Origin of the sequence: Paenibacillus vietnamensis (genome assembly GCF_020169515.1) — a bacterium.
Taxonomy (GTDB): Bacteria; Bacillota; Bacilli; order Paenibacillales; family Paenibacillaceae; genus Pristimantibacillus; species Pristimantibacillus vietnamensis.
The window spans coordinates 57,503-510,334 of the sequence record NZ_JAHMHW010000002.1 but is presented as its reverse complement, the minus strand read 5'-3'; the positions used below and the strand labels follow the sequence as shown (position 1 = coordinate 510,334).

Sequence of the window (452,832 nt, the reverse complement as noted above, 5' to 3'; positions counted from 1 at the left end):
CATAAACAAGTTTGTAAGCGAACTAAAAACAATTTACCAATATAAAAGTTCGGATATAAAAAGAAACCAAGAAGCTGCTACATTAGAACTTCAAACATATACTTGGACTTTTGATATTGTGCCTAGCTTCATGACTAACCCTGAATCTGACGGTAGATCTTTTTATCTTATTCCTGATGGCAACGGTCATTGGAAAAAAACCGATCCAAGAATTGATCGTGAAAACATCTCTGCTATAAATCAAAAACATAATGGCAAGATTTTGAATGTGATTCGTTTAATTAAATACTGGAACAAGAGGGCGACTATGCCTACCATTGGTTCGTATCTTCTTGAGTGTATACTAATTAACTATTATAATTCTAAATCGGAAGTATCAGATTACATCGATCTTGAAGCACGTGGCTTTTTTGAGTACATATCATCAGCGATTTATAATAACGTTAATGATCCCAAGAATATTCAAGGGAATATTAATAAGCTTACTTTTGAGGAAAAACAAAAAATATCGATAAGATCCCTTACCGACTTCAATAATGCAAAAGAGGCGTTAACCTTTGAAAATGCAGGCGATTACAAATCTGCAATTAATAAGTGGAGGGGCATATTCGGAAGTAATTTCCCCGAATATACTAAATAATATATGGAGACTATATCAAATAATATATCAGTTAGACAAAATAATGAAGGTAATATTGATCTCTTGGCAGCACAACGTCAAGTGTACTCTGAAGCAAAGACGTTTTCAAATTATCAGTTTGTTTTTTGCGTAATCTTCCCGATACTAATTCCTTTTTTGAAAGCCGTAACTCCAACAAATACAATGTTTTTAGGATTGATAACTCTTCTTTCACTATTAATTATTATAATTAATCAATATTACTTTGAAAAAAATATAAAGGATAAGAAAGAACAGGCTGCAAAATTCCAAGAGTTATTTGATACAAATGTACTGAAAATTTCATGGAATAAGGAGTTATGTGGCTCCAAAGAAAATGCATCCAGATATTTAAGTTATAAAGCTCAAAAATATAAGAAAAATAATGTATCACTTGAGAATTTAAAAAATTGGTACCCAAAAGAGTACGCAACTGTTGATCTATCTGTCGGAAGGGTAATGTGTCAAAAAGTTAATGCATCTTGGGATACTCAAATTAGGACCTCTTTCCAGAAATTCTTATTGCTATTGTTTTTGGGTTGTATACTATTAATATTAATTATCTCAATTTTTCTAAACAAAACAGTTATCGAAACACTAATTTCTATAATTGCTCCAGCATTTCCAATTGCTTTTTATATCTTTAAGAGATATTCAGAAAATAAAGAAACAATAGTTCGGTTAGATAAGTTGTCAGATAAAGCTGAACGACTTTGGGAGCTCGTTCTGAGTGGTACTAGGGAACAAAGCGATTTAGAAAATAAGTCTAGACAACTTCAAAATGAGATTTACAAGCACAGAAGCAGCGCTTTATTAATATGGGATTGGTTTTATTTGAAATATAGACCGAAACATGAAAGTAATATGAACGATACAGCAAAACAAATTGTAGAAGAATTCAAAAACCTAGGTGTCTGAGACCAAAAAATAATATGACAAAGAGACTCCAGTACATATGACTGGAGTCTTTTTATTAATTACCTACTTCCAAGCGAAAACAGACATCACGTTCATCTGCAGTACTTCTTCAATATCACAAATTTGGATGACCAGCTGCTGAATATCATCCATAAGAAAGCGCGGAGCACACTTCTCACCACGAAGCTTATTTATTCTTTGCTTCACAGTAGGCAAATGAATGCCAAAATGAGAAGGGCGTTCTGGACTTACAACAAGTTCCGTTTGTGCGATTGACAAACTAATTATCTGATCGTCAAAGTCCTCAGCCATATAACGGTGAAAGGGCAGGTGAACTGGTATATAGAGACACTCCTGAGTCCAGTCAATTCCGCCAGGCTTAAATTTGATAATCAACCAGACAGGTACAAGTTGCGCCTCGATATAGTCAAAGTAAACCGATAATCTAGCTTTCACACATCAAACTCAACTTTCTTGACTTGCCCTTGAATTCGGACATCATAAATTGGCAGGATCCGAGGAGGTATGTCTCGATTGGAAGCCTGTAGCACAATTGTATCTCCTTCGTAAAAAACCCTTTTCAACGTGCCTTCATCGCCATTCACAATGACGACCCCGATTTTCCCATGCTCACAATGTCTTTGGCTTTTGACAAGTACACGCATGCCTTCAAGAATTCCTTCTTCTTTCATGGAATCCCCTTTTACGATCAAATAAAAGTAATCACCGTCTTTAACTGTGTCTTTCGAAACAGCCTCATAACCGATGATCCTTTGTTCGGCCAATGAATTGTAGCCCGCACGAATCTCACCGTAAATCGGTATCTCTACAAGTTCAACAGTTTTTCTTTTCATAATAATTTGATCTGGCATTTGAGGATCGTTTGTCTGACCAAGAAGATAGTCAGTCGAAGTGTTTAAGATACTTGCAATTTTAGCAAGTACCTCAGCCGGTGGAACAATGACGCCTTTTTCATACCTTGAGATATTGTTCCTCTGCATTGCCAATTTTTCAGCCAGGTCACTTTGAAAAAGCCCTAATTTATCACGAAGTTCACGGATACGTGTACCGGTTATATTAATTTGTTCAGTCAATTAGAACACCACCATAAAATATTTTCCAAAATGCGTTGACGTACTTATTAAGTACGTTATATACTATGCGTGTACTTAATAAGTACGCCAAGGATATGCAAATAGATACGAAAGGAGGTTCTTAAAAAAATGGCTAGAAGAAAAGCCGCCCCTCGTACTATTCAGAAACGTGATCGATTTAAAGAATTGCGTTTGCAGCTCGGTAAAACTCAACGAGCTCTTTCTATGGATCTCGATATAACCGAAAGTTTTCTCCGAGAACTAGAAAGCGGAAGAGCGAATCCGGAAATCACTTTCGCATTCAAGATTGCAAGGTATTTTGGAACGACAGTCGATGATGTCTTCCAAGACCTCGCTAATTAATTAGTGACAAATTAATTCCCATCTCACAAATAGGATTATATACCGCCAATAATATTAGCGCAACAGAACGTATGTTTCATTTCATAAATTTTGGAAACTTAATATTTGCTCCTTGAAAACTGAATATCACTAACAAGCGAAAGGATGATGATATGAGCAATGCCGAGAAAGCCCGTCAACTGGTGGATAGAGCCAAGCGTTTTACGAGGACCTATCGCGAAGTCATGCAGACAATCCGCGTCGAATGTGTAGTAATGCCGGCCGGCTCCGATGCGAATGATGTTTACGACCATGCAATGAGCATTTTGTTCTCGGAAATGTACGATGCGCCGCATGGTGGCGTTAAATCCAAGTAAATCGAAAGGGGCATGCAGTATGGAGATCACTCGAAAGGAAGTTATCAAAGCTTTCGTTCTGGCACTGATCGCTACGCCGCTTTTACTCGGACTGTTTTATCTGGCTTGTTACATCTTCGTCCAGCTGTGGGAGATCACTCAATAATCCAAAAAAACTCGGGAGGGATTGCGATGATTAATCATAATCAGGTTATGGCTCAGATGTTTTCCGAGCCGGCGATTGAAATTGCTGCTGCTCAACGGAAACAACGCGAGCTGCTGGAAGCCATCGACGCCACTTTGGATGCTGGGGATCGGGAACAGTTTTATACCTTAAGCGCGGAATTGAAGGAATTGAATGAAAGGAGCAGCCTGTATGCAGTTATCTAAAATGCTTGCCGAGCGGGGAATGACCTCCGGCATGGTTTATGCAACCGGGATTCTCAAGGGTCACGAAGCGGCCCGCATGGTTGCTGATTTCAAGGCTCAAGAAACTATCCACGCTGATCATGTTCGCGTTATCACCGAAGCAGAGAATTGGCAGCCTCGGCCGTGGCCGGGCGAATAGCTGGAACAAAATCCTGAGAGGAGGTGAACCACATGTCAAAAGCACTTATTATCCAATCGGTTACAGTCATTTCGGCTGCGCCAATGACCTTCAGCGTAGGAGATTTACATAAAGGGCGCGAGATCATCGAAATCAAACAGCTTGGCTACGATTCGATATCAGAATTTCATGTTCTGGACGAGGAAGGCGATCTGATTGTCAGCATCGAGAATTGTCCGGCAGTCATTGAATGGAAACCGATCGTTACGGACGGCCCGCCGCCATGTGGCTTGTAAAAGAAAAGACCCAAACCGCGGGGTAGGAGCCGCGTTCGGGTCAGCACGAATCATTTCACCGCCAGTTTAACATGATGCTGGCAAGAAGGGAAGGGAAATCAATGCCAAAAGTAGTTCGCTTTATTGAGGCATCAGGCGAAAATGTCGCCGGTCTCCGCAAGATTGAGGTCCGTTACGGAAATGTGACTGAGCTATCGGGCCGTAATGGCGAAGGGAAGACGACGATCGGAACCTTACCGGTATTCGTGTTCTGGGGAAAGGATCTCCTCGGTGCCGATTATACAAAGGACAAGTATAGTCCTCGTCCCAGCAATTATAAATACGATCGTGTTTACGCTTCGATTCATTTTTCTGTAGATGGAATTGAATATAAATTTGCCAGGGAGATTGTCGGGAAGACGAACAGCTATTACGTCAACGATGTTCCGATGCCCGCCAAGGAATACGAGGCCGCCGTCGCTGCGCTATTCAGCCAGGACGAATTCATGGCCCTTTACTTCCCGGCTTACTTCTTCTCGCTTCACTGGACAAAGCAGCGCGAGTTGCTGATGACGGGCCTTCCGGCACCGCTGAGCAAGTCGGTTTTCGTGGAGATGTCCCGGACGGCGCCGGATCAGGCGGCGAAGGATATCGTTCTCAATCCGCAGGCAACGAAGTTGGCGGAGCTGGTCAAGAAGCACTCGCTGGATGATCTGCAGGTGATGCACAAGAAGCAGAAGCCAGAGCTCGAGAAGAAGCACATCGCTGCAGAGAGCCGCACAAAGACGCTGCGGGAGCAATTAGATCGGCTGCCGGCAGTTACGGAGAGTGTTGAAGTGCTAGAGGCGCAGCTGGCCGCAGCCAAGGCTGAATTCGAGAAAGAGGACGCAGTCATTGCGGAAGCCGCCTCAATCAACTCGCGTTATACATCATTGAAGGCTCACTATGAATCGCTCGAATCCCAGACCAAGGAATCATTCAATGCATACCCGATCTTGAGAGATGAACCGATTAAAGACACATGCCGCGCTTGCGAGCAACCGTTAAAACCAGAGGATATCGAAAAGGTACAGGCTGACAAAGACCGTCGTATCGATGCTTATAAAGCGAAGCACAAGGACCTTCAAAATAGACGGGACGAAGCAAAGGCGGCGCTTGCCGAGGCGAAATGGATTGATGTGGCGGAGCAGAAGGCAGTGTCGCAAGCGTTAGAAGCTGTATATGAGGCAGCCCTTGATCGGCTCCGTTCCGCCAAAGAGAGAGCACGCCTCTCCGCTGAAGTCGAAGCTGCAGCCGCCGCCGAGACTGCAACACTGGCCAGTCTCCGGGAATCTACCATTATTCTCGATGCGATTAAAGCGTACCGAGCGAAGGAAGCGGAGCTGCAGGCTGCTGAAATCCAATCGAAGTTCACAAAGCTTTCGATACGACTCTTTAAATACGTGGCCTCCCGCGGTGAATATGATCCGGATTTCTCAGTACAGATGGATGGCAAGGATTATGCCTTCCTCTCCACTGGCGAGAAGGTCGGCGCCGGGCTGGAACTGACAGAGGTATTGTTCAAGCAATCCAGACTGATCACGCCAGTGTTTATCGATGGAATCGGGGAGTATACGGGGCCGATCGCAGCCTATGACCAGGTAATCACCGGCCGGGCGGTACCGGACCAAGATTTGAAAATTGTAGTGGATGGGGTGGAGATATGACCGAAAAAGAGCAGTGGGTTTTGTGGAGTTGCAAATGCGGATCGACCATGAAAATCAACCGCATCGCATCTGAGGAAGAATTCAACCGCTTTAAGGATTGCATTTGCGATGGCGGGCAGCTTGAATATCAAAAAGACTTGGATGGTGAAGATCAATGAAACCAAATCAGTACAAAGTAATCCAAACAAATCCGGGCGCAATGCTCTTCGAAGGCCAAACCATCACGCCGTATTACGAAGATGATAACGAGATCATCATCAACGTCGCCGGTGCAGCATTCGACCATCATATCCGCAAGAGCGGCGAACTGTTCAAGAATCACTTACAACCGATCGGAGGCAAATAATCAATGACAAAGCAAATCGCAACGGTAAATACACAAGCGGTCGTCGGGCATTTCACTCAAACAGAATTGGATACGCTGAAAGGCACAATCGCAAAGGGCACAAGCAACGAGCAATTCGCTCTCTTCGTTCAAACATGCGTCAGCTCCGGCCTTAACCCTTTCCTCAATCAAGTCTACTGCATCGTGTACAACGGCAAGGATGGCCCAGTTATGAGCATTCAGATCGCGGTTGAGGGAATCGTCGCTCTCGCAAAGAGAAATCCGCATTACAAAGGCTTCATCGCTTCCGAAGTTAAGGAGCACGATGAATTTGAGATCGATGTCGTAACCGGCGAGCCTGTTCACAAAATCAAAACGCTGCAGCGCGGGAAGACGATCGGCGCATACTGCGTGGCTTATCGGGATGGTACTCCGAATGTGGCCGTAATCATCACTACCGATCAAGTTGAGCACCTGGTCAAAGGCCGAAACGGCCAAATGTGGAAGGACTTTTTCGATGACATGATCGTGAAGCATGCAATCAAACGAGCCTTCAAGCGTCAGTTCGGCATCGAGGTCGCAGAAGACGAGTACATCGGTGCTGATAGCAGCTCCGGCGCTCCTGAATCTTACGTGCGGAGAGACATTACAGCCGAAGCGAATGAAGTTGCTGAGAATCGAAATGAAATTCAACCTCCGGCTGCCTCCCAAGTAAACGAGATGGCACAGGTTAGACAACAGATTTCCACAGCATTCCGAGAGCTGGGGGTTGTGGGCAAGGAAGCGCAGGCGGAATACATGAAGGCGAACTGTAAAGTTGCTGGTGACAAGCCTACGCTGGACGAGCTGAAGGGACTCCTGAATTACATGCGGATGGAGATCGCTGAACAAGCGGCCGGCGACGACGATCTCGAATAATGGCTACCACGGTAAAAGTCCTATCGACCGGCTCCGAAAAGGGCAGCTGCGTCTACATCTCAACGGAGGAGGTCAGCGTGCTGGTGGACGTTGGCCCCGCCAAATCAAAGATAGAGAAGTTGATGCTCGCTGAAAACTACGATCCAACCAAGATCGACGGCATCTTTATCAGTCACGAACACGGCGACCATACGGACGGCATCGGCTTCGCAGATAAGTTCAAGATCAAGGTGCATGCCAGCGAAGGAACGCTCAAGGCGATCGGCCGGCTGGAGTTCGGTAAAGTAGTCCGGACGAACGGCTTTACCGGATTTCGCCCCTTCTCAGATCACTTCATGAATGTGAAGCCTTTCGCCATCTCTCATGATGCAATGGAGCCCTTCGGCTACGCCATCCATACAATGGACAAGAAGGTCACTGTTCTGATGGATACCGGCTGCGTGACGGACGATATGCTCGAGGCGATGGCCGACAGCGACGTTTACATCTTCGAGGCTAATCATGACATCGGCATGCTTGAGGCGAACGGCAAATACCATGATGGACTGAAATATCGGATCCGCTCCGACATCGGCCATCTATCGAATGACCAGGCTGCCGAAGCACTCGCGAAGCTCATCAGGGGCCGAGGTGAGCAGATATTCCTGACCCACATGAGCAGCAGTAACAATACGGCGCAGCTGTCCGAAAAGGCTGTGAAGTTGGCACTGTTCGAGAAGGGCCTTGTGAAGGGCAAACATTACAAATTGGAGGTCATTTAATGCTTAACGATATTTGCGTGTTTGATTTCGAAACATCCGGACTCGACCCGGCGAAGGAGCGCGTCATCGAAATGGCGGCCATCCGGGTCGTCAACGGCCAGACGGTCGCCGGCTTCAGTACCTTCGTCCAATTTGAGGGCGATCTGGCGCCAAAGATCACTGAGTTGACTGGGATCACGCCGGACATGCTCGTTGGTGGATTACCTGAAAAAACAGCGTTCCTTTGCCTTCGCCATATCATGGGACCGAGCAGCCTGCTGGTCGCCCACAACGCCGCTTTCGATCTTCAGTTCCTTCACCATGCGATGTTCCGGCTGGCTGGCAAGACGTTTTCGAATCCCTTCATTGATACGTTGACAATCGCCCGGGACCGGACCACCTATCCGCACAGACTGGATAATATGTGCGAGAAGTATGGGATTAAGCTCGAGGGCGCGCACCGGGCGCTGAATGATGTAGAGGGAACGCTGGCCGTTTTGCAGGCGATGCATGCGGAGCTACCAGTTGATGATTGGGTGAATAAGCTCGGTTATATGAAAAAGTATGGACCGCCAGCTTGGGCGCCGGCGCATGCCGATCTGATTCCGATGACACTTAAGTACGAGGAAAGGAAGGCGATCTGATGAAGAAGCTTTTGAAAATCCAATTGGAATCGATCAAGAATTATCAGAACCGCGCTGGATATGTAAACGGCGGAATAATTGAATCTTTGTTAAATCATATAGACGCTCTAGATTTCGAATTGAAAGAAACCAAAAAGGACGAGCAAGAAATTGTAGCCGAGTATGGACAGGCAATGGGGGTTATTGACCGACTCCAGGACAATATCGTTCAGCTGCAGCGTGAGTTGACGGAAGCCCGCGAAGCCAAGAAGGTGAAGTTACCGAGAGAGGTGGCTGACGCTATCGAATATTTTAGAGGTTGTAAATTTGGAAATGATAGCTTTGCCCGCCTTATGTTCCGGGGTCATGAGAAGGACGACAACGATCACACAATCACGTTGAAGCGATATTCCCATGGCAATGGTGAAGACCTCCTTTCAGCCCTAATCAACGGCTACACCGTCGAGAATCCACCCACGGCCGAGGAGCGAATGGTAAATACGATCACGCAGTTACTTACGGATCAAGGGATCGAATGTCCGATGCCGATTACCGAATTCGCCGAGCTCCTAACACTGGCCGCCAGGGAAGCAGTGGCAGAAGATCAGCAAGCTGAACTTAAATGAACGGGTGAGGTGGAATGTCAGGAGGGTCGTTTCAAACTAGCAGGGAGTTATTCTTAAATCCTATTTGGCAGAACATCGTTGAATTCAGATTATTCTTCTTGATCTATGGAAAAGCAGTGTGGGCAGAGGAGGGAGTCAAGGTCGCGGATGACCTTACCCTCCAGCGCGGCCAGTGGCTCCGATCGACTCGAAAGCTGCAGGAAGACCTGAAATATGTGGAAAATCGGCAGGTCAAAATCTACTCTACAGCAACAATAAATCGCACTATTCAGCGGTTAGTAAGGTTGCAGAGAGTATGCACGAAACAGCATGAACTTGGAACAGTGTTTACAGTGCTAAATTATGAGCAATATCAAGGGTTTGGAGGTAATCGGAACATGGAACTTGGAACAGAACTTGGAACAGTGACGAAACAGTCACGAAACAATAATAAGAAAGATAATAAAGAGAAGAACTTAATATCTATTGTTTTTGAACATTGGATGAGCAAAGGACTTGTAAAACATAAATCTTTAAACCCTCAAATCCGCGCGCAAATAACATACAAACTCGGCCAATATTCCGGAGATGAAATCATGCAAGCTATCGACGCTTATGATTCCATTTTAAACAATACGGACTACAAGCTTGATACAAGATGGGGACTTGTCGACTTCCTTGGTAAGGATCATTTCGAAAAATTCTTACCCGATCGAGATCCTTATACCTTTTACCCAAAGATTATGAAGGATCTTGCTCCAGCAAAACAATCAAAGCTTAGTAAAAATAAAGAGCTTTTGCGGCGGGGGAGGGCGAGCGCGAATGTCACCGGAGCAAGCGGAATTTCTACTGTTCAAAGCGGCGGCAGCTTACCCAAACCAAATTGAGCTTGAGGAAGAAACAGTCGCATTGTGGATCGAGCGCCTGGCTAATGTGCCGTTCGAGTGGGGACTCAGCAATCTTAATTACCACTTGGACCGTGATAAATACTTCCCGGGCATTTCAGATATAATTCGCGCCGATCTGATCCCGGTTCAGAATCAAAATGCCTTGCGTCTGGAGGCTGCCAACCACAAGACGAACCTGGAGCGCTGGGCAGCGGCAGACGCGCCGCCGCCGGAGGGTTTCTGGGAAGAGATCAAAGCGAAACTGCGGGGAGGCAGCGGTGAATGAACGGAATGATCGACGAAGAATTGATATCTGAACCTTACAAACTTGAAGCGGAGCAGGCCGTGATCGGTGCGATTTTACTTGATGGATCATCTTACGAAAAAGTTAAGGACCGGATCGGTACCGGGAAGTTTTATGACAGTCATCTCCGGAAAATTTATCGGGCGATATCTGAAGTTTATAAATCAGGATCCCCGATTGACCTCGTCACCGTTACGGCTGAGTTGCAGGACAAGGAGCAACTAGAAACAATTGGCGGCCCGTCTTATCTCGGCAGGCTGGCCAGCGCGGTACCGACGGCATCTAACATCAAACATTACGGAGATATCGTTCTGGATATGGCGCTGCGTCGGGAAGCAATTCAGATCTCTCGCAAATTGGTCCAGCATGCTCTTAATGAGCAGAACGTGGCTGGATTCGTATCTCTGGCCGAGAAGCAGATCAGCAAGCTGACGGCAGAGAACAAGCCTGGAAAAACCTTCGTAGCGATCAAGGATGCACTCTTTCAGGTATTTGAGGAGACCGAAACGAAATACGCGAACCGGCACGTGAACCGGGGAACGACCGGGCTCTCGAGCGGATTGACTGATCTTGACCGGATGACAGCCGGCTTCCAGAAAAGCGACCTTATCATCGTTGCGGCGCGCCCTTCGGTAGGTAAGACGGCATTCGCGTTAAACATCGCCCAGCATATCGGTGTCCGCGGTCGGGAGACAGTGGCTATTTTCTCACTAGAGATGTCGGCCACTCAGCTTGTACAGCGCATGATTTCCGCCGAAGGCGGCATTGATGGCGAAAAGATGAAAACCGGTTATTTTGAAGCGGATGACTGGGACAAGATGACTTATGCAATAGGGCTTCTATCAGAGGCTGAGATCCATATTGACGACACTCCTGGTATATCGGTTTCGGAAATCAGAAGCAAATGCATCGAGCTGAAGAAGACGAAGGGCCTTGGCATGATCCTCATCGATTACCTGCAGCTAATCCGGGGTAACGGCAGATCAGGAGAGAACCGGCAGCAGGAAGTTTCTGAAATCTCACGTACGCTAAAGGAAATTGCCAAGGAGCTCGAGGTACCAGTAATCGCGCTGTCACAGCTGAGCCGGGGTGTCGAGCAACGGCAGGACAAACGGCCAATGATGTCGGACCTCCGGGAGTCCGGATCCATCGAGCAAGATGCGGATATCGTTGCGTTCCTTTACCGGGATGATTACTACGATAAGCAGTCTGTGAAAAAGAACATCATCGAGATAATCATTGCCAAGCAGCGTAATGGCCCGACAGGAACCGTCGAAGTAGTTTTCATGAAAAATTACGGAAGAATGCTCAACCTCGATCGGCAAACTACTGTGGATGATAATTACGAGATGGAGTGAGTGAAGAAAGGAGAATAGTAAATGGGATTTATAGCTGGAATTATCGGCTGGGGCAATAAGTTGGTAAACTCCATGATTCGTGCTGCCATTGAAAAAGAGGCTGAATCAGTGCGTGAGTCTGTGCGAGGTGAGATTTACCCGTCATATCACTTCCCGGTTGCTCGGCAGATGGAGAAGATCAAAAATAGTTGGGCCCTTATTGATGGATATGAACAACGTATTCTAGCCGTAGAAAAGAAGCGGCAGCGCATCAAGCTCCTGAGCTATCGCAAGAACAAGTCGCAATCCCGCCGGTGGCGCCGATGAAGCCCGATCCAAAGCTCGAACAGATAGATCCTTACTTTCAAGACGGCGAGGTTGAACTCATATTTGATAAAAGAGGCAGACTGATCGGCGAGATTTATACTTTGCCGTCAAAGTATTTGAACGCCGGCATTATCCGGCAAGGGGGAAGCAGAATTGAAAGACCTAATAATGACCGACGAGCAGATCATCGCTCAGGTAAAGGAGTGCCAGGCAAGCGGTAAGGCGATGAACCTGTCGCTCATGCAGCGCGGGCTTGAGGTTCTGATGCGTTATTACGAAGATCGGCCGCAGTTGGCAACCGGCCTGAAATCACTTGCAGGGACGGCAGCGAAAGTGTTGGACTTTATCGTCACTCACGACCGAGAAAAGGGGTTTCCGCCAACCGTGCGTGAGATTGGCGAAGCTGTAGGTTTGACTTCTTCTTCAAGCGTACACGGTCACCTCGCACGGTTGGAGAAATACGGATACATTAAGCGCAATGGCGGTGGTCCAGGATCACCTCGAGCGATCCAAGTTATCGGCAAGAGGGAGGGCGGAACCGATGCGGTTCATCGGAATTGATCCAGCCACTAAAACGGGATTTGTTGCTTTAGATGTGAATGGAGAGGTGCTTGTAGCAGCCGAGCTGAAAGGAGCTGGCAAGTCTGAGAAGGGCGGCATAAGCATTCCGACGCTGGTTGATTTGGAAAATCAACTTTACAAACTACTGCAACCATTTGATGAGATTATGATTGAGCAGGCGGCAGCCGGTACCCAGAAGGGAATCACGACCGGGATGATCCACGGTGGCCTGCGCAGCATGATCTGCCGCAGGGGCCTCAACTACAACGAAATCAATCCGTTGCACACGAAGAAGTACGTCGGCGTCACCGGCTGGAAAGGTGAGGTTGGAAGTAAGGTCCGGCAGAAGGACAAAGAAAAGAAAGCTGCTGTTAAGGCGGCGGCGCTGGAACTTTTCGATTACACGCATAAGAGTGACAACGTGATCGACGCATACATTATCGCCCGGGCTGCATTAAATCTGTACCTGCTCCGCGAATATAAGCCGCTACTCGATCATTTGCCGCAACAGCAAGAGGTACTGCAGGCCATACTCGCAAAAACGGAATAACCGTGCAATCGCTCGGTTAAGGGGATCTTGCTGCCTAAAAACCGAACATATGTTTGAATTTGGAGGGGTTACATGGATATGAGAAAGGCATCACTGGCCGAGCTGGTTGTTATCCGCTACCACGACGATGCGGCCAGACTCGATGATAAGATCGGAGCCGAAGCCGAGATTATCCGCCGGCAGCGCAAGGAACGAAGCGGCAAGATAGACAAGCATCCGGGGTCGAAACGATGAGCCGCCGCTTACGACCGGTACCGCGCCGAAAGCTGGACATTGATCGGGCGGCCAATACGGAAGTCAAGGTTCGGCAAATGTCCGACGAAGAGCGAAAGCGCCAGGCGGAAAATAAACCGCGGGAACGTGAGTTTATGACATGGGCGGCACGGCCGCGGAAAGAGGTGGGGGATTGAAACGAGCGTATCATCTTCGAAAATATAGCGCAGATGAAATTTTTGTAGACAACTTCGCAGGCGGCGGGGGCGCGAGCACTGGCATTGAGGTCGCGATTGGACGCAGTGTTGACGAGGCAATCAATCACGATCCGGCAGCGATTGCCATGCATGCTGCGAACCACCCGGATACACGGTACTGGTGCGAGTCGGTTTGGGATGTAGACCCGCGCGTGGTCGCCGCCGGCCGCCCGGTTGCCCTCGCTTGGTTCAGCCCGGACTGCAAACATTTCAGCAAAGCTAAGGGCAGCAAGCCAGTCGAAAAGAGCATCCGCGGACTTGCATGGGTAGCGATCCGCTGGGCGGATACGGTCCGGCCTCGAGTCATCATGCTGGAGAATGTCGAGGAATTCAAAACCTGGGGACCAATCATACCGAAACGTGATCCTGAGACAGGGCGGCTATTCAAGAAAGTATTCCAAGTGGATGGTGAGTCATGGGATGCTGTTCTTTCTGAAGAAAGTGAGGTGGTGCCGATCGATCTACAAATCATGTACCCGGATCCGAAACGGAAAGGCCGGACGTTCAGCTCTTTCGTCAATGCGCTTCGCCGCCTTGGTTACTTGGTCGAATGGCGGGAGCTGCGGGCATGCGACTATGGAGCTCCGACGATCCGCAAACGGCTGTTCTTGATCGCAAGGTGTGACGGCAAAGCTATCGTTTGGCCGGAGCCGACACATGGCGCGCCGGACAGTCCGGAAGTGTTGGCGGGGGAGCGGCAGCCGTGGAAAACAGCGGCAAGCGACGTCATCGACTGGACTATTCCGTGCCCGAGCATCTTCGACCGGAAGAAGCCGCTCGCTGAGAACACCTTGCGCCGGATCGCCCGGGGAATTGAACGGTTTGTCATCAATAATCCGAATCCCTTCATCATTAAGGTGAATCATCAGGGCGAGCAGTTTCGAGGACAGTCGGTAGACGAGCCATTGCAGACGGTGACAGCTAAGAACGGCTGGGGCGTCGTTACACCGTTCGTTGCTCGCATCGGTCAGACCAGATTCGGCGGCGATCGGTTGCAGTACGAAGCGGACCAGCCGCTGACGACCATTACAACAAAGGCCGAGCATCTGCTTGTCAGCCCGACGCTTATCCAAATGGGATATGGCGATCCCGAAGGGCGCAGGGTTCTCGACCTTGATAAGCCGGTCGGGACGGTAACGGCCGGAGGAAATAAATTCGGATTGGCAACAGCCGAGTTGGTTGCGGTGCCGCATATTACGAAATTCCGCGGGGGCGCTACGGGGCATGACATCGAGGAGCCACTCCATACGGTTACTTCCGGCGCCGGATCGGTCCGGCCAGCTGGTGCAGCACATGCAATGGGGATGGTGACGGCCTTCGTTGCAAGGCATTTCGGACAGTCGGTAGGCAGTTCCGCCGATGATCCGCTCGGAACGGTGACGGCCGGAGGCGGCGGGAAGAGTAGTCTTGTCACCAGCCATCTCGTTAAGCTGCGCGGGACCTGCAAAGACGGCCAAGAAGTAACGGAGCCAGTACCGACGATCACGGCCGGCGGTATGCACATCGGCGAGGTTCGCGCCTTCCTAATTGCCTACTACGGCAGCTCTGTCGGGCAGGAGGTAACGGAGCCGCTGCAGACGGTCGTTACCAAAGACAGGTTCGGCCTGGTCACCATCGAAGGCATTGATTACCAAATCGTTGACATCGGAATGAGGATGCTGGAGCCGCACGAGCTATATGCCGCCCAAGGCTTCCCGCGGAATTATATAATCAGCGGATACAACGTTAACGGTCGCCCCGTTACAAAGTCCGACCAGGTTGCACGCTGCGGTAACTCGGTTTCACCACCACTTTCGACGGCGCTGGTGCGGGCCAACCTACCGGAGCACTGCGCCGGATCCGGGAATGCATTGAAGTTTGAACGGTACTCTGAGGCAGAAGGGCAGCTGCAATTATCGATATGATAGACATTAATTATTACGGGGAGGGTTAGCATGTTGAAATATAACGGACCAACGACATCGCACTTCACGGAAGGGCAGAAATATACAGTTCTTCGGACGGTCGATCATCCGTTGCTCGGTACAGCGTTCGAAGTCAAGAATGACCGCGGTGAGAGATCGCTTATCACGTCTGTAAATAAGTCTTTCCATTCAGAGCAATGAACCGGTTCTCCATTATCAATGAAATCGGCGACCTGACGGAACAACATTGCCGGCCGTGCGATAAATCACCCCAGACAGTTAAGCGCAAATACCAGGCAGGCGAATATTCAGCCAGAACGCAGCACTGCAAGAATGAGTGCCCGATCGGCATCAAGTTGCAAGAGCTTGGCTCTCAGCTCCTGCAGATCAGTGCAGATCGGCGTAAAAATCCAAAAACTGAGGTGAAGGAAGAGATGTCTAAGCAGAAGACGGGTCCTGAATGCGGCCTGACGAAGAAAGTATTTCTCGAGCAGCTGGCGAACGGAGAAACGATATCCAGCATCGAACGAGCATGGGAGATGAAGGCTCAGACGTTGCCGTATTGGGTCGGAAAGTGGGGCCTTAAGGGCATCACATCGGAGAAAGCCCGCATGATTTTGGAGTCATGGAGTGAAGACGACGGCACTCCGCTCCTTCGTTCCACCTCAAAGGCCGCGGAGGCAGTCGAACATAAGCCTACAGGGCTGATCGCCATTAACGAATCGAAGGAATCCGAGCAGCTGAAGGAGCTGGCCGCGAAGCTTCGGGACAAGAATGTTGCCCATGAACGACTTCTTCTTTTGAACAAAGAGCTGAATGAAAAGCTTGAGGAAATGAAGAAGCAGCTCGCCGAGGTAACGGAAGAACGAAACAACTGGCAAAGCGAGTACGCCACTCTGGAGGAAGTTTATTCGGAGCTCAAGCAAGATCGGGACCACTGGAAAGGCAAAGCAAGCCAGATCGAAACGGAATCGCAACTGGCCATCGCTGAAATTAAGGACGAAGCGCCGGTTGTTGACAATGTGAACCACCCATCTCATTACACGGCTGGCGGTATTGAGACGATCGACTTCATCCGTGCGAAGCTGACCCAAGAGGAGTTCGCTGGATACTGCAAAGGTAATGTGCTTAAATACGTCGCTCGTGCTAATCATAAAGGCGGCATGGAAGATCTGAGCAAGGCAGCCAAATACCTAGAATTTGCAACTCAAAAATAAGGGGGACTTATCCATGAAAACAATTACTGAACTGGTTCATCAAGCTCACAACAATGCCGTTTCGAAAGGATGGTGGGAAGAAGATCGGAGCTTCGGCGAAGTGATCGCGCTCATCCATTCCGAAGCTTCCGAGGCGCTGGAAGATCACCGGAACGGCATGCAGCCGACGGAGGTCTGGTATGAGGCGGCAGACGGCAATCACACGGTTCAAATGGAATAACTCCAGAAAGCCCTGCGGCATCCCCTCCGAGCTGGCAGACATCGTTATCCGAGTGTTCGACGCATGTGGCCGGTATGGCATCGATCTAGAGGCGGCAATCACCGAGAAGATGGCTTACAACGCGACGCGACCGCAGCGGCATGGTGGTAAGGTGCTTTAATGTCGCCGTAGACTTATAAAGTAAAGGGAGTCGTTGATAGGGATATGAAGGTAGCAGAAATTCAACTCAAGAAAACTTACCACAACGGCAAAGAAGGGGAAGATTGTCGCCTGCGTTACACAATCAATTGGGACAACGCAAACGGCGTTACCTATCGCGATAATCGTACCGGACGAATCGGGAATTGCTCGGTTGATAATTTTGCGAAATGGGCCAAAGGAGAATTAAAGGGCTAATGATTATGTTTTGCGGACCGAAGATTAAGGTGCAAATTGAAAGGATTGATAGCATGAAAGAGAGCTGCCGCAAGGTGTACATTCAGGGCGTGAAGCGGTCGCTTTCAACATCTGAGGAAGAGCCGACTTGGTTCGAGATAAAGCCCGATTGGTATGACTCCGGCATCAAGGATAAAGATGGTGTGCCGCATTACCGGCTGCGTTATTGGTGCCAAAATGATAAGTGCAGGAATCAAGGGAACCAATACGTGAAGCTCGAGGATATAGAGGTCGAGTGCCACAATTGCGGTGCCATGCACAAGATCCGGACGGCTCTCGGTAAATTGGATGAAAGCGGTATGCCAGTTGCGGATCGCTACGGAAACTTTTTTAGGGCGGACGAGCTCGTTTAAGCAAGACGCTATATTTTTTTGTCTCAAAACCGAACATACGCTCGCAATCGTTAGGGAAGGAGGGCGGCTATGATTTACATTAGTACAGCGCAAGCATACCTTTTAGAGCTCATTAAAGAAAAACCAGACATGAGATACAAACCTATTTCAGAAATAACTGGATGGCCATTACGTACCATTACAGAAAGGTTTCAGGTGCTGGTTGATAAAGGCATAATTCGACGCGAGGGTAACAAGCGCTTTTTTAATCAATACATCACTGATGTTCCTTACACCGTTACACAGGACGGGTATCCGCCTGGCGCCGATCCGCAAGCAGATGGTACAGACGTCTTGCTGAAGGATCTCGCAACTTTTACACCTACTGATGAGCAGCGCCTTTTTATTCATGGGCATAAGCATCTGCCTCGTAAAGAACTGGCCCGGCGGCTCGGGATCGGGAAGCTAGAGGTTAACCTTGCGTTGCTGCAGATGGGGCTTGGCAAGAAGTAACGAAATTATTCCAAAAATTATTCCGAGGAGAGATTGATATGCAAGTAACTATCAAAGCAAATTTCAACAAGCAGACAAAGGATTCTAAAAAGCAGCTCGTTCAGTTTTATGTGAAGGGCGACGACGAGCATTTGCCAGAATTGAACATGATGTGCCGGGAAGTAGTGGAGTTGAGAATCGGTTCCATTGACTCCTTAACCGCTGAATTCGTTAAAAAAAGCCAGGACTCGAAAAAGACAGTTCTTGATTTCGTAGTTAACGGCGGTGCTTCAAATAACCATGCATTCGAATTTTACAAGTTGGCCGGAACTGATGTGGAGTTGACGATTACCGAATCGCAAATGGATATCGATGAATTCCGCGAGCAACAGGAGGCTTACCGTGAGGGAGTCCGCGGGAAGATCGACAAGGATGGAACGGTGACAGTTGATGAAGATCAAATGACGCTCGAAGAGGCTACCGCAGCCGCCGATCAGAGTGGTGATCCGATGGCTGGCGTGGGCGATGGCCTACCATTCACTTCCCTAGAAGAAGAAGGGGACGATCTCGAATGAGGAGCCGTTGGAATTGGGACTTCATCGGAGTTTGGGGTCTTGGGATACTATTCTGCGTCGCAATCTGGTTAGGTGCTTTTTGGCTCATGAGTGCAGCAATTGATTAATCATTACGCCCCGGCCGCAGCCAGGCTGGGGCACTCCCATAGCAAGGGGTGATAGAGTGCAGATGGAAATGGGGTTTGAGCTGCCGGAGCTCGACCGCAAAAGAACGCAGGCCGCGGTAGAAGCTGCTCTCGAAAAGTACAGGATTTTTAAGACGATCACTTTCGAGGAGCGAGAGGCGAGCACGACGGCCGGATATAACGAGCGTTTCCACGGTCCGACGAATACGACGAGCGACCAGACGGCCAGCATCGCCATACATAATGTCGATGTGCCTGCAGCGAGACGTGTGTATTGCACAAAGATCGAGCGTGCTGTTGCTCGTCTCCACCCGAAAGAACGGCTGCTGATTGAAGAGCGGTACATGAAAGATGACTACGTCTATGATTGGACGGTCTATCAACAGATTTTTAATCCGCCGATTAGCGCAGGAACATATACGAAGATCCGGTGGAAGGCGTTCTATAAGCTGGCGCTCGCACTGGATATCGCTATTGAGAAGACGTCGGCCGTGGAATAAGGACAAAACTCAAATGAATAGATTGAATCGAGGTGAGTGAACATGGATGAAACTAAGGGGTTCGAAAAGGAAACTTTAGAGGTGACGGACATCAAACAAATCCTCGGATGTGGAATTAACCAAGCATATAAGTTGGTTAATTCGGGGGAATTCCACGTAATCAGGATCGGCAAGAAAATCAAAGTACCTAAAGATTCATTTTATAAATGGTTCAACGGACAGGGGCAGTAATGCTCCTGTCTTTTTTGATGCAATCACTTTTTTAATTGATGCAAATTTGATGCAAATAGACGAGGTTATCACAAGTGAATAAGGGTGATGGTGAACCGCGGCGAATTGCATTCATTAGGACAAACATCAGTAAAATCAAGTTATATTCGGCTTCTTATGGTGAGAGCGAGTGAAAAGAGGTTAGGCGACATCCTCACCATTGAAGGGTAGCGACCATAAGAGCAAGTTTTTATTGACTCATCGTGAACGCGAGGTATTCGAGCTATTGGTACAGGATAAGACAACTAGAGATATAGCACAGCAACTATTCATCAGCGAGAAGACTGTCCGCAACCATATTTCGAATGTCATGCAGAAGTTGAATGTAAAAGGTCGTTCGCAAGCGGTAGTTGAGCTAATTAAGCTTGGTGAATTACAAATCTAACATAGCACTGGAGTCGGACAGCATAGCGATATGCTGTCTTGTTTTGTTTGACCGTCCATCAATTCCCCCTTACATATGAATACAGGAATAATTAGCTAGAGATAGTCATAAATTAATAGGTTTATGGTATGATAGATCCAGATTTGTACCAGAAATTTATGATCCTGATGGCAATACATGCCTGCAAACGCTCAAATATTGGGAGGATGAGATGTTAAAATTTAGTTTGTTCCTTTTATTGGCATGGTTATTCGGCAACCCGTTTATTGCCATCCTCGTGCTCCTGGTCCTGCTTTACGCACTTGACCGCAGGTATGTCGGATTAACGCCCAGTTTTTTGAAGCCGTTAAAGCGGAGGTCGAGAATCAGGAAGCTGAAGCAGCATATCGAGCAGTCGCCGAACGATGTGTCTGCCAAGCATGAGCTTGCCAGGCTGTTTATAGAGAAGAAGAGCTATAAAGAGGCTCTAAAGCTGCTGGAACCGCTGCAGCATACGCTGGAGGATTCCGCGGAGTTTTGGGACGATCTCGGCATCGCCTATCTGCAAACGGGCGATGAGAAGAACGGCGAGTCCTGCATCAAGCGGGGGCTGGAGCTGAACCCGAGAGTGAAATACGGCGCTCCGTATTTGCGGCTGGCAGCCCTGTACTCAGTCGGCCGGACCGAGCAGGCTCTGGCCTGTCTGGAAGCCTTCGCGGGCATTCAATCCTCCTCCTGCGAGGCTTATGTCCGCCTGGCGGCCATTAATAAGCAGCTGGGCCGGTCGGAGGAAGCGAAGCGCGCGATTGAAGAAGGCCTGCGGGTATACCGGATGCTTCCGCGTTACAAAAAACGTCAGGAGCGGGGCTGGGCGGTACGGCTGATCACAAAGAAGCTCACGGGCCAAGCGTCTTGAAATGGGGCGGCCGCTTTTTTTGTAACATTTGTTAGTGCCCGCCATATTGTTCATTTACGAAGATTGCTACATAATGAAGGCTATAATAGATAGAAGGGCAAGATGCGAAGAATGCAGCGCAACATTTGGTTGATGGCGATCAGCGTGATCGTCGTCATTATTCTGATCAATAATACGGCCTATTATTTTCTTACGAAGAGAACGCTGGAGAGCTCTTTCAACGAGGAGCTGCTGAACCACGCGAAGAGGCTGGAGGTTTCACTCGAGCAATCCCGTCAAGGGGCGGCCTTGTTCCAGGACCAGATCGGCAGGGAGCTGAGGACTGCGGCGATAGCGGCGCAGTATGCGTTGGATCCGGATGTGGAGAAGGTGACGAACGAGCAGCTGGCCGAGCTAAGCGAGAAGCTGGGGATCAGCCATATTACATTATTGAAGAAGCTGCCGGACGATATCGTTCTTTATAAATCGTCGGATGAATCCCAGCTGGGCAAAAGCACAAAAACATGGAAGCCTTGGTACCAGGTTTTCAATCAGTTGTTTGAGGAGCAGCCGGTATCGGTCGACTGGCTCGGCCAGACGCTTCCGAATTTCTGGAGCGGGCCTTTCGAAGTGTCTTCAACCAGTCTGGATCAGGTGAACAAATGGGGCTACTATTACGACGGCTCGACCAACTATATTACGGATCCGTACGTAGGATACGACCGGCAGGAAGAGTATGAACGAGCAACAGGCGTGCACCGGATGATCGAGAATTCGCTCCAAAGCAGCGATTCGCTGCTGGAAATCGCGTTTATCAATCCGGAAACGTTCCCCGACGGCATCAATACGATTCACCCGAACGGAGACGTGCAGGGCCATAAGGTGCAGGAGCCGATCTTTTACGGCTCGTATACGATCAAGTCCGAAAAGGACACCGAAATGGTCCAAAAGGCTTATTTGACGAAAAAAACCGTCACGCTGCGCGAAAATATAAACGGCAAGGAAATATTTAAAATGTTCATTCCCGTTTTCGTGAACGATAAGGGAATCAACATTACGAACCGGGACGGTAAGCCGATGGACAACTACGTGCTGTCGCTCACATCGGATTACCATATTATTCAGGAGAAGCTGGATTCGCAATTTTTGAATTTGAGTGTCATCATTCTCATTATTACCGCATTCAGCTTGTTGATCGCTCTGGTGGCCATGAGATCGTACAAGCAATCGCGCGATAAGGTCGTCAAAGTGACACAGGAGACGTACGTGGAAGAAATCAATCAGCTGTTTCAAGCGATTCGGGCCCAGCGTCATGATTTTGTGAATCACGTGCAGACGATCCATTCGCTGGCGGAGCTCGACAAATCCAAAGAGCTTGTTGCTTACACGAAGGAGCTGACGGGCGACATCAGGCTGATGAACGATATTATTAACATCGGCAACCCGGCGATTGCCGCGCTGGTCAGATCAAAGATTTCCCAGGCGGAAAATTATCGCATCCAGTTCAGCTGTTCGTTCACGGGGCTGAACCTGAAGGATATGGGCGTGAAGACGCTGGATGTGAACCGGATGCTCGGCAATTTGATCGACAATGCGTTCGACGAGGTGCTGGGTTATACGGAGGATCGGCGCCATGTGACGCTGGCGGGCAAGCAGACGGCCGACCATCTCGAATTTACGATTACCAATACATGCGACAAAGCGGAAGACGCGGTATCTATGCCGCTGTTCGAAGCTGGCTATACCACGAAAGAGCAGGAGCATCAGGGCCTCGGACTGTCCATCGTGAAATCGATCGTCGAGAAATACAAGGGCGATATCCAGGTGACCGCCGAGACGCCGGGCAAATTGACGTTTATGCTGAAAATCCCGCTGTAAAAAAAGAATGCGCCATACAAAACGGATTCCATTCGTGTGTATGGCGTTTTTTTTGTTATAATAGAAGGAATGCAGGTGAACGGAAGAAAGCGGGTGAACGTCAAATATGCAACTCAGTGAAAAGCTGGAAGCAGCCATGGAGCAGCAGCTTCAAGACCAGAATGCCGTCACGATTATTAAGCGGGGCTGGCAGTATTATGCCGAAGGGCTCGTCAACAGCGCAAATGCCGGCGGGCACGACAATATATACGGGGTCGTGCAGGGCTCGGACCTGTATGCGGTCATTCTCGACGCGGGCCATTTCCGCTACAGCTCATGCACCTGCCCGTATCCGGGCTTTTGCAAGCATATGGCCGCCGTCTATTTTTTGTATATCCAGCAGGAAAGCGGCCACGAGCAAGCTGAGCGCGCATATTTCCGGCTGCTGGGGTTGAGGGCGGCAAGCTCTGCGGTCAAACCTCTCCCGGAGCGTCCCGCACAAGAGCACAAGCCGGCGCCGGACGATACGGCTGACGCCGCGGAGTGGCTGGCCTGGATGGAAGAGGCCCACGGGGAAACCTGGCGCAAATGCCGCCATTCCCTGCATGCTCTGCAGCCGGTTTTATCGTCGTTGAAAGGTTTAGCCAGAGATTGGCCGAAGCCGCTGCAGCGGCTGCATTGGTCGACTGTTATCGTGTTTGTGCTGGAGCAGGCGGAGAAGGGGATTACGACGGTTGACTCCTTCAGCAGGTATTATCATGAAATGTCCTTTATCCGCATGGCAGAGCCGTGGGTGGAGCATTTAAATACGCTGATCTCGGAGCTGGAGCCGGAGAGGATGACGCCGGAGGAGGAAGCCTGGACCGATACGGTAGTCGCTCACGTGAAGTCGAGGGCGTCAAGCGGCGAGCAGCAGCTGTTCGACTGGGGTTACATGTATTTGGCTTTATGCGAGAAGCTCTCGGAAAATCGCGTCTGGTATGAACGGGAGCTCGGGTCGCTGCTGAAGCTGGCCGAAGACGAAGAGGGCCTGACGGATACAGGCTTTTTGCATACGGCTGTCGGCATGCTGTATTTCTTTGACAAACGGGATGAGCTGGCGTTGGAGCATTTTGCAAGGTCGGGCTTTGAAAGGTCGCAGCGGGTCATGTATCCTTGCGCCGCGCAGCGGATGGAAGAGGAAAATTGGGAGCTTGTGGAGCTGTGGATGGCCTTTCTCTTCGAGCGGGTGTACAAGGTGAAAAACGCCAGAACGGTCGGCCCCTTCGTCACCTTGTGCCGGAGAGCGGACCTGGACCGGCCGGAGCTGCCTGTCTGGACCGAATATATGACCCGGCTGCTGCCGCATTCCTATTCGGAGCTTTCCGACCATTGGCTGGAGCAGAAGCGCTATGACGAGTGGGCGGACTTGCAGCTGTTAATCGGTACGAAACCTGAGGATGTCGGGGCGTCGGCGCTCCGCGAAATCGGCAAGCAGGCGCCGAGGGCGCTGATGCCTCTGTACCATCATTCCGTGGAAGCGGCGATCCAGACGCGCAACCGGCAGGGTTACCGGACGGCGGTCAAGCAGCTGAAGAAGCTCGAGAAGCTGTATAAGACCGATAAAGATTCGGCCCGTTGGGACCGGTATATAGCGGGGCTCGTTCATAAGCATCAGCGGCTCAGAGCGTTTCAGGAAGAGCTGTGGAAAGGGAAAATCGTTACATGAGGACTTATATTGGCGCTCGAAAAATAGTGATAGACGGCTTTTGGCACGAGGACGAGAGCGGGGCATCCGTCATGCTTGGCGCCGTCGACCGGAAGGACGCGGCCGAAGGAAGGCTGCGCCCGCTTCTCTTCGCTTGGCACAAAGCTTCCTGGTACGGCGCCGAAGTCGAAGAGCTGACCGTGGGGGATCGGAGGCTGCTTAAGGTGCCGCCGCTGCTGGCGGTCGATTATTTGTCCTCGCCGCGGCATGTTAGGCTGCTTCAGCTGGAGTGGACGGACCGTATGCAGACGCTTATGGCGATTGCCGGACAAATCCGGGAAGCGCTTCTGGCAGGCTGGTTCATACCCGACTGGGCGAACTGGACCGAACAGAAGCGCAGCTGGAAGCCGGAAATTCCGGAGCGGGAGGAGCGCTTTCGGCTGCAGTGGGAGTCGGCTGTACGTACGGCCGCTCAAAACGGCGATCAAGGGGTCGAGAAATGGCTCGGAGGCGCGGTTGAGCAAATGATTGCCGAGCATGAAGCGGCCGCACGGGCTTGGAACGATCTCGCCGCGGCTTCCGGTGAGGCCGTGCTTAGACGGAAATCCGCCGACGAGGAGGATTGGATGATCGCCATCGGCCTGCGCAAGGATACGCTGCCGTTCCGCGCAGCGCTGCAGCTGGTCGAGCCGGGCGGCGACGGAGGCTGGCGGCTGCGTCCTGCACTGCAGGCGCGGGACGGCGGTGACTGGCTGCCGCTGCAGCGCAGTCTCGGCGAACAAGGCTGGGAGCCTGCCGCCGGCGAAGAGCGGAGCCTGCCGCCCGAATGGCTGCCTTTACTGGACGATAAGCTGCGCAAAGAGCAGCGGAAGTGGCTCGATGCGCTGCCGGAGCTGGAGGAAGAAGAGCGTCTCCGCGACAGGCTGACGGATAACGAAGCGTGGCGGTTTTTGGAGCAGGGCAGCGTCAGGTTGCTGGAGGCCGGCTGTCCCGTCCTGCTGCCCGCCTGGTGGGAGGCTGTCCGATCAAGGAAGCTGCGGCTGAAGGCGAAGATGAAGTCGTCGGTAGGTTCGGCTGCCGAGCCTATGTTTGGCCTTGACCAGATCGTCCAATTCGACTGGAAGCTTGCGCTTGGCAATGTCGACCTGTCCGAGGCGGAGTTTATGAAGCTGGCGGAAGAGAACAGGCGCCTGTTCCGGATCGGAGACGAATGGGTGCATCTGGATCCGCAGGACGTCACGCAGATCAAGCAGTGGCTGAAGCGGATGGGCAAGCGGAAAGGGCTGTCGTTCCGCGATGTGCTTGAAATGCATTTGCGCGGAGGATTGCCGCTCGAGGAAGACGAAGGGATCGATTCGGACCTGAGGGCCGAGGTCGAGCTGAACGGGCATCTGGCCGCGTGGCTGGAGCAGCTTCAGCATGCATCGCAAATTCCGCTTGCCGACATTCCGGACCGGTTCCTTGGAGAATTGCGGCCGTATCAGCATCAGGGTGTGTCATGGCTGCTTTTTTTGAGGAAATTTGGCCTTGGCGGCGTCCTGGCCGACGATATGGGCCTCGGCAAAACGATTCAATTTATGGCCTATTTGGTTTATATCAAAGAGCGCAGGCTGCAGGTGAACGGCCCTTCGCTGCTTATATGCCCTACCTCCGTCATTGGCAACTGGGAGAAGGAGTTGGAAAGGTTCGCACCGTCTCTTAATGTCGTATTGCATTACGGCGCGAGACGGGACAAAGGCGAGGCGTTCCGCTCCAGCGTCAAGGAAGCGGATTTGGTCATCACCTCCTATTCGCTGGCGCAGCTGGACGAGGAGGATTTGGCGCTTGTCGATTGGGACGCCCTTTGCCTCGATGAAGCCCAGAATATTAAAAACGTATATACGAAGCAATCTTCAGCGATCAGACGTTTGCCGTCCCACCATCGGGTGGCGCTGACGGGCACGCCGATGGAGAACCGGCTGACCGAGCTGTGGTCGATTTACGATTTTATCAACCCCGGTTATTTGGGCGCACTCGGGGAATTCCGCCAAGCGGTCGTAGCCCCGATCGAGAAAACGCGCGACGAGAAGATGATCGCGGGCCTTCAGCGGTGGGTGAAGCCGTTCATGCTCCGAAGAGTCAAGAAGGATCCGGCCATTCAGCTTTCGCTGCCGGACAAAAACGAGTCCAAAACCTATATGGCGCTGACGGCGGAGCAAGGGGCGCAGTACGAGAATATCGTTTCCGATCTGCTGGAAAATCTCGATAAGCTCGGACCGATGCAGCGCAGGGGGCTTATTCTCGCCGCGCTTACGAAGCTGAAGCAGCTTTGCGATCATCCCGCTCTGCTGGCTGGCGAGGACGGAACGGTGCTTTGGGACGTCGGGCGCTCGAACAAGGTGGAGCGGCTGCTCGAGATGTGCGAGGAAATCGCGGCGGAGGGCGAGCGCTGCCTTATTTTTACGCAGTATATCGAAATGGGACATCAGCTGAAGGAGCAGCTCGAGCACAAGCTCGGCATGCCTGTGTCGTATTTGCACGGCGGCGTTCCGAAGGCGAAGCGCGATGAAATGATCAGCCGCTTCCAGAGCCCGGAGGAGAACTGCTGCGCGTTCGTGCTTTCCTTGAAAGCTGGCGGAACCGGGCTTAATTTGACGGCTGCCAACCATGTTTTTCACTTTGACCGCTGGTGGAATCCGGCTGTCGAGAACCAGGCGACCGACCGGGCGTTCCGGATCGGCCAGACGAAGCAGGTGCAGGTCCATAAGTTCATTACGCTCGGGACGCTCGAAGAAAAAATCGATGAGATGATCGACCGTAAGCAATCGCTTAACGAGCAGGTCGTCGGCCAATCCGACCAATGGATTACCGAGCTGTCAACGGAAGATTTGAGAGAGCTGTTTTCGCTGCGCAAAACCTGGCTAAAGGGATGAGGTAATAAATGACTGGCGAGAATCTTCAGACGAAACAAGACGACCGGAATGCTGCGGAGTCCGGGACGCCGTCCGTACCGGCCGCAATAACAGAAACGCCGGAGAGTAAGGCTGCGGAAGCGGATGTCGAACGAACGAGCCGGGAATGGCGGCGGTTTTACGAGACGGTAAGGGAGATTACGCAAGGGCTGCGCGACTAACGCGTGCCCGCAGAGGAAGCCCGGAGGGTGGATGCCCCCGGGTTTGTTTTGCTATAAAAATGAAATGCGGCCAAACCTCTTCCAGCTTCATCCGGCGGATCCGATCGTCAACGAACCGTTCAAGCTTGCTGGCCGATCAGGCTTGAGTACGTCAAATCATGCAAAATGTAGGCGAGGAAAAAGATGACGCAAGGCTGCTCGTAGCGGTGCTGAATTTTGATGAGCTGATTGTAATAGGTGTCGGCGTAATGGGGGTTGTTGCGCATTTCGAGGCTGGCTTTGATCAAAGCGTCCAGCTTGTCGGCAACGTCTACCATTTCGCCCTCGTAATCGTCCGCTTTGCTGTTCACGATAAAATCGGTCATCGCCTCGCGGAAAAATGCGGGCAGCTTGCCGATCATGAGCTGTGCCGTTTCCTGCTCGTACAGCTCGAAGGCGCGTTTAATGTCCGGGTTGTTGTGCTTGAATTTGGAGACGACATCGCCGGACAGCGCTTCGGGCAAATCGTGCAGCACGGCCCTGGCCAGAAGCTTGTACAGGTCGATGCCGCCGTTGCCGAACCGCTCCTTCTCCAGCATGCCGTTGAACAGAGCCAGCGAAGCGGTCCGGAAGGAGTGCGTCGCATCGTTATCCGGCACGAGATTGTAGCTGCCGTTCCACCGCTTCACCGTATCCAGATTGACGATATAATGAATGAATTCATAGAAGCCCTCCTGCTTCTCGTATTCCTTCAGCATCCAGTCGATGGAAGGAAGGCCGGTCTTTGAAAGGCTCAGCCTAAGCTCCTGGTACTTGGCATGAAAAAATGGATTTGTTCCGTAAAGCGTCTCCCTGTGGCAGTAGAGGAAGGCATCGAACAAATCGATGGCATCGACGAGCTTCCCGGCCGGCGAATCGTCCTGAGCATTCACAATGTAATCAGCGGCGACAGGCTGCAGCGATTTCGATAAGTACGAAACGATTTCCTTGCTGAGCACCGCCTCGAAGCCGCGGATATGCTCCATGACGAGCGATTCGTTTTTGGTGACGTATTTGATCGAGCCGGTGCCCGTATTTTTCAGATCGGCCCATAGGCATCTGGCGGTTAGCTGTAATTTATTGATCGGCCGGTTAAACAGCTTCTCCTCGATGATGCCTGCCAAAATGGACAAAGCGGCGCATCTGAAGCTGTGGCTTGCGGCATTGTCTTCGAAGCGCGGAGCGTGCTCGCTCCACCGGGGCACATACTGCATCCTGATAATCGTGCCGATAAACTTGCCGTTTTTCATCGTATCACTCCTTCGGCGCCCGCGCAGGTCCGCCGTTCTTCAGAAAGTCTGCTTATGTTATTATAATGCTTATGTATGAAAACGAATAGAAATATAAATGAGGGAAACGATATGCGCAATTTCGGTTTGGCTTTTAACCGCCTTTTTGAAAAATGGATGTTTATCATCATACCGGGCTCCTTAATTCTCGGCTTTCTGTTCGCCGCCCGCCTGCAGCCGCTCATTGAGGCTGTTCCCTACTTGTTCGCTTACGTCACGCTGACGATGGCGATCGGATGCGGCATCGATCAGCTGCGCGAGGTCATGAAGCGGCCCGGCATTATGGGCTTGACGTTCCTGATCGCGCATGTCCTGTCGCCTTTGGCGGCGTACGGCCTTGGCGTGCTTGTTTTCGGAGCCGACTCGCCGTATGTCATCGGACTTGTTTTGTTTACGATTATCCCGCTCGGCGTCTCCACCGTGCTCTGGGTAGGCATGTCGGGGGGCAGCGTACCGCTGGTGCTGGCCATGGTCGTGCTCGACTCGGCGATCAGTCCGCTCGTCGTGCCCGCAGGCATTCATCTGTTCTTCAAATCGGCGGTCGAGGTGGAAGCAGCGCCGTTAATACGGGATTTGCTCGTTATTGTGGTGCTGCCTACGATTATCGGCGTTGCGCTGAACCGGATCAGCAAAGGCCGGATTCAGGGAGCCGTTCAACCGGTTGCCGCTCCGTTGTCCAAGCTTTGCTTCGTCGCCGTCGTTGCGCTTAACGCTTCGGCGATCGCGCCGCATCTGGATCAGCTGAAGCGGGATATGTTCGTGCTTGTCCCGCTGGTTGTCGTGCTTGTCGGCGTTTGTTATGCATTCGGCTATTGGGGCACCGCGCAGCTGAACAACCGCGAGCAGCAGGTGACGGTATCCTATGCGACCGGAATGCGCAACATCTCGCTCGGCATCGTGCTGGCGCTCGGCTATTTCAGTCCGCTTGCCGCCGTTCCCGTCGTGCTTTCGATTCTGATCCAGCAGCCTCTCGCAACGGTTCATCACTATGTTTTACAAAAACTTAATAAAAACAAGTCTGGCGAAACCGTTGTGCCGCATGTACGATAAACGGTGAATGCTATAACGCTTTTGCAGGCCGCGTACGGCATACAAACTGGTAAGGAGTGACCCGCATGAACAGCTTTCGTACGAGGCTGACCTTCATCATGATCGCGATGATCGCTTTGTCGGTCGGAGCTTCCGGCGTATTCATGGTAAAAACGTTCAAAGAAAACCATATTAATGCTCTCGAGGACAATATGGTCCGGGAGATGAATATTATCGCGGCCAAGATGGAATGGAAATCGGGCGATTTATCATCGCTGTATTCCCATTATTCGGAGGAAGCGATCGAGCTGAAGCGGTTTACGGGCGCGCGCGTTACCTTTATCCGCAATGACGGCGCCGTGCTTGGCGATTCGGACTGGGCGGCCTCCGAAATGGATAACCATCTCGACAGGATTGAGGTCAAGGAGGCTCTGGAACAAGGATCTGGAAGAGCGATAAGGGCAAGCGATACGGCGGATCAAAATATGATGTACGTGGCGATTCCCGTAGAAGTTGTGCCGGGCGAAGCCCCTTATATTATCAGGCTCTCGATGAGCCTGCATGAGGTGGAGCAAAGCATACGCGATCTGACGATGGTGCTGGCGCTCGGCCTGATCATTCTGTTTCTGATCGCGGCGTTGATCAGCTACCGCATCGCATCCAGCTTGACGAGGCCGCTTGAGCAGATTACGAAGGTGGCCAAACGGATCAAAAGTATGGACTATCAGGCAAGAGTCAAGGTAACGAAGCAGGATGAAATTGGAGAGCTGGGAAACGCTATTAATGCGATGGCTGACAGCCTGCAGGTGCAAATGACGCGCATTCAGCAAAACGAAAATCAGCTGGAAAGCGTGCTTGAAAATATGATTAACGGTATCGTGATGATCGACCAGAACGGCATCATTCTGCTGATGAACAGGCGAGCGGAGGAAGTGCTCGGTTTTTCGGCCCGCGAGCTTGTCGGCCGGCATTATGCGGAAGCGAAGCAGCAGTACGAATTATCGCAGATGATTCAGGAAGGGCTAAAGAAAAACACGCATCTGCGCGAGGAAATTACGTTTTATTTTCCGGAGGAGCGGCTGCTTGAGCTGAATATCGTACCGATTCATTCGAATACGAACGGGTTTTCCGGCGTCTTGCTTGTGCTGCAGGACGTTTCGGCCATTCGAAGGCTGGAGAGGATGCGCAGCGAGTTCGTCGCGAACGTCTCCCACGAGCTGAAGACGCCGATCACTGCCGTTAAAGGCTTTGCGGAAACGCTGCTTGGCGGGGCTGTGAACGACGAGGAGACGGCCCGTTCCTTTCTGCAAATCATCTTTGACGAGAGCGACCGCCTGAACCGGTTAATCGGAGACATTCTGGAGCTGTCGAAGATCGAATCGCGCCGCGTGCCGCTTGTGTTCTCGCCCGTCGAGGTAGACAGCTTCGTGACAAAATCGATCCAGCTGGTGGAAGCGGAAGCCGCGCGCAAACACATCGAGCTGACGGTCAGCGTAGAGCCCGGCTTGTATGTCGAGGCCGACGAAGATCGTCTGCGGCAAATCATTATGAACCTGCTGTCGAACGGCATCAGCTATACGCCGGAAGGCGGAAGAGTGTCGCTGAAGGTCGAGGGTATTGGTGATGACCATATCCGCTTCCAGATCAGCGATACGGGCATCGGCATACCGAAAAAAGATTTGCCGCGCATTTTCGAAAGATTTTACCGCGTGGACAAAGCGCGCTCGCGCAGCTCCGGCGGTACAGGACTCGGCCTCTCCATTGTTAAGCATCTCGTGGAGCTGCATAAGGGAACGATATCGGTCAATAGCTCCGTCGGCGAAGGCTCCACATTCAAAATCGAGCTTCCGGTGCTGCAGTAGAAAAAAGATTTACCTATTCTTCACGAAACCGTGATAAACTAAAGGTACAAGGTTTAAATATGCTGGCAGCGGTCCGAAGCGGACGATGCCGGCAATGTTGGAGGTCAATATGTCGCATAAAGTTCTTGTCATCGAAGACGAACCAACGTTAGCGCGTCTGTTGTCATACAATTTGACACAGGAAGGCTATGAAACGACGGTGATCGATCATGGAGGCGAAGGACTGCAAACCGCACTGCAGCGCAGCTTTGATCTGGTTATTCTCGATATTATGCTGCCCGGCATGAACGGCTTTGAAATTTTGACCCGTCTTCGCCAGAACGGCGTAAGAACGCCGGTCATTATTTTAACGGCGCGCAATGCGGAGGAAGAGGTCGTTCAGGGGTTGAAGCACGGGGCGGACGATTATATTACGAAGCCGTTTGGCGTCGCCGAGCTGCTGGCCCGCGTATCTGCGGTGCTGCGCCGCACCCAGCTGGACGAGAGCAAGCCTGCCGAATCGACGGAGAAGATCATTACGGCCGGCGATTTATCGATTTATCCCGAGAAGTACGAAGTGATTCTGAACGGTGAAGCGATCCCGCTGAGACCGAAGGAATTTGAAGTTCTATTGTATTTGGTGCAGCGTCCGGGCATGGTCATTACGCGCGACGATCTGATGAATGTCGTGTGGGGCTTCGACTATATCGGCGGGCAGCGGACGGTAGACGTCCATGTCAGCTCGCTCAGGAAGAAGCTGGAGCTTGGCCAGCAATCCGTCCAGATCGAATCGATCCGCGGCGTCGGATACAAGCTCGTTATGCCAAAAAAGCTCGTTTCCCCGAAAGCATAGGGAAAGCGAGCTTTTTTTGATTCAGATATAGAAAAGTAGTTCCTGCTACTGCCGGTTCCAGACGAGCATTTTCCGCTGGAACTGCTTCGGCGAGCAATCGTTATATTTTTTGAACATTTTATAAAAATGAGCCATATTCGGCATGCCGATCCGCTCTCCGACCTCCGAGATGCTTAAATCCTTTGTCAGCAATATTCTTTCGGCCCATTTCACCTTGCGGTAATTGACATATTCGGTGAACGAGAGACCGATCGTCCGTTTGAAATATTTGACAAAATAGTAATAGCTCATATTGGCGATTTTGCAAACCGCTTCGACCTGGATCCGGTCCGTCAGATGGTTCTCAACATAATCGAGCACGGGCTTTAGTCGCAGCCGCTCGAAATTGTCCTGCTCCATAAGCACCTTGCGGCTGTCGTTGCGCAGCAGCAGAAGCAGCAATTGCTTAATGAGCACGCTAACCGCAAGCTCGTATCCGGTTTCCTTGCGGGAGGCTTCGCTCAGCATTTGCTGAATGCAGGTGGCCGCCTGCCGTTTTACTTCTTCGTTCTCTTTAAAAATATAGTTCGCTTTGCTCAGCGGAAGCTGAGTCTCCAGGAAATATCTCATATAGGGGATAGTGCTCTGGTTGAAAAACGGCTCAAGGTCGAATTGAACCACGATATAATCCAGCGTGTTTGCGCTGCGGTCCCGGTGCAGCTCGGATGCGCCGATCAGCATGACATCGCCTGCATCGAGATGAAAGGCTTCGTCCGCAACGTATACGTCCAGGCTGCCCTCCAGAACGAGAAGCAGCTCAAGCTGTTTATGGTAATGCCAATTCGTATAGTCGTCTTCAACCCGCCTGGACCGAAAAATTCTTAGCGACAGCAGCGGATTCTCGTATGCGACCTTTTCGTTGTAAACTTCCAATTACTGCGTCCTCCCAGCGACATGATAGGCATCAGCTATCACGTTAGGCATTAGCTATATTGTAGTGCGGGCGGCGAGCAAAGGCAATACAGGCCGCGCAAATGGCCGGATACCGTTATAATTATAGAAGTACGGCGACAACCGCCGGCGCTTGGAAGGGAAGTGTGGATCAGCGATGGAACGAAGCGGCACAGACGAATGGGAGCTCGGTTCAATGCTTGTACTGGATCGCATGAACGATATTTCCGGCAAGGAAGCGCTGTACGCATTCGCGCTTGACGAGCTTCTGTGCAGAAGGACGGGCCGGGGAGGGGCGCCGGTATGTCATATTTGGCGTCACCCGCAAGCCTTCATCCTCGGTCTCGCGGACAGCCGGCTGTCCGCTGCGGGGGAGGCGCGGAGACAGCTGGAGAAGGAGGGCTGGTCGACCGCCGTCAGAAACTCGGGAGGGGCGGCGGTGCCTTTGGACTTGGGCGTTGTCAACGTTTCGCTCATTTTACCGAAGGACCCGGGCAAAAGCTACCATTTTCACGACGATTTCGAGCTGATGTACAGGCTGCTTCAAAAGGCGCTGGAGCCTGTGGGACGAAAGGTCGAGAAAGGCGAAATCGCGGGGGCCTATTGTCCGGGGGAATACGATCTCAGCATCGGCGGCTATAAGTTTTGCGGTATAGCGCAGCGGAGACAGACACATGCGGTCATTATCCAGGCTTTTATCGTAGCCGAAGGCTCGGGCAGGGAGAGGGCGTCACGCGTCCGCGATTTCTACGAGCAAGCCTCCGCAGGGAGCCTGACAGGCAAGCATCCGGTTGTAACCGGAGAAAGCACCGCGAGCCTGGAAGAGCTGGCGCCGGCATTGTTCGGTGACAGGGGGGCGGAGACGTTTGCGGCAGCTGTAAAGAATGCCGTTCTTTCGCGCGGATCGGCAGCAGGGGAGGATAACGGGAGCATCGGTCTCGATTTGCCGGATGAAGACGAAATCGCGGACATGACCCGCTCGCTTCGGGCAAGATATTAACCCCGGGGAACTAAGCTTTATACGGACTCCAGGCAATCCTTGAAGCTTTGGACGGTTTCGGCCAGCTGGCTCTTAAGCCGGTCCAGCGGCCAAATGCCGTTGTTCCGTTCGATATCTCCGGCAATCAGCTTCAGCATCCATAAGGAATATAAGGATGAAAATAAATAATAGCGCCGCTTGAAGTCGGGCTCCAGCGGAGGGCCGCCGCTCCGGGAGGCAGCCTCGATATAGCCGTCGAGCAGCCGCTCGCGCTCCGCTGTTCCAAGCGATTTCGGAAACAGCGGGTGAGAAAGATCGAGCACGTGATACAAATCCCAGTACCGGCTGTTCAGATGGACATGCTCCCAGTCCAGTATGGCGAGCCGGCCGTTCGCAAGCGCATAATTGCCCAGGTGCAGGTCGCCGTGCGAAAGCACTTGCGAAGCTTGTACACAATCAAGATCAATTTCCCGCAGCGCCGTGAAGAGCCTGCCGTACATCCCGGGAGAAAGACCTGGGACACTTTGCTGGAAAGCAGCCCAATCCCGCTCATGCTCCAGCATTCCGCTCCGGATCGTTCCGGCCGAAGGTTTAGGCCCGCTAAGCGGAGCGTCCGCCCAGCGGCCGGCCGGGAGCGCATGCCAGCTTGCGGCGCAAACGAGAAGGCGTTCGGCCGTACCGGGGTCAAAGCGGTGCTGCAGCCTCCCCAAATCCTCGAATAGAGCCCACCCGCACTCCGGGCCGGCTTGCTCCGGCGAATGGGCGAGCAGCTTAGGGTAAACCGGAGGAAAAGAAGGGAGTATGTGCCGGTAAATATAAATTTCCTTGCCGGCTTGCTCTGTGTTGGTCAAAGGTTTGAAAATCACCGATTCGGACGGCGACAAATAGACGCGCTCCACGTATTTGCCGTTCATCCCTTTGTACAGCTTTTCTCTGCGCCAGACGGCCTTCCCGTTCAGCCGGCCGTCCGGCAGGACGATAGAATGCAAACGAATTTCCCTCCCATGAATGAAACAAAGCTTGATTGCAGAAACGAGAAACGAGCGTTTACGGTTTGTTCCCGAAGCTGCGGATCATCCGATTCAGCACCTCGGAGAAGAAGAGGCCGATCGCGATCGCGCCCGACAGCATGAACGCTTTCACGGCGAGCTCGACCGCCAGCTCGTAATTGTCCTGGACGGCGTTGCGCATCGCATCGTAGGCAACGCCGCCGGGGACGAGCGGGATGATGCCGGAGACGCTGAACACGATAATCGGCGTACGGTACAACTTGGAGAATAGCTGGCTCAGTGCGGTGACGGCTATGGCGGCGAGCAGCGTAGCGGGGATCGCATCAAGCGTCAGACGCATCGCGTACACATAAACGAGCCATCCGGCCATGCCGGTTATGCCGCATTGGAGAAGCCTGTCCCTCGGCGAGTTAAAGAGGATGCCGAAAGCGGCGGAGGCGGTAAAGCTCATGGCGAGCTGCTCGAGAAGCATCATGCGTTAATCCCCCTTGCAGTAGTTAATAGAAAGAAAGGACGGCTGCGATGCCCGCCCCGATCGCGAACGCCGTAAGGAAAGCCTCCGCCCCCTTCGACAGGCCTGAAACGAGATGGCCGGCCATCAAATCCCGGACCGCAGTTGTGATTGCCAGTCCCGGCACCAGCGGCATGACGGAGCCGATAACGATTTTATCCAGATCGCTGCCAATGCCCTGACGCACGAGCAGTGCGGCTAATGTGCCGATCAGCAGGGCCGAAATAAATTCGGCGAAAAATTTGACCGTTACGAACCGTCCCAGCACCAGATAAAGCCAGAAGCCCAAGCCTCCTGTAACAAGCACCGGAAAAAAATCCCCCCAAGAACCGTCATACATAATAAGGAAGCCGCCGCTTGCCGCCGCTGCCGCCGCTGTTTTCACTATTGCAGAGTATTCCCGGCGCGTTTCATCGAGCTCTTGAAGCAGGGTGAGCGCTTCGTCCGCCGGCAGCGACCCGCTGCCGATCCTTCTGGAAATATCGTTCACCAGCGACACCTTCTCCAGATTCGTCGACCGCTCGGAGATGCGGATCAGTCTGGTCAGCTGGCTGGAGCCGTCGATTGCGAAAATAATGCCGGTCGGCGTCACGAAGCTGTGCGAGTTTTCAATGCCGTACGCCGCGGCAATCCGATCCATCGTATCCTCAACCCGGTAGGTTTCCCCGCCGTTCTGCAAGATGATTTTACCGGCCAATAAGCAAATCTGCGTAATTTCGCGGTTGTCCGCCATCCCCCTTCCCACCTCCTCTAGGTTCCCTGAAGCGCCTGCGCGGCTTTACTTGACGACCGGCATTGTGCGCCGCTCGAATTCTTCGCGGACACGGGCGAGCAGCCCGGCATCTGCGTACACGTCAAATGCGGTGGCTGCCAGCATTTTGGCGCCGAACAGCATGCCTTCGAGCGCATAGTCCTCCATCGCCGCGTCGCGGAAGGCTTCGGTATGAAGCGTCAGCCGGTCCTGAACGACCTTGACGTACGGATGAATGGCCGGACAGCGGACCGATACGTTGCCGAGATCCAGCGAGCCGTGATCCTTGCCCGTTTCGATTTGTCCGGGCGCTATCCCGGCTTCGATCAAATTCGCGTCGAACCGGGCGGATAACGTTTCGTTCGTCAGCAGTTCGTCATACGAAAATTCATAGTTGCTCACCTTCAGCGAGCAGCCAGTTTGCAGGGCGGCCCCTTCGGCGCACCGCAGCACCTTCGCCGTCAGTTCATCCGTGTAAGAGCGGGAAGCGGAACGCACATAAAATTTCGCCGATGCATAATCAGGGATAATATTCGGCGCTTTGCCGCCGTTGTCGATAATCCCGTGTATGCGCGCATCGCTTCTCGTTTGCTGGCGCAGCGCATTAATGCTGCTGAACAGCAGCAGCACGGCGTCAAGCGCATTCACGCCTTCATGCGGGCTCGCCGCCGCATGAGCGGCAGCACCTGTGAATTCAAACTGCAGCGCATCGAGCGCAAGCGACTCGCCAGACCGTTCAAAGGTATGGTAAGGATGGGCCATCAGCGCGAAATCGCAATCGTCGAACAAACCGGCTGCCGCCATCGGCACCTTGGCGCCGCGGGTTTCTTCGGCAGGCGTTCCGAATACGCGTATTTTGCCGCCGACCAGGCCGGCTTGCATCGCGGCCTTCAGACCGCTTGCTGCGGCGGCGCTCATCGAGCAGATCAGATGATGGCCGCAGGCATGCCCGATTTCCGGGAGTGCGTCGTATTCGCACAAAAAGGCGGCTACCGGTCCCGGCCTGCCTGAATCGAACTCCGCAACGAACGAGGTGGCAATGCCGAGAACGCCGCGCTCCACTGCGAAGCCCTGCCTGACCAGCTCGGCGCTTAGCAGCTCCGAAGCGAAAAACTCCTCGTGGCCAAGCTCGGGGCGGCTTCCGATCGAGCGGGAAATCGTGCGGAACGTGTCCGCCTGACGGTCGATTTCTTCAAAAACAACTGTTTTGCCGGTCATTGGTTTAAACCTCCTGTCAGGTAAGGCGCGAATCTTGCAGGAGCCGCCGGCTTCCGCGGCTCCCGTTCGTTACCGGATCCCGTGAATTCTTTTGAATTGCTCCGGGCTTAGCCGCTCCAGCCGCTTGAAGACGGAGCTGAAGTAGCTGGGGGAATCGAAGCCGACGCGCATGGCGATTTCATGCATTTTAATGCCGCTTTCCTTGAACATGAGCTCCTTGCTTCGGTTGATTCTCTCCCGGTTTACGTATTCCATCGGCCGCATTTTCATCGCTTTTTTGAACAGCAGGCACAAGTACTGCGGCGTCACGTCGATGCAGGCAGCCAGATCCTTGATCGTAATGAGCCGGTCGTAATTCGCTTCAATGTATTGAAAAACCGGATGGAGTTTTACGTAATTCTGCTCGACGGAGTGGGAGCTGACTTGGATGACCTTCATCAGGTCAAGCAGGAACATGTAAACGAGCTTTGAGCATTCGAGCCCCATAAACGCGCGGCCGGACTGGGTCATCGCATAGATGTTTTTCATATGTGAAACAATCATATCATGGTCGGCCGTCGAATAAACGCCGGATTTCGTAATGCCTGCCTGACGGAACAGCGTCTCGGACAGCTCGCCGCGGAAGCTCAGCCAATGAATCTCCCACGGCTCCTGAATCGCGTGGTACCGATGCGGCACATCCGGAAACAGGCAGAAGCCTTGACCCGCTCTGACAGTCATGACCTGATCGCCGACGTAAAGCTCTCCCGCACCCGACATCACCTGAAGCCATTGAAAATGGGGGTAGCCGTCCGGGCGGTCGATCGTCTCCTGGTTGCTCCAATGCCCGTTGCTGGTCAGGTATAGCGGAAGCATCGTGTCCGTCTCCGTCAGAATCGGGAAAACCATCGTGTCGATAGCGTTAGCCTCCAGTTTCATATTTTGAAAGTGATGCGAAAATACTATTATTTTGTTTGGGCGTATTAGCAGATATAATATGAATATCATTATAGTATACCCGATAATGCCGATTATCAAGACGAAGCTGGAGGTTAACACGATGACTTTAAAATACCCGCCGATCAGCACGAAAATACCGCAAATGCTGCATGGGGCCGATTATAATCCGGATCAGTGGCAGAAATATCCCGAGGTGCTGGAGGAAGATATCCGGCTTATGAAGCTTGCGGGCTGCAATGTTATGTCCGTAGGCATCTTCGCGTGGGCGGCTATCGAGCCGGAAGAGGGCGTATTCACGTTCGAATGGCTCGACTCGCTGCTTGACAAATTCGCGGCTAACGGCATTTACGCCTTGCTTGCAACGCCAAGCGGCGCCCGTCCAGCCTGGATGTCCCAGAAATATCCGGAGGTGCTCCGCGTGGCGCCAACCGGCATCCGCAACCTGCATGGCGCGCGCCACAATCACTGCTTCACCTCGCCGGTATACCGCGAGAAGGTCAACATCATGAATACGAAGCTTGCCGAGCGTTATGCACAGCATCCCGCTGTCATCGGCTGGCACATTTCCAACGAGTACGGCGGCGAATGCCACTGTTCGTACTGCGAGGAGGCGTTCCGCGGCTGGCTGAAAAACAAATACGGCACGCTTGAGTCTCTTAACGACGCCTGGTGGACCACGTTCTGGAGCCATACTTACACAGATTGGAGCCAGGTTGAGTCTCCTACTCCGCGCGGCGAGAACGCGGTTCACGGCCAGAACGTCGATTGGAGAAGGTTTGTAACCGATCAAACCGTCGATTTCTGCCGCAAAGAGATCGAGCCTTTGCGCGCCGCAAACAGCGAGCTTCCGATCACGACCAACTTCATGCTGGATTTCGAGCCGTTGAATTACTGGAAGTTTACGGAGCTGCTCGATGTCATTTCGTGGGATGCGTATCCGACTTGGCACGACAACAACGGCGATGAGGCCGAGCTTGCCGCATGGATCGCCTTAAACCATGATGTATTCCGTTCCCTGAAGGGCGGCAAGCCGTTCATGCTGATGGAGAGCACGCCGAGCATGACGAACTGGCAGCCGATCAGCAAGCTGAAGCGTCCGGGCATGCATATGCTCTCCTCCCTGCAGGCGGTTGCGCACGGCTCGGACACGGTACAATATTTCCAATGGCGCAAGAGCAGAGGCTCGAGCGAGAAGCTGCACGGCGCGGTGGTTGACCATGTCGGCCACGAGCATACGCGCGTGTTCCGCGATGTGGCGGAGCTGGGCGAGAGGCTGTCCAAGCTGACGGAGGTTGTCGGCACGACGGTGAAGCCGGAGGTCGCCCTCATCTATGACTGGGAGAACCGCTGGGCAGTGAAGGATTCTCAAGGTCCGCGCAACAGCGGCCTGAAATACGAGGAAACGGCGAAGCGCCATTACCGTCCATTATGGGATCTTGGCGTGCCCGTTGACGTCATCGATTCGGAGTGCAGCTTCGATTCGTACAAGCTGGTCATCGCGCCTATGCTGTATATGGTGCGCCCTGGCGTCGGCGAGAAAATCGAACGGTTCGTGGAAAACGGCGGTACATTCGTGGCGACTTACTGGAGCGGCATCGTGGACGAGAACGATCTTTGCTTCCTGACCGGCTTCCCGGGCCCGCTTCGCAAGACGCTGGGCATCTGGTCGGAGGAAATCGACTCGCTGCACGATCACGATTCGAACCGGGTCGTCATGAACGACGGCAACTCGCTCGGACTTGGCGGCGAGTATGAAGCTCGCGAGCTTTGCGACCTGATTCATCTGGAGGGGGCGGAGGCGCTGGCCGTGTACGGCGACGATTTCTACGCCGGAAGACCTGCTCTTACGGTGAATAAGCTTGGCAAGGGCAAAGCGTATTATATCGCCTCCCGCAACGAAGCGGCGTTTACAAAGCTGCTGCTTGCCGCCCTCGTGTCGGAAGCGGGCATCAAGCGCGTGCTCGAATCCGAGCTTCCGTACGGCGTAACCGCCCAGCTTCGGACGGACGGAACGAACGACTACGTCTTCGTATCCAACTTTAGCAACAAAGACGTTACCGTGCCGCTCGACGGAAGAAACTATGCCGATCTGCTGACAGGCGATCCGGAAGGTGCCGCACTGGAGCTAAGCGCGTATAGCTGCCGGATTTTGAAGCGTTCTTCGAATGCATAAGGAACAATAATGTTAATCATTAAAAAAAGCTGCGTGAAACGTATGGAGTTCGTACGTTTCACGCGGCTTTTTTATTTTTATGCGCAGCTTTCCGTCTTATCCCGATTCCTGTTTAATTTAACATTGCGATAACAATTCCCAATAACTTCGTTGATGCTAAAGACCTATAGTGGTGCTAAAGGAATGAAGGAAGGGTGAGACCAGTGACGATAACGGCAGAAAAAAAGAATCATAATCATAAGGTTATGAACCAAAAGAACCAGGTGTTGGATACAGCTCCAAAATCCAGATCGGCTGCAGATGCTGTGCCAAGCACGGCTTCCTCCCGCAAGCCGGAAACGTTTCTGCATACGTTTCTCCGTGATGCGCCCGCAATATCCGGGAAGCTGACATGCAGGGAGACGATCGCCGTCTTCAAGCGTCATCCGGACAGCGAATGCGCCGTTGTAACGGATGAGAACCATGCGCCTGTCGGACTAATGATGAGAAACCGCTTCTTTCTGAAGCTGGGGCATCGCTTCAGCGCGGATTTGTTCTACGACAAGCCGGTGACGAAACTGATGGATGCGGAGGCGCTGACGGTCGATTGCGGCTGCGAGCCTCAGCACCTGATCGACAGGGCGCTTGGACGCCATGACAGCGTGCTCTACGACTGTGTCATCGTTACGCGCGGCGGGCGTCTCGCGGGAGTGCTGACCGTCTCGGACCTGCTCAAGCTTTCCCGCCGGCTTCAGCAGGAGGCGGTGGAAGCGCAGGTAACAACGATCCTTTCCGCCGAGCAGCGCGTGAATGAAATTGCCCAGGCGGTTAACGGAGTGAGGGAATCTACCGCCCAGGGGGACGCGCTATCGGTAGAAATGGTAGATTTGACGCTATCGGGCAAAAACGAGCTCGACAAAGTGACCAAAGTTTTCAAAGACATCGCGGCGGGCTCGCTTCTGCAGGAGAAGCGAATGAACGAGCTGCATGCCGAAGCCGGCTCGATCAGCAGAGTATCGCTGTTAATCAAAGAGCTGGCGGAGCAAAGCAATTTACTCGCGTTGAACGCTTCTATTGAAGCTGCACGCGCAGGCGAGCACGGCCGCGGATTTGCGGTCGTGGCAGGCGAGGTAATGAAGCTGGCCGGGCAAACGAAGGCGTTTGCTAACGAGATTACGACGCTGACGCGAACGATCGTGGAGGCGATCGGGCAAACGGCGGAGCTGGCGCACGACGGCCGCGCCGCAACGGTAGGAAGCGAGGCGCATGTGCTTGAGGCTGCCGAAGCGTTTAACCGACTGTTCAAGGCGGCGGCGAACAATCGCAGCAGCGCGGAGAAGATCGATTCTCTCGCGGAGGAAGCTTATAGGCAGTCGATGGCAGTCGCCGATGAAATGAAGCTGCTTCGAAAATCTTATTTTTTAACAGAGAGTTAACAAAATCAGAATACCCGATTTACAAACGGCTAGTAGTATAAAAGGCACAGGGGCTGTCCCCGGTAGACATTTTACAAGGAGTGGTAGAGTTGTTAAACAGAAAAAGCTTTAAGGGGATCTTGATGTCGGCGATGGTGGCGGCAATGGTATTCACGGCAGCATGCGGCAACAACGCAAACAGCGGTAACGAAGAAGGCGCAGCGACCAACGCTCCAACAAATGCGGCGTCGAACGCTCCTTCCGGCGACGTTAAATTGTCCGGCGAAATTAAAGTTGACGGCTCGAGCACGGTGTTCCCGCTTACGGAAGCAGCTGCAGAAGAGTTTAACAAAGAACACCCGGACGTTCGCGTACCGGTAGGCGTATCCGGCACAGGCGGCGGCTTCAAGCAGTTCTGCGCAGGCGAAATTGCGATTGCAGACGCATCCCGTCCGATCAAGGACGAAGAAGCGACAGTGTGCAAAGACGCAGGCATCGAGTACACGGAACTGACAGTTGCGTTTGACGGTTTGTCCGTTGTTGTAAGCAAAGACAACGACTTTATCGATCACCTGACGGTTGAAGAACTGAACAAAATTTTCGTAACGGGCAGCACGGTAAAAACTTGGAAAGACGTTCGCGACACATGGCCTGCAGAACCGATTGTATTCTTCTCGCCAGGCGCGGATTCCGGCACTTATGACTACTTTAACGAAGCGATTCTTGATAAAGCGGGCATCCGCAACGATGAAGCTATTACATTCAGTGAAGACGACAACGCGCTTGTACAAGGCGTATCCGGCAGCAAGTACGGCATCGGCTACTTCGGCTTCGCTTACTTCGAAGAAAATGCTGACAAGCTGAAGGTTGTTCCGATCGACGGCGGTTCCGGCCCGATTGCTCCGACTTATGACACGATCAAAGACGGCTCGTACGCACCGTTGTCCCGTCCGCTCTTCATCTACCTGAACAACAAAGAGCTTGAGCGTCCAGAAGTGAAGGAATTCGCTAATTACTACATCAATAATATCGGTCCATTGGCTGGCGAAGTCGGTTACGTAGCTCTTCCGGATGAGCAATACGCAACGGAAGCAGCGAAGCTTCAATAAGAACTGAAACATTAAGCAAGCTTGATGAGAAATGTGGTGTCTCGCGGGACATCACATTTTTCACGACACATATGTAAACGAATTGTAAAGGCAAGAGGGAGGACGTTGGTATGCCAAGGCAAGCTCTGAACGCGATAGATCAGACGAATACCGCACACAAGGAATTATATGAGTTCAAAAATAAAAAAGTTAGCATCATGAACATGGTGATGCCCGTTCTTTTGTTCCTATGCGCTTCCGTATCCATACTGACGACGATCGGTATCGTCGTCACTCTGATTACGGAAACTTACAGCTTCTTTCAAAAAATACCGATTTTTGATTTCTTGTTCGGTACGAAATGGTCACCGCTGATCCCGCCGAAAAGCTACGGCGTCCTTCCGCTGCTGTCAGGCACGCTTATGATTACGTTGATCGCCTGTCTGGTCGCGATTCCGCTCGGCCTCGCAAGCGCCATTTATTTGTCCGAATATGCGCCAAAGGGCGTTCGCAAGGTCGTAAAGCCGGTTCTCGAGGTGCTGGCAGGCATTCCGACGATCGTATATGGGTATTTCGCACTCAGCCTTATTACGCCGATCATCCAAAGCGTATTTAGCAGCGCAGGCGTATTCAACGCGCTCAGCGCGGGCATCGTAGTCGGCATTATGATTATTCCGATGGTCTGCTCTCTGAGCGAGGATGCGATGTCGGCCGTGCCTAGAAGCCTTCGTGACGGGGCATACGCGCTTGGAGCGACACGTTTTGAGGTCGCTTTGAAAATCGTCGTTCCCGCAGCGTTTTCCGGGATCGTCGCTTCGGCTGTCTTAGCATTCTCCCGCGCGATCGGCGAGACGATGATCGTAACGCTGGCGGCAGGCTCGACGCCGAATCTGACGGCCAATCCACTGGACAGCATCCAGACGATGACCGCTTATATCGTGCAGGTTAGTCTCGGGGACACGCCACACGGTTCCGTGGAATACGGTTCGATTTTTGCAGTCGGCATGACGTTGTTCGTCATTACGTTCCTGCTCAATATATTTGCCCAGTATATCGCGAGAAAATTCAGGGAGGAGTACTAGCATGAACATTTTCCAAGACGCCAACCGCAGACAGATAGCCGGCAGGCGAAGAACCGATTGGCTTCTGCACATTTTGTTCGTAGTCGCTACCTCTGTCGGAGTTATCGCGTTATGCGCCTTGATTATTGACATTCTGATCGATGGGATCGCACGCCTGCAGCCTGATTTGTTCACGAACTTTCCTTCGCGTAAAGCGGAAGGCTCCGGCATGAAATCCGCTTTGGTCGGCACGATCTATATGCTGCTCATCATGGCGCCCGTTTCCTTTATTTTCGGCGTCGGGGCGGCGATTTATTTGGAAGAATACGCGAAAAAAGGTTGGTTCACGCGTATGATCCAGCTGAACATCAGTACTCTGGCCGGTGTGCCGTCGATCGTATACGGCATTTTGGGCCTGGCCCTTTTCGTAAGACTGCTCGCGCTTGACCGCAGCCTGATCGCAGGCGCTTTGACGATGACGCTGCTCGTGCTGCCGATCATCATCGTCTCCGCACAGGAAGCGATCCGCGCCGTTCCGAAATCCAGACGCGACGCATCGTTTGCCCTTGGCGCGACTAAATGGCAAACCGTCTCACGCTCGGTTATGCCGTCCGCTCTGCCCGGTGTATTGACAGGCGTCATCCTCGCAATGTCGAGAGCGATCGGGGAAACGGCTCCGCTCGTCATGATCGGCGCTTTGACTTATGTCGCCTTTTTGCCTGAAGGCCTCAGAGATTCGTTCACCGTTATTCCGATTCAAGTGTACAACTGGCTGTCCAAGCCTCAGGCTGAATTCAAGGAGCTTGCGGCCAGCGGTATTATCGTTTTGCTTGTGCTGCTCTTGCTAATGAATTTCTCGGCGATCCTGCTTCGCAACAAGTATCAGAAAAACGTTTAAAAGACACGGCACGGCAACCGCCATTTATTTTTGAGGAGGACAACGATATATGGAAGCATTAATTAATATAAATCAACTAAACTTGTATTACGGAGCCTTCCACGCTTTGAAGAATGTAACGCTGACGATTCCCGAGAAGGCGATTACGGCTTTTATCGGACCGTCGGGCTGCGGCAAATCGACGCTGCTCAGGACATTGAACCGTATGAACGACATGATTCCGGGAACCCGCATCGAGGGCGGCCTGTCGATCGGCGGTACGGAAATTTATTCGAACGAGGTTGACGTAGAGACACTGCGCAAAAAAGTCGGCATGGTGTTCCAGCAGCCGAATCCTTTTCCGAAATCGATCTATGACAATGTTGCTTACGGCCCGAGGCTTCATGGCATTACCGGCAAAAAACAGCTGGACGAAATCGTGGAAACGAGCCTGAAGTCGGCCGCCTTGTGGGACGAAGTCAAGGACCATCTGAAGCGCTCCGCATTTGGGCTCTCCGGCGGACAGCAGCAGCGTCTCTGCATTGCCCGCGCGCTTGCGGTTAACCCGAGCATTCTGCTCATGGACGAGGCGACATCGGCGCTTGATCCGATCTCTACGCTGAAGATCGAAGAGCTCGCCCAGGAGCTTAAGGATAAATACACGATCGTCATGGTTACCCACAACATGCATCAGGCCGCTCGCGTATCGAATCAGACGGTATTCTTCTTGAACGGCGAAGTTGTTGAATATTCGGAAACGGAGAAGCTGTTCTCCAATCCGTCGGATCAGCGAACGGAAGATTATATCAGCGGAAGATTCGGCTAAGCCGGATCTCACATACTAAGGAGGACTGTCTGGATGATGACAAAGCGTAAGGAATTCGACCAAGGGCTGGAGCAGCTTCACAATTTAATTATCGAGATGGGGAACTTCGTCGAGCAGGCGCTTGCGGATGCGATCGCGGCTTTGAAAAAAGGGGATTTGGAGCAAGCGAAGGAAGTAATCGCGAATGATCCGAAGCTCAATCAGATGGAGGAAAAAATTACCGAGACCGGATCCAGGCTGATCGCAACCCAGCAGCCGGTGGCCAAGGATTTGCGCCGCATATTGTCCGCCTTCAAAATCGCAAGCGACCTGGAGAGAATGGGCGATCTTGCGGTCGACGTTGCAAAGGTCGTACAGCGTCTGGACGGCCAGCCGCTCATCAAGCCGCTGATCGATCTGCCGCGCATGGCGGAAATCGTACAGACGATGACGTATGAATCGATCCAATCGTTCATTCAGGAAAACGTAGACCTCGCTTACAAAATGGCGAAGGACGACGATCAGGTCGATGCCTTGTACGGACAGATCACCCGCGAGCTGTATTCGCTGATGATGGAAAATCCGCGGAACATTACGCAAGCGTCGCTGCTCAGCTTTGTCGGACGTTATTTGGAGCGCTTCGGCGATCATGCGACGAACATCGGGGAAAGCGTCGTTTACCTTGTAACAGGAAGCAGACCGGACCTCAACGTGTAAGGCGAAAGCTTAAACGATGACCGTTAAGGCATAAAATTGCTGAAACGGTCTTTTTTAATGTTGTTTTTTTGTCGAATTAACAAAGAGGATGTCGTTTTTTACCTGTAGTTTACGCTTCCGTGCAGCTGCGTTCACATTCGCTTGATATAGTAACAGGTAAAACAGCATAGGCACGCGTTTGCCGGCTGCAAAACGGCAGGAATGCACGGTGGAGAGGAACGAAACGGATTTGAGACGATTACAGGCGGCAGTGCCGCAAAATAGCATTGGTAAAATAGGATCCGGGCATCTGGGCATGATTTATTTGTCCTGGAATTTCGCGGATTGGCCCCGTTCGGAACGGACCGGCAGACTGCAGGAGACTTGGCGCTCCTTTGCAGAGCGGGAAGCGAAATCGTTCTGGGGCACCTCATTGCTCTACGAGGGTATCCAATGGATGAAGGATGATTTATATGTGCGGATGAGCCTGCCTTCCGGCAGCCGGGACTGTCTCGAGGGCTGGCTGCTGGAGCTCGCCTACAGACAAAAGGAGGAGCTGGAGCAGCGGTTTGTCGGTATGCTGCGGCCGGAGGATCGTGCCGTACTCCACGGCAGGCTGCATGCGGGAGTCGCCGTCGTCGCTGCGGAACCGCCGGGAAGCGCCGGAGTGAAGTGGTACGCGGCGATGAAAAAAGCGCTGCTGAACGGCGGCTCGGCTTGCGCGATGGAGCGCGGCTTGAAGCGGCGCGCGATCGACCGGCTGCTGGAGAGGCGTCTTATCGCCCCGGTATACCAGCCGATCGTTTCGCTGTGCGGTGAAGGCGAAGTGTTTGGTTATGAGGCGCTTGCACGGATTCAGGAGAAAGAATGGTTCCCGGGTCCGATGGAACTGTTCATGTTCGCCCGTGAGGAGGGCCTCACTTATTCGCTGGACCGGCTTGCAAGGGAGAAGGCGATCGAAGGCTGTGCGAAGCTTCGGCCGAATCAGAAGCTGTTCATCAATGTTATGGCACAAATTATGGAGGATCCGGGCTTCTCGCCGGGACAGACGCTCAGCCTCCTTGAGCAGTACCATTTGTCGCCGCATCATATCGTATTCGAAATAACGGAACGCAGCTCTATCGAAGATTTTGACATTGTGAAAAAAGCGCTCGAGCATTACCGCAGCCAGGGCTATCAAATCGCGATCGACGACGTGGGGGCCGGCTACTCTTCGCTTCAATCGGTCGCTCTCCTTCGTCCCGACTATATTAAAGTAGACCGCTCCATCATCCAAAACATCCACAGTGACGAACTGAAGGAGCATATCTTGCTGACGCTGCTGCAGCTGGCCGACAAGATGGGCATTTCGGTTATCGCCGAAGGGATCGAGCAGGAGGAGGAACTTGAAAAGGTCCGCGAATTGGGCGTCCATTATGCACAGGGGTATCTGCTCGGCAAACCTGCTCCCTTTCTGTCGTAGAGCAGGTGAATACCGGTGATACGGCTTAATCCGGCTGGCCGCAGGTTGGGGAATGTCCATTTTGTGGTATAATGAACGGTATGTATGCCACGAAAAAGAAGGTGCTGATGCCAAATGGAAAAATGGATGCTGATAGACGGTAACAGTATTGCTTACCGCGCGTTTTTTGCGATGCCGCCGCTTACGAATTCGGCCGGCTTGCATACGAACGCGATTTTCGGATTTACGACGATGCTGTTAAAGCTGCTAGAGCAGGAAAAGCCGACGCATGTGCTTGTCGCGTTTGATGCGGGCAAGGTGACGTTCCGCCATGAAGGCTATACCGAATATAAAGGGGGCAGGCAGAAGACGCCGCCCGAGCTGTCGGAGCAGTTTCCCGTCCTGAAGGACCTGCTGAATGCGTTCAGCATCGCTCAGTACGAAATTTCCGGCTACGAGGCCGACGACATCATCGGCACGCTGACGAAAGCCGCTGATGAGAAGGGAGTGCCCGCCGTCGTCGTGACCGGTGATAAAGATATGCTGCAGCTGGCTTCGGACAACGTCACGGTGGCGGTAACGCGCAAAGGCGTCAGCGACGTCGATCTGTATTCGCCTGCAGCTATTGAGGAGAAATACGGGCTGAAGCCGATGCAAATTATCGATTTGAAGGGCTTGATGGGCGACGTGTCCGACAACATCCCGGGCGTGCCCGGCATCGGCGAGAAGACGGCGCTGAAGCTGCTGCATGAGTTCGGCTCGGTCGAAGGCGTGCTGGACGGCTTGGACAAGCTGAAGGGCAAGCAGAAGGAAAATATCGAGACGCACAAGGAAGATGCGGTCATGAGCAAGAGGCTTGCGACGATTTTCCGCGAGGTGCCGATCGATAAAAGTACGGACGAGCTCCAGTATTCCGGCTATGATGGAGCAAAGCTGGGCGAGGCGTTCCGCAAGCTGGAATTCAAGTCGCTCATCGATCGTCTCGAGCTGGGCGAGGATGCGGAAGCGGCGGCGCAAGCCGCGCAGCAATCCGCCGCGGAGCTGAATATCCGCGTGATTGAGTCCGACAACGATGCGGCAGTGCTGGAGCAGCTGCTCCAAACGCTTGAGACAGAGGGAAGCACCGGCTTGTACATAGAAGCGATCGGCGAAAATCCGCATCACGCCGAGCTTGTCGGCCTTGCGGTATCGACGGAGGATGCCGTATATGCGCTGCCTTACGATGCGTTAAGACAGCCCTTCGCCGTCAAGCTTCGTGAGTGGCTGGAGCAGGCGGATAAGCCGAAATACGGCTTTGATCTTCATAAAGCGGAGCTGGCGCTGCTGTGGAGCGGCATCGCGTTTGACGGCATTGCGTTCGACGTGCAGCTTGCCGCTTATTTGCTCGATCCGACGGAATCTGGACAGTCGCTCAGCCTGATTAACGATAAACGCGGCTTGCCGGCTCTCCCGTCCGATGAAGCCATCTATGGGAAAGGCGCCAAATTCAAGCTTCCCGAGAAGGATGCCTTGTTCCGCCATCTAGCCTTGAAGGCTGAAGCGGTGCGCAAATTGGTGCCGATTTTGACCGAGGAGCTTGACCGTACCAGCATGAGCGGGCTGTATTTTGACCTGGAGCAGCCGTTGTCCCGGATTTTGGCCGGTATGGAGCATATGGGGATCAAGGTGGAGAAGGAAGAGCTGGAGGCGCTCGGAAGTGACCTGGAGCGTCAGCTGTCGACCATCGTTACGGACATTTACCGGCTTGCGGGGACCGAATTCAACATCGGATCGCCTAAGCAGCTGGGTGAAATTTTGTTTGAGAAGCTGGGCTTGCCCGCCTACAAGAAAACCAAAACGGGTTATTCGACGGACGCTGAAGTGTTGGAGGAGCTGGCCAAGTATCACGATATCGTCCCTCTTATTTTACATTACCGCCAGCTCGCCAAGCTGCAATCGACCTATGTGGAAGGCTTGCTGAAGGAGATCCGGGGCGGCACGGGAAAAATCCATACGTATTACCGCCAGACGATTGCGGCAACGGGGCGGCTGAGCAGCCAGTTTCCGAACCTGCAGAACATTCCGATCCGGCTGGAGGAAGGCCGCAAAATCCGTAAAGCGTTCGTGCCGTCCGAGCCATGCTGGTACATTTTGGCCGCGGATTATTCGCAAATCGAGCTTCGGGTGCTCGCTCATATTTCCGGCGACGAGAACTTGAAGGAAGCGTTTATACAGGATATGGATATCCATACGAAAACCGCGATGGACGTGTTCGGCGTGCCGGCGGAGCAGGTGGATTCGAATATGCGCCGCCAAGCGAAGGCCGTCAACTTCGGCATCGTTTACGGGATCAGCGATTTCGGGCTTTCGCAAAACCTGGGCATCACAAGGAAGGAAGCCGGCCAATTTATCGAGCAATATTTTGAAGTATTCAAAGGCGTCCGCCAGTTCATGGACGATATCAAAAAAGACGCAAGGCGCGACGGCTACGTGACGACCTTGCTTGACCGCAGGCGGTACTTGAACGACATTAACGCTTCTAACTTCAACCTTCGTTCCTTCGCGGAACGGACCGCTATGAATACGCCGATTCAAGGAACGGCCGCCGATATTATCAAGCTGGCCATGGTGCATATGGATGCCGAGCTCCGCCAGCGCAAGCTCAAAAGCCGCATGCTGCTTCAAGTGCATGACGAATTGGTATTCGAGGTGCCGGAAGAGGAGCTTGAAGAGATGAAAACTCTGGTGCCGGCGACGATGGCCGGAGCGCTGAAGCTGGACGTTCCGCTGAGGGCGGATGTGAGCTACGGCTTGAACTGGTATGAAGCCAAATAGTGTATATTTGCGGTTCACAGGCAAACATTAAAAAAATTTTACAATGCCGAACATTCGCTTCTCTTCAGTGACTTCACTGCCGATTTTTCTTATAATGGTGGATGAGGTGAGGAGAAATGCCTGAATTGCCGGAAGTAGAAACGGTAAGACGAACGTTAATGGAGCTTGTCTCCGGGAAAAAGATCAAAGCGGTAACCGTCAGGCTGCCGCGTATTATACAGCGGCCTGCCGAGCCTGAGCAGTTCGCGGACGCCCTGGCCGGCCGTACGATCGAGACGGTCGAGCGCCGGGGCAAGTTTTTGCGCATTATGCTGGACGGCCTTGTGCTCGTGTCCCATTTGAGGATGGAGGGACGCTACGGGGTATTCCCGTCGGAGGAGCCCGTCGAGCTTCATACGCATGTCATTTTTCATTTTGACGACGGAACGGATCTTCGTTACAAGGACGTACGCCAGTTCGGGACGATGCATCTGTTCGAGCCGGGCGAGGAGCTGCGGCTGCCTCCGCTTAACAAGCTGGGAATCGAGCCGCTGGAGCCGGGTTTTACGCTTGACGCTCTGCAGAGCAGGCTCGCAAAACGTACGTCCAAGATTAAGCCGCTGCTCCTCAATCAGGAGCATATCGTCGGTCTTGGCAACATATATGTGGACGAGGCGCTTTTTCAAGCGCGCATTCATCCGGAGCGGTCGCCGGATACGCTTAAGCCGGCTGAATGGAAGAGGCTGCACGAAGCGATCCGCGCCACGCTTTCCAGGGCGGTTGACGCGGGAGGATCATCGATCAAGTCCTACGTCAACGGCCAAGGCGAGATGGGCATGTTCCAGCATCAGCTGCTCGTATACGGCAGGAAGGACGAGCCTTGTCCTTCCTGCAGCAAACCGATCCTGAAGTTCACGGTCGGCGGCAGAGGTACGCATATTTGCGGAAAATGCCAGCCGATTCCCAAGACGAAGCAAGCGGCGCCGCAATAGGATTTCCCTGCCGCATGCACAGACAAATTCTCTCTGCATATGATGGTTCTGTTACGACCAATAGGCGGATGACCACTCAAGCGAAGGTCTTGAGGCTCGCATCCGCCGTGCAGGGAGGGACTTTACGATTGTTCGCGCATGTTGCGTCGTTGTTGGTGCTTGCATTCGCCGTTAGTCTGGACGGATTTGGAGTAGGAGTTACGTACGGCCTGCGCCGGATCCGGATCCCTTTGCTATCGGTATTCATCATTGCATGCTGCTCGGGCTTAATTATTTATTTGTCGATGCAGGTCGGCAGCTGGCTGACAGGGTATTTATCGGAGTTCGCCGCACGCTTGATAGGAGCTTCCGTGCTGATCGTCATTGGAGGCTGGGCGCTGCTCCAGCTGAAGCGGGGCAAGCAGAACAGGGAGGCGGCCGATTCGGAAAGCTTCGCAGACCTGGACGATCCTTCGACAGCAGTCCGCGTAAAACCGGGAATCGGCGAGCTGTCCGGAACCGCACTGGTCGTCATGGTCGAGCTGAAGCGTCTCGGATTAGTCATTCAAATTTTGCGGACGCCGCAAGCGGCCGACGTTGACAAGTCGGGCATTATATCGGCATCGGAAGCCATTATGCTTGGCGTCGCTTTGTCGCTCGATGCTTTCGGAGCGGGCCTTGGTGCTGCGATGATCGGCATACCTGCTTTGCCGACGGCTTTGACGATTGCGCTGGCGAGCGCTGTGTTTCTTGTCGGCGGGATGCGGTTCGGCTTTCGTTTTTCCGCATGGAAGGGCATGCAGGCTTTATCTTTTTTGCCGGGATTATTATTGATAATGATGGGAATCATGAAGCTGTTATAGATTGAGGTGAGTGGGATGATAATCGGATTAACCGGCGGTATTGCCAGCGGCAAAAGCACAGTGGCTAAGATGCTCGTTGATCGCGGCGCACTGCTGGTCGATGCCGATCAAGTCGCGAGGGAGGTCGTGCTTCCCGGAGAGCCGGCGCTGGAGGCAATCGCCTCTGCGTTTGGACAAGCCGTGCTTGAGCGTGACGGTTCGCTGAACCGCAAAGCGCTGGGCGAAATCGTCTTTCGAGACAAAGAGAAGCTGACACAGCTTGAGGCGATCCTGCATCCGGCCATCCGCAGAACGATGCAGCAGCGCATACATACGTACGCGGAGCAGTTTCCAAGGCGATTGGTCGTGGCGGATATTCCGCTCTTGTACGAAACAAAGCAGCAAGATTTGTACGAGGGAATTATGGTTGTATACGTTCCGGAACGCGTGCAGAAAAGCCGCTTGATGGAGCGCAACTCGGTATCGGAGGAAGAAGCGCAGCGCCGCATTTCCCTTCAGCTGGATATCGAACAAAAAAAGGAGCTCGCCGATTGGGTGATCGACAACAGCGGCACCTTGGAGGAGACGAAGCGGCAGCTTGATCTTTTTTGGAAAAGTCAGGGTTTGCCATGAGATATCTGCTGAAGAAAAGAGTTCTGCTGTTTCTGCTGCTCGGACTTCTGACGATCCTTTTTTTGAAATCGCATTGGCTTGCGACCTGGATGTACCCGGTTTATTATAAGGAGGATATCCGCGCGAGCGCCTCCAATTACGGCGTGGAGCCTCATTTGGTTGCCGCGGTCATTCGAAGCGAGACCAATTTTCGGACAGGCAAGGATTCGAGGAAGGGAGCTTTAGGTTTAATGCAAATTATGCCGGACACGGCAACCTGGGTTGTACAGAAGGCCGGCTTCAAGGAAGTGACGGAGGATATGCTGCGCCATCGGGCGGATGTCAGCATCGAAGTTGGATCGTGGTATTTGAATTCATTGATGGATCAGTTTGACGATAACAAAATCGCGGCGGTAGCCGCCTATAACGCGGGTCCTGGAAATGTGAAAAAATGGCTGGATACCGGTGTATGGGACGGGGAGCTGGACAATGTGAAGAAAATTCCGTTCGGCGAAACCCGGCACTATGTACAACGGGTCATTTATTATTATAATAAATACAAAGACCTATATCCGAGCTTCTGAGTGAAATATAACGTGCGTAAATAAAATGAAGCCTTGGAGGCTCGTCCCTTAAAAGACGAGCCCGGCCAAAGCTTCCGTTCATTCATACATCATGTAATGAATCATTATTTGAATTGTCCAGCAAGGGATTGCTCGGCAATTTGCACCAGACGACGAGTGATGAAACCACCGATCGAGCCAGCGTCTTTTGTAGCCATGTTGCCGTAGTATCCGTCTTGCGGAATAGCGATGCCAAGCTCTTGAGCAACTTCGAATTTCATTTGGTCAAGGGCAGCTGTCGCTTGCGGTACAACCAATTGGTTACTGCTGCGGGATGCGCTCATGTATGTTCACCTCCTATGTGGTTGGTAAATGTATTATGTGCAAAAATCTAAAGTTCATTACAGGAATTCGCTGGAAATTTATTTTGTTTGAGAAATCGTTTTATCGTCCGTGAAAGGAGGCTATACGCAACATGAAATGCCCATATTGCGACAATGCCGGAACAAAAGTGTTAGATTCCAGGCCGGCTAACGAGAACAAATCCATTCGCCGCCGCCGTGAATGCGAGAAGTGCAGCCGCCGCTTCACGACCTTCGAAATGATTGAGGAGACGCCGCTGATCGTCATCAAGAAGGACGGAAGCCGCGAAGAATTCAGCCGCGATAAAATCCTTCGCGGGCTCATCCGCGCATGCGAGAAGCGTCCGGTCCCGGTCGAACGTCTCGAGGTCATCGTATCCGAGGTCGAGAAGGAGCTGCGCACCACCGCTTTGGCCGAGGTTGAGAGCAGCGACATCGGCGGACTGGTCATGAACGAGCTGTATCCGGTTGACGAGGTTGCCTATGTCCGTTTCGCATCCGTTTATCGCCAATTCAAAGACATCGACATGTTCATGAAGGAGCTCAACAATCTCCTCTCTAAACATCCTCTCAACGGTATATTGGAAAAAAAAGATTGACACCTCGGACGACCGTATGGTAAGATCATTCTTGTCGTCACACGGGGCCTTAGCTCAGCTGGGAGAGCGCATCGCTGGCAGCGATGAGGTCAGGGGTTCGATCCCCCTAGGCTCCATACCTTCAAAACCCTTACCCCGTAAGGGTTTTTTTATTCCTTATTTTCCTGTTTTCCATCGAAATGACGGGACGTTCACACAAGTTCACATTTAATCCTCGTCCTCTTTTGTTTTCTTATGTTTTTCCAACTCATTTTCAAGGTTTTGAACAGCTTCTTGATCCGCGTATCTTTTTTCTCCTCCAATTGATTCTAATATAACGATCACCTATAAGAAGATAGAAGAGATTGTCCGGAAGCGTATTCCTGAACTCATTATTGCGGACCCGTCGAAATTCGATACTCTTTATGATCAGTTCCTTCAAGAATTAAACGATGCAGGTGCAGAAAAAATGGAGCAGGAATATTCGGAGCTTGTTCGGGACCGGGTTAAGTTATGGAGTAATAAATTAAGACAGATTAGAGGGGCATGCATAACGCTGCCCCTCTAATCTGTCTTTTTAAGTTCTTGTAGTTTTGAATCAGGAATCATTCATACTTGCATTTAAAATTGGAAAACTCAGCCAAAGAGTTTTCCCCATAGACATATAAACCAATGACGACTCCTGTGAAGCCTCCGGCAACTTCCGAAGATAGGTATTTCGTTTGCGCCGTGCCCAGGAGGATCTCCTTGCCGTCCGCATGGACGAAGAAGCTGTAACGTTCATGACTTGCCTTTATAATCAGAGCGGCATGATTGTCAGCTCCGAGCTCCACTTCGTTCTCGATTGATTTGATATCACCGATATTAAGACGCTCAATAACCTTATACCCGCTCTCATCTTTGCGAACAGCCAAATCATAATGATGATGTTCATCCATATAAAGCGAGATGCCGGCTTCACCGTTCGTAAGACTTACATCGCAAGAGATTGCTGCGCGGAAATCCATTTGGCGTATGCCGATAAACGTCGGAGAAGCGGGTACATCAAGCGTCAATTCGGTTCCCAGCAGCGTTGCTTTATCTTGCTCTAACCGATAATTTTCCGTTGCGGGATGGCGAAGATAACACCAGTCCAAATTCCAATCCGTGTTCTCAAACGTATAAACCTTCTTCTCCTGTTGAATGACCGTGTCCGGGATACGATCGGTCTCAAAGCTTGTAAGCGTCGTGCCGTTATGCCCGGCGGTAAACCAGCCGTCCTCGCCGAAGGTAACCGGCGTAAGGAATACTTCACGGCCAAGGTGATGAAAGGTAAGCCACCGGCCAATCTGACGGAAGCCCAAATGAAAGAGCCACCAGTTTCCTTCGTCATCTTGAATCAGGTCGCTATGACCGACTCCCTGCAGCTCGTAGCCGCCCAAATTCCGATTCGTCAGAACGGGATTTTGCGGATAGGCTTTGAAGGGGCCGGAAGGGGAGTCTCCCCGGGCATAAGTGACCATATGGCCATATTCGGTTCCGCCTTCGGCTGCCAGCAGGTAATAACGTCCATTAATTTTGTAAAGATGAGGGCTTTCCAAATAACGTCCGCCCGTTCCTTGCCATACCGACCGGCTCGGCGTCAATTTACGGCCCGTTTCAATGTCGATTTCACATTGCACGATTCCCCCGACACCGTAATCGTCTGTCCCGTTGCTCATAAAAAAAGCTTTACCGTCTTCGAAATACAAATCCGGATCGATCCCCCCTTGATCGACAAAAACCGGCTCGGACCATTCCCCGTAAATATCGTCAGTCCATACGTAGAAATTTTGACGCGTGGTGTCGTTGGTCGTGGTCATATAAAACCGCCCATTGTTGTAACGGATAGTAGGAGCGAACACGCCGCCGGAGCTATTGACGGTGTCCAGCTGAATCTGGCTTTTTCGGGTTAGGCAATGGCCGATTTGCGTCCAGTTAATTAAATCTTTACTTTCAAAAATCGGGACGCCAGGGAAATACTGAAAGGAACTGCACACCAGATAATAGGCGCCGTCCGCTTTGCAGATGCTTGGGTCCGGGTAAAAGCCTTTAATGACCGGGTTATTGTATTTCATTGTTCCACCTCTTCTTCTTTAATTCGCAAATACAAGAATCCAACAGGACTCGTACAGATAATGAAATTAAACACTATCGCACAAATACTTGCAATGGATCCGGGTTGATAGTTGAGGGGAAATTCATTAAATTAATATATATGTGATTTTAACAAATGCGGTCAGGAGATTGTGATGATGATCAAAGCGAACGGAGGGCTGCGCTTCATGCCGTTATACGAAGCGCTGGCAAGCGAGGTCAGGTGGAAAATGATGGACTTGCTCGCTGACAACGAAATGAACGTCAAGGACATTGCGGCTGTGTTAGAACTCAGTCCTTCTATCGTCACCATGCATATTCGAAAGCTCGAGCAAGCCGGATTGATCGGGAGCCGGAGAATACGTCTTAATGGCGGGACGCACAAGCTGTGTTTCCTTAAAGAAAAAAACATCGAGATCGAGCTGCCAACCGCTGGAAGGAATGCAAGAATCAGAGAACAGACGATTTCGGTAGGGCATTACACCTCTTTTGAAGTCCATCCTACCTGCGGACTCGGGACGCGCGAAAAAGAAATCGGAATTTGGGACGACCCTCGCTACTTTCTCGATCCCGAGCGGGTTCATGCGGCCATCCTTTGGTTTGGGAAAGGCTATGTGGAGTACAAAACACCTAACGATTTGCTTCCTGATCAAACCGCCGCTGCCATTGAAATTTCTATGGAAATAGCTTCAGAAGCGCCAGGCTTGAGGGATCATTGGCCATCGGATATCACGTTCACATTTAACGGCATTACCCTTGGGACCTGGACAAGCCCGGCTGATTTCGGAAGAGCTGCGCGCGGAAGATATACACCGGAGTGGTGGCATCGAAATGTGAATCAATACGGACTATTAAAGACGATCCGCATTGACGCCTTGGGAACGTTTATAGATGGAGAGCGGATGTCAGACGTGACCGTAGCGGAGATCAAGCTGCGTGAACCGTTCTGGACGTTGCGTTTCGCCGTTGACGAGGAAGCCGTTCATATTGGGGGATTGACGATTTATGGTGCAGGCTTCGGAAATCATGATCAGGATATAGTCATTCGCGTGTTTCTTAGTGACAAGTAGTGGCGCGGAGGTAACTCTCAGGCAGAATAATCGGGTCTAAAAAGTCTTGACATTGGAGTCAACTCCAATGATATGTTGAGTACATGGAAAAACTTTATTCGATCCAAGAGGTTTCGCGGTTACTTGGCATCCCGAAGGATACACTTCGGTACTATGACCGGATCGGGATCGTATCGCCGTCCCGGGAAAAAAATCGGTACCGCAGGTATTCGAAGGACGATCTTATCGACTTGATGAATATTCAGATCATGCAGGATGCGGACTTTTCTCTTGACGAACTAAGGGGGAAGTTTGGTTTCCACAGAATGAAAAATATCGACCCCGCATACTGCGAAGAGGTAGCCGCTTTTCTCGATGCCAAGAAGGAAGAAACGCGCAAGAAGATTGCCCATCTGGAAAAGGTGAGCCTGCTGCTCGACGCTGCAGCCAAAACGTTAAGAAACTTGAATGAGGAAAGTGATCGGCGATTGGCAGAGTTCGTCCGCGAGATTTACAAAGATATTGGAAGGAAGGGACTGGAAATTACCACGGAGGGATGTGGCGAACATCAGGATTAGCAATTTTTATTATCTGATTGCAGGCATTCTGGCGATGCTGTTTGCCGTCACGCATGCATGGAACGGGCAATCCGCCGTACTGCCCGCACTCGGCGTAGGGGAGATATCCGCGGATACCCACACGGTATTCACGTATGTCTGGCATATCATCACAGCGGAAAATCTGGTCTTCGGCATCGTATTTATTATCATGTCCTTGAAAAACGACCGATCAAAAATCCGTTTTGCCGCATGGATGATCGTAACGATTCTGATCGTCCGGCTTGCGGTCATTGTTGGTGTAACGGCATTTCATGACGTCTCGGCCCTATCGGATACATTAATCGATTCGATTGCTATCGTCATATATGTAGCTCTCGTCCTAATTGGCACTAGAATGAAGTGATTATTTATAGAGGTAGTCTGTAAATCACTCACTCTAAGCGGCGTTTACGTCCGCTACAGACAAACGGTTCTCTACGAAGAGGCGGAACATATACTTATGCAAATAGCAAAAAAGGAGGGAATCCATGAAAGCGATAATTTGTACAAGGTATGGACCGCCGGATGTGCTGGAGGTTAAGGAGGTACATAAACCTGCTCCTAAGGACCACGAAGTACTGGTTAAAGTTTATGCCACTACCGTAACATCAGGGGACTGCAGAGTTCGAAGCTTTAACAGTCCTCTATTGTACTGGATCCCGATGCGGTTATTCCTCGGCCTCAGCAAACCGAGAAAACCTATACTTGGCGTGGAATTAGCGGGCGTAGTCGTTGAAACGGGGAGCAAGGTGACACGGTTCAAGAAAGGCGATCAAATTTTTGCAATGACCGGGATGAGATTCGGCGCATATGCCGAGTATACCTGTTTGTCAGAGAACGGATTGGTGGCCGTCAAGCCGGACAATGCGACATACGAGGAAGCGGCGGCCGTTCTTTTCGGCGGAACGACGGCTTTGCATTTTTTTCGAAGGGGACAGATTCGGAGCGGACACAAAGTGCTTATTTACGGAGCTTCAGGAGCGGTAGGTACCTCTGCGGTACAGCTTGCCAAACATTTTGGGGCGGAAGTAACAGGGGTATGCGGCAGCGCCAATTTGGAATTGGTGAAATCGCTTGGAGCCGATCGGGTCGTGGATTACACGAAAGAGGATTTTACGAAAAAGGGGGAGAGATACGATCTAATTTTTGATGCCGTTGGGAAAATCACGAAAGCCGGCTGCAGGGCGGTATTAACTCCGGGCGGAGCATACGTGACGGTCGATGGGCAGGGTGTTGCAAAAGAACGAGTGGAAGATGCGCTTTTCCTCAGAGAACTGATGGAAGCAGGCAAACTGAAGGCGGTTATCGACAGGCGGTATCCGCTCGAGCAAATGCAGGAAGCGCATCGCTATGTAGACAAAGGGCACAAAAAGGGGAATGTAGTCATTACAGTTCAATCCTAAAAACCCGTTTACTGGATTATTATTCTAAACTAATCGATGAAGGGGCACCGTCCGATTGCCGTTGGCAGGACGGTGCCCCTTCTTACAGGGTGAAAAGAACGATTACTTCCCTTGAGAGAGTCCGTCAACGATTTGACGCAAGCCTTGGTCGACCGGAACAGCCGGACGGCGGAGCAGCTTTTCGAAGTCGTTGCTTTCGATTTCCAGTGTGCCTTCCCGAACGCCTTGCTGGATGCCTACGAGAATTGGAATGACGAAATCGGGGACACCGGCGCCTTTCATGATCTCGCCATAAACGGCGTCATCGACATGCTGAACAGGCACATCCTTGCCTAGTACCGTGCCTAGCGCAGCCGCGAGTTCTTCTTGTGTTAACAGCTTGCCCGACAGCTCATAAATCGTATTCTCGTGTCCTTCTCCCGCTAATACGGCTGCCGCCGCCTCCGCATAATCCTGCTGCAATGCCCAGCCTACTTTGCCTGAACCGGCAGAAGTCACCCAAGGTGCCCCGGCCAATACGCCTTGAATGCTTCCGATTTCATTTTCCAAATACCAGTTGTTGCGCAAGAAAGAATAAGGGATGCCCGTTTCGATAATGGCTTTTTCCGTGAATCGGTGCACCGGAGCGAGAAAAATCGCGCTTTCGCCAGCATCCGCCAAGCTCGTATAGGCGATAAATTTAACGCCGGCGCGATCTGCGGCAGCTACGGCATTCGTGTGCTGGCGAATTCTTGTATCGTTGTCTCCGTCTGCAGAAATGATCAATAAGCGATCAATTCCTGCAAAAGCTAAATCCAGCGTTTCCGGACGGTCGAAATCTCCGTGGCGAACGTCTACACCGCGGGCGCGCAAGCTTTCAGCTTTCTCCGGATTGCGCACACTTACGGCAAGATTTTCAGCCGGCACAGCTTTCAGCAGTGTATCTACAATTTTTGTTCCTAATTTTCCTGTTGCGCCTGTAACTAATAAGTTCATCTTCAATTCCTCCCAAAAAATGTTGTTGTAATGCTTCTCGTTATAACTCATGTGGTTACAACGTATCTATAAAATAAAAGCTCGCTTAAAAGGAGCCCTCATTTATTTGAACCTCGTTGTCAGCTGACTCAAAGTCGTTTGCGCCAGCCTTTGTTCCATAGCGGCTTGTGCTTCATACAGCTCGGCTTGAAGAACCTCTTCAATATTCCGTCCGACGGGGCATTGCACATTCGGAGCCTCGTGAATGCGGAAGAGCTGGTTTTCTTCAATGACGTTAACTGCCCGGTAAATATCAAGAAGCGTAATTTCCTCGGGTGCTTTGAGGAGAGAGGCGCCGCCCACACCGGGACGCACTTCCACTAATCCTGCTTTTTTTAGCATTCCCATAATTCTTCTAATGACCACCGGGTTCGTATTGACGCTGCCCGCTATGAAATCCCCGGTGCATTCGTCCGAACAAAATGCGATCAGGGAAAGCGTATGAACAGCGATAGAGAAACGCGTGCTTATTTGCTTCAATTGCATCACCACCGTTGTAACCATTATAGTTACTACTATCCGCGAAGTCAAGAACGAACGGACACCGGGCGGATGTCCGCCGAGAACGCGCAGCAAAGCGTGGCGGCTTTTAGCTCGACCAAGGCTTCACCAGCGCGTTTATCGGGTTATCATTTATCGGCTTACGATATAATCGGCGGTACGAATGGCGAGGGCGACGGTGGAAAGAGTCGGGTTGACGGCCCCGATAGAAGGCAATACGCTGTTATCGGCTACATAGAGACCTGAAATGCCATGAACTTGCCCATATCGATTGACGGTCGAAGTCATAGGATCGTCTCCCATTCGACAAGTTCCGGATTCGTGGTTATCGGCGCCGGGGAGGGCAAGGCAAATGTCCGGCTGGTTGTTTTCCGTTCTCAACCGGATACCGGAGGCCGAAGCGGCCTGCTGCATGGCGGATACGGTGCTGCGAATAATGGCCTGATCACGCTCGCTGTAGGAGAAATGAATTTGTATTTCTGGGATTCCATATTCATCCCGTTTGAGAGGATCGAGGCTCAGCCTGTTCTCAAACCGCGGCTCAACCTCGCCGAATCCTAATAATCCGAGACTCCATTGTTCCCGTATCGGTTTTGCTTCATAATGATACCTGTAATAATCTCCCGGACCGTGCAGCTGGAGCTGGAAGGGACGGTCGTCGGTTTGCGGAATGATAATGCCAAGATTGCCTACAACCTCGGGAAAATCCCGTGTCTCGATGGTTCCTACCGTGGCCAGCATCGAATGATTGGTCAAATAGCGGCCGATCGCATGTCCACGGATTCCCGAATTGAGCAGGATTCGCGGCGATTCAAAGGCGCTGGCCGACAAAATCACATTTTTCGCTTTTAACCAATGCGATTGTTTGTCAGGGGTCATCACCCTCACACCGGTAGCCGTATGATTTGCAGTCGTAACCTGAACGGCTCGTGCCTTAACCGCAAGATCGAAAGGCATCAGATTAAGGGCTCTTCCTAGAAAAATGAGCGAGCTGAAAAACACGTTGGAATGAATCTCTCCGTATTTGGTTTGCTGAAGATCCGCAGATAGCGGGATATAGTCGGACTCTGGGAACCCCCCAGTCCAGAGCCTTTGCAGTACGATTTCAGTTATGGAAGATTCTTTGGTGTAGTCACCGTTAACGTACATTTCTTTTTCGGCTATATTGTAATATAGCTCCATTTCCTGGGGCGTCACCGGCCATTGAGAAGTAACGGAATAAGGCATCCTCGGCGTTACGAAACCCCATTGCAGCGTTCTTCCCCCGAGGGCTAGCAAGAGCTTCGCGCCTGCATATTCCGGTAAGGATTTCCCGATGAATTGTGTTATTTTCGGATTTGAAAAATATTTCCATTGACGTTCGCCATTAAAAGTGGGAATGTTCCCGGCATGAGTCGGCAGGAGCACCTCTCCCGCCTCCACGACACCGATCCGTTTGCCCTCCGTACTCCACTGCTGACAAAGCCTCCACAGCGCCGCTCCGCCTCCGGCTCCCGTTCCAACGATCAGCGCATCGTATTCCTGCTCGGCCATTTGTTCCACAGAGGTAAGCGGAATCCATTGCTCCAGATAGTCCGCTGCTGGTTGCTCGGGGGGACAGGAAGGAGGAATATCGTCAGTTTCTCCGGTTGCTTCTGAAGATATGGATCCCGGAGCTCTGTGAATATTTGATATGGCAGGGGGAAGCATAACGTGTCTGCCGGCAATATTTAAATTCGGACTGCCAATTTGGGGATTGAGCGCAACCAATTGATCCAGTTTTGCCTGAAACTTGGTTGCGATCGTTATAAGGGTATCGCCTTCTCCCGCGAGACAGATTCTCATACGGTCACTCCTTTTCGTTGGACAAAAAGCCATGAAGCCGTCGGCCGCTCGGAATATAGCCGTATAGTATATGCACATCTGCTTATCCCTTAAAACAGTCAAGGCTGACTTGTTCGGTTTTACAGCCCTGATGCCATTTCGAAGGGATTTAGCATCTGTCTTTGATCTGTTTTCCTAGCTAGCTTGGAGAATCGCAGTAGTGGTGCGCTTTTATTCTCTTTTACTCACTATCCCATCAGATCAGGAAACGGAGATGGAGCACAATTTTTTGGATAAGGGTACTCTAATATTTGAACTAGCAATCCTTATAATCTTCCTAAAGGCTCAAACTAAGCATTAACCCCAAACAACCACCCGAACAACCACCCAAACAATCATCTGAACAGTCATTCGATTAAATCATCCCAAGCTAGATAACCCCTGAAATCGTTGCTTGCTTTTTCGGATTGTATCTGCTAATATTTAATGAGAACATATGTTCCTATTAGAGAGGGGGATTTGGATGCCAATTCCTTATCAGACTTTTCAAGAGGAATATTCAAATGAAAAAAGCCTCTATTACATAAATTAAAGTGGCCTGCCGGGTACGTCTGTCCAAAATGCAGTTATAATTCATGCTATACTGTGAGCTCTAGAAGATTACCGCTTTATGAATGCCGCCGTTGCCGGTTCCAGACTTCGTTGACTACAGGCACAATTATGGAGAAGAGCAGAACACCTCTTCATAAATGGCTGCTAACCATGTTTATCGTTGCGACCTGCAAGGAAGGTATCAATGCAGTGCGACTTTCAACCCTTATTAAGGTTACGTACAAAACCGCCTGGTCCATACTGAACAAAATCCGTCTGTCCATATCCGAACATGACCGCACACAGCTGCTCTGCGGTGTAATTGATGCGAAATTAGAAGTTTTCATGTCACAGCCACATCCTTATCCCGAAGCTCTAATGAAAGAACGCTCTTCCATCATAGCCCGTGCAAGAAACATCAATGACGAAAGCGTTTATGTAAAGCTTAAACTTATCCAATGCGAACAAAATCCCCGTAAATTGTTAAACGAGCAAGCTGAATTCGAGTTTATGGAAAATCACGTCAGTTCACTTTCGAATACCATCACTATAAACAGAAATTACCGGCGCCCGAGAGGAGCCTTCGATCAGCTGCATTCTTTGGCTAGGACCGTCTTTCAATGGATAAATGACACATTTCATGGCATAAGATACGAACGGGCACAATCTTATTTAGACGAATACTGCTTCAGACTTAATCATCAGAGCAGGGGAGTAGAGTATGCCTTTAACAGTCTGCTAAAGCTAGGTGTTTCCGGCTTCTTATCTATCAACACAAGGCCTCTTTGCAATAATTAACAACTCCTGTTTCTATAATAATTTGGTTTTTTATGGTTTATATTCAATTTATAGGGGGATAAACAGAGGTTTTTCGTTTAAACGGCTTCTCGCGTTCGAAGGGAGTCTAACTCGAATGCTGTTTGTCTAATTCGAAAGGAGTCTGTCTAATTCGAGGGGCGTCTTATATGCAGCTTGGTTCATTCTGAGCTAATGGGATAATGACAAAAAGGGAAAAAAAGAAACCTATGTTTTTCCCGGCCGAAGGCATTTGATTATTACGATCATGCGCGGAAAGGACTGTACAGTGTAAAATGTACAATGGATGATGGAAACAGATCATCCAGGTTTAAAATAATGACAGGAGATGCAGCAACGAAAACGTTATACGAGGCTATGGGACCGGGAGTGTTCAAGCAGCTGTCGTCCGGCTGGTCGGGGAGGCAAACCAGGATCACAGGATCTGCAGTTGCCTGGAGCGGACAGGCTTGAACGGCTTGCCGATCGGAGTTCGGCAAAATAAGGGAATATTTTCTAATTAATTCTACCTGTAAGCGGTTGCTAGACGATTCATTCCCTAGGATGATATACTAGTACCGGGTGAAGCTGAATGAAAAATGAGACGACAAATTTGGAGGCCAATGGCAGCCAAGCAAACGAAACCGATACCGAGGAGCAGCAGAAGCGGGTTGAGCTCGTCAAAGCCGTCTACCACAACGGTATGGTTGCATTGAAAATGCATTTTGACGAAGTCGAAGGGCAAGTATTGAATCATGACCAATACGGTCCGGTTTTTATGTTTCAAGTTAAAGACGAGGAAAATAAAGGGTATTCATGCGGCTTCTTTCTCCGGGAACTAGTCGTAAATTTCCAGTCTGGCAACGATCCGAGCTTATGGATGGCTTCCTTCTATGCAGAACTAATGAAGACCAAAGGAGGAAAGGCGTTTCCTGCTCCTCCGGCAAGCGAAGACGAAGCGAAGGCTGTCATCGACAAAATAATCGTTCCGCAATGTATGGCGGCCGTTCGAGAAGAGTTTGCCCCCGAGCAAATTTATGCCGGTCTGGATTGGCACAAGGAGTTTGGCCCAGTGTTTGAAGCAGGCGTTCCGGAAATTAAAGACGGAAATAACGTATGCGCGGTTCCGATTCATTTGCTTTTGACGCATTACCTTCTGAACAGAGATCCATCGGAATTGCTTTTGCAAGGCTTATACAAGATCCGGAAAGAGCATGGATTAGATTAAACCGGATAATATCCATAACAACCCAACACAAAATTTAGCAGCCTTTGCGGCTGTTTTTTTTTGTCCTGATGGACATGCACATGCAATTTTACAACCGTATGAAAAAACGCGATTGAGAAACAATAAAAAACAATACTGAAATTAAGAGGAGAATCGATTGTGCATCTCGTACTTGGCGTGATCTCGATTATTAGTGTGTGGCGTCGGGGCGACTGGAGAAATTGGAAAAAATATCATACCACCATGATGTATTTTGCACTTGGCAATTTGCTGTATAACTTTCTGACGGCGAACTACTTCTTGTGGAGGCTTAATCCGGATTTAATGCCTAATCACAGCATGACGGAAATGTTGTATACGTTCGTTATTTTTCCTGCTACGTCATTGCTTTTTCTGTGCAACTATCCGGAACAAACGAACAAGAAAATGCTGCATTACTTTAAGTGGATTCTAATTTATATTGCTGTCGAATGGTTTTTTTCGACGAACAGCCGGATTTTGTATCAACATGGCTGGAATTTGATGTGGTCGGCCATATTCGATGTGACCATGTTTCCGATGCTTCGACTGCATCACAAAAGGCCTCTGCTCGCTTATGTCATATCCGCAATCTTTTGCGTGTTTTGGGTATGGAAGTTCGAAGTGCCTGTTGACATGCCTATAGAAAAAAGAGCCGGCTGAACTTCAATCTTATGAACAAGGGGGGAGGGGGGCAAAGGTGGGAAGCAGAGAAAATGAAAAAAGATTTTTATTCGGATTATTGTTCCTCACAACCGGCTTGCTGCCTGTCATGTTGAAGAAATATCCCCGGAAGGAATTACTGATCGCATTTATTCTGGACGCATTGACAAATACGCTCCTGGATCATTTGCTGATAAAGGGCAAAATCCTTTCGTATCCCACACGCCTTCTGCCGAGATTTTTCCGCATTCACATATTATTCGATTTGTTTATTTTTCCTGCGGCTACCTTCATGTTTACTCAAGCGACAAAAACCGATAAAAAACATATGATTGCAGCCAAGCTGCTTCTTTTTACGGTACCGTTTACGCTGTTTGAATGCTGGGCCGAGCGTTACACAAGATTAATAAAATGGCATAAGGGCTGGGGCTGGTACTATACGTTTCTTAGCCTGAGCGCGAAATCTTTGCTGTCTAGATTTCTTGTAGGCTTATGGCGCCGTTATGAAAAACTGAAGGCATCGAAACGAATTGACAGCAGTGAAGCAAACAGCCTGCAGGCGCGATAAACGCTTGCAGGCTGTTTGCTTTCGGGTAAATGCATTTATTGCAAAATGCTGTCGATAAGGTCCAGTTCTTCGCGCGTGAAGCTGAGGTTAGCGAGAGCTGCGACATTGTCCTCGATTTGGCTGACGCGGCTGGCTCCGATCAGCGCCGAAGTAACGCGCTCCCCCCGGAGCACCCATGCCAATGACATTTGGGCAAGCGATTGACCGCGGGATTGGGCGATTTCGTTCAGCTTGGACACTTTGACGATCTGCTCCTCCCGGATATCCTTCGCTTTCAAGAAGCCGGTCGTCTTGGATGCCCGGGAATGCTCGGGAATACCTTTCAAATACTTATCGGTAAGCAAGCCTTGAGCCAGCGGGCAGAAGGCGATGCTGCCTGCTCCGTGCTCATCAAGCGTGTCCTGCAAACCGTTTTCGATCCAGCGGTTGAGCAGCGAGTAAGAAGGCTGATGGATGACCAGCGGCGTGCCCAGCTGCTTCAGAATTTTGGCGGCTTCCGCCGTCTGTTCCGCGCTGTAGCTTGAAATTCCGACATAAAGCGCTTTGCCTTGACGAACCACTTGATCCAGTGCCTGCATCGTTTCCTCCAGCGGAGTATCCGGATCCGGACGGTGGGAGTAGAAAATATCGACATAGTCCAGCCCCATCCGTTTCAGGCTCTGGTCGAGGCTTGCAATTAAATATTTGCGGGAGCCCCATTCGCCGTATGGCCCGTCCCACATCCGGTAGCCGGCTTTCGTCGAAATGATAAGCTCGTCGCGGTATGGAGCGAGGTCGGACTTCAGCATTTGTCCGAACATCTCTTCGGCCGAGCCCGGAGGAGGTCCGTAGTTGTTGGCGAGATCGAAATGGGTAATGCCGAGATCGAAGGCTCTGCGGATCATTGCTCTGCCGTTTTCGTATTGGTCGACGCCCCCGAAATTATGCCATAAGCCGAGGGAAATCGCAGGAAGCTTAAGCCCGGAGCGGCCGGAGCGGTTATAGATCATGTCGTTATAGCGTTGAGGATTTGCTTGATAGACCATATTGATTCTTGTCCTCCTGATTCGTTGATGCAGTCATTATATCTAACCGCGGAGCATTCCGAAAGAGCTGAAAAATAAGTGACATACTATACTTGAGGTAAGCGGATGGATGAGGACATAACGTCCTGCCAATTTCCTATTTCAACGGATGCCTGGGATTGATAGTATAGGATGAAAGCGATTTAATTTTCCGAGGAAAGGATGTTTTCCTATGCCTGTAAAATTCGGTATTATCGGCGGAGCGGGCTTTCGCGCCCAATATTATTTGAGAATCGCGGAAGCCTTGCCTGAACGCTTTCAGATATGCGGAATCGTCGTCAGGGATGAAGCAAAAGGCAGAGCCATGGAAGCGAAATGGGGCGTCTCAACCTATCGGACCCTTGAGCAGCTGCTTATGAACGAAAGCCCCGATTTCGTTGTCGTTTCCGTCAACGGGCCGGCAGGAATGGATTACATGCTCCGTCTGGCCGAAGCCGGGATGCCGGTTCTGGCCGAAACGCCGCCGGCTCCCGACCTGCAGGGTCTCGAGCGGCTTTACGAGCAGCTGGCTGCCGCGCGCGCGCAGATTCAGATAGCCGAACAATATCCCTTACACCCGGTGCAAGAGGCGCGGCTGGCGCTTATCCGTTCGGGAAGGCTCGGGAGCATAACGGAGGCAACCGTTTCCGTATCCCACTTTTATCATGGCGTCAGTTTAATCCGTAAAATGCTCGGCATCGGGTTTGAGGAAGTCACGATTAGAGCTATGCGTTTCGAATCGCGCTGGGTGAACGGACCGACCCGCAGCGGCCCTCCTTCAGAAGACAAAATGATAGCGTTGCAGCGCGATTTGGCATGGCTCGATTTTGGCGACCGTCTCGGCATTTACGATTTTACGAAGGACCAGCACCGCTCGTGGACCCGCTCGAACCATTTATCGGTAAGAGGAGAACGGGGCGAAATATTCGATAATCGCGTTCTCATTCAAGAAGCGTCGACGGTTCCGCTGCAGCTGGAGCTGAAAAGAATTAACAAAGGGGAATGGGAAAATCAGGAAGGTTATTTTCTTAAAGGCATCCTGTGCGGCGAGCAGTGGCTTTACGAAAATCCTTTTGCCCCGTCCAGACTTTACGACGATGAGATTGCGATCGCGAGCTGCCTGCAGAAGATGGCCGATTATATCAAAGGCGGCCCGTCGTTTTACGGCCTCGAGGAGGCTTCGCAAGACCATTATATCGGTTTGATGATCGAGAAAGCGATACTTACCGGGGACACTATAACAACGGCGCGGCAGAGCTGGGCGCGGGATTAATAAAGCAAACCGGAAGAAATCCCGTTTCACCTTCTGTGTTAATGTGAAGGGAAATAAGGACGGGCACTTGGTCATCCGATCTCATTTTTCGACAAAAGGAGACTGCCGCAACGATCAAGTCCAGGAGGCCATGAACTTCTATTTCTTCATTTTCAAAGATTCGTCCAGTTAAAAGCGGTTCCCGTTACGGAGAGGGAGCTTCCGGGCCAAAGGGGGAAAGTCCGATGAAGGCAAGGCCGGATAGTACTCGCCTGCGGAATAATGTTTGATTCAAGGCTCGAATCCTTGCTTGCTCACGAATAACCGATCCTCATCGTATACCCGGCTAAAGCGCTCGTACAGCAACCGGCTGGCAGAAGTATCGTACCATTCCTCCAAGCCGATCTCCCGGTACAGCGCTTCGATGCCGAGACTGCGCGTACGTCTGCCGCCGCTGCCGTCGCCCATGAAATAATCGTCCACGCAAACGCGGTCGACGGCAGCGCGCAGCGTTTCCGCGAAGCCTTCGCTGCTCGGCAGAAGAGGGGCGACCGCTGCCTGTGCGGGCACGCCGGCTTCAGCAAGAAGCCGCAGGGCGTTCAATCTTGCGGGAATCGGCGGCGCACCGGGCGAGAAGTGCTTTCGGATCGGCTCCAAATCCGTTTCGACCGTCATGCTAACGCGGACGTTCGCTCCCAATCGCTTCAGCAAATCGATGTCTCGTGTGACAAGCGGGCTGCGCGTTTGCACAAGCAAGAAGTCGGGCTGATCGGCGCACATGACCTCGAGCAGGGACCTTGTCACACCTTCTTTATGCTCGATAGGCTGATAAGGATCGGTGCTGGAGGACATGAAGATCGTAACCGGTCCTTTTGTTTTTGCCCGGGCAAGCTCCTTCCGAAAGACGGCGGCCGCATCGGATTTGATATCGACCCAAGCTCCCCATTGTTCTTTGCGGAAGGTAGCGACCGGCATTTGCCGGACATAACAATAGGAGCAGCCGTACGAGCAGCCCGAGTAAGGATTAAGGGAGTGGCTGTACCCGGACAGGAAGCCGGTCCCTTTATTCAGCATCGTTTTTGGGGTTTTATACAAATAGACCGGTTTCATGGCAGATGCACTCCAAATGCAGAAGATTTTTTTTCATATCCATGCCGCCGCGGTAGCCGGTTAGCGCCCCGTTTTTCCCGATAACGCGATGGCAAGGTATTGCGATGAGGACCGGATTCGCGCCGATCGCGGCTCCGACGGCCCGTACCGCGGAAGGTTTACCGATATGAGCGGCTATTTCCGAATAAGAGGCCGTTTTCCCGTAAGGAATGCCGCATAAGGCTTGCCAAACCTCCTGCTGAAAGGGGGTCCCGTAAAGGTCGAACGGAATTGTGAAGCCGCGGAGTTCTCCTTGCAAATACCGGGACAGCTCGGCCCAATACGTTCTTAGCCGCTCATCGTCCCGGACCAGGCTCCAGCCCGGAAGGCGTGCGGACGCCCAATCCGCCAATTCGCTCAGCGGACGGTTCGGGGAACCGACGTAGCATAGTCCTTTCTCTGTTGCCGCAAAATGTAACCGCCAGTCCTCATGGGCGATTACGGACCATTGGACGCTTCTTTCCGGTTTATTTGTCATCGTGCAAGCCCTCGCTTTCGTTCATGCCGCTTAAACGGCGGTACTCCGCCGGCGTCAGGCCGGTTATTTTCTTGAACAGGGTAATAAAATAGGAGGCGTTCGGCAAGCCGGCGCAGGCTCCCGCCTCAGCAACGGAAAGCTCGGTGGAGAGCAGCAGCTCCTTCGCCTTGCCGATCCGCCGCTGCCGGATGTATTCGACCGGCGTCAGGCCGGTTACCCTCTTGAAGGTCCGGTGCAGGTGATAGGGACTTCCGTGGCTAATGTCCGCAAGAACTTTCAAGGTCAGGCTGCGGTTGGAGATGCTTCTGTCGATGTAATCGGTGACCGAAGCGATCCATTCTTCGTCCGGCACCCGCAAGCCGCGGGGCCTGCAGCGCTTGCAGGGGCGGTATCCTGCGCTGATTGCCTGATCGGCGGTATTGAAAAGGGTTGTATTTTCCGGTTTGGGCGGCTTCGATTTGCAGGAGGGCCGGCAAAAGATGCCGGTCGTTATAACCGCGTAATAAAATTCGCCGTCGTAAACGGAATTATTGCCGATTATAGCTTGCCACTTCTCGTCTGTCATCGTTACCACTATCCATCGCCTCCATGAACAGTATAACCTGAACTCTTTGCGCTTGTACTCATTTCCGAATAGAATAGCAAGATAACGAAGCTTTCTCCCGTTGTTATATCACCCGCTTATCAATTACCGCCGTGCTTGCTGACAGGAACGGGTGCCGGACACCGGCGCCGGATCACCGTTCACGTTGGCTGTCTGACGGTTAATAGTCTCTTTAAACGCCGAGGTTTCAAAGATGTCGAAAAATTGATGTCGAATCGATGCGGAAAATATCTCGTTTTCGTCACGACGCCATAGGCATTTTTACCTGCAAAAAGGGAAAAACCCTTGCGGTTTCTCTCTTTTTTCATGTCGATAAATACATGCGCAACTGCACGAGTTTCTGACAAACATCGTATCTTTCTTTTGTTAGTATTTTCATTGAGTTTCTCATTGTGGCTTAGGAGCTAACAAAATGAAATAGAGGGGATGATCCGTGTGACTCAAAAGAAGTGTGTGGCTATGTTACTTGCAGGCGGCGAAGGAAAACGGCTTGCTCCGCTAACGCAAAAGCTCGCTAAGCCGGCGGTTCCGTTTGGAGGACAATACCGAATAATCGATTTTCCGCTAAGCAATTGCGTGAATTCGGGGATCCAAACGATTGGGGTATTGACACAGTACAAGGCGGAATCGCTGCATTCCCACATTAATGACGGCAGATTTTGGACGGGTGACAAAGACACAGAGATAAGCTTGCTGGAAGCGGATGAGTTTGGCGGCGGCTTATACACGGGCACTGCGGATGCCATCTACAAAAATTTGGAGTACATAGAAGAGCAAAATCCGGAGCATGTTTTGATTCTCTCCGGCGATCATGTCTATCAAATGGATTACAACGCGATGCTAAAGTTCCACGAGGAGAGCGGAGCGGAAGCGACGATTTCCGTAAAACGCGTCCCATGGAAGGACGCGCATCAATTCGGTATTATGAATGTGGATAAGAGCTATAAAATTACTGATTTTGTTGAAAAACCGGAAAATCCCGAAAGCAATTTGGCTTCGATGGGCATTTATATGTTCCGCTGGTCGTACTTGAGGCGATATTTGCTGGCGGATGCTGTAAACGCAAAATCCAGTCACGATTTCGGTAAAGATGTCATTCCTAAGATGCTAGCAGACAAAACGAGCGTGTACGCTTATCCGTTCCAAGGTTATTGGCGCGATGTCGGCACGATCGAAAGCCTTTGGGAAGCGCATATGGAAGTGCTGGACGGCGAAATTTCGCTGAACGCGAAGCACTGGCCGATGTACTCGAGCGACAAGCTGAAGGCGGAAGCGGATGCCGTCACACAGGTTACCGAATTTGATGACACGCTGATTCATCCGGGAAGCATGGTAGAAGGCATGGTATCCCGTTCCGTCATTTTTGGCGGCGTACATATTGGAGAAGGCTGCGAAATTCATGAGAGCATTATTATGCCGAATGTAAAAATCGGCAACGACGTTACCATTTACAGGGCGATTATCGGCGAAGGCAGCGTCATTGAGGACGGTGCGGTCGTCGGCAGACCGAACGGCGAAATTTCGGTCATCGCCATTGAAGATTATGTACCGGCCGGTACTTCCTCTGAATCCGAAATTATTCCGGCGTAACCGAATCGCCGATACCGAAAGCCGCGTTCACGGAACGCGGCTTTCGCGCTTCCGGAACCGGAAATTTTAGCCCCCAGGCCAAAATATGGTATAGTAAACCGGAAAGACGTTGGATTAAAGCCTAATTACCGAAGGAGGATTTTATTTTGGAAATCGTATTTCATGGTCATTCATGCATTCAGCTGTCGGACGGAACAAATTCGCTGATTATCGATCCGTTTCTAAGAGGCAACGAGCTGGCGGTAACGAAGCCTGAAGATATTTCCGTCGATGCCGTCCTGCTTACGCATGCGCACACCGACCACATTCTGGATGCCGATGCGATCGCCAAAAACAACGACGCGCCTGTCGTCTCCATCGTGGAGCTGGCTGCCTATATGTCCTGGAAAGGCGTCAAAACGATCGGCATGAATATAGGAGGAACGCTTGATCTCGGATTCGCAAAGGTTAAAATGATCCAAGCCTTCCATTCCTCCGGCATCGTCATTGAGGAAAAACAGCAAATTTTGTACGCCGGCATGCCGGCAGGATATATCGTCGCGATGGGGGGAATGACCGTCCTTCACGCAGGGGATACGGCTTTATTCGGAGATATGAAAATGATCGGCGAACGCCATTCGATCGACGTCGCGTTTATTCCGATCGGCGACCATTATACAATGGGGCCGGACGACGCCCTCCAAGCGGCCGAATGGTTCGGCGCGAAGCTTGTCGTACCGGTTCATTACGACACCTTTCCGGTTATCCGACAGGAAGCGGAACGATTTGTTTCGCGTTTGGAAGAGAAAGGGATTAGAGGACAGGTGGTTAAGCCGGGCGGTAGGCTGGTACTTTAAAGCTCATAGAGTACGGCCGCATGCTTCGGGCATGCGGTTTTATTTTATAACTGTCTGACTTCCCTCTTCCCGTCATCGTCCAGTCATTCACAGTTAGTTCATATTCCCTTGCTAAAATGCCAGTACGAACCAGCGAAAGGGGAATACGGGGACATGTTAGCCGATGAGGCGTTCGAGAAAGCCGTGAAGGCGTATCTACCTGATCTGTCGGAGGTTTGGGAAGCAACGTGAGCAGAGCCGCCAGCTTTTTTTACTAGAAAAAAGCCGGACCGCCACAGGGCAGCCCGGCTTCTACGCGCGTTTGTCTGATACTGTCACGCCCGCAGCACCATATGGATCGAGGACGGCAGCAGCGAGTAAACTTTACGCAGCATGAACAGCTCGCGGCTCAGCTTGAATTTCGTTCCCTTGAACGTGCAGCGGTCGTAATTGAAATTCAAGGAAGAAATATGAATGGTGCAGTTCGTAAACGAGCAGCCGATATAATGATTGTTGTCGAAATTGACCTCTTCATTGCGATAAGCTTTGTTCAAAATGTATTCCATTTGGTTGTCCCCCTATCGGTTCTCAATTATTTCGAATGAATATTAATATGCTTATAACCGTATTCGGCCCAGCTGAAACAGCAGCCGGGAAGCTTCGGATTGACAAAAATAACAAATGGCGTTACGATCTTGTTTGAATTCAAACTAAATCGGGAGGATATCAATTGAAATCTACGCCTTGCACGCCGGTCCGTTTTCCTTGGGAGCATGAGGAGAACAATACGGTATTGATTAAGCTGACATTCATGGCGATTCGCCGGCGGATCGAGACGGAATTGCGGCCGCTGGGCCTTACTCCGCAGCAGTCTCAGGCACTGCATCTGCTTGAGATGACTCCGGGAGCGACAAATGCGGATATGGAGGAGCAGCTGTTCATCGATAAATCCAGTGTGACGAGCCTCGTTAACGGCATGGCTAAGCGGGGATGGGTCGTGCGCCGCGATCACGCCAAGGACGCGAGAAGGAAGCAAATTTATTTGACGGAGCAAGGCCGCGACTTATATAAGCAATGCTCGGCTGCGGTGAACAGGGCGAAGGCGCCTGCGAATGAGCAGCTTACGTTGGAGGAATCCCGCACGCTGCAAGCTCTGCTCAGCAAAATTTTGTCATCTTACGAATAAAAATAAAGCCGTTCCTGTGACGGTTATTTTTTTCCTCAAGTAGTTGGAATTCAAACTAAATGTAAAGATCGAAAGGTGGCTTGAAACGATGGAAGCTGAGGAAAACGCCCATAGAGGCGAGAAGCTATTGAGAATATTAGCGTTTACGTTAGTATTTTCTGTGATGAACGCATCGATGTTCAACGTGGTTATGCCCGTAATCAGCAAGGAGTTCGACATCACACCGTCGCAGGTGAGCTGGCTGCTAACCGGCTACATGATCATTTATGCCGTCGGCTCCGTTACATACGGAAAGCTTGCGGACAAATACCGGCTGAAGGATTTGCTGACGTTCGGATTGATTTTTTTTGCGCTTGGTTCGGTAATCGGATTGTCAGCCGGCACTTATTGGCTGATCGTGCTGGGCCGGCTGCTGCAAGCCTGCGGTGCTGCGGTCATTCCGGCTACGGCTATGATCGTGCCCGTACGTTATTTCCCGCCGGAGAAGAGAGGAAGGGCGCTTGGGACGATGGCCTCCGGTCTGGCACTCGGAACCGCGTTTGCGCCCATTGTTTCCGGGTTAATCACAAGCTTCGCCAGCTGGAGATTTTTGTTTCTGCTATCGGTGATGCCGCTGCTTGCGTTGCCATTTTTCCGAAAATATTTAAATGACGACCGCGGAAAAGACCAAAGAAACGATTTGCTGGGCGGTATGCTGCTAGGCGGGACGGTGGCGCTGCTGCTGCTTTCCATCTCGCAAGCGAATGGATGGTTTGCCCTCGCCGGGCTCGTGCTGCTTGCGCTGTTCGTCATCCGGATCAGAACGGCTGCAGAACCCTTTATCCAGCCGAAGCTGTTCGCGAACCGGAAGTATTCCTTCGGACTCGGCATCACGTTTTTGGCCACGTCGATGAGCTTCGGCATGCCTTTTTTGACGCCGCAATTTTTAACGGGACTGAACGGCCTTACGCCGGCGGTTATCGGGCTGGTCATGTTCCCGGCTGCGATCACCTCTGCGTTTATGGGGCGCAAGGGCGGCAAGCTGGCGGATTCGCGGGGAAATTCGTTCCTGGTCTATATCGCGCTTACCTTGTGTTTCGTTTGTTTTGTTCTGCTCTCAACGCTCGTAGGGATATCTCCTTATGTTATTGTTTTTCTTCTCCTATTCGGCAATATCGGTCAGACATTTATGCAGATAGCAATGTCGAACACAATTTCGTCAACGCTCGCCAAGGAGCAGGTCGGAATCGGCATGGGGCTGATGTCGCTGCTCAATTTCATATCGGGAGCGATGATTACAAGCGTCATCGGCAAAATGCTTGATGCCAAAGAAACGACGCTGCAGCTCAATCCGTTTGCCATGTTCGGCAGCGCAGGACTGTACAGCAATATTTTTGCAGGTCTGGCCTTTTTGTCTCTTATTGTCGGCGCCTTGTATTTTACTTCTTTCAGTTTGGCCCGCAGCCGCAGCGGCCAAAAGCTGAGTCGGCAGTCACAGGGTGTAAAGGAAATGTAGCGGGGTACGAAAATCACTTCTTGACAGTTCTAACTGTATCATCTAATATTACAGTAACAAAAAAAGTTACAGTTAGACTTATTCTATTAGAGATACAGGAGAGATGCCGACGATGAATCCAAATTATAAATCTTTGTTTGAGGAATACACGTTCAAAAACGGAGTCATGCTTAAAAATCGGATCGTGCTGGCGCCGATGACCCACTTCTCATCGAACGAAGACGGAACCGTATCCGAGGAGGAGCTTGCCTATTACGCCCGTAGAACCGGAGGCGCCGGACTCGCCATTACGGCCTGCATTTTTGTGTCCCCTAACGGCAAAGGCTTTAAAGGCGAGTTTGCCGGCGATTCCGACGATATGATTCCGGGGCTCACAAAGCTGGCTGCGAGAATAAAAGAAAAAGGGGCCAAGGCGATCCTGCAAATTTTCCATGGAGGAAGAGAATGCCCGCCGGCGCTAGTTCCTGATGGAGACGTCGTCGGCGCCAGCGATGTGGCATCGGTTCAGAACGCGAGCGTAACCCCGAGAGCGCTTCGGAAGGATGAAATCGAAGCGATTATCCGCGATTTCGGGGAGACGACGAGACGTGCCGTTGCGGCCGGCTTTGACGGCGTGGAAATCCACGGCGCAAACGGATATTTGCTGCAGCAATTTTTCTCCCCGCATGCCAATACCCGCGAGGACGAGTGGGGCGGCAGCATCGACAACCGATTGAAATTCCCGCTGGCCGTCGTGGACGAAGTCAAACGGGCCGCAGCGCTGTACGCCAAGGGGCCGTTTCTTGTCGGCTACCGGTTCTCGCCGGAGGAGTCGACAACGCCGGGAATCACGATGGAGGATACGTTCCGACTGATTGACGAGCTGGCCGCCAAGGAGCTGGATTATTTGCATGTCTCCCTCTTCGATTTCTGGTCGAAGCCGGCGCGCGGCGCCGATGAGAACAAAGCGCGCATCGAATGGATACAGGAGCGCGTCGGCAGCCGGGTTCCAGTGATCGGTGTAGGGTCAATTCACACGCCGGACGACGCGGTTAAAGCGCTTGAAACAGGCATCCCGCTTGTGGCTCTCGGCCGTGAGCTGATCGTGGATCCGGATTGGGTCGAGAAAACGGCTGCAGGCAAGGAATCGGAAATTCAAACGACGCTGAGCAGAAAGGATCAGGAGAGGCTGGTTGTGCCGACACCGCTCTGGAATGCCATCGTTCATTCGCCGGGCTGGTTCCCGGTGGGTGATTAATATAGATAAAGCGGGACGGTGTGCACGCCGTCCCGCTTTTTTTTTATGCGCGTTTTAAACCAAACCGGAAAGCCGGCACAAAATTGACAGTTGTTTTAGTACTAAAGTTATTGTAACATTAACAAATAGGTAGGCAACCTAACTATTGAACAATTAATAGTTCAGCTGCTGAACGGAAATTATATATCAGTATGGATAGGAGTGCATGCATAATGGAGCAGCTGACGCACAAGAAGAAAGTGACGATTATGATGGCGCTGATGGCGGCAATGTTTTTTGCAGCGATCAACCAGACGATCGTCAGCACGGCGATGCCGCGCATTATTGCGATGCTGGGCGGCATCGAATATTATACATGGGTGATTACGATTTATATGCTTACCTCGACGATCGCGACGGTTCTGGTCGGCAAGCTTTCCGACATTTACGGCAGGAAGCCTTTCCTGCTGGTCGGTATCGTTACGTTTATGGCCGGCGCTTTTCTGTGCGGAACGTCGGCAACGATTTTCCAAATGATCACCTACCGGGGCATTCAGGGCATTGGCGGCGGCATTCTGATGTCCGCAACCGTGACGGCCGTAGGCGACTTATTCGCACCCAGGGAACGGGCGAAATGGACCGGCGTGATGATGGCGATATTCGGCTTCTCCAGCGTCATCGGACCGACGCTTGGAGGCTTTATGGTCGATCACATCGCGTGGAAATGGATTTTTTGGATCTTTCTTCCCCTAGGCATCGTCGCCTTTGCGATGATCTGGTCCATGTTTCCGAAAACAGCGCGCAAGACGTCGGAATCGATCGATTACATGGGCTCGCTTTTCTTATCTTTGACGATTGTCGCCCTGTTGCTCGGCTTTTCCTGGGCAGGCACGAAATATGAATGGGCTTCGCCGCAGATTATCGGTCTATTGGCGTCGTCGGCCGTGTTCCTCATTATTCTTATTCTTGTCGAGCGAAAGGCAAAAAGCCCGGTACTGCCCTTGTCGTTGTTTAAGAACGGCATTGTCACGATTTCCAATTCAATCGGATTTCTAATGAACGCCGGCATGATGGGCGCCATGATGTATTTGCCGTTCTTTGTGCAGGGCGTACTCGGCATTTCGCCGACATATTCGGGCTTCGTCAACATGCCGATGTCGATCGCGATGATCGTACTCAGCACCTTGTCGGGCCGCTGGATTTCGAAATCCGGCAAGTACAAGCGGTTCGCTGTCAGCGGTATACCGTTCATGGTCGCCGGAATGCTTATGATGGCCTTTATGAACAACGTCGGAGTTGCGGTCGCAGCGATGATCGTATTCGGGATCGGCCTTGGCATCTCGATGCCGGTATTTACGTTGACCGTTCAAAATGCGGTATCTCCAACTCATCTTGGCGTAGCAACGGCAACGGCAACTTTGTTCCGCAACTTAGGAGGCACGATCGGCATCGCGGTAATGGGAACCGTTATGAATACCGCACTGACGAGCAAGCTGGATGCGGCCGTCAAAGCTGGAGAAGGCCCCGATTTGAGCCAATTGGAGCCGGAGCAAGCCAAGCAGCTGGCGAGCTTCCTGAACCCGCAGATGCTGCTTGATCAGCCTAAGCTGGAGCAGCTTCATCAATCGCTGCCGGAGCAGCTGCAGCCGTTATTTACCCATACGATCGAGATGGTCCGAAATGTACTCAGCGATTCCTTGACCGTCGTCTTTTTGTTTGGCATGACTCTGCTTGTCGTAGCGTTCGTGCTAGTCATGTTCCTGAAGGAAATTCCGCTCCGTACTTCGAACGATACGAAAGCGAAGGCACCTGCGGAAGCGGAAAAAATAGAGGTCGCACAAAAAAAGCCCGCTCTTAGCTAACGGCTAAGAACAGGCTGTCCGGGGGATTCGCGAAGGCGGCAGCCGGATCGGATTCCCCGTGTGATTTCACTCGTTATACGAGTACGACTCCAAATAATCGAATAGTTGGTTTAACGTAACGATCAGCTGATCGCTCTGCTCTTTTCCGAGCCGGTCGATCACACCCTTGAACAACGCATGGTACCGTTCAAGTGCTTTTTCAGCGAACCGGGAGCCCTTGTCCGTTAACGTAATTTCGGTAATCCGCCGGTCGCTCGGGTCTGCCGATCGATTCACATGCCCCGAAGCCAGCAGGCTGTTGATCATTTGAGTGACGGTCGGGGACGTCACTTGAAGTATTTTGCTAAGCTCGGAGACAGTCATGCTGGCACCGCCGTTATCAAGGTTATTTTTCAGTCGTACGAGAACGCGAATTTCGCTTGGTTTTAATCCGTCTATCGTTTTTTTGCGCCAGTCGGCTTTCGCGAAGCGCTGGAAAACTTCCATAAGCTGTGTGACATTTTCGTATTTATCGGTACTCACTATGGTTCCACCCCGGTGCAGCATTTGCTATTTATTTAGGTTGCCAACGTAATTATAGAGTGACGAAGTTGCGGCAGTCAACTAAGCGTACGGATTCGAGGTGCTGCAGCGTGGACAATCCTGAAGATTGGAAAGAGCTTTTCCCGATTATGAAGGGTGTATTCAAAAAACTGAAGACCCAGTGGTGCAAAGAAATGAAGGACGAATATTCGATCAATCAGCTGAGACTGCTGCAGCTCTTGGACCGCAAGAGCCCTATGAAATCGACGGAGCTGGCTGATCTGCTGCTCATTACTCCCGGCGCCGTCACCTTGATGGGCGACAAGCTGTGCGAACGGGGGCTAATCCGCAGATACCGCAGCCAGGAAGACCGGCGCGTCGTCAAGCTTGAGCTGACGGAGGATGGGAAGCTTTACACCGATACATTCAAGGGCAACGACGAAATCGTCGTTAAGTATATTCAGAACCGGCTTTCTCCGGAGGATATCGGACATCTGAGGCGGATCGTCAAGCTATTGGATCAGGATGATAAGACGGAAGGGAAACAAATTAATGGTGGTTAACCCCCAAAAAGCTGCATACAGTTGAAGAAGCGCACTTTGTGCCGCACAACGGTAGGCGGGCTGAAGGGTGGTTACGGCCATGGAGATCGGGAATGTACAGCAATTTATTCAAGTGTTCGGGCTGCCGATTTCGATGAGCTTTATCGGCGGCTTTATCGGCCATTTTGTTAAAAACGGTATTGTTGAAATGCCGAAGCTGGTCATCGAATATGATGAGGAAGGCTTAAAGCTTTCCCCGAACTGGCTGCTTAAATGGATTCAACGGATCTATTATTTTATCATTTTCATTCTTGGCCTTAGAGACCAGCGCAACGCGAAAAAAAAGATTTTTTTCGACCTTGGCTTTCTCGGCGATTTGCTGATCGCCATCGGCACGGGCATTTTGGCCAAAACCGCGCTTGCGATGGCGAGTACGGACGATCCCTACGCGGTGATCAGCACCTCGCTCTTGGCGGGTTATGCGGGCTTGTCCTATTTGAAGAGCAAGCAGAACAAAGAGCTCGCCGATTTGTTTCCGGAGGAGCTTGACATACAGAATCCGCGAATGCCGAATGAATAATCAAGAAATAATGCGGCGCTTATGAATACAATGACACTAGATGGAAGTGGAGCATTACGTTTCCTGTATTTGATTAGTGAAATTGGGAGGGCGGATCGCATGGGGAAAATCACGGTCAAAGTAACGCCTGAAGAAATGCAGCAGTTAAAGAAGCTGGCCGAAATCGTGAAAAACCAGCAGCTTCCGATGTCGGAGCGCCGCATTGCCAAGAGCCAGTACGAATCCATCATCAATTACGCCAAAAATTGCAACCGCGGCGGCTATATTTCATCGGTGTAAGGAAACGCAAACGAAGAAGACCGCTCAGGCGAGCGGTCTTTCTGCTGTATATTAAGGTAAATCGATCGTTACTTCTCGTTTGCTTGCCGCCGAGCGGAGCACCCCGTCGATAATCGCCTGGTTATACAATATTTCCGCACCCGGGATCGGTGCCGGGCGATCGAAACGGATCGCGTTGGCAAAGTCCTTCACTTTCTCGTCAAACAGATTCAGACCATGCTGGATAACCGGGATTTCGGTTTGGACATGCTGGGTTGCGGCGTCGTGATACAGTGTCATGCTGCCGACGCTTCCGTCCCAAACGCCGCTCCACGGACCGGTGCCGGCCGGTGTAACCTTGAGGCCGCCTTCGGTTCCGAGGAAAAGTGTCGCCCCCAGCGTATCCATATGCATCGCCCAGCTGATTTTGTAATTGAGCACGATATCGCCTTCCAGCCTGATCATGGCAACGCCGAAGTCCTCCACATCAAAGAAATTCGACTCCTTATGATAACGCGGATTCGTTCCGAAGTGATTCGACGTATAGGCGGTTACGGTCAGCGGCTTCGGATAGCCGAGCGCATTCAGCGCCATATCCAGCGAATAACAGCCGATATCGGCCATCGCGCCGGCTCCGGCAAGCTCCTTGCGGATAAAGGTGCCGCCAGGCATTCCCCGCCGCCTGCCGCCTCCCGTCTCGACGAAATAGACGCCTCCGAGCTTGCCCGTCTGCACGATTTCTTTAATCAGGGCCATGTTCGGGTCGTACCGGGGCTGGAAGCCGACGGTCAGCATTTTGCCGCTGCGCTCCGCCGCCTGGGCCATATCGATGGATTGCTGAAGCGTAACCGACATCGGTTTTTCGACCAGAACATGCTTGCCGGCATTTAACGCATTGATTGAGGTTTCGTGATGGGCGAAGTTAGGCGTACATACGCTGACTCCGTCGAGCTCCAGCTCAAGCAGCTTGCGGTGATCGTCAAAAGCAGCCGCCTGCAGCAGCTGCTCCTGCTCGATAAAGCTTTGAGCCTTGCCTGCTATGCTGTCGGCAACCGCTACGATTTCTACGTCGGGGATCTGTTTGTAGGCGGATGCATGTGCCCGCGCAATGCCGCCGCTGCCGATGATTCCGATTCGGATTGTTTTTGTCATGAGGTACTCCTTTGTATCGGTGTGGTGTGTTGGAATTAAGATTACTGTACCACAGCGAAAAAAGGGCGGATACGATAAGAATAGGACAATTTCACTCTAAAATTGCGACAGCTGCGTAATGTCCGGCAGCTTCGCCAGCAGCCTATACCCCGTATAATTGCCGGTATACCGTCGGAGTCATGCCCTCATGCTCCATGAATCGTTTGTTAAAATAGCTGACGCTCGGATAGCCGGCGTCGGCCGCAATCTGGCCGATGTTCGCATCCTTGCGCTCGAGCAGCCACTGCTTGGCCATCTGAAGCCTGCAGCGCGTAATGAAATCCATGGGCGTCATCTCCATGACGCTGCGGAACAGCTTGCAGAAATAATGCGGGCTGACGCCCGCCTGGCCCGCCCAATACTCCAGGATGAACGGCTGAGCCGCTTTCTCCTGCATGAGGGGGAGCAGCTCGGCGATCCGGCTCGCGGTCGAGACGGATTTGCTGCCGGACAGCGGGATGGCCTGCTCGACGAATACGGAAAGGATCGCGTAGGTCAGCGCGGACAGCCGTGACGGACGAAGCATCCGGTGCGTCTCGGCCTCGGCGAGCAGCTCCTCGTGTGCCGTCTCCCAGGCGGAACGGTTGCGGATCGTCCACAGCTGGCTTTTGTGAAAGCCGCGTTCGATCATATAATCCTTCAAGCTGTGCCCGTAGAAATGCACCCATCTGATATCCCACGGATCATCCTTGCTGCTGTAATAATGCTGTCTTTGAAGCGGAAAATAAAGCACGGCTTCGCCCGCCTCAAGCGTGTGCACCTCGCCGTCCCATTCGACGAAGCCTTTGCCCGAAACGACGTAGTGGATGTTGAAATTGCCCAGCGAACCGGCTTCCCGAAGCGTGTAATGCTGGGGCTGCTCCCAATAGTTTCCGACGGATTCGGGAAAACAAAAGAATGGATTATGCGGAAGCGTAAGCAGATGGCTTTGCCGCTGCATGCAATCACCTCGATGACAATATTGTTATAAACTAAAACAAAATAATATCATTTTAATTTTAAATAGATCGACTTATAATCGCAATATAGTCGTAAATAAATAACGAGGTGATAATCAAATGTCAGTCAAAAAGTTGAAATGGGGCATTTTGGGCTGTGCCGGAATCGCGAGGAGAGCCGTCATTCCGGGGCTGCATTTGTCTGAAATAAACGAGGCGGCCGCGATCGCAAGCCGGGATGCGGACAAGGCGAAAAAAACGGCGGAGGAGCTTCAAATACCGGTGTCATACAGCAGCTACGAAGCGCTTCTGGAGGACGATTCCATAGACGTTGTCTACATCCCGCTGCCGAACCATTTGCACAAGGAATGGACGATCCGCGCCGCCGAGGCGGGCAAGCATATTTTATGCGAGAAGCCGCTGGCATTGACGGAGAAGGAAGCAGCCGAGATGGCCGAAGCATGCGCAAAGGCCGGCGTGCTGCTGTCGGAAGCGTTCATGTACCGTTATCACCCGCGTTATGACCGGATTCAGGAAATTATCGCCGCGGGTGAAATCGGCGAAATCCGCGGCATCCGCAGCGCCTTTACGTTCAACAATGCGGCGAATAAAGGCAATGTCAGGTACCGCAAGGAATGGGGCGGCGGCTCCATCTACGACGTAGGCTGCTACCCGATTACTGCAGCAAAGCTGCTGCTAGGGAAAGAACCGGAAGCGGTTACCGTGCAGGCGCTGTTCTCTCCGGAGCATGACGATGTGGATATGATGGCTTCGGGTCTGCTGGAATTCGGCGGCTCCGTATCGCTTTCCTTCGACTGCGGCATGTGGGCGGCGTTCCGCAACCCGCTGGAGGTCGTAGGCACGGACGGCATCATCGAGGTTCCGTCGGCGTTCGTGACCGGGGAGCCGGGCAGCGCCAACTTCTTTGTCACCGCCCGCGGGGAGCGCCGCGAGGTTGAGGTGCCGAATTTGAACCAATATACGCTGCAGGCCGATCATTTGGCGGGTGCGATCCTGAACGGGACGCCGCTGAAATACGAGCCGTCGGATGCAATCAGCAACATGAGAATTATCGACGCCTGCCTGAAGTCGGCACGCGAGCGTTCAAGAGTGATCATCTAACTTTTGAGATAAAAAGGAGACATGCGCAATGGAATTTATCAGCATTCAAGGCTGCGAAAAACCGGTTTCCCGTTTGATGAAAGGAACGGATTATTTCTTCCATAACACGTACGAGAAGGCGGCGGCCAATCTCGACGCTTTCCTCGCGATCGGCGGAAACTCGCTGGATACGGCGCATATTTATTGCGGAGGCGAAAGCGAAGAGGTGATCGGCCGGTATATGAAGGAGCGGGGCAACCGCGAGCAGATGGTCATTCTGACGAAAGGGGCGCACCATGACCGGACAGGCCCGCGCGTGAACCGCGAAGCGATCCGGTCGGATCTCGAGACGAGCCTGAAGAGGCTGCAAACGGACTATATCGATCTGTACGGGCTCCATCGCGACGATCCTGCTGTTCCGGCGGGCGAAGTTATCGAAATTTTAAACGAGCACGTGAAGTCCGGCGCGGTCAAGGCGATCGGCGTTTCGAACTGGACCTGGCAGCGCATCAAGGAAGCGAACGAGTACGCCGCGGCAAACGGGCTAGTCGGCTTTACGTTCAGCAGCCCGAACCTCAGCCTTGCGAAAGCGAACGAACCGTTCTGGTCGGGCTGCGTAAGCGCGGATGCCGAAACTTGCGCTTGGCACGAGGAGCAGCAGTTCCCTCTGCTGTCCTGGTCCTCGCAGGCGAGAGGATTTTTTACGGGCAGATTTACGCCGGAGGTTCGGGACAATGCGGATCTCGTCCGCGTCTTCTACAGCGACGACAACTGGGAGAGGCTGGAGCGGGCGAAGCAGCTGGCTGCGCAAAAAGGCGTAAGCGCCATCCAGATCGCCTTGGCCTACGTGCTGAACCAGCCGTTCCCAACCTGCGCATTGATCGGGGCGCAAACGGCCGAGGAGCTGCATTCCTGCGACGCCGGCTCGCTGATCAAGCTGACGCGCGAGGAGCTGGATTGGCTGGATCTGACATCGGCTGCGAAAACCGTTTAACGAGCGTCGGCCATAAATAAGGAATGAACCGGACGGATGTGTCCGGTTCTTTTTTGTATGCAGATGCGAGATCAGGAGGAGCATGGTTCTTTAAATCTAATGGACAAAAATGACGCTTATACAGCTCATTTCGTTATCTCTCCAATCTAACGGTCGTCCTTGCATCTTAACGAACACCTATTAAGAAAACCTTGCTTCAAAGCGTCCTAAGCTTCACTCCTGACCGTTAGCCGAATACGCTTGCTTGCTATTCGCTCTAAGCGGCCTCTATGGCCGTTACAACAATCAAGCTGTATACTTGCTCATGGCAACGACGAAACTACTGCGCTCAATCATAGAATTACACAATCATGCTATACACGCATTACCGTAAACCCAGCCCGCTATAGTTCGGCATTTGCAGGAGACCTGAGTAGATGCAACGTGTGCACATTCACTTTTTAGTCTGTCCTGCCTTGCTTCAAGTAGCTTCTCGGGCTGCAGCCGAACATGTCCCGAAAGAGAGCGGCAAAATGGTTGTAATTGTTAAAGCCGACGTCGAGAGCGGCTTCGGACGCGTTGCGGCCCATATGGACCATCAGCAGCGCAGCCTGCCGGAGCCGGAGCCTATTGAGATGCTCCACCACGCTCTCGCCGGTCTCCTGCTTGAACAGATGGGATAGACGGGAAGCGGACAGTCCGACGGCTTTGGCCAAATCCTCGATGCGGATCGAATCGCTCATATGACGCGACAAATACTGCAGCGCATGCTCTATGCGCGGATCGAGCCGCTGATTCAGCTGCTGCGCAGCCAGCAGAATGACCTCGCGCAGCGATGTTTCGCACAGCAAGTGCCAGAAGCTCGAACGCTCACGCGAATCGCTGAGGATGTTCTCGAAAGCAAGTTCCACACGGCTCCGCATATGACCCTCCGGAATTGCTGCCACGATCGCTTCCTCTTGCGGCAAATAATCGATTTCAGGCAGTTTTTGAAAATGCACCCAATAAAAATTCCAGCGGCTTCCGGGCACCGTGCCGTACTCATGCGGAACGCCTGCGCGCAGAAAACCGAGCTGTCCGGCATCGCACCGCTTCTCGCCTTCGGCCGTCTTTAAATAGCCGTTTCCCTGTATCGTATAAAAGATCAGCCAATCGTCCATGCCGTTCGGCCTGCGGTACCGGTAATCGTCCGATTCGTCGAAATGCCCGCCGAACAGCGTCCCGGAAGGGGGATCGTCCGCGTAATCCTTAGGTCTGGATAAGTTCATGCGCTGAAGCCTCCATTCATATCGCAGCAGAATACCGTTACTTTTCAGCAGTAATCGTTCTTCTTTAAAATTATCGGATCCACTATGATTAAGTCAAGAAGAACAAACCTTAATACAAAGGAGCGATCAGGCATGACATCGACTTTGAAGGCTCTGACGGAGGAGCAGCTGCAGCAGTTCAAAACCGAAGGTTACATTATCGTGAAAGGGCTTTTTTCGCAGGAGGACTTGCGCACGATTGAGAATACGTTCGAGGAAATCGGTAATACCACTGTGCCGGGTTTCTTCGAGCCCGTGCTGGATCCCGGTACGGAGGATCCGCTGAAGCGTTATCCGCGGGTGATGCATCCGCACCGCTTTAACGAAACGGCAAAACAGTATATGCTGCATCAGCCGGTGCTTGACGTGCTGCACGACCTGTACGGCGAACCGGCGCTTGCCGCCCAAAGCATGTTCTACTACAAGCCACCGGGATCGCGGGGCCAGGCGCTTCACCAGGACAATTTTTATTTGCAGGTGGAGCCGGGCAACTGCATTGCGGCCTGGACGGCGATCGACGCTGCGGATATGGACAACGGAGGTTTGCTGGTCGTGCCGAAGACGAGCGAGCTGGAAATCAGCTGTCCGGAGCTGGCGGATTCAAGCGAGTCGTTCACGACGCATTACGTGAAGCCGCCAAAGGACGAAAAAGCGATTCCTGCAGTGATGGACAAGGGAGATGTGCTGTTTTTTAACGGAAATCTGATTCACGGTTCCTACCGGAACAAAACGAAGGACCGGTTCCGCCGAGCGTTTATATGCCATTATGCCAATGAATCCGCGACGCATATCAGCCATTACTACCGCCCGCTGTACCGCGCCGACGGCTCGCCGGTCGATTTGGAAATCAACACGGACGGCGGTCCGTGCGGCATTGAATTCGACAAGGCGTATCCGCACTAATGGAGGGCCGCATGGACAAACAATTGAAGGTTGAGATGTCGTGGTGGGGCATGAACGGCTTAAAGCATTTGCAGGGAGGCGAGGATACGACGGAGGCGAGGTTCCGGATGATCGCAGAGAACGGCTTCGACGGTATCAATGCTTTTATCCCTGCCTCAGAGGAGGCCGGGCTGTGGAAGGAGCTGCTGCAGCATTACGGCTTATCGTTCAGCGTCAATGCTTATCCGTCGTCGATTGAGGATATGGCCGGATTTTTGGAAAAGGCGCAGATGTTCGGCGGGATCGATTACATCAATGCGCAAGTCATGCAGCCGTTTATGGTTGGAGACGGGGCGATCCGGCTGCTTGAAGGAATCGGCCGGCTTTCCGAGGCGGCGGGTATCCCGGTTTTCGTGGAGACGCATCGCGGCACAATTACCCAGGATCTGATCCGTTCGGCGGAATATGTCCGGGCGCTCCCGGATCTGAAGCTGACGATCGATTATTCCCACTACGTCGTGGCCGGCGAGCTTCATACGGTATCGGAGCAAGCCGAAAGCTGGCTGCAGAAGCTGCTGCCGAACGCGCACAGCATTCATACGAGAGTTTCGAACGGCGAGCAGGTTCAGATCGATATCGGCGAATCGGGGGAGCATCCGATGGTTCCCCATTTTGCGAGATGGTGGGAAGGGGCGATGCGGCACTGCCGGAGCCGTGCTAGTGATGCAGCCTTCCCGGTTGTCATCGAGCTGGGACCGCCCTCGTATGCGATTACGACGGACGAAGCGGGCAAACGGTCGAACGAAATCAGCGACCGCTGGGCACAGTCTCTTTATTTGCAAAAGCTCGTCAGGGAGTTGTGGGAAAAAGCGGGGCAATAAAAGGGAACCGATTCCCGCATCCTAGCTCAAAAAAATAAGATTGAAATCTTATCAAGTTTACTATGCAGAGATGGATCGGCCGCAATTGGTCGGTCCTTTTTGAGTTGTCATGGTGTTTGTTGCCTCTACGCGTCTCGATGGTCTACTAATGATCTACGAATTCTATGGTGCAGGCGACCGAACAATTAGCAGCTTCTGAATAGGAACGGACACCGGAAAGACAGAGGCTGCGAAAATGGAGGCAACGGGTACGTGGATGGGATTTTACATCAAGAGATTGACTTGCCCCCTCGTCCGAACGAGTAGATGGATTAGATGTATTTATTTTTGAATGATTGACCTAATTTCGCAAAATAACTGGATTGCCCGTAGATAAATCACACATAATCGTCCAATCAGCCGATCAAATGAGATATAGATACATAGAATACAGTTATTTCCCTTAATTCGGCGAAAGAACTGATATAGCTACACAAAATCCAGTTATTACTCCATGTTCATAAATCCGGTGAGCTGCTGCCGCTAACCCGAGTGCAGGTTTAAAATTGTCCAATGCAATCGTCTAATTTCGTCCAATTCCGGCGAGCCGGGGCAAAAGCTATAATGAAAGCGCAATCATAACACGCGTTATATATCCGGTACAATGTCGAATGCCGGACATTGCGCCAATATTTTAACGGACTTTTAAACAAGGGAGAATTACAATGGAGATAACGAATATCCGCTGGTACGCCAGCACTGAGGATACTAGATGGGAAGAAATGCAAATAAATGCAGACGCGGCAGGGGAAGCTATTCTTGCCTTTACGGACGAACGGTTTCAGCGGCTTGAGGGCTTCGGCGGCTGCTTTAACGAGCTCGGGTACGTTGCACTTGGGGCTGGGAGCAGAACGCGATGCTGACCGTCGATCCCGCGTCCCGGAGCGTAACCCGCAATCCCGAATTTTACGTCATGAAGCATTTCGCCCATTTTACGTCTCCCGGCGACTGCCGGATCGGCCTCAAGGGACCATGGGCGGGCCATTCGGTCGCCTATCTGAAGCCGGACGGCACAAAGGTGCTGGTGCTGATCAACCCTTACCCGGAGGAGCGGGAGCTCCGCCTTGGCACCGCTTCCCAAGCGTTCGCCTTCCGGCTGGCTCCGGAGTCCTTCCATACGATCGTTATTCCTAACGCCCTCCGCTAAGCGGGGCGTTAGTTCCGTTTTTATGCTAAAATCCCGCAGATGGAGGTGAAGAGAGCCTATGCTGGCCAAGCTTGTTAAAAAGCTGACGGAGCCCTTCCGCCGAAGCATCCGCAACAAATTGATTCTGACGATGATTTTCCTGTCGGTTGTGCCGGTCATTGCGGTGACGGGACTTGCGGCGGAGAACAGCCGGACAACGATGGAGTCGGAGGTTATCGTGACGAATCAGTCCAACATGAAGTGGACGGGCGTTTATCTCGGCGACCAGTTCGCGCAGCTGAACAATTTGATTTACAGCGTGCTGATCAGCCCGCATTTAAGCGATTATTTGGCGAACATCGAGGAGGCGAGCCTGTCGGCCCAGTTTACCGCACAAAAAAACATCATGGATACGCTGACCAATTTGTTCTATTCGGCAGGCACTCAAGTCATCGGCGTCGAGATGTATTTGGCCGAGCCCGGCAAGCTGTTCACGATCAATGCGTCACAGAACGACATCGGCACGGTTTCCGGCGTTCCCGAGCCATACCGCGTTTTATTCGAGGAAAATCAGGACTTCATTATCCGTACGGACGAAAGCAATCCGGAGCAGTTTTTGCTCATCCGAAGCATCAACCGCTTCGAGAATCAGGAGAAGCTCGGGGCTATCTCATTAAAAATCAGATGGTCCATGCTGGATCAGACGCTCGATTTGATCGGCCGGGGCGAGCAGCATCAGGTGCTGATCGCGGGCGGCGACGGGCAGATTTTGTACCAGCCGGGCGGTCAGGCGCCCTCAGGCGAAACGCTGCAGCTGATTCGGCAGACGGATGACGAGCAGGGGTACTTTAAAATGGCCGGACAATATGTATTCCACAATACGATCGATCCGGTGGGTCTGAAGCTTGTCACGATCATTCCGAACAGCTTTATTAATCAAAGCGCGCTCGACACGATGCGGTTCGGCATTATTATTGGCGCGGTTTCCGTTGCGGTGTCCGTGCTGATCGCGATATTGCTCGCATGGCGCACCGCCACGCCTATCGTAATGTTGGCAAGGTCGATGCAGGGGCTCGGCCTGATCAGGGAAACGGAGCTTCCCCACAGCAACCGGGTCGACGAAATCGGGCTGCTGGAAACGAAGCTGAACAATATGTCTTCGCGAATCAAGGAGCATATTAAAACGGAGTACAGCATCAATCTCGAGAAAAAAACCGCGGAGCTCAAAGCGCTGCAGGCACAAATCAATCCTCATTTTTTGCAAAATACGCTGCAGATGATCGGAACTATGCTGTTCACTAAAAAGCCGGCCGAATGCTATGAAATCATCCGTTCGCTGAGCGAGATGTTCCGGTACGTCATTCGCGATCCGGACGATTTGGCTTCATTAAAGGCGGAGCTCGACCATCTGGGCAATTATATGAAAATTCAGCAGCAGCGGTTTTCGGCGCGGCTTCATTATTCGGTCGAAATCGACGAGAGTTTGTTATCGAGCAGCGTTCCGAAGCTGACGCTGCAGCCGATCGTCGAAAATGCCTTCATTCACGGGCTGGATTCGAAATCCGGGGAATGGCGCGTAGAGTTGTCGGTTTACGGCGATGATGAAGCCGTCTGCATCCGAATACGCGACAACGGCATCGGAATCGAAGCGGACCAGCTTGCGCGGCTGCGAAACCGGTTAAGCAGCCAAAGCGGGCAAGTATGGACGTACGGGCACCGGATCGGCATTCAGAACGTAGCCTCGCGGCTTCATCTTCATTTTGGGGCGGAAGGCGGCATCCGGATCGACAGTGAGCGGGGCAAAGGGACGACGGTAACGGTACGGTTGCCGGCGGAAACGGGAGGGGAAAGCGATGAAGGAGAATATTAAAGTGCTGCTGGTCGATGACGAAAGCTGGACCAGAGATATCGTTAGAGCTTTCGGGGAATGGGAGCGGCTCGGCATGGAGATTGCCGGGGAAGCGGATGACGGCGCGGAGGCGCTCAGGCTGACGGATGAATTGAAGCCCGGCATCGTCATTACGGACATGCGCATGCCGGGGGTCGACGGCGTCAGGCTGCTGGAAGCGCTCAAGGAGCGGTTTCCGGACATTAAGGCGGTCGTCATTAGCGGCTACGACGACTTTGAGTATGCGAAGCACGCACTCAGAAACCGTGCGGTCGATTACCTGCTGAAGCCCGTCGATCCGAAGGAGCTGAACGCCGCGCTGCGCAAATGCAAGGACGAATTGGAGACGGCGCAGGCCGACCGTGCGGCGATCGCGCTGGACATCGACGTCTCCTATTTGCTTGCGCCGTACAAGCAGCAGCTGCGTACCCGCTATAACGAGCTGAACGCGGAAGGCATAGCTTCCGTTTTCGGGCAGCTGTCCGCGGAGCTGGAACGGAACGGAAGCGCCAAACCGGGCATGCCGGAGCAGGCTGCCCAGGAGCTGCTGCTGCTGCTGAAGGAGCTGATGGCCGCCAATTCGCAGAGCGCAGAAAGTCTGCAAATCGCCTACACGCAGGATGTGTTTGCAGACCTGTCCGGCACGATGCGGTTCATTCAAGGTCACTATGAGGACATGCTGGAGCGGCTTGTTCAGCAGAGAAGGTTCAAAAACAAGCTGAATCTCGATGAGGTGCGGTTATTTATGGAAAAGCATTTTACCGAGCCGCTTACTTTGGAGCAGCTGGCAAGAGCTTTTTTCGTCAGCAAGGAGTATTTGAGCAAAATGTTCAAGCAGGAGTTCGGCCACACCGTAACCGATTATTTACTGCACCTCAGGATGGACAAGGCGAAGGAATGGCTGCTTGACGGCAGCATTCCGATCAAAGCGATCGCGGAGATGGCGGGGTACGAGGATGTCACTTACTTTTACCGCGTGTTCAAAAAGCATTTTGGCGTGGCCCCCGGTGAAATGAGAAAAAGCGGTGAGGTTTAAAAATGTCCAACCAAACGGTCTAATTCCGTCCAATTAAACGCTTTCATTTTTTAGCTACAATGAAAGCGTAAACAAAACAAGTCATTCGGGAGGTCATCCAAATATGAAAAAAGCAGTTAAAGGCATGCTGATCACCGCTCTATCCGCCGCTCTTCTCGCGGGCTGCGGGAACAACGCGGGCAATGCGGGCGAAGAGGGAGGCGCTGCTTCGGGCGGCGAAGCGAAAAGCGTCAAGCTGAAAATGTTCATCGCCCAGCCCCGGTTGAAGGAGCATTACGACAATTACATCGCAGATTTTGTGGCGAAGGAAAAAGCCGAGAAAAATATCGACGTCTCCGTCCAGCTGGAAATGCCGACGGCGGACAACGCGGCGCAAATTTTGAAGACGCGCCTGGCGTCCAACGATGCGCCGGATATTTTCGCCCTGCATGCAATTAACGAAATCCCGTCCTATTACAAAGCGGGCTACCTGGAGGATCTGTCCGGCCAGCCGTTCGTCGGCAAGCTGCTAGACAGCGTCAAGCCTTCCGTCACGACGACGGACGGGAAAGTCGTTGCCATACCGCTCGAGACGCTGTCGTGGGGATACCTGTACAACAAAAAGATATTCGCGGAGCAGGGGCTGACGCCTCCGACGACGCTCAGGGAGATGAAAGCGGTTGTCGAGAAGCTGAAGGCGAGCAATATCACGCCGTTTGTGCTTTCCTATAAGGAAGCCTGGATTCCGCAGCTAGTGCTGCCGCTGGCGGCCGGTGCACTTATCAACACGGAAAATCCGGATTTCATCGAACGCATGAACAAGGACGAGGGTTCGTTTACCGAAATGAAAGCGATGTTCGACATTTTCGATCTGATTAACGCGAACGGTACCGGGAAGGCGACGGAGGTCGGCGGGGACGACGGCGCAGCGGCATTCGCTGCCGGCAAAGGAGCGATGTGGCTGCAAGGCCCGTGGTATGCGGAAACGATTTTGAAATCGAATCCGGATATGGATTTCGGAGTGGCGCCGCTGCCGATCAACGATAACCCGGAAGCTACGCTGATCAATCTGAGCGCCTCGACGTCGCTGGCCGTATCGAAATCGAGCAAAAACAAAGAGGTTGCCCTTGATTTCATCAATTACGTGCTGGATGACACCGCGTCCAACGATTTCTTCCAGGCGCTCAAGTTCAACCCGATCGCGACCGTTCATACGTATGAAAGCTACCCGTGGGTGAACGATGCGACGGCTTACGTGAAGGAAGGCAAATCATATCAGGATCCGTCGATCCCGCAGTCGGTCAAGGACGAAGTAGGCAAAGGGCTGCAAGCTTATTACGCAGGCCAAATTTCCAAGGAAGACGTCCTGTCCGCGCTGGACAAAGCTTGGAAATCCTACAATAAAGTGAATAAATAACGCGATTGCTGAAATGTGGCGGAGGAGAGCGCTGCTCTCCCTGATCCATGTTATATAACATAAGGAGGGAGGCGAAACCGTGCCTGTCAACAGCTACAAAAAATACATCTCGTTATTAGCGTTCGTTGCGCCTGCTTTTATCCTTTACGCCGTGTTTTTGCTCATTCCGACGCTGGGCGGCATGTTTTACAGCTTTACCGACTGGAACGGCTTGAACAGAACCTACGAATTTATCGGCTTCGGCAACTTCGCGGAGGCGCTCATAGAGGATCCGGACTTCATCCATTCTCTGCTCTTCACTCTGAAGTATGTGCTGTTTATGATCGTTTTGCAAAATGTGTTCGCGCTCGGTTTGGCCGTATTCATCGAGACCCGGTCGCGGAGCAAAGGCTTTTTCCGCACGATCTTCTTCATGCCGAATATGATCAGTACGATTATCAGCGCGTTTATGTGGACCTTTGTATTCGCCCAGGTGCTGCCGCAGCTGGCCGAGAAGACGGCGCTTACGTTTCTTGACCAATCGTGGATCGGGGATCCGAACGTCTCGTTTTTCTCCATCCTGATCGTTTCCCTATGGAACGGCGTCGGCTATATGATGATCATTTATTTGGCCGGGCTGCAGGGCGTTCCGCAAAGCTTGAAGGAAGCGGCGTTGATCGACGGAGCGACTCCGTTTCAGACGTTCCTTAACGTTACGCTGCCGATGATTACCCATGCGATTACGATCTGCTTTTTCCTGACGCTCAACGGCGCGTTCAAGGTGTTCGAGGTCGTCTACGGCTTGACCGGCGGCGGTCCGGGACGAAGCACGCAGGTCATCACGATGAACATCTATGAAGAAGCGTTCTCCAACAATTTCCGTTACGGCTACGCAAGCGCAAAATCGGTTATTTTGTTCGTCATCATTTTGATCTTCACATTCATTCAAATTCAAGTCATGAAGAAACGGGAGGTGGAAGCGTGAGGCAAAATAAAGCGGCGTCCCTGCTCACTGCGGGCATCTTGACTGTCTTGGCAGCCGTTTCCTTCTTCCCGATTTATTTGGCGCTCATTAACTCGTTCAAATCGCAAGGGGATATGTTCCGTTCCTTCGTCTCGCTGCCGACCAGCATCAGCTTCGGAAACTATGCAGAGGCGTTCGACAAAATCAATTTGCTAGGCAGCACGGTCAACTCGGTCATTATTTCGGCGCTCGGCATCGGAGGCATCGTGTTAAGCGCATCGCTCGCCGGCTATAAGCTTTCCAGGACAACCGGCAAGCTCAGTCAAGTTATTTTTTTCCTGTTCATCGCGTCCATGCTCGTTCCGTTTCACTCGATTATGATTCCGTTGACAAGAATGGCCAAGAGCCTGTCGGTGCAGGGCAGCACCTACGGCCTGGCGATCATATATATCGGGCTTGGCGTCAATATGGCGATTTTCCTGTATCACGGCTTTGTGAAATCGATTCCGAGGGAGCTGGAGGAAGCGGCTTACATGGACGGCTGCAATGAATACCAGACCTTTTTCCGGATCATTTTCCCGCTGCTCGTGCCGATCACGGTGACGATCGCGATCCTCGATTTCCTGTGGATTTGGAACGACTTCCTGCTTCCGCTGCTTATGCTGACGGATTCGGAAAGCTTTACGCTCATTTTGTCCACGAACACGTTGTTCGGCGAATATAACAAGGATTGGTCGCTTATTTTGGCGGCGCTTGTGCTGACGGCGATTCCGGTTATTCTTATCTACTCGTTTTTCCAGCGGTTCATTATGCACGGCATCGCCGAAGGGGCGGTCAAAGGCTAACAAGAAGGAGCAATTCGAATGGACAAAATACTGTACGGCGTTGCTTATTACGATGAATACATGCCGTCGGAGCGGCTGCACGAGGATATCCGGATGATGACGGAAGCGGGCATCAACACGGTGCGGATCGCGGAGTCGACCTGGAGCACGCATGAGCCGCAAAACGGCGTATTCGATTTCAGCTCCGTCGACCGGGTGCTGGATGCGATGCACGAGGCAGGCATTCATGTCATTGTCGGCACACCGACTTATGCCGTTCCGACCTGGATGGTAAAAGAGCATCCGGATGTGCTGGCGGAGACGGCGCGCGGCCCCGGCAAATACGGCGCCCGCCAAATTATGGACATTACGAACCCGTCCTATCTGTTCTACGCGGAGCGCATCATCCGGAAGCTGGTCTCGCGCGTTGCCGGGCATCCTGCCGTCATCGGCTACCAGACGGACAATGAGACGAAGCATTACGATACGGCGGGCCCTAACGTACAGCTCCGCTTCGTTAAATATATGCGCGATACGTACGGCTCGCTGGACGTTATCAACAAGCGGTTCGGGCTAGATTACTGGAGCAACCGCATCAACAGCTGGGAAGACTTTCCTTCCATGGTCGGTACGATCAACGGCAGCCTCGGTGCGGAGTTCGCCAAGTTCCAGAGGCTGCTCGTGAACGAGTTTCTGGCCTGGCAGGCGGCCATCGTGAACGAATACAAGCGGCCGGAGCAGTTTGTGACGCAAAATTTCGATTTTGAATGGCGCGGGTATTCGTACGGCGTTCAGCCTTCCGTCGACCATTTCGCGGCTTCGGAGCCGTTCGATATCGCAGGCGTAGACATTTACCATCCTTCGCAGGACGATCTGACCGGCATCGAAATCGCGTTCGGCGGCGACATGACACGTTCACTTAAGGGCGGCAATTACCTCGTGCTCGAAACGCAGGCGCAAGCTTTCCCGCATTGGACCCCGTATCCCGGCCAGCTCCGTCTGCAGGCGTTCAGCCACCTCGCATCGGGAGCTAATATGGTAGCATACTGGCACTGGCACTCGATCCACAATTCGATCGAGACGTATTGGAAAGGGCTGCTCAGCCACGACATGGCGCCAAATCCCGTTTACAACGAGGCCATGACGATCGGCGCCGATTTCCGGAGGCTGAGCGGCGAGCTGGTCAACCTGCGCAAAACGAATCAGGCCGCCATCATGGTCAGTAACGAAGCGCTGACGGCTTTGGAATGGTTCAAGCTTCAGAGCGGCAAAACCTACAACGACGTTGTCCGTTCGCTGTATGACGAGCTTTACAAGCTGAACGTAGAATGCGATTTTATTCAGCCGTCCTGCAGCAGATTGAGCGATTACAAGCTCATCGTCGTTCCGGCTTTGTATGCGGTTGATGACGAGAGCCTTTACCGAATGAACGAATACGTTCGCGGCGGCGGCCATGTTGTGTATACGTTCAAGAGCGGCTTCGCCGATGAAGTCGTCAAGGTGCGCCAGACGCAGCAGCCTGGTATTATAAACGAGGCGTGCGGCGTTACGTACAACATGTTCGTCACTCCTGATCGGGTTGGTCTGCGCGGTCCGCTCGCTGAGGACGGCCTGGAGCCCGGCTGCGTCGAAGGCTGGATGGAGCTGCTGACGCCGACGACGGCGGAGGTGCTCGCGTATTACGACCACAAACAGTGGGGAGAGTACGCGGCCGTAACCCGGAATGCGTACGGCAATGGCGCTGCTACGTATATCGGCTGCATGCCGGGTCCCGACGCGCTCCGCAAGGTGCTCGGGCGCGCCGTGCAGGATGCGGGGCTGTGGGGCGCTGAGCAGGAGCTGGCGTATCCGGTCATCGTCCGCTCGGGCGTGAACGGGGCGGGCAAGCGTATCCGTTATTATTTCAACTATTCGGACGAGACAATTACGGTTGCCGCTTTGAGCGGCGGAACGGAGCTGCTGTCGGCAAGGTCCGTGGAAGCGGGACAGACGCTCGAGCTGTCCGCTTGGGGCGTTGCGGTTGTGAAAGAGGAATAGCTGTCAGGATGCTGCCGAGCAGCTTGTCAGGAGCGTCACGGTTAATAGAGGGGTTTCATATCATGAAGAGGCCGGGAGCACTCAGGTGCCGACCCGGCTTCTTCGGCGTTCACGGCCGCGATTCCGGTTCCAACGAACGCAGACGGAAAGCGCACAATCCGCACTATAGCGGCTTTTTCCGAAATATAAGAAAGTATAAATTTCACTTTATACTTGACTTATATTTCATCGCGAAACGAGCTTTTGCCGCCAAAGGACGGCGCCAGCCGTTTACGCTTGCTTCAACCCTCCGGATATCCGCTCCTTTCTTATTGACTTCCGGTAATAACTTATATAAGATTACTTACTATAAGTAACTAACTGTTCGAAGGTAGGTAAATGCCCCGTTTGAGCTAAGACGGATTTTGGGGATACACAGGCATCAGGGAGGAAGCGGAAATGGGCGATTTTACGCAAAAAGCACCGCAAGCAGGCTTTGAGTTCGGGATTTATACGTTAGGCGACATTTGCCGGGATCCGGTGACCGGACGAGCCGCCACCGCCGGCACGCGCATGAAGGAGATCGTCGCTGCGGCGAAGCTGGCGGATGATGCCGGCCTTGATTTGTTCGGCGTTGGCGAGCACCATCGTCTTGACTTTGCGGTATCGTCGCCGCCGGTCGTGCTCGCCGCTATTGCGTCGGTCACGAGCCGTATTCGGCTGACGAGCGCCACCACCGTGCTCGGAACCTCGGATCCGGTCCGGGTGTTCGAGGATTTTGCGACGCTGGACCTGTTGTCGGAGGGCAGGGCGGAGCTGATCGCGGGACGCGGGGCTTACGTGGAGTCGTTTCCGCTGTTCGGCTATGAGCTTGCCGATTATAAGGAGCTTTTCTATGAGAAAATGAATCTGCTGCTCGAGCTGAACGAGAAGGAGCGGGTCACCTGGAGCGGCAGCAAACGTACTCCGCTGCTCGATGCCGAGATTGCGCCGCGCCCTTTGCAGCGGAGGCTCCCGTTATGGATCGGCGTCGGCGGAACGCCGGCCAGCGCCGAGCTGGCGGGAGAGCTCGGCGCCGGCATGGCGCTCGCCATCCTCGGAGGCGACCCTGCGCGGTTTAAGCCGCTGGTCGACGCCTACCGGGCGGCCGGCATGGCGGCGGGCCGCGGTCGGGCAGAGCTGCCGGTCGCCATTACGAGCCACGGCTATATCGCCGAAACCTCCCGCCAGGCGCGCGAGGAATATTATCCGTATTACGCCAATTACGTCTACCGGTTCATGGGCGGCGCCACGCGCGGCGAAAGGCTCTCGAAGGAGCAGTTTGAGCGGCTGGCCAGTCCAGTCAATGCACTCGCCGTCGGCAGCCCCGAGGAAATCGTGGAGAAAATATTGGCCCAGCACGAGCTGTTCGGCCACAGCCGGTTCATTGCCCAATTCGATATCGGCGGCGTCCCGTTCTCCAAGGTTGCGGCATCGATCGAGCTGCTCGCGGCCAAGGTAGCGCCTGCCGTCCGGAAGGCGCTAGGCAGCCGGCAGGATTTTGCGGCGGGCAAAAGCGGAGACTTCGATGAGCGAATCGTAGCCGAATCGCCCCTTTGATGGTACAATGACAAGAAAACGACGTTAAAGGAGTAAGGCATGGAGGCTTCAAGATTGGAAGAACTGCGCAAGGGCATCGATTCGATTGACAATGAGATGGTTGAGCTGTTGGCCAAACGGTTTCAATTGACGGAAGAGGTAGGCGTCTACAAAGCGGCGAACAGACTGGCTGCTCAGGATCCGGGCCGCGAAGCGCTGCAATTCGACAAAATCAGGCACCTGGCGGAATTCCACGGGTTAAATCCCGAATATGCGGCATCGATATTCCGGCGGATCATGGACGTTGCGATCGCCAGGCACGAAGAGCTTAGAGCGGCACACGAGCAAAAAGAAGCGCAAGCGAGATAAGTGAGCATTTGTCTGAAGGAGGGATTCGGCAATGATCGTATACGAAACCGATAGCGCCTTCATACTGATTGCCCAGCACGACCATGCCCGCATATCGGGCGATCTGATCTTGGCATGGGACGGCGGGCTGTTCCCGAGCGGAGACCGGTTCGATGAGCTGACGTATGCCGCTTATGAGCATGACCGCAGCTGGATCGGTCTGGACCGGATTCCGATTTGGAACGATGCGGCCGGGCGTCCTTTCTCCTTCCGCGATTATCCCGGAAATATCCGGTTTTCCTTTTATACGGCGGCTCTCGATTACGTTCAATCCAAAAGCGAATACGCGGCGCTCATCGGCAGCATCCTGTATTCGGCGCTCGCGGAAAAATTCCGCAACGAGTACACCGTAGCGTTCGTCGAGAAAGAGTTTGCGCGGCAAAGCGCCATCATTGAGAGGCTGCGGGTCAACGTGAAGCTGCTTCAAATGCATGCGAAGGCGCTGTTTCTGTGCGATGAGCTTTCCTTATTCGTTTGTATGGAGCAGCCTGGCACGCCGCGGCAGCAATACGAGTGGTTCGCGAAAGGGTTTCAATACTGGTTTGGCGGACAAGGTCAAACGACACTGGAAGCCGACTGGGCTGACGACAGGACGATCGAGCTATTCCCGTTTCCGTTCACCCGCGTGGTCGAGTCGGTGCTCCCTTACAAGCGGGTAAGCAAGACCGAGGTTCTTAAGCACGGCATTGCGGCGGCATATGCGAACGAGAAAACGGTGGAGCATCGGATCGTATTTCGCGAGAAGAAACGATAAAAGTAGCGCTAGTAAGCGTGCAGTAATTACTGGATTTTATGCTTTTATTTTTCCCGACACGGAGTCTTTGAAAAATATAACTGTATTTGATGAGTCTAATTTGGCGATGATGACCGAAAACAAGGCTTTTTTGTGATTTAGATACATGAAATACAGTTATTTTTATTGAATGCAAAGATTTCGCAAAATTAAATACATGAATACAGTTATTGCAATGCCAACGGGCAGCAGCATAAGGACGCTCTATCGGCAGAGCCAGGCGAAAAAGAAAAACAGCGAAGCACTCGCAGCTTCGCTGTTTTTCTTTATTTGCTAAATGGATTCTTTGTGGTCCGACAAAAACAGATTATCGAGCGAGCCGCCCTCGCGAATGATTCTGATTGCGGTTCCGATCAGAGGAGCCATCGGCAGCACGATAAATTTGTCGGAGTGATTATCGTCAAGCATGATTGTATCCGTGATGACGACCTCCCGGATGTTCGGGTGGTTCAGCTTGTCGAGCGCATTTCCGGAGAACAAGCCGTGTGTGGCACATATGTATGCATCTTCGGCGCCTTTTTTCTTGAGCGCTTCCACGACGTTGACGATCGTGCTTCCCGTATCGATAAGATCCTCGATAATGATCGGTGTCCTGCCTTCGACGTCGCCGATGATGTGTGTAATTTCAGACTGGTTATGGGCGGGCCGGTTTTTGATCATAATCGCAAACGGGCAATCGAGCAGTCCGGCCAGCTTCTCGGCCGTCGTCGCCCTTCCGGCATCGGGAGAGACGACGACCGGGTTATGGATGTTTTTGCTCTTCAAATAGTCGATAATCAGCCTCAGAGCGGTTAAATGATCCACCGGGATTTCAAAAAAGCCCTGAATCGGGTCGGCATGCAAATCTACGGTGATGATCCGGTTGGCGCCGACGGTAGTCAGCACATCCGCCACCATCTTGGCGGAAATCGGTTCGCGCGGAGCGGATTTCCGTTCTTGGCGGGCATAGCCGTAATAAGGCATGACGATATTGATCGTTTTGGCCGATGCGCGTTTGGCGGCATCTATCATGACAAGAAGCTCGATGAGATGCTCGTTGACCGGGTGAGATAAAGACTGCACGATGAAGACGTGGCAGGATCTGACCGATTCCCGGTAAGAAACGTGAATTTCTCCGCTTTGCTGTCTCGAGATGGCGACATCCCCAAGCGGTAGCTCAAGCTGCTTGCAAAGCTGCTCGGCAAGCCGTATATTGGATGAGCCTGAAAATATTTTGAGTTTTTGCATGATATCCTCCTAAATACGCACCTGTTCTTTAGAACATCATAACAAACATAGCAATCGAGAACAAATAAAAACTGGCGGAAAAGAGGGAAGGCCGTGTACCGGGACAAAAGAGGGAACGAGCTCGCGGCGCTGAAGGAAATCGCGGAGATGCTGAACAGCACGAACGACATGGAGCAGATGCTTCATGATGTGCTTGTCAAGCTGCTTGAGGTGACGGGCTTTAGTACGGGCTGGATCTTTATGATGGACGATTCCGGCGAAAATTTGTGCAGAGCGGCTTACCGGCTCCCGGCAGCGCTGAACGCCCGCAACCGCGAGGTGATGTGCGGTACCGAATGCTGGTGCATGGAAAGCTTCAAGCAAAATAAACTGAGAGGCGCCGTTAATATTATTGAATGCTCGCGTATTTCCTATGCAGCTTCCCGGAAGCTGGGCGATACGGAAGGCATTTCGCATCATGCGACGGTCCCGCTCAGCGCGGGCAAGGACCGCTTCGGCTTGCTGAATGTGGCGGAAGCGGGCAGGGAGAGGTTTTCGGACGAAGAGCTGGCGCTGCTGCAAGCGGTCGCGTATCAAATCGGCACGGCCATCAAGCGGATCCGCTTATATCAGGCGCAGGAGCTTAATGCCAATCTGTACGCAAAGCTCGGCGACGTCATTCAGCATATACATGCGATACAGGAAGTGCACGAGCTGCCGCTGCTTGCCGTCAAATGCATCGGGGACACTTTCGAATGGCAGCATGTATCGTTGTTCTTCTACGAGCAGGAGCAGCTTTCGCTGCGGGCCCAATATACGGACGGGAACGTGACGGCGGAATGGCGCATGCTTGCAGTCGATCAAGCCGGTCCGGTAAGCACGGCTTTCCGCGAGAACAGAGTTGTATTAATTGATGACAACAGCAAGCTGCCTTGCTCTTCGTTGTCCTCTATCGGCATCCCTTCCTTTTTCTCCGCGGCGGCGATTCCTCTCCGAATCAGAAACTGCACGGCCGGCGTTTTGTTGATCAGCAGCCGTTCATGCAGGCAATTCGCGGATTATCAGCAGGATTTTCTGTATTCGCTGGGCGACCACATCACGCTTTGCATCGAGAACCTGCGCTTGTACGAGCAGCAGCGCGAGCTGGCGCGAATGGAGGAGAGGAACCGGCTGGCGCGCGACCTGCACGATTCGGTTATTCAGAAGGTGTTCTCGCTCAGCTTTCTGGCAAAAGGGGCGGAAACGGTCATTGCCGGCAAGGATGCGGTCGTTGAACGCTCGCTGCAAGAGATGAGACAGATGGCTCAGGAAGCGCTGAAGGAAATGAGGACGCTAATTTGGCAGCTGCATCCGGCCGGACTGGAGCATGGGCTGCTGACTGCGCTGAAGCAGTATGGGCAAAGCATGGGTTTAATCGTTCACGAGCAGGCCGAGGGCGTTCGCGAGCTGCCGCGTCAGGTGGAAGAGGCGCTGTGGCGAATCGGCCAGGAGGCCCTTAACAATGTGAAGAAGCATGCGGAATCGAACCGCGTCTCCATCCATTTGGTGAAGTCGAAGCGGCAGGTCAGTCTGGAAATCGCTGATAACGGGAAAGGTTTTTCGCCCGAAACGCTCAAGGGCCGTTTGACGATGGGGTTGCTGTCGATGAGGGAGCGGGCGGAGATGCTGGGCGGCGAGCTGTCGATCCGGAGCGGTGCGGAAATGCAGACGTCCGTGAAGGCGGTTATTCCAATCACAGACGGCCAGCCGCAGCGGGACAAGGAGTGAAGGATGACGTGAAAATCAAAATTATGTTGGTTGACGACCATCAAATCGTATTGAAGGGGATTTCCTTTTATTTGAGCATGCAGCCGGACTTTGAGCTGGTCGGCGAGGCTTATAACGGAAAGGAAGCGGTCGAAAAGGCGGGGGAATGGAAGCCGGACATTATCCTGATGGACCTGAATATGCCGGTCATGGACGGAATCGAGGCGAGCCGGCTTCTCGTGGAGAGGCATCCCGGCATCAAAATTTTGGTATTGACCAGCTTTGCTGACCGCAGCCACATCGTGCCTGCACTTCAATCGGGCGTGGCGGGCTACATGCTGAAGGATGTGGAGCCGGATCAGCTGGCCGAGGCGATCCGCAGTGCGCATAAAGGCAACGTACAGCTCCATCCGGATATCGCGAGCTCGCTTGTCGAGGTTACGCTTCCGGCGGCGGACGCCAGGGGAGGCTCCGTCAGTTTCGATGCGAGAGCGGCATTAACGCCGAGGGAGCAGGAGGTGCTTCAGCTGCTGGCGAAGGGAATGAGCAACAAAGAGATTGCCGGAGCGCTGACGGTGGCCGAGAAGACGGTCAAAACGCATGTGAGCAGCATTTTAAGCAAGCTGGGATTGTCTGATCGCACGCAAGCGGCCTTGTATGCGGTACAAATGCAGCATGCGGCCGATAACTAGATTTGAATTTCAATAAAAAATCCGGCTGTATCTCCATCGATAGTCCTAAGACCGGTCCTCCGCCTTAGGCGGATTTTTTTTGCCTATTTTTCGGTCTATGTGCCGATGTGCCGAAACGCAATTCTAAATACAATAAAGGTACTTACAAAAAGTAAACAAACACATCTTGGAGGGAATATAAAAAATGAGTACTGTACTATTCGTAAAAGCAAATGATCGTGCAATCGAGCAAGCCGTCAGCGTCCAGCTGTATCAAGCATTTCTTGACAGCTACAAGAAATCCCACCCGGAAGACACCGTCATTGAGCTGGACTTGTTCGAGGAAGAGCTTCCTTATATGAACGCAGATATGATTAACGGCAATTTCAAAGCGTCGAGAGGCCTTGATATGACGCCTGCCGAGCAGGCTGCCGCAGAGGTTGCCGGAAAATATATCGATCAGTTTCTCGCTGCCGACAAGGTCGTATTCGGCTTCCCGCTCTGGAATTTTACGGTTCCTGCTGTTCTTCATACGTACATCGACTACCTGAGCCAAGCCGGCAAAACGTTTAAATATACCGCTGAAGGCCCGGTTGGCCTGATCTCGGACAAAAAGGTTGCACTGATCAACGCCCGCGGAGGCATCTATTCGGAAGGGCCTGCCGCGGCGGCGGAAATGTCATTGAACTACGTCCGCAACATGATGAGCTTCTTCGGAGTGAAAAATTTCGAGACCGTTGTGGTGGAAGGCCATAACCAGCTTCAGGATCAAGCGGCGGGGCTGGTCGCAGCCGGAATCGCGCAAGCAGAGACAGCGGCTGCAAGCTTCTAATCGGCACAATTTCATTTGATGCGAGAAAAGGCAATCGGGCAGGCGCTCGGTTGTCTTTTTTACTATGAATGCTACAATGTTAATAAAAGACCGAGAGGACGAAAGCGGGAGCGCACACGGCGCCGTCCCGGACCAAACATGGATGAGATGGAGCAGCAAGTAACGAAAACATGCAGGGTGTGCAAAGAACAGAAACCGCTTTCTGCGTTTTTGCGCCGAACGGGCAAACGGTCGGGAGCGGGCGCCAGGCGCGGCACATGCCGGGAATGCCGCAAGACGGGAGTGATCACTTCCGGTCAGACAGCCGAACCTGTGCGCGTGAAACGAGCAAGGAGCCTGCCGGCGCCGCCGGCTCCAGCAATGGTCTCCACCGCAAGGAGCAGCTCATGGGAATCGCTCCATGCCTTGCTAAGAAGTCCGGACCTTGCTGTCAAAGAGGCCGCCTTGCTGAAGACGACGCGGCGGGGCACGATCTGGATGCGGGGGCGCACGGACAAGGGACGCAAATGGCATCAGGAAATCGATTTGGAGCTGGCCAGCACGCTGGTCAAGGAACGGATGGCCGTGCTCGTCAACCGGTCCACCATAAAACGCTTGTACAGCAACCGGGATTTCCGGAGGTACATTTTGGAGCGCGACGGCTATCTCTGTTATTTTTGCGGAGAGCCGGGAGATACGATTGATCATATGCTTCCCCGTGCCAAGGGAGGTCATACAACTCCCGACAATTGCGTATGCGCATGCAACGCATGCAACCAGTCGAAGGCGGATCAGGATATCGGGCATTTCATGAGAATAGAAGAGGCTGACCACTAAGTCTACGGACAAACGGGGGTCAGCCTTTTTGTTTTGTTATGTTGTTAGCCTTGCGCAGAGATGCGGATTAACGTTTTATGCTGACCAAGACAGGGTTGGTTTCAGCCTTTTTGACGTCGTTCATCCTGAACTAACAAAACTAACAAATTTAATATGTTGACCGATAACAACGTTTGGTGCTAACATCCGTTATATAATTATCAAACAAACTTGATAACAAATATGTCGAAATGTAAGCCGTCTTCGGAAGCTGCCGCACCGGGCCATTAAGGCGGATGAACACGAAAGCGAATTAGGAGGCTGCAATGAGAGAGACTAATGTATTGCTACAAGATTGGAAATTTAAAGCTTGCGGAGAAAAGGAGTGGATGCCAGCCGCGGTTCCGGGCTGCGTACACACCGATTTGCTAAAGAACGGCGTTATTGAAAATCCGTTTTATTCCACGAACGAGCACGGCCTTCAGTGGATCGACAAAATCGACTGGGAATACGAATCCCGCTTTGATGTGGATAAGGAGCTCCTTCGTTCCGAATCGCTCGAGCTGGTATTCGACGGCCTCGACACCTACGCCGACGTAACGCTGAACGGCACTCATGTCCTTTCGGCAGATAATATGTTCAGAACGTGGAAAGCGGATGTGTCGGGGCTTGTAACGGAAAACGGCAACGTGCTGAATATCCGGTTCCGCTCGCCGGTGAACGAAGATTTGCCGAAAATCGAGCGTCTTGGCTACAATTTGCCGGCCTCCAACGACCAATCCGAGCTGGGAGGCTTAGGGGATAATAAGATTAGCGTGTTTGCCCGGAAAGCGCCGTATCATTATGGCTGGGATTGGGGTCCTCGTTTCGTCACGAGCGGCATTTGGAGGGAAGCACGGCTTACCGGCTGGTCGGGCAGCCGGATTACGGACGTATTCGTCCGTCAGGACCGTGTATCCGCAACAGAAGCAAGCTTGACGTTAACCGTTGAAATCGAAAGCCGCCGCGAGTGCGAAGGCGTTGTAAAAGTAAGCGCGGGGACGCTGGCATGGGAGCAAAGGGTGAACCTGCAGCGCGGCGTAAATACCGTTAACGTGCCTGCCGCCATTGCGAATCCGAAGCTGTGGTGGAGCAGAGGGCTTGGCGAGCAGTATTTGTATACGTTCATAGCGGAGTTTGCAGAGGATGGAGCCGAAGGCGCCTCGTCCTCCAAATCGATACGGACCGGCCTTCGTTCGGTTCGGCTGGTGCGAGACAAGGATGCGGCCGGGGCCAGCTTTTATTTTGAGCTGAACGGTGTTCCTGTGTTTGCCAAAGGCGCCAATCATATTCCGAACGACAGCTTCGTAACGGATGTGACGGACGAGCGGTACCGGCATGAGATCGTATCCGCAGCGGAGTCCAACATGAACATGCTCAGGGTGTGGGGAGGCGGCATCTACGAGCAGCCGGCGTTTTATGAGTTGTGCGACGAATACGGCATTTTAGTGTGGCAGGATTTTATGTTCGCTTGCAGCATGTATCCCGGCGACGAGACTTTCCTTGAAAATGTGCGCCTTGAAGCGGAAGAAAACGTAAAACGGCTGCGCAATCATCCGTCGATCGTCCTCTGGTGCGGCAATAACGAGATCGATTCCGCCTGGGCCGAATATGACGAAGAAGGCGGCTGGGGCTGGAAGAAGCATTACACAGGCGAGCAACGGAAAACGATCTGGGCGGATTACGAGGCGATTTTCCATGACATCCTGCCGGCAGCCGTAACGAGCTTTGCGCCGGGGACCCATTATTGGCCTTCTTCGCCGATGATTTCGTTATCCGGTGATATGAACCAGCACGCGCATCCGCTGTCCACGGAAGGGGACATTCACTATTGGGGCGTATGGCATGCCGTCGAGCCGTTCGAAAATTACAATGTAAAGGTCGGGCGGTTCATGAGCGAATACGGCTTCCAATCGTTTCCGGAATACGATACGGTGATGACGTTTGCCGTTGAGAGCGACTTGGCGCTCGATTCGAAGGTCATGCGCGCGCATCAGAAAAACGGCGACGGAAACCGTCTGATCAAAGAATATATGGATATTTACATGAGCGAGCCGAAGGATTTCCCGTCCTTCCTCTATATGAGCCAGGTGCTGCAGGCCGAAGCGATGAAGATGGCCATTGAAGCGCACCGGAGACGTATGCCTTACTGCATGGGCACCCTTTATTGGCAAATGAACGATTGCTGGCCGGTCGCCTCATGGGCGGGGATCGACTATTACGGCAAATGGAAAGCAATGCAATATTATGCGAAAAATAGCTTCGCCGATACGATCTTGTCTTTCGACCGTACGGAAGAAGAGGGCCGAATCAGTATCCATATCGTCAACGACAGACTGAGCCCTATAAGCGGTACGTTGACGGTTTCGTTGTACGACTTTGACGGCGTTCTTCTGAACCAAGCCAAAGCGGATGGATTTGCAGAAGGGAACAGCGCGGCAGTCGTCTACACGCTGGACGAGCGGGAGTGGCTGGCCGGCCGCGGCGCCGACCGTGTCGTGCTGCTCGCGGAGCTGGAGCAAGACGGGATCAAGCTGGACAGCAAGCACCATTACTTTGCTTATGCGAAGGAGCTGTCGCTTAAGTCGGGCTCCATTCGCGTGACAGAGGTGGAAGGCAGCGGCGGGACGAGCTACCTTGTCGAGGCGGACACGCTGGTGAAGCAGGTATGGCTGACTGCAGAGAATGACGGAAGGTTCAGCGATAATTTCTTTGACCTGATTCCCGGGACATCGAAGACGGTGGAATTCCGGCACCGCAAGGAAGGCGAGGCGATAAGCCGATCGGCCGTTCCCGGTGCAATAACGGCCCGTTCAATGATTGATTTTTTGGCATGATACGGGGCAAGGAGATGACTTTCGATCTTTCGAAGGTCATCTTTTTTGCGTGAATCGGCTTTGGCCACATCGAAAAAGAGCTGCCCTCCGGTCATCACAGACCCGGCTGGCAGCTCTTGCGCTTTATTTGAGATTCGGGATGTTTACGTCCGGATTCACGTCAGCCTCATAATCGATGCCGTCGGTTTCGAAGCCGAACAGCTGGAAAAACTCGCGGCGGTACCCTACGAGATCGGAGAGCTCATATACGTTCTCCGTCGTCAGGTCGGCCCACAGCTTTGAGACCTTCTCCTGAATTTCCGGTCTCATCTCCCAGTCGTCCACACGGATGAGGCCTTTTTCGTCGACCGGCGTTTGGCCGTTGTTGTACAAACGGTCGGAGAAGAGGCGGTACATCTGCTCGATGCAGCCTTCATGAATGCCTTCTTCCTTCATGACCTTGTACAGGGCGGAAATGTAAAGCGGCACGACCGGAATCGCGGAGCTCGATTGCGTGACGAGCGCTTTGTTGACGGATACGAATGCACGGCCGCCGTTTGCGGAAAGCTGCTCGTTCAAGCGGTGCGCTGTCGCTTCGAGATCGTTTTTCGCAGCGCCGATCGTTCCATCGCGGTAGACGGCATGCGTAATTTCAGGACCGATATAGGAGTAGGCGACCGTCGTTGCGCCTTCAGCCAGCAAGCCGGCCTCCTGCAGCTGATCAATCCACATTTGCCAGTCTTCGCCGCCCATTACGGCGATCGTCTGGCGAAGCTCGTCCTCGGTAGCCGGCTCGATCGTCGCTTGCGTTACTTCGCCCGAATGAAAATTGACGGTTTTGTTCGAGTAAGTGCTGCCAAGCGGCTTGATGACGGAGGAGAACGTTTCACCCGTCTTCGGATGCGTGCGGCGAGGCGATGCCACGCTGTAGACGACCAGATCGATTTGACCCAGCTCGGTGCGGATCAGGTCGATCGTTTTGGCTTTGATCTCGTCGGAGAAAGCGTCGCCTACGATGCTGTAGGATTTGCGTCCTGCCGCAGAAGCCGCCTCTTCAAATGCGGCGGAATTGTACCAGCCCGCGGAAGCGGTGCGGGCGCCTTCGGCCGCTTTGTCGAAATAGACGCCGATTGTGTTGGCGCCTGCAGCAAACGAGGATACGATGCGCGATGCCAAGCCGTAGCCTGTGGAAGCGCCGACGACGAGCACGTTTCGGGGTCCTTCAATGGCAGGCTGAGCCTGCACGTATTCGATTTGGCGCTGCACCTGCTTGGCGCAGCCTTCCGGATGAGCGGTTGTACAAATAAAGCCGCGTGTTTTCGGTTGAATGATCATATTGGTAATATTCCTTTCTTTGGTGGAATCAGCTTATGTAAGGGAAGAGTCAGCCGGACAGCTCTATCCCATTTTACCGATTTTTGCGGGCAAAGGGAAGTTCCCGGGCAAAGAAATAAGCGCCGGGTCAGCGATGCTGCTGTTTCGGCGCTTATCATTCATCGCGAAACGGATGCCGATCCACCAAAGGATAACGTCAGCCGTTTGCGCTTATGTACCGTTTTAGCGTTGGCCTGCAAGCTGCTGTTCGGCGATTTGGATGAGGCGGCGGGTGATGTATCCGCCTATGGAGCCCATGTCCCGCGTCGTCATGTTCCCGTAGTAGCCGTCCTGCGGAAGTTGTATGCCAAGCTCTTGAGCGACTTCGTATTTCATTTGCTCCAGAGCGGCACGCGCACCCGGAATGACGAGTTGATTCGTTCGGTTTGCCATCTGTTCTCAGCCTCCTTCTTTAACCGTATTATGCAGCAAAAGGAAATGGATTATTCGCTAATTGCACCTGAAATTACCGTCTTTTTTACGGTTAAGTCCGTGTTAAAATGGGAACACGGGAGGTGGCGGCCAAATGTTCTGCAAACCGATGCTGATGACGGAGCGCGAGGAGCCTTTTGACGATGCGCGATATTTATTCGAGCCGATGATTGACGGCCACCGCCTGCAGCTCGAGTTTACCGGAGGCAGACCGAAGCTGCTGACCAGGCATAACAACGACGTCACGCGGCAGTATCCGGAATTACATAACGTTCCTTTAGTGAAGCCTGCTGACGTTATCCTGGACGGAGAAGTGGCTTACGTGAACCCGGATACGGGCGCCGCGGAATTCCGGACGCTGATCGAGCGTTATAGGCTGAAGAAGGGGCCGGCCATCCGGGATGCGAAAAAAAGCTTTCCGGTCCTGTTTTTTGTATTTGACATTCTTCATTACGACGGAGCCGATCTGAGAGAGAAGCCGCTGCTTGAGCGGAAGGAGCTGCTGGATCGCATTCTGGAAGATAATGCCTATTACAAAAAGCTGCTTTATGTCGAGGGGGCGGGCAAGGACTTGTTCGAGCTCGTCAAAAAGTCGAAGCTGGAGGGCATGGTCTGCAAGCGGAAGGACAGCTTGTATGAGGAAGGAAAGGCGGACGACTGGCTGAAGGTGATGAATCGGAATTATCCTTTTCAAATGCCCGATAACTTGGCATACTGAATGAATACTCCCACCACTTATCTATGCTATAGCTTCGATTGAAGTGGGGGTTTCTGATGTATCCGTTTAATCGAATCAAACGTCTTAACACCAGTGGAGCTGACACGTCGACGGATTGGTTGCCGCCAGCCCCTCCATCCCATTGGAAATACCTTTGGGAATACGTTTTGAGCAACTTGAAAGATTCCTAAGAATCTAAAGGCTTATATGGTGGCTTGGACATTTTACGTAGCAGAGCCAAGTTGTACCTGCTACAACCTCATATGTTCAGTCATCAAAGAACGTATGTTCCCTTTTTGTTATATCAAAATATTACATTCAAATCCAACACTTTTTGGGTCAGATTCAGGAAGAGCCGATTCACTCAACACTCGCAGAAGTGGGAGTCCTCTCGGCTGATGTTGATAGACGGCAGTTCTGCCTGCCGATCATTCGCAACTACTTTCTGTTACTCTTTTGGAGGCGTCATGAATTTTCTGTTTGATCCCGTAGCCTTTAACGGCGACACCTTCATATGGACGCACGGCTTCAAGTCGGACACTCCGTATCCGGGTTTTTATCATTGGCATCAATGTATGGAGCTGCTGTTCGTGCATGAAGGGGAAGGCACCGTCATTGTCAATCAGCATACCTATGAGGCGCGTCCCGGCATGCTGTTTCTGTTTCAGCCTTTCCAGCTGCACAAAATATTTATGAACGTGAGCGGGGACAAGCCTTACAGGCGGTCGATCGCTTTTTTCGAGCCATCGGACGTGGCGGGAAGCCTGCAGCCTTTCGCGCTTAGGCATCAACTGTTTATGAGGCTTTGGCAGGGGAGAACGACCGGCCCGGCATTTGATCTGCGTTCGGAATTCAGCCGGGCGGAGGCGGTTTTCGAGGGTTATGAACAGATGAGCCGAAGCGGCCGGGGGCAGGAGGCGGAGGAAGTTACGATGCTGCTGCTTCAACTGCTGGGCTTGGTAGCCGCCACCGGAGGAGCGGGAACGGCTGACGAGGGCAGACCGCTTCGTTATTCGGAGCAAATCATGCAGCTGATTGAAACCAATTACCGGGAGGAGCTCGGTCTGGAGCAGCTTGCGGAACGTCTCCACTTGTCCAAATATTACGTATCTCGGGTGTTTCACGAGGAGACGGGCAGCCACATTACCGACTACTTGACGGCCAGACGAGTCAAGCAGGCCTGCCGCCTTCTGCAATCGACATCGCTGTCGGTCGAGCAGGTCGGCATTCAAGTCGGCTACCCGAACGTTTCCTATTTTATCTCACTGTTCAAAAAGGTTGTAGGGACGACGCCGCTCAAATACCGCCGCCAGCATGTGGCCGATCGGCCATAACCGGGGCCGGTAAGCATACAGAAGGGCCGGTCCCAAAGTCTCTCTTCATGACTTGGAATCGGCCCTTGCAAGTTAATTGATGACGCGTCTAGCCGTTACATATTTGGTTTTCCAATAGCTTAAATTCATGTCGGAGACCGTAACGCCTTTACTGCTGGAGCTGTGAATCATTTTGTTGTTGCCCGCATAGATAGCAACGTGGCTGATCGATTTGCCGTTCGTATTGAAGAAGACAAGATCGCCCATGCTCAGATAACCCTTGCTCACCTTCTTGCCCTTCAAGGCTTGCGCCGTAGTCGTGCGAGGGAGGGTGACGTCAAAGCCTCTAAACAAAAATTGAGTGAAGGAAGAGCAGTCGAATGCGTATGTAGCGCCTGCCGGTGCGCCGTACTTATATGGTGTTCCGAGATACTTCTTGCCTACGGAAATAAGCTTGATGGTCTGTGGTGTCGCTGCTTGCGCTTTTTGCGCAAAGGTTCCGAATGTAACGGACGATAGTATAATCGCGCTGCAAAGGCTCGCTTTTGCAATCGATTTCAATAGAGTAGATGTTCTCATGCTGTCAGGTTGTCCCTCCGCGTTTCGTTTTATGTGTACGATCATACCACATATGAAACATGCCGTTTTCCGCACATGAGAGCGAGACGCGTGAAGAGATGGGGATTCTGAGCGATTATGAGAAATTCATGAAAAAATATTAATCAAAACGGGCTTGCCAAGCCTTAAGGCATATGAATGCCCCTTGCGCTGACGAGAAGCGTATACCACTGCTCCCGTGTCATAAGCTCCGACTGCCGGACGGCATCTCTGCAGGCGGCGATTCTGTCAGGATTAATCGTACCGATGACCGGCTGGATTTTGGCGGGATGCTTCATCAGCCAGCCGAGCACGATCGCCTCGGGCGTCGTATCGTTCTGTTCCGCCAGCTGCCCCACAAGAGCGGCTGTCTTCAGCTCCGCTTCCGACGCGTTCTCGTATACTCTGCCGGAAAATCTGCCTTGCGCGAGCGGTCCCCAAGCCTGAATTTGAATATCCTCCGACTGCATCAATTCCATGAGCCCGTCCGGGAAGTTGTTTTTCAGGCCCGCCTTCTGGTTGACATGAATGCCGTGATCGATCCAGTCATGCCGCAGCAGGCTCATTTCCAGCTGGTTCACGACAAGCGGATCCGGCAGCGAACGCTGCAGGAATCGAATTTGACCCGGGTTCATGTTCGAAACGCCGAAGTTCCGCACTTTGCCCGACTGCTTCAGCCTGGTGAACGCTTCGGCGATTTCGTCCGGCTCCATCAGCGGATCGGGACGATGAAGCAGCAGGATGTCCAAATAATCCGTACCGAGCCGCTCCAATATGCCGTCTACCGACGGTAAAATATGCTCCTTCGAAAAGTTGAAGCGGGCCGGTAAATCTCCCTCGGCCAGCTGGATGCCGACCTTGGACTGAATGACGATTTGACCGCGCAGGTTCGGTTGTCTTCTCAATATTTCACCGAATACGGATTCGGCTTTGCCTCTCGTATAAATGTCGGCGTGATCGAAAAAGGTAATTCCGGCCGACAACGCGGCCTCAACGGCGGCCTCCGCCTGGCGGATATGCTCCGCCGTATACGGCTCCGAACGGTCCCAGCTTCCGCCGATCCCCATGCAGCCAAGTGCCAGGCGGCTGCCGGATATGCCCCGTTTCTCAAGTGGCATGATTCTCATCGTTAATCATTCCTCCGCAATGGAAATAGATTTCAGACGTCTATTATTATACCTTCCGTTCAGGAATCAGATAAGGACTGAAAAAAAGTTCACTAACTAACCTTCGTCCTCGGCGGGCCGGCATTGCTTCGTTTGTGGGCCTGGCATTGCAAGCGCTTCAATATGATGCTACATTTTACTAGAATAACACGATACTATGAATCTCTTATTCATCGGGAGGAATGAAGCTTGGCTCTCATAAGTTGTCGCTTTTTTTCGGAAACGTTAGGTTTAAGCACCTCGATGACCGTTATTTTGCCGCAGCAGACGCATGCCCAAATCGGCATGAACAACCGCAGCAGCCGGGGGCTTCATCCTGTCCTGTTTTTGCTTCACGGATTTTCCGACGACGACTCGATCTGGTCGAGAAGAACGTCGATCGAGAGGTACGTTGCGGAGCTGGGACTCGCAGTCGTTATGCCGAACGTCCATTTGAGCTTTTATTCGGACATGGAATACGGGAATAAATACTGGACGTTCCTGACGGAGGAGCTGCCCGCCGTAGCGCGTTCTTTCTTTCCGCTGTCGGATGCGCGCGAGGATAACTTCGTCGCGGGCCTGTCGATGGGCGGCTACGGCGCGTTCAAATGGGCGCTGCGGCATCCGGACCGCTTCGCGGCCGCAGGGAGCTTGTCAGGCGCGCTGGACATGGCCAGCCACGTAAAGGATCCGGCTTTCCCGCATATGTCCGCGCATTTTAAGCTGATCTACGGAGATAAGGAGCTGAAAGGCAGCGACGACGATTTGCTGCATTTGGCCGCGAAGCTGGCGCGCTCCGGTTCGCCGAAGCCGGAGCTTTATCAATGCTGCGGGACGGAGGATTTTCTTTACCGGGATAACCTCGCCTTCCGCGACGCCTGCCTGAAGGCCGGCCTTCCGTTGACCTACGAGGAAGGGGCCGGCGAGCATGAATGGGGCTATTGGGACACGCATATTCAGCATTTTTTGCGGCTGCTGCCGCTCGGCAATTGATATTTGCGCTTATAGCAATGACGGAATTCCCGCTTACGGGATTCCGTCTTTCTTTTTATGAAATAACGATTGCAAAATGAAGCCGCTGCCATTATGATTTGGTTAGGATTAATACTTATATTTAAGAATAAATAGTTTTATTAATTTAACTACATTTAAAAGCGAGGTCGATACTGAAATGGCAAACCGCATCACGATTCAAGCAGATTTGGCGGCGGGCAAAATTAATCGCAATATTTACGGGCATTTCTCCGAGCATTTGGGCCGGTGCATCTATGAAGGAATCTGGGTCGGCGAGGATTCTCCGATCCCGAATACGAACGGAATCCGCAACGACGTCGTGGCCGCTTTGAAGCAGCTCAAAATTCCCGTTCTCCGCTGGCCGGGCGGCTGCTTCGCGGACGAATACCATTGGAAGGACGGCATCGGTCCGCGCGAATCCCGCAAGCAGATGATCAACACGCATTGGGGCGGCGTCGTCGAGAACAATCATTTCGGCACGCACGAGTTTCTAATGCTGTGTGAAATGCTGGAGTGCGAGCCTTATATTTCGGGCAACGTCGGCAGCGGCACCGTGCAGGAAATGTCCGAGTGGGTCGAGTACATGAACTTTGACGGCGTATCGCCGATGGCGGAGCTCCGCAAGCAGAACGGCAGGGAGAAGCCGTGGAACGTAAAATATTTTGGCGTCGGCAACGAGAACTGGGGCTGCGGCGGCAATATGCGTCCGGAATATTACGCGGATGAATATAGAAGATACCAGACATATGTCCGCAGCTACGGCGAGCATAAGATCCACAAAATCGCCTGCGGCCCGAACGTGGACGATTACCGCTGGATGGACGTCGTTATGCGCGAAGCGCACTGGATGATGGATTCAATCTCGCTTCACTACTACACGGTTCCGGGCGAGTGGAAGAAGAAGGGCGCGGCTACCGGCTTCTCCGAGGACGAATGGTACACGACGATGAAGAAAGCGCTTTGGATGGACGAGCTGGTCACGCGCCATTCGACGATCATGGACAAATATGATCCGGACAAACGCGTAGGCCTTATCGTCGACGAGTGGGGCACGTGGTTCGACGTCGAGCCGGGCACGAATCCGGGCTTCCTGTATCAGCAAAACACGATCCGGGACGCGCTGGTTGCAGGTTTGACGCTGAACATTTTCCAAGATCACTGTGACCGGGTGCAAATGGCGAACATTGCGCAGGTTATCAACGTGCTTCAATCGGTTATTTTGACCGAGGGAGAAAAAATGGTGCTGACGCCGACCTATCATGTGTTCGACATGTATAAGGTGCATCAGGATGCGACGCTGCTGACGACGACAATCGAGAGCCGGAAATATGCGCGAGGAGATCAGGAAATTGCTCAGGTATCGGTATCCGCTTCGAAGGATGCGGGCGGGCGCATTCATATCAGCCTGTGCAATCTGGACAACCAGTCCGGTGCGGACGTGGTAATCGATCTGCGCGGCCTGGCGGGACAAGGATTAAAAGTATCGGGCACGGAGCTGACCGCTTCAGTCAAGGACGCCCATAACACGTTCGAGCAGCCGAATGCGGTCGTTCCGACCGGCTACAGCGAGTTCTCGGTCGAAGGCCATTCGATCAAAGCGAAGCTGTCGCCGATGTCGGTAACCGTGCTCGAGCTGATCTCGGAATAAGGCGGCGGCGATGCACGGCAAAAACGGCAGCTGCAAGGGCTGCAGCGACGAGTACAGGGTGACGGAGGAGCAGATCGACCGGATTTTGGCTATTGAGATGTTCCGGACCGGCACCAGTGTGCCCGACGATGTTTATGAGCAGCGTCTGGAGCATTGCCGGGCGTGCCCGAAACTTCAGCAGGGGACGACCTGCGCCGTCTGCGGCTGCTTCGTCCGGATCGCGGCAAAGTTTAAAGACCGGGTTTGCCCGCTGCCGGGCGACAGCCGCTGGGGAAAATACGCATAGCCGGATATAAGCAATAAGAAGAAGCCGTCCCAACCGGGGACGGCTTCTTCTTTGCGCTGACTCGATCCTTAGGCTATTTACAGCTTTTGACCGGATCCCGTATCGCCTTTCGAACGGATCCGATTGGTCCGTGGCTCATAACCTGCGGCGGACGGCTGAGCAGGCTGCTGTGCGCCCGCCGTTTGTCCTTTCATTGGATTGTAGCTGCAGCCGGCGGGAGGTCCCAAAAACACGGTATCCCTGATGGGGGAGAGAGCGGCTTGCAGGGTCGTCTCATCGAGGCAATAGGTATAGGCAAAGACGCCCGGCGGCGTTAACCGCAGCAGATCCGAGCCGAAAACCACCTCGGGAATTGGGGCGTTGAAAATGGCGAGCAGATGCGTTTGATCCGTGACGGCGATCTCGTAATGCCACCAGCCTTGAGGCAGGTTTACAACCTGGCCGGGCTGAATGCGGTAATACTGGTACCGGTTCGTGTTCAGATTTAACAATGCAATGTCCGCAATGCCCGAGATGCAATAGACAAGCTCGTCTGCATTCGGATGGTAGTGCGGTTCGACTACGTTCCCTTTGCTAAGGAAGATATCCAGCAGCGAGGTGCCGGCCAGCGTATTAAGCTGCTTGGAGGATAAAACGTTGACGTAATTATTGCTGTCTTTTCTGAAAAGAGGACTATCGTTCAAATCGTAAGCGAACTGCGCCCCGGGGGACGAGTAGTCGACATAGGAAGCCATGAAGGTGCTGCCCCGCTTTCTCATGCAGTTTGGACTCTTATGAGGGTAGCATATGTGTTTGCCTACAAGGATGTGAGCATTTTTACGCGCAAAAAAACGGCCGCCGGTAGCATGCCTTGATGCATGCCCCGGTCGGCCGTTTGCGGTTTCAAGCTTATTTGTAGCCCGGAAGCCAGCTGCCGTGCGCTTCGATCAAATCGTCGCATAGGGCGACGATGTCGTCCATCGAGAGCTCTGCGGACGTATGCGGATCTAGCATCGCCGCGTGGTAAATATGCTCGCGCTTCCGCGTGACGGCCGCTTCGATCGTCAGCAGCTGCGTATTGATGTTCGTGCGGTTGAGCGCGGCAAGCTGCGGAGGCAGATCGCCTACGTACGTCGGAGTTACGCCGTTCGCATCGACAAGGCAAGGCACCTCGACGCAGGCTTCCTTCGGCAAATTCGTAATCAGTCCCGTGTTCATGACGTTGCCGCCGATTTTGAACGGGTTGTTCGTTTCAATCGCTTCGAAAATGTACGACGCGTATTCATGGCTCCGGCAGTGCTCGAGATTGCGGTCGCTTACAAGCGAGTCGCGCATCGACTTCCAGCCCTCGATCTGGTTGACGCAGCGGCGCGGATATTCGTCGAGCGGAATGTTAAAGCGCTCGATCAGCTCCGGATAATTGCGCTTGATGAAGTAGGGGTGGTACTCGGCGTTATGCTCGGAGGATTCTGTAATGTAATAACCGAATTTGAGCATCAGCTCGTAACGGACCATGTCATGATGCTTTTCCTTCTGCTTCTCGGCGGCGCGGCGCTTGATTTCGGGATACAGGTCCACGCCGTCCTTGCTTGCTTCGAGCAGCCATGCCATATGGTTGATGCCGGCAATTTTGTATTTGACGCCCGTTTGGTCCATGCCCAGATGCTCGAAGAGATGCGGTACGCAAACCTGCACGCTGTGGCACAGCCCGACCGTTTTGACGCCGCCGTACGTGTTCATCACATTCGTAAGCACGGCCATCGGGTTCGTGTAGTTCAGGAACAGCGCATCCGGACATACCTCGTTAATATCGCGGGCAAAGTCGAGCATGACCGGAATGGTGCGCAGATTGCGGAAAAGGCCGCCGATGCCGACCGTATCGGCGATCGTTTGGCGCAAGCCGTATTTTTTCGGAATTTCGAAATCGGTAATGGTGCAAGGGTCGTATCCGCCGACCTGGATCGCGTTCACGATGTATTTGGCGCCGCGCAGCGCTTCCTTGCGGTCGGTATAAGCTTTGATGACGCAGGTGCTGCCGCTCGTCTGCTTCAGGTTGAGCAGCATTTGCTCGGAGTCGCCCAGACGCTCGGCGTCGATATCGAATAATGCGATTTCAAAGCCTTGCAGAGCCGGGGTCTGCATGACATCGCCGAGAATATTTTTCGCGAATACTGTACTGCCTGCTCCGATAAACGTAATTTTGGACATGAATGTTGGCCTCCCATTTCGTTGGTTGCTGACATCTTCAGTATAAGGTCGGAGCCGCCGAATGAATATGGAAGGAACGAAGCATTGTATGGAGTTTTGTTGCAGCATTTAGTATGATGGGAGAAACGGACGAGAAGGAGCCGAAGCATGGATACCCATCATTATTTCTCATTAAGCATCAATGCAGCCCCGTTAAAGGGGGAAATGTCGGTGCTGTTCAGCGGGCTGGGCCAGCCCGTCGCCGGGCATTTTATCGGTCCCGCCGTACACGATTATTATTTGATCCATGTCGTGCTGGACGGGGAGGGCGTGTTCGAAACGCTTGGCGAGTCGCATGAATTAAGGGCCGGCGATGCATTCGTCATCTTTCCGGATCTGCTGGTCAGGTATCAGGCCGACATGATTCGTCCGTGGAAGTATATGTGGGTGGCGTTCTCCGGGGATATTGTGGAGGACTCGCTCTCCTCGATCGGCATCAAGCCGGACACGGGAGTATTTCGGGCTTGCCGGTTGCCGGCGATGAAAAGGATGTTCCGTAGCCTTCGCAAAGGTATGGAGAGAAAGGATAATCCCGCACTGGGAAATATGGAAGCGTCGGGCTGGCTCCGGATGATTTTGCACGAGCTCGGGAGTGGGCGCCAAGGGGTGGAGACAGAGGCAGGCGGCCCGCGTACGCGCTCCTACCGCCAAATCGATCAGGCGATCCGGCTTCTGTCGCTTCAATACGGGCAGCAGCTATCGATCGAAGGGATTGCCGCAACGCTCGGCTACCACCGCTCCCATTTGACGCGGCTGTTCAAGGAGGCGACAGGCTTGTCGCCGATGCAGTATTTGCTCAAGGTGAGAATGAAAAAGGCGGAGGAGCTGCTGGAGGGCGAACTCACCGTCGCGCAGGTCGCAGCCTCCGTCGGATATAACGACCCGCTGTTCTTCACGAAGCAGTTTCACAAATGGAGCGGGAAGTCTCCAACGGATTACAGGCGTTCGCGCAGGACCGATGAGGACGGGTGAAGGGCCGGCGAGGTACCGGTAAAGATCCGGTAAAAGTTTGTCAGACCGGCTCCTTAACGTGCTTCACGGATCTGCGGATGACGAGCTCGGCCGGCAGCACGATTTTTTTCCACGGCAGCGCCGTTTCCCGGTCCTGGATTCTCTCGATGAGCATCTGCATGCCCATATAGCCGAACTGGTACGCCTGCTGGGCGGCAACCGTCATAAACGGCTCGACCTCCGAATAAGGCCCCAAATCGTCGAAGCAGACGAGGGACATATCCTCCGGCACCCGGATTTGCCTCGCGCGCAGCAGTCTTAATATTTCCACGGCCAGCACGTTGTTGCCGGCCACGATCGCGGTCGGAGCCGGATCCATCCGGTCCAGCCAATTCCCCATTTCCGTCAAATCGCTGAGCGGCCCGAAGCTGGTTTCGAACAGATAACGCTCGTCATAGGCCAGGTCGTTCAGCTTTAGCCCCTCCATATACCCCTGCAGCCGCAGCCTTGCGCTTGAGATCGAAGGGGACCCGTTCACCAGCGCGATGCGCGTGTGGCCGGCTTCAGCCAGGTGGCCGACCAGCCGCCGCGCGCCTTCCTTGCTGTCGCCGAGCACGATATCGCATTCGATGCCGGGAACCTCACGGTCCAGCAGCACGAACGGCACGTTATGCTTGCGCAGCGATTCCAGATGAGCAAGCGACGGATCGCCTGCAGGCGCCACCATTACGCCGTCCACCCGCGTCGTCAGAATCGTCGTGACGTAATCGGCCTCTTTCTCCAGGCTTTCGTCGCTGTTGCCGAACAGCAGGCGGTAGCCCGATTTTTTGGCCGCATCCTCGGCGCCGCGCGCCAGCGTCGTATAGAACGGGTTCATAATATCGGTGATGAGCAGGAACAGCAGCTTCGTCTGCTGGAGCACGAGGCTGCGCGCCGTCTGGTTCGGCACGTAGTTCAGCTCCTCCATGACGCGCTTTACCTTCGCCCTTGTTTTTTCGCTGATTTTCCCAGTGTTATTGATAACTCTGGAGACGGTCATTGCGGATACGTTTGCTTTGGCCGCTATGTCGTAGATCGTTACCATCGGTTTCGTCCCCTTATCGATAAATCGTAGAATCTATCATACAAAAAAGTAAGCGTTGACAGCAAGGTTTAATCTTGTTACTTTAAGGTTATCGATAACATTATTATAACCCACTGGAGGTCATATTTATGTCAGAAGCAAACCAGCGCTTTCAAGCCGGATTTCCTAAAATCGGCATTCGTCCTACGATCGACGGCAGACGCAAAGGAGTTCGCGAATCGCTCGAAGAGCAGACGATGAACATGGCGAAGGCTACGGCACAGCTGTTGTCCGAGAGTCTTCGTTATCCGAATGGCGAGCCGGTAGAATGCGTCATCGCCGACACCTGCATCGGCGGAGTTGCCGAGGCGGCCGCTTGCGCGGAGAAGTTTGCAAGGTCAGGCGTAGGGGTATCGATAACCGTAACGCCTTGCTGGTGTTACGGCACTGAGACGATGGACATGGATCCGTCTATCCCGAAAGCGGTATGGGGCTTCAACGGAACCGAGCGTCCCGGCGCGGTATATTTGGCAGCGGTGCTTTCCGGCTATGCGCAAAAGGGCCTTCCGGCATTCGGCATTTACGGCGAGCACGTGCAGGACGCGGGAGACACGACGGTTCCGGACGACGTGAAGGACAAGCTGATCGGCTTCGCAAGAGCCGGCCTTGCTGTTGCATATATGAAAGGAAAATCGTATTTGTCGATGGGTTCCGTATCGATGGGGATCGCCGGCTCGATCGTAAACGACTCTTTCTTCCAGGAGTATCTGGGCATGCGGACCGAGTATATCGACATGACGGAATTCGTGCGCCGCATGGAAGAGAACATTTACGATACGGAAGAATTCGCGAAGGCTCTTTCCTGGGTGAAGGAGAACTGCCTGGAAGGTCCGGACAACAACCCGGCCGACATTCAGACGTCCCGCGAGCGCAAGGATCAGGACTGGGAAACGGTTGTCAAAATGACCCAAATCGCGCGCGACCTGATGGTGGGCAATCCGAAGCTGGCGGAGCTTGGCTTTGGCGAAGAAGCGCTCGGCCACAACGCGATCGTCTCCGGCTTTCAGGGCCAGCGGCAGTGGACGGATCATTTTCCGAACGGAGATTTCATGGAAGCGCTGCTTAACTCCTCATTCGACTGGAACGGCATCCGCGCTCCGTACATCGTGGCTACGGAAAACGACAGCCTGAACGGTGCGGTTATGCTGTTCGGCTATTTGCTGACAAACACGGCGCAAATTTTCGCCGACGTCCGCACATACTGGAGCCCTGATTCGGTTGAACGCGTAACCGGTCATCAGCTGTCCGGAGCAGCCAGCGGCGGCTTGCTGCACTTGATCAATTCCGGACCGGCTACGCTTGACGGCACAGGCGAGCAGTCGAGGGACGGCCAGCCGGCGATGAAGCCGTTCTGGGAAATTTCCGAGGAAGAAGCGCGCAAATGTCTGGCGGCAACCTCGTGGCGTCCGGCATCGGTCGAATACTTCCGCGGCGGCGGCTATTCCTCGGATTACCTGACGCGCGGCGGCATGCCGATGACGATGTCCCGCATCAACCTCGTGAAGGGCATCGGGCCGGTTCTGCAAATCGCGGAAGGCTATTCCGTCGATCTGCCTGAGCATGTTCACGATACGCTTGACAAACGGACCGACTCCACTTGGCCGACAACCTGGTTCGCGCCGACTTTGACGGGCGAGGGCGCGTTCCGTTCCGTTTATGACGTGATGGACAACTGGGGCGCGAACCACGGCTCCATCAGCTACGGCCATATCGGCAGCGACCTGATTACGCTTGCTTCGATGCTCCGTATTCCGGTCAATATGCACAACGTACCGGAGGATCGCGTATTCCGTCCTCGCGCTTGGGGATTGTTCGGAACGGCTGACGCGGAAAGCGCAGACTACCGCGCATGCCAAAACTTCGGCCCTATTTATAAATAAATCGGAGGTTTTACGATGAGCAGCACGGACATTCGGAATGAATTATGCAAATATGCGCGCAAGACGGTTGCGAACAAGCTGGTTGTAGGACCGGGCGGCAACATTAGCGCGAAATACGAAGGGAAAATGTATTTGTCGCCAAGCGGTTTTGCATTGGACGAAATCGAGCCGCATCAGTGGGTGGAGGTGGATATCGAGTCGGGAGAAATGACGGATATCGGCCTGCGCCCGTCCTCGGAGGTGCTGATGCACCTCTACGCTTACCGCGCCAATCCGGATATCGGAGCGATCGTTCACACGCACCCGCCGAACTGCATTGCGTTTACGCTGGTGGAGCAGGAGCTGCCGATCATGTTCCCGGACCAGGCCGCGCTGGTCGGCAAAACGGTATACGTTCCTTACGTGCTGCCGACAACGGATAAGCTGGCCGACGCTTATGTGGAGAAGGTGAACGAAGCCAGCTCGGTGCTGCTCGGCAATCACGGGCTTGTCACATCGGGCCGCAATCTTCGCGAGGCATACTATCGCACGGAGGTTGTGGAGGAGAGCTGCAAAATTTATCTGATCGCCAAGGCGGTCCGCGAGCCGAAGGTGCTCACGAAGGAAGAGTTCGAGGAAATCGCTTCGCTGGAAAGCGAAGCTTACCGGATCCAGCTGCTGCAAAAAATGAAATAGAATGCGGCATGGACATAGACAGGGAGGATTTACCGAATGACGAAGCTAGCTTCCGTACTAGCGTTTGATCTCGGCGCCGGCAGCGGCAGAGCATTGATCGGCGAGCTTCTGCCGGATGGGCCTGACGGCAGGCCGAAGCTCGCGGTGATGGAAATTCACCGGTTTCCGAACCAGCCGGTCGCCGTAGGCGGGCATTTGCACTGGGATATTCTGCGCCTGCTTCAGGAGCTGAAGCACGCCATCCGCAAAGCCTTCCAGGAAGGCTACGAGCCGCAGACGTTCGGAATCGATACATGGGGCGTAGATTTCGGCCTGCTCGACGCGAACGGCGAGCTGCTCGGCAACCCGTACCATTACCGCGATGCCCAGACGGAAGGAATCGTAGAGGAACTCATCGGCCGCTTCGGCAAAGAAAGCTTGTACGAGCAGGGCGGCCTGCAGTTTATGCCTTTTAATACGATTAATCAGCTGTATGCGATGAAGAAGGCGGAGTCGCCTAAGCTGGAAGCGGCGCGCACGCTGCTGCTGACGCCGGATTTGCTGGCTTATTTTCTCACCGGAGAAAAGGTTTGCGAATTTACGATGGCGACGACGACGCAGCTGTTCCATCCGGTGGAGCAGGATTGGAACGTGCCGCTCATGGAAAAGCTAAATTTACCAGCCGGTCTTCTTCTGCGCCCGATCCATCCGGGGACTCGCATCGGGCCGTTGACGCCTGAAGTGTGCGAGGAGCTTTCCGTACCGCCGATCGAAGCGGTTGCGGTCGCAACGCATGACACCGAATCGGCCATCGCTGCGGTTCCGGCTTTGGGAGAAGGGCCCTTTGCCTATCTTGTATGCGGAACGTGGTCGCTGCTCGGCACCGAACGTTCTGCGCCGATCGTCACACCCGAAGCCATGGCGCTCGATTTTTCGAACGAAGGCGGAGCCTGCGGCACGTACCAGCTGCTCAAGAACATTATGGGTTTATGGATTTTGCAGGAATGCAAACGGGAATGGGACGAACAGGGGGATGAGGTTTCCTACGCCGAGCTAGTCACGCTGGCCGAAGCGGCTCAGCCGTTCCGCAGTCTGATCGCTCCGGATGACGCCGCCTTCTACGCGCCGTCCGGCATGGTCGGCCGGATTCAGGCCTACTGCCGCCAAACTTCGCAGCCGGTTCCGGAGTCGAAGGGCGAGGTGGCGAGATGCGTGCTGGAAAGCCTTGCGCTGCGGTACCGGGAAGCGCTGGAGCAGATGGAGGCGCTCTCCGGTACGGCGTTCGGCGGCTTGCATATGGTTGGCGGCGGAATTCAGAACGAGCTGCTGTGCCGATTTACCGCGAATGCTTTGGGCCGCCCGGTATGGACCGGTCCCGTGGAGGCCAGCGCTATCGGCAACATGCTGCTGCAGCTGATCGCATCCGGCCAATGCGCGGATTTGCAGGCGGCGCGGCGGCTTGTGTCCGAATCGTTCCCGATCGGGACGTATACTCCGCAGCAGCCGACGGATTGGGATGCCGCCTTCGAACGCTTCAAACGATTGATGGCTAAAAGTTCGCAGGAAGAAAAAACGGAATTGATCTAAAGGATGTGACGATATGTTAAAGGGCATTTCGAAGCTTATTTCTCCCGAGCTGCTGCAGGTGCTCAGCGAGATGGGCCACAGCGACGAAATCGTGCTGGCGGACGGCAATTTTCCGGCGGCAAGCCACGCACAGCGATTGGTCCGTGCCGACGGGCACAATATTCCGGGGCTTCTGGACGCGATACTTCAGCTGTTCCCGCTTGACCAGTATGTTGTCAGGCCGGTGGCGCTGATGCAGGTCGTACCGGGAGATACGGTACAGACTCCGATCTGGGAGCAATACCGGACGATTATTGAGAGCCGGACGGGTCTCGCCGAGCCGTTCGAGGAGGTCGAGCGCTTTGCTTTTTATGAGCGGGCCAAGCATGCATATGCGATCGTCGCGACCGGCGAAAGCGCGCTGTACGCCAACCTGATTCTCAAAAAAGGCGTAATCGCAGACTAAGATGGGGCTTGTGAACCGGAGCGGCTTCGCCTGTGCTTCATATGAAACGCGATCTGTGCGGAGCGGCGGCAAGCAGTAATGCCGGCAACACGCTCTCCGATCGTACCGTGAATCCGTTATTTCGGTGTATAGGCTGCTTTAACAAATTGAACGGACCTGAGATCCGCTATTGACGGTTTTGAGACTAATATTCTGCCTAAACAGGGAAAATAGCGGATCGTGAGTCCCAAAATTAGTCAATGACGGCCGTTTTTTCGCCAATAACGGATTCTATGTCCGCTGCTGCCCCCTCAGAAACAGTATGTACCTGCCGATTGACGGGAGTGCGGAAAAGTAACCTAAATAAGGGCTGCTTCTTAGGCGTCGATGCCGGGAGCAGCTCTTTTTCCAATTGCCGTATTCGTATTTCTCCCGGTCTTTGTTTCTTACAACCCCGCCGATGCTGCAATAGCCGGCGAAGCCCAAAGGTATGTCAGTCCTATTTTCAAAACAACGGCGGCTCTCGCCCAATAATCGGCGGAACGGGTTTTATGATTGATTGAGTTCAGGGTCCTGTGCCAACACTCGAAACAAACCAAAAGGGCCCTGCTTTCTTAAGATAAAAAACAAAAACATCCTCTTTAGTGCGCCAGTCCATGTACCTCGTTACATCGTAAAGATGGCCATATTTCATATCATATCGCTCCATGTTTGTAATATCGGATGTGAAAGCGCTTATTGGGTGAAGCCTGGCTAACATGTATCTTCTAATGGCTAGCTGCGGGAATAAAAAGCTGACAATCCATAGAGCGACTAACAAAATGAAGACTAGAATAATTGCTGTTCGTTTTTGAATCTTTATCATCATTCATCTCCTAGTTTATTTTTATAGATAGATTGCAAGCAAAGCTAAGCGGCCATTGTCCTGAATTCCATCGGACTAAGGCCGCTTAGCTGACTTTATCATTTGTATTTGTCGGCTTCCGTCTAGTCGAAAAAAGCGTTAAACAGCTCCGCCGCTTTTTGCTGGTCCGGTGAGATGGAGAAGAGGACATAACGTCCGCTGCGGACGATTTGATAGTTTTTGGCCTGTTCGTACTGATCCTGCAAATAATTTTCAAAGTTTTTCCGCACCGTTTCCGCACGCTTCTCGAAACCAGCCTTGACGGCTTCGTAGGCATCGTCCGATTTCAGCTTCACAACGGAAAATTCTCCGGCTTGAATCATAATCATAGCCTGATTAAAGGAATATTCGCTCAGCAGACTTTCCGCGTCGATGCCGTACAATTTCTTGATTTTTTCGCCTTCGACCGGTTCTAGCGAACCCAGCTTCAATTCTTCCGTCAGCTTGGCTGCAATCTCGGCCACCGTTACGTTCGAGGTCGGCTCCGGCTTTTCTGTCGGCTGCAGCGTCGGTTCCCCGGTCGGCTTCTCCGTCGGACTTGGAACAGCTGACGATATACTCGAGGGTTCCGGAGCTGCCGCTGGCGTTATCGACGGCATAGCCGATGGCTTCGAAGCCGCAGTCGGTTTCGCTGCCGGCTGCCTGGTAGGCTTTGCGTCCGTCGATGCTGCGGGTTTATCCGTCGCTTTCGACTTTACGGCCGGTTTTGCAATTGCCGAAGGTTTCACAGCAGGAACCCTGTCCGTTCCTGCAGCCGGCTTTTCACCCGGCAACGGGTCAGGCCCCGTTGTTTGCCCGTCATTCGGTTCATCCGAGCTCAGCCCTGTATCAGGCGAAGCAGCGGGTTCGTGCCCGGTTGCTTTAGTGCTGGCGCTTGGCGCCGCACCCGGCTCTTCCGTCCGGATTGCCGGCGTTTCCGCCGCTCCGGCGGGAGAGCCGGCAATCCGGACGTTCGCGCCCGTGCTGCAGCCTGATCCGATAACGGTTATGGATATGCATATTATAGCTAGATTTACTAGTTTACTCCTCATGCCAGCCATCATCATTCCCCCTTTGCTCATAGTCGGGTAAGTACGCAGGGTAGGAAATAAATGTTGCATTTCAGCGAAAAATATTAGATATAAATCTATCATAACATATGATTTCCCAAATATGGGCAAACGGTGACAAGTAGGCGTACATGCGGCGGACAACGGATCCTTTAATTGGTACGTTTTTCGTCTTTTGAGAGCATGGAGGGACACGGAATCCGTTATTCGTTAACAAAAGACCTAGAAACAGCGGATTTCGGGTAAGTAACGGAACCATGGTCCGAATGAACGGCGAAATTGCTCATTTTGGTAGGTATAGCGGAACCACAGTCCGCATGATCAGCCAAACGCATGATCGGCCAAGGAACGTTGTTTCGAAATAGAGGAACCACCGCCCATTTCCCCGGCGGAAATTAAACACTGCTCCTGAATCGGAACGCCGCGCACGGCTCACTGCTGCCGCTTCCGCACCTCCGAAGGCGTCATGCCTTTGTACTGCTTGTACAGCTTCGTAAAATAGTTCGCATTGTCGCACCCGACCCGGGCCGCAATTTCGCCGACCGAATCGTTGCTCTCGCGCAGCAGCCGCTCCGCTTCGTTGACGCGGCATACGTTGACGTATTCGACAAAAGTGCGGCCGGTCAGCTTTTTGAACAGCTTGCAGAAATGGAACGGATTCAGGTTGACCTCACGCGCCGCCGATTCTACCGTTATTTTCTCATTGAAGTTGTTCTCGATATTCCGGATCAGCCTCTTGAACCGGTCCCGGTTGGCAAAATACGGCTCGGATGCCTTCGCGTCATTCTGCTGATCCGCGAACGTGCGGGACAATAAGGCAAACAGCGCGTAAAGCTTCGACTTCACGACCAGGTGGTAGGCTGGCTGTTTGGCGGCCAGCTCGGCAATGACCTCGTCCAGCAGCGGGAAGCTTTCGCGGGCGGCCTCGCAACGCTCCGCCGGCACGACGGGAAACCGCAGGCTTCCTTCCAAATAAGGAGCTACATATTTCGCATGCTCAGGATCGTGCACCCATTCGGTAAAAAACGAAGCGTTAAACACGACGCAATCGTAATGGATGTCCTCCTCCCGCAGCGCGTAGCCGACATGCAGGCTGCCGCCGGGAATGAGCACGACGTCTCCCGGATTTACAGTATACGGCTTGCTGTCGATATGAAGCAGAGCGCTCCCTTTCCTGACGACGATAATTTCAAAATGCTCATGCCAATGCAAATAAAGCACGCAGTCGTTCGGCTTCTTCGAATTGGCCCGATTCCGGAACAGCTGGATCGGATAAGCTTTATGCTCAAGACGGGTATTTTCCCAAAGCTCCCTAGGGTTTGTCAAAGCAATCGTCACCACCACAAGATTAGACTAGTAATGCACAAGATTGTTTAGAGTAATCGGCTAATATCCCCGCTATAATGAAGTTGTTAACAACACTATAAGCCAATATTGGAGTGATAAACAAGGTGGAAAACAAATTGCGAATCGGTACGCTCGTCGGCGGAGGAACTGCGGATAAGATCATTCCGCAAATTGTGGGGCACGGCTTTGAATCGTTTACACTGACCTTCTGGCAAACGACCGGCAATACGGATCTTGTTGAAACGGCGAAGCGCGTTCGCGCTTTGGCGGAGGAGCATGATTTTGTCATTCCGGCTGTAAGCATATTCGGGAATCCTTTGACCGGAGCAGGCAATAATGCAGATACACTTGCGAGCTGGGAGCGTTTGATCGACCACGCTCATTTGTTCGGGGCCGATATTGTATCCGGTTTCACGGGCAGGCTGACGGACCGGCCGATCGACGAATCGATTCCGGCGTTCAAGGAAGTGTTCGGCGAGCTGACAAAGCGCGCGGCGGACAAGGGCGTTAGAATCGCCTTCGAAAACTGCGACATGGGCGGGACCTGGGCGAGAGGAGACTGGAATATCGCGCACAATCCGGCTGCGTGGGAGCTGATGTTCGATGCCGTGCCGGAAGACAATATCGGACTGGAATGGGAGCCCTGCCATCAAATGGTCAGCCTGATCGATCCGATTCCGCAGCTGCGCAAATGGGTCAAGAAGGTTTTCCATGTACACGGCAAGGATGCGACGATCGCATGGGATATCGTAAGGGAGCAGGGCGTGCACGGGCCGAATCCGTTCGTCTGGCATCGTACGCCGGGCTTTGGCGACACGAACTGGTCGGATGTCATTACGATTTTGCGGCAAAACGACTACAAAGGCACGATCGATATCGAAGGCTGGCACGATCCGGTTTATAAAGGAGAGCTGGAGATGACCGGCCAGGTGCATGCTCTCAACTATTTAAAGCGCTGCCGCGGCGGCGATTTCATTCCTAACCCGGTCTAAACAGATAAAGAGGAGGCTTAACGCAAATGGCGATTCAGCATAAAGTTATCGTTGCGGGCTGCGGCGGCATGGCCAATACGTGGGTGGACTACGCGAAGAAAAGGCCCGATACGGAAATCGTCGGTCTTGTCGATATTAAAGAGGAATTCGCAAGGGCGATGGCCGAGCGCAAGGAGCTTTCCTGCCCCGTATTTACGGATTTGAAGGAAGCGATCCGGGCGACAGGCGCCAATCTGGTATTCGACGTGACGATTCCGGCCAGCCATTACGCGATCGGAACGGCGGCTATGGAGCTCGGCTGCAACGTTTTCGGGGAAAAGCCGCTGGCCGAATCAATGGGCGAATGCCTTGATATCGTCCGATTGTCGGAGCAAACGGGGAGAACCCATGCCGTGATGCAAAACCGGAGGTACGATCCGAGAATCCGTTCGCTTCGCAAGCTGATCGAAGACGGTACGATCGGCAAGCTTGGCTTTATCGGGGCCGACTTTTTCATCGGCGCCCATTTCGGCGGCTTCCGGGATGCGATGGAAAGCCCGCTGCTGCTCGATATGGCGATCCATACGTTTGATCAGGCGAGGCTGATCTCCGGAGCGAATCCGGTATCCGTCTACTGCCACGAGTTTAATCCTCCGGGCTCCTGGTACGCCGGAAACGCGATGGCTATCTGCATTTTCGAAATGTCCGACGGCTCCGTCTTCAATTATCGCGGCTCCTGGTGCTCGGAAGGCGTGACGACCTCTTGGGAAGCCGAGTGGCGCGTGACGGGCGAGAAGGGGACCGCGATTTGGGACGGCCGCGGTGAGCCGTATGCGGAAATCGTTGCGGCAGGCGACCAGACCGGCAAATTTATCCGCGAGTATGAACGGGTAGGGGGCGGCACAACGGAAATGTCCGCTACCTTCCACCAGGGTTGCCTGGATGAAATGTTCACCGCGCTTGCGGAAGAGCGAAAGCCGGAAACGGATTGCAGCGACAACATTTACAGCATGGCGATGGTGCTCGCTTCACTGGAGAGCGCCAAAACCGGCCGAAAGGTGCTCATTTCGGATTTCATGAAATAGACAGCCCGAAAGCTCCGGAGACCGTCACACGGTCGGCCGGAGCTTTTTTTTGAAATACATGAAATTATATGCTTGAGCGCATAAATGACTTCTATTTCATTGCGAAACGAGCTTTTACCGCCTGAGGACGGCACAGCCGTTTACGCTTGAGCGCATGAACGAGCAGAAGGAAGCACGGGAACACAAATACTTGAAGCTCCTCTATCAACTTTCGTCGAGAGGACTCTCACTTCTGCAAGTGGCGAGGTGAATCGGCGACCTCTTGAATATGCACACTGAATATTCTTCCCTTCCTCCCATTGTAGCGTTATAATAAAACAGAACATACATTCGTGTTGCGGATGAGGGAGGAGGTGAAGTCATGTCAGATGCAACACTCCTATACAGATCCTATCAAGTGTGGGTCAAACCGGGCCATCGGTTGTTTGCCTACTTGGATGAAGCGTGTCAGAACGCCAAAAATCTGTACAACACCACGAACTTTTACATTCGGTAGCGTTCCCGTCCGTTTGAGCTTCCTTCGCAGGAGCGGCCCTTTCTCTCCTACCCCTTCCTGGACGCATTGTTCAAAGTGATGGGGCAAACCGATTATCGCGCACTTCCCGCACAGAGCAGTCAAGGCGTTATGATGGTGGTATTCCAAAACTGGAAAGCGTTCTTCGCCAGCATAAAGGATTACCGCAAACATCCGGAGAAGTACACCGGAAAGCCCCGTATTCCGGGATATGCTCGGGGCAAAGCAAAAGAAGTTGTGTTCTCCAATCAGGATTGCGTCATCAAAGGAGGGAAGTTTCTCAAGCTTCCCAAAACCAAACTGCAGCTTAACATCGGCAAGCTAGGTCGTATCGACGGCCAGTTGATGCAGGTGCGCGTCGTGCCCAGCCATGGACATTACGTCGTCGAAATGGTCTTCGCTTGTCCGACAGTAAAGAAAGAAGCGCCGAAAGAACATGTGCTGGACGTCAATCATTCTGATTTTCTCATGGCAATTGATTTGGGCATCGACAATCTTGCAACCATCGTCACGACAACCGGTTCGAAACCGTTGATTGTAAAGTGCAAGATTGTCAAAGCGATTAATCAGTACTACAACAAGATGAAAGCGCACTACACCGGGATTCTTCGTCAAGGCATGGAACCGTGGGAAGGCGTACATACGTCCAAACGATTGGAACGCCTGCATCTAAAGCGTCATCGCCGGATCCAGGATGCATACCCGAGCAGTCGACGGAGTCGACGACCAGGGATATGACGAAGGAGGTCCATGCCTATTCTCAGGCAAGCGAATCTGCCGCGGATTGTATCAGAGTGCGACAGGTCTGATTCATGCTGATGTGAACGGCGCGGCGAACATTATGCGCAAAGTATTTCCAAAGGTCTCCATGCAAGGAACCAATGGGATAGGGGGGGGTGGATGGTAACCAGACCATTAACGTGTCAACTCCCCTGGTGTTAAGCATCCTGAAGAAGTTAGGTTGAGACATCAGAAACCCCCACTTCAGCCGAAGCGAGAGCAAAGGTAAGTGGCGGGAGTATTCATTCAATGGAATAACATATAGACAAATTAGCGGTTTCCGCGTAAGCCGAAAGGAAGAGTTCAAGCGTGCTCATAGACTTGACACATGTTATACGTAACGGGCTTCCGGTATTTCCCGGGGACGATGAGACGGTTCTGGCCCATACCCGGCAATTTGACCGCGACTTTTATAACAATCACCAGCTTTCGACGAATATGCATGCCGGTACGCATATTGACGGTCCGATGCATTTGCTGGATGTCCACCGGCCTATTAGCGGCATCCCGCTTGACACCTTCGTGGGAGAGGGCTGCCTGCTGAACGTATGCGGCCAAGAGACGATCGACTATAAGGAAGAATACGAGGAGCTGATCCGCGAGGGGCAAATCGTTATCCTGCATACGGGGCACGGCAAGCGGTTCGGCCAGCCGGGCTACTTTACGGATTACCCGGTGCTGACAGACGCATTCGCCGGGCTGCTGGTCAAGAAACGCGTCAAAATGGTCGGGCTCGACACCCCCTCTCCGGATAAGGAGCCTTACAGCGTCCATAAAACGCTGCTGGGCGGCCAAATTCTCATTATCGAGAATTTGGCCAACGTAGACAAGCTTGCAGACGCCGGAGCCCCCTTCGAAATTATAGCGCTGCCGCTATTGATTGAGGCCGACTCCTCCGTCGCAAGAGTGATTGCGCGAATAAAGGACAGAGCATAATCTCCATCTTAGCAGCAACAAACCTGGTGCCTTTCGGTGCCGGGTTTGTTGTTTTTTTATTAAAAAGTGTAGGATATTATAGGTTTACGTAGTTTTTCTGTAGGATTTATGTAAGTTTATCTAACTCATATCTAACAATTTCAATCGCATGAGCCGGAAAGGAGGGGGCCTATGATTTCATTTCGTCAGGTGGAGAAGCATTACGGGGATTTTCATGTACTGAAGGATATTCATCTGCAGATCGGTCAAGGGGAAGTCGTCGTTATCGTGGGACCGTCCGGTTCCGGCAAAAGCACGATGCTTCGCTGCATCAACCGTCTGGAAACGATCACGAGCGGCGAGCTCATCGTGAGCGGTCAAGCGGTTAATGACAAGAAGACGAATATTAACCGGCTTAGACGAAATATCGGAATGGTGTTCCAGCACTTCAATTTGTATCCGCACATGAAGGTTATCGACAACATCACTTTAGCTCCCAGGAAGGTGCTTGGCCAGACGAAACAGGAAGCCGAGCAGACCGCGATGTATTTTTTGGAGAAGGTCGGGATTGAGGATAAGGCGAACCAATATCCTTCCCAGCTGTCGGGCGGGCAGCAGCAGCGCGTCGCCATAGCGAGAGGGCTGGCGATGAAGCCGCAGGTCATGCTGTTCGACGAACCGACGTCCGCTCTCGATCCCGAAATGGTCGGCGAGGTGCTGGATGTGATGAAGGCGCTCGCCGGCGAGGGGATGACGATGGTCGTCGTTACGCATGAGATGGGCTTTGCGCGGGAGGTCGCCGACCGGGTCGTGTTCATGGACCAGGGCCGGATTGTCGAGGAAGCGAGGCCGGGCGAATTTTTTTCCAACCCGCGCGAGGAGCGGGCGCGCCTATTTTTGAACCGGGTATTAAATCACTAACATAAAAAGGGGAGATTCGAATGATGACGAGAAAATGGCTGGCCGTTGCGTTTATGGTATTGGTAATGTCGGTATCCGTCATGACCGGATGCGGAAACGAGAAAGGCGGCAATACGCCCGGAGCTTCGGACGGAAACCCGGATGCGGGTGCGGAAGAAACGCTGCTGGATACGATTAAAAGCAGAGGCAAGCTGATCGTGGGGGTCAAATACGATACGAAACTGTTCGGCCTGAAAAATCCCGCGAACAATGAAGTAGAAGGCTTCGATGTCGATATCGCGAAGGCGCTTGCGAAGTCCATTCTGGGAGACGAGACCAAGATCGAGCTGAAGGAGGTCACTTCGAAAACCCGGATCCCAATGCTGGATAACAACGAAATCGATCTGATCGTTGCGACGATGACCATTACGGAGGAGCGGAAGGAGCAGGTCGATTTCTCCGAGGTATATTTTAAAGCAGGCCAGTCTTTGCTCGTCAAGAAGGGAAGCGCGATTAAAGGCATCGACGACGTAAAGAAAGGTACGAAGGTGCTTGCTGTTAAGGGCTCCACGTCCGTTGACAACATCATCGAAAGAGCGCCGGACGCAAATGTACTCGAATTTGATAACTATCAGGATGCCTTCTCCGCGCTTAAAGCGGGTCAAGGGGATGTGCTCACAACGGATAACGCGATTTTGTACGGCATGATGGCGCAAGATCCCGGATATGAAGTGGTTGGGGAGCCGTTCACCGACGAACCGTACGGCATAGCGATCAAGAAAGGCGAAACGGAGCTCGTGGATGCCGTTAATGCCGGACTTGCGGCGATGAAGGAGAGCGGAGAATACAACGAAATTTATAAGCAATGGATCGGTGAGGAGCCTGCCGAATAACGGATCAGCTCCAGCATAGACGGGTGGCCGCGGCCACCCGCTTCTTTCTAAGGGCAAGGAGGGCTGACGATGCCGGATTTCTCGGTATTAACCGATTACTTTGACGTCTATATGGAAGGTTTTCTGAACACGATTTACGCGAGTGTCATTGCGCTGATTGCCAGCTTTCTGCTGGGGACGGTCATCGCGGTATTCCGCATTTCGTCCGTCAGGCCGCTCAGGTGGGTCGGGACGGTATATGTCGAATTTATCCGCAACATCCCGCTGCTGCTCGTGGTCTATATTTTTTTCCTGGGCTTGCCTTTGCTCGGTATTACATTAAACGGGTTCGTTTGCGGAACGATCGGGCTTACGGTATACACCGCCGCTTTTATCGCGGAGGCGATCCGCGCGGGGATTATGTCCGTGCCCAAGGGCCAGACGGAGGCGGCGCTGTCGTCCGGCTTAACGTATGTGCAGGCGATGAGGTATGTCGTTCTCCCGCAAGCAGTCAAAATTGTCATTCCTCCGCTTAGCAACCAGTTTCTCAACCTGGTCAAAAATTCGTCGGTGCTCAGCGTCATTGCCGGCCTGGACTTGATGTATTTCGGCGACAAAGTTGCGAGCGATACGTACGCCACCATTGATACATATCTGTTTGTCGCCGCTTTTTACCTGGTGCTGACTCTCCCGCTAAGCTTCGCGGCGCATCGGTTGGAACGCAGACTGGCCAAACACGGGTAGAAAGGAGGGGGGCAGATGGACTTTGCGGGCGCTTTTTCCAGCGACAATTTACGGTTCATATTTGAAGGCTTTTATGTGACGCTAAAAGTGGCTTTTCTCTCGATCGTGTTCAGCTTTGTGCTGGGCTCGATCGTCGGGGTGATCCGATATATGAAGGTGCCGGCTTTATCGCAGGCTTTAGGCCTGATTGTAGAGCTGCTTCGCAATTTGCCGCTGCTGCTGCTTATTTTTATGGCCAGGTTCGCCCTGCCGGATGTCGGCATTCAGCTGGGGCCGATGTACGCCGCAATCGTTGCGCTTACCTTATTTGAAGGAGCCATGATTGCAGAGATTGTCCGCAGCGGCTTAAACTCGATCGACAAAGGGCAAATCGAAGCGGCGCGTTCATCGGGGCTCGGCTATATGCGCACGCTCTGGCATATCGTGCTGCCGCAGGGGCTTCGCCGTATGGTGCCGCCGCTCGTCAGCCAATTTATTTCCTTGTTAAAGGACACGTCATTGGCCGTGATCATTGCGCTTCCGGAGCTGATGAACCAGTCGAAAATCGTCATCGGCCAAAATCTTAACTATACGATTCCGGTGCTGCTGTTAGCCGCCGTTCTTTACTTTACGGTCAACTACGCCCTATCGCTCGTTGCGAGAAGGCTGGAGGCCAAAATCGTTTAATCTAGGATAACATAAAGGCCGACTTCCTGAGAGGTCGGCTTTTTCTTTAAACCTATGAAAATATTAGCTCCTTGTTTACAATAAGGGTAACGGGGAGGGGATGAGATGCGCAGCGGCAAAACTTACGCCTTGATACATATACTTCTGGCAGCAGTTGTAACGGCTGTTGCAGGCGAATTCAAAATCACGCCCTTTAGCGGAGAGGTATTCCGGATCGGCCTCGGAAGCAGCGCCTTTTTGCTGTTCCTGCTGTTAATGCGGCAGCTGCCCTATGTGTACACGGGAATAGTGACGGGGGTGACGGTGCTTGTTTTTCGGACGGCCATCGGCGGATTTTCGGACTACGATACGTTTTCTCTATTTGCAAGCCTGAAAACTCACTTGCCGGCGGCGATTTATTACATCGTTTTCGCTGTCGGCATGAAGCTGCTTCAAGGGAGGCTGCCGGATCGTCATCCGCTGCTGCTGGCGCTATGCGTGTCGCTGACCGATTTTGTGTCCAACGAAATCGAACTGTTCGCCCGCAGTATGCTATTCGACATTGCCTATCTTTATAAAGGGCAGCTTCTATGGATCGGCGCAGCCTCCGTCGTCCGCAGCCTGTTTGTCGTCGGCTTGTTCAGCAGCATCGTCATTAGCCGAATGCGGGCCGTTCACAACGAGCAGCAAAAAAGGATGGAGCAAATGCTGAATGTCGGCTCGGGCTTGTACGGGGAAGTTTTTTATTTGAAAAAATCGATGGATACGATGGAGAAGCTGACCGCCAAAAGCTATGAGCTGTACAGAAGGCTGAGCGCCGCCGCGGAAAAGGACGTCAGCCGGTCCGTGCTGGAAATGACGCAGCAGATCCACGAGGTGAAGAAGGACTGCCAGCGCATTTTATCCGGCTTGCTCAAGCTGTATAACCGGGAGACAACATCCGATATGACCCTTGCGGAAATCGTGGATTTTGTTCTCCATTCGAATGCCGGCTATAGTAAGATGTTAATGAAGGAAATTCATTTTGAAAAAAAGATCGACACCAATTATTCAACGGCCCATTATATGCCGCTGTTAACCGTGCTTAACAATCTGGTTTCGAATGCGGTGGAGGCTATTGAATCGGCAGGAACCGTCCGAATTTTGGTTTATGAAAAGGAGGGTGAAACGGTACTCATCGTTTCCGACACGGGAACGGGAATTGCGGAGGAGAATAAGGAGGTTATTTTTGAACCGGGGTTTACGACTAAATTTAATGAGGAAGGAAGCGCGGCTACCGGAATCGGCTTATCGCATGTCCGCGATATCGTTCAAGCCTCCGGCGGCAAGCTGAGCTTGCGCTGCTCCGGTCATTCCGAGGAAACAACCTTTGTCGTGGCTTTTTCGACCCATACTTTGACCATAGGGGCGTGATGACAGATGCTTTCATTTGGCATTGTGGATGATGATGCGGCAAGCGTACGGATGCTGCAAAATATTATCGAAAAAAGCTGGCTGGGAGAGGTAGTCGTTACGGCGGAAAACGGATGCGAAGGGGAAAAGGCCGTACTGGGAGCCAATCCGGACGTTCTGCTGATTGACCTGCTGATGCCGGATCAGGACGGGATTGAAACGATCACTCAACTTAAGCAAAAAGGCTATGACGGAAAATGCGTGATGATCTCGCAAATCGAAAACAAAGAAATGATAGGCAGAGCCTACCAAGCGGGTATTGAATTTTATATCCGGAAGCCGATTAACCGAATCGAAGTTGAGGCCGTGCTGTCCAAGGTAAACGAGCATTGGAAAGTCGGGCATTATTTGAATGAAATCAAAAATTCCATGGCGAAGCTTATCAGTTTGAATACGGATTTGGGGAGCAGCCGGAGAAGGCAGCCGGTGCGGGAAATCGTTCTGCCCGTCTTTAGGGATTTGGGCATCGTCGGCGAGCTCGGCAGCAGCGACATGATTAAAATGATGGAGCATCTTGTTCAGCATCGTCAAGAGGAGTCGCTTCCTCCTTTAAAGGAGCTGTATGAGGCCGTTGCATGCCCGGAACGCGACCCCGCAAGAGAGGCTAAAGCCGTGGAGCAGCGCGTCCGCCGCGCGGTGATGAGCGCCGCTGCCAACCTCGCCAGCATGGGGCTCGCAGATTACGGCAATCCGAAATTCGAGCATTATGCTCCGCTTTATTTTGACTTCCAGGACATCCGGTTGAAAATGAAGGAGATCGACGAGAAGCTGCAGCCGGGGAAAGGGAAGGTTAATATTAAAAAGTTTCTTCAGGTGCTCTATTTGGAAGTGCTGGATCATCGGAGGCAAGCGGATTAAAAACTTTTTTTAAACTGCAATAGTCCTGCGGAAGTGAAGTTGACAATCGTCGCCCTGTGAGAGCAAAATGAAAGAAATGGAAAGAGAGAGAGGCGTTGCTAGTGTCTACATTGATAGATCGAGTGAAACGGATGGCTGGCGGATTCGATAAACAGACGCTGAAGTCGATCGAGATTAACCCGCTCGTTATCGAAGCGGGTGCGATCCATGGGGTCGCTCCTTACGTGCGGGATAAGGGGTATACGAGAGTCCTCGTTGCCGCTGATGCCGTTACATATGACATTGCGGGCCGGACGCTTGAAGAGGAGCTTGCGGCGCTCGGAATTACGGTGCAGGTCACGCTAATCAAGCCGGACCGGCAGGGGGATGTGATCGCCGACGAAGCTTCCATCGTGCAGCTGCTGCTCGATATTCAGGCGCGCGATGCGGAGGTCGTTGTTGCGGCGGGCTCGGGCACCATTCATGACATATCCCGATATGCGGCTTATACGTCGCACATTCCGTTTGTTTCCGTTCCGACCGCACCATCGGTAGACGGCTTTAACTCGAAGGGCGCTCCTATCATTATCCGCGGCGAGAAGAAAACGATCGCCGCCATCGGGCCCGATGCGCTGTTCGCGGATTTGGACATTTTGTCGGCCGCGCCTGCCCGCCTTGTAGCTGCCGGCTTCGGCGACATGCTCGGCAAATATACGTCCTTGCTCGACTGGAGCTTCGGCGCCGCCGAGGGCGGGGAGCCCTATTCGCCGGAGGTGGCGGAAATTACGCGTATGGCGCTGAACAAATGCGTGGAGCATGCGGAGCGGATTGCGGCCCGCGACCAGGACGGCATCCGCGTATTGATTGAGGCGCTGATCGAGTCGGGACTCGCGATGCTGCTGTTCGGCCAGTCGCATTCGGCTTCGGGAGCGGAGCATCACCTCTCCCATTACTGGGAGATGGAATACATCCGCCTCGGCAAGCGGCAGCTGCTGCACGGCGCTAAAGTCGGCGTGGCCTGCGCGGAAATTTCCAAGCTGTATCACCGGCTGGCGGAGTCGGACGGGGGCCTTGCTTTTGCCTCGGAGCCGGACAAGCTGCGAAGCGCAATAACGGCTCTGCCGGACGAGAAGCAGATCCGCGGCTGGCTGCGCCAGGTAGGCGGACCTTCCACAACCGGCGAGCTGGGCGTCGATGAGGAGCTGTTGAGACGAAGCCTGCAGGAAGCGCATCACGTCAGGCCGAACCGTTATACGGTGCTTAAGGCGTTTAATTCGCAATAATGCTATTTTTATAGAAAACGAGACTGTCTGCAGATGCGGGCGGTCTCTTTTTTTTTCGAAATATAAGAATTTATAAGCTTGAACGCATAAATGACTCCTATTTCATCGCGAAACGAGCTTTTACCGCCAGAGGACGGCAAAGCCGTTTACGCTTGTCTGATATGGAATTCCGGCTGCTGCTTATATCACTTTAGAAAAACTTATCATGGCTCTTACAGTGAGTAAATAATTTACAACTAAAATAATTGCCATGCCAATAAATCTATTTGGTTAAGAAGGGAGGGTAACTAGAGACGGTTCGATTGAAGGATTCCTGTTGGCATTTCTACCAATATGATAGTTAGAAAGGATTGAAATTAACGAAATGCGGCCTGTCAAAAAACACGCAAAAAAAGTCATGGCGGCTGTTGCGGCAGCAGCCTTGACCGTATCAGGCGTTTTCCCTTCCGTGTCCCTGCATTCGTCCGAACGGGCATATGCGGCGGGAACGGAGACTCCGTACTTGCTCATTACGGAAATCGTATTTAACACGCCTAATGTAAGCGGCGGAGACGTTCCCGCCTGGGAATATATTGAAATTTACAATAACAGCAACAAAACGATTCCGCTTGACCAATATTCGATTTCGTATCAGGATCTAAGCGGAAACCCGGTCCGGGCCTGGACATTCAAGGACGCAAAAACGCTGCAGCCGGGGAAAACGATGGTACTGCGGGCATATGTGGATGACGAGAATGGAACGCTTGGCAAATTCAACGAGGCATATAAGGTGAACCCGCCGCTTACGGAAGCGCAGGAGCTGCTGTTCACCGGATCCGGCAATCTGGAGAACGCCCCGGGCCGAACGGTATCGATCGTTTCGAATACGGGGGAAACGATCGTATCGGCCAAATATAACGAAGGCGGCAGCAATGCGGACGATAAAAACAATACTTCCGTTACATATGCAGTGAACGAGTCCGGCGGCCTGACGATGCGGAAATTGCAATCGAAAACGGTACCGACACCGGGATCGGTGCTGCCCGAGCAGATTCCTTCTTCCGTCGTAGAGCTTCCCGATGACTTTCTGAAGCCGATCATCAGCCATACGCTGCCGATTGGCTCGACGACTCCCGAGGATCTGACGATTTCAGCCGAAGTCCGGGACGATCAGAAGGTGGAGGAAGTAAAGCTTTACTACAAAAAAGCGGAATCCGCCGAATATGCCGTCCTGCCGATGTCCAAAGGAGAAGGCGATTCGTATCAGGCGGTCATTCCGGCCGAAGCGATGCAGGATACCGCGAAGCTTCAATATTATATGGAAGCGTCGGACGGCACCAACGTCAGCCGCTCGCCCGCACAGGTGCCTTATGAAATTCTCGTTTTCGATTCCATCAAACCGATCGATACCGAGCTGCTCATTACCGAGCTGGTGCCCGACAGCAAGGGAGCGGACGCCTATGAATATATTGAGGTCTACAATAACACGAACCGGGCTGTCAATCTAAAAGATTACCAGATCATCTACGAGTTCCGTCACGGAGCTACGACGAAATGGGATATCGACAGGGACCTGACGGTACCATCCAAGGGGACGGCGGTCGTTTGGGTCCAATCGTTGATCAGTAAAGGCAAGCCGGCTTCGGATTTCATCGCCCACTACGGGGCGGGGCTCGCGGAGTCCAGCGTCGTGCCGATCTTCTCGAACGGCATGCCGAATGCCGAAGAGGGCAGAATTCATATTGCCGCCGACGCGGCGAATCCGGTGCATCATGCCGGCGACGTTATTTCGCAGGCCTGGTTCAGCGTCGCGGCGGATGAAGTGAATGACGACGGCACGAGCATCGTTTACGAATATCCGAAGGACGGGACGAACCGGATGTTCAAACGGTCGATTATGCAGCCGGCAACACCGGGCGCTTTGCTGGCCGGACAAGTCCCTGCTGAGCCGGTCAAGCTTCCTGCGGATAAGGCTAAGCCGAACATCAACCATGATGTCTTTACGGAGCCGCAGCCGTTCGGAGATTTGCAGCTGCAGACGAAGGCGAAGGACAATCAAGGCATTAAGCAGGTGCAGCTGCACTACAAGCGGGACGGGGAGTCCGGGTATCATACCGTGAACATGCCGAGCTCCGCAAACGATCCGGACTTGTATATTTCAGATCCGGTCATTAAGGAAACGTTCCTTCATGCGGCGTATATCGATTATTATTTCACGGCAACCGACGGCTTTCAGACGGCATCTACCCTTGATGGCGGCAAAGAGCCTTACAGGCTGGAGTATGCGAAAAACGAGCAAGGACCGTTGTGGTTCAACAATCCGGAGGGAAGCTTCCTGAGCGGCACCCAGGTCATTCAAGGAAATGCCGAAACGCCGGGATCCGCGTTATCGTTGAAGCTTGACGGTCAGGCGGTATCCGTACAGCCTACAATGCCTGAGGACGCATACATCCTGTTCGAAGCGGACGACATGCAGGTTTCGTTCAAAAACGGCCTTTTCGTGAACGGCGAATTGGCGAGCCTGCTGCCGGCGGGCAGCTACTATGAATTGAAGGCGGTCCCGCTGCCGATGCATATGCTGAAGCCTGGCGTGAATACGGTGAAGCTGACGGCGGGCAACGGCCAGTCGCCAACCGGGCTTGACGGCAACAACGACGATTACCGCATTCAAAATGTCCGGATCGCACTCTGGAACGGCGCTTGGCAGGAAATCGCATCGGCCCGCGGCAAGAAGCTGAACGTCGAGGAATTCGTTACGATTCAGCCGGCGGACCGTACGTCGGTCGGAGACAGCGCAAATAATGTCGAGTATGTGGAATATACGATTGACCTGCCGGAATCGCTGTTCCAGGGCGTCTACCATGAGCTGGATACGACGCAGCTGACGGACGGCGAGCATAGCTTCGAGCTATCTTCCGGAGACAGTGCCAAGAAGACGGTTAAGCTGATCGTGGATAATACAGCCCCGTCGGTCGACAACTTGACCATTAAGGAAGGGCAGACCTATCGTGGTGCTATCGAGCTGAATGCAGATGTAACGGACGCCGTTTCCGGCGTAGCATCGGTGGAGGCGACGCTGGACGGAAAAGCCGTTACGCTTCCGTTCACTCAGCAGGCGGCGGAGCTGGCAGCCGGAGAGCATCTATTCCGGATTGAGGCAAAGGACGCTGCAGGGAACGAGAAAGAAGCCGAGGTTCGTTTTAACACGGAAAACGAGCATCCGGATCAGCCATCCGAGCCTAGCCCGGCGGACAATGCTTCGAATGTCGGCCGCAACGCCGATCTAAGCGTAAAGGTGACGGATCCGAACGGCGATCCGATGGATGTGACGTTTTACGAGGCGTACCAATATGATTTCAGCGGGACAAACAGCATCGATGCGTACTCCAATTCCGTCGACCGCGAGCCTCCGCTCGAGCTGGCCCCTGCCGGTGAAACGGCATTCGGCGCCGAGGAGAAGGCCAAGGTGAAGGAAAATGACGGGCAGTATTACGTGACCGATTCCGAAGGGCAGTTCCCGTATCACCGCTTCGACTTTAAGCTGGACAAAGCTCCGGCGGACAGCGACGAAGTGGAGGTCGTATGGGAAGGGCATTCCCTTCCCGACAGGCAGGTTACGATGTATGTCTGGAATTTTGCGAGCGGCAAATGGGAGCCTGTCGATTCGGGCATCGGCGCCGAGGATTTCCAGCTGAAGGCGAAGGTGAATGCCGGAGAGACGGTGCGCGGCAATAAGCTTCATGTCTTGATTCAGGATCTGCTGCCGTCGCCGGACGATGTGGACTTTACTTTTGCCTGGGTCAGCGATACACAGTATTACTCGGATTCCTATCCGGAAATCTACAAAGGCATGATGAATTATATCGCGGAGCAAAAGGAAGAAATGAAAATCGTTTATTCCATTCATACGGGCGACATCGTCGACGATTGGGACCGTCCGGACGAATGGAAGGTGGCGAGCGACAGTATGAAAATTTTGGAGGATGCGAAAATCCCTTACGGGGTAGTCGCGGGCAATCACGACGTACACCATGACGAGGGCGATTATACCGAATACTACAAGTATTTTGGCAGAGACCGGTTCGAAAGTCAGCCGACCTACGGGGGCGACCATAAAAATAACCGCGACCACTACGACCTCGTTTCCTCGCACGGCCAGGATTTTCTGATCATGTATCTCGGGTGGAACATCCAGGAGGATACGATTAAATGGGCGAACGAGGTGCTTGCGAAGCATCCTAACCGGTATGTGATTCTTGCGACGCACGAGTATATTTCGCCAAGCAAAACGTATTCCGGACAAGGCCAGCAGATTTGGACGGATATCGTAGCTCCTAATGACAATGTGTTCATGGTGCTTAGCGGACATTTGCACGGGGTGGCGTACGATGTTAAGCATGTCGGCGGCAGGGCGGTAGTGGAAATGCTGGCGGACTATCAGTCGGGCCGCGAAGGCGGTCAAGGCTATATGAGATTCCTGCAGTTCGATTTGGATAACGATCAGATTCACGTCGATACGTATTCCGCTTATATGGACGACTACAACTATTTCGACGAACCGGGCCTCGATGAGTTCGATATCGATTATCCGGCCCGGGACGCATCGAAGCAGGTGGCTACCGATTACATCGGCTTGAATGTATACACCCGGAACGAAATTGGCACAAGCAAAGATGTCGCGAGCGGTTCAAAAGCGTCGGCGGCCTGGAACGGTCTATCCCTGGATCGGACTTACTATTGGTACGCGGACGCGAAGGATGCGAACGGAGGGCGTGCCGTTTCGGATATTTGGTCGTTTGCGACAGGCATGAATGCGAATGCGAGTTCAGGCAGCGGAAGGAAGGACACCGACAAAGGAGATGACATAAACTAGCCGGACATACATTCGGCGCGGCTAAGGTCATCTATCAACGATAACATCCGCAAGAAAATCCGCACGGAGGGGCATCGCCTGGATGCCCCGTCCGGGCGGCTTTTCAAGGTGTAACGGAGGAAAGCGCATATGCGTAACTGGTTGAAGAAACATGCAGGCAAGCTTTTGACGGGAATGCTGCTTGCCGGGGCTGCGGCAGCGGTGAACCCGCCGGCAACGGAAGCCCATTTGGCTACGCTTGGTTATTCGGATATTCACATTCAGAACGATACGATTCAATATGGACTGTATTTGGATCCCAGGGAAATCGCTCAGTGGTCGGATATCAGATACGAAGGGGTTTATGTGATCGGGGGGCCGGAATCCGAAGCGCCTTCGGCCGGGGAGCAGCCGGGCTGGAGCGAGGAAGAGCTGGCACAGCTCGTAAACGAAAATTTGGTAGTAAAAAGCGGAGGCGAGGCGGCCGTGCCTGCCATTTCCGATATTTCGATGAAAGAAAAGGCGGGTACGCCGTATGTATATATGAATTTGAAGTATTCGTTCCCGGCTCCGGTCGAGTCCTATTCGATCGATTACCGTTTTTTCTTTGACGATCTGGATCCGCAGCATCAAAATTTTGCGACGATCAGCGCAGGGGATAAAGGGATCGATACGGTGTTTCGCGCCGACCACCGCGTGTCTTCGGATTCGGTAAGCGCATTGGCGAACGGCCGGGCAACGACTTCCCTGCAAATACCGGGTTGGCTGGCTGCGATGTGGGACTACATCCGCCTCGGGATGGAGCATATTTGGACCGGCTACGACCATCTGCTGTTTGTGGCGGCTTTAGTTCTATTGAAGCAAAGGATGAAAAGCTACTTGAAAATCGTAACGGCCTTTACGCTGGGCCACAGCGTTACGATTGCGCTTGCGGCGCTGGATGTGTTTTCCCTGCCCGCCGGCATCGTGGAGCCGCTTATTGCGCTGAGCATCGTTTACGTAGCCGTAGAAAATATTTGGCTGAAGCGTCTCGAGTGGAGATGGGCGGTCGCGCTCGCGTTCGGGCTGATCCACGGCTTCGGCTTTGCCCAGGTGCTTCAAGGAGCGCTCGGGGAACGTTATTTGCTCTCCTTGTTTTCGTTCAACTTGGGCGTGGAGATCGGGCAAATTGCGGTGCTGGCTGTCCTGCTGCCGCTGCTCCTGCTTGCTAGCCGCGTGAAATGGTACCGGAATGCGGCGTTCGCCGTTTCCGGCCTGATCGCGCTGACGGGAACGTATTGGTTTGTCGAGCGCGTCTTTTTGTAGCGTCAGCGGCTACCGGCTGCCATTAAAAAAGCTTTCCTCCAGAGACTAGAATGGAGGAAAGCTTTTTTTGAATTAGAAGTTAAAGTTATCCGGATCCGGTCCGAAGCGATGATCGCGGTTAAGCGCATCGATTTGTCCGATTTCTTCTTCCGTCAGGGCAAAATCGAAAATATCCGCGTTTTCCTGCTGGCGGGCAGGGTTCGTCGATTTCGGAATCGTGACGACTCCGTTCTGCAAGTCCCAGCGAAGGATGACCTGCGCGGGAGTTTTCCCGTATTTTGCGCCGATTTCGGCCAGCACAGGCTGGTCAAGACGGCCCTGCATCAGCGGGCTCCAGGCCATGAGCTGAATGCGGTTGCTCTTCGCGAAGGCGTGCAGCTCCTTCTGGGTAAGCAGCGGGTGATATTCGACCTGATTGACCATCGGCACGAATTCGCCTGCTTGAATGACATCCTGTAAATGATGGGTTTGAAAATTGCTGACGCCGATTGCGCGGACAAGGCCTTCCTTGTACAGCTTTTCCAGCGCGCGCCACGTATCCAGGTATTTGCCTTTTACCGGCCAGTGAATAAGAAGCAGATCGACGATATCGAGGCCGAGCTTACGCCGGCTTGTCTCGAATGCGGCCAGTGTCGACTCGTAGCCCTGGTTCGCGTTCCAAATTTTTGTCGTAACGAAGATGTCGTCCCTGGCGATGCCGCTGTTCCGGATCCCGGCGCCCACGCCTTCTTCATTATTATAGGCCGCCGCCGTATCGATGCTCCGGTATCCCAGCTCAATCGCCGAAGCGACCGTTCTTTCGGCTTCGCCGTCGTCCTTGACCTTCCACACGCCGAGGCCCAGCCAAGGCATCTTCAGACCGTTGCTCAATACCGTGTAGTCCGTTTTTGCGTTAGACATTTCGTTAATCCCTCCCGGTTATAGAGACATTTCCAAAATATTGTAGACGTCCTGCTTGTCCAGCCGTTTGAACGAGCCGATTTCCCCGTAACGGACCGCTTCCTCGGCCATCCGGTCCAGCTTTTCGCTGCCGATTCCGAAGTCGGCCAGTCTGGATTCCGCGCCGATGCGGGTAAAGAAATCTCTTGTTGCCTGTATGCCGGCGAGAGCAACTTCTTTGTCCGATTTGCCTGCCGGATCGATTCCCCATACGCGAACGGCGTACTGCACGAACCGGTCGATACGCTCTTCATGCACGTACTTCATCCAGTTCGGAAAAACAACCGCCAGACCTGCGCCGTGCGGAATATCATAGATGGCGCTCACTTCATGCTCGATGCCGTGCGACGCCCAGTCGTTGGTCATGCCTACGCTGATCAGGCCGCCGTTAAGCGCCATCGTCCCGCACCACATAAGATTGGCCCTTGCGGCAGCGTCCTCCGGATTGGCCAGGGCGGGCTCGACGTTCTCGATGACCGTTTGCAGGATGGATTCGCAAAACCGCTCCTGCAGCGGAGTGTTTTCGGTCAGACTGAAATATTGCTCGAACACATGGGACATGATATCGACGGCGCCGTTCACGGTGTGATTGCGCGGTACGGTGTAGGTAAGCGTCGGATCGAGAATCGAAAATTTCGGATACGTATGAGGGCTGCCGAAGGCACGCTTCAGGTTCTCTTCCCAGTTCGTAATGACGGAGTTTCCGTTCATTTCGGAGCCGGTAGCGGCGAGCGTCAAAATCGTTCCAAGCGGAAGAGCTTCCTTAATAACCGCTTTGTTTGTGAAAAAGTCCCATACGTCGCCTTCATACGGCACGCCGGCCGCGATCGCTTTCGCTGCGTCGATGACGCTTCCGCCGCCTACGGCGAGAATAAAGTCGACGCCATGCTCGCGGCAAAGCCCGATTCCTTTTTTGACGGTGCTAAGACGCGGATTCGGTTCGATATTAGGGAGCTCGTGAACGGCCGCTCCGCTGCTTTGCAGCAGGGAAACCGTCTTGTCGTACAAGCCCGTTTTCTTAATGCTGCCCGATCCGTAGACGAGCAGTACCGTTTTTCCGTATTGTGAGGTTAGAGCTCCGGCTTGATCGGCTGTGCCTTCTCCAAACACGATGCGTGTCGGATTTACAAACTGAAATGAGTTCATGCTTTGCCTCCTAAAAAGACATTTAGATAACTTGAAAAGCAACTAAATATCCTATAAGTTATGTATACGCCGTTTATTTTAGTGATATCGGGGAAGAATGTCAAGTTGAACGAAATTTGTTGTTGATACGTTAACTTTTTGGTTATATAATTGGTGGGCAATAAGACGAGGGCGGATCGACCGGGAAAAAGGGGAAGCAGCAATGGAGATCGAGGTAAGCAGCCGCAATATGAAATTTCTGGAATGTTTTTCATCCCAGACAAGGGTAAAGATAATCGAGCTGCTCAGCGAGCAGCCGATGAACATAAAAAGCCTTTCCGAGGCGTTAGACATAAAGTCTCCTATTGTCACCCGGCATATACATATGCTGGAGGAAGCGGGCATCGTACGCTGCGAAAGCGTAGCGGGGAAGCGGGGAATGCAGAAAATTTGCCATTTGCAGCTGGCGCATGCGACCTTGTTGTTTAAAGGAGCGCCTGCAGCGGACGCGGCCAGACGGTACTCGGTATCGGTTCCGGTCGGCCATTATTCCTCGTGTCAGGTGAAGCCGACCTGCGGGCTGGCATCCGAATCGCGAATGATCGGCATGTGCGACGATCCGCGGTATTTTGCCGATCCGGAGCATGTGGGGGCCAGGGTGCTTTGGTTCGGATCGGGCTTCGTGGAGTACCGGATTCCGAATTATATGGTGAATAACGAAGTGCCGGAATCGCTTGAAATCTCAATGGAAATTTGCTCGGAGACGCCATGCGCGGTCAACCACTTGCCTTCGGATATCTCGTTCAGCATCAACGGTGTAGGTATCGGCATCTGGACGTACCCGGGCGACTTCGGCAGTACACGCGGTCTGTATACACCGGAATGGTGGCACAAAAACATTCAGCACGGGCTGATCAAGACGATCCGCATTAACCGCCAAGGCTCTTATATTGATGGAATCCAGGTGTCGGACATTACGATCGACCGCCTGATGCTTGCTTATGACAAGGAAATTTTATTCCGGATTTCCAGCAGCGCCGCCGCTAAAAATTGCGGGGGCGTCACGCTGTTCGGCAAAGGCTTCGGCAATTACAATCAGGATATCGACGTGACGCTTCGCTGCGATTAGGCAAGGCTTTCGGACAGGTCGGAACCGCTATTCGGTTCCGGCTTTTTTGTTTGTGGAATAAGCAGACAGGGGATTAACAACTTTAACGGCTATGAACCTCGAACCTCGAACCGAACCTCGAACCTCGAACCGAACCTCGAACCTCGAATTTCCGGCAGCTCAAACCGGACCACTGCAGTTTTTACAGCTGAAAGGCGAGGATGGGATGCTCGCGACAAATTTGCTGCAGTTTCTGCATCGGAATCAAGGAATGGAGGCGGCTTCGGACGATGCGCGATCAATTCTGCTGCAAAAGTGCATTGGAAGTGTAGTGAAAAGAAATAATGTAAGGTTTCTGCTGCATTTTGTACATTGGACCTATTTTTGGTTTATTCATTAACAAATAAGCTTGATTGTTTATTTGGTTCATTTATTTTTGTTTTTGTTTGAAATTCATATATTCAAAAACAAACAAATATGATATGATCAATTCAAACAAAAACCAAAATTAAATTCGGAGGTATATCCATGGTACAAAGCTTATGGAATAATGAAAAGGCATCGCAGCTCGAAGGCGGACTGGCTGAGCTTGTATACCGCTCCAACATCATCGGCGAAGACCGCCGCGTCTGCAACTACGGCGGCGGCAATACATCCAGCAAAACGATCGTAAAGGACTTCCGCGGCCGTGACGTTGAGGTTATGTATGTAAAAGGCAGCGGCTCCGACCTGGCAACGATGAAAGCGGGCAATTTCACAGGCCTTCGCATGGACGATATCCGTCCGTTGTTCGAGCGCTCCGAAATGCCGGACGAGGAAATGGTTGCTTACCTTGCGAACTGCATGATCGACGCCAAGCACCCTCGCGCTTCGATCGAAACGCTGCTGCACGCGTTTCTTCCATTTAAGCATGTGGATCATACGCATCCCGATTCGATTATCAGCCTTTGCTGCGCGGATAACGGCAAGGCGCTTGCCAAGGAAATTTTCGGCGACCGTTTCGTCTGGGTTCCTTACGTGCGTCCAGGCTTCACTCTTTCCAAAATGATCGCAGAAGGCGTTCTTGCGAACCCGAATGCAGAGCTTGTCCTGATGGAGAAGCACGGTCTGGTTACTTGGGGCGAAACGTCGGAGCAATGTTACGCGCAAACGATCAAAATCATCTCCGAAGCGGAAGCGTTCATCGAAGCCCGCTTTGACGCAGCTTCGCTGTTTGGCGGCGTGAAGCACGAGGTGCTGCCGGCCGACGTCCGCAGAACTGTTGCTGCACAAGTCATGCCGACAATCCGCGGCGCGGTCAGCGACGCCAAGAAAATGATTCTCTCCTTCGACGACCAAGAGGACGTGCTCGCATTCGTAAGCGGCCACAACTCTCCAAAATTGTCGCAGGTAGGCGCAGCTTGCCCGGATCATCTCGTTCACACGAAGGTCGTTCCGCTCTTCATCGATTGGACCCCGAACGCCGACGACGTTGAAGGCCTAAAACAAAAACTGGCGGCCGGAATCGCCGCTTACAAAGAAGAATACAAAGCTTATTTCGACCGCAACAAAAACGAAGGCGACGTTATGTTTGAAGCCGCTCCGCGCGTTATCCTGATCCCGGGTATCGGCATGATCAACACGGGCAAAAGCTGGGCTATGTCGCAGGTCAGCGGCGCGCTTTACCACCGTGCGATCGCGGTTATGCGCGGTGCGACGACGCTTGGAGATTTCGTATCGCTGAGCGAGAACGAATCGTACAACGTTGAATACTGGCCGCTTGAGCTTTACAAATTGTCGCTTGCTCCTGCGGAAGCCGAATTCTCCCGCAAGGTTGCTTTCATTACCGGCGGCGCCGGCGGTATCGGCAGTGAAACGGCTCGCCGTCTCGTTTCCGAAGGCGCACATGTCGTGCTGGCGGACCTTAACCTTGAGGGCGCTCAGAAGGTAGCGGCGGAAATTAACGAGAAATACGGCGAAAACCGTGCTTATGCCGTGAAAATGGACGTAACAAGCGAAGAGCAGGTAGCGGCGGCTTACGCGGAAACTTCCCTCGTGTACGGCGGCGTAGACATCATCGTCAACAATGCGGGTCTTGCAACTTCCAGCCCGTTTGATGAAACTTCGCTCAAAGAGTGGAATCTGAACATGAACGTGCTCGGCACAGGCTACTTCCTCGTTGCCCGCGAAGCGTTCAAGCTGATGAAAGAGCAAGGCATCGGCGGCAACATGGTATTCATCGGCTCGAAAAACTCGGTATACGCAGGCAAAAACGCTACGGCGTACAGTGCGGCTAAAGCGCTTGAAGCTCATCTGGCGCGCTGTATTGCAGCCGAAGGCGGAGAATTCGGCATTCGCGTCAACACAATTTTGCCGGACGCCATTTTGCAAGGATCCGCGATCTGGAACGGCAGCTGGCGCAATGAGCGCGCGGCCGCTTACGGAATCGAGCCGGATCAGCTGGAGGAATACTACCGGAAACGCACGACGCTGCTCGTGAACATCTATCCGCGCGACATCGCTGAGGGCATCGCATTTTTCGCATCGTCCAAAGCGGACAAAACGACAGGCTGCATGCTGACGATCGACGGCGGCGTTCCTGCAGCGTTTACACGCTAAGGGGGCCGCGGACAATGTTTCAGGCCCGAGGCGAAAGGCATTGGTTTATTCCGGACGGCTTTATTCCTCCGGACAGCACGGGAGAGCTCATCAGCCACGAATCGGTATGTGTGCTGAATACCTCTTCCGAAGATGCGCTAATTCGTTTTACGATCTTTTTTGAAGACCGCGAACCGATGGAGGACATTCTCGTCGTGGTCAAGGGCAGACGCACGAAGCATATCCGCACCAGCTCGCTGATGAAGAACGGAGCGCCGATTCCAATCGGCGTTCCGTACGCCATCGAGCTGTCTAGCGATATTCCGATCGTCGTGCAGTACAGCCGTCTGGACTCCACACAAGCGGAGAATACGCTGATGTCCACAATGGCGTATCCCATTAAATAATCATTCACATAGAAGAGAGGGTGTTCGTGATGTCCGATCGCGCATACGCATTATTCGAGGAACAGCAGCAAGCCCGGGGCATTAACCTGGATGAAGTGAAAGCAAGACTGAAAGCGCTCAAAATCGAAACGCCTTCCTGGGGCTACGGCGATTCCGGCACCCGGTTCAAAGTGTTTCAAAAAGAAGGAGTTCCCCGCAACCCGTTCGAAAAATTCGAGGACGCGGCGCAGGTTCACCGTTTGACGGGTCTTGCTCCGTCGGTTGCGATCCATATCCCTTGGGATAAAGTCGACGATTACAGCAAGCTGAGAAGCCACGCGGAAAGCCTCGGCCTGTCCATCGGCGCGGTTAATCCGAACCTGTTCCAGGACGACGCTTACATGCTTGGCAGCGTAACGAATGCGAATGAGGCGATCCGCCGCAAAGCGACGAATCACCTGCTGGAATGCGTTGACATCGCGAAAGAAACCGGCTCCCGCGATTTGAGCCTTTGGTTTGCGGACGGCACGAACTATCCGGGCCAAGGAAGTATCAGAAAGCGCAAAGGCTGGATGCAGGAAGCGCTGACTGAAATGTATAACGCGATGACGCCTGACATGCGCATGCTGATCGAGTACAAATGCTTCGAGCCGGCTTTCTACCATACCGATCTGGCGGATTGGGGCATGGCTTACAATTTGGCTCAAAAGCTCGGACCGCAAGCGGAAGTGCTCGTCGACACAGGCCATCACCTGCCTGGCGCGAACATCGAGCACATCGTAGCTTATCTGCTTGACGAGAAACGTCTCGGCGGCTTCCACTTCAACAGCCGCAAATACGCGGATGACGATTTGATCGTCGGCTCCGTCAATCCATACGAGCTGTTCCTGATTTTCTATCAAATTTTGAGCGCTGCAGGGGATTCCGATGCGGCTGTCCGCAAAAACGTTGAGAATATCGCTTATATGATCGACCAATCGCATAACATCGAGCAAAAAATTCCGGCTATGCTGCGTTCCGTGCTGAACGTGCAGACGCAATTTGCAAAAGCGCTGCTTATCAACCACGAGGAAGTAGAAGCTGCTTCCAATCGGGATGACGTGCTTGGCGCCGAGGATGCCGTACGCCGCGCATTCGAGTTCGACGTAACTCCGCTGCTGCACGCAATCCGCGAAGAGGAAGGGCTGCCGGTCGATCCGATGAAGGCTTACCTGAGCAGCAGCTACGGCAAGGATATTCTGGTGAGAGGCAAGGGCGGTGCCAGCTGGTGACCATTCTCGCTTACGATCTCGGAGCGAGCAGCGGCAGAGCGCTGCTCGGCCGGTTGAATAACGGCAAGATCGAGGTTGAAGAGCTGCACCGGTTTTCCAACGACCCGGTGCAGGTCGGAGACCGGCTGCACTGGGATATTTTGCGGCTGCTTCACGAGCTGAAGCAGGGGCTTTTGAAGGTGAAGCACCGGGGCATCAAGCTGGACAGCCTGGCGATCGATTCGTGGGCCGTCGACTTCGGCTTTATCGGTAGCAGCGGCGAGTTGCTCGGCAACCCTTACCATTATCGCGACCGCCATACGGACGGCGTGATGGAGGAAGTCGTGCGCGAACTGTCCGAATCGGCTGTTTTCGGCAAAACGGGCATTCAATTTTTGCCATTTAATACGATTTACCAGCTTGCCGCGTTAAAGCGCGCGGATTCGCCGCTGCTGCGCGAAGCGAAACATTTTCTGATGATTCCGGATTTGCTCCGGTATTTCTTGACGGGCGAGAAATTCAACGAGTTCTCCAACGCTACAACGACTCAGCTGTATAACCCGCTTACGGAATCGTGGGACGAGGAATTGATCCGTACGATCGGCCTGTCTCCGGAATGGTTCGGCGAGGTTGTGCAGCCCGGCGCCCGGGTCGGACAATTGCGGCCATCGGTTTGCGAGGAGCTCGGCATCGAGCCTGTACCCGTCTACGCGGTTGCCGAGCACGATACGGGCTCCGCGGTTGCCGCGGTGCCGGCGCTCGACCGCTCGTTCGCGTACCTCAGCTGCGGCACCTGGTCGCTGATGGGCACGGAGGTCGGCGAGCCGGTGATCAGCCCGCTGGCGCAGGAGCTGAATTTTACGAACGAAGGCGGCGCTTACGGCACGTTCCGCTTGCTGAAGAACATTATGGGGCTGTGGGTGCTGCAGGAATGCCGGCGCGCATGGAAGCGTGCAGGAATTTCGTACGACTTCCCCGAATTAGTTAAGCTGGCTCACGAAGCCAAGCCATTCGCAGCCTTTATCGATCCCGACGATCCCGTATTTTTGCATCCCGGAGATATGCCGGCAAGAATCGCCGAGTATTGCGAGCGTACGGGGCAGCAGGCACCGGAGGATGCGGGCGGCATCGTCCGCTGCATTTTGGAAAGTCTGGCATTGAAATACCGGTATGTTCTTGAGCTGACGGAACAGCTGTCCGGGCAGTCGTTTAATGGTCTGCATATGGTCGGCGGCGGCATCCAGAACACGCTGCTTTGCCAGTGGACCTCGAATGCGATCGGAAAGCCCGTATGGGCGGGTCCCGTCGAGGGAAGCGCCATCGGCAACATGATCGTGCAGTGGACCGCGAGCGGCAAGCTGGCGGACATTTGGGAAGCCCGCAAGGTCATCCGCGAATCGTTCCCGGTCGATGTCTACGAGCCTGAGCGCTCCGAAGAGTGGGAGAACGCTTATCGCGCATTCAAAGCGAAAACCGGAATCGAATAGGCGGAGCATTCAAATATAGGTAAGAAGGGGTACGTTATGCTGGTTGCGGAACGGTACGACAAAATTGTACAGCTGGTAAACGAGAGAGGCAGTATCAGAGTAACGGAGCTGAGCGAGCTGTGTCAGGTGACCGAAGAGACGATTCGGCGAGACCTTGACCGCTTGGAGCAGGCCGGACGGTTACGCCGCTCGCATGGCGGTGCGGTGAGCGTGAAGGACCAGCAGCCGGAAATTCCTTTCTTCGAGCGTGAAGTCACGCGAGCGGACGATAAGAAGCGGATCGCGGAGGAAGCGATTAAGCTAATCCGTCCGAAGGACCGCATTCTTCTTGACGCAAGCACGACGGCGTGGTACATGGCGGCCAGCATGCCGGACATTCCGCTGACCGTGCTGACGAATTCCATCAAGGTGGCGATGGAGCTTAGCGGCAAGGAGAAAATCGAGGTGATTTCGACCGGCGGCATTTTGGCATCGCGTTCGTTGTCCTATGTAGGACCGCTGGCGGAGCGTTCCCTCGATGCTTACCATGTCGATAAAGCCTTTTTCTCCTGCAAGGGGGTGCATCTGGAGCGCGGCATCAGCGAATCGAACGAGCTGCAGGCCCGTATCAAGCACAAAATGGTCGGCATGGCGGACCAGGTCATCCTGCTTGCGGATTCCAGCAAATTCGGCGTTCAAGCGTTTACGCACGTCGCCGAGCTGAGCGATATCCACGCGGTCATTACCGACCGCCGCCTGCCTGACGGGCTGTTGTCGCAGCTTCAGGACAAAGGGATTGGCGTCACGACCGTATAATTGGCCTCTCACGAGGCCTATTTTTTTCAACAAACTTGTCTGACAACCTGATATAATATAACTAAGCATAAGGAAAGGGGTGCGGAAATGAAGGTTTCCTTATTTATTACTTGTTTAAGCGATGCGCTTTACCCGCGCGTCGGGGAAGCGATGGTCCGCCTGCTGGCCAGATACGGCGTTGAGCTCCAGTTTCCGACCGTGCAAACCTGCTGCGGACAGCCTGCATTTAACAGCGGTTATTGGAAGGAAGCGCGGGATTCCGCGAAAACGATACTTGATGCGTTCGAAGACAGCGATTTTGTTATTTCTCCGTCCGGCTCCTGCACGGGCATGATTCACCATTATCCGAAGCTGTTCGAGAACGATCCGGTTATGCTGGAACGTGCGAACCGGCTGCAAAGCAAGTCGTATGAATTTACGCAGTTTCTTGTCAAAGTGCTGGGCGTTACGGATGTCGGCGCCTCTTTCCCGCATAAGGTGACTTACCATCCTTCCTGCCACGGCAGCCGTCTGCTGGGCGTGAAGGACGAGCCGATGGCGCTGATCGGCAACGTTAAGGGGCTTGATCTCGTGCCGCTCCCGTTCGCTGAGGATTGCTGCGGCTTCGGGGGAACGTTCGCGGTGAAAATGGCGGATATTTCCGGTGCGATGGTAACGGAGAAGGTCGATCACGTGCTGGAGACGGAAGCCGAGGTGCTGGTCGGCCTCGACATGGCATGCCTGCTGAACATTGCCGGCAATTTGCGTTACCGGAACGAGCCGGTTCGCGTCATGCATTTGGCGGAGCTTCTATATGAAGGGGTGAAAGGAGCATGAGCACGGCGCAGAAGAAAGAGAAAACGGTCAAAGCGAGAGCGGATCTTGCCCTGAACGACGAGTTTTTGCGCAAAGCGGTCCGGTTTACGACGGAGCGGCTCAGAAACGGGAAGAAAAAAGCGACCGCCGAGCACGGCAACTGGGAGGAATGGCGCGAGCGCGGCAGACAGATCCGTCTGCACACGATTGCCCATCTCGATTATTACTTAAATTTATTCGTCAATAATGCCCGTGCGAACGGCGTGCATGTGCATTTTGCGAATACGGCAGAAGAGGCCGTCAAGCTGACGCTGGACATCGCCGAGCACGCGAACGCCAAGTCGGTCGTAAAGTCGAAGTCAATGGTTTCGGAGGAGCTTCATCTTAATCACGCTCTCGAGACGATCGGCGTTGAAGCGGTGGAAACGGACCTTGGGGAATACATTATTCAGCTGGCCGGCGAAATGCCTTCGCATATCGTCATTCCCGCCATTCACAAAAACCGCTACCAAATCGCAGAGCTGCTGTCCAAGGAGGCGGGCTACACGCTGCCGCCGGATACGACGGCGCTGGCGGGCTTTGTCCGCAAGAAGCTGCGCGAGAAGTTTCTGGACGCGGAAATCGGCATGACCGGCTGTAACTTCGCGATTGCGGAGACGGGCTCGATGGTGCTTTTCGAGAATGAAGGCAATGCACGAATGGTCAGCACCGTACCGAAAACGCAAATTACGCTGATGGGTATGGAGCGTATTATTCCGTCCTGGTCCGACCTGGAAGTTATGGCGACGCTTTTGCCGCGTTCGGCTACGGGCCAGAAGCTGACGATGTATATGTCCGGCATTACCGGCCCGCGCCGCGAGAAGGATGCGGACGGCCCGGACGAAATGCATATCATTATTATCGACAACGGCCGCTCACTGCAGCTCGGCGATCCCGAGTTCCAGGAGCTGCTGAACTGTATCCGCTGCGGCGCCTGCCTGAACGCCTGCCCGGTATACCGCCACATCGGCGGCCACGCCTACGGCAGCACGTACAGCGGTCCGATCGGCGCGGTGCTTACCCCGTCCCTGAACAAAAACATCGCCGAGTGGGACGATATCGCCAACGCGTCCAGCTTGTGCGGCGCCTGCTACGAGGCTTGCCCGGTCAAAATACCGCTTCATGATATGCTGGTTTACTTGCGCAGGCGGAAGGTCGAGAGCGGCCACGGCAACAAGCTCGAATCGATCGGAATGCAGGGTTTTGCCACTATCATGGGCAATTCCTCGCGGCTCGGAGGCGTGCTGCGGCTTGGCAAGCTGGGCCAAAAGCTCGTCGTGCGCAGCGGCGTCATCAAGACGAAGCTTGGTCCGCTCAAGGGCTGGAATACGTACCGCGTCACGCCGAGCCTTCCGAAGGAGTCGTTCCGGGAGAAGTGGGACACGCTCGATCAGGAGCTTAAAGCAGGACTGAGGCAAATGGACCCTTCGATGAAGCAGAGGATGGAGGAGCTTGTGCAGAAGCGCGAGCGGGAACGGAAGGAAGGCAAAGGAGGACACGGGCATGGCTGATACGCATAAGCAATGGCTGGAGAAGCTGGAGGCGGAGTCGCGCGCGAAGCAGGAGCTTTTTATGAACAACATAGCCTCGAAGCTCAGGCACCCGAGAATGACGGAGAAGCCGCAGCATCCGTTTCGCGGCGCACCCGATTTCTGGAAGGCGTTCGAATGGTCCGAGGAGGAGCGCATTAAGGAGTTTACGGATAACTTTCTTTCGGTAGGCGGCCATGTGGCGCGGCTCCAAACGATGGAGGACGCGAAAAAGTTCATCGCCGACAAGGCGGGGGAGATGGGAGCCAAATACATCGTCCGCCAAAACCAGCCGGAGCTTGCGGATTTGGGCCTGGAGCAGCAGCTGCCTGACTCGCAGGTGTCGGTCTGGAACACCGATCCCGGCCAATATTGGCGGGCACGCGCGGCAGAGGCGGATTTCGGCATCGTCATCGCGGATCACGCAGTCGCTTATACCGGTTCGGTAACGGTGTTGTCGGCGGAGAACAAAGGCCGTTCCGTCAGCCTGCTGCCGACGGTACTCATGATCATAATTCCGCTAGACCGTTTGAAAACAAGGCTTGGCGAGGTACTGTCCACGTTCGATGAAGCCGGACGCGAACATTTGCCGGCAGGCATTCATTTCATTTCGGGACCGAGCCGTTCCTCCGATATCGAGAACGATTTGACGATCGGGGTACACGGTCCGGGCATCGTCTACGCCTTGCTCGTAGGCTGACAAACGGTAAGCAGGAGGTGACGCGCCATGCCGCCGCTTGAGGTAGCGAAGCTGTCAAAGCGCAATCATTATGAAGAAATGACCGAGCAGCTGAAGCAGCTGATCACGGACGGGAAGCTGAAGGTGGGGGATAAGCTGCCATCCACGAAGCAAATCTCGGAGCAGTTCGGCGTCGGACGCTCTACGACCCGGGAAGCGCTCAGCGCGCTGAAGGCGATGGGCCTGATCGAGATCCGCCAGGGCGGCGGCTGTCGCGTCATCAGCAGCTCCCCCGCGGAGATCGAGCTGCCCGAGCTTCAATCGCTCCGCCTGAACCGCGAGACGGTGCTCGAGCTGCTGGAAGCGCGCGAATCGCTGGAGGTATCTAATGCCTCGATTGCCGCCGTCAAACGGTCGGATGAGGATTTGACCGTTCTTAGCAGCCTCGTTAACGAAATGAAGCGAAGCGCCGGCGATGAAGCGGAAGGAGAACGGCTCGATCTGCAGTTCCATCTGACCGTTGCGAGAGCGACCCATAACACGATCATGGTCAGGCTGTTCGAATCGATCATGGGCCATATCGAAACGGCGATTCACGATATCAGGCGGGTGGAGCTGTACGCCAATACGGCCGTCGCCGAGCGGCTGTACGCGGAGCATCTCGCGATTTACGACGCGATCCGGCTGCAGGACGCCGCGCTTGCGGGCGATCGGATGAAGCAGCATTTGCGGCATATCGAAAGCATCGTCTTGAAGCATTTGGGCGAAAGACCGTAAAAGAAGAAGGGATGACCTTGTCCGGCAAAAGCCGGGCTCAGTCATCCCATTTTTTAACTATTTTATCGTCTCCAAATATTTCTTAATGAATGCTTTCGCCTTGTCCGGATTTTTGGCGTTGGCGCGGATGCCGACGATCAGGCTCTCGTGATAGAGCGGCACGTCGCTTGCAAGGGCGCTGTCTGTCAGGTCAAATCCGTACACATGCTCCTCGGTGTCCTCGGCGGCTTTCATCTTCTTGGCGACGCCGTCCTTGATCAGCGGCTTCAGCTCTCCCTCGGCAAGCTCGTCCAAATTCAGCAGCACGGCCTGGTTGCCGACCCAGTTGAAAATTTGGCTGTCCATGACGTATACGTCGGGGTTTTCCGTTGCCAGCACCAGCACCGCTTTCTGCAAATAGGCGTACTGCGTCGCTTCGTCGGCGGGCACATAGGTTAACGTCGCAACGAAGCGCTTCCATTCGGGAAATGCTGCGAGCAGCGCTTTTTCCAGCGGCTCTTCCTTCGGCACTTCCTCTTTCATAATGAAATTGCCCATAAACGAGACGTCCAGATCGACGGGAGGCAAATTGGCCAGCCGCTCCTGCTCGGCGCGGTAATCGATAAAGCTCATGATACCGTAAATGATGAGTGCGACAGCCGCGATTGCGCCAAGCGTATGAAATTTGTAGTAGCGCCAAAAATGATCCACCTTCTGCGCTTGACCGGCCATCTTCTTGTATTTGCCGTATTCCTGCTCGTTGAAGGCTTCCGTCAACTTGCGGTCCTCGTACTCGAGGATGCGCTTGTAGGCCTGCGTGACCTTGGCGAACGAATCGTCCGCTTGTTCCGATTGCTTCGACCGGGAGCGGGCTTGCCGCATCAGCGTTTCATAGCGCTTCTCGACCTCTTCCTTGGGCGCCTGCTCCGGCAGACCCATCGTTTTGTAGGCTTCCTTTAATTCCTCCACTGTGTCACCTCAAAATTAATAAGTAGCGTCGAATGACTCCTACCTATAAGTATACGTAATTCCGCGGTGAACGCAAACTTTGGCGAATCGGGGCGGATGGCGGAGCGGGGTGTACAAATGTAACCGGAATTTTTAACAGAAAAAACGAAATATTTGCTTCCTATTTTCTCCTGATTTGTTATGCTTGCAATAGGAAAAATGACGAATAGGATGGTGCTTTCATGGCTGCAGTATTCAAATTTGATTTCGGGATCGGGGAGGCGCCGGGTGCTCCCTTCATTCAAGTGCTGCCGGAGACGGTATACAGCGAAGCAACAGGCTACGGCTTTGTAAATAACGAACGAGTAAGTTCGCGGGACCGCGGCGGGGACAACCGCCTGCGCGGGGCGTTTTGCATTCCTCTCGAGGCTGTGTTCCGGGTCGACCTGCCTAACGGCTGCTACACGATCACCGCTACGGTCGGCGATGCAATCGCTCCTACGGTGACCACGCTGAAATACGGCACCGGACGGATCGTCGTCTACAACGCCGAAACGTCGGCCGGCCAATACGCGGTGCACAGCTTCACGGTTAAAGTAACCAACGGCAGTTTACGGCTCGCTTTTTCAGGCATAGCGCCGCGCATCAACGCGCTGGACATCGTGAAGGCGACGCAGGCGACGACGATTTATTTGGCGGGAGATTCGACGGTGACCGATCAGGAGACGTTCCCTTATGCGGGCTGGGGACAGATGCTGCCGATGTATTTCAAGACGGATGTCGCGATCGACAACCATGCGAAGTCGGGCCGCAGCTCGCGCAGCTTCATCGACGAAGGCAGGCTTGCGGCTATCCTGGATCAGATCAAGCCGAACGATTATTTGTGGATCCAGTTCGGTCATAACGACCAGAAGCCGGATGTGGAGCGCGCGACCGAGCCGTTCGGCAGCTATAAGGAGAAGCTGGCCGTCTACGTGGAGGAAGCACGCGCTCGCGGGGCTAGACCTGTTCTCATTACGTCGATGCACCGCCGCAAGTTTGACGGCGAAGGCCGGATCATCGACACGCACGGCGACTATTTGCTCGGCATGAAGCAGCTGGCGGCTGAGATGGATGTTCCGCTTATCGATCTGGCCGAGAAGAGTAAAGCATTGTATGAGCGGCTTGGGGACGAGCCTTCCAAAGCTCTGTTCATGTGGGCGTACCCGGGCGAGTTTATCCATTTCCCTATCGGGGCGCAGGACGATACTCACTTCCAGGTGCAAGGCGCCATTCAAATTGCCGGCCTGGTTGCGGAAGGCGTGCGCGAGCTCGGCTTATCGCCTCTGAATTTGTATTTGAAATAATCGGTTGATGCGGCTTTGAAGGCCGATGTCTGCTTTGCCCACCTTCCGGGGTATGCGGCCTCTTTCGTCTGCTACAACGGAGCCGTCGTTACGGACGAAGCGGCAGGGATCGGGGAGCATGTTCCGATCCCGCGGGATTCGGCGGCAGAGCTGTTGGAATATTGTAAGCTGCGAATGCCGGAGTGTACCATAAGCGTTGAAGTGAACGACGTATGGTATGCTGCCCGTGAGATTGACGATTTTGAATTTTTTAATCCCAAATTTCGGCCGGTCGTCCGGCCGGTCGTCCTGCCGATCGATGAGCTTAAACGGCATGACGCTACTAAAATACTGCTCTCATCCTTCAGCGATCTTGAAACGCTGACACAGCTGTTCGGCAATTTGATGAATATTATAGTGACCGATCAGGGGACAGTGCTTTTCGGAACCAGTATTTCAGTTTGCTGCGGGCCATGATCAGGTAATGCGGTTGGATGACCTGTTGAATCGTGGCGTACAGGAGAACCAGATTTAGAAATAACACCTTTCCTTCCGCAGAGCCTGCCAGCAGCTCCGTCGCAGCCAGGAATAGCGCCGCCGTATTCATCGCCCAGAACTCGAAGCTGGACCGGATAGCTCTTTTCCAAGCCTGGCCGGGAGGCGAAGCGTTGATCCGGCATACGACGGCCGCGGCCCATAGCAGATGAATGCCGGACATCGTGAATAGCCCGTCCCCGCTAAAGTCCAGCATGATTAATTGAAGGAAAACGGATTCCAATGAAGTCAGGCTTACGGATTTTAGAAGAAATAGGCCGTATATACCTAGCGTCACGAACAGCAGCCACCAAGGCGGCCGAACAGTGAGCCGGGACAGCAGGATATGGTAGACCGCTCCGCAGATCAGTAAGACAGGCAGCGTGACGGCCAAATAAAAAAGGCTGAACGTTGCTTGTATGAACAGCCAGGGACCGACGGAGGAGGCCAGCGCGCATAATAACCAAACGGTTGTTTCCTTTAATCCCAGCATGGCCTTGCGGCCGGGGGAGCTCTTTTTCCATTCCGCCCGAATCTGCTCCGCAGCGCCGAACTGCCGCAGCGCCTGTTTTATCGCTTCTTGACGGTTAAAGCCATCCTGCAAATACTTGTTCAAGAGCTCCTCCAAATGTTGGTACCACTCTTGAAACAGCTCCTCGCCACTGTCAGCATCCAGCCCCAGACCGTCGATGACCGATCGCAGATAGGCTTTAAATTCCGGGACGTTATCCAAGCGGCTCACCTACGATCCGATTCATTATTTTTTGAAACATGCCCCATTCCTTCTTCAAATCGCCAAGCGCGTGTTTGCCGGTCAAAGCAATCGAATAATATTTCCGCTTCGGCCCTTCGCTTGAAGCTTGCCAATAACTTGTGACGAACCCGCCGGTTTCCAATTTCTTCAATGCAGGATACAGCGTGCCCTCCTTAAAGCGAAGGTACCCCTCCGAAGCCAGTTCAATCTGCTGCGCCAGCTCGTAGCCGTACATGTCTTTTCCCTCCAGCAAGGACAATAATATAACTTCAGTGCTTCCTTTCACCAGCTCGGTTTTGCTCATTGAGTCATCATCCTTTGGTATGTCGTAATTCGATGTACTTAACTATAGCTACATAGTATCACTACTTAGTGGATTGATCAACGTTGTGGTTGGTTACCATACATGGATTTGATGTATATATTTCTCGCCAGAAGCGCTTTCTCTGTAAAATAGCTGTATTCCCTGTAGATAAATGAGCCGAAATGGCCTCAGTTTTCTGGGTACTCACGATTTAGATACATGCAATCCAGTTATTTTTCAACGGGAAGCCCAATCCGGTAAATTAGATACACGAAATCCAGTTACTTTCACGGATAGTAATGTAAGGCATGTAAAGCCAGGAAGACAGCCACAGAGAGCTGCCTTCACGCGCCGGCGTATTTGAGCGACTTTATGGCGTTTCCCCCTTATGAGCCGTATTTTTTCATGAGCGAGGACATGGTCAGCAGCGGCCAAATATAGTTGTAGCTCGGATAGTGGGCATAGATGTTTCCGGGCAGCATGGCGCCGGTCGGGTACGTAAACGTCCAGTCCCTGCGCTCCAGCGAGCGAAGCAGCGCCTCGGCGCCCCGCTCGAGCTCGGGCGTCAGCCTGTCGCTGGCGGCAATGAGAGCGTCCATCGCCCAGGCGGTCTGCGACGGCGTGCTTTCACCAAGCGGGACATAATGCTTCACTTGATCGCTTAAGCAGGACTCTCCCCAGCCGCCGTCAGCGTTCTGTACGCTTAATAGCCAGCGCACCGCTTTCCGGATCGCGGGATGGTCGCTCGCCATGCCGACGGCGGTCATGCCCTGGACGGCTGCACCGGTGCCGCTCAAATAAGCGATGCCCCAGCGGCCATACCAGCTGCCGTTTCTTTCCTGCTGCGACAATACCCATGTGACCGACTCGTCAATCCAGCGGTGGCCGATGCTCATGTTCAGCTCCTTGCCGAGAAAGTCGAGCACACGGCCGGTTAAATCGACGGTCGACGGGTCCGTGGAAACGTCCGAAGAACCTTCGAAGGCAAAAAAACCGGACGGCAGCGATTTTCCCGTCCGCTCGAACGCGGGCCAGCCCCCGTCGTCGTTGCGCATCGCAAGCACCCAGTGCAGCCCTCTCTCCCAGTTGGAGCGGCCGCCTGCCAGCCGGTCCGTAAAAGGACGGATTGCCCGCAGGGCGGCGACGCTGTCGTCTACGTCGGGGTAGATCGTATTGACGGCGGAGAAGCCCCAGCCCCCGGCCTCGGTGTGGGGAGTGCGGACCGCCCAGTCCCCTAACCGGCTTTGCTGCCTGACGGCCAAATAGCCGGCCGCGCCCGCTATTGAAGGGGAATCGGCGGGAACGCCGGCCTCCCGCAGCGCATAGCTGAGCAAGGCGGTATCCCAAACCTCGGAGGAGGCCGACTGGATATGCGCCCTGTCCGCACAGCGCAGCGACTTGACGCCGCCAATGAGCCGGTCGATCATCGGAGAGTCCGCAGGGTATTGCAGAGCAAGAAGTGAAAAAGCCATCAGAATTGTCGCGGTCGGGTAAGTAAGCAGAGTGCCGTTCGGCTCCAGCCGCTCAAACATATAGGCTTCCGCCTTTTGCAGAGCTGATTCCGACCCCGATGCCAGCAGGCTGGCTAGCGGGAGCGAGCCTAAAAAGCCGCTTAACGCGGAAATCCAAGTATCGTCGTTGTCGAAGGTCCGGGAGCCGCCGGTGAACAGGTCGGATAAATCCGGCATATCCGGGTTCCGCACCGAAAATTGCCTGTTCGACATGATCAGCGTCGGGATCAGATGAACGCGCGCGTGGCCGGAGAGGGAGTAGAGGTCGAGGCCGAGGCCGAGACTCGAGAAGAAGACGTCGAGCGGAATCCGCAGCTGCCTGGGCCACTCGGCTTGACCGGTCGCAGCGAAGATCACCTGCGTAAGCAGGCTCCGCGCTTTCGACAAGCCGCCCCGGGAGCGGATAAATTGTTTGGCCAGAGCGATAGCCGGATCCGACTGCCGGTAATAGCCGGAGCATAGGAGAGCGTAGCACGCTTCGGCAGTCGCCTCCAAATTTCCGCCGTCTTCATCCGGATAAAGCTTCCATGCGCCGTTAACCTGCTGAAGGGAGGCAATTCGTGCGGCGTGCTCCCGCATGATATCCGGATCTCTTTTTCCAAGCGCCGCCACCAAAATAATCAGATAACTGTCCGTCAAAATTCCCGTATCGAAGCACAGACGCCACGCGCCGTCAGGCGATTGTGCGCGGAGCAGCCCGGCCGCCATCCGGTTTATGGTGTCGCGTAAGCGGTTCATCTCCATGTTTGTGTTTTCATCCTCTGCATGAAAATTTTCTACATGTATATGCGGTGAAACGCGCTATAATAAACGAATGCGGCAAACCTTTGCGCAAATCAAGAAAGGCCCGGCTGGAGGAGAATCTGGATGTTTGACCCGACGGTATTTGAAAATTTGAAGGTGGCTTTTGAGAACCAGCTTTACGATTTGGATAATTTGGACCGGGAAATCGATATCGTGAACCGGGTCGACCGGCTGGAGCTGGCGGTGATGGCAAGGGAGTTTAGACTGCGGTTCACGCTTGCTGAGCGCCATGACATTTCGGCCGAAATTTTGCTGTCGGCTTCGCTTAAGGAGCTTGCTGCGGAAATATTGGAGCTGAAGGACGAAATACCATCGTGCGGGCTCCGCATCCGGTTCTATCTGCAGCTGGAAAATGCGGATAACGTCTGCTCCCGGATCGAGGATCTGCTGCAGCGGATTTGGGGCACGGTTTCCCCGCCGGCTCAAACGATCAGTTACCGCTACGGCGCTGAAAAACCAATCTACTCGAATACGGCGGAGATAACCTTTCCGCGGAAAATTAACGAAGAGCAGATGGACGATATACCGGAGCTTATCCGGCATACCCTTCAAACGCTTCATGAGCTGCACGAGGCGGTAAACTAAGCCAGATGGTTCACAAGCGGCGGAAGCTGTGCTATAGTACATAGGAATATACAACTAAATGAAGAAACTCCGCGCCTTTGTCCCCAGAGGGGAGAGCGGCCGGGAGAGGTTCGCGAACTCCCTCTATAAAAAACTATGCAAAACGATTGTCCGATTCGTGGCAACGTCGTTTTTGCGTTCGGCGCGAAGCGGGTTCAACCGCTCCGCGCCGTTTCTTTGGTTTTTTTGCAGATCATGAAGGATTTCAGGCGAGCTCTGTCTTCTCAAACCGGAGAGGAAGATGCACCATGAAGAAGGATAAAGCAATCGTCGTCTTCAGCGGCGGACAGGACAGCACGACCTGCCTGTTCTGGGCGCTGAAGCGCTTCAAAGAGGTGGAGGCCGTTACCTTTAATTACGGCCAGCGGCATAAGCTCGAGCTGGAATGTGCGGCGTCCATCGCCAATGAGCTTGGCGTCAAGCATCATGTCCTCGATATGTCGCTGCTGAACCAGCTGGCGCCAAGCGCCCTGACCCGCGACGATATCGCGATCGAGCAGAAAGAGGGACAGCTTCCTTCGACGGTCGTAGACGGGCGCAATCAGCTGTTCCTTACGTTTGCCGCCGTACTGGCCAAGCAAATCGGCGCGACTCATATCGTGACGGGAGTATGCGAGACGGATTTCAGCGGTTATCCCGATTGCCGCGACGTCTTCATCAAATCGCTTAACGTGACGCTGAATTTGTCTATGGATTATCCGTTCGTAATCGATACGCCGCTGATGTGGCTGAATAAAGCGGAGACGTGGGCGCTCGCCGATGAGCTTGGCGCCTTCGAATTTGTCCGTCAGCGGACGCTTACTTGCTATAACGGAATGATCGCCGACGGCTGCGGCGATTGCCCGGCCTGCCGTCTGCGCCGGAAAGGTCTCGACGATTATTTGGCGGGACGAAACCGGAGGGAGGCGGAATGATGATGCAGCAGGTTTATCCGGCGGCCAATCATCCTTATTGCTATGAGCTCAACAAGGATTTTCAATTCGCCGCCGCTCATTTCGTTCCGGCCGACGAAGCCGGCAAATGCAGGCAGCTGCACGGGCATACGTATTACGCCAATGTGACGGTTGCCGGAGACGAACTGGATTCTACCGGCTTTCTGGTGAACTTTGCGATCATCAAAAAGCTCATTCACGACCGGTTCGACCATACGCTGTTGAACGACGATACGGAAAGCTTCAGCGGCACGGACCCGGAGCGGTTTCCGACGACCGAGGTCGTGGCGCGCACGATTTGCGAAATCGTTCAAGCCTATTTGGACGGCACCGCCAACCGGCCTGAATGCGTTCAAGTATACCTTCGGGAAACGCCTACGAGCTATTGTATTTACCGACCGAAGAGAAAGGCGGCGCGTGATGGCGGCTGAGCGTAAAATACCCGTCATGGAGCTGTTCGGCCCTACCGTTCAGGGGGAAGGAATGGTCGTCGGCCGCAAAACGATGTTCGTCCGTACGGCAGGCTGCGATTACAGCTGTTCCTGGTGTGATTCCGCCTTTACGTGGGACGGCAGCGCCAAGGAAGACATCCGTCTGATGACGGCCGCTGAAATATATGAAGGCTTGCAGGAGATCGGCGGAGAAACGTTCGACCACGTCACGATATCCGGCGGCAATCCTGCGCTGCTACCGCAGCTTGGCGGACTGATCGGCTTGCTGCACGAGCAGGGCATCGGCGTCGCGCTGGAGACGCAGGGCAGCCGGTGGCAGGACTGGTTTTTGGAAATTGATGAGCTTACAATCTCTCCAAAGCCGCCCAGCTCCGGAATGAAGACGGACTGGTCTGTATTGGACGACATTGTCGGCAAGCTGTCGGCGCGGGAGAGGCGCTTCTCGCTGAAGGTAGTCGTTTTCGATGACGCGGATCTGGATTATGCAGCCTCCGTTCATCGGAAATACCCGCAGGCTCCGTTTTATGTGCAAGCAGGCAACGGGAACTTGCAGGAGTTAGAGCCCCGGCATATGCTTCCGTATTTGGTGGAGCGCTACGAATGGCTGATCGGGCGGGTGATGCCGAATCCGGAGCTGAGGCGGGTTCATGTACTGCCGCAGCTCCATACATGGGTTTGGGGAAATAAGAAAGGCGTGTAAGCGCCGCGAAAGAAGAAAGGCGGATCGAAGCATGGGTGGAAGAAGCAAGGAGGAGCTCGGCGGCGTCACGCTGCTCGGCAACCAGGGCACAAAATATAAGTTTGAATATTCGCCCGAAATATTGGAGGCGTTCGATAACAAGCATCCGGACCGGGATTACTTCGTCAAGTTTAACTGTCCGGAATTTACGAGCCTGTGCCCGATGACGGGCCAGCCGGATTTTGCAACGATTTACATTTCCTATATCCCGGGCGTCAAAATGGTCGAAAGCAAGTCGCTGAAGCTGTATCTGTTCAGCTTCCGCAACCACGGAGATTTTCACGAGGACTGCATGAACATTATTATGAATGATCTTATTGCGCTCATGAATCCGAAATATATCGAGGTATGGGGCAAATTTACGCCGCGCGGCGGCATCTCCATCGATCCGTACTGCAACTGGGGCCGGCCGGGCACCAAGTACGAGCAGATCGCGGAGCATCGTCTGATGAACCACGACATGTACCCGGAAAAGGTCGATAACCGTTAGTAGAAAATAAATGAACTGTCATTTATATGGGCTGTCTCTGAAGGTCATGATGTGACCGGGGAAACAGCCCTGTTTTTATGGATCCAAAAGGGGAGGCCCCATTGATTCATTTCGCGAGCCGGAATTGGAAGTCAAGGTCGTCTAACGGACAAAAAAGATGCGTAGGCCCCATATGGTGTTATTCCCACATTCTAATGGTCATCTTGGCGCTTTAAAGCCATGCTTCTTAAGAAAGCAAACCTTCCATCCGGCCTAAACGATTCTCCTGTCCGCCAGACGCCGGCACTTGCTGTTTAGTCAGTTTAAGCTTCAAATATGTCCATTATCAGAGGGACTATTACATGATTTGTTGGAAGGGGCAACTGAAATGCTGCTGGCGATCTTTATTTTTTTGTTGGCGGGTCTCGCTGAAATCGGCGGAGGGTACATGGTTTGGTTGTGGCTGCGGGAGTCGAGACCTCTTTGGTACGGCGTAGTCGGGAGTATTATCCTGATTTTGTACGGTATTATTCCTGCGTTGCAAAGCTTCCCTTCATTTGGCAGAGTGTATGCTGCGTATGGCGGCGTTTTTATTGTGCTCGCCGTCTTGTGGGGATGGCTGGTCGACAAGAAAACGCCGGATCCGTATGACTGGGTCGGAGCGGCGGTTTGCTTGATCGGCGTCTCTATTATGCTGTGGGCGCCGAGGGGCTGACCGGACGCTGCGGCGGTATACTCGGGTATAGCAGGTAACCTTCGTATAATCTAGTGAAAAAAAATTCCGTTCTTCTATTTAGGAGAGAACTATTTTAGAATAAAAGTGCTTCTGAGAGCATGGGAGGCAAGCGGATCATCATGATGCTCGCAGAACAATTGCGAAATGGGAGGAATTTAAAGATGAAATACCGGAAATTAGGCGGGACAGGCTTGAAAGTGAGTGAAATCAGCCTGGGGAGCTGGCTTACATACGGAGGTTACGTCGAACGCGAAAATGCGGTTAACGCCATCAAAACGGCATACGATCTCGGCATCAACTTTTTCGATACGGCGAATGTTTATGAAAGAGGCGCTGCGGAGGAGCTGGTAGGCGAAACGCTGAAAGCGTATCCGCGCCATTCGTACGTGCTGGCAACCAAGGTGTTCGGCCAGATGGGCGACGGTCCTAACGACCGGGGATTGTCCCGGAAGCATATTGTCGAGCAGGCCGATGCAAGCTTAAAGAGGCTTGGACTCGATTATGTGGACATCTACTACTGTCATCGCTACGATAACGATACGCCGCTCGAGGAGACGCTCCGGGCGCTGGATGACCTCGTGCGCCAAGGCAAAGTGCTGTATGTCGGCGTGAGCGAATGGCAGGCGTCGCAGATGGCGGAAGCGCTCGGCGTGGCCGACCGGTATTTGCTGGACCGAATCGTGGTAAACCAGCCGATCTACAATATGTTTGAGCGTTACATCGAGAAAGAGGTTATTCCGCTCGGCGAGCGTTCGGGCATTGGCCAGGTCGTGTTCTCGCCGCTTGCTCAGGGGCTGCTGACGGGCAAATATACGTCGGCCTCCGAGGTGCCGGAAGACAGCCGCGCCGCCAGACTGGATTGGGTGCGCAAAGGAATTTCCGAAGAGAAGCTGCGGAAGGTGAGCGAGCTCTCAGCCGTCGCCGCCGAGCTTGACATCACCGTCGGCAATCTGGCGCTTGCCTGGATTTTGCGCCAGCCGAACGTCGCGAGCGCACTGGTCGGCGCGAGCCGTCCCGAGCAGGTAACGGAAAACGCCAAAGCTTCGGATATCAAGCTTGACGAAGATACCTTGAAGCGAATCGAAGAGATTTTGAAATAAGGCGGTTACGCCCTTACTGCAGCAGGAGAAGAAGGAAGGAGAGCTTTGGAATGGCGAAAGTAGTCGTAACAGGAGGAAGCGGCATGCTGGGCCGCTGGGTCGTGCGCCACTTTGCCCGGCAGGGATACGAGGTGCTCAGCGTCGATACCCGCCAGCCGGAGGAAGCTTTATGCAGCACGCTTATCGTCGATCTCGAGGATTTGGGCCAGACTTACGGGGCACTTGCCGGAGCGGACGCCGTCGTGCATCTGGCGGCTATTCCTAGAGCAGGCATGACCTCGCCGGAGGTTACATTCCGCAATAACGTCATGTCTACGTATAACGTGCTGGAAGCGGCTGCCGGCCTCGGCATACGCAAGGCGGTTATCGCTTCGAGCGAATCCTCGTACGGCATTTGCTTTGCGGTTCATCCCATCGGCCCGCAATACGTGCCGATGGATGAGGAGCATCCGCAGCTGCCGCAGGACAGCTACGGCTTGTCGAAGATCGTGAATGAAGCGACCGCGGACATGTTCAACCGCAGGACCGGCATGCAGGTGGTATCGCTCCGCCTCGGCAATGTCATTCCGCCGGAATGGTACGAACGGTTTCCGTCGTTCATCCATAAGCCGGAGGAGCGCGAGCGAATCCTGTGGAGCTATATCGATACGCGGGACGCCGCGGAAGCCTGCCGCCTGGCGGTTGAAGCGGAAGGGCTGGGCTCGGTAGCGCTGAATCTGGCGGCCGACGAGACCAGCATGGATCTGACGAGCCGCGAGCTGCTGGCCGCGCGTTACCCGGAAGTGAACGATTTCCGGCAGCCGCTCGGCGGGTATGAGACGCTGCTCAGCAGCGAGAAAGCGAAGCGGCTGCTGGGCTGGCAGCCAAAGTACAAGTGGCGCGAGCAAGTAAGCCAATAAATGCCGAAAGCGGCAGTTCGGGACACTCTTGTGAAGTGAAAGTGTCCCCGGACTGCCGCTTTTTTTAAAATAAACTGGTTACGCTTGACTGCCTTCTCCGTCAGCCCTGGGCGGGCACCGTTCCCCGCAGCCTGCGCTGATAGGCGAAATGATTGGTCGGACCATGCCCGCCGCCGATGCCCAGCCCGTCTTCGATGGCAGCCTGTATGAACGCCTTGGCGGCGTTGATCGCCTCGGGCGCCGTTTTGCCGGCCGCAAGGCCTGCGGTGACGGCGGCGGAGTATGTGCAGCCCGTGCCGTGCGTATGGCGGGTATCGATCCGCTCGCTTTCCATATATATAAAATCGCGTCCGTCGTAAACGAGATCGACGACTCGCCGGCTTCCGTTCGCATCATGGCCGCCCTTGATGACGGCGAAGCGCGAGCCCATCTGGACGATGCGCCTTGCGGCTTCCTCGCGGTCCGCGAGGGTGCGGATCGGCATCCGCGTCAGCAGCTCGGCTTCGGGAATGTTCGGCGTCGTCACCAGCGAGAGCGGAATCAGCAGTTTGATCAGCGTCTGAACGGCTTCCTGCTGCAGAAGGGGCGATCCGCCCTTGGCGACCATGACGGGATCGATGACCAGATTGCTCCAGCCGTACTGCTTCACTTTGTCCGCTACCGTCCGGATGATCTCCGCGCTGAACAGCATGCCCGTCTTGACCGCATCAGGCGTCAAATCGGCGCCGATCGAGTCAAGCTGCTCCGCGACCGCATCCGGCCCGAGCGGGTATACGCCCTGAACGCCGAGCGTGTTCTGGGCGGTAACGGCCGTGATGACCGACATGCCGTAAGCGCCGAGCTCCTGGAATGTCTTCAGATCGGCTTGAATGCCGGCGCCGCCTCCGCTGTCCGAGCCGGCTATCGTCAATGCTTTATACACCTTCATCGTTTCTGCTTCCTCCTCGTCCTTGTTTGTCCCAGGGCCTACAAATTGACAAAAGCGTCTTCGGCTTTGATTTCCTCAGACAGCAGGCCATTTTCCGCGAGCCATTCCTTCACCTTGGCCCACGACCCGGCATCCTGGTAACCGAAAGCTTGATCTCCGGCGTCCATCAGCGGCAGCAAAATATCGAGGCTCCTCGTTTCGATTTCGCGGTCTAGCGGAGCCGTTTTGTCTTCATGCGCGAACAGGACGTCCAGTGCCTTCTCTTTGTTTTGCTCGACATAGTCCTGACCTTCCGTTACCGCCGCCATAAACCGCTCGAACAGCTCCCGCTTCTTCCCGAGGCCTTCGTCGCTTGCCGCAAGCACAAGCTCGTAATAATCGGGCACGCCGAATTCCGTCGGATTGATGGCAGTGACCGGATGTCCTTCCTTGGCCAGCAGCAGCTGCTCGTGATTGATGAAGCCGCCGATAATGGCGTCAACCCGCTTTGTTGCAATGGCCGGGATAAAATCAAAGCCGACGTCGATCATGTCGACGCTCTGCCCGTCTCCGCCGTCGTTATCCGTCATCGTGCGCATCATCGCTTCGTAGAGCGGAATGGAGGAATAGCCCACCTTTTTGCCGGCAAGCTCCTTCGGCGATTTGATGCCGGAGCCTTCCGGAATCATCAGGTGGTTAAGCGGATGCCTGACGATTGCCGCGACCGATTTGACCGGGACGCCTTCCCCGCGGGCCATCAAAATTTGCGGCTGATAGCTCAGCGCCAGATCGACCTTGCCGGCGGCGACAAGCTTCAGCGCATCATTCGTGTCGGCGGGCATTTGAATATCGACCTCGAGACCCTGCTTCTCAAAATATCCGTTTTCTTTGGCTGCGTACAAAAAGGAATGCACGGCGTTCGGGTACCAGTCCAGCATAATGCTCAGCTTCTCCGTCTGCTGCGCTGCGGCCGGCTCCCCGGAAGCCCCGGTCGTATTCGTGCCGCCGGCGTCCGACTGGCTCCCGCAGCCGCCGATAACAAGCAGCGCCAGTGTCAGAAGGGCAGGCAGCGCCCGTTTTGGATGGATCGGATTTCTTTGTTTCATTTTTGTATTCCTCTTCTCCTAAGTATGATTTTCTCTATACATGCGGCCGCGGCAAACAATACGATGCCGAGCAGGGACAGTAGCAGCACGGCCGCGAACATGGAATCGGTATCCAGCTTGCCGGACATCCTTCTGCTGAAATAGCCGAGACCTTCCCTTCCGCCCAGCCATTCGCCGATCGTCGCGCCGACCACGCAATAGACGATGGACAGCTTAAGCCCCGAGAAAAAGGAGGGAAGGGCCGCGGGAACTTGAACCTTGCGGAAAATATCCCAGCGCGACGCGCCCATCGTCAGCAGCAGCTCCCGGAACTCGCGGTCTCCTTTGCGGAGGCCGTCATACGTGCTTACGACGACAGGGAAGAAGGCGGTCAGAAAGACGACCGCTACCTTGCTCCAGATCGTATACCCGAACCACATGATGAAGATCGGCGAAAGTGCGATGATCGGCACGGTTTGGCTGATGACGATGAACGGATAAAACGCCTTCTCGAGCGTACGGCTCCCGTGCATGGCAGCGGCCAGCGCGGTTCCGCCCGCGACGGACAGCAGAAAGCCGGCCCCGATTTCCTTCAAGGTGGCGGCCAGGTGGACGCCAAGCAGCAGCCGTCCGTCCTCCGCCAGCGCGATTGCGATCGAGGTGGGGGCGGGGAGGATGAAGGCGGGCACCCAGCCGAGCCTCACGGCGGATTCCCATACGAGCAGCGCCAATGCCAGAATAAGCAGAAAGAGTCCATAATCGTCAACGAGCGATCGTAATGCCGTCCGCTTACGCATGAAGCCGCCGCTCCAATTCCTGCCGCAGGCCTGCAAAGCCGGCTTCGTACACCATCTCGTAACGGCGCGGCCTTGGCAGCGGCACGATCATTTCCCGTACACCGCTGCCGCCCTGCCCGGTTCCGCTCATCATATAGATCCGGTCGCTAAGCAGCAGAGCTTCTTCCAGGTCATGCGTAATAAAAAGCACGGTTTTGCCCAGCTCGCTCCACAGCCCGAGCAGCCATCTCTGCATGTCGCGTTTGGTCATCGCGTCCAGCGCCCCGAACGGCTCGTCGAGCAGCAGCAGCTCCTGGCCGCCTGCGATCGTACGCAGAAAGGCGACCCGCTGCCGCATGCCGCCGGACAGCTCGTCCGGGTAGGCATGCTCAAGCCCCGCCAGGCCGAAGTCCTTCAGCCTGGCGGTTATTTCCCGTTTCGCAGGCTCCGTCCTGCTTCGGGCGATTTCGAGCGGGAGCAGGCAGTTCGCAAGAACGGTTCTCCAGGGCAGCAGCAGATCCTTTTGCGGCATGTATGAGACTTTGCCCAAGCGGCCGCCCGCCTTTGCGCCGCGAAGCCGGATTTCGCCGCAATCCGGCTCCAGCAGCCCGGCAATGAGCTTGAACAGCGTGCTTTTTCCTGAACCGCTCGCGCCGACGACCGATACGAACTCGCCCGCCCGCACGTCCAGCGAGACGCCGGAGAGCACGGGGCCGCTCTCCTTCGAGAAGGAGCAGCCCACGCCTTGAAGCGTCAATACGTAAGTCAAGCCGATTCCTCCTTCTGGTTACTGAAAAATAAAGACCCGCCCGTTTCCGGAAGGAAACGAGCGGGTCTTGACAGCAAGCGCGCGAACGCGCATGCATAAAGGCTGCTTGCTCCACTTCCCTCCGCTGGAATGATCCAGATCAGGTTCCAAGGGTCCGGAGCGTTTCGCCCCATCTCAGCCGTCAGACTCCCCTAGTGAATTGAGATTCATATTCAGTTTGTTTTTTTTCTACTATAGCATACACTGGAAGGATGTAAACCATCAATTTCCGGAAAAGGACGGCAGCACCCATGAAAAATCTACTCGTAACCGGCTATCGCGCCCATGAGCTGAACATATTCAGCCAGAAGCACGAAGGGATCGCTTATATCAAAAAAGCGTTGAAAGGCAAGCTCGTCCCGCTCGTCGAGGACGGCCTGGAATGGGTCATCACGCCCGGCCAAATCGGCGTCGACCTGTGGGCGTGCGAGGTCGTTATCGAGCTTAAGGAGGCCTATCCGCATTTGCGTCTGTCGATTTTGACCGCGTTCAGCAGCCCCGAGGAAAACTGGAAGGATGACAAAAAGGAATATTACGCGCAGGTGCTGAAAGGGGTCGACTATTATGCGGCCGTCAGCAAGCAGCCGTACAGCGGCCCTTGGCAATTCACGGCGAGAGACGAGCTGCTGTTCCGCAAAACCGACGGCATTTTGCTCGTGTACGACGAGGATGCGGGAGAGGGGAGCCCGAAATATTTTAAGGAGAAGGCACTGAAGAAGCAGCAGACGGACGGATATGTGTACATTGGCATCAGCTCGGAGGATATTCAAAGCATCGCCGACGAAGAAACGATGTATAGGGAGTAATAGAGTCCTGCCTCTATTGAAGGCGGATGCCGCTTGTGCCAGGGTGCAAGGAAGGGGGAATTCATTTGTCAGATTACATATCGGAGCTGGAAGCCTGGCTCAGAGGGCATGCCGACCGGGAGAAGGCGGAAGCGATGGAAGCGTATATGCGGAATCAGTTTCCTTTCCTCGGCATCAAGAAGCCGGAGCGCGAGCGGCTGTTAAAGGAGTTTTGGAAGAAGCGCGGGCTGCCGAAGGGAGAAGAGCTGCTGCATGCCGCCGAGCGCCTGTGGGAGCTGCCCGAACGCGAATTTCATTATGCCGCGATGGGCTTGATGGAGAAATACGGGAAGGCGGCGGAGCGTTCGCATATCGACCGTCTGGAGCGGTGGGTGACGGCGCATTCGTGGTGGGATACGGTTGATTTTATCGCGGACCATTTGATAGGGGGACACTTCAAGCGTTATCCGGATTTGGTCCCGGCCTATACCGGGCTCTGGATCGAATCGGACAATATGTGGCTGCGCCGGACGGCTCTGTTGTTTCAATTAAAATATAAGGACAAGACTGACGCCGCAAGACTGTTCGATTTCATCGGCCGGACAAAGGACGAAAGTGAATTTTTTATACGCAAGGCGATCGGGTGGGCGCTTCGGGAATATGCGAAAACCGATGCCGCGGCGGTGCTTCGTTTTGTGGAGGCTACCGAGCTGTCGGCACTAAGCAGGAAGGAAGCGCTGAAGCACCTGGGCTAGACGATTCGCTCCTGTCTGCAGCACTCTGCATATGCTATACTGGCTATGCCGGCAAGCGATTTGCGCAAAACAGCCGGTCACAGGAGGCGGCGAGATGTCGATGAGCAAGGCGAAGAAGGCCAGAAACCATTTGGAAAGGCAAGGAAAGCCGGCGACGGATAGGCAGAGGGGAAGCTGGCAAGGGGTTCATGCGGTTACGAAACGGACCCCGACCCTGAAGGAGAAACAAATAAGGATGAATAAAAAACACCGAAGGAACCACGCCTATGAAAGCGATGGTTCCTTTTATTTTGCATACGCCTGGAAGCAGGTTTTACATCAGAAAGGTGCCGATCACGATCGAAACGCCGATAATGACGGCGCGGAGCAGCTGAGCGACCGCGAGGTTGCCCTGTTCGATTTGCTCGCATACCTTGAACCGCGGAGTCAAAAAGTCGAAGATCAGGTAGACCAGGCATAAAATGACGATGCCGACCGCGGACCAGACCAGCATCGATACCCAATCGTCGGAGCTGTAGGATACCATAGCTACAATGATGCAGAGGCCGAGCAGCTTGCTGCCCATATACATGCCTGCCGCCTGGTTGCCTGCCGCGATCTGCTCCGAATCGTTGTAACGCGTCAGCTTGCTGAAGACGAACGCGCCGGCGGCCAGAATGACGAGCAGGATGGCGAGGCCGATCCCGACGTTGGCGGCGTCTTGAAGATATTCATTCATGAAAGATTCCTCCTAAAAAATAGGTTTTCCGCTTTCACGGATCGCTGCCGGACAGAAATAGGCCATATCGCCGGTTATTTTCCCGCCGACCCGCGGAAGCAGGCCGGCGAAGCGTCCGCCGATGACATACGCTCCGGTGAGCAGACTGCCGTGAAACGGGCCGTCCTCCGTATGTACCATAACCTCCTCCATCGGAAAAAGCTGCTGATACACCTTCGGCTGATTTGCATAATATTGTTTGATGTCCTCATCATCTTCTCCGGCACTTTCCTGCAGTCCCCATTCCTCGGCCTCGACGGTTCCGTCCTCCCTGAACAGCGTCGTGCCCTTCCCTTCGCGGCCCCAGTAGCTCTTGGCGACAAACGGGATTCCCTGCCTTACAAAAACAGTGTTCTCGTAATAGGTGGGCAGCAGGTAGGTTTGAATCGCGGAAGTTTCTTCCGCAGTGAATAAGGGGCTGCCGTGCACGGCGGCCGATTCGGCATTGCGCTCGTAGAGCGCCCAGATAAGTGCCATAAATCCTTTGCTTTGCGTAATGGCGCTTTGCGGCGGGTTCATAAGGCCCAGCCGGCCATGCCGGGCGAGCTCCATCAGCGCTTCGCCCACGTTCACTCCGGTCGTTTCGTCGGTGTCATGAATCAAATACTCGAGCGGATACAGACGGTACAGGAGCCCGATCCGTTCACCGTTCCCGTACAGGCCGCCGTTCTCCGAAATTTCTAGCCGGTCGAGCGGAACGAATTGGACCGGATGGCCCAGCTGCCGGATCATTTCACGGACGTATTCGGCGTTGCAGGCATCCTCGGTGTGCCAGCCGTAGCCGGTGCAGGCGATTCCGCCGTCAATCCCCGCTTTGCGGTAATGGGCGATCAGGCCGCCGAACGCTTCCTTCAGCGCCTCGTCCATCCGCGCGGACGCCGAGCGGAGCAGCGTATGGCGGCCGATGACGGCGTTGCCCAGAAACGCGGCTTCGGGAACACCCGTCGGCGTATCGGTATTGTTCTCGATGCATTTGAGGCCTTGCTTCGTTACGATCCAGTCCTGTCTGGAAATGCCGTGCAGCGGCGTTTCGATGCGCGCGGCGGGCAGAAGGGAGGAAGGAATGCCGAGCCGCTCCGCGAGAAACGAATCCGGCAAATGGCGCTGGGCGAATCGGAGCGCTTTCCAGTAAATCCGGTCTACGAGCTCCGAGGCTTTCTGCAGCTCTTCATATTCCTCTTCCCCGTACAGCGCAATAGAGGGAAGGCAGTACTGCTTGCCGTGCATCCGGTGATAGGGGATCCGCTCGGCTAGCTCGCCGCGAAACAGCTCGTCATGCGCAAGCGGCAGGGAAACGATTCGCTGCTTCACCGGCTTATCCCCCGCTTCCGATGCTGATACCCGAGCTGCCGAAGCCCTTCGACGATCCGGTTGCCGATTTGTAGCTGGACGATTTTTTATAGGTTTTGCCATGTGAAATATAAGTGCCGGAGCGGTCGTCGTCGCAGTAGCCGTCCAGGTCGTCATCTTCGCATTCTTCGAGCGCGCTCGTTTGATTACAGCCGCTTAAAGCGACCGGTACGGTCAGCATCAAAGCGAAAGCGAGCGCCTTCCGGCTGCGGGAACGGATTGCGGAGCCCGTATCCGCAGAAGATGCCGTCTTCCTCTCATCCTGCATTTAAGCATTCACCTCTTTCAAAAAAATAACGATTTTGCTGCGGTCCATATCATATACCGTGTAAACCGTCTCGTAGGTATGTCCCTCGGTCACGATGTAATGATCCAGCAGCAGCTGTGCGAACTCGAGCGGTGCCGCGGGAGCCAGCCGTCTGAGCGAGCACGGATGAAAGCGGATGCCGTTCCACAGCAAAAACTCGGCTTCCATAAACTCGGAGACGGTGCAGCATTCCTGCAGCGCGGTCCGGATCGCCTGCCCGTAAATAGGATCGTCGTCCTCGCGGTAGGGCTTTACGTAAATATGATGCCGATGGCCCTCTTCGCACTCGTTTGCCGTATGCTCGTACAGGCCGTTGCGGAACAAGGTCGCGTTCACGAGCTTGCGGACAAACAGATCGCCCTGAGCGGCCTCCGTGTCGGCCACCGTGCGAAGCACCCGCTGCTCCGGTTCCGACCATTCCTTATAGATGACCGGAATTATCATAACTAGCGCCTCCTTATGAGTTGCAGTTTTTGGCACAAGCAGTAGCGTGATCGACGCGTCAAAATAATGTTTTAGACGTAACAGGGGTGCCGTAAGTTTCAAAAAAAGCCGAAAATCGTCCGTCCCTTTGAAGACATACTTTATACACGATACTATCTTTTCAACTTTTTTCCAATATGAAAAATGTAGCAAAAGGCAAAACCGCTTGCATGGACAAGCGGGTTCTGGCTATAATAAGAACATACGTTCTTGTATGGAGGGGTGGCAATGGCCGCTAATGAGGAAGAGGGCCGCACCGCGGTGAAGACGGCCCAGCATCCGCCGATCCAAACCGAGGAGGAGCTCGTGCTGGTGAAGCGATATGTGATGCTTGGCATCGTCATGAGGATTCTGGATCACGATATCCGGGTTATCGGCAAGTCGGCAATCAAGCTGCCTAGATTTTACGAATCGATGCTGCGCGGGATGCAGGACAGGGTGCTGCTGGATCTGGCTGCGATCAGAAGACAATTTCGCGAGACGGGCATTAAGGTTTACGAGGAGAACCGGGAAGAAGACGGCCTGCATGCGAAATATATATGCCGCGGCTATCATCACGGTTTTTTCATGCTTTGGGGGTTTGTGAAGGCGGAGTCGGAAACGCTGCTGAAGCGGTATTTGTCCGGTACTTGACGTAATTGTTCAAGGTTTTGTCAAAAAGGCAAAAAAAATTCCCTCTTTGAGCAGTTTAAGGTTGAGAACTTCGGACGATCTTATGTAATATAAGAGGTAGACATTTTGATCGCAAAGGGGAGCACGTAGCAATGCACAAGTGGATTATGTTTGTCTTATTTACAGCAGCGTCGTTGCTGGGCGTTTATTTGCTCACATTCGCCCTGCCTGAGAGACCGGTTGACGAGTCTGCCTCGCTGCCTGAAGGTATGGTACTGATGAAGGTTGTAGCGTCCAATGATTTCGTATTTGACCAAGAGGTTTATACGGCGAAGGTCGGCGACAAAGTAAGACTGAAGCTTTCCAACAAGAGCGGTATTCACGGCGTTCACATCGACGAGCTTCAAGTCGCTTTGGATAATGATCATCCGGAAATGGATCTGGAGCTTACCAAGCCTGGTGAATATAGAATTTATTGCTCGATCCCATGCGGACAAGGCCACACAACGATGGAAGCCAAGCTGGTTGTCGAAGCGGCATAAGGCTTGCAATACTAAGCTGAATGGTAGGAAAGCAAAAAGGAGCCGAAAGGCTCCTTTTTGCAAATCATATGCGATTTATGCGGAACGGCGTCTGCGGTCCCGCTCACGGCCGCGCGCGATGAGCACGTCGGCGATGTAGCCGAGAAGCGCCCAGGTCAGAATCGTAAGTACATACATCAGCAGGACGCTTACCTCGTGGATATCGATGAACAGATCCGCGACCCAGGCGGGAATGCTGAGCATAAAGAAAATCATATTATGCGGGTCGTAGCCGGTGTAATTGAACAAGCAGACGGCAAGGCCAATAAGCGCGGCCGCGATGGTAACGGGATAACGCATAACTACCGGTCTCCTTTATGTGAAAGATTGCCGTAATGCGATTGCTTAGGTTATTATGTGACAAAAGGACGAAATTCATACGACATCAGAGGAGGAACCCATTATGATTACCCATATCGTTTGCTTTAAGCTGAAAGACGGCAGCCCGGAGAGCGTTGCCCGTACCGCGCAGGTGCTGCGCGACATGGAAGGCAAGATCGAGGAGCTGAAATCGATCGAGGTCGGTATCGACGTGCTTCATTCGGAGCGCTCATACGACATCGCGCTCATTACGAAGTTCGAATCGATGGAGGCGCTTGAAGCATACCAGGTGCATCCCGTTCATAAAAAAGTAATCGAGCACATGATACAGGTGCGCGAGGCTTCCGTCAGCGTCGACTTTGAGTGCTAAGAGAGCAGGTTATTGACTTATGAGTGACATGCGGGACGTTTACGAAATTTTAACTTATTTGTTGATCATCATTTTTAGCAGCATTATTATGGTAGCTTGGCTGAAACGCAAAGCCAAAAAAAAGAAGCAAGGCTGAAAGCGGGCGACTAAACGATGTATTATGTAAATCGCGGACAAATTGCGGTGAGGCTGGATGCGGTGCCGGCGATCGCAGCGACGCTGCAGTCGCTGTCGGAAGGCTGGCAGGGGACGATGCTGGAGGGGCTGGCGCAGGAGCGCGCGCTGCATTTGGCCATCGAAATTGTTACCGACGTCGGCAGCTATCTCATTGACGGATTTATTATGAGGGATGCCAGCAGCTACGAAGATATTATCGAAATTACGGGCGAAGCGGGCGCTTTCCCTCAGAATATGCAGCCTGCGCTGATCGAGCTGGTGAAGCTGCGCAAGCCTCTTGTGCAGGAATATTTTCATTGGAGCAGAAGCGAGCTCCATCCGTTGACAGAGTCGTTAGCAGCGATTCTCCCCGTTTATAAGCAATCGGTCGAGCAATATTTGGAGCGCGAGCTGTAGACTCGGAAAGCTGGAATAATCAAAGGGATGTCATCCGTCAACGTGACGCAGTCACGTCTCTAAAGGTGGTGAAGGGTTGAAGCGGAGCGAAACGATGAGGACGGCCGGTGCCGATTCGATCGGGGAAGGCAAGACGCGCGAGCGCATATTGGCGCTGCTGAAGAGAAGCGGCAGGATGACCGCAGGCGAATTGTCCCGGGAGCTGGAGCTGACGGAGATGGCGGTTCGGCGGCATATGTACGTGATGGAGCGCGAAGGCACCGTTACGATTACAGCCGTACGTCAAGCGATGGGGAGGCCGCTTCACGCCTATGAGCTGACGGCGAAGGCGGACGACCTGTTTCCGAAAAATTACCACGTGCTCGCTTTGGATCTGCTGGACGAGCTTGCGGACGATCCCGCGACCTCGGCGCTGATCGATCGGCTGTTTGAGGGACGCATGAAGAAGCTGCAGGAGCGGTACGAACCGCGAATGGCGGATAAAGGCCTGGAGCAGAGGGTAAACGAGCTTGCGGTTATTCAAAACGCAAGCGGTTATATGGTCGAGACGGAGTCCAGTCAGGACGGCAGCTACATGCTGTATGAGTATAACTGTCCGATTGCACAGGTCGCAGGCAAATATCAGCAAGCCTGCAAGTGCGAACTCGCCTTATTCAGGAAGCTGCTTGAAGCGCCCGTCGAACGGACGGAATGTTTGGCAAAAGGCGGCGGCAGGTGCAGCTATCGGATCGGTTGAAATAGGATCATAAGAACAGGAATAAAGCTGTTTCAGCAGACTCGGGTCTGCCGGAACGGCTTTTTTTGCGTGGGCCCCTCCATTTTCACCGCTCTTGTGTCAAGACAAGCCCATGCTGCTTATACTGTCATTACGCAAGTGGGCATTCGTCTAGATACAAAACAAAGATGACCCTGCCATTGATGAAGGAGGAGGGAGAAGGGCATGATCGTATCATGGAGCTCCGCGATTGCCGCGGCCGCTTTTGTCGTGCTGACTGTGGGCATTTTGACGGCGCTGCGTACGGCGCTTGGAAAGCTGTCGCAGCTTCAGGCGTCGGCAGCCGAAATGCAGCAGGAGCTGCTCGAGCGTTCGAAGGAGCTGGGCGTGCTGATGCAGCAAACGGAAGAAACGATGAAGACGGCTCGGCGCCAATTCCAGGCGGCCGGCAAGCTGTTTGAAGCGGCGGGTCAGGTCGGAGAGGCAATCGCGCACACGACATCGGCGGTCGAAAGCATATCGTCCGTATTATCGGAATCGGCGGAATATCATGCGAAACGCGCGGCGGCGAAGCGACAAACGGTAGAAGCGCTGGAGTGGGCGGAGCTAGGAATGGCGGCGTGGCAGCTGTGGCAAACTAACCGAAAGGCAGCCGCTCAGGATGAGCGCGATCATGAACCCGCAACCGGATCGGGCTTCGCATCGGGCGGCAGAGGCGAAGGGCACGCTAAGAACGAAAGGAGCGACTAACATGTCGACACGTAAACAATCAAAAGGATTTTTATTGGGAGCTTTGGCAGGCGGAGTTGTCGGATCCATTACGGCTTTGCTTCTGGCGCCGAAGGCAGGCAAGGAGCTTCGTCAGGATATTTCGACAGGCGCACAAAAAGTAGGCGATGCCACAGTCAAAGCAGCCGGCCAGGTTAGCGATACGACAAGCCGGATCGCGAAGCAGCTTGGCGAGCAGGCGGTACAGCTTGGCGAGAAAACAAAGCTGACTGTCAGCAGCTTAAGACTCCGTAATAAGGGAAGCGAGGAAGTGGAAGCTGTTCCGGCTTCCTTGGCGGCGGAAGCAATAGCAGATGCAGCCATCGAGGAGGGCAAGGCAATCGAAGCCGTAGAGGCAGGCGAGACGGAAGCGGCGGTAACGAAAGAGTTCTAATCGATAACAAGGTCCCGCGCGAGAAAACATCCGTTTCTGCGCGGGACCTTTGTTATTCACTTTATGACGCTGCCGCCGAAGCCGCCTTTTCATCGAGCCCTGCTGCACTCAGAATCTCGCCCGGACCGACGACCGATATTTGCCCGTCGTATCGTTCAATGACGGCCCTGTCGGGAATGATGGCGCCTTCGCCGATAATCGCACGGTGTATTTTAACATTTTTGCCGATCTGGGCTCCCGGCATGACGATACACTCGCTCAATTCGCTGCCGCGGCCGATCGTGACGCCGGGACAGACGACCGACCTCTCGAGCCTGGCTCCCGCCTCGGAGCCCGGAACGTCCGGGTTGGCGCCCGGCAGGCGCCACTTGCCGGCATCAAGCGTCAGCTCGCCGCCAAGCAGGTCCATATTGGCAGCCCAGAGGCTTTCGATCGTGCCGACGTCCCGCCAGTATCCTTTGAAAGGGTAGGCCGCCATGTTCTCCCGGGATGCCAGAACGGCAGGAATAATATCTTTGCCGAAATCATGGCTTGAAGCGTCATTTGCCGCATCCTCGAGCAAATAACGTTTTAAATCCGCCCATTTGAACAAATAGATGCCCATCGAAGCCAGATTGCTTGAAGGCTTTGCCGGCTTTTCCTCGAACGATGTAATCCTCTGCCGGCTATCCGTATCCAGAATGCCGAACCGGCTCGCCTCCCGCCAAGGTACGGGCTTGACGGCTATCGTGGCCGAAGCCCGCTTTTTTTTGTGAAAATCCAGCATCGGCCGGTAGTCCATCTGATAGATATGGTCGCCCGACAGGATCAGCACATGCTCGGGGGCATGCTGATCGATATAATCTATATTCCGGTAAATCGCATCTGCGGTTCCGGAATAACCTCCTATGCCCTTTAGATAGGAAGGAAGCATCGTCATTTGAAGAGATTCGGTGTGCGCCGGCTGCGGCGCATACCGTTCGTTAATATACTCGTGTATACTGTCGGCGCAATATTGAGTCAGCACCCCAATGGTCCGGATGCCCGAATGAGAGCAGTTGTTCAGCGGAAAGTCGATCAGACGCAGCCGTTCGCCGAAAGGAACGGCGGGCTTGGCCAACTGATCGGTTAAAGGAGCCAGACGGCGTCCTTCGCCGCCGGCGAGCAGCATAGCTAAACATTCTGTATGTTTTTTCAAAGTAAGTTCCTCCCATGTGATTTGCAATGTTGTTGTGTATATCCTCATATTAGTTCCTTAAACCGCAGGAAGGATTTTGAAACCGCTATTCCTGAAAAACCGGCATTTTGTCAAATGTCCCGGAACATGATGCGGAAGCCAAGCGGCTCCAGCTCGGTTTGAAGCTGATCCTCGGCGATTTCAACCTCGTCGCCCGAGAAGGCATCCCGCCAGCCGCCCGCTTTCATCGGATGAGAAAGGGTGACGGTTTCCTCCGTGTTGTTCAGCCAGACGGTGACATGCTGGCTTCCGCTCAAACGTTCGTAGACGACCGTCCCTTTTTCACTGTCCGCGTGCAGGAAGCGCAGCCTTCCGTCCTGGAGAGCCCCAAGCTTTTTCCGCAGGCCGATCGCAAGCTTGTAAAAATCGTACAGCTCGCGGTCCTGACGGTCGGCATCCCATTCCATGCATTTGCGGCAGTCGGGATCGGTTTCGCCGTCCAGGCCGATTTCATCGCCGTAGTACACGCAAGGGATACCGATGTAAGTCATCATGAACACGACGGCCTGCTTCAAGCGCCGTTTGTCGCCGTTCAGTCTCGTAGCCGCACGCGGTATATCATGACTTGACAGCAGGTTAAACATGACCTCATTCGTATGCTGCGGATACCTCATGAGCAGTCTGTTGACCCTTTCCGCGAAATCAGCACCGCTGCGCCCGGAAGAACTGAAAAAATCGAGCACTTCGTTTGTAACCGGATAGTTCATGGCGGAATCGAATTGATCGCCGTGCAGCCAGTGAAGCGAATTGCCCCATACCTCTCCGATGATGAAGGCGTCGGATTTCGCTTCTTTGACGGCGGCGCGGAACTCTCTCCAGAAGGCGTGATCGATTTCATTGGCCACGTCGAGGCGCCAGCCGTCGATATCCGCCTCCTTGATCCAATAGGTCGCGATGTCGAGCAAATACTCCTTAACCTCCGCATTGGACGTATTCAGCTTTGGCATATTCCCGTAGAAACCGAAGGACGCGTAATTCGGAATCCCGTCTTTCACTTCGACCGGGAATTCGTATAGATGGAACCAGTCTTTATATTTGGATTTTTCGCCGTGCTCCAGTACATCCCGGAACGGAGGAAAGCGTTCGCTTGTATGGTTGAACACCGCATCCAGAACGACTCTGATATTGCGTTCGTGACATTCGCGGACCAGCTTCTTTATCAGCCGCTTGTCTCCGAACGCAGGATCAATCCGCTTGTAATCGACCGTGTCGTATTTATGATTCGACGGCGCCTTGAAAACGGGAGTCAAATACACCGCATTGATTCCCAAATCCGTCAAATGGTCAAGATGATCGATAATGCCCTGCAGATCTCCGCCGAAGCAGGATTCGCCTTCAGGTGGCTCGCCCCATGGCGTTACATGCTCCGGATCTCTGTCCGGATCGCCGTTAGCGAACCGGTCGGGCATGATTTGGTAGAAAAGAGCCTGCTTGGCCCATTCAGGCGCATGGAACAGATCGACCTTGTGGATGAAGGGCACCTCGAAATAACCGCCCGGCGGAGACGGCTGTTCCTCGAAAATCCCATCCTCGATCAGCCACAGCATTTCGCCGCCGCCGCATACGCGGAAGCCGTATGAAAATCTTTTATGCTCCGGCCGAATGCAGGTTTCCCAATAGTCGTAAAGCCGGTCCGCCGCAATTTTTTCCATGCTCAGCTCCTGAAAGCTGCCCTCCCAATCGTACTTGTCTCCCGTAACGGCGAACGCCTCATCGACATCGTCCCGTTTCGTCCGGAGCCGCAGACAGTATGTATCGCAATCGTACGCGTAAGCCCATTTTTTATCGGATGAATGGTGGATGCATTCCTTCAGCATTTTGCGTCTCCTCCTTTTATTTGATATATACCCCGTGTGCGGCCGGCGAAACAGATTTCGGGAGTATGGTCCGCCTCTTGGCATTCAAGTCAAATCCGCGCGCCCGAAGGTACGTTTTTGAAACGGGGCTCATATGCTATTCTGACTTGAATCATTCCACTTTGTTCGAGAAAGCGGTGGGTTTGTGCTGCAACCGATTGCGATACTAGACTCCGGCGTAGGCGGCCTTACGGTTGCCAAAGAGGTGATGCGCCAGCTGCCGCGGGAGAAAATCATTTATTACGGCGATACGGCACGGACGCCTTACGGACCGCGATCTTCCGAAGAGGTTGTCCGATTTACAAGGGAGATTGTCGATTATCTCATTCAATTTCGACCCAAAATGATAGTGATAGCATGCAATACGGCGACAGCCGCAGCGCTTGAAGATATCCGCTCCAGGGTGCAGGTTCCCGTCGTGGGTGTCATTAACCCGGGTGCAAGGGCAGCCATCAGGCGCACGGAAACCGGCTGCGTCGGCGTTATAGGGACGGAGGGGACGATCAAGAGCGGCGCTTACGAGCAAGCTCTTCGCCTGCTGACGCCGGACGTCCGCGTCATCAGCGAAGCGTGCCCGGAATTCGTGCCGCTGGTCGAGAAGGGGAATTTCCGCTCGGCCAAAACATTCGAGACGGTTAGAAAATCGATCGGCCACTTAAGGCAGTATCCGATGGATACGTTGATTTTGGGCTGTACCCACTATCCGTTTCTGATGGAGACAATTTCCGAGGTGATGGGGCAGGGCGTCAATCTGATCAGCTCTGCGGATGAGACGGCCTGTGAAATCAGAACGATTTTGCAGGATGGGAAGCAGCTGGCCGGAGCCGGATACGAGCCCGTTCACCAGTTTTTTTGCAGCGGCGATTCCCTGATGTTCAAATCGATTGCCGAGCGGTGGCTCGGGAAGCAGATCGGATTGTCCCCCGTCGTCTGGCAGGTGCCGGCCATCGTATAAGCCGGGCCGGAACGCCGGGTACGACGCGGGAGCCCGGCGCTCCGGAATAGCGGAAGCAGCGGCGGCTGATCGGACTCCCACATAGGACTGGCACATCCCGGCATACGATTAGACATAAGCGCGCAAGCGGGGAGGCGATTCGTAATGTATCCGGTACAAACCTTCGGGTATCTCGATGTTGTGGAGGGTACGAGACAGCTGGTGGGAAGCTATCCTTTCGTGTCGGCTTACGTGATTGGAAACAGTGTGATGGGCAGGCCGCTGCTCGCGCTGCGATGCGGCAGCGGCCCTCGCCAAATTCATATGAACGGCTCCTTTCATGCGAATGAATGGATCACATCCGCGCTGCTCATGCGCTTTCAGGCCGATCTGGCGGCTGCCTATTGCAGCGGCGACCCGATCGCAGGCCAGCAGGTGCAGCATCTTTGCCGGGAAGTCACCCTATGGACAGTTCCGATGGTAAATCCTGACGGAGTTGAGCTTGTACAGCGCGGCAATTCGCCTTCCCATCCGTGGTGCCGCCAGCTTTACGAATGGAATGGCGGCTCGGACGATTTCAGCGGCTGGAAAGCCAACATAAGAGGCGTGGATCTGAACGACCAATTTCCGGCATTCTGGGATGAAGAACGCAGGCGCAGGGGCGTAAGCGGGCCGGGCCCGCGGGATTATCCGGGGCCAAGTCCGCTCAGCGAGCCGGAGGCGTATGCGATGGCTTCGTTTACGGAGGCGATCCGGTTCGACGCCGTACTTGCGCTTCATACTCAAGGGCGGGAAATTTATTGGAATTATCGCGACTTCGAGCCGGCGGAAGCCGAGCAGCTGGCGAAACGGCTCGGGCAGGCCAGCAATTACAAGCCGATCAAGCTGGCAGGGAGCGACGCGGGCTACAAGGACTGGTTCATTCAGCAGTTCCGCAGGCCCGGTTTTACGGTAGAAGCCGGTTACGGGGAAAATCCGCTGCCGATAAGCAAGTTCGATCAGATCTACGTAGAACTGCAGCCGCTCCTGGTGGAGGCGCTCCGTCTATGACGGGCGCCTCTTCGTCTGCTCCCCTCGGGTAAACGGAACGGGCTTGTGCTATAATGAACCGCAAAGGTCTGTAAATGTCCTCCGAACAGGGTACTAAGGTCCGCAAAGGTGGGAAGATCACATGCGAAAATTGCTAACGCTGCGCCACTGGAAGAAAACGTTCAGCCGTATTTTCCAGCTGCTCCGGTCAAGGGAGGTATTCGTGCGGGACAAGCTGCTGTTTGCCGTTCCCGTACTGCTGTACTGGGTGCTTCCCGACGTGCTTCCGCTTCCGTTTCTGCCCGTTGACGACATTGCCGTCACCATGCTTCTGGCGGAATGGTTTGCCCGCAGAATGGAGACCAAGTATAATATGAAATTATGACCAATTAGAGGAGCTGAATTTATTATGAAATGCAAAATTTCGAAAAATGCGGCAAAGGTTGTCCGCCTTGAGCTGGACAAGCCGGAGAACGCGGGCAAGCTGCTGCGCGTATACGTGACTCATGCGCACGGCGACCATGCACACTACGGGATGGGCATCGACGAGCCTACCGAGAACGACGTCGTCGTCTCGACGGACAGCGGAATCGACGTCATTCTGGAGAAGGGGAACGATTTTCTGGACGGCGTCCGGATCGATTATTTCTATGTGCCTGAAGAAGGCTTTGCGGTAACGAATCCAACCAAAGGGAACCACGGCGACCACTAAGCATTTCGGCAAAAAGGTTGGAATAGGACGATGAACGATGGCTAACGATATACGGGTCTGCGACAAATGCAAACATATGAAAATGAAAACGGCTGTGCGCAAGCTGCAGGAGCTCGTGCCCGATGCCGATATCAAGATCGGCTGCAAATCCTACTGCGGGCCTTGCGCCCGCTACGCATTCGTATTTATTAACGGCCGCTACATTAAGGCGCCGACCGAGGATGAAGCGATCGAGAAGGCTCTTCCCTATGTGAAGAAGAAATAGCGGGATGAACCGCGGAAAGACCCAACGATGATCACAGGCGTTGGGTTTTTCGCGCGTGAAGAAAGGAGAGGGACGGTGGACATCACGACGCCGCAGCTGCTGTATCACGGGACGACAAGCGATTGCGTGTCTTCATTTCGGCAGAAGCTGCTTAATCCGCCTTATTGGCGGCCGGGCAAGGATTTCGGGGAAGGATTTTATACGACGATTTCAGCTTCGCAAGCCCGCAAGTGGTCGCATAAGGCCGCGAAGGAATCATGGAGCGGGGGAAAGCCTTGCGTGCTGGTTGTGGAATTGAAGAGCGTACCGGAGAAGTTCGAGCCGCTGCTGTTTTTGTCCGATTCGCCCGCTTGGGCGGCTTTCATCTATGCACACCGGACGGCGCAAATGAAAGGCCAGGATCCATGCGTCTTACATCCGGAGCTGCTAATCGGTCCGATGGCGGACAATGATACTGGAAAAATCGTACATAAAGCGATACAATTAAAGAAAGACGAACAATGGTTTTACGAACAGATTACGATGTCCCGCAAAGGCCGCAGGCTCGATTCGCTCAGCCTCGGCAACCAGGTCGTATTTTGCTCCGAAAGCTGGGAATCCCATTTGAGGCTGGCCGGCTATCATATTTATACGGGAAGCAGGTGGATGTATTATGAGAACAGGGACGCAGGTCAGGTTGAGCTTATATGAGCGAGGCATCGCAGAAGCGCTGGTCGGGCAATTCGGCTATGCGGCGGCGGCGGCCAGGCAGCTCGTCGTCGAGTACATTGCGGTTATCCGCAAGCTGGGCGGTTATGAGCCATGTTCGCATTATGCGCAACTGCTGGACCGCGCACACCGCGCGGACCATCCTCCGGAGAAATGGCTCGAGCATATCCGCGAGACGGAGAAAAGCGAGCTCAGGGATCCGGGCTTTGAGTACGAGGAAGGGCAATATTTGCAGACCAGATAAAGACCCGCGACCGCGTTCGTCGGGTCTTTTTCTCATTCAAACTATGAATCAATTTTTTATTGAAATCCAGGAGGCTGCTATGCACAAGCCGGTCCGGTACTACATTGTTGGACTATTCATCGCGTTTTGTTATTTGATTGCGGCCGAGCTCGTTTGGCTGCCGGGGCCGCTTACGACGAGGAGCGGGCTTCAGTGGATCGAAATGATCGATTATTTGTTCTACGGCCTGTCGCTTGTGCCGCTAAGCTGGGCGGCCGGTGCGCTGCTCGGCATAGGAAGGCTTAGAGAAAAGGAGCGGGCCTTAAAATATGCGCTGCTGCCGGTCAGATGCATGATCGCGCTGCTCGGCCTATCGGGAGCCTATGCCGTGCTGCTGGAAACCGGGAGGCTCGTATGGATCCTCACTACAATCGCAGCGGCGGCCGTACTGGTGTTCATGGATATGCTGCTCAGCGAGTCGGCGGCGGGCGGCGGAGCAGCGGCAAACGATCAGGGCGGAAGCAAGATAAGGCTGAGGCTGCGTTTACCCGTTAAGGGCGGCTCAGTCCTGCTGCTGACGGTCGCACTCCTTGCTTTTTTCCTGTATCCGACGGGCTATCGCGTTACCTACCCCGGCATGACGCTTAACATGAACCGTTATGCCCACGCGGAAGGGGGCGGCAGCGGCGGCGAGGTGAACGGCGTGCTTGTGTTCGAACGGCCTGCGGCTGCCGCAGACTGGCTGCTCGGCATGTGGCTGCCCTGGTACGAGTTCGAGAAAATCCAGGAGGGCGAACCGCCGTTGTCGGAATCCTACACCCAGGTCGTCGCTATGAAAAACGATGCGAACGGTATCGCAGCATCCGTCGCGATGAACAAAGCCGGCGTAGGAGGAGGCGTCACGGCGGACGGCGTCCGGATCGTCGCGATCGTGAAGGACAGCCCTGCCGAGCAAAGGCTGCAGGCGGGGGACGTCATTGTGAAGCTGAACGGCCAGGCGGTCAAATCGGTCGAGGAGCTGGCGGCGTACATGGAGCGGTCGGTGAAGCCCGGTGATACGGTTGCGGTAACGGTTAGACGGGGAGAGGAAGTCGAGGTTGCGGAGGTTCCCGCCGCGGCATCGGCCGAGTCGCCCGGGCGGCCCGTATTCGGCATATCGGTCCAAGACGAGCTTCATCTCGATATTCCGAGAGCCATGGACTATAAACGGTTGATGGCGCATATCGGCGGGCCGTCGCACGGCGCGATGCTGACCTTGGCGATCATCGACCAGCTGACGCCGGGCGGCGTCACGTACGGTTTGAAGGTTGCCGGTACAGGAACGATCGAGGCGGACGGCTCCATCGGGCTGATCGGAGGCATCCGGCAGAAGGCTTACGCCGTAAACAGGACTGGCGCTGACGTATTTTTTGTGCCGGCCGCGCTTGAGCAGGAAGCGCGCAAAGCGGCACCGAAGCTGAATGTGGTCCCTGTGGAGACGATTGACGATGTGCTGAAATGGCTGGCGCAGCGGAAAAGCTGAAAAAGGGGTTGTCCGCGGCTGAATGCCCGGACAACCCCTTTTTTCATTCGAGTGCGGCAGCTTCCGTGGTGCTGCCATTCCCCGCGTCTGCACGAGCCTCCGACGCTTTCCGCTCGTTAAAGCCTGCGATCAGATCGCCCATCACAATCTGATCGGATACGGTCAGCTCCTGCATAGCTTCCTCTGCCTGCGGCAAGCACGCCTGTATGTCGGCGGGCTTTTTGCCGGCGACGCTCCAGCATGCCCCGTTGCCGGCTATGCCGTCGCCCGAAGGCATATAATAGACCTTGCCGTCGGTGAAGGCGCCGTTTCGCAGTACGACCTGCTTGCCCTGCAGAGGCTGTTCCGTCAATAGCGGCATGCCGATCATATACTGATCGGCTGTGGAAATGCCGAGCAAATGCATGACGGTCGGGGTAATATCCAGCTGGCCTCCCGCCTGACTATACGTGCCCGCATGGGCGTCTCCCGGCAAGTGCACGATAAACGGCACCTGCTTCAAGATCTGCTGCCTTTCGAGCTCGTTCAGCGGTTTCCCGAGAAACGTTTCGAACAGCGACCAGTCCTTGATGGAGTTATCGTGATCGCCGTACAGGACCAGAATCGTATCGTCCCATAAGCCTTCGGCTTTCATCCGGTCCGCCAGCTCGCCAAGCGCGGCATCCACGTAGTGCGCGGCCTGCAGATAATCGCCCATCATCGTGCCTTTCAGCTCGCCCAGCTCAAGCTTCTGTTCAGAGGCCGGAATCGTATAGGGATGGTGGCTCGACAACGTAATCAAGAACGAGTAGAAGGGCTTATCCTGCTCCGAGATGACGTCCATGGACTGCCTGAAAAACGACTTGTCGCCCAGCGCCCAGCCGATTTTCTCGTCCAGCGCAAAATGTTTCAGGCTGTAAAATTGATCGTACCGCATATTCCGGTACATCGTGTTCCGGTTCCAGAATCCGCCCTCATACGCATGAAAGACGGAGGTGCCGTATCCGTTGTCCTTCAGGATGGACGGCATGCACGAAAATTCATGCGGCGCGTATTGGATGAAAACGGAGCCGTTCGCCACGGGCTGCATGGAGCAGTTGGCCGTAAAATCGGCATCCGATGTTCTGCCTTGCGCCGTCTGGTGATAGAATTGGCTGAAATACGCGCTTTGTCCGATCAGCTTGTTCAGGTTAGGCGTAATTTCCTGCCCTCCTATGGATTTGTTCAGCATAAAGTTTTGGAAGGCTTCAAGCTGCACCATCAATACATTGCTGCCTTCGTAGGCGCCGAACAGCCCGTCCTGCTCGAGCGCTCCCCTGGAATCGCCTTTTGCTTCTATCCACTGCTTGGCGGCTTCCGACTGCTCGGAGGTGACGGCGACGGCGTCGAGCCAGTTCCGTTTGACGTAACGGTAGACGTCATAGCCGTGGAAGCCGAGTCCGCCGGTCACATTATAAACCGATAAATTCCACCAGTTTCCTTCGAAAATGCCCAGTCCCCACGTACGCTTCGCATAATTGACGTTGGTGAAAACGAGCGTAGTGCCGATATAGAAAACGGCGGCGCTCAGCACGATCCGGACCGCCGCTTTCCGCCATGCGGGCGCGCTTTTGCGGTATTCGTTCGCTTGCTTAAGGTCGCGGCGCCCGTACCAAACCGTATAAATGCCGAACGGAACGATAATAAGCCAGTCCGCGAACAAAATAAAATCTTTGTAGCTGAGCAGCGTCCCGATGCTGCCGCCCAGGGAGCCGACCTGGCTCAGCTGAAGCAGCACGGGCACGGAAATCAAATCTTGAAAATAGCGGTAATAGATAAGGTCGGCATACAGCACGAAAGACGCCAGCATATTGAGAAGGATAAGCGCGACGATTCGCCCGCGTGCCGGAAGCCATAGCGTCCAGAAGCAGAACAGCAGGATGGCCCCGGTTTCAATCGCGGTGTCCGAGCCGTTCATCTTCATTTGCGGCAAACCTAGAAATCGATTGAACAGGTAGAGCTTGGCCAGCAGTACGCTTGCGAACAGCAGCACGTCGGCCGCCTTCAGCCGTTCCAGCAACACCAGCATCCATCTCATGAAACGGCGCAGCTTGTTTTGATCATTGTCGTACATAAATCGTGTTACCTTTCTTATGGCTAATTTCGGCTTCCGCGCGGCGGTAGCGGGCCGAAAAACTGATAGTAGTTGCACTCGATGCGGCCGTTGAACAGCTTGCGTTTTTTATCCGCCGGCCGACCGAAATAGTGCTCGATCGAGGCGGACGGGCTGATCGCAAAATAGGACCAGGTCGGATAATGGAGGGCGGTCAAGCCGAACTGCCTGATCGCAGCCTCCGCCGCGGCATCGTCGCCGAGCCGTTCGCCGTAAGGCGGGTTCGTAATGATAACGCCATAGTCTCCTTGCAATTTCACTCTCGAAACCGGCTGTACGGTCAGATTGATTTCTTTGCCGAAGCCGGCTTTCCTGATCGCGGCCTCCGCAATTTCAACGGCTCCCGGATCGATGTCGGAGCCTGCGATCTGCAGTGGAATATCGTCTTTAACGAGATCAAACGCCTCATCCCGGGCCTCATCCCAGAGCTCGTCCGGTACGAGCGGCCAGCCTTCTGCATTAAAGCTGCGGCGCAGGCCGGGAGCAATGTTCCAGGCGATCATCGCCGCTTCGATCAGAATCGTTCCGGAGCCGCAGAAAGGATCGTATAAAGGGCGTTCCGGGTTCCAGCGGCTTAGCTGGACGAGCGCGGCGGCCATCGTCTCGCGGATCGGGGCTTCCGTCGCCGCTCTGCGGTACCCGCGCTTGTGAAGCCCGTCGCCCGTCGTATCGAGCGTCAGCATCGCGCGGTCGTTCATAAGCGTTACCTCGATCACGTAGCGTCCTCCGTCTTCCGGAAACCACTCCGTCCCGTACCGCTCCGTCATTTTGCTGACGACGGCTTTTTTCACGATGCTTTGGCAGGCGGGAACGCTGGTCAGCTGCGATTTCTGCGAGCGGCCGTTGACGGGGAATTCGCCGTCCTCCGGAATCCAGTCCGGCCAGTTCAGCGCTTTTGTCCCTTCAAACAGCTCTTCGAAGGTCGTTGCCGGAAATTCGCCCATTTTGACCAATATGCGGCCTGCCGAGCGCAGCCACAAATTCGTGCGGCATATATCGATGGGCCCCCCCGTGAAATTAACCCGCCCGTTTTCGACCTTCAGCTCCTCGTAGCCGAGATCCTTCAGCTCGCGTGCCACAACGGCCTCGAGTCCCATCGGGGCGGTGGCGATCAATTGCAGTTTTTCCATTTTTGCACACTCTCATTTCATCTATACTATAGCGACTTTAAGCAGCTCCGAAAGCGGAAGCTTGTCACTCTGCCGACAAAAACATACAATCAAGTATAGGACAAACGAGGATGTTTTTACAAATTATAAAAGTGGAGAGAGCATAATGACTGATGTGAATGAACGATATGTGGAATCGCTTTATGGGAAGGATGAGGACCTGGAGCGCGTAAAAGCCGGAATCGCCGCGCGCGGCATGCGGGATATTTCGGTTGCGGACGGCTATGGCCGGCTGCTCACGATGCTGGTGACGATGTCGAAGGCGTCGAGCATTTTGGAGATCGGAGCCCTTGGCGGCTATAGCGGCATTTGCCTTGCGCGGGGACTGCAGGAGGAAGGGAAGCTGGTATCGCTCGAGCTGCTGCAGGAGTACGCCGATTTGGCGAAGGAGCATATGGAGGCGGCCGGTTTCGGCGGCAAAGTAGAATACAGGGTGGGCGATGCCAGGCAAAGCCTTGCCGGGCTGAAGGAGGAGGGCAGAACGTTCGATTTCTTCTTCATCGATGCGGACAAGGAGGGTTATCCGGTCTATTTGGAATATGCGCTTCAGCTCGCGGTGCCTGGTGCCGTTATCGTCGGTGACAATATACTACTGAGGGGAAGAACGGTGAATCCGGATAAAGCGGGGCCGGCGGTGCGTGCGGTCCGCGCTTTCAACGAAACGGTCGCGGGGGACGAGCGGCTGCTCAGCACAGTCTTGCCGGGCTACGACGGCCTCGCAATCGCAATCGTGAAATGAAGCAAGGCGATGCTCCGCCTCTGATTTATTTCAGCCGATCCGCGATATGGCTGGCCAAAAAACGGCCGATCGCGCTTCCTTGAATGTCCGAGTTGAGCAAAATTTGTGCGGCCAACCGCCAGGAGGGGCGCCTCCGCCTATGCCGGTGCCGACAACCAAGGACGTCGTAGTCCGCAATGTAAAACTTCAAACCCGGTCATCTCCCGCCGCGTGTGCTTTATCTCATAAAGTGTACGGGAGTAACGCGGCAGGTAGGATAGGCCTAAATCGGGCGGGATAGCCGTTCCTAACGTGAAAACCCCGCTTAATTTCCTAATTGTTCTTTTTGTTCTCTGCGGGGCCGTTTGCGCAGCAGCGTCCGCCATACCCAAGCCGCATTGGCCAGAAGCATGACGCCGGATAAAATAAACAGCCCCTGAATGCCGATCCAGCCGGATAAAGCCCCGCCCGTAATCGGACCGATCATGTTGCCTAGGCTCAGCGTGCTGGTATTGAAGCTGTACGCGCGGCTTTCCATCCCGTCGGGCGTATATTTGCGGATGAGCGAGTTGACCGCCGGAATCAGGCCGCCGAGGAATATGCCGAGCACGAACCGGGCCAGCAGCAGCTGCCAAACGGTTCCCGCAAGCGCCTGCGGGATAAAGGCCAGCGCCGCGCCGACAAGCGAAACGCCAAGCACCCGCTGCGCGCCGATACGGTCGCTCAGCCTGCCGAGCAGCGGCGACGCGATCAGGTTGGACAAGCCGGTCGCGGAGCCGACGAAGCCGGCGAAAAAAGCAAGATTGGCCGTCGTTCCGTGCAGCTCCTGTACATAAAGCGGAATTAAGGTCATCGGGCTCATCATGGCAAACTGGATGAGAAACGTGACGCCGAACAGCGCGGTCAGCTCCGGTATCCGGGTAAGGCTGCGAAAGCCTTGAATGACGGAAGCCTGCACCCGCGCGGCCGCTTTCGTTTTGTCGAAGGGCTCCTTCACGACAAACAGCGCGAGCAGCGATGCGGCAAAAATACAGCTGCCTGTCAAATAGAAAATCGGGCGGAAGCCAATCGAATCCGCGAGCAGCCCGCCGATGAACGGCCCGAGAATCGTCCCGGCGATGCCGCCGGATTGGATAGTTCCCATTGCAAAACCCATGTTTTTTTTCGGCGTTGTTGAGGCAATGAGAGCGATGGAGGCTGGCGCAAAGCCGGATATCGTCCCGTTCAGCATCCTCAGCAGCAGCAAATGCCAGGGATTGGTGGCAAAGCCCATCAGAATCATGACGACCGACATGCCGAAGCCGGAGCGGAGCAGCATCATTTTGCGTCCGTAGCGGTCCGCGAGCTTGCCCCAAATCGGCTGGAAAATAAACGAGGTAACGAAATTGCCGGCAAAAATAATTCCCGCCCATACGCCGATCTCATGCGAATCGGTTAATCCCAAATCGAACTGCAGATAAAGCGACAAAAACGGGATGATCATCGTCATCCCGGCCATGACCAGAAACTGTCCGAACCATAGCACGATCAGATTTTTTTTCCACTGTTCCATATGAAAAGTATAGCATACATGACGGAAAAATTTCCTGCGGCCGAAATGCAAGATGGAAGAATGCAGCCGAAGCCGCCTTTTACAACGAGTATTTTTTCAAAATATAAGACTTTATAAGTTTGAGCTTATAATGACTTATATTTCATCGCGAAACGAGCTTTTACCGTCAGAGGACGGCGACAGCCGTTTACGCTAGTGTATCCTTCATGCAGTCATAGTCTTATTGTCATACTATTGTCATAGGAAATGAACGGGCGGCGGTTGTTAGCCCGGTTGAAAAAGGGCATAATGAAAACATAGGAAAACATACAGAAATGGGGAACGGGAATGTCGTATAACGACCGTTTCATACGGGCCTGCAGACAGGAAAAGGTGGATCAGGTGCCCGTATGGTACATGCGACAGGCGGGACGGTATGACCCTGAATATCGCAAAATAAAAGAGAAATATTCACTGCTTGAAATTTGCAGACAGCCGGAATTGGCGGCCGAGGTGACGATGATGCCGGTCCGGAAGCTGGGCGTCGATGCGGCGATTTTGTATTCGGACATCATGAATCCGGTTGCCTCGATCGGAATCGATTTTGATATCGTGGCCAATATTGGGCCGGTTATCGCGAGTCCGATCCGCACGGCGGCCGACGTAGAGAAGCTGAAGCCGATCGACGTGGAAGGCGATTTGAGCCATGTGATCGAAACGATCCGCCTGCTCGACCGCGAGCTTGACGTGCCGCTAATTACGTTTGCCGGCGCTCCGTTTACGATCGCCAGCTATTTGATAGAAGGCAGACCTTCAAAAAACTACTTGCGTACGAAAGAAATGATGTACAGCGAGCCGGCGCTCTGGCATGAGCTCATGCGCAAGCTCGGCGACATGGTCATCGCTTATTTGCGTGCCCACATGACTGCAGGCGGTAAAGCGTTTCAGCTGTTCGACAGCTGGGTTGGCGCTTTGACGCCTTCCGATTTCCGCAAGTTCGTGCTGCCGACGATCGAGAGAATTTTTGCCGAGCTGTCGGATTTGCCGCAGCCGAAAATTTATTTTCCGGGCGTTAGCTCGGGCGAGCTGCTGCCGGAGCTGAGCAACGTCAAATCGGATGTCATCGGGCTCGACTGGCGCGTCTCGATCGACGAAGGAAGACGGCGGCTGAACAAAGGATTCGCGATGCAGGGCAATCTGGATCCTACCGTATTGACCGCTCCGATCGCCGTAATAGAATCGTATGCAAAAGAAATTATAGACAGCGGAATCAACGAACCCGGCTTTATATTTAATTTGGGGCACGGACTGTTTCCGGAAGCTTCGCTCGAGAAGCTGGCCGAGCTGACCGCGTTCGTGCACGATTATTCCAAAATGGCGATTGCCGAACGCAGCCGGAAGGAGGCCAGCCATGTCTGAGCATGAGAACCGGAAGATCGGCGTGCTTGTCATGTCCTACGGCACGCCGGAGTCCATGGACGACGTAGAAGCCTATTACACTCATATCCGGCGCGGGCATGCACCGACGCCTGAACTGCTTGCGGAGCTTAAGGGGCGTTACGAGGCGATTGTCGGAGGCGTCTTCCCGCTCAGGGAGAATACGAACGGACAGGTGGCCGGCCTGCAGGACAAGCTCGAGCAGCTTGCGCCGGGCAGATACGCCTGCTATCAAGGGTTGAAGCACGCGAAGCCGTATATTGAGGACGGCGTTCAGCAAATGGCTGACGACGGCATTAAGAAGGCGGTCGGCATCGTGCTTGCGCCGCATTATTCGGTCATGAGCGTCGGGGGCTATATTAAGCGCGCTCAGGAGAAGGCGGAGCAGCTTGGCATCGAGATAAGCTTCGTGGAGCAATATCACCTGCACCCGAAGCTGCTGAAAGCGTTGGAAGACCGCGTATCGGACGGGCTCGGCAGACTGGCGGAGGCGGCGGGCGGCCGCGAGCGTGTGAAGGTGCTTTTCAGCGCTCACAGTCTTCCCGAGAAAATCCGCGAGCTTGGCGATCCGTACGAGCGGCAGCTGCTGGAGACGTCGGCTGCAGTCGCGGAAGCGGCCGGGGTGAAGGATTGGCAGTTCACTTGGCAAAGCGCGGGCCGTACGAGAGAGCCGTGGCTTGGGCCGGATATTCTCGAAACCTTGCCCGTGCTTGCGGAGGACGGCGTAAAGGCGGTGCTGGTTGCGCCGGTCGGATTCGTATCGGATCATCTGGAAGTGCTGTACGATCTCGATATCGAAGCGCGGGCAGCCGCCAAGGATCTGAATATGACGCTTGACCGGATTGCGATGCTGAACCGCGATCCGTTATATATGGAAACGTTGGCGGAGTCGGTCATTGACGCCGTCCAAGGGAAGGAATGAATGGTATGCGGAGAATCGGAAACCCTGATCGAATTGTCGTTATTGGCGGAGGGATCAGCGGACTGAGCTCCGCTTTTTATTTGCAGCGGGAAGCGGAGCGGCTGGGCAAGGAGCTGTCCATAACGATTGTGGACGCGGCGCCTGTCTTTGGCGGAAAAATCAATACGCTGCAGCGTGACGGTTTTGTCATCGAGAAAGGACCGGATTCGTTTTTGGCGCGGAAGCTTGCAATGTATGACCTGGCGAAGGAGCTGGGGCTTGAGAGCGAGCTGACGAGCACCAATCCCGGAGCCAAAAAAACATATATTATGCACGGCCGCAAGCTGCATCCGATGCCGCCCGGGCTGGTGCTCGGCGTGCCGACGGAGATCGCTCCGTTCGTGAAGACCGGCCTGCTGTCCTGGGGCGGCAAACTGAGGGCGCTGCTCGATCTGGTGCTGCCCGTCCGCAAGGAGCAGGGCGACGAATCGCTCGGCGGCTTTCTGGAGCGGCGCGTCGGAACGCAGGTCATGCGCCGGATCGCCGAGCCGCTGCTGGCGGGCATTTATGCCGGCGATTTGAAGCAGCTGAGCCTGCAGGCGACGTTCCCCCAGTTTGCGGCGTCGGAGAGGAAGCATGGCAGCCTGATTCGCGGCATGCAGCATAACCGCAAGGCCGGCGCAGCGGCCGGAGCGCTTCCTGCCGCAGCCAAGGGAGGAACCTTCCTGACCTTCAAAGGCGGATTGTCGTCGCTCGTGAGCGCGCTGGACGAGGCGCTTAAGGGGGCGGAGCGCAGGCTTGGGACTAAGGTGACGGAAATCCGGAAAAACGCTGCTGCAGCTTCTCCGGACGACGGACCTGAGGGAACTGGAGCGCGATACGAGGTCGTGCTGGATAGCGGCGAAACGCTGCCTGCCGACAAAATCGTCATGACGGCGCCCGCTTACAATGCAGCCGAGCTGCTCGGTCCGCTCGCGGATTGCAGCGAGCTGAGCGCGGTGAAATACGTGTCCGTGGCCAACGTGGTGATGGCGTTCGAGAAGGCGTCGTTCGGGCTTGAATTTGACGGCTCGGGCTTCGTCGTTCCGCGCTCGGAGGGGCTGCACATAACGGCGTGCACATGGACCTCCAGCAAATGGCTGCATACGAGTCCGAAGGATAAGGTGCTGCTGCGCTGCTACGTCGGCCGCTCGGGCGACGAGGAGGTCGTCAGCCTCCCGGATGACGAGTTGATCCGGACCGTTCGCAAGGATGTTAAGGATACGATGGGCATAACGGCAGAGCCGATGTTTACCGAGGTGACGAGGCTGCACCGCTCGATGCCGCAATATCCGGTCGGCCATGTGGAGAACGTGAAGCGCCTGCGCGAGCGTCTGGCGAGGGAGCTGCCCGGCGTATGGGTGACGGGTGCGGCCTTCGGCGGGGTCGGGCTTCCCGACTGCATCCGGCAGGGGAAGGAAGCGGCGCAGCAGCTGCTGAAAGGCTGACTTCCAATATTTGTGTCCCATGAGCGGGAAATCGTTGGTATAATGGAAAGGTTCTTATTTTTATAAAAAGGAGCCGCATCCATGAACGTATCGCGATCAGAGACGCATCAGCAGGACAAGCTTAAACGCAGAAAAAGGCTTAAAAAGCTTACGGCGATTTATTTGACGCTCCTAGGCGTTATGGTGATTACGGCAGGCGTGCTGCTGGCGGCGGCAAATTCCGATAAGCTGAAGGAAATTTTCGGACCGGAGGAAAGCGCCTCGGACGGGAACGCGCAGGCAGGCGGAGACAATGCGGATGGCTCGGCGGATAAAGCGGACGGCGTTCCTGCATCCGAAGGCGGAAAGGGCGGAGAAAGTGTAAAAGGCGGAGACGGCGCGGCGGGCAGCGGGAATGGGAAAGACAGCGGCTCGTCAGCAGTGAGCGGCGATCCGGGTGCCGAAGGCGACAATGGCAGTGAAAGCGCAGGGGGCGTCAGCGGCGGCTCGCCGGGAGCCGGCGGCGAGGAGCAAACGCAAGGCGGAGACGATGAAGGGCGGGCGCAAGGCGAGGGCGGTGCAGCAGATCAGCCCGGCGATAGCGTCACTTCAGATGACGGGCAGGCAGCCTTGCCTGGAGAAACTGGCGGCACGGCTGACGGCGAAGACAAAATCAGCCTTGCGTTCGTAGGCGATCTGCTCGTGAACGAATATGTAAGCAGCTTGACGCAGCGCGAAGGCTACGATTATTTATACCGGCAGGCTCTTCTATATTTGAGCGAGCCCGACTTGACCGCCGGCAACCTGGAATATCCGGTAACGAAACGCGGGGTGCCCGTCACGGGCACGCCTTATGTGTTCAAGGGGGATCCCGAGACGCTGCCGTCCATGCGGGATGCAGGCTTCGACGTTCTCAGCCTGGCGAACAACCATGCAATGGACCAGGGCGTCGAGGGAATGCTCGACACGATAAAGCATTTGGACGATACCGGCATTGCGCATATGGGCGCGGGACGAAACGATAAGGAGGCTTTTGCCCCCGTTATCAAAGAGGTAAGGGGCATTAAGGTTGCATACGTCGGCATCAGCAGGGTGATTCCGTTTGTGGAATGGAAGGCCGACAAAAATGTGGCGGGCGTGGCCGAAACGTATGAGACGACGCGGGCGGTCAAGGCGATCGCCGAAGCGAAGAAGCAGGCCGACATCGTGGTCGTCATGGTCCACTGGGGCAAGGAGAGGGTGGATATGCCCGAGCCGTACCAGTCCGATTTCGCCCGGCAGTACATCGACGCAGGGGCGGATCTGGTCATCGGCAGCCATCCGCATGTGCTGCAGGGCTTCGAAACGTATAAAGGGAAATGGATCGCATACAGTTTAGGTAACTTCATATTTACGTCCTACCCGAAGGAAAAGGCCGGCGAGACAGGGGTGCTGGATGCGATTTGCACGAAGGACGGAGATTGCGAGCTGACCTTCCATCCGATGTTTACGACGGCCGCACAGCCGACGCCGCTTGAAGGCGAAGCGGCTCAGGGACTGCTGGACCGGCTTTCTTCCTTGTCCTTCGGGGCGAAGCTGAGGGAGGACGGTCTGCTAGTCGCCAATTGAACGGAATGACCGAAAGGATGAGTGCCGCATGAGAAATCCGTGCGTAGCGCACCGAGGCTGGTCGAGCCGCGCGCCGGAAAATACGATGTCTGCCATTCGCATGGCTTTTGAGGATCCGGAAGTGGAATGGATTGAGATTGACGTACAGCTGTCGAAGGATCAGGTTCCTGTCATTATTCACGATTATACATTGCGCAGAACGACGAACGGCAAAGGCGAGGTGAAGGCGCGGACAGCGGCCGAGCTTGCCGGGCTGGATGCGGGCAATTGGTTTTCCCAGAAGTACCAGGGGGAAAAAATACCGACGCTGGAGCAGGTGCTGCAGGAATCGGAAGGGCGCTGCAAGCTGAATATCGAGCTGAAGACGGACGGCGTCCGCTATCCGCATATCGAAGAGAAGGTGCTGGAGCTGCTGCACGCCTACGGCCTCGAGAAGGAGGCCGTCATAACGTCTTTCCACGAAGGGACGCTGCACCGCGTCAGAGCTCTGTCGCAGGCTGTGCGTACCGGGCTGATTATTGACGGGTGGCGGAACACGCTGCCCAGCGAGCTGGAGACGCTTGGATGCTGCTTTTTGTCCATCGGTTATACGCGGCTGAACAGAGACAGGCTCGCTTTGCTGCGGAATGCGGGAATCGAAGTAATGGCCTGGACGGTGAACGACATAAGAGCGATCCGGAAGCTGGCGGCCATGGATCCCCGGCTGCTGATCTGCACGAATTATCCGGAACGCTGGCATGAGGCCATGAAGCGGAGTTTCGGCCCTTAGCCTAATGAACGAAAAATACCGGAGTTCCTGAACGGGAGGATAGGCAAACGATGGTCGGGATAATCGCTGAATGGTGGCTCAGGCTGGCTGCCGGCTTGCTCGGCAGCGGCCTTATTGCGGCGGCAGCTTACCGGGTCCGTTCGCTGTCGCTGTCAGGCGCCTTGTCGGCAGTCGTGATGGGGACGGTCTTTGTGACGCTGGGCGAGCCGGTTTGGTTCGGCGTGCTGATCGCGTTTTTCGTCTCTTCAACCCTGTGGTCGAAGTGGAAGCGGAAGCACCGCGCGAAGGCCGCGGCCGAAGCGAACTATGAGAAGACCGGGAGGCGCGACGCCGGCCAGGTGTGGGCGAACGGCGGCGCGGGCTTGCTTCTCTGCGCAGCTAACGCGCTGTGGCCGGACGAGGGCTGGTTATTTGCTTATGTCGGCGTCATGGCCGCCGTCAATGCGGATACCTGGGCGACCGAGATCGGTGCCCTGAGCAGGACGGCGCCGCGCTCGGTGACGAGCGGCAAGCCGGTAGCCCCCGGCACGAGCGGCGGCGTCACGCCGCTCGGCAGCGCAGCAGCGCTGGCAGGCGCCGCATTCATCGGCGCCGTCGCAGCGCTGCTGCTGGCGGCCCCGCAGCCTGCAGAGGCTGCTGCGGGTACGCCCGGCGGCGGAGCCGCAGCGGCGGCATGGATCGCCGCCGCGGCCGCCGCCGGCCTGGCCGGGGCCTTCGCCGACTCGCTGCTCGGCGCCACCGGCCAGGCCATGTTCCGCTGCCGGGAATGCGGCAGCGAAACCGAACGCGCCGCGCACTGCGGCGGCGCGGCGGAGCGCGTGCGCGGCTTCGCCTGGCTGAACAACGACAGGGTGAACCTCCTGTCGTCGCTTGCCGCCGGCGCGCTCGCGTGGGCGCTGGGAAGCCTGCTGGGATAGCGCTCGAACCGATCGCTGACTGCAGTTACAAAGCCAAGCCGCTCACATGGAGCAGCTTGGCTTTGTTTTTCGACGAGGATTACTTCGAAACGAAGGGCATTCCCGCGGCAATGTACCCTAATAAAACTCGTGGAGTTCGTTAGGAATGGAAAGTTGGTTAAATCGTGCAAATAGAGTTTGTGCGGTTCGTTAGGAGTTAACGTGCAGAGTAGTCGCTGAGCGTGCATAGAGCCAGCGAGTACAAAAGCCGCTGAAGGGGCAGAACCGCATGAACAGGCTTGCAGCACTCACGCAAAAAACCGCTTAAGGCCGATGCCTTAAGCGGTTTTTTTAAATGTCCTGCCGTTAATTCGTCAGCTGCTCCATTTGGCCGATCAGCTCTTCGAACACGCTCATCGCCTGCTCGATCGGCTCCGGAGTGGACATGTCGACTCCGGCCTTCTTCAGGATGTTGATCGAGAAGTCGCTGCCGCCGCTCTTCAGAAAGCCGAGGTAGCGCTCGACCGCAGGGGCGCCTTCCTCCAAAATCTGCTTGGAGAAGCTCGTCGCTGCCGAGAAGCCGGTCGCATACTTGTAAACGTAGAAGCTGTTATAGAAATGGGGAATGCGCGCCCATTCCATTTCGATATCCTGATCGACGACCATGTTAGGTCCGTAATATTGAACGTTCAGGTCGTAATAAATTTTGCTGAGCTCTTGCGGAGTAAGCGATTCGCCCTGCTCGGAGCGTTCGTGAACGATTTTTTCGAACTCGGCGAACATCGTCTGGCGGAATACCGTCGTCCGGAACTGATCCGCGTAGTACGTCAGCAAATACATTTTTTCCTTCGGATCCGTCGACTTCCCGAGCAGATAATCCATCAGGAGCGCCTCGTTCAGCGTCGATGCGACCTCCGCCAGGAATATCGTGTATTGGGCATCGCGGTAGTTTTGCGTCGTATCGGAATAATACGAATGAAGCGCATGGCCCATCTCGTGCGTCAGCGTGAACATGCTGTTCAAGTTGTCGTTATGGTTGAGCAGAACGTACGGATGGGTGCCGTAGGCTCCCCAGCTGTAGGCGCCGCTGCGTTTTCCTTCATTCTCATAAACGTCGATCCAGCCGTTGTCGAAGCCTTCCTGCAGCACCTTCAAGTAGTCCTCGCCTAGCGGCTTCAAGCTTTCGCTGACGGTTTTTTTGGCTTCCTCGTACGGAATCTCCATCTTGAACTCTTCGACGAGCGGGGCGAACAAGTCGTACATATGCAGCTCGTCAAGCCCGAGAAGCTTCTTGCGAAGATCCATATAACGATGCATCAGCGGCAGATGCTTATGGATCGTATCGATCAGATTCGTATAGACTTCCTTAGGAATGTTGTCGCCGTATAAGGACATATCCAATGCGGATTCATGCTTGCGGGCTTTGGAATAAAAAATATTTTTAGTCACGTTGGCGTTCAGAGTCGAAGCGAGCGTATTTTTCAGCTTGCCGTACGTGTCGTACATCGCTTTGAAGGCGTCGTGCCGGACGTCCCGGTTTTTGCTTTCGAGAAACTGTATGTAACGGCCGTGAGTAAGCTCAACTTCTTCGCCTTGCTCGTTTTTCACTTTCGGAAATTTAAGATCGGCGTTGTTCAGCATGCCGAAAATCGTTCCCGGCGCCGAGCTGACGTTGCCGACCTGCGCGAGCAGAGCTTCCTCGTTTTTGGACAGGACATGGGCCTTCTGGCGGCGCATTTCTTCCAGCGTATGGCGGAATTTCGCAAGCGATTCATCTTTAATGAAGGCATCGAGCTGCTCGTCGGAAAGGCTTAGCACCTCCGGCGTAATGAACGACAATGATTCTCCCGTTTCTACGCTCAGCTTCTTCGATTTGTCCGACAAAGCCTGAAAGACCGGCTCGGCCGTATCCTCGTGATGCTTCATATTCGCGTATACGTACAGCCTCTCGACATGCAGCGAAAGCTCATCCTCAAGCTCGAAGCATGCCTTCAGCTGGGCCGCATCGGCAAGCTTGCCTTGATAATCGGCGATTTTTTTGATCAGCGTTTTCGCTTCCGCGTATTCCTTATCCCACGCAGCCTGGCTTTCAAACAAATCTTCCAGCTTCCAGCGGGCTTCGGGTGCGGTTTCGGAACGTTTAGGTACGTGATTCATCGAATTCCTCCTTGGTATGGAAACGGTTGATAAAGAGTGCGGAGCGTTCGCCGCCGTGTTATGTTGGACCGCAGCTCCCGGCACCAGGCTCAGGGTGAGCAGCAAGGCCAGCCATTTCATCCGCCAATCACCTCGGGACACAGTTTGCGTTTACTATGCCCGAACCTGCCGGCGGCTATTCCGGCAGCATCCGCTAAGCGGCGCCCATTGTGAAAAAGGCATAAACGATTAGAAAAAAGGCAAATGCGATAAATGCGATGGATATCATCGCAAGTCCGCGGCGCATACCGGGCCGCATCGAATCCCGCTTCAATATAACGATTGCACCGAGCGAGAATGCGGCGATGATAAATATGATCGTGCTGGTCGGATCCATGGAACTTCAGTGCCTCCAAAGCTTTGCGTGCGGGAAAGGCTTCGGCCAATCTTTATGTATGCGGGCCGCTGCTACGATATGTTCGCCGCAAAGGGGATATTTTCCTGCTGCTTTATGCGTATTTACGGCGGCTACACTTTTTTCAATGCGGACATGATCGCTTCGAGCTCGTCTTCGCGGCCGATGAAGTCTTCCTTCCTGAAGCGGTTCTCCGCCCAATTCAACATTTCGGGCCGACTGACGAAGGTATGGCAATCCTCGCCCCATTGATCCGTAATCTCTCTCACGATCAGCGTTTTGCCCTGAACCTCGACCGTAAGCATATTGTATTTGTCTGTTTTGTAAATTTCGTGCTTCTTAAACATGATTTTTCACCCTTCAAGTAGTTAATTATGGTATTCTTATCATCATAGCCGTTATAACGGCTGTAAGCAATAAAGGAAGGGCAGCCGCCGGCAGCTGACCCAGGCAAAGACCAGCGAAGACGAGCAAAGACGAGCAAAGACGAGACGAGAAGAGAAGAGGAGAGATTACGATGGCGGCACGAGGTTACGAGCAGGTCGGAGTGGCGATGACTTGCAGAGGGTATGACGAGTATTTGCGCATGTTTGATTTGAATGAGAAAGTTCTGTCCGATGGCGAGGTGCTTGATGTAGCGGCGGGAGGCTCGTCGTTTACGGCGGAGGCGAATGCAAGAGGCTTCTCGGCGATCGCCGCCGACCCGCGTTATAATCTGGAGCTGGCGCAGTGGATTATGGAAGCCGAAAGGGAAATCGAGACGTCGACGGCCAAGCTGGTCAAGCTGGCGGACTCGTTCGACTGGAGCTATTACGGCTCCATTGACCGGCATCGCGACGGCAGGAAGGAATCGCTTGCACGATTCGAGGCGGACGTGATGAAGGGGGATGCCGGTGACCGATATATCGGGGCAAGCCTGCCGGAGCTGCCTTTTGAGGATAATCGCTTTTCACTCGTTTTGTGCAGTCACTTTTTGTTCTTATACGCTGATCAATTTGGATATGACTTCCATAAAGAATCCGTTAACGAGCTTATGCGGGTATGCAGGCCCGGCGGGCAAATCCGGATATATCCGCTTCTGTCATTAAGCTGGGAGCCATACTCCGGTCTTGCTGCTTTAATGGAACATATTGAAGGTACCGGAGCAAGGGCGGAACTGCGTTCTTCGCATCTTCCATTCATTCCAGGATCCGGGTATATGCTGGGCATTTCGCTTTAATTGCATTTGCCTGATTTTATCGCTATAATGGTGCTATTCGCCGTACAACCGGCGGTTATATTTAGGAGGTTGTTCAATTGAAAGGAACAGTTAAGTGGTTTAATGCAGAGAAAGGCTATGGCTTTATCCAAACAGAAGGCGGAGAAGACGTATTCGTTCACTTCTCGGCTATTCAAGGAGAAGGCTTCAAGACGTTGGATGAAGGGCAAGCGGTCGAATTCGACATTACTGAGGGTAACCGCGGCGCTCAAGCGGCCAACGTCATTAAACTATAGGAATCGAATTACACAAGAACGATCGAGGCGGCTCCCTGGCAACAGGGAGCCGCTTCTGCTTTATAGGACGATTTGGAAAGCGGTCTGGCTATCGTTCATGACGGCTTAGCAAGTACCGCAGCAGAAAGCTTGCAGCTGCAAGCAGAGCGAAGGCGGAGCCCATCCGGAAAAAGGCTTCCCGGCCAAATTGCTCATAAACGAACCCGCCGAACATCCCGCTGATGACACCCGCGAGACCGGTCCAGACGACGGCGTACATGGCCTGTCCGGAAGCCCTGAATTCGTCCGGAATCAGCCGGGACAGGTAGCGGAGCGCGGTAGAGAAATAAATGCCGAAGGAAATGCTGTGCATGGCCTGGGTTGCAATAACCCAGCGGGGATCCTGGATTTCGCTGAGCAGCCAGAGCCGGACCGCGTACATAACGGATGCGAGCATGAGCAGCGGAAGCTCTTTGAACTTATGGCCGAATTTGCCGAGCAGAAACAGAACGGGAATTTCGCTTAAAGCGGAAATGAGCCAGGCAAGGCCTACGAGCGAATCGCTTGCCCCCATATGGCGCATTGTAACGGCCAGGAAGCCCTCGTACATGCGATGTGGAATCGATATCGTTAGTAGGATCAGGAAAAACAGCAGCACGTCCTTCTGCCTGACAAGCTTAAAAAATCCCGAAAAATCGATTTTGCGGACGCTGCCTTGATAATCTTTTATTCTAGTCGTTAAGGCGAGCGTTATCGCTATCGTTGTCATGGCAAGCGGAAGCGTCCAGGAAGTGCCGATATGCTTTAATATCAAGCCGATGCTGTAGGCAGTGACCGCAAAGCCGAGTGAGCCGAATATCCGGATCAGCGCATAAGGGGTGCCTGTGTACTGGCTTGACAGAAGCAATAAGCTGTCGCTCAAAGGGTTGATTGGCGTTTGAAAAAAATAGAAGCCCATCATGACGAGGCATACAAGCGCAAAATTGTGGGTAGGGAACAGCATGGAAATCATGACAAGCTGCCCGAGCAACAACAGCATGAGCAGCTTTTTAATCGTTCTGTATTTGTCGCTTGCGATTCCGAGAATGATGTTGGCGAAAATCGATATAAACGGTCCGGTGGAATAAATAATGCCGATTTCCTGCTCCGAGAAACCCCGGTCCAGGAAGTAAAGCGGGATAAACGAGACGACCATCGCCGCGGTCGAGTAAGCGGAGAAGCTGTAGACCCGAAGCGACAGCGTCTCCTTGCGGGCCGAATCCGACAGCCCCGTGCGGGCTGTTTCAGTAGTAATCATGCTGCTGGTTCACTCCATCTCTGTCTAAAAACAATAGGAAACCAGTATAGCACGCTGGCTAGCAACATTTGAAGCTGGATTATTATGAGTCGAAATGGTACATTAGGATGTGGAGGTTTACAATGGGAGTGTATCGTTTTGATTGGAATGAACGGCTTCGGATCCGTCTTCCCGTGCTGGAAACGGAATGGGAGCAGTATGAGCGGGCGGAGCAGCTTGAGATCGTCGCGCAGTGGGAGCTGATCAGGGGAACGATCCCGGACCGTATCATGGAATTCGAACGGCAGATCAATGCGATGCAGGAGAGGCTTAACGAGGAAGAAAGCTTCGAAATATCCTGTATATTAAACTACGAAATTGCCGATTATGCGAGTAGGATCAATGATTTGCACATTTGGTACCGCATCGATCAGCAGGTAGAATCGCGCCGTCATTCATGAGACGAGTCTGAGGAGGGGTGCGTCGTGAGACTAACGACACTGTCAGGCAGCCGGGTGCCCCAAGGGCCTTTCAAGCTTATGCACCGCGTTTACAAGTATGTGCTTCCGGACGTAGAGCGGGAGCTGGAGCGGCTTCGCGCGCTTGCGGAGCGGATACCCGATCAAGAGCTGAGGACCCAGGCCCTGAACAGCATGAACAGCAAAAAGTTTCACTGTCAAGGCGGCGGCGTTTACGCCGCGGCTAATTTGGAGCACAGGCACGCGCTGATTCCGTTAATTGTCTCGCTGCAGACAATCAGCGACTACCTGGACAACCTATGCGACCGGAGCACGTCGCTCGACCCGGACGATTTCCGTCTGCTGCACCGCTCTATGCAGGACGCGGTAGATCCGGCGGCGGGACTAAGGGATTATTACGCTTTGCGCGCGGAACGTAACGACGGGGGATATTTGCATCATCTGGTTCGGACGTGTCAGCAGCATGCGGCAATGCTGCCTTCGTACGGAAACGTGCAGCGCCAGGTGGAGGAGCTGGTACAGCTGTACTGCGATCTCCAGGTGTATAAGCATATCCGTCCGGATATGCGCGAAGCGCAGCTGCTGGCTTGGTGGGAGCGGCATAAAGACGGCTACCCTAACCTGCACTGGAATGAATTTGCGGCGGCGACCGGCTCGACGCTCGGCATGTTCATGCTGTTCCTTGCCGCGAGCGAAGAGGGGTTGTCCGCCCGGGATGCGGCAGCAATCAAAGATATATATTTTCCGCATGTATGCGGTCTACATATTTTGCTTGATTATTTAATCGATCAGGAAGAGGACCAGGCAGGCGGAGATCTTAATTTTTGCAGCTATTATGATAATGAAGGTCTGCTTGTTGAGCGCATCGGGCTTATTGTGAACCGTGCGCGGGAGGACGTGAAGCTGCTCCCGGCTTCGCGTTTCCACCGTTTGATTATAGAAGGGCTGCTGGCCTTGTATTTATCAGACCCGAAGGTCCGCCGCCAGGCGGATGTGAGAGATGTTTCGCGAAGGCTCATGAAGAACAGTCCGCTGACGCGTCTGTTTTTTCTAGTAAACAGCATCTGGATTCGGAAACAACAGGCTTGATTATAAACAACATTTTGTGGAGGTATGAACCATGTCTGCAGTCAAATCAATCGCAGTACTGACAAGCGGAGGAGATTCCCAAGGAATGAACGCGGCCGTAAGGGCCGTCGTCAGAAGCGCGTTGTTTCACGGCCTGGACGTATACGGGGTACAAAGAGGATATCAGGGACTTATCAATGATGATTTGCGCCAAATGGACTTAAGGAGTGTTGGCGATATTATCCAGCGCGGCGGCACGATTTTGCAAACCGCGCGCTGTAAAGAGTTCCTGACGGCGGAAGGCCAGGAGCGTGGAGCCGAGGTGCTTCGTTCCAGAGGGATCGACGGCCTTGTTGTTATCGGCGGGGACGGCTCCTACCAGGGCGCCAACAAGCTGAGCAAGCTGGGCATCAAAACGATGGGCTTGCCGGGCACGATCGATAACGACATCCCGTTCACGGACGTTACGATCGGCTTCGATACGGCGGTGAGCATCGTGGTGGATGCGATCAACAAAATCCGCGATACGATGTCCTCCCACGAGCGCTCCTCGATCGTTGAAGTCATGGGCCGCCATTGCGGCGATATCGCTCTTTATGCCGGCCTTGCGAGCGGCGCTGAGACGATTCTCGTCCCTGAGGTGCCGTTTGAGCTTAACGAGGTTGCGGAACGAATGAAAACGAATTTTGCCAAAGGCAAACGCCACAGTATCATCGTTGTTGCCGAAGGCGCCGGCAAAGGTGATGAGGTTGCCCAGCAAATTACGGGGAACTGCGGAATCGAGCCGCGAGTTACCGTTCTCGGTCATATTCAGCGGGGCGGCACGCCGACGGCAGCCGACCGGATTTTGGCAAGCCGTCTGGGTGACTTCGCCGTTCGGAGATTGATGGAAGGCGATTCCGGAAAAGCTTGCGGAGTAGTGCGCGGAGAGCTTGTCACGACGGATATCGATACGGTCGTCAATTCGAAGAAGCCGTTCGACAAAGAAATGTATGAGCTTGCGCTTCGTCTATCCCAATAAACCGATAGAAAAGGACCTCCCGGGGTGTTAACCCTGCAGGAGGTCCTTTTTGCAAATTTTATTTGTATTCGACGCCGGGGGAATATTTATTGCCGGCGTTCCAGAGCAAATACTCATTGATTCCGGTATCGTGCAGCGCTTTAATCTGGGCTTCGACCTCTGCTTTACCGTACTTTTTGTATTGGCCCTTGCCGAGCCAGCTGGCCGTAAAATCCTGAATCCACGGGCGGATAATCGGCTTCGTGTCGGCAATGGGATCAAGCTTGGTATGCGTATCCGTCATAGCGCCCTTGATCGTCTCGTAAGGTTTTAAATCGGGCGCCTTTTGTTTGAACCAGCCCGTGCTGTAATGGCTTGGATATACCATTGGCGAGATGACGTGCACGTCGTTTGAAATTTTGACGAAATCCTGGCCGATGCCTTCGGCCGCAGGCACGGAAGCGGCATAGCCGAATATGTCCACCGAAACGCGCACGCCGAGCGGCTCGAGCTGCTCGCGGGCGTATTTGACGAACCCGGCTACCGTGTCGACACGGCTTTGCTCCGTCTTGCTGAAGGTTAAGGAATCGGCTTTTTTCTCGAACCCTTCCGGGAACCGGACATAGTCGAACTGGATTTCCTTGAAGCCGATCTTTGCAGCCTCCTTGGCGACTGCGACATTATATTCCCATACCTCCTTGCGGTAAGGGTTGACGAAGCTTTCGCCGCGTCCGTTTTTCCATATCGTCCCGTCCTGATGCCGGAAGGACAGCTCCGGCTGTTTGCGTGCAAGCACCGTATCCTTGAACACGACGACCCGGGCGATCGGATATATGTTATTTTCCTTCAAGGTGACCATCAGCGCGTCAATATTCCGAATATATTTCTTGGACTCGCCAACCTCGAGCAGCTCGGGCGTCGTCGTCGGATAAGTGATATAGCCGGTATCATCCTTAATATCAATGACCATACTGTTAAGCTCGGTGTCTTTCACAAGCTTTAAAAGCGATTCCAAACGGGCTCCGCCGGCACTGTGAGCGGTTACGTAAATGCCTTTGATCGGCGGCGTTTCCGGCTGCGGATCTTTCTTGACTCCCGGTTTTGCGGCGTTTTCCTTTACCGGGCTTTCCTCCATGGGCGTCCCCGCAATGACGGTCCGGCCCGCCGCCGAATTTATGTATACAGCGGCAATTTGCCTGGCGTCGGCGTTGTCTTCCCCGGTCCCGGCGAGCAAGTTGTACAGCAGCAAAAGTGATGAAATGATGATGTCCATTATGCTCTCTCCCCGTTTGCTAGTTTGACCAAATTATAAAGCAGGGACAGGCTTTCGGTCATCTTTTTTTTCAGAGAACGGTATCGGGTATTTGCTTCTTCGGCCCCTTACGCGAATAAAAAAGCCAGCCGAGTTGTTCTCGGCCGGCTTATACATAAAGCTTGTGTCCCGCATTGTCAATGTAACAAAGCTTCTCTCTGCTGGTTGCAAATACTGTGCTGCACGATTTCCATTGCGTCTGCGGGCTCGAGCAAAGCGAGTCCGTCACGCAGCACGATGCTGATGTCCAATTCGCGTTCCGTGAGAAAAGGACTAAGCTCTGGGGCAAGCTTCTCTACAATTTGAGACAATTTGACCGTTTCCAAATCCATTGAGCATCACCCTTTCATATTTAATGTTCAGGGGAAATCATATGGCAAGAAACCAAAAAGCTACGGGATACGAATATTATAGCAGGATCACTTTCAAAAACATAGGGATATGCGGCAAAATCCATATTCGCGTATATAAATTAGTCCTTTGGCTTAGAGAAATCGCCAATGACGCCTACCGTCTCCACTATGTTAATGAAGGCATGCGGGTCAATCGCTTTGATCGTCTTGCCAAGCTCCGCCAGCTCGTATTTTGTCCGGACCGTCATCAGCATGTCGCGCTCGGCGGAAGAATAGGCGCCCCTTGTTTTTACAATCGTAATGCCCCGCGGATGGGTTAACAGCTTCGACAGCAGCTCTTCGGTTTTGGTCGTAATAATAAAAGCAGTCAGTTTATGGTGACGGACATGGATCAGATCCACGACTTTGCCCGCCGAGAAAATCGACAGCAGGGAGTACAGCGCGGAGTCCCAGTTTTTCGTAAACATGACCAGCGCGGCGATGACGACGCCGTTCAGAATGAAAATAATCATGCCGACCGGCAAATCGCGCTTTCGGGTAACGATGGAAGCGATGATGTCGAAGCCGCCGGACGAGCCGCCGTACCGGAGCAGCAGGCCGCTGCCGAATCCTATAATGATTCCTCCGAATACGGAGCCGAGCAATACATCCTCCGCAATTTTCCGGACCGGAATGAACTGCAAAAAAAGTGTCGATGCTAGTACCGAAAAAATGCTCCAGTAAATGAACCGGTGCCCGACCGCGAACCATCCCCAAATGAGAACGGGAATGTTCAATATTAAATAAAGCCAGCCTATATTGCCACCGGTAATATATCCGATAATCATTGAAATGCCGGAAATTCCTCCTGCCAGCAGCTGATGCGGAATTAAAAACAGGTTGAAGCCCGCGGCGACAAGGAGTGCTCCGAGCGTCATGACAGGCACGGAAACCAGGGATTTAAAGGAAGTCGCATTCATCGTAATCTCTCCCATTCGGACGCCTTTTCAGGCAGGCGGTAAATGTTGCGATTAGTATGGCTTTAATTGGTTTACTGGTATTCATGACTGATTCTGTGCTATAATGATTTGGATATTCTTAAGTAGGCTGTAGATAAAAGGAGTTTGAGAAAAGTTTGAAAACATTTGCTGAATTTGGCTTGGAACCAAAAGTGTTGCAGGCAATTACCGAACTTGGATTCGAGGAATCGACCCCGATCCAGGACAAAGCGATCCCGATTGCTATGGAAGGCAAGGATTTGATCGGCCAAGCACAGACGGGTACAGGAAAGACGGCGGCATTCGGAATTCCGCTCATTAACAAAATTCCGACTAGCGAGGAACGAATTGTCGCATTAATCATGACGCCAACCCGTGAACTCGCAATCCAAGTGGCTGACGAGATCGGGAAGCTGACTCGATACAAAGGTCTTCGTTCGCTGCCGATTTACGGCGGTCAGGAAATCGGCCGTCAAATCCGTGCGCTGAAGAAGAAACCTCAAATTATTATCGGCACTCCGGGTCGTTTGCTCGACCACATCAACCGGAAGACGATTCGTCTGGAAGACGTTCAGACGGTTATCTTGGACGAGGCTGATGAAATGCTGGATATGGGCTTCATGGAAGACATCCAGTCGATCCTGAAGCAGGTTCCGGAAGAACGTCACACGATGCTGTTCTCCGCAACGATGCCGCTTAATATCCAGAAACTGGCTCAGCAGTTCCTGAAAAATCCTGAGCACGTTTCGGTTATTCCGAAGCAGGTAACGGCTCCATCGATCGAGCAGGCTTACATCGAGGTACACGAGCGTCAGAAGTTCGAAGCGCTAAGCCGTTTGCTTGACATGGAATCCCCTGAGCTGGCAATCATCTTCGGCCGTACGAAGCGCCGCGTAGACGAGCTTAGCGAAGCACTGCAGAAGCGCGGTTATTCCGCTGACGGACTGCACGGAGACCTGTCCCAGAACCAGCGCGACAGCGTTATGCGCAAATTCCGCGACGGAAGCATCGACGTTCTCGTTGCAACGGACGTTGCAGCCCGCGGTCTTGACGTTTCCGGCGTTACTCACGTCGTCAACTTCGACCTTCCGCAGGATCCTGAGAGCTACGTACACCGTATCGGCCGTACGGGCCGTGCAGGGAAGGAAGGTACGGCGTGGTCGTTCGTAACACCTCGCGAGATCGATCACCTTCACTTCATCGAGAAGATCACCCGCCAAAGGATGAACCGCAAACCGCTCCCAAGCATCGCGGAAGCGATCGAAGGGAAGCAGCGCGTTACGGCTGAGCGCGTTCTTGAAATTGTTCAGAACGATGAATTCTCCGAGTACAAAGCGATCGCAATCCAATTGCTCGAACAATATGATTCGGTGCACTTGCTGGCAGCTGCAATCAAATTGCTTACGGGCGAGAAGAAGAACGTTGATGTTGAGCTGACACCAGAAGAACCGCTGCGCGCCAAGAAGCGCAGACCGGATATCCGCTCGAACGGACGTCCGTTTAACCGCAGCGGCGGCTCCTCGTCGTACGGCGGCAGCCGCAGCGGCGGCGGATACCGCGGACGCGACGATCGTCGCGGCAGCAGTGCCGGAGGCAGCTCGCGCGGCGGCTATGAGAACCGCGGCGGCGGCTACGGAAGCAAACGCAGCAGCGAAGGTCGTTCGGACAATCGCAGACCAAAGAGCGGCTCGGAAGATTATGTAAATAACTGATCATTCAGACCGAGTAAGTCCGTTGCCTTACGGGCATCCGGGCTTGCTCGGTTCTTTTATTACCGCCATAGGACGGCGACAGCCGTTTACGCTCGGCTGAATCTTACTTTTCTGGGGGCAGATCAAAGTGGAACCAAGAGGTCTAATGGGTGGGTTTTACCGGATTTCCGAGTGGATCATGCGGTTATCGGTTATTAACGTATTGTGGATCGTATGCTCGATTCCATTTGTTTTCCTGGCGATTCCTTTACTGACGGCAGGAGGCGGCACGGAAGCCGAAATGCTGAGCCAGGTTTACATGACTTTGATTTTGATGGCGATCGTTGCGCCGTTCACGCTGTTTCCGGCCACTGCCGCTATGTTCTCGGTAGCGCGTAAATGGGTGATGGGCGAAACCGATGCCGCGCTGTTTAAAACATTCTTTAAAGGGTATAAGGAAAACTACAAGCAAAGCATGCTCGGCGGGATCGTATATACGCTTCTGCTTGCGATTATGGTCGTTGACTTTATCGTATACCGCGAGCAATTGAATTTGCTGTCGTATATTTTTATCGCCTTTCTGATTCTTTTGGTCGTTTCGTTATTTAATTTTTTCTCGATGCTTGTCCACTATCATATGAAAACGTTTCAATTGCTTAAAAATGCAGTCCTGATCACGATCGGCAAGCCGTTCCGTTCGATCTCGACGGCGATTATGGCTGGAGCGGTTATGTATTTCAGCACGCGCTTTACGTTCCTGATTCCGTTCTTTATGGGCAGCATTATCGCTTATTTGTCCTTCTGGAATTTTTACATCATTTACCAGAAACTGCAGGATCAAGCGGAGAAAGCGCGCATTGCGGAGGAAGAGGAAGCGGAGCAGGCTGCTGAGCTGGACCGTGAGGACCTGGTGAAAAGCGATTATAACGACGGCAGCAAATAACAAGCGGAGGAAAGTTTACTTTTACTTTTATTCGGTCTATAATAGCTATACCTCCTGCGATGCTCGTTACGGCTTTGCGCTGTTTTGAACCAATGGCTGTTTCACGGGAGACCAACATCGAAGCGTAGCTGACACGCCCCCGAAAGGGGATCTCAAAAGCGGTTCTGCGGTCACCCACCTGCGTAAGCGGGTTCAGAAACAAGTGAGTCGGACGGCATAGGCGGGTTCTCATTTTTAGGCGAAGAGCATCTGCTGGTAATTCCAGCGATTGCTCTTTTTTCATGGGACAAATCATGGTATCATATAGAGTAATGTACATAGATGCCGGAGGGGGAGATCGTTTTTGTTGAAGCGGACCTTGATCGGGCTGCTGCGTAGTCACGAACAGACAGGCGACAGAGCTAAGGATCCATTGCTCAAATCTCATTTCTACAAGCTATCGAAGGAAAAGACTTGGGAAGAAGTGATTTCGACTCTTAAGAAGATGCAAGGCTATAAGGTGCTGCACGAAGTACATTCCGTCGGGGAGATCGTGCTGGAGAAACGCACGGCATTCGGTAGAACGATGGACATTACCGTTTCCGTCATCAGCGTGAACCCGCTGCAATCGGCGGTCGACATCTATTCGGCTTCACGTGGATCATTAGGTGATTTGGGTTCGAACTACAGAGTCATTTTGGAGCTGTATCGCGCGCTTGATAAGAAACTGGCGGCGTTTAAAGTTAATAATTAATTCATAAAACAAAGCGAGGAAGGATGTCCTTCACTCGCTTTGTTTGCAGATTGGCAGCTTTATACGATTGCTTTAACCGCAAGGAGAGCTTGTTCGTAGTTCGGGTGCTCCGTCATTTCCGGCAAGTACTCTACGTATTGGATCTTATCGTCCGCCCCGATGACGAAGATCGAGCGGTGGTTAAGACCAAGCTCTTTAATGTATACGCCGTAAGCTTCGCCGAAGCTGTGCGCTTTGTAATCGGAGAGCATGACGACTTTATCGACGCCTGCCGCGCCGCACCAGCGTGCTTGGGCGAATGGGAGGTCAACGCTGACGGTCAGAACGACAACGTTGTCGCCGAGAGCTCCGGCTTCTTCATTGAAACGGCGCGTTTGCGCATCGCAAACACCGGTATCGATGGAAGGAACGACGCTGATTAATTTGATTTTACCTGCATAATCCTTAAGGGAAACGGTTTCTACAAGGGATTTGTTAAGTACGAAATCGGGAGCGGCGTCACCTGCTTTCAATTCGGGTCCAACCAATGTGATCGGATTGCCTTTGAATGCGGCAGCTCCATTGCGTTCTTGAGACATGTGTAACTTCCTCCTCTAATGGATATGGTCAATACCAGACTTATTATAATCGGAATGAAACGAACTTGTCCAATTATTGGAGCAGAAAGGGGATGTTCAAGATGATCTTTTTGCGCTACGAAAGCTTCGGTTCTTATTTGCGGTTATATCCGGTAACCTCCACTCTTATTGCTTTGAATCTGATCTATTTTATTGTCGTGGCTATGAGCGGGAATACGACGGATGCCGGGCATCTGTTTGAATATGGGGCATTTGTAACGGAAGCGGGACATGATCCGTATGGTATGATTGAGCCATGGCGTTATTTGACGGCTATGTTCATGCACGCCGGCCTTGAGCACCTGCTGTATAATATGTTTGCTCTGCTAATATTTGCTCCGCCGCTTGAACGGCTGCTGGGATCCGTGCGCTATGCCTTCTTTTATGTTTTGTGCGGGATAGCGGGCAACGTGATGAGCGCGCTTGCTAATACGATAGAGAGCGACTCCGGCATCCACATCGGTGTTGGCGCTTCGGGGGCGATTTACGGCGTATACGGCGCTTTTTTATTTCTTTCCTTGCTCCGTAAGGCGCAGCTGGATGAGAGCTCGCGCAAGACGGTTTACACGATTTTAATATTTGGAGTCATCTATTCCCTGCTCGTGCCGAGAGTGGATTTATGGGCGCATGTAGGCGGAGCTCTGGGCGGCTTCCTGCTTTATCAATTGTTTGAACGTAAGCCGGCGCGGGGGCGACGGCATCATACCTGAAAAATTAACGCGTACGGGAGAGAATGGAACGAGTATGGAACTTCGTCAGCTTTATTATTTCGTCAAAGTAGCAAAAAAAGAACACGTAACCCAAGCTGCGGAGGAGCTTCATGTCGCGCAATCTGCTGTGAGCCGGCAAATTCACCAGCTGGAGGAGGAGCTTGGGGTCAAGCTGTTCGTTCAAAAGGGCCGAAATTTGCAACTTACGCCGGTCGGCCAATTATTTCTGAAGCGGGCAGAGGTCATATTAGCCGATTTGGAAAGGGCCGTCATCGAAATACATGAGTTTCTCGATCCGGAGAAGGGGGAAATCCGGCTGGGCTTTCCGCATAGTCTGGGCATTTCGCTAATTCCGCAGGTGGTGGCGGCGTTCCGGAAGCAGCATCCTAATGTGAAGTTCCGTTTTAAGCAGGGAATGTATCCGACGCTTATTAGAGATATGATGAAGGGGGAAATCGATTTGGCGTTTATTTCCCCGTTCCCTGACGATCATGAGTCCGTCTGCGGCGAGGTGCTGCTAACGGAGGAGCTGTATGCGATCGTGCCGCCCGGACACCGTTTGTGCGAGGCGGAGTCGATCGAGCTTCAGGAGCTGCAGAACGAAACCTTTGTGCTTTTCAGCGAGGGATATTCTTTAAGGCCAATCGTATGGGAAGCGTGTCAGGAAGCAGGGTTTACGCCCATCATCGGCTTCGAAGGAGAGGAAACCGATACGATTCGGGGACTCGTGGCCGCCGGGATGGGTGTCAGCCTGCTTCCCGAGATGGCGTTGCATCATACCGGTCCTTTGCAGCCCTCCAAGGTGCGTGTGACGAACCCGCAGGTGACCAGAACGATCGGCCTCATCAGACGGTCGAACGAGAAGCTGCCGCTGGTGGCGAAGGTGTTCCATAACTTCCTGCTTCGTTACTTTCAGGACGGTATTCGAGAAACGTAGATTTTGAAAATAAAAAAAGGAGCTGCTTGACGGTCTATGACCGACGAGCAGCTCCTTTTTTGCTTCGTTTACTCCTGCCTGCTTCCCGCTACGAATATCATGATGTACCTTACAAGCTCAAGCAGAGAAAGCAGCGCAGCCGCTACATAGGTTAAAGCAGCTGCGTTGAGCACCTTGGCGACGCCCCGCTCTTCGTCATTGGCGATAAAACCTTCCGCGATCATAAGATCCCGTGCGCGGTTGCTGGCATTATATTCGACCGGAAGGGTGATCAGCTGGAAGGCGACCGCCACCGAGAAGAAAATGATGCCGAGCCCGATCAAATTCAATGCGGAGAACAGTATACCTGCAATAAAAAGAAACGGTGCGATGCCGGACGCGAAATTAACGACCGGGAAGATGCGGTGTCGCAGGACGAGCATCGGATAATGCTCGGCATGCTGAATCGCATGTCCCACCTCGTGGCAGGCAACGGATACGGCGGAAATCGACCGTTCATAGTAGACGGGCTCCGACAAACGGACGACGCGGTGTATCGGGTCGTAGTGGTCGGTTAGGGCGCCTCGCACCGGTTCGATCGGAATATGGTGCAGTCCGTTCGCGTCGAGCATCCGGCGTGCCGCATCGTAGCCGGTCATGCCGCTTCGGGCATGAACGTGAGACCACTTCTTGAACGTGCCCTTCACGCGGAACTGAGCCCATATCGTAAGAATAAACGCGAGTATCGTCAAAATGAAAATCAAAGTCATCGAGTCTTCCTCCTTATAATGTAGATTTACATCGTTACATGAGGGAGCTCTTATTTAGAAGGAGCATAATCGCTTCCATGCAAGCGGCCGTCTGCGGCATTAGGCGCGTATAGAGGTGGCTTGCCTGGCGGGGCTTAAGTTTATTGATAACCGGCGCCAGCTCCTTGACTTCGCGCTCCAGCTGGCTTAAATGAGCCTGCAGGTCGGTCAGCTTACGGGTAACGTGCTCTTCCGGGGAAATTTTGCTCCAGCTGTCTATTGTAGCTTTAATCTCATCTAACGTATATTTATCTTTTTTCATTTTTTCAATACGTTCGAGGCGTTCTAAGGTTTCAGGGGCATAAAGCCGATAATTTTTCGCTGAACGCTCCGCCGGCTCTATGAGGCCGATGGAAGTATAATAATCAATGGTCCGCGGACTGATGTTCGACAGCCGGGCCAGCTCTCCGATTCGATACATGTTCATCTCCTCCGATCGTTCTTTGTCACGCAGGTCCGAATAGGACATTTTTCTTAGGGGGCGCAAAGCCATAAACACGTTTTCTACTATATATAATGATAATAGGAAAGTAACCATACAGTCAAACGTGTGACATGGCTGTGTAATATGCGGTTCAATAGGGAGCAAAATAGGATGCTATGCCTATGAATTCTGAAAATGCGAAGAATTAGAGTGCGAAATAGATGAATTCGGTTCCAAAATGTGCAAAATCCAAACGTTCGTGTCAGTTTTCTTGCCGAACGTTAGATTATTTTTAAAAATAAAGCGAAAACATATTGTCAAATTGAGCACTACTGACTATAATGACATTAAGTCTTTCCTCTCATGTAAAGGAACATAACATTTAGGGAGTGGTCGTAATGATTAAGAAAACGATGTTAGCTTTAGGGATCTTCACCTTGCTATTTCCAGTAGCGGCGTTTGCTGAGGACCCGTCGGCTGCAACGTTAAACATGGGTCTTAACTCGCTCTGGGTTATGCTCTCGTTCATCTTGGTTCTACTTATGCAGGGCGGATTTATTCTTCTTGAAACAGGCTCTACACGAATGAAAAATGCCGGTCACGTCGCCGGTAAAACGATCTTCACAACAGGTCTTGCAGCACTTATTTATTGGGCAATCGGTTACGGTATCGCATTTGGCGGCGACAGCTCGGTCAACGCGTTATTCGGTTGGGGCGACTTCTTGTTTAACCCGGCTGTAGCGGCTGGCGAAGGCGATTCTCTGCCAGGCACGGTTTTCTTCCTGTTCCAATTGGCTTTCGCAGCCGTTTCGCTTTCGATTGCATGGGGCGGTTTTGCTGAAAGAGCTAAACTTTCTTCTTACATCGTGTTTACGTTGTTCTTCATCGCAATTATTTACCCGACTGTAGCTCACTGGATCTGGGGCGGCGGCTGGCTTGCAGAGGACGGCGCACAAGACTTCGCGGGTTCGACAGTCGTTCACTTGACCGGTGCGATTGCGGCATTCGCAGCTACAGTATTACTTAAACCGCGTATCGGCAAATTTAACAAAGACGGCTCCGCAAACGAAATTTTGGGTCACAACCAAGTATTTACTGCACTTTCCGTATTGCTGCTTTGGGTTGGCTGGTTCGGCTTTAACGCAGGCAGCACGGTTGCAATCGGTGACGGCTTCTTCGGTTACGTAGCGTTTAACACGATGCTTGGCGCTGGCGCCGGCGGCGTGGCTGCACTTCTTATCTCTTGGGCTGTTACAGGAAAAGCGGACATTACAACAATGCTTAACGGTACGCTTGCAGGTCTGGTTGCCATCACGGCATCCTGCGCATTCGTCGATCCTTGGGCGGCTGTCGTTATCGGCCTCGTAGCCGGCGTGCTGGTGTTCTACAGCGTAAAGTTTTTCGAGAAAATCAAAGTCGACGATCCGATCTTCGCATTGTCGGTTCACGGTATGGCCGGTATTTGGGGTACGCTTGCCAACGGTATTTTCGCAACGACTGCACTTGCCGATAAAGTCGGCATCGGTCAAGGCGGTCTTATCGATACAGGCAGCTGGAAGCAGCTTTGGGTACAATTCGAATCGGTTGTCGTGTGCGGTGCGTTCGTGCTTGCTGCTTCGTTCCTTGTACTTGGCATTATGAAGCTGGTTATGGGCTTCCGTGTTACGGAAGAGCAAGAAATTATCGGTCTTGACCTCAGCGAGCATGGAGCGTATGGTTATCCTGAGCAAATGAAAAAAGGTCAGAGTATTTAAGGGATAACTGAAACGTATAGATGCGGACTGACCGAGGGAAGAGGGCGAGAGCATGGATGATCCGGTGCGGATGCAGCTTCTGAAACAGATCAACTCCGTTGATCATATTGAAGGGCTGCGAAGCTTGCGGGATCAAGTACACGAGCATATGGAAGCTCTTCTTCCAACTCGTCCGGTCGAACAATTTAATGAGCAATTGAATGAGGTGCACGACGCTGTCATCCAGCGTGCGGTTGTCCTCGCAGAAGCGCAAATGGCACGGTTGGGGAAGGGTTCTCCCCCCGTGCCTTATGCGTATTTATTGTTCGGCAGCGGCGGTCGGAAAGAGCAGACATTATCCAGCGATCAAGACAGCGGTATTGTCTATGAGGATCCAGTGTCTGATCCGGCAGAAACACAGCAGTATTTTACAGAGCTAAGCGATTGTATCGTATCCATTCTGCAAACCACTGGATACCCGCTATGCGAAGGCAATGTGCTAAGCAGCAACCCGGATTGGTGTTTGTCGCTGACGGAATGGAGCGGCAAGCTTGACCGTTGGTTTGAAGAGCCGGCGTGGGAATCCGTCCGCTATTTGCTGATCATCGCCGACTGCCGCTGCGTCTATGGAGACAGCAGGCTTGTCGATGAGCTTAAGGATTTCTTTTTTACCGATATGCTTAACCATCCCATTATTTTGAAGCGGATGCTGGACAATACGCTGCGCCATAAAGTGCTGCTCGGCTTTTTTGGACAATTGTTGAAAGAGCAGTACGGTGAAGATACAGGCAGCTTGGACATTAAATACGGGGCATATATTCCAATGGTAAACTCCATTCGTCTATTATCGGTTCAGAACGGGATTCGGGAAACCGCCACACTGGATCGGATTAACAGGCTCGTGAAAATCGGGCAATTGACGGAGGCGGAAGGGAAGGTATACGCCCGGGCTTTCCGATTGTTTTTAAGATTGCGTCTAATGACGACCGAGCAGAGGGATGGCGGGCTTTATGCCAATAACGGCAAGCTGTCAAGCCGGAAGCTGACGAAAGAACTGACTGGTGAATTGAAAAGCAGCCTGAGATTAGGCAAGAAACTGCAAAGAGCGGTATTCAAGCAAACTATGGGCAGGCTTAAGTAAGGCGGTGGTTAGCAAATGAAGGAGCCAAAAGGCGTCGGCCGCATGTGGAACCTGTATAAAATGGGTGGATTCACGCCAGCTATCGCGTCTATGCTAGGCTCGCAAAATGCCCAGCAAATGGCGTTTATTCGAAATGTCAATAAGGAGCAGCGCAAGCAATCCATGTTTGACATGCCTCTTCGCGAGCTGGAGGTCGTCGTGTTCGATTTGGAAACGACGGGATTTTATCCGAACAACGGCGATGAGATTATTTCGTTCGGTGCTGTCGTCGTGCGCGGCGGCGAGCTGATTGAGAGCGAATCCTTTTACAGCCTCGTCAACCCGAAACGGAAAATTCCGAAAGCCATCATCGAATTGACCGGCATTACGAACGAAATGGTGCAGGATGCTCCCGATCTGATGCAGGTGCTGCACGATTTTATGGAGTTTGTAGGAAGAAGACTGCTTGTTGCGCATGCTGCCGGCCATGATAAGCAGTTTTTGAATGCCGCTTTATGGCGAACCTCGAAGGTGAATCTCAATCATCGCGTGCTTGACACGATGATGATCGCGAAGTGGCTGGAGCCTGGTTACGAGAGCTACAGCCTCGACGATTTGCTGCATAGCTGCTTTATTCCGATTACGAAGCGTCACCATGCGTTAGAGGATTCGTTAATGACCGCTAAGCTTTGGCAAAATTATTTGTCCCGTATCCTGGAAAGAAATATTACGACGCTTGGCGATCTGTACGCTTATTTAAGCAAGCACTAGCTGCAGAGGTACAAATTTGCTTCGCTCGCGGCGGTAAGGCTGTACGACGGGGTTTTGGGAATCTTTTAATGAAATTATCCAATAGGTAAGCTCCGAGGCCGGCAGGAAGCCCTCCGTATCGTAGGATGAGGGGATCGCGTCCGTTTTGGGGTGTGAGTGGAACAAGCCGACAAGCGATTGTCGGTTTTTTTGCATGTCGTAAAAGGCGGTTGTCCATTCCGAAGGATCGAACGAAAAGGAATAGGTAGGATTGATGTGTGTGTTGGTGATCGGAATGACCGTATCAATGACAGCTTCGGGGGTATGGGTTGCCGTGTCTCCGGAATCGGCGGCGGGACCGGCCAGTATGCCGCACGCTTCGATCGGCTTTGCATCGAGGCACAGCGCAACGAGTCGTTCAAAGGCTTCCTTCGTTATGTAAGCTTGGGATTGACACTCCGGCATAGGTACAATCTCCCTTCGTATATGGACTTACGAACAGTATAAAGGATTGTTTTTCATTTGGCTAATGTATAAGAAAAGCCTTCTTAACCAAAAATGCTGGATGTGACGGAATTATGGCTAATGAGACCGGCGCCTTGAGCTGCCATACCGTTGCGTGATACGATAAAAACAGCTTGGAAATGATAAAAAAGGAAGGTTTTTATGAAACGCATCATTTCATTATTTACCATCGCATTCCTGTTCGCAGCATTAGGCGTATACCAATACATGAACGATGACCAAGGCACGGTTACGCTTGCCGCACCTTCAGTCGATTTCAAGCCGAAGGCGGGCTTTCAGGCTGTCGCATTCAGGCTCCCTGCGCTGGATGAGCAAACTTACGAAATCGGCGGCAAGCAAGGCAAACTCAGCTTCGTTAACTTCTGGGCGTCCTGGTGCGGCCCGTGCGAGCTTGAGGCACCCGATTTGAAGGAGCTCCACGCGAAATACGGGGATTCGATTCAAATGTACGGCATAAACGCTACGAAATATGATAAAGAACGGAATGCAAGGGAGTTTGTCGACGAATATGAATTTGCTTTTCCGATCTTGATGGACCGGAAAGGCGATGTGACGAAGCAATATAAGGTCGATACGTTTCCAACGACCTTTCTGATCGACGGCGACGGTGTGATTCGGGAAAGGATCAATGGGGTCATCACTATGACGGAGTGGGAGAGGCTCATTGAAAAGTGGATGTAACGTCAGACAAATAAAAGGGCCGCTTATCTATCGGATTGACGATAGATAAGCGGCTCTTTGCGTTAGTGGTTAACGAGTCCCAGGCGGTCCAAAGGATCGGTATGCGTACCTTCGACCTTCGCCATATTGAGGAGCGCGTAACGGATGCTGTCGACGAGCGCTTCCCAGCTCGCTTCAATGACGTTGTTGGAAACGCCGACGGTGCTCCACGTATTGTCGAGGCCGGTTGATTCGATCAGCACGCGAACTTTAGCGGCCGTAGCGTCCTTCTCGTCGATGACGCGGACTTTGTAGTCCGAGAGATGGATATGCTCGATATCCGGATAGAATTGCACTAGAGCCTTCCTGAGGGCGTTATCGAGCGCATTGACCGGACCGTTGCCTTCGGCGGCCGTATAAACCTGCTGGCCTTCGACGTTGATCTTCACAATCGCTTCCGAGATCATCTGGCCGTTCGTTTTCTCGACCAGCATTTTAAACGATTCGACTTTGAAAATTTCCTTCGATTCTCCTCCGAAAGCTTCGCGAAGCAGAAGCTCCAGCGACGCATCCGCGCCTTCGAATTGGTAGCCCTGATGCTCCAGCTCTTTGATCTGATCCATAATTTTTTTCGTTTTGTCGTTGTTCGCATTCACGTCGAGGCCGAGCTCCTGGGCTTTCGAAATGATGTTGCTTTGGCCGGCAAGCTCCGAAACAAGAATGCGCTGCTTATTGCCTACCAGCTCAGGCTGAATGTGCTCATAGGTTTTGGAGTCCTTCATGATCGCAGATACGTGGATGCCGCCCTTGTGCGCGAAAGCGGCATTGCCGACGTAGGCTTGACCGACCGGCATATGCACGTTCGCGATTTCACTGATGTACCTCGCCGTTCCCGTAAGCGTGCTCAGCTTCTCTTCCGGAAGGACCGGGTAGTTCAACTTGAGCTGCAAATTCGGAATGATGGAGCAAAGGTTAGCGTTGCCGCAGCGTTCGCCGTAGCCGTTGATGGTGCCCTGTACCTGACGGGCTCCCGCTTGTACCGCGGCAAGGGAGTTCGCGACCGCAAGCTCGCAGTCGTTATGCGTATGAATGCCGATCGGCGTCGTCAGCTCTCTCGATACGCGTGTGACGATCTCGTATATTTCGCCCGGCAGCGTTCCGCCGTTCGTATCGCACAGCACCAGCCAATTTGCGCCGGCGTCCTGCGCTTTCTTAAGCACGGCGATTGCATACTCCGGATTATTTTTGAACCCGTCGAAGAAATGCTCGGCGTCGAACAAGGCTTCCATTCCGTTCTGCTTCAGAAACGCGACGGAATCGTAAATCATGGACAAATTCTCTTCCAGCGTTGTCTGCAGCGCGGTATGTACATGGAAATCCCATGATTTACCGACAAGCGTTGCTGCAGGTACGCCGGATTCGGCGATGCGGACGAGGCTCGCATCCTGATCGGCCTGGCTGTTCTTCCGGCGTGTGCTGCCGAATGCCGTAATCTTCGCGTTCAGGTTGAACGCTTTGATCCTTTGGAAAAATTCGATGTCCTTGCTGTTGCTTCCCGGGTTGCCGCCTTCAATATAGTGAACGCCCAACGCGTCGAGCTTCTGGGCGATTTTTAATTTATCATCCGCCGACAGGCTGATCCCTTCACCTTGTGTTCCGTCACGCAGCGTCGTATCAAAGATTGAAATGTTAGCTGTCATTTACGGGACGCCTCCTTCACTGATTGCCTTTTCAAATCATAATTTACTATTATAACACTTGTTGAACCGAAAGTAGAGAGGGGAGCCGGAAATTTTGTCGATTCTGCTTAAGGCTGCGTTGACTTGTCCTTACTTGAATTGTATGCTGAGGGAGAGTTTATATATGTAGGTTTTTGTTACGAACAGGCGGTGCGGAATATGGATATGTCAAACGTGAACGATCTTTATCCGTCCAAAGGCAGAGTCATCATTCATGTAGATATGAACGCATTTTACTGCTCCGTGCATGAAGCGGAGGAACCGGAGAAATATAAGAACAAACCGACTGCGGTGTCCGGCAGCGTCGAGCAGAGGAAAGGCATCATCGTTACCTGCTCCTATGCCGCACGCAAAATGGGAATCAAAACCGGCATGACTGTCAGGCAGGCGCTGAAGCTTTGTCCTGAAATCATTTTGATCAAGCCCGATTTCGATTTGTACCGCAAATATTCCAGAGGCTTTATGTCAATCGCCAGGCAGTATACTCCTCTGGTGGAATCGGTATCGATCGATGAATGTTATATGGATATAACCGGTTCGAAAATATTCGGCTCGCCGCTGGAAATCGCCGAGCAGCTGCAGAAACGGATCCGTTCGGAATGGTCGCTTCCTTGCTCCATAGGGCTGGCGCCGAATAAGCTGCTGGCGAAGATGGCTTCGGACATGAAGAAGCCGAATGGCCTTACCGTGCTCCGTATCCGCGATGTGAAGCATCTTCTGTGGGATAAATCGTGCGATACCTTGTTCGGCATCGGACGAAAAACGGCCGAGAAGCTGCTGAAGCTGAATATCCGGACGATCGGTCAGCTCGCCGGTACTGACGAAGCGGTGCTGGTGAAGCATTTCGGTGTTGCCGGCTCCTGGATGAAGGCGGCGGCACACGGAATCGATCACGGCGAGGTAAATCCCCATCGGGAGAGGAATAAATCGATCGGGCATACGACAACGCTGCCGAACGATATCGTGACAAGGGAAGATGTTTACCGCGTGCTGCTGAACTTGGCGGATCAAACTGGCCGCAGGCTCCGCAGGCAGAAGCTTGTCGCAACGACGGTGCAAATTACGATCCGCAGACCGGATATGGCGACGATTACCCGCTCCCATACGCTGCAGGCTCCGACGCAGTCCTCCGACGATTTTTACCGCGAAGCCTGCAAGCTCTACGATAAGCATTGGAAAACCGGGGAGCCGATCCGCCTGCTTGGCATTACGCTGCAAAACCTGGCGCTGCTGGAGGAGACGGCGCTGCAGCTGGATTTGTTCAGCTATGAGCAGCAGCCGCGCAAGGAAGCCCTGACGAAGGCGATGGACCGGCTGAGGGATAAATTCGGGGAGGATGCGGTGCTGACGGCCGGTATGCTCGGCGACGATCCGTCCGCTTTAATAAGGAACAAACGAATTCGCGGAACGTCCTTGCAAAAGGACGATGGTTTGTTATATATTGATGATTGAAGCTTGACTGAACAGTGACGAGATTATTCCGTATATTTATTGGGAGGGAATTTCCATGGCTAAATTTACTTGGGTAGAGAAAGATACTTGCATCGCATGCGGAGCTTGTGGAGCTACAGCTCCTGACATTTACGATTACGACGACGAAGGCCTTGCGGAAGTTATTTATAAAGCGGACGGCAACAAAGGCAACACGGAAATTCCGGAGGATCTGTACGACGATTTGCAGGATGCGGCTGACGGCTGCCCTACGGATTCGATCAAAATCGCAGATGAGCCTTTTAACTTTTAATGCTAGGCTATAAATAAAAGAAAGCTCCTCCAGCCGGTGCTGACCGGCTGTAGAGGAGCTTTTTTTGTGATGCGGATCCGTCAGGCAGCTTGAGTGCCTTGCCGGTCAGGAGGTAAAGATCAGCAGAGCCGAGACGGCGACGACAACGGCTCCGACGATGGAGCAGACCCAGATTAGAGCCTTCCTGTTAACCTCTTCCTTCGGCTTCACTCTCATGGTTGCCGGCTTACGTTTCGCTGCGCTCATCGTTAATCAACCTTTCCGTTTCAGGGTATCATGGATATTACTATTGTAATCGTTTTCTTCGAAAGCCGCAATATAACAGGGAGCCGCGCCGGGCGCATGACTCTTTTCTTTTTGTTGCAAAAAAGATAAACTGTCAGATAGAACATACAACCGAGAACGGAGTGAGCAAGTTGCTTTATTCATCAATACTTAAGCCGATATTTTTTCGAATGGACCCGGAGAAGGCCCATCACATCGTCATCGACGGCCTGGCGGCCGGAGGCAAAGTGCCCGGCATGAACGGCCTGATGCATGCGATGTACGGCGTCGAGAAGTCGCCCGAGCTTGCCGTCGAGCTGTTCGGCCTTCAATTCCCGCATCCCGTTGGCCTTGCAGCCGGACTCGACAAGAACGGCAAAGCGGCGGACGGCTTTTCGAGCATCGGCTTCGGCTTCGCCGAGGTAGGCACCGTTACGCCGAAGGGGCAAGCCGGCAACGAACAGCCGCGTCTGTTCCGCCTGCCGCCAGACGAGGCGCTTATTAACCGGATGGGCTTTAACAACGACGGGACCGCCGCGATGGCCGATAGACTGGCCGGCAGAAAAATTTCGAGAATTCCGATCGCCGTCAATATCGGCAAAAACAAGACGACGCCGAATGAGCTGGCGCATGAGGATTACCAGACCTGTATAAGAGATTTATATACATACGGCGATTTTTTCGTGGTCAATATCAGTTCCCCGAACACCCCTGATTTGCGTGATTTGCAGCATGGCGAGGAGCTGAGAAATTTACTTGGCGCCGTACAAAAGGAAATGGCGGTGCAAGCAGCGAAATTAGGTGAGAAGGCGAAGCCTGTGCTCGTCAAAATTGCGCCTGACATGACCGACGCGCAGCTCGAGTTAACGGTCGCTACGATTGTGGAGAGCGGAGTATCCGGCATTATTGCGACGAATACGACGCTGTCCCGCGAGGGGCTTAGACATTCGAATGCCGGGGAAGCCGGAGGACTGAGCGGCAAGCCGCTCCGCGAGCGGTCGACGGAGGTTGTAAGAGCCGTTTACCGACAGACGGGAGGAAGGCTTCCGATCATCGGTTCGGGCGGCATTTTTACGGCTCAGGACGCTTACGATAAAATCCGCGCGGGAGCATCCCTGGTCGAAATTTATACCGCTCTGATTTATAAGGGGCCAGGACTGCTCAGGGAGCTGACGAACGGATTAAAGGAATGCTTGCGTAAAGACGGTTTCCGTAATATTGCCGAAGCGGTAGGTTCAGAGCATCGTTAAGAGAAGGAGGCGGCCGGATGGACGGAAGAGACTGGAATCTGTTTTTACAGCCTTATGAACAAGCGGTAGAGGAATTAAAGGTAAAGTTTAAGACGATGCGGGTTGAGCTGAAAGCGAGAGAGGCTTACGCGCCGATTGAATTTGTCACCGGCCGTGTCAAGCGGATATCCAGCATTTTGGAGAAGGCTAAACGCCTCAATGTTCCCGCTGATAAGCTGGATACGGGGATCGAGGATATTGCGGGAATTCGCATCATGTGCCAGTTCGTCGACGATATTCACCGCGTAGCCAGCCTGATCCGGTCGCGTAAGGATCTCAAGCTTGTATACGAGAAGGATTATATTACGAATTACAAGGAAAGCGGCTACCGCAGCTACCATATAATTGTAGAGTATCCGGTTCAAACCGCGCTCGGCTACAAAATCGTGCTGGCGGAAATTCAGATCCGTACGCTGGCGATGAACTTCTGGGCGACGATCGAACACTCGCTGAATTATAAGTTTAAGGAGAGTTTGCCCGAGGACGTTAGAAACCGGCTGAAAAAAGCAGCGGAGGCGGCTGCGCAGCTCGATGCCGAAATGACCAGCATCCGTAAGGAAATTTTAGATTCGCAGACGGAGTTCGAGGAGCAGTCGAATGTCGTTTCCCGGGTGCTTGGCGGAATTCAGGATTTGTATTTTTATCATCGCGTCCGGGAAGCCGCACAGTTCCAAATGAAATTTAACGAGCAATTTGAGAAGGAAGATTACCAGGGGCTTAGCCAGCTGTCGTCGGATATTCAAGCCGCGATAAGCAAAGCGAAAAAAGCGAATCTAAGCTGACCAAGTCGATATAAAAGAGCAGTCCGGGAAGGAATGAACCTTCGGACTGCTCTTTTTTTAATATACTCGGGCAGCTTCAGCTGCCGCCCGGCTTGTATTTGGCATCGACCGCTTCGCGTATTTCGTCGGCGGTTTTGCCCTGTTTGCTTAAGGCGATAACCTCTTCCATTTCCTTCTTGCAAATTCCGCAGCTTGTACTGTGATTCGTCCAGGTGACGCCTCCTTCATCTGCAGGGTGCTCGGCAACGTAGCAGCGGAGCAGAGAATCATGCGGGGTTTCGACCGCCGTACCGTCCGCGCAGCCGCAATAGCAGGTAACTCCGCTCATCAAATCCATATGGTCGTGGACCTCGCGGTACAGATCGCTTGTATGGGGAGTATAATCGGACAGGAATGACGGCAGCTCATCAAAGGAGGCTGTCGTCTCCCACGTTTCCGAGCCGTGCAAATGACCGCCGCCGCTCTCCTCCTGTCCGTCGGACAGGCTGCATGCGGTCAGAAGGGTAATGAAAGCGAAGGCGAGCAGCATGCCGTACATGATTCCGCGAATACGGGAGCTGCGAGTCTCCTCTTCGCGCCTCGCTGCCTGAACTTCCGAAACGCGCCCGCGCTTCATCATTTCGAATCAGCTCCCGAGTATTTGTTGAAAAATGCCCTGTAATCGTCAAGCGAATAGCCCTCCGTCGTGCCTTCGGGAGCAAGGCCGCCCTCAAGCTTTTCTACCTGCACACCGTCCTTGAAGTAAGCGAGCGTAGGGGTGTATTCGACGTTGTATTTGTTGAAATAAGACGGAAACTCGCGTAAATTAAACTGCGGCAGATCAATGCCCAGCTCATCGACGAGCGGCATCAGCTTCGGCGTCGTATTTTTGCAGTGCGGGCAATCGGAAGCGAACAGGTAAACGAAGAAATCTTCCTTATCTGCAACCATCTTGTCCAACTCGGCCGGTAATATGATATTCTGGTAGTTAGGATCGTCAAGCAGCTTCCTCGTTTCCGGATTCAATTCGGAAATCGGCTTGTCGTACAAAGCGCTCACTTTGCCGTTGTTGTTCAAGACGAAGATGAGGCCGAACAAAACAACGACGATTGCAATGTACACATAAATCATTTTTGTTTTCTTTTTCTTCTTCATGATGGTTGGTACCTCCGGAACGGGTTTGTATTGGACCGATTTTATTAAAAAAGTCTGTCCAGGATTCAATCTATCAACATTATATATCAAAGCCGTGCGACGATGTAAGTGCAGCGGCACCGAACAACAAGTGCAGGAGGAATACAGCATGATCGGCCATTTGCCGCGTCAATTCACGGAAAAAATGAAACAAATGCTCGGAAGGGAATATGACAAATTTATGTCATCCTATTCGGACCCGCGCGTGTACGGGCTTCGAATTAACCGGCTGAAGCTAAGCAAGGAGGAATGGAAGCGGCTGTCGGACATGGGTCCGGACATGCGCCCGATTCCATGGGCGGAGGACGGCTTGTACTACGGCGAGGGAGAACGGCCGGGCAAGCATCCCCATTATCATGCGGGGTTGTACTATATTCAAGAGCCGAGCGCCATGGCTCCCGTTGAGCTGCTGGACGTGCGGCCCGGCCACCGCGTGCTGGACCTGTGCGCCGCACCCGGCGGCAAATCGACTCAAATCGCTGCCAAGCTTCAAGGCCTGGGCGTCCTTGTCACGAATGACAATGCCAGGGAACGGACAAAGGCTTTGGCCAAAAATATCGAGCTGGCGGGCGTCCGCAACGCCGTCATCCTGAATGAAGAGCCCGCTTCGCTGCTGTCCGCTTTTGCCGGTTGGTTCGACCGGATTTTGATCGACGCCCCTTGCTCGGGCGAAGGCATGTTCCGGAAGGATGATAGTATGGTCGCCGAATGGGAGAAGCACTCCGTAGAGCGCTGCTCGCTTATGCAGCGGAATATTTTGCGGGATGCCGCGAAGCTGCTCGCTCCGGGCGGCCTGCTTGTGTATTCGACGTGCACCTTTTCGCCGGAGGAGAACGAGGAGCAAATCGCGGCTTTTTTGGCGGAGCATCCGGATTTTCAAGTTGTGCCAGTGGAGCACCGGTACGGGTGGCAGCCGGGCAGACCCGACCTTGTCGCTGCGGAAGCCGGGTTAAGCAAGGAAAGTTTGCAAAGCCTTGCAGGCACCGTCAGGCTGTGGCCCCACCACATTGTGGGGGAAGGCCATTATGCAGCGGTGTTAAAGCGGAATGGGGAGCGGAATGAATCGGTGACGCAAACGGAAGCAGACGAAGGGAATCGGATAACGGATGCTGCGCGTGAAACGAAGGCTGTATGGGGCATCGGGCCAAAGCCGCCTGAGAAGCGGCCTAATCAACGGGAAGAACGCAGGGAAGCCAAGCTGCAAACTAGAAAAGCGTGGAGGAACGGCGAGTCGGAACGACCAAACGGGAAACGGGACGGCAGGGTGAAAACGACCGTGGAAACCGTCGATCCGTACGGGCTGTGGCGGGAGCAGGCCGGACAATTTGCGGCAGGAGCAGCGGAATGGGAAGAGAGCGTAATCGCGTACGGTTCTAAAATTTACCTGCAGCCTGCCAATCTGCCTTCGCTTGACGGCTTGCGCGTCGTTAGAGCGGGCTGGTATGTGGCGGAGGCAGTGAAGGGAAGGCTTGTGCCGACACAGCCTTTGGCGATGGGCTTAAAGCGCGAGGAGGCGGTACGCTCCGTCAATTGGAGCGCGCAGGATCCCCGGACGCTTCGTTATTTACGGGGAGAAACCGTGTTCGTGAACGAGCAGGAGCTCGAATTAAAGGATGGGGCGTCCCCAAAGGGATATGTGCTTGTCTGCACGGACGGCTATCCGATCGGATGGGGCAAATACGCCGGCGGCATGATCAAGAACGAGCTGCCGGCAGGATGGAGATGGATGTAAGATGGGCAAACGTATAAGGGTAGATAAGCTTTTATCCCATATGGGCTTCGGAACAAGAAGCGAAATCAAAAAGGCGGTCAAGCAGGGAAAGGTGACGGTCGACGGCAAAACGGTCAAGGACAGCGGACTGATCGTCGATCCCGGACATAACGAGATCGCTTATGAGGGAAGCCCGGTCGTCTACAGAGACGTCGTTTATTTCATGATGAACAAGCCGCCGGGGGTTATATCGGCGACGGAGGACGGCCGCGAGCGGACGGTGATCGATTTGCTGGAGCCGGAGGACAGGCTGCTGGAGCCGTTTCCGGTCGGCCGCCTGGATAAGGATACGGTCGGACTTCTGCTGCTGACCAATGACGGGCAGTTGGCGCATGAGCTATTGTCGCCCCGCAAGCATGTCCCCAAAACGTATCAAGCGCGGGTGCGGGGAGATGTCGGGGATGACGACAAACAAAGGTTCCAGGAGGGCGTCGCTCTCGATGACGGATACGTCACTATGCCGGCGGAGCTTCAGGTACTGGAGCGGCAAAATCAGGACGGCGACGTTTATTCCACGATCAGGCTGACGATACACGAAGGGAAATTTCATCAAGTCAAACGGATGTTTGAGGCGGTGGACAAAAAAGTCGTTTATCTGAAAAGAGTTTCGATGGGTCCGCTCGGGCTCGACGAGACGCTGCCCGAAGGGACGTACCGTGAGCTGACGGAGGAAGAGCTGGACTCGCTCCGGATGCACCGGCATTCGGGCAGTTAGAGAAAAAAAGAGGAGTGGGAGAATGAGCTTGCATTTTGATTTGATTGCGCTGGACGTAGACGGAACGCTTCTTAGGGACGACCATGTTCTGACCGACGCGATAAGGGATTCGGTAAGGGAGGCTTCAAGCCGCGGAGCCGAAATCGTATTATGTACGGGACGGGGGCCTTCCGGCGCCCTGCCGGTGCTGGAGGAGCTTGAACTAGGGGGCACCGTCATTACGCATAACGGTGCCGCTACGATCAATGCGGACGACAGGTCGCTGATCCACCAGTTCGATATGCTTCCCGATGATCTTCAACGATTTATCACTTACAGCCGGGAGCACAGCATTCATTTTGATTTGAACACGGCGTTCGACATGATGGTCGAGAGCATGACGCCGGAGGCGGAGAGCATGTACATGCATTACCGGGCACAGCCGGCGGTATTGGATTTCACGGCAGGCCTCCCGGCCGGGCTTGTTAAGTTTACTATATTCGGAAGCAAGGAAAAGCTGGATATCGTACAAGCGGAATGGGCCTCCTGGCCTTCGCAGCTCCAATCGATCCGAAGCGGCGACTTTTTCATCGACGTGCATCACGCCGAGGCGAGCAAAGGCAAAGCTCTTCAGCAGCTGGCCGAGCTTCGCGGGATTTCGCCGGACCGTATTCTCGCCATCGGCAATTACTATAATGATATCACGATGCTGCGGTACGCGGGAATGGGCATTGCGATGGGCAATTCTCCGGAAGAGGTGAAGCTTGCCGCCAAGGCGGTGGCGCCTTCCAATGCGGAGGACGGTGTTGCCGCCGCTCTTCGCGAGTACGCCTGGGGCTGAACGACAAAAAAACGCCGGACTCTGTCCGGCGTTTTTTGTTAAAAGCGAGAATTTATAAGTTTGAGCGTATAAATTCTTTCTTTCATCGCGAAACGGGCTTTTGCCGCCAAAGGACGGCGACAGCCGTTTACGCTTGTATATTTTAGAATTATCGGCCGCGTCCGCGAGGCTTGCCCGATGAGCCGCCGCGCCCGCCGGTAGGTGAGTTCCCCCGCTGGCCGCCGCGTCCGCCCGAGCCGGACTTGCCCCGGACGGGACCGCGCGAGCTGCTGCGTCCGCCGGATTTGGATTCTGCGCGTGCCGCTGACCAAGGATTGTCCACGGCATCCATCGCCCTGCCGGCCGCATGATCATTGCCGCGCGATACGCCGCTTGCGCGGATCGCTCCGCGCGCAGGTGCGCTTTGGCGGCGATCGCCGCCCCGCGTGCCTGCGGGCGCTTCGCCGCGAGCGGATCCGTTGCGGCGCGTGCCGCCGTCAAGACGCTCCCCGCGCCGACCGCCCCAACCTGCGGATGGACTGCCGCTTTCGAAGGCATGAACGCTCGCTTCGGCCTGGCGGCCGCTTCGCTTAGCGGCGCCAGCCGGGCGGGCGTTGTCCGCCGCGCTTTTGCGACCGCCGGCGCTGCGGCTCCGTTCCGCCTGTCCCGTTCGTCCGCTGCCGCGTCTGCCTTCCGAGCGGCTTGAACCGTTTCTGCCGGTGCTTTTCTCCCTTCTGTCCGCATGTTGAGTACGGACTTCGGCTTCTTCGCCCTGATTATCGATCGAACGGCGCGTCAGCTTCGCGTTAATGCTTTTTTCAATGGACAGAATGGTGTTTTTGTCATAAGGAGTAGCCAGCGTGATCGCCGTTCCCTGCTGTCCGGCGCGTCCCGTTCTGCCGATTCGGTGGATGTACAGCTCGCCGTCCTGCGGCACGTCGTAATTGTACACATGCGTGACGCCTTCCACGTCCAGCCCGCGCGCGGCTACGTCCGTTGCCACCAGTATTTGCAGCCGCGCCTCCCTGAAGCGCTTCATGACCTGCTCGCGCTTGGCTTGCGTCAAGTCGCCGTGCAGCTCGTCGGATTCGAAGCCCTGATCCTGCAGCGCTTCGTTCAATTTCTTCGCCCGGATCTTCGTCCGGCAGAAAATAACGGCAAGATACGGCCGGTGACGCTCGAGCAAATGCACAAGCGCCTTTTGCTTGCCGCGGTCCGTCGTATCATAGACGACCTGCTTAATGCTGTCCAGCGTGACGTTCGTGCTCTTGATGCGGATATCGGACGGCGCCTTCATATACTCGGCGGCAAGACGACGGATTGCATCGGGCATCGTCGCCGAGAACAGCATCGTCTGGCGGGCTCTCGGCGTCTGGGTAATAATGCTCTCGACTTCGGGCAGGAAGCCCATGTGAAGCATTTGGTCGGCTTCGTCCAGCACGAGCATTTGCAGCTTGCCGAGGCTTACCGTCTCGCGTTTCATATGGTCGATAAGCCGTCCCGGCGTAGCGACGACGATATGCGGCGCGCGCTGCAGCTTGCGGATTTGGGCTTCGACGTCCTGACCGCCGTAAGCGGCAAGCACGGTTGCCCCGACCGCGGGAGCCAGCTTCTTCAGCTCACTTGTAATCTGGATGGCAAGCTCCCTCGTCGGCGTCAAAATGAGCGCCTGCACCTGTTCCTTCTCTATGTTAATGCGCTGCAGGATCGGCAGGGCGAAAGCCATCGTTTTGCCGGTGCCGGTCTGAGCCTGGGCGATGACGTCCTGGCCTCCGAGAAGCTGGGGAATCGTTTGCAGTTGAACCGGTGTAGGTTCTGTAATCCCCTCCTGATGAAGCAGCTTGCAAAGGCCGGGCGAGATGCCCAAAGCGTTGAATGCGGTAGACATTAGTAAATTTCCTCATTTCGTTTGCATCGTTTGATGTTAAGTATAACAGTTGTACCCGTATTGTGCATCTCCCGGGTTCGTATGCTATGCTAATAGCCAGTATATGAGAAATCGAGGGATTTGAAAGATGAGTGGAATGGAAAGAGCAAGTATCAAAGCGGGGCTTCAGGTCGATATCGTCTTAAAACAGGATCAGCGAACAGGCAAGCTGACGCGGGGAATCGTAAAGGATATTTTGACGAATTCGCCAAGCCACCCTCACGGGATTAAAGTCAGGCTGCAAGACGGCCAGGTCGGCAGGGTCAAGCACATAATCGCGCAGCCATAAGGAGGGGGCCATGGCATTCGGGATCAAGCGGGATGAGATGGAACGTTGGAAGGCGGCGGTTTCGGCGGGAGAGATCGCATTTCTGACCCATTATTGGATTGACCGAAGATTTCCGGGCATCCGCACGGTAACGAAGGTCGGGTGCTCCGATTTGGCGAAGCTGTCGCGCTGGTGCAAGGATCATGGCTTGAATCCGCGTTATATCCATGCCCGCACGGAATTTCCGCATTATGACCTGATGGGCGCAAAGCAGAGAGAGGTGCTGCTGAAAGCGAACCAGCTGGAGCAGCTGGAGCGCTTTGGCATGCTGTAGCTTGCGTCATAAATATATAGAGCCTCTGGATCGTCCAGCAAAAATAACATGGGGGAAGCGAAAATGAAGATGGACAAGGAAATAGAGCAAACGGGCGGACTGCTGCACAAAAGGATCGAGGAAATGAGCCTGAACGGCTGGCCCGCGCTGCAGACGGTCATGTTCGACGGATGGCTTCTCCGGTTCGCGGACGGGTACACGAAGCGCTCGAATTCCGTCAGCGCTTTGTACGGACATATATTGGAGCTGGACGGCAAGATCCGGGTGTGCGAGCAATTATACGCTCAAAGGGGTCTTCGGACTGTTTTTAAAATAACGCCTTTTTGCCGGCCCGACGGCCTCGATGCGGAGCTGGAAGCGAGAGGCTACGAGCTGCTCGACCGGTCGCTTGTCAAAACGCTGCCGCTGTCCGATGCGGAACCGCCGGATGAGGGCGGAGATCTAAAGCTGGAAGACAGGCTGACTGAGGAGTGGCTGAACGCGTTCTCCGTATTAAGCGGACTGACGGAAGAGCATAAGGACATAACCCGGAAAATGATGGACCAATCGCCGCTCGAAAAAGGTTTCGCCGTCCTGTATGACAACGGAGTGCCGGTTGCTTGCGGCATCGCAGTCATTGAGGATGGCTGGATTGGCTTGTACGACATTTTCACAGACCGGGAGAAGCGGAATCGGGGCTACGGCAGGCAGATTGTCTTGCATTTGCTCGACTGGGGCAAATCCAGGGGCGCACGGGAGGCTTATCTGCTCGTCGTCAAGGATAACGCGCCTGCGTGCCGGCTTTACGACAAAATCGGCTATAAAACCGTTTACGAATATTGGTACAGGGCGCAACGGCTGCACCGGTGTTCCTTTATATTGCGGTCCGGGTTTTCATGAACGGCTTACCGAATGTGCTGGGCTGACCTTGACACTGCACCGTCGGGTCTTTATAATCGAAACTAACCATTTTTATGCATATGGAGCATTGAAGAGGAACAGTAGTTCCGCAAGCAAGGACTAGAGAGCCGGCGTCTACATGGTGCAAGCCGGACCTGCTGCTGAATGAAGCTCGCCTCGGAGCTGTGCGGTTAAGGAGCCGGATGTGACACATCGGCTAACGAAACGCACCGTCCGTCCCGCGTTAAGGGCAACAAGTGAGCGTCAGGCAAAGCATGCCTGCGCTAACTAGGGTGGTACCACGGGAAATCAACCTCTCGTCCCTAGCGATATTCGCTAGGGGCGGGAGGTTTTATGTTTTTTTATTGTATAGGAGGCATACACGCTTATGAGTCAAGAGCAGCAATACCACGGCTACAATCCGCAAACGATCGAACCGAAATGGCAGCAGCACTGGGAAGAAAATAAAACCTTTCAAACGAAGGAAGACGCGGGGAAACCGAAGTTTTACGCGCTTGATATGTTTCCATACCCTTCTGGTGCAGGTCTTCACGTAGGCCATCCGGAAGGCTATACCGCAACCGATATCGTATCCCGTTACAAACGTATGAAAGGCTATAATGTGCTTCATCCGATGGGCTGGGACGCGTTCGGCTTGCCGGCGGAGCAGCATGCGCTCGATACGGGGCAGCATCCGCGCGACATTACGTTCAAGAACATCGACAACTTCCGCAGACAGATCAAATCGCTTGGCTTCTCCTACGATTGGGACCGCGAGATCAGCACGACCGATCCGGAGTATTACAAATGGACGCAATGGATTTTCATTCAATTGTACAAAAGAGGGCTTGCCTACGTTGCCGAGGTTTCGGTCAACTGGTGTCCCGCGCTCGGTACGGTTCTGGCTAACGAGGAAGTCATCGACGGCAAGAGCGAGCGCGGCGGACATCCCGTTATCCGCAAGCCGATGCGCCAATGGATTTTGAAAATTACCGAATACGCCGACCGCCTGCTTGACGATTTGGAGGAGCTTGACTGGTCGGAGAGCATCAAGGACATGCAGCGCAACTGGATCGGCAAGTCCAAGGGCGCCGAGGTGACGTTCGGAATCGACGGACACGATGCGTCGCTGGTTGTGTTTACGACCCGTCCCGACACGCTGTTCGGTGCCACTTATTGCGTACTGGCGCCGGAGCATGAGCTTGTAGCGAAGATTGTTACGTCCGAGCAGAAAGCGGCTGTGGAAGCGTATCAGGAAGCCGCTGCACGCAAGAGCGATCTGGAGCGCACCGATTTGGCCAAGGAAAAATCCGGCGTATTTACCGGCGCTTACGCGGTCAATCCGGTGAACGGAGCAAAGACGCCGATCTGGATCGCCGATTATGTACTGGCCGGCTACGGCACCGGCGCGATTATGGCCGTTCCGGGACATGATTCCCGCGACTGGGAATTCGCCAAGCAATTCGAGCTTCCGATCATAGAAGTCGTGCAGGGCGGAGACGTTGCGAAGGAAGCGTACACGGGCGACGGCAAGCACATCAATTCCGGCTTCCTAAACGGGATGGAGAACGAGGAAGCGATTGCCGCGATGATCGCTAAGTTGGAGGAAACGGGCAAAGGCAAGGGCAAAATTACGTACCGCCTGCGCGATTGGCTGTTCAGCCGCCAGCGCTACTGGGGCGAGCCGATTCCGATCCTTCATCTGGAGGACGGCACGATGAAAACCGTTCCGGAGGACCAGCTGCCGCTGCTGCTGCCTGACGTGGACGCAATTACGCCGTCGGGTACGGGTGAATCGCCGCTGGCCAACGTTACGGAATGGGTAAATACAATCGATCCGGAAACGGGCATGAAGGCTCGCCGCGAGACGAATACGATGCCGCAATGGGCAGGCAGCTGCTGGTACTATTTGCGCTTCATCGATCCGAAGAACGACAAGGAGCTGTGCTCTCCCGAGAAGCAAAAACAATGGCTGCCGGTCGATTTGTACATCGGCGGCGCCGAGCATGCCGTGCTTCATTTGCTGTATGCGCGCTTCTGGCACAAGGTGCTTTATGATATCGGGGTCGTCGACACGAAGGAGCCGTTCCATAAGCTGGTCAACCAGGGCATGATTCTCGGCAACAATAACGAAAAAATGTCCAAATCCCGCGGCAACGTCATTAATCCGGACGATATCGTAAACGAATTCGGTGCGGATACGCTGCGTATGTATGAAATGTTCATGGGGCCGCTCGAAGCGACCAAGCCTTGGAACACGAACGGCGTGGAAGGCACGTACCGTTTCCTGAGCCGTGTCTGGCGCCTGTTCGTAAGCGAGGACGGAAACCTCAGCGAGAAAATCGGGGACGGCGAAACGACCGATGCATTCAAACGGACGTGGCATCGTTCGATCAAGAAAGTAGCGGAGGACTACGAGGCGCTGCGTTTCAATACGGTCATCAGCCAGCTGATGATCTTCGTCAACGAGGCTTACAAAACGGAGGTTCTGCCGCGCGAAGCGATGGAGCAGTTCGTGCAGCTGCTGTCGCCGATCGCACCGCATATCGCCGAAGAGCTTTGGGCGAGACTCGGTCGCACGGATTCTTTGACCTACTCCGAGTTCCCTTCGTTCGACGAAGCGTGGACCGTGGACCGCGAGGTCGAAATCGTTATCCAGGTAAACGGCAAAATCGTAGAACGCGCCTCGATCGCAGCCGATATGGACACGGCCGAAATGGAAAACATGGCCAAGGAGCTTGAGAAGGTGCAGGAGCTGATCGCGGGCAAAACGATCCGCAAGGTCGTTGCCGTGAAAGGCAAGCTTGTCAATATCGTGGCGAATTAATCGCAACAAGTGAAGAGGTGAGCGGGCATTAGCTGAAGAACAGCTATTGACCGTTCACCTCTTCGCCTATAAATGCAACGGAAACCTTGCTTAAGTCCTCGCGGAATTTGGCGTGGGTCGTGCGGATCAGCTGATTGAACACACCGCCGGTTTCCCTTTGCAGCAGGCTCAGCGCTTTCGCCGTAATACCGCCCGGCACGGCAACCCGCGCTTGTATGTCGGCAGGCGACAAGCCGCCTTCGGTGAGGAGCAGACCGGTGCCGAGCAGCATCGCGCTTGCGACCCGCTGCGCCTCCTCGCGGCCGATGCCCGTTTCCGCTACCGCCGCTTCGATGAACTGCTCGAGAAAGAAAGACATAAACGCCGGTCCGCAGCTGGACAAATCGGATACGATCCGGGTGTATTCCTCGGCGATGCAAAGCGGCTCGCTAATATAAGAAAGCAGGCCTTCCAGCCGCTGTTTGTCCTCTTCCCCGATCCGTTTGCCGTATATGCACAAAGAGGCTCCGCTCCCTACGTGATTGGTAATGCTCGGAATCACCTTGGCGATTTTGCAGTCAAGCTCGCCTTCCAGGTGGGAGATCAGAACGGGACTGGTGATCGATACGGCAATTTGATCCGGTCTCATAACCGGCTTTAATTCGTCGACCACTTTTTTAAATTCATGGGGCTTCACGCACAAAAAAACGATATCTTTGCCGCAGGCCGCGCCAGCATTCGCGGTTTCGGCTTTCATGCCGGAATAACGGTCGGCCAAAGCCTGCGCCTTTGTAAAGGTCCGGTTGCTGACGGTGATTTGCGGCGGCGAGAGCGCGCCTGATGCAATAAATGCTTCGATGAGCAGGCTTCCCATTGTCCCCGTCCCGATGAATCCGACATTCATGCTGAACCCTCCTAAGGCTTTGCCTAAGCAAAACCAGTTTAGAAAGCCGGACTAGCCGCTTTCTTTCGCAATCGCAGCGGAAACCGGATGGATTCCGGAATTGTTTTGGCTGCTCTCTTACCTTATTCACAGAGACTTGTTTGATATGTCACTTCTTGCCAAAATAAACTTTTCCTAAAGGAGCCGTATCTCATATGAAAGCTCGATTCTACGGATTGACCGGCACCCGGCTGATTGCCGCTGCCGTCTTAATAGCCGGCGCTCTGCTGTTGTTCGCCGCCGCGCTGCCCGATCCCAAACAGCCGTCCGGCGCCGATTGGTCGCCCTTGAACGCCGAAGTTCAAGCCGCGCTTAAAGTGCTGGATGCGGAAGAGGAAGGAGAAAAAGAGGCTGTGGCGGAGATTTCAGCTACGGCTGCCGGGAGCGGACTTGCCGGCGGACAAGCTGATGAAGCGGAAGGGGATGCTGCCGGCCGTCAGGCTCCCGAAACTGCAGTCGAAATGGAGAATGGCGAGGCTGCTGCGGCGGCGGGCGACGGACGACTCGATATTAACCGGGCATCCGCCGCGGAGCTTGATGCGCTGAAGGGCATCGGTCCCGCCAAGGCGGAGGCGATCGTCGCGGACCGCGGGCAGAACGGCAAATTCAAATCCGTGCGGGACCTGCTCCGGGTAAAAGGGATCGGCGAGAAATTGCTGTCCGGCATCGAAGAGAGCATTGTCGCTCGTCCATAATTGTGAGAGAATGGAAGGAAGCGGTTATTGGCTGGAATCCGCGAATTATGAAGAGAAGGAGTCGAAAATATGTCAGAACAACGAAAGCTCTCTCTTGAAACGCTATCCGTCCACGGAGGCCAGCAAATCGATCCGACAACGCAGTCCAGGGCGGTGCCTATCTACCAGACAACGTCTTATGGCTTCAAGGATACGGATCACGCGGCAAATTTATTTTCCTTGCAGGAATTCGGTAATATTTATACGAGGATTATGAACCCGACATCGGATGTGTTCGAGAAGCGAGTTGCCGAGCTGGAGGGTGCTCCGGCTGCATTGGCGGTTGCTTCGGGACAATCGGCTATTACATATTCGATCCTTAATATTGCGGGTGCGGGCGACGAAATCGTCTCCGCATCGAGCTTGTACGGCGGCACTTATAATTTGTTTTCCGTTACTTTGCCGAAGCTGGGCATAACCGTGAAATTCGTAGATCCGTCGAACCCGGAGAACTTCCGGTCAGCCGTAACGGAGCGGACGAAAGCCTTCTACGCGGAATCGATCGGAAACCCGAAGGGAGACGTAATCGACCTTGAGGCGGTTGCTGCAATCGCCCATGAGAACGGACTGCCGTTTATCGTCGACAACACGTTCCCAAGCCCGTATTTATGCCGGCCGATCGAGCACGGAGCGGATATCGTCGTTCATTCCGCGACGAAATTTATCGGCGGCCACGGGACGTCGATCGGCGGCATTATCGTGGACGGAGGCAAATTCGACTGGAAGGCAAGCGGCCGTTTTCCGGGCTTGACTGAGCCGGACCCGAGCTACAACGGCGTTGTTTATACGGATGCCGTCGGTCCAATCGCTTATATTATCAAAGCGAGAGTACAGCTGCTGCGCGATATGGGAGCCTCCCTTTCTCCGTTCAACTCCTTCCTGCTTCTCCAAGGCCTTGAGACGCTTCATTTGCGGATGGAACGGCACAGCTCCAACGCACAGCGGGCGGCCGAATATTTAGAGAAGCACGAAGCGGTGGAATGGGTAAACTATGCAGGCTTGCCGAGCCATCCGAGCTATGAGCTGGCCGAGAAATATTTGCCTAAGGGCAAAGGCGCGATTTTGACATTCGGCATTAGAGGCGGAGTGGAAGCGGGGAAAAAGGTCATTAATTCGGTACGTTTATTTTCGCACTTGGCGAATGTCGGCGACTCCAAGTCGCTTATTATTCATCCGGCCAGCACGACTCACCTGCAGCTGACGGAGGAGCAGCAGGCTGCGGCAGGCGTAACGCCCGGCATGATCCGTTTGTCGGTTGGAACCGAGGGCATCGACGACATTTTGGCCGATTTGGAGCAGGCATTGGCCGCGAGCCAGCGGTAGGCCGTGAAACAAATCATTTGCTAACCAGAACTACATAAGCAGCTAGAGAGGAAGTAGAAGAAATGGCATCAAACGCGCAGGATGCGGTTCGTAAGGACTGGGACACTTATTTCATGGATATCGCGTATATGGTTTCGACTCGCTCGCGCTGTCCGCGCAGGCACGTCGGAGCGGTTCTCGTTCAAGGGAAGAAGCTTCTCGGGACGGCTTATAACGGCGCTCCGATGGGCGTGCAGGATTGCCTGGAGGCAGGCTGCATGATTTCGGAGGAAATCGAGGTGTCAGTGGAGGGCGGTAAGGAACAGCTGATCAAGAAGCAGCGCTGCATCCGGACGATTCACGCGGAGCAGAACCTGCTGCTGTTCACCGACCGCGCTGACCGCGAGGGCTCGACCGTCTACGTGACCGACCAGCCCTGCTGGACCTGCGCGAATATGCTCGCCAACAGCGGTATTGTGGAAATTGTATACCACCGTGCCTATTTGAAGGACAGCGACAAGGTCATGGGTTTGATGGAACGGAAGGGCATCGTTTTCCGCTGTCTGGAGCCTTACGAGCCTCCTGCGGGAGTGCAAATGGACGTTATTTCTTAGCAAGCAACGAGGATAGGAACGGCAAACAGACTGGAGGAGGAACCTCTGATCGCGCCTTGCGGGCGCGGTTGGGGGTTCTTTTTTTGTTTTCGGAAAGCCAGATGATGTTGCTGTTAGTCATGAATCAAGGAGTGATTGTGGATGAGAATGGACCGGCGTCCTATCGTTTGGTTCGCGGTTTGGTGGATTTGCGGCAGCGCCGCGGCTGCAGCATTTGGCAGCCGCGGCGCTTTGCTTGCTGCCGGCGCATGCATGCTGCTGGCGCCGGCAGCCGCGCTGTGCAGGCAGGCGTCCTGGAAGCTGGCAGCTGCTTGCGCGCTGGCAGCGGCATTAGCCGCAGGCGAGCGGATATGGGCGGATGAGCGCAATGTGACCGCCCTGCCTGAGCTGCTGGCGGCAGCCGAGGCGGAAGGACCGCGGGCCGCTTACCCGGCGGAAGCGGCGGGCACGATCGTATCCGCGGTCGAGGTGGACGGCGACCGCGTCAGATTCCGCATGGCGGCGGAGCTCGTCCATGTGGAGGGCGAAGCGGCGCCGCGGCACGTGCGCGAGCGCCTGCTCGTTCAGCTCCGGCTTGCGGCGCAGCCGGAGCAGGCCGTCGCCGCGGCATGGGCGCGCGGCGACAAAGTGCGCGTGGCCGGCGAGCTGGCGCTGCCGGCCGCGGCCACCAATAGCGGCGGGTTCGACTACCGCCGCTATCTTCGCAGCCAGAGGGTCCACTGGCTGCTCAAAGGGCAGGGCGCCGCCGCCGTCAGCGCAGCGGCGGGGCCCCCGTGGTCCGCGGCCGCGCTGCTCGGCCGCGTCGACGGCGTGCGCGCGTGGCTCGGGGCGCGCATGGACGTTCTGTACCCCGCCGGGCAGTCGGGGTACATGAAGGGTCTGGTCCTCGGCATACGCGATGACCTGGACCCGGAGCAGTTCCAGCAATTTTCGCGTCTCGGGCTGACTCATATATTGGCGATTTCGGGCCTTCATGTCGCAGTATTCCTATACGCGCTTGCCGGCCTGCTCCGGCTTGCCCGGCTGACCCGCGAGCGGATCCTGTTCCTTCTCATGCTGGCCGTTCCGCTGTATGTGCTGCTCTCCGGCGCCTCGCCTTCAGTCATGCGCGCAGGCCTGATGGCCGTGCTCGGACTGTTCGCAGCCCGCCTCGGCAAGCTGAAGGACGGCCTGCATCTATTGGCGGCAGCGGCCGTGCTTATGCTGGCGGTTAACCCTTTTTATATTGAGGACGTAAGCTTTCAGCTTTCGTTTCTCGTCACGCTTGGCCTTATACTCGGCGTCCCGCCGGTCCGCTCGGCCATGCCGGAGCTGAGGCGGGGCAAGGCGCTGCTCGATTTGGCGGCCGTAACGGCCGTGGCCCAGGCGGTGTCTTTTCCGGTGACGATCTACTACTTTAACCAGTTTCATGCGCTTTCCCTCTTCGCCAATTTCGTTCTTGTCCCTTTTATCAGCTTTGTCGTGCTGCCGCTTGGAGCCGTGTCGCTGCTGATCGGTCTCCTATGGGAGGAGGGCGGAAAACTGGCGGCTTACGGCGCCCGCTATGCAAACGACTGGACGTTTGCGCTTGTCGAATGGATGGCGAAGGCGGAGCCGCTCCGGTCGATATGGGCAACACCGCCGGTTTGGTGGGTCGCCGCCTATTTGGCATTGCTCGGGACTGCCTTCCATATAGTAGGCGAGTGGGCCGCGGACCGGTCGGCGCGCCGCAAAGCTGCTCTGGATGCGCTGGAGGAAACGGCGCCGTTAACCGACGTTTACGGCTATTCCGCTCATGCCGGCGGCATATTCCGGGCAGATGCGATGGGTCTAGGCGACAAAAGGGCGTATGGAGCCCGTTTCTTGCCTTGCATATGCGCTTTCGGTTTGCTCTTAGGGTTCGCTTACATGCCTGACCTCTTTGACCGGCGGGGCATCGTCAGCTTTATCGATGTCGGGCAGGGCGATTCGATTCATATCCGCACGCCGGGCCAAAAACATATTCTGATAGACGGCGGAGGCACGATTTCGTTTTTGAAGCCGGGCGAGGAGTGGAGACAGCGCAGCGATCCGTTCGAGATCGGAGCGAAACTGCTTGTGCCGCTGCTCATGAAGCGTGGAGTCCGCGAGATCGACTTGCTCGTGCTTTCCCATCTGGACAGCGACCATATCCGGGGCCTGCAGGCGGTCGTGGAATCGATACCCGTCCGGGCGATCTGGTGGAACGGAACGGTAAAGCGGTCGGAGGACTCGCGGGCGCTTTTGGAGCTTGCGGCTTCAAATAACATACCTATGTACGGCGTGCATGCCGGCATGCACGCGCGTCCGGATGCCCGTACGTCTATCGACGTCTATTGGCCGCCGGAAAGTGAAGCTTCCGGCCGCTCTGTCACGGAGCTGGAGGAACAGAATGAGAGCAGCGTCGTCCTGCGGCTTCAGATGTACGGAGCGTCATTCCTGTTTGCGGGTGATATCAACGAGACGACGGAGAAGGCGGTAATCCGGCTTTCGGAAAATAACGGCTCCGGACGGAAGCCGGATCCGGTTTCCGTCATGAAAGTATCGCATCACGGGAGCCGCTTCTCGACAGGCAGAGAGTGGCTAGCCTACTGGAAGCCGGCGGCGGCGGTTGCATCCGTCGGAGCAACGAACAGCTACGGCCATCCCCATAAGGATGTATTGTCCAGATTGAAGGAAGCCGAAACGGCGTTCTGGAGAACCGATTTGGACGGGGAAGTGCAATTTTCGGCAGCAAACGACGGCTTGTTCGTCAGGCTTAGTCGCTAACACGCATGTCAGATTTCCGGTGTTGAAGAATACGAGGGTTTCTATATACGGGTACTCGTAAATTTGGTATTCTTGAAGGTGTTGTACTGTTTTAAAAGCTGTTGCAGCCGGGTTTCGAATTCCTTCATTTACTAATTAAAATAAAGCGGAATTTTTAAATTATCTGCAACATTTATCGTAACCAGTTCGTCAGAATGGTTGCAAGAGAGGGGGATCCTTCGTGGTGGAGCCGGACTTAATCCGAGCCGCCCAATCGGGCGATCGCGACGCGTTAATAACTCTATTGCGAGAGATTGAAACGCATGTATATCGGACAGCCTATTATATATTAAACAACGAACAGGATGCGCTTGACGCGGCGCAGGAAGCTCTTATCCGCATTTATACCAAGATAGGCTCTTACGAAGAGAAAGCCCAATTCAAAACATGGATTCAACGTATTGTAACAAATATTTGCATCGACAAGTTCCGGAGAAACAAGCCGACCGTATCGATAGACGAGCACGACATGGTGTTCCATGAGAAGCGGAACGTGGAGGACGAGGTAATGTCCGCTTATGCGGTCCGTGACATAAGAGAAGCGATCGATAAGCTTCCTGAGCATCACCGCGCGGTTGTCGTCCTCCGGTATTTACAGGATTTTTCTTACAACGAAATTGCCGACTCGCTTGATTTGCCCCTCAACACGGTAAAATCTTATTTATTCAGAGCTAGGCAGCAGCTGCAAACGTTACTCCATGATTATCAGAAAGGTGGTGTCCGGGGATGAATTGTCCAGAGGTGATGGAACTGATGCAAAGACAGCTTGACGACGATCTTGCAGAAGGCGAGATGGAAGTCCTGACGAATCATACCAGACAATGTCCGGACTGTGCAGCGATGTTCGAGCGGCTGAAGCTGTTATCCGCCGAGCTGACCAGTTTGCCGAAGGTTACGCCAAGCTACAGCCTGGTAGATGCGATTTTGCCCCAGCTTGAACAGCTTGATACACACGGGCAGCAGGAAGCGGCAGCGGCGCCGGCAGCCGGCGCTCCGGAGAAGACGGAGCTTCCGGCCCGCAGGACGAAGCGCGAACGGCGCTGGCCGTCGATGAGGGTGATGAGCGGGGTTATCGCCGCCGGGATCGTAGCCGGGCTTTTCCTTGTGACGTACCAGCAAGGCGGAGGTTCGGCCGGTAACTCGGACGGCAGCACGGCGGCCAATATGAGCAGCGCGGAGGTTTCAGTAACGGATCAAACAGCGAACAGAACGTATTCGCTTAAATCGTATACCAGAGACGAGGCCGCTGCGGCGCCGGAAGTTAGTACGGAAGCTGCGGATCAGCTTGAGTTACAGCATGACCTTGATGCGATGAAGCAGCCTTTTGAAGGCGATAAAGAAGAAGAAGCGATAACGAATTCGGGTATCGCCGGAAAGGCCGACGACAGCGCCGGCGCGGCCGACAGGGGCCAAAGTACCGAAAATCTCGGAGGCGGCGGAGGAGTTATCTCGGAGCCTCCCGCTCAGGAGCCGGAAGCCGGCGCATTCGGAGGGCCGATAGACGGCGGCGGCGCCGATTCTGCCGAAGGCACGGGCGAGGCCGACAACAATAAAACCATCACTGGCGAGCCGAGCTTCGTACCGGAGAAGGGCTTTACTGCCAACGAAATTTCGGCAACCTCACCCGACGGCAGCTATATCGCGAAGGTTGAAGGTTATACCATCCGGATCTATGCGGCATCCGACCAGTCGGTCGTGCACGAGTCAGCCCGCAAGAACGGCAGGCTGATGAATCTGGTATGGTCCGAGGACAGCGCCCAGCTCAGCTACGAGGTGCATCTGGAGCAGGGCTCCATCGAGAAGTATATTATCGACATGGCTACCGGCGAGGATCTGAAGGACGTACAATAATCTAAAGGTATACGCACACTTTCATCCGCTTTTGCGTATAGTATGAGTATCGAGAGTGTCAGCGGCGACAACTTGAGCGTCGTATGACCATCCGCAGGGCGGTACCATGGACCTGCCTGCTGATGTTTATATAGATGTTCGGCAAAGGGATGACAGGCGCACCTGCTCATCCCTTTGTTGCCGTGCAATCGTATTTTTTGCAGCGAAGAGGGGATCGAATGGACGCGAAGGAAGCCATTAAGGAAGTTAGGGGAGGACGGTTCCGTCCGGTTTACGTGCTGTACGGGAAAGACCGGTTCCGGCTGCAGCAGTTTATCGAAGCGGTTACGGAGAAGCTGTTTACGGCGGAGGAACGCGAGCTTGGCATCGTAAAATTCGATACGTCGGAAACTTCTTTAGATGAGGCTGTATTGGAGGCGGAGACGCTGCCGTTTTTCGTCGCCCGCAAGCTGATTATTGTGCGGGATGCGACCGTATTTGCCGCAGCAGGCAAAGAGGGCGGCAAAATTGAGCATCATCCGGACAAGCTTATCCGTTATCTCGACAATCCGTCGGACACCTCCGTTATGATCGTGGCCGTCCACGCAGAGAAGCTGGACGAGCGCCGGAAGCTGGTGAAGACGCTGAAGGAGCGCAATTCCCTGATTCCGTTTCCGGAGCTTGACGCGGCTCAGCTCAAGCAGTGGATGATCAAACGCGCGGCGGAGCAGAAGAGAACGCTTGCTGCGGACGCCGCGGATTTGCTGCTTCTCAGGGCCGGCGCGAATATGCAGCAGCTTGCCCAGGAGGTGGACAAGCTTTGCCTGCACGCCGGGGAAGGCGGAACGATTGATGCGGAGCAAGCCTCCATTTTGACGGCCGCCACGGTTGAGGAGGATGTTTTTGCGCTGGTCGATGCGATCGCCGAGCTTCGGATCGACCGTGCCGTCCGCTTATACCGCGAGCTTCTCGTGCGGAAGGAGGAGCCGATCAAGATCGCAGCGCTCATCGCCAGACAGCTCCGGATCATGCTTCAGATCAAAGAGCTGGAGCAGCATCAGTACTCCCCGCAGCAGATGGCAGGCCAGCTGGGGCTCCATCCTTACGCCGTCAAGCTGGCGGCGGAGAAATGCAGGAAATTCCAGACGGCCCGGCTCGGAAGTCTGCTTTCGTCTTTGGCGGAGCTGGATTACAAGATGAAGACCGGCGCGGTGGACAAAACGCTTGGTTTGGAGCTGTATTTATTGTCCCTCGGCATGAGTAAGGGGGCTTAGACCCGCTATTAACAAATAGGAAGGCTTCGACACTGACAGGTGCCGGAGCCTTTTGTATAAGTATAAGAAAGTATACATTGCCGTTTGCGCTTGTATGTGAACGTTTAAAAGTTTGAATATTCAGAAGGCTTTCGCGGATCCGATGTCGAAATATCCTTTGCGCAGAGTAAAGGAGGACAACAAATGACTTGGTGGAAAAGCAATAAGCTGCGTCTCGTGCAAAACAATTTGCGGGAGACGGATGCGGACCTGGATGTGGATTTACTCATGAGCGAGCTAAAGGATTTTAATGCCAATACGCTTATGATGAACGCTGGCGGCATTTTCGCGTTTTATCCTTCCACGCTGCAATATCAATATGTGACTCCGTATTTGAAGAAGGATTTGCTCGGAGAGACGATCGAAAAGGCTCATGAGAGCGGCATCCGGTTCATTGCAAGATTCGACTTCAGCAAGGCGCATGAATCGATTTTTCGCGAGCGTCCGGAGTGGTTTTACCGCTCAAAAGCAGGCAGCGAGGTCAATTATTTCGGTATCGTACATACGTGCTTGAATGGCGGCTACCAGCAGCAGTATTCCCTCGATATATTGGAAGAGGCATTAAACAATTATGACGTCGACGGCGTGTTTTTTAACATGTTCGGCTATCAGAACTGGGATTACAGCGGCAATTATTACGGCATCTGCTACTGCGGCAGCTGCCGCTCGAGATTTAAGGATATGTTCGGTCTGGAGCTTCCTGACAATGAGGATAGGGGATCTGACGTTTACCGGGCTTACCGGAGGTTTCAGGAGAAAACGTCCATCGACATCCTGAATAAAATCCATGCCCATATCAAACGGCTGAAGCCGGAAGCCGCTATTTGTACGTACCATCCGCATCAAGTGGATATTGTAAGGCATGAATCCAACACGGCTCTCGATCGCCCGCATCCGAAATGGTTATATTCGGCGGCCGAAAATGTGATGCCGATCGCCGGAAGCTACTCGGACAAGCTGACGAGCAACTGCTCGATTAACGCGATCGACCTGACCTACCGATTCACGGGCGTATCAGAGCATGAGACGGAAATCCGGCTGTATGAAAATATCGCGAACGGCTCGGGGCTCGACTTTTGCATTATCGGTGCGTTCGATGGTTATCCCGATCAAGCGAATATGGAAAAAGCGAAAAACGTCTTCCGTTTTCATAAGCAAAACGAAAGCCTGTTCGGGCAGTTCCGTTCCGAGGCGGAGGTCATCCTTGTCAAGCCTTCCTCATCCATCCGGGATTCCCGCCACGAGTATTTCGGCATATTCAAAATGCTGAAGGAAGAGCATGTGCTCTTCGATGTCGTCCTGCAGAGCAGACTGTCGCATATATCCGGGACGAAGGCAAAAGCGGTCCTTTTGCCCGGAGTGGAAACGTTTTCGGATCAGGAGCTGGATGTCTTAAAAGGCTTGCGTGCCCGCGGGGTGCATATGATCGCGACAGGAGGAGCTCTGTCCGGAAGCCGCGAGGCTTTGGCTGCGCTGTTCGATGCGGAGCAGGACGGGTTGATGCAGGATACGACCGCCGCTTATGTGCACGTTGACGATAAACAAATGTTCCCGATGCTGAATAAGCGGGATTGGGTTATAGTGAACGGCCCGTTTGCTTTCATGCGGTATAGCGATGATACGGTAAAGAAACTGCCTTTCATTGCCCCGTCATCTTTCGGCCCGCCGGAACGGGCCTACGGCCACGAGTTGACGGACCGGTACGGGCTTGGCATGACGGCGGCTGCCGGAGAAGGAGGGCGTGGAGCGTACCTGGCATGGAACGTCGGAGAGCTGTACTACAGGCATGGCTTTGCCGATCACAAGCAGCTCGTTACGGGCGTGATCGACGAACTGCTGAGCGGCAGCAGGCGGCTTGCAACCAATGCCCATGACAGCGTGGAAATGACGTTCCACGGTTTGCCGGATGGCACCTACTTGCTTCAGCTGCTGAATTTATCCGGCTTCAACGGTTCAAGCTACGCAGCTCCGGTACCAATGAACGGAATTGAAGTAGGGCTGACCGGTTTAACGGGTGTCCGTCAGGCAGTAGAGCTGAATGGTGCGGGAGAGGGACAGCTTGAGGAGCGGGATGGCCGACTCGTTATCCGTCTCGCGGAGCTCCATGCGTACAGCGCATATCATTTGCGGTAGTCAAAATATCAAACAAGATGAGGAGCTGGTTACCGGATGTTGAACACATCAGTATCGAAGATCGGGTTTGTTGGAGCGGGCGTCATGGGCAGCAGCATGGCCAAAAATCTATTGAAGGGAGGCTTCGATGTCCATCTTTATACGAGAACGAAAGAGAAGGCCGGCGAGCTGCTGGAGCTTGGCATGATCTGGCACGATACGCCGGGAGAACTGGCACGGCATTGCGATGCCGTCATTTCGATCGTCGGTTATCCGCAGGATGTTCGTGAGCTTTACTTGGGAGAAGGGGGAATTGTCCAGTCGGCGAAGCCTGGAGCTTATTTGATCGATATGACGACTAGCAGCCCGGAGCTGGCAAAGCGGATTCACGAGGCGGCTGCCTCCAAAGGCCTGCATGCGCTGGATGCCCCGGTATCCGGTGGCGATGTAGGCGCGCGAAACGCTGCACTCTCTATCATGGTCGGCGGTGATCAAGCTTCCTTTGAGTCGGTAAGGCCTTTACTGGAAATGCTGGGCAAAAATATTGTGCGGCAAGGCGGACCGGGAGCGGGACAGCATACGAAAATGGTAAACCAAATCGCAATCGCTTCCAACATGGTGGGCGTATGCGAAGCTTTAGTCTATGCGAAGCATGCCGGGCTGGACCTGAACAGTGTGCTGGCAAGCATAGAGTCGGGCGCTGCGGGAAGCTGGTCGCTCAGTAATTTGGCCCCGCGCATCATTCAGGGCAACTTCGACCCCGGGTTCTATGTGAAGCATTTTATTAAGGATATGGGCATTGCGCTAGAAGCGGCGGAGGAAATGGGAATCGAGCTGCCTGGATTAACGCTGGCCAAAGGGCTGTATGAGAAGATCGCAGCCGCAGGACTGGCCGATAACGGCACACATGCGCTCTATAAGGCTTGGGATTAATTATTTTGCTGGTGCATAACAAAAGAAGGCTTCGCCTCTCAAAAAGAGAAGCGAAGCCTTCTTTGCGCAATTCTAAGTTATAATAAAGGCTGGCCTTTATGTATGGCTTAGAATTCATTCGCGCTTGGCCAATTAAGCTTGTGCCGAAAGAGCGTTAAGCTTTTTAGCAAGACGAGATTTTTTGCGGGCAGCCGCATTTTTATGAATCAGGCCTTTAGTCGCTGCTTTGTCCAATTTCTTCGTTGCAGCGATCAGAGCTGCTTTAGCAGCTGCTACATCAGTGCTGGCGATAGCTTGGTCAGCGGATTTAACGGCCGAACGAAGTGCGGATTTCTGGGAAGCATTCAAAGCACGACGCTTTTCACTTGTTTTAACGCGTTTAATCGCGGATTTAATGTTTGGCATGGGATTCACCTCCTAAACTGTTCACAACGATGCATAGGCATCATTTACCTAGACAACACAACTTAAAATATATTATCATGCCGATGCCCAAAATGCAATAGCAACAAGCCGGAATGCCTGAGAAAACGAAGCCGCCTTTCGCCGTACCGGAGTATGAAAAATACGGGTTTGCGAACAATAAGTCGAGAACCGTGTGCGAAGGGAGAATGAATGGTGAACAACGACCTTGATTTGCAGCAATATAGCGTCAGGACCGATCTGGCGCTTGAAGCGAAGGAAATGGCGGAAGCTCCGAACGGAGGGCCGATCCCGGGTATCCAGTCCGAGACGACGGAGGATGGCGGCATTACCGTAACTCAGCTTCACGTTCAAAACGAGCAGGGGGCGCAGGCGATCGGCAAAATGCAGGGACATTACGTGACGATTGAAGTGCCTGGGCTGCGAAACGGCGATACGGATCTGCAGGACCGGGTGGCCACGCAATTCGCCAAGCATTTCGAGCAATTTCTGGAGCGCCTTTCGATCAATAAAATGGCGAAGGTGCTGATTGTCGGACTCGGAAACTGGAACGTAACGCCCGATGCGCTCGGGCCGATCGTCGTGGAGAACGTCATGGTCACGCGCCATTATTTCGAGCTGATGCCTGACCAGGTGGCGCCGGGCTACCGTCCTGTCAGCGCAGTCGCTCCGGGGGTACTGGGCATTACCGGCATCGAATCGAGTGAAATCGTTCACGGAATTGTCGAGAAAACGAAGCCTGATATTATTATTGCGATCGATGCGCTCGCTTCCAAGGCGGTTGAAAGGGTGAATACGACGATTCAAATCGCCGACACCGGCATTCACCCGGGCTCCGGCATCGGCAACAAGCGCAAAGGCTTGACGAAGGAAATTCTCGGCGTGCCCGTTATTGCAATCGGCGTGCCGACCGTCGTGTACGCGTCTACGATCGTGAACAACACGCTTGAAATGATGAGCAGCCACTTTACGAAGCAAACAGGCAACACCGGTCAGATCATGGGCTTGATCCATCAAATGGAGGACAACGAGCGGCTGCAGCTGGTCAGGGAAGTGCTTAGCCCGCTTGGCCACGACCTGCTGGTGACGCCGAAGGAAATCGACGAGTTTATCGAAGATATCGCCAATATTATCGCCAGCGGCCTTAACGCTTCGCTCCATGAAGCGATCGATACGGGCAACGTAGCCGCTTATACCCACTAATCGAGCAATATCAGGCTTAAGAGCCGTCTCCGGTACCGGAGGCGGTTTTTTTGGCCTGTCCGGTCCTTTTACGTTTTCGTTTGTTCTATTAATTCTAATCTTTCAATTTGCCGGGCAGGGTTCTATGAACTCTCTTAGTTTCATAATTTAATAGTAACTCAGCCATTGGCACAGAAAAGCAGGAGGTATTCAACCGATGAGACAAAAAATGATGCTGCTCGATCTCGGCGGTACAAGCAAGCGTATGAGACAACTACTCGTAACCGGGCGGTCCTTCGCCATGCTGTCCTTCAGCTCCATGCTGTTTTTTGTCATGCTCGGCATTGGGGGAATGGTGCATCAGCAATCGTCCGCATCGCCGGTCAATTCGATGAAGGGCTTTGCGGCGGCCGTATCGGGCGGGTTCTTTGGGGACATGCTGGAAATGGAGATGCCCGCCTTCCAAAGCAGCAGCGAGACGGAGGCATTTAATTCGAAAATCATCAGCGCTATGCTCATGAGGGCGCTGACGGACATTAATCCGGCAGATCCGAAAAGCCTGCTTGCCGGCGAGCTGCCGGGACTTAGCGCAAACGACGCGTTTCTGATCCGCAGCGGCATCGGCACGGATACGGCGGTCGGTCCGGAGGACGACGCACCGATTACTTATGATCCGGACAACGGCCATGAAGACGACGAGGGCACAGCCGTAACGGACGACGGCACGGACGACACTCCACCGGATAATGAAGGAGCGGGGACGGGAGACGACGGGGAAGGTGCAGGAGCGCCGGAGAAACCGACGACGGACGGCTCGAAGGTCGTTTTTATCTATCATTCCCATAACCGCGAATCCTGGTACCCCGTACTTAGCGACTCTAAGGAGAAGGATCCGAACTCAACGAAAAAAAACATTACGCTGGTGGGCAAGCGGCTGGCGGATATGCTTGAGAAAAAAGGGGTCGGCGCCCAGCACTCGGATACGGATTACCCGACGGCCATTCCGAACTACCGCTGGGAGCTCTCCTACAAATATTCGATGAAAACGGTTAAGGAAGCGATGGCGAGCAGCAAGGACCTGAAATTTTTCTTTGATCTTCACCGCGACTCGCAGAGCCGGAAATATACGACAGTTGATATCGGAGGCAAAAGCTACGCTCAGGTCTACTTTATAATCGGGCATAGAAACCCGGATTGGGAGAAAAACGAAGCGTTTGCGACAAAAATCCATCAGGCGCTCGATAAAAAATACCCGGGCATTTCGCGCGGCATCTGGGGGAAAACGGCTGCAACCGGAAATGCGGAATATAATCAATCCCTGGCTCCGGACAGCGTGCTGATCGAGATCGGCGGCGTGGATAATACGCTCGAGGAATCCTATCGTACGGCGGATGCGCTCGCCGAGGTCATCGCCGACATTTATTTTGAGGACGAAAAGGTATAAAAAGCGGAAAAACGATGGAACCGGCAGACGGTTTAATCATAACCGGACGGAAAGGAGCGGCGGCTGATGAAGCGCAGTACGTTTAAATGGATGGTGCTCGGAGGAGCATTGGCGATTATCGTCATGTACGGGCTCGAAATATCTACGGCGGGGATCGGGCGGGTGTACGGCCCGGTCGAGCCCGGCAGCCAGGCGTACGAGGAAGCGCAGCCTGAGCAGGCCGCTGCCGGAAATTCGGCAGATGACCGCACCCGGCAAAAAATCGAACAGCTCGAGAAGGAGCTTGCCGAATTGAAAAAGCTGGCCGCCGGAGAAGAAGCTTCCGGGACGGACGCGGAGCCTGAGCCGGAGCGGGAGCCGCTTGGCGCTTTGCCGGCTGATGAAGATCGGCTTCCCGGCATTCCCGCCGCTGACGATCAGTCCACCGTCAACCGCATCGCCGATTCTACGTCGGGCATGCTTCAAAATATGTCCAACGAAGGGATCCGTTTGGTCGTTTCTATTTTTGACGGGCTGATCAAGTGAGAATGGACATTGCTGGTGGCCCCCTTAACTGATATAATAGGTGGAATGATTAGCATTATTGGAAATTGTGGGGGTTAGGCATGACTGACGTACGTGACCGGCAAAAGAAAATCAGAAATTTTTCCATTATCGCACATATAGACCACGGAAAGTCTACGTTAGCCGATAGAATCCTGGAGTATACCGGCGCTTTGTCCTCCCGCGAAATGCAGGAGCAGGTGCTTGACCAAATGGATTTGGAGCGCGAGCGCGGCATTACGATCAAGCTGCAGGCCGTTCGTTTGAAGTACCGGGCGGATGACGGCGAGGAGTATATCCTGAATCTTATCGATACGCCGGGGCATGTCGACTTTACGTATGAGGTATCGCGCAGCCTTGCGGCCTGCGAGGGCGCCTTGCTCGTCGTCGACGCGGCACAGGGCATCGAAGCTCAGACGCTTGCGAACGTATATCTCGCCTTGGACAACAATCTCGAAATCGTTCCTGTCATTAACAAGATCGATTTGCCGAGCGCAGAACCGGAGCGGGTGAAGCAGGAAATTGAGGACGTCATCGGACTCGATGCGAGCGATGCGGTCCTTGCGTCGGCTAAAGCCGGTATCGGCATCAAAGAAATTTTGGAGCAGGTCGTCACGAAGATGCCTGCGCCGGTTGGCGACCCTGAAGAGCCGCTTAAAGCGCTTATTTTCGACTCTCATTACGACCCGTATAAAGGCGTTATCGTCTATGTTCGAGTGATCGACGGCAGCATCAAGCCTGGCAAGAAAATCCGGTTTATGGCTACCGGCGCGGAATTCGAGGTTATCGAGGTTGGCGCGTTTATGCCGCGCATGACGATCGTTGACGAGCTTTCGGTCGGCGATGTCGGATTTATCGTAGCCGGCATCAAGAACGTGAAGGACACGCGCGTCGGCGATACGGTGACCGATGCCAAACGTCCGGCGCCGGAGCGCCTGCCGGGCTACCGTCAGATCAACCCGATGGTATTCTGCGGACTGTACCCGATCGAAACCCAGGATTATAACGATTTGCGGGAGGCGCTGGAGAAGCTGGAGCTGAACGACGCCTCGCTCAGATACGAGCCGGAATCCTCGACAGCGCTTGGTTTTGGCTTCCGCTGCGGCTTCCTCGGATTGCTGCATATGGAGATCATTCAGGAGCGGATCGAGAGGGAATTCAACATTCCGCTCATCACGACGGCTCCAAGCGTTATCTATAAGGTCACGCTGACGAACGGCGAGGTTCTAAATATCGATAACCCGTCGAATTATCCTGAAGCGGGCAAGCTTGATTTCGTCGAAGAGCCGTTTGTGAAAGCTGCGATCATCGTGCCGAACGATTATGTCGGTGCGATTATGGAGCTGTGCCAGAACAAGCGCGGCGAATTCGTGAACATGGAATATTTGGACACGAACCGCGTAACGATCACGTACCAGATTCCGTTGTCCGAAATCGTATACGACTTCTTCGATCAGCTGAAATCGAGTACGAAGGGTTACGCTTCGTTTGATTACGAGCTGTCGGGCTACCGCAGTTCCCAGCTCGTCAAGATGGACATCATGCTGAACGGCGAGCAGGTCGACGCTCTGTCGGTTATCGTTCACCGCGACCGCGCGTACCACCGCGGACGGCTGATCTGCCAGAAGATGAAGGAGCTGATCCCTCGCCAAATGTTCGAGGTGCCGGTCCAGGCATCGATAGGCACGAAGGTTATCGCGCGCGAGACCGTCAAGGCGATGCGGAAGAACGTCTTGGCGAAATGCTACGGCGGCGACATCAGCCGGAAGCGGAAGCTGCTCGAGAAGCAGAAGGAAGGCAAGAAACGGATGAAGCAGGTAGGCAGTGTAGAGGTGCCGCAGGAAGCGTTCATGGCGGTGCTCAAAATCGACGAGGATTAATCCGTACGAGGTTAGGGAGAGCGCAGCTCTCCCTCTTTGTTTTTTTATTCATCATTATGTTCCGGACAATAAAGGAGGTCATCCAGCGATGATCGGGCAGCATGCTCCCCACGCTTTATATATTCACATCCCGTTTTGCACGAACAAATGCCATTATTGCGACTTTACATCTTATGTGCTCAAAGGTCAGCCGGTCGATCAATACTTGGACGCTCTGGAACAGGAAATGCGGCGGACGGTCGATATGCTGCCGCCGGAGCGCATCGATACGGTATTCGTTGGAGGAGGAACTCCGACGGTGCTGACGCCGCCGCAGATGGAGAGGTTTTTGGAAGCGGTCAGGACGCATTTTCCGCTGGCGGACGACGTTGAGTTTACGATGGAAGCGAACCCGGGCACGACGGATGCCGACAAGCTTGCTGCCATGAAGGCCGGCGGCGTGAACCGGATCAGCTTCGGCGTCCAGTCGTTCGATAACGGGCTGCTCGAGAGGATTGGCCGGATTCACAGCGTCGACGACGTATACCGCAGTCTGGACAACGCACGCGCCGCAGGATTTACGAATCTGTCGATCGATCTGATGTTCGGCCTGCCGGGTCAAACCCTTGATCACCTGAGAGACAGCGTCAGCAAGGCGCTCGAGCTCGGTTTAACCCATTATTCGATCTACAGCCTCAAGGTGGAAGAAAATACGCTGTTTCACAAGCTATATGAGAGAAATGAGCTGCCGCTTCCTCCGGAGGAGGAGGAATACCGGATGTTCCTGCTTCTGATGGAGATGTTGAAGGGGGCGGGCTACGTCCATTATGAAATCAGCAACTTCGCGAAGCCTGGCTTCGAAAGCCGCCACAACTCGACGTATTGGCGCAATGAACCGTATTACGGTCTCGGGGCAGGCGCACACGGATATTCAAATCGGATCCGTCATGTCAATCTGAAGGGAATTACTCCTTATATCGAAGCGGCCGCCGAAAGGCTGCCGCGGCTCGAAACGTTTGAGGTGCCGGAGGAGGAAGCGATGGAGGATTTGATGATGGTAGGACTTCGCCTGCTGGAGGGCGTGCCGGCTTCGAGATTTGCGGAGCAGTTTGGCGGCCGGTCGCTCGAGAATAAGTTCGGTCCGGTCATCCGGAAGCTGACCTCGGACGGTCTTCTGGAAGTAAGGCCGGAAGGCCGGGATACGATTTACAGGCTGACGGATAAGGGCGTGCTGCTCGGCAATGAGGTGTTTGGCGCCTTTATCGGTTCGGCGGATTAAGGGGAGCCGGCCCTTGAAAAATCTCTTGAGAATAAATTCGTAGTGTTGTATATTTATTCATATTGATTTTCTACTTGCACCGGGTGGAGGCGAAGGCAGAAATGCAGGCATTACAGGTCGTTTGCAGAAAAGCGACATCGGACGATGTCGAGACGTTGTTTCAATTGATTAAAGGTTATGCCGAGAAAGGCATTATGCTGCCTCGCACTCGGGAAGCGCTCCGTCACATGATCGATACCTTCGTCGTGGCGGAAATCGGAGATGAAGTGGTCGGCTGCGGCTCCTTGACGAAACTGGGCAAGGATTTGGTAGAGATCCGTTCGCTCGGCATGTCGGAAGGCTACAAGGGGCTCGGGATCGGCAGCAAGCTTGTCGATGCCTTGATTGAACAGGCCAGGGAACAGCACATTCCGAAAATTATGGCTTTGACGTATGCGGTATCCTTTTTCGAGAAAAACGGCTTTACGGTCGTTGACAAAGAGATTTTTCCGGAGAAGGTATGGAAGGATTGCGTGAACTGCCCGAAGCAGCTCGCGTGCGATGAAATAGCGGTTCTGAAGGTCATTGATTAATAAAAACGAAACAACGGTCAAAGGAGCTCCTTTGACCGTTTTTGTTTGTGCTCTCCGCACATTGCTTGGGACTATTCCGCAGCAAGCACTCCGGACGCTTCGGCATCGCAGTAATTGAACTTCCATTCGAGCTCGCCGTTATCCCCGCAAATGCAGCTTTTGATCCGATGATAGTCTTCGAACGAGGCATCATAGTTCAGCTTTAAGGTCGAGCCGCATTGATTGCATTCCCACACGCGCCAGGTTTCCATATATGATCCCTTCCTTCTTAGGTCGATATCATTCATGTTCTCCCGTATTTATCGACTTTATAATCGAGATAAACTATATTATGCAAGAATGAGGCGATTGGCTAAGCCGGGATGGACTTGCCAAGCGTAAACGGCTGTCGCCGTCCTTTGGCGGCAAAAGCTCGCCATCGCGATGAAATATAAGTCAAGTATAAAGTGAAATTTATACTTTCTTATATTTTTAAAAATACCGATCCGACTTGACAATCGCCGAGCGGGTTTGGTATTTTTGTATTAATGATTAGCACTCGATCCTGTTGAGTGCTAACGACATCAGGCCGAACCGGTTAAATACCTAATCTGTAAGGGGGATTCGAATGCTCACGGAACGACAACGGATGATTTTGCATGCAATAGTGGATGATTATATTCGCTCGGCTGAACCGGTCGGTTCGCGGAGTATTTCGAAGCGCGGCGACGTCGGCTACAGCCCGGCTACGATCCGCAACGAGATGGCTGATTTGGAGGAGCTAGGTTTTCTCGAGCAGCCCCATACATCTGCCGGACGTATTCCTTCGACCAAGGGTTACCGGTATTATGTCGACCATTTGATCAAGCTGAATGAAGTGGATGATCATGAACTCGGCATGGTGCGGTCGTTCGTAACCGAGAAGATGAACCAGATGGAGCAGGTTATCCAGCATGCGGCGATGATTTTGTCGAATTTAACGAATTATACGTCGATTTTGCTTGGACCCGAAACGCTCAGCACGTCCTTGAAGCATTTTGGCCTTGTTCCGCTTGACCAGCATTCCGCCGTCGCGATTATTGTGACGAATACGGGACATGTGGAGAATCGGACGATCACGATACCGGCCGGACTTAAGATGGAGGACATGGAGAAGGTTGTCAACATTTTGAATACAAAGCTGGTCGGCGTGCCGCTTGTCCGTCTCCGCTCGAAGCTGTACACGGAGGTCGGCCAGGAGCTTGAACGTTATGTCGACCATTATGAGCAGGTGCTTCAGGTGCTTGACGATGCGCTTCAGAATGAGGATGAGCACCGGCTCTTCCTTAGCGGTACGACGAACATGCTGACGCAGCCCGAATTCAAGGATGTCGATAAAGTAAAAACGATCCTCGATTTGCTGGAAGAAACGCCTACCATTCTGAAAATGTTTTCCGGTATACCGGCAGGTATACAAGTGCGCATTGGAACAGAGAATGACCACAAGGCGATCAGCGATTGCAGTATTATAACCGCAACCTATTCGGTTGACGGCCAGTCGCTGGGCACAATCGGCATTCTGGGTCCTACCCGGATGGAGTACGGCAAAGTGATCAGCCTCCTCGATTTGATCTCGAAGGACATGACGGTGCTTCTGGGCCGGTGGTATAAATGAACTTTTTTTAAGGAGGTGATTGCATGAGTACGAAAGAACAGCATAACGAAGCAGTCGAAACAGCCGAGGTTGAAGAAACTGCAGCCGAAGAGCAGAACGGGCAATCCGCTGAAGAGCCGGCTGTCGAGGAAACGGGTCGGGACGCCCGGTACGTGGAACTGGAAAAGCTTGCTGAAGAGAATCAGCAGCGTTACTTACGAGCGCAGGCGGATTTCGATAATTTCCGCCGCCGTACGCAGAAGGAAAAGGAAGAGCTCGCGCAATACGCATCCATGAAGCTGATCGGCCAGCTGCTGCCGGTTGTCGATAACTTCGAACGTGCCGTATCCGCGGCTTCGGCTGGCGGCGATTTTGAATCGCTCGCGAAAGGCGTCGACATGATTTTCCGCCAGCTTACGCAAACGCTGGAACAGGAAGGGCTGAAGGCGATGGAAGTCGTCGGCGAGCCGTTTAACCCTGATTTCCATCAAGCGATTATGCAAGTCGAATCCGATGAGCATGAGGAAGGCATTATCGTGGAGGAAGTTCAGAAGGGGTATATCCTGAAGGAAAAGGTACTGCGCCCTGCGATGGTTAAGGTCAGCGGCTAAACGAAAAATGCTGATTTGATATACAAGGAACGACAACATTATTTTCACAATCAAATTAGGAGGAACCTAACGATGAGTAAAGTAATCGGTATTGACCTGGGTACAACAAACTCTTGCGTTGCAGTTATGGAGGGCGGCGAAGCCGTCGTCATTCCGAATCCGGAGGGCAACCGCACGACTCCATCGGTAGTCGGCTTTAAGAAGGACGGCGAGCGCGTCGTCGGCGAAACGGCGAAGCGCCAAGCGATCACGAATCCGGACCGCACGATCAGCTCGATCAAACGCCATATCGGTACGAATCATAAGGAAAAAATCGACGACAAGGAATATACGCCGCAGGAAATTTCCGCTATTATTTTGCAGAAGCTGAAAGCTGACGCGGAAGCGTATTTGGGCCAAACCGTTACCCAAGCGGTTATTACCGTTCCTGCATACTTCAACGACAGCCAGCGTCAAGCGACCAAAGACGCCGGTAAAATCGCAGGTCTTGAAGTTCTTCGTATCGTCAATGAGCCTACTGCAGCCGCGCTTGCATACGGACTTGAGAAATCGGAAGACCAAACGATTCTGGTCTATGACCTTGGCGGCGGTACGTTTGACGTATCGATCCTTGAGCTTGGCGACGGCTTCTTCGAGGTTAAGGCGACCAGCGGCGACAACAAGCTCGGCGGCGACGACTTTGACCAAGTGATCATCGACTATCTCGTGAACGAGTTTAAAAAGGATCAAGGCATTGACCTTTCCAAAGACAAAGCGGCTGTTCAGCGTTTGAAGGACGCAGCCGAAAAAGCGAAAAAAGAGCTTTCCGGCGTACTTACTTCGTCCATCTCCCTTCCGTTTATCACGATGGTAGACGGCGTTCCTCAGCACTTGGAAATGAGCCTTACCCGCGCGAAATTTGACGAGCTGTCGGCCGCTCTCGTAGAGCGTACGCTTGGACCTACTCGCCAAGCTCTCAGCGATGCGGGCATGTCGCCAAGCGATATCGATAAAGTCGTACTGGTCGGCGGATCGACTCGTATTCCGGCCGTTCAAGACGCGGTTAAAAAGCTGATCGGCAAAGAACCGCATAAAGGCGTGAATCCGGATGAGGTTGTAGCACTCGGTGCAGCGGTTCAAGCGGGCGTTCTGACCGGCGACGTGAAGGACGTAGTATTGCTTGACGTAACTCCGCTGTCGCTCGGTATCGAAACGGCAGGCGGCGTGTTCACGAAAATGATCGAGCGCAACACGACGATCCCGACAAGCAAATCGCAAGTATTCTCGACCTATGCTGACAATCAGCCTGGCGTTGAGATTCACGTACTGCAAGGCGAACGCTCCATGGCGAACGGCAACAAAACGCTTGGCCGCTTCACCTTGAACGATATCCCTCCTGCACCGCGCGGCGTACCGCAAATCGAGGTTACGTTCGACATCGATGCCAACGGTATCGTTAACGTATCCGCACTGGACAAAGGAACCGGCAAAAGCCAAAAAATTACGATCACATCCTCCAGCGGCTTGAGCGAGCAGGAAATCGAGCAAATGATGAAGGATGCCGAGCTTAACGCAGAGGAAGACCGCAAACGCCGTGAGCTGGTTGAAGCGAAAAACAGCGCCGACCAACTGATCTATTCCGTAGACAAAACGATCAAAGATCTTGGCGACAAAGTGGATCCTTCCGAAATCGAAAAAGCGAACCAAGCGAAGGAAAAAGTTACTGCGGCAATTGCGACTGACGATATCGAGCAAATCAATGCGAGCGTGCAGGAGCTGACTGAAGTTGTGCAGCAGCTTTCCGTGAAGCTGTATGAGCAAGCGGCGCAAAATGCCGGTGAGGCGGAAGGCGCACAGCCTGAAGCAGGGGCTTCGAAAGGGAAGGACAACGTAGTCGATGCGGATTACGAGGTCGTTGACGATAAGAAATAAAGAGTAGCGGGCGAGAGGTCAAAGACAGGCGCTACCTGGCTTTGACCTCCTTTCGTGCGCTTATGTCCCGTGCGGGCATAGAATATAGCGGAGGTGAGAGAACGGGTGGCAGACAAACGCGATTATTACGAGGTGCTTGGGGTAGGTAAGGACGCCTCGGCGGACGACATCAAAAAATCATACCGTAAGCTGGCCAGGCAGTATCACCCTGACGTGAACAAGGCTGCGGATGCCGAAGCCAAGTTCAAGGAAGTGAAGGAAGCGTACGACGTGCTGAGCGACGACGGCAAACGCTCGACCTACGACCGTTACGGGCATGTCGATCCTAACCAGGGAATGGGCGGAGGCGGCGCCGATTTCGGCGGCGGCTTCGGCGATATATTCGATATGTTCTTTGGCGGAGGCGGCGGCCGGCGCGATCCGAACGCGCCGCAGCGCGGAAACGATTTGCAGTACACGATGACGGTCGAGTTCAAGGAGGCTGTATTCGGCAAGGAAGCCGAGATTACGATTCCGCGGACGGAAACCTGCGATACGTGCCACGGAAACGGCGCGAAACCCGGCACGAAGCCGGAAACCTGTTCGGTGTGCAGAGGCAGCGGACAGCAGGAGGTTGTCCAAAATACGCCGTTCGGACGTATGGTTAACCGCCGGGCATGTACGAACTGCAGCGGCACGGGACGCATTATTAAAGACAAATGCGGCAGCTGTCACGGTTCCGGCAAAATCAAGCGCCAGCGCAAAATCAAAGTCCGCATTCCGGCGGGCGTGGATGACGGCGCACAAATCCGCATGTCCGGAGAAGGCGAAGGCGGCCTTCGCGGCGGTCCGTCCGGCGACTTGTATATCGTTATCCGGGTAAAATCGCATGAATTTTTCGAGCGCGAAGGCGACGATATTTATTGCGAGGTTCCGCTTACTTTCGTTCAGGCGGCGCTTGGAGACGAGATCGAGATTCCGACGCTGACCGAAAAAGTGAAGCTGAAGGTTCCTGCAGGCACGCAGACGGGCACTTATTTCCGCCTCAAAGGCAAAGGCGTGCCGAAGCTGCGCGGCTACGGCCAGGGCGACCAGCACGTCAAGGTAACGCTCGTTACTCCGACCAATCTGTCGGATGACCAGAAGGAGCTGCTGCGGCAATTCGGCGGCGATAACGTCGGAGCGTCCTACGGGGCGGAGAATGAGCATCATGAATCGATCTTCGAACGGATGAAAAAGGCGTTCCGCGGCGACTAGCGCGGAACGTTTTTTTCTGTCTTCATCCGTATAGTTTCGCGCTGTCATACACATTCTATCCGAGTAGCAGACAATACATGAAGAGCTCGGAGGGAACAACGATGAACGAAAAAAATAGCATGGAAAAAGTAAATTTTGCCGAGCTGCCGGTCGGGAAAAATGAGGATGTAGAATTTTCCGAGGAGCTTGCGGACGAAGCCGACCGCATAGCGGCCGAGCGCGCCGCAGCGGCGGACGCCCGCAACGAGCAGTAACGCCGATGAGCCAGGTCGAAATAAAAGCAAGGTTCGAGGGCGAGCGCGCCGCGCAGGAGGCGTGGCACAAGCTTCATGCGCTGCGGGCCTTCGAGGTTAACGGATTGGTCGAGAGCGGCCTGCTTACCGCAACGGTGGATGAAGAGGTTGCTGAAAGAGCGATGCATCTGATCCAACAGATCGGCGGGAGCGCGGATACCGGATTATCGTAATCATACAAAAGCCAGCAGGCGTGAGCTTGCCGGCTTTTTGTTATGAAATTTTTGTGCAAAGGACGGTCTCTGGTGTACAATAGAATTTGGTTTTTTAAAAAACGGAGACAGACTTTACGCTTGTCATTGGAGGACTATACATATGAAATGGTATGAATTGACAATCTCGACGACCGAAGAGGCGCAGGAGATGATATCTAATTTTTTGCATGAAATGGGAGCGGGAGGCGTATCCATTGAAGAATCGGGTACGCTCAATAAGCCGCGCGATACGTCGCTAGGACAATGGTATGAACTGCCGCTTAACGATATTCCCGAGGGCCAGGCGATTATAAAAGGTTATTTTACGGAGGATACGGATGTGGATGCTCTTATTGCGGCGTTAAAGCCGCGGGTAGAGGAGCTGCGTGAATTCGACATCGATCCGGGAGCAGTCCAATATTCCTCGACTCTGGTGGACGATGAGGACTGGGCTACGGCATGGAAACAGTACTTTAAGCCTATCCGGGTGTCGGAGACGTTGACCATTAAGCCTACCTGGGAGAACTACAATGCCGCACCGGGAGAACGTATTATCGAACTGGATCCGGGCATGGCGTTCGGCACGGGTACACATCCTACGACAGCTCTTTGCCTGCAGACGCTTGAATCGGTCGTCAAAGGCGGCGAAGAGGTAATCGACGTCGGCACGGGCTCCGGCATTTTGGCGATCGGCGCTTGCAGGCTGGGTGCCAAAAGCGTCCTTGCTCTTGACCTCGATCCGGTAGCCGTGTCCAGCGCGACGGAGAACGTGAAGCTGAACGGTTTAAGCGATCAGGTCGAGGTGAAGCTCAGCGACCTGCTGGGAGTACTGAAAGACGACTCGGCGGAAGGTCAAGGCGCTTCGCTCGCGGTTACGTTGCCGGTTGATCTGGTTGTGGCAAATATTTTGGCTGAAATTATTTTGCTGTTTGTGGACGACGTCTATGCAGCGTTGAAGCCTGACGGCATTTATATCGCATCCGGAGTTTATAAAAACAAAGAAACCGACGTCGAAGAAGGTTTGCTTCGTTCCGGCTTCGAAATTATCGAAAAGCGCCGCGATGAAGAATGGATTGCGTTCGTGGCGAGAAAGCCGCAGGTGGGTTGATGGATCTGCAGCGTTTTTTATGGTATCCAATCGAGGATTTGCCCTTTATTGCGCTGGCTCTAATCATTGCATTTACCGTCCATGAATTTGCTCATGCATACAGCGCGTATAAGTTCGGTGATGACACGGCTTATAAGGCTGGTCGTGTTACTCTTAACCCTCGTGTGCATTTGGACGTTCTGGGAACCATTCTCCTCCTGATTGCAGGATTTGGATGGGCAAAGCCGGTTCCGGTCATGCCAGGCAGGTTCAAGCATCCACGACTTATGGGAATTGTGGTGTCAGCCGTTGGGCCTATAAGCAATTTGCTTATGGCAGTAATCGGAATGCTGGTGCTGTATATTTTGAATCAGACAGGTGTGCTGCATGCAGGCTCTCAGGGTGTATACTTAGCACTCGTGCATTTTTTTTATTACCTTATCACACTGAATCTGCTTCTATTTATTTTTAATTTAATCCCGTTGCCGCCACTTGATGGGTACCGTATTTTGTCGGATCTAATGCCATTAAAAATCCGCTACAAAATGGATCAAAATGTGCAATGGGGGATGTTTATTTTTTTATTGATGGTATTTATCCCGCCGCTGCGTGAGGTCACGCTGACACCGGTTCTCGGTTTGCAGTGGGACATATTCTTTATCTTGCGAGACTTCTTTGATTACGTATTCAGTCCGCTTGATTGGCAAAGCTTAATCATAGATTTTGCTATGTGATACATGGTAAGATGAAGGATGGAATTTGTTTAAGGGTGGTTTGACGACAACGATGCAACGATATTTCATTTCGGCCAAGCAATTTGGCGATTCCGATATTCGCGTAACCGGCGAGGACGCCTATCATGCCGTCCGGGTCATGCGCACTAAGCCTGGCGACAAGTTTATCGTCAGCGACGGCGAGAGCCGAACGGCGCTCGTCGCCGTGAGAGAAGCTACGCCAATGCAAATTACGGCCGATATTATTCAAATGCTGCCTCACGCAAGCGAGCCGGCATGGTCCGTCACGATTGCGCAAAGCTTGCCGAAGGGCGACAAGATGGAGCTCGTCATCCAAAAGGGGACGGAAATTGGCGCGTACTCGTTTATCCCGTACGAGTCCGAGCGGATGGTGGTGCAGTACGACGCGAAGAAGGAAGCGAAGCGGATCGAGCGCTGGACCAAAATCGCCAAGGAAGCAGCCGAGCAGTCCCACCGCAGCCGCATACCTGAAATCGAGCAGGTGCACAGCTGGCGCGAGCTGCTCGTCTTAATCAGCTCCTATGATCTCGTTTTGTTCTGTTACGAGAGAGAAGGCGACGCTGCTCACGGTAAAGGAATCCGCAGCGCGGTACGGGAATGGATGGACGGTTCAGGAGAGCGGGAATCCATCGCTGCGCCTGCCGTACTGCTCATCGTCGGTCCGGAGGGCGGCTTCACGGAGCGGGAAGCATCGGAAGCGGAAGCGGCCGGAGCCGTGCTGGTCGGCTTGGGAAAACGAATTTTGAGAACGGAAACGGCAGGAATCGTAGGATTAACCTGCTTACTATATGAATCAGGTGAAATGGGAGGAGCGTGACCATCATGCCAACGGTCGCATTTTATACGCTAGGCTGCAAGGTGAACTTCTACGACACGGAAGCGATCTGGCAGCTGTTTAAGCAGGAAGGCTACGAGCAGGTCGATTTCGAATCGACCGCCGACGTATATTTGATTAATACTTGTACGGTTACCAATACGGGGGACAAAAAAAGCCGGCAAATTATTAGGCGTGCCGTACGCCGGAATCCGGATGCCGTCATTGCGGTAACGGGCTGCTACGCGCAAACCTCACCAGCGGAAATTATGGCCATCGAAGGCGTGGATCTCGTCATCGGTACGCAGGACCGCGACAAAATCATGACGTTCGTCAATCAGATTCAAACGGACCGTAAGCCGGTGAACGCGGTTCGCAACATTATGAAAACGCGCGATTTCGAAGAGCTGGACGTGCCTGATTTTTCCGAGCGTACGCGCGCTTTTCTGAAAATCCAGGAAGGCTGCAACAACTTCTGCACGTTCTGCATTATTCCGTGGTCCCGCGGCTTGTCCCGCAGCCGGGCTGCGGAGAGCGTGCTGGAGCAAGCCAGAAAGCTCGTGGCTTCAGGCTACAAGGAAATCGTTCTGACAGGTATTCATACCGGCGGCTACGGCGACGACATGGAAAACTACAATTTAACCAGCCTGCTGTGGGATTTGGACAAGGTAGAGGGGCTGGAGCGTATCCGGATCAGCTCGATCGAGGCCAGCCAGATCGACGATGCGATGATCGACGTGCTTAACCGTTCCAGCAAAATGTGCCGCCATCTTCATATTCCGCTTCAGGCCGGGGACAACACCGTGCTTAAGCGGATGCGCCGGAAATATACGACGGAAGAGTTTGCGGCCAAAATCAAACGTCTTCACGAGGCGATGCCTGGCGTCGCGATTACGACCGACGTCATCGTCGGCTTCCCCGGCGAAACGGAGGAAATGTTCGAGAAGGGCTACCGGTTTATGGAGGAGCTTCAGTTTGCGGAAATGCACGTATTCCCATATTCCAAACGGACAGGGACCCCTGCGGCGCGTATGGAAGATCAAGTCGATGAAGAAGTGAAAAACGAACGGGTTCATAAGCTTATCGATCTGTCCGAGAAAATGCAGCTGCAATACGCCAAGCAATTTGTCGGCCAAGTGCTCGACGTCATTCCGGAACGGGAATACAAGGGCGCCCCTGGCTCGGGACTCGTCATGGGGTATACCGACAACTATATTCAAGTTGTGTTCGAAGGAGACGAATCGTTGATCGGCCAGCTTTGCCGGGTGAAAGTGACGGAAGCGGACGTCAATGAAAGCCGCGGGCAGCTTGTCCGCGTTCTCGACGCAAAGCCGCTGCCTGTAAGCGCTCCTGATCAGGAGCAAGAGCTCTTCAGCTTCGCGCAAGAGCGTCCGGAAGCTATCCGGCTGAATGCATAAAGGTTCATGACCCGCGGAGGATTCCTTTGCTTATCGATTCCAATGACGGAATAGATGGAGGAATCCTTTGCTGCATATACTTAATATCAAACGTTGCAAGGGGTGCCTCTTATGAAGGAAATTTCTGCGGGCGGCGTCGTATACCGCCATACCGATCAAGGAAAGCTGCAAATCCAGCTCATTCAGGACCGATACGGCAAAGTTTCCCTGCCGAAAGGCAAGATGGAGCCGGGGGAAACCGTCGAGCAAACCGCTTTGCGTGAAATTGCCGAGGAAACGGGGCTGATCGGCAGCATTATCGCTCCCATCGACCAAATCAAGTATCAATACGACCATCAAACGTTAGGCAAGGTCGATAAAGAGGTGCATTATTATTTGGTGGAAGCCGTTGGCGGTACGTTGCAGGCGCAGGTGGAGGAAATACGGGGAGTCGACTGGTTCGATCCGCTTGAAGCCTGGAAACGCCAAAAAAATTCCGGCTACGATAACAACCATCGGATCGTAGCCGGTGCGCTGCAGCTGCTTGGTATCGAGGTGGATCCGCGTTAAACGGCGCTCCCCAGTTTTGTTAAAGGCTTCAGATAGCAGAATGGCAGGGCAATCAGCGAGCTCGCAATGTTGAAAATCGTCTGTGCGTGGGCGATCTGGGAAGCTGCGGATGAGGATAGCGCGCCGGAGACGGCGCTCAGCTCGTGAATGAATGGCATAAACAGCAGCGCTCCGCCTACGTTCAGAACGATATGGGCGTAGGCGACGTATAGCCCGGCCTTGGAGCCGCCGATCGACGCCAGCAAGGCGGTCGCACATGTTCCGATATTGGCGCCGATGACGACGGCAACGCCAAGCTCGGGCGGCATCGCGCCCAGTGATACGAAGCCCATGATGATCGCAATGACGGCCGCACTGCTGTGTACGGCCGCGGTCAGAACGGCGCCGGCGGCAAGACCCCACCAAAGGCTTTCGCCCGATTTTGCAAGAAACCAGCCGAACATTTGGCTTTCCTGCACGGCGGGACCTACCGCCTGCATCATGGTCATGCCAGTCAGCAGTAAGGCAAATCCGCACAGCGCGATGGAGGAGTACCGCAGAGGCTCCAGCCATTTCATGCCGTGCAGCGCCGGGAACAGGCGAATTTCGCCAAGCAGCGCTGTCAGGAGCCAGGCCCCGATCGAGGCGAAGAGCAGCGGCGATGCCAGCTTGTTCAAATTCAGCCCGATCAATTCGGTCGTAATGCATGTGCCGATATTCGTGCCGAGGATGATGCCCAAGGTGCGGGGAAAAGAGAGAAGTTTTGCGTTCACCATGCCGATGGCGATGACCGTGACAGCCGTGCTGCTCTGCAGAAAAGCGGTCGTTACCGTTCCGACGGCCAAACCGTGCAGCGGCGTCGCGGTCGAACGCTCCAGCGCCGCATTCAGATAAGGGCCTGCAAGCCGGTGAAGCGCCAGCTCCATCAGCTTCATGCCGCATAGGAACACGGAAAATCCTAGCAGCATGGGAATGAGAATCGTATGAAGCATGAGACGGTCTCCTTCTTCGTAGGCGTAAGGTTCGTTTCGTATGTATACATATGCTTTTTGGTAGACAAGCATGACAAGCGTCAGGAAGAGGAGACTTGAAAGATGAGCAATCCGAAACTATGGTTACTGAAAGCAAGAAAAAAACGTTTGGAGCAGGGCCATCCTTGGGTGTACGCGACAGAGGCCGACCGTCTGGAGGGCGAAGCGCAGCCGGGCGATTTGGTTGACGTCGTCAATCACCAGGGGCGTTATCTCGCAACAGGCTATTGGAACCCGAATTCCCAAATCCGGGTGAGAATCGTCTCCTACGAGCCGATCGCAGCGATGGATGCGGAGTTTTTCCGCAGCCGGCTGCGCCAATGCGCAGAGCATCGCAGACGGTTCGTGAAGGACGCCGATTGCCGCCTCGTGTACGGTGAAGCGGATTTTCTGCCCGGTCTGGTCGTTGACCGGTTTAACGACGTGCTGGTGCTGCAAATTCTGACGCTCGGCATGGATGTCAGGCGCACCGAGCTGCTCGAAGCGCTGGTAGATGTATTCGCTCCGCGCGGCATTTACGAGAGAAGCGACGTAAGCGTCCGGACGCTGGAAGGGCTGGAAGAAAGGAAGGGCGTCCTGTACGGTGACTGTCCGCCGATTCTCGAAATCGAAGAGAACGGGCTGAAGCTTGAGGTCGATATCGTGGAAGGGCAAAAAACGGGTTACTTTTTCGACCAGCGCGAAAATCGCGCCGCTATTGCGCCGCTAATGACCGGCTGGGGCACCAGAAGCGGCATTCGCCTCGTCCCTGACGATTCTGGACAGGAGCACGGCTTTATTCCCGTTAACGCAAACGGAAAAACCGTAACGTTTCCATATTGGGACGGCGCCACCGTGCTGGAATGCTTTGCGCATACAGGGAGCTTTACACTCCATGCGTGCAAATACGGGGCAAAGAAGGTCACCTGCCTCGACGTGTCGGAGCATGCAATAGAGACAGCTAAACGGAATGTGGAGCGGAACGGCTTTTCAGACCGGGTTGAATTTGTCGTTGCCGACGCTTTCGATTATTTGCGGACGCAGGTGAAGGGCATCGACGAACGCAAACAGCGCAGCCAGGGCGGCAGCGATACGTCCAAAAAGCTGGAGAGCGGCGGACGGACATGGGATGTCGTCATCCTGGATCCGCCGGCTTTCGCGAAGACGAAAGGGGCGGTAGCGGGCGCTTGCCGCGGCTACAAGGATATTAATCTCCAAGGTCTGAAGCTGGTGAATGAGGGAGGATATCTCGTGACGGCGAGCTGCTCGTACCATATGAAGCCGGAGCTGTTTCTGGAAACGATACACGAAGCGGCTGTCGATGCTGGCAAGCTGCTGCGTCTGGTGGAATGGCGCGCAGCCGGAAAGGATCACCCTCAGCTGCTCGGCGTAAGCGAAGGTCACTATTTGAAATTTGCGATTTTCGAAGTGAGAAGCAAGCAATCTTGATTCTTGAATAAGTAAAGACGGGAGAGTTGCACATGCCGCTTCGTTTTGTTATTGGGCGCTCGGGAACCGGGAAAACGACCTATTGCTTGAATGAAATAAGGGAGAAGCTGCGTTTGCAGCCGGATGGCCCGCCGCTCATCATGCTTGTGCCGGAGCAGGCGACCTTTCAGACGGAATACGCTCTGCTCCAAAGCAGCGGGCTGCAGGGTACGATCAGGGCGCAGGCGCTAAGCTTTCGAAGGCTGGCCTTCCGGGTCATGCAGGAGACGGGCGGTACGGCTCTCGTTCCGATTAACGACACGGGCAAGCACATGCTGCTGTACAAGCTCGTTCACCGGCTTGGCCGGGAGCTTGAGCTGTTTCAAAGCGGCGCGGACCAGCCCGGCTTCATAGACCGGCTAGCCGAGCTGATAACGGAATGGAAGCGCTATGGCATCGATGCGGAGCTGCTTAGCAGCAGGCTGAACGACGGACAAGGCGGCGCGGCGCGGTCCGCCCTGTTAAACCGGAAGCTGCATGACCTGCAGCTGATTTACAGCCATATGGAGAAAGAGCTTGCGGGAATGTATATCGATTCCGAGGATTATTTGGATTATTTGCGGAACGGCTTTGCCGCCGCTCCGTCTATGAAAGACGCCGTCATATGGATTGACGGCTTCTACGGCTTTACGCCGACGGAATACGAAGCGCTCGGAGCCTTGATCGCGGCGGGCGCCGACATCACCGTTACGCTTACGCTCGACCGCGCCTATATGCCGGGAGAGCTTCCGCATGAGCTGGAGTTGTTTCACCCGACGGCCGAGACCTGCTTGAAGCTGGCGGAGCTGGCTGCGGCTCACGAAGCCGACGTTTTGCCGCCCGTCATGCTAAACGATGCGCAGCCGCACAGGTTTAAAGGAAGCGCGATGTTAGCGCACCTGGAGAAGCACTTTGGCGGCCGTGTGCCGATGCTTATGCCGGATAACCAAGAACCAAGGCGCGGAGTTTCGCTGCATGCAGCCGCAAACCGCAGAGCGGAGGTAGAGGAGATTGCCAGGGATATCGTCCGCAGAGCGCGGACAGAGAAGCTGCGCTGGCGGGATATGGCTGTCATGGTCCGGAACGCGGAGGAGTATACCGATTATATTTCCCTCATTTTTGCAGATTACGAAATTCCTTTTTTTGTCGATCAGAAGGAAAAAGCTTTCCACCATCCGCTTGTGGAATTTATCCGTTCCGCACTGGAAACCGTTTTGTTCGGGTGGAGGTACGATGCGGTATTCCGCTGCGTCAAAACAGAGATGCTGTTCGGGACGGACGGCTACATTCCCCGCGAATGGTTCGACAGGCTAGAAAATTATGCGCTCGCAGCAGGCATTGACGGCTGGAAGTGGCTGGACGGCAAGAGCTGGCGCCCGCTTGTGTCCGTCTCTCTCGAGGACGATACCGACATCGAAACGGCCGTCCCGGAGAAAGCAAAGCAGGAGTTCGATACCGTGCTTGCGGCAAGAGAGGCGATTGTGCCTCCGCTTCGCCGTTTCGGAGAGGCGCTTAAAAAAGCGGCTGACGTTAAGGAGATGTGTCTGGCCTTATACCGGCTGCTAGACGAAGCTGCCTGCGCCGACCGGCTGGAAGCGTGGAGCGCGCAGGATCTGGAGGCGGGAAAAACCCGGCGTGCCAGAAGCCACCGGCAGCTTTGGGAAAGCGTGATGCTGCTGCTCGACCAGCTGGTCGAGCTCGCGGGAACTCAGCAGGTATCGCCTGAGCTGTTCAGCGGAATGGTTGAGGCCGGTCTGGACAGCCTGAAGCTTGCCGCCGTGCCGCCTGCGCTCGATCAAGTGCTGATCGGCAGCATGGACCGCACGCGCTCAGGCAAAGTGCAGGTCTGCTATGTTTTAGGCGCGAATGACGGGGTTATGCCGATGCGCGTGAAGGAAGACGGCATTTTGACCGAAGCGGAGCGGGAGCTGCTGGCCGAGTCGGGGCTTGCGATGGCACCCGGCGTCCGCAGGCGGCTGCTGGACGAGAGGTTCATGATATATAACGCTCTCACTACGCCTAGCCGTCACCTCTGGCTCAGCTGGGCGCTGGCGGACGAAGAAGGGAAAACGCTGCTCCCTTCCGAAATCGTCCGTCATCTCCGGCAGCTGTTTCCCGGCTTGACGGTCCAAAGCCTGCCGGCCGAGCCGTCGCCTGCATTGCCTGCAGAGCAACAAAGAAGCTTTGTCGCGCGGCCCGTCCGCACCTTATCTTACTTGATTGCCGCTATCCGCAATTGGAAGCAAGGGGCGGCCATGAGCCCGTTCTGGTGGGATATTTATAACTGGTATGCCGTCCGGCCGGAGTGGCAGGACAAGCTGCAGCTGCTAACCCGCTCGCTGACTTACGAGAACCAGGAATCTCGTCTGACGAAATTGACGGCGCGGCAATTATACGGCAGCAAGCTGCAGGTCAGCGTCTCCCGCATGGAACGTTTCGTGTCCTGTCCGTTCCAGCATTTTGCGATTCACGGGCTCAAGCTGCGCGAACGCAAGCTGTACCGTCTGGAAGCGCCGGATGTCGGGCAGCTCTTTCATGCGGCGTTAAGCAAGCTGGCCGGGCAGCTGGGAAAACAATGGGGGCAGCTCCCGGCCGCCGAGCTCAAATCCGCGGCATCCAAGGCGGTTGACGAGCTGGCGCCCAAGCTGCAATCGCAAATTTTGCTCAGCAGCAGCAGATTTCAATATATCGCCCGGAAGCTCAAGGAGATCGTCGGACAAGCCGCGTTAATGCTCGGAGAGCATGCCAGAAGGGCGGAATTTCAGCCCGTCGGAACGGAGCTGGATTTCGGCCCCGGCGGGACGCTGCCGGCGCTTCGGCTGCCCCTGCCCGGCGGCGGAGAAATTGAGATTATCGGCAGGATCGATCGGGTCGATGCCGCCGAATCGGAGCAGGGTCTGCTGCTTCGCATTTTGGACTACAAATCCAGCTCGACCCAGCTCAGACTGGATGAGGTGGCAAACGGGCTTTCTCTGCAAATGCTCACTTATTTGGACGTGCTGCTCACACATGCCGAGAAATGGCTCGGACAGCCCGCCTCGCCTGCAGGCGTCTTGTATTTTCATGTCCATAACCCTATTCTTGCGCTTCCGAATGCGGCGGATACGGCCGATATTAACGGCAAGCTGCTGAAGCGCTACAAGACGAAAGGACTTGTCACGGCTGATGCCTCGACGGTACGTCTTATGGACGGCGAGCTTGACAGCGGTTATTCCGAGCTTGTTCCCGTAGCCTTGAAGCGGGACGGCACCTTCTACAGCACCTCGTCGGTCGTGACAGGGGAGCAGTGGGATGTGCTGAGAAGCTCGATCAGAGGGACGATAAGCCGGATCGGCGGGGCGATCAAGGACGGGGAGGTTTCGATCGAACCATACCGCCTGGGAACTAAGACGCCGTGCCAATATTGCGGCTATAAGGCGGTTTGCCAATTCGACCCGCAGTTTGACGGAAATGAGTACAAAAAGCTGATGAAGCCTTCTAAGGATCAAGTTTGGCGGCAGCTCGAGGGGGATTAGGGAAGGATGCATACTGCTAAGGATTCGCCGAAGCCGGAGCACTCGACATGGACGGACGACCAATGGGACGCTATCGTGACCAGCGGCTCCAACATTCTCGTAGCGGCTGCGGCCGGCTCCGGCAAAACAGCCGTTCTGGTCGAGAGGATCATCCGGAAAATATCGGACAGTACCGACGTCGACCGGCTGCTCGTCGCCACCTTCACGAAAGCCGCGGCTGCCGAGATGAAGGACCGCATCCGGCTCGCGCTCGAGAAGGAGCTCGAGAAGCAGCCGGATTCCGAGCATTTGCGGCGTCAGCTCGCATTGATGAACCGCGCCTCGATCACGACGCTGCACTCGTTTTGCCTGGATGTCATCCGGCGGTTTTATCCGTTAATCGGGCTTGATCCGGGCTTTCGCATCGCAAACGAGACGGAAAGCGAGCTGCTGCGGCTGGACGTGCTGGACCAGCTGTTCGAACGGAAGTACGAAGGCGCCGGTGACGATGGGGCTTTCTTGCGTCTTGCCGACCGTTACGGCGGAGAGCGCGGTGACGAGCCGCTGTACCGGCTTGTCCTGCAGCTGTACGATTTCTCCCAAAGCCACCCTTGGCCGGAGCATTGGCTGAGTCAGACGGCGGATGCGTTCCATGTCGGAAGCGCACAGGAGCTTCGGGACAGCGAATGGGTATCCAGCCTGAAAGCGGATATTCTGCTTACCCTGGAAGGAGCGCGGTCGCTGCTCGAGCAGGCCCTTCGGCTGACCCGCGAGCCGGCGGGACCGGCTCCGTACGCTGCATCGTTCGACGAGGATCTGGAGCTTGTGAACGGTCTTCTCGAAACGGTCAGGACGACGGATTGGGAATATTGGTTCGGACCTTTTCAGACCGCGGCATTCGGTAAGCTGAAGGCGATGCGCGGCTCGGAGTATGACAAGGGATTGCAGGAGAAGGCAAAGGAGCTGAGAGATCAGGCCAAGAAGCTCGTTACGACGCTCGGGGACGAGTTGTTCGGCCGGCCGGCCGGGCAGTTCGTGGAGGAGCTGCAGGAGCTTGCTCCGCTTATGCGCGCGCTCGCCGATTTGACGGCAGAGTTTGCTCTTGGGTACGAAGAAGCGAAGCGGGCAAAGGGCTTGCTTGATTTCGGCGATCTGGAGCATTATTGCCTGCGCATTCTCCGCGACCCGGCATCCGCTCCGGACAACCTGATGCCATCGATTGCGGCGCTTGAATACCAGCGGCAGTTCGACGAAATTTTGCTGGACGAATATCAGGATACGAACATGGTTCAGGAAGCGATCGTGTCGCTGATCGAGCGACCGGGCCGCGGCAACCGGTTTATGGTAGGGGACGTCAAGCAAAGCATTTACCGATTCCGGCTAGCAGAGCCGAAGCTCTTTCTTCAGAAATATAAAGCCTATGGAGCCGGTCTGCAGGAATCTGCGGATGAAGGAGGGCCGCAAGGCTTGCGGATCGATTTGGCCCGTAACTTCCGCAGCCGGGCCGAGGTCGTCGACGGCGTCAATGCCGTCTTTCATTCGATCATGCGGGAAAGCGTAGCCGAGATGGAATACGACGAGCGGGCCGAGCTCGTCTGCGGAGCCTCGTATCCCCCTGCAAGTCCTGATGGCAGCTGTGTCGTCGAATTTGCAGTGCTGAACAAAGGGGCGGCGGATGCAGGCGGCGAAGATGAATCGGGCGAAGATCAGGCCGATGCCCCCGATGATCCGGATTACGCGCAGCAGACATCCGCGGCGGAAGCGGCGGCTGAACTGAAAACCGCTCAGCTCGAGGCGCGCTGGATCGCACAGCAGCTTCATTTGCTCAGGGAAAGGGATTTTCAAGTATACGACGGCAAACGCCGCGAGAAGCGGCCTCTGCAATGGAGGGACGTCGTCATCTTGCTGCGGGCTACGCAGCAGTGGGCTCCTGTAATCATTGAAGAGCTGCAAGCGGCCGGAATACCGGCTTATGCGGAACTAAACAGCGGATATTTTGACGCGATCGAAGTGGAAACAATGCTCTCGCTGCTGCGTGTCATCGACAATCCGTATCAGGATATTCCGCTTGCGGCGGCGCTTCGCTCTCCTATTTTCTCCATCAATGCCGAGGAGCTTTCCCGGATCCGGATTTTATCCGCAAATTCCTCGTATTACGATGCCGTGCTGCAAGCTGCGGGGGACCTGCTGCTGGAGGAAGAGACGCGGGGCAAGCTTTCCCGTTTCCTTGACAGCCTGGACAGGTGGCGGAGTGAGGCTAGGCAAGGCTCCCTCGCCGATTTGCTGTGGGAGATTTACAGGGAGACCGGCTATTACGATTTTGTCGGGGGGCTGCCCGGCGGCATGCAGCGTCAGGCGAATTTGAGGGCGCTGCACGACCGGGCTAGGCAATACGAGGCGACCTCCTTCCGGGGCCTGTTCCGGTTTTTGCGCTTTATCGAGCGGATGCGCGACAGCGGAGGCGATTTGGGCACGGCCAGGGCCTTAGGAGAGCAGGAGGATGTCGTCCGCATCATGTCGATCCATAAGAGCAAAGGGCTGGAGTTTCCGGTTGTGTTCGCTGCCGGCTTAGGCAAGCAATTTAACCAGCAGGACATCAGGAGCGCCTTCCTGAAGCACAAGGAGCTGGGCTTCGGCCCGCGGTTCGTTGACCTGAACTTGCGCGTCAGCTACCCGTCATTGCCGTATTTGGCGATCCGGAGAGCGATGCGCATGGAAATGCTTGCGGAGGAAATGCGCATTTTGTACGTGGCCCTTACCCGCCCCAAGGAAAAGATGTTTCTGGTTGGCACCGTTTCGGATGCGGTGGCGAAGCTTAACCGCTGGCTGTCTTCGATCGACGGGCAAGGCTCCTTGTCCGACTTTCATATCGCCTCTGCTCGCTCTTTCATCGATTGGCTCGGACCGCTTGCAGCCAGGCAGCTTGCCGGCAGCGGGGGCTTGCCTGAAGAGGAGTCTGCCGCCCACTCGAATTGGCAGGCAGGGATCGTCTCCGCAACCGCATTCGGCAGTGACGCTGCTGCTGCGATGGAGCATGCGGAGCAGCCGGATGACGAAATGGCGGAGAGGCTGCAGGCGGTAACGTCCTCGTCCGTGCTGGAGCAGGAGGAGCGGGACGAGGAGCTGAGAGAGAGGCTCGAGTGGGAGTATCCTCATAGGCACGCCGCCGCACTTGCCGCAAAAACGTCCGTGACGGAAATGAAACGGCTGCATGCAGAAATACCGGAGGATGCGGAGCCGCTATTCATGGGGCAATTTAACGGCGGGAGCGGAAAAGAAACGGACGATGATGACAGAGGGGGAGCGATCCAGCCGCCGGGCAGTTATTCGTTCAGGCTGCGCCGTCCCGCTTTCATGGAGGAAATTTCGCTGTCGGCAGCGGAGAAAGGCACCGTCAATCACTTGCTTATGCAGCATGTAGATTTGTCTGAAGCGCCTGACTGCGAGGTACTCCAGCACGCTTTGGCGGGCATGGTCGAGAGGCGGCTGCTGACGAGCAAACAGGCTCAAGCAATCGATATTCAGGCTGTGGCGCAGTTTTTCCGAAGCGAGCTGGGAACCCGACTGCTGCATGCCGATTGGGTCCGGCGCGAGGTGCCGTTCAGCTGCCTATTTCCGGCTGATCGCGTATATCCCGGGGCAGACGGCAGTCTGACGTCGGAGCCGATATTAATCCAGGGCGTAATCGACTGCCTGTTCGAAGACGACCGCGGCGTCGTGCTGCTCGATTACAAGACCGACCGGATTTACAAGGGGCAGTGGGCGGAAGCGGCGGAGCGCCACCGTTTCCAGCTGGAGCTGTACGCTGAGGCGATCGAATCGGTTATCGGGCGGAAAGTGAACGAGTGCCATGTCTTCTTCTTTGATGGCGGACAATCGGTACAAATGTAAATGATCAACGACAAGCATTGAGGAGGTAAAAGCATTGGAGCAGCAACAAACGGGCAAGCGCTCCGCTGCATTGCCCATCACGCTAATCCTGCTGGTATTCAGTCTGATTGGCAACGTTTTTCTTTATTCGCAAGCTTTGCAGCGCCAGCAGGACAGCAAATTCGAAACAGGAAAAACCATTTACGAAGACGCGATGACAGCCGGACAATTTTTCGAGGAGCTGTCCGTCCAGCTTGATACGCTCATTCAAAGCCGGGGGATGGAGGAGCGGCAGGCCGCGCTCGTCATGGCGGGGATGGCTATCCAAAAGAGAGGCTCCCTGCTAGAGCTTGCTGCCGCGGCCAAGCGGCTGGCGCCGGACGGGACCAAAATCGATGAAGAGGCATTCGCTTCGTTCGCAGGCAAAGTGGATGCGATTTTTCTGCAGCCGCCCGGAGCTTATGAAGGTCCGTTGAAGGATACGGACAGGGAGAAATTGAACGTTTTGAAGGAGTATGCGGACCGGATGGCGGAAGCGGTCGGCGGCTTGAATGCCAGTATCGCAGATAACCGGACGGCTTTGATCCGTCTGGCCGCCGGAGCCGACTGGCTGGATCGCGTCGCTAAGCTGCAGCAGCTAATTGGCGAATACAACGCTGCTTAGCCCACATTTTTGAAGCCTCAAGTAGCCAAATGCCTACCTGTGAATATGATGGATTGACAGGAGGCTGATTCCATGGAAAATCAAGTATCGGGTCAACAGGACATGAAAAAGTGGTGCGAGGATCATATGCACCGCTATGTTTTGGCGCAGACTCATGACGGGATGTGCTGCGACGGATTCATCGAATACATGGACGACGAAGTCGTATGCCTGGCCGTTCCGTGCGGAATGCACGAAAGCGACGCCAGGGCGTTCGTTCCGCCGTTCGGACCGTACGGTTATCCTCCGTTCGGATATCCGCTTTATCCGTATCCGTATTATCCGCGCAGGCGCTTCGTCCGCCAGGTGTTTCCGCTATATTCGCTGCTGGCCTTATCGCTGCTGCCTTTTTTTTGAGCGGACGCTCCATGAAATCCGGCGCGGCTGTGCATGCTCAGCCCGCCGGCAAATGCGCGGGTTGGACGCGGGCCGGATTTTTTTGTATGATAGATGCATAGAACGCATAAGGGGGTGAACCCTGTGGACTGCATTTTTTGCAAAATAACCGAAGGAACCATTCCGTCGAAGAAGGTATTCGAGAATGAGAGAATCGTAGCCTTTCACGATATCTCGCCAGCGGCTCCCGTACATATATTGATCATCCCGAAAAAACATATCCCGACGATGAACGACGTGACTGAAGAAGACGGCCCCCTTGTAGCGGAGCTGTTCGCCGCAGCCCGTCAAATCGCGAGGGAGCAAGGCATTGCCGAGTCCGGCTACCGTCTTGTGAACAATGTGAATCAGGACGGCGGACAAGTTGTGTATCACCTGCATGTGCATCTTTTAGGCGGCTCGAAGCTTTCTCCAATTTTGGGAGAGATCAAAAGTTGACACTGCCTTTTAGTTTGACATATAATGAAATTTGATAAACCGTGTATTAGCTCTGGACGGTCTGTTTCGGAGGGAGGGAAAACTGGTGTCTGAAACTAAAGTTCGCAAAAACGAAACTATCGATGCTGCGCTTCGCCGCTTTAAACGTTCCATCGCTAAAGATGGGGTTCTAGCTGAGGTGAAAAAACGCAAGCATTATGAAAAGCCAAGTGTAAAGCGCAAGAAAAAGTCTGAGGCTGCGCGTAAGAGAAAGTTTTAGGAGGATCCTTCCATAATGAACCTGAGCGAGAGATTGACCGACGATATGAAGCAAGCCATGAAGAATCAGGACAAGTTCAAGCTGACCGTCATTCGTATGATGCGAGCGTCGGTGAAGAACTTGGAAATCGATTTGAAGCGTCCTTTGGAGGACAGCGAAGTGCTTGACATATTGAGTCGCGAAATCAAACAACGTAAAGATTCCCTCCAAGAATTTAAAAAAGCCGGCCGTGATGATTTAGTTGCGGATCTTGTTGTAGAAATTGAAATTATTAGTCAATACCTTCCCCAGCAGCTGACTGAAGAAGAGATTCAAGAGATAGTATCGCAGACCATCCATGAACTCGGTGCTTCTTCCAAAGCCGATATGGGAAAAGTTATGAGTGCCCTTATGCCAAAAACGAAGGGTCGCGCTGACGGTAAACTAGTAAATCAGTTCGTACAGCAGCTTCTGAAGTAACTATACATTCGGACACACGAAACACCTCCTTCGGGAGGTGTTTTTTTTATTTGCGTTCGGACGGGCAGGGAAAATTTAGTTTCACCTTATGAAACTTTTTTAATTTTTTAACGTAAATGGGAACAATACTCGAAAAAGGAGGAGCCTACTTGCAGATGAACCGACGGCGAACCCGCAGGCCGTTAACGTTATTGCTGCTGTTTGGATTATTGATTGCGGCCGCCGCGGGGTTAATCGGGACCATTCCCGAAGGTGCGAATGCAGAATCGAAGGCCGGTCCGGCAGTGTACATTGTGCCTGTGAAGCAGTCAGTCGAGTCAGGGCTTCAGTCATTTCTGGAGCGGGCTTTCAAAGAAGCCGAGGAAGCGAAAGCCGAGCATATCGTTCTGGTCGTCAACACATTCGGAGGCCGGATCGACAGCGCGGAGCATATCGGGCATCTTGTCCGTTCCAGCAGCATACCGACTACCGCATTCGTAGAAGGGAAGGCCGTATCGGCAGGCACCTATATTGCGCTCAATGCCGATAAGATCGTGATGCAGCCCGGAAGTACGATCGGCGCGGCGGCAGTTGTAGACGGCGCGGGCACTTTAATCGACAATCCAAAAACAGTATCCTTTTGGGTGAAGGAAATGATGGAGGCTGCCGCGCTAAACGGCCGGGACGATCAAATTGCCGCCGCAATGGTCGATCCGAAAACGGAGCTTACGCTGAAGGACAAAATCGGCCGTGACAAAAAGGCGGGTGAGATATTGACCTTATCCGCTAGCGAAGCGGAGAAGCTGGGGTATTCGGATTTGACGGCCAATTCCGTCGACGAAGTGGTGAAGTGGCTTGGACTGGAGCAGCGGGAACAAGTGGTGATGAACCTTTCGCCCGCAGAAGCGGTTGCAAGATGGCTCGTCAATCCCGTCGTGGCAACGGTGTTAATGATTTTGGGCATTGCCGGCGTAGCCATCGAGCTTCTCGTCCCGGGTTTCGGAGCGCCTGGAATCGTAGGCATTTTATCGTTCGGCTTGTATTTCTTCGGTCATTATGTGGCCGGCTTCGCGGGTATGGAGTCTATCGTTCTGTTTATATTGGGATTGGCACTGCTCATTATTGAGGTGTTCGTTCCAAGCTTCGGCATACTTGGCATATTGGGAAGCATAGCCTTGATTGCCGGCATCGTAATTGCGGCACCGGATCCGATGACCGCCTTTATCTCGATCGTAATCGCTTTCACCGCTGCTGTGATCATTGTTGCCGTGATCGCCGCAAAGTACAAAAACCGCGGCATATGGAACAAGTTTATTTTGCGGGAGAAGCTGACGAAAGAAGAGGGTTACGTTCCGGCTGAAACGAAGGAATCTCTTCTCGGGCAAGAGGGGATAACGATTACGCCGCTGCGTCCGTCCGGAACGGTGATTATCGGGGACAGACGCATCGATGTCGTTACATCGGGCGAGTTCATCGATGTGAAGCGCAAGGTGAAAGTGGTGAAAGCGGAAGGCACGTGGGTAGTCGTAACCGAAGTAACGGAGCAATAAAAATGAAAACAACACTTGGAGGTAAGGCTGCATGGATCCTATTTTATACGTTTTAATTTTAGTCGTGATAGGCATTGTGGTATTGTCCGTGTTTTTAAGCTTTTTTCCGATTATGCTTTGGATATCCGCACTGGCATCCGGGGTCAGGGTCGGGATTATTACGCTGGTCGCGATGCGCCTGCGCCGCGTAGTGCCGAGCAGAATCGTCAATCCTCTGATCAAGGCGACCAAGGCCGGTCTTGGCCTCAGCATCAACCAGCTGGAAAGCCACTTCCTGGCCGGCGGTAACGTGGACCGGGTCGTCAACGCTCTCATAGCCGCCCAGCGCGCCAATATTCCGCTTATTTTCGAACGGGCGGCTGCAATTGACCTTGCAGGTCGCGACGTGCTGCAGGCGGTGCAGATGAGCGTTAATCCGAGGGTCATTGAAACGCCGATCGTCGCCGCGGTTGCCAAGGACGGTATCGAGGTGAAGGTAAAGGCACGTGTAACGGTGCGCGCCAACATCGACAGGCTGGTAGGCGGCGCAGGCGAGGAAACGATTATTGCGCGTGTCGGCGAAGGGATTGTGACGACGGTCGGCTCTTCGAACTCGCATAAGGATGTATTGGAAAACCCGGATATGATCTCGCGCACAGTGCTTGGCAAGGGGCTTGACGCCGGAACGGCATTCGAAATTCTTTCGATCGATATTGCGGATGTAGACGTAGGCAAAAACATCGGTGCCCATTTGCAAACCGAGCAAGCCGAGGCGGATAAGAAGATCGCCCAAGCAAAGGCCGAGGAACGCCGCGCGATGGCGGTCGCCCAAGAGCAGGAAAACAAAGCGAAGGTCGTCGAAATGGAAGCCCGTGTCGTCGAGTCTGAATCGCAGGTGCCGCTTGCTATGGCGGAAGCGCTTAAGAGCGGAAAAATCGGCGTCATGGACTATTTGAATTTGAAAAATATCGAGGCCGACACCCAGATGCGCAGCTCCATCGGCAAGACGGAAGGCCCGACCGACACGAAGGACGGCCGTTAAGCTAACGCCCGGACACGGTGCAGCGCATAACGCGCCTTGGAGGTGAAGGGCATGACAAGAATTCTTGAGTTTTTGTTAAACAATATTTTTATCGTGGTCATTATCGTTGGGTTTCTGGCGTCCTTGTTCAGAAAAGCGGGGGCGGCGAAAAAACAGCCCGGGCGGATGCCGGATTTCGGCGGCGGCGGCATTTTACGCAGGAAAACTGCTGATTCGGATGCAGGGACGAGGTCTGAAGAACCGCGTGCCGCCCAGACGGAGTACACGCCCGTTTACCGGAACCAGGACTCGCAGCCTGCGCGTACCTCGGAGTCAGGGACGATACGCCAGGAGAGCGGAAAGGAAGCGCCTCAAGCTTCGGGCATAACGGCGATGGAGCGTTCGCTTCAGCGAGCGGCTGCGCAAAAAGCAAAAGCGGTGTCTGCTGCCGCTTCCGGGCACGGGGGCAAAAGCCCTGCAGCCGAAAAAATCAGTTCGGACGACCTGCGCAAGGCCGTGATTTGGGCAGAGGTGCTTGGTCCGCCGCGCGCCAAAAGACCCTATAGAAAGTAAGAAAAAACGCCTTTGCAGCTTGCTGCGAGGGCGTTTCTTTGTTTTAGGGTTGAACGGGAACGGAAGGATGAACGAAGCGGGAAACAGTGCAGTTTCATCTCATATTTATCGGCCGGACCGCATATTTTGGTATAGTACATAATGCTCTGCCGAAGCTGCACAAACCTTAAAGGAGGCAAACTCATCCATGCGTCATATTAAACGTAAATTCCGTAAAATGACGGCTGAGCTGCTGGATATGCCGCATGACGTCGTGTATGACTTGCCGCGTCTGACGATGATCGGCGACCGGCAATTATATATTGAAAATCACCGGGGAGTCATTCACTTCTCTAACGAGCGGCTGCGACTATCCTTAAGCAACGGGGAGCTGGAGGTTAACGGCAGCGAGCTTGTCATACGCACGATTTGGACGGAGGAAGTGTTTGTGGAAGGCGTCATAACCAATATTCAGTTCATTCCCAAATAGAGAATACGGACCGATTGCATCTTAATAAAAGCCGGGAGGAGAAAGCGTATGGGCATAAACGGCACACAATGGTTGAGCGGGATCGTCACCGTTCATATTCGCGGGGGACAACCTGAGCAGCTTGTCAATCAGGCACTTGCAGGCGGGCTTGCTCTGTCTTCCATCCGTTGGACAAGCGAGGGCTTGCTCGAATTCGAGGTTACGGTGAATGATTTCTTTTCGCTTCGGCCGTATTTAAAGCAGACAGGCTGCAGAGCCCACGTGCACAAGAGGAAAGGTTTGCCGTTCTGGCTGGTCAAGGCAGAGCGGAGAAAGCTGTTTGCCGGCGGTATGGTTCTGTTTTTCGGTCTACTCTTTATGCTCTCGTCGCTGGTATGGAGCGTTGATGTTCAAGGAAACGTAAAGCTGTCCGAGGATCAGATCCGCGCAGTCGCAAAGCAGGAGGGCATCTACCCCCTTCAGTGGTCGTTCAGGCTGCCCGGCTCAGATGTATTGTCCAAGCGGCTGGTGCAGAAGCTGCCGGGCTCCTCATGGGTCGGTGTTGAGAAATCGGGCACGAAGGTCATTATCAAGGTTGTGGAGCAGACGATACCCGACCTGCCTTCCCCGCAAAATCCGCGGCACCTCATCGCTTCGGCAGACGCCGTAGTGACTGAAATTATTGCGGAAGCCGGCAGGCCGGTCGTAAAGAAAAACACAAAGGTTAAAAAAGGACAAACTTTAATTTCCGGAACGATCGGCGGGGAAGAGCACTCGAAGACGGTCGTGGCAAAGGGGAAAGTGCGGGGACTGGTGTGGTACGAATTCGAAATCGAATCCCCGCTGGTTCAGCAGGTTAAAGTATACACAGGCGAGAAAAAAACGAAGTGGTACGCCGTTATTGGTTCGAGAGCGCTAAAGGTAAGCGGATTCGGGGACGATCCGTTTGGACAATCCGAAACGATCCAGCACGAGGAGAAAGCCTCCTGGCGCAAATGGACGCTTCCGATCGGACGCTTAAAGGAAACGGTCATGGAAATGAGGCTGGAAAATCGAACGCTGACGGAAGCCGAGGCGAAGAATGTCGGCATATTGCAGGCGAAAGCGGATTTGCTCATAAAAGCAGGCTCGGATGCTGTCGTAAGGAACGAAATTGTTTTGCATGAAAAGGCTGAGAATGGTAAAGTTTATATGAAAGTTCTTTTTGAAGTCGATCAATCTATCGTAGCCGAAATGCCACTAATTCAGATGCAAGGAGATTGAGTATTGTTGCAAATAGACACAAAATCAGTAAAGATACCGCTGGGCAGCGCAGCGGAAGGATTAGCCTTGTTTGGCCCGCAGGACAAGTATTTGCGACTTCTGCAGGAGCAGGTGGAAGCAACGATTGCTTCTCGCGAAGCGGAAATTGTCATTTCGGGACCGGCCGGCGAGGTTGATTCGCTTGAACAGTTCTACAGCGTCCTTTTGCAGCTCGTTCGTGGAGGTTACAACCCTTCCGAGAGGGATATCGCTTACGCCTTCGAGCTTGCAAGGAGCATGCAGGCGGAAGAGCTGCTAGACTTGTTCAAGAAAGAAATCGCAACGACGTTCCGCGGGAAGCCGATCCGCGTGAAGACGATCGGACAACGCCATTACGTGAAGACGATCCGCAAGCTCGATATCGTCTTCGGCATCGGGCCTGCCGGAACAGGCAAAACGTATTTGGCCGTCGTACTGGCCGTATCGGCTTTGAAGGAAGGCTCTGTCAAGCGCATTGTCCTGACGAGGCCGGCGGTCGAGGCCGGGGAAAATCTCGGATTTTTGCCGGGCGATCTTCAAGAGAAGGTGGATCCGTACTTGCGTCCGCTTTACGATGCGCTTCATGACGTGCTGGGGCCGGAACAGACGGTGAAAGCGATCGAACGGGGCATGATCGAGATCGCGCCGCTTGCGTATATGCGCGGCCGCACGCTCGACGACGCGTTTATTATTTTGGACGAGGCGCAGAATACGACTCCCGAGCAGATGAAAATGTTTTTGACAAGGCTCGGCTTCGGATCGAAGATGGTCATTACTGGCGATGTAACGCAGATCGATCTTCCAAGGGGTAAAAGCTCCGGTTTGATCGAGTCGCAGCGAATTTTGAAGAACATCGAGGAAATCGGCATAATTCAATTCTCTGAGCAGGATGTCGTCCGGCATTCGCTTGTTCAGAAAATTATTACGGCCTATAATTTGGACGCCGAAAACAAAGCCTAGAGAGGAATGTCTGCTGCATGAACCAAAATCAGACCGGAAAACAGGGGGGCTTGCGGCCAGCTAAGACGGCGGGTTGGAAGCATAGCGCAGCCGTTCGCTGGGCGCTGATGTTAATGTTTGTGCTGCTGTTCTATTTCAGCTTGGCTCCTCACGTCGTCCCCGAAACGTACGACATTGAGGAAGGCGCCGTAAGCGAGAAGGATATTAAGGCGCCTTTCCAGATTAAGGACGAGAAAGCAACCAGGGAAGCGGAAGAGGAAGCGGCGGCGAAGATTGATTTTATATATTCAATCGTGCCGCTTCGCAACGAAACGCTGGTTGATCAAATTTTTGTGCGTATCGAACAGCTGAATCAGGATGACCAGGTGACCGTTCAGAACAAAATCGATATTTACCGGAACGAGATTCCAGGCCGCTATTCCGAATACATCGACAATTTCGTCAAGGTCAACAAAGGAAGCGGGACTTACAACGACGAGCTTCTCGAGGAGATGGCGACGGTTGCCAAGGAGCAGGAATATACGATTCCTGAGGAAACGTTCTACAAAATACCGAATTTGTCAGCCGAAACTTTATCGGAGATGCGCCTGGTTGCCCGCGATATCGTCCGCAAGCTGACGAGCGAGCAGCTGCGCGAGGCGGAGACGGCACGGACGCAGGTAGCGGAGCTGGTGAACGCAAGCTCTCTGTCGAGCCGCACGAGCCGTGAAATCGTGCAAGAGCTGGCTAGGTTCGCGATTATGCCGAACAAGTTTTTGGACAAGACCGCAACGGACGAAGCAAAGGTTCAAGCGAAGCAGAACACGCCGCCCGTCGTCTACAAAGAGGGAGAGCTGATCGTCAAGCGCGGACAAACGATTACTCCCGATTTGTACAAGCTGCTTTCCGATTCCTCCCTGCTGCAGGACAAACAGAACTACTGGCCGCAGCTTGGGCTGCTTGTCATGTCGATCATGTTTATCGTTGTGCTGTACGCTTATTTGCATCAATCGGGGAGCATAAACGGGGTGAAGCCGAAATACAACAACGCTTCCCTGCTCATGCTCTGGCTTATCTTTTTGATCAATATTATTACGATTCAGATCATTTCGCTTACCCAGACGGACAGCGCTCCGTATGCCGGATATTTGGCTCCAGCGGCGCTTGGAACGATGCTGATTACGTTGCTGCTGGATATGCATCTGGCGATGGTCAGCTCGATTTTGTTCGCGATTATGGGCAGCATTATTTTGAACACAGGACAGCAGCAAATCTTCGATTTTCAATACGGCTTTTTCATTATCGCCGTATCGTTTGCCGCGCTGTTCTCCATTCACCGGGCAAGCCAGCGATCGACGATTCTGAAGGCCGGCATTATGGTGAGCTTATTCGGCTCTTTATCGGTGCTGGCGATACTGCTGCTTACCGAGCAGCTGGAGCGCGTTTCCTTTATGTATTCCATCTCGTTCGCATTTGCCAGCGGTCTCATAACGGCCGTTCTGGTCATCGGCCTGATGCCTTTCTTTGAAGTCACATTCGGCATCTTGTCGGCGCTAAAGCTGGTGGAGCTGTCGAATCCGAACCATCCGCTGCTGCGCAAGCTGCTGACGGAAACGCCGGGCACCTATCATCACAGCGTCATGGTCGGCAATCTTTCGGAAGCGGCGGCGGAAGCTATCGGGGCGGACGGACTGCTGTGCCGGGTCGGCTCGTTCTACCATGACATTGGGAAGACGAAGCGGCCCAATTATTTTATCGAGAACCAGTCGAATATCGAGAATCCGCACGACACGATCGATCCGAAGCTGAGCAAATCGATCATCGTTGCGCATGCAAGAGACGGCGTCGACATGCTGAAAGGGCATAATATTCCGAAGCCGATCCGCGACATCGCCGAGCAGCATCATGGAACGACCTCTCTGAAATTTTTCTATTACAAGGCGTTGAAGCAGGCGGAGGAGCAGGGCATCGAGCCATCCTTTACGGAGGACGACTTCCGGTATCCGGGCCCTAAAGCCCAATCGAAGGAAGCGGCGGTCGTCGGAATCGCCGATTGCGTGGAAGCGGCTGTCAGGAGCCTGCGCAATCCGACGGTGGAGCAGGTGGAAGCGATGATTCACAAAATCATTAAAAGCAGACTGGACGATAACCAGTACAATGAATGCGATTTGACGCTGAAGGAGCTTGACAAAATAGCGCAATCGCTGAAAGAAAGCGTGATTGGCATTTTCCATTCACGCATCGAATATCCGGAGGATGTCAAGGCAAAGGAGCGTATGGGATGAGCTTGCAGCTTGATTGGAGCAATGAGCAACAAATAGTGGAAATACCGGAAAGCTGGATCACGAGACTGGAGCAGCTGCTGAAGCTGGCGGCCGAGGAGGAAGGCATGACGGACGGCGACGTGTCTCTCACCTTTACGGATGACGAAGAGATTCATCAGCTGAACCGCGAATACCGCGGCATAGACAGGCCGACCGATGTGCTGTCATTTGCTATGCAGGAGGATGGAACGGAAGAGCTTGATATCATCTTCGAGGTTGAAAGCGAGGACGAGAACGACCCGATTTCCGGCATGCTGGGCGACATTATCATTTCCGTCGAGACGGCAGCCAGACAAAGCGAGGAATACGGACATTCGCTTGAGCGGGAGATCGGATTTTTGTTCGTGCACGGCTTTCTTCATCTGATCGGTTATGACCATCAGGACGAGGAAACCGAAGCAATCATGACGGCCAAGCAAGAAGCCATTTTGCAGAAAGCGGGCTTGTCGCGTTAATGAATAAGGTCATTCGCAGCTTTGGCGCCGCGTTTTCCGGTATCGGCTTTGCGATTCGGACGCAAAGTCACATGCGGGTTCATGTGGGAGCAGCCGTCGCCGTTTGCGGTTTAGGATTCATTGTGGAGCTGAAACCGCTGGAATGGACGGTCATTTTGCTGGCTATCACGGTCGTTATGAGCGCGGAAATGATGAATACGGCTATCGAGCAGGTGGTGGATCTGGCAAGCCCCGGCATTCATCCGCTCGCCAAGCTTGCGAAGGATACGGCCGCCGGCGCCGTATTGATAGCCGCGATTTTGTCCATCGTCATCGGGCTGCTTATTCTCGGGCCGCCCTTATGGCGTATGCTGTTTCAATAAACGCTGGTTGGGGGATATGTAAATGGCGTACAATGGATTGCAGGAACGATATGCCGGCCTGCTGGCTGCTGCGAAGGAAGCGATGGCGCGTGCGTACAGCCCGTATTCCGGCTTTAAAGTGGGCGCCGCGCTGCTGGACGACGAGGGACATATCCACTATGGCTGCAATGTGGAAAATGCGGCTTACGGCCCTACGAATTGCGCGGAACGGACGGCCTTGTTTCGTGCGGTAGCCGACGGCAAACGTCCGGGACAGTTCGATGCGATTGCGGTGATCGGCGATACTGAAGAGCCGATTGCCCCCTGCGGCGTTTGCCGGCAAGTATTAGTGGAGCTATGCCCGCCCGATATGCCGGTCGTAATGGGCAGCTTAAACGGGAAATGGTCGGTCTCGACCGTTTCCGATATTCTGCCGGGCGCATTTACCCCGGCATCTTTAGAGAATGGGAGCGCTAAACAATAGAATGAATCGAACAACAACCAAAGACCGCGATAACAAAAAATTCCGTTCGGGCTTTGTCGCAATTATAGGCAGGCCGAATGTCGGCAAATCTACATTGATGAATCATCTCATCGGCCAGAAAATTGCGATTATGTCGGACAAACCGCAAACAACCCGAAACAAAATCCATGGCGTTTATACGACAAACGATACGCAAATCGTTTTTTTGGACACGCCGGGCATTCATAAACCGCAATCCAAGCTGGGCAACTATATGATGCAAACCGCCGAAAGCGCGCTGAAGGAAGTGGAGGCCGCATTGTTTTTGGTCGATGTGTCGGAGGGGCTCGGCGGGGGCGACCGCTTCATTATTGAGCAGCTGAAAAAAGTGAAAACGCCCGTCTTCCTTGTCATGAACAAAATCGACAAAGTGGAGCCGGAGCAGCTTCTTCCAATGATCACACAATATAACGAGCTGTACGAATTTGCGGAAATTATTCCGATTTCGGCGCTGAACGGGAATAACGTAGAGACGCTGCTTGAGCAAATTTCACGTTATTTGCCTGAAGGGCCGCAATATTACCCGGCAGATCAAATTACGGATCATCCGGAGCAGTTCGTATGTTCCGAGCTGATCCGCGAGAAAATTTTGCATATGACGCGCGAGGAAATTCCCCATTCGATCGCGGTGACGATTGAAGATATGCGCGTAAAGGAAAACGGAGTCGTCTATATCGGGGCGGTCATTTTCGTCGAACGGGATTCCCAGAAAGGAATCATTATCGGGAAAAAGGGCGAGCTGCTGAAGGAAGTCGGAAAGCAGGCGCGTAAGGATATTGAAGCGCTGCTTGGCTCCCGCATTTTCCTGGAGCTGTGGGTTAAGGTAAAGAAGGACTGGCGCAATCAGGAACGTGTGCTGAAGGATTTGGGCTTCAGGCATGACTGAGCGGATTTGACGAATTTTTCTAAGGATAGACATCGGCCCGGTATCACATCCTAATAACGTCTGGAGCTGCATTTCAGGGGAACGAAAGGGATGAATACGAATGCGAGATTTTTCGTGGAAGTATTTTACGTTGACCGGGGATGTCGAATCCTTCATGCTTTACAAGGAAATGAATCAATTCGGCGCCGATAACGCCGCATCGCAGGCTGCAGCCGAGGAAGAGCCGGCTGGAGCGGAGCCGGACGAAGCTTCCGTCTGACCGGACCGATGCCATTATCGATTAGGCTGATATTCGTATAATACGAGGATAGACCGGCACTGCACTTGCTGCGGATTACAGGAATGTCGTCGCGAAACGGAAGCGCGCCTCGAGCGGAAGGAGCGCTTCCGTTTTTGCGTTCAGGGGGAGTGAGCTTCATGTTATACCGTGTCTTCGGAATTGTCATACGCAGCATGGATTACGGGGAAGGCAACAAAATCATTACCGTGCTGACCAAAACAAACGGGAAAGCGGGCGTCTTAGTCCGCGGGGCCAAAAAAGTAAAAAGCAAGCATTCTTCGCTATCGCAGCCCTTTACATACGGAGAATTCGTCTATTTCCGAACGAGCGGTCTCGGAACGTTAAATCACGGCGAAATTATTGAGTCCCATCATCATTTGCGCGAACAGCTGGATTTGGCGGCTTACGCTTCCTATGCGGCCGAGCTGACGGATCGTGCGGTACTGGACGACGAAGCGACCGGCTTTCATTTCGAGCAGCTGAATGCTTGTCTCAATGCGCTTGAGGAAGGGAAGGATGCGCAAATCGTCATTCACCTGTACGAAATGCGTATTCTCGACTTATCGGGCTACGCGCCAGAGATGGATGAATGCGTGAGCTGCGGCAACCGGGTCGGTCCGTTCAGGCTGTCGCCGCATGCCGGCGGAATATTGTGCTCCCGCTGCGCCGGGAAGGACAGCGGCTCCATCCTGCTTGGAGAAGGGGCATACAAGCTGCTGAAGCTGTTCAGGCGGATGGACATGCGCAGGCTGGGCAGCATTCAGGTGAAGCCGGAAACGAAAAAGGAATTGAAAAAATGCATGCGCATGCTGATCGACACTCATCTGGGCTTTCAGCTTAAATCACGTCATTTTCTCGATCAGCTGGAGCAACTGCTTTAATTGATAATTGCGAACTTCATTTTGTATGATGCGGATGAATATGATACGTTTGACATTTTGCTCAAAGAAGCATACAATAATTCATTATGAATATTGGGCAATGATGGAGAAAGTACTCGCAGGGAGTCGACCGTATTAGCGAGCCGGGACTAGTGGAAGCCCGGACGGACACTGCGATGAAAGGGCACTCCGGAGCCGTGTCGAACAAAGAGGGTTTGCTGTTAACGGGCGAACCAAGTAGGGTGGAACCGCGGGATTACAACTCTCGTCCCTACGTCTGGCAGCAGGCGTAGAGACGGGAGTTTTTTGCGGTTATAAGCGTTACATAATCGTGCCGTCGCCGGCCAGAAACATAATTAAAGGAAAAAGGAGAGGTCAACGATGAATTTTCAAGGAATGATTTTGACGCTGCAGCGGTTTTGGGCCGAACAAAATTGCATACTGGTTCAACCGTATGACGTGGAGAAGGGGGCGGGGACGATGAACCCTATGACCTTTCTGAGATCGATCGGACCGGAGCCGTGGAATGTGGCGTATGTGGAGCCGTCCCGCCGCCCGGCAGACGGACGCTATGGGGAAAATCCGAACCGGCTGTACCAGCACCATCAGTTCCAGGTTATTTTGAAGCCGTCCCCTGATAATATTCAGGAGCTCTATTTGGAGAGCCTTAAGCAGCTTGGCATTGACGCTTTGGATCATGATATCCGTTTCGTTGAGGACAACTGGGAATCTCCTACGCTGGGCGCTTGGGGACTCGGCTGGGAAGTATGGCTGGATGGCATGGAGATTACGCAATTTACGTACTTCCAGCAAGTAGGCGGCATAGACGCAAATCCGGTAGCCGTAGAGATTACGTACGGAATGGAGCGTCTTGCATCCTATATCCAGCAGAAAGAGAACGTGTTTGATCTGGAATGGGTGGAAGGCGTAACGTACGGGGACGTATTTAAACAGCCGGAATACGAGCATTCCAAATACACCTTTGAAACGTCGGACACGGCGATGCTTTTCACTTTGTTCAACATGTACGAAGAGGAAGCCAAGAAGACGATGGAGCAAAACCTCGTGTTTCCGGCCTACGATTATGTATTGAAGTGCTCGCATACGTTCAACCTGCTGGATGCGCGCGGCGCAATCAGCGTGACGGAGAGAACGGGTTATATTACGCGGGTAAGAAATTTGGCGAGAGCATGCGCATCGACCTACTACGAGGAGAGAGAGCGCCTCGGATTCCCGATGCTGAAGAAAGGAGTGAAGCAGAATGGCTAAGGATTTGCTGCTTGAAATCGGATTAGAGGAAGTGCCTGCCCGCTTCGTGCGCGGCGCGATGAACCAGCTAAAGGAAAAAATCGAAAAATGGCTGTCGGATTCCCGGATCGAGCATGGCGCAGTTGAAGCTTACGCTACGCCGCGCCGGCTTTCCGTGAAGGTGACGGAAGTAGCCGAGAAGCAGTCCGACATGAATGAGGAGGCAAAAGGGCCGGCCCGGAAAATCGCTCAGGACGCGCAAGGGAACTGGAGCAAGGCGGCACTTGGTTTTGCACGCAGCCAGGGCGTAGAGCCCGATCAGCTTTATTTCCATGAGCTCTCCGGCGTTGAATACGTCTATGCGCGGAAAAGCAGCATCGGCGCGTCGACGGCCGGCATTTTGCCGGAAGGGCTTGTCTCGCTGATCACCTCGATGTCGTTTCCGAAAAATATGCGCTGGGGCAGCCATGAGCTGAAGTTCGTCAGACCGATTCGCTGGCTTGTCGCCCTCTTCGGTTCAGAGGTGATTCCATTTGAAATTGCCGGCGTGCAGTCAGGAAAGGTGTCGAGAGGACATCGCTTTCTAGGTTCGGATGCCGTTATTGAGACGCCGTCGCAATATGTAGAGCGGCTGCGCGAGCAGCAGGTTATCGTAGACGTCAGCGAACGCGAGCAGCTGATCATTTCTCAAATCAAGCAGCTGGCAGCGGAGAAAAGCTGGGATATCGCGATTAAAGCAGATTTGCTTGAAGAGGTGCTGTTTCTGGTCGAGTATCCGAACGTTTTGTTCGGCGGATTCGAGCCTTCGTTCCTGAACATTCCGCAGGAGGTATTGATTACTTCCATGCGGGAGCATCAGCGTTACTTCCCTGTGTTTAACGGAGAGGGCGCTCTTCTGCCTTATTTCGTAACGGTCCGCAACGGAGATCTCAGATCGCTGGACCTAGTAGCAAAAGGAAACGAGAAGGTGCTTCGCGCCAGGCTGTCGGATGCCAAGTTCTTCTACGAAGAAGACCATAAGCTGACGATTGATTATGCGCTTTCCAAGCTTGAAAATATCGTCTATCACGAAGAGCTCGGATCGGTAGCGGACAAAGTAAGACGAATCCGCGCGACTGCCGATCTGCTCAGCAGCCATTTGCAGCTTGGCGGCGAGGTGTCGAACGATGTCAGCAGGGCTGCAGACATTTGCAAATTTGACCTCGTATCGCAAATGGTTTATGAATTTCCTGAGCTCCAGGGCATTATGGGCGAGGATTACGCCCGCAAAGCAGGAGAGCGCGAGGAAGTGGCGAAAGCCATTAATGAGCATTACCAGCCGCGTTTTGCCGGCGACCGCGCACCTTCCGGCCTGACCGGAGCCATCGTCAGCTTGGCCGACAAGATCGACACGATCGTTGGCTGCTTCTCGATCGGCATCGTGCCGACTGGCTCGCAGGATCCGTACGCTCTTAGAAGACAGGCTGCGGGCATCGTGCAAATTATTTTATCGCATTCCTTGAAGCTGCAATTGAGCGACCTGTACCAGATTGCGCTGTCCGTACATGAAGGCCGCGGACTGAAGCGCGATGCGGCGGAAATTCGCAAGGATCTGTCCGATTTCTTCGCGCTTCGCGTTAAGAACGTGCTGTCCGAGCAAGGCGTTCGTTATGATGTCGTGGACGCCGTCATGGCTGCCGGCTTTGCTGATTTGAGCGTAACGATCGACCGCGCATCGGTTATTCAAACTTTTGCGGCAGGCGAAGACCGTGCGGAGTTCAAGCTGACGGTAGAGCAATTCAACCGCGTAAGCAATTTGGCATCGAAAGCGACGACAACTTCGGTACAGCCATCCCTTTTCGCTGAGCAGGAGGAAAAGGAGCTCTATGGGCAATGGGTGAAACTTCACCCCGTGTTCACCGAAGCGGTCGGGCAAGGGGAAATCGCAAAGGCTTTACAAACGTTGACCTTGCTTACGCCATACATTCATACGTATTTCGAGAAAGTGATGGTTATGTCGCCGGATGAAGCCGTTCGGACAAACAGGCTGGCTACTCTGTCCGGCATTGCCGCCGACATCGCGCAAGTCGCCGATTTCTCCAAGCTGGTGTGGTAAGGAATTATTCAGCTTTTCGAAATTAAGAGTGTCAGGGGGATGACGGACTATGGCTAACGTACATTCTGAAGTGATTGTATATGTTGTTTCCGATGCGGCCGGCGATACAGGAGAACTCGTCGTGCGTGCGGCGATCGCGCAGTTCCATCCGATTAACGCGGATATCCGCAGAGCTCCCTTCATTACCGATGAAGCCGGACTTCTGCGGATCGCGCAGCAAGCAAAGCAATCGGATGCGATCGTACTGTATACGCTAGTCATCCCGCACCTGCGCGACAGCATGCGGAGGCTTTCCGAATCCAACGAAATCGTTGCCATCGATTTACTCGGTTCGTTTATCGAAACGCTGGAAATGCGCACGGGACGCAAATCGAGGCAAGAGCCGGGACTTAATCACGTACTTGACGCGGATTATTTCCGTAAGGTGGAGGCTGTCGAATTTGCGGTCAAATATGACGATGCAAGAGACACCTCCGGCGTGCTGAAAGCCGATATCGTATTGGTAGGTGTCTCGCGCACCTCCAAAACGCCATTGTCGATGTATTTGGCCCATCAAAAATATAAAGTCGCCAATGTGCCTCTAGTACCGGAAATTAAACCGCCGGATGAGCTGTTCAAGCTTCCGAAGCGCAAAGTGATCGGCCTCACGATCGGCGTGCCATATTTGAATACGATCCGCAAAGAGCGTTTGAAGGCGCTTGGTCTGCCGAATAATGCATCCTATGCGACTACGGACCGTATTGAAAAGGAACTTCAATATGCCGATACAATAATGAGGAAACTGGACTGCGTCGTTATTGACGTGTCCCACCGCGCCGTTGAGGAAACGGCAAGCCTTATCATGGAGTACGTTAAAGTGCCGTAAAAGCCGAAGGCAGGATTTTTTCCAGATTTGCCGTATATAATAGTACAGGTCAAGCGTAAATCGGCTGTGACCGTCTCGTGGCGGAATAGCCGATTTCGCTGTATGAATGATCGTGCGCCTATACGCGGGAAGGGAAAGTGCCTAAGGTCCTACAAATTGGATATGAGCGGTGGTCGATTTATGCGGAAAGAACAGCCGACAATTGTCGTTGATGCGGACGCATGTCCGGTAAAAGCCGAGATCGGGGAAGCCGCGAGACAGTTTTCGGTCCCCGTCTTAATGGTTGCGTCACACGATCATCGCCTGTCGCCGCAGGAAGGCGTTGAGGTTGTACAGGTGGACCGCAGCAATCAGTCGGTTGATTTGTACATCGTTAATCACATCGCACGCGGCGATATCGTCATCACGCAGGATTTCGGACTGGCCTGCATCGCGATCGGGAAGGGTGCCGTCGTATTATCGCCGCGCGGAGAGCAGTATACGGATGATAATATCGATTACTTGATGGAGCGCCGGCATGAGCTTGCCAAACGCCGCCGTACCGGCGGCAAGACAAGGGGCCCGAAAGCGATGAATCAGACGGATCGCGATCGATTTCAACAAAAGTTGACAAAAGTTTTGCTTGGCGAGCAGGAGAACCATGACGCATAGCGAATATTATTTACGTGTTACTAGGATGAAGGTGATGAACGATGACATACGGTAACAAAATACCGGAAGAGGTCATAGAGGCGGTTCGCAAGCATCATGACATCGTAGAGACGGTCGGGAAGTACGTTCATCTCACGAAGCACGGCAAATATATGAAGGGGTTATGTCCGTTCCATTCGGAGAAAACGCCCTCGTTCACCGTGACGCCGGAGCTCCAGATTTACCATTGCTACGGCTGCGGAAAGGGCGGGAACGTGATCCGTTTCGTAGAGGAAATGGAGGGGTATACCTTCCCTGAGGCTGTCCGGGCGCTTGCGGTGGAAGCGGGAATTCCGGTCACCTGGGGGCTGCCTGAGGGTGGAAAGCATTCGCCGCAGGATGCGGAACGGACGAAGATGATTGAAGCGCATGAGCTGTCGATTAAGCTTTACCATCACATTTTGAACAATACGAAGCAGGGGCAGGCCGCTAAGCAGTATTTGCGGGATAGAGGATTAAGCGATAAGCTGATCGATCACTTTATGCTCGGCTACGCACCTGAAGAGTGGGATGTGCTGGCAAGGTTTTTGACAAAACGGGGCTTTGATCCTTCCTTAATGGAAAAAGCCGGCTTGCTGTCGGCGAAATCGGACGGGAGCGGACATGTGGACCGTTTTCGCAACCGCATTATGTTTCCGATTTGGGACCGTGAAGGGAAAGCAGTCGCGTTCGCGGGCCGTATCATCGGCGAGGGACAGCCGAAATATTTGAATACGTCGGAAACAATGCTGTTTACGAAGAGCAGGACGATCTACAACTTGCATTATGCGAGGCCTGCAATCCGGAAAAGCAAGCAAGCCGTTTTGTTCGAAGGCTACATGGATGTCATCAAATCCTGGAGCGCCGGCGTGAAGAACGGAATTGCCACGATGGGCACCGCTTTAACGGACGAGCACTGCGCTATTCTCCGGCGGCAGGCGGAAGAGGTGATCCTTTGCTATGACGGCGACGATGCCGGACAAGCCGCCGCTTTCAAGGCTATCCCAATGCTTGAAGGCTCCGGACTTAAAGTGTCCGTGGCTATGCTGCCGAGAGGCAAGGATCCGGATGATTATATAAGTGAATACGGACCGGACGAGTTTCTTAGAACCGCAATGGACCAGCCGGTGTCGGCCGTAAAATTTAAGCTTATATATTCAAGAAAAAACCATATACTGCTAAAAGAAGAAGGCAGGAAAAATTATTTGCTCGAAGCGGTTGAAATCGTTGCGGAGCTTGATTCATCGACGGAACGCGAGATCTACCTGAAAGAATTGTCCCGGGAGTTCGACATCTCGCTTGACTCCTTGAAGCAGGACTGTCACAACAAGCGGCAGGAGCTCCAAAAAAAGAAGCCGCAGGGGGATAATAACGACAATTCGTGGAATAATGGTAGGAATGAAAAGCCCAGAAAGTCTGGATTGCCGACGCTAAGGCCCGCCTTCGTCAACGCCGAGCAAAGATTGCTTCATGTGATGATGCGCGACCGTGAAGTGGCGCAAACGGTGCACGAACGGTTAGGCGACGCTTTTAACGTAGAGGCGCACGCAGCTATTGCAGCTTATTTATTCGCTTATTATGCAGAAGGCTGCGATCCGGACGCAAGCAGGTTTATCTCGACGATTAATGATGAAGAGCTGGAACGTTCCGCCATTTCGATCCTCATGATGGACAGCGCTCCTTATTTGGATGAAATAACGCTGGATGCCTATATCCAAGTTATTATTAAAGCGCCGCGTTTCAGGGAGCTGGAACAAAGGAAAGAGCAAGCGGAGCGCAGCGGCGACGCATTATTGGCAGCACAAACGATAAGTGAGATTATAACCCTAGAGAGACAGCTTAAGGCCGGACTGGACGATCGTATCTAGGGGGGAGGGAGTCGGAATATGGCGAATGATCAACATACTGAACTAGATACGGAACAAAAACTAGATCATGTCAAGGATCAATTGATCGAACAGGGCAAAAAGAGGTCATCCTTAACCTACAAAGAAATTATGGAGAAACTGTCTCCGTTCGATCAGGATCCCGAGCAAATTGACGAGTTTTTCGAGCAGCTCGACGATTTTGGAATTGAGGTGCTGAACGAAAACGACGAAGACAATCCACTTGCGGCGGGCGGGGACGAGCAAGAACGCGAGCAGGACGACTTCAATTTCGATGATGATCTCGCATTGCCTCCAGGTATCAAAATTAACGATCCAGTTAGAATGTATTTGAAGGAAATCGGCAGGGTACCGCTGCTATCGGCAGACGATGAAATCGAGCTGGCTCAGCGGATCGAGAACGGCGACGAAGAGGCGAAGCGCAGGCTGGCCGAAGCGAATTTGCGTCTCGTGGTCAGCATTGCGAAACGTTATGTCGGAAGAGGGATGCTGTTCCTGGACCTCATTCAGGAAGGTAACATGGGCCTGATTAAAGCCGTAGAGAAATTCGACCATCAAAAAGGGTTCAAGTTCAGTACGTATGCGACTTGGTGGATCCGTCAGGCCATTACGCGCGCGATAGCTGACCAAGCCCGGACGATTCGGATTCCGGTTCATATGGTGGAAACAATCAATAAACTGATTCGCGTTTCCCGTCAATTGCTACAAGAGCTGGGGCGCGAACCGACACCGGAGGAAATTGCGGCTGAAATGGAGCTCAGCACCGAAAAGGTTCGTGAGATTATGAAAATCGCACAGGAGCCTGTTTCGCTCGAGACGCCGATCGGGGAAGAAGATGATTCTCACCTTGGAGATTTTATCGAGGATCAGGAGGCGCTTGCCCCAGCCGATGCGGCCGCTTACGAGCTTCTGAAGGAACAGCTGGAGGATGTGCTTGATACGCTGACAGAAAGAGAAGAAAACGTGCTGCGCCTCCGGTTCGGTTTGGACGACGGCCGTACAAGAACGCTTGAGGAAGTAGGCAAGGTGTTTGGCGTTACGCGCGAGCGGATCCGTCAAATCGAAGCCAAAGCACTCCGCAAGCTTCGCCATCCTAGCCGCAGCAAACGGCTGAAGGATTTCCTGGAATAGAACTGACTACGACCTTACTGCTGCTGCAGGGAGGTCTTTTTTCTAAGCAAACGGACAGCTGTCATATGACACCGAAAGGATTAAGTGCGACTATGGATCAGGATCGCCGTCAAATTATCGTAAAAGAAATCGGACATTGGCGGCGCAGTAAGCTGCTGCCGGATCAATATTGTGATTTTCTGCTGAACCTGTACGCCGATCAGGATACTTGGCAGGATGCGGAGAAGCATGACGGCTCCATCGGCAAAGCGATAGCGGCCGTTCAAAAGGCGACGGGTAAACAATGGTTGCTTACATTTGGAACTTTTACCTTAATTTCCTTTGTTGTGCTTTATTTTAACGAATTTCATCCGCTATTGCAAATGGCCGCAATCCTCGGCCCAGCCGCCATTTTATTATGGACGGGCGGGCGTCTGCGCGCAAGGAACGAAGCAGCCGGCTTGTCCTTTGTCAGTATAAGTATGCTGCTGCTGCTTGGCGGGGGATTATATATGTTGAATTTGCATGGGCTGGACCGCTGGGAATGGAAGACGGGGCTGCTCGGCTTAAGCGCACTGTTCTGGATCGTCTACGGAATTGCCGCGAGAATCGCCGCTTTGCATCTATGCGGCTGGCTGGCCGCAATCCTTGTGTATGCATGGATGCTGTCCCATTATATGATCGATTCGAAGTGGTTTGAAATTCAGCTGTATTGGCTGCCTTTATCTTGTTTATTCGGCTGGAGCAGCTGGTTCGTACATAGATGGTCGAAGTCCGTGTCGGCGGTATTGTTCGTCACGTGCCTGCTGCTTTGGTTTATGCCGGAGCTTTATGCTATGATGTTCGACGATGCGGTTTTGCGGCTTCAGCTTCAGCTGCTCGTAAAAATAGGCGTTGGCGGGATATTATTATTTTCAATGCGAAAACAATGGATGGTGTGGGTTATATAATGTTAAAACTTTCGAATCGTCTGCAAACGATCGCAAATTATGTCACAGCCGGCTCAACCGCAGCCGACATCGGCTCGGATCATGCGATGCTGCCCGTTTATCTTCTTCAATCAGGGAAATGTCCAAGCGCGATCGCGGGAGAGTTAAATGCCGGTCCTTTCGAAGCGGCCAAAAAGCAGGGAGCCGATGCCGGCTTGTCCCACCGCTTGTCAGTCCGGCAAGGCGACGGCTTGCAGGTACTGCAGCCCGGGGAGGCGGATACGGTCACGATCGCCGGAATGGGCGGCAGCCTGATGAGTGAAATTTTGGAAGCCGGCAGGCAGGCCGGCAAGCTTGAAGGCGTTAAAGAGCTTGTGCTTCAGCCAAACGTTGGAGAATCTAACGTCCGCGAGTGGCTGCTTGCTCAAGACTGGTATTTGGCCGGCGAGTCGATACTGGAGGAAGACGGGAAAATTTACGAGGTACTGCACGCCGTCAAAGCGCCCGATGCCGCGGATCGAAATAAGCAGCTGTACAACGGAGATTTTTTGCCTATTCCGCGTCCGCAAGAAGTGAAAGAGGTTGTTTTGAAGGCGATGGGACCTCATTTGCTTCGAGCGCCTAAGGCGGTGCTGGCGAAAAAATGGCGCCACGAGCTAAACAAGCTGGCCCGTATTTGCGCTCAGCTGGCGGAGTCGGATCTGCAGGAATCCGCTTTGAAGCAAAAGCAATTCCGCGAAGAGATCAGCATTATCGAGGAGGTTTTGCAATGTTTGCCCATGGACAAACCGTCGTACAATTGATGGAGCAGCTGGCTCCGAAGCATTATGCGGTCGAAAATGATAAAATCGGCCTCCAGCTCGGAACTTTGCATAAGCCTGTCAAAAAAGCGCTTGTGGCACTCGATGTTACGGATGAAGTCGTTGACGAAGCGATCGGCATCGGCGCCGATCTTATTATCGCGCATCATGCTATCATCTATCGCCCGTTAGCGAAGCTGGATACGTCTACAGCCGCCGGAAAATTGTATGAGAAGCTGATCAAGCACGATATTGCCGTCTATATTTCGCACACCAACCTGGACGTTGCAGACGGCGGGATTAACGACTGGCTGGCGGATCAGATCGGAATCGTGCCGGAAGGGCGCCAGTGCCTGGAGGAAGTGCATACGGATAAATTGTACAAGCTTGTCGTATTTGTTCCCGAGAGCCACCATGAGCAGGTGCTGGAGGCGTTATGGCGCTCGGGCGCGGGTGAAATCGGCCATTATTCCAATTGCAGCTTTAACATTAAAGGGACGGGTACCTTCGTGCCCGGACCGGGTACCGATCCTTATCTCGGAGCGCACGGAAAGCTGGAAAAAGCCGACGAAATCCGGATTGAAACGATCGTCCCTTACAGCGTTCACCGGAGAGCGGTGCAAGCGATGCTGAAGGCGCATCCTTATGAAGAAGTCGCTTACGACCTGTATCCAGTTGATTTGAAAGGACGCTCCTTCGGTCTGGGCAGGGCAGGCAAGCTTGCGAAGCCGCAAACGCTTGGCGAGCTGGCCGAGGCCGCGAAGCAGGCGTACGATGTGCCTGCAGTCCGGGTAGTCGGCCCGCTCGACCGTATGATCCGCAAGGCTGCAGTGCTGGGCGGCTCGGGAGCCAAATATGTCCGCCATGCAAGCTTTGCCGGCGCAGACGTGCTCATTACCGGAGATATCGATTATCATACGGCGCATGACGCGCTGGCGGCCGGCATGACGATTATTGATCCCGGTCACAATATCGAGAAGGTGATGAAGCAGCGGGTGGCGGATTGGCTGAACAAGCAGCTTGAAAGCGGCAAGTACGAAACGACTGCGGTCGCTTCGACCTTGAATACGGAGCCTTTTACTTTCATATGATATTTTGGCAGCCGTTTCAGGGTTGAGCTTTTGTAAAATACCTTGTATACTTAATCGTGCTACGGAAAGTTTGACAGACAATCGCTGGCGGCCTCGTTGCCGCGAGAGGAAAGTCCGGGCTCCACAAGGCAGGATGCTGGATAACGTCCAGTCAGCGCGAGCTGAAGGATAGTGCCACAGAAATGGACCGCCGATGGCCGGCTTCAAGCCGGCACAGGTAAGGGTGGAACCGTGGTGTAAGAGACCACGAGGAGCATAGGTGACTATGCTCCTGGTAAACCCCATCTGGAGCAAGACCGAGAGGACGCGGCAGCCTTGAGCTGCAGCCTTCGCCTGAGGCGCGTCCGGGTTGGTTGCTGGAGCCGTGCAGCAATGTACGGCCTAGATAGATGATTGTCGCTTCCTCGTGGGAGGGTCGTTCCCGATTGAACCACTAGAAGTACAGAACCCGGCTTACGGCAAGCTTTCCACACGACGATCAAGCAAAGAAAAGGACTATTCGAGCAGCGAGCCGTTGCTTCCGAATAGTCCTTTTTATGCTGGATCTCCAGCCGACGGCCTCAGCCGTTTATGGTTTATTCATGATCTGCCGCGATGCGGGAAAGCTTGCGTTTGACTCTGTCGGGGTATGTCTGCAGCGTACCGCCGAAGGAGGAAGCGGCTTGAAGCGCTTTGTCCACGTCAATTTCGCCGTATCCGAAGTAAATATCTTTGCCTTCCTCGCCAAGGTCGACGGCCGATTTTCTCATTATTTCCATTACTTCTACATTAGACAGCTCGGGATTTACCGAACGGATCAAGCCGGCTAACGCTGCAACATGGGGGCTGGCCATTGAAGTGCCGGATAAGGCGGCATACTGGCTGCCCGGGTAGGTGCTGGCAATACTGTCGCCAGGCGCCGCGACATCGATATAATCTCCGAAATTGGAGAAGGAAGCTTTTTCTTTATTGCTGTTCGTTGCAGCGACGGCGAATACTTCGGGGTACGCGGCAGGGTAGCCCGGACGCTCGGTATTATCGTTGCCGCTTGCTGCAATCAATACGACATCGCGTTCATAAGCGTATTTGATTGCATCATGCAGAAAATCGGCTTGCGCATAGTTCCCTAAGCTCATGTTGATTACTCTGGCACCATGATCGACCGCCCAGATGATCCCTTGAGCGACGGAATAAGTGGAACCGGCACCGCTGCTGTCGAGAACTTTTACCGGCATAATTTTATTGTACCAGGAAACGCCGGCGACGCCTTCCCCATTGTTGACCGCTGCCCCGATAATTCCCGCCACATGGGTGCCGTGGCCTACATCGTCATTTGGAGCGAGACTTTCGTCAACGATGTTGACTCCTTCGATTAGCTTGTCCTGAAGATCCGGATGGTCGTTTTGTACACCCGTATCCAGCACCGCTACGATGACTTGCTCGTCACCCTTGGAAATATTCCAGCCCTTTTCCGCTTCGATGGAAGGAAGGTTCCATTGATATTTGGAATACAGGGCATCGTTCGGAACGATTGAGTCCCCGGTCTCATTCGTCAAATACAAATAATGCGGCTCCGTATATTCCGTTTGCCATTTTTTCTTGAAGTAAGGAATAAGCTGATCGGTTTCCATGTCCTTGGAACGGAACACATAGGTATCGCCGATTTTTTTCATGGATTCGGCTCGGATATCCTTTTTCACCCGATCGAGCTCGCTGGCCGTCATCGGCTTTGCGAAATGAACGACGACGTCGCGCACATGGTAATGGCTCGCGTTCCCGTTATCCTCGCCCGTACGAACGGTTGTGTCGGTCGTAGAATTTGGCTTTACGGATTCGATTTTGTAATTACCTTCCGCCGGATAAGGAATCAGCCTTAAATTTCTCATTTGATGATTTTCAACTGATTTGACGATATCCTGTTTGATGACGCCGACGACTCCGATTCCGGCATGTTGACTGTCGGGCACGCCAAGCACCATATAGCGGCTTCCTTTGTCATCCGTAAAAGCAGGCGATTCGTATTTCGCCCCTTTCGCAACCTGCGCTTTGGCCTTCGCGACGAGGTCTTCTGCGGTTTTGTTTTTGGTGGAAGGCAGTGTGCCGCGATCAACGCTTCGTGCTCCCGAAATCCAGCTGACATAATGCATATGCATATGCTCTTCCATCAGCTTCCCGATCGTCCCGTTTGCCTTCGAGCCGGAGCTTCCCGTAGCTCTCATCAGATTTTGAAAATCCTTTGTGCACTCCGTCACGCACAGCATGGCGGTTGCATTCATGTCGTTTTGCACGGCGGCGAGTTTCATTGTTTTCTCTCGTTTGGCGGAAAAGCTTGCGCTTTGAGGCGCTTTTTCCGCCTCCTGGCGGTGCTTAGGCGCAAACCAAGGCGTTGTCGGTATTAACAATGCAGCCAGGGCAATGATCGTTAAAGCTCCAATCCATTTTCTTCCCATGCGGTAAAACCTCCAGTGAGCTTTCTGTAAGTAAGCTTTGAGTCTAATCCATAGGTTCGGGCTGAAGGCTTGAAATTATGCGCGAGAAAGCATCAATCGCCAGTACCACTTCGATGTAATTTGTGGTACGATGTTGTTGATTGCAGTTTTTATGTTTGTTTGGACATGAAAGGGGATCTACCACTATGCCATCTGCTAACGTCAAACCACTAACGGAATCGACCCGTACAAAGCTTAAGGACGCGGTAAGCCAGCTTGAGCCGTTTCTGAACAACAATGCCTTGCAGCAATTGACCGGTGAAGATAAAGGAGAGGAAGCCCAAGCGTTTTACAAAGGTCTTTTATCCGATTTGAGACATTTATTGGTGTTTTCTGAAGTCGCCGTTGAGAAGCTTGGAGTATTGCTCAGACGCCCCAATTTTGATACAGATTATGCGGAACGCGTGCTTTATGAAGTGTATCATCATTGCGTAAGCGCGTTTTTCTATCCGAAGAACGAATGTTATTCCGAAGACGGCCGTTATGCTTATACGGGTCAGGATGCGATCCGCTTCCGGTACAAGCCGGTGCGCGATGCGCGCGATATCGTGCTTGGCGTATCGAAGATTTTCGAGGAGCTGCGCGATGAGCTGGCGTATTACGAAAATGACTACATGACCCAGCGCCGCATGCAAGGACAAAAATAAGGCAGAATGAATCACCCCCGCTCAGGGCAACTTGATAGCGGAGGTGATTTTTTTATGCCAAAAGGCGTATCTTGCAGCGTATCCAATTGCAGCTTCTGGAAGGAAGGCAATAACTGCGTTGCCAAAGAAATCAATATCGAAATCGATCAGCATGCAAGCGCGAATTTAAACGAAGAGTTTGCCGGGGACGAGCTTGGTTTATATCATCAGGATGAAGCGGAGAAATCAGCCGCTACATGCTGCCAAACCTTTAAACCAAAGGAGTGACGGTAAATGGGCGATTATGAGGACGATTATAAGCGTTTATTGGATGAACGGGACCGGAAAAACCGTTCGCACAGCTTTGTAAGGGAAGATGAAGACTTTAGGAATATGAACGAAGAAATGGGCTCCGATTTCGCGGTGTCAAATCCCGCGCTGCACCGGGAGAGCAGAGAAGATCGGCATGTGGAGAGGGCGGAGCAGACGGATACCGAGACGGGCGGATACGCGTTAGGCTGGGTATCGCTTGTATTTGCAATCGCGTCATGGTTTATATGGCCCGTATTGCTTGGCGCTACCGCTGCAGTGCTTGGCTTTATCGCGTACAGGCAAGGAGCGCGGGGGTTAGGCGGTTGGTCTATGGCGATCGGAATTGTTGCAGTGGCTTTAAATTTACTCATTGTGCCTTTTTATTATGCGATAACCTAATGAAAAATAAGTCCTTCCCGAATTTGGGAAGGACTTATTTTTTTACCGTTCATTTACGCCTGCGGCTTGCTCGCGCTGCTGCTGCACCTCGACGTTAAGCGCCAGCATTTGCTTATCCAGGGAATTGATCATGTCGGCGGAATCTTTTAGTTTTTCTTTGATGTGAGCTGGAATTTGCTCGTTGAATTTGTAATAAATTTTATGCTCGAGGCTGGCCCAAAAATCCATGGCAATCGTCCGGATTTGAATTTCAACGATCACATTTTCGGTCCGGTCGGTTAAAAACACCGGTATTTCCACGAGCAAATGAATGCTTTGATACCCGTTTGGCTTCGGGTTCAAGACGTAATCCTTCACTTCTACGACCTTGACGTCGCTTTGCTTGCTGATCATATCGACGATTTGGTAAATATCGGTCGAGAAGGAGCAAATAATGCGGACGCCTGCGATGTCGCGTATATGCTTTTTGGCATCCTCGAGCGTAATGTCGAGCCCTTTGCGGCGCAGCTTTTGCATAACGCTTTCCGGTGTTTTGATTCTTGTCTTCATGTGCTCAATCGGATTGTAGTCATGAATAAACTGAAATTCTTCGTTTAAAATATTCAGCTTGGTCTCAACGGCATCCAGTGCAAATTTGTAGGTAAGAAAAAAATGAGCCCATTGCTTCAATTGTTCGGGTTTCATGCATAATCACTCCTGCGGCTGCTGATAGGTAATTCTCTCAGGTAACGGACGGATCATATTCAGTAGAATTAAATCGTTGTATTATAATATAATGGGCGATACGATGAATGAAGTCAAATGAATGGAACCAGTCAGCTGGCCGATGGGAGTGCAGGCATATGATGATAGAGATAAAGGATGTATCCTGGGATAGAGAACAAAAGATGATTTTGAGAAATATCGACTGGACCGTCCGCGAAGGAGAGCATTGGTGCCTGCTCGGACTGAACGGATCCGGGAAAACGACGCTGCTTAACATGATCAACGGATATATATGGCCGACTACAGGGACAATGTCCGTGCTCGGCAAAAGGTTCGGCGAATTCGATCTGCGCGAGCTTCGCAAAAGCATCGGCTGGGTCAGCACATCCTTGCAGCAAAAGCTGTACGGGAGCGAAAAGGCGCTAAAAATCGTCCTCAGCGGCAAATTTGCAACTATCGGTCTTTACGATACGACGGATGAGTGTGACGTTGCAAAAGCGGAGCAGCTTATGCGATCACTCGGCTGCGAAGCATTGATCGGCAGAACCTACGATACGCTGTCGCAAGGGGAGCGGCAGCGCGTGCTGATCGCCCGCGCCTTGATGGCTTCTCCGAAGCTGCTTATCCTGGACGAGCCCTGCACAGGTCTCGACGTGTTTGCGCGCGAGCAGCTGCTGCGAATGATTGAAGCCGTTGCCGGCGGGGAAGACGCGCCTACCATCATCTATGTGACACATCACGTAGAGGAAATTTTGCCATGCTTCGGCAAATCGTTGCTGATCAAGCAGGGCGAGGTGTTCGCAGCGGGCGATACGGAAAAGGTGCTGACATCTGCTATGATGAGCGATTTCTTCGGCGTCAACGTTGAGATCGAAAGACGCGGAGGCAGAAGCTGGCTGTCCGTGAAGGGGGATCTATGGAAATAGAAAGGCTGGAGACTGGGCAGCTTCAGCCGCCCCGCAGCAGGCTCTCCATGGCGAAGGAGTGGCTGATCGGCAGATTTCGTGTCAGAAAACAGCAAGACACTTTTGTTTGGCGTGCTGCGTCCGGAGGTGCCGCCCTTTCGGGTGTGCTTTCGATGGCTGTTGCAGCGCTTGGCATTCCGACCGGCTTCGGTACAGGGACCGATCTGATCGTTTTTACTGCTTTGAACCTTGCTGCGATGCAGCTGGCTTCGCTTCTGCTGTCTGTTATATTCTCGCTCTTATATATTCCGCTTCCCCGCAGATTCGTATCCGTTCTTCTATACGCAGGTACGGAAACGTATTTAATCCTTCATTTCGCCGAGTTCGGCTTAATGTTGTCAATCGCAATTTCGGCGGGGTTTACGGTGGCGTTTGCCCTCGTTGGCGGGGCAATTGGCCTGTTTGCGCGGCTGAGAATGAGCACGGCAGGCAAGTGGTTGACTGGCACGCTGATTGCCGCCGTATGTGCAAGCCAATTGTTTCTGAACGATTGGACGGCGCCGGCGAAGGTGCCTCATAGAGAGGCTGCCGGCGTTGTGGATACAGGCGGCATAAACGGTCATGAGGAGCAAATCCCAGATCCGTCCCGGCAAGGGAGCCAGGGTGTACGGGCATTTACGTACGGAAGCGGAGAGGATAAGCACAGAGCTCTGTTCGGCGAGAACGTCGATATCAAAACCGGTTCCGTCGATGCTTCTTCCTATATTACTAAATGGTCTAAGCTGAAAACGTATTTTTGGGGCTTTGACCAGAGCAGGCTTCCGCTTAACGGCAGGGTATGGATGCCCGACAAGGAAGGCGTATACCCGCTGGCGCTCATCGTACACGGCAATCATTTGATGGAGCATTTTTCCGACGGCGGCTACGGTTATTTAGGCGAGCTTCTGGCAAGCCAGGGCATTATCGCCGTCTCTGTGGATGAAAATTTTTTGAACTATTCCGTCTGGTCGGGCATTCCTGATCATGATATGAAAACGCGGGCCTGGGTTCTTCTGAAGCATTTGCAGCAAATTCAGCAGCTTAGCGGGCAGGAGGGCAATCCGTTTTCCGGCCGGGTGGATATGGACAGAGTTGCGCTGATCGGACATTCGCGCGGAGGTCAAGCCGTTGCGATGGCCGCGGATGCGGACCGGTGGTTTAAGAAGGATCCTACTCTGGGAAGCTTAAGCCATGTCCGGATTCAAGCGGTGGCTGCTATAGCGCCGACGGATAAAAAAGTGGACAGCCTTTCCGCACAGCTAAAAGACGTCCATTATTTGACGATCCAGGGCGCGCGCGATGCGGATGTGAACAATTTTTACGGGGACAGGCAGTATAACAGGGTTGACTTCTCGGCGGACAGCGGCAAATTTAAAGCAGAGCTCTATATCGAGGACGCCAATCACAGCCAATTCAACACGGAATGGGGCAGGATGGACGAACGTCCGCCCGGAGGCTTGTTCCTGAACCGGAACGAGCTTCTGGAAGAAGAAGATCAGCGGCAAATTTCAAAAGTATATATTTCCGCATTTCTGCAGACCGCTTTGCTTGGAGAAAAGGAATACGAGCCTTTGTTCCGGGATTACCGGAACGGTCTGGCCTGGCTTCCCGTTACGGGTTATATGAACCGCTATGAGGAGGCGGGCTTCGCGGAAATCGCCCGGTATGAGCACTATGGCGGCAAAACTATGCTGGAGGGCGGGGGCAAGGCGTCTGCCGCAGGGATGGACAAGTGGCAGGTGGACTTCGCGAAGGACCGCGACGGCAACAGCAAAGGAACGAAGGGCATAGAGCTTTCATGGACACACCCTGGAGCGGCTTATTCGCTTGCGTTATCGCCGTCAGCGGCAGCCGGCCAGTCATCGGCACAGGACCCGGTTCTTGCATTTTCAATGGCGAATCTGGAGCGGGATCTGCTTGCGAAGCAGGATAAGGCGGAATCGGAGTCCGGAGCAGCGACCCTAATGCTACCACCGCTGCCGAAGCTTGAAGTCGAGCTTACGCTGCAGGACGGCAGGAAGAGGGCGATAGAGCTCGATAAGGTGATGCCGGTACCGTCATCTGCGTATACTTCCTTTATGTCATGGTCCTGGCTCGAGAAGAGGATGAAGGATGGTAAATACAAGCAGGCAAATGAGCCGGTTTTTCAAACGTACTTGCTGCCGATAGCTGATTTTGCAGCGGAGGGCGGCGAGCTTTCGCTTAAGGAAATAAGCCGTATTACCTTCCGATTTACAAGCGGGCCCGGTAAGGTAATGCTTGATGATATCGGCTTTATGCCGGGCTGAACGACTACTATTAAATTACGTTAAGGAGATTTTTATAATGACGAATCCGAATGATCAGCTTCCGGAAGAACAGAAGCGGGTGAAAGAGGTTACGGGCATTATCCGATCGAGGCTGGAGGAGCTGCGCAGCCAGGTTGGAGGCTTAAGGGAGGACATTGTCGATATTCGTCGGAATTTCTGGGATGATGTCACCTTGAACTTCGAGGATTCGGCAGAATCCGCGGAATCGCATGCGAGCATGAAGCAGCAAGCTGAGGTGCTTTCGGAGCGGGAGAGAAGCCACCGGCATGCGATGGAACAGCTGAAAACGTTGACGAAGCTGGAGCAATCGCCGTATTTTGGAAGAATCGATTTCAAGGAGCAGGGAGAATCGGGGACGGAGCAGATTTATTTGGGAGTAGGCTCTCTGCTGAGCGACAGCGGAATGGATTATTTGATCTACGACTGGAGAGCTCCCGTATCCAGCCTTTATTACGATTACGGGCCGGGGCCGGTTCATTACGAAACGCCCGGCGGCTCCATACACGGGGAAATGACGCTGAAGCGGCAATTCATTATCCGGAACGGGACGATCAGAAGCATGTTCGATACCGGCGTGACAATCGGCGATGAGCTGCTGCAGGAGGTGCTCGGAAAGCAATCGGACGCCCAGATGAAAAGCATCGTCGCGACGATCCAGCAGGAGCAGAACCGGATTATCCGCAACGAACGCGCGAGGCTGCTTATCGTTCAAGGAGCGGCGGGAAGCGGAAAAACGTCTGCAGCCCTGCAGCGGGTAGCTTATCTGCTATACCGGTACCGGGGCGTATTGACGGCAGATCAGATTGTTTTATTTTCGCCGAATCCGATGTTTAACAGCTACGTATCGACTGTGCTGCCCGAGCTGGGCGAGCAAAATATGCAGCAGACGACGTATCAGCAGTATTTGGAGCATAGGCTCGGCAAAGCGCTTGATCTCGAGGATCCGTATACTCAAATGGAATATGCGCTCGGTTCGGCCGGCGAGGAGGGATATGATACCAGGCTGAAAGCAATCGTCTATAAGTCGGGGCTTTCGTTTATGCAGCTGATTGACAGGTATGCGAAGGAACTTGGGGATTCGGGCTTGCTGTTCAAGCCGGTCGTCTTCCGCGGCAGGACGTTAATATCGGAGGATGCGATTTCCGAGCAATTTTATTCCCTTGACCGGTCGATCTCCATCGGCAACCGCATGCGGTTTACGGCGGAGTGGATGTTAAAGCAGCTGACACGCCTTAGCAGGCAGGAACGCGAGCAGGATTGGGTGCAGGATCAAATCGAGCTGCTCGATCCGGAGCAATATGCCCGTGCGTTTGAGGAGCTGCAGCGAAAAAACCGGTTCAACGGGCAAACCTTCGACGACTTCGAGGCGGAGAAAGGCTTTTTGGCGGCAATGGTCGTACAGGAGCAGTTCAAAAAACTGCGAAAACGCGTGAAGCGGTTATCCTTCCTGGATATGCCCGCGATTTACAAGCGGCTGTTCATTCAGGGAGGCATGGCGGACTGGTTAAGGGAGGAAGAGCGGCTGCCGGAAGAATGGGCTTCCATATCCTCACAAACGGCTGCTAAGCTGGATCGTGGCGAGATTTATTATGAGGACGCTACCCCTTACCTGTATTTGAAGGAGAAGCTGGAAGGCTTCCATACCAACACCTCCGTTAAGCATCTGTTTATCGATGAAGCGCAGGATTATTCGCCGTTTCAATACCATTATTTGAAAAGAATTTTTCCGAATGCAAAAATGACGGTGCTGGGCGATCTGAATCAGTCCATTTTCGTCCATGCGGTTGCCGGCGACAGCTTCGAGCCGTTGTCAGGGCTTTACGGGGAAGAGCATACGGAGAAAATCGTGCTGGAGAGAAGCTACCGCTCGACCAAGCCAATCGTTGAATTTACAAGCCGGATAATAGAAGGCGGAAGCCGGATCGTGCCGTTCAACCGGGATGGGGCCATGCCGACCGTTACAAAAACCGACAACGAAATGCTGCGCTTGGAAGCCATTGGAGACCGGATAGCGAAGCTTGTCGAATCGGGTTATGCATCGATCGCAGTTATTTGCAAGACGGCCGAAGAGAGCAAGGACATGCACCGGCTGCTTTCGTCATCGTTTCCGAAGCTGCGCCTGATCGAAAAGGAGACGGTGACGTTCGAGAAAGGGATTGTCGTAATCCCTTCCTATTTGGCTAAAGGGGTGGAGTTTGACGCGGTCGTCATCAGCGACGCTTCAAGCGGCGCCTACAGGCGGGAAAGCGAAAGAAAGCTGTTCTATACCGCCTGTACAAGAGCGATGCATGAGCTGCATCTTTATTTTACCGGCGAGCTTACGCCGTTTCTGAACTAAAGCTACTTACGTATTTCGGGCCAAATCTCATACAGATCCACTTGAAGCTCCGAGGCGATCAGCTCTGCTGTCAGCCTTTGGGGCTTTTCGATTTTTCCGTTGCGGAGCTTGGATATCGTTTGGATCGAAATGCCGGTCGATGCGGACAGATGACCTGCCGTGACATCGCGCTTTGCCATCCAAATCTTCAACTTCATCGCCGACGAAATTTTATCGTTTACGGCTTTCAGGTCCCAGATGACGAATGCGAACTCCTTGACCTCGCCGCAGCCGTCCAGAATCGGGGCAAAGGTGACCGACAGCTCGAGCTCTGCGCCGCTGAGCTTGCTCGTCAGCAGCGTCAACGATCGCTCTTTCTTCGTCGCATAGGCTTCGCGGAGCACGCCTTTCAGCTTGTCCTGCTCCTTATCGGCGATAAATTTCATCAGCGTGTCGTCTTCCAGCGTACGGTCGGGCTCGAACAGAAGAGGCGCTACGCTGTCCCGCAAAAAACGGACATGATGGTGGTTGTCCACGATTCCGCTGATCAGCACTTTTTTCAGCTCGAATTGCCGCTCGATCCATTTATAGGAAGAAAGATCCTCGAACAGGATCAAGGCCCGATTCGGCCCGCCTTCCTCACCTGGAGGGAGAGGCTGCTGGTCGATGCGGACGGGAAGCTCGCGAGTCAGCTTCGTCCGCAAATGGACTTCACTTTTCAAAACTTGTCGATTGGCGTCGATTTTGTGGGCGTGCAGTAAATCGCGCACTCTCCGTGCCTGAAGCTCCGCCAGCGTGTAGCCCGTCAGGCGCATAAAGGCGGCATTTGCATCCTCGATTTTGATTTCCCGGCCTTTTTCGCACAAAACGAGCATAGGCATGTCCAAGCATTGAAAAATTTGGCGATAAACCGACAAAAGTAACCCTCCTAAAAATTCCCAAACCTCATCCATATAAACAAATAAAAGTATAAAATACGCCTGAAGCGCAAACAAGCCGTGGTTGTGACGAATTGGTAGCAGATTATATTGGCAAACTCATTTAATTAATTAAACTCCATAGCTTAATTCGTATCTATTCCATGCAAGATGCGAATAGCCTGATCAAATCCGGCCGTAATGAACCGGCAGCAGGCTTTATTCCATTTAGCATTCCTTATAAGATATATGAATATAACCGCTGACAATCCGTTTTTACCGGGCAGACAGGAGAGAACAGAATGAATATTTGCATCATTGAGAACTGTACTAAGCCAGTCAAAGCAAAGGATTTATGCGCGATGCACCACCAGCGGCTGCTGCGCCACGGCGATCCGTACACCGTCAGGCCGCGCCGCGTTAAAACGTTTACGTCCTGCACGTGGATCCATTGCTCCAAAGCAGCCGTAACGAAAGGATTATGCGCCAAGCATTACTATATTAAGAGAGTAAGCGGGGCAAAAGAGGTTGGTGTGAAGTAATCTGACATTTACAAAGGAATAGTGTCGAAATCTATGAAAGCAGTCTGTTTTTTTTCAAGAAACCATGTATAATTGGGTTATGTAAGTGCTCCAAAGGGTATAAAATTTCATATTCCATCCAAGCAGGGGGTGATTCCAGGAATGGTTCGAACGGCTCTAAACGGTTTATCGAAGAACGATCTCTACTTATTCAACGAAGGAAGCTCCTATCACAGCTACCGTTTTATGGGCGCGCACCTCGTCCGCGTTCGCGGCAAGGATGGTGTCAGGTTTACCGTATGGGCTCCAAATGCAAAATCGGTTCGGGTCATAGGCGGTTTCAACCAATGGAACGGAAGCAAGCACAAGATGAAGCTGATCGGCGAAACGGGAATTTTCAGCTTGTTTATACCGGACATCGGCGAAGGCGAAATCTACAAATACGAGATTGTCACCGCTGATGGGAATATGATACGGAAAGCCGACCCGTACGCATTTTATGCCGAGAGGCGGCCGAATACGGCTTCTGTAGTTGCCGACATTTCCGGATATCAATGGGAAGATTCGGAATGGTTCGAAAAGAAACGCCAAAAGCCTGCCTATACGAATCCGATGATGATTTACGAGGTTCATGCGGGCTCCTGGAAGATTAAAGGAAAAGAAGATTTTTATACGTATGAAGAACTGGCAGACGATTTGATTCCTTACGCGGCGAATATGGGCTATACGCACATTGAATTGATGCCGATCATGGAGCATCCGCTGGATCAGTCGTGGGGCTACCAAATTACCGGATTTTACGGCGTGACCAGCCGCTACGGAACGCCGAAGCAGCTGATGCGCTTTGTTGATATATGCCACCAGCATAATATGGGCGTTATTTTAGATTGGGTGCCCGGCCACTTCTGCAAAGACGATCACGGCTTGAGGTTGTTCGACGGCACACCTCTGTACGAGGGACCAAATCCGAACCGCGCAGAGAAGCCTCTCTGGGGCACGCTCGCGTTTGATTTCGGCAGAGGCGAAATTATGAGCTTCCTTATATCCAATGCCATTTATTGGATGGACGTCTTCCATATGGACGGTTTAAGGGTAGACGCCGTGGCCAGCATGATTAATTTACATATGGACAAACCGCCCGAGATGCACACGTTGAATCACTTAGGCGGTTCAGACAACTTAGACGCTCTCCGCTTCTTGAAGAAGCTCAATGAAACCGTGTTTCAATATTACCCCGATACACTCATGATTGCAGAGGATTCTTCCGCATGGCCGGCAGTCACAGCACCTACCTACAAAGGCGGCCTAGGTTTTAACTTTAAATGGAATATGGGTTGGATGAACGATATGCTGCGCTACATGGCGCTTGATCCGCCTGAACGCACACACCACCATCATCTGATCACTTTTTCACTCCTTTACGCATTTTCAGAAAATTATGTACTGCCGCTGTCGCATGACGAGGTCGTTCACGGCAAACGTTCCCTTTTGAACAAAATGCCCGGCACCTACGAAGAAAAATTTGCCCAGCTGCGTTTGTTTTACGGCTATTGGATGACCCATCCGGGGAAAAAGCTGCTGTTCATGGGCAGTGAATGGGGGCAGTTCGACGAATGGAAGGACGCCGATATGCTCGACTGGATGGTGCTCGAATACGATTCGCACCGTACGATGAAGCATTACGTCAACACATTGAACCGCACCTACCAAGAGGAGCCTTCTCTTTGGGAGCGCGACAGCTTTCCGGATACGTTCTCTTGGATCGACGTGAACAACGCGGCACAGTCGGTTATCTCCTTTGTCCGCTGCGGCGATAAGGATAAGTCTGTCATTGTGGCTAATTTCTCGAGGAACGATTACCATGAATTCCGGATCGGTGTCCCGGATCCAGGCTTGTACAGCTCTATTCTAAATAGCAATGAAAAGCGGTTTGGCGGTACGGACTCGCAAGTACAGCAAAGCTACAAAAGCGAGAATATCGCTTGGCACGGCCAGGAACAGAGCATTTCGCTTCATTTACCCCCATTTACATTCCTGATGCTGGGCGTGAGACCGGGGGACACACTTTGAGAAGGAGTTGGTGTCCATGGGCCGTAAAGAAATGATCGCAATGCTGCTCGCCGGAGGAGAAGGGAAGAGGTTAGGCGTTTTGACGAGGGACTTGGCAAAACCCGCCGTTTACTTTGGAGGAAAATACAGGATTATTGATTTTACGTTGAGCAATTGCGCACATTCCGGCATCGATACGGTCGGCGTTCTGACGCAGTATCAGCCGCTTGAGCTCAACCGCTATCTCGGCATCGGAAGTCCTTGGGGGCTTGACCGCCGCGACGGCGGCATGACCATCCTGCCGCCGTACGTGAAGCAAAAGGGCGGCGTATGGTACAAGGGCACGGCCAACGCCATTTATCAAAACATGGCATTTATCGATAGATACAACCCGGAGTACGTGTTAATTATTTCGGGCGACCATATTTATAAAATGGACTACGAGCTCATGCTCGAGCATCATAAGCGCTCCGGAGCGGACGTGACGATTGCGGGCATTGAGGTGGACTGGAAGGAAGCCAGCCGATTCGGGGTTATGCACATCGACGATGAAGACCGGATCACGGCTTTCGAAGAGAAGCCGAAAAACCCGACCAGCAATATCGCTTCGATGGGCGTATATATATTCACGTGGTCGCAGCTTCAAAAATATTTGATCTATGACGAAGCGAACCGCAGCTCGAATCATGATTTCGGTAAGGATTTGATTCCGGCCATGATGAAGGACGGCAAAAATTTGTATTGCTATTCCTTCAAAGGCTATTGGAAGGACGTCGGCACGATCGAGAGTCTTTGGGAAGCGAATATGGATCTTCTCGCCGACGAACCGCCGCTTGAGCTGTCGGATGAATCCTGGAGAATTTATTCGGTAAGCCCGAATCAGCCTGCGCAGCATGTCGGGGCTTCAGCAGTCATCTCCTCTTCCCTTATTACGGAAGGATGCCTGCTGGAGGGGGAAATCAACCGTTCGGTTCTATTCTACGGCGTCAAGGCCGAGAAGGACAGCTTCATCTCGGAGTCGGTCGTTATGCCGAACGTCCGGATCGGCGAAGGGGCGCGCATATACCGTGCCATCATCGGCGAAGGGGCGGTCATACAAGCCGGTGTGACGATCGGAAGCCCGGACGACGATACCATCACGGTAGTTGCCGTCGACCAATACGTAACGAACGATCATTTGCTGCAGGAGGTAGAGCACTCATGAAACATAAAGTAATGGGCGTCATCAATTTAATTCATGAGACGGACGAGCTCGAACGCCTGACCCAGGGGCGCTGTCTGGCAACCGTTCCGTTCGGGGCGCGTTACCGCCTGATCGATTTTGTGCTTTCGAGCATGGTGAATTCCGGCATCTCCAAGGTCGCAGTATTCGCCCATACCAAGTACCGTTCGCTTATGGACCATTTGGGCTCCGGCAAGCATTGGGATTTGCAGCACCGCCAAAGCGGATTGTTCGTGCTGCCGCCGGCGACCGACGATATTCAGGAAATCAGCCGCGGCGATTTGTACCATTTTTATCAGCAAAGGGATTATTTCAACCGTTCTACCCTGGATTACGTTGTCATTACGCGCAGCCATATGGTCTGCAATATCGATTTTGAGAAGGTCATCCAGTTCCATCTGGAGCAGGAGGCCGATATTACGGTCGTTTGCAAGAAGCAGGAGGATCTGCTGACGGGCAAGGCGCGCAAGGTGATGATGGACGAAGACGGACGGATTACCGCGATTCAGGACCATTACGGCAGAATGTCGAGCGACGTCAGCTCGATGGAAATGTACGTTATGCGCAAGGACTTGCTTATGGAGCTGGTCGAAACCTCCCTTGCTCAAGGGCAGGATCATCTTGTCCGTCACGCCATTTTTTCGAGAATCGATAAGCTCCGTGTGTTCGGATACATGTATGAAGGGTATTTAGGTGTAGTCAATACGATTACAAGCTATTACCGCAACAGCATGAACCTTCTACAGCCTGATGTGTGGAAGGAGCTGTTCTACCAGCCCGGCCCGATTTATACGAAGGTTAAGGACGAGCCTCCGGCCCGTTACCTGGGCGGCTCCAAGGTGACGAATTCACTTATTGCGAACGGCTGCCGCGTGGAAGGAACGGTAGTGAACAGCATTCTGTTCCGGGGTGTTCACGTACAGAAAGGCGCGATCGTCAAAAACAGCATCATTATGCAGAACGGCGTGGTCGGCGAGGACAGCTTTATCCAGCACAGCATTTTAGATAAAGACGTCCGCGTAGAAGCGGACCGCGATATCCGCGGTGCGGACAGCGCTCCTTTTTTGGCGGGAAAACGGAAAATTATCTAATGATTTTATAGGCGCCATTGCAGCGACCTTAACGAAAGGAGTTTCCTATGAACATCTTGTTCGCAACTTCTGAAGCAGTACCGCTGGCGAAGACGGGCGGCCTTGCTGACGTTGCAGGGGCGCTCCCTAAAGCGCTGGGCAAACGTGGCGTTGATGCCAGAGTGGTCCTTCCCAAATATGAAGAAATACCGGCCGCGTTAGTCGGCCGATTCCAGCTGATCGCCAAGTTCACCGTATCGTTCAGCTGGCGGAACCAATATTGCGGACTGTTGAAAGCGGAGCTGGACGGAATTACTTATTACCTGATCGATAACGAGTTTTATTTCAAGAGGAAAGGGCTGTACGGCTACGGTGACGATGCGGAGCGTTTCGTGTTCTTCAGCTTCGCCGTCATGGAGGCTGTGCGGTATATGGATTTCAAGCCCGACATCGTGCATTGCCACGATTGGCAAACCGGCCTGATTCCGTTCCTGTTGAAAACCCGTTACGCTTACGACCCGGCATGGGCAAACGCCAAATCGGTATTTACCATCCATAATTTGAAATATCAAGGCGTGTTCGGGAGAGAGCTGCTGCAGGATCTGATCGGTGTGGGCAATGATCTGTTCACCTACGAGACCCTCGAGTTTCACGGGGCGGGCAGCTGCATGAAGGGCGGCCTTGTGTTCGCCGACAAGCTGACAACGGTCAGCGGTTCGTACGCGGATGAGATTCAAACCGAATATTACGGCGAAGGGCTGGATGCTTTGCTCAGACACCGTTCTGCGGATCTGGTCGGAATCGTAAACGGTATTGACGATGAGCTGTTCGATCCGATGAACGACGCAGCGCTTCATTTTCCATACCGCAGCTCTCTGAGCCGCAAGAGAAAAAATAAGCTGGAGCTTCAGCGCGAGCTGGGCTTGCCGCAATCGGAATCCATTCCGCTGATCGGCATCGTGTCGAGACTTGTGGAGCAGAAGGGCTTCGATCTGATTTTGCGAACGTTCGAGGAGCTGCTGCAGGAGGACGTCCAATTTGTCGTGCTCGGAGCTGGAGAAGGCCATTACGAGCATTTCTTTAACGACAAGGCTTATTGGTATCCGGACAAGGTTGCGGTGTGGCTGGGCTATGATGACCGTCTTGCAAGGCGTATTTATGCCGGGGCGGACATGTTCGCCATGCCTTCGAAATTCGAGCCTTGCGGTTTAAGCCAGCTTATATCGCTGCGCTACCTTACGGTGCCGATCGTCCGTGAAACGGGCGGACTTCGCGACACGGTGCAAGCCTATAACGAATTTACAGGCGAAGGGAACGGCTTCAGCTTCACGAATTACAACGCGCACGACTACATGCATACCGTACGCAGAGCGCTTGAGCTATATCGCGACGAGGAGGCTTGGAAGCAGATCGTGGCGAACGGCGCCAAAGAGGATTACAGCTGGAACCGTTCAGCCAAAGCCTATATTTCCGTTTATTCGCAGCTCATTGCGGATGGAAAGGAGAAGGAGACATGGCCCGTCACCTCGTAATCGGCAACGGCAAGATGCTTCTTAACCTTGACCAGAATTGTTATATCCGGGACATTTATTATCCGTTCGTAGGCCAGTTAAACCATGTAGGCGGTCAATACTGCCGCTTGGGCGTCTGGGTCGAGGGGACCTTCACTTGGCTGGACGAACCGGAGTGGAGATTCGATCTGGATTATATCGAGGATTCGTTGGTTACGAATATTACGGCTGTCCATAAGAGATTGGGCATCGAGCTCCAAATGAACGACGGAATCCATCAGCGCGAATGTATTTATATCAAGAGAGTCGTCATTCGGAATATGTCGCATCTGACGAGGGAGGTGCGGCTCTTTTTCCATCAGGACCTGATGATTGACGGCTCCGAGGTCGGCGATACGGCTGTGTATTACCCCGAGAATCATACGCTTTATCACTATAAGAGAAACAATTATTTCATGTTTAACGGGTTCTCGGACGAGGGCGGGATGATGCAGTATTCGACGGGCATCAAACGGTTCCAGTCCGCGGAAGGAACGTGGCGCGACGCCGAGGACGGCGTGCTGATGGGCAATTCGATCGCGCAAGGCTCGGTCGATAGTACGATAAGCTTCCGGACGGTCGTGCCGGCGGGCAGCGAGAAGGATATTTTCTACTGGATGTCGATCGGCAAGGATTTGGAGGAAGTGAAGGAGCTCAATCAATACGTCCATGAGAACCATCCCGAAAAGCTGCTCAGCAGGATGGTCATCTACTGGAAGCATTGGCTGCGCAGAGCGGAGACCGATCTTGGCGATTTGCCCCGGGACGTAGTGAAGATGTTCAAGCAAAGCCTTCTGCTCGTAAGGACTCAGGTCGATGAGCGCGGCGCCATTCTGGCTGCGAACGATACCGACATTTTGCAATATAACCGGGATCATTACAGCTATATGTGGCCTCGCGACGGGGCGCTGATTGCGGATGCGATGTCGATGGCCGGTTATCAGAGCGTCATCGCTCCGTTTTTTCATTTTTGCGCTCAGGCCTTGTCCCCGGAAGGCTACTTGTATCACAAATACAATCCGGACGGGACGGTCGGGTCAAGCTGGCATCCGTACATCGTACAGGGAAGCCGCAGGCTGCCTATACAAGAGGATGAGACGGCGCTGGTCTTGTTCGCATTATGGAAGGATTACGAACGCAATCAGGTCATCGAGCTTCCGCAATCGCTTTACAGTAATTTGATCCGTAAAGCGGCAGCGTTCTTAAGCACGTATATGGAGCATTCCTTATCGCTGCCTAAACCAAGCTATGACTTGTGGGAGGAACGCTACGGCATTTGGACATACACCGCGGCATCCGTATACGGCGGCTTGATGGCGGCCTCCTTCTTCACAGAACTGTTCGGCGATTATGAACGGAGCGATCACTATAAGCATACGGCGAAGGCGATCAAGCTCGGAATCATTACCCATTTGTGGGATGAGGAAAGCGGGCGCTTCGCAAGGGGACTTGTGCAAAAGGATAATCGCTGGGTGAAGGATACGACGCTGGAGAGCAGCCTGTTCGGGATCCTCGAATTCGGCGTACTGCCGGTCGACGATTACCGTGTCGTCCAGACGATGCAGGCGATCAAGGAAGGGCTGCAGATCAAAACGCACATAGGCGGCATCGCCAGATACACGAATGACTACTATTTCCAGCAATCCGGAGAAATCGATAAAGTGCCTGGAAATCCATGGATTATTTGTACGCTCTGGGTCGCCAATTACGAAATCGATTCCGCCACCACATTGGAGGAGCTGGAAGGTCCGCGCCGCACGCTGCAGTGGGTCTCGGATCATGCTTTGCAAAGCGGGCTGCTCCCGGAACAGCTCAACCCATACGACGGCAGCCCGTTATCGGTTGCGCCGTTAACGTGGTCGCACGCAACCGTCGTGCACAGCGTAAGCAAATATGCCCGGAAATATAAGCTGCTGCGAAGTCGTGCAATTGCCAAGGATTAAAGGCGGCCGGAGGCGGCGAAATCGAATTGAATACCCATACAAAAATTCCGCATGCGAAAAGCATGCGGCTTTTTTGTATGCAAAAAAGTTTATCAAACCAAATGTCCGAAACATTCACTGGAAGAGGCTGCATGAAATTGATTTTATTACTCATAATAAGGAACGTCATTTTTGACAAAAAAATAAAATTTTTTTCTATAATGTGTGTTGATTAAAGAAATTTTTTTTCATATAATTGAAAAGCTTGCATTGCATGCTTTAAGACAATTTAGGAGGACGACTATGCTATTACTTATCGTATTGGCTGCAATCGTAGTGCTTCTGCTTCTCATTACGGTGGCAAAGCTGAATCCGTTCGTATCGCTTATCGTGACGGCGATCGGTGTCGGCTTGGCCACAGGAATGCCGTTGTTTACGACCGAAACGGGCGGAACGGGAATCGTCGATTCCATCAAGACCGGCCTTGGAAACACGCTTGGCTTCTTGGCAATCGTGCTTGCCCTCGGGACCATGCTGGGTAAAATGATGGCCGAATCGGGCGGAGCCGAAAGAATCGCCCAAACATTGATCAAACGTTTCGGTGAAAAAAACGTCCATTGGGCAATGATGTTTGTCGCCTTTATCGTGGGTATACCGGTTTTCTTCCAGGTCGGCTTTGTCCTGCTGATCCCGTTGGTATTCACGATCGCGAGACAAACAGGCGTATCGCTCGTCAAGATCGGCGTTCCGCTCGTTGCGGGCCTTTCGGTCGTGCACGGCCTTGTCCCGCCGCATCCGGCGGCAATGGCGGCAGTCGGCATTTTTAATGCCGATGTCGGTCTTACGATCCTTTATGCCGTTATCGTCGGCCTGCCGACAGCGATAATAGCGGGCCCTCTGTATGGACAATGGATCGGCAACCGGATCCATAAAGAAGTACCGAAGGAAATGGGAGAACAGCTCACGGAAACCGATTCGAAAAAAGCATTGCCGGGCTTCTTCAATACCGTGTTCACGGTGCTGGTGCCCGTGCTGCTGATGCTGATCGCTTCCATCGCCGAGTTGTCGCTTCCGGAGGACAGCAAGCTGTATGCCGCGCTCAAGTTTATCGGCGATCCGGTCACCGCGCTGCTGATCGCTACGGTTTACTCCTTCTTCAGCTTAGGATTCTTCCGCGGCTTGAGCAGGGAGACGGTGCTGAAATTTTCGAACGATTGCCTGGCTCCAACCGCTACGATCCTGCTTGTTATCGGGGCCGGCGGCGCGTTTAACCGGGTCCTGCTCGATTCCGGCATCGGCGATTACATCGCTGAGCTAGCCACTTCCTCGAACGTTTCGCCGATTTTGCTCGGCTGGGGAATCGCGGCGCTAATCCGTGTGGCAACCGGCTCCGCGACGGTGTCCATGATGACGGCAGCGGGAATCGTAGCGCCGATCGCGGCCGTCGTTCCCGGCGCGAATTTGGAGCTTCTCGTGTTAGCGACAGGCGCAGGCTCGCTCATCTTGTCGCATGTGAACGATTCAGGCTTCTGGATGATCAAAGAGTACTTCGGCATGTCGGTTAAAGAAACGCTGTTTACCTGGACCGCGCTCGAAACGATCATTTCCGTTGTGGCGCTGGCACTGATCCTCGTTCTGGACATCTTCGTATAACGGGAAAAAGGTGAACCGGGACGGTGTGGTCCCAGGTTCACCTTTATTTCGGGTAAAAACGTATTTCGTGCAAAACAGGAAAGATCAAATGCGCGTTTCGGAAATCGCCTCGCGCACCTTCTCCAGAGAATGCTTCGCCTTATCCCGGTTCACGATCATGACGTTAACGTACAAGGCGTCGATCAGGCTGAGCTGGCCGATCCGGGAGGCCAGAGCCTCAGAGCGGTATTCCGTTTCGTCCGAGCTCGTATGAAGCGCGACATCCGCATGCTGGCTGACAGGCGATTTGGGAAAGCCCGTTATCGCAATCGTCTTGGCACCGGATTCGGCTGCCGTCTGAATGATGCGGATCGTATCCTTGTTCGTGCCGGAGTGAGAGATGACGACCGCGGCATCCTCTTTCGTCAGCTGAGCGGCCGACATGAGCTGGAAGTGTGCGTCGGCAGAGGCGAATGCCTGCTTGCCGGACCGGATGAATTTGTGAAATGCATCCATCGCAATGACGCCTGAACCGCCGATTCCGTAGAAATGAACCCGGTTCGCTTCGGCGATCAAAGTGACGGCAGAGGCGAATGCTTCGCTGTCCAGAACTTGAAACGTATTTTCCAAGGTACGGATATTGGATTTGAACACCTTCTCGGCAATCGTCCGCGTGCTGTCGGTTTCGTTGATTTCCTCGTAAATTTGCTGAATCGGAGTCATTACTTCAGACGCGAGTGCAATTTTCATCGCCTGATAGCCCTTGTAGCCGATATGCTTGCAAAAACGGAACACGGTTGCTTCGGCGACGTTCAAATCCTCCGCGACCTCATTAATCGTGCTGTGAATAATTTTTTCGGGATTATTTAAAATGTAATTGGCAATTTTCTTTTCTTTTTCACTGAACCTGGCTTGATAGGAACGGATTTTTCCAAGCATATTTTGCACCATTGCGTTCGTTTCCCCTTTTGCAGCAGCTGCTAATTATGAAAAGTATAACATAAACACAGAACCGATCCTATTTTTCCGGACGGTATGCTTTCTCGATTCAACTCAAATCATACTTATAAGGAGTGCAGGAATGATGCAAATCGGTATTATCGGATTGGGCAAGATGGGATTAAATTTGACTTACAACGTATTGGACCACGGACACGAAGCGGTCGTATTCGATGTCAACCAGGCTGCGGTCGAGCAGGCAGAAGAAGCGGGGGCGGCCGGCTGCGCAACGATTGCTCAATTGGTGCAGAAGCTAAGTGCGCCGCGCGCGATCTGGATGATGGTGCCTGCCGGCGAGCTGACGGAAAAGGTCATTGAGGAAATCAGTCCGCTTCTTGGCAGCGGGGACATCCTGATCGACGGCGGCAACTCGAATTACAAGGATTCGGTAAGGCGAGCCAAGCAATTGGAGACCTCCGGCATTCACTACCTGGATGTCGGCACGAGCGGCGGAACCTCCGGCGCGCGTTCGGGCGCTTGTACGATGATCGGCGGCAATAAAGCCGCATTCGAATCCATTGAGCCGCTTTTCAAGGATATTTGCGTCGAGAACGGGTACCTTCATGCCGGAGAGAGCGGGAGCGGCCACTATTTGAAGATGGTTCATAACGGGGTCGAATACGGCATGATGCAGGCGATCGCGGAAGGCTTCGAGCTGCTGGAGAAAAGCGATTATGATTTTGACTTCGAAAAAGTAGCGAGAGTGTGGAACAACGGCTCCGTGATCAGGTCGTGGCTGATGGAGCTTACCGAAAACGCCTTTTCGAAGGATGCCCGCCTTGACGGTCTAAAAGGAATTATGCATTCGTCCGGGGAAGGGAAATGGACGCTGGAGACGGCTTTGGATTTGCAGACGGCAACGCCGGTTATCGCTTTGTCGCTGCTGATGCGTTACCGTTCCCTTGAAGAAGATACGTTCTCGGGCAAGGTCGTCGCTGCGCTGCGCAACGAATTTGGCGGCCACAGCGTCGTCGGCTCATAAACAACCATTGAATCCCGGCTCAAACCGAGTTATTGTTGAAGAGACAATGGAAGCAGACAAAAGTTGCGGCCAAGCATTAGGAGGTAACGATGAGTACGAAATATGTTATTGGCGTCGATATTGGAACGACGAGCACAAAATCCGTCCTGTTTACGGCAAAAGGTTCGATTGTGTCCAGTCATGGAATCGAGTATCCGCTTCATTCCCCATCACCTGCGATTGCGGAGCAGGACCCGGATGAAATTTTCGAGGCCGTTCTCGGCACCATCGGACAAGCTATTTCCAAAAGCAACGCGAACCCCTCCGATATTTTGTGCGTTTCGTTCAGCTCGGCTATGCACAGCGTCATCGCGGTCGACAGGGACGGGACACCGATTTCGAAGTGCATCACCTGGGCGGACAACCGCAGTGCGAAATGGACGGCGAAAATCAAGGAGGAATGGAACGGCCATGACATTTATTTGCGTACCGGCACGCCTATTCATCCAATGTCGCCGCTCTCAAAATTGACCTGGCTGCGTCATGATGAAAAAGAGCTGTTCGACCGTACTTACAAGTTTATTTCGATTAAGGAATATGTGTTCTTCAAGCTGTTCGGACGGTATGTCATCGACTATTCAATCGCTTCGGCTACCGGCTTGTTCAACCTGCAGCAACTGCAATGGGACGAAGAAGCGCTGAAGGTTGCCGGCGTGACAGCGGACCGCTTGTCCGAGCTTGTGCCGACGACGTACAAGCTTACCGGTCTCGACAAAGGTTATGCGGCGCGTATGCAGCTTCCGGCGGAAACCCCGTTTATCGTCGGGGCGAGCGATGGCGTTCTGTCCAATCTGGGCGTCAACGCGATCGAGCCCGGCGTTGTAGCGGTCACGATTGGCACAAGCGGCGCAATCCGCGCCGTAACGGACAAACCGGTGACCGATCCGAAAGGAAGAATTTTTTGTTATGCGCTGACGGAAAACCACTGGGTTATCGGCGGACCCGTCAACAACGGCGGCATGATTTTCCGCTGGGTGCGCGATCAGATCGGAACGGCGGAGGCTGCCGAGGCAAAAAGGCTTGGCATCGATCCATACGAGCTGCTGACGGATCTCGCTTCTAAAGTTAAGGCGGGATCGGACGGACTTATATTCCATCCGTATTTGGCAGGGGAGCGGGCGCCGCTATGGGATGCGAATGCAAGAGGCTCCTTTTTCGGGCTTGGCCTGCACCATAAGAAGGAGCATTTAATCAGGGCGGCGCTTGAAGGCGTTATTTACAATTTGTATTCCGTACTGATGGCGCTGGAGGAGCTGACGGGCAAGCCGAAGAAAATCCAGGCCACGGGCGGCTTTGCGAGATCCGAGCTGTGGAGGCAGATGATGGCGGACATATTCGACCAGGAGCTGCATGTTCCGGAGAGCATCGAAAGCTCCTGCCTGGGTGCCGTCATTCTAGGTCTGTACAGCCTCGGAGAAGTGGATTCACTCGATGTCGTTGCCGAGATGGTCGGCGGATCCCACTTCCACTTGCCGAACAAACAAAACGCGGAAATCTATTCGGAGCTCATGCGAATTTACATCCGCGTTTCCCGGCTGCTGACAGAGGAATATGCGAATATTACAGCTTTTCAGCAAAAATGGGTGTAGCGTAATTTAAACATCCGGCACAAGAGAAAATGCCGTTCGGATTATGCGATCCGGACGGCATTCGTATTTTTTAGCGGACTCTATATTTGTTTAAAATACGCGGGAGCGTAAAATGATTACCAGCAAGATAAAGAGGACGAGGACGAAAGCCGTACTCGACCAGCATGATCCGTAACCAGCGCCTGCTACAGGGTATCCCATGGTTCATACCTCCAGATCGAGAATAGGATTGAAGTGATGCATATCGCTCACAAAATCAATTTATGCGGAAGGAGGCAACATGTATTGGACATTTGTACCGGCAGCCGTGCAATTGGTCATATGCCCACACGAGAAGGCTTATTTTTTCGCTCCGCAATCGCCTTGCATGTCGTTTGACTTTACGACAAGAGGCGGAACCGGGCTTGGACGCGGATATTGCCGGATATGTTTGATTCTAGATTCTCCCGTCAGCCGCTTGCCATTGCCGGCCTGGATGCTGGCGGAGGAGCCCGAAGCCGTCACCTTAAGGCAGCCTACCGTTATGTTCGGCTCGCAATTGATTCGCTCCAGCTTCGCCACATTGCCCATCGGACTGTCCGGTTCATGGAAGGAAGGCAGATCACGGAAGAAGATATGATACGATTCGAAAAAAATATCTCCCGAGGTCGTGTGGTCCTCCTGCCTCTGAAGCGCCAGCGCGATAAGCCTTGCCTTCGTTTCCCCGCGGTCGCCGAACTGAACGACGGTGGACTGGGCGGCGCTTATGATGCAGACGGAGCCGATCCGGGCGGTGCGGGTCGGAAATGGCGGTTCCATCGGCTGCCCGTTCATGCCGGCGTCCCGTCTCCCGTAACCGTTGACTCCGAAGCCGCCTCTTCCGCCGCTTCAGGCAGAGGATACGGGGCGAGCGGTCCGACTACGACGGACTCCGGCGGCGTATCGAACATCGAGTACAGTGAAACGGTGTCCGTATCGCCGACTTGAAGCATAGATGCGCTCGAAATGCCGAGCACCTCAATCTGTCCAACCGATAACGTATGGTTAGTCACTTTGAATACGATCATTTATGCCATCCCTCCCGACGCCGGCTTACCGGTCTGCAGCTGATTCATATAGGCGAGCAATGCGGCGTCCGTATCTCTTATCGTTTTGGCCAGCACGGCATCCTTTATCGCCCCGTCTTCGGCTCCGTTCGTCTTTCCGTTCTGGCCTTTATTTTGCTGATTGATATAATATTCGACGCGAGAAGGCATCTGCTTGCGGATGTCTTCGATAATGATTCTCTCGTGGTAAGGGTCAAGCGGCAGGCCAAACTCATTCTCGTAGTTTTTCAGCTTTGCCACAGCTTCTGTATCCAAATAACGGTTCATTTCTTCCGTAACATCGGCGGTCGGTCCCGTCTGCGGCACAATGGCCGGAGAAGAGGATGGGAAAACTTCCGGAGCGGCTGGAGTGGCCGGAGTGGCCGTGCTGAGCTGCTCAATCGTTCCCGGGAAAGTCTCGCCGTCCGTGCCGGGCGCGGTCATGCCGATATTCAGCGTACCTTCGAGCGATTCAACCTTCAATTGGTCAAAATGGTATTCGATGCTCTCGATGTTGTAAGCAGGGCGCGCCTCGAGCTGTTTGATTTGTTCGCAAAGGGTTGAAATGCGCTCTTCGAGCTTCTCGATGCTGGCTTGCTGCTCATGGAGCTTTCGTTGCACGTCATAGGCCCACGACTGCCATGGCGACATCGGTTTAGGCTGCTGCATAAGGCGATTCCTCCTTTATACGAAAATCGTTTGTGAATGCGGACAGGCCGTCAGGACGGGTTTGGCAGCGGGACGTACGACAGCGGATTGTCGCCGAGCTGCGGCGCGGGCCCGGTATACCCCCCGGTATTATAGAGCTGGGCTAACGACCGGATTGATCCGGCGCTGCCGACCTGAAGGACGGAGCTGTTCGAAATGCTGTCGATCCGGATCATATTGATCGTGATTTGCTGATGAATCGTGAAGCTCATAGCGTATTAACCTCATTATTCGTGTTATCCTGAACGTCCGGATCGATCGAGTTCGTGGCGCTCACCGCGTTGTTGGAATTCGTCAGGCTGCCTGTGAGGAACGAGCCCGAGCCTGCGTACGTTTTCGAGCTGCTGTTAGGCGATACCTCTAGCGCGTCACCGAATTGGACAATGGAACCGGAGCCGACGCTCACAATTTTGACGAAGCCGACGACTGCTGGCATAAGCATCCTCCTTCTAAATGATAGCGGGATTTGCGTTTGTATATCTTATGCGGCATCCGCCCAGAGGTTCCCGTGAAGGCAGTAGCCTATACGGGGGCTGGCGCATAAACTGGTAGGAGTGCTGGGAGGCAGGTGTTTGCTTGTGGCGTCCAAATGGGATGAACTGGAACGGTGGATGGAAGGTCAGCGGCTGCCAAAAGGTTTTGAGCTGCTGCGCGAACCGGATTGGGTCGAACAATATGTACGCAAAATGATGACCAAGGCGCTGCCGGAGGCTGCCGGAGCGATGATCGGCAAGGGAATGGCAACCTTCTCGGAATCCCGTCATTTTCTACAAGTGAAAATAATTTTGCCGGAAGGCTTTGAACGGGAAATGCTGAGGCTGATGGTGCGGGAGGACCGGCTGCGGCTGGAAGGCCTGCCCGGCGGCAAGACGGAAACGATAAAGCTGCCAAAGCTGGTAAAGCCGCGCATATGCAAAACGCTGTTAAAGAACGGTATTTTACAGGTCAAGCTTCGGAAACGTCCGGCGCTCAAGACGTATCACGAAGCCGTTATCCGTGAATAGTTACGGTCGAGCGAATGTCCCGCGCGGGCATGCGCTCTTATTTTTGTCACGAAATCGACAGGGTTTGCCGCTGGATTATGTCGGATATATCCCTTATAATGGCTAGTGAACGTGCGCATATTTGGAAATAAGGGAGTGTATCCGGTGTCATTAGTCGATGTAAGCAGTGTATCTGCTACTTTATTTATACTTGGAATCGTTTTTTTGCTGCTCATTTTCGGATTGCTCAGCTTCGGGATTCTGAGGATGTTTCAGCAGAAGTTCCGCTCCGGATGGCTTAGCTTCGGCGGAGCGGTCATCAGCTTTGCGGTGTTTATGCTCATTTTGAATAAGTGGTACCTATAGCAGGTCTATAGAACGCTGCAATAGGAGGAATAGGCTTGTTTTGGACTCTCGTATGGTTTCTCGTTAATCTATTATTCGTTGCTTCCGCGATTACGTATTTATTTATGCATCGGGCTTACACGGAGAAGAAAAGGGAGACGGACGACGCGATCCTGCTCGATCGCCTGAACCGGCGGCGGAAGCTGGCCGGTGCGCTCAGCATCCTGTTGTTCATCGCGATGGCTGCCGCATTTATGACGAACATGCGCTTGAACGGTTAGACGGCTCTCATTGACGAGAGCTTTTTTTTTCGTCATTATGGAGATAGACAATTATTAGTTTCGGAGGTTCGGCTCATGCATACGGTGGAAGACATACTAAGACGGATGTCCAGTCAAGGCTTGCGGATTACGGATCAGCGAAAAACGTTAGCCAGACTTTTTTCGGAGACGCAGGGTTACTTGGCTCCGAAGGAAGTATACGAATACATGGGCAAATCTTATACGGGCCTCAGCTTCGATACGGTATACCGGAACCTGAGAGTGATGGAAGAGCTGGGCGTATTGGAGCAGGTCATCTTCGAGGACGGCGGCAAGTTCAAGCTTCACTGCAGAGAGCATGACCATCATCATCATATGATTTGCCTGCAGTGCGGGAAGACGTACCCGATTACGTATTGCCCGATGGAGCAAACGGCCGTTCCGGACGATTTCCGCGTCGTGAAGCATAAATTCGAGGTATTCGGCTACTGCAGGGAATGCGAGATCGATGAGCCGGCAGACGGCGGCCAATAATGGGCGGCGGACGGGTCATGAAGCGTGTAGCGCAGGCTCCCGTACATTTTTACCGCAAAGTGATTTCCCCGCTGACCCCGCCCTCGTGCCGGTTTTATCCGACCTGCTCGATGTATGCTTTGGAGGCGATCGAGAAGCACGGAGCGGCGAAAGGGGCTTGGCTCGCGGCGAAGCGGATCGCCCGCTGCCATCCGTTCCATGCGGGAGGCTACGATCCCGTTCCGCCGGCTTCTGACAATAGGAAGTCTGCTCCTTGACAGAGCCGTCTTTCATTCGGTATATTTTGAAGAAGAAGCAGCCATATATATCCTATGAACGGATAAGTACGATCGAATTCCTTTCGCAGAGAGTCGGGCAAGACGGTGCAAGCCGACAAAGGAAGCTATCGGAAGATGGTCCTGGAGGATTCGTTTTCGAGCCGCGGCGGTCAGCCGGGTAAGGGGACGGCGCGATGCCGGCGTTATCGGCAACATTGCCGCCAAGCAGCGGCACACGAAGCAGTCGTCAGGCTTGCCGTTAACAGCGGCCGGATGATTGAAATTTGGGTGGTACCGCGTGAGCTTCAGCTCTCGTCCCATGTTGGACGGGAGTTTTTTGCGTTTTTTTGGAAATATAAGAAAGTATAAATTTTACCTTATACGATGCTTATATTTCACCGCGAAACGGGCTTATGCCGCAAAGACGGCGTCAGCCGTTTATGCTTGAAAGATTACGCTTGACGTTTCTATTATTAGGAGGGTTTAGGATGAGTGATAAAAAGACGTTTTATATTACGACGCCAATTTATTATCCGAGTGACAAGCTGCACATCGGCCATGCGTACACGACGGTTGCCGGCGACGCGATGGCGCGCTACAAGAGGCTTCGCGGTTACGACGTATGGTATTTGACGGGCACGGACGAACATGGTCAGAAAATCGAGCGGAAAGCGAAGGAAAAGGAACAGACGCCTCAGCAATTCGTAGACGATATCGTCGTTGGCATCAAAGAGCTTTGGCGGAAGCTGGAAATTTCAAACGACGATTTCATCCGTACGACCGAGGAGCGGCATAAGACGGTTGTCGAAAAAATTTTCGCCCGGCTGCTGGAGCAGGACGATATTTATAAAGGCACGTACGAAGGCTGGTACTGTACGCCTTGCGAGTCGTTTTTCCTCGAACGGCAGCTCGACGACGGCAAATGCCCGGACTGCGGCCGCCCCGTAGAGCTGGTGAAGGAGGAAAGCTATTTCTTCCGGATGAGCAAATATGCCGACAGGCTGCTGAATTATTATGAAGAGCATCCGGATTTCATCCTGCCGGAGTCGCGCAAAAACGAAATGATCAACAATTTCATCAAACCGGGCCTCGAGGATTTGGCGGTGTCCCGTACGACGTTCGATTGGGGGGTCAAGGTGCCGGGCGATCCGAAGCACGTCATTTACGTCTGGATCGACGCCTTATCGAACTATATTACGGCTCTCGGCTACGGGAATGAAGGCGCGGACGACAAATACCGCAGCTTCTGGCCCGCCGACGTCCATCTGGTAGGCAAAGAGATCGTCCGCTTTCATACGATCTACTGGCCGATTATGCTGATGGCGCTGGACCTTCCGCTGCCTAAGAAAGTGTTCGCGCACGGCTGGCTGCTGATGAAGGACGGCAAAATGTCGAAGTCCAAAGGCAACGTGGTCGATCCGGTCATGCTTATCGACAGATACGGGCTTGACGCCCTTCGTTATTACCTGCTGCGCGAAGTGCCGTTCGGAGCAGACGGGACGTTCACACCCGAAAATTTTGTGGAGCGGATTAATTTTGATTTGGCCAATGACCTCGGCAATCTGCTGAACCGCACCGTGGCGATGATCGACAAATATTTTGACGGCTCTATTCCGCCGTTCAAAGGTCAAGTAACGCCGTTCGACGAATCGCTGCAGAGGCTTACCGTAGAAACCGTTGCCCAAATGGAAGATGCGCTGGAGCGGATGGAATTTTCCGTGGCTCTCGCTTCTTTGTGGCAGCTGGTCAGCCGTACGAACAAATATATCGACGAGACGCAGCCGTGGGCGCTTGCAAAGGATGAGGCGAAATCGGCGGAGCTGGCTTCGGTCATGCATCATCTCGCAGAAGCGCTGCGGATCGTATCGATTTTGCTGCAGCCGTTCCTGACGCATGCCCCGCGCGAAATTTGGAATCAGCTCGGGCTGGCGGAAGGCGGACTGACGTCCTGGGAGAGCACCAAGCAGTTTGGAGCGATTCCGGAAGGCACGAAGGTCAACAAGGGCGCTCCGATATTCCCGAGGCTGGACGTAGGGGAGGAAGTAACCTTCATAGCTGCGGCAATGGGCGGAGGCGCGCCTGCAGCTGAGGCTGCCGGAGAGCAGCCTGCTCAAACGGCGGAAGCGGAAGCTAAGCCGGCTGCAGACGGCAAGGAAGAAATCGGGATCGACGATTTTGCGAAGGTCGAGCTCCGGGTGGCGCAGATCATCGCGGCCGAGCCCGTGCCGAAGGCCGACAAGCTGCTTAAGCTTCAGCTTGATTTGGGCTATGAACAGCGCCAGGTTGTATCGGGCATCGCCAAATTTTACACGCCGGAGCAGATGGTCGGACGCAAGGTCATTTGCGTGACGAACCTGAAGCCCGTCAAGCTGAGGGGTGAATGGTCGCAGGGCATGATTCTTGCGGCATCGCACGGTGATCAGCTTACGCTAGCAACCGTTCCGGACGACATGCCTAACGGGGCTGTCGTGAAATAACGGCAGATCGCTAGAAGCGGATCGTATAAAAGATAAGTTACAAGCTGCGTCCTTTGCCATGGCAAAGGACGCAGCTTGTTTTCGTTCTCGCGAACAGGTGTCAAACGTCTGAGAAAATGTCACCTTAACTGAGCTAAGAAAATGTCACTTTTTGAGTAGAGGGCCACCTACCAGATGGCCTCTACAAAATGATTGTGCTGTGAATAAGCAACTTCTTGGAATGACGTTTTTTTTGTGTTACGCTTAGTGCTGCTGGTACTATACGTGGTCTTCCACGGATGTTCCTTGGCGGGTTTGCGTGGCTGCGCAGAACTCGCCTTTTTCGTTTGCTCTTTTCGATCTCGTTTTTCTGTCTTTTTTAGTAATACCGCTTGTCCTTGGTGCCACATTACAATTTCTCCAGTAAGCGTTTCTCGTACTTCAACCGTGCTTTTAGCGTCAAATCGCTGAGAAGAAGGTTCAGCTAATGTGTAGGTTACCCCGCGGTAGGAGAGGGTGTTACCAGCTCCTAGCTTACGATGCTCTCGAAGCGTAAACACATAGTTGAGCTCGATGTGCTTTTGAAGCTGCACATAGGCGGATTCAGATGATCGTGGAGCCACAGAAAACTGCTTGTTATGTTTTTGAATAAGCTTAGGCAACGCCTTGTTTGCAGCATCTAGTGTCTGGATGCCCATCAACCGTAATTCAATGACAAGACGGTCTTGAAGCGTCAGCCAGAGACGTTCGATCCGGCCTTTTGCTTGCGGTGTAACGGCCTTTATATGCTCAATATTAAGCTCACACATAGCTTTTCCGAAGCTGGAGAGTGGCTGGATTTCACCGGCAAGCTCTTGTTCCACGGAAAGTTTCTCATTAGGTGAACGGAAGATGGTGTGCCTGTCACTATAAAGTCCAAGTGGTAAACCATAATGATTAATGCCTTGCTGCATCACCAAGGAGTAGCCTTCACGGCATTCATGAGGCCGGAATACGGCACCGACGACAATGCCTGTAGCGTCATCAATTGCGGCATGCAGTGCAAAGGCTGGAGCCCGTTCTTCAAGCCATGCGAAGGGGGTTGCGTCGATTTGCCAAAGCATGCCCGCTTGTGCTCTGCGTTGGCGAGGTTGATGAGTCTTATTGCGACGTCTTTGCTTGGCTTGCTTAAGGCCTTTATCCAACAGAACTCGTCGTACGCTGGAACTGCTTAGATGTAGATCTTCATGTTCTTTCAAAAGCTCTGCAAAGTGACAACTATTGCTGCCGAGATACTTGGCTGTGTATAACGCTGCAGCTCGTTCTTTGACTTCATCGCTTAATGCATGTTTGGGCTTCTTTCCCCGATTCTGGTGAGAAATGCCCTTTGCTCCTTCTGCTTGATATTTTTTCTTCAGTCGAATAAGTTGTCTCTCAGACAGCCCCAGTGAAAGGGCTCCTTCTCTGTTTGTCATATGTCCATCCATAACTTTTTCCACCACTAAAACCTTTTTCATCTCTGCTCTTGTCAATGTCATGATCTCCTGTCCCATAGTGACATTATCTCAGAACAGTTATAGGGTGACATTATCACAGAAGAACAACACGTTCTCGCGAACAGGTTGACAGTCTATTTTTCACGTCGTATAATACAAAACGTAATAATAACGATTACGAACAAACGACTGATAAGAGATTGGAGAGAAAGGCTTTATGAAGGAAATACGGATTGATAAAAGGTTCATCGCGCTAAGCCTGATGCTAACGGCTATGCTGCTCTTGGCGACTGCATGCGGTAAACATACGAATAACGGTGAAGCGCCGGCTAATGCGGCGGAAGAAGGCGGGGGGGCCGATGCACAACAGATAAGCGTCGTCACGAGCTTTTATCCGCTGTATTTCCTGGCTGCGGAAATTGGCGGCGAGCATGTAAATGCCGTCAACCTGGTCGCGGCGGGCGTCGAACCGCATGATTGGACGCCGAAGAGCCGCGATCTGGATACGGCTTCGAAAGCGAAGCTGTTTCTTTATCATGGTGCTGGTCTGGAAGGCTGGGTGGACGATTTTCTGGACGGCTTGTCCAAGGACAGCCAGGTTGCAGCAAAAGCGGCAAGTACCGGAATCGAGCTGATTGAAGGCGCCGGTGAAGAAGAGGCGCATGAGCACGAAGACGGGGCGGAGAATCATGATCATGAAGGCGTTGACCCTCATACCTGGGTTAGCCCGAAATCTGCGCTCAAGCTCGCGGAAAACGTGAAAAACAGCCTGATCGAGGTCGACTCGGCAAACCAAGCGGATTACGAGCGGAATTATGAAGCGCTGAAGCAAAAGCTGGATGCGATCGATAAGGATTATGCAGCTAAGCTGAGCCAGGTTACCGATAAGAACATTGTTGTCTCTCACCAGGCTTTCGGTTACCTTGCCCGCGATTACGGCTTGAACCAAGTGGCGATTATGGGTCTTAGCCCGGAAGCCGAGCCGCGCGCTCAGGATTTGCTTCAAATTGCAAATTTCGTGAAAGAGCATAACGTAAAATACATTTTCTTCGAAGAACTGGTATCCGATCAGTTGGCGAATACGCTGGCTGCTGAAGCGGACGTGCAAACGATGGTGCTGAACCCGCTTGAGGGCTTGACGGCCGAGCAGGCAAAAGCGGGAGAGACGTATCTTTCGCTTATGGAACGAAACTTGCAAAATCTTGTGCAAGCATTACAATAGAACAAAAGGCAAACTGGGCGGAGCTGTTTCAGCTCCGTATTGCTATGAGGAGAGATAATATGGCAAACAGCAGCCTGTCGCCAAACGCCGCAAGCTGTCATCAAGAGGTCATCTCCTTGGAGGACGTTTCTTTTTCCTATCAACAGCAGAAGGTCATCAGCGGCTTGAGCTTCGCCGTGAAAGAACGGGACTTCATCGGCCTGATCGGCACGAACGGTGCCGGCAAAACGACTTTGCTGCGTATGATCGTCGGATTGTTGAAGCCTGCCAGCGGCACGATCCGATTGTTCGGAAACAACGTGGACAAATTCAAGGAATGGGAGAAAATCGGGTACGTCCCGCAAAAAAATTCATTTAACCCGCTATTCCCGGCTACCGTCCGCGAGGTTGTGCTGTCCGGCCTGATCGGCCGGAACAAGCTGTTCAAAAAACTGACTAAAGCCGATTATAAGAAGGGCGAGGACGCGCTGCTGGCGATGGGAATAGTCGATCTTAAGGATAAGCGGATCGGTCAGCTGTCGGGCGGGCAGCAGCAGAGGGTTTTTTTGGCCAGAGCTTTGATCAACAATCCGTCGCTGCTTATTTTGGATGAACCGACGGTCGGTATCGATACGGAAACGCAGGAGAGCTTCTTTCATATGATCAAGCATATGCATCAGCATCATAACATGACTTTCCTCATGGTTTCGCATGATCTGGATATGATCCGTTCTTACCTGGGCGAACGTCCTGCGGCGCAGAACGGCAAACTGAAGTTTCATATCAAGCATTCGCACGAAACGCAGGATTGCGTGGAGAAGGATTTGGCGCACAGCCTGAAAGGGCTCAGGGAGCAAATGGAAAGCGGGAAAGAGGTTGTTTTGATTGGAGATCGTAACTCTTGAATTTTTTCAGCGGGCGCTGGTCGGCGGACTGTTAATCGGCGTCACCGCTCCGCTGATGGGGTTGTTTCTGGTGCTTCGCAGGCTGTCCATGATCGGGGACACCTTGTCGCACGTATCGATTGCAGGCGTTGCGCTTGGCTTTTTAATTGGCGTTTACCCTGTAGCGGTCGGACTCATCTTTGCCATTGCCGCTTCTTTCGCGATAGAGAAGCTGCGCAAAGCGTACAAAACCTATGCGGAGCTTTCGATCGCGATCATTATGTCGGGCGGCGTCGCTTTAGCCTCGCTGCTTTTTACGATGGGGAAAGGCTTTACGATGAACGTGAACAGCTATTTATTCGGCAGCATTTTAACGCTTAACCGTACGGACTTGTATCTGATCGGAGCGGTAACGGCTGTCGTCCTTATCGTCATCTGGCTGCAGGTGAAGGAGCTGTTCCTGATTACGTTCGACGAGGATGCGGCGGCGGTCAGCGGCTTGCCCGTCAAATTTTATAATGTTATGATTAGCGTGCTGACCGCGCTTGTGATCAGCGTCTCGATTAAAATCGTCGGCGCGCTGCTCGTTTCCGCACTCCTTACCATTCCGGCGGCTTGCAGCCTTATTGTCGCGCGCAGCTTTCGGCAGAGCGTCATAACGGTTGTCGTGATCGGCGAGCTTGCCGTTCTGATCGGGCTTCTTATCGCGGGCGTATGGAACCTGGCGCCAGGCGGTACGATCGTTATGTTCCTGATCGTTGTATTATTAATGCTGCTGCTCATTCGCCGGGGCGTACGGGCCGGCAGCTGATGGAACCGGGGTGACAACAGATGTCCGACATTAATACTCTGCTGGCGTTCGGCGCCGGCTTCGCTTCGTTCATATCGCCATGCTGTCTGCCTCTTTATCCTTCTTATTTATCGTACATAACGGGGATTTCGGTGACGGATTTGAAGGAAAACGCGAACGCAAAGGAAAAACGAACCCGAACGATGTCACATACGCTTTTTTTTATTTTAGGTTTTTGTACGGTGTATTACGCTTTAGGCTACGGCACAAACGCTTTTGCCGAGTTTTTCAGCGAATACAGGCAATTGATCCGGCAATTATCCGCGATATTAATCATTTTGATGGGCTTGTTTCTGATCGGCTTGTTCCAGCCTCAGCTGCTTATGAAGGAACGCAGATTTAATCTGATCCCGAAGAAAGCGAATTACGTCAGCTCTTTCGTGTTCGGGATCGGATTTTCGGCCGGCTGGACGCCTTGCATGGGACCCGCCCTAACGGCCATTCTGGGCTTGGCTGCTACGGAGCCCGGTACGTGGTTCCAGCTGACGACTGCTTATGCGTTAGGCTTTGCGATTCCGTTTTTTGTGCTGGCCTTTTTCCTTGGAACGGCAAGGTGGATCTTGAAATATTCCTCGACCGTCATGAAGATAGGCGGCGCCGTCATGATTCTGATGGGCATTTTGCTCTTCACGGATCAGATGACCAAAATTACGATTTGGCTAAATTTGATTACGCCGGAGTGGCTTGCGTTTTAAGCTGTACCGATACGTTTTAAGTGAAATACTCGATCTTCGCTTCAGGAAAATGATCGAAGATGCGCTCCGAAATAAACATGCGGAGCGCATTTGCTTGTTCATCGGGATATACATACTTTCCCTGGCCCCAGCGCCCCCATTTATATTTCCGTTTTTCGATATCCATCTCCAGCTTTGTACGGGGGTACCTTTTTTCAATGACGGACTTAGCGGTTTTTGTGAACCGGTGCTGAATCAGCTCAAAGGTCAATTCCTTTGCAGCGTCTTTCGGCAGAGCAGAGGCAAGCGAAGAAACAAGCTCGCTATAGCCTTCCTCCCACCCGTCGTGCCAAATGATCGGAGCAATGATAAAGCCTATCGGATATCCGGCCCGGGCAGCCTTTGCCGCTGCTTCGATGCGCTGCTCAAAGCGGGATGTAGCCGGCTCGAAAGCTTTGATGACGTATTTATTGTTGACACTAAACCGTATTCTCGTATGACCGTTATGTTTCGCGTCCAGCAGGGAGTCTAGATGGTGAAATTTCGTTACGAACCGCAGCCTTCCATGCTCCTGCCGGCCCATAAATTCAATAAGCTCACGCAGGCTGCCGGTTATTGGTTCGAGCCCTACCGGGTCAGAGGTGCATGCCGCTTCGAAGCGGGTTATTTCGGGTTTTCTTTCATCGATATAACCTATGGCAGCGCCGAGTATATCGTCCATATTGACGTATACCCGAATGTACGGTTTGGCGCCAAGCGTCGTCTGTAAATAGCAGTAATGGCAGTGAGCCATGCAGCCGGTTGCAATAGGGATTGAATATTCGGCTGACGGCTTTGACGTATCGAATTTCAACGTTTTCCGGATGCCGACGACGAGCGTCCGTTTGGCGATTTTATACTGCTCAAGCTCCGTTTCTCCAGGAAGGTTCGTGATCCTGTTATGGGAAGTTGTCATGCGATAAGGTATGCCTTGCTGCTTGGCCCACTCGAAGATCCGTTGACCCTTTGGGTAATCGAGCGCCGCCGGTTCAAAGTAGACCAGCTCGGGTACAAATGAAAGGGCGGAGCGTTCCGTATTCTTACGATCAGCTGCTAAAGTGCTCATCGCCAATCCTCCTTGAGATGTATGATTGGATTATTGTTTGAATGGAGGCGGCCGTATAAACTGGTGAACTGATGGGAGCTGTAAAATGCAATCTGGCTATTCGAACAGGTTGCATGCAAGCAGGTTGCAGAGCGAGTTAAGGACAGTGTATGATACATAGAGTAACGCCTTAAGCAACGAGGTGAAGAAGTAAGGTTAGGGGGTTCTTCAGTGCCGACACCGAGCATGGAAGACTACTTGGAACGAATTTATAAGCTTATTGATGAAAAAGGCTATGCGAGAGTTTCAGACATAGCGGAAGGGCTTGAAGTACATCCGTCCTCGGTGACGAAGATGATTCAAAAGCTCGACAAAGACAATTATTTAATCTATGAGAAATATCGGGGACTGGTTCTTACCAATAAGGGCAAAAAAATGGGGAAAAGACTGGTTGACCGCCATCAGCTGCTTGAATCGTTTTTAACGATGATCGGCGTTCAGGATGAGAACATTTATCAAGACGTCGAAGGCATCGAGCACCATCTCAGCTGGGATTCGATTACGTGCATTGAGACTCTTGTCGAATATTTCCGCCGCGATTCCCAGAGGCTGGACGAGCTTCGGGCCGTTCGAGCAGAGCTCGATAGCGATTAATACATAGCGGTCGCGCCTAAGCGGTCGTTATTTGCAAGGAATGCACCCGAACCGCTGCCGGTTCGAAAAAGAAAAGGCTGCCCGCTGTCCTTTCGGACAACAGGCAGCCTTTCGTTATTTCCGATCCTTTATCTTAATGATATTTAGGCAATTCATCGTCGTCCTTGCCGCCGTCAATGACCCGGAACGGTACGGTTTTGGAACGGGTCTTGCCTGTTTTGGATTTCGAGGCGGCTGTCCGGTTTGGCTTGGCGTAAGTGCGCGAAGCTCCGAAGCCCGCTCCTTTTAGGAAGGAAGGCGGATACTTATACAGGAGGAATATGCCGCCTAACACGACGATCGGAATAATAAAAGCGCCGGGGCTTTGAAGCGCGCTGGTAACAAGACCGATAACGAGCAACGCCATAATCGTAATAGACCACACATTCCATCTGTTCGACATTCTTCCCATAATAAAGACCGCCTTTCCTGATCAATAGTTGTTATTTCATTTGTCCGTCGAGCTCGCGCATCCGGTTAAAGGAAGCGATGGAGACGGCGACGTGCTCGTCGCGAGGCTCTTTTGTCGTCAGCAGCTGGAGCCAGAGCCCCGGATACCCAAGATAGCGGAGAACGGGTATGTCCCGGAGAGCATTTGTCCAGCGCAGCACCTCGTAGGACAATCCAAGCACGAGAGGCAGCAGCAGAATACGGATGTAAATACGCTCCCAAATCGTATCCCAAGTGAAGATCGGCAGCGAGTAGACGATAACGCCTACGATGACCGTGAATACGATAAAACTGGAGCCGCAGCGGTAATGAAGCCTGCTGTACTTTTGCACATTGTTGACTGTGAGTTCTTCGCCCGCTTCATAGGCGCTGATAACCTTGTGCTCGGCGCCGTGATATTGGAACAGCCGCTTGATGAGCGGAGTTAACGAAATAAAATATAAGTAGGTAAGCAATAACACGATTTTGATTAGGCCTTCCAATAAATTATGCCCGACCTTATTGTCGAACACGCCGGCAAACAGCAATTCTTCGATCGCAGCGGGAGCAGCCGTAAAAATCAGCTTTCCGAAAATAAAGGACAGCACGCCTGCGACGGCTACGCCTACGATCATGCTGAGGCTCCAGCCTTCCGATTTCTTTTCTTTCTTCGGTTCGGCAACCGATTTGGTATCTGCCGCAGATTGTTCGCCGGCTTCGTCCTCGGCGTATGCTTCCATCGAGAAGTTCAAATGCTGCGAGCCTTTGGCGCTTGAATCGATAATGCCGACAACGCCCCGAACAAGCGGGATTTTTTTCAGGCCCTGAACCCAGCGCTTCGTCGTACGCGGTACTTCGTAAAACACAATTTCGTCGTTCTTGCGCCGGACAGCCGTTACGTTAACGTGTTTGCCTGCAAACATCACGCCTTCGATAACCGCTTGTCCGCCGTACAGATTTCGGGAGTCTTGCGGCAAGAGCTGGTCACCTTCCTTGATCGAGGTAACGTCCGCCGATGAAGCGGCGGAGCACCTATGACATTTTGTATGTCTATTGTACTTGATCTATCCGCCATTTGCCACCGCGAACTAGCCGGAAAGCATGATGGATGGATGGGAATGGAGGGTTATCGCAAGCCTTTTTTTCACATACTAAATTTCAGCTTACGATAATTCAGGCGGGAGGCAAAATGGAATGGAAAAACATAAGAAGCAAAACGACGATTACACGCCGCGGCATCATACGAATCCCTGGCTGTTTTCGCTTAAAATCGGTTTTTTTGCCGGGCTGATCTGGGGCACGGTGCGCTGGCTGTTTTATGAAATGAAATTTACGACCGAGCTGCCCGGCTTTGCGGCGGATCCGTTTTTTCACAGGTCGTTTTTAAAAAGCTTCTGGGGAATACTGATCGGGATCGGCAGTTTTGCGATCATTTCGATAGTCGCCGCATTGCTGTATAAAGTCGTGCTCGGAAGGCTGCGCGGGCCCATTCCCGGCATGATATACGGCGCCGCCTGGTGGGCATTGATTTTTCTTGCGATCGGGCCGTGGATGGGGATAACCGAATGGGTGACGAGAGCGGGCTGGAATACGCTGTTCACCGAGCTGTGCGTGTTTATTTTATGGGGCGTATTCATCGGGTACTCGATCGCTTTCGAATACACGGACGAAGCGTCGCGCGAGCCGATTCACGCCCATTGACGACTTCCACTTCTCAAGCGGCGGGCAATTGTGGTAAAATGGCTAATGGAATTTGAAGCCATGACGGTTTTCGCTCTATGGGAGGGGCATGCATGCACAAAATTATTGTTTTAAACGGTCCGAACCTCAATATGCTCGGCATTCGCGAGCCGGGAGTGTACGGAACCGACACGCTTGCATCCATCGAGTCGCTCTTAAGGGCAAAAGCGGAGGAGCTTGGCGTCCAGATCGAATGTTTCCAAACGAATCATGAAGGTGAAATGATCGACCGGATCCATAGCGCTTACGGACAAGCCGACGGCATCGTCATTAATCCCGGGGCTTGGACGCACTACAGCTATGCTTTGAGGGATGCCCTAAGCACAGTTGGATTGCCGGTAATCGAGGTTCATATGTCCAATATCCATAAGCGGGAGGCTTTTCGTCACGTGTCGGTCGTCACCGCGGTTGCGGTCGGCCAGATAGCGGGCTTCGGCTCCCACAGCTATGAGCTTGGCCTGACGGCGCTAGTTCGTCATTTGCAAAAATCGCAATAGCAAATCGGGAAGGGTGAGCGGAGATGCCAAACGGGAGAGTAACGCGGCTTCGCGGACTGCTTGCGGAGCGGGGCTTTGAAGCGATATTGATCGGAAGCGGGTACAACCGGCGGTACATAAGCGGATTTACCGGATCGTCAGGCATGGTCCTCGTAACGGACTCGGACTGTTATTTGCTAACCGATTTCCGTTATCGGACACAAGCGCCCGAGCAGGCTCCAGGCTTCAAGATCGTCGAGCATGGAGCGAATCCTATGCAGGACGTTAAGGAGTTGCTTGCCCAGCACAAGATCAGCAAGCTTGCTTTCGAGCAGGATCACGTCGTTTACAGCCAGTTTGCGTCCTGGACCGAAACGCTCGCAGGCATCGCGCTTGAGCCGGCGTCCGGCCTGGTAGAGCAGCTGCGCATGATCAAAGAGGAAGCTGAGCTGCAGGTGATGCAGGAGGCTGCCGAGCTTGCGGACAAAACGTTCCGTCATATTCTGAACATTATCCGGCCCGGCGTCCGTGAGAAGGATATTGCATTGGAGATGGAGGTTTATATGCGCAGCCATGGCGCAACGTCCTCTTCGTTCGATACGATCGTAGCTTCGGGAGAGCGCTCCGCGCTGCCGCACGGCGTGGCAAGCGACCGCGTGATCCGCGAGAACGAGTTCGTCAAGCTGGACTTCGGCGCTTATTATAACGGTTATTGCTCCGATTTGACGCGGACTGTCGTCGTCGGCAAGCCAGAGGATAAGCACCGGGAAATTTACGATATCGTGCTGGAAGCACAGCTGCATGCGCTGTCGTCGATCAAGCCCGGCATGACCGGCCGCGAGGCGGACGCGCTGGCACGCGATGTCATTGCGAAATACGGGTACGGCGATTTGTTCGGTCACGGGACAGGCCACGGTCTGGGCATGGAAATCCATGAAGCGCCGCGCCTGTCGAAATTAAGCGATACGATTTTAACCCCCGGCATGACCGTTACGGTAGAACCCGGCATATACGTTCCCGGCTTCGGCGGGGTGCGCATCGAGGACGATATCGTCATTACGGAAACCGGTATTAAAATATTAACCTCATCCCCGAAGGAATTTACCGTTCTGGGCTAAGGCACTAATCATTTCAGGAGGGAATCAGCAGTGATTTCAGTAAACGATTTTAAAACAGGCTTAACCGTACAAGTAGACACCGATATTTTTACCGTGCTTGACTTCCAGCACGTTAAACCGGGCAAAGGCGCGGCATTTGTCCGCTCCAAACTGAAAAACCTCCGCAACGGCAACGTTGTTGAGAAAACGTTCCGCGCCGGCGAAACGATCGGCCGCGCGATTATCGAGAACCGTGAAGTACAATACCTATATAACTCCGGCAATGAATATACGTTCATGGACAATGAGACTTACGACCAATTCACTCTGGACAAGGACCAGCTCGAATGGGAGCTTAACTTCCTGAAAGAAAATATGAACGTTAATATTTCGAGTTACCAAGGTGAAATTCTCGGTATTCAAATGCCTAACAGCGTCGATCTGAAGGTTGTTGAAACCGAGCCGGGCGTAAAAGGTAACACCGCGCAGGGCGCTACGAAAAACGCCAAAGTCGAAACGGGCCTTAACGTACAAGTTCCGCTTTTCATCAACGAAGGCGACGTGCTGCTGATCGATACACGCGAAGGCAAATATATTTCGCGCGCATAGATAACCGAAGGAAACCGTCCGGCATACCGGGCGGTTTTTTTGCATGCGGTTATATCCAATCTTATATTTGCTGTGATATAATATTGTCTTGTATGTATATGTCCAGGTTAGGAGTGAATCAGCTTTGTCGTTGATAGTGATGAAGTTTGGCGGCAGCTCCGTTGGAACGCCGGAGCGGATGCAGCGCGTTGCGAAACGCATAATAGAGAGACAGCAGGAAGGCAACGATATCGTAGTTGTTGTTTCTGCGATGGGAGATACGACTGACGATTTAATCGACCAGTCTAAGCTGCTGAATCCGAATCCGCCCGCGCGCGAAATGGATATGCTGCTGACGGTTGGCGAGCAAATATCGATCGCATTGCTTTCGATGACGATCAATCAAACGGGCCACGGCGCCGTATCTTTTACCGGCTGGCAAGCGGGTATCCGCACGGAAGCGGTACACGGTAAAGCGAAGATGACGGAAATCGATCCGGAGCGCGTATTCGCGGCTTTAAAGGAAGGGAAGGTTGCGATTGTCGCGGGCTTCCAAGGCATGACTCCTGAAGGCGAGATCACGACGCTTGGCCGCGGCGGCTCCGATACGACGGCGGTTGCGATGGCTGCGGCTATGAAGGCGGATGTTTGCGAAATCTATACGGATGTCGACGGCGTCTATTCGACCGATCCTCGTGTCGTGAAAAATGCGCGCAAGCTTAATGAAATTTCTTATGATGAAATGCTTGAGCTGGCTAATCTGGGTGCGGCTGTTCTGCATCCGCGCGCGGTGGAATATGCGAAGCATAACAATGTGAAGCTTGTCGTACGCTCAAGCTTTACCCATAATGAAGGTACAAGTGTGAAGGAGGAAGCGGTCATGGAGCAAGGCGTGGTCGTCCGCGGTATCGCGTTTGACAAAAACGTAGCAAGAATCAGCATTTTGGGCGTAGAAGATATTCCCGGAGTACTCGCGAATGTATTCGGCGCACTGGCGAATAACGGGATCGACGTCGACATCATCGTACAGAGCGGCGTACAGGACGGCAAAGCGGATTTCTCCTTTACGGTATCCGGCGATGACCTGAATAAAGCCATTGCCGTCATCGAAAGCAATCGCAGTGCCGTTCCGTATCGCGAGCTGACTTCCGAAGCGGATCTGGTTAAAGTATCCATCGTCGGCGCCGGAATGGTCAGCAATCCGGGCGTTGCCGCGAAAATGTTCGCTTCGATCTCCTCGCTCGGCGTAAGCATCAAGATGGTCAGCACGTCGGAAATTAAAGTTTCCTGCGTGATTTCCGCCGAACCGCTAAATGACGTAGTACGTGCTTTACACACGACTTACGGATTGGATACGGCTGAGCAGGTATTTGTAGGCGGTCCGCAGGATCGCAGATAAGCCAAACTAAGAACAAGGTTGCCCTTACGTCAGATTAATTGACGCGAGGGCAACCTTTTTTAATGCTGCCAAAGGCCTGCAAAGAACCGGGCTGCGCAAAGATGCAGCTAACGGTTCCAGCGTATCCCCCGTTTGCGCTTGGATCAGGACCTCGTCAAAATATCCCCTTGCAATCTAGGCACGTCGCTCAATACATCGAGAGACGAACACGCTTCAATATCCCGCTTCATGCCAAGCTTTATGAGCCGCTTGCCGGAATTTCCGCTCAAAATGGTGTCCAGAATGCTGGAGGAACGATTCCGGTACAAAGCAAGCATCGCCGTTCCGAAATCATCCATCTCAACAGGCGCGCCGCCCAAAGAATGGAGCTTATCGAGCACTCGCCCGGCGCAAATGCCGTCCTCGATAGCAAATTCATCATGGCTGCCGGCGCATAGAATAACGACATCCCGCCTTAAATCCAGGGCCATCCGAGCGCATGCTTCCGTATTCAGCAAGGAAGCGGTTAACACATGATCCGCCCGCATCGCCTTATGAATAGCTCTTGTTCCGTTCGTAGTCGTAAGTACGATCCGTTTGCCCCCGACAACCCGCTCCGTATACTCTTCCGGCGAATTTCCAAGATCGAAGCCGGCGATTTTCCTGCAGAAGCGCTCGCCCCCCAGCAAATCGCCCGGCCGCTGCAGCGCCTTCGCTTCCATGACGGTTTCGGCGGGAATGACGCATAAGGCCCCTGCCGAAATGGCCGTTGCGATCGTGCTTGTTGCCCGAAGCACGTCGATAATAATGGCTGTTTTGTGGTGAAATCTAGCAGAGCTTGCTTCATTTACGCTCGAAATTACCTGCACCTGCATTGCGTTAAACCGCCTTTCGATTCGGCATAAGCTCGTTATGCACCAATTGCTCCACTATATGCTATTACCTTTAGGCAGGTGCCCGGCATGAAAAAGAGACAAGCGTGCATATAGTTATAGGACAATCTTTATGTGGAAGGGGATGTTCCGTCTTGCTGAATAAAATCGTTATGACGATGGCGACGCTCAGGCTGACATCGGGCACGATTGAAATTTTCGCAGCGCTCCTGATGCTCCGGTTAAATCAGATTGATAAGGCGCTTGTGGTCAATTCTTCGCTTGCGCTAATCGGTCCTCTCATTTTGATTGCGACGACCACGATAGGTCTTGTCGGGCTGTCGGATAAGCTGTCGCCTTCTAAGTTTCTATGGGTAGCAATGGGCGTAATTTGCCTGATGATCGGAATTCTGAAAAAATAGCAGATTGCCAATCTAGCAAATTTAAGTGCGGACGAGTCATATTTTCACTGTACAAGCATACAAATAGGAACTACGAAGGACAAACATCAGGGAGGGATGAACCCATGCTCGCACGCATTGTGCATCTGCTTCCTTTGGAGCTGAAGACGCTGCTTGAAAAGCTGCCCGAGTCATTACAGGAGCAGCTGGAAGAGATTCGAATACGCGAGGGAAGGCCGCTCGAGGTCTGCTTTCGCGGACAGTCCAGATTTATGACGCTGGACGGTTCAATGAGACAAACCGCAGATGCCGCATTTAAGCCTACTTCCGACACTTGCCGCAAGCTGCTTGAGCGCATCACGAATTATTCCTTATACGCGATGGAGGAGGAGCTGAGGCGGGGGTTTATTACGGTATCGGGGGGTCACCGCATCGGACTGGCCGGCAGAACGATTTTGGACGGCGGTGTCGTCAGGGGGATCCGGGATATTGGAGGGTTCAATATACGGGTAGCGAGGGAAGTGATAGGCGCAAGCGCCAATTTGCTTCCGAGACTGCTCGACCGCAGCCGAAAAACACTGCATTCAGCGCTCATTCTCGCTCCGCCGCAGCAAGGGAAGACGACGCTTGTGCGCGATATTGCCAGATCGGTCAGCTACGGCTTGTGGCCAAGCCCGGAAGCAGGCTCCTGGCAAGGCCGCAAAGTCGGCATCGTGGACGAACGCTCGGAGATCGCGGCATGCGTACGAGGAATTCCCACTTTTGATGTAGGGCCGAGAACGGATGTGATGGATGCCTGTCCGAAGGCGGAGGGCATGATGATGATGCTGCGCTCGATGTCGCCCGAGGTACTGATCGCCGACGAAATCGGCAGGCCGGAGGACGGCGAAGCGATCCGGGAAGCGAGCCATGCCGGCGTCAGCGTTGTAGCGACTGCCCATGCTTATGATCTGCAGGACGCCCGGGGGCGGCCGGTGCTCCGCAAGCTTCTGGACGATGGCGCATTTACTCATGTAGTTGAGCTGAAGCGGACGGAGCAGGGGATCATGCACCGTGTCGTGTCCGCTGAAGCACCCGGCAGGAGCGCCGCGCGCGAGCAGCCGCAGACTCCGCAGCGGACAGCCGTAGGAGCCGTCCATTCCCTGCTCGGATTGCACAGAGCTGATGATCCATGATCAAGCTGCTAGGAGCCGTATTGATTTTATTCGCGGGAACGATGATCGGTTTTCAGCAAGCAGCCAGATTCGCGGAACGTCCCAGACAGCTGCGGCAGCTTGCACATGCTCTTCAGAGATTGGAAACGGAAATCGGCTACGGCCATACGCCGCTGCCGGAAGCGCTGGAACGGACGGCACTCTCGTCACCTGAACCGCTCGCCGGCCTGTTTCGCAAAGCGGCAACGGGCATTTGGGAAACCGAAGGCTTGACGTTCCGCGAAAGCTGGGAGCGCGCGGTGAAGTCGCAATGGCCGGAAACGTCGCTGCGCATGAACGAGCAGGCCGTGCTGATCCGTCTCGGATCAACGCTTGGAATTAGCGATAAAGAGGATCAGATGAAGCATATCCGGCTAACGCTGGTTCAGCTGAAGGCGGAAGAGGACGCAGCGAGAGACGATCAAGGACGTTACGAGAAAATGTGGAAAAGCCTCGGTATTTTGATCGCTGTGCTGATCGTCATTTTGATGGTGTAGTGGGGTGCCGCACTGATGAATATGGATGTGAGCGCCATCTTCCAGATTGCCGGAATCGGAATCGTTATCGCGATGATCCATTCGGTGCTAAAGCAGATGGGGAAGGAAGATATGGCGCATTGGGTAACGGTTATCGGATTCGTCGTCGTATTGTTTATGGTCGTCCGGCTTCTGAACGATTTTTTCCAGGAAATTAAAGCGATCTTTTTGTTCCAGTAGACGCGGCTTCCGGGACGCGTGCGCAAGTAGGTGAACGAAGTGGAAATGATTCAAATCGTCGGTCTGGGACTGCTGGCAACCGTGCTTATCCTTGTCGTCCGGGAGCAGAAGCCGATGTTCGCATTTTTGCTCGCTGCTTTTACAGGCCTCTTCATCTTCCTGTATTTGATCGGCAAAATCGAGATCGTCATTACTGTGCTGGAGGATTTGGCCGACCGCTCGGGTATCCCGTCCATCTATCTGAAGACGATATTGAAAATTATCGGCATTGCCTACATCGCTGAATTTGGCGCTCAAATCGTCCGGGATGCCGGACAGGAAAGCATCGCATCAAAAATCGAATTTGCCGGCAAAATCTTCATTCTCGTCATGGCCGTTCCGATTATCAGCGTCATCGTCGAAACGGTGATCGGCCTGCTGCCGGCTGGGAGCTGATGCCAATGATCAAGCCGGCTTCCGCCCGGGACAGAGCCAGGCTGCTGCTCGCCGTTATGCTTGGGATGATCGTATTTTCATTAGCGTCAGGCTTCGGCGCCGCGAATGCGGCGGCTTCCGAAGATCCCCCTGCAGCCGATCAGCAAAAGCAGCAGATGGAACAGCTGACGAAGGAGCTGACGGCCGAGCAGCTGGATGGGGTCGATACGGATGCGGTTGAGACGTATTGGAATAAGCTGATGAGCGAATACGGAGGATTTTTTCCGGAGCAGCGTGTACCGAGCTTCGCAGAGATGATTCTTCCGGGCGGCGAAGGTCTCAAGCTGAAGGACATGCTGACGGGCCTGCTGAAATATTTTTGGCACGAGGTGCTGTACAACGGAAAGCTGCTCGTGACGATCGTCATGCTGACGGTGTTCAGCATGGTGCTGGAAACGATGCAGAACGCCTTTGAGAAAAATGCGGTCAGCAAGGTCGCTTACTCGATCATCTACATGGTGCTGATCATCATCGCGGTTAACAGCTTTAACGTAGCGATCGGGTATGCGAAAGGCGCGATCGAAAGCATGATACAGTTCATGCTGTCCATGGTGCCGCTGCTGCTGGTCCTGCTTGCTTCAATGGGCAATGTCGTCACCGTTTCGGTGCTTCACCCGCTGATCATCTTTATGATCCATGCCGTCGGAACGCTGATTTACACGGTAGTGTTTCCGCTCCTGTTTTTCTCGGCCGTGCTCCATATCGCAAGCGCGCTGTCCGAGAAGTTCAAGGTTACGCAGCTCGCCAATTTGCTCCGGACGATCGCCGTAAGCGTGCTGGGCGTGCTTATTACAGTGTTTCTCGGCGTGATTTCCGTTCAAGGCGCAACCGGCGCCGTTACCGACGGCGTAACGCTGCGGACCGCGAAGTTCGTTACAGGCAACTTCGTTCCGGTAGTCGGGCGGATGTTCTCGGATGCGGCGGATACCGTCATTTCCGCTTCGATGCTGGCCAAAAACGCAATCGGTCTTGCCGGAGTCATCATACTGCTGTTCATCAGCGCATTCCCTGCCATCAAAATATTAACGTTAGCGCTGATCTATAAAGTGTCGGCAGCCGTTATGCAGCCGCTGGGCGATTCGCCGATAGTCAGCTGCCTGGAGACGATCGGCAAAACGATGATATACGTGTTCGCGGCGCTCGCCGCCGTCAGTCTCATGTTTTTTCTGGCGGTTACGATCATTTTAACGGCAGGCAATGCGGCGATGATGGTGAGATAGGAAGGGGCGTATGAAGTGGTTGCCTGGTTAAGCGACTGGCTGCGGAACATTATCGCCGTAATCCTGCTTGCGGCGCTCGTCGAATTGCTGCTGCCGAACAAATCGATGCAGCGTTATGCGCGGCTGGTAGTCGGATTGTTCATTTTGCTGACGATCTTGTCGCCAATTTTGAAGCTGTTTCAAAGTGATATCGGCTCGCGGCTGGATTCGGGCCTCACACTTTTTAACGAAACCGTTATCCAGCGCGGCGCATCGATGAAAGGACTCGACCAAATCCAGCAGGATGCGGCGAAGCTGGCCGAAAAAAGAAATCAGGAAGCGGCAATTCTGGCCGAGCGGACGCTTGAGGAAAGCATGACCGCCGAGCTGAGAGAGCGGGCGGATGCCGGGATCGAACAGGTGGACGCCGAACTGAAATGGATTATCGAAAAGGGGAGCCAGACGCCTTATATCAGCCGGGTAACCGTTACGCTTAGGCCCGAGGATAAACAAGAGGAGGTGCCGGACGATGCCGTACCGGTGGAAGACGTGAAGTCGGTGATGGTCGATGTGACGTTAGATGAGTCGCAGGCGGGAAGCCCGTCGCCCGAACAAAGCTGGGCTCCGGCGGATCCGGCGGCTGCAGCGGAGGTCAGCGGCGTGCTCTCGGCCGGCTGGGGGCTGCGGGCGGATCAGATCATCGTCCGGCAGCCGGTGCCGACGTGATGGAGAGCTATAGCTGGAAAGGAGGTACGGCGCGGTGGCCAAGTGGCTGGAAGGCATAGAATCCGCGGTCGGAGGCGGCCCCGGCGGCCCGAAGCGGGTGCGGACGCTGAGATTATTGCTGATCGTAGGATTGATTGGCGCGGCGCTGATGATCATGAACTCATTCCTTACCTATAACGACGTCGAGCCGTCGGCTCAGGACCCTAATCCGCCTCCGTTGGATGAGGATGCTTGGGGCCCCGAAGCATCACCAAATTCGCCCTTCGCGGCAATCGAGCAGCCGCTCGAACAGAGGCTGAAGGACATTTTGGAGAAAATCGTTGGGGTCGGTTCGGTCGATGTGCTGGTGACGATCGATTCCACCGAAGAAATCGTAGTCAAAGAGCAAGTTAGCGAATCGGAGTCCGTCACCGAGGAGAATGACCGCAATGGAGGGAAACGGTACATTACCTCCAAAACAAGGGAAGGCAAGGTCGTCATCTACGAAGTATCGGGACAGCAAAAGCCGATCATTACCAAAACGATCAACCCTAGAATCAGAGGCATACTCATCGTCGCCAAAGGCGCCGAGAACGCCACGGTCAGACGTTTGCTCGTGAGTGCCGTGGAGAAAGGCGTAAGCGTGCCGGTCAACCGGATTGAAGTTGTTCCGAGCAAGCAGTAAGACAGAACAAATCAAATCCATACGAAAATTGGGAGGGTGTTTTATGAACACGAAAAGGCAAACGGTTTGGCTCGTATCGATGCTCAGTCTGATGGTCGTATTGTCCGCCTACTATTTATTCACGCAGGACATTGATTCGCCGAACGTATTGACCGACGGCACGCAAACCGAGGATGCGGCCGGAAATGCGACGGAAGCGGCAGCTGACGGCAGCGAGGTGGTCGTGAATGACACGGGCGGCACGATCAGCGGGGCCGATCAGGACGTGCTTGACCTGATCGAAGAGCAAGGAATTGCTTACGGCGGCATTTTCAGCGAGCTGATGACGAAACGCGAAGCGCAAAACGCGGAAGAGGAAAACCGGATTATGGCGGAAATCGCCAAAACGGAAACGAAGCAGGAGGAGTCGGTTGCGGCGATCGCCGAGCTGGAGCAGTTCGAGGATAAAGTATCCAAAATTTCCACTATCGAATCCGAGCTGATGAAGGAATACGAAATTGCATTAGTGAATCAAGAAGGCGATCATTTCAAGGTGGTTGTGTCCAGCGAAACGCTTGAGAAAAAACAGGCGGCGGACATTATCAAGCTTGTGATGAGCACGATGGAAGTGGCTGCGGACCAAGTATCCGTTCAGTACGTCACCCAGTAGACTGTCGGCACCGAACGCATAAAAAAGAACCCGCCGGACCCAGCGATCTCGCTGGATCCGGCGGGTTTTTCCTTTTTTGGCCGTCCGCAAAACAAAAAAAAATTCGTGTTCAGGCCCGTTTATGATATAATGTTAAACGTTATGTGAAAGAATTGGATAGATTGGCATACATTCAATTGAATGTGGACGGTCTGGAAAGCCATGTTGCTATCGCAAATTTAAGGAGTGAAACGATTCATGTTCAAACTGAGCGAGATTAAAGAATTGATCAAATTAGTTGATCAAACTTCCGTTCATGAGCTGGAAATTGAAAACGAAGGGACACGCCTGCTCATCCGCAAGCCTGGCAAAACGGAAGTGGTGAATGTGCAAGCGGCTCCAATTACGCATACATATACGCCTGCGCCGCTGCAAGCTCAGCCGGTGCATCCTGCAGCTCCTGCCGCTGCGCAGCAAGCCGCCCCGGAAGCCGCGCAGTCGCGCACTGCGGCAGAGAATTTGCATCAGATCGTTTCGCCGATGGTCGGCACGTTCTACAGCGCGCCTTCGCCGGAAGCGGGCCCGTTCGTCAAAGTAGGCGACCGCGTGCAGGAGAAGAGTGTCGTCTGCATTCTCGAAGCGATGAAGCTGATGAACGAGCTGGAAGCCGAGGTTCGCGGAGAAATCGTGGAAATTCTGGTTTCAAACGGACAGCTCGTCGAATACGGTCAGCCTCTGTTCCTTGTTAAGCCGGAATAATCGATATGATCGGCATTGATTAGGGATACTGATGCTTGAAAGGGGTTCCTACGTGAAATTTCAAAAAATATTAATCGCAAACCGCGGCGAGATCGCGGTGCGCATAATTCGAGCTTGCCGGGAGCTCGGAATCAGCACGGTTGCCGTGTATTCCGAAGCGGACCGCGATTCGCTTCATGTCCGCTTGGCGGATGAAGCCTACTGCATCGGCCCGACGGCGTCGAAGGACAGCTACCTGAACTTGACGAATATTATGAGCGTTGCCACGATAACCGAATGCGACGCCATTCATCCGGGCTACGGCTTCCTTGCGGAAAACGCAGACTTCGCGGAAATTTGCGAGTCTTGCAACATTACGTTTATCGGTCCTTCGCCGGATGCGATCAATCGGATGGGAGACAAGGCGGTTGCTAAGCTGACGATGAAGTCGGCCGATGTTCCGATCATTCCGGGCTCGGACGGGCTTGTTGAAAGCTTGGACGATGCAGTCGCCGTAGCAAGGGAAATCGGCTATCCGGTCATTATCAAGGCAACAGCCGGAGGCGGCGGCAAAGGGATCCGCATCGCAGAGGACGAGACGACGCTGATCCAGCAGATTACGACTGCACAGCAGGAAGCGCAGAAGGCGTTCGGCAATGCTGGCGTGTATCTGGAGAAGTATTTGACGGGAATGAAGCATGTCGAGATCCAGATTATGGCCGATAAGCACGGCAATGCCGTGCATCTGTTCGAGCGCGACTGCTCGGTGCAGCGCAGAAGGCAGAAGCTTGTAGAGGAAGCGCCATGTCCGGTATTGTCGCCGGAGCTTCGCGAGCAAATGGGACAAGCCGCCGTGCGCGCAGCCCTCGCCGTGAACTATTCGGGCGCCGGCACGCTGGAGTTTCTGCTTGGACCGGATGGCAATTTCTACTTTATGGAGATGAACACCCGGATCCAGGTCGAGCATCCCGTCACCGAGATGATTACGAACGTGGACTTGATCAAAGAAATGATTTCGGTAGCTGAGGGCAACCCGTTGTCGTTCTCGCAGAACGATTTGAAGATCAATGGCTGGTCGATCGAATGCCGGATTAACGCCGAGGATTCGGAGCGCAATTTCATGCCTTCACCGGGGAATATTCCGTTCTACCTGCCGCCGGGCGGCGCAGGAGTGCGCATAGACAGTGCGGTTTATCCGGGCTATACGATATCGCCGCATTACGATTCGATGATTGCGAAGCTGATCGTATGGGGGGCGACCCGCGACGAAGCGATTGCGAGAATGAAGCGCGCGCTTTCCGAATTTGCAATAGATGGGATCCGGACGACGATCCCTTTCCATCTGAAGCTGCTGAACCATTCGAAATTCGTTCAAGGCAACTTCGATATCAAGTTCCTGGAAGAGAACGATATTAACGCGCCGGAATAAGTAAAAAGACAAGATAGCGAACATGATGTGAACATGCTGTATAGTTTGTCATATTTCAAGCCGAATGTTATAGTATATTAACAAGATGCGGTTTATTGCTTGGCTAAGAGCCTTGCATACGCAACTTTAAGGAGGTGTACAAGTAACATGAGTACGATTGCTGCTGAATATGAGAGAACGGACATTGGCACCATTCAGATCGCACCGGAGGTTATCGAGGTTATCGCCGGGCTTGCAACGATCGAAGTGCAAGGCGTTGCCGGTATGAGCGGCGGTTTTGCCGGCGGTATCGTAGAGCTTCTCGGCCGTAAGAACCTGTCCAAAGGGGTTAAGGTCGAAGTGGGACAGCGCGAAGCTGCTGTCGATGTTTCTATCATCGTGGAGTACGGCAACCGGATTCCGGAAATCGCGTCGGAAATTCAACGGAACGTCAAACGTTCGATTGAAATGATGACCGGCCTCGGTGTTGTCGAAGTAAACGTACATATTCACGATGTACATTTCAAGACGCCTGATAAACCGGAAGAAGAAGAGCAACCTAATAGAGTTAAGTAATTAACGTTAATTCATATTCTGTTCAACCCCCTCGTGAATGGGCATGCCGCTCGGCGCAAGGGGGTTTTCATTCGGCTTCACAGGAGGAGGCGCAACACTTGGTAAGAGTCGTGGACAAGCTGTTTTTGTTTTTGTACAGCATTATTATTGGTTGCCTATCCGTCTTGCTGCTCGTACTTGGATTCGGCGGGATTTCCAGCGAGCTGATGAATGAATTCGTCGGGGATTTGTACAGGCTCGATTCCTTGCAGATTACTGTAGCCGTTCTGGGAGTTGTACTTTTTGTATTAAGCCTGCGTTTTTTTGTCGTATCGCTTTCCCGCGGCAGCGCATCCGCGCCTTCGATTGACCAGCGGACCGATTTCGGCGATATCCGGATTTCCATCGAAACGATCGAAAATCTTGCTTTGAAGGCGGCATCCCGCCAACGCGGCGTGAAGGACCTGCGCGCGCGCATCCGTGCGACCGATGCCGGACTCGATATTGTCATTCGCGCGGTTGTCGACGGGGAGTCTTCCATACCTGCATTGACGGAAGAAATTCAACGGACCGTAAAAGAGCATGTGGAAGACATCGCCGGAATCCCGGTTACGAATGTCTCTGTATACGTTGCGAACATCATCCAAACCAGTACGTTTAAGAGTCGCGTAGAATAGAGGTGGGTTTGCCGATGTGGAGGGAATTTTTGGCCGTTTACGGGAAGCGTGCGGCCGGCGCAGCCATCGGACTATTTTTCGGTCTGCTATACTTGATTGTCGGTTTTTGGGATATGCTCTTTGTAGGGCTGCTCATTTTTATTGGTTACTGGATCGGCATGCAGAAGGAATTGAACGACGGGCCCGTATTTCCATGGCAGCGGCTTTGGTATTCGCTCCTTGAAAGATTTCGGCCCTTCAAATGATCCTGTGGTCTCCTCCGTACTCCGTATTCCGGATCGCCGCTTATTCGGGGCAGGGAGGAGATCATAGGTTTTTTTTGGGATAACCCTTTTCAAAATATAGGAAAGTATAAGTTTTCTCCATACTTGGCCTATACTTCTCGAAATGAAACGCGTGCCGCGCCGCCAAAGGACGGCGTCAGTCGTTTCACCTTGAGTTAAACGCATAAAAGTGCTTCAACTACTATAATCGGCAAACATGCTGCCGCGGAGGTCTTATGAAACGAAGATTAGCACGGGAAATCGCAGTATCGAGCTTATATCAAATGGAAATGAACGAGGTATCGGCATCCGAGGCGGTCGATATGCTGATGGACGAGCTTCGTCAGGAAAATGAAATCGGCGCCGATCCGTCGGAGGCGGGCAGTACGGATGAGTTCGCGCGCGAGCTTGTGAACGGCGTGCTGGAGCATAAGCAAGCGATCGACGGGATGCTGCAGCAGTATTTGACTGGCTGGCAGGTGGACCGTTTATCCCGCGTCGACCGTCAGGTGCTCCGCTTGGCGTGCTACGAAATGGTGTTCCGCGACGACGTTCCGCCAAAAGCGACAATCAACGAAGCGATTGAACTCGCCAAGCATTTCGGATTCGAGGAATCCGGGAAGTTCGTTAACGGCGTTCTGGGCAAGCTGCTGCAAGAAATCGACGAGCTTAAAGCTTGATTGAAATTTATTTTATTTAACTTTGCCAAAAGGAGACTGAAGCTATGAGCGCACAAATTATTGCAGGCAAACAAATATCCGATCTTATCCGGGAAGAGATGATTGCGGAAGCGGCTAACCTCAAAGAAAAAGGAATCGTTCCGGGACTGGCGGTCGTTCTCGTTGGAGAAGACCCGGCATCCAAGGTTTATGTCGGTTCGAAGGAAAAGGCCTGCCATCAGCTCGGTTTTTACTCGGAGGTTCACCGTCTGCCGGAGGACACTAGCGAAACCGACTTGCTGGCGCTTATCGACCGTCTGAACAACCAGGCGACGATTAACGGAATTCTCGTGCAGCTGCCGCTGCCGAAGCACATTAACGAGAAGGCGGTCATCGACGCGATTCGCGTCGATAAGGACGTAGACGGCTTCCATCCGGAAAGCGTCGGGAATCTGGTAATCGGTGACGACAGCCTCCTGCCATGTACGCCGGCAGGCGTAATTGAACTGATTAAGCGCAGCGGAGTCGATATCTCCGGCAAGCATGCAGTCGTGATCGGCAGAAGCAATATCGTTGGCAAGCCTGTCGCCATGCTTCTGCTTCGGGAGAACGCAACGGTTACGATTTGTCATTCCCGTACGGATAATATGGAGGAAATCGCGAAGCAGGCTGATATTCTCGTTGTCGCTATAGGCAAGGCTAAGGCGATTGGCTCCCGATTCGTCAAACCGGGCGCCGTTGTCATCGATGTTGGCATTAACCGTCTGCCTGACGGCAAGCTGGCCGGCGATGTCGATTATGAGGATTGCCTTGATACTGCCGGATTCATTACACCGGTACCGGGCGGAGTAGGGCCGATGACGATCACAATGCTGATGAAAAATACGATTACGGCGGCAAAACGGGCAAACGGAATCAGGGAGTGACGTTTAGCATGGCGAATCAGCCTCGCATCTTTTCCATTAAGGAACTGAATCGATACATTCGTATGAAACTGGAATCCGATTCGCTGCTTGGGGATATTTGGCTGCGCGGCGAGATTTCCAATTTTACGCACCATTCCAGCGGGCATATGTATTTTACGCTCAAGGACAAAGACAGCAGAGTGAAAAGCATTATGTTCGCATCACATAACCAGCGGCTGCCGTTTATCCCGAAAGAAGGCACGAAGGTGCTCGCTAGGGGAAACGTATCGGTTTACGAGCGAGACGGCAATTATCAGTTTTACGTAACGGCCATGCAGCCGGATGGAATCGGCAGCTTATATTTGGCCTTTGAGCAGCTGAAGAGCAAGCTGGATGCGGAAGGATTGTTCGACGCCGCACGCAAGCGTCCCATACCTGCACATCCAAGAGCCGTCGGCGTTATTACTTCGCCGACGGGAGCTGCCGTCCGGGATATTCTGATTACGCTGCAAAGACGTTTTCCTTCCATCCCGGTATACATCTATCCGGTATTGGTGCAGGGAACGCAAGCCGCGCCTTCGATCGTGAAAGCGATCGAAGCAATGAACCGTTTCGGCGAAACGGACGTATTAATCGTGGGGCGCGGCGGAGGCTCCCTGGAGGAACTGTGGGCCTTTAACGAGGAAGCGGTAGCGCGCAGCATTGCGGCATCCGTTATTCCGATCATTAGTGCGGTAGGTCATGAGACCGATTTTACAATTGCGGATTTTGCAGCCGATTTGAGAGCGGCAACGCCTACTGCGGCAGCAGAGCTGGCCGTGCCTCACTTATCCGAGCTGCGCAGCCGGCTGGAGCGTCAGCTGCAGCGGCTGCATCAAGGGATGCGATACAAGCTCCAGGAGGATAGGGAGAAACTGCAGCGCTTGCAGCGTTCGCCTTTCTTTCTGTACCCTCGCAAATATTTGCTGGAGCAGGCTGAGCGGCTGGACCGTCTGACCGATAAGCTGGAGCAGCGGACCCGGTTGACCGCCGAACGCGGCCATACAAGGCTCGCGAGACTCCGGACCGCGCTGGCCAGCCATCATCCGGGCGAACGGGCTGCGTATGCAGCCAAAAGGCGAGAAGGGCTGAGCAAGCAGCTTGAGCATGCTATGGCTTCCCTTCTCAAGGAACGAAAGCTAGCCCTGCACGGAACGATACGGCAATTGGATGCTTTGAGCCCGCTTAAGGTGATGTCAAGAGGCTACGGGCTCGTTTACGACGAGAACGAGGACCGCTTGATCAAATCAGTCGCAGGTGTCGAGCCCGGCAATATCGTGAAAGTAAAGGTCGCGGACGGGCGGCTGGACTGCCGGGTGCTGGATGTGAAAGGAGATTAATCAATGGATTCGATAAACAATGGCGAATTAAGCTTCGAACAGGCAATGGAACGGCTGGATTCGATCGTATCCAAGCTCGAGAACGGTGACGTGCCTTTGGAAACGGCGATCGAATTGTTCCAGGAAGGCATGAAGCTGTCCCGGCTTTGCGGCAGCAAGCTGGAGCAGGTCGAACAAAAGATCGAAATGTTGATTGAGACGGAACAAGGCTTCCAGAAAAAAACGTTTGCGCCGGTAAACGACGACAAAGGGGAATAAGCTTGAGCGAAAGGTCGGCAATTAAACCATATTTAAAACAGTGCGCGGAGCTGATTGAGGCTTCCTTGAAACAGTCGATTCCGTCAGATTGGGATGTACCGGACAAACTAAAAGAAGCGATGTTCTATTCCCTTGAAGCCGGAGGCAAGCGTCTTCGCCCCGCATTTATTTTATCGGCTGCGGAAGCTGTACAAGGGAAGCGGGAAGCGCTGGAGGCTGCAATCCCGGTTGCATGCTCTGTGGAATACATTCATACCTATTCCCTGATCCATGACGATTTGCCAGCGATGGATAACGATGATTTCCGAAGAGGAAAGCCGACAAATCATAAAGTTTTCGGTGAAGCGATGGCTATTCTTGCAGGAGATGCACTGCTTACACACGCATTCCACCTTATTCCGCAGGCTGCCCGCAGAGGGGGAATCGACGCTGAGACAGCACTAGCTATCGTAGAGGATTTGGCGAAGCTTGCCGGTGCACCCGGCATGGTGGGCGGTCAAGTAGCGGATATGCTCGGGGAGCAGGGGATTACTTCCATTAGCGAACTCGAATATATTCACTTGCACAAAACAAGCGACCTCATCGTTTTTTCGGTAACGGCAGGGGGCCGAATCGGCGGCGCTTCCGAGAAACAGCTTGAGCTGCTTGCCAGGTACGGCCGTAATATCGGTCTTGCCTTCCAAATTCAGGACGATATCCTTGATCTGATCGGGGATGAGCAAAAGCTGGGCAAAAAAACGAACAGCGACGTGCAGCAGAATAAAGTCACGTATCCGTTCCTTATCGGCTTGGAAGAAAGCAAAGCGCAAGTGGAACGGCTGACCCAGGAAGCGAAATCAGCCATACTTGAGGCAGGTTTTCAAGATCCGCTGCGCCTGCTGGAAATTGCGGATTATCTCGTTCAGCGCGACCATTAAGCATCATTTTGGCCAATGCGGTTTGGGATTAAAAACGCAGTATGCTATAATAGGTAAAATGTAGATGTTCATGGGACGGTTTGTACAGACGTCCGCGAAAGCGAGGAAAGTAACGTGCTGCTTGACCAGATAAACGGACCTCAAGATTTGAAAGCTTTGACGATCGCTCAGCTCGAGCAATTGGCAGAAGAAATCCGCCAGTTTCTTATCGAGAAGCTTTCCGTTACGGGGGGTCACCTGGCTCCGAATTTGGGAGTAGTCGAATTGACCCTGGCCATGCATTATTTATTTAATAGTCCGGACGATAAATTTATTTTTGACGTTGGTCATCAATCTTATGTCCACAAAATTTTAACCGGCCGCAAGGACCGCTTCGACACGCTGCGCAAATACAAAGGATTATGCGGCTTTGTCAAGCGCTCGGAGAGCGAGCATGATGTTTGGGAAGCCGGGCACAGCAGTACTTCTCTGTCCGCCGCTATGGGTATGGTGCTCGCCCGCGACCTGAAAGGTGAACGCAATAGAGTCGTCGCGGTAATCGGAGACGGAGCACTGACCGGCGGTATGGCGCTGGAAGCGTTGAATCATATCGGTCACGAGAAGAAAAACTTGATGGTTATTCTCAATGACAACGAAATGTCGATCGCACCGAACGTAGGCGCACTGCATCATTATTTAGGTAAAATCCGGACCGACCGCCATTACCAGAAAGCCAAAGACGATCTTCAGCAGCTGCTGAACAAAATTCCGGCAATCGGAGGCAAGCTGGCCAAGACGGCGGAGCGGTTTAAGGACAGCCTGAAATATTTGCTTGTCAGCGGCATTTTGTTCGAGCAATTCGGGTTTACGTATTTGGGACCCGTGGACGGTCATGACATGGAGCAGGTGCTCGATATGCTGAAGCAAGCGGATCAGGTTCAAGGTCCCGTGCTCGTGCATGTTCTTACCGTGAAAGGCAAGGGTTATTCTCCTGCCGAAGCTGATTCCTTCAAATGGCATGGCATCACGCCGTACAAGATCGAATCCGGGCAGGTGCTTAAAGCGGTCGGTCCTCCCGTCTATACGGATGTATTCGGCGACATGCTGATCGAGCTTGCCGAGAAAGATAAGCGAATTGTTGCGGTTACGCCTGCTATGCCGGGAGGCTCCGGACTTCTGAAATTTGCAGCTAAATTTCCGGACCGGATGATCGACGTGGGCATCGCCGAGCAGCATGCCGCCACGATGTCGGCAGCGCTTGCGATGGAAGGCTTAAAGCCGGTATTTGCGGTATATTCGACGTTCCTGCAGCGCGCATACGATCAGGTTGTACACGATATTTGCCGTCAAAATCTGAACGTCATTTTTGCAATTGACCGGGCAGGCTTCGTAGGCCCTGACGGTGAAACCCATCATGGCGTTTATGATATCGCGTTTTTGAGGCATGTACCCAATATCGTCATCATGATGCCTAAAGACGAGAACGAGCTCAGGCAAATGCTGAAGACGGCCGTTGACTATAATGACGGTCCGATCGCAGTTCGTTATCCGCGTATAGCCGGACTCGGCGTTGAACTGGATGCTAATCCCGAGGCTCTGCCGATCGGTCGTTGGGAGACGGTGCGAGAAGGCGATTCCGGCGTTATTCTGGCTATTGGGCCGATGATTCAGGTCGCGGAGGAAGCGGCTGAGCTGCTTAAGCGTGAAGGTCTTAACATCCAGATCGTCAATGCCAGATTCATTAAGCCGCTGGACGAACAGATGCTAATGCAGCTCGCGTCAGAGGGCAAACATATAATTGTTCTGGAGGAAGGCTCTGAGCTGGGAGGCTTCGGCAGCTCGGTGCTTGAGTTTTACTCGCTTAAAGGCATTTACAGCCAGCCAGTGCGTATTATCGGGGTACCCGATCTGTTCGTGGAGCATGGGACGATCAAGGAGCAGCGGCATGAAATCGGCTTGACCGCCGAGCGGGTAGCCACGGAGTTTAAATCGATGCTTCCCCGACGCATCAAGCGGGTAACGGGACAGCAATGAGGCTTGAAGGTGAATAATGACGACAGCGAAAGAAAGAATAGACGTGCTTTTGGTGGAGCGCGGCTTTTATGACAGCAGGGTAAAGGCCAAGGCCGCCTTAATGGCCGGCTTGGTGCTTGTAAATGACGAGCCTGTCGACAAGGGTGGAATGAAGGTCGCACGAACGGCTGACATAAAGGTGAAAGGCGCCCTTCATCCTTATGTGAGCCGCGGCGGCTTAAAGCTGGAAAAAGCGATCCGCGAGTTCCAGATCGATTTGAACGGACGAGTTATGCTGGACATTGGGGCATCGACGGGCGGATTTACGGATTGCGCCCTTCAGAACGGGGCCTCCTATGTTTATGCGATTGACGTCGGCTACAATCAGCTGGACTGGTCACTTCGCCAGGACGAAAGAGTCCATGTGATGGAACGGACGAACTTTCGCTATACTCAGCCGGCCGATTTGACCGGACCTATGCCTACCTTTGCCACGATTGACGTTTCCTTCATCTCTTTAAAGCTTATTTTGCCTGCTTTATCGACGTTATTAGCAGGAGGTTCCGGCGTTGTGGCGCTCATTAAGCCGCAGTTCGAGGCAGGCCGGGAAAAAGTCGGCAAATCGGGCGTCGTCCGTGATCCGTCGGTTCATAAGGATGTGCTTCAGACGGTGCTGACAGCTGCTGCCGAACTTGGCTATGCTTTGCGGAATTTAACCTTTTCGCCCATTACGGGCGGAGAAGGGAATATCGAATTTTTGGCTTATTGGGAATGGACGGGAGCCCCTAACGACCGGATTCCCGATGAATCGGAGATTCGGTCCGTCGTTAAATCGGCTGCCGAAACGTTTACAGCGGGATAATTTAATATGGATAGAAGATGCCTTCCAGTTCAAAAACTGAAATAAGGCATCTTTTTTCTTATAGGGATTCGGTGCAATTTTCCTTGCGGTGAATGGTTGTATTTGTTAAACTAGAATTACCAAACAGGTGTTCGCAGTTCTTCCGACAGGAAATTGCCCTCATGAAGTCGAACGATTAAGGGAGAGGCATTCCTTTTTGAAATGGGGGATTGGATGGATTCCTATTTGGACTGGTTGATTATGGTGCTGGCAGGATCGCTAATCCTGTTTTGGGTGTTCAGAGCCTTTTACCGGTGGCTGCACGAGCCATCCAATGTCAATCGACTTCGATTGGGCAAAGGAGGCGAGCTGAAGCCTGACGACGAGAATGTATTACTGCTTGAGCAGGCAGGTTATGAGGTTAGCTCTGGCAAGCACATTATCCCGATTCCGGTTTATTTGGACGGTGTACCGCTTGGCAAGGGCAGCCGGTTATATATAGATTATATTGCGGAAATGGATAAGGACATCTATATTGTGAAGACATCACGGGAGCGCATGCCGATGGAATGGACGGCAAGCGGCGTAAGGGACAGGCTGCTCATCTATTCGCTTCTCCTTCCCGAATGCGCGGGAGTGTTATTTGTAGATTCGAAAGACAAGGTGGTTCGTAAGATTACGTTCCCTATCGTGGACTAAGTAAACTTATGACTTATGGAGGGTTCATATGAAAGGTATTCGCCAGTTTAGAATTAAAGAGATTATTACCAATCATGCGATCGAAACGCAGGAAGAGCTAGTCGAAGCGCTGCGCTCAACCGGCATGCAGGTGACGCAAGCAACCGTATCGCGCGATATGAAAGAGCTTATGCTGATTAAAGTTCCCGCAGGCGAAGGGAAATACAAATACTCCATGCCGCAAGAGCAGCAGCGTCCGAATCCGATTCATAAACTGAAGCGGGCATTGCTGGATCATTTCGTACATATCGACTTTACGGATAATTTAGTCGTTATGAAGTGCTTGCCCGGCTCGGCCAATGCGATCGGGGCACTTATAGACAATATGGAATGGCAAGAAGTAATGGGCACCATTTGCGGCGACGATACGATTCTGATGATTTGCCGGACAAAGACGCAAAGCGGCGAAGTCGTTGAGCGTTTGCTCGAGCTTTTGAACTAAGGAGGCGCTAGTCATGCTGCGTGAGCTTTCAATTCGCAATCTAGCGGTGATTGAGGAAGTCAACGTTACGTTCCATTATGGATTCCATGTGCTGACCGGCGAAACGGGAGCGGGTAAATCGATATTGATCGATGCGCTCAGTCTCGTCGTGGGGGGCAGAGGTTCCGCAGATATGGTGAGATACGGCTGCGATAAGGCCGAAATGGAAGCTATGTTCGATATGGCGCCGACACATCCCGTCTGGCAGGTTCTGAGCAAATTAGGCGTAAACGCTTGCCAGGAAGAGATGCTCGTTATCCGCCGCGAGCTGTCCTCGCACGGGAAGAGCAGCAGCAGAGTGAACGGACAGCTCGTTACGATGACGATGCTGCGGGAAATCGGCGAATGTCTCGTTAACATCCATGGACAGCACGAGCATCAGTCGTTGCTTCGTACGGAGCAGCATTTGGAGTGGCTCGACCTGTTCGCCGGTGATTTGTTGATTGAACGGAAGCAGCAATATCGTCTCGTTTACGGACAGCTTCAGCAAGCGAGAGCGTCCTTGCGTGATCTGGAGAATTCCGCCAGGCAGAACGTTCAGATGCTCGATTTGTATCGATTCCAAATCGAAGAAATTTCCAGTGCCAGGTTAAAGCCGCAGGAGGACGAATTGCTTGCCGAGCAGCGGCGCAAGCTAATGTATGCAGGCAAGAGAATGGATGCCGTATCAGAAGCTTATTCGCTGCTTTACGGTGGCAAAGGACTTGACGCCATCAGCAAAGCGATATCTAAACTTACGGATATCCAGACATATGATGCGGCGAAGCTTAGTCCCCTTCTTGAGCAGCTTCAATCCGCTTTCTACCAGGCTGAAGATGCGGCTTTCCAGCTTAGGGACTATCGCGACGGAATCGAATCCGATCCCGAGCTGCTCTCGCAAGTAGATGACAGGCTGGATCTGATCAACGGATTGAAACGTAAGTATGGAGAAACGATTCCTGATATTTTAGCTTATTTAGAGAAGACGTCGATTGCACGCGACAATATTGAAAATCGGGATCAGCTTCTGGAGGAGCTGCGAGCGGAAGAAATGCGCTTGTATAAGGAAGCGCTGGAGCTCGCGAAGGAGCTGTCCAAGCTACGCAGCCATGCAGCTGCTAAGCTGTCGGATGCGATTGAGAAGGAGCTTGGTCAGTTGCAAATGCCGGCGGCCAAATTCCGCGTGCAGCTGGATCAGCCCATCCAGGAATCGACGGAAGAGGCAGCTTTCCGGCTGCATACGAATGGAATGGACGAAGCGGTATTCATGTTATCCACGAATCCGGGGGAGCCGCTTAAACCGCTAAGCAAAATTGCATCCGGAGGCGAGATGTCACGGATTATGCTCGCCTTGAAGAGCATTTTTGCTGAAATTGATCAGGTTCCCGTACTTATATTTGATGAAGTCGATACAGGGGTCAGCGGCCGTGCCGCGCAAGCCATCGCAGAGAAAATGTCACAGCTTGCGGCAAAATGCCAAGTGTTCTCGATTACGCATTTGCCGCAGGTAGCTTGCATGGCCGATCATCATTACGAAATTCGAAAGCAGGTTATCGACGCCCGTACTTCCACTTCGGTTACGGAGCTGATTGGAACAGTGCGCATCGAGGAGCTGGCTCGTATGCTGGGCGGGGTGGAAGTAACGGAAAAAACAAGGCATCACGCTCAAGAAATGCTTGATCTGGCTCACAGACAGAAGGGGGCGTAATGGAAGCCATTCAGGGAATGTTTTTGCGGACATAAAACGAACGGGTCGGGGTAACTTAAAGGTACGCCAATGGCGAAAATGCCTTCTACGTCATGCGATGGAATTACAGGGAGCGTGAAATCATTGAACTCCAGTCAACGGAAGCGATGGTTTGGCCTTGTTCTCGTTTTCTTCATCTGCATGATCGGGAGCTCCACCCCGTTTCAACATTTTGCCGCTATTCCGAATGAACTCCGTTTATTCTCCGGGCAACTGAAACGTTTACAATATGGAGTACCCGTTCATGCTGAGGTAACGGTCGACCCTCGAATGCTTCAGATTAACGGTTCTTCCAGTAACTCGCTGTCCGTCAATTTGAACGAACCACTGTCGTTACAATCGAATCAAAGCGGTCAAACGAAATTGAAAGTGAAATTATTTGGTAAAATCCCATTTAAGACAGTTAAAGTGAATGTAGTGCCTGATCTAAGGGTCGTTCCCGGAGGTCAAACGATCGGCGTCAAGGTGAAGTCGGCCGGAGTTCTTGTAGTCGGACATCACCAGGTGTTGGATAAGAACGGAGCGAAGCAATCTCCAGGTGAGAATGCGGGCTTGCGCTTAGGCGACTTAATCGTAAAGATTAATGGCATAAGCGTAAATGAAGTCCATAAAGTTGCAAAGCTGAGCGAAGAAGCCGGAACCGAAAACCGTCCGCTGTTAGTCAGCTACAAACGTGACGGCAAGATGGGTGAAACGCGGTTAACGCCTCTGTATGACGCAGAGGACAAAGCTTGGAGGCTGGGATTGTATATTCGCGATTCAGCCGCAGGTGTCGGCACGCTGACGTTCTATGCGCCAGATCAGGGCGTCTACGGGGCGCTGGGGCATGTCATTACGGATATGGATACGCAAACTCCTATTGAGGTAGGAGAAGGCCAAATTCTCCAGTCCAGTGTTACGTCGATTAATAAGAGTCAAAATGGCGAACCGGGAGAAAAAAGGGCTCATTTTGTGAAGGAAAGCAAGATATTGGGCAATGTCGAACGCAATACTCCATTCGGGATTTTCGGCAAAATGGATGAAGCTCCTACGCATAGCTACAATGAGAATACGGTGCCTGTAGCTTTTGCAGAAGATGTAAAAGAGGGACCGGCACAAATCTTAACCGTAGTTAGCGGTCAGAAGGTGGAAAGGTTCGATATTGAAATCGTGCATGTATCCAAGCAGTCGGGTCCTGCAACAAAAGGGATGGTCATTAAAATTACCGACAAGAGGCTGCTGAACAAGACCGGCGGCATCGTTCAAGGAATGTCGGGAAGCCCGATCATTCAAGACGGCAAGCTGGTCGGCGCAGTAACCCATGTATTCGTGAACGATCCTTCCTCGGGCTACGGCTGTTATATCGAGTGGATGCTGCAGGATGCAGGTGTTTTGCTCAAATCGGCAAACGGCAAAATCGATACCGCAGCATAACCGTGTTAAAATCGCACAAAAAAAGGCTGGATTTGCTGCCAATTCAAATCCAGCCTTTTTTTGCTGCAATCCAGTTAAGTCGAATAAAAAACGCAGATCCTTTAAACGGACTGAAGAATTTTGTCGAATCGAAGCGAAATCGATCGGTACGTGTAATAAATTTTTAATTATATCGAAAGCCGATAAAAAAATAAAGAAAAACATTTTCGACAGAAGGAATTCCCTCGCTCATGTCGAAAACTTTAAGCAGACAGATATTGAGCGAAATCATAAATTTCATTTAAGGGAGGACCCCCACTTGCATAAGATCGAAGTATTATTGGCTGATGACAACAGAGAGTTCACTAACCTGCTATCGGAATATATATCTGAACAAGCTGACATGAGCGTTAGTGGAGTCGCTTACAATGGTGAAGAGGTTTTGAGGCATTTGGAGGAAATGAGAAGAGTTCCGGATGTTCTTATTCTTGATATTATAATGCCGCACTTGGATGGTCTTGGCGTATTGGAACGCCTGAAAGAGATGAACCTGTCTCCGATGCCTAAGATCATTATGCTTACCGCCTTCGGTCAAGAAAATATTACACAAAAAGCGGTTCAGCTTGGTGCATCCTATTATATTTTGAAGCCGTTCGATATGGATATTTTGGCGAATCGCATTCGTCAGCTGGCAGGCAATTCCACATTTTCAACTACAGGTAGCTTCTCTTCCTCGGCAACCAGCGCAATCAAATCGAATGTGGTGCCTATTGCGAAAGGCAAAAACCTCGACGCGAACATTACGAGCATTATTCATGAAATCGGCGTTCCCGCACATATCAAAGGTTATCAGTATTTACGGGAAGCGATTACAATGGTATACAACAATATTGAAATTCTCGGTGCAATTACCAAAACGCTGTACCCGGCCATTGCGGAGAAGTTCAAAACGACCCCGTCACGCGTCGAACGTGCAATCCGCCACGCGATCGAAGTCGCATGGACGCGCGGCAACATCGACAGCATCAGCCATTTGTTCGGTTATACGATCAACATCAGCAAATCCAAACCGACAAACAGCGAGTTCATCGCGATGGTAGCCGATAAGCTGCGTATTGAGCATAAAGTCAGTTGAGATTCATCACACTAGAGACGATTGAAAACCGTTATGTACTGGATTGCAATTGCAGTTCGGTTTTAACGGTTTTTTTTAAATTCAGCTAACGGCTGTTTTGCCCCCAAAAACAAAAAAAGGTCATCGCAAGATGCCTTAATTGTATAAATGTCTTCGGTTTACGCACACATTCGTTCCGTACTTTTCAATTAGCGCAGGTGCCGCTTCCTTGATGAAAGCATGGATTTCTTTTAATCTTTGAAGGCCGGGCTTCAGCGTTTCTTTTACTTTACCATCCACGGATACATCGAATACGATTTGCATAACTCGCTCCTCCAATCATTTTCATTTGTTGACTTTATTGTATTCGTTATGTATTTAGGAATAATAAACTAAAATAACGGATCGTGTTATCATTTTGGAGAAGCGTTATCGCAATGTAAAAAAAGGAAATATGAGGTGCAAAAGATGAAAGCGGTGTATGCCGGAAGCTTTGACCCGATCACACTTGGTCATGTATCGGTAATCGAAAGAGCTCATCATTTATTCAGTGAAGTTCATATTCTTGTCGCAAACAACCGCTCGAAAAAGCATCATTTCACAATTGAGCAGAGAACCGAGCTGGTTAACCTGTCGTTAAATCCGGATGCGCAGATAATAATCGTTCCTTACGAAGGAATTGTCGCGGATTATATTAACGAAAAAGGGATCGACGTCGTTATTCGGGGCATCCGCAATGCAACCGATCTTGAGTATGAGCTGCAGCTCGAACAATATATCCGGAATACGACGATGGCGGATACAATTTATTTGTCGCCGTATACGCACTACATGCAAACGAGCAGCTCGCTGGTCCGAATGTTCCTTATGTCCGACAAGACGGAGCTTGCTGCGACGTACATGGTTCCGAAGGCGTACATGAGAATGCTTGAGTTTGCGGAATAACCTTCCGAGAGTAGAAAAAACCGCTTGGTCAGTACGATCGGAGTCCGTTCGTACTGACCAAGCGGTTATAAAAGGCCGTCTATGCTTGCGGCTTCGGCGGCCGCGGCCGCTTCTCCTTGAATCGCGGCGCAACGTAATTGCGTTTGCGGTCGCGGAAAAACGTCCAGCCGCCGATGAAGCCTGCGCCTGCCGCAAACATGATCAAGCCGAGCAGAAATTTCATGAACTCGAAATCGGGCGTTACGGTATCGTTACCGAATGCAGAAAAATAATCAAAAATGGAATCTTTCATTTTGAGAAATCCGAAGCATGCCACGAGGCCTGGAATAACAAGCATTAAAATGGCAATAAACCGGGCAGTCACTAATTTCATCTAACGGCGTCTCCTTGTCGTTCAAAATGCAGTATCTCTATCATACCTCTTTCGGGGAGGTGTGTCTATTTATGAAAGAACGATGAATTGAACGGCAAAAACAGGTACAATAGAAAGGAATGTCATGATACAATGCGAATGGGCTTGAGCCGGCAAGGCAGAGCGGCCGGCTTATGATCTATGCTGCGAAGGAACTACTGGAGGGAAACAGGAATGGCGATACAGGTCGACATAGCGGTGCTGGGCGGCGGCCCTGGGGGTTATACCGCGGCTATTCGGGCTGCTCAGATGGGCAAGTCCGTAGCCATTGTAGAGATGGATAAGGTGGGGGGGACCTGCCTGCATAGAGGTTGTATACCGAGCAAGTCGCTGCTTCGCAGTGCAGAGGTGTACGCTACATTATTAGAATCAAGTACATATGGAATCGATGTTGCGCAAGGAGCCGTTTCGGTTAATTTCAAAAACGTGCAGGCCCGAAAGGATCAGACGGTGGACCAGCTTTACCGGGGACTTCAAGGGTTAATGAAGAAAAACGGCATTCAAATGATTCAAGGCAAAGGCAGAATTATCGGTCCTTCGATTTTTTCCCCGCGCAGCGGCTCGCTTGCCGTCGAGCTTCCCGATGGGGAAATGGAGTCGGTCGTTTCGACGAATCTCATCATTGCGACGGGCTCGAAACCGCGCTCGCTGCCCGGCCTGAAGCCGGATGGGCAATATATTCTGACAAGCGACGACGCTTTGGCGCTGGACAAGCTGCCTGCGTCCATGATCATCGTAGGAGGCGGAGTGATCGGGGTGGAATGGGCCTCGCTTCTACAGGATTTTGGCGTCCAAGTGACGCTGGCAGAAGCCGGATCGCGGCTGCTTCCGGGCGAAGATGCCGAAATTTCCGCCGAGCTGACGAAGCTGCTAAGAAAACGCGGAGTTCGCGTACTTACAGGCGTACAACTGCAAATCGACAAATATAATAACGATACGGGAGAAGTTTCGATTCCCGCCAGCACGCCGGAAGGAGACGTGCTGCTGCAGGCGGAGAAGCTGCTTCTGTCTGTCGGCCGTCTTCCGAATGCGGACGGTATCGGGCTGGAAAACACAGACATTCGTACCGTTAACGGTGCAATTGAGGTGAACGGCAACGGGCAAACAAGCGAGCCGCATATTTATGCGATCGGCGATGTTACCGGTGGCGTACAGCTGGCGCATGCTGCAGCGCACGACGGAATTGCCGCGGTGGAGCACATTTGCGGCCAAAAACCAATCTCTGCGGAGAAGCACCTGATTCCCCGCTGCATTTATTCCAGGCCGGAGATCGCATCGTTCGGCTTGACAGAGGACGGGGCTCGCACCCGGGGGCATGACATTAAGACGGGCAAAATTCCGTTTGCGGCCATCGGTAAAGCGCTTGTCATCGGGGAGAAAGACGGCTTCGTCAAAGTCATTGCGGACAGGAGGACGAACGACATTTTGGGCGTGCATATGATCGGTGCACATGCAACGGATCTGATTTCGGAAGCGGCTTTGGCCGGCATTCTGAATGCAACGCCTTGGGAGGTCGGACAAATGATTCATCCGCATCCGACACTGTCGGAGGCGCTTGGAGAAGCGATGCTGGCTGTAGACGGCAATGCCATCTCGTTCTAAAGGATACGGTTTCCTTTTTGCTTCGAATGGGGTTATAATAAATAACATCAAGTCTTAGTACCAGGTTATAATCGTATGGAAGAGGAGGAACGCATGATGTCCCAATCCGCTTCGAAAGGACAAAGTGTTCGTCATTTGGAACTAGGTCTCAGCAATGAGCAAGCGATTGAAATGTATAAAACGATGGTGGCAGCCCGCAAGTTCGATGAACGCATGCTGCTTCTTCAACGCGCAGGAAAAATTAACTTCCACGTTTCAGGCATCGGCCAGGAGGTCGCCCAGGTGGCTGCTGCCTTTGCTCTGGACCGGAATCAAGATTATTTTCTGCCCTATTATAGAGACTACGGATTTGTATTGTCAGTGGGCATGACGCTGCGCGACCTTCTGCTGTCCGTATTCGCCAAAGCGGAGGATCCGAACAGCGGCGGCCGGCAAATGCCGGGGCACTTCGGGTCGAAGAAGCTCCGGATCGTTACGGGCTCCAGTCCGGTGACGACTCAGGTTCCGCATGCCGTAGGTATCGCTCTTGCTGCCAAGATGAAGCAGAAACCGTTCGTCAGCTTCGTCACTTTCGGCGACGGTTCAAGCAATCAGGGCGATTTCCATGAAGGGTGCAACTTCGCCGGCGTTCATAAGCTTCCGGTTATTTTCATGTGCGAAAACAATCAATATGCGATTTCCGTACCGCTGCATAAGCAGGTTGCAGGCAAAGTAGCCGACCGAGCCTTGGGCTACGGCTTCCCTGGCTATCAGGTGGACGGCAACGATGCGCTTGAGGTGTACCGGATTGTGAAGGAAGCCCGGGAGCGTGCGGTTGCAGGAGAAGGCCCGACGCTGATCGAAGCGCTGATGTACCGGTTGTCGCCTCACTCCACTTCCGATAACGACCTCGCTTACCGGACGAAGGAAGAGGTAGACAGCTACCGGGCGAAGGACGGAATCCCGCGGTTCAAGCAATATTTGATCGATGCCGGCATCTGGTCGGAGGAGCTGGACAGCGAAATGCATGCCAGCGTGCGCAAGGAGCTCGACGAAGCGACCGAGTACGGCGACAAAGCGCCGTTTCCGGCGCCTGAATCGATCCTTTTACACGTATATGCGGACGACGCTGAGCAAGGAGGTCGGGGCTAATGGCTGCTATGGATTATATTGATGCGATTCGACTCGCAATGAAGGAAGAAATGGAGCGCGATGAAGACGTATTCGTGCTTGGCGAGGATGTTGGGGTAAAAGGCGGCGTGTTCACGACGACGAAGGGGCTGATCGAGCAATTCGGCGAGATGCGGGCACTGGATACTCCGCTTGCCGAATCCGCGATAGCCGGTGTTGCCATTGGTGCTGCCATGTACGGGATGAAGCCGATTGCGGAAATGCAATATTCGGATTTTATGTTTCCGGCAACGAACCAAATTATTAGTGAAGCGGCCAAAATCCGCTACCGTTCGAACAATGACTGGACGTGTCCGCTCGTCATTCGCGCTCCGATCGGCGGCGGCATTTTCGGCGGGCTCTATCACTCGCAATGTCCGGAATCGGTGTTCTTCGGAACGCCGGGATTAAAAATCGTCGCGCCTTACCGGCCGTACGACGCCAAAGGCTTATTGAAAGCCGCGGTGCGCGACCCGGACCCGGTCATCTATTTCGAAAATAAAAAGTGCTACAAGCTGGTGAACGGCGATGTCCCGGAAACGGACTATACAGTGCCGATTGGCAAAGCGAACGTTCTTCGGGAAGGCGAGGATATTACCGTCATCGGATACAGCATGCCACTCTATTTTGTAGAGCAGGCGGCAGAGGAGCTTGCGGTCGAAGGGATCAGCACCCATATTCTCGATTTGCGGACGCTGCAGCCGCTCGATAAGAACGGCATTCTTGAGGCGGTTAAGAAAACCGGCAAAGTGCTCATCATCCATGAGGACAATAAGACGGGAGGCGTCGGCGCGGAGGTATCCGCCATTATCGCGGAAGAGCTTCTTTATGAGCTCGATGCGCCGATTATGCGCCTTTGCGGTCCCGACGTGCCGGCGATGCCGATTAACCCGCCGGGCGAGAAGTTTTTTATGCTGAACAAAGATAAAGTTAAAGAGGCCATGCGGCATTTGGCGCAGTATTAGGCGTCAGTTGGGAGATGAAACAGATGAAAACACTGACGGAGATCGTAGTGCCCCAGCTTGCGGAATCGCTCGTATCGGCCACGATCGATAAATGGTTGAAGCAGCCCGGCGACTGGATCGATATTTACGAGCCGGTATGCGAGATTTTGACGGATAAAGTTAATGCGGAGCTTCCTTCGACGGTCGCGGGCAAGATGGTGAAAATTTTGGTCGGCAAAGGCGAAACGGTGCCGGTTGGAACCGCGATTTGCCTTGTCGAGACGGAAGGCGGCGCAAACGAGGAGCAGCCGGTTCAAGCGGGTGCCGTTACGGCCGCTCAGACGACAACAGGCTTCCCGGACTCGGCGCAGGACGCTCCGATGCGCGGAAGGTTCTCGCCGGCCGTCCAGCAGCTTGCGGCCGAGCATTCGGTCCGGTTGACGGAAGTGACCGGAACGGGTCTGGGCGGACGGATTACGCGGAAGGATGTGCTGGCATACGTCGCATCGGGAGCCGGCAAGTCAAACTCGGCAGCCGGGGCAGCCACGGCTGCCGCCCAAAGCGCCGTTGATGCGGCGGCACAAGTCCGCTCATCCGGCTTGCACTTGACGGAAACGCCGCGCCTTCCGAAAATCGAAGTGGAAGGCTTCGCAGGCGCCGGCCGTGGAGACAGCTTTATTGATGTTACTCCGATTCGCAACACGATCGCCCGAAACATGAGGCAAAGCGTAAGCGAAATTCCGCATGCCTGGACCATGATCGAAGTCGACGTGACCAATCTGGTGCTGCTCCGAAATAAGCTGAAGGACGAGTTTATGAAGCGCGAGGGCATTAACCTGACCTATCTGGCGTTTCTGTTGAAAGCCGTCGTCAATGCGATAAAAGATTTTCCGATCATGAATTCCATGTGGGCTGTGGATAAAATTATCGTGAAAAGAGATATTAATATTTCCCTCGCAGTCGGCACCGAAGATTCCGTTTTGACGCCGGTCATTAAAAATGCCGACCATAAAAACGTAGCGGGGCTGGCGAAGGAGATCGATGAGCTGGCACGTAAAACGAGGGAAGGCAAGCTTACGCTGTCGGATATGCAGGGGGGCACGTTCACGGTGAATAATACAGGTTCGTTCGGCTCGATATTGTCCTATCCGATCATCAACTACCCTCAGGCGGCGATCTTGACTTTCGAATCGATCGTGAAGCGGCCGGTTGTCATTAACGATATGCTTGCCGTCCGTTCCATGGCCAACTTGTGTTTGTCGCTTGACCACCGTATTTTGGACGGCGTAATTTGCGGACGTTTCCTGCAGCGCGTGAAGGATAATCTGGAAAGCTTCAATCAGGAAAGCAAACTGTATTAGAAATGGGGAAACCGGCATGGCTGAAGCGGAATATGAAAATGGCTTGAAGCGGCTGGATGCCCGTTATATCGGATTACTCGAATATGCCGAAGCGTGGGAACTGCAAAAGGCCTGCGTGAAGGAAATTGACCGGGAGGAGCGTCAGGAGACGCTTCTCCTTCTTCAGCATCCGCCTACCTATACGATCGGCTCGGACAAGCACCCGGAGCATCTGCTGCTAGGGGAAGAAGAACTGGCGGAACGCGGAATCGCATTGTTCCAAATCGACAGAGGCGGGGATATTACGTATCACGGGCCTGGTCAGCTGGTCGGCTATCCTTTGCTGTATTTGGATGCGGTCGGACTTGACTTGCATGCCTACTTGCGAAATCTGGAACAGGTCATCATCAACTGGCTGGGCGAGTACGGCATAACGGCGGGCAGAAAGCCGGAATATACGGGAGTATGGGTCGGCGATCTGAAAATCGCTGCAATCGGGGTTAAATTCAATAAAGCGCGGCATCGCCGTGGTTTTATTACGAGTCATGGCTTTGCGCTTAACATTAAGGCGGGCATTGCCGCCGACGGATTCAGCGGCATTATCCCGTGCGGCATCGAGCAGTACGGCGTAACCTCGTTCAACGATCTGACCGGTAAGCAGCTGACGGTCGAGGAAGCTGCGGTCCAGCTGCTGCCGCATTTTGAACAAGTTTTTCAATATAAGGCAGACACACTAGTAAAATAAACTTCCGATACTGGCAAATAATGTAGTGATGACCATTGTAGCTATGATGACGATCGCGACGATTCGGATTAGCTTTTGTCTGTGCATAAAATCAAAAACTCCTTTCAAGTTGAAACGTGGTAAGCTTGTCTGTAGTCTATTGTATACCAAAATTATAGACGGAGGAAACGCCGATGATCAATAAGGACCGATTGGTGAAAGAGTTTATGGAACTTGTGCGCGTCGATAGCGAAACGAAGCATGAGCAGGAAATTAGCCGGGTATTAAAGGAAAAGTTTACGGCGCTTGGCCTTCAGATAAGCGAGGATGACGCAGCGGCGAAAACCGGTCACGGGGCCGGCAATTTGTTTGCGATATGGGAAGCGGGCGGCGCCGATGCGCCGACGATATTTTTTACCTGCCATATGGATACGGTAACGCCCGGCGCCGGCATCAAGCCGCAGCTTGACGATGACGGCTACATACGCAGCGACGGAACGACAATTCTTGGCGCCGATGACAAAGCGGGCATTTCCGCTATATTCGAGGCGATCAGAGTTGTGAAGGAGCAAGCGATTCCGCATGGCCGCATCCAGTTCGTCATCACAGTGGGCGAGGAATCCGGCTTGCTGGGTGCCAGGTCGCTCGATGCGTCCAAGCTGGAGGCGAAATTCGGTTACGCGCTCGATTCGAACGGGGCGATCGGGGATATTGCAGTGGCGGCTCCGACCCAGGCAAAAATTACGATCAAAATGCACGGGCGTTCGGCGCATGCAGGAGTCAATCCCGAGGACGGAATCAGCGCCATTCAGGTTGCCGCCAAAGCGATTGCACGAATGCCGCTTGGCCGGATCGACAAAGAAACGACCGCTAACATCGGAAAATTCGAGGGCGGCGGCGCGACGAACATCGTCTGCGATTTTGTGCGTCTGGACGCGGAGGCGCGGAGTATCGTCCAGCATAAGCTGGACAGCCAGATTGAGGCGATGCGTGCTGCGGTGATGAGCGCTGCGGAGGAATTCGGCGCCCGCGGCGAGCTGGACAGCCAGATCATCTATCCGGCGTACCAGTATGACGATCAGGATCCGGTCGTTCAGCTGGCGAAAAAGGCAATTACCGCCATTGGCAGAACGCCGCGCACCTTTCATTCGGGCGGCGGCAGCGACGCTAACATTTTTAACGGGCTTGGCATACCGACCGTCAACTTGGCCGTAGGCTACGAGCATATCCATACGACCAAAGAGCAAATCAAGGTTGACGATTTGGTGAAAACGACGGAGCTGGTCGTTGAAATCATCAAGCAGGCAGCTTCAGCTGCGGAATAGGAAGCTGGACCGCGAAAAGGGAAGCGAATCGGACGAATAGCCCTTCTTTCGCTCATCCGGTACTGAAAGGATGAGGAAAAAGGGCTTTTGTCCAAATAGTTACACTTGACCGGTATCATTATCTTTTAATTTTATTCATGCGAGGCACGCCTGACATTTATCGCGCCTGTATATTCGGTCAACGGTTTTTTGGAAAGCGAAGCCGATGACAGCTTTTGGAGCTGTCGGCGAATTTCCCAGCCTTTACCTACTAAACGCAAATGATTTAATGCTACATATTGCTTCATATTGATCCGCTCCTGTCGTATGGTTTACTGATAAATATGCACGGGCCGGACAAGTTATGATCAGTTGAATAACTAAAAAAAGGGAGACAATGAGAGATGGCAGAACAGCAAAGGAAGGCGTTGTGGCGCGAGGAAACGGTCAGCACGGAGCAGCTGTTCGAGGGCAAAATGATTTCGCTGCAGGTTGACACGGTCGCGCTCGCCGACGGAAGAACGGCTACAAGAGAAATCGTCCGGCATCCGGGAGCCGCGGCGGTGATGGCTTTGCTGGACGGGAAGCTGCTCGTCGTCGAGCAGTTCAGAAAACCGCTTGAAAAGTTCCAGGTTGAAATTCCCGCCGGTAAGCTTGACCCGGGAGAGGATCCACTGACCGCGGCCGCGCGGGAGCTTGAAGAAGAGACGGGCTACCGCTCCAAGAGCCTCAGGCTGCTCAGCGAGTTTTTTACGTCACCCGGCTTTGCGGATGAGAAGCTATTCGTTTACTTCACAGATGAGCTTGAGCCGGGCGTTCAAAGTCCGGATGAGGATGAGGATCTGAATGTGGAAGCGATCACCCTCGAGCAGGCGGAGGCCTATATCCGGGATGGCCGCATTAGCGACGCCAAGACGATCCTCGCCGTTTACGCATGGAAGCTATATACCCTCACAGGCCGGCTCTAGCCGGCCTTCGTCATACCCGCCCGACTTTTCTCATATAGTAAAAGGCAAGCGTGTCCCGAGCAGATACAGGGCTCCGCTCACCTCCGTCACTTTCTTTTCATCCAATCATGTACAGGTGTCCTTAGGGTACGAAAGCCTATGAAGGCTTGGCAGCAAATAACGGGAAGGTCGGATCGCCATGGTCAAAAACCAACTGTCGTTATACGTGTTCGTTTCCGTATTATTCGTAGTAGGGGCTATTTTCGGCGCGCTGATGGTAAATGCGCTGACGCTCGAGCAGCAGCAGAAGCTGGCGGGCGATGTGGATCAGTACGTGAAGCTGATGAGTGCCGGCATCGGTACCGAAGAGGCTGCATCCTTTTGGGAGCGATTTGTTTTTCATAGCAAGTGGCTGATTGTCATATGGCTGATGGGCGTTACGGTGGTCGGCATTCCGGGAGTGCTGGTGCTTAACTTTTTGAAAGGCGCTTTGGTCGGATTTTCCATAGGAACACTCATCAACCAATATGCATGGAAGGGCGTCTTGCTGTCGCTCGTGTCGGTTGCCCCGCAAAATTTGTTAGCCGTCCCTGCAATGATTATTACAAGCGCAGCGGCGATCACATTTGCCATGTTCGTCGTCAAAAACAGGCTCATTCAGCAAAAAGGAGATCTTGCGCCCGAGCTTGGGGCATACACCTCTACTGCGATTCTCATGCTGCTCGTTTTTGGTGCCGCCGCTTTGCTCGAAGCGTATGTTTCGCCTACTTTGATCGGTTGGGTAACCCCGCTGCTCTCCTCCGCAAACGTTACGGTTTGACGGCAAAACGTTTGACTTTACGGCAGGTTAGCCCCTATAATGAGAGGATAAATTTCCTGATAGAGGCGCAGACATGTGGTAGGGGGGAAATCATGGAGGCCCGGATTGAGAAAATCAAACAACAGCTGCAGTCGCAGGGCTACAAACTGACCCCGCAGCGGGAAGCAACGGTTCGGGTGTTGCTCGAGAACGAAGACGATCATTTGAGCGCTGAAGACGTGTTTATGCTGGTCAAGGATAAGGCTCCGGAAATCGGGCTCGCAACCGTGTATCGCACCTTGGAATTGCTGAGCGATATGCATGTTGTCGAGAAAATGAATTTCGGCGACGGTGTAGCCCGCTATGATTTGCGAACGGACAGCAACAAGCATCATCATCACCACCTTATTTGTGTTCAGTGCGGTACGATGGACGAAATTAAGGAAGACTGGTTGTTGCCGCTGGAAGAGAGACTGGAGCGGGAATACGGATTTTTTGTCATCGATCACCGGCTGGATTTCCAAGGCGTATGCCGCCGCTGCAAGGAGAAGAACGATCAAGCGTCCGATAACGAAACTCAAAAATAAACGGCTTTGCTGCCCAGCATTTCTGGACGGCAGAGCCGTTTTTGTTTTTCCTGTCTCCCCGGCTTGCAGCACTGCCGGCATACATATTTTCGGGAGAATAACAAAGTATAAATTTGATGGAAAGCCGTTCTGCAGCGATCATTTCGTCCCATTTGCACATAAACAATAGTAAGGTCGTTTCTTCAGCGCGAAACGAGCTGTTGCCGCCAGAAATCGGCAAAAGCCGTTACGCTTGACAAATGCTGTGCGCGAAATCGGAATCAGGAGGAGAATAGCATGATTGTCGGAGTACCGAAGGAAATCAAGCAAAGCGAATACCGCGTGGCGCTGACGCCGGCGGGCGTGACGGTTTTGGCGGCGGCGGGTCACCGTGTGATCATCGAAGCGGGTGCGGGAAGCGGCAGCGGGTTTGAGGATGCGGATTACGAACGGGAGGGGGCATCGATCTTCTCAACGGCGGCCGAGGTCTGGTCCCAGTCGGATATGATTATGAAGGTTAAGGAGCCTTTGCCGGAGGAATTCGGATTTTTCCGGGACGGCTTGCTGCTGTTTACGTATTTGCACCTGGCGGCTGCACCGGAGCTGACCAAAGCGCTGGTCGATAGCGGCGTAACGGGGATCGCATACGAGACGATTCAGCTAGCAAACGGCAGTCTGCCTTTGTTAACGCCGATGAGCGAGGTAGCGGGGCGCATGTCCGTCCAGGTCGGAGCCCAGTTTCTGGAGGCGTTCAACGGCGGCAGAGGCGTGCTGCTCGGCGGCGTTCCGGGCGTCCAGCCGGCGGAGGTCGTTATTATAGGCGGCGGTATCGTGGGCACGAATGCGGCCAAAATCGCGCTAGGGATGGGAGCGAACGTCGTTGTGCTGGAAAGAAGCGCCGATCGGATGCGGTACCTGGACGATGTGTTCGGAGGAAGGATCCAGACGTTGATGTCAAGTCCGTATCATATAGCGGAAGCGGCGGCAAAAGCGGATTTATTAATCGGTGCGGTGCTCATTCCGGGAGCGAAAGCGCCTCATCTCGTAACCGAGCAGATGGTACAAGGGATGAAAAAGGGGGCTGTTATCGTAGATGTCGCGGTAGACCAAGGCGGCTCCATAGCAACCGTCGACAGACCTACGACGCATAAGGACCCAATCTATATCAAGCATGGGGTCGTCCATTATGCCGTTGCAAACATCCCGGGAGCAGTGCCCCGCACCTCAACGTTTGCTTTGACCAATGTAACGATCGGCTATGCTCTTCAGCTGGCCAACCACGGGATGGAAGCCGTCCGCAAAAGCCTGCCTTTGCAGAAAGGCGTTAATACGCATAACGGTAAAGTGACGAACGAGCCGGTAGCGGCGGCAACGGGATTGCCGTATACGCCGCTTGAAAAGTGGCTGGACAGTGTACCTTACGACCGTCTGCAGCCATAGCGTCATAAACGAACAGGCCTCCTCATATGGTGGTACGGATGAACATCCCATTCCGCCGATCAGAGGAGGCCGAACTTATGATCTTTTCCATTCGCAAATGGACGAGCCGCGTATTTTTTATCGTTATTTTTTCCATCTTGTTATTTATCGTAACCGGCGGCTACCGCTGGCTAGCGGAGACTTTGTCTCCCGTGCATCCTTACCGGGTGCCCCAGGGCGATGCGCTGAAGGTATTTGTGACGGAGCCGGGCCCGCCCGACAGCAGCGATAAAATGTCCGACAGGCTGCGCTGGTTTTACTGGTACGGAGAGTAACGAGGTAATGTTTAATGATAAGAGTGAACAGATTGTTCGCGGAAGCAGGAATTTCGGGGTCGAGTGTTGAAACCTTTTGTGGAATTGTCCAATGTTTGCCTGCTTGATCATAGGAAAGGAAGTCCAATGAAAGAACATCTGGAGAACTGCTTGCACTATTTGCGGGAAGAGAAGAGGCTGTCCGCCAATACGCTCTTATCCTATCAGCGCGATTTGGACCGATTTTTGGCCTTTACACAGGAGCTTCATCTCGGCCATCCTTCCGAAATCACAAGACATCATCTGGCCCGTTACATGCTTTGCTTGAAGGAAGAGGGAAAAAAGGCGGCGACCGTTGCCAGACATGTCGTCTCCATTCGCGCGTTTTTCCATTATTTGGCGTTAACGGCTGTCCTCGTACATAATCCATCAGCGTTTATGGAAGCCCCGAAGCCGGAAAAAAGCTCCCCGAGCATCGTAAGCGTCCCCGTCACAAATTTGCTGCTCGATGCCCCTTCAACCGGGAAGCCGAACGGCAAACGGGACAAAGCAATGCTGGAGCTGCTGTACGCGACCGGGATCCGGGTATCCGAGCTGGTATCCCTCGATGTGGGACATGTTCATATGCAGCTCGGCTATATCCAATGCATCGGAAGCGGTCAAAAGGAAAGGCTCGTACCGTTCGGAAGGCTGGCGAAGGATGCTTTGGAGAGCTACCTTCTCGAAGGCAGGCCGGAGCTGTCTGCCGGCAAGGAGCCGGACGCCGCGCTTTTCCTGAATCATCTGGGCACTCGCATGACCAGACAAGGTTTTTGGAAGATGATTAAAAAATATGCAAAGGAAGCCGGTATCGACGAGGCCGTTACGCCTCATACGTTAAGGCATTCGGTAGCGGTGCATATGCTGGAAGGCGGCGCCGATCCGAGAACCGTACAAGAGCTGCTCGGTCATGCCGAGCTCGCTACGACATTAAAGTATGTGCAGCTGCCCAAAGCGAGAATCAGGGATGCGTACAGCAGCTCGCATCCGCGGGCATGAACGTTAACGGGGGCGTGCGATCCGCCATTTTGACACCGAAGGGAGACTTGTACATGAAATTTGAACGAATTGCGGTGATCGTCCTTGACAGCGTGGGGATCGGCGAGCTGCCGGACGCGGAAGCTTTCGGCGACCGGGGAGCACACACGCTCGGACATATCGCTGAGCGCGTTCCCGGCCTGCAGCTGCCTCACCTGAGGAGATGGGGGCTTGACCGGATCGCGCCTATCGGCAGCTGGAAGCCGGCGGATGAGCCGCCTGCAGCCTATTACGGGAAGATGGCGGAGGTATCGGTCGGCAAAGATACGATGACAGGGCATTGGGAGTTAATGGGCCTTAAAATAACTGTGCCGTTTCAGACGTTTCCGGAAGGCTTTCCGCCCGAGCTGATCGGACCGTTCGAGGAGAGGACGGGACGCAAAGTGATCGGCAACAAGCCGGCAAGCGGAACTGAGATACTAGATGAGCTTGGAGCCGAGCAGATGGAGACGGGAGCCTGGATCGTGTACACCTCTGCGGACAGCGTTTTTCAAATCGCGGCGCATGAGGAAGTCATTCCGTTAGATGAGCTTTACCAGGCTTGCAAAATCGCGCGGGAGCTGACGATGGACGAACGCTTTACGGTCGGACGGGTCATTGCTAGGCCGTATGTCGGTCAGCCGGGAAGCTTCAAGCGTACGCCTAACCGTCATGACTATGCCGTTAAGCCGCCTCAGCCAACCGTGCTGAACGCATTGCAGGAGAAGGGCTTCGATACGATCGCAATCGGCAAAATTCATGACATTTTCGACGGGGAAGGGATCGGCGTCTCGCATCCGACTAAAAGTAACTCCGATGGGATCGCGCGCACGGTCGAGCAGCTGAAGCAGCCGTTTAAAGGGCTGCTGTTTACGAATCTCGTCGACTTTGACTCGCTGTACGGGCATCGTCGCGATCCGGCCGGATATGCGGCGGCACTGGAGGAATTTGACCGTGCCGTCCCGCTGCTGGAGCAGCAGCTGAGCGAGAAGGATTTGCTTGTCGTTACCGCCGACCACGGCAATGATCCCGTGCATCACGGGACGGACCATACGCGCGAATACGTGCCGCTCCTGCTGTACAGCCCCGCGTTCAAAACACCGCGGCAGCTGTCTGTCCGCTCGACGTACTCGGATTTAGGGGCAACGATAGCCGATAATTTCGGAACTTCGGCACCGCCGAACGGGACCAGCTTTTTGCATGAGCTGAATGTGCAGGGTTAAGACGCTTCTATTTGCCTTAAACCAAACTGATAAACCGATACATAGGGGAGGATTTTATTATGAACGCATTTACGGTTTCCGCCTTAACTTCCGCTCACATCAAGGAAGCGGCCGAATATATCGGATCGCAAACGGCACTGCGCCCGGAAATCGGCCTTATCATGGGCTCCGGGCTCGGTGTGCTCGGCGATCACCTGGAGGACGCGGTAACGATTCAGTATCACGATATCCCTCATTTTCCGGTGTCGACCGTCGAGGGGCATGCCGGCGAGCTGCTGATCGGTTCCTTATCCGGCAGAACAGTTGTGCTTATGAGAGGCCGTTTCCATATGTATGAGGGCTACGGACCCGAGCTGACTGCGTTTCCTGTCCGCGTCATGAAGGCTCTCGGCGTGAAAACCCTGCTTGTGACAAATGCGGCCGGCGGCGTGAATACGGACTACGATCCCGGAGATCTGATGCTCATCTCGGATCATCTCAATTTGACCGGCAAAAATCCGCTGATCGGTCCGAATGACGACGAACTCGGCGTCAGGTTCCCGGATATGTCCGAAGCATACAGCAAAAGGCTGCGCGCGGCGGCCAGGGAAATCGCAGCGAAGCAGGGAATTACTTTACGCGAAGGCGTGTATGCGGGATTATTGGGACCAACGTATGAAACGCCGGCGGAAATCCGGATGCTACGGATAATCGGCGCCGATGCTGTCGGAATGTCGACTGTTGCCGAAGTCATTGCAGCGCGTCATTCGGGAATCGAAGTCATTGGAATTTCCTGTATAAGCAATATGGCCGCGGGTATTTTGGATCAGCCCTTGTCTCACGCGGAAGTTATGGAAACGACCGAACGTGTCAAGGCCCAATTTTTGGAACTTGTTACGTCGCTAATTGCCTCCATGTAACGTTTTTTGTAACAAAATTGTAATATTCGGGTCGACTCATTGTGACAGTGTTTTTTTTCCGATTCGTCGTATAATGTCCATGATCAAAGAAAGATGGAGTGGACGAGCATATGGATAAGCAATTACTCATTCAAATGGAGCAGTTGCGCAGTAAAATGGTCGAGATGGCTGCTTTAAAGCAAAATCTATTGCATCGCGACGTCATTTTGTTAAGCCAGTCGCTTGACGAAATTATTGTTCAGGTGCAGAGGGAGCGGCTGGCGCTGTCCCGCGTTAACTAGGGCTTGCACCGTGTTTTAACTTTAAGGAGGGCCTTATGCGGTCGGTAGATCTGATTCGGAAGAAGAGAGACGGCGGCGAATTGACCGCCGGGGAATTAACTTTTTTAATAGACGGCTACACCCGCGGAGACATTCCTGATTATCAGCTTTCCGCGTGGGCGATGGCCGTGTTTTTTCGGGGAATGACGCCTAAGGAAACGGCTGCGCTGACGCTGGCGATGGCAAACTCCGGCGATCAGGTCGACTTGGGGCCGATCGGCGGCTTGAAGGTCGACAAGCACAGCACCGGCGGCGTTGGCGATAAAACGACGTTAATTTTGGCACCTCTAGTCGCCTCGGTCGGCGTTCCGGTCGCGAAGATGTCCGGACGCGGACTAGGGCATACAGGAGGCACGATCGATAAGCTTGAGGCGATCGAAGGTTTCCGCACGGAGCTCTCGCGCGAAAGGTTTATCGCGCAGGTGAACGATATCGGCCTGGCCGTTATCGGCCAAAGCGGCAATTTGGCGCCAGCCGACAAGAAGCTGTATGCGCTGCGGGACGTGACGGCCACCGTGGAGTCGATACCGCTGATCGCGAGCTCGGTCATGAGCAAGAAGATCGCGGCGGGAGCCGACGCTATCGTGCTCGACGTGAAGACCGGCAGCGGAGCCTTTATGAAGTCGCTCGAGCATTCCGAACAACTTGCGAAGGCGATGGTGGACATCGGGACGGAGGTTGGCCGGAAAACGGCAGCCGTCATCAGCGACATGGATCAGCCGCTCGGCTATGCGGTCGGAAACGCGCTCGAGGTCCGGGAAGCGATTGATACGCTAAAAGGAAACGGACCGGAGGACTTGACCGAGCTTTGCATCACGCTTGGGGCGCATATGGTCGTTCTGGGCGGCAAGGCGGAAAACGTGGAAGAAGCAAAGGAGCTGCTGCGCGGTCAAATCACGAGCGGGGCGGCTTTGTCCAAATTTAAAGCTTTTATTGCCGCGCAGGGCGGCAACGAGGCGATTGCAGACGATCCTTCCGGGCTGCCTCAGGCAGCCGTCCGGCTTGACGTGACAGCTGAGAGCGACGGTTATGTCCAAGCGATCGAGGCGGAGCAGCTTGGTCTCGCCGCGATGCTGCTGGGGGCTGGAAGAGCGACGAAGGAAGCGGCTATCGACTATGCCGTCGGTTTGGTGCTCCGCAAGAAAGTGGGAGACCCCGTTCAAGCCGGGGAGACTCTCGCGGTTCTGCATGTCCGGGATCGGAGCGAATCGGTAAATGAAGTGTCCGGCCGCGTGCGGAGAGCCTTCACAGTAGGCGGCACGAAGCCGGAACACCGAGGGCTGCTGCTCTCCGTCGTGACGCAGGAAGGCGTAAGCAGATACAGCTGACGTATCTGCTTATACGAAGTAAAGAACCGTTCCGAAACCCGGAACGGTTCTTTTTGTCGTGTATGCCGGACAGAAATTATTTCGCAGGTTCCCTGAATTGGAATATTTTCCTTTAGTTAGGTCAACAATGAAAAGGAAAATATAACCGAATTATGCCTTTAGCGCTACCACACTTTCAGGAGGGAATTCTGTTGAAAAACCGATCTATCAAGCTCTGCATTCTCATTTTAGTAGCTGCGCTAGCCGCTCCGGCCGCCGTCTTCGCCGCGGAAGAGCCTGCACCGGCACCGAACGCCGCTCCGGCTCCATCCGGACAGGCGGCTGCAGCAAGCCTGGCGCCTTCGGCTCGGTCGGCGATACTAATGGACGCGGATTCGGGTACGGTCATTTACGAAAAAAACAGCCATGACAAGCTGCCGCCCGCCAGCATCACGAAAATTATGACGCTGCTGCTCATTATGGAAGCGTTGGACGACGGCAAGCTCAAGCTGACGGATAAGGTCCAGACCAGCGAATATGCCGCGTCGATGGGCGGCTCGCAAATTTTTCTCGAGCCCGGCGAGGAAATGACCGTTGACGAAATGATCAAAGGAATCGCACTGGCTTCGGGCAACGATGCTTCGGTGGCTATGGCCGAGAAGCTTGCGGGCACCGAGCAGCAGTTTGTCGCGATGATGAATGAGCGCGCGCAGCAGCTCGGCATGAAGGATACCCAGTTTATGAATCCGAACGGGCTTCCGGTTGCCAACCATCATTCCTCAGCCCACGATATTGCCGTCATGTCCCGCGAGCTGCTTAAGCATGACGAAATTACGAAATATACGGGCTTATACCAGGATTATTTGCGCAAAACGTCGGAGAAACCGTTCTGGCTCGTCAATACGAATAAGCTGGTCCGTTTTTATAGCGGCGCCGACGGGCTGAAAACAGGATTTACGAGCGAAGCGAAGTACTGTCTGTCCGCAACGGCCAAACGCGATAATATGCGCGTCATCGCCGTAGTTATGGGTGAGCCGGACACGAAGACAAGGAACGCGGAAGTCTCCCAAATGTTCGATTATTCGTTCGCCCAGTATATGAATTACCCGATCATCAAAGAAGGCGATTCGATGGGAACTCTTAAAGTCGAAAAAGGAACGACGCCTGAGCTTCCGCTCGTAGCGAAGCATGCCTACAGCGTGCTGCTCAAAAAAGGAAGCTCGACAAAGGATATCCGTTACGAGCTGAAAATCGACGGACCGCTAAAAGCGCCGGTTCAGATCGGACAGCCGGTCGGCAAACTGGTCGTTTATCAAGGCGATCAGGTGCTGAAGGAGTTCGACGTCGACGCGCCGCTGTCGGTTGACCGGGCAGGCTGGTGGAAGCTGCTGAAGCGTTCCTTCTCGGGGCTCTTTTCCTCTTAAACAGGCGGATGATCGGACATGACTCGCAATTTGTCAGCTGGTAGGGTTATGCTTCTAGTTTTGTCGCCATGCAGGAATCTCCCCTTTATTTGGAGAATTGCTAGTTCTATCTCGGCAAGTCTATTTTGAATAAACCTAGAGGAGATGAACGGCACTATGAGCCTGCAAGCAGAATTGGAGCATTACCGCAATGTGCTGATCGTACGCCTTCGCGGCGAGCTGGATCATCATACCGCCGATGTCGTCCGTTTCAAGATGGAAGAAGCTCTACTGCGGGGGAGCAGCGATCATGTCATCCTCAGCTTAAAGGATTTGCAATTTATGGACAGCTCAGGCCTTGGCGTCATTCTCGGCAGGTATAAGCAGGTGAAAAGCAAAGGCGGCAAAATGGTCGTCTGTGACGTCAATCCTAGCGTTTACCGCTTGTTCGAGCTGTCCGGTCTGTTCAAAATCATTACGATTCACGACGATGAACGTACCGCAATTTCCAGTTTGGAGGTGGTGTCATGAACGGATCGAATGAAATGACGCTGTCCTTTAGCGCCCGCTCGGAAAACGAAGCTTTTGCGCGTATTGCGGTCGCCGCCTTTGTATCTCAGCTGGATCCGACGCTGGAGGAGCTTAACGACTTGAAGACCGCCGTATCGGAAGCCGTAACGAATGCAATCATTCACGGCTACGAGAACGATCCTTCCTGCAATGTAACGATCGAGGCAAGAATTGAAGGAGATTCCGTATCGATCGCGGTGTCGGATGCCGGCCGCGGCATCGAGGACGTGGAGCTCGCGCGGCAGCCGCTCTTTACATCCAAGCCGGAGCTCGAGCGCTCGGGTATGGGATTTACGATTATGGAAAATTTCATGGACCGTTTTGAGGTGACCAGCACGCCAGGCGGCGGCACCCGCGTTGAGATGTTGAAGCGAATTGAATCAAAAAAAGCGCTCTATAATTAGCGTATAGGGGTTGAGCCTCATGGATGTCGATCTGAAGCAAACAGCCCAGCCGTACTTGGACGATGCGGAAGTCAAGCGGCTCATCGCGCTAAGCCAATCAGGCGATACGCTTGCAAGGGATACGCTTGTGCAGTGCAATATCCGACTTGTCTGGTCTGTCGTCCAACGCTTCATTAACCGCGGCTACGAGCCAGAGGATTTGTTTCAAATCGGATGTATCGGCTTGCTCAAATCGGTCGATAAATTCGATTTATCCTACGACGTCAAATTTTCGACTTATGCGGTACCGATGATCATTGGTGAAATCCAGCGTTTTTTGCGTGACGACGGAACGCTGAAGGTAAGCCGTTCTTTAAAGGAAACCGCTAACAAAGTGCGTAAGATGAAGGATGAGCTTTCGAAGTCGCTTGGGCGGTTGCCGACGATCAGCGAGGTCGCGGAACGGCTGGGGATCACGCCTGAGGATGTCGTATTCGCCCAAGAAGCGAATAAGCCGCCGACATCGATACACGAGACGGTGTTCGAGAATGACGGCGATCCTATCACGCTTATGGACCAGATTGCCGACGATTCTCAGGAACGGTGGTTCGATAAGCTTGCGCTGGTCGAAGCGATTGAAGGGCTTAGCGAAAGGGAAAGGCTTATCGTATACCTTCGCTACTACCGCGACAAGACGCAGTCCGAGGTGGCAAGCAGGCTGGGTATATCTCAGGTACAGGTATCGCGGCTGGAGAAAAAAATACTGCAGTCCATTAAAGATCAAATCGCTCTCTGAAGCGGTTTGATCTTTTTCCTTTTTTTACCTCGTCATGCATGACTATCCGTATCGCCCTTTTCTCATACTAACAGGGAAATGGCAGTTAGAGCTTAAGCAGAAGGGGTGGCTGAAGATGGAAGCATCCAGGCAAGCGGTTCTCTATCTGCGCCTCAAAAAAAGAATTTACATCAAGCCGGACCAATGCGTCACGCTGGGACAGGCGGCGCGCCTGCTCGCAGCCGACGAGGAAGCCGGAGAGCGGCTCAGGGGCCTCGTTTTGTACGAGCATAAGAAAGCGGACGGAAACCGGGTGGTCATCGATTTGCTGCAAATCGTCAAAAAAATCCGCGAAAATCAGCCTGAATTGGCGGTGGAAGCCTACGGGGACCCCCAGGTGCTGGTTATGGTGGCGGAAAAACCGGTAAAGCCGAAAATTCCGGTGCTTTTGTTTTCGTGGCTGCTGTTATTTTTCGGCTCGGGGCTCGCGATCATGAATTTTCATACGGACGTAAGCATGAAAGAGGTGCATATCCGAATCGCCGAGCTGATCACGGGGGACCGCAACGATCATCCGCTTTGGTTTCAGATCCCCTATTCGCTCGGCATCGGGCTTGGCATGGTGCTGTTCTTCAACCACCTGTTCCGCAAAAGGTTCAACGAGGAGCCGAATCCGCTCGAAGTCGAGCTATATATGTATCAGGAAAACGTGAATGCCTACGTCATCGCCGACGAAATGCGCAAGAAGGCCGATTACGACCAGACTAAGGACAAGCGCAATGGTTGAATGGCTGACGAACGTATTTGTCGCGCTGCTCGGCCTCGCGGGCGGGCTTGCTGTCGGCAGCGGTCTGGTCGCCTTGCTGATCGTGCTTGACCTGATCCCGCGCCTTGCGCAGCTTGCGGGAGCCTACCGGATGTCCGCCTGGTTCGAGACGGCCGTTATTTGCGGCTCTCTTTATTTTACGTTTGCCGACTTCCTGGACTGGAAATTAACGATGCCGGCTGCGGTCACCTTAAGCCTGACCGGCTTGATTTCCGGCCTGTTCGTCGGCATGCTTGCAGCTGCGTTGACAGAGGTATTGAATGTGCTGCCGATATTGGCGAAGCGGATGAATCTTTCGGAATACATGATGGCGCTCGTGATGGCGATGGTTACCGGCAAAATTTTGGGCTCGTTGTTCGATTGGCTTGTTTTTCAATGGTAATACATTACGGATGAGGTGAAGACAGATGAGAGATTCGCATACGGAGCATGAAGAAGGCGAAAAGCAGGAATGGACGCATATGCAGAGAATTACGGACGAGCAGCAGCTGAATGAATCCGGCGGTCATTTAATCGTAGCAAGACGTGAAAAAAAGACCAGCTCGCTAACTTCCGGGAAAGGGGATGGGGAAGGGGAAGAATGCCGTATCCCCGATGAGCTTGACGAGGTGCTGGAGAGGCTGGAGAACGAGATCGGCTATAAAACAAGCTTTGACGTCGTCGTCCGGGAAATGACGTTCGGCGAGAAGCGGACAGCGCTGCTGTGCATGAACGGCCTTGTAAAGGATGAGATTCTTACAGAGGTGCTCAAGCGTCTCAGCTATCTTCAGACGGATCAGGTGTCGAGCGATTCTTTCCACGCTTTTATCGACCATTACGTGCCTGCGGCGCAGGTGGCGAAGCAGGATGACTGGAACAAAATGCTGACCGGCGTATTGGCCGGCGGATCCGCCTTGTTCATCGACGGGGAAGCCAGCGCCATTATGATCGACGCCAAGGCATTTCCTACCCGGAACCCGGAGGAGCCTTCGCTGGAGAAGGTCGTACGCGGCAGCCGGGACGGCTTTGTAGAAACGCTGATGATGAACGTATCGCTCGTACGCCGCAGGGTAAGAGATCCGCAGCTGCGCTATGAAATCATTCAGATTGGCGAGCGGACAAAAACGGACATCTGCGTAGCCTATATCAATGATCTGGTTGACAAGAAGCTTTTGAAATCCATTAAGGAAAAAATAAAAATGGTCAAGATTGACGGTTTGCCGCTCGCCGATAAGCAGCTGGAGGAGGCGAGCGTTAAGCGGGGCTGGAACCCGTTCCCGCTCGTGCGTTATTCCGAGCGTCCGGATACGGTCGCCCAGCATCTGCTTGAAGGCGCAGTTGCGGTGTTCGTGGATACGTCGCCCAGCGTAATGACGCTTCCGACCACTTATACCGATTTGGTCATGCATGCCGAGGAAAACCGCCAAACTCCGTTCATCGGCACGTATTTGCGGTGGGTCAGATTTTTTGGCATATTAGCGTCGCTGTTTATGCTCCCGCTGTGGCTGCTATTCGTCGTCCATCCGGAGATCAAGCCGCCCGTCCTGGATTTTCTGGGGCCGTCCGAAACCGGGAAAATCCCATTGATCGTACAATTTGTTCTCGCTGAAATCGGGATCGACCTGATGCGGATGGCTTCGGTCCATACCCCTTCTTCGCTGGCGACGGCCATGTCTCTCGTAGCCGCCATTCTGATCGGCGATATTGCCGTGCAGACCGGCCTGTTCGTCAACGAGGTCATCCTTTACATGGCGATTGCTGCGATCGGGATGTTCGCGACGCCAAGCTACGAGCTCGGCTTGGCCAACCGGATCGTAAGGCTTGTCCTCCTCATTTCGGTTGCGATGTTCAGCGTTCCGGGCTTTGTCATTGCGACGACGCTTATCCTGCTGATGCTCGTGTGCGAACGCTCCTTTAACCGCCCTTACATGTGGCCGTTCATTCCGTTCGATATGAAGGCATTATGGGGAGTTATCATCCGCCAGCCTGTCCTTTACAACCGCTACCGGCCCAACATTTTGAAGCCTCAGCAGCGCGATAAAATGCCCTCTACGGAGTGATTTCACAAAAATGCAAATCAAATGTGAATTTATCCATTTCGCGCGCGGGTAGGTTGCGTTATACTTGTGCTATTGATGCAAATTCTATCCGTTCTGTCTGCCTGCAGATAGAAGAAAGCTGAGGGGAAATATATGTACCTACATGGAACCAGTAAAATCAACGAAAAAGGCCATCTGGAAATTGGCGGCTGCGATGTGGCCGATTTGGCGGGTCAATTCGGCACGCCGTTATATATCGTCGACGAAGCGTTGGTTCGCCAGCGCGCTAACGAATATGTGGAGGCGTTCAAGGCTTCCGGCTTGAAATTCCAGGTCGCTTATGCCAGCAAGGCGTTCAGCGTCATGGCAATGTGTGCGATCGCCGAGCAGGAAGGTTTGTCGCTTGACGTCGTATCCGACGGCGAGCTGTACACTGCCTTGCAAGCCGGCTTCCCTGCGGAACGCATCCACTTCCACGGCAACAACAAAACGCCTGACGAAATTAACATGGCGCTCGACGCGGGCATCGGCTGCTTCGTAGCCGACAATTTCCTCGAGCTGCAGCTGCTCAATGCGCTTGCAGGCGACAAAGGCAAGAAGGTTAACGTGCTTCTGCGTATTACGCCGGGCGTCGAAGCTCATACGCACGACTATATCTCGACGGGACAGCAGGATTCCAAGTTCGGTTTCGACCTGGGTAACGGAGCTGCAAGGAAAGCGATCGAAGAAGCGATTGCGCTTCCTAACCTGAACGTTCTGGGCGTTCATTCCCACATCGGCTCGCAAATTTTCGAGGTGGAAGGCTTCCGCATGGCTGTAGACAAAGTCGCCGATTTCGCGGTTCAAATTCGCAGCGATCTTGGCCTTACGTTCAAGGTTATCAACCTGGGCGGCGGCTTCGGCATCCGTTACGTGGAAGGAGATACTCCGCTTCCGATCAGCGAGTACGTGGCTGCGATTACCGGCGCCATCATCGAAAACTTCACCAAAGCGGAATTCCCGCTGCCTGAAATTTGGGTCGAGCCGGGCCGGAGCATGGTCGGCGACGCAGGAACGACGCTGTACACGGTCGGCACGAGCAAGACAATTCCGGGCGTCCGCAAATATATCGCCGTTGACGGCGGCATGACGGACAACCCCCGCCCAGCGCTTTATCAATCCAAATACGAAGCCGTCCTGGCTAACCGTGCAAACGAGCCGGTGGCTGAAACGGTATCCGTTGCGGGCAAATGCTGCGAGAGCGGCGACATGCTAATTTGGGATCTTGAGCTACCGAAAGCCGAAAACGGCGATCTGCTCGCTGTATTCTGTACAGGTGCATATAATTATGCAATGGCAAGCAACTATAACCGCATTCGCCGTCCGGCGGTCGTATTCGTGAAGGACGGGCAGGCCGACCTTGCCGTTAAGCGCGAATCGCTTGAAAATATCGTATGCAACGACGTCATTCCGGCAAGACTTCAAAAATCACCGCTTGCGAAATAAGGGCGAAATTGGTAACGTAGTCTTATCCGGAAAAAGAAAGGTAGATGCAGCAATGGCAAAACAAGCAAAAATCACACTTGCAAACGGCGGAGAAGTTACCCTCGATCTGTTCGACAAAGACGCTCCGAATACGGTCGCTAACTTTGAGAAGCTGGCTAACGAAGGCTTTTATAACGGTTTGACGTTCCACCGCGTTATCCCGGGCTTTGTCGCTCAAGGCGGCTGTCCGAACGGTACAGGCACAGGCGGTCCTGGATATACGATCAACTGCGAGATCAACCCGAACAAGCATGAGCGCGGAACGCTTGCTATGGCGCATGCCGGACGCAACACAGGCGGAAGCCAGTTCTATATTTGCTATGCTCCGCAGCCGCATCTTGACGGCGGCCATACCGTATTCGGCAAAGTAGCCAAAGGCATGGAGTTCATCGATGCCGTTAGAGGCGGAGACAAGATGGAAAAGGTTGAAGTTGTCGAAGTTTAATGGTAAGATACTTACTATAAATATGTAAGTGCAGCTTTCCTTCGGGGTCGGGTGAAATTCCCAACCGGCGGTGATCGGGCTGTGCAGGATGGACCGGACGACCGGACATCCCGTGCAGTCCGTCAGTCCGTGACCCGGGCTGACCGATTTTACTGGCGCTGGACGCCGGCGGATACGGTCGGAACGGTGGACCTGGTGCAAGTCCGGGACCGACAGTACAGTCTGGATGGGAGAAGGAGATGCATCGACAGCTATTTCTACATGTTTATTTGCTTGTGTTTATTTTCACAAGAGGATAAGGATGTTTATTTAGCGTATATTCAAACCGGGCTCGCAGGTTTGCGCAGCTGGAACGCTTGAAGGGTTAAATCCGACAACGTTTATCGGTTTTGTCGTTGTTTTCTTCGATTTCCCGAATCACCCCGACGGTAAGCATGCCGGCAGGGGTGATTTTTGTATTTTATGGAAATTTTGAACGATGAATATTATATGCGCCTGGCATTGGATATAGCGGCTAAAGCAGCAGGCCAGACCGGAATTAATCCCGTCGTGGGCTGTGTTGTAGTCAAGGAAGGCCGTATTATCGGCATCGGTACACATCTGAAGCGGGGCACGGGTCATGCCGAGGTTCATGCTCTTCAAATGGCCGGCAGCGAGGCGGAAGGAGCAACGGTATACGTTACGCTGGAGCCCTGCAGCCATTTCGGCAAAACGCCGCCATGCTGCGAGCGGATTATCGCGGCAAAAGCCGCGCGGGTTGTCGTAGCGGCGGGAGATCCTAACCCTCAAGTATCCGGAAGAGGGATAGCGCGGCTACGTGAAGAAGGCATTGAAGTTACGGTCGGCATTTTGGAGCACGAGTCCAGGCTGATGAATGAAAAATTCAATAAATATATTACAACCCGGCTGCCTTTCGTCACGTTAAAGACGGCAAGCACGCTTGACGGAAAAATCGCATCGAGAACCGGCGACAGCCGGTGGGTTACAGGGACGGCCGCTCGCGAGCAGGTCCATACGCTTCGCCATCAGCATGAGGCGATTATGGTCGGCATCGGTACGGTGCTTGCCGACGATCCGCTGTTAAATACGCGAACCAGTGTACCTGCGATCGACCCGATTCGAATTATCGTGGATTCCACGCTGAGACTGCCGCTGAACGCAAGAGTTGTAACAGACAGAACGATCCGGACGATCGTACTGACGTCGGCAAATTCGGATAACGCCAGAAAGCAAGCGCTGGAATCTGCAGGGGTGGAGGTTATCGTCTGCGGGGAAGGCGCGAAAGTGAATCTGCAGACGGCAATGGAAAAGCTTGGGGAGCTTGAAATCGGCTCTATTTTGCTGGAAGGCGGCGGCAAGCTGAACGGAGCGATGCTGGAAGCCGGACTGATCGATAAAATCATTCTTTATTACGCCGCCAAAATTATCGGAGGCGCGGAAGCGCCGGGAACGTTCAGCTTTGAAGGAATCGACAAAATGGCCGATGCCATCGAGCTTGAGAATGTTAATGTCGAGATGGCCGGCGAAGACATTTGCGTGACCGGTTACCCGGTTTACAAATAAATGCAAACTCTAAGCCTATGCTTACGAAGCGAGTTTGCTTCGCAAACTCTAAGCCTATGCTTACGAAGCGAGTTTGCTTCGCAAACTCTTTAGGAGGATGTCCATGTTTACCGGATTAGTGGAAGAAATCGGACAAATGAAGGGAATATCCAGGCAGGGTGAGGCCATGCGTCTTGTAATCGGGGCAGAGCGTGTGCTGGAAGGCGTTATGCTGGGCGACAGCATTTCGGTCAGCGGAGTTTGTTTGACCGTCACTTCTTTCGACCGGAGTTCTTTCTCGGCGGATGTAATGCCGGAAACCTACCGGAAATCCAATCTTCATCAGCTGAGGCCTGGCGAGAAGGTCAACCTGGAACGGGCAATGCAAGCTGGAGCCCGATTCGGCGGTCATATCGTACAGGGGCATATCGACGGGACCGGTCAGATACAGTCCCGCGAGACGGATGCCAATGCGGTCGTATTCCGAATTCAATTGGACGACGCGAGCATGCTCCGTTATGTCATTCCGAAAGGATCAATTACGATAGACGGGATCAGCCTGACGGTAGTCGATACGTCAGACCATAGCTTTTCCGTATCCGTCATTCCGCATACGTTAAGTGAAACCGCCCTTCAGTTCAAGCATGCGGGCGCCGTGGTCAATATCGAATGCGACGTGATCGGTAAATACGTCGATCATCTGCTGCATTTCAGACAGCCGGAATCGGCAGCTCCCAAATCCAAGCTCTCGACGGCTTTTCTGATGGAGAACGGATTTTTATAACATTACTTTTTTGGATAAGGTTTATTGTTACAAAGGAGGGAAATTCAAATGGAGCATACAGAACAGATTTTGTTTGACCGGATCGAAGAAGCACTGGAAGATCTTAAGCAGGGGAAGCCGATCATCGTTGTCGATGACGAGGACCGCGAGAACGAGGGCGACCTGATCGCATTGGCGGATAAAACAACGCCGGAAATTATCAATTTCATGATAACGGAAGCGCGCGGTCTCGTGTGCGTACCGATTACGCAGGAACGGGCGGAGGAGCTCGATTTGCCTCCGATGGTTTCGCATAACACCGACTATCACGGGACGGCTTTTACCGTTTCCGTCGACTATGTCCGTACGACAACAGGGATATCCGCTTTCGAACGGTCGGAAACGGTAAAAGCATTGATCGACCCGTCGACCAAAGCCGCCGATTTCCGCAGACCGGGCCATATTTTTCCGTTGATCGCAAAGCCGGGCGGCGTGCTGCGCCGGGCAGGACATACGGAAGCCGCAATCGATCTCGCAGTGATGTGCGGCTCGGCTCCCGCAGCTACCATCTGCGAAATCATTAACGAAGACGGCACGATGTCCCGTCTTCCGGATCTGATTGCTTTCAAGCAAAAACACAACTTGAAGCTGATTACGATCCAGGAGCTGATCCATTACCGCAACAAGAAGGAGAAGCTGGTCGAACGGGCGGTCGACGTCAAGCTGCCGACCGATCACGGCACATTCCGCGCAATCGCCTATACGAACGTCGTGGATAATAAAGAGCATATTGCGCTTGTCAAGGGGGAAATCGATCCGGAAGCTCCCGTTCTGGTACGGGTTCATTCGGAATGCTTGACCGGCGACGTCTTTCATTCCCACCGCTGCGACTGCGGACCTCAGCTTGATGCGGCACTGAAGCAAATCGATGAAGCCGGCAGCGGGGTGCTGTTGTATATGCGCCAAGAGGGCCGGGGCATCGGCCTTATTAATAAGCTGAAGGCTTACGAGCTGCAGGAGCAGGGACTCGATACGGTCGACGCCAATTTAAAGCTTGGCTTTCCGGCCGATCTGCGCGATTATGGAATAGGAGCGCAAATTTTAAAGGATCTGGGCATCCGCCAAATGCGGCTTCTGACGAATAATCCGCGCAAGATTAGAGGGCTTGAAGGCTATGGCCTGGAAGTCGTAGAGCGAGTTCCGATCCAAATGGATGCGAACGAAGATAACAAATGGTATCTCAGGACGAAAAAATCAAAGCTCGGGCATTTGCTCCGCTTCGAGGATCAAGATTACGTCATTTAATCAAAAATTTCATATTACGGAAGGATGAAACAAATTATGGCACGTATTTTTGAAGGCAATTTAATCTCGGAAGGTTTAAAATATGGGGTAGTCGTCGGTCGCTTCAACGAATTTATTTCCAGCAAGCTGCTTGGAGGAGCGCTGGACGCATTTAAACGCCATGGTGCACACGAGGATGACGTTGACGTCGCTTGGGTGCCGGGAGCGTTCGAAATTCCGCTCATCGCGCAAAAAATGGCGGAGAGCGGCAAGTATGACGCCGTTATTACGCTTGGAGCCGTTATCCGCGGGTCAACGCCGCATTTTGATTATGTTTGCAACGAGGCGGCAAAAGGGGTAGCTTCGATTGCCCTGAAAACAGGTGTTCCTACAATATTCGGGGTGCTGACCGTCGATTCGATTGAGCAGGCGATCGAACGCGCCGGCACGAAAGCAGGCAATAAAGGCTACGAAGCGGCAGCAAGCGCCATTGAAATGGCGAACTTGACCAGACAGCTGCAAAAGTAAGGTCTAGTTTCAGGCTAGTCGGGAGGAATAGAGTGTGACCGTGCTTTATAAGCTGGATTCGTTCGAGGGTCCGCTGGATTTGCTGCTCCACTTGATCGATAAGGCCGAAATCGATATCCATGAAATTTCGATCAGCGAAATTACCGTTCAGTATATGGACTATCTGGATGCGATGAAGGAGCTTGAGCTTGAGGTGACGAGCGAATTTCTGGTGATGGCGGCTACTCTTTTGGCAATAAAAAGCAATCAGCTTCTTCCCAAGCCTCCCGTGTTCGAGGAAGAATACGAGGATTGGCAGGATGACGGCCTCGATCCCCGTGACGAGCTGATTCAGAAGCTTATCGAGTACCGTAAATACAAGCAAATCGCCGAACAGCTTCGCGAGAAGGAGCTCGAACGCAGCCTCGTATATTCCAAAGAGCCGGAGGATATGTCTCCTTTCTTGAAGGAGGAGAAGGTGAACCCGGTAGAGGGTCTTCATATTTCAGATCTGATTTCGGCTTTCCGGAAGGCGCTCCGCCGCGCGACCAAGCGAAATATAGTGGCTACGGTCCAACGCGACGAAATGTCCGTCAAAGACCGCATCCGCGATATAATGGACGTATTGAAACAGTATGAGACTGTGAGATTTTCAAGGCTTATCCGGGAAAATATGGACCGGCACGAGATCGTCGTGACCTTTCTGGCGATACTGGAGCTTATGAAAATGAAACATATACGCGTGTTTCAGCATCAGCTGTTTGACGATATCGTCATTCATTGGAGAGGGGAAGCGGCCGAAAGTGGATTATCCGAAGTTGAAGACAATTATTGAAGGATTGCTGTTCATGGCGGGAGATGAGGGCTTAAACAAAAAGCAGCTCGCCGATATTATGGAGTTGGATGCCGACCTTTCAGCCGATCTCGTTTACGATTTGCAGCGCGATTTGGAGAGGGAGGGCCGCGGCGTGCAAATTGCCGAGGTCGCCGGCGCTTTCCGGCTGACGACGCATCCCGAGCATGCTCCATACTTCGAGCGCATGGCCTATTCGCCGTCGCGTTCGCAGCTTTCCCAGGCTGCGCTGGAGACGCTGTCGATCGTCGCCTACCGCCAGCCGATCACGAGAGTCGCGATTGAGGAAATTCGCGGAGTCAAAAGTGAAAGGGCGATTGCTTCGCTCGTATCGAAGGATTTAATCGAAGAGGTCGGACGGGCCGAAGCGATCGGCAGGCCTATTTTGTACGGGACGACAAAATCCTTTCTGGAATACTTTGGACTGCCTTCCATCAAGGAGCTGCCTGAACCGGGCAACGTCGATATCGACGATGCGCTGGAGGAGCAAACTCAGATGCTGTTCGAGCGGCTGGACGGCCGACAGATGACAATTGATGAATTAAAAGAATGAGATTTGGCCGCCGGGTCATACTATATTCAACCCATTATGGGAAACGGAGGAAGCATGATGACACTCGGTTACCCTTACGGTTGGATCACGGCGGCAGGTCTCTTTTTTTTGTTCCTCCTTGCTATGATTATGGCTTCGCCGGTCATTATAAAAGGGCAAGTGAAACGGGCAGGAAAAAACGATGACGGAGAGCTGTTCGTAAAAGCGTTGTACGGCATTATCAAATACCGTATCAAAATTCCGATCGTGCAATTTACAGGCTCATCCGTCGAGCTCAAGGAGCAGGTATCAATGTCCGGAGCCGGTATTAATACCTGGAAGCAGTTCAAAGACGATATTGACGCTGAAAAAGTCGTGTCCACATTGGACAAGATGAAGCAGATTTTGCAGCTGACGCGCAATATGACGGGCTGGGTAAAACAAACTTTAACCAAGGTAAGGCTGACCGAGTGGAACTGGTCAACAACGGTCGGAACGGGAGATGCGATGTGGACGGCCATGGCGACGGGAATTGTCTGGTCGGTGCAAACCTCAATTTTGGGCTTGCTGTCCCAAATGGTTAAGCTTCATGCCGAGCCGAAAATGAGCGTTCAGCCGATTTATCAGCATCCTGCTTTTACAACCGAATTCGTATGCATAGCCCAAATACGCTTCGGTTATGCTATCCTTGCCGGACTGCAGCTATTAGTTCGCATGAAGAAATTGAAAGGAGGCGTCAAAGCATGGCAGAACATCCTATTCAAGGCTTAATGCAAACCGCAATGGAAAATATTAAAGAAATGGTTGACGTCAATACAATCGTTGGCGATCCCGTCCAAACGCCTGACGGCAGCATTATTATGCCGATTTCGAAGGTAGGCTTCGGCTTTGTGGCCGGAGGCAGCGATATCCGGATGGACGATGCCGAGCATAAAAACGGCACGGCTTCCGATGCCCATCATAACGCCGCAGTCTCTGCACCGTTCGGAGGAGGCAGCGGGGGAGGCGTATCCATTACTCCGATCGCTTTTCTGGTCGTCGGTACACAAGGCGTCAAAATCGTACCGCTCGACAGCCAAACGCATCTGCTTGACCGGGTTATCGATTCAGCCCCGCATATGTTTGACAGGCTGCAGTCGATGATGAAACGGTCGACACCGGCATATACCGATTCGTCGCAATCCGTAATCGCGGAGAACGTAACGTTCGACGATCATATTTTGTAGATTGACTGCCCGCAAGGGCAGTTTTTCTTTTTTTGTGTGCGGAAAGTCGTCTAGAGCCATGTGTACAGGCATATACTAAAACAGATAAGCAGAAGCTTAATTACTAACGCAGGAAGTGGGGCAAGCGATCATATGTTTTGGAAACTGCCGCAACGGATAATGGCATTAGGGCTGACGGCCGCTATTCTGTTTGGGACAAGCAGCGCCGGCTTCGCGAGCGCGGCACCCGATCCGGTGAGTACTCACGCGAAAGCGACGGCTCTGATCGATGTCGAATCGGGCAGGCTGCTGTACAGCCATAACGGGGATACGCCGATGAGAATTGCGAGCTTAACGAAAATTATGACCGCGATCGTTGCGATTGAGCACGGTAATCTGACCGATATGGTGAAAACGAGCAAGCGGGCTGCCGGCAAAGAAGGCTCCTCGATTTATTTGCAGCTTGGGGAGGAAATGAGCTTATCCAATATGCTCTACGGTTTAATGCTGAGATCGGGTAACGACGCTGCAACGGCAATTGCCGAGCATATCGGCGGATCGGAGGAAGGTTTTGTTCACCTGATGAACGAGAAGGCGGCTTTTCTTGGACTAAGGCAGACTCAGTTCAAAAATCCGCATGGCTTGGACGTTGAAGGCCATTTCTCCTCGGCAAACGATTTAGCTAAAATGACCTCATACGCTTTGAAAAACAAGGTTTTCGCCGAAATCGTCAGAACAAAGGTGAAAAAGGTGCCGAATCCGCATGCCGAATGGGATTACAGTTATACGAACAAAAACAAAATGCTGAATATGTACGATGGGGCTGACGGCGTCAAAACCGGTTATACGAAAATTGCGCTGCGCTGCCTTGTTACCTCAGCCACAAGGAACGGCCAGCAGCTGGCCGCGGTTACGATAAATGACGGAGACGATTGGTCGGATCACCGCAAGCTGCTCGATTGGGGCTTTAAGCACTATCCGCTTCATTCGCTCGCTCAAAAGGGGCAAGCGGTTGCCGGATACCCCTATGCAGTGGGACAAGACTTTAAATATCCTCTTGCCGAGGATGAAGGCGGATCCGTTACATCCAAGCTTTCCTTGATCGATCCGATGACGACTCGTTATGCGCTTGGAGAACGCGGTTTTGTGGAATGGTATATAAACGGTCAAAAAATCGGTGCCGTACCCGTATTCGATGCCGGCAGCAGCAGGCTGCAGCTTCCGAATGCGGCACCTCGGGCGGTACAATCGTTGGCCGAATTCAGGAAAGCGACGGAAGCCGAGAGCAGAGTACGGCTTACGGATTCTTTAGGTAAGGTGATTCACACTCTTTTTGGTGGGTGGTAGAAGCCGCGGGAGACGGTTTCGAAGCCGGAAAGACGCTGCTCGAATGGGGAGGCTGCTCAAATGGTAAATTGGATCTGGTTATTTTTTATAGTGGCAAGCGTAGTCGTTGCCGCCGTAAACGGGAAGATGGATACGGTGACCCAGGCCGCCTTCGAAGGCGCAAAATCCGGCGTCACCGTAAGCTTCGGACTGATCAGCATTATGGTGTTCTGGCTCGGGATGATGAGAATTGCCGAGGATGCCGGCTTGCTTCAGAAGCTTGCCCGTATGCTGGGACCGATTGTCCGTATGCTGTTTCCGGATGTACCTCGCAACCATCCTGCGATCGGCTATATCATGAGCAATCTTAGCGCAAATCTGTTCGGGCTTGGAAATGCGGCAACGCCGATGGGAATCAAGGCCATGCAGGAGCTGCAGAAGCTTAATCCCGACAAAGAGACGGCAACACCGGCTATGTGCACACTGCTTGCGCTCAACACCTCAAGCATTACGATTATTCCTACTACGCTAATAGCAATTCGTATGAACTACGGTTCCGCGAATCCGGCTGAAATTATCGGGACGACCCTTGCCGCTACCTTTATAGCAACCTCGGCTGCCATATTGGCCGACCGCTGGTACCGAAGAAAGTCGCCGCCTTCAGCTAATACGAAACCGGCGATTTCCAAACCAGGGATAAAACCTCCGGGCGCAGGAGGTGAGACGGTTGTATAATTTTTTTACAGGCCTATCCGCCTGGATGATTCCCGCCATTATCGTTTTTATTCCGCTTTACGCCGCGCTCAGACGCAAGGTCCCCGTTTATGAGACATTCGTTGAAGGGGCGAAGGACGGCTTTGGCACCGCTATTAATATTATCCCTCATCTCGTAGGCATGATGGTCGCCATCAGCATGTTTCGCGCTTCGGGCGCTCTTGAACTGATGCTATCGGCCGTCCGGCCGCTGTTCGACTGGATGGGCATTCCGAGTGAGGTGCTCCCGCTGGGTATTCTGAGGCCGCTGACGGGAGCGGGCTCGCTCGCCTTTACGACCGATCTGATCCAAACCTACGGGCCCGATTCCATGATCGGAAGAATCGCATCTACCATTCAGGGCAGTACGGATACAACCTTGTATGTGCTGACCGTTTATTTCGGCGCAATCGGCATCAGACGTTCCCGTTATGCTCTTAAAGTCGGATTGTTTTCCGATATTGTCGGATTTTTTGCCGCTATTTTCATTTGCTTATACATATTCGGCTGACAGAGCTTGTGATTTGTTCTCCATATCGTTATGATGGAGAATGAGGTGAAATAATTGGAACGTTTACAGAAGGTACTGGCGGCAGCGGGAATCGCTTCGCGCCGCAAATGTGAAGAAATGATTTTGGCCGGTCTTGTCGAGGTGAACGGGGTGAAGGTTACGACGCTCGGCGTCAAGGCGGATCCGGCGGTCGACGCGATTACGGTGAACGGCAAGCCGATCAAGAGCGAGCAGAAAATTTATCTGATGATGAACAAATCAAAAGGGGTTATCACAAGCGCCAAGGACCCGCAGGGGCGCAAGGTCGTATCCGATTTTCTGCCCGGCATCAAGGAGCGGGTGTATCCCGTCGGCAGGCTGGATTACGATACGGAAGGTTTGCTTCTGCTGACGAACGACGGGGAGTTCGCGAATCTGCTTACTCATCCGAGTCATCACGTGCCGAAAACTTACCGTGCAACTGTGAAAGGAATTCCCCATGGAACGGCGCTCGAGCAGCTGCAGAAGGGGATCAAGCTTGAGGACGGCATGACGGCTCCCGCCGAGGTAGAGTACCATGATGTCGATACGGAAGCGGGCGAAGCGACGATAACGATTACGATTTTCGAAGGACGAAACCGGCAGGTCAGGCGGATGTTCGAGGCGATCGGGCATAAGGTGATCAAGCTGAAGAGAATCAGATTCGGCGAGCTCGGACTTGAGTCGCTGGGCAGAGGCAAATACCGCCATTTAACGCCGCAGGAGATCAAAGAGCTGCGTGATATCGCGAAAAGCAAGACACATAAAATTCATAAAAAGTAATCGACGGCGGCAGTAATTGCCGTCGAATTTTCGTTATAATGGTAATATTCGTGACTATAGCAGACATAAAGCTGGTGGTGATTGAGGAAATGAGAAAGTCGCGTAAAACGGTACAAGTCGTGATTTTAATTGCGGTATTGCTGATCGGAGGTTATGCCATCGGCACTACGTTGTTCGCAGACAGCGATAAAGGTCCGCTCAGGGAAGGCGGCACGCCGCCGGCATTCGAGCTTGCCGATCTGGATGGGAATATCCGTCAGCTGTCCGATTACGAAGGAAAACCGGTCGTCGTGAACTTCTGGGGCACCTTCTGCCCGCCGTGCGTCAAGGAGATGCCGGAATTCGAGAGACAGTATCAGAAATGGCAGGATAAAGGGCTAGTCGTGCTGGCTATCAACCTAAGCGAAGATACGTTGACGGTGAACAATTTCGTTCACCGCTTTGAGCTGAATTATCCGATATTGCGCGATGTGAACCGCAAGACCGAACGCAGCTACGGACTCAAATCGTACCCGACGACCTTTTTCATTAAGCCCGACGGGTCGATCGCTGAGATCAAAGTAGGAGGCATGACGGAGGCGGACATCGACGAACGGATTGAACGGCTGCTGCAGCTGTAGGAGGTAGTAACGTGTCATTGATAGAAAATACAAAATGCGAATGCGGGCATCAGAATGCGGTCGGAACCGTCTTGTGCGAAAGCTGCGGCAAACCGCTTGAGGAACAGAAGGATACCGCCGAACTGCCGCTCGAAATGCGATACGACGGCGTAGCACGCCGTTCGCAGAAGAGCAACCCGAATGTAATCGACCGGGTATGGAATTTTTTCTCTTCCGTAAAGATTGCGATATATTTGATCGTGCTTACTTTTTTGACGGCAATGCTCGGCACGATTTATCCGCAGGAGAATACATTTGTGGGCAATTTCGATCCTGCCGTCTATTACGAGGAAACCTACGGCCTGACCGGCAAAATCTATTATATGTTAGGCTTGACCCATACGTACGAATCGTGGTGGTTCATCGGCCTGCTCGTCATGATCGGCACCTCGCTGGTCATCTGTAGCCTGGACCGCGTTCTGCCGCTGTACCGGGCTCTGAGCAAGCAGCAGATCCGCAAGCATCTGCAGTTTATTTTGCGCCAAAAAACGGTGTTTAAGCACACGATAGAAGGCGACACCGGACATTGGGCGGAGCAATTCGGCGCCCAGCTTAAACGGAAGGGATACCGCGTGCACCGCGACGGTACGGCGCTGCTTGCCGAGAAGAACCGGTTCAGCCGCTGGGGTCCGTATATTAACCATATCGGCCTTATTTTATTTCTGCTGGCGATATTGGCCCGCAGCATTCCGGGCTTTCAAATGGATACGTACGTGTCTGTTCCGGACGGGGACACGGTACAAATTCCGGACACCAATTATTATGTGAAAAGCGAAAAGTTCACCGTTGAATTTTATAAGGACGAAGAGCTGCCGGACAAGCTGAAAGGTACGGCGCGCGCAAAGCTGTACGAAACGAAAGCGGTTCTGTACGAATGCGTCAGCGGGTGCGGCGACCCTACCGCAAAGCCGGAGCTTCGTGAGGTGACGCGGCACGATATCGTCGTCAATGATCCTTTGAAGTATAAAGGGCTGAAGCTCTACCAATTCGATTTCGATTTGACGCCGCGGCTGAATGCGGTTCATCCGGTGCTGGTGGACAAAAAGACGGGCAATGTATACGGTCCGTTCGACCTGCCGATGCGGGATTCGGCTATGCAGCATAAGCTGGGACCTTTTACGCTTGATCTGTACGCTAACTATATGGAATTTGCAATCGGTGACAACGGAGAGCCTACGACGCTTTCCCGCGACCCTGTCGCTCCAGCTTTTATTTTTTCGGTGAAGGGGCCGGGACTTGATCCCGCAGGAGAGCCTTATATGTATTTCCCTATGCAGAAGGACAAGGTGAAATTCGCACAGGATACAATTAACAAAGGCATTGCCGATAAAATCGAAATTCGGGTAGACGGTATGGATAACGTCGATTTCTCCGAGGCTTCCACCCATTTGAACGTCCGTATGGACAGGGCGCTGCCTTATGTCTGGGTCGGAGCCGTGTTTTCCATGATCGGCTTGCTGATGGGGTCGTATTGGCAGCATCGAAGAATTTGGCTGCGAATCGACGGCAGTGAGCTGTCGCTTGGGGCTCATACGAACAAAAACTGGTACGGAATGCGAGCGGATGTAGCGGGGGCCCTGAAAAAAGTCGGGATCGCCGTCGATCCGAAGTCGCTTGATAACGGAGGGAACAACGCGTGAGTTTAATCGATTTCAGCAGCGACGCGTTTATCGTCGCATTTTTTCTATATTGCTTTGCTTTTATGTTTTACGTCATTGCGGCTGCGGGTAAGAAATGGAGCAACCGCGATCCGCTGGTTCACGAGAAACGCTGGGGAAAAATCGCATTCGTCACGTCGAGTCTCGGCTTGGCCGCGCATCTCACCTTCTTCTTCACGCGCTGGGCGGGAAGCGGTCAAATTCCTACGAGCAACATGTACGAGTTTATGTCCTTTCTCGGCATGGCGATCATGATTGCTTTTACGATTGTTTATGCGTTATACCGCAAAACGCTGCTAGGGATGTTCGCTTTGCCTCTGACGGTCATCATCGTCGCTTATGCGTCGGTGTTTCCGCAGGAGGTGCAGCCGCTCATACCGGCACTAAACTCTATTTGGCTGAAAGTGCATGTAACGACAGCCGCGCTGGGCGAAGCGTTTTTTGCCGTCGGCTTTGCAGCCGGTCTGATGTATTTGCTGAGGGTCGTTGACTTTAAAGGCAAAACGAAGGAAGCGAAGCGTTCCCAGTTTTGGGTTGAATTTTCTTTATATTCGATTTTGCTTATCGTCGGCTTTATTGTGGCGGTATTCGCGTTCCGCGCCGCCGGCTACGATGCCCAGTTCGATCAGGAGAAATCGGTGATCGACACCAAAGGCATCGAATCGACGATCAAGGAAACGGTCAATTATACGCTGCCTCCGATCGTGAAGCCGTATAATTCGGAGGTCGTGAAATTCGAGAGCTTCCTTGGCATGGACAGTGCCGTTATGGAGGCGCCGTATTGGATGAACGGTGTGAATTCCGGCCGTAAGCTGAATACGGTCATCTGGTCGATCATTGCAGGTTCGTTGCTGTACGGTCTGCTGCGACTCGTTTTCCGCAAGCCTCTCGGGGCTGTCATTCATCCGGTCATGGAAGGCATCGATCCGGACGATTTGGATGAAATCAGCTACCGCTCGATCGCTATCGGGTTTCCGATCTTTACGCTCGGCGCACTCATATTCGCTATGATTTGGGCGAATATTGCCTGGGGCAGGTTCTGGGGCTGGGATCCGAAAGAGGTATGGGCGCTTATTACCTGGCTTTACTACAGCGCCTATCTGCATTTCCGTTTGTCCCGCGGCTGGCAGGGCCGAAAGTCGTCATGGCTGGCGGTAATCGGCTTTGTAATCGTCTTATTTACGTTAGTTGGAGTCAATCTTGTCATTGCCGGACTGCATTCCTATTCCGGCGTGTAGGAAATGAGCTGAAGGGAGTCATGACAGATGTCTGATTTTGCAAGCCGTATATTGGTCGTTGACGATGAAGAAAGAATCCGCCGCCTTCTCAAAATGTATTTGGAGAAAGAAGGTTATACGATTGACGAGGCCGAGGACGGCGAGACGGCTTTAAAACTTGCGTCCGGCACGGATTACGCTTTGATCTTGCTTGACGTAATGCTTCCGGGCATCGACGGGGTGGAGGTATGCTCGCGTCTGAGGCAAATCAAAGCGACTCCCGTCATTATGCTTACCGCTAAAGGCGAGGAAATGAACCGAGTGCAGGGCTTTGAAGTAGGGGCGGACGATTACGTCGTGAAGCCGTTCAGTCCCCGCGAGGTCATTTACCGCGTCAAAGCAATTTTGCGCCGGTCCTCCGCGACCGCCTTTCTGACGAAGGAAGTCAATTCGAGCAACAATATCGTTTTTCCGCATCTTGTGATCGAGCATGACGCGCACCGTGTGACGGCCGGAGGCCAGGAGGTGAGCTTGACGCCGAAGGAATACGAGCTGCTTCATTATTTGGCGGTTTCTCCGGATAAAGTATTTTCCCGTGAAGAATTGCTGAAGGACGTCTGGAATTATGAGTTTTTCGGCGATTTGCGGACGGTGGATACACATGTAAAGCGGCTGCGCGAGAAGCTGAATAAGGTTTCACCCGACGCGGCAGCCATGATCACTACGGTTTGGGGCGTCGGCTACAAGCTTGAGGTGCCGAAGTAGATGGATTGGTTTCAACGTCTGTCGGGCAAGCTGTGGCGGAGTGTCGTCGTTAAGCTTTGGGCGACGATCATTTTGCTCGTTATCGTCGTGCTTATTATCGTTGGGGTATTTTTGCTGCAGTACGTCGATATTTTCGTAGACGAGGAATCCCACCAAGTTAAGGTGCTGTTTGTCCTTACTGGTGTAATTGGATTTCTGTTGTCCACCTTTTTCGCATTTTTTCTGTCCAAAAAAATTCAGCAGCCGCTGCTGCAGCTGAAAAATGCCGCCGACTCGGTTTCGCAAGGAAATTATACGACGCGGGTTCACATCCGCTCGTCGGATGAAATCGGCGAGCTGGCGAATACGTTTAACCATATGACGGAGCAGCTGGATAAGCTGATTCACGATATTAATCATGAGAAAAATCACCTGGCGAGCATCCTCAGAAGCATGGGCGATTCCGTTATGACCTTCGATGCGGAGGGGAAAGTCATTTTGACGAATCCAAGCGGCCATCTGCTTATCAGTCAATGGTCGGGCATCGAGCTTGGCTGGCAGGAGGATCAGCTGGAAGGCGGAAAAGCGCATTCCGATGTTCCGGTACCGCTGCGCGAGCTATATGATTGCGTCATGAGCGATGGAAAGGACGCGACGGACAAAATTCATGTCCTTAGCAGCGTATGGTCGGTCGTGATGGCGCCGCTGCAGTCGAAGGGAGTAGTCCGGGGAGCGGTCGCCGTCATCCGGAACGTAACCGAGGAGCATAAGCTCGAAAAGCTGCGCAGAGATTTTGTCGCGAACATATCCCATGAAATCCGCACCCCGCTGTCCATGCTTCAAGGCTACAGCGAAGCGCTTCTCGACGATATCGTCGTATCGGCCGAGGAGCGCAAGGAGCTCGTTCAGGTCATTCACGACGAGTCGCTCCGGATGGGAAGGCTTGTGAACGATTTTCTCGATATTGCGCGGATGGAAGCCGGCCATGTAGAAATGAATTTTCAGGAAGTGGATTTGAGTTATATCGTCCGGCGCGTGCACAGGAAATTTCTCGTCTATGCCAAAGAAAGAGACGTCAGGCTGCAAATGGAGCTTCCGGAACAACCGCTCGTCGTCAAGGAAGCGGACGAGGACCGTTTGGAGCAGGTGCTTACCAATTTGCTCGATAATGCTCTGAGGCACACACCTGCCGGCAAAGCGATCACCTTGGCTGGAACCGTTGCAGATATCAACGGCGGCCAGTTCGTCCAGCTGAGCGTTAAGGACGAAGGGCAAGGCATCCCTTCCGAGGATGTACCTTATATCTTCGAACGCTTCTACAAGGCGGATAAGGCCCGGAAACGCGGCTCCTCAGGCGGGACGGGACTTGGTCTGGCCATTGTCAAAAATTTGGTCGACCTTCATCACGGGCAGATCGTGGTGGAAAGCACGGAGGGAAGCGGAACGACGTTTACGCTGCTTCTGCCTGTCGAAGCCCATCAGTAGTTGTCAAAGCGTTCCTTGCGGGACGCTTTTTTTGTAGAAAGCGGAAGATAATTATTGTTGTTCGTGAAACAAATGAAAAAAGAACCGGTCGAGGCTTTCGCCAAGACCGGTTCTTCGTTATTTTAAAATAATGTAATTTCTTTTGCTGTATTAAGCTCAGGCATACGGGTAAGCTGCTCGAGTACATCTTTCGGAGTCGCTTTGTCGACCCGCAGAACCATGATCGCGGAGCCGCCTTCAAGCTGTCGGCCAACCTGCATCGTAGCGATGTTCACGTCGTTGTTACCGAGGAGCGTACCGACGCGGCCGATAATGCCCGGCTTGTCGTTGTGCGAGATCAGGATCAGATTGCCTTCCGGCGTCACGTCAACCGGGTACTTGTCGATTTGAACGATGCGAGGGCCGTAGCCTGTAAGCAGCGTGCCTGCTGCAACGCGCTCTTCCTTCTTCGTACGCAGCGATACGGTAACCAGGTTCGTGAAGTCCTTCGACGAATGAGATTGTTGAATAACGATGTTCACGTCGCGCACTTTGGCAAGGTGGAGCGAGTTTACGACGTTAACCTGCTCGATGCCAAGGTGATGGGCCAGCACGCCGCGCACGATGTGGCGGGTAAGCGGCTGCGTGTCCACCTCAGCAAGCTCTCCGGAGTAGCCGACAACGATTTCGGTAACGGCACCTTCGGTTGCTTGAGCGATGAAGTTACCCAGCTTCTCGCCGAGTGTGAAATACGGCTGCAAAATGTTTTGCAGGTTTGCCGGAATCGGCGGCATGTTAACCGCGTTGATGAACGGCTCGTTACGCAAAATGTGGATAACCTGCTCCGAAACGTCGATTGCCACATTCTCCTGCGCTTCAATCGTGGAGGCGCCAAGGTGAGGGGTCACGATAATTTTCGGATGGGTCAGGAACGGGTGATCCGCTGCCGGCGGCTCAACTTCGAACACGTCAAAAGCGGCGCCCGCTACGATGCCTTGATCGACAGCATCGACCAGGGCAATTTCATCGATGATGCCGCCGCGCGCACAGTTCACGATGCGCATACCTGGCTTCATCACTTCGAATTGGGCTTTGCCGATCATGTGCCGTGTTTCCGGCGTAAGCGGCGTGTGGACGGTCATAAAGTCGGCATTGCGGACGATTTCATCCACGCTTGCCAGCTTCACGCCAATCTTCTCGGCGCGTTCTTCCGTCATGAACGGGTCGTAACCCATAATGTTCATTCCGAATGCTTTCGCGCGCTTCGCTACCTCGCTGCCGATCCGGCCCATGCCAAGAACGCCGAGCGTCTTGCCGCGAAGCTCTACACCGAGGAAAGACTTGCGGTCCCAGGTTCCGTTAACGGTCTTCAGATAGGCTTGCGGAATGTGACGGGCAACGGCCATAATCATGGCAAATGTATGCTCGCAAGTTGTAATCGTGTTGCCGTCCGGCGCGTTGATGACGATAATGCCGCGTTGCGTTGCGGCATCAAGGTCGATGTTGTCAACGCCTACGCCGGCGCGGCCGACTACTTTCAGCTGTTTACCGGCTTCCATAATTTTTGGCGTTACACGCGTCTGGCTGCGTACGAGCAGAGCATCGTATTCGCCGATAATGGCTACGAGCTCGTCCTCGCTGAGTCCAGGTTTCTTGTCGACTGCGATATCCGGCGCATCAACAAGCTGCTGGATGCCTAGATCGCTGATTGGATCCGAAACTAACACTTTAAACATGTGAAGTATGCCTCCTAAATTCGGGCGAAGTTTTGGTCTCCGCTTAATATGTACAGAAAAACCCTCTATCCGGTACCGCCTGGCACATCGGGTCGAGAGTTTGATCTCATCTCATGGACTTTTTTATTTTATAGCAAGGGGACGGGCAAAAGCAATGCTGAAACTTGCTGAAATGTGAAAATTTCTTTATGATTTAAGCAGCATAGGCATCATCATGCGACATGGGAGGACAATATAAATGGTAAATTGGCAAAATACGACTCCTGAAGTGCTTCTGGACTTGATGGAGAAAGGACAACTTGAAGCGACTCAAATTATAGATGTGAGAGAGCCCTATGAATGGGATTTTTATCATCTGGAGCATTCAACCCTGATCCCGATGAATACGATCCCCCAGCGGCTCGCCGAGCTGGACGGCGATAAACCGCTTTATATTGTGTGTGCGCACGGCGTGCGAAGTGCGGCCGTATGCGAATATTTGGAGGAGCAAGGCTACAGCGGCCTATACAACGTTTCCGGAGGAATGGCGGCAATAGCCTCGGCGAAAGGCTTCCAATACGATTAACCGCAGGCTTCCGCTCAGCCGGCTTCGGGATAGAAGAAAGGAAGCTGTGGCAGCAAAGCATCTTTATACAGCTTAGCTTTATTTTGCGCAAAATCGCCCGGACGGACCGCTTCCGTATTTATAAGCAGATCCACGACGGCCGTTAACGTATGCAGCTTCATTTTGGATGCCTGTCCGGACCCTACGAAATCGTCGACCCGGCTGGTCAAATCGTGCGGATAATAGGACGAGAGCTTTCCTCTTGATACGAGCTGGTCGGCCATCAGCTTGTTTTTGACCGAAACCGGCAGCTTCTGCCACTGGGTCAGTTCCAAAATCGAAGGCGCTTTGTATTCGGACGGAACATCCGGATTGACGGAAGCGGCCCACTTGAGCATCGAGTAATAGTAAGCCTGCTGCGCGGATAAGGAAAACCGGGCCGCGGACTGGTAGGTTTTCTCCTTCTCGACCTCCCGGAGCAGCTCGGCGGCGCCGAGCGATTTGGCGCTTGTCGCGGCTTTCGTTGACGCTTCGCTGAACAGCTTCAAGCTTCTGATATAGCTGACCTGCGCATCGATGAGCAGCGGAGAAGCATTTACGTTTACAGATCCCGCTTCCTTGGCTTTCGCTGCTGCCAGGCTGGATAAATCCTTAAACATGGAGGTGGCATCCTCCGTTTTGCCCTGTGTCAATTTATCCAAGGCGGAGAACCATTCGATCTGAAATTCCCTGTAAGGCAAAAACACAGTATGGTAAAATGATACAAGGTCCTGCTGCTCGTAAGGCGCGTCGTCGGCGGCAGCGCCGCTGGCTTCCGCTTCTTCGGCAGCGTATTTTGCTTCGGTTTTTTCCGTGCCGAGCTTGATGCCGTAGAAGAAGGCGCCTACCGCGCAGATGAGCATAAATACGAATCCAACACTGAATAACATTGCGTTTGCCGTTAATCGTTTTTCCATTATGATCTCCTTCTAAGCTCAAAAATATGTAGTCGATTTGTTCTCAATAGTATAGGTGAATCGGCTGAAAAAGAAAATATGAACGTTCATGTCAGGCGGGATGCTATGAAAAAATTTGATATACGCAACATTCGCATACGAAAGGTGACGGTTGATGAACTGGATGACCGGATGCTTCTCATCAATTTGTATGCGACACAAGCACTCACCCTAATTATCGGTTTCATCTGGCTGTTATTTCAGCGTCAAAACGTATTCCGCTTGTTTTCACCGCCGCAGGAGCCGGGTTTTATTTGGTGGGGGATCGGTTTGGCGGGTGCCGTTATTGCGGTGGATTTGCTCATCGCCCGTTGGGTGCCGGAGGAGGCGGGCGACGACGGAGGTGTGAACGACCGTATTTTCCGCACCAGGCCGGTATGGCATATCGCGCTCATTTCCTTAGTCGTCGCAGTTTGCGAGGAGCTGCTGTTCCGGGGGGCTCTCCAGCATGCGATCGGTCCTTATTGGACAAGCATTGTGTTCGCCGCCATTCATGTCCGCTATTTGAAGCACTGGATTCCGACCGGTCTCGTATTCTCGATCAGCTATGGACTGGGATGGATCTATATTCAGTCCGGCACGATCCTGGCACCGGTTATTGCGCATTTTTTGATTGATTTTATTATGGGATTAATCATCAGATTCAGGAGGGAGTCATGAGCAGGAAAGAAAAGTTTGGGAGCCGGGGAACGGGCAGGCAACCGGAAAAAGCGGCAAAGCCGTCCAGCATCGGGGGTGAATCGACTGATGTTGGACCTCTGCCGCCCAGAAGCAAAAAATTTCCTTCGAGCAACCAAACGGTTACAAAATGGTATTATAACTTACTGTTTTTTTTATTCGTTTGTCTGGTAGGCGGCTTGTTCTGGTACGGCCTCAAGTTTAGCGAGTGACTTCGATCGAGGAGGGGTCGATAAAACCGTAGCCTTTACCTTCCAGACGCGTAAGCAGCTCATCCAGTGCTTCGTCGGTCCATGGCAGCTCATGCATGAGTATATTAGCGCCGGAATGGAGCTGCTCCATTACGTTGCCAATGACGGCATCCGGCCGATTCTTGGCGGACTTATCCCAATCCAGCGAACCGTTAGACCACGTCATGTAGAGCATGCCGTGGTTTTTTGCAATTTCTTTGACCGTATCGCCTCCGGAGCCGAAGGGCGGCCGGAAGAAACGCGGCGTTTCACCGGTTAACGACTCGATCTCCGTTTGCAGGCTGCCGATTTGTTTTTCGACCGTTGCTTTGTCTTCATTTTTCAAATTGATATGATCCCAGGAGTGATTGCCGATCGTCTGGCCGCGCTTATGTATAAGCTCAAGCAGCTGCGGCTTTTGCTTCACCCTGTACCCGTTAACGAAAAAGATCGCTTTCGCCCCGTGTTGATCCAAAGTATCAAGAATGCTCGTCAGTACGGTTTCGTCCTTCGGACCGTCGTCGAAGGTCAGCAGCACAGCCTTGTCCGGTATGTCCTCGCTTACCGGCTCAAACCGGAAAACGGCATTCATGCGATACTGGACGGCCGGCTTTGCAGGCTCCGCCGTAGCGATCTCTTCGGAAGGCGTCGGGGCTAAGGTCGGTTCAGGTGATTCGGCAGGCTTTGCCGAAGGCTGCGCTGCGGCTTGCGGGCTTTCCGCTGGCGCCGGAGTTTCGGCAGCTGAAGTTGCGGCCGGCGGGCCGCCGTTTTGGGCGGTTCCTCCGCAAGCGGTAACGGCTAGGGCGATCAACAGCAGGGAAAGGAGTGGGAGTGCTCGTTTGGCCATCTTTTATCCTCCGCGTAACGTATTGGATTTTTCCAAAGCGAACTCATTGTATCATATTTTCTAAAGCGGATGGTTAGAAGGATTTCCTTATTTTATAAAGAATGAGCGGCATCCGGCGAAGCATACTAAGCCTTGAATCGATAAGGAAAGAGGTGTTCATGGTCATGAAATTAAGTGGATTTTTGATGGGCGGTCTGCTTGGCATGGCGGCAACGGTATATCTTTCGCGTAAACGTCCCGGTGCCGTATCCTGGGCGGCAAATGCGGTTACGGATATGTGCTCGTCGGTTGCCCGCAAATCGATGAACAAAATCATAAGCAAGGATTTGAAGGAGGAGGCAGCCGCATTCGCCCCAAAGCCTTCAGACGATACCGCAGGAAAATCAGAAGCCGCTTGGGCACAAATTGAAACGATAGTGAACAGCGACCCGTCCGTAAAAAAAGAAGCGGAAAAAATTAAAGCGGAATCGTCATCCTTAGCGCATTAAAGGCTTGGTTGAACATCGGAATCGCAGGTTGCTTCCTTAGTCAAAAGGGGCAGCCGGACGATTCTTTTTTTTCGCTTAATTTAGTGCATTCGCGGAAAAGAAATGATAAAGTAGTTACATAGCACGATTTGATCAAATTTGATCACATCTTACTAAAAATTTCATACGCTGTTACAACAGATGCTGCAGAGGAGGATCCTGTCATGAAAATCGAACGGCTTAGTCAGGACAAGATACGGATTTTCTTGACGTTCGACGACCTGCTGGAACGGGGGATCCAGAAGGACGACATGTGGCGCGAAATTCCAAAAGTACACGAACTATTCAGCGAAATGATGGATCAAGCCTATAGTGAACTTGGATTCGATGCCAGCGGCCCGTTAGCGGTCGAAGTGTTTGCCCTCCCCGCGCAAGGTATGGTGGTGATTGTCACTCGTGGCAAAATGAACGGCCATGATGGCGAACGCGCAGCGGATGACGAAGACGCGGATGACGAAATATATGAAATGGAAGTAACGCTCGAGCAGAGCGACATCGTCATGTATTCGTTCCGTGAGTTTGAAGACGTCATTTCCGTGTGCAAGCAATTAAAGGCGTCGGAGCTTACAGAGGACGGCAGGCTGTTTTTCTACAATGGCAAATACATTTTGGCATTGGAGCCTGCGCTGATCGAATCGTCCAGGCATAATGCGGTCATTGCGCTGCTTGCGGAATACGGGGAAGCAACCTCGGTAACCTATGCCATGCTGGAAGAGTACGGAAAAGTGATTATGCCCGAGGCGGCGGTCCGGGAAATATGTAATCATTTTAAATATTAAGCAGACGACCTTAAGTGAGCATCAGCGGGCGAAGTATGTCCGCCTGGTGCTTTTCTTCTTTTATCTTGCCACCCGATACCCGGCTTCGAATACGGCGGCCAAAAGGCGTTCATATTAGATGTAGACAAAGGCGGTGGATAATGTGAGCAACGCAGAAGCGAATGACGTGCTGCTTTCAACGCAAATCGTAATCGAGCAAGCGCTTCAGAGACTCGGCTACAACAAGGATATGATCGAGCTTCTGAAGGAGCCGATGAGAGTATTGACCGTTCGTATCCCGGTAAGGATGGACGACGGAACGACGAAGGTGTTTACCGGCTATCGATCCCAGCACAACGATGCCGTCGGGCCGACGAAGGGCGGGGTGCGCTTTCATCCGATGGTTACAGAAAACGAAGTAAAAGCATTATCGATCTGGATGAGCTTGAAATGCGGAATTGCCGATCTGCCGTACGGCGGCGGCAAAGGCGGCGTCATCTGCGACCCCCGGACGATGTCGTTCCGCGAGCTGGAAAGACTGAGCCGCGGCTATGTGCGCGCAGTCAGCCAGATCGTCGGTCCGAACAAGGACATTCCGGCACCGGACGTAATGACGAATTCGCAGATTATGGCTTGGATGATGGACGAGTACAGCCGGATCCGCGAGTTCGACTCGCCGGGCTTTATTACGGGCAAGCCGCTTGTGCTGGGGGGCTCGAAGGGACGGGAAACGGCGACCGCACGCGGAGTCGTCATTATGACTCATGAAGCGCTGCGGCTGAAGGGAATCGATATCAAAAACGCCCGGATCGTTATTCAAGGGTTCGGCAATGCAGGGAGCTACCTTGCCAAATTCATGCATGAGGCCGGGGCGCGCGTAATTGGTATTTCGGATGTTCACGGAGCATTGTATAATAAAGAGGGATTGGATATCGAGTATTTGCTCGACCGCCGCGATTCTTTCGGCAACGTTACCAATCTATTCCCGCAGACCATTTCGAATTCCGAGCTGCTTGAGCTGGAATGCGACGTTTTAGTGCCGGCTGCCATCGAGAACCAGATTACGGAGCTTAACGCTCCGAAAATCCGCGCAGCAATCGTCGTAGAGGCCGCCAACGGCCCGACAACGCTGGAAGCTACCAAAATATTGACGGACAGAGGTATCCTTCTGATTCCGGACGTGCTTGCGAGCGCCGGCGGAGTCATCGTGTCTTACTTCGAATGGGTGCAAAACAATCAAGGCTATTACTGGGATGAGCACGAAATCGACGTAAAACTGAAATTAATGATGGTTCGCGGCTTTGAGCACGTGTACGAAATACACCGCACCCGAAAGGTCGATATGCGGCTTGCCGCCTATATGGCCGGTGTACGCAAATTGGCCGAGGCGGTCCGTTTCCGCGGCTGGGTGTAGAAAGCAGGTAAACATGCTGTTGTTTTCCGTCTTGACCGCAGCGGTCGCGCCCGGCGTTTCGCTGCTAACTTATTTGTATTTGAGGGACCGCTACGATGCGGAGCCTATTCATATGGTGGCCAGGATGTTCGTCCTCGGCATTCTGGTCGTCGTGCCGATTATGGTTATCCAGCGAGGTCTGGAATTGTGGCTCGGCAGCCATAATCTTTTGTTCGCATATGTCGAATCGGCGGGAGTCGAGGAATTGGTCAAATGGTTCGTTTTGTACCATGTCATTTACAACCATACCGAATTCGACGAGCCGTACGACGGAATCGTCTATGCATCCGCCATATCGCTCGGTTTTGCGACGCTAGAGAACGTTCTGTATGCGATCTATTCGCCGGCCACCTTTGGAACGCTCCTCGTCCGTGCGCTGCTGCCGGTTTCCGGTCATGCCTTGTTCGGCATCATGATGGGGTATTACCTCGGTAAAGCGAAATTCGCGGAAAAGCAGCAGAACTATTATTTTCTAGCGGTATCCTTTGTGCTGCCGGTGCTGCTTCACGGTACGTATGACTGGATTATGATTACGGTGCGGACGAACTGGATGTGGTTTATCATTCCATTCATGGCCGCCTTGTGGATTCTGGGGCTGCGCAAAATGAATCACGCGACCTCCAGGTCGCCTTTCCGCTTTCTGGTCAGGGAGGATGAGGTTAAATTGTAACGGCGCCGTCCATAATGACAATATATAGAAATGCCGCGCTACGGCATTCGAATATTTTGCCGGGAGGATAAGATGGAGGCGCCTAGAATTAAAGTAACGATCCGCTGCAACGTATGCGGCGAGAAATTCGTCCTGCGGGGACGAAGGGACAAAGGAACGATCGACACCGGGTTCAAGCAGTGCATCTGCAATAATGCGAACGACCTCGACATTGAAGAGCACAGCGTTTTCTGATCCCTTGCCAGCTGCAATTCCAATTGAATAGCCGGATGCATAAAGCTCCCTTGCGCAAACCAAACTAAACCCATGTTTTGCACAAGAAAGGAGCTTTTGTATTATGTACCGTCGACTCAGCTCGATTCTCTTTCCCGTCATGTCCCTCTTGTTTCTAGGCGCGATTTACTGGGGCTATCAAGAGCATCAGGAGAAAAACTCGATTTTGATAAAAGCCGAAAACCAGTACCAGCGCGCCTTCCACGATTTGACGTACCACGTTGAGCAGCTGCATCAGCAGCTTGGCAACACGCTGGCAGTCAACTCCACCTCGGAGAGCTATCACCGCAAAGGGCTGGTCAACGTCTGGAGGCTGACGAGCGAGGCTCAAAATGAGATCAACCAGCTTCCGCTAACGCTCCTTCCATTTAACGAAGCAGAGGACTTCCTGTCCCGCATTGCGAATTTTGCCTATAAAACGGCGGTTCGCGATTTGTCGAAGCAGCCGCTTTCTCCTGCCGAGTTCGAGACGATGAAGACGCTCTACGCCAAATCAGAAGAAATCTCCAAAGACTTGTCGTCCATGCAGCAAAAGGTGCTGTCAAAAAATTTGCGGTGGATGGACGTCGAGATCGCACTCGCTTCCGAACATACGAATATGGACAATACGATTATCGACGGCTTCAAAACCGTTGACAAGAAAGTAACCGAATATCCTGAAATCAATTGGGGCCCTTCGGTCAGCACGATGTACGAAAAACGGACGATCAATATGCTGAGCGGCAATCTGGTAACGGCGGAAGATGTGAGAAAGGAAGCCGCAAAGTTTACGAAGGCCCCGCCGGAGAGCATCAAAGTCGTCGAAAATGGTAAAGGAACGGAATACGCTTCGTTCTCGGCTACCGTAACAGGAGGCAGCAACAACCAGAAGAAGCTTCAAATGGATTTTACCCAAAAAGGCGGCAAGCTGATCTGGTTCATGAATCCGCGTCCGATCGGCGCGAAGACAATCGATATCGACAAGGCGAGATCCGCGGCCGACTCGTTTTTGGCGTCGCATGATTTTCCGGGCATGAAGGCGATCAGCTACGACATGTTCAACGATACCGGCACCTTCACTTATGTGGGCGTGCAAAGCGGTGTCCTGATTTACCCGGATCAGCTGACGGTTAAGGTAGCTCTCGATAACGGAGAGGTCGTCGGACTGCAGGCGAATGATTTCGTGTACGAGCATCATGAGCGGAAGCTGCCAAGCCCGATTTTGTCCAAGGATGAGGCCAGGAAAGCGTTGAATCCCGCTATGAATGTCCGCGAGGAGCAGCTGGCTCTCATTGACAGTGACCTGGGCGAGGAAGTATTGTGTTACGAGTTCACGGGTCAAATCAACGGTTCCATTTACAAGATTTATATCAATTCGGAGAACGGTCTCGAGGAGTCGATTGAAGAAATGTCTCCATACGATTCCGAGGCCTCAGCAGACAAATAACGATATGGCTCCCCTCAAATCGACATGTTATAATGCATGTAAATGGGAGGGGAGCCGTTTGTTGCCTAAATTGAATCAAATGCTGTTTTACCAGATCGCTTCTTCTGATGAGGAGGAGGCGGCTGTCGTATACAAATCGCGCATCGCGGACGAGCATACGGACGGGTTTCTGATAGAGGTTCCGATCAGCGATAAATCGGGGCGCTACAAACGACTGTTTCTGGGAGACGAGCTGTCCGCATACTTCGTGTCCGAGGACGGTATCAAAAGCTATTTCGACTCGCATGTCGTAGGGTTTAAGGAGGACGGGATCCGGTTAGCCAAAATCCGCAAGCCCGATCCTGAACGGATTACAAAAGTGCAGCGCCGCAGCTTTTTGAGGGTTTCTGCCGAGCTTGAAATCGCCGTCAAGCAGTCCGATCACGTCCGGTTTGTCTGTTTTACGGACGATGTCGGAGGGGGCGGAATTTCGTTTGTTTGTGACGGAAAATGGCCGCTGTCAGCCGGTCAGACGCTGGAGTGCTGGCTGCTCGTTCCTTACCGGAACGGTTCGATTGAACATGCTTTTTTTAAAGCTGAAATCGTAAGGATGAACGAGCTGGAATCCGGCAAGAAGCAGGCTATGGTCAAGTATGTAAGCATCACTGATTCGGAAAGGCAGAAGATCATCCGATTCTGCTTCGAGAAGCAGCTCGAATACCGCAACAAGTGAATAAAGAGCAGCTGCAAATGGAAAACTATCCCTAAAAAGAAGGGGCAGATTCCGTTGAAGCGTCATCCATCTATTAATAAGAGTAACCGGAAGCAGCTCATCCGCTTGACCGATGAAGTCAGCTCCGTATTGAAAAAAGTGATCATCTTTCTGCTGATTCTGCTTGCTTGCTCACAGGCGGCATTGCAAAACGACTGGGTCAGACAGCTGCTTACGAGCGTGGATAAATGGGAGGGCGAGCCCTTAAGCTAATGCTTATGTTTTTGCATCTGCGAGTATAGTGTGGTATAATTTTCACGTTCGCAGGCAAAGCCTGCTTTTTTTGAGAGGTTTGTGTCGTATCCTTCCATGCATTCGGCCGGCCGTCTCTATCAATGAAGGAGGTTGACCGTACGTGATGCATCACGAAGGTGACATCGACCGTATCAACATTGCGATTGACGGGCCGGCAGGCGCCGGCAAGAGCACGGTCGCAAGAGAAGTCGCCGAGCAGCTTGGTTATGTCTACATCGATACTGGCGCGATGTATCGTGCCGTTACTCTTACCGCACAGCGTGCCGGAGTGGCGGCGAATCAGCCCGATGAGCTGAAGAAGCTGACAGCATCCATTAAGATTGATCTTGAGCCTGGCGAACAGGGGCAATCCGTGTTCGTGAACGGCGAGAACGTAACTTCGCTCATTCGTTCGCGTGAGGTTACGCTTCAAGTATCCTATTATGCGGCGGACGAATCGGTAAGAGCCGTGCTAGGCACCCTGCAGCGCAAGCTTGCAGCCCGCAAGGGCGTCGTGATGGACGGACGGGATATCGGATCGCACGTACTTCCGGACGCCGAACTCAAGATTTTTTTAACCGCATCCGTACAGGAACGGGCTTTGCGCCGCTTCCGCGAAATCCGGGACACCCAGCCGGTCACTCTCGAGCAGCTGGAAATTGAGATCGCCGAACGGGACCGCCTGGACGAGCAACGCGAAATTTCTCCGCTAATATGCGCTTCCGACGCCGTCGTGCTGGACAGTACCGGCATGAGCATCGAAGAAGTCATTCAGTCAATTGTGAAATTATGCCGAACCAAATTGGCGGAGGCGAAGTAAACTATGTTATACCTGATTTTCAGGTTCCTGCTGCGTATTCTGTATACGCTGCTGTTCCGTATTGAGGCGCGCGGCGTCGAAAATATTCCAGCCGAAGGACCCGTCATTCTTGCATCGAATCATATAAGCAATTTTGATCCGCCTACGGTTGGCATTAAGATTAAACGCAAGGTGCACTTCATGGCGAAAGAGGAGCTGTTCAAAATTCCCGTGTTCGGGCCTTTGATCGACGCTTTCGGAGCTTTCCCCGTCAAACGAGGGGGAGTAAGCAAGGAAGCGATTAAATCGGCGATTTCGCTGCTCAAGGAAGGCAATGTTCTCGGCATCTTTCCGGAGGGCTCGCGGAATAACCAATCGGGAATGGCCAAGAAGGGAGCCGCAATGATTGCGGTACGGAGCGGGGCGGCTATCGTTCCCGTTGCCATTATCGGAAAGTATCGGCCGTTCGGCAAGATGATCGTCTGTTACGGAAAACCGCTCGATATTACAGCAATTATAGAAGAATCATCGCCTGATATGCTGGATCAGGTAACAGACGCTATTATGACTCGCATACGCGAGATTGCCGGCAACAACAACCGATCATAATTCGTTTTAAATGCTGCTTTCGCAATAGGCGATTGCGGATTTAAATAAAGTTGGGGTATGAACTGAGGAGGTTATTTCAATGTCAGAAGAGATTAATGTGCAAGAATCCGCAGCGGAGGAAGTTAGCCAAGACGCTATGGACAACTTCGTGTCTTTGAAAAAAGGCGATTCCGTTAAAGGCACTATCGTCAAAATCGAGGATAACCAAGCTTATGTAAGCCTTGGATATAAATATGACGGTGTCATTCCTATTCGCGAGCTATCCGCTGTACAAATCGATAACGCAACGGATGCCGTGCAAATCGGTCAAGAGGTTGAGCTTAAAGTTGTCAGCATCAACGACGACAAAGAAAGCCTTGTTCTTTCGAAGCGTCTGGTTGACAGCGAGAAAGCATGGGATCAGCTTCAACAGCGTTTTGAAAGCGGTGAAGTATTTGAGGTTACCGTTGCCGACGTTGTTAAAGGCGGTCTGGTAGCGGACGTTGGCGTACGCGGCTTTATCCCTGCATCCATCGTTGAGCGTCATTTCGTTGAAGATTTTTCCGATTACAAAGGCCGTACGCTTCGCGTAAAGGTCAAAGAAATCGACCGCGAGAACAATAAAGTCATTCTTTCCCAGAAAGAAGTGCTTGACGCAGAATTCGAGCAAAACAAGCAGCAGGTTATGGCTTCTCTGCAAGCCGGCCAAGAGCTTGAAGGCACGGTTCAACGTCTGACTCCATTCGGAGCTTTCGTTGATATCGGAGGAATTGACGGCCTTGTTCACGTTTCCGAGCTTTCCTGGCAGCATGTTGCACATCCGAAGGACGTTGTTTCCGAAGGTCAATCCGTACGCGTTAAAGTACTTAAAGTCGATCCGGCAGCAGGCAAAATCAGCCTGAGCGTGAAAGCCGCTCAGCCGGGCCCTTGGGAAACGGCTAACGGTCAATTTGCAACGGGCGATATCGTAACGGGTACCGTTCGCCGTCTTGTTCCGTTCGGAGCATTCGTTGAAATTGCCCCGGGCGTTGAAGGCCTTGTTCATATTTCACAAATCGCGCACCGTCATATCGGTACGCCTAACGAGGTGCTGAAGGAAGGTCAAGAAGTACAAGCGAAAATTCTTGACTTCAACCCTGCTGAGAAACGCGTTAGCCTCAGCATCAAGGAAACGGAAGAGGCTCCGGAGCAGTCGGCTCCAAGCGCAAGACCTGAAAGAGCGCCTCGTGCTCCAAAAATCGAAAAAATCGATAACCCGAACGTAAGCCTGAGCAATGAGAGCATGAGCTACTCTCTTGCAGAGCGTTTCGGCGACAAACTTAAAAACCTCAAATAAGCCTAATGGCTGCAAAAGGAGCTGTTTCTGCGCAATTGCGCAGGAATAGCTCCTTTTTTTTGGCGCATAATAGGGCAGAGGTGAAATGAAAACATGAACCCCGGATTTATTTCATTATGGTTACTTCTTATCTGGTTGGTATTGCTGGCGACAGGCTGGAAGCCTTTTTTATTTCCCGAAGTTACCAGGCGGCGCATGCTGACATACGGCTTGATAGGTCTGCTTCTGCTTCCTACTCCGATCTGGCTGACGGCGGTGCTGGCCGGCGCTCATATCGAGCTTCATGCCGCCGTATGTGTGCTTCTGGCCGCCGCTATGGCTGCATTGCTGAGATTCGAGGGGTGGAGCCTGCGCGGATATTTGGCGTTAAGTGCGGTTATGACTGCTGTTGTCTGGGGTTTTGTGCGTAAAATTTACAGCTATGATCCCGTTTTCTATTGGCTCGATCCTAACTGGGACGCTCCGCTTGCTGCCGGCGTACTTTGCGGCGCCTTTTCGTCGGAGGTCAGGCATCAAGGTGTCATCTTAATTTGGGGCGCGGCCTTAAGCGAGCTTCTGCTTGCCTTGCTGCATAAGGACATTCCATCCGTCCGGATCGGCTCTTTATCCTGGTGGGACGGATTTCTCATCGCGTTTTCGGCTGCCAGGCTTATCAGCATCCTTGTAAGAGGGGCGAAGACGGCGATGTCGAAGGCGGGAACTTTTTTTTGGCATTCAAGAGGAGGCGGATCCGCGTGATGCAACAGTTTCTCGTTGAAAATAAGCTGTTGGTTGGAGTATTAGCAGGATTGCTTCTTGGTATCGTGTCCCGGCTGCTTATGCTGAGGACGGATTATCGACAATACCCGACGCATACCCACGGCAGAATTATACATATTTCTTTGGGCGTTATTGCTGCGGCTTTGGGCGCGGTGGCGGTGCCGGCACTGTTCAAAAAAGACTATACCGCGATCACCTTTCTGACGCTTGCAGCGCAGCAATTCCGGGATGTCAGGAAGATGGAGAGGGAAACGCTTACGAAAATTGACGAGCAAGAGCTGGTCGGCCGCGGCTCTTCTTATATTGAGGGCATAGCGATGATGTTCGAAGGAAGGAACTATTTGGTCATTATGACCTCTATGCTGACGAGTCTGTTCTCGATTCTCATTAATGTATGGACCGGTCTTCTGGCTGGAGGGCTGGCGCTGCTGCTCGTAGAGAAGTTGAAATCCGGCAAGTCCATTTCGCATATCGCATCGGTAAAACAGGGAGTCGTAAAGGTGGACGGACCCGATTTGTTCGTTGACGATATCTACATTATGAATGTAGGCTTGAAAACGAACAGGGATACGATTGCCGAACGCGGGATGGGATTTGTGCTTTCGCCTTTTAACGCCAACGGCAAGGTCACAATCAGCAATTTGGGGCAACGTCAAGCGATTTTGTTTGATCTGGCGACAATACTAGGCGTGTTCCGGGATTCGGGAGAGCCTATGCTGATTCCGATGGCCAAGCTGGATATGAAGGACGGCCGGCTGGCTGTTTTTATTTTGCCTCAGGAAAGAGATGCGGAGAAGGGCAAGCAAATTGTCCTGCGGGTTCCTATTTTGGAATCCGCGGTGCGGATGCCGACCGAGGCGTCGGTGAATCGAAAGGAGGCGGGCGAAAATGGCTGAAATTGTCGCCGTCGTCTCGACACTGGCAAGCAAGGTTGGTGGTGGGGCTCCTATTTTTATTGCGGGCGACGAAGCGGAGCTGGAGCGGACTTCTTTTCTGCTGGAGAAAATATTGGATGCTAGCGCGCACGATTTGAAAAACGGCACGATCATCCTTGTCAGACACCATTGACATGAAAAGTTAGCCAAGACCGGACTTTTTTGCTATGATGATTAACGTGAGTATTTTTGAAGGAGTGGAAAACTAACTATGGCAAGACCCGTTATTGCTATTGTCGGGCGTCCGAATGTGGGTAAGTCCACCATATTTAACCGTGTTATCGGCGACCGTCTGGCTATTGTTGAGGATAAACCGGGTGTGACCCGCGACCGGCTGTACGGCACCGGAGAATGGAACGGCAAGCCGTTCAGCATTATCGATACCGGCGGTATCGAAATCGACGGCGAAGACGAAATTATGAAATCGGTTCGCATGCAGGCTGAACTTGCGATCGAGGAAGCAGACGTTATTATTTTCATGGTCGACGCCAAATCCGGATTGACCCATGCGGATGACGAGGTCGCGCAAATGCTGTTCCGATCGCGGAAGCCCGTCGTCGTAGCTGTGAACAAGGTGGACAATCAAAACCGGATGGACGAGATTTATGAATTTTACGGACTCGGCTTCGGGCAGCCGATCGCGATTTCCGGTGCGCACGGCATCGGAATCGGCGATTTGCTGGATGCGGCCGTCGAGCTGCTGCCGGATTTGACGGATGACGGCTATGATGAGGACGTCATTCGCGTTGCCCTGATCGGCAGGCCGAATGTCGGCAAATCTTCGCTTGTAAATGCGCTTCTCGGCGAGGACCGCGTCATCGTAAGCAACGTGGCGGGTACGACACGGGATGCGATCGACACGCCGTTTGAGCGCGACGGCCAGCGTTACGTGCTGATCGATACGGCCGGGATGCGAAAGCGCGGCAAGGTTTATGAATCGACCGAGAAATACAGCGTAATGAGAGCGATGAAGGCGATCGAAAGAGCGGATGTCGTTCTTGTTCACATTAACGGCGAAGAAGGAATTATCGAGCAGGACAAGCATATTGCCGGTTATGCGCATGAAGCGGGCAAAGCGTCCGTTTTTGTCGTCAACAAATGGGATGTAGTGGAGAAGGACGACAAAACGATGCAGCAATTCACGCAGAGCATCCGGGACCATTTTCTGTTCATGTCCTATGCTCCGATTGTTTATCTGTCTGCACTGACGAAACAGCGCTTACATAAGCTGCTGCCGGTCGTCAATCATGTTTCCGAACAGCACGCGCTGCGCATTCAGACCCATTTGCTTAATGACGTCGTATCCGATGCGGTCGCGATTAACCCTCCTCCGTCGGACAAAGGAAAGCGGCTCCGTATCAATTACGTCACCCAAGTTGCCACCAAGCCGCCGACGATCGTTGTGTTCGTCAACGATCCGGAGATTATGCATTTTTCGTACGAACGTTATTTGGAGAACAAAATTCGCGCTGCATTTAATTTTGAAGGAACGCCGATACGAATATTTTCACGTCGTAAGTCCGAGGAAGATTAGGAGAGAAGTCGCTTGTTATACGGAGTCATCGCGGTTGCTTTAAGCTATTTGTTAGGATCAGTATCGTTCAGCATCGTTATCGCCAAATGGGTCAAAGGAATCGATATCCGCCAGCACGGCAGCGGCAACGCCGGAGCCACCAATACGCTCCGCGTATTGGGCAAGGGACCCGGCATACTGGTATTTCTGCTGGATATCGGAAAAGGCGTTGCCGCGGTATGGATCGGGCACGCTTTGGGGGATAATAGCTGGATTCCCGTTTTATGCGGTCTTGCAGCCATCGTAGGGCATAACTGGCCTGTGTGGTTCCGGTTCAAAGGAGGCAAAGGGATTGCCACGACGGTCGGCGTCATCGCGACGCTAGCCTTTGTTCCCGCTCTTTGCGCCGGCATTATCGCGATTGCCGCGATAGCGGTCACCAGATACGTATCGCTTGGATCGCTGCTGTTTGCGGCTTTGACCCCTGTATTCATTTCCATTTTACATTTTTCGGTGCCGCTGCTGAGCGCAAGTCTTCTGATTTGCCTGTTCGCATTTGTCCGCCACAGAACAAATTTGGTGAAGCTGTTCCAAGGGACGGAAAACAAGCTGGGCGCGAAGAAGGGATCGTGAACCTACCATGACCAAATACAATCAAGAGGAAGCGAAACGTGCAGCCGTGCTGGTAGCCGGAAGCTGGGGCACCGCGCTTGCTTCGGTGCTCGCGAACAACGGTTACCGGGTTATGTTGTGGACGCGAAACGGAGAGCAGGCCGATAGCATTAACGAGACGAGGGAGAACGGCAGATTCCTGCCCGGCGTCCGTCTTCCGGACGGCCTGCAGGCGACGACGGATATGGAGCTGGCGCTGCGCGGCGCAGAGCTCGCTTTATTCGTCGCGCCGTCCGGCGCGATGAGGGAAGTGGCGAAGCAAGCAGCTCCTTTTCTGGAGGAAAGCACGCTGGTCGTTCACGCGACGAAGGGCTTTGAAACCGGCTCGCTCAAAAGGATGACGACCGTGCTGACCGAAGAATTGGGACGCACCAAGGAGCAGCTTGTCGTTTTGTCGGGACCGAGCCACGCTGAGGAGGTTATCCTTAAGCAGCCGACGACGGTTGTTGTCGCCTCCGCCGACATTGAGGCGGCCGAGCAGGCGCAGGATGCGTTGATGAACAATCATTTCCGGGTGTATACGAATCCCGATGTCGTTGGCGTAGAGGTAGCGGGTGCAATCAAAAATATTATTGCGCTCGGCGCCGGCTTGACGGACGGACTCGGGTTTGGCGACAATGCAAAGGCCGCTTTGCTGACGCGCGGCCTGGCGGAAATCGGCAGGCTTGGAGCCGCCATGGGCGCCAATCCGTTGACGTTCGCGGGACTCGCCGGGGTGGGCGATCTGGTCGTAACCTGTACGAGCAAGCACAGCCGGAATTGGAGAGCCGGCTATATGCTCGCCGACGGTACGCCTTTAGACGAGGTTTTAAGCCGGATGGGCATGGTGGTCGAAGGTGTCAAGACGACTAGAGCCGCCTTCGACCTCGCCAAGGAATATAATGTGGAAATGCCGATCACCGTTCAGCTCTACGAGGTTTTGTTCGCGAACAAGGAGCCTCGAAAAGCGGTCGAGAGTTTAATGGGACGGCTTCGCACGCACGAAATCGAAGAGCTCATCTAGACCGTCCGCCTACACCATTCCTATGCTGTCCTCATATGATGCATGGAGTACCCCTAATCGCATCATGGAGGTGTAGGAATTGTCGAAGGATTTGTCCAAGGACGTATTGAGTTCAATTAATAAAAAAACAGGCAAAAGCATTAGCGAGAATGCCGTCAAAAAAATAGCCAGCGGCGTCACCGCAGATACGATGCAGAATGAGGCTGAGCTGCGCAAGCTCATCAAGCAGGTATCCGAAATGGCTAAAGTCAAAGTGGCCGATTCCACGATTAACGATATCGTCAAAGCCGTCAAGGCTACCGGTATGAGCACGAGCAATATGGAATCGCTGATCAAGATGATGATGAAATAATAATCTGGCGAGGCAAAAGCGGGGGACGTTCCGAATACTTGTTCGGAGCTCGCCCTGTCGGCTTTTGTCCTTTTTTTTATCCGATGGTATAATGGGTTGAACTCATTATGCTATAGATTAGGAGAATGGATGGACAATGGATGGAATGACAAAAATGTGGGTTTCGCTGTTCGGCATCGGAATGATGGCGATAGCGGCCCTGCTCATAACGTTTGCGCGGCTGAAAACGAAAGGAATTTTAAAATTCGTCCTTTCGCTGCTTGCCTTTATTATACTGATTGTCGGATTTATATGCGGACTTATATCCATTATTTAACACCGCATACATAATTGAAAAGACTAAATACTGCAAAAAAGGGAGACTGGACATCACATGATCGAATTAAAGGGGAGAACGAAGACGGCGACGGTGGAAGCGGAGGCGGGCTTATCGATCCTGGATCATGCTTTGAAGCACGACGTGGATTGGGGCTTCTCCTGCGCCAGGGGCACCTGCGCCCGCTGCCGGTGTCTGATTACGGAAGGCGGGGACCAGCTCGAGGGAATTACGGACGAGGAATGGGACCGCCTGGAGCCGGAGGAATTCGAGGAGGGCTACCGGCTTGGCTGCCAGGCCATCGTCAAGTCCGACCAGGCACAAATTAAAGCGGTGAACAAAACTTATTTCTAATAAAGGAAGTGCCGGCGATGTCAGAAAACGGGAATATTCATAAGGCGCTGGCCGCTATCGTAACCATGACGGAAGGCTCGCAGGCAACTTGGGTCGTAGGCGGGAGCGCGGGTCTCATGTTACGCGGCTTGAAGCTCGCAGCAGACCCTCGCGATCTTGATCTCTATTGCGACGAAGCTGACGTGTCCGCGATTTACCAATCGCTGAGGAGCTTCGCGATTGACGAGCCCGTCCTCAGTACGACGAGCATGTATCGTTCGACCCTGTGCCATTTCCGGATTGAAGGCGTGCAGGTCGAGCTCGTAGGCGGTTTCCGGGTGTCTTCCCCGTCCGGATTCTATGAGACAAATGTACGGGGACAACTGCTGCCGTATTCGGAAGTTATCCGGCTGGATGGTTCGGCGCTTTCGGTGCATGTCGTGCCGCTCGCGCACGAGCTATGGTTTAACCGGCTTCGGGGAAGGGAAGACCGCGTAGCGCTGATCGCAGAGGCGATGGCCTCGTCCATGCGCCGGCATGACAGCGCGCTGCAAGCTATTGAAAATACCAACGACTTTCATCCGGAGGCGAAGGACGGCTTACACTCCCTTCTGCGCATACAGGAGGCTGGTGGCCTCAAATGAACGGACTGGTGAGATTTTGGCCTTCGGGCCGCTCGATAAAGGTGAAGCCCGGCACGACGCTGCTGGAGGCGGCCAGACGGGCGAATGTGCCGATTAAGACACGCTGCGGCGGGAATGCGGCTTGCTTCATGTGCAAGGTGTCCGTGCGGCCCGGCAGCGAGCTCCTGCCGATATCCGATAATGAGCGGAGGAAGCTCGCCGGACTAGAGGACAGCCAAATGCGGCTTGCCTGTCAAGCCCGTGCGTCTGGTGTCGTAGACGTCGATATTCCGCTTGATCCCCTTCGCGCGGCCGTCGCAAGGCAGCTTGCCAGGCAGGCGGAGGAAGACGGGCCGTTATGGTGAAGCCGGACAGATGCTGTTTTATTCGCAGCTAACTATAGGAGGAGAATCATGAAGCTTATTCATACGCAGGCGAAGCGCCGTCTTCCGATTCAATGGGCGGCGCTTGCTGCCATGCTGCTAATTCTGATGACGGTCACGGGCTGCATGTATCCGCAGGAGGAGCTGAAGCAGAACCAGATTGCTCCAAAGGAAGCGGTGCGAAACGTGCAGGCGGCGATCGACCAGTACAAAGCCGATACGGGAATGCTCCCTATTAAGAACAGCGCGGCGGATACTCCGATTTACGAGAAGTTCGTGGTCGATTTTGCCAAACTGACGCGCATGGGGTACATGTCGGATATCCCTTCCGCCGCATTCGAGAACGGCGGCAATCATTACTTTCTCGTTATCGATGAGGAAACAAAGCCGAGAGTCCGTCTGATGGATATCGTCACCTTCCAGCAAATCAACGACATTCAAAGCTGGGTGAAGTCATACACGCAAAGCGGCGGGAAGCTTCCTAAAGGGGAGGAGATGTATCCCAGCTTTTACCAAATCGACTACAAAGCGATGAACAAGACGGCGCCCGTAATCCGCAGCGTATTCTCGGGACAGACTCTTCATGCGCTTGTGGACGAGAACGGCGTTGTCTACGCCGATTACGGCATCGATATCATGCAGTACGTTCAAAAGAGCGGTAAAACCGAATTTGAGGCGAATACCGATCTGCGTACATTGCTTGTCGACGGCTCCGATTTCGTTCCCGTCAAAGCGCCTGTCTACCGATGGGTTAACGGAGAGCCGCAAGCGTCATCGACCTGAATAGAGTCAGTTTCTGTCATGCAAGAACCGCCTTGGAAGCGGCCGGACAAGATGTCCGGCCGCATTTTTTTTGGCTGTGTGCGTCATAGACCCGGCTTTTTACTCATATAACTCAATCTTGGAAGGGAAGCTCGGGTAGCCGGGGAAAAAAGATTTCGAGAAAGAATCGTCATAATCGCGAGCCCTGCACATAAGATGTTACTAGTCCAAAAAGCATGTACGAGTTGCGTCGCTGGCCTGCCCGATTGACCGGTGGATGGCGGCGAACCGGAAATTCGATTGGGAGGGGATATTCAGTGGAGAAAGTAGACATTTTCAAGGATATAGCCGAAAGAACCGGCGGGGATATTTACCTCGGGGTTGTAGGGGCTGTCCGAACGGGCAAATCGACGTTTATCAAGCGATTCATGGAGACGCTCATCCTTCCAAACATTGCTAGCGAATCCGAACGCGTGAGAGCCGTAGACGAACTCCCTCAAAGCGCCGCGGGCAAAACGATCATGACGACGGAGCCGAAATTCGTGCCTAACCAAGCCGTACAGCTAAAGGTTACCGATGGACTTGAGGTAAACGTGAGATTAGTGGATTGCGTCGGCTACGCCGTTGAAGGCGCCAAAGGGTACGAGGATGAGAACGGTCCGCGCATGATCACGACACCTTGGTTCGAGGAGCCGATTCCGTTCCAGGAAGCGGCGGAGATCGGAACGAGGAAAGTGATTCAAGAGCATTCGACCTTGGGAGTCGTGGTGACGACGGACGGCACGATAGCGGAAATTCCGCGGAGCTCATACGTCCTGGCCGAGGAGCGCGTCATCAATGAGCTTAAGGAAGTTGGGAAACCGTTCGTGCTTATCATAAATTCGACGAAGCCGAAAAGCGAGGAAGCCCTGCAGCTGCGCAGCGAGCTTCAAGCCAAATACGATATACCGGTTATGACGCTTAGCGCGGCTACGATGGGCGAGGAAGAGGTCATTTCGGTGCTTCGCGAAGTGCTTTACGAATTCCCGGTGCATGAAGTGAACGTCAATCTTCCGAGCTGGGTAATGGTGCTGAACGACAATCACTGGCTCCGCAGCAATTACGAGAACTCCGTACGCGATACGGTGAAGGATATCCGTCGTTTGCGGGATGTGGACCGGGTTGTTTCCCAGTTCATGGAGTATGAATTTATCGCACGCGCCGGCCTAAGCGGGATGAATATGGGGCAAGGCGTAGCCGAGATCGATCTGTACGCTCCTGATGAGCTGTATGACCGCATTTTGATGGAGGTCGTAGGGGTCGAAATCAGGGGTAAGGACCATCTGCTGCAGCTCATGCAGGACTTCTCGCATGCGAAGAGGGAATACGACCGGTTCGCGGAAGCGCTGGAAATGGTCAAAACGACCGGCTACGGCATTGCGGCTCCGACGCTTGCGGAAATGGCGCTCGACGAGCCCGAGCTTATCCGGGCCGGCTCCCGCTTCGGCGTAAGATTGAAAGCGACCGCACCTTCCATCCATATGATCCGCGTCGATGTCGAGTCGGAATTTGCGCCGATTATCGGTACGGAGAAGCAAAGCGAGGAGCTTGTCAGATACTTAATGCAGGACTTCGAGAACGATCCTATCAAAATTTGGGAGTCGGATATTTTCGGCAGATCGCTTCATTCCATCGTCAGGGAAGGCATCCAGGGCAAAATCGCGATGATGCCGGACAATGCCCGCTATAAGCTGCAGGAGACGCTCGGCCGTATCATTAACGAGGGCTCCGGCGGACTGATCGCCATTATCCTGTAACAGCTGTACAAAGGGAGGACTGCGCTTACCGGGCTGATTACCCGTTACGCGCAGTTCTTTTCGTTTCGGGAAAAATCGGATAGTACTTGAAATTGCTATACGGCTGTATTACTATAGGTTTGTTCGGTCAACAGGTATATTTTTGAAGTTTTCCGTTAATAAGAGGGATATGATGTGATTTTTACGGCATATAGGCCTATCAGCGAGCTGTAGAACGTTAAGGAGGTGAAACAATGAACAAAACTGATCTGATCGCAAAGGTAGCGGAACTTTCCGACTTGTCCAAGAAGGATGCGACGAAAGCGGTGGATGCCGTATTCGACGCTATTTCTGACGCGCTGCAAAGCGGTGACAAGGTGCAATTGGTCGGCTTCGGAAACTTTGAGGTACGCGAGCGCCAAGCCCGTAAGGGACGCAACCCGCAAACCGGCGAGGAAATCGAAATTGCCGCCAGCAAAACACCTGCCTTCAAACCAGGGAAATCTCTTAAGGACCTTGTTTCCAATTAGTATATGCATGAGTAAAGGCTTTGGCCGAAACGACGTCCGGACGTATTGCCGTCCGGGCGTTTTTTTGCCCCGGCATCGCTCCGGGTCATTGCACTATCGGACGACTTCCACTATAATTCACATGGATAGCTCGGAATATCGGATGCGGAGGGATTGCGTTGGAGCCTAACAACGGCGAATACATTGTGGTGAAAGCGAAGGATCAAGGAGTTCAAGTCATCGGTTTGACGCGCGGACAGGATACGAAGTTTCACCATACGGAAAAGCTGGACAAAAACGAGATACTGATTTGTCAATTTACCGACCATACGTCCGCCATCAAGATCAGGGGCAAGGCGGTCGTCATGACGAAATACGGCACGATGGAAACGGACCAGTAATAATGTGTTGCGGAAGGCAGGCGAAGCCTGCTTTTTTTGTCTGCGCGCGATCCGAATAATCGTCCGGCAACGCTCGTACAATGTTGTATGAGTCCATCCGTTATGGAGAAGGCCTCGACAGAAGCCGGCCATTCATGACGGTTATCCGGAGGTGCGGAAGTGAAATACGCAAAGCCGATGTTCGCCGCTTTACTGGCGGTGCTGGCCGTTACTATTCTTTTAAGCGTTCTTCCGAATGCGGGCCTTCATACGCGACCCGGCAAAGGCGATGTTGCCGTTTTTAAGGTAACGCCGGCCATACGCCTGACGAACCGCAATCTGGTTGACGTGCTCATATCGATGCAGCTTGACGAACGGCTGAACCATACGGTTTGGAGCAATGGCGTACTGTCGGTCGACATGTCGGTTAATCCGGCTTCGGGCCGCCCGGCGGCCTGGTTTGCCGATATCGAGAAGATGCTTCGGGTCTCTTTCCTGCAGCTGGAGAACGTGAAGCGGGTGCTGATCAGGATCGTTGAGGAGCGCAAGGACGGTAAGGTGCTGCTTGCGGCCATCGATGTCCGGAAGACGGACAGCTGGCTGCTGTATGACATGGATGCGCTCAAAAATGCGGATCCGATCCACGACACGAAGTGGCGCGAACGGCTGAGAATCAGCCTGACGGCGGCGTGGGAGGAGCATTTCGGCCGGGCGTCGGGATTTTCGGTCAAACCTTCCACATTACGGGAGTCCTCCCAGTAGTGATGTTGCAATTTGTTGAACATGAACGCTCAGTCGTATGCTCTTTAGAAAAAGTTATGCTATAATAGTTTAGATTATCGAGCGGCGATTCAGCGCTTCTTAAGTTCGGAGGCCCCCATCATGAAACCTTACGCTATACGTGAAATAGCAAAAAAGTACGTTGACAACGACATGATACAGGCTCACACGGAGCTGCCGGACATGCCGGAACCGCGGCTGCGGGCCCTGTACTCATTTCTGAATCAACAGCAGTCACCCGAGAAGCAGAGCGAGTTGTATACGCTCGTGATCTTTCTGGTGCAAATGGGTATGGATACCCACGATCTTATCGATACGGATAATAGAAAATGCTCGGAGCAAGACATGCGCTCGCGCCAGCTGAAGGTGCTGGCGGGCGATTATTTCAGCGCAAGGTTTTATCAGCTGCTGTCCCAGTCGGGCGAGATCGATATGGTATCGAGAATCAGCCGTGCCGTATGCGAAGTGAACCGGCTGAAGGTGAACCTTTATTTGCGGATGAGGCAGCTGAAAATGACCGCAGAAGACTATATGGGCCAGTCCGTCGAGCTGCGGAGCGTACTGTTTCTGCTATTTGCGGAAGTAATGGACAGCAGCTTATCGAACTTTTGGCCGGAGGCGCTCGAGGCAATCGCAAAGTGCGAGCTTGCGGCATACGAGATGGAACGCTGCGGCAATCCGGCGGAATTCGGACAGAGCTGGGCTTACTGGCATATCCTGCAGGCAGGAACGGAAGAAGAGCGGCAGCTGCTTGCAGACGGCTCCCCGAGCCAGGAAACTGTAGAAGGCTTGATTAAGAAATACAACGTGTATAACCAGCTTTCCGCCAGTCTGAAGCAAGCGGCCGATGCGGTGAAAGCTGTTGCAGATAAGCTGGAGTCGGAGCCATTAGCCACCGAATTGAATCGCATCGCCGAGACAATCGTGAATAATCATACCGGCTTTACGCCTGCACTCAACGAGACGAGGTGACTTCAACCGTGGATTCCAATTCCAAGAGCCATGTGCATGGCGTATTCGAAAGAATCGCACCGCAATATGACTTTATGAACGATTTAATCAGCTTTCGCAGGCATAAGGCCTGGCGGCGGTTTACGATGAAGAAAATGGACGTGCAGCCCGGCGAAACGGCGCTGGACCTTTGCTGCGGCACATGCGACTGGACGATCGCACTGGCGGAAGCCAGCAAGCACGGTCCGATAACGGGTTTGGATTTCAGTCAGAACATGCTTGATATAGGCGCCGTCAAAATCGAGAAGCTCGGCCTCAGCCGTCAGATTACGCTTGTGCAAGGCAACGCGATGAGCCTGCCGTTCGAGGATAATTCCTTCGATTACGTTACGATCGGCTTCGGATTGCGCAACGTGCCTGATTATCTTCACGTGCTGAAGGAAATGAGAAGAGTGGTCAAGCCGGGCGGACAAGTTGTCTGCCTGGAAGTGTCGAAGCCGACCTGGCAGCCGTTCAAGGCGATGTATAATTTGTATTTCGGCCGGATTTTGCCGCTCATCGGCAAGCTGGTCGCGAAGCGCTTCGAGGAATATAAGTGGCTTCCCGAGTCCTTGAAGATGTTCCCTGACCGCGACCAGCTGGCAAAGCTGTTCGAGGAAGCCGGACTGAGCCGGGTAACCGCTTATCCGCTGACCGGCGGCGTTGCGGCACTGCATATGGGAACAAAGGAGAATAGACAGCCATGATACGCAAAATTCGCATTATCCTGGAAATGATTAAATTCGAGCATACCGTATTTGCCCTCCCGTTTGCCTTTATGGGCGCGATACTGGGCGGTGTCGTCATGGAGCAGCGGCTTCCCTCCTGGGGAGAGATCGGATGGATCACGCTCGCCATGTTCGGTGCGCGCAGCGCAGCGATGAGCCTTAACCGTCTCATCGATAAGACTATCGATTTGCGCAATCCGCGCACGGAGAAGAGAGCTCTCCCCGCAGGACTGCTGAAATCGGCGGAGGTGCTGGCTTTTATAATCGTTTCGTTTGCTCTGCTTATTTGGGCCAGCGCCAATTTGGCGCCTATCGCTCTCAAGCTGATGCCGATTGCAGTCGTTATGCTCGTGGTTTATTCCTATACGAAACGTTTTACGTGGCTTTGCCATATTTTTCTCGGCCTGACGATCGCTTTGTCGCCGCTTGGTGGCTGGGTTGCCGTTACGGGCAAATTCGATGCCGCTGCTTGGCTTTTGTTTGCGACCGTCGCATTGTGGATTGCCGGCTTTGATATCATTTATGCAACTCAGGATTTTGAATACGACCGTAATGCGGGTCTTTACTCCATTCCTGCGAAATTCGGCATAGCCGGAGCGTTATGGATCGCAAGATCGCTGCATCTCGTTACGGCGTTCGGTTTCCTGGGGCTGTTCTGGATGACAGGCCTCAGCTGGATGTATTTAATCGGAACGGTGGTTTCCATCGCTTTGCTGTTCTATCAGCATTGGCTCGTCAAGCCATATGACCTTTCGCGCGTGCAGACGGCCTTCTTCGGCATGAACGGCACGCTGAGCGTCGTCTTGTTTGTATTCACAATCGTTGATTTGCTGGTGCTCCGCCAATGGTAGGGGAGCGTACGCAGTCCGCTCATAAAAGCAGGTCAAACCGCTGGGTCGTCGGCATTACAGGCGCTAGCGGTTCTATTTATGGCATTCGGCTGATCGAGGAGCTGCTGGCGATCGGCTGCCAAGTACATCTTGTCGTCACGGAAGCGGGCTGGCGCGTAATGAAGGAGGAGCTCGGCTTTGAAGCTTCGAAGCGTCAGGCCGCGCTTGAAGCGCGCTTCGGGGATGCCGTGAACAGCGGCATGCTGATCTACCATCCGAACGCGGACATTGGAGCCAGCATTGCGAGCGGCTCCTTCCGCGTGCATGGCATGGCGATCGTCCCATGCTCGATGGGGACGCTGGCTTCAATCTCGCACGGCATTTCCGACGATCTGATGACCAGAGCGGCTGACGTCATGCTGAAAGAGAACCGCAAGCTTCTGCTTGTACCACGGGAAACCCCATTGCACGCCGTTCATTTGGAGAACATGCTGAAGCTGTCGCGGCTCGGCGTCCGGATGATTCCGGCGATGCCGGCTTTTTATTACAAGCCGCAGTCAATGGACGAAATGGTTGATTTTATGGTAGGCAAGGTTATGGATAATATGGATATCGATCATGATTTGTACAGAAGATGGGGAGATGAACAGAATGGGATCGAATCGCCCGATCACCATCGGCAGAATTGATTACGCCAACGCTTGGCCGCTCTTTCACAATTTGGAGGGGCATGCCGATTTGGGAAATGCGGAGGTCATTGCGCGCGTTCCTTCCGAATTAAATCGCATGCTGCAGAACGGCGAGCTGGATATATCGGCGATTTCTTCCTTTGCTTACGGTTTGAATGCCAAGGATTACATGCTGCTGCCGCATTTATCGGTAGGCTCGGTCGGCGACGTAAATTCGATTCTGCTGTTCCTGAAGGAGCCGATCGAGAACAAACGGCCGGGTAAAATAGCGTTGACTTCGACATCCGCAACATCCGTCAATTTGTTAAAAATTATAATGAGCATGTATTATGAGTGCAATCCCGAATACGTAACGGCCGAACCCGATCTCGACAGCATGCTTTCAGAGGCAGATGCGGCGCTTCTGATTGGCGATCCTGCCATCCAGGCTTCGTGGCGGAATGAGGGCTGCGTATGCCTCGATCTTGGCCGTTTATGGAACGAGTGGACCGGGCTTGGCATGACGTATGCCGTCGTTGCGGTCCGAAGGGAAATTGCCGAAGCCGAGCCGGATGCCGTAAAGGCGGTATATAACGCTCTGCTTGCGTGCAAACAATATAATAAGCAGCATTTGGCCCCGCTTGTTGCTCATGCATGCTCGCAGCTCGGCGGTGATGCAGCGTATTGGGAGATGTATTTTCAATCGCTGCAGTACGATTTCGGGGACAAGCTGAAGGAAGGGCTTACGTTATATTTCCGTTATTCGAAGCACCTTGGCTTGCTTCCGGACGACGTGGAGCCGGCTTTTATTGAAGAACAATCTGCCCAATAGGTGAAGGAATGAAACTATTAGATTTGTACGCAAAGATGAAAGGCGATCTGGCCCAAATCGAGAAGGAGCTGGAGCAGAGCGTAGCGGATGACCATGCGCTCCTTAACGATGCATCGCTGCACCTTCTCAAAGCGGGCGGCAAACGAATACGGCCGGTATTCGTGCTGCTCGCGGGCAAGTTCGGAGATTACCGCCTCGATGTCATGAAGCGTGTTGCGGTACCGCTCGAATTAATACATATGGCGTCGCTTGTACATGACGATGTGATTGACGATGCAGAAACGAGACGCGGCCAGCTGACCGTCAAGTCAAAGTGGGATAACAGGATCGCCATGTACACCGGCGATTATATTCACGGGAAAGCGCTGTCGATCGCTTCTCAGCTGCCGAATCCGCAAATCCATCAGATTTTGTCCGGTGCGCTCGTGCAGATGTGCATCGGAGAAATCGAACAAATCCGCGATTTCTTTAATACCGGACAATCGGTCCGCAACTATCTCAAAAGGATTCGGCGGAAAACGGCGCTGCTGATCGCCATTAGCTGCAAGCTGGGCGCGATCGCGGCGGGCACGGATCAGAAAACGGCAAATTTACTTTACCGTTACGGCTACAATGTCGGCATGGCTTTCCAAATCCGTGACGATCTGCTCGATTTATACGGAACGGAGAAGCAAATCGGCAAACCTCCAGGCTCGGATATGAGGCAGGGCAATATTACGCTTCCCGTTATATTAGCGCTGCAGGACGACAGGATCCGGGATGCGCTGCTGCGCGAAATCGAACTGATCCGAGCAGGCGGAGGCGCCAGGGATGCCTCCCTGGCGATCGATATCATCCGAAAAAGCGCCGGCGGGGATTTGGCGGACCGTCTTGCAAACCGATATATAAAAAAAGCTCTCCGCGCATTAGAGGGATTACCTGATATCGCAGCGAAAAAGAACTTGAACGACATTGCCCACTTTGTGGGCAAGCGTAATTACTAAAGAAACGACAGCGAAAGGAATGGTTGAGGATGGAGAGAACATTTCTGATGATTAAGCCGGACGGCGTTCAGCGCGGCTTGATCGGCGAGATCGTATCGAGGCTAGAGAGAAAAGGGCTGCAGCTGGTTGCGGCCAAATTTTTGGTTGTCACCAAGGAGACGGCCGAGAAGCATTACGAAGAGCATAAGGGCAAAGGTTTTTATGAGCCGCTGCTTGAGTTCATTTCTTCGGGTCCGTCGTTCGCAATGGTATGGCAAGGCGATAATGTCATCGCTCTTACGAGAGCACTGATCGGAAAAACGGATGCGCTTGAGGCCCTGCCGGGTACGATTCGCTCCGATTTTGCGGTACATACAAACTTCAACCTCATTCACGGATCGGATTCGCCGGCTAATGCTGCAAGGGAGATCGGGATTTTCTTCTCACCGTCCGAGCTTGTCGATTACGAGCATACTATTCAGCGGTGGGTCTAAAATCGGCAGCCGTAAACGGTGGAGGAAGCTATGCATCAAGATCCAGACTTTGCGCGGTTTATCGTTCGGATCAAGCAGAAGACCGATATCGACTTGTCGCAGTATAAGGAAGCGCAAATGAAGCGCAGGCTTACGACGCTGCGGATGAAGCACGGTTTTATGACATTTGAAGAGTACTGGAAGGCGATTGAACAAAACCGCAGCCTGCTGAATGAATTTTTGGACCGCATGACGATTAACGTGTCCGAGTTTTGGCGGAATCCATCGCGGTGGGAAGTGCTGAAGAACCGATTTCTGCCGGAGATGCTGAAGGCCGGAAGCCGGATCAAAGTATGGAGTGCCGCATGTTCGACAGGCGAGGAGCCGTATACGCTGGCTATGATTTTGTCGGAGCTGGGCGCGCTGCAGCGCGCCTCGCTTCTCGCCACCGATCTGGATGCAAACGTGCTGCGGAAAGCGGGGGAAGGCAGCTATCTGGAACGTTCGGTTCGGGATGTGCCGGCCGGCTGCCGGCAGAAGTACTTCAAGCAGGAAGAAGGCGCCTATCTCGTATCCAGCCAGTTGAAGCAGCATGTCGTCTTCAAGCAGCAAAACCTGCTTTACGATACGTTTGACTCCTCGTTTGATTTAATTGTTTGCCGCAATGTTATGATTTATTTTACCGAGGACGCCAAGCACCTGCTGTACCATAAATTCGCTCGCGCTCTGAAGCCGGGCGGTCTGCTGTTCGTCGGAAGCACGGAGCAAATTTTCACGCCGTCGCAATACGGGTTCGAAACGGCAGACACCTTCTTTTACCGCCGCGTCTCCGTGTAATGTATACCGGCTTTCATCTTCTCCTATACTAATACTAGTAGTTAATCATTTGGAGGATGAATCGCAAGATGGATAAACGTAAAGTTATTGCAGCGTATATGCGGGGATTCATTTCTATACAGGAATGCGCACAGATTCTTGGCGTTGACAGCGGGCAAATGAATCGACTCATGAACGATCCCCATCTGCTCAAGGACGGCAAGGAGCTTTACAGGAAGCAGTCCGTCAATGGCTGACGGTTTGCCGGATTATAAGGACCGACCCAATGTCATGGAAATGATTGCGGGAAGGTCCTTTTTTTACTTTTTAAAGCTGTGTTATTCAGAATCCGGAGCAGCGGCAGCACCTTGCAAATTCTTGTCAAACCGGTGACGCTGTACTATAATGAGCAAAGATGTTTAGGGAGTATCGCACAGCAGGCGCTTTCATACAGGCTTGTTTTGAAGGAGGAGCTTTCATTGAGTTTACGGTATTTGACAGCAGGGGAAACGCACGGCCCCCAATTGACGGCTATTATCGAGGGTTTGCCGAGCAATTTGAAAATCGATTTCGACGAGCTGAATTTCCAGCTGCACCGCCGCCAGAAGGGCCACGGCCGGGGACGCCGGATGCAGATCGAGAAGGATACCGCGAACATCGTCGGCGGCGTACGCCACGGGAAGACGACAGGCGCGCCGGTTGCGATGGTCGTAGCCAATAACGACTGGAAGCACTGGACGTCCGTTATGAATATCGAGCCGATCGAGGGCAGTGACGAAGAGAAGCGCCGCGTACACCGTCCGCGTCCTGGACATGCGGACCTGAACGGCGGCTTGAAATACGATTTGAAGGATTTGCGCAACGTGCTCGAGCGTTCGAGCGCCCGCGAAACGGCTGCACGCGTAGCAGTCGGCGCAGTTGCACGCCAGCTGCTTGCCGAATTCGGAATAAAGGTTGCGGGGCAAGTCATCCGGATCGGCGAGATCGAAGCTCCGGCTAATCATCTTCCGGTGGACGAGCTGATCCGATTGACCGAAGAGTCCTCGGTCCGCGTCGTCGACAAGGAGACCGAAGAGAAAATGACGGCTTACATCGACCAGATTAAAGCCGAAGGCGATTCCATCGGCGGGATCGTGGAGTGCATCGTAGAAGGCGTGCCGATCGGTCTTGGCAGCCACGTCCAATGGGACCGCAAGCTGGATGGCCGCATCGCACAAGCTGTCGTGTCCATCAATGCCTTCAAGGGCTGCGAAATCGGCATCGGCTTCGAGGCAGCCAAGCTTCGCGGCTCGCTGGTGCACGACGAGATTATGTATAACGCCGAGCGGGGCTATCACCGTGCTACGAACAGGCTAGGGGGCTTTGAAGGCGGTATGACCAACGGCGAGCAAATCGTTGTGCGCGGCGTCATGAAGCCGATTCCGACTTTGTACAAGCCGCTTCGCAGCGTCGATATCGATACCAAGGAGCCGTTCACGGCACAGGTGGAGCGCTCCGACAGCTGCGCGGTTCCAGCGGCAAGCGTCGTCATGGAGCATGTAGTTGCCTGGGAGGTTGCGAAGGCGTTTTTGGAGAAGTTCGGGGGAGATTCCATCGAAGAAATCCGCTCGAACCTGAACAATTATCTTGAGCAGATTGGACGGTACTAAGAATGCGTGAGCTGACTGTAGATTTAGGCGACCGTTCTTATCCCATTTATATCGGGGAGGGCCTCCTGCAGGAGGCTTCTTCCTATTTCGAGAAACACGGCATCAGCAAAAAATCGCCATTGATGATCATTACCGACCGCTCTGTAGCGGATCTGCATTTGCCCCTTCTTGAGGCAGGGCTTGCCGCAGCCGGTTACACGGCCGTCAGCGCCGTCGTGCCTTCGGGTGAAAGCTCGAAATCGCTTTCGATGCTGGAGAGCCTGATTACGAAGGCGCTCGAGGCGGGGCTTGACCGCAAATCGGCGATTGTTGCGCTGGGAGGCGGGGTCGTCGGCGACTTGGCCGGATATGTGGCGGCTTCCTACATGAGAGGCATTAAATTCGTTCAGGTCCCTACGACAATTCTCGCGCATGACAGCAGCGTCGGCGGCAAAGTGGCCGTTAATCATCCGCTGGCCAAAAATATTATCGGGGCGTTCCATCAGCCCGAGCTGGTCTTATACGATTTACATACGCTCCAAACGCTGCCGACCAGAGAAGTGAAGGCCGGCCTGTCCGAGGTCGTCAAGCATGGTCTCATCTGGGACGCGGAGTTTGTTGCCTGGTGCGAGGAAAATGCGGACAAGCTGCTTGCGCTCGATCCGGATGCGCTCGGCTATGCGCTTCATAAAGGCTGCAGCGTAAAAGCGGCTGTCGTCTCGAAGGACGAGCGGGAAAACGATCTTCGGGCGATTTTGAATTTGGGCCACACGATCGGTCACGCTCTCGAAGCGGTAGCGGGCTACAACGAGCTTCTGCACGGAGAAGCGATATCCATCGGCATGATAGGCTCGGCGAAGCTTGGCTTGCGCTACGGAGCTCCTGAAGAGGTGTATGCCGTAACGAAACGGGTGCTCGCAAAATGCGGGCTGCCGGTTCGGCTTCCTGAACATTTTGACGTCGACGCCGTTATGAATGCCATGATGCACGACAAGAAGTTCAAAGAAGGCACGATGGTCTTTGTCGTTCCAAATGCAATCGGCCGCGTCGACATCAAGTCGGACGTTCCTGTGGAGTGGGTTCGGGAAATCGTGGAGCAATTGAAGCAGGAGGCGGAAAGCGATGAGCGTTAGGGGAATACGCGGCGCCATTACCGTCGATGCTAACGAGGAGCAGCCGATCTTGAACGCAACGATCGAGCTGCTGAACAGCATCGTTGAAGAAAACGGCATTTTGCCTGACGATATTTGCAGCGTGTTCGTTACCGTTACGAGCGATCTTGATGAGACCTTCCCTGCGCGGGCGATCCGTCAGATGAAGGGCTGGGAGCTGGTACCGCTCATGTGCGCGCTGGAAGTTCCGGTCAAAGGCAGCCTTGAGCGCTGTATACGGCTTATGGTTCTGATCAATACGGACAAGACGCAAGCGGAAATCCGGCATGTATATTTGGGCGGAGCACAGGTGCTGCGTCCCGATTTAAGCAAGAGCTAGCATAGAATAAGCACAAAGTTCGCCTGCAAAGAACGTATGTCGCGGTTGACGCATGGCCGGTCGGTGTTGTATATTAAAAAGCGTAAGTGAGAGTAGAAGAGCAGAGATTGAGCTGAGATTAGATGAGTCGAGTTGAGCCAGAGATAAGCACAGTAGAGTAGCCGTCGTGACGGAACCGCATATGGACAAACCGAGTGCCGCCCTGCACAGGACGGATCGCGTCCATTTGCCTGATTTCCGCAGAACGAATACGTTTATTTGCGCTTACACGCTTTCGTCATCATCTAAACCAATGCCCCTGCTCCGGCAGGGGCTTTTTTATTTTCTATAGCGGGATTAGTTGAAATGAATGGATATCACAAGGAGGTTGTTCGGGATGTCAAGCGAACTGCAGCAAGTTATTCGTCTAGCCGATCAATACAATTTAATTCCTATCGTTCGTCATATGATGGCCGATACGGAAACGCCTATCAGGCTTTTCCAGCATTTTGCGAAGGAAGAGCATGCCTTTCTGCTGGAAAGCGTCGAGGGCGGCGCAAAATGGGCCAGATACTCGTTCATCGGAAACGACCCGTTTATGATGCTGTACGGCAAAAACGGCGAAATGGTGCTTGAGCATAACGGACAAAAGCAGGTGCTGAACGACAAGCCTCTGGAGCTGCTTAAAGCCCGCCTGCGCTCCTTTCGCAGTCCGGCGCTTGCCGAGCTGCCTCCGTTTACGGGAGGGGCGATCGGATTTTTCGGCTACGATTTGCTGCAGTATTACGAGAAGCTGCCCGCGCACAGAATTGACGACCTCCAAATGAACGACATGCAGTTCATGTTCTGCGACCAAATTATCGTATTCGATCATTTCAAGCAGCAGCTGCAAATCGTCGGAAACGTTCATGTTGCGGAAGGCTCGACGGATGCCCAAATCGGGGAAGCTTATGCAGCGGCCGTCGCGAAGATCGAGGCGACCATCGCAAGATTGCAGCAGCCGGTCGCGATCCCGGTTCCGGCAGGATCTGCCGTTTCGCTCGATCATGAGCTGGGAGATATCCAGTCCAACGTCACGAAAGAGCAGTTCGTATCGAACATCGAGCAGGCCAAGCAATATATACGCGCAGGAGACATATTCCAGGTAGTGCTGTCGCAGCGCTTCAGCATTGAAACGGATATTGATCCGCTTCATGTGTACCGGGTGCTGCGCACGATGAACCCTTCGCCGTACAT

Annotated in this window: 479 protein-coding genes, 1 tRNA gene, 2 other RNA genes, 2 pseudogenes, 3 riboswitches and 1 other annotated feature (2 of these 488 only partly in view); of the genes and pseudogenes, 389 read left to right on the top strand and 95 right to left on the bottom strand. The window is 53.2% G+C overall.

What is annotated here, in order from left to right; genetic code table 11:
* On the top strand, positions 1 to 640 hold the 3' portion of the coding sequence (locus KP806_RS07510) for a nucleotidyltransferase (protein ID WP_224722943.1). It extends 362 nt beyond the left edge of the window; only the last 640 of its 1,002 coding nucleotides appear in the window; the start codon falls outside the window, past its left edge; the stop codon is at positions 638 to 640.
* A gap of 3 nt (positions 641 to 643) precedes the next feature.
* On the top strand, positions 644 to 1,576 hold the full coding sequence (locus KP806_RS07505; RefSeq protein WP_224722942.1) for an S-4TM family putative pore-forming effector: 933 nt from the start codon (positions 644 to 646) through the stop codon (positions 1,574 to 1,576).
* 63 nt (positions 1,577 to 1,639) lie between these two features.
* Here the strand turns inward: KP806_RS07505 and KP806_RS07500 are convergent, their stop codons facing one another.
* Both KP806_RS07500 and KP806_RS07495 read right to left on the bottom strand, forming a co-directional pair.
* Positions 1,640 to 2,032 carry a hypothetical protein gene (locus KP806_RS07500; RefSeq protein WP_224722941.1) on the bottom strand — a complete coding sequence of 131 codons (393 nt, stop codon included), beginning with the start codon at positions 2,030 to 2,032 and terminating at the stop codon, positions 1,640 to 1,642.
* A complete protein-coding gene (locus KP806_RS07495; protein WP_224722940.1) occupies positions 2,029 to 2,670 on the bottom strand; it encodes a LexA family protein in 642 nt (213 codons plus the stop codon). Before KP806_RS07495 ends, KP806_RS07500 begins: the two co-directional genes overlap by 4 nt.
* Positions 2,671 to 2,799: 129 nt before the next feature.
* On the opposite strand from KP806_RS07495, the gene KP806_RS07490 reads away from it, so the two are divergent.
* From KP806_RS07490 to KP806_RS07315, 37 genes and pseudogenes are all read left to right on the top strand, one after another.
* Positions 2,800 to 3,033, top strand: coding sequence for a helix-turn-helix transcriptional regulator (locus KP806_RS07490; RefSeq protein WP_224722939.1), 234 nt, complete (start codon positions 2,800 to 2,802; stop codon positions 3,031 to 3,033).
* Between the two features lie 152 nt (positions 3,034 to 3,185).
* A complete protein-coding gene (locus tag KP806_RS07485) occupies positions 3,186 to 3,389 on the top strand; it encodes a hypothetical protein (RefSeq protein ID WP_224722938.1) in 204 nt (67 codons plus the stop codon).
* 19 nt (positions 3,390 to 3,408) lie between these two features.
* Positions 3,409 to 3,534: a hypothetical protein gene (locus tag KP806_RS27540; RefSeq protein ID WP_263575598.1), complete on the top strand. Its 126-nt coding sequence runs from the start codon at positions 3,409 to 3,411 to the stop codon at positions 3,532 to 3,534.
* A gap of 26 nt (positions 3,535 to 3,560) precedes the next feature.
* Entirely contained in the window at positions 3,561 to 3,758 is a 198-nt protein-coding gene (locus KP806_RS07480) for an IDEAL domain-containing protein (protein ID WP_224722937.1), read from the top strand.
* The gene (locus KP806_RS07475) at positions 3,745 to 3,936 is read left to right on the top strand and encodes a hypothetical protein (RefSeq protein ID WP_224722936.1); all 192 of its coding nucleotides are present in this window, start codon (positions 3,745 to 3,747) and stop codon (positions 3,934 to 3,936) included. Before KP806_RS07480 ends, KP806_RS07475 begins: the two co-directional genes overlap by 14 nt.
* 32 nt (positions 3,937 to 3,968) lie before the next feature.
* Positions 3,969 to 4,211 carry a hypothetical protein gene (locus KP806_RS07470; RefSeq protein WP_224722935.1) on the top strand — a complete coding sequence of 81 codons (243 nt, stop codon included), beginning with the start codon at positions 3,969 to 3,971 and terminating at the stop codon, positions 4,209 to 4,211.
* Positions 4,212 to 4,312: 101 nt separating this feature from the next.
* Positions 4,313 to 5,896: an ATPase gene (locus tag KP806_RS07465; RefSeq protein ID WP_224722934.1), complete on the top strand. Its 1,584-nt coding sequence runs from the start codon at positions 4,313 to 4,315 to the stop codon at positions 5,894 to 5,896.
* Positions 5,893 to 6,054 carry a hypothetical protein gene (locus tag KP806_RS07460; RefSeq protein ID WP_224722933.1) on the top strand — a complete coding sequence of 54 codons (162 nt, stop codon included), beginning with the start codon at positions 5,893 to 5,895 and terminating at the stop codon, positions 6,052 to 6,054. The genes KP806_RS07465 and KP806_RS07460 overlap by 4 nt, the downstream gene beginning before the upstream one ends.
* Positions 6,051 to 6,242, top strand: coding sequence for a hypothetical protein (locus KP806_RS07455; protein ID WP_224722932.1), 192 nt, complete (start codon positions 6,051 to 6,053; stop codon positions 6,240 to 6,242). Before KP806_RS07460 ends, KP806_RS07455 begins: the two co-directional genes overlap by 4 nt.
* A gap of 3 nt (positions 6,243 to 6,245) precedes the next feature.
* Entirely contained in the window at positions 6,246 to 7,139 is an 894-nt protein-coding gene (locus KP806_RS07450; protein WP_224722931.1) for a RecT family recombinase, read from the top strand.
* On the top strand, positions 7,139 to 7,900 hold the full coding sequence (locus KP806_RS07445; RefSeq protein ID WP_224722930.1) for an MBL fold metallo-hydrolase: 762 nt from the start codon (positions 7,139 to 7,141) through the stop codon (positions 7,898 to 7,900). Before KP806_RS07450 ends, KP806_RS07445 begins: the two co-directional genes overlap by 1 nt.
* Positions 7,900 to 8,523 (top strand): 3'-5' exonuclease, encoded by a 624-nt coding sequence (locus KP806_RS07440; RefSeq protein ID WP_224722929.1) that lies wholly within the window; start codon positions 7,900 to 7,902, stop codon positions 8,521 to 8,523. The genes KP806_RS07445 and KP806_RS07440 overlap by 1 nt, the downstream gene beginning before the upstream one ends.
* Positions 8,523 to 9,128, top strand: coding sequence for a DUF1642 domain-containing protein (locus KP806_RS07435; RefSeq protein WP_224722928.1), 606 nt, complete (start codon positions 8,523 to 8,525; stop codon positions 9,126 to 9,128). The genes KP806_RS07440 and KP806_RS07435 overlap by 1 nt, the downstream gene beginning before the upstream one ends.
* Positions 9,129 to 9,142: 14 nt before the next feature.
* Positions 9,143 to 9,994, top strand: a complete 852-nt coding sequence (locus tag KP806_RS07430) for a hypothetical protein (protein ID WP_224722927.1) — start codon at positions 9,143 to 9,145, stop codon at positions 9,992 to 9,994.
* On the top strand, positions 9,930 to 10,280 hold the full coding sequence (locus tag KP806_RS07425; protein WP_224722926.1) for a hypothetical protein: 351 nt from the start codon (positions 9,930 to 9,932) through the stop codon (positions 10,278 to 10,280). Before KP806_RS07430 ends, KP806_RS07425 begins: the two co-directional genes overlap by 65 nt.
* 5 nt (positions 10,281 to 10,285) lie before the next feature.
* The gene (gene dnaB / locus KP806_RS07420; protein ID WP_224723115.1) at positions 10,286 to 11,656 is read left to right on the top strand and encodes a replicative DNA helicase; all 1,371 of its coding nucleotides are present in this window, start codon (positions 10,286 to 10,288) and stop codon (positions 11,654 to 11,656) included.
* Positions 11,657 to 11,677: 21 nt separating this feature from the next.
* Positions 11,678 to 11,962, top strand: a complete 285-nt coding sequence (locus KP806_RS07415; protein WP_224722925.1) for a hypothetical protein — start codon at positions 11,678 to 11,680, stop codon at positions 11,960 to 11,962.
* 153 nt (positions 11,963 to 12,115) lie between these two features.
* On the top strand, positions 12,116 to 12,523 hold the full coding sequence (locus KP806_RS07410; RefSeq protein ID WP_397376366.1) for a LexA family protein: 408 nt from the start codon (positions 12,116 to 12,118) through the stop codon (positions 12,521 to 12,523).
* A complete protein-coding gene (locus KP806_RS07405; RefSeq protein WP_224722924.1) occupies positions 12,504 to 13,073 on the top strand; it encodes a hypothetical protein in 570 nt (189 codons plus the stop codon). Before KP806_RS07410 ends, KP806_RS07405 begins: the two co-directional genes overlap by 20 nt.
* Before the next feature lie 78 nt (positions 13,074 to 13,151).
* Positions 13,152 to 13,307, top strand: coding sequence for a hypothetical protein (locus KP806_RS07400; protein ID WP_224722923.1), 156 nt, complete (start codon positions 13,152 to 13,154; stop codon positions 13,305 to 13,307).
* Complete coding sequence (locus KP806_RS07395; RefSeq protein WP_224722922.1) at positions 13,304 to 13,483, top strand: hypothetical protein; 180 nt, start codon at positions 13,304 to 13,306, stop codon at positions 13,481 to 13,483. The genes KP806_RS07400 and KP806_RS07395 overlap by 4 nt, the downstream gene beginning before the upstream one ends.
* Positions 13,480 to 15,447, top strand: a complete 1,968-nt coding sequence (locus tag KP806_RS07390) for a DNA cytosine methyltransferase (RefSeq protein ID WP_224722921.1) — start codon at positions 13,480 to 13,482, stop codon at positions 15,445 to 15,447. Before KP806_RS07395 ends, KP806_RS07390 begins: the two co-directional genes overlap by 4 nt.
* A 197-nt stretch (positions 15,448 to 15,644) precedes the next feature.
* Positions 15,645 to 15,815, top strand: a pseudogene (locus KP806_RS27950) (zinc-finger domain-containing protein); the annotation flags it as partial.
* 66 nt (positions 15,816 to 15,881) lie between these two features.
* Positions 15,882 to 16,664, top strand: a complete 783-nt coding sequence (locus KP806_RS07380) for a DUF3310 domain-containing protein (protein ID WP_224723114.1) — start codon at positions 15,882 to 15,884, stop codon at positions 16,662 to 16,664.
* A 13-nt stretch (positions 16,665 to 16,677) separates the two neighbouring features.
* On the top strand, positions 16,678 to 16,884 hold the full coding sequence (locus KP806_RS07375) for a nucleoside triphosphate pyrophosphohydrolase family protein (RefSeq protein ID WP_224722920.1): 207 nt from the start codon (positions 16,678 to 16,680) through the stop codon (positions 16,882 to 16,884).
* A 204-nt stretch (positions 16,885 to 17,088) separates the two neighbouring features.
* Complete coding sequence (locus KP806_RS07370) at positions 17,089 to 17,280, top strand: hypothetical protein (protein ID WP_224722919.1); 192 nt, start codon at positions 17,089 to 17,091, stop codon at positions 17,278 to 17,280.
* On the top strand, positions 17,280 to 17,672 hold the full coding sequence (locus KP806_RS07365) for a hypothetical protein (RefSeq protein ID WP_224722918.1): 393 nt from the start codon (positions 17,280 to 17,282) through the stop codon (positions 17,670 to 17,672). The genes KP806_RS07370 and KP806_RS07365 overlap by 1 nt, the downstream gene beginning before the upstream one ends.
* A gap of 69 nt (positions 17,673 to 17,741) precedes the next feature.
* Complete coding sequence (locus KP806_RS07360; RefSeq protein ID WP_224722917.1) at positions 17,742 to 18,164, top strand: winged helix-turn-helix transcriptional regulator; 423 nt, start codon at positions 17,742 to 17,744, stop codon at positions 18,162 to 18,164.
* Between the two features lie 38 nt (positions 18,165 to 18,202).
* Positions 18,203 to 18,718, top strand: a complete 516-nt coding sequence (locus KP806_RS07355; protein ID WP_224722916.1) for a hypothetical protein — start codon at positions 18,203 to 18,205, stop codon at positions 18,716 to 18,718.
* A 175-nt stretch (positions 18,719 to 18,893) separates the two neighbouring features.
* The gene (locus KP806_RS07350; protein ID WP_224723113.1) at positions 18,894 to 19,343 is read left to right on the top strand and encodes an ArpU family phage packaging/lysis transcriptional regulator; all 450 of its coding nucleotides are present in this window, start codon (positions 18,894 to 18,896) and stop codon (positions 19,341 to 19,343) included.
* Positions 19,344 to 19,385: 42 nt separating this feature from the next.
* Positions 19,386 to 19,574 (top strand): helix-turn-helix domain-containing protein, encoded by a 189-nt coding sequence (locus KP806_RS07345; RefSeq protein WP_224722915.1) that lies wholly within the window; start codon positions 19,386 to 19,388, stop codon positions 19,572 to 19,574.
* Between the two features lie 199 nt (positions 19,575 to 19,773).
* The gene (locus KP806_RS07340) at positions 19,774 to 19,998 is read left to right on the top strand and encodes a helix-turn-helix domain-containing protein (protein WP_006040330.1); all 225 of its coding nucleotides are present in this window, start codon (positions 19,774 to 19,776) and stop codon (positions 19,996 to 19,998) included.
* Positions 19,999 to 20,209: 211 nt separating this feature from the next.
* Complete coding sequence (locus KP806_RS07335; RefSeq protein ID WP_224722914.1) at positions 20,210 to 20,893, top strand: tetratricopeptide repeat protein; 684 nt, start codon at positions 20,210 to 20,212, stop codon at positions 20,891 to 20,893.
* Between the two features lie 102 nt (positions 20,894 to 20,995).
* A complete protein-coding gene (locus KP806_RS07330; protein ID WP_224722913.1) occupies positions 20,996 to 22,750 on the top strand; it encodes a sensor histidine kinase in 1,755 nt (584 codons plus the stop codon).
* A 106-nt stretch (positions 22,751 to 22,856) separates the two neighbouring features.
* Positions 22,857 to 24,437, top strand: a complete 1,581-nt coding sequence (locus tag KP806_RS07325; protein WP_224722912.1) for an SWIM zinc finger family protein — start codon at positions 22,857 to 22,859, stop codon at positions 24,435 to 24,437.
* Positions 24,434 to 27,328, top strand: coding sequence for a DEAD/DEAH box helicase (locus KP806_RS07320; protein WP_224722911.1), 2,895 nt, complete (start codon positions 24,434 to 24,436; stop codon positions 27,326 to 27,328). The genes KP806_RS07325 and KP806_RS07320 overlap by 4 nt, the downstream gene beginning before the upstream one ends.
* Positions 27,329 to 27,336: 8 nt before the next feature.
* Positions 27,337 to 27,528 carry a hypothetical protein gene (locus KP806_RS07315; protein ID WP_224722910.1) on the top strand — a complete coding sequence of 64 codons (192 nt, stop codon included), beginning with the start codon at positions 27,337 to 27,339 and terminating at the stop codon, positions 27,526 to 27,528.
* Between the two features lie 119 nt (positions 27,529 to 27,647).
* Here KP806_RS07315 and KP806_RS07310 read toward each other — a convergent pair whose 3' ends face one another.
* Positions 27,648 to 28,796, bottom strand: a complete 1,149-nt coding sequence (locus KP806_RS07310; protein ID WP_224722909.1) for a YfbR-like 5'-deoxynucleotidase — start codon at positions 28,794 to 28,796, stop codon at positions 27,648 to 27,650.
* A gap of 111 nt (positions 28,797 to 28,907) precedes the next feature.
* Here KP806_RS07310 and KP806_RS07305 point away from each other — a divergent pair, with 111 nt between their 5' ends.
* The 3 genes from KP806_RS07305 (at position 28,908) to KP806_RS07295 (ending at position 32,558) form a co-directional block, all read left to right on the top strand.
* Complete coding sequence (locus tag KP806_RS07305; protein WP_224722908.1) at positions 28,908 to 29,885, top strand: bile acid:sodium symporter family protein; 978 nt, start codon at positions 28,908 to 28,910, stop codon at positions 29,883 to 29,885.
* 65 nt (positions 29,886 to 29,950) lie between these two features.
* Entirely contained in the window at positions 29,951 to 31,726 is a 1,776-nt protein-coding gene (gene pnpS, locus KP806_RS07300; RefSeq protein WP_224722907.1) for a two-component system histidine kinase PnpS, read from the top strand.
* Positions 31,727 to 31,835: 109 nt separating this feature from the next.
* Positions 31,836 to 32,558, top strand: coding sequence for a response regulator transcription factor (locus tag KP806_RS07295; RefSeq protein ID WP_224722906.1), 723 nt, complete (start codon positions 31,836 to 31,838; stop codon positions 32,556 to 32,558).
* Between the two features lie 45 nt (positions 32,559 to 32,603).
* On the opposite strand, the gene KP806_RS07290 is transcribed toward KP806_RS07295, so the two are convergent.
* Complete coding sequence (locus tag KP806_RS07290) at positions 32,604 to 33,470, bottom strand: AraC family transcriptional regulator (protein ID WP_224722905.1); 867 nt, start codon at positions 33,468 to 33,470, stop codon at positions 32,604 to 32,606.
* Between the two features lie 214 nt (positions 33,471 to 33,684).
* Here KP806_RS07290 and KP806_RS07285 point away from each other — a divergent pair, with 214 nt between their 5' ends.
* The gene (locus tag KP806_RS07285; protein WP_318153494.1) at positions 33,685 to 34,488 is read left to right on the top strand and encodes a lipoate--protein ligase family protein; all 804 of its coding nucleotides are present in this window, start codon (positions 33,685 to 33,687) and stop codon (positions 34,486 to 34,488) included.
* Positions 34,489 to 34,505: 17 nt separating this feature from the next.
* On the opposite strand, the gene KP806_RS07280 is transcribed toward KP806_RS07285, so the two are convergent.
* The 5 genes from KP806_RS07280 to KP806_RS07260 all read right to left on the bottom strand — a co-directional run bounded on the left by KP806_RS07280 (position 34,506) and on the right by KP806_RS07260 (position 38,875).
* Positions 34,506 to 35,456, bottom strand: a complete 951-nt coding sequence (locus KP806_RS07280; RefSeq protein WP_224722903.1) for a phosphotransferase family protein — start codon at positions 35,454 to 35,456, stop codon at positions 34,506 to 34,508.
* Between the two features lie 58 nt (positions 35,457 to 35,514).
* Complete coding sequence (locus KP806_RS07275; protein WP_224722902.1) at positions 35,515 to 35,952, bottom strand: threonine/serine exporter family protein; 438 nt, start codon at positions 35,950 to 35,952, stop codon at positions 35,515 to 35,517.
* A 22-nt stretch (positions 35,953 to 35,974) separates the two neighbouring features.
* A complete protein-coding gene (locus KP806_RS07270) occupies positions 35,975 to 36,721 on the bottom strand; it encodes a threonine/serine exporter family protein (RefSeq protein ID WP_224722901.1) in 747 nt (248 codons plus the stop codon).
* 45 nt (positions 36,722 to 36,766) lie between these two features.
* Positions 36,767 to 37,957, bottom strand: a complete 1,191-nt coding sequence (locus KP806_RS07265) for a M20 family metallopeptidase (RefSeq protein ID WP_224722900.1) — start codon at positions 37,955 to 37,957, stop codon at positions 36,767 to 36,769.
* A gap of 69 nt (positions 37,958 to 38,026) precedes the next feature.
* A complete protein-coding gene (locus KP806_RS07260; protein ID WP_224722899.1) occupies positions 38,027 to 38,875 on the bottom strand; it encodes an AraC family transcriptional regulator in 849 nt (282 codons plus the stop codon).
* Positions 38,876 to 38,996: 121 nt separating this feature from the next.
* Between KP806_RS07260 and KP806_RS07255 the strand changes: the two genes are divergently transcribed.
* The 13 genes from KP806_RS07255 to KP806_RS07195 all read left to right on the top strand — a co-directional run bounded on the left by KP806_RS07255 (position 38,997) and on the right by KP806_RS07195 (position 54,233).
* Positions 38,997 to 41,069, top strand: a complete 2,073-nt coding sequence (locus tag KP806_RS07255) for a beta-galactosidase (protein WP_224723112.1) — start codon at positions 38,997 to 38,999, stop codon at positions 41,067 to 41,069.
* Between the two features lie 203 nt (positions 41,070 to 41,272).
* Positions 41,273 to 42,484, top strand: a complete 1,212-nt coding sequence (locus tag KP806_RS27755; RefSeq protein WP_318153493.1) for a methyl-accepting chemotaxis protein — start codon at positions 41,273 to 41,275, stop codon at positions 42,482 to 42,484.
* Positions 42,485 to 42,573: 89 nt separating this feature from the next.
* Complete coding sequence (locus tag KP806_RS07245) at positions 42,574 to 43,572, top strand: PstS family phosphate ABC transporter substrate-binding protein (protein ID WP_397376365.1); 999 nt, start codon at positions 42,574 to 42,576, stop codon at positions 43,570 to 43,572.
* A gap of 197 nt (positions 43,573 to 43,769) precedes the next feature.
* Positions 43,770 to 44,633, top strand: a complete 864-nt coding sequence (gene pstC / locus KP806_RS07240) for a phosphate ABC transporter permease subunit PstC (protein ID WP_224723110.1) — start codon at positions 43,770 to 43,772, stop codon at positions 44,631 to 44,633.
* 1 nt (position 44,634) lies between these two features.
* Entirely contained in the window at positions 44,635 to 45,510 is an 876-nt protein-coding gene (pstA, locus tag KP806_RS07235; RefSeq protein ID WP_224722898.1) for a phosphate ABC transporter permease PstA, read from the top strand.
* A 49-nt stretch (positions 45,511 to 45,559) separates the two neighbouring features.
* Complete coding sequence (pstB, locus tag KP806_RS07230; protein ID WP_224722897.1) at positions 45,560 to 46,315, top strand: phosphate ABC transporter ATP-binding protein PstB; 756 nt, start codon at positions 45,560 to 45,562, stop codon at positions 46,313 to 46,315.
* A gap of 36 nt (positions 46,316 to 46,351) precedes the next feature.
* The gene (gene phoU / locus KP806_RS07225; protein ID WP_224723109.1) at positions 46,352 to 47,011 is read left to right on the top strand and encodes a phosphate signaling complex protein PhoU; all 660 of its coding nucleotides are present in this window, start codon (positions 46,352 to 46,354) and stop codon (positions 47,009 to 47,011) included.
* A gap of 208 nt (positions 47,012 to 47,219) precedes the next feature.
* Complete coding sequence (locus tag KP806_RS27750; protein WP_224722896.1) at positions 47,220 to 48,452, top strand: EAL domain-containing protein; 1,233 nt, start codon at positions 47,220 to 47,222, stop codon at positions 48,450 to 48,452.
* Positions 48,453 to 48,566: 114 nt separating this feature from the next.
* A complete protein-coding gene (gene polA / locus KP806_RS07215) occupies positions 48,567 to 51,245 on the top strand; it encodes a DNA polymerase I (RefSeq protein ID WP_224722895.1) in 2,679 nt (892 codons plus the stop codon).
* 116 nt (positions 51,246 to 51,361) lie between these two features.
* A complete protein-coding gene (gene mutM, locus KP806_RS07210; RefSeq protein ID WP_224722894.1) occupies positions 51,362 to 52,216 on the top strand; it encodes a DNA-formamidopyrimidine glycosylase in 855 nt (284 codons plus the stop codon).
* A gap of 128 nt (positions 52,217 to 52,344) precedes the next feature.
* Positions 52,345 to 53,058, top strand: a complete 714-nt coding sequence (locus KP806_RS07205) for an MntP/YtaF family protein (RefSeq protein WP_224722893.1) — start codon at positions 52,345 to 52,347, stop codon at positions 53,056 to 53,058.
* A 15-nt stretch (positions 53,059 to 53,073) separates the two neighbouring features.
* Complete coding sequence (gene coaE / locus KP806_RS07200; protein ID WP_224722892.1) at positions 53,074 to 53,670, top strand: dephospho-CoA kinase; 597 nt, start codon at positions 53,074 to 53,076, stop codon at positions 53,668 to 53,670.
* Positions 53,667 to 54,233: a lytic transglycosylase domain-containing protein gene (locus KP806_RS07195; protein WP_224722891.1), complete on the top strand. Its 567-nt coding sequence runs from the start codon at positions 53,667 to 53,669 to the stop codon at positions 54,231 to 54,233. Before coaE ends, KP806_RS07195 begins: the two co-directional genes overlap by 4 nt.
* 104 nt (positions 54,234 to 54,337) lie before the next feature.
* On the opposite strand, the gene KP806_RS07190 is transcribed toward KP806_RS07195, so the two are convergent.
* Positions 54,338 to 54,556, bottom strand: a complete 219-nt coding sequence (locus KP806_RS07190; RefSeq protein ID WP_224722890.1) for an alpha/beta-type small acid-soluble spore protein — start codon at positions 54,554 to 54,556, stop codon at positions 54,338 to 54,340.
* A gap of 131 nt (positions 54,557 to 54,687) precedes the next feature.
* On the opposite strand from KP806_RS07190, the gene nrdR reads away from it, so the two are divergent.
* Together nrdR and KP806_RS07180 are read left to right on the top strand one after the other, a co-directional pair.
* Positions 54,688 to 55,173, top strand: coding sequence for a transcriptional regulator NrdR (gene nrdR, locus KP806_RS07185; protein WP_224722889.1), 486 nt, complete (start codon positions 54,688 to 54,690; stop codon positions 55,171 to 55,173).
* Between the two features lie 43 nt (positions 55,174 to 55,216).
* Positions 55,217 to 55,289 (top strand) — tRNA-Ala (locus tag KP806_RS07180).
* A 468-nt stretch (positions 55,290 to 55,757) separates the two neighbouring features.
* Here the strand turns inward: KP806_RS07180 and KP806_RS07175 are convergent.
* A complete protein-coding gene (locus KP806_RS07175; RefSeq protein WP_224722888.1) occupies positions 55,758 to 57,248 on the bottom strand; it encodes a glycoside hydrolase family 43 protein in 1,491 nt (496 codons plus the stop codon).
* A gap of 177 nt (positions 57,249 to 57,425) precedes the next feature.
* On the opposite strand from KP806_RS07175, the gene KP806_RS07170 reads away from it, so the two are divergent.
* The 4 genes from KP806_RS07170 to KP806_RS07155 all read left to right on the top strand — a co-directional run bounded on the left by KP806_RS07170 (position 57,426) and on the right by KP806_RS07155 (position 60,318).
* Entirely contained in the window at positions 57,426 to 58,337 is a 912-nt protein-coding gene (locus tag KP806_RS07170; protein ID WP_224722887.1) for an ArsR/SmtB family transcription factor, read from the top strand.
* Positions 58,338 to 58,420: 83 nt separating this feature from the next.
* Positions 58,421 to 58,894, top strand: a complete 474-nt coding sequence (locus KP806_RS07165; RefSeq protein WP_224722886.1) for a MerR family transcriptional regulator — start codon at positions 58,421 to 58,423, stop codon at positions 58,892 to 58,894.
* 34 nt (positions 58,895 to 58,928) lie between these two features.
* Positions 58,929 to 59,279, top strand: coding sequence for a hypothetical protein (locus KP806_RS07160; RefSeq protein WP_263575626.1), 351 nt, complete (start codon positions 58,929 to 58,931; stop codon positions 59,277 to 59,279).
* Positions 59,280 to 59,403: 124 nt separating this feature from the next.
* Positions 59,404 to 60,318 (top strand): NAD(P)-dependent alcohol dehydrogenase, encoded by a 915-nt coding sequence (locus tag KP806_RS07155; RefSeq protein WP_224722884.1) that lies wholly within the window; start codon positions 59,404 to 59,406, stop codon positions 60,316 to 60,318.
* A gap of 102 nt (positions 60,319 to 60,420) precedes the next feature.
* Here KP806_RS07155 and KP806_RS07150 read toward each other — a convergent pair whose 3' ends face one another.
* The 3 genes from KP806_RS07150 to KP806_RS07140 form a co-directional block, all read right to left on the bottom strand.
* Positions 60,421 to 61,293, bottom strand: coding sequence for an SDR family oxidoreductase (locus KP806_RS07150; protein WP_224722883.1), 873 nt, complete (start codon positions 61,291 to 61,293; stop codon positions 60,421 to 60,423).
* Between the two features lie 102 nt (positions 61,294 to 61,395).
* A complete protein-coding gene (locus KP806_RS07145; RefSeq protein ID WP_224722882.1) occupies positions 61,396 to 61,812 on the bottom strand; it encodes an Rrf2 family transcriptional regulator in 417 nt (138 codons plus the stop codon).
* A gap of 153 nt (positions 61,813 to 61,965) precedes the next feature.
* Positions 61,966 to 63,657, bottom strand: a complete 1,692-nt coding sequence (locus KP806_RS07140; protein WP_224722881.1) for a GMC oxidoreductase — start codon at positions 63,655 to 63,657, stop codon at positions 61,966 to 61,968.
* 699 nt (positions 63,658 to 64,356) lie between these two features.
* On the opposite strand from KP806_RS07140, the gene KP806_RS07130 reads away from it, so the two are divergent.
* The 4 genes from KP806_RS07130 (at position 64,357) to KP806_RS07115 (ending at position 67,499) form a co-directional block, all read left to right on the top strand.
* The gene (locus KP806_RS07130; RefSeq protein ID WP_224722880.1) at positions 64,357 to 65,025 is read left to right on the top strand and encodes a hypothetical protein; all 669 of its coding nucleotides are present in this window, start codon (positions 64,357 to 64,359) and stop codon (positions 65,023 to 65,025) included.
* A gap of 589 nt (positions 65,026 to 65,614) precedes the next feature.
* Positions 65,615 to 66,250 (top strand): hypothetical protein, encoded by a 636-nt coding sequence (locus KP806_RS07125; protein ID WP_224722879.1) that lies wholly within the window; start codon positions 65,615 to 65,617, stop codon positions 66,248 to 66,250.
* A gap of 159 nt (positions 66,251 to 66,409) precedes the next feature.
* On the top strand, positions 66,410 to 66,931 hold the full coding sequence (locus KP806_RS07120) for a CBO0543 family protein (protein ID WP_224722878.1): 522 nt from the start codon (positions 66,410 to 66,412) through the stop codon (positions 66,929 to 66,931).
* A 37-nt stretch (positions 66,932 to 66,968) separates the two neighbouring features.
* Positions 66,969 to 67,499, top strand: a complete 531-nt coding sequence (locus KP806_RS07115; RefSeq protein WP_224722877.1) for a CBO0543 family protein — start codon at positions 66,969 to 66,971, stop codon at positions 67,497 to 67,499.
* A gap of 35 nt (positions 67,500 to 67,534) precedes the next feature.
* On the opposite strand, the gene mgrA is transcribed toward KP806_RS07115, so the two are convergent.
* Complete coding sequence (gene mgrA, locus KP806_RS07110) at positions 67,535 to 68,524, bottom strand: L-glyceraldehyde 3-phosphate reductase (RefSeq protein WP_224722876.1); 990 nt, start codon at positions 68,522 to 68,524, stop codon at positions 67,535 to 67,537.
* 211 nt (positions 68,525 to 68,735) lie between these two features.
* Between mgrA and KP806_RS07105 the strand changes: the two genes are divergently transcribed.
* A complete protein-coding gene (locus KP806_RS07105) occupies positions 68,736 to 69,815 on the top strand; it encodes a Gfo/Idh/MocA family protein (protein WP_224722875.1) in 1,080 nt (359 codons plus the stop codon).
* A gap of 270 nt (positions 69,816 to 70,085) precedes the next feature.
* Here KP806_RS07105 and KP806_RS07100 read toward each other — a convergent pair whose 3' ends face one another.
* Genes KP806_RS07100 through KP806_RS07090 form a run of 3 tightly spaced genes read right to left on the bottom strand, consistent with a single transcriptional unit; the run spans position 70,086 to position 71,986 of the window.
* Entirely contained in the window at positions 70,086 to 70,904 is an 819-nt protein-coding gene (locus tag KP806_RS07100; protein ID WP_224722874.1) for an SPL family radical SAM protein, read from the bottom strand.
* Positions 70,882 to 71,421: a methylated-DNA--[protein]-cysteine S-methyltransferase gene (locus KP806_RS07095; RefSeq protein WP_224722873.1), complete on the bottom strand. Its 540-nt coding sequence runs from the start codon at positions 71,419 to 71,421 to the stop codon at positions 70,882 to 70,884. Before KP806_RS07095 ends, KP806_RS07100 begins: the two co-directional genes overlap by 23 nt.
* Positions 71,411 to 71,986 carry a bifunctional transcriptional activator/DNA repair enzyme AdaA gene (locus KP806_RS07090; RefSeq protein ID WP_224723108.1) on the bottom strand — a complete coding sequence of 192 codons (576 nt, stop codon included), beginning with the start codon at positions 71,984 to 71,986 and terminating at the stop codon, positions 71,411 to 71,413. The genes KP806_RS07095 and KP806_RS07090 overlap by 11 nt, the downstream gene beginning before the upstream one ends.
* 474 nt (positions 71,987 to 72,460) lie before the next feature.
* Between KP806_RS07090 and KP806_RS07085 the strand changes: the two genes are divergently transcribed.
* Entirely contained in the window at positions 72,461 to 73,615 is a 1,155-nt protein-coding gene (locus KP806_RS07085; RefSeq protein WP_224722872.1) for a glucose-1-phosphate adenylyltransferase, read from the top strand.
* A 146-nt stretch (positions 73,616 to 73,761) separates the two neighbouring features.
* Complete coding sequence (locus KP806_RS07080) at positions 73,762 to 74,451, top strand: metal-dependent hydrolase (protein WP_224722871.1); 690 nt, start codon at positions 73,762 to 73,764, stop codon at positions 74,449 to 74,451.
* 314 nt (positions 74,452 to 74,765) lie between these two features.
* Here KP806_RS07080 and KP806_RS07075 read toward each other — a convergent pair whose 3' ends face one another.
* A complete protein-coding gene (locus KP806_RS07075) occupies positions 74,766 to 74,996 on the bottom strand; it encodes a hypothetical protein (protein ID WP_224722870.1) in 231 nt (76 codons plus the stop codon).
* 164 nt (positions 74,997 to 75,160) lie between these two features.
* Here KP806_RS07075 and KP806_RS07070 point away from each other — a divergent pair, with 164 nt between their 5' ends.
* The 4 genes from KP806_RS07070 to KP806_RS07055 all read left to right on the top strand — a co-directional run bounded on the left by KP806_RS07070 (position 75,161) and on the right by KP806_RS07055 (position 80,189).
* Complete coding sequence (locus KP806_RS07070) at positions 75,161 to 75,616, top strand: MarR family winged helix-turn-helix transcriptional regulator (RefSeq protein WP_224722869.1); 456 nt, start codon at positions 75,161 to 75,163, stop codon at positions 75,614 to 75,616.
* Between the two features lie 88 nt (positions 75,617 to 75,704).
* Positions 75,705 to 77,111 (top strand): MFS transporter, encoded by a 1,407-nt coding sequence (locus tag KP806_RS07065; protein WP_224722868.1) that lies wholly within the window; start codon positions 75,705 to 75,707, stop codon positions 77,109 to 77,111.
* 112 nt (positions 77,112 to 77,223) lie between these two features.
* Positions 77,224 to 78,348, top strand: a complete 1,125-nt coding sequence (locus KP806_RS07060) for an NADH-dependent flavin oxidoreductase (RefSeq protein ID WP_224722867.1) — start codon at positions 77,224 to 77,226, stop codon at positions 78,346 to 78,348.
* Between the two features lie 212 nt (positions 78,349 to 78,560).
* Entirely contained in the window at positions 78,561 to 80,189 is a 1,629-nt protein-coding gene (locus KP806_RS07055; protein ID WP_224722866.1) for an MDR family MFS transporter, read from the top strand.
* 66 nt (positions 80,190 to 80,255) lie between these two features.
* Here KP806_RS07055 and KP806_RS07050 read toward each other — a convergent pair whose 3' ends face one another.
* Positions 80,256 to 80,711, bottom strand: a complete 456-nt coding sequence (locus tag KP806_RS07050; RefSeq protein ID WP_224722865.1) for a MarR family winged helix-turn-helix transcriptional regulator — start codon at positions 80,709 to 80,711, stop codon at positions 80,256 to 80,258.
* Between the two features lie 110 nt (positions 80,712 to 80,821).
* Between KP806_RS07050 and KP806_RS07045 the strand changes: the two genes are divergently transcribed.
* The 3 genes from KP806_RS07045 (at position 80,822) to KP806_RS07035 (ending at position 82,112) form a co-directional block, all read left to right on the top strand.
* Positions 80,822 to 81,274, top strand: coding sequence for a MarR family winged helix-turn-helix transcriptional regulator (locus KP806_RS07045; protein ID WP_224722864.1), 453 nt, complete (start codon positions 80,822 to 80,824; stop codon positions 81,272 to 81,274).
* Between the two features lie 79 nt (positions 81,275 to 81,353).
* Entirely contained in the window at positions 81,354 to 81,833 is a 480-nt protein-coding gene (locus KP806_RS07040; RefSeq protein WP_224722863.1) for a hypothetical protein, read from the top strand.
* Between the two features lie 99 nt (positions 81,834 to 81,932).
* Complete coding sequence (locus KP806_RS07035; RefSeq protein ID WP_224722862.1) at positions 81,933 to 82,112, top strand: hypothetical protein; 180 nt, start codon at positions 81,933 to 81,935, stop codon at positions 82,110 to 82,112.
* A 51-nt stretch (positions 82,113 to 82,163) separates the two neighbouring features.
* Here the strand turns inward: KP806_RS07035 and KP806_RS07030 are convergent, their stop codons facing one another.
* Both KP806_RS07030 and KP806_RS07025 read right to left on the bottom strand, forming a co-directional pair.
* Positions 82,164 to 83,243 (bottom strand): Gfo/Idh/MocA family protein, encoded by a 1,080-nt coding sequence (locus KP806_RS07030; protein ID WP_224722861.1) that lies wholly within the window; start codon positions 83,241 to 83,243, stop codon positions 82,164 to 82,166.
* A 142-nt stretch (positions 83,244 to 83,385) separates the two neighbouring features.
* The gene (locus KP806_RS07025) at positions 83,386 to 84,222 is read right to left on the bottom strand and encodes a helix-turn-helix transcriptional regulator (protein WP_224722860.1); all 837 of its coding nucleotides are present in this window, start codon (positions 84,220 to 84,222) and stop codon (positions 83,386 to 83,388) included.
* Between the two features lie 118 nt (positions 84,223 to 84,340).
* Between KP806_RS07025 and KP806_RS07020 the strand changes: the two genes are divergently transcribed.
* Both KP806_RS07020 and KP806_RS07015 read left to right on the top strand, forming a co-directional pair.
* A complete protein-coding gene (locus tag KP806_RS07020; RefSeq protein WP_224722859.1) occupies positions 84,341 to 85,342 on the top strand; it encodes a Gfo/Idh/MocA family protein in 1,002 nt (333 codons plus the stop codon).
* A 28-nt stretch (positions 85,343 to 85,370) separates the two neighbouring features.
* A complete protein-coding gene (locus KP806_RS07015) occupies positions 85,371 to 86,315 on the top strand; it encodes an aldo/keto reductase (RefSeq protein WP_224722858.1) in 945 nt (314 codons plus the stop codon).
* A 440-nt stretch (positions 86,316 to 86,755) separates the two neighbouring features.
* Here KP806_RS07015 and KP806_RS07010 read toward each other — a convergent pair whose 3' ends face one another.
* Positions 86,756 to 87,562: a helix-turn-helix domain-containing protein gene (locus KP806_RS07010; RefSeq protein WP_224722857.1), complete on the bottom strand. Its 807-nt coding sequence runs from the start codon at positions 87,560 to 87,562 to the stop codon at positions 86,756 to 86,758.
* Positions 87,563 to 87,694: 132 nt separating this feature from the next.
* Here KP806_RS07010 and KP806_RS07005 point away from each other — a divergent pair, with 132 nt between their 5' ends.
* The 13 genes from KP806_RS07005 to KP806_RS06945 all read left to right on the top strand — a co-directional run bounded on the left by KP806_RS07005 (position 87,695) and on the right by KP806_RS06945 (position 101,372).
* Positions 87,695 to 88,504, top strand: coding sequence for a phytanoyl-CoA dioxygenase family protein (locus KP806_RS07005; RefSeq protein ID WP_224722856.1), 810 nt, complete (start codon positions 87,695 to 87,697; stop codon positions 88,502 to 88,504).
* A gap of 11 nt (positions 88,505 to 88,515) precedes the next feature.
* Positions 88,516 to 89,364: a sugar phosphate isomerase/epimerase family protein gene (locus tag KP806_RS07000; RefSeq protein ID WP_224722855.1), complete on the top strand. Its 849-nt coding sequence runs from the start codon at positions 88,516 to 88,518 to the stop codon at positions 89,362 to 89,364.
* A 704-nt stretch (positions 89,365 to 90,068) separates the two neighbouring features.
* Positions 90,069 to 90,266 (top strand): hypothetical protein, encoded by a 198-nt coding sequence (locus KP806_RS06995; protein WP_224722854.1) that lies wholly within the window; start codon positions 90,069 to 90,071, stop codon positions 90,264 to 90,266.
* Positions 90,260 to 90,550: a glycoside hydrolase family 30 beta sandwich domain-containing protein gene (locus KP806_RS06990; RefSeq protein WP_224722853.1), complete on the top strand. Its 291-nt coding sequence runs from the start codon at positions 90,260 to 90,262 to the stop codon at positions 90,548 to 90,550. The genes KP806_RS06995 and KP806_RS06990 overlap by 7 nt, the downstream gene beginning before the upstream one ends.
* 58 nt (positions 90,551 to 90,608) lie before the next feature.
* Positions 90,609 to 92,399, top strand: coding sequence for a sensor histidine kinase (locus tag KP806_RS06985; RefSeq protein ID WP_224722852.1), 1,791 nt, complete (start codon positions 90,609 to 90,611; stop codon positions 92,397 to 92,399).
* Positions 92,383 to 93,453, top strand: a complete 1,071-nt coding sequence (locus tag KP806_RS06980) for a response regulator transcription factor (protein WP_224722851.1) — start codon at positions 92,383 to 92,385, stop codon at positions 93,451 to 93,453. Before KP806_RS06985 ends, KP806_RS06980 begins: the two co-directional genes overlap by 17 nt.
* A gap of 103 nt (positions 93,454 to 93,556) precedes the next feature.
* Complete coding sequence (locus tag KP806_RS06975; RefSeq protein WP_224722850.1) at positions 93,557 to 94,849, top strand: ABC transporter substrate-binding protein; 1,293 nt, start codon at positions 93,557 to 93,559, stop codon at positions 94,847 to 94,849.
* Positions 94,850 to 94,928: 79 nt separating this feature from the next.
* On the top strand, positions 94,929 to 95,813 hold the full coding sequence (locus tag KP806_RS06970) for a carbohydrate ABC transporter permease (RefSeq protein ID WP_224722849.1): 885 nt from the start codon (positions 94,929 to 94,931) through the stop codon (positions 95,811 to 95,813).
* A complete protein-coding gene (locus tag KP806_RS06965) occupies positions 95,810 to 96,637 on the top strand; it encodes a carbohydrate ABC transporter permease (protein ID WP_224722848.1) in 828 nt (275 codons plus the stop codon). Before KP806_RS06970 ends, KP806_RS06965 begins: the two co-directional genes overlap by 4 nt.
* 18 nt (positions 96,638 to 96,655) lie before the next feature.
* Positions 96,656 to 98,653 carry a beta-galactosidase gene (locus tag KP806_RS06960; RefSeq protein WP_224722847.1) on the top strand — a complete coding sequence of 666 codons (1,998 nt, stop codon included), beginning with the start codon at positions 96,656 to 96,658 and terminating at the stop codon, positions 98,651 to 98,653.
* Between the two features lie 438 nt (positions 98,654 to 99,091).
* Positions 99,092 to 100,231 carry an LLM class flavin-dependent oxidoreductase gene (locus KP806_RS06955; protein WP_224722846.1) on the top strand — a complete coding sequence of 380 codons (1,140 nt, stop codon included), beginning with the start codon at positions 99,092 to 99,094 and terminating at the stop codon, positions 100,229 to 100,231.
* 39 nt (positions 100,232 to 100,270) lie between these two features.
* A complete protein-coding gene (locus tag KP806_RS06950) occupies positions 100,271 to 100,579 on the top strand; it encodes a chorismate mutase (RefSeq protein WP_224722845.1) in 309 nt (102 codons plus the stop codon).
* 31 nt (positions 100,580 to 100,610) lie between these two features.
* Positions 100,611 to 101,372, top strand: coding sequence for a DUF3891 family protein (locus KP806_RS06945; RefSeq protein ID WP_224722844.1), 762 nt, complete (start codon positions 100,611 to 100,613; stop codon positions 101,370 to 101,372).
* 312 nt (positions 101,373 to 101,684) lie between these two features.
* On the opposite strand, the gene KP806_RS06940 is transcribed toward KP806_RS06945, so the two are convergent.
* Positions 101,685 to 102,638 (bottom strand): ribose-phosphate diphosphokinase, encoded by a 954-nt coding sequence (locus KP806_RS06940; RefSeq protein WP_224722843.1) that lies wholly within the window; start codon positions 102,636 to 102,638, stop codon positions 101,685 to 101,687.
* Between the two features lie 93 nt (positions 102,639 to 102,731).
* On the opposite strand from KP806_RS06940, the gene KP806_RS06935 reads away from it, so the two are divergent.
* The 5 genes from KP806_RS06935 to KP806_RS06915 all read left to right on the top strand — a co-directional run bounded on the left by KP806_RS06935 (position 102,732) and on the right by KP806_RS06915 (position 109,537).
* A complete protein-coding gene (locus KP806_RS06935; protein ID WP_224722842.1) occupies positions 102,732 to 104,384 on the top strand; it encodes a GAF domain-containing sensor histidine kinase in 1,653 nt (550 codons plus the stop codon).
* An 8-nt stretch (positions 104,385 to 104,392) separates the two neighbouring features.
* Positions 104,393 to 105,055, top strand: coding sequence for a response regulator (locus KP806_RS06930; protein WP_224722841.1), 663 nt, complete (start codon positions 104,393 to 104,395; stop codon positions 105,053 to 105,055).
* Between the two features lie 184 nt (positions 105,056 to 105,239).
* Positions 105,240 to 105,866 (top strand): FMN-dependent NADH-azoreductase, encoded by a 627-nt coding sequence (locus KP806_RS06925; RefSeq protein WP_224722840.1) that lies wholly within the window; start codon positions 105,240 to 105,242, stop codon positions 105,864 to 105,866.
* A 147-nt stretch (positions 105,867 to 106,013) separates the two neighbouring features.
* On the top strand, positions 106,014 to 106,682 hold the full coding sequence (locus KP806_RS06920; RefSeq protein WP_224722839.1) for an HNH endonuclease: 669 nt from the start codon (positions 106,014 to 106,016) through the stop codon (positions 106,680 to 106,682).
* A 305-nt stretch (positions 106,683 to 106,987) separates the two neighbouring features.
* On the top strand, positions 106,988 to 109,537 hold the full coding sequence (locus KP806_RS06915; protein ID WP_224722838.1) for a beta-mannosidase: 2,550 nt from the start codon (positions 106,988 to 106,990) through the stop codon (positions 109,535 to 109,537).
* Between the two features lie 123 nt (positions 109,538 to 109,660).
* Here KP806_RS06915 and fabV read toward each other — a convergent pair whose 3' ends face one another.
* Both fabV and KP806_RS06905 read right to left on the bottom strand, forming a co-directional pair.
* Entirely contained in the window at positions 109,661 to 110,851 is a 1,191-nt protein-coding gene (gene fabV / locus KP806_RS06910) for an enoyl-ACP reductase FabV (protein WP_224722837.1), read from the bottom strand.
* A 222-nt stretch (positions 110,852 to 111,073) separates the two neighbouring features.
* The gene (locus KP806_RS06905) at positions 111,074 to 111,283 is read right to left on the bottom strand and encodes an alpha/beta-type small acid-soluble spore protein (protein ID WP_224722836.1); all 210 of its coding nucleotides are present in this window, start codon (positions 111,281 to 111,283) and stop codon (positions 111,074 to 111,076) included.
* Positions 111,284 to 111,416: 133 nt separating this feature from the next.
* Here KP806_RS06905 and KP806_RS06900 point away from each other — a divergent pair, with 133 nt between their 5' ends.
* The gene (locus tag KP806_RS06900) at positions 111,417 to 112,040 is read left to right on the top strand and encodes an ATP-dependent DNA ligase (protein WP_224722835.1); all 624 of its coding nucleotides are present in this window, start codon (positions 111,417 to 111,419) and stop codon (positions 112,038 to 112,040) included.
* Between the two features lie 467 nt (positions 112,041 to 112,507).
* Positions 112,508 to 113,374 (top strand): helix-turn-helix domain-containing protein, encoded by an 867-nt coding sequence (locus KP806_RS06895; protein WP_224722834.1) that lies wholly within the window; start codon positions 112,508 to 112,510, stop codon positions 113,372 to 113,374.
* A gap of 72 nt (positions 113,375 to 113,446) precedes the next feature.
* Here KP806_RS06895 and KP806_RS06890 read toward each other — a convergent pair whose 3' ends face one another.
* The gene (locus KP806_RS06890; protein ID WP_224722833.1) at positions 113,447 to 113,932 is read right to left on the bottom strand and encodes a C40 family peptidase; all 486 of its coding nucleotides are present in this window, start codon (positions 113,930 to 113,932) and stop codon (positions 113,447 to 113,449) included.
* Between the two features lie 164 nt (positions 113,933 to 114,096).
* Positions 114,097 to 115,077, bottom strand: coding sequence for an aldo/keto reductase (locus KP806_RS06885; protein ID WP_224722832.1), 981 nt, complete (start codon positions 115,075 to 115,077; stop codon positions 114,097 to 114,099).
* A 228-nt stretch (positions 115,078 to 115,305) separates the two neighbouring features.
* Here KP806_RS06885 and KP806_RS06880 point away from each other — a divergent pair, with 228 nt between their 5' ends.
* From KP806_RS06880 to KP806_RS06870, 3 genes are all read left to right on the top strand, one after another.
* On the top strand, positions 115,306 to 116,088 hold the full coding sequence (locus KP806_RS06880) for an alpha/beta hydrolase (protein WP_224722831.1): 783 nt from the start codon (positions 115,306 to 115,308) through the stop codon (positions 116,086 to 116,088).
* Positions 116,089 to 116,266: 178 nt separating this feature from the next.
* Positions 116,267 to 117,757, top strand: coding sequence for an alpha-N-arabinofuranosidase (locus tag KP806_RS06875; RefSeq protein WP_224722830.1), 1,491 nt, complete (start codon positions 116,267 to 116,269; stop codon positions 117,755 to 117,757).
* A gap of 10 nt (positions 117,758 to 117,767) precedes the next feature.
* Positions 117,768 to 118,043, top strand: a complete 276-nt coding sequence (locus tag KP806_RS06870) for a DUF6171 family protein (protein ID WP_224722829.1) — start codon at positions 117,768 to 117,770, stop codon at positions 118,041 to 118,043.
* 77 nt (positions 118,044 to 118,120) lie between these two features.
* Here KP806_RS06870 and KP806_RS06865 read toward each other — a convergent pair whose 3' ends face one another.
* Both KP806_RS06865 and melA read right to left on the bottom strand, forming a co-directional pair.
* Positions 118,121 to 118,801, bottom strand: a complete 681-nt coding sequence (locus KP806_RS06865; protein WP_397376364.1) for a cupin domain-containing protein — start codon at positions 118,799 to 118,801, stop codon at positions 118,121 to 118,123.
* A gap of 130 nt (positions 118,802 to 118,931) precedes the next feature.
* The gene (melA, locus tag KP806_RS06860) at positions 118,932 to 120,230 is read right to left on the bottom strand and encodes an alpha-glucosidase/alpha-galactosidase (protein ID WP_224722828.1); all 1,299 of its coding nucleotides are present in this window, start codon (positions 120,228 to 120,230) and stop codon (positions 118,932 to 118,934) included.
* A 147-nt stretch (positions 120,231 to 120,377) separates the two neighbouring features.
* Here melA and KP806_RS06855 point away from each other — a divergent pair, with 147 nt between their 5' ends.
* On the top strand, positions 120,378 to 121,241 hold the full coding sequence (locus KP806_RS06855) for an AraC family transcriptional regulator (protein ID WP_224722827.1): 864 nt from the start codon (positions 120,378 to 120,380) through the stop codon (positions 121,239 to 121,241).
* 40 nt (positions 121,242 to 121,281) lie between these two features.
* Here the strand turns inward: KP806_RS06855 and KP806_RS06850 are convergent, their stop codons facing one another.
* The gene (locus KP806_RS06850) at positions 121,282 to 122,304 is read right to left on the bottom strand and encodes a LacI family DNA-binding transcriptional regulator (RefSeq protein ID WP_224722826.1); all 1,023 of its coding nucleotides are present in this window, start codon (positions 122,302 to 122,304) and stop codon (positions 121,282 to 121,284) included.
* A gap of 128 nt (positions 122,305 to 122,432) precedes the next feature.
* On the opposite strand from KP806_RS06850, the gene KP806_RS06845 reads away from it, so the two are divergent.
* From KP806_RS06845 to fucU, 4 genes are read left to right on the top strand one after another with little or no spacing between them, the layout of a single operon-like run.
* A complete protein-coding gene (locus KP806_RS06845; protein ID WP_224722825.1) occupies positions 122,433 to 124,223 on the top strand; it encodes an L-fucose isomerase in 1,791 nt (596 codons plus the stop codon).
* A 15-nt stretch (positions 124,224 to 124,238) separates the two neighbouring features.
* Positions 124,239 to 124,898: a class II aldolase/adducin family protein gene (locus tag KP806_RS06840; RefSeq protein WP_224722824.1), complete on the top strand. Its 660-nt coding sequence runs from the start codon at positions 124,239 to 124,241 to the stop codon at positions 124,896 to 124,898.
* A gap of 36 nt (positions 124,899 to 124,934) precedes the next feature.
* A complete protein-coding gene (locus tag KP806_RS06835) occupies positions 124,935 to 126,464 on the top strand; it encodes a rhamnulokinase (RefSeq protein ID WP_224722823.1) in 1,530 nt (509 codons plus the stop codon).
* Positions 126,465 to 126,477: 13 nt separating this feature from the next.
* Positions 126,478 to 126,909 carry an L-fucose mutarotase gene (gene fucU / locus KP806_RS06830; RefSeq protein ID WP_224722822.1) on the top strand — a complete coding sequence of 144 codons (432 nt, stop codon included), beginning with the start codon at positions 126,478 to 126,480 and terminating at the stop codon, positions 126,907 to 126,909.
* Positions 126,910 to 127,875: 966 nt separating this feature from the next.
* On the opposite strand, the gene KP806_RS06825 is transcribed toward fucU, so the two are convergent.
* Together KP806_RS06825 and KP806_RS06820 are read right to left on the bottom strand one after the other, a co-directional pair.
* A complete protein-coding gene (locus tag KP806_RS06825) occupies positions 127,876 to 128,832 on the bottom strand; it encodes a DUF4358 domain-containing protein (protein ID WP_224722821.1) in 957 nt (318 codons plus the stop codon).
* A gap of 441 nt (positions 128,833 to 129,273) precedes the next feature.
* Positions 129,274 to 130,167, bottom strand: a complete 894-nt coding sequence (locus tag KP806_RS06820) for a helix-turn-helix transcriptional regulator (protein WP_224722820.1) — start codon at positions 130,165 to 130,167, stop codon at positions 129,274 to 129,276.
* A gap of 125 nt (positions 130,168 to 130,292) precedes the next feature.
* Here KP806_RS06820 and KP806_RS06815 point away from each other — a divergent pair, with 125 nt between their 5' ends.
* The 13 genes and pseudogenes from KP806_RS06815 (at position 130,293) to KP806_RS06755 (ending at position 147,322) form a co-directional block, all read left to right on the top strand.
* The gene (locus KP806_RS06815) at positions 130,293 to 131,180 is read left to right on the top strand and encodes a sugar phosphate isomerase/epimerase family protein (RefSeq protein ID WP_224722819.1); all 888 of its coding nucleotides are present in this window, start codon (positions 130,293 to 130,295) and stop codon (positions 131,178 to 131,180) included.
* 26 nt (positions 131,181 to 131,206) lie between these two features.
* A complete protein-coding gene (locus KP806_RS06810) occupies positions 131,207 to 132,244 on the top strand; it encodes a Gfo/Idh/MocA family protein (protein WP_224722818.1) in 1,038 nt (345 codons plus the stop codon).
* A 361-nt stretch (positions 132,245 to 132,605) separates the two neighbouring features.
* Positions 132,606 to 133,723 (top strand): annotated as a pseudogene (locus KP806_RS06805) (transposase).
* A 124-nt stretch (positions 133,724 to 133,847) separates the two neighbouring features.
* A complete protein-coding gene (locus KP806_RS06800) occupies positions 133,848 to 134,474 on the top strand; it encodes a cyclase family protein (protein WP_224722817.1) in 627 nt (208 codons plus the stop codon).
* 171 nt (positions 134,475 to 134,645) lie between these two features.
* On the top strand, positions 134,646 to 135,374 hold the full coding sequence (locus KP806_RS06795) for an amino acid ABC transporter ATP-binding protein (protein ID WP_224722816.1): 729 nt from the start codon (positions 134,646 to 134,648) through the stop codon (positions 135,372 to 135,374).
* A gap of 20 nt (positions 135,375 to 135,394) precedes the next feature.
* Positions 135,395 to 136,246 (top strand): transporter substrate-binding domain-containing protein, encoded by an 852-nt coding sequence (locus tag KP806_RS06790; RefSeq protein ID WP_224722815.1) that lies wholly within the window; start codon positions 135,395 to 135,397, stop codon positions 136,244 to 136,246.
* A 69-nt stretch (positions 136,247 to 136,315) separates the two neighbouring features.
* Positions 136,316 to 136,969 (top strand): amino acid ABC transporter permease, encoded by a 654-nt coding sequence (locus KP806_RS06785; RefSeq protein WP_224722814.1) that lies wholly within the window; start codon positions 136,316 to 136,318, stop codon positions 136,967 to 136,969.
* Between the two features lie 15 nt (positions 136,970 to 136,984).
* Complete coding sequence (locus KP806_RS06780) at positions 136,985 to 137,635, top strand: amino acid ABC transporter permease (protein WP_224722813.1); 651 nt, start codon at positions 136,985 to 136,987, stop codon at positions 137,633 to 137,635.
* A 105-nt stretch (positions 137,636 to 137,740) separates the two neighbouring features.
* Positions 137,741 to 139,027, top strand: a complete 1,287-nt coding sequence (locus KP806_RS06775) for a sensor histidine kinase (protein WP_224722812.1) — start codon at positions 137,741 to 137,743, stop codon at positions 139,025 to 139,027.
* A gap of 6 nt (positions 139,028 to 139,033) precedes the next feature.
* Positions 139,034 to 139,924, top strand: a complete 891-nt coding sequence (locus tag KP806_RS06770) for a response regulator (protein WP_224722811.1) — start codon at positions 139,034 to 139,036, stop codon at positions 139,922 to 139,924.
* Between the two features lie 101 nt (positions 139,925 to 140,025).
* Positions 140,026 to 141,186 (top strand): sn-glycerol-1-phosphate dehydrogenase, encoded by a 1,161-nt coding sequence (locus KP806_RS06765; RefSeq protein ID WP_224722810.1) that lies wholly within the window; start codon positions 140,026 to 140,028, stop codon positions 141,184 to 141,186.
* 364 nt (positions 141,187 to 141,550) lie between these two features.
* Positions 141,551 to 146,038, top strand: coding sequence for a lamin tail domain-containing protein (locus KP806_RS06760; RefSeq protein ID WP_224722809.1), 4,488 nt, complete (start codon positions 141,551 to 141,553; stop codon positions 146,036 to 146,038).
* A 129-nt stretch (positions 146,039 to 146,167) separates the two neighbouring features.
* Positions 146,168 to 147,322 (top strand): HupE/UreJ family protein, encoded by a 1,155-nt coding sequence (locus KP806_RS06755; protein ID WP_224722808.1) that lies wholly within the window; start codon positions 146,168 to 146,170, stop codon positions 147,320 to 147,322.
* A gap of 72 nt (positions 147,323 to 147,394) precedes the next feature.
* Here KP806_RS06755 and KP806_RS06750 read toward each other — a convergent pair whose 3' ends face one another.
* Complete coding sequence (locus KP806_RS06750; RefSeq protein ID WP_224722807.1) at positions 147,395 to 148,222, bottom strand: aldo/keto reductase; 828 nt, start codon at positions 148,220 to 148,222, stop codon at positions 147,395 to 147,397.
* Between the two features lie 18 nt (positions 148,223 to 148,240).
* The gene (locus tag KP806_RS06745) at positions 148,241 to 149,407 is read right to left on the bottom strand and encodes an iron-containing alcohol dehydrogenase (RefSeq protein ID WP_224722806.1); all 1,167 of its coding nucleotides are present in this window, start codon (positions 149,405 to 149,407) and stop codon (positions 148,241 to 148,243) included.
* Between the two features lie 202 nt (positions 149,408 to 149,609).
* On the opposite strand from KP806_RS06745, the gene KP806_RS06740 reads away from it, so the two are divergent.
* The 10 genes from KP806_RS06740 (at position 149,610) to KP806_RS06695 (ending at position 160,808) form a co-directional block, all read left to right on the top strand.
* Complete coding sequence (locus KP806_RS06740; protein ID WP_224722805.1) at positions 149,610 to 150,515, top strand: ArsR/SmtB family transcription factor; 906 nt, start codon at positions 149,610 to 149,612, stop codon at positions 150,513 to 150,515.
* A gap of 507 nt (positions 150,516 to 151,022) precedes the next feature.
* Entirely contained in the window at positions 151,023 to 153,092 is a 2,070-nt protein-coding gene (locus tag KP806_RS06735; RefSeq protein ID WP_224722804.1) for a bifunctional aldolase/short-chain dehydrogenase, read from the top strand.
* A gap of 14 nt (positions 153,093 to 153,106) precedes the next feature.
* A complete protein-coding gene (locus KP806_RS06730; protein ID WP_224722803.1) occupies positions 153,107 to 153,478 on the top strand; it encodes a sensory rhodopsin transducer in 372 nt (123 codons plus the stop codon).
* Between the two features lie 29 nt (positions 153,479 to 153,507).
* Positions 153,508 to 154,728, top strand: a complete 1,221-nt coding sequence (rhaI, locus tag KP806_RS06725) for an L-rhamnose isomerase (RefSeq protein WP_224722802.1) — start codon at positions 153,508 to 153,510, stop codon at positions 154,726 to 154,728.
* A complete protein-coding gene (locus KP806_RS06720) occupies positions 154,725 to 156,194 on the top strand; it encodes a rhamnulokinase (protein ID WP_224722801.1) in 1,470 nt (489 codons plus the stop codon). The genes rhaI and KP806_RS06720 overlap by 4 nt, the downstream gene beginning before the upstream one ends.
* 36 nt (positions 156,195 to 156,230) lie before the next feature.
* Positions 156,231 to 156,989, top strand: coding sequence for a DeoR/GlpR family DNA-binding transcription regulator (locus tag KP806_RS06715; protein ID WP_224722800.1), 759 nt, complete (start codon positions 156,231 to 156,233; stop codon positions 156,987 to 156,989).
* Between the two features lie 87 nt (positions 156,990 to 157,076).
* Complete coding sequence (locus tag KP806_RS06710; protein WP_224722799.1) at positions 157,077 to 157,805, top strand: (Fe-S)-binding protein; 729 nt, start codon at positions 157,077 to 157,079, stop codon at positions 157,803 to 157,805.
* Positions 157,802 to 159,334, top strand: a complete 1,533-nt coding sequence (locus KP806_RS06705; RefSeq protein ID WP_224722798.1) for a LutB/LldF family L-lactate oxidation iron-sulfur protein — start codon at positions 157,802 to 157,804, stop codon at positions 159,332 to 159,334. The genes KP806_RS06710 and KP806_RS06705 overlap by 4 nt, the downstream gene beginning before the upstream one ends.
* Positions 159,327 to 160,052, top strand: a complete 726-nt coding sequence (locus KP806_RS06700) for a LutC/YkgG family protein (RefSeq protein ID WP_224722797.1) — start codon at positions 159,327 to 159,329, stop codon at positions 160,050 to 160,052. Before KP806_RS06705 ends, KP806_RS06700 begins: the two co-directional genes overlap by 8 nt.
* Positions 160,053 to 160,079: 27 nt before the next feature.
* Positions 160,080 to 160,808, top strand: coding sequence for a FadR/GntR family transcriptional regulator (locus KP806_RS06695; RefSeq protein ID WP_224722796.1), 729 nt, complete (start codon positions 160,080 to 160,082; stop codon positions 160,806 to 160,808).
* Positions 160,809 to 160,865: 57 nt separating this feature from the next.
* Here KP806_RS06695 and KP806_RS06690 read toward each other — a convergent pair whose 3' ends face one another.
* Positions 160,866 to 161,756 carry a J domain-containing protein gene (locus tag KP806_RS06690; protein WP_224722795.1) on the bottom strand — a complete coding sequence of 297 codons (891 nt, stop codon included), beginning with the start codon at positions 161,754 to 161,756 and terminating at the stop codon, positions 160,866 to 160,868.
* 221 nt (positions 161,757 to 161,977) lie between these two features.
* On the opposite strand from KP806_RS06690, the gene KP806_RS06685 reads away from it, so the two are divergent.
* On the top strand, positions 161,978 to 163,081 hold the full coding sequence (locus tag KP806_RS06685) for a rhamnogalacturonan acetylesterase (RefSeq protein ID WP_224722794.1): 1,104 nt from the start codon (positions 161,978 to 161,980) through the stop codon (positions 163,079 to 163,081).
* A 15-nt stretch (positions 163,082 to 163,096) separates the two neighbouring features.
* Entirely contained in the window at positions 163,097 to 163,537 is a 441-nt protein-coding gene (locus KP806_RS06680) for an HAD hydrolase family protein (RefSeq protein WP_224722793.1), read from the top strand.
* On the opposite strand, the gene KP806_RS06675 is transcribed toward KP806_RS06680, so the two are convergent.
* From KP806_RS06675 to KP806_RS06665, 3 genes are all read right to left on the bottom strand, one after another.
* Complete coding sequence (locus tag KP806_RS06675; protein ID WP_224722792.1) at positions 163,473 to 164,327, bottom strand: permease prefix domain 1-containing protein; 855 nt, start codon at positions 164,325 to 164,327, stop codon at positions 163,473 to 163,475. The two genes, KP806_RS06680 and KP806_RS06675, sit on opposite strands and share 65 nt — an antisense overlap.
* A complete protein-coding gene (locus KP806_RS06670) occupies positions 164,320 to 164,652 on the bottom strand; it encodes a PadR family transcriptional regulator (RefSeq protein WP_224722791.1) in 333 nt (110 codons plus the stop codon). Before KP806_RS06670 ends, KP806_RS06675 begins: the two co-directional genes overlap by 8 nt.
* 386 nt (positions 164,653 to 165,038) lie before the next feature.
* Positions 165,039 to 166,907 carry a prenyltransferase/squalene oxidase repeat-containing protein gene (locus KP806_RS06665; protein ID WP_224722790.1) on the bottom strand — a complete coding sequence of 623 codons (1,869 nt, stop codon included), beginning with the start codon at positions 166,905 to 166,907 and terminating at the stop codon, positions 165,039 to 165,041.
* 123 nt (positions 166,908 to 167,030) lie between these two features.
* On the opposite strand from KP806_RS06665, the gene KP806_RS06660 reads away from it, so the two are divergent.
* The 8 genes from KP806_RS06660 to KP806_RS06625 all read left to right on the top strand — a co-directional run bounded on the left by KP806_RS06660 (position 167,031) and on the right by KP806_RS06625 (position 172,918).
* On the top strand, positions 167,031 to 167,552 hold the full coding sequence (locus tag KP806_RS06660) for a hypothetical protein (RefSeq protein WP_224722789.1): 522 nt from the start codon (positions 167,031 to 167,033) through the stop codon (positions 167,550 to 167,552).
* Between the two features lie 99 nt (positions 167,553 to 167,651).
* A riboswitch (PreQ1 riboswitch) is annotated at positions 167,652 to 167,695 on the top strand.
* A 144-nt stretch (positions 167,696 to 167,839) separates the two neighbouring features.
* On the top strand, positions 167,840 to 168,505 hold the full coding sequence (gene queC / locus KP806_RS06655; RefSeq protein ID WP_224722788.1) for a 7-cyano-7-deazaguanine synthase QueC: 666 nt from the start codon (positions 167,840 to 167,842) through the stop codon (positions 168,503 to 168,505).
* Positions 168,505 to 168,954, top strand: coding sequence for a 6-carboxytetrahydropterin synthase QueD (gene queD / locus KP806_RS06650; RefSeq protein WP_224723106.1), 450 nt, complete (start codon positions 168,505 to 168,507; stop codon positions 168,952 to 168,954). The genes queC and queD overlap by 1 nt, the downstream gene beginning before the upstream one ends.
* On the top strand, positions 168,944 to 169,675 hold the full coding sequence (queE, locus tag KP806_RS06645) for a 7-carboxy-7-deazaguanine synthase QueE (RefSeq protein ID WP_224722787.1): 732 nt from the start codon (positions 168,944 to 168,946) through the stop codon (positions 169,673 to 169,675). The genes queD and queE overlap by 11 nt, the downstream gene beginning before the upstream one ends.
* Positions 169,676 to 169,706: 31 nt before the next feature.
* A complete protein-coding gene (queF, locus tag KP806_RS06640; protein WP_224722786.1) occupies positions 169,707 to 170,204 on the top strand; it encodes a preQ(1) synthase in 498 nt (165 codons plus the stop codon).
* 367 nt (positions 170,205 to 170,571) lie between these two features.
* Positions 170,572 to 170,898 (top strand): YnfA family protein, encoded by a 327-nt coding sequence (locus tag KP806_RS06635; protein WP_224722785.1) that lies wholly within the window; start codon positions 170,572 to 170,574, stop codon positions 170,896 to 170,898.
* A gap of 182 nt (positions 170,899 to 171,080) precedes the next feature.
* A complete protein-coding gene (locus KP806_RS06630; RefSeq protein WP_224722784.1) occupies positions 171,081 to 172,019 on the top strand; it encodes an aldo/keto reductase family protein in 939 nt (312 codons plus the stop codon).
* 50 nt (positions 172,020 to 172,069) lie between these two features.
* A complete protein-coding gene (locus tag KP806_RS06625) occupies positions 172,070 to 172,918 on the top strand; it encodes an NAD-dependent epimerase/dehydratase family protein (RefSeq protein ID WP_224722783.1) in 849 nt (282 codons plus the stop codon).
* Positions 172,919 to 173,018: 100 nt separating this feature from the next.
* On the opposite strand, the gene thiD is transcribed toward KP806_RS06625, so the two are convergent.
* From thiD to KP806_RS06605, 4 genes are read right to left on the bottom strand one after another with little or no spacing between them, the layout of a single operon-like run.
* A complete protein-coding gene (gene thiD, locus KP806_RS06620; protein WP_224722782.1) occupies positions 173,019 to 173,846 on the bottom strand; it encodes a bifunctional hydroxymethylpyrimidine kinase/phosphomethylpyrimidine kinase in 828 nt (275 codons plus the stop codon).
* A 38-nt stretch (positions 173,847 to 173,884) separates the two neighbouring features.
* A complete protein-coding gene (locus KP806_RS06615) occupies positions 173,885 to 174,931 on the bottom strand; it encodes an ABC transporter substrate-binding protein (RefSeq protein ID WP_224722781.1) in 1,047 nt (348 codons plus the stop codon).
* Positions 174,928 to 175,707, bottom strand: coding sequence for an ABC transporter permease (locus tag KP806_RS06610; protein WP_224722780.1), 780 nt, complete (start codon positions 175,705 to 175,707; stop codon positions 174,928 to 174,930). The genes KP806_RS06615 and KP806_RS06610 overlap by 4 nt, the downstream gene beginning before the upstream one ends.
* Complete coding sequence (locus KP806_RS06605; protein WP_224722779.1) at positions 175,700 to 176,455, bottom strand: ABC transporter ATP-binding protein; 756 nt, start codon at positions 176,453 to 176,455, stop codon at positions 175,700 to 175,702. The genes KP806_RS06610 and KP806_RS06605 overlap by 8 nt, the downstream gene beginning before the upstream one ends.
* A gap of 99 nt (positions 176,456 to 176,554) precedes the next feature.
* Positions 176,555 to 176,658, bottom strand: a riboswitch (TPP riboswitch).
* An 87-nt stretch (positions 176,659 to 176,745) separates the two neighbouring features.
* Here KP806_RS06605 and KP806_RS06600 point away from each other — a divergent pair.
* Together KP806_RS06600 and KP806_RS06595 are read left to right on the top strand one after the other, a co-directional pair.
* Entirely contained in the window at positions 176,746 to 177,300 is a 555-nt protein-coding gene (locus KP806_RS06600; RefSeq protein ID WP_224722778.1) for a DUF1273 domain-containing protein, read from the top strand.
* 65 nt (positions 177,301 to 177,365) lie between these two features.
* A complete protein-coding gene (locus KP806_RS06595; protein ID WP_224722777.1) occupies positions 177,366 to 178,034 on the top strand; it encodes a DNA alkylation repair protein in 669 nt (222 codons plus the stop codon).
* 313 nt (positions 178,035 to 178,347) lie between these two features.
* On the opposite strand, the gene KP806_RS06590 is transcribed toward KP806_RS06595, so the two are convergent.
* From KP806_RS06590 to KP806_RS06575, 4 genes are read right to left on the bottom strand one after another with little or no spacing between them, the layout of a single operon-like run.
* Positions 178,348 to 178,752, bottom strand: a complete 405-nt coding sequence (locus KP806_RS06590; protein WP_224722776.1) for a DUF350 domain-containing protein — start codon at positions 178,750 to 178,752, stop codon at positions 178,348 to 178,350.
* A 12-nt stretch (positions 178,753 to 178,764) separates the two neighbouring features.
* The gene (locus tag KP806_RS06585; RefSeq protein ID WP_224722775.1) at positions 178,765 to 180,102 is read right to left on the bottom strand and encodes a glutathionylspermidine synthase family protein; all 1,338 of its coding nucleotides are present in this window, start codon (positions 180,100 to 180,102) and stop codon (positions 178,765 to 178,767) included.
* 4 nt (positions 180,103 to 180,106) lie between these two features.
* Positions 180,107 to 180,409: a hypothetical protein gene (locus KP806_RS06580; RefSeq protein ID WP_224722774.1), complete on the bottom strand. Its 303-nt coding sequence runs from the start codon at positions 180,407 to 180,409 to the stop codon at positions 180,107 to 180,109.
* Entirely contained in the window at positions 180,410 to 180,892 is a 483-nt protein-coding gene (locus tag KP806_RS06575) for a hypothetical protein (protein WP_224722773.1), read from the bottom strand.
* Positions 180,893 to 181,159: 267 nt separating this feature from the next.
* On the opposite strand from KP806_RS06575, the gene KP806_RS06570 reads away from it, so the two are divergent.
* Positions 181,160 to 181,564 carry a hypothetical protein gene (locus KP806_RS06570; protein WP_224722772.1) on the top strand — a complete coding sequence of 135 codons (405 nt, stop codon included), beginning with the start codon at positions 181,160 to 181,162 and terminating at the stop codon, positions 181,562 to 181,564.
* 131 nt (positions 181,565 to 181,695) lie between these two features.
* Complete coding sequence (locus KP806_RS06565; protein WP_224722771.1) at positions 181,696 to 182,085, top strand: cupredoxin domain-containing protein; 390 nt, start codon at positions 181,696 to 181,698, stop codon at positions 182,083 to 182,085.
* Positions 182,086 to 182,160: 75 nt separating this feature from the next.
* Here the strand turns inward: KP806_RS06565 and KP806_RS06560 are convergent, their stop codons facing one another.
* On the bottom strand, positions 182,161 to 182,424 hold the full coding sequence (locus tag KP806_RS06560) for a hypothetical protein (RefSeq protein ID WP_224722770.1): 264 nt from the start codon (positions 182,422 to 182,424) through the stop codon (positions 182,161 to 182,163).
* 103 nt (positions 182,425 to 182,527) lie between these two features.
* On the opposite strand from KP806_RS06560, the gene KP806_RS06555 reads away from it, so the two are divergent.
* The 5 genes from KP806_RS06555 (at position 182,528) to KP806_RS06535 (ending at position 185,265) form a co-directional block, all read left to right on the top strand.
* Complete coding sequence (locus KP806_RS06555) at positions 182,528 to 182,815, top strand: Dabb family protein (protein WP_224722769.1); 288 nt, start codon at positions 182,528 to 182,530, stop codon at positions 182,813 to 182,815.
* Between the two features lie 153 nt (positions 182,816 to 182,968).
* Positions 182,969 to 183,388, top strand: coding sequence for a DUF86 domain-containing protein (locus tag KP806_RS06550; RefSeq protein ID WP_224722768.1), 420 nt, complete (start codon positions 182,969 to 182,971; stop codon positions 183,386 to 183,388).
* Between the two features lie 94 nt (positions 183,389 to 183,482).
* Entirely contained in the window at positions 183,483 to 184,124 is a 642-nt protein-coding gene (locus KP806_RS06545) for a helix-turn-helix transcriptional regulator (RefSeq protein WP_224723105.1), read from the top strand.
* A 204-nt stretch (positions 184,125 to 184,328) separates the two neighbouring features.
* Positions 184,329 to 184,853, top strand: a complete 525-nt coding sequence (locus KP806_RS06540; RefSeq protein WP_224722767.1) for a DUF948 domain-containing protein — start codon at positions 184,329 to 184,331, stop codon at positions 184,851 to 184,853.
* Position 184,854: 1 nt separating this feature from the next.
* Positions 184,855 to 185,265 carry a YtxH domain-containing protein gene (locus KP806_RS06535; RefSeq protein ID WP_224722766.1) on the top strand — a complete coding sequence of 137 codons (411 nt, stop codon included), beginning with the start codon at positions 184,855 to 184,857 and terminating at the stop codon, positions 185,263 to 185,265.
* A gap of 61 nt (positions 185,266 to 185,326) precedes the next feature.
* Here the strand turns inward: KP806_RS06535 and KP806_RS06530 are convergent, their stop codons facing one another.
* Both KP806_RS06530 and KP806_RS06525 read right to left on the bottom strand, forming a co-directional pair.
* Complete coding sequence (locus tag KP806_RS06530) at positions 185,327 to 186,442, bottom strand: sugar phosphate nucleotidyltransferase (RefSeq protein ID WP_224722765.1); 1,116 nt, start codon at positions 186,440 to 186,442, stop codon at positions 185,327 to 185,329.
* A 110-nt stretch (positions 186,443 to 186,552) separates the two neighbouring features.
* Complete coding sequence (locus KP806_RS06525) at positions 186,553 to 188,298, bottom strand: alpha-glycosidase (RefSeq protein ID WP_224722764.1); 1,746 nt, start codon at positions 188,296 to 188,298, stop codon at positions 186,553 to 186,555.
* 184 nt (positions 188,299 to 188,482) lie between these two features.
* On the opposite strand from KP806_RS06525, the gene racE reads away from it, so the two are divergent.
* The 8 genes from racE to KP806_RS06485 all read left to right on the top strand — a co-directional run bounded on the left by racE (position 188,483) and on the right by KP806_RS06485 (position 193,730).
* Positions 188,483 to 189,292 (top strand): glutamate racemase, encoded by an 810-nt coding sequence (racE, locus tag KP806_RS06520; protein ID WP_224722763.1) that lies wholly within the window; start codon positions 188,483 to 188,485, stop codon positions 189,290 to 189,292.
* 144 nt (positions 189,293 to 189,436) lie between these two features.
* Positions 189,437 to 190,321: a M14 family metallopeptidase gene (locus tag KP806_RS06515; RefSeq protein ID WP_224722762.1), complete on the top strand. Its 885-nt coding sequence runs from the start codon at positions 189,437 to 189,439 to the stop codon at positions 190,319 to 190,321.
* A 121-nt stretch (positions 190,322 to 190,442) separates the two neighbouring features.
* The gene (locus KP806_RS06510) at positions 190,443 to 190,685 is read left to right on the top strand and encodes a hypothetical protein (protein WP_224722761.1); all 243 of its coding nucleotides are present in this window, start codon (positions 190,443 to 190,445) and stop codon (positions 190,683 to 190,685) included.
* A gap of 24 nt (positions 190,686 to 190,709) precedes the next feature.
* A complete protein-coding gene (locus KP806_RS06505; RefSeq protein ID WP_224722760.1) occupies positions 190,710 to 191,012 on the top strand; it encodes an iron-sulfur cluster assembly accessory protein in 303 nt (100 codons plus the stop codon).
* 37 nt (positions 191,013 to 191,049) lie between these two features.
* The gene (locus KP806_RS06500) at positions 191,050 to 191,277 is read left to right on the top strand and encodes a DUF1450 domain-containing protein (RefSeq protein ID WP_224722759.1); all 228 of its coding nucleotides are present in this window, start codon (positions 191,050 to 191,052) and stop codon (positions 191,275 to 191,277) included.
* Positions 191,278 to 191,352: 75 nt separating this feature from the next.
* Positions 191,353 to 191,967 (top strand): DUF3990 domain-containing protein, encoded by a 615-nt coding sequence (locus tag KP806_RS06495; protein ID WP_224722758.1) that lies wholly within the window; start codon positions 191,353 to 191,355, stop codon positions 191,965 to 191,967.
* Complete coding sequence (locus tag KP806_RS06490; RefSeq protein ID WP_224722757.1) at positions 191,930 to 192,229, top strand: hypothetical protein; 300 nt, start codon at positions 191,930 to 191,932, stop codon at positions 192,227 to 192,229. Before KP806_RS06495 ends, KP806_RS06490 begins: the two co-directional genes overlap by 38 nt.
* Before the next feature lie 79 nt (positions 192,230 to 192,308).
* Entirely contained in the window at positions 192,309 to 193,730 is a 1,422-nt protein-coding gene (locus tag KP806_RS06485) for a PDZ domain-containing protein (RefSeq protein WP_224722756.1), read from the top strand.
* A gap of 43 nt (positions 193,731 to 193,773) precedes the next feature.
* Here KP806_RS06485 and KP806_RS06480 read toward each other — a convergent pair whose 3' ends face one another.
* Positions 193,774 to 195,822, bottom strand: a complete 2,049-nt coding sequence (locus tag KP806_RS06480) for an LTA synthase family protein (protein ID WP_224722755.1) — start codon at positions 195,820 to 195,822, stop codon at positions 193,774 to 193,776.
* 23 nt (positions 195,823 to 195,845) lie between these two features.
* Positions 195,846 to 196,991: a THUMP domain-containing class I SAM-dependent RNA methyltransferase gene (locus KP806_RS06475; RefSeq protein ID WP_224722754.1), complete on the bottom strand. Its 1,146-nt coding sequence runs from the start codon at positions 196,989 to 196,991 to the stop codon at positions 195,846 to 195,848.
* A 145-nt stretch (positions 196,992 to 197,136) separates the two neighbouring features.
* Here KP806_RS06475 and KP806_RS06470 point away from each other — a divergent pair, with 145 nt between their 5' ends.
* A complete protein-coding gene (locus KP806_RS06470; RefSeq protein WP_224722753.1) occupies positions 197,137 to 197,769 on the top strand; it encodes an O-methyltransferase in 633 nt (210 codons plus the stop codon).
* 304 nt (positions 197,770 to 198,073) lie between these two features.
* On the opposite strand, the gene KP806_RS06465 is transcribed toward KP806_RS06470, so the two are convergent.
* Complete coding sequence (locus tag KP806_RS06465) at positions 198,074 to 199,300, bottom strand: MFS transporter (protein WP_224722752.1); 1,227 nt, start codon at positions 199,298 to 199,300, stop codon at positions 198,074 to 198,076.
* A 327-nt stretch (positions 199,301 to 199,627) separates the two neighbouring features.
* On the opposite strand from KP806_RS06465, the gene hemE reads away from it, so the two are divergent.
* The 6 genes from hemE to KP806_RS06435 all read left to right on the top strand — a co-directional run bounded on the left by hemE (position 199,628) and on the right by KP806_RS06435 (position 206,377).
* Positions 199,628 to 200,698, top strand: a complete 1,071-nt coding sequence (hemE, locus tag KP806_RS06460; protein WP_224722751.1) for a uroporphyrinogen decarboxylase — start codon at positions 199,628 to 199,630, stop codon at positions 200,696 to 200,698.
* Positions 200,691 to 201,638 (top strand): ferrochelatase, encoded by a 948-nt coding sequence (gene hemH, locus KP806_RS06455; protein ID WP_224722750.1) that lies wholly within the window; start codon positions 200,691 to 200,693, stop codon positions 201,636 to 201,638. Before hemE ends, hemH begins: the two co-directional genes overlap by 8 nt.
* A gap of 5 nt (positions 201,639 to 201,643) precedes the next feature.
* Positions 201,644 to 203,104, top strand: a complete 1,461-nt coding sequence (hemG, locus tag KP806_RS06450) for a protoporphyrinogen oxidase (protein WP_224722749.1) — start codon at positions 201,644 to 201,646, stop codon at positions 203,102 to 203,104.
* A gap of 81 nt (positions 203,105 to 203,185) precedes the next feature.
* Positions 203,186 to 204,691, top strand: coding sequence for a CapA family protein (locus KP806_RS06445; protein ID WP_224722748.1), 1,506 nt, complete (start codon positions 203,186 to 203,188; stop codon positions 204,689 to 204,691).
* Positions 204,692 to 204,719: 28 nt separating this feature from the next.
* Positions 204,720 to 205,460 (top strand): glycerophosphodiester phosphodiesterase, encoded by a 741-nt coding sequence (locus KP806_RS06440; protein WP_224722747.1) that lies wholly within the window; start codon positions 204,720 to 204,722, stop codon positions 205,458 to 205,460.
* A gap of 50 nt (positions 205,461 to 205,510) precedes the next feature.
* Positions 205,511 to 206,377, top strand: a complete 867-nt coding sequence (locus tag KP806_RS06435; RefSeq protein WP_224722746.1) for a DUF92 domain-containing protein — start codon at positions 205,511 to 205,513, stop codon at positions 206,375 to 206,377.
* 345 nt (positions 206,378 to 206,722) lie between these two features.
* Here the strand turns inward: KP806_RS06435 and pepF are convergent, their stop codons facing one another.
* The 3 genes from pepF to KP806_RS06420 all read right to left on the bottom strand — a co-directional run bounded on the left by pepF (position 206,723) and on the right by KP806_RS06420 (position 209,254).
* Positions 206,723 to 208,513, bottom strand: a complete 1,791-nt coding sequence (gene pepF / locus KP806_RS06430; protein ID WP_224722745.1) for an oligoendopeptidase F — start codon at positions 208,511 to 208,513, stop codon at positions 206,723 to 206,725.
* A 193-nt stretch (positions 208,514 to 208,706) separates the two neighbouring features.
* Positions 208,707 to 208,889: a hypothetical protein gene (locus KP806_RS06425; protein ID WP_224722744.1), complete on the bottom strand. Its 183-nt coding sequence runs from the start codon at positions 208,887 to 208,889 to the stop codon at positions 208,707 to 208,709.
* 131 nt (positions 208,890 to 209,020) lie between these two features.
* Positions 209,021 to 209,254, bottom strand: coding sequence for a hypothetical protein (locus KP806_RS06420; protein ID WP_224722743.1), 234 nt, complete (start codon positions 209,252 to 209,254; stop codon positions 209,021 to 209,023).
* Between the two features lie 170 nt (positions 209,255 to 209,424).
* Here KP806_RS06420 and KP806_RS06415 point away from each other — a divergent pair, with 170 nt between their 5' ends.
* Complete coding sequence (locus KP806_RS06415) at positions 209,425 to 210,126, top strand: class I SAM-dependent methyltransferase (protein ID WP_224722742.1); 702 nt, start codon at positions 209,425 to 209,427, stop codon at positions 210,124 to 210,126.
* Between the two features lie 77 nt (positions 210,127 to 210,203).
* Positions 210,204 to 210,401 carry a cold shock domain-containing protein gene (locus KP806_RS06410; RefSeq protein ID WP_224722741.1) on the top strand — a complete coding sequence of 66 codons (198 nt, stop codon included), beginning with the start codon at positions 210,204 to 210,206 and terminating at the stop codon, positions 210,399 to 210,401.
* An 88-nt stretch (positions 210,402 to 210,489) separates the two neighbouring features.
* Here KP806_RS06410 and KP806_RS06405 read toward each other — a convergent pair whose 3' ends face one another.
* Entirely contained in the window at positions 210,490 to 211,677 is a 1,188-nt protein-coding gene (locus KP806_RS06405; RefSeq protein ID WP_224722740.1) for an MFS transporter, read from the bottom strand.
* Positions 211,678 to 211,799: 122 nt separating this feature from the next.
* Between KP806_RS06405 and KP806_RS06400 the strand changes: the two genes are divergently transcribed.
* From KP806_RS06400 to pfkA, 3 genes are all read left to right on the top strand, one after another.
* Positions 211,800 to 212,117 carry a hypothetical protein gene (locus KP806_RS06400; RefSeq protein ID WP_224722739.1) on the top strand — a complete coding sequence of 106 codons (318 nt, stop codon included), beginning with the start codon at positions 211,800 to 211,802 and terminating at the stop codon, positions 212,115 to 212,117.
* Between the two features lie 78 nt (positions 212,118 to 212,195).
* Positions 212,196 to 213,224 (top strand): tetraprenyl-beta-curcumene synthase family protein, encoded by a 1,029-nt coding sequence (locus tag KP806_RS06395; RefSeq protein WP_224723104.1) that lies wholly within the window; start codon positions 212,196 to 212,198, stop codon positions 213,222 to 213,224.
* Between the two features lie 31 nt (positions 213,225 to 213,255).
* Positions 213,256 to 214,224, top strand: coding sequence for a 6-phosphofructokinase (pfkA, locus tag KP806_RS06390; protein WP_224722738.1), 969 nt, complete (start codon positions 213,256 to 213,258; stop codon positions 214,222 to 214,224).
* Between the two features lie 58 nt (positions 214,225 to 214,282).
* Here pfkA and KP806_RS06385 read toward each other — a convergent pair whose 3' ends face one another.
* The 3 genes from KP806_RS06385 to KP806_RS06375 form a co-directional block, all read right to left on the bottom strand.
* Entirely contained in the window at positions 214,283 to 215,476 is a 1,194-nt protein-coding gene (locus KP806_RS06385) for a putative glycoside hydrolase (RefSeq protein WP_224722737.1), read from the bottom strand.
* 176 nt (positions 215,477 to 215,652) lie between these two features.
* The gene (locus tag KP806_RS06380) at positions 215,653 to 215,847 is read right to left on the bottom strand and encodes a hypothetical protein (protein ID WP_224722736.1); all 195 of its coding nucleotides are present in this window, start codon (positions 215,845 to 215,847) and stop codon (positions 215,653 to 215,655) included.
* A 140-nt stretch (positions 215,848 to 215,987) separates the two neighbouring features.
* On the bottom strand, positions 215,988 to 216,827 hold the full coding sequence (locus KP806_RS06375) for a YitT family protein (protein ID WP_224722735.1): 840 nt from the start codon (positions 216,825 to 216,827) through the stop codon (positions 215,988 to 215,990).
* 155 nt (positions 216,828 to 216,982) lie between these two features.
* Here KP806_RS06375 and KP806_RS06370 point away from each other — a divergent pair, with 155 nt between their 5' ends.
* The 4 genes from KP806_RS06370 to KP806_RS06355 all read left to right on the top strand — a co-directional run bounded on the left by KP806_RS06370 (position 216,983) and on the right by KP806_RS06355 (position 220,212).
* On the top strand, positions 216,983 to 218,557 hold the full coding sequence (locus KP806_RS06370) for a DEAD/DEAH box helicase (RefSeq protein WP_224722734.1): 1,575 nt from the start codon (positions 216,983 to 216,985) through the stop codon (positions 218,555 to 218,557).
* A 127-nt stretch (positions 218,558 to 218,684) separates the two neighbouring features.
* The gene (locus KP806_RS06365) at positions 218,685 to 219,479 is read left to right on the top strand and encodes a YesL family protein (RefSeq protein WP_224722733.1); all 795 of its coding nucleotides are present in this window, start codon (positions 218,685 to 218,687) and stop codon (positions 219,477 to 219,479) included.
* Between the two features lie 48 nt (positions 219,480 to 219,527).
* A non-coding RNA gene (ssrS, locus tag KP806_RS06360) (6S RNA) lies at positions 219,528 to 219,710 on the top strand.
* Between the two features lie 112 nt (positions 219,711 to 219,822).
* A complete protein-coding gene (locus tag KP806_RS06355) occupies positions 219,823 to 220,212 on the top strand; it encodes a DUF1499 domain-containing protein (protein WP_224722732.1) in 390 nt (129 codons plus the stop codon).
* Between the two features lie 59 nt (positions 220,213 to 220,271).
* On the opposite strand, the gene tpx is transcribed toward KP806_RS06355, so the two are convergent.
* Complete coding sequence (tpx, locus tag KP806_RS06350; protein WP_224722731.1) at positions 220,272 to 220,790, bottom strand: thiol peroxidase; 519 nt, start codon at positions 220,788 to 220,790, stop codon at positions 220,272 to 220,274.
* A gap of 101 nt (positions 220,791 to 220,891) precedes the next feature.
* Here tpx and KP806_RS06345 point away from each other — a divergent pair, with 101 nt between their 5' ends.
* Both KP806_RS06345 and KP806_RS06340 read left to right on the top strand, forming a co-directional pair.
* The gene (locus tag KP806_RS06345; RefSeq protein WP_224723103.1) at positions 220,892 to 221,539 is read left to right on the top strand and encodes a rhomboid family intramembrane serine protease; all 648 of its coding nucleotides are present in this window, start codon (positions 220,892 to 220,894) and stop codon (positions 221,537 to 221,539) included.
* 34 nt (positions 221,540 to 221,573) lie between these two features.
* On the top strand, positions 221,574 to 222,476 hold the full coding sequence (locus KP806_RS06340) for a LysR family transcriptional regulator (protein ID WP_224722730.1): 903 nt from the start codon (positions 221,574 to 221,576) through the stop codon (positions 222,474 to 222,476).
* Between the two features lie 68 nt (positions 222,477 to 222,544).
* On the opposite strand, the gene KP806_RS06335 is transcribed toward KP806_RS06340, so the two are convergent.
* Both KP806_RS06335 and KP806_RS06330 read right to left on the bottom strand, forming a co-directional pair.
* The gene (locus tag KP806_RS06335; protein ID WP_224722729.1) at positions 222,545 to 223,225 is read right to left on the bottom strand and encodes a zinc metallopeptidase; all 681 of its coding nucleotides are present in this window, start codon (positions 223,223 to 223,225) and stop codon (positions 222,545 to 222,547) included.
* Positions 223,226 to 223,259: 34 nt separating this feature from the next.
* The gene (locus tag KP806_RS06330; protein ID WP_224722728.1) at positions 223,260 to 223,691 is read right to left on the bottom strand and encodes a MerR family transcriptional regulator; all 432 of its coding nucleotides are present in this window, start codon (positions 223,689 to 223,691) and stop codon (positions 223,260 to 223,262) included.
* Between the two features lie 395 nt (positions 223,692 to 224,086).
* Here KP806_RS06330 and KP806_RS06325 point away from each other — a divergent pair, with 395 nt between their 5' ends.
* The 3 genes from KP806_RS06325 to KP806_RS06315 are packed head-to-tail and all read left to right on the top strand — an operon-like array spanning position 224,087 to position 227,312.
* Complete coding sequence (locus KP806_RS06325) at positions 224,087 to 225,442, top strand: ammonium transporter (RefSeq protein ID WP_224722727.1); 1,356 nt, start codon at positions 224,087 to 224,089, stop codon at positions 225,440 to 225,442.
* Positions 225,443 to 225,494: 52 nt separating this feature from the next.
* The gene (locus tag KP806_RS06320) at positions 225,495 to 226,562 is read left to right on the top strand and encodes a DUF294 nucleotidyltransferase-like domain-containing protein (RefSeq protein ID WP_224722726.1); all 1,068 of its coding nucleotides are present in this window, start codon (positions 225,495 to 225,497) and stop codon (positions 226,560 to 226,562) included.
* A gap of 15 nt (positions 226,563 to 226,577) precedes the next feature.
* Positions 226,578 to 227,312, top strand: coding sequence for a 3'-5' exonuclease (locus KP806_RS06315; RefSeq protein WP_224722725.1), 735 nt, complete (start codon positions 226,578 to 226,580; stop codon positions 227,310 to 227,312).
* Here KP806_RS06315 and KP806_RS06310 read toward each other — a convergent pair.
* The gene (locus KP806_RS06310; protein ID WP_224722724.1) at positions 227,298 to 227,756 is read right to left on the bottom strand and encodes a M67 family metallopeptidase; all 459 of its coding nucleotides are present in this window, start codon (positions 227,754 to 227,756) and stop codon (positions 227,298 to 227,300) included. The genes KP806_RS06315 and KP806_RS06310 overlap by 15 nt on opposite strands.
* A gap of 201 nt (positions 227,757 to 227,957) precedes the next feature.
* Here KP806_RS06310 and KP806_RS06305 point away from each other — a divergent pair, with 201 nt between their 5' ends.
* The gene (locus tag KP806_RS06305; protein ID WP_224722723.1) at positions 227,958 to 228,497 is read left to right on the top strand and encodes a TlpA family protein disulfide reductase; all 540 of its coding nucleotides are present in this window, start codon (positions 227,958 to 227,960) and stop codon (positions 228,495 to 228,497) included.
* A gap of 62 nt (positions 228,498 to 228,559) precedes the next feature.
* Here the strand turns inward: KP806_RS06305 and cimA are convergent, their stop codons facing one another.
* Positions 228,560 to 230,176: a citramalate synthase gene (cimA, locus tag KP806_RS06300; protein ID WP_224722722.1), complete on the bottom strand. Its 1,617-nt coding sequence runs from the start codon at positions 230,174 to 230,176 to the stop codon at positions 228,560 to 228,562.
* A gap of 204 nt (positions 230,177 to 230,380) precedes the next feature.
* Between cimA and KP806_RS06295 the strand changes: the two genes are divergently transcribed.
* Positions 230,381 to 231,667, top strand: a complete 1,287-nt coding sequence (locus KP806_RS06295; RefSeq protein ID WP_224723102.1) for a DNA polymerase IV — start codon at positions 230,381 to 230,383, stop codon at positions 231,665 to 231,667.
* A 55-nt stretch (positions 231,668 to 231,722) separates the two neighbouring features.
* On the top strand, positions 231,723 to 231,959 hold the full coding sequence (locus KP806_RS06290; protein ID WP_224722721.1) for a ferredoxin: 237 nt from the start codon (positions 231,723 to 231,725) through the stop codon (positions 231,957 to 231,959).
* A 105-nt stretch (positions 231,960 to 232,064) separates the two neighbouring features.
* Here the strand turns inward: KP806_RS06290 and KP806_RS06285 are convergent, their stop codons facing one another.
* Positions 232,065 to 232,205 (bottom strand): hypothetical protein, encoded by a 141-nt coding sequence (locus KP806_RS06285; RefSeq protein ID WP_224722720.1) that lies wholly within the window; start codon positions 232,203 to 232,205, stop codon positions 232,065 to 232,067.
* Between the two features lie 170 nt (positions 232,206 to 232,375).
* Here KP806_RS06285 and KP806_RS06280 point away from each other — a divergent pair, with 170 nt between their 5' ends.
* Both KP806_RS06280 and KP806_RS06275 read left to right on the top strand, forming a co-directional pair.
* Entirely contained in the window at positions 232,376 to 233,473 is a 1,098-nt protein-coding gene (locus KP806_RS06280; RefSeq protein ID WP_224722719.1) for a quinone-dependent dihydroorotate dehydrogenase, read from the top strand.
* A gap of 17 nt (positions 233,474 to 233,490) precedes the next feature.
* Entirely contained in the window at positions 233,491 to 234,294 is an 804-nt protein-coding gene (locus KP806_RS06275; protein WP_224722718.1) for a GTP pyrophosphokinase, read from the top strand.
* 76 nt (positions 234,295 to 234,370) lie between these two features.
* On the opposite strand, the gene KP806_RS06270 is transcribed toward KP806_RS06275, so the two are convergent.
* Both KP806_RS06270 and KP806_RS06265 read right to left on the bottom strand, forming a co-directional pair.
* Complete coding sequence (locus tag KP806_RS06270) at positions 234,371 to 234,913, bottom strand: PCYCGC domain-containing protein (RefSeq protein WP_224722717.1); 543 nt, start codon at positions 234,911 to 234,913, stop codon at positions 234,371 to 234,373.
* Entirely contained in the window at positions 234,910 to 235,428 is a 519-nt protein-coding gene (locus KP806_RS06265; protein ID WP_224722716.1) for a thioredoxin family protein, read from the bottom strand. Before KP806_RS06265 ends, KP806_RS06270 begins: the two co-directional genes overlap by 4 nt.
* A gap of 148 nt (positions 235,429 to 235,576) precedes the next feature.
* Here KP806_RS06265 and KP806_RS06260 point away from each other — a divergent pair, with 148 nt between their 5' ends.
* The 3 genes from KP806_RS06260 to KP806_RS06250 are packed head-to-tail and all read left to right on the top strand — an operon-like array spanning position 235,577 to position 238,773.
* Positions 235,577 to 237,199 (top strand): RsmB/NOP family class I SAM-dependent RNA methyltransferase, encoded by a 1,623-nt coding sequence (locus KP806_RS06260; protein ID WP_224722715.1) that lies wholly within the window; start codon positions 235,577 to 235,579, stop codon positions 237,197 to 237,199.
* A 1-nt stretch (position 237,200) separates the two neighbouring features.
* Positions 237,201 to 237,953, top strand: a complete 753-nt coding sequence (locus KP806_RS06255; protein ID WP_224722714.1) for a pseudouridine synthase — start codon at positions 237,201 to 237,203, stop codon at positions 237,951 to 237,953.
* A 22-nt stretch (positions 237,954 to 237,975) separates the two neighbouring features.
* Positions 237,976 to 238,773: a Cof-type HAD-IIB family hydrolase gene (locus KP806_RS06250; protein ID WP_224722713.1), complete on the top strand. Its 798-nt coding sequence runs from the start codon at positions 237,976 to 237,978 to the stop codon at positions 238,771 to 238,773.
* A gap of 148 nt (positions 238,774 to 238,921) precedes the next feature.
* On the opposite strand, the gene KP806_RS06245 is transcribed toward KP806_RS06250, so the two are convergent.
* Positions 238,922 to 240,640 carry a DEAD/DEAH box helicase gene (locus KP806_RS06245; protein WP_224722712.1) on the bottom strand — a complete coding sequence of 573 codons (1,719 nt, stop codon included), beginning with the start codon at positions 240,638 to 240,640 and terminating at the stop codon, positions 238,922 to 238,924.
* A 127-nt stretch (positions 240,641 to 240,767) separates the two neighbouring features.
* Here KP806_RS06245 and KP806_RS06240 point away from each other — a divergent pair, with 127 nt between their 5' ends.
* From KP806_RS06240 to leuS, 4 genes are all read left to right on the top strand, one after another.
* Positions 240,768 to 240,968 carry a YwbE family protein gene (locus tag KP806_RS06240; RefSeq protein WP_224722711.1) on the top strand — a complete coding sequence of 67 codons (201 nt, stop codon included), beginning with the start codon at positions 240,768 to 240,770 and terminating at the stop codon, positions 240,966 to 240,968.
* Positions 240,969 to 240,978: 10 nt separating this feature from the next.
* Complete coding sequence (locus tag KP806_RS06235; protein WP_224722710.1) at positions 240,979 to 241,281, top strand: hypothetical protein; 303 nt, start codon at positions 240,979 to 240,981, stop codon at positions 241,279 to 241,281.
* Positions 241,282 to 241,344: 63 nt separating this feature from the next.
* Positions 241,345 to 242,160 carry a GNAT family N-acetyltransferase gene (locus KP806_RS06230; protein ID WP_224722709.1) on the top strand — a complete coding sequence of 272 codons (816 nt, stop codon included), beginning with the start codon at positions 241,345 to 241,347 and terminating at the stop codon, positions 242,158 to 242,160.
* A gap of 79 nt (positions 242,161 to 242,239) precedes the next feature.
* Positions 242,240 to 242,488 (top strand) — a binding site (T-box leader).
* Positions 242,489 to 242,548: 60 nt separating this feature from the next.
* A complete protein-coding gene (gene leuS, locus KP806_RS06225) occupies positions 242,549 to 244,987 on the top strand; it encodes a leucine--tRNA ligase (RefSeq protein ID WP_224722708.1) in 2,439 nt (812 codons plus the stop codon).
* Between the two features lie 43 nt (positions 244,988 to 245,030).
* Here the strand turns inward: leuS and comER are convergent, their stop codons facing one another.
* Positions 245,031 to 245,870, bottom strand: coding sequence for a late competence protein ComER (comER, locus tag KP806_RS06220; protein WP_224722707.1), 840 nt, complete (start codon positions 245,868 to 245,870; stop codon positions 245,031 to 245,033).
* Between the two features lie 194 nt (positions 245,871 to 246,064).
* Here comER and KP806_RS06215 point away from each other — a divergent pair, with 194 nt between their 5' ends.
* The 9 genes from KP806_RS06215 to KP806_RS06175 all read left to right on the top strand — a co-directional run bounded on the left by KP806_RS06215 (position 246,065) and on the right by KP806_RS06175 (position 257,552).
* On the top strand, positions 246,065 to 246,604 hold the full coding sequence (locus tag KP806_RS06215) for a ComEA family DNA-binding protein (protein WP_224722706.1): 540 nt from the start codon (positions 246,065 to 246,067) through the stop codon (positions 246,602 to 246,604).
* Positions 246,605 to 246,673: 69 nt separating this feature from the next.
* Positions 246,674 to 247,966 carry a homocysteine synthase gene (locus tag KP806_RS06210; RefSeq protein WP_224722705.1) on the top strand — a complete coding sequence of 431 codons (1,293 nt, stop codon included), beginning with the start codon at positions 246,674 to 246,676 and terminating at the stop codon, positions 247,964 to 247,966.
* Between the two features lie 62 nt (positions 247,967 to 248,028).
* The gene (locus KP806_RS06205) at positions 248,029 to 248,559 is read left to right on the top strand and encodes a deoxycytidylate deaminase (protein WP_224722704.1); all 531 of its coding nucleotides are present in this window, start codon (positions 248,029 to 248,031) and stop codon (positions 248,557 to 248,559) included.
* Between the two features lie 141 nt (positions 248,560 to 248,700).
* Complete coding sequence (locus KP806_RS06200; RefSeq protein WP_224722703.1) at positions 248,701 to 251,325, top strand: DNA internalization-related competence protein ComEC/Rec2; 2,625 nt, start codon at positions 248,701 to 248,703, stop codon at positions 251,323 to 251,325.
* A gap of 220 nt (positions 251,326 to 251,545) precedes the next feature.
* Positions 251,546 to 252,094, top strand: a complete 549-nt coding sequence (locus KP806_RS06195; protein WP_224722702.1) for an RNA polymerase sigma factor — start codon at positions 251,546 to 251,548, stop codon at positions 252,092 to 252,094.
* Entirely contained in the window at positions 252,091 to 253,215 is a 1,125-nt protein-coding gene (locus KP806_RS06190; protein ID WP_224722701.1) for an anti-sigma factor family protein, read from the top strand. Before KP806_RS06195 ends, KP806_RS06190 begins: the two co-directional genes overlap by 4 nt.
* A 218-nt stretch (positions 253,216 to 253,433) precedes the next feature.
* Positions 253,434 to 254,468, top strand: coding sequence for a DNA polymerase III subunit delta (gene holA / locus KP806_RS06185; RefSeq protein ID WP_224722700.1), 1,035 nt, complete (start codon positions 253,434 to 253,436; stop codon positions 254,466 to 254,468).
* 183 nt (positions 254,469 to 254,651) lie between these two features.
* Positions 254,652 to 256,640 carry a family 10 glycosylhydrolase gene (locus KP806_RS06180; protein WP_224722699.1) on the top strand — a complete coding sequence of 663 codons (1,989 nt, stop codon included), beginning with the start codon at positions 254,652 to 254,654 and terminating at the stop codon, positions 256,638 to 256,640.
* Positions 256,641 to 256,676: 36 nt separating this feature from the next.
* Positions 256,677 to 257,552 (top strand): NAD(P)-dependent oxidoreductase, encoded by an 876-nt coding sequence (locus KP806_RS06175; protein ID WP_224722698.1) that lies wholly within the window; start codon positions 256,677 to 256,679, stop codon positions 257,550 to 257,552.
* A 132-nt stretch (positions 257,553 to 257,684) separates the two neighbouring features.
* On the opposite strand, the gene rpsT is transcribed toward KP806_RS06175, so the two are convergent.
* Entirely contained in the window at positions 257,685 to 257,957 is a 273-nt protein-coding gene (rpsT, locus tag KP806_RS06170; protein WP_224722697.1) for a 30S ribosomal protein S20, read from the bottom strand.
* Positions 257,958 to 258,167: 210 nt separating this feature from the next.
* Between rpsT and gpr the strand changes: the two genes are divergently transcribed.
* From gpr to KP806_RS06140, 6 genes are all read left to right on the top strand, one after another.
* Positions 258,168 to 259,178 carry a GPR endopeptidase gene (gpr, locus tag KP806_RS06165; protein WP_224722696.1) on the top strand — a complete coding sequence of 337 codons (1,011 nt, stop codon included), beginning with the start codon at positions 258,168 to 258,170 and terminating at the stop codon, positions 259,176 to 259,178.
* Between the two features lie 196 nt (positions 259,179 to 259,374).
* Positions 259,375 to 260,601: a stage II sporulation protein P gene (gene spoIIP / locus KP806_RS06160; protein WP_224722695.1), complete on the top strand. Its 1,227-nt coding sequence runs from the start codon at positions 259,375 to 259,377 to the stop codon at positions 260,599 to 260,601.
* Positions 260,602 to 260,667: 66 nt separating this feature from the next.
* Positions 260,668 to 261,126, top strand: coding sequence for a hypothetical protein (locus KP806_RS06155; RefSeq protein ID WP_224722694.1), 459 nt, complete (start codon positions 260,668 to 260,670; stop codon positions 261,124 to 261,126).
* 80 nt (positions 261,127 to 261,206) lie between these two features.
* Positions 261,207 to 263,024: a translation elongation factor 4 gene (gene lepA / locus KP806_RS06150; protein WP_224722693.1), complete on the top strand. Its 1,818-nt coding sequence runs from the start codon at positions 261,207 to 261,209 to the stop codon at positions 263,022 to 263,024.
* 88 nt (positions 263,025 to 263,112) lie between these two features.
* The gene (gene hemW / locus KP806_RS06145) at positions 263,113 to 264,282 is read left to right on the top strand and encodes a radical SAM family heme chaperone HemW (RefSeq protein ID WP_224722692.1); all 1,170 of its coding nucleotides are present in this window, start codon (positions 263,113 to 263,115) and stop codon (positions 264,280 to 264,282) included.
* A gap of 101 nt (positions 264,283 to 264,383) precedes the next feature.
* Positions 264,384 to 264,854, top strand: a complete 471-nt coding sequence (locus KP806_RS06140) for an N-acetyltransferase (protein WP_224722691.1) — start codon at positions 264,384 to 264,386, stop codon at positions 264,852 to 264,854.
* A gap of 71 nt (positions 264,855 to 264,925) precedes the next feature.
* Here the strand turns inward: KP806_RS06140 and KP806_RS06135 are convergent, their stop codons facing one another.
* Entirely contained in the window at positions 264,926 to 265,105 is a 180-nt protein-coding gene (locus KP806_RS06135; RefSeq protein WP_224722690.1) for a hypothetical protein, read from the bottom strand.
* A 356-nt stretch (positions 265,106 to 265,461) separates the two neighbouring features.
* On the opposite strand from KP806_RS06135, the gene hrcA reads away from it, so the two are divergent.
* The 11 genes from hrcA (at position 265,462) to KP806_RS06080 (ending at position 275,334) form a co-directional block, all read left to right on the top strand.
* Positions 265,462 to 266,487, top strand: coding sequence for a heat-inducible transcriptional repressor HrcA (hrcA, locus tag KP806_RS06130; protein WP_224722689.1), 1,026 nt, complete (start codon positions 265,462 to 265,464; stop codon positions 266,485 to 266,487).
* A gap of 23 nt (positions 266,488 to 266,510) precedes the next feature.
* Positions 266,511 to 267,077, top strand: a complete 567-nt coding sequence (grpE, locus tag KP806_RS06125) for a nucleotide exchange factor GrpE (RefSeq protein ID WP_224722688.1) — start codon at positions 266,511 to 266,513, stop codon at positions 267,075 to 267,077.
* Positions 267,078 to 267,149: 72 nt separating this feature from the next.
* The gene (dnaK, locus tag KP806_RS06120) at positions 267,150 to 268,988 is read left to right on the top strand and encodes a molecular chaperone DnaK (protein WP_224722687.1); all 1,839 of its coding nucleotides are present in this window, start codon (positions 267,150 to 267,152) and stop codon (positions 268,986 to 268,988) included.
* Between the two features lie 105 nt (positions 268,989 to 269,093).
* The gene (gene dnaJ / locus KP806_RS06115; protein ID WP_224722686.1) at positions 269,094 to 270,224 is read left to right on the top strand and encodes a molecular chaperone DnaJ; all 1,131 of its coding nucleotides are present in this window, start codon (positions 269,094 to 269,096) and stop codon (positions 270,222 to 270,224) included.
* Between the two features lie 101 nt (positions 270,225 to 270,325).
* The gene (locus KP806_RS06110; RefSeq protein WP_263575596.1) at positions 270,326 to 270,478 is read left to right on the top strand and encodes a YfhD family protein; all 153 of its coding nucleotides are present in this window, start codon (positions 270,326 to 270,328) and stop codon (positions 270,476 to 270,478) included.
* Positions 270,479 to 270,483: 5 nt separating this feature from the next.
* Positions 270,484 to 270,690, top strand: a complete 207-nt coding sequence (locus KP806_RS06105) for a hypothetical protein (RefSeq protein ID WP_224722685.1) — start codon at positions 270,484 to 270,486, stop codon at positions 270,688 to 270,690.
* Positions 270,691 to 270,832: 142 nt separating this feature from the next.
* Complete coding sequence (gene prmA, locus KP806_RS06100; protein WP_224722684.1) at positions 270,833 to 271,819, top strand: 50S ribosomal protein L11 methyltransferase; 987 nt, start codon at positions 270,833 to 270,835, stop codon at positions 271,817 to 271,819.
* The gene (locus KP806_RS06095; protein ID WP_224722683.1) at positions 271,819 to 272,532 is read left to right on the top strand and encodes a site-2 protease family protein; all 714 of its coding nucleotides are present in this window, start codon (positions 271,819 to 271,821) and stop codon (positions 272,530 to 272,532) included. Before prmA ends, KP806_RS06095 begins: the two co-directional genes overlap by 1 nt.
* 52 nt (positions 272,533 to 272,584) lie before the next feature.
* The gene (locus KP806_RS06090) at positions 272,585 to 273,370 is read left to right on the top strand and encodes an RsmE family RNA methyltransferase (RefSeq protein WP_224722682.1); all 786 of its coding nucleotides are present in this window, start codon (positions 272,585 to 272,587) and stop codon (positions 273,368 to 273,370) included.
* A 5-nt stretch (positions 273,371 to 273,375) separates the two neighbouring features.
* Positions 273,376 to 274,785 (top strand): tRNA (N(6)-L-threonylcarbamoyladenosine(37)-C(2))-methylthiotransferase MtaB, encoded by a 1,410-nt coding sequence (gene mtaB, locus KP806_RS06085; protein WP_224722681.1) that lies wholly within the window; start codon positions 273,376 to 273,378, stop codon positions 274,783 to 274,785.
* 111 nt (positions 274,786 to 274,896) lie between these two features.
* Positions 274,897 to 275,334, top strand: coding sequence for an NUDIX hydrolase (locus tag KP806_RS06080; protein WP_224722680.1), 438 nt, complete (start codon positions 274,897 to 274,899; stop codon positions 275,332 to 275,334).
* Here the strand turns inward: KP806_RS06080 and KP806_RS06075 are convergent.
* The gene (locus tag KP806_RS06075) at positions 275,331 to 276,305 is read right to left on the bottom strand and encodes a Na/Pi cotransporter family protein (protein ID WP_224722679.1); all 975 of its coding nucleotides are present in this window, start codon (positions 276,303 to 276,305) and stop codon (positions 275,331 to 275,333) included. The genes KP806_RS06080 and KP806_RS06075 overlap by 4 nt on opposite strands.
* Positions 276,306 to 276,407: 102 nt before the next feature.
* Here KP806_RS06075 and KP806_RS06070 point away from each other — a divergent pair, with 102 nt between their 5' ends.
* The 31 genes from KP806_RS06070 to rnpB all read left to right on the top strand — a co-directional run bounded on the left by KP806_RS06070 (position 276,408) and on the right by rnpB (position 310,033).
* The gene (locus KP806_RS06070; RefSeq protein WP_224722678.1) at positions 276,408 to 277,772 is read left to right on the top strand and encodes a class I SAM-dependent rRNA methyltransferase; all 1,365 of its coding nucleotides are present in this window, start codon (positions 276,408 to 276,410) and stop codon (positions 277,770 to 277,772) included.
* A 32-nt stretch (positions 277,773 to 277,804) separates the two neighbouring features.
* A complete protein-coding gene (gene addB, locus KP806_RS06065) occupies positions 277,805 to 281,305 on the top strand; it encodes a helicase-exonuclease AddAB subunit AddB (RefSeq protein WP_224722677.1) in 3,501 nt (1,166 codons plus the stop codon).
* Between the two features lie 6 nt (positions 281,306 to 281,311).
* Positions 281,312 to 285,175: a helicase-exonuclease AddAB subunit AddA gene (gene addA / locus KP806_RS06060; RefSeq protein WP_224722676.1), complete on the top strand. Its 3,864-nt coding sequence runs from the start codon at positions 281,312 to 281,314 to the stop codon at positions 285,173 to 285,175.
* Between the two features lie 34 nt (positions 285,176 to 285,209).
* Positions 285,210 to 285,818 (top strand): hypothetical protein, encoded by a 609-nt coding sequence (locus KP806_RS06055; RefSeq protein ID WP_224722675.1) that lies wholly within the window; start codon positions 285,210 to 285,212, stop codon positions 285,816 to 285,818.
* 72 nt (positions 285,819 to 285,890) lie between these two features.
* Positions 285,891 to 286,214 carry a hypothetical protein gene (locus tag KP806_RS06050; protein ID WP_224722674.1) on the top strand — a complete coding sequence of 108 codons (324 nt, stop codon included), beginning with the start codon at positions 285,891 to 285,893 and terminating at the stop codon, positions 286,212 to 286,214.
* Positions 286,215 to 286,337: 123 nt separating this feature from the next.
* Positions 286,338 to 286,691, top strand: coding sequence for a histidine triad nucleotide-binding protein (locus KP806_RS06045; protein WP_224722673.1), 354 nt, complete (start codon positions 286,338 to 286,340; stop codon positions 286,689 to 286,691).
* Between the two features lie 85 nt (positions 286,692 to 286,776).
* Entirely contained in the window at positions 286,777 to 286,950 is a 174-nt protein-coding gene (gene rpsU, locus KP806_RS06040; protein WP_005547957.1) for a 30S ribosomal protein S21, read from the top strand.
* Between the two features lie 15 nt (positions 286,951 to 286,965).
* Positions 286,966 to 287,409 (top strand): GatB/YqeY domain-containing protein, encoded by a 444-nt coding sequence (locus KP806_RS06035; RefSeq protein WP_224722672.1) that lies wholly within the window; start codon positions 286,966 to 286,968, stop codon positions 287,407 to 287,409.
* A 155-nt stretch (positions 287,410 to 287,564) separates the two neighbouring features.
* Positions 287,565 to 288,938, top strand: a complete 1,374-nt coding sequence (locus tag KP806_RS06030; protein WP_224722671.1) for an NfeD family protein — start codon at positions 287,565 to 287,567, stop codon at positions 288,936 to 288,938.
* A gap of 31 nt (positions 288,939 to 288,969) precedes the next feature.
* The gene (gene floA / locus KP806_RS06025) at positions 288,970 to 289,959 is read left to right on the top strand and encodes a flotillin-like protein FloA (protein WP_224722670.1); all 990 of its coding nucleotides are present in this window, start codon (positions 288,970 to 288,972) and stop codon (positions 289,957 to 289,959) included.
* A gap of 51 nt (positions 289,960 to 290,010) precedes the next feature.
* Positions 290,011 to 290,511, top strand: a complete 501-nt coding sequence (locus KP806_RS06020) for a hypothetical protein (protein WP_224722669.1) — start codon at positions 290,011 to 290,013, stop codon at positions 290,509 to 290,511.
* Between the two features lie 187 nt (positions 290,512 to 290,698).
* Positions 290,699 to 290,980, top strand: coding sequence for a sporulation protein YqfC (gene yqfC / locus KP806_RS06015; protein WP_224722668.1), 282 nt, complete (start codon positions 290,699 to 290,701; stop codon positions 290,978 to 290,980).
* A 48-nt stretch (positions 290,981 to 291,028) separates the two neighbouring features.
* The gene (gene yqfD / locus KP806_RS06010; protein ID WP_224722667.1) at positions 291,029 to 292,222 is read left to right on the top strand and encodes a sporulation protein YqfD; all 1,194 of its coding nucleotides are present in this window, start codon (positions 291,029 to 291,031) and stop codon (positions 292,220 to 292,222) included.
* A 3-nt stretch (positions 292,223 to 292,225) separates the two neighbouring features.
* Positions 292,226 to 293,200 (top strand): PhoH family protein, encoded by a 975-nt coding sequence (locus tag KP806_RS06005; protein ID WP_397376363.1) that lies wholly within the window; start codon positions 292,226 to 292,228, stop codon positions 293,198 to 293,200.
* Positions 293,201 to 293,217: 17 nt separating this feature from the next.
* Positions 293,218 to 295,464 (top strand): HD family phosphohydrolase, encoded by a 2,247-nt coding sequence (locus tag KP806_RS06000; protein WP_224722666.1) that lies wholly within the window; start codon positions 293,218 to 293,220, stop codon positions 295,462 to 295,464.
* Positions 295,461 to 295,958 (top strand): rRNA maturation RNase YbeY, encoded by a 498-nt coding sequence (gene ybeY, locus KP806_RS05995; RefSeq protein WP_224722665.1) that lies wholly within the window; start codon positions 295,461 to 295,463, stop codon positions 295,956 to 295,958. The genes KP806_RS06000 and ybeY overlap by 4 nt, the downstream gene beginning before the upstream one ends.
* Positions 295,958 to 296,320, top strand: a complete 363-nt coding sequence (locus KP806_RS05990; protein WP_224722664.1) for a diacylglycerol kinase family protein — start codon at positions 295,958 to 295,960, stop codon at positions 296,318 to 296,320. The genes ybeY and KP806_RS05990 overlap by 1 nt, the downstream gene beginning before the upstream one ends.
* A gap of 22 nt (positions 296,321 to 296,342) precedes the next feature.
* Positions 296,343 to 296,783 carry a cytidine deaminase gene (cdd, locus tag KP806_RS05985; RefSeq protein WP_224722663.1) on the top strand — a complete coding sequence of 147 codons (441 nt, stop codon included), beginning with the start codon at positions 296,343 to 296,345 and terminating at the stop codon, positions 296,781 to 296,783.
* A gap of 1 nt (position 296,784) precedes the next feature.
* Entirely contained in the window at positions 296,785 to 297,708 is a 924-nt protein-coding gene (era, locus tag KP806_RS05980; RefSeq protein ID WP_224722662.1) for a GTPase Era, read from the top strand.
* A 100-nt stretch (positions 297,709 to 297,808) separates the two neighbouring features.
* Positions 297,809 to 297,967: a YqzL family protein gene (locus KP806_RS05975; RefSeq protein WP_224722661.1), complete on the top strand. Its 159-nt coding sequence runs from the start codon at positions 297,809 to 297,811 to the stop codon at positions 297,965 to 297,967.
* 158 nt (positions 297,968 to 298,125) lie between these two features.
* On the top strand, positions 298,126 to 298,869 hold the full coding sequence (recO, locus tag KP806_RS05970; RefSeq protein ID WP_224722660.1) for a DNA repair protein RecO: 744 nt from the start codon (positions 298,126 to 298,128) through the stop codon (positions 298,867 to 298,869).
* A gap of 381 nt (positions 298,870 to 299,250) precedes the next feature.
* The gene (glyQ, locus tag KP806_RS05965; protein WP_224722659.1) at positions 299,251 to 300,138 is read left to right on the top strand and encodes a glycine--tRNA ligase subunit alpha; all 888 of its coding nucleotides are present in this window, start codon (positions 299,251 to 299,253) and stop codon (positions 300,136 to 300,138) included.
* The gene (gene glyS / locus KP806_RS05960; protein WP_224722658.1) at positions 300,131 to 302,212 is read left to right on the top strand and encodes a glycine--tRNA ligase subunit beta; all 2,082 of its coding nucleotides are present in this window, start codon (positions 300,131 to 300,133) and stop codon (positions 302,210 to 302,212) included. Before glyQ ends, glyS begins: the two co-directional genes overlap by 8 nt.
* 49 nt (positions 302,213 to 302,261) lie before the next feature.
* Positions 302,262 to 303,077, top strand: coding sequence for a pyruvate, water dikinase regulatory protein (locus tag KP806_RS05955; protein ID WP_224722657.1), 816 nt, complete (start codon positions 302,262 to 302,264; stop codon positions 303,075 to 303,077).
* Between the two features lie 180 nt (positions 303,078 to 303,257).
* Positions 303,258 to 303,728, top strand: coding sequence for a YaiI/YqxD family protein (locus KP806_RS05950; RefSeq protein ID WP_224722656.1), 471 nt, complete (start codon positions 303,258 to 303,260; stop codon positions 303,726 to 303,728).
* A 41-nt stretch (positions 303,729 to 303,769) separates the two neighbouring features.
* Entirely contained in the window at positions 303,770 to 305,614 is a 1,845-nt protein-coding gene (gene dnaG / locus KP806_RS05945; RefSeq protein ID WP_224722655.1) for a DNA primase, read from the top strand.
* Between the two features lie 18 nt (positions 305,615 to 305,632).
* Complete coding sequence (rpoD, locus tag KP806_RS05940; protein ID WP_224722654.1) at positions 305,633 to 306,763, top strand: RNA polymerase sigma factor RpoD; 1,131 nt, start codon at positions 305,633 to 305,635, stop codon at positions 306,761 to 306,763.
* Between the two features lie 92 nt (positions 306,764 to 306,855).
* Positions 306,856 to 307,692, top strand: a complete 837-nt coding sequence (locus KP806_RS05935; RefSeq protein WP_224722653.1) for a hypothetical protein — start codon at positions 306,856 to 306,858, stop codon at positions 307,690 to 307,692.
* The gene (locus KP806_RS05930) at positions 307,692 to 308,474 is read left to right on the top strand and encodes a tRNA (adenine(22)-N(1))-methyltransferase (RefSeq protein WP_224722652.1); all 783 of its coding nucleotides are present in this window, start codon (positions 307,692 to 307,694) and stop codon (positions 308,472 to 308,474) included. The genes KP806_RS05935 and KP806_RS05930 overlap by 1 nt, the downstream gene beginning before the upstream one ends.
* Complete coding sequence (locus KP806_RS05925) at positions 308,441 to 309,562, top strand: Nif3-like dinuclear metal center hexameric protein (RefSeq protein ID WP_224722651.1); 1,122 nt, start codon at positions 308,441 to 308,443, stop codon at positions 309,560 to 309,562. Before KP806_RS05930 ends, KP806_RS05925 begins: the two co-directional genes overlap by 34 nt.
* A 65-nt stretch (positions 309,563 to 309,627) precedes the next feature.
* Positions 309,628 to 310,033: RNase P RNA component class A (gene rnpB, locus KP806_RS05920), an RNA gene on the top strand.
* A 104-nt stretch (positions 310,034 to 310,137) separates the two neighbouring features.
* On the opposite strand, the gene KP806_RS05915 is transcribed toward rnpB, so the two are convergent.
* Positions 310,138 to 311,991, bottom strand: a complete 1,854-nt coding sequence (locus KP806_RS05915; protein ID WP_224722649.1) for a S8 family peptidase — start codon at positions 311,989 to 311,991, stop codon at positions 310,138 to 310,140.
* Between the two features lie 185 nt (positions 311,992 to 312,176).
* On the opposite strand from KP806_RS05915, the gene KP806_RS05910 reads away from it, so the two are divergent.
* From KP806_RS05910 to KP806_RS05900, 3 genes are read left to right on the top strand one after another with little or no spacing between them, the layout of a single operon-like run.
* A complete protein-coding gene (locus tag KP806_RS05910; RefSeq protein ID WP_224722648.1) occupies positions 312,177 to 312,677 on the top strand; it encodes a YpuI family protein in 501 nt (166 codons plus the stop codon).
* 54 nt (positions 312,678 to 312,731) lie between these two features.
* Positions 312,732 to 312,944, top strand: coding sequence for a DUF1540 domain-containing protein (locus KP806_RS05905; protein WP_224722647.1), 213 nt, complete (start codon positions 312,732 to 312,734; stop codon positions 312,942 to 312,944).
* Positions 312,945 to 312,950: 6 nt separating this feature from the next.
* Positions 312,951 to 313,367, top strand: coding sequence for a DUF5353 domain-containing protein (locus KP806_RS05900; protein WP_224722646.1), 417 nt, complete (start codon positions 312,951 to 312,953; stop codon positions 313,365 to 313,367).
* Positions 313,368 to 313,409: 42 nt separating this feature from the next.
* Here the strand turns inward: KP806_RS05900 and KP806_RS05895 are convergent, their stop codons facing one another.
* Positions 313,410 to 314,051, bottom strand: coding sequence for a GTP pyrophosphokinase (locus KP806_RS05895; protein WP_224722645.1), 642 nt, complete (start codon positions 314,049 to 314,051; stop codon positions 313,410 to 313,412).
* Positions 314,052 to 314,209: 158 nt separating this feature from the next.
* On the opposite strand from KP806_RS05895, the gene KP806_RS05890 reads away from it, so the two are divergent.
* The 3 genes from KP806_RS05890 to helD are packed head-to-tail and all read left to right on the top strand — an operon-like array spanning position 314,210 to position 319,663.
* Positions 314,210 to 314,998, top strand: a complete 789-nt coding sequence (locus KP806_RS05890; RefSeq protein WP_224722644.1) for an ABC transporter ATP-binding protein — start codon at positions 314,210 to 314,212, stop codon at positions 314,996 to 314,998.
* Positions 314,989 to 317,304, top strand: a complete 2,316-nt coding sequence (locus KP806_RS05885; protein ID WP_224722643.1) for an alpha/beta hydrolase family protein — start codon at positions 314,989 to 314,991, stop codon at positions 317,302 to 317,304. Before KP806_RS05890 ends, KP806_RS05885 begins: the two co-directional genes overlap by 10 nt.
* 37 nt (positions 317,305 to 317,341) lie before the next feature.
* Positions 317,342 to 319,663, top strand: a complete 2,322-nt coding sequence (helD, locus tag KP806_RS05880) for an RNA polymerase recycling motor HelD (RefSeq protein ID WP_224722642.1) — start codon at positions 317,342 to 317,344, stop codon at positions 319,661 to 319,663.
* Positions 319,664 to 319,665: 2 nt separating this feature from the next.
* On the opposite strand, the gene KP806_RS05875 is transcribed toward helD, so the two are convergent.
* Entirely contained in the window at positions 319,666 to 320,559 is an 894-nt protein-coding gene (locus tag KP806_RS05875; protein ID WP_224722641.1) for a helix-turn-helix domain-containing protein, read from the bottom strand.
* A 302-nt stretch (positions 320,560 to 320,861) separates the two neighbouring features.
* On the opposite strand from KP806_RS05875, the gene KP806_RS05870 reads away from it, so the two are divergent.
* The 7 genes from KP806_RS05870 to KP806_RS05840 all read left to right on the top strand — a co-directional run bounded on the left by KP806_RS05870 (position 320,862) and on the right by KP806_RS05840 (position 330,546).
* The gene (locus KP806_RS05870) at positions 320,862 to 321,101 is read left to right on the top strand and encodes a hypothetical protein (protein ID WP_224722640.1); all 240 of its coding nucleotides are present in this window, start codon (positions 320,862 to 320,864) and stop codon (positions 321,099 to 321,101) included.
* A gap of 141 nt (positions 321,102 to 321,242) precedes the next feature.
* Positions 321,243 to 323,150 (top strand): 1,4-alpha-glucan branching protein GlgB, encoded by a 1,908-nt coding sequence (glgB, locus tag KP806_RS05865; RefSeq protein ID WP_224722639.1) that lies wholly within the window; start codon positions 321,243 to 321,245, stop codon positions 323,148 to 323,150.
* Between the two features lie 16 nt (positions 323,151 to 323,166).
* Entirely contained in the window at positions 323,167 to 324,333 is a 1,167-nt protein-coding gene (locus tag KP806_RS05860) for a glucose-1-phosphate adenylyltransferase (RefSeq protein WP_224722638.1), read from the top strand.
* The gene (glgD, locus tag KP806_RS05855) at positions 324,330 to 325,442 is read left to right on the top strand and encodes a glucose-1-phosphate adenylyltransferase subunit GlgD (RefSeq protein WP_224722637.1); all 1,113 of its coding nucleotides are present in this window, start codon (positions 324,330 to 324,332) and stop codon (positions 325,440 to 325,442) included. Before KP806_RS05860 ends, glgD begins: the two co-directional genes overlap by 4 nt.
* 47 nt (positions 325,443 to 325,489) lie before the next feature.
* Positions 325,490 to 326,953 carry a glycogen synthase GlgA gene (gene glgA, locus KP806_RS05850; RefSeq protein WP_224722636.1) on the top strand — a complete coding sequence of 488 codons (1,464 nt, stop codon included), beginning with the start codon at positions 325,490 to 325,492 and terminating at the stop codon, positions 326,951 to 326,953.
* Positions 326,935 to 328,914, top strand: coding sequence for a glycoside hydrolase family 15 protein (locus tag KP806_RS05845; RefSeq protein ID WP_224722635.1), 1,980 nt, complete (start codon positions 326,935 to 326,937; stop codon positions 328,912 to 328,914). The genes glgA and KP806_RS05845 overlap by 19 nt, the downstream gene beginning before the upstream one ends.
* Positions 328,915 to 329,196: 282 nt before the next feature.
* Positions 329,197 to 330,546, top strand: a complete 1,350-nt coding sequence (locus tag KP806_RS05840) for a GntP family permease (RefSeq protein WP_224722634.1) — start codon at positions 329,197 to 329,199, stop codon at positions 330,544 to 330,546.
* An 84-nt stretch (positions 330,547 to 330,630) separates the two neighbouring features.
* On the opposite strand, the gene KP806_RS05835 is transcribed toward KP806_RS05840, so the two are convergent.
* Positions 330,631 to 331,476, bottom strand: a complete 846-nt coding sequence (locus tag KP806_RS05835; RefSeq protein WP_224722633.1) for a MurR/RpiR family transcriptional regulator — start codon at positions 331,474 to 331,476, stop codon at positions 330,631 to 330,633.
* Positions 331,477 to 331,609: 133 nt separating this feature from the next.
* Here KP806_RS05835 and gnd point away from each other — a divergent pair, with 133 nt between their 5' ends.
* Both gnd and gntK read left to right on the top strand, forming a co-directional pair.
* Entirely contained in the window at positions 331,610 to 332,506 is an 897-nt protein-coding gene (gene gnd / locus KP806_RS05830) for a phosphogluconate dehydrogenase (NAD(+)-dependent, decarboxylating) (protein WP_224723099.1), read from the top strand.
* A gap of 89 nt (positions 332,507 to 332,595) precedes the next feature.
* Positions 332,596 to 334,134 carry a gluconokinase gene (gene gntK, locus KP806_RS05825; RefSeq protein ID WP_224722632.1) on the top strand — a complete coding sequence of 513 codons (1,539 nt, stop codon included), beginning with the start codon at positions 332,596 to 332,598 and terminating at the stop codon, positions 334,132 to 334,134.
* A gap of 90 nt (positions 334,135 to 334,224) precedes the next feature.
* On the opposite strand, the gene KP806_RS05820 is transcribed toward gntK, so the two are convergent.
* The 6 genes from KP806_RS05820 to KP806_RS05795 form a co-directional block, all read right to left on the bottom strand.
* Positions 334,225 to 334,335 (bottom strand): sporulation protein YjcZ, encoded by a 111-nt coding sequence (locus tag KP806_RS05820; protein WP_224722631.1) that lies wholly within the window; start codon positions 334,333 to 334,335, stop codon positions 334,225 to 334,227.
* Between the two features lie 138 nt (positions 334,336 to 334,473).
* Positions 334,474 to 334,947 (bottom strand): spore germination protein GerPE, encoded by a 474-nt coding sequence (locus KP806_RS05815; protein ID WP_224722630.1) that lies wholly within the window; start codon positions 334,945 to 334,947, stop codon positions 334,474 to 334,476.
* Positions 334,944 to 335,180: a hypothetical protein gene (locus KP806_RS05810; protein WP_263575595.1), complete on the bottom strand. Its 237-nt coding sequence runs from the start codon at positions 335,178 to 335,180 to the stop codon at positions 334,944 to 334,946. The genes KP806_RS05815 and KP806_RS05810 overlap by 4 nt, the downstream gene beginning before the upstream one ends.
* Positions 335,181 to 335,867, bottom strand: a complete 687-nt coding sequence (gene gerPC, locus KP806_RS05805; protein ID WP_224722629.1) for a spore germination protein GerPC — start codon at positions 335,865 to 335,867, stop codon at positions 335,181 to 335,183.
* A gap of 50 nt (positions 335,868 to 335,917) precedes the next feature.
* A complete protein-coding gene (locus KP806_RS05800) occupies positions 335,918 to 336,118 on the bottom strand; it encodes a spore germination protein GerPB (RefSeq protein ID WP_224722628.1) in 201 nt (66 codons plus the stop codon).
* Positions 336,115 to 336,342, bottom strand: a complete 228-nt coding sequence (locus KP806_RS05795; RefSeq protein WP_224722627.1) for a spore germination protein — start codon at positions 336,340 to 336,342, stop codon at positions 336,115 to 336,117. The genes KP806_RS05800 and KP806_RS05795 overlap by 4 nt, the downstream gene beginning before the upstream one ends.
* Before the next feature lie 142 nt (positions 336,343 to 336,484).
* Between KP806_RS05795 and KP806_RS05790 the strand changes: the two genes are divergently transcribed.
* The 6 genes from KP806_RS05790 to metG all read left to right on the top strand — a co-directional run bounded on the left by KP806_RS05790 (position 336,485) and on the right by metG (position 340,762).
* Positions 336,485 to 336,910, top strand: coding sequence for an Hsp20/alpha crystallin family protein (locus tag KP806_RS05790; protein ID WP_224723097.1), 426 nt, complete (start codon positions 336,485 to 336,487; stop codon positions 336,908 to 336,910).
* A 144-nt stretch (positions 336,911 to 337,054) separates the two neighbouring features.
* On the top strand, positions 337,055 to 337,255 hold the full coding sequence (locus KP806_RS05785) for a hypothetical protein (protein ID WP_224722626.1): 201 nt from the start codon (positions 337,055 to 337,057) through the stop codon (positions 337,253 to 337,255).
* Between the two features lie 35 nt (positions 337,256 to 337,290).
* Positions 337,291 to 337,515 (top strand): hypothetical protein, encoded by a 225-nt coding sequence (locus KP806_RS05780; protein WP_224722625.1) that lies wholly within the window; start codon positions 337,291 to 337,293, stop codon positions 337,513 to 337,515.
* Between the two features lie 75 nt (positions 337,516 to 337,590).
* Complete coding sequence (locus KP806_RS05775) at positions 337,591 to 338,028, top strand: Fur family transcriptional regulator (protein WP_224722624.1); 438 nt, start codon at positions 337,591 to 337,593, stop codon at positions 338,026 to 338,028.
* A 17-nt stretch (positions 338,029 to 338,045) separates the two neighbouring features.
* Positions 338,046 to 338,285 (top strand): membrane protein insertion efficiency factor YidD, encoded by a 240-nt coding sequence (gene yidD, locus KP806_RS05770; protein WP_224722623.1) that lies wholly within the window; start codon positions 338,046 to 338,048, stop codon positions 338,283 to 338,285.
* Between the two features lie 488 nt (positions 338,286 to 338,773).
* Positions 338,774 to 340,762 carry a methionine--tRNA ligase gene (gene metG, locus KP806_RS05765; RefSeq protein ID WP_224722622.1) on the top strand — a complete coding sequence of 663 codons (1,989 nt, stop codon included), beginning with the start codon at positions 338,774 to 338,776 and terminating at the stop codon, positions 340,760 to 340,762.
* 167 nt (positions 340,763 to 340,929) lie between these two features.
* Here the strand turns inward: metG and KP806_RS05760 are convergent, their stop codons facing one another.
* A complete protein-coding gene (locus KP806_RS05760) occupies positions 340,930 to 342,252 on the bottom strand; it encodes an ISNCY family transposase (protein WP_449589905.1) in 1,323 nt (440 codons plus the stop codon).
* A 181-nt stretch (positions 342,253 to 342,433) separates the two neighbouring features.
* On the opposite strand from KP806_RS05760, the gene KP806_RS05755 reads away from it, so the two are divergent.
* From KP806_RS05755 to KP806_RS05740, 4 genes are read left to right on the top strand one after another with little or no spacing between them, the layout of a single operon-like run.
* Positions 342,434 to 343,438 (top strand): metal ABC transporter solute-binding protein, Zn/Mn family, encoded by a 1,005-nt coding sequence (locus tag KP806_RS05755; RefSeq protein WP_224722620.1) that lies wholly within the window; start codon positions 342,434 to 342,436, stop codon positions 343,436 to 343,438.
* 44 nt (positions 343,439 to 343,482) lie between these two features.
* Positions 343,483 to 344,322, top strand: a complete 840-nt coding sequence (locus KP806_RS05750; protein ID WP_449589904.1) for a metal ABC transporter ATP-binding protein — start codon at positions 343,483 to 343,485, stop codon at positions 344,320 to 344,322.
* Positions 344,303 to 345,112: a metal ABC transporter permease gene (locus tag KP806_RS05745; RefSeq protein ID WP_224722618.1), complete on the top strand. Its 810-nt coding sequence runs from the start codon at positions 344,303 to 344,305 to the stop codon at positions 345,110 to 345,112. The genes KP806_RS05750 and KP806_RS05745 overlap by 20 nt, the downstream gene beginning before the upstream one ends.
* A gap of 20 nt (positions 345,113 to 345,132) precedes the next feature.
* Entirely contained in the window at positions 345,133 to 345,846 is a 714-nt protein-coding gene (locus KP806_RS05740; RefSeq protein WP_224722617.1) for a cytochrome c biogenesis CcdA family protein, read from the top strand.
* A 16-nt stretch (positions 345,847 to 345,862) separates the two neighbouring features.
* Here KP806_RS05740 and splB read toward each other — a convergent pair whose 3' ends face one another.
* Positions 345,863 to 346,930 carry a spore photoproduct lyase gene (gene splB / locus KP806_RS05735; RefSeq protein ID WP_224722616.1) on the bottom strand — a complete coding sequence of 356 codons (1,068 nt, stop codon included), beginning with the start codon at positions 346,928 to 346,930 and terminating at the stop codon, positions 345,863 to 345,865.
* A 210-nt stretch (positions 346,931 to 347,140) separates the two neighbouring features.
* Between splB and mntR the strand changes: the two genes are divergently transcribed.
* Entirely contained in the window at positions 347,141 to 347,563 is a 423-nt protein-coding gene (gene mntR, locus KP806_RS05730) for a transcriptional regulator MntR (RefSeq protein ID WP_224722615.1), read from the top strand.
* A 133-nt stretch (positions 347,564 to 347,696) separates the two neighbouring features.
* On the opposite strand, the gene KP806_RS05725 is transcribed toward mntR, so the two are convergent.
* Positions 347,697 to 348,014 (bottom strand): hypothetical protein, encoded by a 318-nt coding sequence (locus tag KP806_RS05725; protein ID WP_224722614.1) that lies wholly within the window; start codon positions 348,012 to 348,014, stop codon positions 347,697 to 347,699.
* A 31-nt stretch (positions 348,015 to 348,045) separates the two neighbouring features.
* A complete protein-coding gene (locus KP806_RS05720; RefSeq protein WP_224722613.1) occupies positions 348,046 to 349,008 on the bottom strand; it encodes a DUF1385 domain-containing protein in 963 nt (320 codons plus the stop codon).
* A 217-nt stretch (positions 349,009 to 349,225) separates the two neighbouring features.
* On the opposite strand from KP806_RS05720, the gene KP806_RS05715 reads away from it, so the two are divergent.
* The 5 genes from KP806_RS05715 to KP806_RS05695 all read left to right on the top strand — a co-directional run bounded on the left by KP806_RS05715 (position 349,226) and on the right by KP806_RS05695 (position 353,331).
* Positions 349,226 to 349,732, top strand: a complete 507-nt coding sequence (locus KP806_RS05715; protein WP_224722612.1) for a YqhR family membrane protein — start codon at positions 349,226 to 349,228, stop codon at positions 349,730 to 349,732.
* Between the two features lie 92 nt (positions 349,733 to 349,824).
* A complete protein-coding gene (gene aroQ, locus KP806_RS05710; RefSeq protein WP_224722611.1) occupies positions 349,825 to 350,268 on the top strand; it encodes a type II 3-dehydroquinate dehydratase in 444 nt (147 codons plus the stop codon).
* 23 nt (positions 350,269 to 350,291) lie between these two features.
* Complete coding sequence (locus KP806_RS05705; protein WP_224722610.1) at positions 350,292 to 351,365, top strand: M24 family metallopeptidase; 1,074 nt, start codon at positions 350,292 to 350,294, stop codon at positions 351,363 to 351,365.
* Between the two features lie 30 nt (positions 351,366 to 351,395).
* Entirely contained in the window at positions 351,396 to 351,953 is a 558-nt protein-coding gene (efp, locus tag KP806_RS05700) for an elongation factor P (RefSeq protein ID WP_224722609.1), read from the top strand.
* A 124-nt stretch (positions 351,954 to 352,077) separates the two neighbouring features.
* Positions 352,078 to 353,331: an aspartate kinase gene (locus tag KP806_RS05695; RefSeq protein ID WP_224722608.1), complete on the top strand. Its 1,254-nt coding sequence runs from the start codon at positions 352,078 to 352,080 to the stop codon at positions 353,329 to 353,331.
* A gap of 143 nt (positions 353,332 to 353,474) precedes the next feature.
* Here the strand turns inward: KP806_RS05695 and KP806_RS05690 are convergent, their stop codons facing one another.
* Entirely contained in the window at positions 353,475 to 354,185 is a 711-nt protein-coding gene (locus KP806_RS05690) for a 2-phosphosulfolactate phosphatase (protein WP_224722607.1), read from the bottom strand.
* Between the two features lie 152 nt (positions 354,186 to 354,337).
* On the opposite strand from KP806_RS05690, the gene KP806_RS05685 reads away from it, so the two are divergent.
* The 26 genes from KP806_RS05685 to spo0A all read left to right on the top strand — a co-directional run bounded on the left by KP806_RS05685 (position 354,338) and on the right by spo0A (position 376,247).
* The gene (locus tag KP806_RS05685; protein ID WP_224722606.1) at positions 354,338 to 354,604 is read left to right on the top strand and encodes a YqhV family protein; all 267 of its coding nucleotides are present in this window, start codon (positions 354,338 to 354,340) and stop codon (positions 354,602 to 354,604) included.
* Between the two features lie 104 nt (positions 354,605 to 354,708).
* A complete protein-coding gene (spoIIIAA, locus tag KP806_RS05680) occupies positions 354,709 to 355,758 on the top strand; it encodes a stage III sporulation protein AA (protein ID WP_224722605.1) in 1,050 nt (349 codons plus the stop codon).
* Positions 355,755 to 356,273, top strand: a complete 519-nt coding sequence (gene spoIIIAB / locus KP806_RS05675) for a stage III sporulation protein SpoIIIAB (RefSeq protein ID WP_224722604.1) — start codon at positions 355,755 to 355,757, stop codon at positions 356,271 to 356,273. Before spoIIIAA ends, spoIIIAB begins: the two co-directional genes overlap by 4 nt.
* Positions 356,274 to 356,288: 15 nt before the next feature.
* The gene (gene spoIIIAC, locus KP806_RS05670; protein WP_224722603.1) at positions 356,289 to 356,492 is read left to right on the top strand and encodes a stage III sporulation protein AC; all 204 of its coding nucleotides are present in this window, start codon (positions 356,289 to 356,291) and stop codon (positions 356,490 to 356,492) included.
* A gap of 39 nt (positions 356,493 to 356,531) precedes the next feature.
* The gene (gene spoIIIAD, locus KP806_RS05665) at positions 356,532 to 356,927 is read left to right on the top strand and encodes a stage III sporulation protein AD (RefSeq protein ID WP_224722602.1); all 396 of its coding nucleotides are present in this window, start codon (positions 356,532 to 356,534) and stop codon (positions 356,925 to 356,927) included.
* A gap of 5 nt (positions 356,928 to 356,932) precedes the next feature.
* On the top strand, positions 356,933 to 358,186 hold the full coding sequence (gene spoIIIAE / locus KP806_RS05660) for a stage III sporulation protein AE (protein ID WP_397376362.1): 1,254 nt from the start codon (positions 356,933 to 356,935) through the stop codon (positions 358,184 to 358,186).
* Between the two features lie 15 nt (positions 358,187 to 358,201).
* Complete coding sequence (spoIIIAF, locus tag KP806_RS05655) at positions 358,202 to 358,891, top strand: stage III sporulation protein AF (RefSeq protein ID WP_224722601.1); 690 nt, start codon at positions 358,202 to 358,204, stop codon at positions 358,889 to 358,891.
* A 34-nt stretch (positions 358,892 to 358,925) separates the two neighbouring features.
* Entirely contained in the window at positions 358,926 to 359,555 is a 630-nt protein-coding gene (gene spoIIIAG / locus KP806_RS05650; protein ID WP_224722600.1) for a stage III sporulation protein AG, read from the top strand.
* 43 nt (positions 359,556 to 359,598) lie between these two features.
* Positions 359,599 to 360,204, top strand: coding sequence for a SpoIIIAH-like family protein (locus tag KP806_RS05645; protein WP_224722599.1), 606 nt, complete (start codon positions 359,599 to 359,601; stop codon positions 360,202 to 360,204).
* Positions 360,205 to 360,441: 237 nt separating this feature from the next.
* Positions 360,442 to 360,942, top strand: a complete 501-nt coding sequence (gene accB / locus KP806_RS05640) for an acetyl-CoA carboxylase biotin carboxyl carrier protein (protein WP_224722598.1) — start codon at positions 360,442 to 360,444, stop codon at positions 360,940 to 360,942.
* Positions 360,943 to 360,994: 52 nt separating this feature from the next.
* The gene (gene accC, locus KP806_RS05635; protein WP_224722597.1) at positions 360,995 to 362,350 is read left to right on the top strand and encodes an acetyl-CoA carboxylase biotin carboxylase subunit; all 1,356 of its coding nucleotides are present in this window, start codon (positions 360,995 to 360,997) and stop codon (positions 362,348 to 362,350) included.
* 147 nt (positions 362,351 to 362,497) lie between these two features.
* Entirely contained in the window at positions 362,498 to 362,905 is a 408-nt protein-coding gene (locus tag KP806_RS05630) for an Asp23/Gls24 family envelope stress response protein (protein ID WP_224722596.1), read from the top strand.
* Positions 362,906 to 363,003: 98 nt separating this feature from the next.
* A complete protein-coding gene (gene amaP / locus KP806_RS05625; RefSeq protein ID WP_224722595.1) occupies positions 363,004 to 363,561 on the top strand; it encodes an alkaline shock response membrane anchor protein AmaP in 558 nt (185 codons plus the stop codon).
* A gap of 14 nt (positions 363,562 to 363,575) precedes the next feature.
* Positions 363,576 to 363,806 carry a DUF2273 domain-containing protein gene (locus KP806_RS05620; RefSeq protein ID WP_224722594.1) on the top strand — a complete coding sequence of 77 codons (231 nt, stop codon included), beginning with the start codon at positions 363,576 to 363,578 and terminating at the stop codon, positions 363,804 to 363,806.
* Positions 363,807 to 364,060: 254 nt separating this feature from the next.
* Positions 364,061 to 364,504 (top strand): transcription antitermination factor NusB, encoded by a 444-nt coding sequence (nusB, locus tag KP806_RS05615; RefSeq protein WP_224722593.1) that lies wholly within the window; start codon positions 364,061 to 364,063, stop codon positions 364,502 to 364,504.
* A gap of 44 nt (positions 364,505 to 364,548) precedes the next feature.
* Entirely contained in the window at positions 364,549 to 365,409 is an 861-nt protein-coding gene (folD, locus tag KP806_RS05610; protein WP_224722592.1) for a bifunctional methylenetetrahydrofolate dehydrogenase/methenyltetrahydrofolate cyclohydrolase FolD, read from the top strand.
* Positions 365,410 to 365,417: 8 nt separating this feature from the next.
* A complete protein-coding gene (gene xseA, locus KP806_RS05605) occupies positions 365,418 to 366,767 on the top strand; it encodes an exodeoxyribonuclease VII large subunit (protein ID WP_224722591.1) in 1,350 nt (449 codons plus the stop codon).
* Between the two features lie 3 nt (positions 366,768 to 366,770).
* Positions 366,771 to 367,025, top strand: a complete 255-nt coding sequence (gene xseB / locus KP806_RS05600; protein ID WP_224722590.1) for an exodeoxyribonuclease VII small subunit — start codon at positions 366,771 to 366,773, stop codon at positions 367,023 to 367,025.
* Positions 367,026 to 367,027: 2 nt separating this feature from the next.
* Entirely contained in the window at positions 367,028 to 367,942 is a 915-nt protein-coding gene (locus KP806_RS05595; RefSeq protein ID WP_224722589.1) for a polyprenyl synthetase family protein, read from the top strand.
* 114 nt (positions 367,943 to 368,056) lie between these two features.
* The gene (dxs, locus tag KP806_RS05590; protein ID WP_224722588.1) at positions 368,057 to 369,955 is read left to right on the top strand and encodes a 1-deoxy-D-xylulose-5-phosphate synthase; all 1,899 of its coding nucleotides are present in this window, start codon (positions 368,057 to 368,059) and stop codon (positions 369,953 to 369,955) included.
* Positions 369,956 to 369,971: 16 nt separating this feature from the next.
* Positions 369,972 to 370,796, top strand: coding sequence for a TlyA family RNA methyltransferase (locus KP806_RS05585; protein ID WP_224722587.1), 825 nt, complete (start codon positions 369,972 to 369,974; stop codon positions 370,794 to 370,796).
* Positions 370,797 to 371,009: 213 nt separating this feature from the next.
* Positions 371,010 to 371,474, top strand: coding sequence for a hypothetical protein (locus tag KP806_RS05580; protein WP_224722586.1), 465 nt, complete (start codon positions 371,010 to 371,012; stop codon positions 371,472 to 371,474).
* 28 nt (positions 371,475 to 371,502) lie between these two features.
* Entirely contained in the window at positions 371,503 to 371,955 is a 453-nt protein-coding gene (gene ahrC, locus KP806_RS05575; RefSeq protein WP_224722585.1) for a transcriptional regulator AhrC/ArgR, read from the top strand.
* Between the two features lie 13 nt (positions 371,956 to 371,968).
* Complete coding sequence (gene recN, locus KP806_RS05570) at positions 371,969 to 373,681, top strand: DNA repair protein RecN (protein ID WP_224722584.1); 1,713 nt, start codon at positions 371,969 to 371,971, stop codon at positions 373,679 to 373,681.
* A gap of 123 nt (positions 373,682 to 373,804) precedes the next feature.
* The gene (spoIVB, locus tag KP806_RS05565; RefSeq protein ID WP_224722583.1) at positions 373,805 to 375,133 is read left to right on the top strand and encodes a SpoIVB peptidase; all 1,329 of its coding nucleotides are present in this window, start codon (positions 373,805 to 373,807) and stop codon (positions 375,131 to 375,133) included.
* Between the two features lie 298 nt (positions 375,134 to 375,431).
* Entirely contained in the window at positions 375,432 to 376,247 is an 816-nt protein-coding gene (spo0A, locus tag KP806_RS05560; RefSeq protein WP_224723095.1) for a sporulation transcription factor Spo0A, read from the top strand.
* A gap of 135 nt (positions 376,248 to 376,382) precedes the next feature.
* Here the strand turns inward: spo0A and KP806_RS05555 are convergent, their stop codons facing one another.
* Positions 376,383 to 376,550 carry a mechanosensitive ion channel protein MscL gene (locus tag KP806_RS05555; RefSeq protein WP_224722582.1) on the bottom strand — a complete coding sequence of 56 codons (168 nt, stop codon included), beginning with the start codon at positions 376,548 to 376,550 and terminating at the stop codon, positions 376,383 to 376,385.
* Positions 376,551 to 376,694: 144 nt separating this feature from the next.
* Here KP806_RS05555 and coaD point away from each other — a divergent pair, with 144 nt between their 5' ends.
* Entirely contained in the window at positions 376,695 to 377,171 is a 477-nt protein-coding gene (coaD, locus tag KP806_RS05550; protein WP_224722581.1) for a pantetheine-phosphate adenylyltransferase, read from the top strand.
* A 79-nt stretch (positions 377,172 to 377,250) separates the two neighbouring features.
* Here the strand turns inward: coaD and KP806_RS05545 are convergent, their stop codons facing one another.
* The gene (locus tag KP806_RS05545) at positions 377,251 to 377,544 is read right to left on the bottom strand and encodes a DUF2627 domain-containing protein (protein ID WP_224722580.1); all 294 of its coding nucleotides are present in this window, start codon (positions 377,542 to 377,544) and stop codon (positions 377,251 to 377,253) included.
* 213 nt (positions 377,545 to 377,757) lie between these two features.
* Here KP806_RS05545 and lpdA point away from each other — a divergent pair, with 213 nt between their 5' ends.
* The 5 genes from lpdA to lipB all read left to right on the top strand — a co-directional run bounded on the left by lpdA (position 377,758) and on the right by lipB (position 383,363).
* Entirely contained in the window at positions 377,758 to 379,185 is a 1,428-nt protein-coding gene (lpdA, locus tag KP806_RS05540; protein WP_224722579.1) for a dihydrolipoyl dehydrogenase, read from the top strand.
* A gap of 96 nt (positions 379,186 to 379,281) precedes the next feature.
* Positions 379,282 to 380,316 carry a thiamine pyrophosphate-dependent dehydrogenase E1 component subunit alpha gene (locus KP806_RS05535; RefSeq protein ID WP_224722578.1) on the top strand — a complete coding sequence of 345 codons (1,035 nt, stop codon included), beginning with the start codon at positions 379,282 to 379,284 and terminating at the stop codon, positions 380,314 to 380,316.
* Complete coding sequence (locus KP806_RS05530) at positions 380,316 to 381,299, top strand: alpha-ketoacid dehydrogenase subunit beta (protein WP_224722577.1); 984 nt, start codon at positions 380,316 to 380,318, stop codon at positions 381,297 to 381,299. Before KP806_RS05535 ends, KP806_RS05530 begins: the two co-directional genes overlap by 1 nt.
* Before the next feature lie 14 nt (positions 381,300 to 381,313).
* Positions 381,314 to 382,639, top strand: coding sequence for a dihydrolipoamide acetyltransferase family protein (locus KP806_RS05525; protein WP_224722576.1), 1,326 nt, complete (start codon positions 381,314 to 381,316; stop codon positions 382,637 to 382,639).
* Between the two features lie 16 nt (positions 382,640 to 382,655).
* Entirely contained in the window at positions 382,656 to 383,363 is a 708-nt protein-coding gene (gene lipB / locus KP806_RS05520; RefSeq protein WP_224722575.1) for a lipoyl(octanoyl) transferase LipB, read from the top strand.
* Here the strand turns inward: lipB and prli42 are convergent.
* Positions 383,352 to 383,450 (bottom strand): stressosome-associated protein Prli42, encoded by a 99-nt coding sequence (gene prli42, locus KP806_RS05515; RefSeq protein ID WP_224722574.1) that lies wholly within the window; start codon positions 383,448 to 383,450, stop codon positions 383,352 to 383,354. The two genes, lipB and prli42, sit on opposite strands and share 12 nt — an antisense overlap.
* A gap of 86 nt (positions 383,451 to 383,536) precedes the next feature.
* Here prli42 and KP806_RS05510 point away from each other — a divergent pair, with 86 nt between their 5' ends.
* Complete coding sequence (locus KP806_RS05510; RefSeq protein WP_224722573.1) at positions 383,537 to 384,667, top strand: M20/M25/M40 family metallo-hydrolase; 1,131 nt, start codon at positions 383,537 to 383,539, stop codon at positions 384,665 to 384,667.
* Between the two features lie 131 nt (positions 384,668 to 384,798).
* On the opposite strand, the gene mciZ is transcribed toward KP806_RS05510, so the two are convergent.
* Positions 384,799 to 384,954 carry a Z-ring formation inhibitor MciZ gene (gene mciZ / locus KP806_RS05505; protein ID WP_224722572.1) on the bottom strand — a complete coding sequence of 52 codons (156 nt, stop codon included), beginning with the start codon at positions 384,952 to 384,954 and terminating at the stop codon, positions 384,799 to 384,801.
* A 96-nt stretch (positions 384,955 to 385,050) separates the two neighbouring features.
* On the opposite strand from mciZ, the gene KP806_RS05500 reads away from it, so the two are divergent.
* From KP806_RS05500 to KP806_RS05325, 36 genes are all read left to right on the top strand, one after another.
* Entirely contained in the window at positions 385,051 to 385,614 is a 564-nt protein-coding gene (locus KP806_RS05500; protein WP_224722571.1) for an NUDIX hydrolase, read from the top strand.
* 178 nt (positions 385,615 to 385,792) lie between these two features.
* Positions 385,793 to 386,413, top strand: coding sequence for a stage II sporulation protein M (spoIIM, locus tag KP806_RS05495; protein WP_224722570.1), 621 nt, complete (start codon positions 385,793 to 385,795; stop codon positions 386,411 to 386,413).
* A 92-nt stretch (positions 386,414 to 386,505) separates the two neighbouring features.
* The gene (gene fur, locus KP806_RS05490) at positions 386,506 to 386,979 is read left to right on the top strand and encodes a ferric iron uptake transcriptional regulator (protein WP_224722569.1); all 474 of its coding nucleotides are present in this window, start codon (positions 386,506 to 386,508) and stop codon (positions 386,977 to 386,979) included.
* Between the two features lie 276 nt (positions 386,980 to 387,255).
* On the top strand, positions 387,256 to 388,398 hold the full coding sequence (ald, locus tag KP806_RS05485) for an alanine dehydrogenase (protein ID WP_224722568.1): 1,143 nt from the start codon (positions 387,256 to 387,258) through the stop codon (positions 388,396 to 388,398).
* A gap of 77 nt (positions 388,399 to 388,475) precedes the next feature.
* Positions 388,476 to 388,712, top strand: coding sequence for a DUF4227 family protein (locus KP806_RS05480; protein ID WP_224722567.1), 237 nt, complete (start codon positions 388,476 to 388,478; stop codon positions 388,710 to 388,712).
* A gap of 126 nt (positions 388,713 to 388,838) precedes the next feature.
* The gene (locus KP806_RS05475; protein ID WP_224722566.1) at positions 388,839 to 389,729 is read left to right on the top strand and encodes a site-specific tyrosine recombinase; all 891 of its coding nucleotides are present in this window, start codon (positions 388,839 to 388,841) and stop codon (positions 389,727 to 389,729) included.
* A gap of 53 nt (positions 389,730 to 389,782) precedes the next feature.
* Complete coding sequence (gene deoB / locus KP806_RS05470) at positions 389,783 to 390,970, top strand: phosphopentomutase (RefSeq protein WP_224722565.1); 1,188 nt, start codon at positions 389,783 to 389,785, stop codon at positions 390,968 to 390,970.
* 59 nt (positions 390,971 to 391,029) lie between these two features.
* Positions 391,030 to 391,869, top strand: coding sequence for a purine-nucleoside phosphorylase (locus KP806_RS05465; RefSeq protein ID WP_224722564.1), 840 nt, complete (start codon positions 391,030 to 391,032; stop codon positions 391,867 to 391,869).
* A 110-nt stretch (positions 391,870 to 391,979) separates the two neighbouring features.
* Positions 391,980 to 392,150, top strand: coding sequence for an aspartyl-phosphate phosphatase Spo0E family protein (locus KP806_RS05460; protein ID WP_224722563.1), 171 nt, complete (start codon positions 391,980 to 391,982; stop codon positions 392,148 to 392,150).
* Positions 392,151 to 392,185: 35 nt separating this feature from the next.
* Positions 392,186 to 393,517 carry a pyrimidine-nucleoside phosphorylase gene (locus KP806_RS05455; RefSeq protein ID WP_224722562.1) on the top strand — a complete coding sequence of 444 codons (1,332 nt, stop codon included), beginning with the start codon at positions 392,186 to 392,188 and terminating at the stop codon, positions 393,515 to 393,517.
* Between the two features lie 191 nt (positions 393,518 to 393,708).
* Positions 393,709 to 394,920, top strand: a complete 1,212-nt coding sequence (locus KP806_RS05450) for a D-alanyl-D-alanine carboxypeptidase family protein (protein WP_397376361.1) — start codon at positions 393,709 to 393,711, stop codon at positions 394,918 to 394,920.
* A 156-nt stretch (positions 394,921 to 395,076) separates the two neighbouring features.
* Positions 395,077 to 395,430 (top strand): anti-sigma F factor antagonist, encoded by a 354-nt coding sequence (gene spoIIAA, locus KP806_RS05445; RefSeq protein WP_224722561.1) that lies wholly within the window; start codon positions 395,077 to 395,079, stop codon positions 395,428 to 395,430.
* Complete coding sequence (gene spoIIAB / locus KP806_RS05440; RefSeq protein ID WP_224722560.1) at positions 395,427 to 395,873, top strand: anti-sigma F factor; 447 nt, start codon at positions 395,427 to 395,429, stop codon at positions 395,871 to 395,873. The genes spoIIAA and spoIIAB overlap by 4 nt, the downstream gene beginning before the upstream one ends.
* A gap of 19 nt (positions 395,874 to 395,892) precedes the next feature.
* Positions 395,893 to 396,648: an RNA polymerase sporulation sigma factor SigF gene (sigF, locus tag KP806_RS05435; RefSeq protein WP_224722559.1), complete on the top strand. Its 756-nt coding sequence runs from the start codon at positions 395,893 to 395,895 to the stop codon at positions 396,646 to 396,648.
* A 115-nt stretch (positions 396,649 to 396,763) separates the two neighbouring features.
* Positions 396,764 to 397,414, top strand: a complete 651-nt coding sequence (locus tag KP806_RS05430; protein ID WP_224722558.1) for a stage V sporulation protein AA — start codon at positions 396,764 to 396,766, stop codon at positions 397,412 to 397,414.
* Complete coding sequence (locus tag KP806_RS05425; RefSeq protein WP_224722557.1) at positions 397,407 to 397,835, top strand: stage V sporulation protein AB; 429 nt, start codon at positions 397,407 to 397,409, stop codon at positions 397,833 to 397,835. The genes KP806_RS05430 and KP806_RS05425 overlap by 8 nt, the downstream gene beginning before the upstream one ends.
* 25 nt (positions 397,836 to 397,860) lie before the next feature.
* Positions 397,861 to 399,492 (top strand): spore germination protein, encoded by a 1,632-nt coding sequence (locus KP806_RS05420; RefSeq protein ID WP_224722556.1) that lies wholly within the window; start codon positions 397,861 to 397,863, stop codon positions 399,490 to 399,492.
* A 132-nt stretch (positions 399,493 to 399,624) separates the two neighbouring features.
* On the top strand, positions 399,625 to 400,956 hold the full coding sequence (gene lysA, locus KP806_RS05415) for a diaminopimelate decarboxylase (RefSeq protein WP_224722555.1): 1,332 nt from the start codon (positions 399,625 to 399,627) through the stop codon (positions 400,954 to 400,956).
* Between the two features lie 52 nt (positions 400,957 to 401,008).
* Entirely contained in the window at positions 401,009 to 401,440 is a 432-nt protein-coding gene (locus KP806_RS05410) for a peptidylprolyl isomerase (protein ID WP_224722554.1), read from the top strand.
* A 33-nt stretch (positions 401,441 to 401,473) separates the two neighbouring features.
* Positions 401,474 to 401,682: riboswitch (FMN riboswitch) on the top strand.
* A 220-nt stretch (positions 401,683 to 401,902) separates the two neighbouring features.
* Positions 401,903 to 403,003, top strand: coding sequence for a bifunctional diaminohydroxyphosphoribosylaminopyrimidine deaminase/5-amino-6-(5-phosphoribosylamino)uracil reductase RibD (ribD, locus tag KP806_RS05405; RefSeq protein WP_224722553.1), 1,101 nt, complete (start codon positions 401,903 to 401,905; stop codon positions 403,001 to 403,003).
* A gap of 103 nt (positions 403,004 to 403,106) precedes the next feature.
* Positions 403,107 to 403,766, top strand: a complete 660-nt coding sequence (ribE, locus tag KP806_RS05400) for a riboflavin synthase (protein WP_224722552.1) — start codon at positions 403,107 to 403,109, stop codon at positions 403,764 to 403,766.
* Between the two features lie 48 nt (positions 403,767 to 403,814).
* Positions 403,815 to 405,050, top strand: coding sequence for a bifunctional 3,4-dihydroxy-2-butanone-4-phosphate synthase/GTP cyclohydrolase II (locus tag KP806_RS05395; protein ID WP_263575591.1), 1,236 nt, complete (start codon positions 403,815 to 403,817; stop codon positions 405,048 to 405,050).
* A 36-nt stretch (positions 405,051 to 405,086) separates the two neighbouring features.
* Complete coding sequence (ribH, locus tag KP806_RS05390) at positions 405,087 to 405,557, top strand: 6,7-dimethyl-8-ribityllumazine synthase (protein ID WP_224722551.1); 471 nt, start codon at positions 405,087 to 405,089, stop codon at positions 405,555 to 405,557.
* A 34-nt stretch (positions 405,558 to 405,591) separates the two neighbouring features.
* Positions 405,592 to 406,371 (top strand): segregation and condensation protein A, encoded by a 780-nt coding sequence (locus KP806_RS05385; RefSeq protein ID WP_224722550.1) that lies wholly within the window; start codon positions 405,592 to 405,594, stop codon positions 406,369 to 406,371.
* Positions 406,340 to 406,942 (top strand): SMC-Scp complex subunit ScpB, encoded by a 603-nt coding sequence (gene scpB / locus KP806_RS05380; protein WP_224722549.1) that lies wholly within the window; start codon positions 406,340 to 406,342, stop codon positions 406,940 to 406,942. Before KP806_RS05385 ends, scpB begins: the two co-directional genes overlap by 32 nt.
* Before the next feature lie 57 nt (positions 406,943 to 406,999).
* Positions 407,000 to 407,692: a DUF2953 domain-containing protein gene (locus KP806_RS05375; RefSeq protein ID WP_224722548.1), complete on the top strand. Its 693-nt coding sequence runs from the start codon at positions 407,000 to 407,002 to the stop codon at positions 407,690 to 407,692.
* Positions 407,665 to 408,147, top strand: coding sequence for a GerW family sporulation protein (gene ytfJ, locus KP806_RS05370; protein ID WP_224722547.1), 483 nt, complete (start codon positions 407,665 to 407,667; stop codon positions 408,145 to 408,147). The genes KP806_RS05375 and ytfJ overlap by 28 nt, the downstream gene beginning before the upstream one ends.
* 132 nt (positions 408,148 to 408,279) lie before the next feature.
* The gene (locus KP806_RS05365) at positions 408,280 to 409,473 is read left to right on the top strand and encodes a D-alanyl-D-alanine carboxypeptidase family protein (RefSeq protein ID WP_397376360.1); all 1,194 of its coding nucleotides are present in this window, start codon (positions 408,280 to 408,282) and stop codon (positions 409,471 to 409,473) included.
* 60 nt (positions 409,474 to 409,533) lie between these two features.
* The gene (locus KP806_RS05360; RefSeq protein WP_224722546.1) at positions 409,534 to 410,187 is read left to right on the top strand and encodes a nucleoside recognition domain-containing protein; all 654 of its coding nucleotides are present in this window, start codon (positions 409,534 to 409,536) and stop codon (positions 410,185 to 410,187) included.
* Between the two features lie 25 nt (positions 410,188 to 410,212).
* On the top strand, positions 410,213 to 410,716 hold the full coding sequence (locus KP806_RS05355; RefSeq protein ID WP_224723091.1) for a spore maturation protein: 504 nt from the start codon (positions 410,213 to 410,215) through the stop codon (positions 410,714 to 410,716).
* Positions 410,717 to 410,770: 54 nt separating this feature from the next.
* The gene (locus tag KP806_RS05350) at positions 410,771 to 411,517 is read left to right on the top strand and encodes a pseudouridine synthase (protein ID WP_224722545.1); all 747 of its coding nucleotides are present in this window, start codon (positions 410,771 to 410,773) and stop codon (positions 411,515 to 411,517) included.
* A gap of 89 nt (positions 411,518 to 411,606) precedes the next feature.
* On the top strand, positions 411,607 to 412,137 hold the full coding sequence (locus KP806_RS05345; protein ID WP_224722544.1) for a redoxin domain-containing protein: 531 nt from the start codon (positions 411,607 to 411,609) through the stop codon (positions 412,135 to 412,137).
* A 17-nt stretch (positions 412,138 to 412,154) separates the two neighbouring features.
* Positions 412,155 to 413,816 (top strand): cytochrome c biogenesis protein ResB, encoded by a 1,662-nt coding sequence (gene resB / locus KP806_RS05340; RefSeq protein WP_224723090.1) that lies wholly within the window; start codon positions 412,155 to 412,157, stop codon positions 413,814 to 413,816.
* Positions 413,813 to 415,072 carry a cytochrome c biogenesis protein CcsA gene (gene ccsA, locus KP806_RS05335; RefSeq protein WP_224722543.1) on the top strand — a complete coding sequence of 420 codons (1,260 nt, stop codon included), beginning with the start codon at positions 413,813 to 413,815 and terminating at the stop codon, positions 415,070 to 415,072. The genes resB and ccsA overlap by 4 nt, the downstream gene beginning before the upstream one ends.
* Positions 415,073 to 415,099: 27 nt before the next feature.
* Entirely contained in the window at positions 415,100 to 415,816 is a 717-nt protein-coding gene (locus tag KP806_RS05330; protein ID WP_224722542.1) for a response regulator transcription factor, read from the top strand.
* Positions 415,817 to 417,280, top strand: a complete 1,464-nt coding sequence (locus KP806_RS05325) for an ATP-binding protein (RefSeq protein ID WP_224722541.1) — start codon at positions 415,817 to 415,819, stop codon at positions 417,278 to 417,280.
* A gap of 122 nt (positions 417,281 to 417,402) precedes the next feature.
* On the opposite strand, the gene serA is transcribed toward KP806_RS05325, so the two are convergent.
* Positions 417,403 to 418,995: a phosphoglycerate dehydrogenase gene (gene serA, locus KP806_RS05320; RefSeq protein ID WP_224722540.1), complete on the bottom strand. Its 1,593-nt coding sequence runs from the start codon at positions 418,993 to 418,995 to the stop codon at positions 417,403 to 417,405.
* Between the two features lie 238 nt (positions 418,996 to 419,233).
* Here serA and KP806_RS05315 point away from each other — a divergent pair, with 238 nt between their 5' ends.
* Positions 419,234 to 419,560 carry a rhodanese-like domain-containing protein gene (locus KP806_RS05315; protein WP_224722539.1) on the top strand — a complete coding sequence of 109 codons (327 nt, stop codon included), beginning with the start codon at positions 419,234 to 419,236 and terminating at the stop codon, positions 419,558 to 419,560.
* Positions 419,561 to 419,574: 14 nt separating this feature from the next.
* On the opposite strand, the gene KP806_RS05310 is transcribed toward KP806_RS05315, so the two are convergent.
* Entirely contained in the window at positions 419,575 to 420,495 is a 921-nt protein-coding gene (locus KP806_RS05310; RefSeq protein WP_224722538.1) for a hypothetical protein, read from the bottom strand.
* A 105-nt stretch (positions 420,496 to 420,600) separates the two neighbouring features.
* Here KP806_RS05310 and KP806_RS05305 point away from each other — a divergent pair, with 105 nt between their 5' ends.
* Both KP806_RS05305 and KP806_RS05300 read left to right on the top strand, forming a co-directional pair.
* Positions 420,601 to 421,194, top strand: coding sequence for a CPBP family intramembrane glutamic endopeptidase (locus tag KP806_RS05305; RefSeq protein WP_224722537.1), 594 nt, complete (start codon positions 420,601 to 420,603; stop codon positions 421,192 to 421,194).
* Positions 421,191 to 421,424: a hypothetical protein gene (locus tag KP806_RS05300; RefSeq protein WP_224722536.1), complete on the top strand. Its 234-nt coding sequence runs from the start codon at positions 421,191 to 421,193 to the stop codon at positions 421,422 to 421,424. The genes KP806_RS05305 and KP806_RS05300 overlap by 4 nt, the downstream gene beginning before the upstream one ends.
* Here the strand turns inward: KP806_RS05300 and KP806_RS05295 are convergent.
* On the bottom strand, positions 421,414 to 422,289 hold the full coding sequence (locus KP806_RS05295) for a polysaccharide deacetylase family protein (protein WP_224722535.1): 876 nt from the start codon (positions 422,287 to 422,289) through the stop codon (positions 421,414 to 421,416). The genes KP806_RS05300 and KP806_RS05295 overlap by 11 nt on opposite strands.
* A 164-nt stretch (positions 422,290 to 422,453) precedes the next feature.
* On the opposite strand from KP806_RS05295, the gene KP806_RS05290 reads away from it, so the two are divergent.
* The 40 genes from KP806_RS05290 to trpE all read left to right on the top strand — a co-directional run.
* Positions 422,454 to 422,777 carry a hypothetical protein gene (locus tag KP806_RS05290; protein ID WP_224722534.1) on the top strand — a complete coding sequence of 108 codons (324 nt, stop codon included), beginning with the start codon at positions 422,454 to 422,456 and terminating at the stop codon, positions 422,775 to 422,777.
* 203 nt (positions 422,778 to 422,980) lie between these two features.
* Positions 422,981 to 423,595 carry a genetic competence negative regulator gene (locus KP806_RS05285; protein WP_224722533.1) on the top strand — a complete coding sequence of 205 codons (615 nt, stop codon included), beginning with the start codon at positions 422,981 to 422,983 and terminating at the stop codon, positions 423,593 to 423,595.
* A gap of 142 nt (positions 423,596 to 423,737) precedes the next feature.
* Positions 423,738 to 424,988: a Glu/Leu/Phe/Val family dehydrogenase gene (locus tag KP806_RS05280; protein WP_224722532.1), complete on the top strand. Its 1,251-nt coding sequence runs from the start codon at positions 423,738 to 423,740 to the stop codon at positions 424,986 to 424,988.
* Positions 424,989 to 425,001: 13 nt separating this feature from the next.
* Complete coding sequence (gene prsW / locus KP806_RS05275; RefSeq protein WP_224722531.1) at positions 425,002 to 425,697, top strand: glutamic-type intramembrane protease PrsW; 696 nt, start codon at positions 425,002 to 425,004, stop codon at positions 425,695 to 425,697.
* Between the two features lie 72 nt (positions 425,698 to 425,769).
* Positions 425,770 to 425,931: a hypothetical protein gene (locus KP806_RS05270; protein ID WP_224722530.1), complete on the top strand. Its 162-nt coding sequence runs from the start codon at positions 425,770 to 425,772 to the stop codon at positions 425,929 to 425,931.
* Positions 425,932 to 426,034: 103 nt separating this feature from the next.
* On the top strand, positions 426,035 to 427,396 hold the full coding sequence (gene ypeB / locus KP806_RS05265; protein WP_224722529.1) for a germination protein YpeB: 1,362 nt from the start codon (positions 426,035 to 426,037) through the stop codon (positions 427,394 to 427,396).
* Positions 427,397 to 427,454: 58 nt separating this feature from the next.
* Positions 427,455 to 428,108: a flagellar brake protein gene (locus tag KP806_RS05260; protein ID WP_224722528.1), complete on the top strand. Its 654-nt coding sequence runs from the start codon at positions 427,455 to 427,457 to the stop codon at positions 428,106 to 428,108.
* Between the two features lie 54 nt (positions 428,109 to 428,162).
* Positions 428,163 to 428,360 (top strand): hypothetical protein, encoded by a 198-nt coding sequence (locus KP806_RS05255; protein WP_224722527.1) that lies wholly within the window; start codon positions 428,163 to 428,165, stop codon positions 428,358 to 428,360.
* Positions 428,361 to 428,505: 145 nt separating this feature from the next.
* Complete coding sequence (cmk, locus tag KP806_RS05250; RefSeq protein WP_224723089.1) at positions 428,506 to 429,201, top strand: (d)CMP kinase; 696 nt, start codon at positions 428,506 to 428,508, stop codon at positions 429,199 to 429,201.
* Positions 429,202 to 429,204: 3 nt separating this feature from the next.
* Positions 429,205 to 429,789, top strand: a complete 585-nt coding sequence (locus KP806_RS05245; protein WP_224722526.1) for a lysophospholipid acyltransferase family protein — start codon at positions 429,205 to 429,207, stop codon at positions 429,787 to 429,789.
* 79 nt (positions 429,790 to 429,868) lie between these two features.
* Positions 429,869 to 431,104 carry a 30S ribosomal protein S1 gene (gene rpsA / locus KP806_RS05240; RefSeq protein ID WP_224722525.1) on the top strand — a complete coding sequence of 412 codons (1,236 nt, stop codon included), beginning with the start codon at positions 429,869 to 429,871 and terminating at the stop codon, positions 431,102 to 431,104.
* Positions 431,105 to 431,197: 93 nt separating this feature from the next.
* Positions 431,198 to 431,842, top strand: a complete 645-nt coding sequence (locus tag KP806_RS05235) for a YphA family membrane protein (protein ID WP_224722524.1) — start codon at positions 431,198 to 431,200, stop codon at positions 431,840 to 431,842.
* Positions 431,842 to 432,759 (top strand): YIEGIA family protein, encoded by a 918-nt coding sequence (locus tag KP806_RS05230; protein WP_224723088.1) that lies wholly within the window; start codon positions 431,842 to 431,844, stop codon positions 432,757 to 432,759. Before KP806_RS05235 ends, KP806_RS05230 begins: the two co-directional genes overlap by 1 nt.
* Positions 432,752 to 432,931: a capping complex subunit for YIEGIA gene (locus tag KP806_RS05225; RefSeq protein WP_224722523.1), complete on the top strand. Its 180-nt coding sequence runs from the start codon at positions 432,752 to 432,754 to the stop codon at positions 432,929 to 432,931. The genes KP806_RS05230 and KP806_RS05225 overlap by 8 nt, the downstream gene beginning before the upstream one ends.
* Before the next feature lie 78 nt (positions 432,932 to 433,009).
* Positions 433,010 to 434,332 (top strand): ribosome biogenesis GTPase Der, encoded by a 1,323-nt coding sequence (gene der, locus KP806_RS05220; protein WP_224722522.1) that lies wholly within the window; start codon positions 433,010 to 433,012, stop codon positions 434,330 to 434,332.
* A 12-nt stretch (positions 434,333 to 434,344) separates the two neighbouring features.
* The gene (gene plsY, locus KP806_RS05215; protein ID WP_224722521.1) at positions 434,345 to 434,944 is read left to right on the top strand and encodes a glycerol-3-phosphate 1-O-acyltransferase PlsY; all 600 of its coding nucleotides are present in this window, start codon (positions 434,345 to 434,347) and stop codon (positions 434,942 to 434,944) included.
* Positions 434,945 to 434,951: 7 nt separating this feature from the next.
* Positions 434,952 to 435,986 (top strand): NAD(P)H-dependent glycerol-3-phosphate dehydrogenase, encoded by a 1,035-nt coding sequence (locus KP806_RS05210; RefSeq protein WP_224722520.1) that lies wholly within the window; start codon positions 434,952 to 434,954, stop codon positions 435,984 to 435,986.
* 79 nt (positions 435,987 to 436,065) lie between these two features.
* Positions 436,066 to 436,338 carry a stage VI sporulation protein F gene (locus KP806_RS05205; protein WP_224722519.1) on the top strand — a complete coding sequence of 91 codons (273 nt, stop codon included), beginning with the start codon at positions 436,066 to 436,068 and terminating at the stop codon, positions 436,336 to 436,338.
* Between the two features lie 136 nt (positions 436,339 to 436,474).
* Positions 436,475 to 436,654 carry a DUF2768 family protein gene (locus KP806_RS05200; RefSeq protein ID WP_224722518.1) on the top strand — a complete coding sequence of 60 codons (180 nt, stop codon included), beginning with the start codon at positions 436,475 to 436,477 and terminating at the stop codon, positions 436,652 to 436,654.
* 57 nt (positions 436,655 to 436,711) lie between these two features.
* Positions 436,712 to 437,008: a 2Fe-2S iron-sulfur cluster-binding protein gene (locus tag KP806_RS05195; RefSeq protein WP_224722517.1), complete on the top strand. Its 297-nt coding sequence runs from the start codon at positions 436,712 to 436,714 to the stop codon at positions 437,006 to 437,008.
* A gap of 17 nt (positions 437,009 to 437,025) precedes the next feature.
* Positions 437,026 to 437,631 carry a hypothetical protein gene (locus KP806_RS05190; protein ID WP_224722516.1) on the top strand — a complete coding sequence of 202 codons (606 nt, stop codon included), beginning with the start codon at positions 437,026 to 437,028 and terminating at the stop codon, positions 437,629 to 437,631.
* Positions 437,628 to 437,975 carry a 2Fe-2S iron-sulfur cluster-binding protein gene (locus tag KP806_RS05185; RefSeq protein ID WP_224722515.1) on the top strand — a complete coding sequence of 116 codons (348 nt, stop codon included), beginning with the start codon at positions 437,628 to 437,630 and terminating at the stop codon, positions 437,973 to 437,975. Before KP806_RS05190 ends, KP806_RS05185 begins: the two co-directional genes overlap by 4 nt.
* A 48-nt stretch (positions 437,976 to 438,023) precedes the next feature.
* Positions 438,024 to 438,776 carry a hypothetical protein gene (locus KP806_RS05180; protein ID WP_224722514.1) on the top strand — a complete coding sequence of 251 codons (753 nt, stop codon included), beginning with the start codon at positions 438,024 to 438,026 and terminating at the stop codon, positions 438,774 to 438,776.
* A 296-nt stretch (positions 438,777 to 439,072) separates the two neighbouring features.
* Positions 439,073 to 440,551 (top strand): stage IV sporulation protein A, encoded by a 1,479-nt coding sequence (gene spoIVA, locus KP806_RS05175; RefSeq protein ID WP_224722513.1) that lies wholly within the window; start codon positions 439,073 to 439,075, stop codon positions 440,549 to 440,551.
* 233 nt (positions 440,552 to 440,784) lie between these two features.
* Positions 440,785 to 441,060: an HU family DNA-binding protein gene (locus tag KP806_RS05170; RefSeq protein WP_224722512.1), complete on the top strand. Its 276-nt coding sequence runs from the start codon at positions 440,785 to 440,787 to the stop codon at positions 441,058 to 441,060.
* Positions 441,061 to 441,218: 158 nt separating this feature from the next.
* Complete coding sequence (gene mtrB, locus KP806_RS05165) at positions 441,219 to 441,440, top strand: trp RNA-binding attenuation protein MtrB (RefSeq protein WP_224722511.1); 222 nt, start codon at positions 441,219 to 441,221, stop codon at positions 441,438 to 441,440.
* A 159-nt stretch (positions 441,441 to 441,599) separates the two neighbouring features.
* Positions 441,600 to 442,181 carry a hypothetical protein gene (locus KP806_RS05160; protein ID WP_224722510.1) on the top strand — a complete coding sequence of 194 codons (582 nt, stop codon included), beginning with the start codon at positions 441,600 to 441,602 and terminating at the stop codon, positions 442,179 to 442,181.
* 120 nt (positions 442,182 to 442,301) lie between these two features.
* Positions 442,302 to 443,171: a heptaprenyl diphosphate synthase component 1 gene (locus tag KP806_RS05155; RefSeq protein ID WP_224722509.1), complete on the top strand. Its 870-nt coding sequence runs from the start codon at positions 442,302 to 442,304 to the stop codon at positions 443,169 to 443,171.
* Between the two features lie 8 nt (positions 443,172 to 443,179).
* The gene (locus KP806_RS05150) at positions 443,180 to 443,896 is read left to right on the top strand and encodes a demethylmenaquinone methyltransferase (RefSeq protein WP_224722508.1); all 717 of its coding nucleotides are present in this window, start codon (positions 443,180 to 443,182) and stop codon (positions 443,894 to 443,896) included.
* Entirely contained in the window at positions 443,893 to 444,768 is an 876-nt protein-coding gene (locus KP806_RS05145; RefSeq protein WP_224722507.1) for a UbiA-like polyprenyltransferase, read from the top strand. Before KP806_RS05150 ends, KP806_RS05145 begins: the two co-directional genes overlap by 4 nt.
* A complete protein-coding gene (locus tag KP806_RS05140; protein WP_224722506.1) occupies positions 444,762 to 445,436 on the top strand; it encodes a UbiX family flavin prenyltransferase in 675 nt (224 codons plus the stop codon). Before KP806_RS05145 ends, KP806_RS05140 begins: the two co-directional genes overlap by 7 nt.
* Positions 445,399 to 446,247, top strand: coding sequence for a menaquinone biosynthesis protein (locus tag KP806_RS05135; RefSeq protein WP_224722505.1), 849 nt, complete (start codon positions 445,399 to 445,401; stop codon positions 446,245 to 446,247). The genes KP806_RS05140 and KP806_RS05135 overlap by 38 nt, the downstream gene beginning before the upstream one ends.
* 8 nt (positions 446,248 to 446,255) lie before the next feature.
* Positions 446,256 to 447,230, top strand: a complete 975-nt coding sequence (locus tag KP806_RS05130; protein WP_224722504.1) for a polyprenyl synthetase family protein — start codon at positions 446,256 to 446,258, stop codon at positions 447,228 to 447,230.
* A gap of 29 nt (positions 447,231 to 447,259) precedes the next feature.
* Positions 447,260 to 447,703 (top strand): nucleoside-diphosphate kinase, encoded by a 444-nt coding sequence (ndk, locus tag KP806_RS05125; RefSeq protein ID WP_224722503.1) that lies wholly within the window; start codon positions 447,260 to 447,262, stop codon positions 447,701 to 447,703.
* A gap of 30 nt (positions 447,704 to 447,733) precedes the next feature.
* A complete protein-coding gene (locus tag KP806_RS05120) occupies positions 447,734 to 448,519 on the top strand; it encodes a CheR family methyltransferase (RefSeq protein WP_224722502.1) in 786 nt (261 codons plus the stop codon).
* A 68-nt stretch (positions 448,520 to 448,587) separates the two neighbouring features.
* The gene (locus tag KP806_RS05115; protein WP_224722501.1) at positions 448,588 to 448,755 is read left to right on the top strand and encodes a hypothetical protein; all 168 of its coding nucleotides are present in this window, start codon (positions 448,588 to 448,590) and stop codon (positions 448,753 to 448,755) included.
* Positions 448,756 to 448,977: 222 nt separating this feature from the next.
* Positions 448,978 to 450,147 (top strand): chorismate synthase, encoded by a 1,170-nt coding sequence (aroC, locus tag KP806_RS05110; RefSeq protein WP_224722500.1) that lies wholly within the window; start codon positions 448,978 to 448,980, stop codon positions 450,145 to 450,147.
* 2 nt (positions 450,148 to 450,149) lie between these two features.
* Positions 450,150 to 451,259, top strand: coding sequence for a 3-dehydroquinate synthase (gene aroB, locus KP806_RS05105; RefSeq protein WP_224722499.1), 1,110 nt, complete (start codon positions 450,150 to 450,152; stop codon positions 451,257 to 451,259).
* The gene (gene aroH, locus KP806_RS05100; protein WP_224722498.1) at positions 451,249 to 451,617 is read left to right on the top strand and encodes a chorismate mutase; all 369 of its coding nucleotides are present in this window, start codon (positions 451,249 to 451,251) and stop codon (positions 451,615 to 451,617) included. Before aroB ends, aroH begins: the two co-directional genes overlap by 11 nt.
* A 376-nt stretch (positions 451,618 to 451,993) precedes the next feature.
* A protein-coding gene (gene trpE / locus KP806_RS05095) for an anthranilate synthase component I (protein WP_224722497.1) crosses the window boundary here: on the top strand, positions 451,994 to 452,832 show its 5' portion. The gene runs 733 nt beyond the window's last position; the window shows 839 of its 1,572 coding nt (coding positions 1-839); it begins with the start codon at positions 451,994 to 451,996; the stop codon falls past the right edge of the window.

What these genes read in the sequence shown, in the direction of transcription:
- KP806_RS07505 (WP_224722942.1), top strand. Translation starts at nt 644, where the DNA reads ATGGAGACTATATCAAATAATATATCAGTTAGACAAAATAATGAAGGT.
- KP806_RS07490 (WP_224722939.1), top strand. Translation starts at nt 2,800, where the DNA reads ATGGCTAGAAGAAAAGCCGCCCCTCGTACTATTCAGAAACGTGATCGA.
- KP806_RS07485 (WP_224722938.1), top strand. Translation starts at nt 3,186, where the DNA reads ATGAGCAATGCCGAGAAAGCCCGTCAACTGGTGGATAGAGCCAAGCGT.
- KP806_RS27540 (WP_263575598.1), top strand. Translation starts at nt 3,409, where the DNA reads ATGGAGATCACTCGAAAGGAAGTTATCAAAGCTTTCGTTCTGGCACTG.
- KP806_RS07480 (WP_224722937.1), top strand. Translation starts at nt 3,561, where the DNA reads ATGATTAATCATAATCAGGTTATGGCTCAGATGTTTTCCGAGCCGGCG.
- KP806_RS07475 (WP_224722936.1), top strand. Translation starts at nt 3,745, where the DNA reads ATGCAGTTATCTAAAATGCTTGCCGAGCGGGGAATGACCTCCGGCATG.
- KP806_RS07470 (WP_224722935.1), top strand. Translation starts at nt 3,969, where the DNA reads ATGTCAAAAGCACTTATTATCCAATCGGTTACAGTCATTTCGGCTGCG.
- KP806_RS07465 (WP_224722934.1), top strand. Translation starts at nt 4,313, where the DNA reads ATGCCAAAAGTAGTTCGCTTTATTGAGGCATCAGGCGAAAATGTCGCC.
- KP806_RS07460 (WP_224722933.1), top strand. Translation starts at nt 5,893, where the DNA reads ATGACCGAAAAAGAGCAGTGGGTTTTGTGGAGTTGCAAATGCGGATCG.
- KP806_RS07455 (WP_224722932.1), top strand. Translation starts at nt 6,051, where the DNA reads ATGAAACCAAATCAGTACAAAGTAATCCAAACAAATCCGGGCGCAATG.
- KP806_RS07450 (WP_224722931.1), top strand. Translation starts at nt 6,246, where the DNA reads ATGACAAAGCAAATCGCAACGGTAAATACACAAGCGGTCGTCGGGCAT.
- KP806_RS07445 (WP_224722930.1), top strand. Translation starts at nt 7,139, where the DNA reads ATGGCTACCACGGTAAAAGTCCTATCGACCGGCTCCGAAAAGGGCAGC.
- KP806_RS07440 (WP_224722929.1), top strand. Translation starts at nt 7,900, where the DNA reads ATGCTTAACGATATTTGCGTGTTTGATTTCGAAACATCCGGACTCGAC.
- KP806_RS07435 (WP_224722928.1), top strand. Translation starts at nt 8,523, where the DNA reads ATGAAGAAGCTTTTGAAAATCCAATTGGAATCGATCAAGAATTATCAG.
- KP806_RS07430 (WP_224722927.1), top strand. Translation starts at nt 9,143, where the DNA reads ATGTCAGGAGGGTCGTTTCAAACTAGCAGGGAGTTATTCTTAAATCCT.
- KP806_RS07425 (WP_224722926.1), top strand. Translation starts at nt 9,930, where the DNA reads ATGTCACCGGAGCAAGCGGAATTTCTACTGTTCAAAGCGGCGGCAGCT.
- dnaB (WP_224723115.1), top strand. Translation starts at nt 10,286, where the DNA reads ATGATCGACGAAGAATTGATATCTGAACCTTACAAACTTGAAGCGGAG.
- KP806_RS07415 (WP_224722925.1), top strand. Translation starts at nt 11,678, where the DNA reads ATGGGATTTATAGCTGGAATTATCGGCTGGGGCAATAAGTTGGTAAAC.
- KP806_RS07405 (WP_224722924.1), top strand. Translation starts at nt 12,504, where the DNA reads ATGCGGTTCATCGGAATTGATCCAGCCACTAAAACGGGATTTGTTGCT.
- KP806_RS07400 (WP_224722923.1), top strand. Translation starts at nt 13,152, where the DNA reads ATGAGAAAGGCATCACTGGCCGAGCTGGTTGTTATCCGCTACCACGAC.
- KP806_RS07395 (WP_224722922.1), top strand. Translation starts at nt 13,304, where the DNA reads ATGAGCCGCCGCTTACGACCGGTACCGCGCCGAAAGCTGGACATTGAT.
- KP806_RS07380 (WP_224723114.1), top strand. Translation starts at nt 15,882, where the DNA reads ATGTCTAAGCAGAAGACGGGTCCTGAATGCGGCCTGACGAAGAAAGTA.
- KP806_RS07375 (WP_224722920.1), top strand. Translation starts at nt 16,678, where the DNA reads ATGAAAACAATTACTGAACTGGTTCATCAAGCTCACAACAATGCCGTT.
- KP806_RS07370 (WP_224722919.1), top strand. Translation starts at nt 17,089, where the DNA reads ATGAAGGTAGCAGAAATTCAACTCAAGAAAACTTACCACAACGGCAAA.
- KP806_RS07365 (WP_224722918.1), top strand. Translation starts at nt 17,280, where the DNA reads ATGATTATGTTTTGCGGACCGAAGATTAAGGTGCAAATTGAAAGGATT.
- KP806_RS07360 (WP_224722917.1), top strand. Translation starts at nt 17,742, where the DNA reads ATGATTTACATTAGTACAGCGCAAGCATACCTTTTAGAGCTCATTAAA.
- KP806_RS07355 (WP_224722916.1), top strand. Translation starts at nt 18,203, where the DNA reads ATGCAAGTAACTATCAAAGCAAATTTCAACAAGCAGACAAAGGATTCT.
- KP806_RS07350 (WP_224723113.1), top strand. Translation starts at nt 18,894, where the DNA reads ATGGGGTTTGAGCTGCCGGAGCTCGACCGCAAAAGAACGCAGGCCGCG.
- KP806_RS07345 (WP_224722915.1), top strand. Translation starts at nt 19,386, where the DNA reads ATGGATGAAACTAAGGGGTTCGAAAAGGAAACTTTAGAGGTGACGGAC.
- KP806_RS07335 (WP_224722914.1), top strand. Translation starts at nt 20,210, where the DNA reads ATGTTAAAATTTAGTTTGTTCCTTTTATTGGCATGGTTATTCGGCAAC.
- KP806_RS07330 (WP_224722913.1), top strand. Translation starts at nt 20,996, where the DNA reads ATGCGAAGAATGCAGCGCAACATTTGGTTGATGGCGATCAGCGTGATC.
- KP806_RS07325 (WP_224722912.1), top strand. Translation starts at nt 22,857, where the DNA reads ATGCAACTCAGTGAAAAGCTGGAAGCAGCCATGGAGCAGCAGCTTCAA.
- KP806_RS07320 (WP_224722911.1), top strand. Translation starts at nt 24,434, where the DNA reads ATGAGGACTTATATTGGCGCTCGAAAAATAGTGATAGACGGCTTTTGG.
- KP806_RS07315 (WP_224722910.1), top strand. Translation starts at nt 27,337, where the DNA reads ATGACTGGCGAGAATCTTCAGACGAAACAAGACGACCGGAATGCTGCG.
- KP806_RS07310 (WP_224722909.1), bottom strand. Translation starts at nt 28,796, where the DNA reads ATGAAAAACGGCAAGTTTATCGGCACGATTATCAGGATGCAGTATGTG.
- KP806_RS07305 (WP_224722908.1), top strand. Translation starts at nt 28,908, where the DNA reads ATGCGCAATTTCGGTTTGGCTTTTAACCGCCTTTTTGAAAAATGGATG.
- pnpS (WP_224722907.1), top strand. Translation starts at nt 29,951, where the DNA reads ATGAACAGCTTTCGTACGAGGCTGACCTTCATCATGATCGCGATGATC.
- KP806_RS07295 (WP_224722906.1), top strand. Translation starts at nt 31,836, where the DNA reads ATGTCGCATAAAGTTCTTGTCATCGAAGACGAACCAACGTTAGCGCGT.
- KP806_RS07285 (WP_318153494.1), top strand. Translation starts at nt 33,685, where the DNA reads ATGCTTGTACTGGATCGCATGAACGATATTTCCGGCAAGGAAGCGCTG.
- KP806_RS07275 (WP_224722902.1), bottom strand. Translation starts at nt 35,952, where the DNA reads ATGATGCTTCTCGAGCAGCTCGCCATGAGCTTTACCGCCTCCGCCGCT.
- KP806_RS07270 (WP_224722901.1), bottom strand. Translation starts at nt 36,721, where the DNA reads ATGGCGGACAACCGCGAAATTACGCAGATTTGCTTATTGGCCGGTAAA.
- KP806_RS07265 (WP_224722900.1), bottom strand. Translation starts at nt 37,957, where the DNA reads ATGACCGGCAAAACAGTTGTTTTTGAAGAAATCGACCGTCAGGCGGAC.
- KP806_RS07260 (WP_224722899.1), bottom strand. Translation starts at nt 38,875, where the DNA reads ATGAAACTGGAGGCTAACGCTATCGACACGATGGTTTTCCCGATTCTG.
- KP806_RS07255 (WP_224723112.1), top strand. Translation starts at nt 38,997, where the DNA reads ATGACTTTAAAATACCCGCCGATCAGCACGAAAATACCGCAAATGCTG.
- pstC (WP_224723110.1), top strand. Translation starts at nt 43,770, where the DNA reads ATGAACATGGTGATGCCCGTTCTTTTGTTCCTATGCGCTTCCGTATCC.
- pstA (WP_224722898.1), top strand. Translation starts at nt 44,635, where the DNA reads ATGAACATTTTCCAAGACGCCAACCGCAGACAGATAGCCGGCAGGCGA.
- pstB (WP_224722897.1), top strand. Translation starts at nt 45,560, where the DNA reads ATGGAAGCATTAATTAATATAAATCAACTAAACTTGTATTACGGAGCC.
- phoU (WP_224723109.1), top strand. Translation starts at nt 46,352, where the DNA reads ATGACAAAGCGTAAGGAATTCGACCAAGGGCTGGAGCAGCTTCACAAT.
- polA (WP_224722895.1), top strand. Translation starts at nt 48,567, where the DNA reads ATGGAAAAATGGATGCTGATAGACGGTAACAGTATTGCTTACCGCGCG.
- mutM (WP_224722894.1), top strand. Translation starts at nt 51,362, where the DNA reads ATGCCTGAATTGCCGGAAGTAGAAACGGTAAGACGAACGTTAATGGAG.
- coaE (WP_224722892.1), top strand. Translation starts at nt 53,074, where the DNA reads ATGATAATCGGATTAACCGGCGGTATTGCCAGCGGCAAAAGCACAGTG.
- KP806_RS07195 (WP_224722891.1), top strand. Translation starts at nt 53,667, where the DNA reads ATGAGATATCTGCTGAAGAAAAGAGTTCTGCTGTTTCTGCTGCTCGGA.
- KP806_RS07190 (WP_224722890.1), bottom strand. Translation starts at nt 54,556, where the DNA reads ATGAGCGCATCCCGCAGCAGTAACCAATTGGTTGTACCGCAAGCGACA.
- nrdR (WP_224722889.1), top strand. Translation starts at nt 54,688, where the DNA reads ATGAAATGCCCATATTGCGACAATGCCGGAACAAAAGTGTTAGATTCC.
- KP806_RS07175 (WP_224722888.1), bottom strand. Translation starts at nt 57,248, where the DNA reads ATGAAATACAATAACCCGGTCATTAAAGGCTTTTACCCGGACCCAAGC.
- KP806_RS07170 (WP_224722887.1), top strand. Translation starts at nt 57,426, where the DNA reads ATGATCAAAGCGAACGGAGGGCTGCGCTTCATGCCGTTATACGAAGCG.
- KP806_RS07165 (WP_224722886.1), top strand. Translation starts at nt 58,421, where the DNA reads ATGGAAAAACTTTATTCGATCCAAGAGGTTTCGCGGTTACTTGGCATC.
- KP806_RS07160 (WP_263575626.1), top strand. Translation starts at nt 58,929, where the DNA reads ATGCTGTTTGCCGTCACGCATGCATGGAACGGGCAATCCGCCGTACTG.
- KP806_RS07155 (WP_224722884.1), top strand. Translation starts at nt 59,404, where the DNA reads ATGAAAGCGATAATTTGTACAAGGTATGGACCGCCGGATGTGCTGGAG.
- KP806_RS07150 (WP_224722883.1), bottom strand. Translation starts at nt 61,293, where the DNA reads ATGAACTTATTAGTTACAGGCGCAACAGGAAAATTAGGAACAAAAATT.
- KP806_RS07140 (WP_224722881.1), bottom strand. Translation starts at nt 63,657, where the DNA reads ATGAGAATCTGTCTCGCGGGAGAAGGCGATACCCTTATAACGATCGCA.
- KP806_RS07130 (WP_224722880.1), top strand. Translation starts at nt 64,357, where the DNA reads ATGGAGAAGAGCAGAACACCTCTTCATAAATGGCTGCTAACCATGTTT.
- KP806_RS07125 (WP_224722879.1), top strand. Translation starts at nt 65,615, where the DNA reads ATGAAAAATGAGACGACAAATTTGGAGGCCAATGGCAGCCAAGCAAAC.
- mgrA (WP_224722876.1), bottom strand. Translation starts at nt 68,524, where the DNA reads ATGGTCTATCAAGCAAATCCTCAACGCTATAACGACATGATCTATAAC.
- KP806_RS07105 (WP_224722875.1), top strand. Translation starts at nt 68,736, where the DNA reads ATGCCTGTAAAATTCGGTATTATCGGCGGAGCGGGCTTTCGCGCCCAA.
- KP806_RS07100 (WP_224722874.1), bottom strand. Translation starts at nt 70,904, where the DNA reads ATGAAACCGGTCTATTTGTATAAAACCCCAAAAACGATGCTGAATAAA.
- KP806_RS07095 (WP_224722873.1), bottom strand. Translation starts at nt 71,421, where the DNA reads ATGACAAATAAACCGGAAAGAAGCGTCCAATGGTCCGTAATCGCCCAT.
- KP806_RS07090 (WP_224723108.1), bottom strand. Translation starts at nt 71,986, where the DNA reads ATGACAGACGAGAAGTGGCAAGCTATAATCGGCAATAATTCCGTTTAC.
- KP806_RS07075 (WP_224722870.1), bottom strand. Translation starts at nt 74,996, where the DNA reads ATGGAATACATTTTGAACAAAGCTTATCGCAATGAAGAGGTCAATTTC.
- KP806_RS07065 (WP_224722868.1), top strand. Translation starts at nt 75,705, where the DNA reads ATGGAAGCTGAGGAAAACGCCCATAGAGGCGAGAAGCTATTGAGAATA.
- KP806_RS07060 (WP_224722867.1), top strand. Translation starts at nt 77,224, where the DNA reads ATGAATCCAAATTATAAATCTTTGTTTGAGGAATACACGTTCAAAAAC.
- KP806_RS07055 (WP_224722866.1), top strand. Translation starts at nt 78,561, where the DNA reads ATGGAGCAGCTGACGCACAAGAAGAAAGTGACGATTATGATGGCGCTG.
- KP806_RS07040 (WP_224722863.1), top strand. Translation starts at nt 81,354, where the DNA reads ATGGAGATCGGGAATGTACAGCAATTTATTCAAGTGTTCGGGCTGCCG.
- KP806_RS07035 (WP_224722862.1), top strand. Translation starts at nt 81,933, where the DNA reads ATGGGGAAAATCACGGTCAAAGTAACGCCTGAAGAAATGCAGCAGTTA.
- KP806_RS07030 (WP_224722861.1), bottom strand. Translation starts at nt 83,243, where the DNA reads ATGACAAAAACAATCCGAATCGGAATCATCGGCAGCGGCGGCATTGCG.
- KP806_RS07025 (WP_224722860.1), bottom strand. Translation starts at nt 84,222, where the DNA reads ATGCAGCGGCAAAGCCATCTGCTTACGCTTCCGCATAATCCATTCTTT.
- KP806_RS07020 (WP_224722859.1), top strand. Translation starts at nt 84,341, where the DNA reads ATGTCAGTCAAAAAGTTGAAATGGGGCATTTTGGGCTGTGCCGGAATC.
- KP806_RS07015 (WP_224722858.1), top strand. Translation starts at nt 85,371, where the DNA reads ATGGAATTTATCAGCATTCAAGGCTGCGAAAAACCGGTTTCCCGTTTG.
- KP806_RS07010 (WP_224722857.1), bottom strand. Translation starts at nt 87,562, where the DNA reads ATGAACTTATCCAGACCTAAGGATTACGCGGACGATCCCCCTTCCGGG.
- KP806_RS07005 (WP_224722856.1), top strand. Translation starts at nt 87,695, where the DNA reads ATGACATCGACTTTGAAGGCTCTGACGGAGGAGCAGCTGCAGCAGTTC.
- KP806_RS07000 (WP_224722855.1), top strand. Translation starts at nt 88,516, where the DNA reads ATGGACAAACAATTGAAGGTTGAGATGTCGTGGTGGGGCATGAACGGC.
- KP806_RS06995 (WP_224722854.1), top strand. Translation starts at nt 90,069, where the DNA reads ATGGAGATAACGAATATCCGCTGGTACGCCAGCACTGAGGATACTAGA.
- KP806_RS06990 (WP_224722853.1), top strand. Translation starts at nt 90,260, where the DNA reads ATGCTGACCGTCGATCCCGCGTCCCGGAGCGTAACCCGCAATCCCGAA.
- KP806_RS06985 (WP_224722852.1), top strand. Translation starts at nt 90,609, where the DNA reads ATGCTGGCCAAGCTTGTTAAAAAGCTGACGGAGCCCTTCCGCCGAAGC.
- KP806_RS06980 (WP_224722851.1), top strand. Translation starts at nt 92,383, where the DNA reads ATGAAGGAGAATATTAAAGTGCTGCTGGTCGATGACGAAAGCTGGACC.
- KP806_RS06975 (WP_224722850.1), top strand. Translation starts at nt 93,557, where the DNA reads ATGAAAAAAGCAGTTAAAGGCATGCTGATCACCGCTCTATCCGCCGCT.
- KP806_RS06960 (WP_224722847.1), top strand. Translation starts at nt 96,656, where the DNA reads ATGGACAAAATACTGTACGGCGTTGCTTATTACGATGAATACATGCCG.
- KP806_RS06955 (WP_224722846.1), top strand. Translation starts at nt 99,092, where the DNA reads ATGGGCGATTTTACGCAAAAAGCACCGCAAGCAGGCTTTGAGTTCGGG.
- KP806_RS06950 (WP_224722845.1), top strand. Translation starts at nt 100,271, where the DNA reads ATGGAGGCTTCAAGATTGGAAGAACTGCGCAAGGGCATCGATTCGATT.
- KP806_RS06945 (WP_224722844.1), top strand. Translation starts at nt 100,611, where the DNA reads ATGATCGTATACGAAACCGATAGCGCCTTCATACTGATTGCCCAGCAC.
- KP806_RS06940 (WP_224722843.1), bottom strand. Translation starts at nt 102,638, where the DNA reads ATGCAAAAACTCAAAATATTTTCAGGCTCATCCAATATACGGCTTGCC.
- KP806_RS06925 (WP_224722840.1), top strand. Translation starts at nt 105,240, where the DNA reads ATGAGTACTGTACTATTCGTAAAAGCAAATGATCGTGCAATCGAGCAA.
- KP806_RS06920 (WP_224722839.1), top strand. Translation starts at nt 106,014, where the DNA reads ATGGAGCAGCAAGTAACGAAAACATGCAGGGTGTGCAAAGAACAGAAA.
- KP806_RS06915 (WP_224722838.1), top strand. Translation starts at nt 106,988, where the DNA reads ATGAGAGAGACTAATGTATTGCTACAAGATTGGAAATTTAAAGCTTGC.
- fabV (WP_224722837.1), bottom strand. Translation starts at nt 110,851, where the DNA reads ATGATCATTCAACCGAAAACACGCGGCTTTATTTGTACAACCGCTCAT.
- KP806_RS06905 (WP_224722836.1), bottom strand. Translation starts at nt 111,283, where the DNA reads ATGGCAAACCGAACGAATCAACTCGTCATTCCGGGTGCGCGTGCCGCT.
- KP806_RS06900 (WP_224722835.1), top strand. Translation starts at nt 111,417, where the DNA reads ATGTTCTGCAAACCGATGCTGATGACGGAGCGCGAGGAGCCTTTTGAC.
- KP806_RS06895 (WP_224722834.1), top strand. Translation starts at nt 112,508, where the DNA reads ATGAATTTTCTGTTTGATCCCGTAGCCTTTAACGGCGACACCTTCATA.
- KP806_RS06890 (WP_224722833.1), bottom strand. Translation starts at nt 113,932, where the DNA reads ATGAGAACATCTACTCTATTGAAATCGATTGCAAAAGCGAGCCTTTGC.
- KP806_RS06885 (WP_224722832.1), bottom strand. Translation starts at nt 115,077, where the DNA reads ATGAGAATCATGCCACTTGAGAAACGGGGCATATCCGGCAGCCGCCTG.
- KP806_RS06875 (WP_224722830.1), top strand. Translation starts at nt 116,267, where the DNA reads ATGGCAAACCGCATCACGATTCAAGCAGATTTGGCGGCGGGCAAAATT.
- KP806_RS06870 (WP_224722829.1), top strand. Translation starts at nt 117,768, where the DNA reads ATGCACGGCAAAAACGGCAGCTGCAAGGGCTGCAGCGACGAGTACAGG.
- KP806_RS06865 (WP_397376364.1), bottom strand. Translation starts at nt 118,801, where the DNA reads ATGAGAAAGCGGGGCAGCACCTTCATGGCTTCCTATGTCGACTACTCG.
- melA (WP_224722828.1), bottom strand. Translation starts at nt 120,230, where the DNA reads ATGTCCAAAATTACGTTTATCGGAGCAGGCAGTACAGTATTCGCGAAA.
- KP806_RS06855 (WP_224722827.1), top strand. Translation starts at nt 120,378, where the DNA reads ATGGATACCCATCATTATTTCTCATTAAGCATCAATGCAGCCCCGTTA.
- KP806_RS06850 (WP_224722826.1), bottom strand. Translation starts at nt 122,304, where the DNA reads ATGGTAACGATCTACGACATAGCGGCCAAAGCAAACGTATCCGCAATG.
- KP806_RS06845 (WP_224722825.1), top strand. Translation starts at nt 122,433, where the DNA reads ATGTCAGAAGCAAACCAGCGCTTTCAAGCCGGATTTCCTAAAATCGGC.
- KP806_RS06840 (WP_224722824.1), top strand. Translation starts at nt 124,239, where the DNA reads ATGAGCAGCACGGACATTCGGAATGAATTATGCAAATATGCGCGCAAG.
- KP806_RS06835 (WP_224722823.1), top strand. Translation starts at nt 124,935, where the DNA reads ATGACGAAGCTAGCTTCCGTACTAGCGTTTGATCTCGGCGCCGGCAGC.
- fucU (WP_224722822.1), top strand. Translation starts at nt 126,478, where the DNA reads ATGTTAAAGGGCATTTCGAAGCTTATTTCTCCCGAGCTGCTGCAGGTG.
- KP806_RS06825 (WP_224722821.1), bottom strand. Translation starts at nt 128,832, where the DNA reads ATGGCTGGCATGAGGAGTAAACTAGTAAATCTAGCTATAATATGCATA.
- KP806_RS06810 (WP_224722818.1), top strand. Translation starts at nt 131,207, where the DNA reads ATGGCGATTCAGCATAAAGTTATCGTTGCGGGCTGCGGCGGCATGGCC.
- KP806_RS06795 (WP_224722816.1), top strand. Translation starts at nt 134,646, where the DNA reads ATGATTTCATTTCGTCAGGTGGAGAAGCATTACGGGGATTTTCATGTA.
- KP806_RS06790 (WP_224722815.1), top strand. Translation starts at nt 135,395, where the DNA reads ATGATGACGAGAAAATGGCTGGCCGTTGCGTTTATGGTATTGGTAATG.
- KP806_RS06785 (WP_224722814.1), top strand. Translation starts at nt 136,316, where the DNA reads ATGCCGGATTTCTCGGTATTAACCGATTACTTTGACGTCTATATGGAA.
- KP806_RS06780 (WP_224722813.1), top strand. Translation starts at nt 136,985, where the DNA reads ATGGACTTTGCGGGCGCTTTTTCCAGCGACAATTTACGGTTCATATTT.
- KP806_RS06775 (WP_224722812.1), top strand. Translation starts at nt 137,741, where the DNA reads ATGCGCAGCGGCAAAACTTACGCCTTGATACATATACTTCTGGCAGCA.
- KP806_RS06770 (WP_224722811.1), top strand. Translation starts at nt 139,034, where the DNA reads ATGCTTTCATTTGGCATTGTGGATGATGATGCGGCAAGCGTACGGATG.
- KP806_RS06760 (WP_224722809.1), top strand. Translation starts at nt 141,551, where the DNA reads ATGCGGCCTGTCAAAAAACACGCAAAAAAAGTCATGGCGGCTGTTGCG.
- KP806_RS06755 (WP_224722808.1), top strand. Translation starts at nt 146,168, where the DNA reads ATGCGTAACTGGTTGAAGAAACATGCAGGCAAGCTTTTGACGGGAATG.
- KP806_RS06750 (WP_224722807.1), bottom strand. Translation starts at nt 148,222, where the DNA reads ATGTCTAACGCAAAAACGGACTACACGGTATTGAGCAACGGTCTGAAG.
- KP806_RS06745 (WP_224722806.1), bottom strand. Translation starts at nt 149,407, where the DNA reads ATGAACTCATTTCAGTTTGTAAATCCGACACGCATCGTGTTTGGAGAA.
- KP806_RS06740 (WP_224722805.1), top strand. Translation starts at nt 149,610, where the DNA reads ATGGAGATCGAGGTAAGCAGCCGCAATATGAAATTTCTGGAATGTTTT.
- KP806_RS06735 (WP_224722804.1), top strand. Translation starts at nt 151,023, where the DNA reads ATGGTACAAAGCTTATGGAATAATGAAAAGGCATCGCAGCTCGAAGGC.
- KP806_RS06730 (WP_224722803.1), top strand. Translation starts at nt 153,107, where the DNA reads ATGTTTCAGGCCCGAGGCGAAAGGCATTGGTTTATTCCGGACGGCTTT.
- rhaI (WP_224722802.1), top strand. Translation starts at nt 153,508, where the DNA reads ATGTCCGATCGCGCATACGCATTATTCGAGGAACAGCAGCAAGCCCGG.
- KP806_RS06715 (WP_224722800.1), top strand. Translation starts at nt 156,231, where the DNA reads ATGCTGGTTGCGGAACGGTACGACAAAATTGTACAGCTGGTAAACGAG.
- KP806_RS06710 (WP_224722799.1), top strand. Translation starts at nt 157,077, where the DNA reads ATGAAGGTTTCCTTATTTATTACTTGTTTAAGCGATGCGCTTTACCCG.
- KP806_RS06705 (WP_224722798.1), top strand. Translation starts at nt 157,802, where the DNA reads ATGAGCACGGCGCAGAAGAAAGAGAAAACGGTCAAAGCGAGAGCGGAT.
- KP806_RS06700 (WP_224722797.1), top strand. Translation starts at nt 159,327, where the DNA reads ATGGCTGATACGCATAAGCAATGGCTGGAGAAGCTGGAGGCGGAGTCG.
- KP806_RS06695 (WP_224722796.1), top strand. Translation starts at nt 160,080, where the DNA reads ATGCCGCCGCTTGAGGTAGCGAAGCTGTCAAAGCGCAATCATTATGAA.
- KP806_RS06685 (WP_224722794.1), top strand. Translation starts at nt 161,978, where the DNA reads ATGGCTGCAGTATTCAAATTTGATTTCGGGATCGGGGAGGCGCCGGGT.
- KP806_RS06670 (WP_224722791.1), bottom strand. Translation starts at nt 164,652, where the DNA reads ATGAGCAAAACCGAGCTGGTGAAAGGAAGCACTGAAGTTATATTATTG.
- KP806_RS06665 (WP_224722790.1), bottom strand. Translation starts at nt 166,907, where the DNA reads ATGGAGATGAACCGCTTACGCGACACCATAAACCGGATGGCGGCCGGG.
- KP806_RS06660 (WP_224722789.1), top strand. Translation starts at nt 167,031, where the DNA reads ATGTTTGACCCGACGGTATTTGAAAATTTGAAGGTGGCTTTTGAGAAC.
- queC (WP_224722788.1), top strand. Translation starts at nt 167,840, where the DNA reads ATGAAGAAGGATAAAGCAATCGTCGTCTTCAGCGGCGGACAGGACAGC.
- queD (WP_224723106.1), top strand. Translation starts at nt 168,505, where the DNA reads ATGATGCAGCAGGTTTATCCGGCGGCCAATCATCCTTATTGCTATGAG.
- queE (WP_224722787.1), top strand. Translation starts at nt 168,944, where the DNA reads ATGGCGGCTGAGCGTAAAATACCCGTCATGGAGCTGTTCGGCCCTACC.
- queF (WP_224722786.1), top strand. Translation starts at nt 169,707, where the DNA reads ATGGGTGGAAGAAGCAAGGAGGAGCTCGGCGGCGTCACGCTGCTCGGC.
- KP806_RS06635 (WP_224722785.1), top strand. Translation starts at nt 170,572, where the DNA reads ATGCTGCTGGCGATCTTTATTTTTTTGTTGGCGGGTCTCGCTGAAATC.
- KP806_RS06630 (WP_224722784.1), top strand. Translation starts at nt 171,081, where the DNA reads ATGAAATACCGGAAATTAGGCGGGACAGGCTTGAAAGTGAGTGAAATC.
- KP806_RS06625 (WP_224722783.1), top strand. Translation starts at nt 172,070, where the DNA reads ATGGCGAAAGTAGTCGTAACAGGAGGAAGCGGCATGCTGGGCCGCTGG.
- thiD (WP_224722782.1), bottom strand. Translation starts at nt 173,846, where the DNA reads ATGAAGGTGTATAAAGCATTGACGATAGCCGGCTCGGACAGCGGAGGC.
- KP806_RS06615 (WP_224722781.1), bottom strand. Translation starts at nt 174,931, where the DNA reads ATGAAACAAAGAAATCCGATCCATCCAAAACGGGCGCTGCCTGCCCTT.
- KP806_RS06610 (WP_224722780.1), bottom strand. Translation starts at nt 175,707, where the DNA reads ATGCGTAAGCGGACGGCATTACGATCGCTCGTTGACGATTATGGACTC.
- KP806_RS06600 (WP_224722778.1), top strand. Translation starts at nt 176,746, where the DNA reads ATGAAAAATCTACTCGTAACCGGCTATCGCGCCCATGAGCTGAACATA.
- KP806_RS06590 (WP_224722776.1), bottom strand. Translation starts at nt 178,752, where the DNA reads ATGAATGAATATCTTCAAGACGCCGCCAACGTCGGGATCGGCCTCGCC.
- KP806_RS06580 (WP_224722774.1), bottom strand. Translation starts at nt 180,409, where the DNA reads ATGCAGGATGAGAGGAAGACGGCATCTTCTGCGGATACGGGCTCCGCA.
- KP806_RS06575 (WP_224722773.1), bottom strand. Translation starts at nt 180,892, where the DNA reads ATGATAATTCCGGTCATCTATAAGGAATGGTCGGAACCGGAGCAGCGG.
- KP806_RS06570 (WP_224722772.1), top strand. Translation starts at nt 181,160, where the DNA reads ATGGCCGCTAATGAGGAAGAGGGCCGCACCGCGGTGAAGACGGCCCAG.
- KP806_RS06565 (WP_224722771.1), top strand. Translation starts at nt 181,696, where the DNA reads ATGCACAAGTGGATTATGTTTGTCTTATTTACAGCAGCGTCGTTGCTG.
- KP806_RS06560 (WP_224722770.1), bottom strand. Translation starts at nt 182,424, where the DNA reads ATGCGTTATCCCGTTACCATCGCGGCCGCGCTTATTGGCCTTGCCGTC.
- KP806_RS06555 (WP_224722769.1), top strand. Translation starts at nt 182,528, where the DNA reads ATGATTACCCATATCGTTTGCTTTAAGCTGAAAGACGGCAGCCCGGAG.
- KP806_RS06550 (WP_224722768.1), top strand. Translation starts at nt 182,969, where the DNA reads ATGTATTATGTAAATCGCGGACAAATTGCGGTGAGGCTGGATGCGGTG.
- KP806_RS06545 (WP_224723105.1), top strand. Translation starts at nt 183,483, where the DNA reads ATGAGGACGGCCGGTGCCGATTCGATCGGGGAAGGCAAGACGCGCGAG.
- KP806_RS06540 (WP_224722767.1), top strand. Translation starts at nt 184,329, where the DNA reads ATGATCGTATCATGGAGCTCCGCGATTGCCGCGGCCGCTTTTGTCGTG.
- KP806_RS06535 (WP_224722766.1), top strand. Translation starts at nt 184,855, where the DNA reads ATGTCGACACGTAAACAATCAAAAGGATTTTTATTGGGAGCTTTGGCA.
- KP806_RS06525 (WP_224722764.1), bottom strand. Translation starts at nt 188,298, where the DNA reads ATGCTGAAGGAATGCATCCACCATTCATCCGATAAAAAATGGGCTTAC.
- KP806_RS06515 (WP_224722762.1), top strand. Translation starts at nt 189,437, where the DNA reads ATGTATCCGGTACAAACCTTCGGGTATCTCGATGTTGTGGAGGGTACG.
- KP806_RS06510 (WP_224722761.1), top strand. Translation starts at nt 190,443, where the DNA reads ATGCGAAAATTGCTAACGCTGCGCCACTGGAAGAAAACGTTCAGCCGT.
- KP806_RS06505 (WP_224722760.1), top strand. Translation starts at nt 190,710, where the DNA reads ATGAAATGCAAAATTTCGAAAAATGCGGCAAAGGTTGTCCGCCTTGAG.
- KP806_RS06500 (WP_224722759.1), top strand. Translation starts at nt 191,050, where the DNA reads ATGGCTAACGATATACGGGTCTGCGACAAATGCAAACATATGAAAATG.
- KP806_RS06490 (WP_224722757.1), top strand. Translation starts at nt 191,930, where the DNA reads ATGAGAACAGGGACGCAGGTCAGGTTGAGCTTATATGAGCGAGGCATC.
- KP806_RS06485 (WP_224722756.1), top strand. Translation starts at nt 192,309, where the DNA reads ATGCACAAGCCGGTCCGGTACTACATTGTTGGACTATTCATCGCGTTT.
- KP806_RS06480 (WP_224722755.1), bottom strand. Translation starts at nt 195,822, where the DNA reads ATGTACGACAATGATCAAAACAAGCTGCGCCGTTTCATGAGATGGATG.
- KP806_RS06475 (WP_224722754.1), bottom strand. Translation starts at nt 196,991, where the DNA reads ATGGAAAAACTGCAATTGATCGCCACCGCCCCGATGGGACTCGAGGCC.
- KP806_RS06470 (WP_224722753.1), top strand. Translation starts at nt 197,137, where the DNA reads ATGACTGATGTGAATGAACGATATGTGGAATCGCTTTATGGGAAGGAT.
- KP806_RS06465 (WP_224722752.1), bottom strand. Translation starts at nt 199,300, where the DNA reads ATGGAACAGTGGAAAAAAAATCTGATCGTGCTATGGTTCGGACAGTTT.
- hemE (WP_224722751.1), top strand. Translation starts at nt 199,628, where the DNA reads ATGTCGTATAACGACCGTTTCATACGGGCCTGCAGACAGGAAAAGGTG.
- hemH (WP_224722750.1), top strand. Translation starts at nt 200,691, where the DNA reads ATGTCTGAGCATGAGAACCGGAAGATCGGCGTGCTTGTCATGTCCTAC.
- hemG (WP_224722749.1), top strand. Translation starts at nt 201,644, where the DNA reads ATGCGGAGAATCGGAAACCCTGATCGAATTGTCGTTATTGGCGGAGGG.
- KP806_RS06445 (WP_224722748.1), top strand. Translation starts at nt 203,186, where the DNA reads ATGAACGTATCGCGATCAGAGACGCATCAGCAGGACAAGCTTAAACGC.
- KP806_RS06440 (WP_224722747.1), top strand. Translation starts at nt 204,720, where the DNA reads ATGAGAAATCCGTGCGTAGCGCACCGAGGCTGGTCGAGCCGCGCGCCG.
- KP806_RS06435 (WP_224722746.1), top strand. Translation starts at nt 205,511, where the DNA reads ATGGTCGGGATAATCGCTGAATGGTGGCTCAGGCTGGCTGCCGGCTTG.
- pepF (WP_224722745.1), bottom strand. Translation starts at nt 208,513, where the DNA reads ATGAATCACGTACCTAAACGTTCCGAAACCGCACCCGAAGCCCGCTGG.
- KP806_RS06425 (WP_224722744.1), bottom strand. Translation starts at nt 208,889, where the DNA reads ATGGATCCGACCAGCACGATCATATTTATCATCGCCGCATTCTCGCTC.
- KP806_RS06420 (WP_224722743.1), bottom strand. Translation starts at nt 209,254, where the DNA reads ATGTTTAAGAAGCACGAAATTTACAAAACAGACAAATACAATATGCTT.
- KP806_RS06415 (WP_224722742.1), top strand. Translation starts at nt 209,425, where the DNA reads ATGGCGGCACGAGGTTACGAGCAGGTCGGAGTGGCGATGACTTGCAGA.
- KP806_RS06405 (WP_224722740.1), bottom strand. Translation starts at nt 211,677, where the DNA reads ATGATTACTACTGAAACAGCCCGCACGGGGCTGTCGGATTCGGCCCGC.
- KP806_RS06400 (WP_224722739.1), top strand. Translation starts at nt 211,800, where the DNA reads ATGGGAGTGTATCGTTTTGATTGGAATGAACGGCTTCGGATCCGTCTT.
- KP806_RS06395 (WP_224723104.1), top strand. Translation starts at nt 212,196, where the DNA reads ATGCACCGCGTTTACAAGTATGTGCTTCCGGACGTAGAGCGGGAGCTG.
- pfkA (WP_224722738.1), top strand. Translation starts at nt 213,256, where the DNA reads ATGTCTGCAGTCAAATCAATCGCAGTACTGACAAGCGGAGGAGATTCC.
- KP806_RS06385 (WP_224722737.1), bottom strand. Translation starts at nt 215,476, where the DNA reads ATGGACATCATCATTTCATCACTTTTGCTGCTGTACAACTTGCTCGCC.
- KP806_RS06380 (WP_224722736.1), bottom strand. Translation starts at nt 215,847, where the DNA reads ATGGATTTGGAAACGGTCAAATTGTCTCAAATTGTAGAGAAGCTTGCC.
- KP806_RS06375 (WP_224722735.1), bottom strand. Translation starts at nt 216,827, where the DNA reads ATGAATGCGACTTCCTTTAAATCCCTGGTTTCCGTGCCTGTCATGACG.
- tpx (WP_224722731.1), bottom strand. Translation starts at nt 220,790, where the DNA reads ATGTCTCAAGAACGCAATGGAGCTGCCGCATTCAAAGGCAATCCGATC.
- KP806_RS06345 (WP_224723103.1), top strand. Translation starts at nt 220,892, where the DNA reads ATGATCTTTTTGCGCTACGAAAGCTTCGGTTCTTATTTGCGGTTATAT.
- KP806_RS06340 (WP_224722730.1), top strand. Translation starts at nt 221,574, where the DNA reads ATGGAACTTCGTCAGCTTTATTATTTCGTCAAAGTAGCAAAAAAAGAA.
- KP806_RS06335 (WP_224722729.1), bottom strand. Translation starts at nt 223,225, where the DNA reads ATGACTTTGATTTTCATTTTGACGATACTCGCGTTTATTCTTACGATA.
- KP806_RS06330 (WP_224722728.1), bottom strand. Translation starts at nt 223,691, where the DNA reads ATGAACATGTATCGAATCGGAGAGCTGGCCCGGCTGTCGAACATCAGT.
- KP806_RS06325 (WP_224722727.1), top strand. Translation starts at nt 224,087, where the DNA reads ATGATTAAGAAAACGATGTTAGCTTTAGGGATCTTCACCTTGCTATTT.
- KP806_RS06320 (WP_224722726.1), top strand. Translation starts at nt 225,495, where the DNA reads ATGGATGATCCGGTGCGGATGCAGCTTCTGAAACAGATCAACTCCGTT.
- KP806_RS06315 (WP_224722725.1), top strand. Translation starts at nt 226,578, where the DNA reads ATGAAGGAGCCAAAAGGCGTCGGCCGCATGTGGAACCTGTATAAAATG.
- KP806_RS06310 (WP_224722724.1), bottom strand. Translation starts at nt 227,756, where the DNA reads ATGCCGGAGTGTCAATCCCAAGCTTACATAACGAAGGAAGCCTTTGAA.
- KP806_RS06305 (WP_224722723.1), top strand. Translation starts at nt 227,958, where the DNA reads ATGAAACGCATCATTTCATTATTTACCATCGCATTCCTGTTCGCAGCA.
- cimA (WP_224722722.1), bottom strand. Translation starts at nt 230,176, where the DNA reads ATGACAGCTAACATTTCAATCTTTGATACGACGCTGCGTGACGGAACA.
- KP806_RS06295 (WP_224723102.1), top strand. Translation starts at nt 230,381, where the DNA reads ATGTCAAACGTGAACGATCTTTATCCGTCCAAAGGCAGAGTCATCATT.
- KP806_RS06290 (WP_224722721.1), top strand. Translation starts at nt 231,723, where the DNA reads ATGGCTAAATTTACTTGGGTAGAGAAAGATACTTGCATCGCATGCGGA.
- KP806_RS06285 (WP_224722720.1), bottom strand. Translation starts at nt 232,205, where the DNA reads ATGAGCGCAGCGAAACGTAAGCCGGCAACCATGAGAGTGAAGCCGAAG.
- KP806_RS06275 (WP_224722718.1), top strand. Translation starts at nt 233,491, where the DNA reads ATGGACGGAAGAGACTGGAATCTGTTTTTACAGCCTTATGAACAAGCG.
- KP806_RS06270 (WP_224722717.1), bottom strand. Translation starts at nt 234,913, where the DNA reads ATGATGAAGCGCGGGCGCGTTTCGGAAGTTCAGGCAGCGAGGCGCGAA.
- KP806_RS06265 (WP_224722716.1), bottom strand. Translation starts at nt 235,428, where the DNA reads ATGAAGAAGAAAAAGAAAACAAAAATGATTTATGTGTACATTGCAATC.
- KP806_RS06260 (WP_224722715.1), top strand. Translation starts at nt 235,577, where the DNA reads ATGATCGGCCATTTGCCGCGTCAATTCACGGAAAAAATGAAACAAATG.
- KP806_RS06255 (WP_224722714.1), top strand. Translation starts at nt 237,201, where the DNA reads ATGGGCAAACGTATAAGGGTAGATAAGCTTTTATCCCATATGGGCTTC.
- KP806_RS06250 (WP_224722713.1), top strand. Translation starts at nt 237,976, where the DNA reads ATGAGCTTGCATTTTGATTTGATTGCGCTGGACGTAGACGGAACGCTT.
- KP806_RS06245 (WP_224722712.1), bottom strand. Translation starts at nt 240,640, where the DNA reads ATGTCTACCGCATTCAACGCTTTGGGCATCTCGCCCGGCCTTTGCAAG.
- KP806_RS06240 (WP_224722711.1), top strand. Translation starts at nt 240,768, where the DNA reads ATGAGTGGAATGGAAAGAGCAAGTATCAAAGCGGGGCTTCAGGTCGAT.
- KP806_RS06235 (WP_224722710.1), top strand. Translation starts at nt 240,979, where the DNA reads ATGGCATTCGGGATCAAGCGGGATGAGATGGAACGTTGGAAGGCGGCG.
- KP806_RS06230 (WP_224722709.1), top strand. Translation starts at nt 241,345, where the DNA reads ATGAAGATGGACAAGGAAATAGAGCAAACGGGCGGACTGCTGCACAAA.
- leuS (WP_224722708.1), top strand. Translation starts at nt 242,549, where the DNA reads ATGAGTCAAGAGCAGCAATACCACGGCTACAATCCGCAAACGATCGAA.
- comER (WP_224722707.1), bottom strand. Translation starts at nt 245,870, where the DNA reads ATGAATGTCGGATTCATCGGGACGGGGACAATGGGAAGCCTGCTCATC.
- KP806_RS06215 (WP_224722706.1), top strand. Translation starts at nt 246,065, where the DNA reads ATGAAAGCTCGATTCTACGGATTGACCGGCACCCGGCTGATTGCCGCT.
- KP806_RS06210 (WP_224722705.1), top strand. Translation starts at nt 246,674, where the DNA reads ATGTCAGAACAACGAAAGCTCTCTCTTGAAACGCTATCCGTCCACGGA.
- KP806_RS06205 (WP_224722704.1), top strand. Translation starts at nt 248,029, where the DNA reads ATGGCATCAAACGCGCAGGATGCGGTTCGTAAGGACTGGGACACTTAT.
- KP806_RS06200 (WP_224722703.1), top strand. Translation starts at nt 248,701, where the DNA reads ATGAGAATGGACCGGCGTCCTATCGTTTGGTTCGCGGTTTGGTGGATT.
- KP806_RS06190 (WP_224722701.1), top strand. Translation starts at nt 252,091, where the DNA reads ATGAATTGTCCAGAGGTGATGGAACTGATGCAAAGACAGCTTGACGAC.
- holA (WP_224722700.1), top strand. Translation starts at nt 253,434, where the DNA reads ATGGACGCGAAGGAAGCCATTAAGGAAGTTAGGGGAGGACGGTTCCGT.
- KP806_RS06180 (WP_224722699.1), top strand. Translation starts at nt 254,652, where the DNA reads ATGACTTGGTGGAAAAGCAATAAGCTGCGTCTCGTGCAAAACAATTTG.
- KP806_RS06175 (WP_224722698.1), top strand. Translation starts at nt 256,677, where the DNA reads ATGTTGAACACATCAGTATCGAAGATCGGGTTTGTTGGAGCGGGCGTC.
- rpsT (WP_224722697.1), bottom strand. Translation starts at nt 257,957, where the DNA reads ATGCCAAACATTAAATCCGCGATTAAACGCGTTAAAACAAGTGAAAAG.
- gpr (WP_224722696.1), top strand. Translation starts at nt 258,168, where the DNA reads ATGGTGAACAACGACCTTGATTTGCAGCAATATAGCGTCAGGACCGAT.
- spoIIP (WP_224722695.1), top strand. Translation starts at nt 259,375, where the DNA reads ATGAGACAAAAAATGATGCTGCTCGATCTCGGCGGTACAAGCAAGCGT.
- KP806_RS06155 (WP_224722694.1), top strand. Translation starts at nt 260,668, where the DNA reads ATGAAGCGCAGTACGTTTAAATGGATGGTGCTCGGAGGAGCATTGGCG.
- lepA (WP_224722693.1), top strand. Translation starts at nt 261,207, where the DNA reads ATGACTGACGTACGTGACCGGCAAAAGAAAATCAGAAATTTTTCCATT.
- hemW (WP_224722692.1), top strand. Translation starts at nt 263,113, where the DNA reads ATGATCGGGCAGCATGCTCCCCACGCTTTATATATTCACATCCCGTTT.
- KP806_RS06140 (WP_224722691.1), top strand. Translation starts at nt 264,384, where the DNA reads ATGCAGGCATTACAGGTCGTTTGCAGAAAAGCGACATCGGACGATGTC.
- KP806_RS06135 (WP_224722690.1), bottom strand. Translation starts at nt 265,105, where the DNA reads ATGGAAACCTGGCGCGTGTGGGAATGCAATCAATGCGGCTCGACCTTA.
- hrcA (WP_224722689.1), top strand. Translation starts at nt 265,462, where the DNA reads ATGCTCACGGAACGACAACGGATGATTTTGCATGCAATAGTGGATGAT.
- grpE (WP_224722688.1), top strand. Translation starts at nt 266,511, where the DNA reads ATGAGTACGAAAGAACAGCATAACGAAGCAGTCGAAACAGCCGAGGTT.
- dnaK (WP_224722687.1), top strand. Translation starts at nt 267,150, where the DNA reads ATGAGTAAAGTAATCGGTATTGACCTGGGTACAACAAACTCTTGCGTT.
- KP806_RS06110 (WP_263575596.1), top strand. Translation starts at nt 270,326, where the DNA reads ATGAACGAAAAAAATAGCATGGAAAAAGTAAATTTTGCCGAGCTGCCG.
- KP806_RS06105 (WP_224722685.1), top strand. Translation starts at nt 270,484, where the DNA reads ATGAGCCAGGTCGAAATAAAAGCAAGGTTCGAGGGCGAGCGCGCCGCG.
- prmA (WP_224722684.1), top strand. Translation starts at nt 270,833, where the DNA reads ATGAAATGGTATGAATTGACAATCTCGACGACCGAAGAGGCGCAGGAG.
- KP806_RS06095 (WP_224722683.1), top strand. Translation starts at nt 271,819, where the DNA reads ATGGATCTGCAGCGTTTTTTATGGTATCCAATCGAGGATTTGCCCTTT.
- KP806_RS06090 (WP_224722682.1), top strand. Translation starts at nt 272,585, where the DNA reads ATGCAACGATATTTCATTTCGGCCAAGCAATTTGGCGATTCCGATATT.
- mtaB (WP_224722681.1), top strand. Translation starts at nt 273,376, where the DNA reads ATGCCAACGGTCGCATTTTATACGCTAGGCTGCAAGGTGAACTTCTAC.
- KP806_RS06080 (WP_224722680.1), top strand. Translation starts at nt 274,897, where the DNA reads ATGAAGGAAATTTCTGCGGGCGGCGTCGTATACCGCCATACCGATCAA.
- KP806_RS06075 (WP_224722679.1), bottom strand. Translation starts at nt 276,305, where the DNA reads ATGCTTCATACGATTCTCATTCCCATGCTGCTAGGATTTTCCGTGTTC.
- KP806_RS06070 (WP_224722678.1), top strand. Translation starts at nt 276,408, where the DNA reads ATGAGCAATCCGAAACTATGGTTACTGAAAGCAAGAAAAAAACGTTTG.
- addB (WP_224722677.1), top strand. Translation starts at nt 277,805, where the DNA reads ATGCCGCTTCGTTTTGTTATTGGGCGCTCGGGAACCGGGAAAACGACC.
- addA (WP_224722676.1), top strand. Translation starts at nt 281,312, where the DNA reads ATGCATACTGCTAAGGATTCGCCGAAGCCGGAGCACTCGACATGGACG.
- KP806_RS06050 (WP_224722674.1), top strand. Translation starts at nt 285,891, where the DNA reads ATGGAAAATCAAGTATCGGGTCAACAGGACATGAAAAAGTGGTGCGAG.
- KP806_RS06035 (WP_224722672.1), top strand. Translation starts at nt 286,966, where the DNA reads ATGAACCTGAGCGAGAGATTGACCGACGATATGAAGCAAGCCATGAAG.
- KP806_RS06030 (WP_224722671.1), top strand. Translation starts at nt 287,565, where the DNA reads ATGAACCGACGGCGAACCCGCAGGCCGTTAACGTTATTGCTGCTGTTT.
- floA (WP_224722670.1), top strand. Translation starts at nt 288,970, where the DNA reads ATGGATCCTATTTTATACGTTTTAATTTTAGTCGTGATAGGCATTGTG.
- KP806_RS06020 (WP_224722669.1), top strand. Translation starts at nt 290,011, where the DNA reads ATGACAAGAATTCTTGAGTTTTTGTTAAACAATATTTTTATCGTGGTC.
- yqfC (WP_224722668.1), top strand. Translation starts at nt 290,699, where the DNA reads ATGCGTCATATTAAACGTAAATTCCGTAAAATGACGGCTGAGCTGCTG.
- yqfD (WP_224722667.1), top strand. Translation starts at nt 291,029, where the DNA reads ATGGGCATAAACGGCACACAATGGTTGAGCGGGATCGTCACCGTTCAT.
- KP806_RS06000 (WP_224722666.1), top strand. Translation starts at nt 293,218, where the DNA reads ATGAACCAAAATCAGACCGGAAAACAGGGGGGCTTGCGGCCAGCTAAG.
- ybeY (WP_224722665.1), top strand. Translation starts at nt 295,461, where the DNA reads ATGAGCTTGCAGCTTGATTGGAGCAATGAGCAACAAATAGTGGAAATA.
- KP806_RS05990 (WP_224722664.1), top strand. Translation starts at nt 295,958, where the DNA reads ATGAATAAGGTCATTCGCAGCTTTGGCGCCGCGTTTTCCGGTATCGGC.
- cdd (WP_224722663.1), top strand. Translation starts at nt 296,343, where the DNA reads ATGGCGTACAATGGATTGCAGGAACGATATGCCGGCCTGCTGGCTGCT.
- era (WP_224722662.1), top strand. Translation starts at nt 296,785, where the DNA reads ATGAATCGAACAACAACCAAAGACCGCGATAACAAAAAATTCCGTTCG.
- KP806_RS05975 (WP_224722661.1), top strand. Translation starts at nt 297,809, where the DNA reads ATGCGAGATTTTTCGTGGAAGTATTTTACGTTGACCGGGGATGTCGAA.
- recO (WP_224722660.1), top strand. Translation starts at nt 298,126, where the DNA reads ATGTTATACCGTGTCTTCGGAATTGTCATACGCAGCATGGATTACGGG.
- glyQ (WP_224722659.1), top strand. Translation starts at nt 299,251, where the DNA reads ATGAATTTTCAAGGAATGATTTTGACGCTGCAGCGGTTTTGGGCCGAA.
- glyS (WP_224722658.1), top strand. Translation starts at nt 300,131, where the DNA reads ATGGCTAAGGATTTGCTGCTTGAAATCGGATTAGAGGAAGTGCCTGCC.
- KP806_RS05955 (WP_224722657.1), top strand. Translation starts at nt 302,262, where the DNA reads ATGGCTAACGTACATTCTGAAGTGATTGTATATGTTGTTTCCGATGCG.
- KP806_RS05950 (WP_224722656.1), top strand. Translation starts at nt 303,258, where the DNA reads ATGCGGAAAGAACAGCCGACAATTGTCGTTGATGCGGACGCATGTCCG.
- dnaG (WP_224722655.1), top strand. Translation starts at nt 303,770, where the DNA reads ATGACATACGGTAACAAAATACCGGAAGAGGTCATAGAGGCGGTTCGC.
- rpoD (WP_224722654.1), top strand. Translation starts at nt 305,633, where the DNA reads ATGGCGAATGATCAACATACTGAACTAGATACGGAACAAAAACTAGAT.
- KP806_RS05935 (WP_224722653.1), top strand. Translation starts at nt 306,856, where the DNA reads ATGGATCAGGATCGCCGTCAAATTATCGTAAAAGAAATCGGACATTGG.
- KP806_RS05930 (WP_224722652.1), top strand. Translation starts at nt 307,692, where the DNA reads ATGTTAAAACTTTCGAATCGTCTGCAAACGATCGCAAATTATGTCACA.
- KP806_RS05925 (WP_224722651.1), top strand. Translation starts at nt 308,441, where the DNA reads ATGTTTGCCCATGGACAAACCGTCGTACAATTGATGGAGCAGCTGGCT.
- KP806_RS05915 (WP_224722649.1), bottom strand. Translation starts at nt 311,991, where the DNA reads ATGGGAAGAAAATGGATTGGAGCTTTAACGATCATTGCCCTGGCTGCA.
- KP806_RS05910 (WP_224722648.1), top strand. Translation starts at nt 312,177, where the DNA reads ATGCCATCTGCTAACGTCAAACCACTAACGGAATCGACCCGTACAAAG.
- KP806_RS05905 (WP_224722647.1), top strand. Translation starts at nt 312,732, where the DNA reads ATGCCAAAAGGCGTATCTTGCAGCGTATCCAATTGCAGCTTCTGGAAG.
- KP806_RS05900 (WP_224722646.1), top strand. Translation starts at nt 312,951, where the DNA reads ATGGGCGATTATGAGGACGATTATAAGCGTTTATTGGATGAACGGGAC.
- KP806_RS05895 (WP_224722645.1), bottom strand. Translation starts at nt 314,051, where the DNA reads ATGAAACCCGAACAATTGAAGCAATGGGCTCATTTTTTTCTTACCTAC.
- KP806_RS05890 (WP_224722644.1), top strand. Translation starts at nt 314,210, where the DNA reads ATGATGATAGAGATAAAGGATGTATCCTGGGATAGAGAACAAAAGATG.
- KP806_RS05885 (WP_224722643.1), top strand. Translation starts at nt 314,989, where the DNA reads ATGGAAATAGAAAGGCTGGAGACTGGGCAGCTTCAGCCGCCCCGCAGC.
- helD (WP_224722642.1), top strand. Translation starts at nt 317,342, where the DNA reads ATGACGAATCCGAATGATCAGCTTCCGGAAGAACAGAAGCGGGTGAAA.
- KP806_RS05870 (WP_224722640.1), top strand. Translation starts at nt 320,862, where the DNA reads ATGAATATTTGCATCATTGAGAACTGTACTAAGCCAGTCAAAGCAAAG.
- glgB (WP_224722639.1), top strand. Translation starts at nt 321,243, where the DNA reads ATGGTTCGAACGGCTCTAAACGGTTTATCGAAGAACGATCTCTACTTA.
- KP806_RS05860 (WP_224722638.1), top strand. Translation starts at nt 323,167, where the DNA reads ATGGGCCGTAAAGAAATGATCGCAATGCTGCTCGCCGGAGGAGAAGGG.
- glgD (WP_224722637.1), top strand. Translation starts at nt 324,330, where the DNA reads ATGAAACATAAAGTAATGGGCGTCATCAATTTAATTCATGAGACGGAC.
- glgA (WP_224722636.1), top strand. Translation starts at nt 325,490, where the DNA reads ATGAACATCTTGTTCGCAACTTCTGAAGCAGTACCGCTGGCGAAGACG.
- KP806_RS05845 (WP_224722635.1), top strand. Translation starts at nt 326,935, where the DNA reads ATGGCCCGTCACCTCGTAATCGGCAACGGCAAGATGCTTCTTAACCTT.
- KP806_RS05840 (WP_224722634.1), top strand. Translation starts at nt 329,197, where the DNA reads ATGCTATTACTTATCGTATTGGCTGCAATCGTAGTGCTTCTGCTTCTC.
- KP806_RS05835 (WP_224722633.1), bottom strand. Translation starts at nt 331,476, where the DNA reads ATGGTGCAAAATATGCTTGGAAAAATCCGTTCCTATCAAGCCAGGTTC.
- gnd (WP_224723099.1), top strand. Translation starts at nt 331,610, where the DNA reads ATGCAAATCGGTATTATCGGATTGGGCAAGATGGGATTAAATTTGACT.
- gntK (WP_224722632.1), top strand. Translation starts at nt 332,596, where the DNA reads ATGAGTACGAAATATGTTATTGGCGTCGATATTGGAACGACGAGCACA.
- KP806_RS05820 (WP_224722631.1), bottom strand. Translation starts at nt 334,335, where the DNA reads ATGGGATACCCTGTAGCAGGCGCTGGTTACGGATCATGCTGGTCGAGT.
- KP806_RS05815 (WP_224722630.1), bottom strand. Translation starts at nt 334,947, where the DNA reads ATGAACGGGCAGCCGATGGAACCGCCATTTCCGACCCGCACCGCCCGG.
- KP806_RS05810 (WP_263575595.1), bottom strand. Translation starts at nt 335,180, where the DNA reads ATGATCGTATTCAAAGTGACTAACCATACGTTATCGGTTGGACAGATT.
- gerPC (WP_224722629.1), bottom strand. Translation starts at nt 335,867, where the DNA reads ATGCAGCAGCCTAAACCGATGTCGCCATGGCAGTCGTGGGCCTATGAC.
- KP806_RS05800 (WP_224722628.1), bottom strand. Translation starts at nt 336,118, where the DNA reads ATGAGCTTCACGATTCATCAGCAAATCACGATCAATATGATCCGGATC.
- KP806_RS05795 (WP_224722627.1), bottom strand. Translation starts at nt 336,342, where the DNA reads ATGCCAGCAGTCGTCGGCTTCGTCAAAATTGTGAGCGTCGGCTCCGGT.
- KP806_RS05775 (WP_224722624.1), top strand. Translation starts at nt 337,591, where the DNA reads ATGCATACGGTGGAAGACATACTAAGACGGATGTCCAGTCAAGGCTTG.
- yidD (WP_224722623.1), top strand. Translation starts at nt 338,046, where the DNA reads ATGAAGCGTGTAGCGCAGGCTCCCGTACATTTTTACCGCAAAGTGATT.
- metG (WP_224722622.1), top strand. Translation starts at nt 338,774, where the DNA reads ATGAGTGATAAAAAGACGTTTTATATTACGACGCCAATTTATTATCCG.
- KP806_RS05755 (WP_224722620.1), top strand. Translation starts at nt 342,434, where the DNA reads ATGAAGGAAATACGGATTGATAAAAGGTTCATCGCGCTAAGCCTGATG.
- KP806_RS05750 (WP_449589904.1), top strand. Translation starts at nt 343,483, where the DNA reads ATGAGGAGAGATAATATGGCAAACAGCAGCCTGTCGCCAAACGCCGCA.
- KP806_RS05740 (WP_224722617.1), top strand. Translation starts at nt 345,133, where the DNA reads ATGTCCGACATTAATACTCTGCTGGCGTTCGGCGCCGGCTTCGCTTCG.
- splB (WP_224722616.1), bottom strand. Translation starts at nt 346,930, where the DNA reads ATGAGCACTTTAGCAGCTGATCGTAAGAATACGGAACGCTCCGCCCTT.
- KP806_RS05725 (WP_224722614.1), bottom strand. Translation starts at nt 348,014, where the DNA reads ATGGGAAGAATGTCGAACAGATGGAATGTGTGGTCTATTACGATTATG.
- KP806_RS05715 (WP_224722612.1), top strand. Translation starts at nt 349,226, where the DNA reads ATGGAAAAACATAAGAAGCAAAACGACGATTACACGCCGCGGCATCAT.
- aroQ (WP_224722611.1), top strand. Translation starts at nt 349,825, where the DNA reads ATGCACAAAATTATTGTTTTAAACGGTCCGAACCTCAATATGCTCGGC.
- KP806_RS05705 (WP_224722610.1), top strand. Translation starts at nt 350,292, where the DNA reads ATGCCAAACGGGAGAGTAACGCGGCTTCGCGGACTGCTTGCGGAGCGG.
- KP806_RS05690 (WP_224722607.1), bottom strand. Translation starts at nt 354,185, where the DNA reads ATGCAGGTGCAGGTAATTTCGAGCGTAAATGAAGCAAGCTCTGCTAGA.
- spoIIIAA (WP_224722605.1), top strand. Translation starts at nt 354,709, where the DNA reads ATGCTCGCACGCATTGTGCATCTGCTTCCTTTGGAGCTGAAGACGCTG.
- spoIIIAB (WP_224722604.1), top strand. Translation starts at nt 355,755, where the DNA reads ATGATCAAGCTGCTAGGAGCCGTATTGATTTTATTCGCGGGAACGATG.
- spoIIIAC (WP_224722603.1), top strand. Translation starts at nt 356,289, where the DNA reads ATGAATATGGATGTGAGCGCCATCTTCCAGATTGCCGGAATCGGAATC.
- spoIIIAE (WP_397376362.1), top strand. Translation starts at nt 356,933, where the DNA reads ATGATCAAGCCGGCTTCCGCCCGGGACAGAGCCAGGCTGCTGCTCGCC.
- KP806_RS05645 (WP_224722599.1), top strand. Translation starts at nt 359,599, where the DNA reads ATGAACACGAAAAGGCAAACGGTTTGGCTCGTATCGATGCTCAGTCTG.
- accB (WP_224722598.1), top strand. Translation starts at nt 360,442, where the DNA reads ATGTTCAAACTGAGCGAGATTAAAGAATTGATCAAATTAGTTGATCAA.
- KP806_RS05630 (WP_224722596.1), top strand. Translation starts at nt 362,498, where the DNA reads ATGAGTACGATTGCTGCTGAATATGAGAGAACGGACATTGGCACCATT.
- KP806_RS05620 (WP_224722594.1), top strand. Translation starts at nt 363,576, where the DNA reads ATGTGGAGGGAATTTTTGGCCGTTTACGGGAAGCGTGCGGCCGGCGCA.
- nusB (WP_224722593.1), top strand. Translation starts at nt 364,061, where the DNA reads ATGAAACGAAGATTAGCACGGGAAATCGCAGTATCGAGCTTATATCAA.
- folD (WP_224722592.1), top strand. Translation starts at nt 364,549, where the DNA reads ATGAGCGCACAAATTATTGCAGGCAAACAAATATCCGATCTTATCCGG.
- xseA (WP_224722591.1), top strand. Translation starts at nt 365,418, where the DNA reads ATGGCGAATCAGCCTCGCATCTTTTCCATTAAGGAACTGAATCGATAC.
- xseB (WP_224722590.1), top strand. Translation starts at nt 366,771, where the DNA reads ATGGATTCGATAAACAATGGCGAATTAAGCTTCGAACAGGCAATGGAA.
- KP806_RS05585 (WP_224722587.1), top strand. Translation starts at nt 369,972, where the DNA reads ATGACGACAGCGAAAGAAAGAATAGACGTGCTTTTGGTGGAGCGCGGC.
- KP806_RS05580 (WP_224722586.1), top strand. Translation starts at nt 371,010, where the DNA reads ATGGATTCCTATTTGGACTGGTTGATTATGGTGCTGGCAGGATCGCTA.
- ahrC (WP_224722585.1), top strand. Translation starts at nt 371,503, where the DNA reads ATGAAAGGTATTCGCCAGTTTAGAATTAAAGAGATTATTACCAATCAT.
- recN (WP_224722584.1), top strand. Translation starts at nt 371,969, where the DNA reads ATGCTGCGTGAGCTTTCAATTCGCAATCTAGCGGTGATTGAGGAAGTC.
- KP806_RS05555 (WP_224722582.1), bottom strand. Translation starts at nt 376,550, where the DNA reads ATGCAAATCGTATTCGATGTATCCGTGGATGGTAAAGTAAAAGAAACG.
- coaD (WP_224722581.1), top strand. Translation starts at nt 376,695, where the DNA reads ATGAAAGCGGTGTATGCCGGAAGCTTTGACCCGATCACACTTGGTCAT.
- KP806_RS05545 (WP_224722580.1), bottom strand. Translation starts at nt 377,544, where the DNA reads ATGAAATTAGTGACTGCCCGGTTTATTGCCATTTTAATGCTTGTTATT.
- lpdA (WP_224722579.1), top strand. Translation starts at nt 377,758, where the DNA reads ATGGCGATACAGGTCGACATAGCGGTGCTGGGCGGCGGCCCTGGGGGT.
- KP806_RS05535 (WP_224722578.1), top strand. Translation starts at nt 379,282, where the DNA reads ATGTCCCAATCCGCTTCGAAAGGACAAAGTGTTCGTCATTTGGAACTA.
- KP806_RS05530 (WP_224722577.1), top strand. Translation starts at nt 380,316, where the DNA reads ATGGCTGCTATGGATTATATTGATGCGATTCGACTCGCAATGAAGGAA.
- KP806_RS05525 (WP_224722576.1), top strand. Translation starts at nt 381,314, where the DNA reads ATGAAACAGATGAAAACACTGACGGAGATCGTAGTGCCCCAGCTTGCG.
- lipB (WP_224722575.1), top strand. Translation starts at nt 382,656, where the DNA reads ATGGCTGAAGCGGAATATGAAAATGGCTTGAAGCGGCTGGATGCCCGT.
- prli42 (WP_224722574.1), bottom strand. Translation starts at nt 383,450, where the DNA reads ATGCACAGACAAAAGCTAATCCGAATCGTCGCGATCGTCATCATAGCT.
- KP806_RS05510 (WP_224722573.1), top strand. Translation starts at nt 383,537, where the DNA reads ATGATCAATAAGGACCGATTGGTGAAAGAGTTTATGGAACTTGTGCGC.
- mciZ (WP_224722572.1), bottom strand. Translation starts at nt 384,954, where the DNA reads ATGAAGCAATATGTAGCATTAAATCATTTGCGTTTAGTAGGTAAAGGC.
- KP806_RS05500 (WP_224722571.1), top strand. Translation starts at nt 385,051, where the DNA reads ATGGCAGAACAGCAAAGGAAGGCGTTGTGGCGCGAGGAAACGGTCAGC.
- spoIIM (WP_224722570.1), top strand. Translation starts at nt 385,793, where the DNA reads ATGGTCAAAAACCAACTGTCGTTATACGTGTTCGTTTCCGTATTATTC.
- fur (WP_224722569.1), top strand. Translation starts at nt 386,506, where the DNA reads ATGGAGGCCCGGATTGAGAAAATCAAACAACAGCTGCAGTCGCAGGGC.
- ald (WP_224722568.1), top strand. Translation starts at nt 387,256, where the DNA reads ATGATTGTCGGAGTACCGAAGGAAATCAAGCAAAGCGAATACCGCGTG.
- KP806_RS05480 (WP_224722567.1), top strand. Translation starts at nt 388,476, where the DNA reads ATGATCTTTTCCATTCGCAAATGGACGAGCCGCGTATTTTTTATCGTT.
- KP806_RS05475 (WP_224722566.1), top strand. Translation starts at nt 388,839, where the DNA reads ATGAAAGAACATCTGGAGAACTGCTTGCACTATTTGCGGGAAGAGAAG.
- deoB (WP_224722565.1), top strand. Translation starts at nt 389,783, where the DNA reads ATGAAATTTGAACGAATTGCGGTGATCGTCCTTGACAGCGTGGGGATC.
- KP806_RS05465 (WP_224722564.1), top strand. Translation starts at nt 391,030, where the DNA reads ATGAACGCATTTACGGTTTCCGCCTTAACTTCCGCTCACATCAAGGAA.
- KP806_RS05460 (WP_224722563.1), top strand. Translation starts at nt 391,980, where the DNA reads ATGGATAAGCAATTACTCATTCAAATGGAGCAGTTGCGCAGTAAAATG.
- KP806_RS05455 (WP_224722562.1), top strand. Translation starts at nt 392,186, where the DNA reads ATGCGGTCGGTAGATCTGATTCGGAAGAAGAGAGACGGCGGCGAATTG.
- spoIIAA (WP_224722561.1), top strand. Translation starts at nt 395,077, where the DNA reads ATGAGCCTGCAAGCAGAATTGGAGCATTACCGCAATGTGCTGATCGTA.
- spoIIAB (WP_224722560.1), top strand. Translation starts at nt 395,427, where the DNA reads ATGAACGGATCGAATGAAATGACGCTGTCCTTTAGCGCCCGCTCGGAA.
- sigF (WP_224722559.1), top strand. Translation starts at nt 395,893, where the DNA reads ATGGATGTCGATCTGAAGCAAACAGCCCAGCCGTACTTGGACGATGCG.
- KP806_RS05430 (WP_224722558.1), top strand. Translation starts at nt 396,764, where the DNA reads ATGGAAGCATCCAGGCAAGCGGTTCTCTATCTGCGCCTCAAAAAAAGA.
- KP806_RS05425 (WP_224722557.1), top strand. Translation starts at nt 397,407, where the DNA reads ATGGTTGAATGGCTGACGAACGTATTTGTCGCGCTGCTCGGCCTCGCG.
- KP806_RS05420 (WP_224722556.1), top strand. Translation starts at nt 397,861, where the DNA reads ATGAGAGATTCGCATACGGAGCATGAAGAAGGCGAAAAGCAGGAATGG.
- lysA (WP_224722555.1), top strand. Translation starts at nt 399,625, where the DNA reads ATGTACCTACATGGAACCAGTAAAATCAACGAAAAAGGCCATCTGGAA.
- KP806_RS05410 (WP_224722554.1), top strand. Translation starts at nt 401,009, where the DNA reads ATGGCAAAACAAGCAAAAATCACACTTGCAAACGGCGGAGAAGTTACC.
- ribD (WP_224722553.1), top strand. Translation starts at nt 401,903, where the DNA reads ATGGAAATTTTGAACGATGAATATTATATGCGCCTGGCATTGGATATA.
- ribE (WP_224722552.1), top strand. Translation starts at nt 403,107, where the DNA reads ATGTTTACCGGATTAGTGGAAGAAATCGGACAAATGAAGGGAATATCC.
- KP806_RS05395 (WP_263575591.1), top strand. Translation starts at nt 403,815, where the DNA reads ATGGAGCATACAGAACAGATTTTGTTTGACCGGATCGAAGAAGCACTG.
- ribH (WP_224722551.1), top strand. Translation starts at nt 405,087, where the DNA reads ATGGCACGTATTTTTGAAGGCAATTTAATCTCGGAAGGTTTAAAATAT.
- KP806_RS05375 (WP_224722548.1), top strand. Translation starts at nt 407,000, where the DNA reads ATGACACTCGGTTACCCTTACGGTTGGATCACGGCGGCAGGTCTCTTT.
- ytfJ (WP_224722547.1), top strand. Translation starts at nt 407,665, where the DNA reads ATGGCAGAACATCCTATTCAAGGCTTAATGCAAACCGCAATGGAAAAT.
- KP806_RS05365 (WP_397376360.1), top strand. Translation starts at nt 408,280, where the DNA reads ATGTTTTGGAAACTGCCGCAACGGATAATGGCATTAGGGCTGACGGCC.
- KP806_RS05360 (WP_224722546.1), top strand. Translation starts at nt 409,534, where the DNA reads ATGGTAAATTGGATCTGGTTATTTTTTATAGTGGCAAGCGTAGTCGTT.
- KP806_RS05355 (WP_224723091.1), top strand. Translation starts at nt 410,213, where the DNA reads ATGATTCCCGCCATTATCGTTTTTATTCCGCTTTACGCCGCGCTCAGA.
- KP806_RS05345 (WP_224722544.1), top strand. Translation starts at nt 411,607, where the DNA reads ATGAGAAAGTCGCGTAAAACGGTACAAGTCGTGATTTTAATTGCGGTA.
- KP806_RS05330 (WP_224722542.1), top strand. Translation starts at nt 415,100, where the DNA reads ATGTCTGATTTTGCAAGCCGTATATTGGTCGTTGACGATGAAGAAAGA.
- KP806_RS05325 (WP_224722541.1), top strand. Translation starts at nt 415,817, where the DNA reads ATGGATTGGTTTCAACGTCTGTCGGGCAAGCTGTGGCGGAGTGTCGTC.
- serA (WP_224722540.1), bottom strand. Translation starts at nt 418,995, where the DNA reads ATGTTTAAAGTGTTAGTTTCGGATCCAATCAGCGATCTAGGCATCCAG.
- KP806_RS05315 (WP_224722539.1), top strand. Translation starts at nt 419,234, where the DNA reads ATGGTAAATTGGCAAAATACGACTCCTGAAGTGCTTCTGGACTTGATG.
- KP806_RS05310 (WP_224722538.1), bottom strand. Translation starts at nt 420,495, where the DNA reads ATGGAAAAACGATTAACGGCAAACGCAATGTTATTCAGTGTTGGATTC.
- KP806_RS05305 (WP_224722537.1), top strand. Translation starts at nt 420,601, where the DNA reads ATGAAAAAATTTGATATACGCAACATTCGCATACGAAAGGTGACGGTT.
- KP806_RS05300 (WP_224722536.1), top strand. Translation starts at nt 421,191, where the DNA reads ATGAGCAGGAAAGAAAAGTTTGGGAGCCGGGGAACGGGCAGGCAACCG.
- KP806_RS05295 (WP_224722535.1), bottom strand. Translation starts at nt 422,289, where the DNA reads ATGGCCAAACGAGCACTCCCACTCCTTTCCCTGCTGTTGATCGCCCTA.
- KP806_RS05290 (WP_224722534.1), top strand. Translation starts at nt 422,454, where the DNA reads ATGAAATTAAGTGGATTTTTGATGGGCGGTCTGCTTGGCATGGCGGCA.
- KP806_RS05285 (WP_224722533.1), top strand. Translation starts at nt 422,981, where the DNA reads ATGAAAATCGAACGGCTTAGTCAGGACAAGATACGGATTTTCTTGACG.
- prsW (WP_224722531.1), top strand. Translation starts at nt 425,002, where the DNA reads ATGCTGTTGTTTTCCGTCTTGACCGCAGCGGTCGCGCCCGGCGTTTCG.
- KP806_RS05270 (WP_224722530.1), top strand. Translation starts at nt 425,770, where the DNA reads ATGGAGGCGCCTAGAATTAAAGTAACGATCCGCTGCAACGTATGCGGC.
- ypeB (WP_224722529.1), top strand. Translation starts at nt 426,035, where the DNA reads ATGTACCGTCGACTCAGCTCGATTCTCTTTCCCGTCATGTCCCTCTTG.
- cmk (WP_224723089.1), top strand. Translation starts at nt 428,506, where the DNA reads ATGCATCACGAAGGTGACATCGACCGTATCAACATTGCGATTGACGGG.
- KP806_RS05245 (WP_224722526.1), top strand. Translation starts at nt 429,205, where the DNA reads ATGTTATACCTGATTTTCAGGTTCCTGCTGCGTATTCTGTATACGCTG.
- rpsA (WP_224722525.1), top strand. Translation starts at nt 429,869, where the DNA reads ATGTCAGAAGAGATTAATGTGCAAGAATCCGCAGCGGAGGAAGTTAGC.
- KP806_RS05235 (WP_224722524.1), top strand. Translation starts at nt 431,198, where the DNA reads ATGAACCCCGGATTTATTTCATTATGGTTACTTCTTATCTGGTTGGTA.
- KP806_RS05230 (WP_224723088.1), top strand. Translation starts at nt 431,842, where the DNA reads ATGCAACAGTTTCTCGTTGAAAATAAGCTGTTGGTTGGAGTATTAGCA.
- KP806_RS05225 (WP_224722523.1), top strand. Translation starts at nt 432,752, where the DNA reads ATGGCTGAAATTGTCGCCGTCGTCTCGACACTGGCAAGCAAGGTTGGT.
- der (WP_224722522.1), top strand. Translation starts at nt 433,010, where the DNA reads ATGGCAAGACCCGTTATTGCTATTGTCGGGCGTCCGAATGTGGGTAAG.
- KP806_RS05210 (WP_224722520.1), top strand. Translation starts at nt 434,952, where the DNA reads ATGACCAAATACAATCAAGAGGAAGCGAAACGTGCAGCCGTGCTGGTA.
- KP806_RS05200 (WP_224722518.1), top strand. Translation starts at nt 436,475, where the DNA reads ATGGATGGAATGACAAAAATGTGGGTTTCGCTGTTCGGCATCGGAATG.
- KP806_RS05195 (WP_224722517.1), top strand. Translation starts at nt 436,712, where the DNA reads ATGATCGAATTAAAGGGGAGAACGAAGACGGCGACGGTGGAAGCGGAG.
- KP806_RS05190 (WP_224722516.1), top strand. Translation starts at nt 437,026, where the DNA reads ATGTCAGAAAACGGGAATATTCATAAGGCGCTGGCCGCTATCGTAACC.
- KP806_RS05185 (WP_224722515.1), top strand. Translation starts at nt 437,628, where the DNA reads ATGAACGGACTGGTGAGATTTTGGCCTTCGGGCCGCTCGATAAAGGTG.
- KP806_RS05180 (WP_224722514.1), top strand. Translation starts at nt 438,024, where the DNA reads ATGAAGCTTATTCATACGCAGGCGAAGCGCCGTCTTCCGATTCAATGG.
- KP806_RS05170 (WP_224722512.1), top strand. Translation starts at nt 440,785, where the DNA reads ATGAACAAAACTGATCTGATCGCAAAGGTAGCGGAACTTTCCGACTTG.
- KP806_RS05155 (WP_224722509.1), top strand. Translation starts at nt 442,302, where the DNA reads ATGAAACCTTACGCTATACGTGAAATAGCAAAAAAGTACGTTGACAAC.
- KP806_RS05145 (WP_224722507.1), top strand. Translation starts at nt 443,893, where the DNA reads ATGATACGCAAAATTCGCATTATCCTGGAAATGATTAAATTCGAGCAT.
- KP806_RS05140 (WP_224722506.1), top strand. Translation starts at nt 444,762, where the DNA reads ATGGTAGGGGAGCGTACGCAGTCCGCTCATAAAAGCAGGTCAAACCGC.
- KP806_RS05135 (WP_224722505.1), top strand. Translation starts at nt 445,399, where the DNA reads ATGGGATCGAATCGCCCGATCACCATCGGCAGAATTGATTACGCCAAC.
- KP806_RS05130 (WP_224722504.1), top strand. Translation starts at nt 446,256, where the DNA reads ATGAAACTATTAGATTTGTACGCAAAGATGAAAGGCGATCTGGCCCAA.
- ndk (WP_224722503.1), top strand. Translation starts at nt 447,260, where the DNA reads ATGGAGAGAACATTTCTGATGATTAAGCCGGACGGCGTTCAGCGCGGC.
- KP806_RS05120 (WP_224722502.1), top strand. Translation starts at nt 447,734, where the DNA reads ATGCATCAAGATCCAGACTTTGCGCGGTTTATCGTTCGGATCAAGCAG.
- KP806_RS05115 (WP_224722501.1), top strand. Translation starts at nt 448,588, where the DNA reads ATGGATAAACGTAAAGTTATTGCAGCGTATATGCGGGGATTCATTTCT.
- aroB (WP_224722499.1), top strand. Translation starts at nt 450,150, where the DNA reads ATGCGTGAGCTGACTGTAGATTTAGGCGACCGTTCTTATCCCATTTAT.
- aroH (WP_224722498.1), top strand. Translation starts at nt 451,249, where the DNA reads ATGAGCGTTAGGGGAATACGCGGCGCCATTACCGTCGATGCTAACGAG.